A 461373-nucleotide genomic window follows, 5' to 3' on the forward strand; every position below is an offset into this window, starting at 1 on the left:
CAATATACTTTACATAATTTATCTAAAAATTTATTTATCCAGCAATAAAATTAATTTAGTGTTATATATATTGACATTTAATTGATCATCAACTAATCTGAATGTATTGTAATTATTGAAATCCGGCACAATGATGTGCCGAATTCGAGGCAATGACGCCCTTTCCCTGATCACGGGGGAAGGGCGTTTGTCATTTTCTCACATGAAAATGACATGGCGGGAATGGAGGGAATTCATGATGAGAAAGAAACTACTTGTCGTTGGCAATGGGATGGCGGGGATAAGATGTGTAGAGGAAATCCTCAAGCTGGACCCGGAGCTCTTCGATATTACGATATTCGGTGCGGAACCTCGTCCCAACTACAATCGGATCCTGTTATCCAAAGTTCTTCAAGGTGAACATTCTCTTCAGGATATCATTCTGAACGACTGGTCCTGGTATGAGGTGCATGGCATTCGATTGTTGGCGGGGGAGACCGTTCGTCATATCGATATTAAATCCCGCTCTGTTGAGACAGCCTCCGGTATACGGGAAACGTATGATGCTTTAATTCTAGCAACAGGCTCATCCCCCTTCATTCCGCCGATCCCCGGAACGGATAAGGAAGGAGTTATTTCGTTTCGGACCGTGGACGACTGTATGCAAATGGCCGACATGTCCAAGATGTACGCTAAGGCGGCTGTCATTGGCGGAGGATTACTGGGATTGGAGGCTGCCCGCGGGCTTCTCCATCTCGGGATGGAAACCCAAGTGGTTCATAATGCTCCTTACATCATGAACCGACAGCTGGATCGAACGGCTTCGATGATGCTGCAGCGGGAACTTGAAGCTCAGGGGATGCGATTTAACTTATCAAAGGACACCACGCGAATTGTTGGCCGTACCCGGGCTCAAGGCCTTCGGTTTATGGACGGGTCGCGGCTTGATGCGGATGTAGTCGTACTCGCTGTAGGGATCAAGCCTAATGTGGAGCTTGCCCAAAGAAGCGGCCTTCGAACGCAGCGGGCGATTCTGGTGGATGACTTCATGAGAACAAGCGAGCCGAACATTTATGCCGTGGGAGAGTGCGCGGAACACCGGGGCATTAGTTATGGTCTGGTCGCTCCCCTGTATGAGCAGGGGAAGGTGCTTGCCCGTGTCATCTGCGGCCGGGAGGCTGAACCTTATTGCGGGTCGATTCCCTACTCCCAGCTTAAAGTATCGGGCGTGGATGTATTTTCCGCCGGGTTGGTATCAGGAGAAGATGCTGAAACGGCTATTCAGCATTACGATGCCGTATGCGGCACATATAAAAAAGTGACCATGCGCAAAGGCAGGGTTACGGGTGCTATTCTGTTCGGAAATACGAATGAGGGGTCCTCGCTGCTGGCATTGGTGCAGCAGGGTGCGGCTGTGTCGGAGCTTATACCTTCTGAAAGCAGAGCCGCCAGCACAGCCGAATCTGCTGCGGAGGCGCTGCCTGACGATGAAACGGTGTGTGCTTGCAATGGTGTCAGCAAAGCGGCGATCATGCGGGCTATTACCGAACATCATCTGGAAAGCTCGGATGAAGTGAAGGCGTTTACCAGGGCATCCGGTTCCTGCGGTGGCTGCCGGCCTATGGTGGATGCCCTTGTCAAATATACGCGAAGCGGCAAAAAGAAAGAGGGCACACATACGGCAGTCAGAACGCAAGTTGAGGTTCCTGTATGTGAATGCACGGTGCTTGGTCAATCTTCACTGAAGCAAGCGGTTGTTCATGCCGTGGATCAAGGCTGTTATTCCATTTCGGAATTCATGTTACATCAGGGCTGGAAGAAGCGGGACGGATGTGAGGTGTGCCGTCCAGCCTTAAGCTTTTATTTTGAAATGGAAATGACGGGTGTAGTTAACGATGATGAACGGGCGCTGGCAATTAAAGCCCTTGACGATGTTTCTTTTGGGGGCTCAGGTTCTTATCAAGGGGTCAGGGTATGGGTTGGAGACACAGAAGGCTCTAACCCGGAGGCGGCAGGCATTCTTCGAATCGGAGAATGGCTTCGCAGTGCCTGGCGAGAAGTGTCTCTGCCTTCCCCGGTTCGTGCAGGAGTGTCTGATGGCACGGCATCGTCCGTCAGCATCCTGGTCCAGGGGATCGGAATCTCTGCTTCCCCCGCGGGCTGGGAGGTTTATCTCGGCGGACATGCGGAGCATCCTGTCCGTGAAGGGCAGCTGATCGGTGTTGCGGAACGCGAGGACGATGTCGTTCAGCTCGTAGCTGCTTGTTTGCAGTGGTACCGTCAGAACAGCATGTATGAGGAACCGCTGTGGAGGTGGGTGGAACGTACAGGCGTGACGGCGATCCGGGAGAATGTTCTTGACGATGATCTGCGAAGAGAACTTGCAGAGAAGCTGTCTCGCCATGTATGGGAGGCCCAAGTCGGTTAAAACAGGTGAATAATAGGAAGAGGTGGTCTGGATATGCTTCAATCGGATCGTACTGAAGCAACTGCTGAAGCGACAAGAACTGCTCCCGTAATCGAGACGCAATGTCCTTTCTGCAGTGTACAGTGCAAGATGACGGTTACCGAAGGTGAGAACGGCATTCCGGGTCAGCGCCGGGCTGAATATAAGGTGGAAGGAGTTCCGAACGCCGCTTCGGAGGGCAGGGTATGCGTCAAAGGCATGCATGCGCATCAGCATGCAGTCCAATCGCAGCGCCTGACGCATCCATTAATCCGTTCAAAAGGTGAGCTCGTTCCATGTTCATGGGATGAAGCCTTTGCCGTGGCCAGTCAACATATGCAGGGGATATTAGAGCAGTATGGACCTGATGCCAATGCCGTATACGGCGGTGGATCGCTGACCAATGAAACGGCATATTTGCTCGGGAAATTTGCCAGGGTGGCGCTGGGTACCCGCCATATCGATTATAACGGCCGCTTCTGTATGTCTGCCGCAGCCTCTGCCGGGAGCAAAACCTTCGGGATCGACCGGGGGTTGACGTTCCGATTGGCTGATATTCCTAAGGCCCGCTGCATCGTGCTGGCCGGCACCAACATAGCGGAATGCCAGCCTACGCTGCTGCCTTACTTCAACCAGGCTAAGGAGAATGGGGCGAGGATCATTGTCATCGATCCGCGGAAAACAGCCACCGCCACAATGGCCGATATGCATTTGCCGATCAGACCGGGAACGGATACCGTACTGGCGGATGCGATGCTTAAGATCATTATGGATGAAGGGCTCATCGATGAGACCTTCATTCAAGCAAGAACGAACGGTTACGATGAGCTTAGAGTTTATTTGAACAGCTTCGATCTCTCGGAGGCTGCAGGTATATGCGGATTGGAGCCGGGGCATATCCGGGAGGCGGCTTTAGCTTATGGTGAGTCGGATACAGGCATGGTGCTGACTGCGCGAGGGGTGGAGCAGCAGACGGATGGCCATCTGGCGGTTCGTCATTTTCTGAACCTGGTCTTGGCTACGGGGAAAATCGGGAGAGAAGGCTGCGGATACGGAGCCATCACCGGTCAGGGGAATGGACAAGGGGGAAGAGAGCATGGACAGAAGGCCGATCAGCTGCCGGGTTACAGGTCGATCGAGAATGAAAAGGATCGGGCTTATATTGCCTCCGTGTGGGGTGTGGATCCTTCAAGCCTGCCCGGGAAAGGCGTCTCGGCCTATGAGATGATGGAGCTGATTCATCAGGGAGTAATTAAATCGCTCTTTGTAATGGGCTCCAATCCTATCGTGTCGAATCCGAATGCCGGGCTTGTGGAGGAAGGCTTGAAGAAGCTTGATTTTCTAATAGTTGCCGACATGTTTATGTCCGAAACGGCTCATTTAGCTGATCTCGTTCTGCCGGTCACCTCCTACATGGAGAATGAAGGAACACTGACGAATCTGGAGGGACGGGTTCTTCTGCGAGAGGCAGGGCGCAAGGCGCCTGGTGAGGCGCGTCATGACTGGATGATTCTGTGCTCCATGGCAGACATGCTGGGGAAGGGGCATTATTTTCACTTTAACGAGCCTGAGGAGATCTTCAATGAACTGCGGCTTGCGAGCAAGGGTGGAATTGCGGACTACTACGGTATTACCTATGACCGATTGCGCCAGGAGAAGGGCGTATATTGGCCGTGCCCCTCACCAGAAGAGGCAGGGGTTGGTCTCCTGTTCCAACAATCGTTCGCCCATCCGGACGGGAAGGCCGTGTTCTCTGTAACGGAAGGGGATCCATGGAAAGGGGTATCTGAGACATATCCGCTCATTCTGACCAATGGTCGTGTTCTGTCCCACTATCTGACCGGCGTGCAGACCAGGAGGAGTCCTTCTTTGCTTGCACGCGAGCTGGAAAATTTCGTGGAGATCCATCCGATTACCGCTCAGCGTCACCGAATTCAGGACGGTGAGTGGGTAGAAATTCAGTCGGAGCATGGATGTTTTACCGTTCGAAGCAGAATCAAAGACCATATCCGAGAAGACACCTTGTTCGTCCCCATGCATTGGGGCGGCGTGCAGAATGTCAATTACGCGACCCGGCCGGAACTCGATCCGTTCTGTAAAATGCCCGGGTTCAAGACATCCGCTGTCCGGATAAGGCCTTTGAGGCAGGAGTAATGTCGAACTCTTAAGCTAACTCTTCATTGACAGGATGAATATGGAAATTTATAATAATAACAATTTTAATGATAAGGTAAACACGATAACTGGGAGTAGTAGGAGACGATCATGGTTCAGAGAGCTGCAGCGATGGTGAAATGCAGTCCATGAAAAATCCGAAGCTCGCCCATGAGTGGTGGGACAGAAAGCGAAGTATGTTCCGACGGTTGGCCTCCGTGATCTGGCCGTAAAAGCGGATCCGATGCATACCGGATCAAGTAGAGTGGTACCGCGAGGGCTTTAAGCCTGTCGTCTCTTCATGGAGATGGCAGGCTTTTTATATTTTATCGAAGGGAAGGGCTTTGTTATGGTTAACCCGTTTGAACAAGAGAGAGACTGTTTTATCTGTCGAAAGCATCGAGGAGAGATCGAAATTTCCGGTGGAGCGATTTATGAGGATGAGCTGCTCTACGTAGGCCATATTTCATCGGATTCTGGAGAGGCGTATCTCGGATATTTAATCGTGGATTTGAAGCGTCATGTACCCGGTTTGGCAGAGCTGCAAGACGATGAGTCGGCTGCCGTTGGACGGATGCTTACGCGGGTGAGCCGAGCATTAAAAGCCTGTGTAGGCGCAGAACATATTTACTCATTTGTATTAGGGGACCATGTTCCGCACCTGCATATTCATCTGATCCCCCGTTATCCGAATACGCCTTCGTCCTTCTGGGGATTCAAAATTAGCGGATGGCCTGATGCCCCTCGTGGTGATGCATCTCAGATCGAAGAGGTGTGTTCACGAATCAGGAAGTTTATGAGGGGAGATGAAGCTGCTGATAAAGCCCCGTAGATTCATGTGGTGGAAGCTCTAATATATACCTGGATTATGGGGAAGCGAAGCCATCCGAACTCCAGGCTCACTTTACTTAGCCCGCGAAGCAGTAAAAGCCGGAATCCTCAGCGATGGGAGGGAACGATTCGTACACGGAGCGTTTCTTCACAGAAAAAAGAGGGCATCCCGCCAGATCCTAAGATCTTTTGGGACGCTCTCTTCTTTTGACCTAAACAAGCTGATCTTGGAGGGCTTTCGCCCACTGCTCATGAAGCTTTTCTTCGGAAAGCTGGAAAATGTCATGATAACCATCCGGATTGCGGATGAGTTGATTTAATGGACCTAACCCATATTTTTTAATGATGAACTCAACGATCAGATAGGAGAACTGAAATCCTGTTTTGCCAAAATCCCAGGAAACATCATTGAGATCCTCGAAACTTGGAATTGCCCGATTGCTGATGGCTTCCGAAGTGGTGCTTCGAATGAAATCTTCGGACATTTGCTGCGCTTCGTACCCGCCGATGCCCTGACGGATCCATTTGGGGGCGAGGGGGTTGATGTCGCTGATCAACCACATGGTATACAAGTGCAGGGTGGACCGGAGGATCGATTGATACGTATGCTCGGGCCCCGGGTTTAAGGGTGAGACGATTTTTAACGTGTTGTTATCGAACGTGCCCATGAACCAATCCGGTGCATCCGATTCTCCAACGGCTTGATGGAATGTTGGCAGATCGGGATAGATTTCTATTACGATTTTACATGAAGGCTGATGATTATATTTCGCTGCAATCTGTTCAACATTGTTCTTAAGTTCTTCAAACAGGTCCTGATGCACTTTGCTCTGACGATGACTAACTTCACTTTTGCTTTCAAAGGATATCAAATCCAGAATTGACATAATCGTGATGTCACCCCATTCTTTTAATTCTTTCTTTAGCTTCTCCAAGGACCGGTACAATCGATTTTTCACCGCACTCTCGCGCATGCCCACGATCCTGGATATTTCCGACAGCGTACAATCCACGAAAAATCGCAAGGATATAATCTGTTGATCAAGCTCGTTCAGCTGCTTGAGTGCCGCGCTAATATCGATTCGAATATCAACATATCTGGCAAAATCAAGGGAGATGGACTGTGATTCATAACTTGTAAAGTCATAAGGCATCTCATGTTTACGTGATATACTTCGATATTCATTTTTAACCGTGTTCTGGGCGATCTTGAAGATCCAGGTGAACAGACTGGAATTCCCGTTAAACTTATCGAGGTTCTCCATTGCCCTTAAGAACACTTGTTGTGTTAAGTCATCTGCAGCCATCGGATTCACTTTCAGTGCGAGATAATGGCGAATCCTCAGGCGGTATTCATCATACACCTCTTCAAATGCACGATGGGTTCCCTGGTTATCCGGATAAACAGGGAGATTGTCATGAGCTCTTGACATGAATAAGAACCTCCTCTTGACCTTACAGTTTATTAGACACCGGAGGGATGTAAAAAGCCACATTCGACGGAAATAATTTCTCCTCATTTTTCATATGCTGACTGGGCCGGAAATCTAGGTTATTGACGCATTTATATCAATCATCCTATAAAGGCACAAGAATGAAAGACGGCTCTGCATATGATGTCTACATGATGAATAGGGAAGCGAGGTGATCCTAATATGTCTTCAAAACGCGTAAGGAAATCCAGAACCGCTTCAAAATCGAGACCTCCGCAGCATTGGGTAGGTCAACCGGTCGTGGTTGTTCTGAAGGACGGCAGCTACTATATCGGAGAACTGAATCAGATTCAAGGCCGGGAAGTAACGCTATCCGGACTTCGTGCTAACCAAAAAATGCCGGCTTCGATTGCTCGGAGCGGGGATAAAGCGCAGATTTCCGGATTTTTAAGCGATTTGTTTGGAGGTCCTCCAAGCACTCCGGCAGCCGAAGGGGCTGAGGAAGGAGAGGGAGTTGCGGCTGTAGGCGGTTTGGGCTTTTTGGGACAAATCGTGCCACACATTAAACTGGGCATGAATGTGATAAAAACCATTATGCCATTGATGGGAATGTTAAAAATATAACGTTGCTGCAACGTCTGGCAAATCACGAAACGAAGAAAAAGAAGCTTGAAGGCTTTTCAAGCTTCTTTTTTTATATGAGATATGCTTCCGCCATAACGATCGAACCATTACATGGCGATGGCACGCTGAATAATCGATTTGGCTTCCAGTGCAATGGCTTCATCTTTATCGTCGATGGCCTGCATGAATATTAACATGGGGATATATACGGCGATCATCCGTGCCAGAATCTTAGTTTCGTCGTCCACTTCGCCATAGATGTCATAGAAATCCTCCCTGGAGGCCGGTGGCAGGAAGCTGTAAACGATACTCAGGTCACAGGCTGGATGGCCGATGTTGACGTCACCCCAATCAATAATGCCCGAAAGCTTGCCGGCATCGTCGACCAACATGTTTTTAAAATGGAGATCGCCGTGGATAAGAACGTGTCGATGCCTGGCCCGTTCTAACTGGATGCCCCGCAAATAGTCAGCGATTTCGTTCAACTCCGCTTGCGTAATATAGAGGGTAAGACTGGAGAGGAGATTCAGCATTTTCTCTTTGCGGCCGGCGATATCGGTCAGATTACGCTGGTCAGACAATACTCCCGCCTGCTGCGCTAACTCCACGGGAAAAGCATGGAGATTCTTCAGAAAGTGGGCGAGCGTTGACGCCGAAAGCATCCGCATTTCATCTGAAATTCCAATCGGAAATTTTCCTGGAAGATAGGTATACCCCAGAAAAGGTGCAGGAAAGTCTTCGCTTTCTTTTCCGAAGAAAAGGGGTTTCGCATAAGGTACGGTTATGTAGTGTTCAAGCTTGGGCAGGATTTTTGCTTCGGTATTAAGTAAAGATATGGCAATACCTCTTCGAGGAAAGCGAAATACATACGCATCGCCAACGCGATAAACGGTGTTGTCCCATCCGTTTCCAATTTCCTGGATCGGGAGAGCGGACAACTGGGGAAATTGACGGGTAAGCAGTAGACGCACTAACGACTCGGTTACTTCCCATTCGGCATCCCATAGATTTCGTCCCATGGTGACCTTCACCTCCATAATGAATTTCTCGTAAGATGTATCGGATGTTATCAAGTCTAACGGAAGCGCTCCGTACAGGCAATCGAAGAGATAACTATAGTTGAAAATGACCAGCGAAAGTGTGTATCTGAATCATAGTGATTCCTTTCACAATAACAATATTGTATAGTAGAAGAGAGATAAAAGTCACTTGAGGACATCTATAAGACAATAATTCGACGAAATGAAGGGATTAGAGTGCCATATTTACGCTTTAAAGGATTTACCGAAGTTTTTCTTGAAGAAATCACACCACAGGTCGTTGCCGAATTCGCGGGGATTGTTCAAATACCGCAGGAAATTGTGAAGATCGAACTGCTTCCTTATCAGATCATAACCAATACGCCGTTATCCGTGGAAATCCTCATGTTCCAGAGATCTCAGGAGATTCATGATGCTGTTGCAGCCCGCATTCACGACATCTTGTCGGAACACGGGTACCGGAACGTACATATTTTCTTCGTGATTCTTCAGCGGAGTCTTTATTATAAAGAAGGCAGGCCGTTAGAATAAAATAAGACATTGCAGGCGAGACAGGGATGCAGGAGATGCATCCTTGTTTTTTTATATGAGGTAAAACAGGCTCAATGTTTCTTAGCTGATATGAGCATCTTGTCATGAATGATGGACTTTATAACTTATCTGCACGATCGTTATGATAAAGTGAGAGAGTACCAAGATTTATAAGAAGGTTGATAGGAGGACCCATGGATCAATTACAAGGCATATTGAAGAAATATTACGGATTGGATCATACCGTCGTTGTACCACAGAAGGGTGGTTGGGCAGCGCTCGCTTATAAAGTGCAGATGGATGGACAGGCCTATTTCCTGAAGGTTTATGAGAAGAGCCGGGCTTCCACGCCCAAATGGACTGCGCTGATTGATGATTACGTGCCTGTACTGTTGTGGCTTGAGGAGCATAGTCGTTTAAAGGGGAAGATTCCTGTTCCGATTCTCACACAAGACGGCTGCTATCAATGCGAGGATGACGAAGGAATTTATCTGTTGTATGAATATATCGTCGGGGATACAATCGCCGACACCAAGCTGACGAAGGATCAAGTGAGACAATTGGCAGAGATGATTGGAGAGCTCCATCGCTACGGTGAGGATTTTCCGCTGGTGACAGGTGCCATGACGGAAAACTACACGGTGCCGTTTCTTGATCAGCTAAGGAGCACGCTGGACGGGGAGTTGCCGTATGACCTCGGGAAAGTGCTGCTTCATCATATCGATAGCTTGAAGAAATTAATGCTTAAAGTTGAAGAGCTGTCCGAAGCGCTGAAGAATCGTGATCTGCGAATGGCGTTATGCCATACCGACGTACATGGATGGAATCTGATGTTTACGGGGCAGCACCTGAAACTGATTGATTGGGAGGGACTGAAGTTGGCACCGGTCGAAGCCGATATGATGTCGTTTGTGGATGAGCCCTATTTTTCAGAATTCATGAGAATTTATGCGAATACACACAGTCAGTATGAGGTGAACATCGAGGCGCTGACATTTTATCAAGGGAGACGCAAGCTGGAGGATGTCTGGGAATTCATGGAGCAGCTCCTCTACGATACTCAGGCGGACGGGGATCGAAAAGTGACCCTCAACCATTTGAAAAAAGAGCTGGAAGGGATTACGCCGTAAGTTCAAAGCCTGGGTCTCAACATGTAAAAAAGCCAACCAGTAGAGTTCCGGACATCTACCAGGAGGCTTTTCCTTGCTTGTTTATCCCAATGTTTCACATCACGTATTTTGCTAGTAACCAACAGAGCAGGGCCATAAACCAGGAGACAAAACCGAAAATCATCACGATTTTGTTCTCGCTCCAGCCGTACTTGAGACTGAAGTGGAAATGGATCGGTGCCATTCGGAACAGACGCAGCTTGGTGCGTTTGTAGTACCAAACCTGCAGTATGACTGAGAGCTGCTCGGCCAAATAGATGATGAACAGCAGCGGAATCAGAATTTCGACCTTCTCGATCACCGCTAAGAATGATAGGGAGCCACCAATGGCGAGAGATCCCGTATCGCCCATGAAAGCCCGGGCTGGATGAATATTGTAGAGCAGCAAGCCGAGCAGGCAACCGACCATGACTAGTGAGAACATTTGCACTTCCGGTTTGTCGGAGATTAAAAAGAAGAAAAAATAAGTAGGTATAGCTACATTGATTAACAGTCCGTCCAATCCGTCGGTAAAGTTAATGGCATTCGCCGAGCCCACAATGAACAGCAGCATGATGATGACGTACACGCTAACCGGCAAATGGAGCTGGAACCCGTTGAAGAGTCGGATATCACTTGTTAGTGAAAAGGAATGGAACAGTACATACAGCAACGCGCCGGTAAACAGGAACTGAAATACAAGCTTCATGCGACCGGAGATTCCGGACGGGTCCTGCCACGCAGCTTTTTTGAAGTCATCCATAAACCCGATCGAGCTGAACAAGAGGAAGGTCGAGCATAAAAAAACGGTTAGCGGCGTAGGTTGAAATTGCAGTGAAATGGCAACGCCAATCAGCAATATAAGACCTGCCATTAACGGCGTCCCGCGTTTGGCCTGATGATCGGGAGGCAGCTCGGTCCGTATCGGCTGCGTAAGCTTTAACGTGCGCAATCCCCAGATAAGCAGCGGCGTGAACAGTGTCACCAGCAAGAAGGATAGTCCGGATACACCCAGAATTCCATTCATCTCATACACATCTCTTTCTATCGATTTCGTGTTAGTACATTGTATTTCGATGAAATGGACAAATATTCCTTCTGATATGAAGTTAACAAAAAGAGTAATCCTTTTCTTGACTACTATGCCCTACTCTTTCTTCATGTTCTAGAATTGATAGGGTCCGTTAATGGATAAACGTAATGCCATAGCCGTCATTTCCTGTGGAGTGTAAGGATAGCCTTTTAACATCCACCACAAGATGGTCTCGTGAAACGCACCCGTCATAAAGTTGATCACCACTTCCGACGGAACGCTGATCTCGGCGCCTGTCTCGATGGCAGCTTCAAGCCCGACCTTTACAAAATGGTAGAGCGTGGCTTTGAAATAACGCGTAAATGGCGTGTCCGGATGGATTAAGATGAAAGCTTCGTAAAACTGCCGATTCTCCAGCACATGGTTGAATAACGCGACCATATTGGAGGGCAGCTCATCATAATCAACTTCTTGAAGGGATATTTTTTTCTCGATCACAATGCGGCGTTCCAAATCTTCCATCTTCTCCTTGGACATGACCTCCATTAACTCGGCTACACTGCTAAAATGCTTGTAAAAGGTAGGCCGTGTCACTTGTGCCTCGGCACATAGATCCGTAATGGAGATGGGATCGATTCGGGAAGCCATCATGTGAAGGAGAGCGGTTTTAATTTTTTGCAGGGTTCTGATTTCTCTCGGATCTAACTCCGGTTTCATGACGATAGCTCCACTCCTTCGCAGTTCCACAATATGTATCTCTCTATTATACAAAACAACTTATGTACTGAATCCGGGCAGTAGCTGCAACTGTTGTTGCTGGATTCATAACGATTTAATTAACCTTATTTTTCAGTCTTTTGAGTAGTTTACGGCTCAGCCGGTACATTGACCCTGTATAAATTGAAGTAGTGCATACTCCACTATACAGCCTGTTTACATAACGCTGCCACAAGTCTAATAGTTTGCTTTCTTGGGACATTAGTCACCGATATTATATTTAATTCCACGAGTATTTACATCCAAGTATAATCTAAGAATCGCCACCAAACTCAGATGGTTATATATCTTAAGAGTCAAATGTTCCAGCTTATTGGATAGAAGTAAGGCGCGTTGACGGTACTGGTGCATTCGTAGCAAAAGATAATGTGAGTTACTCGAAGAGGCGTGAAACATCAAGACCGATTCGCTACGCTACTCGTCATCATGTTACACGCGAAGTGCAGTACGAAGATTTCGCTTGCACTACATTTTCGTGCTTGAAGTAAGGTGAGAAATGAAGTAGCCATGGCTGCCTTGATTATGGTTTAATCTATTTAATGGCTATAAGAATTTTAAACCCTAAGCGCAATATTACTGAATTGAATGCGGCTAGATTATAAAGGGTGATGGATAGCACCGAAAGTATCGGGAGCTTACAACGTCGATTGCGGCGATTGTGAGCTCTTTTTGCTTTCCAATAATTAGGTTGCTGCTATAATGAGAGGGTGGGAACGACGTGGGTATATGGGTGTCTCGAAATGATGAAGGTTCCTTATATGTTCGTTTTAAGTATGATGAACAAATGGTGATGAAGATTCGAGAAATTTCAGGAAGGAAATGGGTCCGTGATAAAAAGGTCTGGATGATTCCATTTACGCCCGAATCCATTCAACAGTTGTATAGACTTTTTGAAGGAACAGAGATTCATGTTGATAGCATGTTGATGAAAGAGTGCAGCTTGTTCAACAATGAAGTTCACATACAGGATCACATTCCAATCTATTCATGGAATGAGTCGATAAAAAGGTCTTTCGTTCATGCACTGCAGCTTCGAGGTTATAGTAAAAAAACGATAAAAGCTTATTGTAGTCAAGTCCATCGATTTCATGCTTTTGTACAGCAGCAAAATAATGGGATTGGTCACGAGAAAGCGATTCAGAGTTATTCCTTACACTTACTTCATAGGAAATGTTCCCATTCCTATGTTAATCAAACGCAAGCGCGATCAAATTCTATGCTCAAAAAGTATTATTGCTTGAGGAAACAGGCTCTTATGTTCGCCCCAAGAAAGAAAAAAAGTTGCCGAATGTGTTATCGATGAACGAAGTGATGTTGATCTTAAAAGCACTCCAAAATTTGAAACATCGTGCGATCCTATACCTTACCTATTCTTCAGGATTACGGGTAGGGGAAGTGGTCCGGTTGAAAACCCAAGACATTGATATCGAGCGAAAAACACTTCGAGTTTATCAAGGCAAAGGTCGAATGGATCGTCTTACGCTATTATCCGATACAGCTATGGATATGGTTCAACCGTATTTACAACGAGAAAAGCCTGAGAAGTGGATGTTCCCAGGTCAACACCCAGAGCGCCATATTACTGAGCGAACGGTTTAAAAAGTATTCGAACAAACGTGCTGCTTCTGGAATCCAGAAAAAGGTTAGTATTCACACTTTGCGCCATTCATTCGCTACACATCTATTGGAAGGTGGAATAGACATTCGCTTCATTCAAGAGTTGCTCGGTCATCAAAGTGTACGCACCACCGAAAGGTATACACATGTGAGTGTGAAGGACATAAGAAGGATTAAAAGTCCGTTAGATCAATTGGAAGAGGAGTCGCAAACATGGTTGTTAATGGAGTGTTCACGAAGTTCGTGAACACCTCAAGAGATGATGTTTTTGAGAAGTTCGTGAAAAAAACGTTATCAGAAATTCTTGTAACACTGTGAAAGATAAAAAATTAACATCTTTTACATGGATAAGTTAAAAGCTATATGTTTTAATATCCATGAATATAGTTTTTTTTAAAACTTTTTAAGCTTATACAATTATGGCTTCATCGATACTCAATGTGGGTTAATTATATAGCGATTTTATATAGAGAGGCGGGCATGATAAGCTGGTTAGCATAGCGATGTCATTACGCTTCGCGCCTTTCGCGAGTACTCATGCCTGTAGAGGCTCCATGTCAAATCGCTCTATTAGCTTAGTAAATGTACCTTTTACCATGTGATATAGCGAAGAGCCCATTTATGTTTGTAAGTGAGGCTCTTATTAAAGTTAACATTACTTTTCTAGCGGGTTATGCGATCTATGAAGCTTAATATACATATTTGGTATAGGGGGATGCAACTTGATGAAAGAAGGAAAAGTTATTTCATTTATTAACATGAAGGGTGGAGTGGGTAAAACCACCTTATGTATTGGTACAGGTGAGTATCTTGCAAATTTTCTTAATAGAAAAGTGCTGATGATTGATGTTGATCCACAATTTAATGCTACTCAATCTTTAATGGGGGCTTATGATAGAGTAGATGAGTATTTAGATACATTCCTGAAGAAGAATATGACAATAAGGAAACTATTCGAAAATACAACAAGTGTTTATGAACCAAATGAATATGCCAAAGCTGAGGATGTTATTGTTAAACTAGATGATAATCTGGATATAATTTGCGGTAATATTAATTTGATATTTGATGATAACTCGAAAGACAATTCACGAACTAAAAGAATTAGAAAATTTATAAGAGATAATAAGTTAAAAGAAGTCTATGATTTTATTTTAATTGATTGTCCACCAACTATTTCATTTTATACTGATGCGTCATTGATGGCATCAGACTATTATATAGTCCCAAATAGAATTGATAGGTACTCTTCCTTGGGTATTACTTCGCTACAATCTGTTATAAGTAGATTGGTCGATGAAGAGGAGTTGTCTATACAGTTACTAGGGATTGTATATACAATGGTAGAAGATAATATGACCCAAAAGACTAGGGAACTTAAAGAAAGTTTTGAATGCGAAGAATCTGTTAAGGATTTATACATATTTGAATCGAAAACTTCGTTTGTTCGAGATTTAATGGTTGGCTATAATGAGAATATATCCTCAAGTTATCAGAAATCTAAAAGAGATATTGAACAGGTATGTTTAGAGCTGATTGAAAGGGTTGAGGTGGAAAGTAATGAATAATACTAGTAATGAAGTTTTCAAAAGGATGAATAATAATCGCTTTAAATCTAATGTTGATACGAGTGAACTAATTGGACTTAATAGTCTGTTGATCTATTCAAAAGATATTTTCAGTAAGAATGAAGAAGTAGATAAATATATAAAAAAGGTGTTTGATATTAATTTTCTACCATACGTAGTTCGTTCTAGAACATTAATTTTTGCTCGAATATCTAAAGAAATCTTTCATTATGATGAAGAACAGAAGAGTTCTATTATGGAAAATATGATTGAATATTTTCAAGAAGATTTGTCTACTAATATAAGTGATGGAAATGGAAATACAAGGAGAAATAATGCAAATGAGAACATGAAGAAGTGGATGAGAGGATTAAATAATCAAAATGAATAGAAATATACTTGAATACGATCCTTTAGGAACAAAAGATTCAATAAGGGATTTTATGGAGATGTATGATGTCGACATCTCAACTTTGGCGAGAAATAAATTAATTTGTGTAGTGAAAAAAATGATCTTTATCAAGCTATTTGTAGATAATCATAGTCGTATTCATTACCCAAAAAGCATGATATATGATATGTTAAGTGCTTTGAATTCTTTAAAAGAGCATAAAGAAAGATACTATCATTTTAATATTAGATCATTTATCGAGAATGTTTTAAGGACCATTTTACTACTAGATGACTCTGATAAAACAGGTGTAAATGAACTTTTTAAACAGTCAAGGTCAACTTGTTCTGAATCAGATGAAGAAATAGAAATAATTAATTTACTAGAGAGCAAATATACAATCAGTAATAATTATGTACATAGTAATATAATGGCCGATATGAAAATTCATCAGTTCTACAAATGTATAGAGGAAGAAGTAATAGAATCAGGAAAAATTGAAGGTCATCTAGAACAGATGTGTGTTTTACTTACTAGAGTTTGTGAAATGATAATTAGAAGGTTTTCTAATGAAGTAGAACATGTCTTTTTTAGAAAAAAAGCGACATTATCTTTTTTATTAAATGAGCAACTTTCTAGTCTACAAGCTGATGTACAAGTACAATTAAGCTCTTAGTTTTTATTAATGTCAGAAGTATAATTCAATTTAGAGGCTGTGTAATCACAGTCTCTTTTTTAGAATAATTTAATTTATGTAGGGGCTGCGTAGTCAAGAACTTCTGATAACAATGTATCTACGCTGCGGGCCGTTCGGCCCTTGGTTCACAAGAAGAGGAAAGCATAGAAGCGGATTCAGCTCACAACCCTGCGAGGCTAAGTCCGTCGGACCCGGCGCATTCGCGCCTTAAGCCTCTCGGATTCGTAGATACAAAAACGTTATCTGTAATATCCTAAATACGAAGGTAGGAGATATAGAATGGATAAAAACGCTCAACTAAGAGATGTGAAGCAGAAAGTAGATAAAGCGATTACAAAACTTTTTGAACGTGATCTATATTTATTAATTAATGATTTAAATGAAAGAACAATCGCTCATAAATATGCTACATATCTTCAAGAACAATTCAGTGAATATGATGTTGATTGTGAATATAACAAAAACGCTGATGAAGAGAAAAAGAAGAAGATGATTTACATCGTAGAAAAAGAGTATTGGAAAATCAAAAGACTTAAAAGAACATTCTCTGCCGACATTATCCAAGACAATATAGAGTATATGGCACTATCAATTTTCCCAGATATTATAGTTCATAAAAGAGGAGAAAATTTAAGAAATCATTTGATTGTAGAAATAAAGAAATCGACAAATAACAATCTTCAAGAAAAAAATTTTGACCTGACAAAACTTAATTGTTATACGGATAAATCAAGGCATAATAGGCTTGCATATGAATTCGGAGTATTTATTGAATTTGAAACAGGAGTTCAAGATCCAGCAAAGCCTAAAACAACTTGGTTTTGAAGCCTATGAGTGATTATTCTAAGAAGCGGCTACAACAGATAACATAATATTCACGCTGCGGACATACGTCCTTGGTCCGGCATTCGCCGGACACCCAGCATATGCTGGGTCGTGAATACAGAAACGTTATGTGAAATACCTGAGAAAGGAAATAACTATGGAATACCCGAGTAATATTTTACTATTCATTTTTTTATTTGTATTACTCTCAGGCATTATACTAGCTGTCATGCTTAGGAAGAAGAAGAGTATAGTAGTTGGAATAATAGTAATAACTATGCTTATCTGCATTCCGATTATTTTTGTCATATCTAATTTACATGAGGATAATTTAAAGAAGGAAATACACAAAATAATTGAATCTCGCGGCGGTCATGTATTAACTATAGAAAAATTAAAAGAACAGGACTTTACAACACCATTTAACTATGAAGTTAGCAATCACAACATTTTATTTAAGATAACATATACTAAAGACAGTAATGAGCATGTGGCATGGTACAGAGCTGTTAAGACAATTAATAATATTCATGATCAAACCCCTGGCAGATATAATGATGGTTATGGAGAAAAATGGATTTTTGAATGAGAATTCATGAAGTCATGTACTTCACATAACATTGCATTTACGCTGCGGGGATTACGCCCCTTGGTTGTCAGATGAATAATCATGGAAGTAGCTCAGACAACACACGATCCAGCCTAAGATAAGAGCTATCTAAGGCTGGGCCGCGTCGTGAATGCAAAGAACGTTATGTGAAATCAGCCTAAATACACAGAGGAGAATGTGAATGATAATTCGTGAAGCTGAAACAAATGACGCCGAAGCTATTGAACGACTATATAAAGAGTTGCTTCCAAACAGCCCAAAAATAAAAGTGTTGGAAGATAGAATAGAAGAAATTAAACAAAATCCTAATAGTTTCTTGTTCATTTGTGAAGTAGACCAAGAGATCGTTGCAACTGCACATCTGCATCTATGTTTAGATGCATTGATAGAGTCACAACCTTTTGGGGTTGTAGAACGTGTAATTGTATCTGGAAACAGACAAGGTCAAGGTTATGGATCGCTCATTATGAAACATATTGAAGATCTGTGTATTTCAAGGGATTGTGTTAAGGTCTTTTTAACCAGCGGAGCTTCGAGGAAGCAAGCACACGAGTTCTATACAAAGTTAGGTTATGACGGTGATTCGAGTAAAGCCTTTAAGAAGTACTTATAATTTTTGAAAGTTTTTCGAAGATGAGGCAGACATCACATAACACTATATTCCCGCAGCGGGGCGTTCGCCCCTTGGTCCGCCAAGAGCGAAGGGATTTCACTGCGGAGCGAATTCAGAGGTACAGGGAAGCGTTGGCGGACAACCCTGCGAACCTAACCGCGCCGCGGCCGGCCCTTCGGGCCTTAAGGTTCTCGGGTTCGGGAATACATAAACGTTATATGAAATTAATGCAAATTCAATAGAAAGAGGTTGTGAAATGATTTGTCCAAATTGCAATACTGGTATTAAGATTGATCGAAAGAACTATAGCACATTCATTAATGATCAAGATGAGAATGGCAAGGAAAGATTTGGTTACCAAGTCTCGGGGGATTTTTGCCCTGAGTGTAATGAAATAATACTTTTCTTAACAAAAGGAAAATTCAAATATTATGAAGATGATTTTACGGCTGGGGATTGGTTTCTAAACAGGACCATTGAAGATAAAGTAATATATCCAAATAAAATAATTACTCGAAGCGTACCTAGTGAGATACCAGAGAACTATAAAATTGATTTTGTTCAAGCATGGCAAATACTGAATATAAGCCCTAAGGCTAGTGCAGCATTAAGTAGAAGAATTCTTCAGCAAATTCTCTCAGAAGAATTTGATATAAATAAATATAATTTAGTTCAACAGATTGAAGAATTTATTAATTTACCTGGTGTTCCTTCATATCTTTCTAATTCTATTGATGCAATCAGAAACATAGGGAATTTTGCAGCGCATCCCTTAAAGAGTACCAGTTCGGGAGATGTAGTTGACGTTGAAGTTGGCGAAGCCGAGTGGACTATAGAAGTGATAGAAGCATTATTTGATTTTACATTTGTACAACCTAAGAGACTTCAAGAGAGAAGAGAACAATTAAACAAAAAGCTAGTAGAGCTTGGTAAACCAGAAATGAAATAATTAGCAAGTGATTCACGGAAGGCATTATCATCATATAACATTATATTCACGCTGCGGATCGGCTTGCGCCGATCCTTGGTCCGCTAGAGGCTATTGGCAGGGAAGCTAGTTCAAGCGGACACATCGATCTCCCTAAGATAAGAGCTATCTAAGGGAGATCGATGTCGTGAATACGGAAACGTTATGTGCAATTGCCTAGAGATTTTCAGATTATAATCATTAAAGAAAAATGGAGTTGTATACATGGACGTAATTCATTTCACTATAGAATATTCCGAAGAGCAAGATGCTCAAATCTTAGGTATTTATATAAACGGCGAGAATCTGAACGAATTAATGAGAAGATATGAAATCCAGTTTGAACCTTCAATTGCTGGGGGATATGAGGGTTTGAATATAGCATATTTAAAAGACATTGAAGAAAACTTAATGAAAATGATATTTACAATTACGATGGGAAAACGCTAGTGTTGGGATGTAACTGTTGCGAGCCGGGATGTTGGCCTTTGATAGTGAGAATAACTGAAGAAGATGAAGTTATTATCTGGAGTGAATTTGAACAACCGTTCAGGGGTGAGGAATCAGATGGGGGTTATTGGGATTATACTAACCTCAAATCATTAGAATTCAATAAAAAGTTGTATGAAGAACAATTAAAGGCCATTTGTAAGAAACTCAGAGAAGTCGGCAACAGCACATAACATAATATTCACGCTGCGGGCATACGCCCTTGGTCCGGCAGTCGCCGGACACACGACATACGTCGGGTCGTGAATACAGGAACGTTATGTGAAATCAGCCTAAATACAGAGGAGAATGTGAATGATAATTCGTGAAGCTGAAACAAATGACACCGAAGCTATTGAACGACTATATAAAGAGCTGCTTCCAAACAACACAAAAATAAAAGTGTTGGAAGATAGAATAGAAGAAATTAAACAAAATCCTAATAGTTTCTTGTTCATTTGCGAAGTAGACCAAGAGATCGTTGCAACTGCACATCTGCATCTATGTTTAGATGCGTTGATAGAGTCACAACCTTTTGGGGTTGTAGAACGTGTAATTGTATCTGGAAACAGACAAGGTCAAGGTTATGGATCGCTCATTATGAAGCATATTGAAGATCTGTGTATTTCAAGGGATTGTGTTAAGGTCTTTTTAACCAGCGGAGCTTCGAGGAAGCAAGCACACGAGTTCTATACAAAGTTAGGTTATGACGGTGATTCGAGTAAAGCCTTTAAGAAGTACTTATAAGTTTTGAAAGTTTTTCGAAGATGAGGCAGACATCACATAACACCATATTCCCGCAGTGGGGTGTTCGCCCCTTGGTCCGCCAAGAGCGAAAGGATTTCACTACGGAGCGAATTCAGAGGTACAGGGAAGCGTTGTCAGACAACCCTGCGAACCTAACCGCGCGGCGGCCGGCCCTTTGGGCCTTAAGGTTCTCGGGTTCGGGAATACATAAACGTTAGATGAAATTCCTGCAAAATGAAATTAAAATTCAATATTAAACATATGTGGAGTGAAACATATGATCAAACCATACACAAAAGCCATTATTATAGAACCTTATTATGAATGCCCAATCTGGATTGAAAACGATGTAACACGTAAGGAATACACTATATTAGATGCTGAAAGTAAGGAAGAGGATGTTGTTTTATTTTTAATCCTTTTATTCGGATATAACCATATTAATGTAAAACAATCCCTAGAAGAATCATTCAATGAACTATTTAATGAAGAACGAGTAGCACTCTCAGGAGGTATTGGTTTTTTTGAAGATAACAAATTGATACTACCTAGTTGTTGTTGTGGTTTAGAAGACTGGAGCGAGGTTTCTAATTCTGTAAAGAGTAGAACTAGTCCTTGGTTGGGACACGATCCAAATCCAGGAATGATATATGATGAAAACCATGTTAAGGTATGGTCGGATGACCCTGACAGGTCAACTGAAACGCAAGAAACCTTATACTTTATAGAATATGAATATGAGGAATTGTTGAGAAGCCTAGACAAGACGAAAGAAGAATTGACTAGTTTTATTAGAGAACCATTGTTTAGATGGATTAATAGGAAAAGCGTAGAAACTGCTAATCAAATGATAATTAAAATGGAAGAATGGTTTTTTAAAGAATATTAATGTGAATTCAATGATGGCTGATCAGCTAACACCATATCTACGCTGCGTCGCTGACGCTCCTTGGTCTGCCCGAGGTTTTTCGAAGAAGTTGAATCAGGCAGACAACCCTGCACTGCCTAACCGCGTCGCGGCCGGTCGCTGTCGCTCCCTTAAGGCAGTGATGGTTCGTAGATACAAGAACGTTATAGGAAATCAGCACAAAACATATTTGTGGGGGATTAACAAGTGAAGATACTTAATCAAGTTCAAGAAGATGAAGTAATTGCAGAATTCTTACTTGCAGAGATTAATTCAGATAGATTTAAGGAAGGAATATTAAATGCTCTTAGAGATCATGATTTAAATTTACTTATTAAACCCAATTTGAATGATCAAACCGAGAACAAAATTAGACGAGATATTCTGGGTCAGACAAGAGGGTACGGTCGCAATACGGATTTGTTTGAATAATTCTAAAACTAAAAGGTGATTGATTTGAGCGAAGATGAAATAACACTACAAGAAAAACTCCAATTGTTTCATTTAGTTTTTTCAGAAGAGTTTGATTCAATTTTCTCAGCTGATATTATATGCTGTGAAAATTGTGTAAACGAATTTATAAAGTATTGGCCGGGTGTCTATATTAACGATATTGATTTTCAAAGATATTCAGTACGAATTTCATCATTATATTCAATGATGCGATTTTCTGATTTAATATCTGAGGAAGAATTCAACAAATTTTCTTCTGAGTTGGTCTGTCCTCGGTGTAACCATGAATTAAATGGATTTATTTATCCCTACAATATGCCATTTGATGTTCCACATGGATTTGAGCAACTCATAGAGGAAATTGCAAAAATAGCTTATGAGACACCTTTTTTACTTTTATCACATGTTTTTGCACTTGAGGTATATCAAGAGATATCTAAAATATCTCTAATAACTGAACCAAAATTTTCTTCTGATACAGTCTATAGAGCGCGGATAATCAATGATGAAACTGTTTATACAGCTATGGACTTTCTGGCTCCTCCTAAAGAGAAAGTTGGTGAGGGAAGATATAACCATGCTGGAAAACAAGTATTATACCTTTCCGAGGAACCAGAAACATGCTTTCATGAACTACGATCACCAAAAAAGGGTGTAATGATTGCAAAGATCAAAATAAAAGAACCCATCAAAATTTTGGACTTAACAATGCAATCTATTGAGTCAAACATAATTAACTTAATAAGATGGTCATCATTAATGAGTTCCCCTAGTGAAGGCGAAGGATGGCATAAACCTCATTATGTATTTACGAGATTTGTTGCTGATTGTGCTAAAGCAACTGGATTTCATGCCATTAGATATCCGAGTGTGCGCTTTGAAGAAGGTATGAACCTTGCAATAATTAATTACGAAGAGTATATAAGAAATATCGAAGTTGATGAAATATTTATATTCAATGAAAGTAACACTAAAAGTGAAGTGCTAATACAAAAATTAAGGGAGACTCTTAATTCAGCAAATTCACAGTAGAGAATTACTCCGCATAACAATGCATTCCTGCAGCGTCGCTAAGGCTCCTTGGTCGCCAAGAGGAACATCTGAGAAGTGGACTCAGGCGACACATTCAACCGGCTAAGTCTGACGACCCGTTCCATATGGTCACTTAAGCCGCTTGAACGTCAGGAATGCGGAAACGTTATGCGAAACCAGTGCGAGAAAGGAACAACAGAATGCTTACTTTAAGACTTACTAAAGACCTATTGAAAGACATGAAAACAACCCCAGTTGAAGACATCAATGTAGCTCCGTTTTTAAGTTGGCATGTAAATATATATATCTTGAACAAACGAAAACACATTGTCTTTGTGAACGATCTAGCTAGATTAGCTATTATAATTGATGGAATAAGAACAGGGCAATTAGAGCGATTGAAAGATAAATTCATGTTAACTTTTCGGGAATACTTACTCCGAGAGGGAGTTAACGATACATTGATCAATAGATATTTAGAGTATTGCACAGAAGTAGTTATTTCGAAGACAAACAACAGAAGTGTCCTAGGAACAATGAAAGAAGTTACATGGTTTACTGAGGATGACTTTTGCGATAATTTTGAACGCTTGAAATGGCTGAATAGAATGATACATAAACCAATAGATTACATGGAACCGATCAATTACTTTAAAGAATCCTTATGGGATCATAAGAACTACAACGTAGTTTGAAGATTATTCAGGGTGGTATTGGAATCGCATAACAACGTATTCACGCATCAGGCCATTCGGCCCTTGGTCCGCCCGAGGGATATCAGAGAAGATAACTCAGACGGACAACCCTGCGAACCTAACCGCGCTGCGGCCGCCCCGTTGGGGCTTAAGGTTCTCGGGCTCGTGAATACGAGAGACGTTATAAGAAATCCCCGCAAACCATACAAAAACTCAATATCTGAAGGGAGAAAGAAAAATTAAAAAATATCTTTTAATTCATTTAATTCTTCTCTTTCTAGTTGGATGTAGTGAAGAAGTAGTCAAAACAGAAAATAAGGAAAATGGAGAAACAATTGATTCTGAACAATTGGTTGAAGTAAGCAAAACAATTGAATTCATTAATGAAGATCATGATATTCATATTACTGGAAAATTATCTGAACATGGTGATAAGATTTCAGATTTCATTATTAGGAATAATGAGGGTGAAGTCGGACCCTTTCGATGGAATCAAAGTTCTTTGAGAGATCCAATAATTTACTATGAGGATATTAATCAAGATAATCAAAATGAGATTGTCTTTATCAACATTTTTGATCATGGAACTGGAATTATTCTTTCGGAAGCGCATGTAATAGCAATCAATTCGACCGAAGTCATCGTTGAACCTATACAAGAAATCATCAAAGAGAACATAAGATTTTCAGGAAAACAAGTATATCTAGAGGATAGATTGATTTATGAAACATCAAAGTATGGTGACTTAAAGGCATATTATGACGACTGGATAAATTATAAGGTGGTCAATGGGAAATTAATTGGCGGCTTGAGAATTGGAGATGGAAGAACAGAACAGTATGCTGGTTATTTAGAGGTAGAGTATGCTTTTTATGAAGGGAAATATGTTGTAAAAGAAATTAGACATATTGAAGACGACGAGATGCAAACTGAAGGATTACCTTTGCCATTGACTATACGAAAAAACTATTGAGTAACGCTTCGAAAGCGGGGACATCTTATAACACAATATTCACGCATCGGGCATTCGCCCTCGGTCCGGCACGAAATTAGAAGTGGAATCAGAGAGGCATTTCAGTAGCAGAGAAGCGGATTCAGCCGGACACACGCGCACCACCTAACCGCATTGACGCCGTCCCTTACGGGACTTAAGGTGGTGGGGCGTCGTGAACACAATAACGTTAGACGAAATTCCTGAAGAGCTGATGCAATATATTTAAATAAAATTAAATGCTACTCATTCATACGCTTTGAAGGAGTCATTTATCAAATACAGAATTTGAAAATGAAGAATCGAATCATTAAGCTCTGACAGACGGATAGTAGAAAGAAACTAAAGGAGAATGAAAATGAGAAAAGTAGTTGTATCTGAGTTTGTCTCGCTGGATGGCGTCATGGATAATCCGCAGTGGACGATCCAATTTCGTAGTGAGGAAACAAAGCAATTCAAGTTCAATGAACTGAAAGCAAGCGACGCTCTTCTGCTTGGACGTGAAACATATGTTGAATTTGCAGCGGCTTGGCCTAATATGATTGAGCAAGAAGGGGAATATGGCCGGATGATGAACGGTTACCCCAAGCACGTGATTTCAACAACCCTGGAAAAAGTGGAATGGAACAATTCATCGCTGATCAAGGGCAATATCACGGAGGAAATATCCAAGCTGAAGCAGCAGCCTGGTAAGGATATCTTGGTATTTGGCAGTTGTGCGCTCGTTCAAACACTGATCAAGTTTGACCTCATCGACGAATATCGGCTCATGGTTTTCCCAGTTGTGCTTGGAAACGGAAAGCGTCTCTTTGGAGAAGGGATCGATCATAAAGTGTTGAAACTGGCGGAAACAAAGACATTCGGTTCAGGCGTAGTTGTTCTGACTTATCTTCCGGATAGATAAGATTGATCAGGAAATCAACTACGAGGTTGCGGGAAAACTGTCTTTCGGCAACATTATGTGGTGCTGACGGTCTGAAGATTAATTCCAGTTACTTACTTGAACTGTATAGATATTCATATAAATAGGCGTCAGGGAAGTTCGCCTGATGGTCCTTTTGAGTTGGAGGATATCCGAAATATTGTATTGTCATTCAAGAAGTCAGGTGCTTCGTCTAACATCATATTAACGCTTCGGGCCATATGGCCCTCGGTCCGGCAGGAGTTAGAAGTGGATTCGGGGAAGCATTTTCAGTAGCGGGGAAGAAGATTCAGCCGGACACATCCGCACCGACTAACCGCATCGCGACCGGCTCCTGACGGAGCCTTAAGTCGGTGGGACGTCGTGAATACAGGAACGTTAGCCGAAAGAAGTTCTTAGTTTAGGAGGAGTCTATATGATATTAGAAAAAGTTATAAATAGAATTGTAATACAAAGTGAATATAAGGATTTTGTTGATAAGTATATAGATAATATACTTACCGAATTTAAAGGTAAGATTCATAGCATTTATATGTGTGGCTCGATTCCAAAAGGAACTGCTAAACCTTTTAAGTCAGATGCAGACTTTACTATTGTATGTGTAAATCCCAAAGATATTGATTACGAAAGATTATCAATTATTAAAGACAGGCTTTTGGAAGAGTATCCAGTAGTAACTAAGATTGATACGATAATTTGCTCGATTGACGATGTATTAAGTAAACCGAATGAGTGGGGTTTTTGGGTTAAGATAATTTGTGTTTGTATATATGGTCATGACGTTGGTGAAAAAGTACCACCGATAATTATTTCTCCAGAGTTCATTTTAGACTTAAATACAGAGACCAAGGAGGAAGTAGATCGTATACATAGTTTACTTACTAATGCTAGTGATAACACAATGAAAACTAGATATATTAAAGGTTACTCTAAGAGATTAATTCGTGCATTATACTCTTTGGTTTTAGAAGATACAGGCGTATGGCAAGATGACATTATTAAGATGAAGAATGCCATATTAAACTATTGTGAGATTGACTCCGCTTTAGTTGATTATCTGTATGCTTGTTACTTGGATAGTAATGTACTTGTTGAAGAGTTTCTGGGAATTGCAGATGAAGTATATAGCTATTTTGAGAACGCCTTAAATGCAATAGCTGCTTCTAGAACTTCCTTCGACTAACATCATATTGACGCTCCGGGTCACTCTGAGAAGCGAGTGACCACATCCAGCCCCCTAAGCCCGCCGGGACGTCACTGCATTAGGTGTTCGGCAAGCCTCACAACTATAAGCATCGACTCTAAGGGGCCAGGACGTCGTCAATACAAAACGTTATATGAAAGATTGGCAAATAAATAATCAAATCAAAGAAAGACGGTAATTCTATGGCATTCTGCATAGAATTCAAATTACTTAAAATGAATGATACAAAAGCAATATATGTATATGGGGATTGTTCGGAAAATTTTGAGGGGATATTTGAACTAGATTTAGAAAAATTAATATCTGGCGAGATTCCAGGTGATACAAACATGAGCCAAGTAGTGAAAGTAATTAAACCATGCCTAAGTGATGGAGATTATCAGCATAAAGCAAACAGGGCATTTAGTAAGATCTACAAACACTATAAAGAGACAAGAACTTATTTATTAGATGGTGGCTATTATTCGTAGATTAAACCGACTAACAAAACGTATAAAAACATTAATTGTTGAAGTAAATCAAGAAGGCCGATCAATCATATAACAATGTGTTCACGCATCGGCAGACGAGCTGCCTCGGTCCCGGATGATAAGTCGGAGAAGTCGTTACCGGGAGACATCTGCACCGACTAACCGCATCGCGGCCGCTCCCGATGATCGCTTAAGTCGGTGGGGCGTAGTGAATACAGGAACGTTATGCGTCATTACCGGTAAATATTAGAGATAATATTTAAGGAGATAATTTATGAAAGGTAAGATACTCTTATTATTTTTTATTACGATAGTGTTTTCATCTTGTCAAAATATTAGTCAATTGACTACCTTGAACAGCGAAACTAAATCAATAATGAATTCTGAACTGCCTCTTGATGTAGTAAGTACAGGTAATGGAACAGAACCGAAAGAAATAACTGAAGGTCGATCAGATTCTTCTAACAATGAAGTGTTATCCATGAGCATTGGGAACTATGATTTGACTGAAGAATTTTATGATGAAATGCTTCGAAATCCTATAGATCATGATTATGAAGTGGAATTTAATGAATTTCAAAATTCCAAAGAGTTTTCATCATTTGGATGGGGGGCGTTGGAAAGCAAATATACAGAGATTTGGGATAAAGAGTTGAACCAAATATATAAAAAGCTTCTTTCGAAGTTGGATAGAGAACCAAGAGAAGCACTAATTGAATCGCAGAAAGAATGGTTACAGTATCACTTAAGGGAAACAAAATTTGTAGAGAAGACATTTATTAATAATGGTTACCTTGGATCACAAGGATCGGTAAGCCTAGCCACGGTTATAATGGAGAGAATAAGGGAAAGAACAATGCAATTATTTGAATATCGATATTTGCTAGATGGTGAAGTTGAGTTTTTATACCAAAGCAAATTAGAGTTGGAATCTTGATCAAAGGCATTCAGGTGATGCTTCGAAGACAGTAGCGGCGCAATAACAATGTATTCAAGGTGCGGGGCTACCACCCCTTGGTTGTCAGATGTATAATCATGGAAGAACACTCAGACAACAAACGACCCAGCCTAAGATAAGAGCTATCTAAGGCTGGGTCGTTTCGTGAATACAAGAACGTTATATGCAATGGCTGGAAACCCGAATTAAAGGAGAAATCAAATGACATTTGATAAATTTATTAATGATTATTTTCCTAATCTGATTGTGAGACCGCCGCTACTTTATAATTGGAATACTGGTATTCGATTTGAACTCGGTGATCCACATTTATATGATCTGGATGTAAGTCATTACATGGAACAGGTCTATAGTAGAACAACAGAATTATTTAGAGCACTGTTCATGAAAGATGATGATATTTTTATTGTTACCAATGCCATTTTCGCTTATAGATATAAATATCAGGTTAAGAAGTTGAAACTTTATAGTAGATACATTAGAAACAAACAGGTATTAAAGAATTTAAAACTGACTATAATTCCTGATATTTATGCTGAAGATGATGAAGAGCCTAACGAAGAAAATAATACGTACCGATATATTATAAATTGTAAAGTAAGCGATGTAGACAACTTAAGTTTACTCAAAGCTATCTGCAATCAAGATGTAGGAATAAAACCTTCAATACATCATGATGTTTTTTTCATCAATATTAACAAAGGTTTGATTTTTCATATTTATGATGATCGTGGATGTGATGTGATTTCAAGCTCAATTTTACAGTTAAAGGATATATACATTAAGTTCAATGAATGGATCTTAGACTATGATAGAGAAGAAATAAAGAAGATATTTGAAGGAAAACACTAGAAGCCAGCCACAGCATATAACAGAATGTTCACGCTTCGGGCCGTTCGGCCCTCGGTTCGGCAGAAGTTAGATGTGATTCGAAGAGGTATTTCAGTAACGGGGAAGCATACTCAACCGGACACTTCCGCACCGACTAAGCGCATCGCGCCCGCCCTTGTGGCTTAAGGTGGTGGGACGTCGTGAATACAACAACGTTATCTGAAAGGACAGCCAATGGTTATAAATCCATATTTAGAATCGAAAAACCAAACTCATAATAAGAACGCTTGTACGCAGATGTAAATAAAGGTAAAATATAACTACAATTGAATCTTGGGCGGTCATGGTTTCCCTTCGAAAGGAGGTGAAGCCATGAAAGTGAAAGATACACTAACGATATGTTCCTATTTGGATCATTCATTCTTGCACTTTTAACTTACATTAATAATAATAACAAGAGAAAGTAAAAACCCACCCTAAGGTTGACCGCCGAAGGTGGGTTTCCGATCGTAAATGACTAAGAAGGGATTACCCATCCAAGCCAATTGTATGGACCAAGTGTTAACGCACTTGGTCTTTATTAAATATATAATACCATACTTGAAAAGAATCAAAGAACTAATTGAGTTAGAAAACATTGTTGAAGAGGCATATAGACTGATATTGAAAGTTATTCGAAGATGGCATCCCCATCACATAATATCGTCTCTACGCTCCGGGCCGTTCGGCCCTTGGTTCGCGAGAAGTGGTAGGCAGAGAAGCTGAATCAGTTCACAACCCTGCGAGGCTAAGTCCGTTGGACCCGGCGCGGCGCGCCTTAAGCCTCTTGGATTCGTAGATACACAAGCGTCATAAGAAATCAGCGCAAATACAAAAAAATTAAAATCGAAAGGAGATGAGGTTATTGCTTTATATATTTAGTGGACTGCCGGGTAGCGGTAAGACCACATTATCATCAGCTTTAGCACGAGAAATAAGTGCTACGTATCTTCGGGTCGATGTCGTGGAGCAGGCTATGCGGGATTCGGGAAAGAGAATCGAAGGACCTGAGGGCTACATTGTGTGTTATGCAATTGCATCGCAGAATCTCCAATTGGGCCTAGACGTGATTGCAGACACAGTTAACCCCATTCAGATTACGCGCCATGCTTGGCGCAACGTGGCGGATTCTCTTGGAACTCCTTATGTGGAAATAGAAGTGATTTGCTCTGACGATAATGAACATAGGCATCGAATTGAAACCCGTGCAGCCGATATTCCAGGCTTTGTTCTTCCGACATGGGAGCAGGTCAGAAATCGAGAGTATGATGTTTGGGACCAAGATCGCATAGTCATAGATACAGCCCATCAAACTGTGGAAGAAAGCTTAAATACATTATTTAAACAATTAGAAGATAGAGTGAAATCTTGAAAAAATTAAATGAAATATTGTTGGCATCTCAAAGAAGGCAAGTACATCTTATATTATTATATTCACGCGGCGGGCCGGCTGACGCCGTCCCTGGGTCCGCCCGAAGCATTTCGAGGAAGTGGATCAGACTGGACACCCCGAAAACCCATTCTTTAATGAAATAATCTTGAAGATAATCAGGTGAGAAATTTGTACACGAGGAGAAAAAACTATGGAAAATAATAAATTACTAAGAATGGACAATATCGGCATCGTTGTAGAATCCCTTGATGACGCAATTTCTTTCTTCGAGGAGATTGGCTTGAACCTCGAAGGGCGAACCACTGTCGAAGGTGAATGGGCTGGTCGCGTAACCGGACTAGGTTCTCAGTGTGTAGAGATTGCTATGATGGTAACCCCGGATGGCCACAGCCGACTTGAACTTTCGCGATTTCTCACTCCACCTACGATATCAGATCACCGGACGGCTCCTGTAAACTCCCTTGGTTATCTACGCGTCATGTTCACAGTTCAAAACATTGACGAGATGGTATCCAGACTTACTAAGCATGGTGCTCAGCTCGTTGGCGAAGTGGTTCAGTACGAAGATTCGTATCGGCTCTGCTACATTCGTGGAACCGAAGGACTTCTAATCGGTTTGGCGGAACAACTCGGTAACAAATAAGCAGCTGCAAATGACGTTTCATAATTATAAAAGCCTTTACTGAAATATACATGGCTGGAGTATAAATTGAAACAGATAAGCAGTGTGAAAGTAACTCGAAGAAGCCAATTACGTCATATAATACCCGATTCACGCTGCGAGGCTGTCGCCCCTTGGTCCTCCCGAGGGTTTTCGAAGAAGTGAATCAGGCGGACAACCCTGCACTGTCTAACGGGTTCGCGGCCGTTCCCTTCGGTCACTTAAGGCAGTGAGGGGGCGTAAATGCAAGAACGTTATATGAAAGGAATGCATATTTGGAGGTGTCACCTTGAAGCAATATCCTTTTGATTGCATTACTCAACTAGTATTTGTAAAAGAAGAAGAGCTTTTACCGGCAGATGTCATCCTTGTTCCCGGAGGAAGTCATACAAAGCCGATGAAGATTGCATGTGATTTATATAAATCTGGATTAGCACCATATATACTTCCATCCGGTGGTCATAATCCTAAGTTAGCAATCACTGAATGGGAATTTCAAAGAGACATTGGTTTGTCACTTGGAATTCCTAAAGAGGCAATTCTTAAAGAGGATCAAGCTAAGAACACATTCGATAATGCAAGAAACTCATGGCAAGTCTTAAAAGAACATAACATTAGTGTCACTCGAGCTATTATAGTTTGTAAATCATTTTTCTCAAGACGTGCATTAATGACTTATCAAACAGTATTCTCGTCAGATATCGTTTTCCAAGTAAAGCAAGATGATTTTAGAATAAGCAAGAATAACTGGTTTTTAAATGACCAAGGTATCAAGTATGTATTAACAGAAGCTGAGAAAATTACTAAATACTTTGGTCATCACATACCAAACTGGGTAAAGAAATTGTCTTAAACTCGAAGAAGGCATTCCCATCATAAAAGACTCATTCAAGCTGGGTGCCAGAAAGCTGCCCCATGGCGCCGAGAGGCATTTCGAGGAAGTGGAACCAGGCGACAACCTGCACCGACTAAGCGCATCGCGGCCGCTCCCGTTGGTCTCTTAAGTCGGTTGGACGTCGTGAATACTGAAAAGTTATCGGAAATTTCCCATGAAAGAGGTTTTTAGTTCGTGGAAACAAGAGTAGAAAAATATAAAAAAAGAAAAAAAGAATTGCAAAAGCAAATTTTAGGTATACCTAGAATGCTATTTTTCCTGATTATCAGCCTTTTTGCATATATGATTTCAATCTTATTATGGGCAAAGTCACTTAGTGGAACTGTTTATTACGATTTGCTGGATACTATTATTACAATAAATTTAATGGCTGTTGGTTTATTTATGGGTCTTTGTTATATGAATTTAAAGTTTTTTATTGTCTTAGTGAAGTCATTATTAAAGATAATGTTTACGGTTTGGATTGTAATAATTGTTCAATTTTCTTCAATGGAACAGCTCGAACAGAATGTCTGGATCATTCTTTCAGCATTCTTTTTTGTATACTTAGAGGTTCTAATAGATATTAATGATTGTTTATTTCAGGTGAAGGATGATTTTAAAGTGCCGAAGTTTAAATTTTTAACATCTACCTTTTTAAAAGATAATTCTATATCAATATCAATTTTGTTTCTAAGTATTATTAATGGAGTTTTGTCTTTCTTTATTATAGATGTATTAGATACGATAAAGGCATTTTAGGGTGCTTCGAGGAAGCGGGAAACTCCCGATAACATTATATCCACGCTTCGGAGCCTGACGGCTCCTCGATCCGCCCGAAGGGGATTGGAAAGGAAGTGGATTCAGGCGGACACATCCGCACCGACTAACCGCATCGCATCCGAACCAGGCGGGTCCTTAAGTCGGTGGGACGTCGGTAATACAGTAACGTTATATGAATTTACCGTAAATCTAATAAACAACTAAAGGAATAAACCAAAAAAAGGGTGTAGTTTATAGTGATTTATCCGAATATTGAAACCGAAAGACTGTTCATGAGAGAACTAAATTTAGATGATGTTGAAGCAGTTTATAAACATTTTTCATTTCCAGAAGTAACAAGATTTATGGACATTGAGGTATGTAAAGATTTGCGAGAGGCAGAGGAGATTATTGCTTTCCATATACACGATTCAGGCTGTAGATATGGGTTATTTAATAAAGAGAATAATGAACGTATCGGGACATGCGGTTTTCATTGCTAGTCAACAGAGAATCAAGAAACGAAAGCTGGAATAATCAAAGCCCACTCAAAGAAAAATCCCACTGGTTAAGTGGGAAGGTAAATCAGAAGTAAGTATAACCGAAATCATGGCTTTCAGTTATCGTTTTGTTTTGTTTTATCGTTACTTCTTTAAGTTTATACTTCTGCAATTTCAGATGGTTCTCAAGGATTTCCATGGTTTCATGATCAAATATCTTACTAAATTGAGCATAATCATAACTATCGACTGTCATGTCGCTATTTGTGTTGTTGGAATAAATATATAAAAAATATTTACCAGCTGGTACATCGTCGATATTATAGTAACCATTGCCATCCACAACTGCTGTATGAATATTGTTGTTGTCTTCTTCAGTTTGTTTGTTGGTTAATGCAAAAAAAGGACTCTTTATTTTGTTGTTTGTGGTTGTTGGGATAAGCGCCACTTTAGCACCGATATCCGGTTTTGTTCCAATGTACTGATTGTACTGCCAGGTGATTGAGCCCTTGATGTTACCAGTTTCCGTTGGAGAGTAGTTACCGAAACTAAAAATTTTATCTTCTTTGGACACTTTGAATTCCTTACCAGTTATTGCCGTGAAGAATTGCGTGGATACCATAGTCTTACCTTTACTTGAGAAAGCAGGGTAAGTAGTTTGTTTTTTCTTTCCATTTAGGGTGTATGTCTTATCATTCAATTTGAATTTAATAGTATTTTCATTTTTCTTAACCGTATAATTCTTTGCTTTTGCATCATATGAGTATGTAATTCCAGATGACTCTGCAAGAGCTTTGATATCTAAATAATTTACTTTGTTTTTTTCTATTACTTCTGCATTAACAAGTATTCCATCTAAAAATACTTGAAACTTAGATGCTGCATGTCCAGTTGCAGGGAAGACCAAGCAAAGCAATAATACGAAACTTAAAAAATGATACAACTTCTTCTTCATGTTTATAAACCCCCGTAGGTTAAATTTGACAATTACAATAGTAACATATTCACCCGACTGAGTATATAGTCTTATATGGCTTGACGTGTTGAGTAGGTATAATTGCACATATCGAATAATAGGGAATTAACTGATGGCTATTTTTTATACTGCAGATACATACTTCTGTCATAAAAATGTTTAGTTATTTGAGTTGAGGGCTATGACTCCAGATAACACTGTATCTACGCTGCGGTCTTTGCCCTTGGTTCTCAATATGTAGTGAGCATAGGAGAAGACTCAGCGAACAACCCTGCGAGGCTAAGTCCGTCGGACCCGGCGCTTTCGCCTTAAGCCTCTCGGGTTCGTAGATACAAAAACGTTAAGCGAAAATCAACGAAAGTTGTATTAAGAATCATATTGACGCTTATTTCAATCAGTAGGGTAAGCCTTCTTGATGTTGGTTCTGTTCAGAAGATAGTCCGTACTGGTTTGATGGAAATCGGCAAGTTTAATTAGTATTGCTGTAGGGATGTCAACTTCACCGCGTTCATAATTGCTGTAGATACGTTGACAACAGTTTAGATAAGCAGCAATTTGTGACTGCGTCAAGTCTTTATCTTCGCGTAGGCTTCGGATTCTTTGGTACATGCCTAACACCTCCATAACCAAGATAATCTAGCGAGTTATTCGCTAAAATATTCTGTGATTAACTTATTGGAGGGAGAGGTAGGGAATGAACAGTATATTGGAGCAATTATATTTTGGAGAAATTAAACCTGAAGAAATGATTGTGCCAAAGAATCTTGAGTACAGATCTATAAATAACGAAATTTCCAACTCGAAGAATCACCTTAAGATGAAGCTATCACAAAATGATATGGAACTTCTTGAAAAAACATTTGATTTACTTAACAGATCTGTCTCAATATATTCAACAGAGGTTTTCATCTATGGTTTTAAAATGGGTGCTCAAATGATTACTGAAGTGTTTGCTAATAGAGAATTGTCTAATTGATATTTATAAACATTTAAAGTTTGTATGAAGGGTATTTTTTAGTTCAAGGATATAGTTGTTCAAAGAGGTCGTTGATTTCAGTTAACAATCCATTCACGCTGCGGCACGCCCTTTGGTTGTCAGATGTATAATCAATCATGGAAGAAGCTCAGCAACACTCGACCCGGCCTAAGATAAGTGCTATCTAAGGCTGGGTCATTTCGTGAATACAGGAACGTTATAAGAAATCCTTAACAGGAGATGAATATGGGTACGAGTCGAATGGGACTCAGCATCTTAGTGGACCCGACCGAGTATGCAAAAAATTTCATAGTTGGCAAAGGAACTTACTTGGTTGCTTATCATAACCAGGGTTATACTAACATTAATGAAACCTATCTTAGGCTGCTTCGTTATGCGAGCATCATAGCTTGGTTTTAACAGGCTATTTCTACGAGGATCTACTACTGGATGAATGATCTATTGTAGATGTAGACTGCGTGCAGATTGAAGACTAAGAGCAGCTTGAATCGAACAAAAAAGTGGTGGTTGAATTGGGGTAACCGTTAAAGATTTACTGCAGCTGCCTTCATTTCGAGGAGCTCAGGTGGTCACTGGAACAAGCAGGCTTCATCAGACCGTTTCCTCTTTATCTGTGTTAGAGGTGGCGGATGTCAATTTCTTCTCGCAAATTATTCAAACCGTTCAAGAAGAGTGGTATGCCGAAGAGCTGGTCATTAGCTCTTTTTATTCCATTAAGGACAGCGTGGAGCAGCAATGCAAAACGGTGCAATATTTGCATGACCTTGGAGAAGTGGGATTGATTTTGTACTATGTTGGCATTGTCATGCCAGATATAGCCGATGAAGTGCTCGAGCTGGCCGAATCTCTGAATTTTATTATCATTTGCATGCCGAGAAACGATTACTCTCTTAGGTATAATGAAGTCATTTATGAAGTCATGGAGGCAATCGTAAGCAATCAGAATGTGAATGAGCATTTCGTGAATGAATCACTGGAAAAGGTCTCGCTGCTGCCGGAACATTTGCGGAGCGTGGAAATTACCCTTAAACTGCTGTCGGACCGGATGAAAGCGAACATCGTTCTGACAAACAGCAACCTGGATATCATCAATCGTGTCATGTGGCCGCGTAATTCATCACTCGATGTTGCGAGTCTAATCCGGTCCATGGCGCCTTCCATTTTGAACGGTAGAGTGGGAGAAGGAGAAGAGCTGGATTCGTCCTGCTTTGTTGAATACAAACGTGTTCACCAAAAAAACGGGGAGGTCCTCTACCTGTTTCTCATTAAAGAGAATACGAAGCTGCCTCCGAAGACGATGGATCAAATCAGCGAGGTGGTGCAGGTGGCCATCAATTTGTGGGGAGACAAGCATAACGAGGTCAGCGAATACGCTTTGGTTAAAGCCATCGTCAATGATGAAAGCGAAAAAATGCGCAGATTGGCCAGTTTGCTCTATATTGACGTTTCCGCCATCCAAATGATGTGGCTCGTTTACATTCGGGATTTGTCGGAGGAAAGAAGGATAAGGGAAGACTTAAAAGCGCATCTCTCGCAATATTATAAAACCGCGGTCATTCAAACGATCGATCACTGCGTTGTCGTGTTGCTAGGGAATTGTTCATATAAATACAATGAGTTTGAAATCGCAGCGGAATATATCGAAACCACGAGTCACACCGCCGAAATATCAAGCATCGTTTATTCTCCAAGGATGCGGAACACACAGGACGTACGCCGAATGTACCAACTCGTCAACGGTGTCTCTAAAGAGGTTCACCGCATCTATCATAACCGCAAACTATTTACCGCGGCTGAAGTCCGTTCCATGAAACGAGCTATAGATCTCAGTAAACAAGGGGAAGAGATCACGGAAGAATGCTTGTCCGTCATCGAGCCGATTATGGACGACCCTGACGCATTGAAAACCCTGATGACTTTTCTTCTGGATGCGAAGGGGGATATGGATGACTGCAGCAAGCTGTTGTTCGTCCACAAAAATACGGTGAAATATCGCATTAAAAAAATTTGTGAGCTCATAGGATATGATGTGACCATAAACTCGGAATCGTACGATGTTTATACCGCCTGCATGGTCTACCGTCTCATCCATAATTAAAAAGTTCCGATGTTTTGTCCAATCAGACAAAAACATCGGATTTTTTTTTGTTTTCTGAAAAAGACGCTGACCACCTTCATCTTTTACAATAAGGAAAAAGTATTCGAATAATCAGCATCCCGAGTTTGTCGGTAGGGAATGTGCTTATTGCAGGCATGGGACTATCGAAGGCATTGCTTGTTACGTTAGCAGGTTGCTCCATGAGGGTGCTGCTCATGATTTTCCAGGGGTAATTAAAGCACGGAATAAGGAAGGACGACGGTGTGTGATCCTTGTTCCCAAGCTTGCCACAGGTACCGAATCAGCCGTTGATCGGGATTGTCATTTCTTTTGTCGTATATTATGCGGGCTATCGTTTATCGGCTCAGAAGACCGTTATATTGGAGGAATCATGAATGAGATATTTAGATAAAGCAGCTGTTGAAAACATCGCCGTCGGCGCAGCATTTCTAGGAACCGGCGGAGGGGGAGATCCTTACATCGGGAAATTGATGGCTCTCTCGGCCATTGAGAAGTTTGGACCTGTAAAACTATGCTCAGTCGATGAGATTCAGGATGAGGACTTTTTCATTCCGGCCGCGATGATGGGGGCGCCTTCCGTATTAGTGGAGAAATTCCCTAAAGGGGACGAGTTTGTTAAGGTTTTTCAAAAATTAGCGAATTACTTGGGAAAAGAACAAATCGCCGGCACGTTTCCGATGGAAGCGGGAGGAGTCAATTCCATGATTCCCATCGTCGTTGCGGCGCAGCTGGGATTGCCTCTGATCGACTGTGACGGTATGGGGAGGGCGTTCCCGGAGCTTCAAATGGTGACGTTTAACCTGGACGGCATTCCGGCGACACCGATGGCGATTTCGGATGAAAAAGGGAACATCGGCATCTTTGAAACCATTGATAATACATGGACGGAACGGCTCGCCAGAGCGGCCACGGTTGAAATGGGAGCCAGTGCTTTAGTAAGCCTGTACCCGGCAACGGGTGCTCAAATGAAGCAAAGCGGCGTTCATCATATTGTGACTCTCTCCGAACAGATTGGAGAAATCATTACATCGAAGAATCGGGACGCGGGCGATAAGCTTCAAGAACTGCTGAAGCTGGTGTCCGGCTATGAGCTTTTCCAAGGTAAAATCGTGGATGTCATCCGGGAAACCAAGGGAGGATTTAACCTTGGTCGAATGCATCTCGAAGGAATCGAGGCGTTTAAAGGCGGAGAGATGAAGGTTCATTTTCAAAATGAAAACCTGATTGCTGTAAAGAACGGTCAAGTGGTAGCGATGACCCCCGATTTGATCTGTCTGGTTGATTACGAAACCTTGTCGCCTGTAACCACGGAGAGCCTGAAATACGGTAAACGCGTACGTGTTATTGGACTGCCCGCTCATGAAAAGTGGAGAACGGAAAAGGGAATCCAGACGGCAGGACCAAGATGCTTCGGATATGATTACGATTATGTTCCTATTGAGGAAATGGTGAAAAAGGCGGTGGCTCAGAATGTATAGAATCGGGATCGATGTAGGCGGCACCAACACAGACGCCATCATTTTGGATGAGCATTATCATCTGATTCATGCGGTGAAAACACCAACAACTATAGATATTAAAACGGGTATTGAAACCTCGCTCCGGAATTTGCTGCAGGAATCGAATATGGATAAAACCCAAATCACGCATGCCATGTTAGGTACAACCCAGTGCACGAATGCCATTGTTGAGCGCAAAAAGCTGGCCCAAGTCGGCGTCATTCGTCTGGGTTACCCGGCAACGGCTTCCGTTGCTCCCTACACGTCCTGGCCTGAGGATATGGTTCAGAAACTGTCGGGTAAATATGCTCTCGTTCATGGCGGTTATGAATATGACGGCCAAGTGCTTGGAGAAGTCGACGAAGCTGAAATTAGAGCTCTTTTAGAGGAATGGGGGAGCAGTGTCGAGTCCATCGCCGTCATTGGTGTGTTTTCATCCATTAAAAATGATCAGGAGCTTCAGGTTCGCGATCTCATCCATCAAGTATATGGACCGGGATTCCCTGTTTCCTGTTCTTCCCTGATCGGTTCGGTCGGTTTAATAGAAAGGGAAAATGCGACCATACTCAATGCAGCATTGTGCAAGGTTATTGAAACGACAACCCAAGGATTTGTGCAGGCGTTAAAAAATGAAGGCATCACAGACGCAGCGGTGTTTTTATGCCAGAATGACGGTACCTTAATGTCGATTGATTACGCCAAACAATTTCCGATCCTGACCATTGCATGCGGGCCAACGAACAGCATACGCGGCGCCTCTTATTTGGCGAAGATCAAAGATACGATGGTTCTCGACGTGGGAGGGACGACATCGGACATCGGGGTTTTGCAGGACGGGTTCCCAAGAGAATCCTCGGTTGCGGTCGAGGTTGGCGATATCCGCACGAATTTCCGCATGCCGGATATTATCTCCGTTGGGCTGGGCGGCGGAAGCATCGTGCGCTCGGAGAACGGCAAAATTACGGTTGGCCCTGACAGCGTAGGATACAAGATTGGACAGGAAGCGCTGGTCTTTGGCGGGCATACGCTGACTACAACAGACATTGCCGTTCGGCTGGGACTCGCGGATGTCGGGGATAAGAGCTTGGTAGCGCATCTGGATGAAGACTTCGCTAAAAAGGTGCAAGCTGAAATTGGAACCATCCTTGAGCAGGCCATTGATAAAATGAAGACATCGTCGGGAGACGTTGAGCTTGTTTTGGTAGGCGGCGGCAGTGTCGTTATACCGGACACGATTCGCGGGGTATCCCATATGATTAAGCCTGAGAACGGGGGCGTAGCCAACGCCATTGGTGCGTGTATTGCTCAAATCAGTGGACAATATGAACAAATTTATATTTATTCTACAGAGCCCCGTGAGGATTCATTAAGAGATGCGCAAGAAAAAGCCGTGAAGCAGGCGGTGCTGGCTGGCGCTGATCCGACTACGGTGGAACTCGTGGGAGTGGAAGAAACCCCGCTGGCTTATCATCCGGGAAATGCGACGAGACTGAGAGTGAAAGTCGTAGGAAACATGAAGTAGAAGAGAGGCTTCACATGAGTTTATAGACTTGTGTGAGGCTCTTTTTTGTTATCGGTGAGGTGCAGTGTGATGCATGGAAAAGAGATTTCACTCATTCTATATGAACGCTAATTTCGGGGAAGTAGAATCTGCCGGACGAATCCGACCGTGTCGGACGCCATGAATATAAGAACGTTAAAGGATTTATGATAAAAGCTTCAATTGAAGAATAAATCAATCCTAGAACATATAGCGGAGCAATAAGTAAAATGAATAAAGTGAAAGGTCCGGCCAACAGGAATGTGGCCGGACCTTTTTCATTGCTTATAACACTTGGTAATGTTGGAGGCTTAACTCGGTTCAATATGAACATGTACGTCATAAACGCCGTGTGTTTCTTTTAGTTCATGCTCCACCTGGTCAGAAATATCATGGGCGACCCGGATATCCAGATTCGACCTGACCAGGATGACGATGTCGACAACCGTGTTGCTGCCATAATTCCTTGCCCGGATGTCTTTGACTCCCTTAACGCCAACCACTTGTTTTACGGTTTCTTTATAGTCTTTGACAATGTTCTCATCGAAGCCATCGGTTAAATGATGAGAGGCATCCCGGAATATATCCCAAGCGGTTTTACATATCAGGAAGCCTACCAATACGGCGGTAAGCGGATCGAGCCATGGCAGATGAAATTGGGCGCCGATGATACCGACGACCGTACCGATGCTGACCCAGGCATCCGACAGGTTGTCCTTGGCAGCCGCCATAACGGCCTGACTGTTTACTTTGGCGGCTAGGCGCTTATTGTAGCGGTAGACCAAGTACATCACAATGGCGCAGCCCATGCCGGTCCATGCGGATATAAGATCAGGCGATGCATGGTTTCCTTCAAACATGGAAGTTACGGCCCCGAACAGGACCTGGATCCCGACGGCCATCATGATGAAGGAAGCAATCAAGGAGGATACCGTTTCCGCTTTCCAGTGACCGTATGGATGATCCCGGTCCGCAGGTTTTTGCGATAATCGCAGTCCGATCAATACAGCAATGGACGCCACGATGTCTGTGGCATTATTTAATCCGTCCGCCAGCAGGGCCTCGGAGTTGGCAGTGTAACCTATCCATAATTTGATTGCAGATAGACAGATATAAGCAATGATACTGATGATCGCACCTTTTTCACCCAATTTTAAATCCTGATAACGTTGTTGTTCCAAATCTAGCCGACTCCTTCCCGCACGCCCCCAAAAATAGTACCTGACTATATTACCAAGCAGAGCAGGGGTGGGTCTAGAGCAACGTTTTTTCCTATCACTTAATAAGTGACAAGGGGCAAAAAGAGTTGCACCAGACTAAGAAAGATAGAGTGAGGCTAGGATGTTGGCACAACAAAATAGCGGGCGAGATCCTCTCTCGACACCGCTATCAATCTTTACATCCTATGCGGGTGGTCCGCCTACGCGAAATACGCTGAATTATATACCAACATTCAATCGCCGCATTTCCACCTGGATTCTTACATAATCTTGTTCAAGTAAAGCATATATTCACCGCGGTTCAGCGGGTTGACTTGTCGCCGTTTATTCACAGGGAAAGGGGCCTGCGCCTTCACGTAGCCTCCTGGTTTAACGGAGAGCATGCCCTCACCGCTTGTCAGAGAATGGACTTCGGCTTTCAGCAAGTCGGTTGTCCGCACGGGGATGGTACCATGCACGTGTACAGCATTATTGTGGAATGTTGGTTCCTGATAGGTCCCTTCCAGTGCCGCCAACTTGGATAACACTTTGCTTAAACTGGTTTCCGGCAGAATGAATTGGATCACGTTCATGGGCTCATATACTTCCGTTCCGGCTTCGTTGAGCGCAGACATGAGGACGAGCGGAGTCAGGCTGCGAAAATCCTTTGCCGTCGAAACCGGACTTGCGTAACCGGTATGCGTCAACGTGACAATCATATCGGTCACGGACCATCCATACAGCCCCTCCTGCAGCACCTCGAACACCGTGTCTTTAATTGCTTTTTGAAAGGATAGGGGGAGGGAGCCCAGCTCCACTTCCAGGCGGTACTGAAGTCCGGTTCCTGACTCGCCGGGTTCGACCCGTATGCCCACCGTTGCATAAAAAGGACACTCGCCCATATATTCAACAGCCTCTCCGGTCGCAACAGGCTTCTCGATACAAATGACCCGCGGAGCTGAAAATACAGCTTCGATGCCGTATTGCTGCTGGATCGTTTCCAGCAGAATTTCTTGCTGGACTTTGCCGAATACGTGGATGATATGTTCCTTGGTTATCGAATCCTGGATATATTGCAGGAACGGATCCTCTTCGGTGAGATCGCTTAGGGCAGTATGAAGTTGATGCTCATACTCTGGATCCTTGGCCGAGACTTGGACTTGAATCGGCGGTTTCTGAAAGTGGACCCTCTTCATCCTGTCGGAAACAGTGCCGATAACGTCGCCCACCTTGAGTTCATCGGTCATGAGAATCGCAATGTCTCCGGCATCGATCTGATTCACCGACATGGATTTGCCATGGTGCAGAGCATGTAGGTGTTTTACCTTGAACATGGTGGTGTTGCCGTTCTGCGTTATCACCGGAATCTCGTCTCGTGCTTGAATACTACCGGCGAACAGCCGGAGGTATACGTTCCGTTCCCCATTCAGAAGTTTGATTACTTTGAACACTAGGCCGGATAACGCTTCATGCTGAAGCACCGAGGCGTCATTAACGGGGAAAAACTCACCGAGCGTTTGGCGCAGCGGCTCGATGCCGATCCCTTTGGCTGCCGATCCTGCAAATAGGGGGTACACTTTACCTTGCTGGGTTTGCCTGCGTAATGCCTCCTGCAGCCGCTCGCGAGTGATGGGAATATCTTGGGCATAGTCGTTCAGCAGATCGTCATTGGCCAATGCCAAAATTTCGATCCAGCCGACGCTATGGGGATCGGCCACGTCCACCCGAACGGCTGCGCTGCCTTCATGAGTTACAGAGCTCATCTCGCAAATATGTTCATCCAGCAGATGCCGTATCATGGTATAGACATTCTGGTAATTCGCGCCCATTCGATCGATTTTGTTCATGAATAGAAGGGTGGGAATCCCTTGTTCTTTCAGTGTTTGCATGAGCACCCGTGTCTGGGCCTGGACGCCCTCAACCGCGGAAATCACCAGAATGACGCCATCCAGCACACTTAGTGAATGCTCGACTTCCGAGATGAAATCGGCATGTCCCGGCGTATCGATCAGATTGATTTTTAGATCCCCCAACATGAAGGATACCGCAGCGGATTTGATCGTGATGCCTCGTCTGCGTTCAATGTCCAGCGAATCCGTGATGGTATTGCCTTGGTCAACGGAGCCCGCTTGATCAATAATGCCGGACCTGAACAGGATTTGCTCCGTTAGTGTGGTTTTACCGGCATCAACATGGGCCAAAACTCCAATATTCAATATTTTCTTCATATATCATAACCCTCATTCGTTTCATGGTTAGTTGTCCTTTCCGTTGGATGTTATCGTTCAATTGCCGCATCAATATCGCCTCCATAATAATAAAGTTACTTCTAGTTTATCCATTGAGAGATATTCGGAATATGTAAACAATGCTTATAACCATTCATTATCTTGCTCTGTATCCGGCAGCGTGCAGCGTCTTATTTGAGTTTACATATTTAATACCGTGAAAAATGGTCGGCATTGGATTAGGATAAAGGCATACACCCTATATGAAGGAGTCTTGCATTTGATAACACTTCATGCCATAGATAAAGACAATTGGGAGGATTGCATCCGTCTTAAACCCACACCTGAACAGGAGAAGTGGATTGCCCCTAATCTATATTCAATAGCGGAAGCTCAATTCATGGAGGGCTTCGAAACGCGTGCGATCTACCATGATGAAGAGATGATTGGATTTGTAATGTATGGTCTGCACCCGCACGATGATAACTACTGGATATACCGGTTTATGATCGACGGTAAGTTTCAGGGACTGCATTATGCCAAACCCGCGATTCGTTTGGTTCTCGAGGAGATTCGGAGCTCGCCGGATACGACGGATGATGTTATGCTATGTTACAAACCCGAGAATGAGCGTGCGGAAAGACTCTATTCCCAAATCGGATTTAAAGAAGCCGGGATTGCCCCTTGGGGAGACGTAATGGCTAAATATAGTTTTATTGAATAGAGAAAAGTCGTGCGTTCAACCATTTCTATGGCAGAACGCACGGCTTTTTTGCTTTATGGGTGCACGATGAATTGAACCTCCTCTAACAATTCAATTACTTCACCGTTTGGGCTGTACACGAGTGCATTTTTCACCAGAAGCGGAGGTTCGCCCAGTAGGAGGGTGCTCGGTTCCTCACAAGGCGTTGCTCCGTATTCAAGTGATGTTGGTGTAAAGGAGAATATGCTATTATACCTAAATAGCAAAGTAACTCGGATTGGATGTCCTTAAATTATAAGGTGACAAGGAGTAACATCGGTTGAAAAGCTTGCTGACTTTCAGGATTCGATTGCAGGCATGGGTCCGTCAAAATCATGAATCAGCCTGAAGAACCTGCTGGAGAACAGAGTGGTATTATGACTAGGGTAGGAGGGGACTACGATTCGAATATTAGCAATTAGCGACATTCATGGCTGCTACGATGAATTCAACCAGTTATTGTCTGACGTGCAGTACAATCCCGCTAAGGACCAGCTGATCTTGCTTGGGGATTATGTGGATCGCGGATTAAGAAGCAGGGAAGTCATTGAGCAAGTGATGGAATTGCGGAATGCAGGGGCTGTCACTCTTCGGGGAAATCATGATCAGATGATGCTGGATGCCATTATGCTTGATACGGATGAAGTGAACTCACGCTGGATTCGCAATGGAGCTCGACATACGATAGAAAGCTACTGCGGCGCCGATTTTTTTGAGGGTAAAATGGATCGTGCCAGATATAACGAAGGTAAAGCCTATATTAAAAACCAGTTTGGGCACCATCTATCCTTTCTCGATACGCTGGCCCTCTATTATGAAACAGACACCCATATATTCGTGCATGCAGGGATCAATCCGGGTGTGGATGACTGGAAGCTGCAGCCTCATCATGATTTCATCTGGATTCGTGATCCATTCTTCAATTATCCGACGGGCCTTATCCAAACGGTGGTGTTCGGTCATACGCCGGCCATGAACTTGCATGATTCGGAGGGGATCTGGTTTTGTGACGAAGGGGACAAAATCGGTATCGATGGAGCGTGCGTGTACGGTAAACAGCTTAACTGCTTGGAAATCACGGAAGAGCAGGAATACCGAACGCATTCTGTTCGCTTCATTCGCAATGATGTGAACGTAGAGGAAGAGAAATGAAATGAACGAATATCTACATGACTTTCGATAGGAGGATCTGTTCATGTTAGTTATGAATGAAAAGATAAAAGCACGCGAAGTAGAACTGACCGGCCTAAACGGCGAAGATCTGGGAGTCGTCTCGAGGGATGAGGCGCTTGCGCTGGCGAAAAGTCACAAAGCCGATTTGGTGTGTACCTCGTTATTCAGCAGTCCCCCGCCATGCAAGCTCGTAAGCCGGGGTCAGGCGAAGCAGGAGGCCGTAAAAGAGAAGAAGGGCCAATCAGCTACATCCGGTCCGATGAAAGTAAAGGAATTCCGTTTGTCCGTACATATTGAAGAGCATGATTATGACACCAAGCTGTCGCAAATGCATAAGCTGCTGGCAGCGGGCAAAGCTGTCCAGCCCGTTATTCGTATTCAAGGCAAGGAGGGCGAAGCCGCCCGCAAGCTGCTTGAGCGACTCGTTCAAGATTTGGCTGAGGCAGGCAAAAAGGAGACGGGCATCCAGGTCAGCGGCAAGCAGGCTACGGTGAAGCTGCTGCCGAACTAAGCTGACGGAACGCATGTTCAGGCGTTTCATTTTAGCAAAGTGCCATGGTTTACTTTTTTATATTTAGATGATACTATGGATCAAATTGTAAACGCCATGAAGAGAAGAGTAGATGAACAGGAATCCCCACAGAGAGCTCCGGTAAGCTGAAAAGGAGTTGGAAGCCATTCATTGAACCAAGCCTCTGAGCGGCGCATCGGAACTTATGGATAAGAGATGGTGCGACAGGAGCTCCTGTTACAGAGCTAGGGTATAAGCGATCGCGTGATGGCCGTACCTGATAAGGCGGGTATCGTGAGATATCGGCGAATAGGGGTGGCACCGCGAAACCAATCTCGTCCCCAAGACTTATGTCTTGGAGGCGGGATTTTTTTGTTTTTTACGGAGTTACGGCTGAAAAAACTACGTAAGGAGGAGTTAGGTATGAGCGACGATAAAAACAGGGGAGAAGAAACGGTGGATTTTTTGACCAGGATGGTTAAGGAGGATGTAGAGAACAACGTGTACCACAGGCCGGTGGCTACTCGGTTCCCACCGGAACCGAACGGTTATCTGCATATCGGCAGCGCCTATGCAATTTACATCAATCATTCCATTGCCAGCCGGTTTAACGGGACATTCAACCTTCGGTTCGACGATACGAATCCGTTGAAGGAAGATGTCAAATACGTGCATGCGATTCAGGAGGATATCGAGTGGCTTGGACTTAAGCCGAACGTTTATTTCGGGTCGGATTATGCGAATCAAATCGCTGAAGCCGCCAAGAAACTCATAGCCAAAGGAAAGGCTTACGTCTGTGATCTCACGCCTGAACAAATGACGGAATACCGGGGGACGCTGACTGAGGCCGGCATGAACAGCCCGTTTCGGGAGCGCAGCATCGAGGAGAATTTGGCGTTATTTGAGCAAATGATCGCAGGGGCATTCCAAACGTCGGAAAAAGTACTTCGAGCCAAAATCGATATGTCTTCCCCCAACATGAACCTGAGAGATCCCGTTCTGTATCGTATCCTTCATGCGAAGCATTACCGTACGGGAACAACGTGGTGTATATATCCGATGTACGATTTCGCCCATCCGATCCAAGACTGGATTGAAGGAATTACCCATTCGCTGTGCTCAGCCGAATTTAAAGATCATCGACCGTTATACGAGTGGGTGCTTACGGAGCTGGAAGTGACGGAGCCTCCCAAGCAGCGGGAATTCGGAAGGTTGAATATCTCGGGATACGTAACGAGCAAGCGATACCTGAGGGAACTGGTGGAGGGGGGCTTTGTCGACGGATGGGATGACCCCAGACTGCCAACGTTGAAAGGATTACGGCGGCGAGGCGTGACTCCTGAGGGCATCCGACGTTTCCTGGGAGAACTCGGGGCGTCTCGCGGCAACAGCTTGGTGGACTCGGGCATGCTCGACCATTATATCCGTCAAGACTTGAAGGAACGGTGTTTTAATGCGATGGCCGTCATGAAGCCGCTGAAGGTGATTATCACGAATCTTTCAGAAGATTGCACCGAGATGCTTGCTATACCGAATCATGAAAGTGATGAAACGTTGGGTGAGCGGGAGGTTCCTTTTTCACGAGAGCTGTACATCGAACGAGCGGACTTTATGGAGGAGCCGGTTCCCGGATTTCATCGGTTATCCCCTGGCAAGGAAGTGCGCCTGAAAGGAGCCTACTTCATCAAATGCGAACATGTCGTGAAAGATCCAGCAACGGGAGACATCATGGAGATTCACTGCACGTATGATCCATTAACGAAGAGCGGAAGCGGATTTCATGAGCGGAAGGTGAAAGCAACGCTGCATTGGGTATCCGCGAAGCACGGGATCCCGGCGGAGCTTCACTTGTATGAAAAATTGCTGAAGGAATCAGCCGAGTTATCAGAATCGAATAACGTTTGGGAGGATCTGATGAACCCCGATTCATTGATTCGAATCGAAAACGCCATATTGGAGCCTTCTATGCTGAAAGCGACGATGAACCGAACATACCAATTCATCAGACACGGCTATTTCTGCGTGGATTCCAAATATACGACCGAAGACAAGCTGGTGTTCAACCGTATCGTTCCTTTGAAGGATTCATGGAAGAAGCGCGCTTAAAGTCGTTTGGCCAACACTAAAAATCCGACAGCCAGTCAGCTGCCGGATTTTTAGTGTTTATAGTAAATCATCATCTGTTCTTTCCTAATATATTGAGCGTTAACGCGTCCAATGTCCCGGTCGAGATAAGGAGGGGGGCAGCTTGGTGCTGGCGTCTCCTTTCGCTGCGTTAACCTGGAATTGCGTAAGGAAGAGGCTGGTTGCTAGATTGGCCCCCCTAAGGTCTGCGTCCCTGAAATCGGCACCGATCAGATCGGCAGCCCGCAGATCGGCTCCTCTGAGGTCCGCGGCAATGAGATAAGCTCCTCTCAGATTGGCATATCTCAGGTCTGCTCCTTTAAGCTTAGCTCCCATCAAGTCAGCACCGCGGCCTCCGATCTTTTGACGCACAGGTGGCCCTTTATGCTTCTTTCGCGCATCCTCCCGCATAAGCTCACTGGTTCGAAGAAGCAGCTGATTCACTTCTGCCCGATGGGCTGCCACATCCAGCCGTAACAGGGATTCGGGAGGAAGCTGAGTCAACCGGAGCGTCTCTTTTAGCGATAAACTCAGATCGGGTTGAATGTCTTGAGCCGGTTGCAAAGCCAGGGCTTCGTTCAGATACCATAACAGCTCGTGAAGCTGCCGCATGATCGGGAATACGTCAAACATTTCTTTTGCGGTCTCAGGAGCCTGCCGCCAGTCGCGACCGTTATACGTGACCTGTGAAACCACTTGGCCTGCTCCGAAGCAGTCGTATACGGTGCAGCCTCTCATACCTCGCTGCCTCAAGCTGCTGTGCACGCCGCAGCGGAAGTCGGATTGCAGATGGTGACAAGGGGTTCCGCCGTCTTTGTCCATGGCAAAATCCGTGGAGGCGGCGAAGGGTAAAGCGACGCAGCATAATCCAAAGCAGCGTTCGCAATCCGCTTGTAATTGTAATCCGCCCTGTTCATTGGGGACTTGTTCTTGTTTGTCTAGCATAACGTTAGAGGAGCTCCTTCCAAATCCGTGTTACGTCAATGAGTGACATCTAGTTCTATTTTAAAACAAAATGTTCTTAGAGTCATAGATGCAATCTTGGTTTAAACTGTTTTATACCTCGGGAATGGGTTAAAATCAGAAACCCCAGATGCTGTAATGCACCATCCGCATATTACCTAACGATTTTTTCTCGTTTCACCGAAGGGTATTATTCCATCACGGATCATCAGCCCTCCACGCTAACCGCATGTTACTGGTTCGGCTGCAAGCGGCATGGGCATCCTGAATATGTATAAGTCACGTCATCGTGATAATCCCTTAAGCTGCCAAGGAAATTCCGGCAGCTTTTTGTATGTCACCTGCCAAGCCGACCGATAGTATATAATGAAATTCGTGTCTGGGACATCGTTTTATTTGGAATTTACGTCATTTCAGGACATATGTCCTTTCCTGAGTTTAGGGTATTCACTTTTAATAGTATACAGACCTATAGAAGAAGGAGTATGTATCGTGAGAGGAATCTTATTTGCATTCATTGGCGGTGCCTGCATTACGCTGCAAGGGGTGGCCAATGCCCGAATTAGTCAGGATATGGGCACCTGGCAAGCTGCCGCGGTTACGCAGTTGACCGGATTTATTATGGCTTTCATTATTCTGCTGTTCGTTCGCAACGGAAGCAGACAAGGATTTGGACAAGTGAAGCCGCTCTATCTAATCGGAGGAGCCTTGGGGGCACCCATTATATTCAGCGAGGTGACAGCGATTCAGAACATCGGTGTTACATTAACGATATCCGCGTTATTGATCGCCCAGTTATTCTTAACGTTCCTGATCGACAGCAACGGATGGTTTGGCGTGGTGAAAAAGAGAATGAGCTTGCCGCAATTCATCGGGATCGGAATGATGATCGCCGGTGTCGTGATTATCAAATTGTGATATGGAAAATTCGGTTCATTAGATAGAGTGTTCGGGGAAAGGAGTGAGGGACGTGAAGGAAATTCATAATGCGGAGCTCATGCAGCATTTGTTGCTGAGCAATCAGATCGAGTCCGTATTTCACGATGATTTAATGCCTTATCTGGTGTTATATCACTTCGATCAGGGCGACATCGTCTGCACGCAAGGCGAGCCGGCCGAGATGCTGTATATCCTGGTTCAAGGGAAGATTAAAATCTTCACGACCTCAGCGGAAGGCAAAGCGCTTGTTCTATCTTTCAAAACACCGCTAGAGGTGATCGGAGATATTGAATACATTCAAGGCAATCCGTTGATTAATACGGTACAGGCCGTATCATCGGTCTATATGATCGGCGTGCATTATCGCTGGCTTCGCAAATACGGACAAGAGCATCCGCCGCTGCTTCAATTTTTGCTGCGGATCATTACCCGGAAATTTTATATTAAATCCAATTTTTTGAGTTTTAATTTGCTGCATCCGGTGGAGGTACGACTGGCTAGCTATTTATTGTCTGTTTCGGAGGAGGAGTCGGATACGTTGGCTACCCATAACCCGGCCGCGTTCAACCTGACCGATATCGCGAATCTGCTTGGAACCAGCTATCGGCATTTAAACCGGGTGATCCTGAAATTCAGTCAGGAAGGGCTGATCGAGCGTCATAAGGGGTACATTCTGATCAAAGACCGGGATGCGTTAACGCGTGTAGCGGGGGGCAATATTTACGAAGAATAACACACAGTGATGATGAATCATGAAGTAAGGAGATGGAACATGTTAGCAGGATTGGTATTGGCCCTCATCGCGGGTTCATTGGTTAGTTTGCAGAACATTTTCAATAATAGAGTGAATGAGAAGACAGGCTCCTGGTCTACAACGACGTTGGTGTTAGGCATGGGCTTCGTGGCTTCGTTCGGCATGAGTCTTGCTGTAGAAGGCAAAGGAACGTTCGCGTTTCAAAACATGGAGCCATGGTACTGGATTAGCGGGTTGATTGGGGTCGGCGTGGTGATTTGCCTGGTGCATGCGACAAGGCTGCTGGGTGCCACGTTCGCCATTTCAATTGTCATGACCTCGCAGCTCGGTTTCGCGCTGTTGTGGGACTCCTTGGGATGGTTAGGGTTAGAGAAGGTTCCGTTTACCATGAATCAGCTGATCGGTGTTCTTGTGATTGTCGGGGGGATAATCGTATTTAAATTAGGCGGGAAACGGGAACAACAAGAAACGGCTTAGCATGAAGTTTACATGATAAGGGGAGGAATCCATATGATAACGGAGATTGACAAAGTCGCCTGGATCCACATTGGGGATGGACGCATATTGGGCGCTCGTTCCAAAGGGAAGGATACTTACTACCTGCCGGGAGGAAAACGGGAACCGGGAGAATCCGATATCGATACACTGGTGCGGGAAATTAAGGAGGAGCTGTCCGTTCGTATCAAACCGGAGACCGCGGCGAATGCAGGCAGCTTCCGCGCGGGCGCTCACGGAAAATCGGAGGGCGTTCGAGTAACGATGTCCTGTTACACGGCGGAGTATGAAGGAGAGCTAAGTCCGGCTTCGGAAATCGAAGAATTGGCTTGGCTAACGTATAAGGATCGGGAGCGGGTCTCTGAGGTTTGCCAGATGATCTTCGATCATTTGCATGAATTGAAGAAACTGGCTGATTAAGCCCCATTGAGAAAAGCATCCTGCATCCAGGCTGCCAACCTGATGAGCGTATTCTATATCCAAACCGGTCCAACGGAAGGATACATCAACAGATCCATGCACCGAAAAAAGACGCTCCCGCGGGAGCGTCTTTCCTATATGGAACAAATGTTCGTTTTGTGGGTCATCTAAATTGAAATGGACAGTATTCGGCTTTCATATTATTAGTATAGCTCAGCGCTCATTATAAGTCTATATTTTGCCAGGGAAATGTTTTATAGTTTGTAATACCCGGCCGGGAAACGTGTTATATCGTAAGCTTATTAACTTGTGCTGTTCGGATGGAGAGAGGGAGTTTTGTGCAAATACGATTATGGGATAACAATTTAAAGGTTCGATTATTGGGTGAAGCGCTGTTTAATATGCTGTTTTGGATGTACTTTCCCTTCTTAACGGTTTATTTCGGAGCGGCTTTAGGCAATCATATCGCGGGAATCCTCATGACGGTTCCTCCGATATTCAGCATCATCGGCAGCCTGCTCGGCGGTGCTTTAGCCGATCGGCTAGGACGTCGCCCTGTCATGCTGCTTGGCGCCTCGCTGCAGACGGTCATGTTTGCGCTGTTCGCGCTGTCGCCCTCGCACTGGATCGATTATGCCGCTTTTATCGGCATCGGATTCGGGGGAGCCATCTATAGACCCGCCAGCTCCGCGATGGTCGCCGATTTGGTTCCTGTTCAAGAACGACGGCAGGTATTTGCAACGTTCACGACAGCGAACAACTTGGGGGCCGTGCTTGGTCCGGCTCTTGGAGCCATTTTCTTTTTTCAGTATCGGCAAGAGCTCCTGTGGTCTTGTTCCTTCGTATTGCTGATCTATTTCATCGCGATTTACTTCATCGTTCATGAAACCCTGCCAGCGCCTCCGAAAAGCGTAGAGCCGACGGGTACGGGTTCGATTCTTCAGGTATTCAAGGAACAGTGGAAGGGATATGGCATCATTTTTCGGGATAAAGTGTTTCTGGTGTACATACTGGCAGGGATATTTGCCCTTGTAACCATCATGCAGCTGGACCTGTATTTGGCGGTATATGTCATCGATTATGTGCCCTCCCAGACGCTGTTCTCCTGGAACGGCCATTCGGTAATGTTATCGAGCACGGAGATTTTAGGGTGGGTGCTGGGCCTTAACGGGCTCCTGTTCGTTCTATTTATTCTTCCGGTAACCAAGTGGTTTCGGAACTGGAAGGAGCGTGACGTATTCGTACTGTCTTCCTTGTTATCCGGAGTAGGTACTTTTGCACTCGGGCTGAACACGAACATCTGGTTTTTGTTCTTCGTAACCATTATCTTCACTTTCGGAGAAATGGTTCGTTCACCGGTGACGCAAAGTTTTATCAGCCGTTATGCACCTGAGCATGCAAGAGGGCAGTATATGGGAGCTGACAGCTTGCAGTATACGATCGGAAGATTGTTGGCTCCGGTGACGGTATTTCTGTCTGCTTGGCTGCCGCCAATGGGGATATTCAGCATTATCTTGATATCGGCATTAATCAGCGTGGTATTGTATATCCTGCTATTTCGAATATATGTAGAAGAAAAAGGCGCTGCATAACAGGTCTATGATATGAGAGTAGAAAATGAGAGTTGGCCCGGTTGGAAAACAGCCGCAGGCTTGCTCTCTTTTTTGAATGAGATACTGAACGAGCCAAAAGCCTTCAAAGGAATAAATTTGGAATTCATATTTACAAACCGATGGTCGGTATATATAATGAGGTTACGAAATTCGGAAGGTTGGTGAGGTTGATGATTCCCTTTGTTGCCATGTTGGTTTCGCTGCTTTTGTTTCGGACGCTGGGTTTCGCAGGCTGGGAGTATGTAAATGATTGGGTCATTTCGCTCAGGTTGGCGGTTGCGGTCCTATTTCTGGTAACAGCTTCTGCCCACTGGGGAAAACGAAGACCCGATCTGATCGCCATGATCCCGCCGGGAATACCGAAAGCTGCGCTTATGGTTACCATCACCGGGGTGCTGGAGATTGCAGGCGCGATTCTCATCGTTATTCCGGCTACCACAGCTTTGGCATCTGCAGGTCTGGCCCTGATGCTGGCAGGCATGTTTCCTGCCAATGTATACGCAGCGAATCACCACTTGTCACTCGGCGGCAAGCCGGTCACTCCAATCGGACCGAGAACGATGCTGCAAATCGTGTTTCTGGCAGCGGTTCTCATGGCGGGATGGCTTCCACCACAGGGGTAATCCATGATCATCAGGGAGGAGTTATGAGATGAAGCAGGAAGAAAGGCGAGAGCATACCAAGCGAATACTGCTTGAAGCCACGGAAGAATTGATAAGGGAGCAAGGCTGCAGCCAAACCACCCTTAATGACATTATGAAACGTTCCGGCTTGTCCAAAGGGGCCATATTTCATTATGTTTCAAGCAAGGATGAGCTGTTTGTGCACGTATTACGAGCGAAACTTGCCGAGCAGAACGAGCAGTTCATGAGCGAAGTGAATAAGCAGGGGGACATCAAGCAGTTTGACGGACCGATGAATACCATTACCAACAGCATGTCGAGACTGGAAAGTCGTGACGATGTCAGCAACCTGATCTTAATGTACCTTATTGGCAAAAGCGATCAGCCCGAGATCGCCGATATTGTGGCTGGCTTCTATAGGGAAGCGACTGCAACTTCGAAGAAATGGATTGTTACAGGCCAGGAAGCAGGGGTCATACCGGAATCCATCGATGCGGAACGGACGGCTGAGCTGTTTGAGCTGTTATCGTTCGGACTACGGATGCGGGGGCTTATCGGCGTAGATAGTCATGTATTCAGCACGAAGGATTATGCGGATTTCATCATCGACATTCTCCGGCCCAATCACCAAGAAGAGGGGAAGGATGGCTTATGACGTTATGGTTATTTCTGCACATCGCCGGATGTGTGTTATTCCTCGGCAATATCATTACGGCGGCTTTCTGGAAAGTAAGAGCTGATCTGAAAGGGGATCCGGCAGAAATCCATAACACGGTTAAGAATGTCATGTTAGCCGATATGGTATTTACCCTGCCAGGTTTGCTGCTGATCATCATTTCAGGCGTTGTGATGGCTGTTCAAGCCGGATATGGTATGGGCGGAATGAGCTGGCTGGTGGCTTCCTTGATTCTGTTTGGCATTACGGGGATCCTGTGGGCTGGTTTTTTGATTCCGCTGCAAAAAGGGATGATTCGGCATAGTAAACAATCCATAACGGATGGGGTCATTTCAGTCAATTATAAAAGAGCATCGGTATATTGGGCGGTAGGCGGGACGATAGCCACACTGCTGCCGGTCGTTATATTGTATTTCATGGTCAGCAAGCCATTTTGAAGCGAAGAGAACGATCTGATTGCCTAAGGTGATCAGGTCGTTTTTTGGATTTGCCTGTCAACCGACAATGGAAACTTAGGGCGTCAGAAGTGCTTCCCCTCAACGCCTTCAGGTGCATATTTGACCATCGTCTGCATACGATTAGGCGAGAAAGCTCTGAACAAGGGAGGATGTCCAAATGTCTGTTAACGACCAGCAGCTGGCACAAATAGCTATGGCCTATCTGCCACAAGGTGCTGAACTTGTACGAATCGATACGCCTATCGAACATCCCGCAGTTATCGCAGCCGACGTCACGGGAGATCACATACCAGAGATAGCCGGTGTGTCCCGATTGGATCATGAGCTTTATTTATTTGTGCTGCTTTACCGCAATGGCGGATATGAGGTCGTTGCCAACGTCTTGGGACTGGGATATGGGGTTACTTCATTGACGGCGGCTCCTGTGTTGAACCCAGGTATGAATCAATTAATCGTAGGTTGGCAGCTCGGTTCCATCTGGTCAAAATTGTCGATATACGCCTGGACGCCAGAGGGCCTTCAAGATATCGCACCTGCTGATATATATTACAGTTATATCGATATTGTGGATATGCCGGGTGCTTCAGGCCCGGATGGCCAGGCTGAAATCGCGCTTTGGATTCACGATACAGGCGAGGCTTATCGAGTCGAGGTCGTTAGATGGAGCCAGGGGGCGTTAGTGACTGCACCGGATGTGTACCCCTATTATTTCCCTGTTGTTGTAAGGTACTACGAGAGACTGACGCAAGAACATCCGGATTATTCTTATTATTGGTATTACCTCGCGGATGCACAATATCGGGCCGGGATGCCGGAGGCGGCTCTTGTGTCGGTCCGCAAAGCACTCACGTTTGCAGAACCCTACCCGGCGCGTGAAACGCTGCTTGAACTTGAGAGGCGGATCAAGGAGATGCTGGCAAGCAGAGGGCAGCCACAGCAGCTTGTCGGGATATTTCCGGCATCTGTGAAGACAACCGACGGAACGAAGTGGGGATACATGGATCGTAGTGGACATATGGTTATTCAACCTAAGTATGATGATGCGCAGGATTTTCAGGACAATGGTCTCGCGATTGTAGGCGTAAACGGTAAGTATGGTCTCATCGACAGGTCTGACCGTTTCGTAGTACAGCCTATATATCAGTCCATCAGCCCGTTCTCGGAGCGTCGAGCGACCGTGATCGATGATCAAGGGTTTAAGATGATCAACGAACAAGGGGAAGTGCTGACACGACGAGGATATCCGTATATGTCAGAGCTTAAAGAAGGAAGGGCGGTTTACTATGTAACCGATAATGGCAGTGGAGATGGCGCAAACAGCCGCTACGGATACCTCGACTCCGCGGGCCAAGAGGTGATCCCGGCGCAATATGAGGAAGAGAATGATTTTGTCGATGGCAAAGCTGTTGTGAAAATAAAAGACCATCATTACGCGCTCATTGATCTCCATGGCCGCCGATTGGCTAACTATCCGTTCGCCTATGTCGGACCGCCAGGCGATGGCTTGCTTGCCTTTCAGAAGGATAGCACTGGCAAACACGGCTATATCAACGAGCAGGGGAACATAGTCATTCCGCCGACATATACTTCGGCATTTCCTTTTCATCATGGCAGAGCCATCGTCAACACGGCTGAAGATTACAAGTCGAAGTATGGCGTCATTAATAAGCAGGGCGAATGGGTAATCCAGCCGGAATATAATGATATTCGGGATTTGAATGAAGACCGGTTTGCGCTTGGACGTGCGATGGATCCTGCGCAGCCGTATATTGGCTCGATATACGCCATTGCAGATAGGGATGGGAAGAAGCTATCTGATTTTGTATATAAGGAAGTTTCTGAATACAGGCACGGATTGGCCTCGGTTTATGATGCGAAGCAGACGTATTTTATTGATCGAACCGGCAGACCGGCGCCAAGGTATCCCCGAGTGAACGGCAGCGGTTCGCTTACGCTGGAAGCAGGCGGATTGATTAAAGCCCTGGTCGATCAGCGGTTGTCTTACCTGAACCGGTCGGGCCAGGTCATATGGGAGCAGAATACAGTGATTCCGCTGCAACAACCATATAAGGTAATGGAAGAAAAGTATAAACCCAATCCGGATTACTTGGTCTATTATCCACAGATCGAAGGAATGAGGGATCAAGCAGCTCAGCAAACGCTGAATACGAAGCTTAAGGAAATGTCACAGGTGAAATTCATTCCTGAGAATCAACAGCTTGATTATTCTTATTCAGGCGATTTTGACGTCATTTTCTATAAGCAGAACCTGCTCGAACTGGAGTTGAACGGTTATCAATATCCCTTCGGTGCCGCGCATGGCATGCCAACCAGAGTATATGCCATTATCAATCTGGAGAACGGCAGGATGTATGAATTGAAGGACTTGTTTAAGCCGGGCAGCGCTTATGTGAAGGAGCTCAGCCGGATCGTTGGCAAGCAGATACAAGAGGATCCTCAGTATTCGTATGTATTTCCGGACAGTTATACGGGTATCGCTGCCGATCAGACCTTCTATGTGACTGAGAACGCGCTTCATTTGGTGTTTGCACCCTATGAGATCGCCCCTTACGCAGCGGGTTTTCCGACGTTCACGATTCCTTTTGCTCAGATCAAGGACATGATCAATACCGAGGGTGAGTTCTGGAATGCGTTTCATGCCTAACCTTTCATCTTCTAGAATTAAAGCCGTGCCGAATCTTTCCATATGACCGAACAAGGTTTAGAATAGATGAAAACTCCCCTTACTTATGTTCATGATCATAGCGTAGAAAGGACTTTCATTTGTGGTAACATTTTTTCTTCTTATTATTTATTTGGCCTTTATTAGTTTAGGGCTTCCGGATTCCTTGCTCGGAGTCGCCTGGCCGGCCATGCAGCCGGATATCGGTGCTGCTTTCGAATCCGCAGGGTTGCTATCCATGGTCGTAACCGGAGGCACGATTGTGTCCAGCTTATTTAGTGGGAGCGTGATCGAACGCTTCGGGACGGGTATCGTTACGCTTGTCAGCTGTTTGTTAACGGCGAGTGCGCTGCTCGGTTTTTCGTATGCGCCATCGCTGTTCTGGCTCATTCTACTGGCGATTCCGCTTGGTTTAGGTGCAGGGGCGGTCGATACAGGGTTGAACCATTATGTGGCAAACCACTATAAGGCCCACCATATGAGCTGGCTGCACTGCTTCTGGGGTGTAGGCGCAACGTTAGGGCCGATTATCATGTCCTATTCCATAGGAACTAACGATGCATGGAGGGACGGATATTATACCGTATCGATGCTGCAGTTCGCTCTGGTCTTCATCCTGCTGCTCACGCTCCCACTCTGGAGGATCGTGGCGGGCAAGCATCAGCAGCCTCAAGGCAATCTTGAAGCCCAAACGGGAAATGAATCAACGGATAGCAATGAAGCCATGGTCCGGAAGCAAGGAAAGCCGCTTCAAATCAGAGGAGTAAAGATAACCCTGTTGGCGTTTTTGTTCTATTGCGGAGTGGAAGCGACCGTCGGTTTATGGGGAGCGAGCTTTCTCGTAGGAACCCGAAATCTGCCTCCGGAAACAGCAGCAGTATGGGTATCCTTGTATTATGGAGGTATTACGCTCGGGCGATTCATTACCGGGTTCGTAACGCTGAGGTTTAACAATCGGACGCTCATCCGTGCAGGGCAAGTGACGGCCATTGCCGGTTCTATCCTGTTATTGCTGCCGCTGCATCCCTATCTTTCTCTCATCGGACTCATTGTCATCGGACTTGGGCTTGCCCCCATTTTTCCTTGTTTGCTGCATGAAACGCCGGCCCGCTTCGGCAAAGCCCAATCGTCCAGAATCATGGGCTATCAGATGGCTGTTGCCTATACCGGCACCACGATATTGCCCCCACTGTTTGGTATCGTTGCGGCCCATGTATCGATAGGTTTGTTTCCCGTCGTCATTTTGTTGTTTGCGCTGATCATGCTGCTGAGCTCTGAGAAGGTGAACCGAATCCTTTATCAAAGCAGGAAGAGCCAGGTTTGATTAGAACCGGGCTCTTCTTTTGTAAAAAAACGTTTCCAAAAGAGATATTGAAACGTTTCCAATTTGGTGTTATGATGATTTCCATAAAAGAGAGAATAAGTGGGGGGTTAGATGTCTAGTATTAAAGATGTTGCCAATTTAGCTGGCGTAGCTGTGGGAACTGTGTCCCGCGTTATTAACAATTCGGGCGCCGTTAAACCCGCAACTCGCAGAAAAGTCGAGCAGGCCATACAAGAGTTGAATTATATTCCTAATGAAATTGCCCGAAATTTTAAAATGCGGAAGTCCAAGATGGTAGCCTTGCTGCTGCCGAGTATCTGGCATCCCTTTTTCTCCGAACTCGCTTATTATATTGAAGATGAGTTGGATCGGGAAGGTTTTAAGCTCATGCTTTGCAATAGCGGCGGCAAACCAGAAAAGGAATTGTATTACCTTGATATGCTTCGGCAAAACAAAGTGGCAGGTATTGTCGGCATTACTTACAACGATATCGAAAATGACGTGAGTAATGACATCCCGATTGTCAGTATCGACAGGCACTTCAACAAGAAAATTACATGCGTTACTTCGGATAATTATGAAGGAGGGCGTCTGGCATTAAGGGAGCTTGTCAAGGCGGGTGCCCGTAAACCGGCTTTTATGGGAAGCGTCACTTCCGTTTTCAGTGAAACTATGAACCGGAGAGAAGGTTTTATTCATGAAGCCAACGCCATGGGAGTCGACTATATTATTTACGAAAAGTCAGACCCGGTTGTAGACGATGATGCCTTTTATAACGAGTTTTTTAATGAGTATCGGGACGTGGACGGTATTTTTGCCATTACGGATATGTTTGCTGCCAAGTATATCGAAAGAGCAGGTAGGCTGGGCATTCGCGTTCCGGAGGATGTAAAGGTTATCGGGTATGACGGGATTCAGGATCATCCGTATTTCCATCCAATATTGTCAACGATCAGACAACCTGTTGAGGAGATGGCTCGTACAACGATACAACTTCTCTTCAAAAAGATTGATGGCGTAACATTGGACCGGGAAGTTTATCGTCTTCCGATCATGTTCAGGCAAGGTGAAACGACTTGATTGTTCAAGAGAATTAAAAGCTGTACCCTTTAATTTAGTATTGGAAAAACATCAACTGCCACGGCTGTTTTACAGGTGGATTAACCGGGTGGCGTTTTTCTCATGCAAAATTGGAAACGTTTCAATTAAATTGGAAACGTTTCAATAACATATAATCATTTTACGAAGAAGGGGAGTATGACGGTGATTTCACGAGATTCCGGGGGACAACAACCCCTCATCAGAGAAAATCGTAAAACTTGGAGTCGAGTCAAACGCAACTATGAGCTGTATCTGTTCCTGCTGCCAATTATTCTGGTTTATCTCCTGTTCAAGTACTATCCGATGTACGGAGTACAAATTGCATTTAAGGATTTTTCACCGAGCCAGGGTATTTGGGGCAGCGAATGGGTGGGTTTCCAGCATTTTATTGATTTTTTTAATTCTTATAACTTCTGGACGATCATGAAAAATACGCTAACCCTCAGTTTTCTATCGCTTGTGTTTAGATTCCCGGCTCCGATTATTATCGCGATCATGCTGAATCAGATGCTGGGTAAGCGATACAAGAAATTTATCCAGACCGTCATTTATGCACCGCACTTTATTTCTACCGTTGTGCTCGTCGGTATGCTCCATGTTTTTTTATCGCCAAACAGCGGACTCGTGAACCTCATCATTACCTGGTTCGGTGGTGAACCCATTCTATTTATGGCTGACGAAGGATGGTTCCGTCCATTGTACATTTTGTCAGGCATATGGCAAGAGACCGGTTTTGCCACGATTATATACCTGGCTGCGCTCGCCGGGGTCAATCCCGAACTGCATGAAGCCGCGATTATGGATGGGGCAAGTAAATGGAAGCGTGTATGGTACGTAGACATTCCGTCCATCTTGCCAACCATTGTCATTCTGTTAATTCTCGCACTGGGGAATGTCATGAGCATCGGTTTCGAGAAAGCATTTCTTATGCAAAGCGATCTGAACTATGCGACTTCGAATATTATTCCGACTTATGTATACGAATTGGGGATTCAGAAGGCGCAGTACAGCTTTTCCACGGCCGTAGGGCTGTTTAACTCCGTCATCAATATCATCCTGATTGTCATGGTCAACCGGATCGCCAAAAAATTAACGGAAACCAGTCTTTGGTAGGGGGGATTCACTTTGAACCAATTATTGAAGAGAAAAAGCAGAGGAGACGTTTGGTTCGACGCCATCAACTATTTCTTCTTGACCGTAGTGATGCTGATCGTATTATTTCCGCTGTATTTTGTGCTGATTGCTTCATTCAGTGATCCCAATCTAATCTATTCGGGGGAAGTATGGTTATTTCCGAAGGGCTTCACGCTCGATGGCTATGAACGAATATTCAACGATTCCTCCATTTGGATCGGGTATGCCAACTCCCTGTTGTATGCGGGTATCGGAACTTTGATCGGAGTAGCGGTTACCGTATTTGCTGCTTATCCGTTAGCCCGTAAGGATCTGGTTGGAAGACCTGTTATCATGTGGTTTTTATTGATCACCATGTTTTTTAGCGGCGGGTTGATCCCTACGTATTTGTTAATCAAGGATCTTCACATGCTGAACACGCTCTGGGCGCTTGTGATCCCAGGTGCCGGCGGCATCATGAATGTCATTATCGTAAGGACCTTCTTCCAGTCATCCATTCCGGATGAAATGTGGGAAGCTGCTTCGATCGACGGTTGTTCCAACACCCGATTTTTCTGGAGCATTGTATTGCCTTTATCCAAGTCCATAATAGCCGTCATGGTGCTGTATCATGTCGTCGGTTTCTGGAACGGTTTCTTTGACGCTTTGATCTATTTGAATGACGAAAGTAAATATCCGTTGCAGCTCGTGCTGCGCAACATTCTCGTCCAGAATCAGGTGAACTCCGGCATGATGGTGGATGTGGAGTCTTACGCCGCGAAGATGCGGGTTACGGAGTTGATCAAATACGGTGTCATCATTGTCTCCAGCCTGCCGCTGCTGATTTTGTATCCTTTCCTTCAAAAGTACTTTGTCAAAGGCGTCATGATCGGCTCGATTAAGGGATGATGTTGTAAAGGTGCTTGAAAGGGGGGATGTGCAGCAGCATTGATAGATCTGCATCCAGACCAATCCTGATGAAGAACTAAGAGCGTTATCTAGCTTGTGCAATGATCTAAAGGGAGGTTATGTACAATGAAATCTGTATTCAAAAGAGCAGGAATTCTTATGCTGGCCGGAGCGTTTGTGCTGAGTGGATGTTCAGGGGGCAGCAAAGACCAGTCAGAAAATCCCGATCAGGCTGCGAATTTCAACAAAACGGGTCTTCCGATTGTGAATGAACCGGTATCGTTAAAGATGGTATCCCCGAAAGCCGCATTGGCACCGGAGTACTCGCAGATGGAAATTTTCAAGCGATTGGAAGCGGAAACGAACGTCAAGATCGAGTGGGAGAACATTCCGGACACCGACTTTGCAGAGAAGAAGAATTTGCTGCTGGCCAGCGGCAACTTGCCGGATGCTTTTTACGGGGCTGGATTCTCCGATTATGAGCTCGTTAATTACGGTGAAGACGGAACCCTCATTCCGTTGGAGGAGTTAATCGATCAATATGCGCCTAATCTGAAAGCGCTTTTGGAACGCAGGCCTGACATCAAATCATCGATTACGGCACCGGACGGGCATATTTACGGCCTGCCTTCGTGGGAAGAGAACAACCTTGGAACAAACCCTTTCTTTCACGTTATCAATAAAAAGTGGCTCGACAACCTGGGGCTGAAAATGCCGCAGACACTGGATGAATATACGGAAGCACTAGTTGCCTTTAAAACGCAGGATCCAAACGGCAACGGCAAGGCCGACGAAATTCCGTTGAGCTTTATGCACATGCAGTGGTGTATGGATATTGCTGGCATATTCGGAGCTTTCGGACTTCCGGATAATATGGAACATCGAATCGTGCGCGACGGAAAAGTGATCTTTACCGCTACGCAGCCTGAATACAAGGAAGCGTTGAAATATTTCCATGAAAAATGGTATAAGCAGGGCTTGATTGATCCTGAATCTTTCACCCAGGATGCTGCTCAGTATCTGGCTAAAGGGAAAACAACAGTCGAAACGCTCGGCTCATATATCTGGTGGGAAGTCGATGAGGTGGTCGGACCGGAGCGAAGTGAGGATTATGCTTTGCTGTCTCCGCTCAAAGGACCGAACGGGGATCAATTGATCGGTCGCGGCAACGGTGGTGGTCCAGGACGCGGCGCTTTCGTGATTACAAAAGAGAACAAGAATCCGGAAATTACGATGCGTTGGGTCGATCAGCAGTATGAACCATACATGGCTGCTCAAATCCACTGGGGGCCGCTGGATATCGTTTACGAGAAGGACGAGAATGGGAAATTGGTGAACCTGCCGCTTCCTGAGGGTACTTCAGCAGGCGAATTCCGTCAAAAAGTGGCTCCGGGCGCAGGTGGACCAGGCGTCATTACGATCGAAGACTTGGGAAAAGTAGTTGATCTGGAGCCTAGAGCCCAGCAACGCGTTAAAGACTTGGAGAAATATTACGATCCCTATATGGAAAAGGAAAACTATCCGAGTATCTTCTTTGAGCCGGAAGAACTGGACAAAATCAATAGAATTGAGCCCGAATTGATTAAGTATGTTAATACCCAACGAGGAAAATTCATTGTTGATGGCGGTGTGGATGAACAGTGGGACAGCTATGTGAAGACGCTGGAGAAAATGGGTTTGAACGAGTTGATGGAAATCTATCAAAATGGGCTGGATCGTTATAGTGCAAATCTAAATAGATAAATAATCAAACGACAGGTGGGGAGAAACTGTGCTTGATGTAATAGCCATTGGGGAACTATTGATAGACTTTACTCCGGCAGGGCGTTCGGCAGGTGGAAACGAACGCGAACAGTTTGAATGCAACCCCGGAGGGGCTCCGGCTAACGTAGCAGCTGCGCTCTCCCGTTTAGGAGTTAAAGCTGCATTAATTAGCAAGGTTGGTAAGGATCATTTCGGTTCGTTGCTGCATAGCACGTTGATTAGCTGCGGGGTGGACGTGAGCGCGATTTCATTTACGGATGAAGCCCAAACAACGCTGGCATTTGTCCATTTGGATGACAGCGGAAACCGATCCTTCAGCTTCTACCGCCAGCCGGGGGCGGATACCTTGTTGCGCTCAGAAGATGTCCCGCTCGACAAGATTGGGAACTGCCAAGTACTGCACTTTGGTTCATTGTCAATGACCCATGAGCCGGCACGTACGGCAACAAGAGCGGCAGTCGTCAAGGCTCAGCAGGTCGGGGGGCTAATTTCTTTCGATCCCAACATCCGGCTTGCATTATGGGAGAGCAAGGAGGTAGCGAAACAGAATATCCTTTGGGGGATAAAGCATGCAGATATCTTGAAGATATCTGAAGAAGAGCTTTGCTTTATTACTGGTATAACCGATGTCGAGAAAGGCTCGCTCATGTTACAGCAACAATTCGGCATCGCCTTCATTGTCGTTACGTTAGCTGAACAAGGCTGTTACTACCGATTGGCTGCTCATGGAGGTTATGTCCCGGGTTTCCAAGTGAAGGCCATCGATACGACCGGAGCCGGCGACGCTTTTCTAGGCTGCTTATTATATCAAATCCTGGAACGGAGAATTTCGCCAAATCAATTAGAAAAACAGCAAATCATCAGCATGCTGACTTTTGCCAATGCTGGCGGTGCATTAGTGACAACACGGAAAGGGGCTCTTCAGTCAATGCCAACAACAGAAGAAATTCATAAGCTGCTCGAGACAAATACACGGAACGAGGATAAGTACAAACCGGGGTTTCATTTTTCGCCTCCGTCGCATTGGATGAATGACCCGAACGGTTTAGTTTATTACGAAGGCGAATATCACCTGTTTTATCAGTATCATCCCTATAGCAACAAGTGGGGGCCGATGCACTGGGGACATGCGGTAAGCCCGGATTTAATCCATTGGGAGCACCGGCCGATCGCCTTGTTCCCGGATGAGCATGGAGCCATTTTCTCCGGGTGCTGCGTGGTGGACTGGAATAACAGCAGCGGACTGTTCGAAGGTTCGCATGGTCTGGTTGCGATCTTCACCCATGCGGACATCTGCCCGAAGACAGGGCAACCTCGCCAGCGGCAAAGCTTGGCTTACAGCCGCGATAAAGGGCGAACCTGGCACAAATACGAGGGGAACCCGGTTCTCGCCGAGGAGGATCTGGTCGACTTCCGGGATCCGAAAGTGTTCTGGCATCCGCAAAGCGAGCGGTGGGTGATGGTGCTTGTGGCGGGAGATCATGCCCGTTTTTATGGATCGAAAGACTTAATTGAATGGACGCTGACCGGCGAATTCGGTAAAGGAGAGGGATCGCATGACGGCGTGTGGGAATGCCCGGATCTCTTTGCATTGCCGGTGGGTGACAGCGGTCGCTCCAAATGGGTGCTGATCATCAGCATTGGAGATAACCCGTCCGCTCCGGAAGGATCACGCACGCAATATTTTATCGGAGAGTTTGACGGAAACACATTCATCAACGACAATTCGGCTGATCATATCATGTGGCTTGACTATGGTCGGGATAACTATGCGGGCGTGACCTGGTCGGACATGCCTGAGCAAGACGGTCGCCGCGTAATCATCGGATGGATGAGCAACTGGAAATATGCCAACGAGACGCCAACCGGAGCCTGGAGAGGCGCAATGACGTTGCCTCGGGTCTTGTCGTTGACGAGCCGCGACGAGGGTGTGGTGCTGACGCAAATGCCGGTGCGGGAAGTCGAGCAACTGCGTAAGGCTATGGTGAGCCGGGAGAACGTCACGGTGATGGCGGAAACGCCGTTTACGCTGGAGACGAGCGGCGATCTCCTGGAAATTGAAGCGGACATCGATCTCCGGTCCGGGAACGAAGTTCAGATCCGGTTGAAATCCTCCGGAGAGAGCGAAACGAGGATCGGTTACGATGCGGAGCGCGAGTGGCTATTCATGGACCGCTCGAACTCGGGTTTGACCGATTTCCATTCCTCGTTCGCTTGCGAGCTTGGGGCCAGATTGGCACCGATCAATGGAAAAATTAAGCTTCAGATCTGGCTGGATCGCAATGCGGTTGAGATCTATGCGAATGAAGGGCTCGTTGTGCTGACAGATCAGATTTTCCCCGAGGCTCCGATCGAGCGGTTGGAGGTTAGCGCAAATTCGGGGCAGGTTGTATTGAACTCATTCCATATTCATGCGCTTAAGTCCGTTCCTTTTCCTATAGGTGCCGATGAAGTGCCTTCAAGGGGGAATGACGCGTGAGCCAATGTACCGACAATCGGGGGCTAATGATGTATTGGGCTTTCGACGAAGGAGGGGGGGACAGCGCTCTGGAGAGCCTGTCCCAATCCCGGGATAATATTCAATATGTATTGAAGCAAGCGGAGTTTGCCGAACCGCGCGATCCGCAATGGAGACAGGGCGTAATGGGCAGCGGGCTCCTGTTCGACGGTTACTCGACTTATGTTGCCCATTCGTTAAAGGAGGACCATTCCGACGGGGAGCCGGCATATCTTTCAGCGCTCAGCATTGGCGTATGGGTTGCGCCCCGTTCATATGAATGGGGGGAAGGAGGGAAGCTCGCCGCAATCGTAAACCGCTACAACAGGGAGAGCAAGCAAGGATATCTGCTTGGCATGTTCCGTCACGGCTCCTGGTCCTTTCAACTTGGGCTCGAAAGCGGCGAATGGAAAGAGCTTTGGTCCCCTGACGGCTATGAATTGCCCAAAAATGAATGGTCTTACATAAGTGCGGTGTTCGATGGGAATCAGGGCGAGATGAAGCTTTATTTAAACGGCAACGAAATCGCTTCGGCTTCCTTGCCGCAAGGCTCCCGTCTGGTCGAGGCGTCGGGCACGGAGCTGCTCATCGGCAAAAACAATCATAGCAGCCGGTTGGCGCGAGCCTTCAGCCTGCATATGTTCAGCGGAATGATCGATGAGCTTAAGATCCATCATCGAGCCCTAAGCGCGGAAGAGGTAGCCGCCGCTTATCGGGAAGTGTTGGATTCAACCCACGGAGGCGTCCATCCGTCCTTAGAATACGATGAGATCAAGCTGGACCGAACGCCGTTGCTATCGGACCGACACCGGCCGCAATACCATGTCAGCCCGCCGGCCCATTGGATGAACGAACCACATGCGCCCATCTATTTTGAGGGGAAATATCATTTGTTCTATCAGCATAACCCGCTGGGCCCTTTCTTTCATCATATCCACTGGGGACATTGGGTCAGCGAAGATCTGGTGCATTGGCGCGACCTTCCCGTAGCGCTTGCGCCGGAGAAGGATGGACTTGCGCCGGACGGAATCTGGTCGGGCAGTGCGACTTATGATGCGGACGGCCTGCCGGTCTTGTTCTTTACGGCGGGAAATGACAGCGCTTCGCCGAATCAGAGTGTGGCGCTTGCCCGCGGTACTTATACTCAAGACGGAGACTCGGATCTGGTTCATTGGGTGAAGCATCCGGAGCCTTTAATTGTGCAGAAGAAGGGCATGGGCGCCTTCGGCGATTTCCGGGATCCCTTTGTTTGGAAGGACGATGACGGCTGGTATGCCCTGGTCGGATCGGGAATCGAAGGCGGCGGGGCTGCCCTGGCGTTTGCCTCACAGGATATGCTGAATTGGACGTACAAAGGTCCCTTTTATCAAGCGGATCTTCAGAAGTTTCCTTATCTTGGCCCGATCTGGGAGCTTCCCGTCTTTCTTCCTCTTGGTGCCGACAAGCAAGGGGTGGACAAACATCTTCTGCTGGTCAGCCCGGTGGGAAAGGGGGCGGATGTGGAGGTGTTCTATTGGATCGGGCAGCTCGACAAGGAAAATCTGACTTTCCTTCCCGATCAGGATGAGCCGCAATTGATCGACGTCGGCGATTTCCACTTTACCGGACCGAGCGGAATGGCGGATCCGAAAACCGGCAGAAACATTATCTTTACGATCGCCCAAGGCGACCGGACGCCCGAGCTGGAATATCAATCGGGTTGGGCCCATAACGGCGGCTTGCCGCTCAGCGTATATTTGCGGGAGGACGGACGGCTGGGAATCGAGCCGATTCAGGAATTGCAATCGCTGCGCGGGGAGAAGCGGCTGTCGCTTCGGGACAAGCCGCTCGCTGAGGCGAATGTGCGGCTCCGGGAGATTCAAGGCGACATGCTCGAGATTCAATTGGAAATCGAGCCGGACAGCGCCCGGCAATTTGGAATCAAGCTCCGGCGCACCCAGGACGGAGAAGAAGAAACGTTGCTGTATTACGATGCGAAGCAATCGCTGTTCCTGGTCGACCGGACGAAAACGACGCTGCATCTCGGGGAAAGATGCGTAGGGATCCAGGGCGGCAAGCTGGAGCTGGCGGGCGAAAATTTGAAGCTTCATCTTTATCTGGACCGTTCCATGGTCGAAGCTTATGCCAACGGTCTGAAAAGCCTGACGACCCGGGTATACCCCAGCCGCAAGGATGCTTTGGGGCTGGAGATTTGGGGAGACGGCGGCCTGACTGTAACGTCGCTGGAAGTATGGGATATGAAGCCGATCTGGCAAGAAGGGAGCGCCTGACATGAATTCAACAGAACCACAATCTTATTCCTATCAAGACCTCGTGAAGCGATTATATGATCTCGAAGCGCTGGCGATGCCACCGCAGGCTGGCGAGAAATCGGGGTGTTTCTCAAGCTTTGACCGAAGCTCTGTCTATAATGCCGAGACAGGTCTGTACGAGAACTGGGGAGCTAATGATGACGGGGGAGGTTACCTTCGTAAAGAAGAAGACAGCATTGTCGCCATGGAACTTGACGGACCCGGGGTGATCTGGAGAGTTTGGTCGGCGCTTCCCGAGGAGGGGCATATTCGGATTTTTGTGGATCATGCCGACACCCCCGTGATCGATCAGCCTTTCCGGGATTATTTTGAAAAATTTAATCAAGAAGGGCCGCCGGCCAATTTTCCGAATCTGTCGCCTACGTTATCCCGCGGCAGAAACTGCTTTATACCGATCCCTTTTCAAAAACATTGCAAGGTGCTGCTTGATAAAGGCTGGGGGGCTTACTACCACATCACGTACACCGTCTTTCCTGCCGGGGTCAGGCTGCCTTCCTTTGACGGCAGCTTCAACAAGGAGTCTGCCATTGCGCTGGCCGAAGCAGACCGGGTTTTACAGCAAAGGGGAGCCCGTTCCTTTATGAAAGAGGAGGGACTAACCGACGAAACCGTTACGGTAACCGTACCGGCAGGCGGTAAAGCGGTGCTTTTTGATAAACAAGAGGCCGGTGCGATCTCCATGATCCGGATCAGAACGGATCTTGGACGAAAGAGCGAGGAACAACAGCGGATGTTGGCCAGACAATTAACCTTATCGATGAAATGGGACAATGAGACAACGCCTTCGGTATGGGCCCCATTGGGCGATTTTTTTGGCAGCGCACCGGGGATCAAGCCGTACCGTTCTCTGCCCCTGGGGATGAATGAGCATGAAATGTACAGTTACTGGTACATGCCGTTCTCAGAGGGCGCGAGGATTGAAATTGAAAATGAGGGACGGGAAGCATGCGAGCTTCAGGCGGATATCCGGTATTCACCGCTGCCTAAGTCTCATGCAGAAAACCTTCTGCGTTTTCATGCCAAATGGCACCGGGATCAACATCTGGATCTGGATGCGGAGCGCTTCAAGGAAGAAGGAGATCGCTGGCCGGATTGGCCTCTGCTGCTGACGAAAGGCCGGGGAAGATTTTGCGGCGTTCATCTGCATGTGTACAATACCTGGGAGACACCGAATGAGGAATCCGAAACCTGGTGGTACGGGCTTTGGGATCGAAAAACAATCGACTGGTGGTGGGGAGAAGGAGACGAGAAGTTTTTCGTGGATGGCGAAACCTTTCCATCGACGTTTGGAACGGGCAGCGAGGATTATATTGGCTATGCCTGGGCGGCTGAGCCGCCTTTTCCGATGTTTGACAGTGCCTTCGCCAGCCAGCCGTTCATAGAGCTGGATGCGAACGGACATACCTCAGTCAACCGCTTTCATATTTGCGACAATATTCCCTTCATGAACTCCTTCGAGGGATTTATTGAGAAATATAAGGGGGATCAGTGGGGCCTAAAGAATCGATGTTTGTATGCCGCCACCGTTTACTGGTACCAGGAGCAGGGCACAAGTGATGCGTACATGCCGGTTTCCTTGGATGAACGATTAAGCCACTTAAACCATCAGGAGGGATGAAGATGAAGGAATTTTTCTATCGACCGGAGAATGCCTGGGTAGGGGACGTTATTCCCTATTATGAAGATGGGGAGTTTAAGTTGTTCTATCTGCACGGCTGGCGGGAAAATTACCGGGAGGGCCTAGATCACGGCTGGTATCTTGTAGGAACGAAGGATTTCGTGAATTATCGTGAAGAAGGGGCCTGCAAGATCGAAGGCGGCACCGGTCACATTCTGAAAGTAGACGGCATCTATCATATGTTCTATTGCATATTTCCACCGGGCAAGCAGCTGGTCTGTCATGCGATCAGCAGAGACTTGAAGACCTGGGAGCCCATTCCCGAGGATACCTTTGCAGCTGACGACCGCATCTATGAGCTTTCCGATTGGCGCGATCCCTTCGTGTTCTGGAATGAAGAGGAAGGCCAATATTGGATGCTGCTTTCGGCGATGGCGAAAGGGCCGACCAATCGGAAAGGGTGCACCGCGCTGCTGTCATCCAAGGATCTGAAAGCCTGGGAGTACCGCGAACCCCTGTACGCGCCAAATCTGCACGTGGGGGCTCACGAATGCCCCGATTTGTTCCGGATCGGGGATTGGTGGTATTTGATCTACTCCTCTTATACGGGAAGATTTGCAACATTTTACCGAATGAGCCGTAGCCTGAATGGCCCTTGGATTACCCCGATGGAGGATACTTTTGACGGGAGGGCCTTCTATGCGGCCAAATCCGTGGCTGACGGACAGAAACGCTACCTGTTTGGTTGGAATCCGACAAAAAACGACGATTTATTCGGGTGGAATCCACCGAAGTCCCATGGCAAGGATTACGACACTTGGGATTGGGGTGGGAATCTGATCGTGCATGAGATCGTTCAGCGTCCGGATGGCACCCTCGGCGTCAAAGTGCCGGATACGGTTGATACTGCATTTAATGAACCGATGCCCGTGCGTTTTAATCGTGTTGAGGGAGCTTGGCTCGCTGCGGATCGCAATCTCTCCTGCGAGTCCCCGTACGGCTTTGCCGGATGCACTACTCGGGAGGAATTGCCTAATCAATGCAAGATTTCCGTCAGTGTCTCATTCACCGGGCAAACGCAAGGTGTAGGGGTGATGCTGCGCACGGAAGATAAGTTGGATGAAGCCTATTACGTTACCCTGGAACCGCAGCGGGATCGCCTTACTTTCCGAGGGGCGATTATGCAGTCGGAAGAAGGGGGAAAAACATTCCCTTATGAGGTAGAACTAGAACGTCCGATTGAACTTATTCCCGACCGTCCTTACGAAATCAAAATCTTGGTGGACGGATCAATTTGCGAAATTTACGTGGATGAGAACATAGCGATGAGTGCCAGAATGTACGATATCCCTCGGGGCAAGCTTGGCTTGTTTGTCAGTCAGGGCAGTGCTCAATTCAACGATGTTAAAATCGAGACCAGAGGATAATATAGAAAAAGTCGAGCAGGTGACCTCATCGTTCCCTGCTCGACTTTTTGAATTAAATTGTCGGATTGCATTCCTAGAAAACAACTAGCTGGTTCGCCGGACCATCAATTCCGTAGGGAACACTTCTTCGACAGGTTCGATGCGCTGACCGTCAGACTCGATCGATTTGATCATCAGTTTGGCAGTGGCTTCGGCCAATTTGTTGATAGGATGCCGTATAGTCGATAAGCCTAGCAGTTCGGAGACGGTTGGCATGTCGTCGACGCCTAATAAGGCGAGCTTATCTGGAATGGAAATGTTCAAATCGTTGCATGCCCTTAAGGCCCCGATGGCGGATATGTCATTCAAGCAAAACAACGCTTGAGGCAGCTGGTTGTTTTGGGCCAGGTTCACTACAGTATCGTATCCGAATGTTTCCGTCATATCTCCTGTGATAACCGTCGTTAGTTTGCCGTTCTGCTGCAAAGCCTCGCTGGCTCCGTTCAGCCGATCATCGAATCCGGGAACGTGACCGTGCGGATAAGTCAATATGACCAAATTTTGATAGCCGCGGGATAATAAGTGATTCACACCGGTCTGACCGCTTAGATAGTCGTCGACGCGTAGCATGTGAGCACCGTAAGATAAATTGTGGCGTCCTATTGTAATAACCGGTACGTTAAGGTTCATTAACCTAGGCATAAATTTTTCCGTATCCATGGTCGCTTTGACGATAATTCCATCGACCATTTGGATATTCATGAAGATTTCTTCAAAGTCCAGCAAGATAATCTTATATCCCAATGCTTTTAATTGTTGTTTGATGACTTGTGCAAAATGCAGGAAGTATAAGTCTTCAAAATAACCGTCGTCCGTACTGTCTGATAAAACGAGTCCAATTGTGTGCATTCTGCCCGTGATGAGACTTTTGGCAACAGGGTTCACTTGGTAACCTAGCTTGGTTATCGAAAGATTGATTTTTTCTTTTGTCTCCGAGCCCATTTTCTGAAAATTTCCGTTCAGGAAATGGGAAACCGTTGCGGGAGAAACTCCTGCATCTTTTGCGACTTGAACTAAAGTAACCCTTTTGTTAGCCATTTCTATACCTCTACTTATATTATTGCGAATTTATCGTCGGTTAGCGCGGACGTCTTTCTAGAACACCTGGTAGTGCAGGAAACGTTTGATGCGGTTCGGTTTGATACCAATAGCAAACGGAACTCACGTCGTCACTTCTTTCAAATAAGGCCTTTCCGTCATGTCCGATCTGTTGGACAGTGACACGTAAATCCTCTTCAAACAAAATGGGGTCAAGAAAATGCCAACGATAGAAGCCGCGCATCGGGCAAGCAGCTCCATCGTATACATGGGATCTAGTATTGTCCGTTACCTGGAAGTGCGGGAAACCCATAAAGGGAGTGGAGTAGGTTTGTTCATGCACCGGGTTACCGTTATCGTATTTCACGAAACCCCATGCACCACCAAAGTAATCCTCCGCACCAGTCCCGCAGATGGTAGGCCATTGTTGGTCGCCGTCGAGATAAAATTTCACTTCCCCTTCACCATACCAGTAACGCGATAAGGAAGTCCAGGCCATGTAGGTGCCGATATACTTTCCTCTTCCTTTAATTCCATCAATAATTGTATAATCCTGCCCGAGCTGGGTTGGATTTTCTCTCCGGAATTGGGCATGGAAATATTCCGTATCCTCAGGAAGTTCGTCGACAAGCATATAATCAAACTGGTAGAAAAACGCCTCAATCTCTTGGGGATGTTCATTCGTTATAGTTACTCTGGCGGCTTTTTTGAAAGGCATCGCAAAGTAACTGTTCATGCCACCAACCGGATTCACGACAATCGGCAAAGAATTGACGATAGCTCTGGCGCCGAAGCCGTTGCAAAAGAAATCGCCCAGCGGGACTTCCACAGAGGGGCTTTCTTCATTATCCCAATACATCCGCAATACCAAGTCACGCAATACAAACCAACCAGTCTCGGTTTGGTCCGTCACGGTCATCCAGATGTGCTGAATGATACCAGTGCCTTCGATGTCGACGAGTGTGGCGGTTTCGCCTTGGGCTAACGAGATAAAAGCGTTGCCTTTTCGAGCAACCCCAAGCGGGCCGGCTGCTTTTCCTCCTTCACCTTTTAAGCCATGCGGATTTTCCGCTGTAATTGCTCTGCTTTTTCCTTTCATTCTACCAAAAAGTTGATTCATCGATTGCATGGTTTATCTCTCCTTATCCTTTATCCTTTAACCGCACCGTCGGAAACGCCAGCCATCACGTATTTATTCAATAACAAGTAGGTGACGATGATCGGGATGATACTGATGCAGATGGCCGCAAACGTCTGTCCCCAATCCGTTGCTCCGAATGCACCGATGAACTCTTGAAGACCGACGGCAATGGTTTTATATTGTTTGTCGTTCGTAAACGTGTTTGAAAATATGAAATCGTTCCAAATGAAAATGAAATTGATGGAAGCGACCGTGATTGTAGTGTTGATGGTCAGTGGAGATATGACTTTATAGAAGACCTGATAAATGTTACATCCATCGATGACGGCAGCTTCAATCAATTCATTGGGGACATATCGGTAAAAGCTGGTGAAAATCAAAATCGATAGAGGCAAGGCAAATCCGACTTGGGGAAGGATCAGTGCCAGATATGAGTTCAGCAGCCCAGATTCTTTGTACATAATAAAAAGCGGGATTAGGGTAACTTGAATCGGAATCATAATTCCGATCGTAAAGAAGAGCAGCAGCTTTGAATTCAGCCTTGACTGCATTTTGACGAGAGCAAAGCCAGCAGTAGCACTTAAGAAGACGATGAGCAGCAGGCAACTGAACGTAACGATGGCCGTGTTTTTGATATAGAGCAGCAGGCTGCTATCTCGGAATACAGTGGCATAGTTGTCGAATGACCATAATGTCGGAAACGAAAACGGTTTTGTCGTTAATTCGATGCTCGATTTGAAGCTGGACAACATCAGCCAGACAACCGGGTAGATTTGGACGACTAGGATTGCGATAACGATAAAGTACAATAGGAAGGATAAAGCTTTTTTTCTGGATAGCATGTTATGCTTCTCCTTTCCTGGAATTGAATATAGCTCGAATAATGAGTACAGCCAGTAGACTTTCGATGACGATAAATACGGCGATCGCACTTCCGTAGCCATATTGAATACTAGTGAACGCTTTTTTGTACATATAAGTCGTAACCAACTCAGTTGTTGAACCTTGTACGCCAATGATATAAGGGATATCGAAACCTCTTAGCGCCCCGGTGGTGCACATGATGAGGGCCAAACTGAGCACGTGCTTGATACTCGGTAATTTAATATGACGGATCAACTGCCATCCGTTTACGCCGTCGATTTTTGCGGCTTCCTCTACTTCTTTAGGGATCGCGATCAGGGCCGCGTAGAAAATGACCATGTACATCCCGGTAAAACGCCATCCTTCGGGAATGGAGACTGCGATCAATGCGGTGTGCGGATCCGATAACCACGCGCTTTGCAAATGTCCTAATCCGATCCATTCTAGAAACATGTTGAGTAGGCCTAGTGGCTGTAGTGAATAAAAGTTACGAAACATCTGAGCGATGGCAACCGTGACCACAACTGCCGGCAAGTAATACAAAGTTCTAAATAGGCTGGCTCCTTTTTTGACGTACGAGAGTAATAGGGCAAAAAACAGCCCGATAAATACCTGCATGAGTACGACGATCACAACATACACCAAGTTATTTTTAACGGCATTCCAGAAATAGGGATCTTGGAACATTTTAATATAGTTGCCTAATCCGATATAACTCGCGTCCTTGATTCCGTTCCAATCCTGAAAACCATAATTCAGTGATTGAATGATCGGAACAAATACAGTTACTAAATAAAACAGCAAAGCAGGCGTGATGAAAATTAGCCATGCCTTCTTGTCCTTGAGCACATTCATGTGAATCTCCCCATTTGTTTTTATTGAGAGGTATCCACCCGAGACAATATTGGCCCGGGTGGATGACAGTATGTTTCGAGCAACGATTAGTTGCTAGCGTTTTGGGCAATGGCGTCGTCAATCTGTTTGGCAAAGTCTTCCGGCGAAATTGTCCCCATTGCCAGCTTGATGATCAAATCACTCATGACAGAGTTGGTATCGGCATCCAACAAGGTATCCCATGGTTTGGCGAACTCTGAACCGTAATTATCCATATCCTTTTTGATTCGTAGGAATAGTTCGGAGTACTTGGACTCATCTTCAATCGTGAATTTAAGCGGAGACATCTGCTGCTTGGCTACGTAGACATCGCTATAGTTGTTTAAGACGTAACTAAGGAAGTCCTTGGTTGTTTCGTCGAAATTGTTGGTCGTGGCGGCGAGTCCGATCCCGCTGTTTCCGAAAAATTCGTTATTCAGTGTTTTGGCATTGTTGATGGTCGGTAGATAGAAATAATCCACTTGGCCCTTGAGTTGCTCCGGTAAATTTTCGTCTACGAAGGCTGGTATTTCCCAAGTACCCATACGATACATGGCGGCTTCGCCGTTAAGGAACATATTCTTGGCTGTCGTATAATCTGTCGAGGCGAATCCTTTCTGGAAGTATTGCCCGATATCGGATACGAAATTCGCGGTTTGCATGCCGACGTCGTCGGCCATTTTGGCTCTACCTTGACTCAGATTTCGTGCAAATTCATTTCCTGTGGTACGGAAAGGGATCATAGCTGCGTAACGCAGTACAGGCCAGACGTCAACACCATCTACCGCAATCGGAGTAATGCCCTTGTCCTTCAGCGCCTTGCTGATGGTAAGCATGTCATCGATCGTTTTCGGAACCGTTAGATTATTTTCCTCAAATATTTTCTTGTTGTACCAAGTCATTTCCAGATGGTACTCCAAAGGGAGAAGGTACAGGCTACCATCGGGCAGCTCCTGGTATTTCAGTGCTGGTTCGTAGAACTGATCATACAAACCTTGCTCTTCCAGGAATTGCTTCATGTCAACGAGCATTCCGGCATCCGCCAGTTCCTGGGCGTACGGATCGGCGTCCGTATCGATAAAATCAGGAAGTTCTCCAGAAGCAACTAGCGTTCTTAATTTGGTTAGGTAGGAAGGTCTGTCAGCGGTCACTTGTATATCCAGTTTGAATTCGGGATGATCCTCCGAATAGCGATCCGCCAGTTCTCGAACCGTTTGTATGATTGCTCCGTTTTCCGGGCGGGCCGTTAACCATGTAATCGTTTTATCCCCGTTAGTTCCAGCACTATTGTTTTCCGAGCCGCCGCAACCTGCGAGAGCGGTTGCAACTAATGAAAAGATTGCGATAAGCGAGAGAACCGTTGTTATTTTTCTCTTTTTTGTCGTCATGTGAATACCCCTTCATTTTTTATTTTTTCAATTAAAGTCTCTTTTAAGGAAACTTTAATTGAATGAAACAGGTTAACGCAGTGATGCTGTCTTGAGCTTGACCTTACTAACTTTAACGGAGCCCTCGTTAGCAAAAAAACCGAGGTGGCCAGTTTTGAAGTTATAGACACGCGTGGTCATCGCGATCTTGTCGTTTACATACAGACATAAGATATCATCTTCCAAAATCACTTTTACCGTGATCATGTTCTGTTCAGAGAAAGAGAACGGTCTTTCCAGCTCGATCATCTGAGGTTTGTCACCAGCGATTTGCCATTGAAAGAATCCGGGTTCGGTTCTTGGCCACATGTCAAAAGCGATACGGTTGTGAAATGGATCGAATTTAATGAAATAACCCTTATCAAGATCTTTGTCGGTTCGCAGCGCAATTCCGAAGTCTTTTATGTCTTTCCAGTCGGTAAACGCTGCTTCGACTAGAACCTGGGAAGGCACTTCATTAAATACACGGTAAGCCAATCCATCGGGAGACTCCAGTTCGAATCCGCTTTCATCGTTGTGTCGGCAATTTTTCTCTGATTCTGGAATGACGTCTGCTTCCGTATTAAAATGCTTATAAACCGATTGAGGCATCCGAACAAGCAGATCGCCGTCATTATTTTGATAAATCTCATGCACAACAAGTGTTCCAGCCCATTCCCAATCCCCAAAATCACTTGCTCCCTGCTTGGAAGGAACCCATCCGAAAGCATATCTTTGCTGGCCATCCGTGGCCGTCTTCGCGGCGTAAAAGCCTCTGCCGTCAAAGGTGTCAATAATCGGTGAAGAGTATACGCCCTCGATAGTTTTGCTTTTTTTGTAATGTGTCACAAACTTTTCGCTAAACGTCGAGTAGACCAAGTAGTGCCAGTCTCCCATTTTGAAATAATCCGGGCATTCCATGGTGATGTATTTGTCCGGACTGTAAAATGGCTCCCGATAACGCCAGTTTTCAAGATCATCGGATGTAAGAAGGGCTACGCAGCCGCCTCTTCTTTCAGAGGAATTCATTTGTCTTGAGGTGACGAGCATCCAGTACTCTTGCCGTTCTTCGTTGAAAAACACAAACGGATCACGCCAATCGAATGGCTCATAGATGATTCCATCGCCATAAAGCTTGAAATCTTCATCTTTCGTCCAATGGATTCCATCGGTACCGGTAGCCTTCAATACGACTTGTAAAGGCTTTCCATCAACGCAAAATTCAGGGTTGGGATTATGACCGGTGTAGAAAAGATGATAGTTACCGTTTCGATCCTTGATCACTGAACCGGTATATGCGTTACGATCCGGCTCGGTTTCGCTACCGTTTGGCAAAGATACGCCATGATCTTCAAAATCCAAGCCGTTCTTGGTGGTGATCAGATTCCAGCTCGTATGATTCCCGTAATCTCCACCAACTCGTTGATCATGGAGATAGTAGAGCTTGTACTCTCCATTGTCATAGAATGGGATCACGTCGCCGACCCATCCGTCTTGCGGTTTGTAAAATACTTTTTTCATTTTGTCATCTCCATCTAGTAAAACGTTTTACAAACATATATTAACACGGATTTTATTGTTGTCAACGTTTACAAAACCTTTGTTTAATTATGATCATATAAAAATATTACCAATTATTAAAAATGGAATAGTAAAACGTTTGCCAAAGTTGTAGAATGATATTCGATAACATTTACAATTCAGGAGGAACAAACATGAGGGTTGGTGCGATTGAAGCAGGAGGCACAAAATTCATATGCGGGATTGGCAATGAGAAAGGTGAAGTTCTGGACCGGATCAGTTTTCCAACGGATTTACCCGAACCGACACTTGAGCAGGCTGTGGCTTACTTTAGAGACAAAGACATTGAGGCAATTGGAGTCGGCTCCTTCGGACCGCTTGATCTGGATCGTTCCAGCGTCACATATGGGCAAGTTACCACGACGCCCAAGCCGGGATGGACGGGGTTTGACTTCGTAGGGTATTTGAAACAAAATTTCCCTGTTCCGATCGGTTTCGATACCGACGTGAATGCTGCGGTGTTCGGTGAGGTAAAGTGGGGAGCTGCCAATGGATTGGATAGCTGTGTTTACTATACGATTGGGACAGGTGTTGGTGTAGGTGTTTACGCGGAAGGCAATCTGGTTCATGGTCTGGTCCATCCAGAAGGTGGACATGTATTGACCCGGCGGCATCCGAAGGACGATTTTAAAGGGACGTGTCCATTTCATGGCGACTGCCTGGAGGGCATGTCCAGCGGACCGGCGATCGAAAAACGCTGGGGAGTGAAAGGAAACGAATTGCCAGACGATCATGAAGCATGGGATATGGAAGCTTACTATCTGGCGCAGGCCCTTTCGGGGGTGATTGTGCTGTTATCGCCGAAAAAAGTGATTCTTGGCGGTGGGGTTATGCATCAGAAGCAGTTGTTCCCGCTGATCCGCAAGCAAGTCCTACAGAACTTGAACGGATACGTTGCATCCCCGGCGATTCTTGATGATATGGACAATTATATTGTACCACCGGGTCTTGGCGACAACGCCGGATTGTCCGGCGCGCTGGCGCTGGGAATCGAGGCTGCCAGCTTGGCGATATGAGTTCAAGGCATGGCAGGGTCCATGGAAGGGGAGGAAAATGATGTTCAATGTGCTTGTAGCTGATGACGAGCCGCGGCATCGCCGCGGCATTGCCGACATGATCAAGACGCTTCGGCCGGACTACCGTATCTTTATGGCCAAGGATGGGGAGGAGGCCTTGCGCATCGCTCTGGATAACCGGATTGATATGATATTTACGGATATTCGCATGCCTAATATGGACGGTCTGACGATGATCGAGCATTTAAAAACAAGAAGCGAGTCAATGAAAATTGTCATTTTGAGCGTGTACGGACATTTCGACTATGCCAGACAAGCCCTTAAGCTCGGCGCGTTCGATTACCTGCTCAAACCGCTGGAGCTCAAAGATATGGCGGAAATGCTGGACAAGCTGGACGCCGCCATCGAGCAAGAGAGGATGCTTCTTCAGGATAGAGTGAGCCTGAAGGAGCAGCTGAGCTCGGTCATCCCCGTCTACGAACAGCATCTGCTAAGCCGCTGGTTGTGGTCGATGGCGAATGAAGACGAGCTGCTGGAAATTGAACGATTGGTCCCGCAGGGACAAGTTGGATTTGTATGGATCTCCAGGTTTTCCAAATCCGAGGTCGAACAGATGTATTTTTCCGAGGAGTTCGCCGAAGTCAAAACCAGCTTCAAAAGCTGGATGCACCAGGTCACCGAGCCGATCGGCCCGACCATTTCATTTTACTTGGAAGGGGACGAGCATATGCTCGTTTCCGTTATCACTCCCATCCATTCCTTAGAATGGCTGATGAAAAAGGAAATTGAACGGTTAACTCAATTTATCGAGCAGCTTCGGATGGAATTCGGGCTTACCATATCCATTGGTGTAGGGGAAGGGGTTAACGATCTGCAACGCGAAGCTCCCCGTTCCTTCAAGCAAGCTTTGAATGCGCTGGACTTTACGTTTTATTGCGGGAACGGGAAACTTGTCGTTAGAAGTGAAATCGCTTACAATCCGCTGAAAACCTTTTTGCCTTGGGGGCCGGACGATTTCGGCATCGCGGCCGCGGTGGCGGGCGGGGATCGGGGCAAGGCGCTGGAGGCGTTGGAATTGTTGGTGGGCCGCCTTTTGGAAGGCGGCTATCCTTCTCCGGCCCAGTTCAAGCGCAGCATGTTGTATGTGCTGGTCAACCTGGTTAAGGCAAATGAAGCGTCATTGCGGAGGGAGGAAGCGGGCAATATCGTTTCCGAGATGGAATTTCGGATTCCGGCTTGTTCCACGCTGGATGAACTCCAGTCGAAAGCGGCCGATTATATGGACCGGATCATCGACGGGATCGAGAACCGGAAAAACCATAAAAACGAGCGGATTATCGAGCTGTGCCGGACTTATCTGGCGGAACATTACATGGAGGATCTCTCGCTCGAAACGGTAGCGCGGCGGTTCTTTTTCAGTCCGGCCTATTTCAGCAGTCTCTTTAAATCGCACACGTCCATGACGTTTACCGAGTATTTGCTTCAGATCAGAATGGACAAAGCCAAGGAAATGCTGAAGGACGGGACCCGGAAAATTTCGGAGATCGCCCTCAGCGTGGGCTTCAAGGATGCAGGATACTTTACCCGGATCTTCAAGCGTGAAACCGGCTTATCACCGGAGGAATTCCGCAAGAAAGACCTGCTATAGGTGACGCCATGAGACTTAAAAACAAACTGATTGTATCCTACATCGTGCTGATCACGCTGCCCCTCGCCACGTTGGGAACTGGATCCTATTATGCAAGCAAAAATATGATGCTCAAGCTTGCTCGGGATAACGTGACGGAAATCGTGCAAAAAAACAACCAGATCATCGACGAACGGCTGAAAATCATCGAGGACGACAGTCTTTCCCTGATGGTGGAATGCGAATTGTTTCAAATTTTCAACCGCCCCGCCCCGGTCGAAAGTGAACTGCTAGCGACAAATAAACGGGTTACGGAAATTTTGAGCCGCTATTTTTCGCAATCCAGGGATCTGTATTCGATAGAGCTTGTGACCCGGCCTTTTGTTTACGGCAGCAAGGCGCGAAATACGTATCCGCCCGATCATTTTTACGATTCCGAGTTGTACAGGCGGGCGGCCGAGCAAAAAGGGAGGATCGACTGGGTGCCGACCTACGAATACAGTCGAATGCACCAATTGCCGGATCTGGCCGGCGCCGACATCGAATACCGCTATTTATTTTCCGCCGTCCGGCAGATGAATCCATCCTGCGTTCGTAATGATGCGATCGTGCGGGCCGGGGAAGGGACGGAGAAGCCGATTCTCGTGATGAATTTTCGGGACGATGTCTATGCCGACATTTTCAGGGACAGCGTTCCGATCGAAGGCGCGGTATTTGTGGTGGCCAGCGACGACGGCACGATCATTTCTCATACGAAAACGGAACTCGTCGGACGCAAGCTGTCCATTCCCTGGCTGGCCGACCTGCAAAGCCGCGGCGCCGGGGCTTCCTACGTTACGGTGGACGGAAAACGTATGATCGCCTGTTACGCGGTATCCGGGATCACGGGATGGACCTCAGCCGTGCTGATTCCACCCAGTGCGCTAACGAAGGACATTGGACAAACGATCACCTTTTTCATTATAACGCTGGGCGCATCGCTGCTGCTGTTATCGCTGTTGTTTGCCTATTTGATTTCCATGCGGATTTCCTCGCCGTTAAGCAAGCTGCTGCTTGCGATCAAACGGGTAGGGGGCGGCGACTTCAACGCCAAAATCAAGGTGGAAGGGAAAGACGAGCTGGGGCATGTGTTGATGAAGTTCAACAGCATGAACGAGAAAGTGAAGCAGCTGATCGAAGAAAATTATGTAGTCAAGCTAAGGGAGCGCGAAACGGAAATCATGGTGCTTAACATTCAACTTAACCCCCATTTTCTGTACAATACGCTGAATATTATCAACTGGACGGTCATTTACGGGGAGAAGGAACAGGTCAGCAAAATGCTGGTCAGTTTGTCGCGCATGCTGCATTACACAACGGACAACCGCAAGGATTCGATGCCGCTTTCTGCGGACATCGGCTGGCTGAGGGATTATATCGTCATCATGTCCAACCGTTACGAATACCGTTTCCGGGTTGACTTCGACATCGAGCCGGAACTGATGGAAGCCAGCGTACCGAAGCTGTTCCTGCAACCACTGGTGGAAAATGCGATCATTCACGGATTCGGAGATATGGAGAGCGGCGGACTGATTACGATCTACGGGCGTCGGCAGGAGGAAGATATCGAGTTCTACGTGGAGGACAACGGCCGCGGGATCACGCCGGAGCGCCTCGAGGAGGTGCTGGCTGAAAACTCCTCCAACATCGGGATCAGAAACGTCGATAAGCGGGTCAAGCTGCTTTACGGCAGCCGTTACGGCATCAGCATCGAATCCGTTCCGGATCTGGGGACGCGGGTAAAGCTGGTTATCCCGTACCGAAATCCTTAAAGAGGATGCTTAAAAAGTCGTCTTCCCATGACGAAGTAGTTTCAGGGAGCGGAATCGACGTCGAATCTTGAATTCAGCCGGGCCTTCCGGTGCTCACGTACCCAATACGTACGCTGCGCTCCTCAGTCCCTAGCTTCATCCAACCTTCTCGGTCCTGGAAACCCGACTTTTTGAACTTGCACTTAAAGAAAACGGATTGATCGAAAAATCGTACAGGAAACGAAAAAACGTCCTATAGGCTTCCGGGAGCGGCGATTCTACAATAAATACAAGCGACTGCAGCGCTTACATTTCTAGGCGGGGGGATCAGCATATGAGAGCACAATCCGGCAAATTAAAAGCGATGTTTATTTTCCTAACGATCATGGCGCTATTTGTAACCGCTTGCGGAACGGGGGGCGCAGGCTCGCAAACGAACGCGGGCCAAAATGGAGGAGATAACGCCGGGACGAACGGCGAAGAAAAAGTAACGCTAAAATTCACGTTCTGGGGCAGCCCGGAGGAAAAGAAAGCGGTCGAATCTGCCATCAAAGCCTTCGAGCAGAAAAATCCGAACATCACCATCAACCCGGTACACATTCCGGGCACGGATTTTCTGCAGAAGCTGAATGCCATGATCGCCGGCAACGAAGCGCCGGACATCAGCTATTCGGCCGCCTGGAAATTGAAAATGGGCGAGGAAGGGCTGATCCACAACTTCTTCGATTTAATGAAAGATGATCCGAGCATCAAGAAAGAGGATTACCTGGAGTATGCCTGGTGGAACTGGGACAAGGATAAAAGCGCGGGTCCGTATCAGGCCTCCGTTGTCCCATCCCTGATGTACAACGCGGATATGTTCAAGGAAGCGGGAGTGGAACTTCCGCCAACCAAAGCGGAAGAAGCGTGGACGTGGGATGAGTTTGTGGACGCTGCCAAGAAGCTGACGCTAGACCGGAATGGGAAGCATCCGGACGATCCAGGCTTCGATCCGAAGAACATCAAGCAATACGGCGTTAAACTGAGCCTCGGTTGGTCGTCTTATATGCCGATGGTTCTCTCAAACGGTGGGGATTATCTGACGGCGGACGGCAAGGAATTCGGGCTGTCCAAACCGGAAGCGACCGAAGCTCTGCAAAGAATAGCCGATTTGATTAACGTGCACCACGTCTCGCCATCACCGGTCCAGGCCAGCAGCATTCCCGCTCCGGCGACCGCGCTGCAGTCCAAAAAAGTGGCGATGATCATCGACGGCAGCTGGAACCACCTTGATTTGAGCAAAACCAACATGGACTGGGGCGTTGGCGTACTTCCGGTCATCAAGGACTACAAAACGTTTTTCCTCGGCGGTTCCCTGATCATTTTCAAAAGCTCGCAGCACCCGAAGGAAGCGTGGGAGTTCTCCAAATTCCTCACCGATCCTCAGAACGTGCTCGATTTGCACCAAGGTTTATGGATGCCGCAGCTCAATAAATGGTACGAGGATCCGGAATTGATCAACAAGTGGGCTAATGAGGAGCTCCCCGGAAGACCGGCCGGCTTCCAGGATGCCGTGATGCGCTCCACCTATGAACATGCGGAGCCGTCGCCGGAAAACAACGTCAAAAACTTCGTCGAAATCGACGCTGCGGTAGCCGCGGCTTTGGATCAGGTGTGGCTCGGCGAGAAAACGGCGGAAGCAGCCATGAAAGAAGTGGAAACCAAAGTGAAGCCGCTGGTACAGGGCACCTATTTGAAATAACGAGCGTATGTCCGGAGGCGGTGCCGCGTCCCCATGAAGCGGCGCCGTCCCTCGGCAGCGTTTCGATGGAGGGGGACTTGCTTATGGAAGCCATCTCTTCCCATACCGGGAACCGTATGCGAAAGAAACGCCGCACACAAAGAGAGCTTTACGGTTGGTTGTTTGCTCTGCCGGCAATTTTGGGCTTGCTGATCTTCACGCTCGGCCCGATGATGTACAGCCTGTACATGAGTTTTACCGACTATACCGGATCGAATTCACCGACCTTTACGGGTCTCGACAATTATAGACGATTGTTCAGCGGCGAGGACCAATATTTTTACAAGTCGCTGGCCGTTACTTTCTATTTCGTGATCCTTAGTGTGCCAACCGGCATCGTTTATTCCTTCCTGCTGGCGATTCTCTTGAATCAGAATGTGAAAGGGAAGTCACTCTTCCGCACCATCTTCTATCTGCCGTCGATCGTACCGATCATCGCGATCTCGTTTATTTGGCTGTGGCTGCTCAATCCCGATCTCGGTCTTGCCAACGAGCTGCTTCGCTCCCTGGGCCTTCCGGGAAGCCAATGGATTTTCGGTGAGAAATCGGTCGTTCCTTCTCTGGCTTTAATGAATCTGTGGACGACGGGCGGAACGATGATTATTTTTCTGGCGGGTCTGCAGGATATTCCCCGGTCGCTGTACGAAGCGATTGAGATGGACGGCGGATCAAGGCTCGCGAAACTGCGGCATATTACGATTCCGATGATGACGCCGACAATCTTCTTCAACCTGATCATGGGCATCATCAACGGCTTTCAGGTGTTCTCGCAAGCTTATGTTATGACGAATGGCGGACCCAATAACGCCAGCTTATTTTACGTGTTTTATTTGTACCGGGAAGCCTTCCAGTTTTCGCGGATGGGGAGCGCCAGCGCGATTGCCTGGGTGCTGTTCCTGATCATTATGGTGTTGACGTACGTCGTGTTCAGGACATCGAATAAATGGGTTTATTATGAGGGGGATGGTGCGCGATGAGAGCCAAGGCTTGGTTTGAAAAAGGCCTGATCTACCTGGTGCTTGCGGCCGGGGGGATTTTTAGCCTGCTGCCGCTGGTGTGGCTTGTCCGCAGTTCGCTGATGAATATGGGGCAAATTTTCGAGCTGCCGCCGGTGTGGATTCCTAACCCCGTTCAATTTTCCAATTATAGTGAGGCGCTGACCATCCTGCCTTTTGGCCGGTATTTCGTGAACACTGCGATCATCGTTGTCTTTTCGGTGCTGGGCGTCATCGTAACCAGCTCGATCAGCGCCTACAGCTTCGCGCGGATGAACTGGAGAGGCAGGAATCTGGTGTTCAGCCTTCTTCTGTCTAGTATGATGCTGCCGTACGCGGTGACCCTGATCCCGACGTTTATCGGCTGGAGCAAAGTGGGGTTAACCAATTCCTTCATCCCGCTGATCGCGCCGGCCTGGTTTGGGGGAGGCGCGTTCAACATCTTCCTGCTGCGCCAGTTTTATCTCAGCATCCCCCGGGATCTGGATGAGGCGGCTTACGTGGACGGCGCCGGCCATTGGCGGATCTTCCGGTCGATCATCCTGCCGCTGACCAAACCCGCGCTGATCGTTGTCGGTTTGTTTTCCTTTTTGGCCGCGTGGAACGATTTTCTCGGACCGCTCGTTTATTTGAACGACGAAACCAAATATACGCTGGCCCTTGGTTTGCAGCAGTTCAAAGGCATGTATTCGGCCGAATGGCATTTGATGATGGCGGCGGCCACCGTGGTCCTGCTTCCGGCCATTATCGTATTTTTTATCGGACAGCGTTATTTTATCGAAGGCATTACGTTAACAGGGATTAAGGCTTGATTTGGAATTCGAGGGAGGAGCAGAGTTAGCATGGACCAGTTATATTTGCGTAAGGAAGGAACGTCCCGGCGGCAATCGAGCTGGGATACGACTGGAGGCAATCGGGATTTCATTGCGATTGGAGCCGGGCAAACGGCGGCGATTGCGGAAATCGCCGGCTCGGGCGTGATCCAGCATATCTGGATGACCATCGCGGCCAGTAACAAATACGCGTTCCGCAAAGTGTTGATCCGCATGTTTTGGGATGACGAACGGGAACCCAGCGTGGACTCACCGGTCGGCGACTTTTTCGGCGTCGGGCATGGCGTGGCCAGCCACTATGTCTCCATGCCGCTCAACATGATTACGACCCAGGGCGTGATCGATGACAAGGCCGCCATGAACTGTTTTTTCGAAATGCCGTTCCGCCAAGGGGCCCGGATCGAAATCGTCAATGAATGCGAAGACGAAATCGTGTTGTACTATTATGTGGATTATGTGGAAAAAGCGGTGCCGGACGACAGCTTCTACTTCCACGCCTCATGGCGCAGGGAGAATCCGACGAAGGGGTTGGTGGACCTGTCCGCGCTGAAAGCGGAACATGATCAGCAGGATAAGGCGAATTATTCCGACCAGAAAGTATATGAGCTGAAAAATCTGACCGGCGACGACAATTACGTGCTGCTCGATGCGGTGGGCGAAGGCCATTATGTGGGCTGCAACTTAAGCATCGACCACCTGAATCCGATGCCGGGTTTCAGTTGGCCGGGGGAGGGGGACGACATGTTCTTCATCGACGGCGAAACATGGCCGCCCCGGCTGCACGGGACGGGGACGGAGGATTATTTCTGCGCAGCCTGGGGGTATCCAGCGGGGAAATATGATGCGCCCTACCACGGCTTGTCGCTGTACGCCCCGATCCGGGAAAACGGCGATGCCTGGAAAGAGAGCAATACCATCTCGTTCAATGATTATTCCGGGAAAATGACGCAATACCGCTTTCATATCGTCGACCCCATCATTTTCCGCAACTCGCTGCGCTTCAGCATTGAGCACGGGCACGGAAACGCCCAATCGAACGACTATTCGTCGGTCGCCTACTGGTATCAGCGCGAGCCGCACAAGGCTTTTCCGCAGATGCTGCCCGTCTCGTTGCGCTTGCCGATTCCGGAGAAGGTAAGTGCACGGATGTTCTACCGGACGTTCTAGTATAGATTTTTGCTCCTCCGTTCCGATTGTTTTCGCTAGGTTCCCAGATTGAGACGAAATTTCTGCGCTTGCTCCGCCAATGAGTGAAGCGTTGCAGGATTACGGCGTCAATACGGAGGGACTTCGGTTCTCCAAGGAGGTTCATACCACGCTCGCGTTTGTCCACCTGGCCGGGAACGGGGAGCGCTCCTTCAGCTTCTGCCGCAATCCCGGGTGTTTCATTTCGGTTCGCTATCCATGACGGCGGAACCGGCGAAAACCACCACGCTCAAAGCCTTGAAGCACGCCAAAAGCAACGGGTTGCTGATCACGTTCGATCCCAATCTCCGGGAATCGTTGTGGAATTCGCTGGCGGACGCCAAGGAGGCGATCAACGAGGGGCTGGCTTATGCGGATATTCTGAAGGTATCCCGGGAGGAGCTGGTGTTTCTGACCGGCAAGGAAGACCCTGGCGAAGGCACCCTGCAACTGATTCGGGCGTTCGATATTCCCTTGATCTTCGTGACGCTGGGGGAACGGGGATGTTTTACCGCTACATGCATGCGGTTGGCACGGTGCCAGCCTACTCGGTTCACATGGTCGATTCGACTGGAGCGGGCGATGCCTTTTTCGGCGCGGCAATCGGCAAAATCCTGGAAATCCCCGGCGGCTTTAAAGGGATGACCGTTGACGACGTCGCCGAATGCGCCCGGTTCGCCAACGCGGCAGGCGCGCTGGCCGCGACCCAAAAAGGAGGAATCCCTGCATTGCCGGATAGAGCCAGGATCGAACGCTTTTTTCGGGAATTAAAGTAATGGAATGCCTTGAGCAGAGCCTCTGCCATTCACTCTTAGCTCATATGAAGAAAAGCTCTTGCCTCTCCTATTAGGAGATCAAGAGCCTTTTCTGTTTCTGTCATATGAAATGTCGGGGACTTCATTTCATTAACGTCTATCCTTTTCCGACTCCTGTAATGGTATATTTTGATAAGGTAACGGGATACTAAGTGTAACTTGAAAAAGACAACTTTTTCATACCCTTACACCATGAAGGAAGTGGAATAGAGGTGTTGTTTCGCAGAAAGTTCAAGTCCAGAAAAAACAACAACAAAGCGTCCAAAACGCATAAAGCACAACAGACGGATGCACAGGACCCACAACCGCTTCACCCTGACTTGAACCAAAACCTGGACGTGCTGCAATTGCTGTATAAAGACTGCTCTGATGTGGTTTTTCGCTCTTTTTCAATTGCTGGTCATATACAGGCCCAATTAATTTACATAAAAGGTCTATCCAATGTTGAAGAGATGGATAGCCACGTGTTAACACCGCTTATGAAAAAAGCGGAACGGAAATCGGTTCATCCACAAACGTTGATTGAGCAGAGGCTGTCCGTGGCGGAGGTTACAAAGATTGCGACTTTTAATGCCTGTATCGAACAGTTATCGGTCGGGAATCCAATTTTGTTATTGGAGGGTCATGGGCAGGGGTTTGCCCTGGGATTGGCTAAATGGGAGAAGCGATCCATCGAAGAGCCTACAGGTGAACTGGTTGTCAGAGGGCCGCGTGAAGGGTTTACGGAAGCCATGGAGGTCAATACCTCTATGCTGCGAAGAAAGATTAGAAGCCCTCAATTAAAGATGAAATCGTTGAAATTGGGCCGTTACACGCAAACCGCGATTACCCTCGCTTATATTGAAGATCTGTCCGATGGAACGTTGGTTGAAGAAGTGACTAACCGCCTTAAACGAATAGATGTCGACGGGATTCTGGAATCCGGTTATATTGAAGAACTGATTCAAGACTACTCTTACTCCCCTTTTCCGGAAGTGCTTATTACGGAACGGCCTGATACGGCGGTTTCCAGTCTGCTTGAGGGACGAGTGGTTATCCTTGTAGATGGTACGCCTTTTGTGTTGGTTGCTCCGACAACTTTCTTTTCTTTGTTTCAATCGGCAGAGGATTATTACCATCATTTTATGATAGCTACGGCAACCCGTTGGCTGCGCTATCTATTTCTTTTTATTTCTCTTTTGTTCCCGTCGCTATATGTTGCCATTATTACATACCATCAAGAGATGGTGCCTACGACATTGCTGCTTACGATGGTTGATTCCCGAGAAGTCGTTCCTTTCCCGGCGCTGGTGGAGGCTCTGCTTATGGAGATCACGTTTGAAGGGTTGCGGGAAGCAGGACTTAGACTTCCAAAACAGGTAGGGGCTGCCGTTAGCATTGTGGGGGCATTGGTGATCGGCCAAGCAGCTGTGGACGCCGGTTTAGTATCAGATCATATGGTTATGGTCGTTGCGATTACCGGTATCGCTTCCTTCACCATTCCGCGTTACAATCTTGCAATCCCTATCAGGCTGCTGCGTTTTCCGGTCATGCTGCTGGCTGGGACGTTTGGGCTTGTAGGGATCGTGACAGGTATCCTGGCCATCATGACACATCTGAGCATGCTGCGTTCCTTCGGCGTTCCTTATCTTTCTCCGGCCGCTCCCATGAAAGGAAGGGATATGAAAGATGCGCTCATGCGCGCCCCTTTATGGAAATTAAATACGCGTCCCCATCTTACAGGGGAATATAATAAATATCGGCAAAGTTCTAATCAGAAACCGACTTCCGATCGGGGAGGCGATGGAGAGCAAGGGTGAGGTGAGTTCGATGATGGAAAAGGGAAAAATATCTGCCTTGCAAATGGGAATATTGATGTACCACGCTATTTTGGCAACGGGAATTCTTTTTATTCCGGCTTCCGTCTTTGAAGCGGCTAAGCAGGATTTATGGATCTCGCCGATTTTGGCTTCCCCGCTGGGGGTTTTAAGTATATATATCGCATACAGGTTGAACAAGCTTTATCCGGAAGCGACCATTATGCAATACAGCGAACATATTCTTGGAACCTTTCTCGGCAAAGTACTGGGGCTGGTTCTGCTAATATTGCTGGTGACTTCGTTAAGTGTGATGTTCTGGCAGTACGGAGAATTCGTGGTTAGTGAATTTCTGCCGCATACCCCGAAAGTGGTCATCATCGGCATGATGCTACTGTTATGCGCATTTGCATTACATGGGGGACTTGAAGTGATTAGCAGGCTTTCCGGAATGGTTTTTCCGGTTTTTTTCTTTCTTTTTCTAGTGATTATTATTCTGTTGCTGCCGGATGTCGATATGAAGCGGATGCTCCCCGTGATGGAAAATGGATGGATGCCCGCATTAAAGGGGTCATGGGTGTTATACACATGGTTCGCCCAATTCGGCATCGTTTATTTTTTTCTCCCCTTCCTAACCGATCGTCAAAAAGGGATGAAATTTGGGATGCTCTCCGTATTCGTTGTTACGCTAACGCTGGTGGTGACCAATCTGATCGTGATTTGGGTTTTCGGGGATGTGACAGCGAATTTTAATGCTCCACTCATGAGCGCTTCCAGGTATATTAGCATTGCTGAATTTTTGTCTCATCTCGAATCACTCGTTATGGCGCTTTGGATTGCGGGAACCTTCATCAAGCTCTGTGCTTTTTATTATATCGTGGTACTGGGAACTGCCCAGTGGCTTAACCTTTCCAGCTATCGATTGCTTATATTGCCAATGGGGTTTTTGGTTGGGGTATTTGCCATGCAGGCATTTCTTAATTCAGCGGAGGCGGCGGAGCATTTTGAAGTCGTCTCACGCGGGGTGATGGATACTTTAGTATATGGGGTAGCGATTCCCGTATTTCTTTTGTGTGCAGCATACATACGTACTACGTTTTTCAAGCGTAAAGGAGCGTCAAAGAAATGAGACGGGTCATCACCCTTTGTTTCGTTTGTGTAATTTTGTTGCTGCTTACGGGCTGTTGGGATCGACGGGAAACCAATGATCTTGCGATTGTTACCGGAGTGGCTCTGGATAAAACGGAAGAGGGAAATATCGAAATCACCGTTGAAGTACATTCCCCTGGCGGCAATAAAAGCGGCGGACAGGACGGGAGTCAGGGAGGAGGCAGCAGCACCATTCTTCGGACGGGATCAGGTGTATCGATACCTGATGCGATCGAGGATCTTGATGAGAAGATGTCCCGTGAAATTCTTTGGAGCCATGCGGAGGCGATCGTGATCAGCAAGGCGTTTGCCGAGACAGGAATTGTTAGCGAATTGGATTTCTTTGTCCGCCATCCTGAGCCGCGCTTGAGAAGCTATGTGTTCATTAGTAAAGGAAGTGCCAAAGATATCGTTGCTTTAAGCCCTCCGTTGGAAAGAAGCTCATCTGAGGCACTGATCAAACTGGCTGAATCCGACGTGCTAATGAGAGCGACACTGTTAGACTTAATGGAGATGTTAAAGGGTGAATCCGGGGATGCCATTCTTCCTATGATTGATATCTTGCCTCCGGAAGAAGGGCAGTCACCGAGGGAAACGATCGCGTATATCAATCGTTCCGCTATTTTAAGACAAGGGAAAATGATCGGATCCATCGATGACAAGCTGACCAGAGGAGTAATGTGGTATAGAAATCAGATTAAAGAGACGATTGTCACAGTGAAGCCTGAGGGAGCAGATGGGTATGTATCGATGAATTTAATCAAGGGAAACGCCGATTTAATTCCGGAAATCGACGGACAACAATTAACAATGACAATAAGGATCGAGACCGTAGACGATATCATTCAGAATCAAACGGACTTGGACCTAAAGGAAGTGGAAAGCATTAGAAAGCTGGAAGATGCATTGGCTCAAAAGATTGAAGGGCGTCTATCGGCCACGCTTGAAATCGTGCAAAAAGAGATGAAAGCGGACGTGATCGGTTTTGCAGATGAATTCAGGCGCAAATACCCGGACGAGTGGCGGGAGCTAAAAGGTGAATGGGATGATAGATATCCTACAGTTGATGTGATTTTTGATATTACGGCACATGTTTTAAGAACAGGAAAAGGCGGGACGTCTTGAGCCTTCTCAAGCAAAGAGGTGAAAGCATGAAAGTGGTTTATATCGTCGGTATAACAGTCCTCGTCCTGTTGATGCTCTTCTATCAATTGCCGAGAATAAAATCAGCAGAGAGGAAAGAAAAAGCCGCCTTTGCAACCCTGACGGGCATGGGGTGGGTGATCGCATCCATGTACATTATTTTCCCGACAATGACCTCTCCGGCCAAAATCATTGATTTTCTATTGGTTCAGTTAAGAAATATCATTATGAGTCCTTTTTAGTCAAGGATGACCTGACTTTCTCTCGACAAGTGAAGAAAGTCTTTTTTTTTTAACAAAATAAATAAATGTTTGATTGTTTAATTCGGATCATTTGAATAACAAGTGGATGGAGCCGATTCATGTTGTGAACAAAGCATTTAAGGCGGTTGACCGAGATCGTGGCCGTACAATCGTTGGACGAGAGAATTATATCATGGCTCAACTGCCTCGTTTTCTTCCTCGGAGCATGGATGCCGGTATAACGGTTCCCATGCCTTTCTGATTAAGGAGGGCGAATTCTCTGCTGCTTGGATGGATGACAGTCCCCGCTCATGCAAGCTCCCCTCTTTTCACAATTGAAGGCGAGGACGCTCAGCTCACTTCCGATCTCCTAGTAGTGACCGAAATTTACGGACAACCCAAGCCCGGCTTCTCCGGGAGCGGGTTTGTCTGGATGCAGCACCAAGAAATCTGCCATGATTCTATCTAACGCATTCGTAGTTGATGAATAAATCAAAGGTTTTACAAAGTTTTAATCCTCCCTTTACCATGCATGGATTGAATGACTGGGGGCAAGCCCGTATCCTTTTATACGTACATTTATATGTTATAAGGGAGGGAATAGAAAATTGAATAGAAGGATTGTGCTGACAAGCCGTGTACTTGCCCTCATCATGCTGCTGACCTCACTGTTGTCGACAGGGTACAGCCCGATGTCGATCACGGGCGTTTCGGCAGCGGATTCGAACGTGTTTGCCGGTGCTGGGGTGAAGGCAACGGCGAACGGATACATATCAGAGGCATTTGCTCCGTCCAAAGTTATTGACGGCAGCAAGGATAGCGGGAAATGGAGTTATGCGGGGGACTCCAACTTGCCCGAAACAGACAGCCCGTATTGGATAAAAGTTGATGTAGGCGCCGAAGCTCTCGTGCGCCAATTTGTGCTGTCTCACGCAGGAGCGGCAGGTGAGCCGGCAAGCTACAATACCCGGGATTATACGATCGAGATCAGTAACGATGATATAAACTGGACGCCTGTCGTCACGGTCACCGGCAACACATATGACCAAACTACACATTCCTTAGACATACCGGTGGAGGCTAGATATTTTAAATTGAACATCACACATCCAGGCGAACCGAATGCTGTAACTGGTTCATACACGGCCAATATTTACGAGTTTCAAGCCATAGGTTCGCCGGCTGGCGCCGCTATCACGCCTTCCGGAATCCGTATCGATAAGCCGGAGCTGGAATTGACGGAAGGGGAGACGGAAAAGCTTTCTGCCACGGTTTCACCGGAAGGGCAAGGCATACCACCAGCCCTGATCTGGACATCCGATGATCCGGGCGTCGCTTCCGTCAGCCCAGACGGGGTCGTTACGGGCCTGCACGAAGGAACGGTAGAAATTAGGGTGGCAACGGTGGATGGGGCGCATCAGGACTCCGCCACCGTAACGGTTAGGGCAGCTGGCGCGGCGTCCATTGCTTCTTCATTGAATTTCATCGCGAAGGATAGCGAATGGATTTATCTCGATAACGGCTCGAATCAGGGTACAGCCTGGAGAGAGCCAAATTTCGATGACAGCGGCTGGAAGAAAGCGGCGGCTCCGCTCGGATATGCATCAAGCGGCAAAGGACAGGACCTGAATACGCGCATCGAGTACGGTCCCGATGCAGGCAACAAGTATCTGACAACGTATTTCCGCCATGAGTTCCAGGTGACTAGCGCTGCCGACATCAAACAACTGGAAGCGTCACTGATTCGCGATGACGGGGCAGTCATCTACCTGAACGGACAGGAAGTGTACCGCACGAATATGCCGTCCGGGGCAATTACGTACACAACTACGGCATCCAGTGCCGTTGGAGACGAACGCGATGAGAATGCTTTCGAAATCGATCCGGCTTTGCTCGTGGACGGCAAGAACGTGATTGCGGCCGAAGTGCACCAGGACCGCGGAGCCAGCTCCGACCTTTTCTTTTCTTTGGAGCTGAAGGGCTCGGATACGCTGCCTCCGGTTATCGGCAAAAATCAGGGGCTGCTTGGAGAGTATTACACAGGCAGAAGCAATTTTGAATTTGGCGATTATAAAGGAACGGTTATCGACTCTCGGATTGAATTTGCGAACCTGGATCCGGTGCTGAAATCGCTGACCGGCCAGTCGGATAAAGCCAATGTCCGCTGGACCGGTCAGATCATGCCGCCTCAAACGGATGATTACACCTTTCACATGATCGGCGACAACGGCTTCCGGCTGTGGATCGATGATCAACTGATCGTCGATCATTGGGTGAATGATTGGGATAAGGAACAGACCAGCAATCCAGTTACACTGCAAGGAGGCGTGAAATATAGCTTCAAAGTGGAGTACTTCGAAGATTTTGGCGGCTCCAATCTGTATCTGCGCTGGTCTACACCGTCGCTGGCCAAAGAGATCGTTCCCGACCATGTCTTTTATTTGCCGGAGGACTATAACGGTCCCGCCCGGGCGACGGTTACGGCCGATGGCCTGAATGTTTCGCTTGACATGCTGTCGGAGTTGGACTCGCTGCCAGGTACGTTAAAGGATCACCTTGCGGTGACGGCCGACGGTCAGGCGTTTTCCATATTGGAAGTGAAGCAAGGCAGCGATCCGTCCGGTATATCACTGAAGGTCGCGGAACCGATAACGCCGGTTCAAACCGTGAACGTGACGTATGATGGGCAAGCCGGCCTGCAATTGATCGACGGCACGAATGTGAACAGCTTTGCTATTCATGCGGATAATCGGTCGGAAGTCGTTGATTATGCGCCATTTGATATTGCCATGTCTCTTCATGGTGATGCGGGAACCAGACGCAGTTTCGCCTGGTACACCCAGTACCCGAATCCCGATTCGGCACCGGCGGGCATCTTGAACAGCGAAGTTCAGATCGTGCCGGCTGGACAAGCATTTGATTCACCAGCGATGAAGTCCTTTCGCGGAACGAGCGAGGTGATCCATGTCCGCATTACCCGCTCCACAAGCGGTACGTATCTGTCGCATAAGGTGCTCGCCGAAGGCCTTGAACCGGGAGTAACGTACCAATACCGGGTTGGCAGCGGCGGATATTGGAGCAATACTGGACAAATCACGACCAAGGCCAAAGACGAGAAGGAGTTCTCGTTCCTGTACATGACCGATTCTCAGGGCGGCAACACCGAGGATTACAAAACATGGGCGGGTGCGCTCCGCTCAGGCCTTCAGCAATTTCCGAATTCGAAATTCTTGGTCATGCCCGGCGATATGGTGGACGTCGGCGATCTCGAGGAGCAGTGGCACGATTATTTCACACAGCCTCAGGATCTCCTGATGAATCTGCCGCTCATGGCGACCATCGGGAACCATGAAGGACCTAACCATAACAATTTTTATTATCATTTCAACATGCCGGACGAATCGTTTACCGATTCCAAACCGAAGGGGGCGGTTTATTCGTTCGATTACGGACCGGTGCATTTCATGGTATTGAACACCGGCGATATTCCGTGGGACAGCGCTCAACATGAATCCTTCGAGAAACAGATCGAATGGCTGAGAAAAGAAGTCGCCGAGACCGACAAGAAATGGAAGGTTGTGGCCTTCCATAAGGCGATTTACTCGGTTGGCGGCCATGCGGTCGACCGCGATATTTTAGAGCTGAGAGAAAAACTGTATCCGATCATAGATGAGCTGGGGATTGATCTCGTTCTTCAAGGCCACGATCACACTTTCATGAGATCCTATCAAATGTATAATGACAAGCCGGTCCAGAACGTGGTTACGGACGCAAGCGGCAGCGTCATCGATCCGGACGGGACGCTCTATCTGATCAATAACGCGGCGGGGCGCAAATATTACGGCGTCAGAGACGATGTGGACAAATATTACGCAGCCAAGTACAGCCAGCCTTACAAGCCGGTGTACACAGGGATTCAGGTAACGGAGACTTCCTTGACGATGCAGTCTTTTATTGCAGGCGACTCGACGCCGATGGACACGTACACCATTGTAAGAAATGACGCACGACCGGAAGCCGTGGAAGGGTTGTCCGCAGGCAAATCGGGAGACGGAAAAACGGTGCTCTCCTGGAGCTCGCCGAAAGTTACGGACACGGAAGATGCCGTCCGGGGCTATAGAATTTATGAGGTGAACGGGAAGCTTGGTCCAAACTGGAGCGCCTACGTTCCGGCTGATGGAGACAAAACGAGTTATCAGTACTTGGTAGAAGGCACCGACCCGAACCAGACCTATGCATTCGCCGTTAAAGCGGTTGATAAGCGGGACAATTCGCCAGCCGCGACGGTCACCACCTCGGGCAACAAGCCGGCTGCACCTACGGCCCCGGTTGTGGACGACGGTCGTAATACGTTCGGTTGGACGAATGTGCCGGGATATGGGCAGCCTTCCGATTACGAGTTCAGCACCGACGGCGGAGCAACCTGGAAACCCGTAACCGCGAATCCGCACCCGGTCGGGGATAGCCAATATCCTGCCGGAACGGTTATGGTGCGCGTGAAGGCGGATGAAGCCGGCGGAAGACCAGCCGGTATGCATCTGGCATCCGATAAGCCGTTTACGGAGAACAGCGTCCATGATACGTACCAGTTATCCGGTCAGCTTACAAGAGAAGGCCAGCTCAAGGTAGATGTCGTCGTGGAACAGACGGCAGAATACAGCGGCGATGCTTATGTTGTGTTTGAGCTCATGGACGGCAACAAACCACTCTTGATCAACGCCATCCCGATTCAACGGGATCGGCTTGAGATCTCGCAATACTTTAACGTGAGCGGGGATCAATACAGCGTCAAAGTATTCGTATTCGATGAATTTAACAGCGATCCTGAGGTGCCGGTCCGTTTGGCGAAACCGGTCGAGCTTCGATGACGGACAGAAAGAGAGGATTGACGATGTTGAAAAAAAACGTGGCACTTATGCTGATATTGCTGTTCATACTCTCGCCGGCTTCGGTGTTCGCGGCGGAGGACTTCTCGCTGTCGCTGAGCGCATCGGAAGTGAAGCGGGGCGACGAAATCACGATCTCCGGCACCGTTCCGGTTGAGGCTGGGGATGTGGTGGTCAAGATGGTAACGCCTCGCCAAACGGTGCTGTATATCGATGTTATCGCAGCAGCGGCCGGCCGTTACTCAACGACGGTAGGAATTCCGGCCGATGAAGACCTGGCGCCTTCCGGCGTCTATACGGTCACGGCAGGCACCGGCTCCTCCACGGATTCAAGGACGTTTAGAATTGCCGGAGCACCTGTAAATCCGCCGGGAGGCGGCGATGGCGGCGATGGTGGCGGGAATCCCGGTGGGGGTAGTCCGGGCTCCGGCGGCTCGAGCGGCGGTGGAGGCAGCGTAACGCCTCCGCCGAGCTCGTCCGGCGGCATTCCAGCAGGTGCCGGCTCCGCAGCGGGCTCGATCATCCATCCGGAGCTAACCTCGGACGGGCGGTATATCGTCGGCGAAGACACGATGGCAGAGGCTGTTAACCAGGCCAAGGAATCGGTGACGATTGAATTGCCCGCGTCCGCAGGCGAATCCGGCTCCGCCCTGGAATTGGCGGCAGGATCGATACATGCTCTCGTGAAGCGGAATTTGGATCTGATCGTCACGTCAGGAAACCGGACGGTTCGGCTCCCTGCAGGCTCCATCGCTGTGCCGAATGACAAGTCAGCCCTGATCCGCATAGTGCTCAAGGCAGCTTATACGGAGGAAGCGCGGGCCCTGATTCAGCGGTCCTTATCATCCAAAACAGACTATTCCGCTACCGATGTCGTTCTCTCCGTGGTCATCCAGATCGTCTCGGGGAACAACGTGACGGAAGTCCATAATCTGACCAAACCGGCTGTGGTTAGCTTTAAATTGACGGAGGCACAGGAGAAACAAATCTCTTTCGATCTTGCCGGCGTGTATTACGTTGACGGCAGCGGTATTGAACATGTGCCTGGGACGCTAAAGAACGGTACCTTCACATTTATGGCGGATCATTTTTCCTACTATGCCGTTTTGGAATATAACAAAAGCTTTATCGATATGGCTGGGCATTGGGCCGAAGACGCCGTGAAAGCTCTTGCGGCCAAGGGCTTGGTTACCGGTGTAGATGAACGACGTTATGAACCGAACCGCGGCATCACCCGTGCGGAATTCGTAACCCTGATCATGAGATCGATTCAACATGAAGGGAACAATTCAGCGGTAAACGGAGCGAATCCGTTCAAGGATGTACCAACCGGTCGCTATTACACGGAGTTTGTGACAAAGGCTGCAGCGCTTGGCATTGTGTCGGGATATGAAGGGGCGTTCAGACCAAACGACCCGATTACACGGGAAGAGGCGGTGGTCGCCCTTATCCGTGCGGCGGCATATCTCAACCTGGAGGAAACCACTCAGGGCGAGTCGGCCTTTGCCGACGCAGAGTCGATTTCCACATGGGCCATGGCGGCTGTGCATGAAGCCTGGACGCTCGGCTTGATTCAAGGGGACGGCATGAGCTTCAACCCGAAACGTTCGGTAACGCGGGCCGAAGTGGCCGTGATGATTCATCGGTTGATCGCAGATCGGTCTTGATAAGTTGAAAGCGAGGGGAACCAAGCATAATGGGAAAAAAGATCATTTCAATGTTCATGACAGTACTGCTGCTGTACGGTTTCATGGAGCCTGCGTTATCCGCAGGCTTCGCATGGGCAGCTTCCTCATCCACGGCGGTTGCGGGCGCAGAGACAAGGAACGTGGCACTGGGAGCCCAGGTGACCGCATCCGGACAGTGCAACAGCAATGAAGGTCCCGGATTTGCCGTTGACGGCAAAACGGACACCAAATGGTGCGACAATACCAACGCCAAAATCAAATGGCTTAAGCTTGATTTGGGCAAGGAATATACCATTAACCAATGGGTGGTTCAAAATGCCGCCATTCACGAAAAAAGCAACGCTCCGTTCTGGAACACCAGGGATTTCCGACTGCAAAAAAGCGATAACGGAACGAGCTGGAAGGATGTCGATGTTGTCAAAAACAACGCGCAAACGATTGTGGACCGGTATCTATCCGAGCCCGTAACGGCCCGCTACTTCAGATTTTACGTAAGCCAGGGGGCATACGACAGCAACACGGTCCGTCTGTATGAGCTTGAACTGCATGGCGTGGATGCCGGTCAAACCCCGGCTTACCCGCCAGTGAGTTTGGCTCCCGTCGATTACGTAGATCCGTTTATCAACACGCTGGGGGACAACGGACAGACGAACCCGGGGCCGACAACGCCTTTCGGATTGGTGTCCCTGGGCCCGGACAGCGATGGCGGGGCTTTCAGCGGTTACCACTACGAGGACAAGCATTTGAAAGGATTCTCGCATCTGCGGTTCAGCGGCGTTGGCTGCAGCGGCGGGGGCGGGAACATTCTGATGATGCCGCAGACCAGTGCTTTTACCAAAAACAGCGGCGAGTACAAGCAAAAATATGACAAAAGCAGCGAGCAGGCATCCCCCGGCTATTATGCCGTGAACCTGGATTCCGGAGTCGGCGTGGAGCTATCCGCTTCGGACAATGTCGGCTTTCATCGGTACACGTTTCCGGATGCGGCTGGAACGGGCTCGGTGCTGGTGGATCTCTCCAACGCTTATGCAGGCATGGTGAATGCCAATCTAAAAGTAGAGAACAACCGTGAAATATCAGGCATGGTTCAGTCGAAGAACGTATGCGGCCATGGCTATTACACGATGTATTTCTCCATCACGTTTGATCATGATTTTGACTCTTACACTTCCTGGCAGGGCGATTCTGTGGGTACCGAGGCTGTACGCACGGGTGCCAACAGCGGAGTATGGGTCAATTTCAATACGGCTGCAAACAAAGTGGTCCAAGCCAAGGTCGGACTTTCTCCTGTGAGTATCGAACAAGCGAAATACGAGCGCGAGCATGATATCGCGGATTGGGATTTTGATGCGCAGCATGCCAAAGTGCGAAACCTTTGGAGCGAGCTGCTGGGCAAAATTGAAATTACCGACGGCGATGAGCGGAACAAGCGAATCTTTTACACGCAAATGTACCATATGTTCCTCCACCCGAATAAGGTAAGCAGCTCCTCGGGCACTTTCAAGGCGGGCAGAGACGAGAACTCGATCCGTCAAACTGCCGAGCTTGGCGATGATTTCGAGTATTACAACGGCTGGACCACATGGGATGATTTTCGAAAGTACGCGCTCTTCTCTGTGCTGGAGCCGCAAACCTATAACAACATGGTCAAATCTCTCGTTGATCTGTACGAAACCAGAGGCGCCTATACGCAGTGGGGAGAAGGCTACTGGCCGAGCCCTACCGTAAGAAACGAATTCAACGGTGCCGTCATTCTGGATGCTTATGCGAAGGGATTCAGAGACTTTGACGCCTACGCCGCTCTTCAGGGCATGGCGGTGGATGCGGACAACTTCTCTGTGAACGACGGCGAAATTTCCGGCAAGTTAGAGAAAGCCAGAAGCGGGTACTTCCCGATGAAGCTGGCCGAGATGCTCGGAGACCGCGACACTTACGATAAATATAAGCAAGTCGCGTTGTCCTACAAGGAGCTGTGGAATCCGGACCAGGTCGACGAAAATGGAGACAAATACGGCTTCTTCACTCCAAATGGTACGAGCGTCAGCAAAGTGGATATCACCACTGTGAACAAGTATGCTTATCAAGGCAATCTGTGGACTTACCGCTGGTCGGCTTCCCAGGATATAAAAGGGCTGGCTGAATTGATGGGCGGCAAAAGAGAAATGGCGAAGCAGCTTCAAGATTTCTTTAAAAGAAACGAATACGTGGCGATTAATGAACCCGATTTGGAAGCCCCGTACCTGTTTAATTACCTGGGCATGCCTTATTTGACCCAATATTATGCCAGACAGTACACAACGGAAGCGGTGACCCAGCGGTATCACAACCACGGTCTGTATGCATACCCGATCAAATCCCGGGTTTACCGGGACGATCCCGAAGGCTATCTTCCCTCCATGGATGATGATGCCGGCGGGATGTCCTCCTGGTTCGTATACAGCGCGATGGGCCTCTTCCCTGGCAATCCGGGCGACGCTAATTTCCTGATCGGATCGCCGATCTTCTCGGAGCTGAAGCTGCATCTGGACGGAGGCAAGACGTTTACGATCAAGGCAAACGGCGTTTCAAGCCAAAATCGTTTCATTCAATCGGCGGCGCTGAACGGACAAACCTTCGATCAAGCCTGGATCAGCTATGAGGATATAATGAAAGGCGGCGTGCTGGCATTTGATATGGGATCGGAGCCGAATACGGAGTGGGGTGCATCCCCGGAGGCGGCACCGCCGACGCACGATTACGGTACGGAGGTGGATAACAGCCTGTCGCGTAAGCAGCTAATTGCCGAGGAAGAGGAATGGAAGTATTTCGACCAGGGACTTTACGCGGGCGATGACTGGACCGGTGTAGCATATGATGATGGTGCTTGGAGCTCAGGACAGGCGCCGCTTGGCTACGACAATACGGATTATGCCAAAACAGTGGTTAGATACGGCCCGGATGCCAACCGTAAATACACCACAACATACTTCCGCAAAACGTTTGAGATGACGGATGTGAACGATATTCTGGAGCTTGAAGGCAGCCTGATCTGCGATGACGGAGCCGTCGTGTATTTGAACGGACACGAAATCATCCGGACCAACATGCCGCAGGGACCGGTATCCTATGACACATTCGCCAATGCGACTGTGAACAATGAACGCGACCCTAATGTCTATCGGATCGATCCGTCATATCTTGTTAAAGGCACAAACGTGCTGGCCGCCGAGGTCCATCAGGTGAATGCCACCAGCTCAGACCTCGCCTTCGAATTCAGTCTGAATGCGGTGAAGCGTTTGGAGAAGCCTGCTGCACCGACCGAACCGGTTGTGGACGACAAGGCGAATACCTTTGGCTGGACCTATGTGCCGGGATTTGAGAAAGCGACGGATTATCAATATAGCACCGATGGAGGCAAAAGCTGGAGATCCGTGACGGCGAACCCTCAGACCGTTGGGCCGGTTGCGTACGATGCGGGTCAAGTACAGGTCCGGGTAAAGGCGGATGAAAGCCTGGGCCTGGCCGCCGGGTATGCGCTGTTATCGGATCAAGTGTATACGTCGGACATCCAGTGGGATGTATTCGATCTGGACGCCGAGGTGAAGCGAACCGGCAACATGCGGGTCGAAGTGGCCGGAACATTAAAAGGAGACTATGTCGATTCGGCCCTTGCCGTCATTCAATTGATGGACGGCAGCGGCCAGCCGGTGGTTTCAAGCGGCATCCCGGTCGACACGGGAGACTTTAACATTTCCCAAACGTTTAACGTGAACGCTAGCAAGTTTCAGGTGAACATCTACTTGGTGGATGCCTATGACGGCAATATTTATAATTCGCTGTGGCTGGCGGAACCGATTGTATCGCAGCCTGAACCGGTTCCCGATCCGGAGCCTGAACAGCCCGAAGAGCCTGGAACGAAGCCTGATCCGCTACCGATCCCAGATCCGGAGACGGTGCTGCCGGATGATCCGGTGGAGCCGGAACCGCCTGTCGGCGACACCAGAACGATCCAGTTCGAGGACCGAAGCAGCTGGTCTTCGGCGGTCAATACGTTCAACGGCAATCCGCTCAAAACCGAAACCGGCAATGCCGGGACGGTGGTTGCCAATACATTTGACGGGGCATGGCTGTCGTTTGACGATATCGATTTCGGGGCGGAGGGAGGCAACCTTATTTCCGTGGAATACACGGCGCCTTCCAACAGAGCACCGGCTGACGCTGTGCTTGAATTCCGGCTCGGAGGCGTAGATGGCAAGCTTGTCGGAACGGCGGCCCTCAAGCAGACCGGCAGCGGATGGACCAATTACAAAACGGCGGATGCGCTCCTGAACCAGACGCTGACGGGCAAGCAGAACTTGTATATTGTAATGAAAGGCAGCACCACAGGCTCGCTGCCTTATATCGGAAATTTCGACTCGTTCACTTGGGGCTACCATAAGCTCCGCAGCGACTATGCCAAACTCGAGCTTGAAACCTATGATGAGTGGTCCTCCGACGTTAACCCGTCTAACCGTGGTCCGCTGAAGACGGAATCGGGAAAAAGCGGGTTGCAGGTTGCCAATACGTTTGACGGGGCATGGCTGGCTTACAAAGGAATGGACTTTGGCAGCGCGGGCGTGAATCAGCTGTCCATTGAGTATTCCAGCAACAGCACGAACTGTGCCCCGGAATCCGCTGTAGAGGTTCGGCTAGGCGGAGTGGACGGCATCTTGATCGGAACGATACCGGTGCCTCCAACGGCAAGCGGGTGGGGAACATACAAAACCGCCACCGGGCAACTGACCGAGGCGCTCAGCGGCGTTCATGATGTGTATTTTGTGTTGACCGGATCAACCAACTCCACCTATAAATATATCGGAAACTTTGACCGGGCAGAATTTACCCGGCAATAAAAAGCAAAAGCGTCCCACAAGTCTTTTATTTAAGGCTTGTGGACGCTTTTTTTCTCCTGTTCCAGTCACTACCGTTACTTACACTGAACGTCGAAGTGAGCATGTAAAAATGATATGGAGAACTTTAGCATAATGCTTAACGACTAACAACTAAAAATAAAAGTACCTTCCTTCATTGGATCAGCTTATGTATTATAGGCTCAACATGTTTGCTGGTAGTCAGGCGGGGCGCACTGATCACCAAGAGAGCTACAGTCGCCGCGGCGGCGACCTCCTGTTTGACCCGATCAACAACAATCTGCTCAACATGACCAACCAAAATGGCTACAGCTTAATGAGCACATGCACCTATGAGTATAAACGTATGAACTTTTACCCCGCCACCTGATGGATGCTGGCAAGCAGTAGATGTCTTTATTGGTGGGATCTTGATTAAATGCTGCGCAATGCTAATCCTTCTATTATTTAAGGGTTCGATCGTGTCACCGCTGGTTGGCATTGACGAATCCACAGCTGTGCCGATGGGAGCCATTTTGTTTGCTACGTCCGTGCTGGGTGCGGCATCGTTTTTCAAACTGACGAAACCACAGGGGAGAGCAGTGGAAAGCTGATATGGTGATTGGGGAGAGGGCGAAAGTCCTTCTCTTTTTTGGACGTGCATGCGTAAGGAATATGCAAAATATCCCTCGAATGACATGTCCACTTTAGTGACAAAATGTACTAAGGTGGTGAATGCGAAATGCGGATAAACAGGATGTTCATCGTAATGCTGTCCCTTGTGCTGATCACGGTAACGGGATGCCAGCATCAAAAACCTGCCGAACAGGATTTGCTGCGGGTTAAATCCGAACAAGGGAACACTCATAAGAAAGTCATATTTCTGATGGTCGACTCATTAATGGCACAGGCGATCGATAAGGGCATATCTCAAAAACAGCTGCCCACCTTTCAATATTTGATTGAACATGGACAATATTATAAGGATCTGGTCAGCTCTTTTCCTACGATGTCCGTCACGATTGACAGCACGATGTTGACGGGAAAATATCCGAATGGCCATAGCGTACCGGGGCTCCTATGGTATTCATCCGACGATAAAAAGATGATCAACTACGGAACAGGACCGATGGAAATCCTCAGGCAAGGCATCAATCCGGTCCTGACCGATGCTTTAATCCATTTGAACGGAAAACATCTAAATCCGAATTCACGTACAATCCACGAAGAATTAGCCCGGTTCGGCTTGAAATCAGGATCGATTAACGGCCTGATTTATCGTGGAACGACCGAGCATACGCTGACGATCCCGGATTGGATTCAAGGTCCGACTTCCCTGCAGAAAAAAATAAAAGTCAAAGGCCCGGATTTTTTAACCTTGGGAGCCTTGTCGAACCCCCTAGAAGGTAAAGAGAATCTGCCTGATGATCTCAACGATCGGATGGGGCTGAACAATAAGTATGCAATCGAAGCCGTTAGCTATCTGATTCAAGCCAACAAGCTTCCGGATTTTTTGTATGTTTATTTGCCGGACCTGGACCAGAAGCTTCATAAAAAAGGTCCGTCAGAGCTCGAAGGCGTCAAAAAGGTGGATCAGCAGCTCCAATCCTTATTAAATGCCTTCGGATCCCCGGAAAAAGCGTTTAACGAAGCGATTTTCGTCATCGCTGGGGACAGCGGAATGACACAGCTTCTTCCGGCGGAACAACGTTCGGAGATTGATATGCCCGCTATGCTGAAAGGCATCTCCGTTCTAAAGCCGGGCGAAGAGGTGAAAGCGGAGACCGAGGTCGCCCTCGCAGTCAATGAAACGATGGCTTATGTATATAATTTCAAATCGAGTCGTTCTTTGAGAAGCTTAGCGGATATCCTAAGCAAGGACGACCGCATCGATTTTGTTGCTTGGAAAGAAAATGAATGGATTCATGCCATTCAGGGATCCACTTCGAAAGAACTCCGATATAAGGCGAAAGGTAACCTGGTCGATCGCTATAAACAGACATGGACCGTGAAGCAGGATGCCGAGGTGCTGGACCTTAAATTGAATGCCGATGATCGGACCTTGGATTACGGGCAGTATCCCGATGTGCTGGAGAGGCTGTCCGGGGCGCTGAACTCTCATAAAGGTGAATTTTTGGTCGTGACGGCTAAACCGGGATACGAATTGGCGGACCGCAGTTCACCAACGCATGAGGGGGGCGGGGGCCATGGCTCGATCCGACGTATGGAGTCGCTTGTCCCACTGATCATTGTTGGAACCAACGAAAAGCCGGCGAATTTACGAATGGTTGATCTAAAAGCATATCTACTTGATTTGTTGACGAATCACGTTCAGAAGACTAAATAATTTGCAAGGGCTATACAGTCATGTTTTATGACGATGCCATTGTTGTGAAATTTGCAAGATAGTAGGCACTCTTTTTCGATTTCATGGAAAAGGGTGCCTTTTTCGTAGCGATTTATTTGACGATTGACGTTATAATATGATGTAACTCTAGCCACAGTACTTCAAGTTATACAAGATCATCAGCCTCATACGAATCTTAATAAGGAGCTGGACAAACATGACAACCAACCCAATCATTCATTCCGTTATTTTTTCACTTAAACATGAGAAAGGATCGGCGGAGGAGCATCGTTTTTTGGAGGATGGGCGATCTGCCCTCAGTACGATTCCAACGGTTCAAGCGTTTAAGGTATTTAAACAAATCAGTCCTAAAAATACATATGATTTCGGCTTCTCGATGGTATTTGATAACGAAGCCGATTATGAAGCCTATAATGTGCATCCGCAGCATGTTGATTTCGTCGAGAACCGCTGGAAGAAGGAAGTGGAACAGTTTTTGGAGATCGATTACAGCGAAGTGTAGAAGATGAATACGCGGTAACGGAGGGCGAACACATTGAATCAAGCAGGGGAAGATAAAGAGTTGCAGGTAACGCCGCGGCAGGCATTAGGACGGTTGAAGCCTTACACGGCAGGAAAGCCCATCTGGGAAGTACAGCAGGAATACGGCTTGGATCGCGTCATCAAATTGGCTTCCAATGAAAATTCACTCGGTCCTTCGCCCAAAGCATTGCAAGCCATTCAGGAGCGGTTGTCTGATCTGCACCGTTATCCCGACGAACGCTCTTCGGGTCTCGCGCAAGCGCTTGGCGAGCACTTGGGATTGGCGGCGAATCAATTCATTGTGACAAACGGCGGCGATGAACTGATCATGCTGATTTCTAGGGCATACCTTGAGCCTGGCGACGAGATCGTGGTTCCTGATCCGACATTCAGCGAATATGAGTTTGGTGCTTTTCTTATGTCCAGTACGGTCATTAGGGTACCGCTGCGCAAACAATTTGCCTTCTCTGCGGAAGATATACTGTCCGTGATTACGGAACGAACCAAAATCGTGTATCTGTGTACACCCAATAATCCAACAGGCACCTATATTCCCGAACTTGAAATGAAAAAGCTTCTGGACCGTCTTCCTACTCGCGTACTGGTTGTGATCGATACGGCATATCGCCATTACGCGACCGCGCCTGATTACTCGGACGGGATCGATTTCATCAAGATGGGATATCCGGTCATCACCCTGAATACCTTCTCCAAAATCTACGGTCTTGCGGGTATTCGCGTCGGCTACGGAGCAGCTTCAGCAGGCATTATCCGCACATTGCTTCAGGTTAAAGAGCCGTTTAATGTCAATGCGTTGGCACAAGCAGCGGCATCGGCGGCACTTGGGGATGAGGAACACGTCCAGGCATCATGCCGGATGAATGAACAAGGCAGACAGCAAATCTATGAGGGACTGAGTCGGTTATCGATTCCTTACGACGAGAGCATGAGCAATTTCATTCTGGCAGAGCTTGGAGAACATGCGGATACCCTGTACCATAAGCTGCTGGAGCGGGGGATTATCGTCCGATACGCCAAAGGTTGGGGACTGCCTGGGCATATCCGGATTTCGGTAGGAACGGCGGAAGAAAATCAAGAGCTGCTGGATGCTTTGGGCGAAGTCTTAATGCATACAACGTAACCCATGGTAAGTATGAAGCGTTACAGGGGATGCTGGTCATCCGGCAAAAAAGCCAGCAGCAAGAGCAGGTATGCGAAATATCAAAAGGACCGCAGGTGCGGTCCTTTTTTTGATGGATTGTTATGTGGTCCAATCCGTATCCTGGACTTACAAATCTTTAAGATTACCTCGATTCTCAATGACGGTCGTTACTCGCAGCTTGAAATCCAGATTAGGGTAGTAAGTCGTTCTCCAATCCCGCAGCTGTTCTCGGGTCAGATGATTTCTGAAAAATTGGCCCAAAGCCAAGATATCCGCTTGTTCATTTTGCGTCTCTTGAAACATCTGATTCAGCCGGAGGGTGAGCAGTTCTTCCAGCTTCTCGGTGATCTGCCCTTCCGTCGGATGCCCCCTAGAGTCCAGGATGGTAACCTTCAGTCTAAGATGGCTTCGAAGATAAGGTTTGCCATCCTGCATCCAGCTGTGATGGGTAAGCCTGTTGCTTATGATTTGTACGGTGGCGCTTTCCATGACCTCTACTTTGCCGAACGCGCTTTTTCCATAAAAGGCATTAGCCACAAGCGTTTCATCGGGGCCGATTCGGCCCGTCATCCTGCCATTCTTGATGATGGCCGAACCCATGCATTCGATGCTTGTGGATTTTCCTGAACGTATAATGGGGACGATGACATCATGCGTATAGGAATGAATGCTGCGAAACATTTGCCATACCCTCGTATCCGCTAATTGAGGGTTCCAGCCGGCGTTTTTTTCGAAAAAGTCATAAACGATATTACCGCTGTGTTTGGATTTCGCTGCCATATCCGAAAAGAATTGATCCAGCCCTTGATCGCTGATAGCAAAAAGCGTTTTGGAGGAGATATCTCTGGAACGATTGAATGCGGAAATGATGTCTTCCATGCCGTTTCGGGCAAATTTTTTATCCACGATGACGATTTTCAAATGCAGTAGATCCACTTGAGTCTCCATGTTCATGCTTATATGATCGATGATTTCATTGATGGTATCGCCCGTATCCGAAACGATATTTACGGTGCTTGTATCATTCGTTGCCGGGATATCCAAAAACACCTTGTATTGATTCTCCTCGGTTAACGAAATGCCCATGATCACCGGAAGCGAGCGATGATTAATGTCTTTGATATCCCAGCAGCCGGTAAGCAAGGGAACCAGGGCGGCCAGCATGAGAAAGCACTTCAAGGCATGGCGGATGATGACCGGGTTGTCCATTTTATGTTACCTCCGTTGCACGGTTTGCTTTATGCTTGTGCCGCCATCCGATGATAAACGTGATCAGCGGAAGCACCAGGAAAATATACAGTCGCAGAGGAATAATCCACACTTGCAGCTTCTTAAGGAAATCCCAGTTGGGGATGGCGATGGATATGGCAAACAAACCGGCGGTCAGAGCAATCAGTAGATAGATATTGGGAATCATTGGGGCAGCCCGTTTGGTAAGCGTAACGAGAACCCATAATGTCACTCCCAAGTACAGCAGCGCAAACGCCATCAGGCTCAATAAGAAAAAAATCGTGACCCGATCGAACAACAGCCAAGTGATATTCACGGTGTCTATGGTCATCAGCATGGGAAATTGATATAACTCGGCGGTCGCTTGCCCAAAGGTCAGAAGCGGCAAATATACCGATAACAAGAACATGGGAAGCAGCAGAAGACAGCCCAGCATCATTTTCTTGATGCTAATATGTATGGATGGCGGTAACAGTCCCAGGAAAAAGAAGCCGCCAGCATAGACGAATAAACTGACTAGAAAATCGGGTTTCGCAAGAAATTGGAACGATTGTTCAGGGTCTATGATCGGCATCAAATAATACCAATCCACGTTTTGAAAGCTAAAGCAGAGAACAAAAATGATGGGGAATGTGAACAGAATGACCAGCAGGATGCTGGTTCGGGCCATGCTGGCCATGCCTTGCCAAGCCATGAGAAAAGCAATAGCAATCAATAACAACTGGATCGCCCACAGCGGCGTGGTTGATAAAAAGACCAGGTTCAACATCTCGGAATAGGCCCTAAGCGTTATGATAATAGCGATACCAAAGTAAAAGAAGGCAGGAAGCAAAAAGATCCACGCGAGATATTTACCGGCGCTCCGGAACACATCCACGATATTCACTACATTCCGCTGGGCGGCCCATTGCAGGCCTTTAATGTACATGAAGAGGGCGACTGCATGCAGCGCATAGCTTATGGTGATTCCGATCCAGTGCCCCATTTTCATGCCTGAAAACAAATCGGAGGGATAGAGAAAAAAGATAAGCCCCATATGACAAACCACGTACAGGATGGTTGCATGATAACCACTTTTATCCATTTCGCTCATCCTTCTGATTTAATGTAGGTAATGATAAGTAAGGAATCCCCATACTTTTCTGATGGCCCATATAGGCGCAGACGACGACGATTCCAGCAAGCAGCCCTAGCATGCCATAGATGGCGGATAAAATGATCAGCAGATATTTGAACACGCGAACAGATACAGAGTTCTGAAATCCCACTACCGTGGAAGAAGCAATGGTTGTACCCGCCAGCACGATAATCAGTAGGTTGCTGACCAGTTTGGCGGATACGGCAGCTTGGCCCAGTATAATACCGCCCACCATCGTAATGGTGGGTCCCACGCTTTTCGGAAGACGGACACTCGCTTCCAAGATGAGCTCCAGAACGATGAGGAGCAGCAGCGTCTCGACAAAGGCGGGATAAGGGACGTCCTGCCGGCTGTTCGCAATCGATAAGGCCAGCTGAAGCCTCAGAATTTCAGGATTGACGGACACCAAGGCCACATAAAGCCCGGGAATAATGGTCGCGATCAAGACGCCGACAACTCTCAGGAGTCGGATCAGATACATGAACGGGAGAGGATAATTATGATCGTCCTTCATGCAGAACATATCCATGACAAGGCTGGGTAAAATAATTGCGAACGGATAACGGTCCAGCATGAACACAACCTTGCCTTGCTGAAGGGAGTGAGCCGCATTTTGCGGCAATTCCGTCATGGTGAAGTTGGTTACGAGCGACCACGTGTTTACGCCCAGCATGTTCTCGAGATGCTGAATATGGTGAACTTCCTGATCCAGACCCGCCTTGATTTTCGCTTGAATGGATTGCAGTAACCGGGGGTCGATTCGGTCTTCCTGATAGATTAACAATAAGGATTTGGGATGACTCTTCCCGACGGTGTAAGTTTCGACTTGCAAGGAGGATCCGGTGCAATGTTTTCGAAGAATGCCGATGTTCGTATTGATATCTTCCAGAAAAGCGCTGCTTGAGCCGTATAACGTATTTTCCGTTTCTGGCGATGAGACAGAGCGGGTGACACTTTTCGATATCGGAAGGACGGCGCTGCAAGTTCCCGACAAGGGTTCCAGGACGATCAGGTTGCCCTTCATGATGTCAGGAATAACCGCTTCCAGTTTGGGTTCGACAAGTTCGCCTAGATTTTTAAGAAGTGAAGCGGGCGACAGGGAATTTTCAATCATATTTGAGGTTTGGATTTGCAGTGAAGCGATACTCTGGGGAAGATCAACTAAAGAATCTAAACCGATCACTTGAACTTGATACTGAAGCAATTGAATTTCAACATTGAAAAAATCAGCATTCGCTTTGAAATGCTCAGCCAGGCTTTCTTTGAGATCCATAACTTCACTCCCCCGACACATATATTAGATATCCTTTCCATCGCAGCCTTTGATTTATGCATAAAATCAGAATTGATGTCACACTTGGACCGCCTTGTTTGTCTACATTATGAAATAGTCGAAAAAGGAGAGATATAAGATGGAGAACATACTCATTATCAACGCACATCCGAGGGTGGAGTCAGCGACTTCGGTCAGCTTGCGGGTGCTTCAGCATTTTTTGGAGGCGTACACGAAATGCAACCCGGCAGGTGCTATAGAACAAATCGATTTATACCGTGATTCTATACCTGCCATAGACCATATGGTTTTAGAGCTTTGGAACAAACAGGGTAGAGGGGAGCCGCTTAACGAAGAGGAGCAGCAGATATCGGACCGCATGTCCGCCATTCTGCAGCAATTTAAGGCGGCACGGAAGTATGTCATCGTATTGCCGATGCACAATTTCAACGTTCCGTCCAAGCTTAAAGATTATATCGATAATATCCTCATTGCGCGTGAGACATTCCGATATACGAAGAACGGCTCGGAAGGTTTGCTAACCGATGGCCGCAGTCTGCTGGTCATTCAGGCAAGTGACGCCATTTACACAAATCATGACTGGTACGCCGAGGTGGAGTACTCGCATAAATACCTTAAGTCCATGTTTAACTTTATGGGAGTAATGGATTATCAGATCATTCGGGCACAGGGAAATGCGATTCTGGATCGGAACCAAGTTCTGGAACAGGCCTTTCTGGAAGCCGAAGAAGCTGCGAAACGGCTGGCGAGCACGGAGGCTGCGATAAAGATTAAATAGGAATGCGATGTATGGAGTACGGTGACGAAGCATAAAAAAGGCTGCCTGATGGCAGCCTTCACTGTTTGGATGGAAGCATAAAGAAATCTTGAAGATGTTATAAGCAGCCTTGATCCTTCAAATAAGCATGCAGCAGGGATATTCCGTCGCGGATTTCGCCTGCCTCCAGGTGACCGTAGCCGAACAATAACTTGTTTGCATGGATCCCTTTTTGAATACCATGATAGTCCAGTGGCGTGATGCGTATCCCATCCTGCCGGGTCCTCTGCCTGAAAGCCTCGTCAAAGATCGCCCCGGGAAATTCTACAGCCAGATGCAGACCGGCTGCATCGCCCCAGGAACGCCATGTATCTCCGAAAAACTCATGTAGCGAAGATAACAGGACCTGCCTCCGTTCGCCGTAGATCTTTCGCATTTTCCCGATATGCCTGTCAAATTTCCGGGTGCGCAAAAACTCGGCTAAGGCAGCTTGCTCAAAAGGAGGATTCTGCACATCCGTATGGGTACGCAAATGCCCCCAGCGCTGTTGAAGCTTACGGGGCACAATCGCATACCCGATCCGAAGCGCCGGGAACAGAACTTTGCTGAACGTGCCGACATAAATGACCCTATCGGGATCCATGGCATATAAAGGTGCGACCGAATCTCCGCTATATCGGAACTCGCTGTCATAATCGTCCTCGATGATATAGCTGCCGTTTTTTCTGGCGTAGCGGATGAGCGCAGCACGCCGATCCGCCGGCAGAATGCCTCCAAGCGGAAATTGGTGAGAGGGTGTAACATAAACGGGACATCCAAACTTGTCGGTCAAGTGATCGGTCTGAATCCCGTGTTCATCTACGGGAACATGATGGATTCGATATCCTTTGTTGATGAACGTCTGCAGCATCTCGATGTTGCAGGGATCTTCAAACCAAATTTCCTGATTTTCCTGAAAGAGTAAGTCGGCAAGGATATTCAGCGCATGTGTTGCACCTGCCGTTATGAATATATCCTGGCTGCATACCGTAAGGCCTTTGCAACGATAAAGCCACAATGAGATTTCTTCTCGAAGTGCAGGCAACCCCTGAGGACCCGTATAACCTAGCAGAGCAGAGCTCATGTCGCCAAGGGTTTTCATTGAAATCTGCTGCCATGCGTACCGTGGAAATAGCCGGAGTTCAGGCTGTCCCGTGCGGAAATCTGCTGCGAAATCAGGAGGAGCTTCTTTCCGCGGCGGCGGTTCAAGGTTAGCCAGGATATCCAGTGCAATGCCTTTAGCGACCCGTGTAGGTGCCCCTTGTCGGCTTATAACGTAGCCTTCGACGCTCAACATGTCAAACGCTTCATTGACCGTATTACGAGATACCATGAGTTCTCTCGCCAACTGACGGGATGAGGGCAGGCCTTCTCCTGGCTGCAGGATTCCTTGAACAATCCTCTCCCTTATGGCTGTATAAATTTGTCGTTTAAGCGATACTTCGCTGCTACGGTGCAGTCTTATTCCCAACATGAGAGCATCCTCCAACTGGTCTGCATAAATTTGCGCTTAACTGGATCTGTAACCATACCAGTATTTTCCCTATGATTGTAGCATAGATTCAGTCGCTGTCGATCTGTAATAACTGGGGGATGTGATTTTTTTGGAACGATGGAAAGGGATGCTTTATTTATGCGGGGCTTTCACGCTTGCAGGGACTTCTGTCATCACGGCGTGGTTTTTGAACGGGAAATTAGGGACATTTACGATAACAGCCGCCAGCTTGGTATTGGCTCTGCTATGTCTGCTTCCTCTATGTAGGAAGGAGCTGGTGAGGACGGTTCGACAGTTAACATTCCGAGACTGGGGGGGTCTATTCTTTCAGGCGTTACTCGGGATGTTTCTGTTTCGGATGCTGCTGCTGCAAGGACTTCTTCATACCAGCACGGCAGAAGCAGGAATTCTAACAGGCGCTACACCCGCCTTTACCGTCATGCTGGCATTTGGGCTCCTGAGAGAATCGGTGAACGGCAATAAGCTGGTAGGCATTGTTACCACGGTGGTAGGCATTATGATCATACAAGGGGTACTCACGCCGGGCCATGCATTCGAGGCACAACATCTGTACGGTAACCTGCTTGTGCTCTGCGCTGCATGGAGTGAATCCGGCTTTAATCTGCTTTCCCGCATCGGTTCGATGCAGCGAACGGCTTCACCAAACAAAGCCATTCATCCTATGGTCCAGACGACGCTGGTCTCGGTGATCGCCTTGTTGCTATGCTTGATCCCCGCATGGTTCGAGGATCCGGTGGCTTCACTGGCAGCAATAGGATTGCAGGAATGGCTTGCGCTGGTTTGGTATGGACCGATCGTGACGGCCGTGGCCTTCATGCTGTGGTATGCCGGCATCAAGCGCTGCCATGTATCAACAGCTGCTGCTTTTTCCGGCATGATGCCTTTCACGGCTTTGTTGTTATCGGTCATCGTATTAAAAGAATCCGTAGGATGGGAGCAATGGTGCGGCGGCATCTTGGTCATCCTAGGCATGTTCCTCATTGGTAGGCAACAGGTTGCAATCAACCCGTTGCCCCAACAACTCCCGTCGGAACCTGGAATCATCGGCGGGGTCAGGGAATGAGTTAAAAACAAAAAAAGAAGCAGCATCCAAGGACAGATAGAAAAGGAAAAGCTTGAAAGGATAAAATGGGGTTATAAATTATACAAGCAGATGTTGTTACACCAATAATAGGAGTGATCAGGATGGAGAAGTTACTGGTTAAGCTTTTGCTCCATGGCGCCATGATTACGGCCATCATTGTCGGGCTTTCGAATGCCACGTTTGCATCAGCTGTGATTGCTGCACTGGGGATAGGCGTTGCTTCTTATCTGGAATCTTTGAATATTTCTTCCACATTTGGCTCCTTCGAGATCATCAGCCTGTTAAGAAGCAGCAGGCTTAGCGAGTAGAAGCTCAATGTGCGAATACATGATTAAATCAAAAAAAACACTCTGAGCCACATCAGATCAGAGTGTTTTTTTTGATTGATTACACTATACTCATTCAGGTCTCTTGAGTTGAAGCGGCGGCGGAATGAGCCAGCCTTTTTCCTTATTCATCTGAAGGATACGCACACCCAGCGCCGTCTTGGTGAGATGATATTTAGCGAATAACGCGCCGATATCTTCCCGGATGGATTGTCCCATGGTTTGACTGCATGATACCAATCCGAGTGATGTATCAGCTGCGATTTTGGCTGCTATTTCCGGATCCGTGAATCTTGCGCCAGCCGGAATATCCTCGAGTTTAACCGGGGGTCTTTCGGGAAGTCCCGGTGCAGGGGCGATTCCGTTGTCGGTAAGCAATTCATCACATTCTTTAATCTCAAGCTTGGATTGATCCAGCAGATCATTCAGAATTTTTTTGAGATCTTTATCGCCTGCATGATTCAAATAAGCCTCGTAGCAGGATACCATACCTTTTGCCAACATGGATGCTGACCATACGCTAAATATTTCCCCATAATGCATGGGCTCATTTTTAGGATTACCGCTTAAAATTCCCAATCTTATTCGCTCCTTTAAGATTTATTCAAACAGAGTCATTATGTGCAAGAGATAGTTGTTTAATTCTTTCGAAATAAGCAGAATAGGCACCTAGCAAATTTCCAAGAAATTATTGTGACGGATGCAGTGCATGGAAAATGGGATGTAAACGCAAACTGGATTCGTGACTATATTGAGGAAGCGGGAGGATATTACATGTATTTTTATAAAGAGGATCTGATCAATCTGATCGTTCCGGATCAACCTGATCCAGCAGCTGCAAAGGTGCTGCAGGAAACGTTAGGCGGCCGATTCGGCGAAATGCGGACGATGATGCAATTCTTCTTCCAGAGCAACAATTTCCGTGGGAATGCCATTCCATATCGCGACCTGATCCGTGGCGTTTTCTTGGAAGAGATAAGCCATGTCGAGTTGGTTCAACATACAATCAATCAGCTGCTTACCGGCGCTGGCGCTGAAGGCGCCGGTAATTCCGGTATGGACGAGGCCCCGCTCGATGAAGCGATCAAGCTTGCGAATCCGCATCACTTTATCATGGGAGCCCAAAGTTCTTTACCTGTTGATGCGGCAGGAAACCCATGGCAGGGAAATTACGTCTATGATCACGGTAATTTGGTTAGTAACTTGCTCGATAACGTTGTTCTGGAATCAACGGGAGTACTTCAAAAAACGCGAATCTATGAGATGAGCACAAACAAAACGTTCCGTGAGACGTTGGCTTTCCTGATTGTGCGGGATAATGCGCATCAAAATGCGTTTGCCAAAGCACTGGAGACGCTAGGCGTTGAATGGGGTAAAATATTCCCTGTTCCGAATTACGACATCCATAAATATCCGGAATGCCAAAAATACGTAGATATGGGCTTCCATAACGCACAGTTCAACTTCAGGCTGGATGATACGCGAATCGGCGAGATTTTTAGCGGTCAAACACCAAGCAGAAATGGTGGGGAGCTGCAAGTGGTTCAACCTCCGGAAGGGTTTCCGTTACCTGTAATGCCTGAGCTGGCGAACGAGCACGCACCTGGGTTATATGATTTAAATCATTAATTCATATCCGTTCCGATATGCAGGTTATTGAACAAAAAGAGGCAGTCATCGGGCTGCTTCTTTTTGTTATTCATTTGTTTTTCAGTTGAATTTAGAGATAAGTGTAGTTATCATAGTACACAATCCAAAAGATCGGGATGTCTTTTCATATGATAATAGAGTGACAAGGACGGGGGAGGATGGCTTATGAAGAAAGTGCTTTTACTGTTGGCGGATGGATTTGAAGCTGTGGAGGCGAGTGTGTTTACCGATGTTCTGGGTTGGAACAAGCTGGAGGGGGATGGGACAACCCAGGTTGTGTCCGCGGGACTGCATGACCGGTTGAAGTGCACGTGGAACTTTACCGTTATTCCTGAGATCACGCTGGACTCGGTTAATGTGGACGATTATGATGCGCTGGCGATTCCCGGCGGGTTCGAGGAAGCTGGCTTTTATAACGATGCATACGACTCCAGGTTCTCCAAGATCATTCAGGAGTTTCATGCGCAGGGCAAATGGATTGCTACGATTTGCGTTGCAGCCCTTACGCTTGGCAAAGCCGGCGTGCTGGAGGGACGAAAAGCCACGACTTATGATCACCCAACCAGCATCAGAAAATCACAGCTGCGAGAATTCGGTGCCCATGTCATGGAACAACAGATCGTTGTTGATGGGAATCTGATCACTTCATGTAACCCGGCAACGGCTTTTGATGTGGCTTTCACTTTGCTGGAAAAGCTGACATCTTTGGAAAATACCCTGCATGTGAAAGAGCTTATGGGATTTACAAGCAAATCATGATTGAAGACTAATTGATTTTAAGCAGTAAGCCTGTCTTAAAGAAGACAGAGCTTATTGCTTTTTTTTTGTAATTACAACGTACCGCGGTTTATATAAAAAATAATTATAATCATACAGCCTATATGTAAGAGTTTGTCGAGGATGATACCCTTGAGTGCAAGGAGGGATTGGGGTTGCGTTTATTTCCTGTCACTTACTCGCTTTTGTCTAAACAAGCGGTAGGGTTACATATTCAACACAATTATGAGATCGGTTCCGTTGTAAAAATTCAGTATTTTTTGCGGGGCATGAACGATACGTACGAAGTAGAAACGGATGTTGATAAGTATATCTTCCGTATCTACAGGGCTGATCGAAGAAGCGGGTCTGACATCGAGTTTGAATTGGAGTTGCTCCGGTTTCTCAGTGCGAAGGGGATCATCGTTTCAGAGCCGATTCCGGGAAAAGACGGAGCATACCTTAGAGGGTTTAACGTTATGGAGGGAATTCGATACGGGGTCCTATTTCAATATGCGGAAGGGCACGAGAGACCGATTCACGCCGCAGTCGACAGTTACCGATTCGGTGAATCCATCGGCCACATGCATAAGGCGATGGATCATTTTGAAAGTCGTCATACAAGGGAGCAGCTGGATATGGAGTTTCTAATAGATAAGCCTTTATCCATTATCAGACCCTATATGGAGCATCGGTTGGCGGATTATAACTACCTAAGTGAAATGGCAAAGGAACTAAAGAAACGAACCTCGGAACTCAAGGTTCGTGGTTTAGATTGGGGCGTGTGCCACGGAGATTTGCATGGCAATACGAATGCTGCATTTACAGAGGACGGAAAGCTGACCCATTATGATTTTGATTTTTGCGGTTACGGCTGGAGAGCTTACGATGTTGCGGAGTTTAGGCTTGCCAGAGAAATACACAGCGGACATGACCCGGAGGAAGTGGAAAGATTATGGGACGCCTTTCTGAGAGGGTATTGTAGTGTCAGATCTTTCAGCGAAAATGATCTTGCTGCGGTCCCAGTTTTTGTTGCCATTCGGCAGCTATGGCTCTTAGGTCTATGTTTTCAAGATTCGGAGTTTGTGGGGATTGCCGACTTCAATGAAGGTTTTATAGATAGCAAAATGCAGGATTTCAAGAGATTGGATTATGTCTAGGACGGAGGAAAACATATGAAAGTTACCGTGGAGTTAAGCGATACTTCCACCAAATTTATCATTAATAATATATATCCGCTGTATCTGCATGATTTATCAGGGATATGGGGATGGAAGCCGAATCGATATGGCGTCTATGAGGATGATGACACAAAAACCTTGAATGACCAGATCCAAGTTTTTGATATATGGTGGGAGAAGCCCTCGATTTTGTTTCCTTACCTGATTCGGGTGGATGGCATCCCGGCAGGATTTGCTCTGGTAGCAACCCCGCCGTACACTTTTGGCAGTGAATTTTACATGAATGAGTTTTTTGTTATGAAACCCTTCCGAGGCAAACATGTTGCGGAGAATGCTGCATCACAAGTGTTCAACAAGCATGCCGGCAGCTGGGAAGTCCAGACGAATGCCACGGATCGCAATAAGCGGGTGCAAGCATTCTGGAGAAAGACGATGAACAACTATGTTTCGGACTCACGCGTGCAGGAATTTGTTGCTGCGAGGGACGACAGTGAGAAGTTGATCTTTCAGTTTGAATCATCGCGGGCATAGATGATGGCCCTGGTCCCCGATTCTATTGATCGAGAACCTGGGTTTTACCATGGGAATGATGTGTAAGCTGCTTGGATGATAGACTCCATCTTAATGTGATCATCCTTTACGGTGCGCTTGGATTAAAGTATTCTGACCAGCAGCCAGGAGCCATGTGTCTTGGTTCTTGACCATCACATAGATGGCCAGACTTCCTTGTCCGTCTTCGATGAGTTCCCCCTTCGATGTAGCCGGATACTGACGTATATGCGCGATGGCCACATCCTGGCGCAAGAATACAAGTTTCTCAATGAAATACTTTGCGTATGCATGAAGAAGCGGCCCCTTTAAAACAACTTGATGTGCGTTATTTATTTGCTCCCAGCCTGAGAGCATCTCCCCTATGACATTGACCCAAGTGGAGTCTTGACTAAAGTGACGATCCAAGGCATCGGCATCATGTTTATTAAATGCAGCTTCCATTTCGGCAATCGTTTGTCTAATGATGCGACCTTCCTGCTCCTCTAGTCCCTTGTGAATTTCATGTATGTTGGACATTGCATATAACCTCCTGTTATTTGTACTGCATTATGGGCCGAGACCTCTTCATCCTATCCATTGATATCTGTAATTTCATTTTAGATGGTAAGAAATATAATTAAAAATATATTTTATGGCAGGAGTATATGCCCTCAGGTATATAAGCGAGACGTGGGATAATCAAGACGTTCGAAGATCTCGTTACTGATAAAAGAAAAGATCGACATTACAACAAAACAATTCATACTTAAGGTATGGGTTGTTTTTTTATTTTTAATATAGAGTCCCTTTATTGGAAGAAGAGGTGTTATACATACGTAAATAAGATTTACGCGGAGGTGCGTCTTCGAATTGGATTCGATAGAGGAGTGCGTGAGGCGCGTTAAGGCCGGTGAGGTGGATGGTTTCGAGCCTATCGTCGAAACGTACAAAAAACAAATCTACATATATTGCTGCCGGATGCTCGGCTGCAAGCAGGACGCGCAGGATGCCGTCCAGGATGTCTTCATTAAAGCATTCACCAAGCTTCATACCTATGAAGCGAAGGTTTCGTTCTCATCATGGTTATACAAGATTGCCTATCATCATTGTCTTAATTTGCTTCGCAAGCGACAAGTTCGCATGCGAGTGAGCCGACTCATTCGATCGACAGGGCATGCTGATAGCGTGGAACAGTCGCTGGAGCGCCGGTGGTTCAGCGAACCACTGGAATATGCCATGACGAAGCTCTCGGTGGAGGAGCGGAATCTGCTCGTGCTGCGGGTGTTCGAAGATAAACCGTTCACGGAGATCGCACAGATTCTGGATAAGAATCTTAGTGCAGTGAAGAAAAAGTATGCTCGGATGAAACAGAAAGTCATCAAGCTGATCCAGGAGAAGGAGGGGACGGGGTTATGCGAGATTCGGGACAGCCGGAGCAAGATCGAATTCTGAGAAGCATGGAATTGCACTCCGTGGAAGAAGAGTTGGATGTGACCCCCGCCATCATGCAAAAGGTGCGTCAAATTCACCGGATGAAACACGGGAGAAATGACGGCAATCGTAAGAAAACCTTGATTATTGCGATGCTTACTGCGATTCTAATTCTTTCGTCAATTAGCGTTTATGCAAACCAATACTTGATTCAGATCAAGAACAAGGAAGGCGAAGTCATTCTGTCTACCATGAAGCCATGGAAATATTCCGAATCGGAATATAACGCTAAACGGAGAAAAGAGACGGAAGAAGAGCTGAGCAAGAGGTTAAAGCCGGGTGAACAGGCGGTATATTATATCAAGGACCAGCATCTAACTTCATCCACTAAAAAATATCCACTGAACTATTTTTATATGGCGACAAAGCATCCGAATTATCAAGAACTCGCAAAAGAAATCGAAGAGAAGAGTGCGCCCTTACTTCGAGAACCTGATTATGTTCCCGAAGGGTATCGATTTGATTTTGGAAGGATTCAAATTAGAAATGAACCTGTATGGGGAACACCGGAGTATGAAAGTCTTCTGAATGAACTCAAAGAGCAGGCTGGAAAGTCGGATGAAGAACAGGGACTGTTCTACAAGATTGTTCCTTGGTTCGAGATTGCTTCTACGGGAATGGAATATCGTAAAGGCGAAAATCGGATCACGATTCTGGCTTTTGCCCGAAAGAAAGGCTCAAAAGCTGGGGTGCTCACAAACGAAGCCGTAAAACTGACGGTGAACGGGAAAGAAATGATACTGTCCGCCAATTCGACTACTGAAACTCGCAGCTTGACTTGGCTTAGCGACAGTGAAGAGATTCTGTATGTGATTACAGATGATCCAAAGGATCCACTGTCCAAGGATGAGTTTGCGAAGATTGCAGCCGGTCTTATATCGGAATAAACGGTTTCCCTTCATTTTTTACAAAATGTCCCTTTTGTTGTCGGTAAGGTGTTATATGTGATGTATTTATAAATTAACTTAAAAGGCCTTACCGCCGAAAGGAGTACGAATTTTACCATGATGAAAAACAAGATGAAGGTCGCTTTATTTCTCGCAGCAACGATGATGGTCGGATCCGCGAATGTTTACGCAGCAAGCAATGCAAGCACGTCTGTTCCACAGGCGAAGGTAGCGGTTTCTACTGCCAAACCGGAGAAGACATCCGTTTCGTTTGATGATCGTATCAAGGAGTTAAGTAACAAACTTAAAGCAGGGCAGATGGTTGCGTATTATGTTGCGGACCAGGAATATAACCGGCTAGATGAAATTTACTTTACGTCCATGGGTTTTGTTAATACCAAGTATGCGGACTATGTGGCGAAGGCGAAGGCATTGAACGCTCCAACGCTAACCAAACCTTCTGACTTGCCGAAGAGTTATTCATTCCAGAACGCGATTATATACTTAAAGAGTCCTGAAAGAACGTCGAGCCTATACGAGAAGCTGGACAAGGAATTGAGAGCGAAGGCCGCAAGCGGGGAGAAGTTCGTGTACTCCGACATCATGAAGTCGAATGAAGCATCCGCAGCCATCCTGAATTTTGATAAGGGAAAAGTAAAGCTTCAGGTCGTTGCGAGTTATATTGTACCTGAACAGCCAATGGGCGGAACGCCAGTGCCGCAGAAGAAACCGAACGAGAAAAAGGAAACCATCGTCATTAACGGAGTGGAATGCATCTACACAACCGACTCCAAGGGAAGGGATCACCTGGATTGGGTGGATGAAGAGCAGCAGATTCGGTACAGCATTTGGGCGGAGAGCGCCAAATCGGATGTGCTGAACTATGCCAAGAAAATGATTGCGAAATAAGGCTTCTTCTTAAAAGATCCAGATTCATGTTGACCCAATTCCTGTCTGTTTTTATTTTTTCCTCAAGAGTCTACGCTCTTTGATATTACGAGCATAGGATGTTGTGTTCGGAAAAGTAAAGGAGGTTGGAACAATGGGTGAAGTTGCTGGATACGGTGGCGGAGGATATGGATCCGTTGGAGCAGTACTGGTTCTCTTTATTCTCTTGGTCATCATCGTTTCTGCGTTCGGATTTGGATTTGGAGTTTAATAGGTAATGTAAAAGAAACCCGCACCGCTTGCCCGGTGCGGGTTTCTTCTGTTCAATGCGAAACATGTCTGACGATGGGTGAAGTCCAACCGTCATTCGGGATGGGTTCTAACAGCAAGGACAGCCACTTGTCATATAACTCCCACGGTTTACCCGAGTCCAGCAGAGCCTTGCAAGTATAGATCCCTTCCTCGACGGAGCTGACCTTATCCGCCAACTGTAAGCGAACGGCTCCATTTAGCAGAACCTGGTAGATAAAAGCGATGTCCCCCGTACCCTGCAGAACCTGCTCGGTAACGTCAGCTTGTTCGGAGGGGGTCCAGCTTATGTCTGGAACAGGCGTATCGAGTCCGTACGCTTCCGGGTCGATGATCTGGAGGCTGGCTTCACCCTTCTCAACTCGGTAAGTCCGCGTGGGCCGGTGAATGAATAGTTCATCCGAGCCTTCACTGCCTTGAATGATGATCGCTTTCCGATAACCGAGTTTCATGATCAGTCGGCTTAAACGGTCAAAGACCGTATTATGGTATACACCGAAGGTTAAGAAAGGGGAATGAGAGTAATCCACAAACTTTTCGGCCGTATTAAGCACGGTCCGCATACCCAGCTCCTCCCGGATCGGGCGAAGATTCTTAAGCGGGGGGCACCACTCTTCAGCATGTACATATAATACGCCCGATTGCTGGGCAGCGCGGACGCATGATGCTTTTGCCAGTAACGGTCCGATTATCCCCTTGGCCGCAAGTATATCCGACAATGTGATCCCCCACTTCGGGGGCAGTGATGCGGTCCCATGCAGAGTGACAGGCAGATCGGCGGCTGCCAGCACAAACGAGGTGGCTAACGTAGAGAAAAAGGAGGACTTTCTGCCATCATAAGGTCCTGCGCAATCTATACCCTCATGTACAAATGAACGGTCTGCATATTCACGGCCGACCTTCACGAATGCCTCCAATTCTTCCACGCTTTCCATTTTGATGCGTTCCGCAATGAAAAAGGCACCGATCTGTGCAGGGGTTGCCTGCAATCCGAGAATCGATTCTGCAGCCTGCAGCGCTTCCTCGTAAGTCAGGTCCCGTGCACCCCGTTTGCCGCGGCCGACTTCTTTTAATAAGTGGATCATGATTTTTTTGCACCTCCTGAGCCGGTCTCCTGAAGCAATTGATACAACTTGACGATCGAGGTTGCGACATCCACCATTCTTTTTCTTTCATTCATCGCCTGTTTGCGCAGGACATCGTATGCTTCGGATTCCGAAATATTTTTCATCTTGCACAGAATGCCTTTGGCCATATCAATCCATTTTCGCTCTTCAATGCGGGCAAGAAGCTGCGTTCTTTCATTATGCCACTGCTCTCGTTCGTAAAAATGCTTGGAACTAAAATGCAGTGTCCAATGCAGCTCATGCTCCTTCATGGTGGGGAATAAAAGTCCATCAATTATAACATCATCTTCACATGCTTCGAGAGATTGCGAAGCGGCATGATCGCTGCACCACCACAGAACGGGAACGCGCTTTTGTTGTTCGAGCGTGCGGGACCACGATTTAATTGCGGCAACCGGGAGGTGGAGAACCGTTCCGTCTGCTTCCATGATGCCGGCCAGCGCTTGCTTCTCACTGCGGGCTAGGTGGACCTTGTAGCCGTATGAACGAAGGATAAACTCCGGAAGAAGCGCCCTGGCATCTGTGTCGCTTCGCTCTGAAGCAGGGACCGGATGGTGGATAACCAGCAATGAACGCATGGATTGACGCTCCTTTCATAAATGATATCCTCTCAGGGTTAAGCAGTTAGCACAAAGCAGTTATTATGTTAAATTATATAACATATATCACAGGGTGATGTCGATATTTAATTAAAATTCTCTGTTTCATGTCAAATATGTTGACAGACAGATCGGATGTGGTGTATATTTCCCTCAAGAAACTTTATATCTCCCGGATACAACGGTGTATCCCATTAGCGGCAAAGAAGCCTGCTTTCGTTCCCGGTAAGAGTGTGCCTACTCTACTGGAGCGAATGCAGGCTATTTTGGTTTTTAAGGCTTTTGATGAATGAACAAGTATATTCTAAGGTGTTAGACGGAGGGGAGCGCAAACCATGACAAAAAAGAAATTAGTAATGATCGGGAATGGTATGGCAGGGGTACGGGCAATCGAGCATTTGATCAAGCTTGCGCCGGATGCTTATGAGATTACGATATTCGGATCGGAGCCTCATCCGAACTACAACCGGATTATGCTGTCATCTGTCCTCGCAGGAGGCACCGATATGAAGGAAATCATCATTAATGATTGGGATTGGTATAAGGAGAATCGGATCCAGTTATATGCGGGTCATACGGTGACACGGATCGACACCCAGAATCGTCAAGTCTTTTCCGATCAAGGAGCTGCTGCTGACTATGATGTATTGATTATAGCCACCGGTTCCAATCCATTTATGCTGCCTTTGCCTGGTGCCGACAAGGAAGGCGTTATCGCATTCCGGGATATCAAGGATTGTGAAACGATGGTGAAGACATCGAAGCAATACAAGAAAGCGGTGGTTATCGGCGGGGGTCTGCTGGGTCTGGAGGCTGCTAGAGGGCTTCTGCATTTGGGCATGGATGTATCCGTGGTTCACCTTAACCCCTATCTGATGGAACGACAATTGGACGAAACGGCGGCCAGAATGCTGCAGCGTGAACTTGAAACCCAAGGAATGAAATTTCTGCTGAATAAAAATTCGGAGTCCATCTCAGGGCGGAAGCGGGTGAAGGCACTCCAATTTACGGATGGGAGCCGTGTCGAGACCGATCTGATCGTGATGGCCGTCGGAATCAAGCCGAACGTTTCCTTGGCACAATCCTCCGGGATTGAAGTCAAGCGCGGAATCGTTGTTAACGACTATATGGAGACGAATATTCCCGGCATCTATGCGGTGGGTGAATGCGCAGAGCATCGCGGAATCGCTTATGGTCTTGTGGCACCGCTATACGAACAGGGGGCTGTGCTAGCCAAGCATCTGGCGGGTGTGGAGACGAGCGGGTACGCCGGATCCGTAACGTCAACGAAATTAAAGGTATCCGGCGTGGATGTGTTCTCTGCAGGTCATTTTGCTGAACCGGAAGGAACAAGATCGATGCGATATCAAGATGAAGTTGAAGGAGTATACAAAAAAATCGTGATTCGCGAAGACCGGCTCATCGGAGCCGTTATGTTCGGAGATACAGGGGATGGACCCAAGCTGTTCTCGCTGATGAAAAGCGGCGAATCCATCAAGGGCCGAGAGAAGGAGCTTCTGTTAGGCTTCACGGGTCATGCCGGTACCGTATCGACGGAACAGCGGCTGGCTCAGCTGGCGGATGATGAGATCATTTGCGGCTGTAACGGCGTATCGAAGGAAGCGATAAAAGATGCCATTCTTACGAAAAATTGCAACACCGTGGCTTCCGTTAAAGCTTGTACAAAAGCATCGGGATCCTGCGGCGGCTGCAAACCGCTCGTTGAGGGACTGGTTCAGTTATACGCCGGAGATGCAGCAGGGGAGCCCGTGAAAGAAGGGATATGCGGGTGTACATCGCTAGGACGGGATGAAATTATTAGCGAGATAACCCGTCTTGGACTTGGAACCGTCAAAGAAGTGATGAATGTGCTGGGATGGGACAATCCAGAGGGATGTTCCAAATGCCGGCCATCCTTGAACTACTATCTGGGGATGCTGTTTCCGGAATCCTACGTGGATGAGAAGGAATCCCGCTTCACGAATGAGCGGTACCATGCCAACATTCAGAAGGATGGCACCTATTCCGTTGTTCCCAGAATATATGGCGGGGTAACGTCACCTTCGGAGTTAAAGAAAATCGCAGAGATTGCGGAAAAATTCGATGTCCCGATGGTCAAGATTACAGGCGGACAACGGATCGACTTGCTTGGCGTTAAGAAGGAGGATCTGCCGAAGATGTGGGAGGAGCTGGATATGCCTTCCGGTTATGCTTACGGTAAAGCCCTCCGTACCGTTAAAACTTGCGTGGGGTCCACGTTTTGCCGATTCGGCACCCAGGATTCCATTGGCATGGGTGTTCGCTTGGAGAAAGAGTTTGAGCGGCTGAGCACACCGGCCAAAGTAAAACTCGCGGTTTCCGGATGTCCCCGCAACTGCGCAGAAGCGACCATCAAGGATTTTGGAGTCGTAGCGATTGATGGCGGATGGGAACTGCACGTCGGCGGCAATGGAGGCGTTCATGTTCGGGCAACAGAGTTATTATGCATCGTGAAGACGGAAGATGAGGTGCTCGAATGGGCCGGGGCATTTATCCAATACTATCGGGAAAACGCGCAGTGGAATGAGCGGACATCGGTTTGGATCGAACGAGTAGGCTTGGACCATGTGAAAAAAGCATTAGAGAAGAAGGAGGACCGCGTCGCGCTCTTCTCGAGAATAAAGCTGGCTTTAAGCAAGCAGAAGGATCCGTGGAAGGAAATTACGTCGGACAGCGGGCTTCGTAAAAACTTCGTGCCTTTGCCTGATGCTGAACCTGTGACGAAATAGGGGGAATCCAAAAATGACGAAACTTCATGTAGGATACGTGAACGAAATTGATCATAAGGGCTCAAGGACCATTGAGATCGACGGAACGGAAATCGCGCTGTTTCGTTTATCGGATGGGGATATACTGGCCGTGGAGAACAAGTGCCCGCATAAAGGAGGCAAGCTTTCGGAGGGAATGGTGTGCGGGAAGCAGGTGCACTGTCCTCTGCATGATTGGAAGATCGACCTATGCAGCGGGCAGGTTCAAGAGCCGGATACGGGCAACGTAAACACCTATCAGGTTGAAGTTGATCCGGTAAGCGGCGCGATATACCTTCAGGATCGTACGGCTTAAACGCGAAAGATGGATTCCATAAGAGGGGGTGCACGATATGGATTATGTGAAACCGAATCAGGTCATGTATGACATGATCGAGGCCGGAGCCGCGAAAGCTCGGCTGAAGACTTCGCAAATGCTCACCCGCGGCATGCTGTCAGGCGCCATCCTGGCGTGCGCCACCACGCTAGCTTTTACGGCTTCGAACCAAACGAATATCCCGATGGTGGGCGCAGTCCTGTTTCCGGTTGGCTTTGTGATGATTGTCCTGCTGGGCCTAGAGTTGGTAACTGGAAGCTTTGCGCTCTTGCCATTAGCCGTCCTGCAAAAGAAAGCTTCAAGTGCCTCCATGCTTGCGAATTATGGATGGGTTATTCTCGGACATCTGATAGGCTGTCTGATTTATGGGGGGCTCTATGCGCTTACCGCGACCAAGATGGGGACGGATATGAGCCATCCGCTTATTCAGATGATTGTCGACACGAGCGAGACAAAGACACTCGGCTATAAGGCGCTGGGCGTGAGCGGCATGCTGCTGGTAGTGATCAAGGCTATGCTCTGCAACTGGATGGTGGCGTTAGGCGTTGTCATGGCGTTTACATCAAGCTCAACGATAGGAAAAATCGCTGCGATGTGGCTGCCCATCCTGATCTTTTTCGGTCAAGGATTCGAGCATGCGGTTGTAAATATGTTTGTGATACCGGCGGGCATGATGCTCGGGGCGGATGTCAGTGTGGCCGATTGGTGGCTCTGGAACCAAATCCCCGTACTAATAGGTAATTTTATTGGCGGAGCGGTATTTACCGGGGCGATGTTGCACTTATCCCAATTCGGATTCGGAAAGCGCAGCGAGGTTAATCCGGTTGCGAAGGCCCATCATGGACTCAGGGTTATGGAGGCGACGGCAGTTCCGGTCGATAAAAGACGATGAGGCCGGGCATGGTGTATATTGTTGGCGCAGGTCCGGGAGATCCGGAGCTGATTACGCTGAAAGCCCTTCGGCGTATTCAGGAAGCGGACGTCATTATGTACGATCGACTGGTGAACGATGAGCTGTTGAGTTACGCAAAAAAGGATGCTTTGCTCGTATTCTGCGGTAAGGCACCCGGCAGCCATTCCCTTCCGCAGGAGAAAATTAACGAGAACATGGTGACTTATGCCCTTGCCGGTCATGATGTCGTAAGACTCAAGGGAGGTGATCCGCTGATCTTCGGACGAGGTGGCGAAGAGGCGTGCGAATTGGCTGCGCGAGGCATTCCCTTCGAGATCGTGCCCGGCGTTACCTCGGCATTGGGAGCAGCCTCCTCCACAGGGATACCTCTGACCCACCGTGGAGCCAGCACTTCGGTAGCTTTTGTCAGCGGAACGAGCTGCCATGGAAACGAGCGAAGCGTGAGGTGGGACTTGCTGGCTCACAGTGTGGATACACTTGTGGTGTACATGGGCGTCAGCAGAATGGACGACATCTGCAAGGAGATGCTCGCTCATGGCAAGCCGTCGTCAACTCCCGTTGCTATCGTTGAACAGGGGACAAGGGCAGAGGAGCGAACCATAACGGGAACGCTCGGAACCATCCACAAGATTGCCCATCTTATGAACGTGAAGAATCCGGCGCTTCTGATCATCGGCGAAGTTGTACGAGTGAGGGATCAGCTCCTGAAACTGGCTGCGGAGGCGGAGGAACGGACAGGATAAAGCTTATGCAGGCGTGAGGACGATCGCATGACGAAGCATGAACATCGTTTAATCCATTGGAACGAAACGCAGATACGCTAACCATAAAGTGAACCCTTATCCATTTGGGGTTCACTTTTTTTGGTGTTAAACAAGTTTGTGGCACAGGGAAGGCATACACTATATGAATACGACATGAGGTTCTGCGATTCCGATTCGCAGCAAGAGGGAAACGCTTCCAATTCGGAGAATATCATGTTTAAACAACCAGACGTGCTATTGCCAGAGTGTTGCAGGTCCTGCTTGTTTATATCCGATAAACGGGGGTGCACGTATGAAATATGACGTAATCGTGGTGGGAGCGGGGTTATCCGGTCTTGTGGCAACCGCGGAGATAGCCGAGGCCGGCAAGCGGGTGCTGCTGCTTGATCAGGAACCGGAAAGCTCGCTGGGCGGGCAGGCATGGTGGTCTTTTGGCGGGTTATTCCTTGTTGATTCGCCGGAACAGCGAAGACTGGGCATCAAGGATTCCCGTGAACTGGCGTGGCAGGACTGGCTGGGAGCCGCTGGTTTCGATCGGGAGGATGACGAGGATCGATGGGGGCGGAAATGGGCAGAGGCCTATGTTGATTTTGCGGCCGGCGAGAAACGGGCATGGCTGCATTCTTTAGGGGTCCGATTCTTTCCCGTTGTAGGCTGGGCCGAACGTGGCGGGTATCTCGCGGAGGGGCATGGCAATTCCGTGCCGCGCTTTCATATTGTGTGGGGAACAGGTCCTGGAGTCGTGCAACCATTCGAGTCCAGGGTCAGAGACGCCATACGCTCAGGAATGGTTGATTATCGCCCCCGTCACCAAGTGGATGGACTTATCACGCAGGAGGGTGCCGTTACAGGCGTAAGAGGCTCAGTCCTTGCTCCGAGTTCGGCTTATCGCGGCGAAGCAAGCACGCGGGAGGTGGTCGGCGACTATGAGTTTTTTGCAGAGACCGTCGTTGTCTCCAGCGGAGGAATCGGTGCCAACCATGAGCTGATCCGGCAGCATTGGCCATCTCGGCTCGGTCATCCTCCGCAAACGATGCTCTCTGGCGTTCCCGAGCATGTGGATGGACGGATGCTCGGAATAACGGAGAAAGCAGGTGGGCGGGTCGTCAATAGAGACCGGATGTGGCACTATACCGAAGGGATTAAGAATTGGAGCCCGGTCTGGTCAAAGCACGGAATCCGGATACTGCCGGGCCCTTCTTCTGTTTGGCTTGATGCCAAAGGGCAAAGGCTCTCTGCCCCGAATTTCCCGGGCTTCGATACGCTGGGAACCCTGAAAGCCATTCAGGATACCGGCTTTGATTATTCCTGGTTCATTCTCACCAGAAAAGTGATAGAGAAGGAATTCGCCTTGTCCGGATCAGAGCAAAACCCGGATTTGACCGGAAAGAGCATCCGCAAGGTGTTAGGCAGAGTAGGTTCAGGTATCCCGGGGCCGGTGCAGGCATTCCTGGATCATGGAGAGGACTTTGTTGTTGCCGATTCACTGCCCGAGCTAGTGGATGGCATGAATAAAATGACAGGCAGCGATCTGATCAAGCAGGTGGACATGGAGCGTCAGCTGGCTGCGAGAGACCGCGAGATGGACCATGCATTTACCAAGGATCTGCAGATTACGGCGCTTCGAGGTGCAAGGAATTACATCGGCGATCGTCTGGTACGCGTAGCCAAGCCGCATAAATTTCTGGATCCGGCCCATGGCCCTTTGATCGCGGTACGCTTACATATTCTTAGCAGGAAAACGTTGGGCGGGCTGCAGACGGATCTATCTGGCCGGGTACTGAATGCAAACGGCGAGCCGGTTCCCGGACTCTACGCGGTTGGAGAAGTTGCGGGATTCGGAGGGGGAGGCGTTCATGGATACCGTGCATTGGAGGGAACGTTTCTGGGAGGCTGTCTGTTCACAGGGAGACAGGCGGGCCGGAGCATTGCGAGGCTCTGATGATAGGGCATTCATGTTTCGGCTAACGCACGGCAGATTTAATTTAGCGGGCAATTCCTATCTTGCCAAGTGAAATGAAAATTTCTTCTTATCGTAAGATCGTTTATGGTATTCTGTTTGGTAGCACATGAAAGGAGAATGTCCATGTCCCATGATCAGGATATTGCTGAAACCAAGACAAAACGGCTATCCCATATTCAATCTTACATAGATTCGCCAGATTTGCAGAACAAGCTGTATAAAAAGACCCTTATCGTTGTGATCCTCTCGCAAATATTCGGTGGGGCTGGCTTGGCTGCTGGATTGACGGTCGGTGCGCTTCTGGCACAGGATATGCTCAAGACCGACAGCTATGCAGGAATCCCTGTTGCCCTAATCACGGTCGGTTCCGCTCTGGGTGCCTGGTATATTGGCCGGCTTACCCAGCAATATGGTAGAGGGCCGGGTTTGGCTGCCGGATTCCTGGCGGGTGGGATTGCCGCGATCGGAGTCATATTGGCTGCTGTTTATCAAAATATCTATCTGCTGTTCGCTTCGTTGTTAATATACGGTGCAGGTACCGCAACGAATATGCAAGCTCGTTATGCAGGCACGGATTTGGCTAAACCTTCACAGCGGGCGGGAGCGGTCAGCATGGCGATGGTTTCCACCACCTTTGGTGCCGTTGCGGGTCCGAATCTGGTGGGGGTTATGGGGAACGTTGCGGAATCCTTCGGGATTCCTGGATTGGCGGGACCGTTTATTCTGGCAGCCGTGGCTTTTATTCTGGCAGGCCTGATCCTGCTAGTATTCCTGCGCCCGGACCCCTATGCGATTGCCCAAGCGATTGAGGAAGCTAAAATTAAAATTTCCGGTGATTCTTCGGCCGGAACGGTAAACGGATCAGAACGAAACAAACGGGGAATCTTGGTTGGAGCCTGCGTGATGATATTGACTCAGGTGGTCATGGTCTCCATCATGACCATGACGCCCGTCCATATGAAACATCACGGCCACGACCTGAGTGCGGTCGGTTTGGTGATAGGCATTCATATCGGAGCGATGTACCTGCCTTCGTTAATCACAGGTTTCCTCGTGGACAAAATTGGCCGCATCAGCATGTCAATCGCTTCCGGAGCCGTGCTTCTGAGCTCCGGGATTCTAGCCGCTTTGGCTCCGGCCGAATCCATGGCGCTGATCATAACGGCGCTGGCTTTGCTGGGGCTGGGTTGGAACCTTGGCTTCATCAGCGGAACGGCGCTCATCATAGATGCTACCCATCCTTCCGCCCGCGCCAGAACACAGGGAACGGTGGATGTCTTGATTGCTTTAGCGGGAGCATCGGGCGGCGCTTTATCCGGTATGGTCGTTGCCCATACCAGTTACGGTACACTCTCGATTGCGGGAGGTTTGCTGTCGCTGGTGATGATACCTGTTTGTCTAAGCTCGGTGAACAAGCGCAAACCTTCGACATCCTCAAACAGCGCGGCATTATAATGAAACAGCCTCCTATCGTAGTCGATAGGAGGCTGTGTTGTAACGGGCCTTAAGGCAGGATGTTGCCTGCCGCACGGTAAATCGCATACCATTCTTCGCGGGTGAGCGTTACATCGCCGGCTTTAATGCAGTCTTGCAAACGACTGATGTTCATCGTCCCAATGATCGGCTGCATATGTGCAGGGTGACGAAGAAGCCATGCGATGGCAATTGTGGTATTCGTTACGTTGTATTTTTCCGCAATTTCATCGATCTTCTGATTAAGCTCAGGGAACTTGTCGCTTCCAAGGAATACGCCTTCAAAGAACCCGTATTGGAAAGGAGACCAAGGCTGAATCGTAATGTCGTGAAGTCGGCAGAAATCCAGCACGCTGCCATCACGGTTAACTGCGGCGTCATTCTCCATGTTGACGTTGATCCCGCTCTGTATCATGGTGGTGTTCGTGATGCTTAGCTGCAGCTGGTTGGCTACGAGCGGCTGCTTCACTGCTTTTTTCAGAAGCTGGATTTGCATCGGATTCTGGTTGGATACGCCGAAATGACGCACTTTACCGGAGCTTTCGAGTTTATCGAATGCTTCAGCCACCTCTTCAGGCTCAACTAACGCATCCGGACGGTGAAGAAGGAGTACATCGAGATACTCGGTTTTGAGTCTTTTCAGGATGCCATCGACGGAATTCAAGATATGCTCTTTGGAGAAATCGAACATGCCCTGACGAATCCCGCATTTCGATTGCAGAATGATCTTCTCGCGGACTTCTGCATTCATATGTATCGCATCTGCAAAAATTTCCTCGCAAGCTCCGCCGCCGTATATGTCGGCATGGTCGAAGAAGTTAGCGCCTTCCTCCAGTGCGGATGACACGAAACGCTCGGCTTCCGCTTTTTCCAGCGAATTTATACGCATGCAACCAACGGCTACAACAGGTACTTCCAGTGAACTGCTTCCAAGCTTCATCGTTTTCATGATTACGGTCCTCCCGTTCAAAATAGGTTGATTGTGCTGTCAGTCTCTAGTTTATTGTGACATGCAGGGGGCAAGGTGTACAAGCTTAAATTTGACAAGAGAGTTCGTTTGAAATAAAATGACTCATGAGTCATAAATGACTGAAAGGTCAATTTCAATGAGAAGTGGGGTGATGTGTTGAGTAAACGCGAACAGAAATTTGAGGCGAGGCAAGAGCTAATCCTTCAAACAGCTGAGCGGCTAATTACGGACAACGGTTATCATGCCATAAAAATGAGTGACATCGCAGATGCGTTAGAGATAGCAAAAGGTACATTGTATCTGCATTATAAATCCAAAGAGGAGCTTGTATTTGAGCTCATTAAACCTAAAATAATGGAATTCCGGCAGATCGTGGAATCGACGGTTAGCGAGGATTTCCATCCGGTTCAACAGGTGGAACGGATCATAGACGAAGCTTTATCCAGCTCGTTTTTTACCTTCGTGCTGACGAGTTTTCCGGATATGGGTGCCATCTTCGCGGATGCAAAGGCTAAAGAGCTCCAGAGCGTTCAGGATGAAGTGATCGACTGTTTGGAGCGAATCATTGAGCGAGGGAAGAAGGAGCGGGTATTCACCGAAGATTTGCCGACGCATTTCTCCGCCTTGCAGCTTATGCAATTACTGGATCCTCTTGTGTACTCCATCCTAGTTAGGGAAGATAGCATGTCACATGCAGATTTTGTGAAGTATACTACGCTTCATTATTTGAACGGCATCCGAGCATAAGGAGTGATATTGGAATGGAATGTAATTCGGCACACCATCAGACGTTGATGACGATTGAAACGGCGGAACAATGGGTGGATCGATCCAACCATAAAGATCTGGAAGGACTGCTTGGCTTAACCGCACCCCAAATTGAGATTGCAGGTCCACGAGGCGCCGGGTTCATGAATAATGCGGACTTGGAGGAGTGGCTGGAACGAGCGAATCTGCAGCTGGCTACGCTAAATCGTTACGCCAAGGATGAATGGATCGTACTGGAGCAGCATGGGACTTGGCTTGATGAGGATGGCCGTATCAAGGGGGAAGCGATCGTATTTACGGTATTGTGCGTTAAAGACCGCAAGGTGCATTCCCTGGCTCGCTATGATGGGAAAGAACAAGCGTTTCAAGCCAGCGGATTGAGCGATGAGGATAAGGTCGGTTAAACCATAACCATTAACGCCTTAAGGAAAAAAGTCAGCGGTAGTTGGAATGCTTAAGTTTGCACCCCTGATGTCACCCCTGACTACCGCTTCATATCCTAGTAGTTTTTATTACAACGCTTTGACTTTCCGAATAACGATTCGACTGTGGGGAAGAGACGGCATATCGTGAAAGCTGAAGCTTACGTCCTGTACAGGCACTTCATAACTCATCTTGTTCGCCAGAAAGTCCAGACTCTCCTTCATGATCTCAAGCGTAATCCACTCCCCGGCACAGCGATGTCCCGTATGATGATCTCCGCCTCCTTGAGGGATGAAGTTAAAGGGGCTCCCGTTCCAATCATCGAAACGATCCGGCTTGAACAGCTCCGGCTGATCCCACAGACCGGGATGATGATTCGTTCCGTATAAGTCAAGGATTGTGAGCACGCCTTTATCAAATGCATATCCCTTCCAGGTAAAATCCTTCCTTGCGCGCGCAGGCGCAAAGGGGAAGAATGGGTAGAACCGCCGCACTTCCTGAACAAAATTCTTGAGCTGCTTCTCGTCGGACGTCATCAATTGTTCACGCTCTTCGGGCTGCTGAATGACAGCTAGAGCAGTAAAGCACACGTATATGGCAACCGCTACGATAGGGCGGAGAATGTTAATGATTTCTACCGCTGCGGTTTCCTTATCCAGAAGCTCGCCCCTAAGATCGCGGTGCCAGGACATCGTATGCAGGGTACTGCCTTGCTTCGGGTCTATTGTTCCACTGCGCACGTCAACTACGAGCTCTTGTATCCATTTTTCCGCTTTGGCACGGGCATTTCTTCCTTTCCTATGCTTGATTCCAAAAGCGGCTGTTGCTTCGATCATAGCAGCTAGCCAGCTCGTTTTCTCTTTCACTTCAGCTTCAGGAAGCGGCACAGCCGCCCACTCACAGGCCACCCGGCATAACATTTCTTGAGCTTCCTCATACATCTCGACCTTATCCTCGGATTCCCATCGACTTACAGCCAGTTCCCAATGTTTACGCGTAATTTCTCTCATGCTGCGAAGAGCTTCCTTGGACATCAAGGACATGAACATCGTTTTGCGATGATGATGCTCTTCGTCATCCAGCGTCTGTACACCGTCTTCACCGAACAGGGTTTTCAGCACGCGTTTCGGCGCTGCACCGCTTCGAACAAACTTCTCCTGGTCATAAAAAAGCCTGGCCGCTTCTTCTCCGCGCATGCAGATCGCTCGCTCCCCCAATAGACGCGTCTCGAATAGATCAGATTGAAAGCCGATGGTTCTGTTTACCCGTTCTCATCCGATTTGAACAAACCAAGCTTTTACTCCCATGTCTAAAGACTAGCCCATCTCGAGTTGAAATATTGGGTCTATCCTTTGCAGGATTCTCAGGCTAGCGCGAGAATTCAATTAGATGTACATAACGAAAAATGAAGCAGGAGGGTGAGGATCGTGACAGCAGAAGTAACCAAAGTATATAAAGAACATATCCCGTCAACACGCTTGATCGGCAAACGGTATTCCGATGAGCACCGGAATGCGGCAGGAAGCTTCGCGGACCGATGGGATGAATGGTCCGCCAATGGCTGGTTCGAAGAGATCGGGAAGCTTGGCGCACTGCCTGAATCTGAGGGTTCTTCATACGGAATCATGCGAATGAGCGGAAATCAGTTTGAATATTGGATCGGGATGCTGTTCCCGGAGCACACGGAAGCTCCGGACGGATATGATTATGCGGATCTGGCGGAAGGCGATGTGGGGATCTGTTGGTTATACGGTAATAGGGATAACGGTGAGCTCTTCGGTATGGAACCCCATAACGCATGTATGGCTAAAATCGCCGAACAAGGCTGGATCCTGGACGAGAACCCGTGGTTCTTCGAACGCTATCACCATATCCGTTTCATGACGCCGGACGAACAGGGGAATGTCATATTGGACTACGGTGTTTATGTGAAATGAGACAAACCATTCGCTTTGTATGAATGAGAGCCACTTGATGGAGTGGCTCTTATCTATTCTTCTGATTCAGTTATGTAAACTACACGCCAGAACCTGATCGCCAGAATTTGTATGTTTCGATGCTTGTTGGCCATTTGTTGGTAAGGCGAGAGGGCGATTGGTACAGGTAATAACGGATACGCCTTGCGGTTTGTTAAATTTTTCATAATAGGAGGGCATCAAGATGAAAGAGGGATGGGAACGCTCAGTTCCCCCGATGCAACTAGACATCACACAAATTCAAGATATGATGGCACCCGTATTCCCCGGTAAAAAAGTAGCAGCCGCTGAACGGATCGGTACCGGACTTAGCAATACCAACTACAAAATTCGTCTGGAAGACAGTGCAGAGCCTTACGTGCTGCGCTTATTCAGGAAAGGTCGTGAGATTGCCGACAAAGAACTGGCTATCATTCGAAAGGTACGCCAAACCGTTCCTGTTGCTGATTATCTCTATGCCGATATGACCTGCAGCGAATTCGATAAACCATGGGCGGTAATGGAGTGGAAGGAAGGCGTTCTTCTTCGTGATGTGATGCAGGGCGGAAGCGAGCAGGATCTCATCGCCGCCGCAGCCTCCGCCGGACGCATTCTCGCCAACATACACAAGCACACATTTACGGAGTCCGGTTTCATCAATGGGGACATGAAAGTCCAGGATCCGATGAGGATGGACGGGGAACGGTTTCTCGTATTTATGGAACAAAGCCTCTTTCAGGATCCATGCGGCCAATGGCTCGGGGAAGAGTTGGCTCAATCGGTATGGTCCTTCAGCCGAACGTATAGTCATTTATTGTCGGAGATTGAAGATACACCCGTTCTTGTTCATTCGGACTATAACGGCTTAAATATATTGATGCGGAATGGTGCTGCAGGATGTGAGGTTTCGGCAGTGCTTGATTGGGAGGAGGCTTTTTCATGGAACCGATACGTAGATATTGCCAATATGCTTCGATACGAACGCAATGGATCTGTATTTGAAACGAACTTTATTCGTGCATATCGTGAGGAAGGAGTGGTTCTGCATGATCACTGGAAAATCCTATCCAAGCTTGAGGATCTGGTTGCCTTGTGCGATATGTTAACCCATTCCAGCTTGGCCACGCCCAATCGAATGCATGATCTACAGCGTTTGATTGCGGAAACCGTTCAGGTTACGACGAATGGCTGAGGTTTTATTCGCTTCTTAAATCGTAATAAAGAAATTGAATTGCATTATAGATTTCGTTTGTCTATAATGGATGTCATAAGTCTATAATGATATTTGTCCATGGCAATCTTCCTTGGGCGCGGAGAAAGAAACAAGAAGTCTTGTCTTCTTGCGTTCTTATTATGGACATTAAAGATCCAGAAAGGTGTTGGTATAAATGAGTGAACAAATGCATGATGTCCTTATTATTGGCGGGGGGCCGGCAGGCTTGAATGCTGCATTGGTATTGGGGAGAGCGAGGAAACATGTGGTGCTGATTGATGAAGGGAAGCCGCGAAATAGGGTTACCCGCGAGTCCCATGGTTTTCTTACCCGAGACGGTGTCAGCCCATCGGAATTTCGCAGGATCGCAAGGGAACAGATTAGCGTTTATCCCTCTGTAAGTTTTGTAGAGGATACTGCCGCTTCGGTTACAGGTGTTGATGGTGATTTTCAAATTACAACAAGGCAAGGGACGGTATACCGCAGTAAAAAGCTCCTCTTTGCCGTCGGGAAGAAAGATAGCCCCTTGGATATTAACGGATTGGCAGACGTATATGGAAAAAGCGCCTTCGTCTGTCCCTATTGCGATGGATGGGAACTGCGGGATCAGCCGCTTGTCGTGATTGCCAAGGGTGCGGGTGCAGCGCACCTTGCCAAAGTCATTGCAGGTTGGAGTGATCATTATACAATCTGTACCCATGGACCGGATGAACTGACGGATGAACAACGACAAGAAATGGAGGAGCATAACATCCCCGTATTCAGCTCCCCGATTCATCGCATTGAGTCGAACGAAGGGATGGTACGGCAAGTCGTGCTGGACGATGGAAACGTTATTCCATGCACGGGCATCTTTTTCGCGCCGAAGCTGGTCTCCGGCTCTGAATTGCCGGCCGCGATCGGCTGTCAAATCAATGAAGCCGGAAGCGTGGTCATTGATGCCTTCGGCAAAACGAGCGTGCCAGGCGTCTACAGCGCCGGTGATGCAGCCACCGAAATGTATCAAGTCATAGCCGCCGCTTCGATGGGAGCTATGGCTGCAGTAGCCATCAATGGTGAGCTGCTTAACGAACGCTGGAATCGTTAAAACATGAATATGCGAAAGGCAGGCTTGGTTAGAATCCATGTCTGCCTTTTTTATACCCTTAGGGGATTTTTTGATTATAAATGATTCTTACACTCCGGGGTGGTACCGTTTTTGGGTATGATGGAGTCATCAAGTAAAAGGAAGGGTGTTGGGAATGAGAAAAACAATCGAGTACATCATGAATCAAGTTTGGAGGGATATGAGCATTTAACCCTCCGACATTATGGAGGAGATATATTTGAATTCTCGAACCAAGAAATTTTTGTCCTATTATAAACCGTATCTGGGGTTGTTAGTTGCAGACTTGGCATGCGCTTTTGTTGTTTCGGCAATTACACTGATGCTTCCGCTGTGTATAAGGTATATCACCATTAACGTGTTGGAAGGGAATTCCCCGAATCCGCTGAACCAAATCTATGCGGTGGGTGCGATCATGCTGGCCATGGTCCTCATTCATACTTTCTGCGATATGTTCATCTCCTATAAAGGACATATGATGGGGGCTTATATGGAGAGTGACATGAGACGGGAGCTGTTTGACCATTTTCAGAAGCTGTCTTTTGGTTTCTACGATGAGAACAAAACAGGACAGCTCATGACCCGCACAACTAATGACATTCTATCGCTAACCGAATTGTATCACCATGGGCCCGAAGATATCGTCATTTCCGTTCTGAAGTTCCTGGGTGCATTCATCATCTTAATGTATATTGACGTGAAGCTTACCTTGATCGTATTTCTCTTTCTGCCGGTCATGGCTGTGTTTGCTTTTTATTTTAATAAGAAGATGAATGTGGCGCTGCGGGTTAGCAAGGATCGGATCGGGGATATCAACGCCCAGGTGGAGGATTCTCTATCGGGTATCCGCGTGGTGAAGTCGTTTACGAATGAACATGTGGAGAGGAAAAAGTTCGCCTATGCTAACGGGCGGTTCGTGGACAGCAGAAGGGAAGGGTATAAGAGTGAAACCTACTTTCACGAAGGGTTGGTCGGGTTTACCCAACTTATTACGATAGCGGTCATTGTGTTTGGCGGAGCCGCAATCGTGGATGCCTCGCTGGAACTGGCGGATTTGCTGACCTTTTTCTTGTGCATCGGCATCCTGATCGAACCGATCCAGAGACTGGTTAATTTCGCCAGGCTGTATCAGGAGGGCATTACGGGGTTCGACCGTTTCATGGAGATTCTGGAGGTAGAGCCGGATATCGAGGATTCCGTTGATGCTGCGGCCATCACGCAGGTTCAGGGGAATATTACATTTCAGAACGTCAGCTTTCGATACAAAGATAACTATGGCTATGTGCTAAAACAGGTATCGCTGGACATTAAGCCCGGAGAGTATGTGGCATTGGTAGGTCCCTCCGGCGTTGGCAAGACGACATTGTGTTCGTTGATTCCGCGTTTTTATGAAGTAAGTGAAGGATGCATTATGCTGGATGGACGCGATATCCGGGATATCACGCAGCACTCGTTAAGGAGACATATCGGGATTGTTCAGCAGGATGTATATTTGTTTGCGGGAACCGTCTTTGATAACATCCGGTATGGCAATATGGAGGCCGGCGAGGAGGAAATCATTGAAGCGGCAAAAAGAGCGAATGCCCATGATTTCATCATGGCACTGCCGGACGGTTATGATACGGATATCGGGCAGCGCGGCGTCAAGCTGTCCGGAGGACAGAAGCAGCGGCTCAGCATTGCACGCGTGTTCCTGAAGAATCCGCCGATTCTTATTTTTGATGAAGCGACCAGTTCCCTGGATAATGAAAGCGAGCGAGCCGTCCAGGAGTCGCTGGAACGGTTGAGCAATAATCGCACAACGCTTGTCATCGCTCATCGCCTGACAACGGTACGGAATGCGCAGCGAATCGTCGTGTTATCCGAGGACGGAATTGAGGAACAGGGCACGCATGATGAATTAATTGCCCGTCAAGGCGCTTATGCGAATTTATATAATATGCAATTAACCATATAAGCAGGAAGAAAGGCGATTTGTGAACGGTTTATGCACCGTCAGCAAATCGCCTTTGTCTGTAGTTGGATCAATCTATAGATTGCGTTGTTGCGTTGTCCTGTTCCAATCCGAAACCGAATTTATCCTTGAAGCGTTTTCCCAGGCTGTTGGTCTTCCACTTCCTTGATTGCATTGTCCTCGTCTTGCACTTTCTCCTTCGATGAACTAAACCATCCGATAACGGCAATCAGCACAAGAACAATATAGAAGGATGCCTTCCAGATCGAGCTTTCCGGGAAGTGATGGTCGATAAGGGCCACATCCGGATGCGCAAGGGTGATGACTGCAAGTTTGACCCCAACCCAACCGACAATGAGGAATGCCGCCACCTCAAGTCCGGGGCGCTGTTGCAGCAGCTTCACGAAGTAGGATGCCGCAAAACGCATGATGATCAGACCAATGAATCCTCCCAGGAAGATGACGATGAACTGACCTCCGTCCAGGCCGCCGATGTTCGCCAGACCGCTTGGCGGCAGTGCCACAGCCAGTGCTACGGCTGCAAGTATCGAGTCTACAGCAAACGCGATGTCTGCAACTTCCACTTTGAAGACGGTCATCCAGAAGCCGGATTGCTTCTTAGGTTTGTCCGGTAGCGGCTTGGCGTCTTCCGTTGGTTTCTTGCCTTTGATAAAGTGTTTCAATGTGTGATTGATCGAAATGTAGAGAAGATAGAGTGCGCCAATAGCTTGCACCTGCCATACGTCCACCAGGAACGAGATTAAGAACAGCGATCCGATGCGGAAGACAAACGCTCCGAGCAACCCGTAAAACAAAGCCTTTTTACGCTGAGTCTCAGGTAAATGCTTTACCATAATGGCAAGGACCAGCGCATTATCTGCTGCGAGCAACCCCTCCAGTGCGATGAGCACCAACAGCACCCACCCATACTCCAATAAAAGCTCCATACCAATTCCTCCTAGTTGTATAATTGAAGGCGCAAAAAGGACCTCCACCGGCAGGTGAAGGCCCTCCATAATCAAAAAGAGACCTTCACCACAGAGTGTGGTAAAGGTCTCGCAAACAACGTATCGTTGCCAACAAAGCCGGGGAATTTTCCCGGAATGACGACTTTGTTGTGTCAGCTACTCCCCTTTAATCACGTTCCTGCATAACTGATATCGTCATCAGTTAAGCCGTGATATAAAGATATAAATTTTTGAGGAATAAGTCAAGCTTTTTTACTTGAATTCAGCAGAATATGTCTCCATTGGAACGGGTCTATTCTTGATGGTAGAGCGTTGTCTCACTTTTACATTAACGCTCGATAATACAACACTAAGGAACACAAGGGCAGCACCCACATATTGATTGGAATTCATGATCTCGTGAGCAAACCAGAACCCGACCAATGCCGCGAATACAGGCTCCAGGGAGAATACAAGTCCCGTCCGGGTAGCGGTTGTATATTTTTGGGCGATCGTTTGGAAGATGAACCCGATTGCGGTGCATACCACGCTAAGAACAAGGACAGCAATCCACGAGTTGGTCGTGCTTGGCCATACTGGAGTTTCAAAGAGCAGAGATGAGATGAACGCATACAATCCCGTGAACCCTAGCTGTAGGATGCCAAGGCTTAGCGTATCAACCTTCTGCGCGGCAGTGCTTACCATATTGATATGGAGCGCATAACATAATGCCGCCGCTATGCAGAACAGATCACCAATCTTCAATGTGAAAGGAAGCTGGATGGTTAACAGCGCGATGCCGATTAAGGCTAGCAAAATACTGACAACCACTTTGTTCTCTATTTTTTTCTTAAATAGAAACGTATGTAATAAGGGGACAAACACCACCGTTAGACTGACCAGAAACCCGGCATTGGATGTGGTCGTGGTCCTCAGACCGAAGGTAAGCGCCGTGAACATAATAAATAATATAAAGCCCAGGAGCATGGCATACCGAATCGTTTGTACGTTAACCTGGCGCAAGCGGGGGAGAAAAATCACTCCTGCAAGTAGAAAGGCCAATCCAAAGCGTAGGGCTATCAAATTAAACTCTCCTAGCGAATCCAGTCCCATTTTCATAAAAAGATAGGACGAGCCCCAACAAATGGTGATGAACAAAATCATAAGATCGGCCTTCAGCGGTTTCAAGTTCTTTTTCCTCCTTCAAGTGATTGAACAGAATCAGTATACTCACGTACAATAGACAAGTAAAACGAATGTTTTTCATAATATATATGAGAAAAATTCATGCATTAGCGATCAGGAGGAATTCCCGTGAGTATCAATAAATTTAAAGTTCTACTAAAGGTCGTCGAGCTCGGAAGCTTGACCAAAGCTGCCGAAGTGATGGGATTTACGCAGTCCGGTGTCAGCCATATGATCAACAGCCTGGAAGATGAATTCGGCTTCTCGTTGCTGGTCCGGAACCGGTCGGGCGCCAAGTTGACAACCAATGGCGAGGAGATTCTGAAGACGATACGGGAAATATTGAAATGGAACGAACATTTGGAGCAGCAGGTGGCTTCCATTCATGGAATCGAGCTGGGAACCATACACATCGGGACCTTCACCAGCGTTGGCGTTCACTGGCTGCCGGGCATTATTCAGGATTTCCAGCGGGATTATCCCCATATCGAGATTCGTTTGGTTGAAGGAGACTATCGGGAAATTGAGGATTGGATCGCGGAAGGCAAGATTGATTGCGGGTTCCTGTCACTTCCAACGTCGGATATATTCGATGTGATACCCCTGCACCAAGACCCGATGCTTGTATTGCTGCCGATGGAACATCCGCTCCGTTCGGAGGATTCGATTACCTTGTCCCAGATTGAGAATGAACCGTTTATTATGCCCAGCCAAGGTTCCGATTATGATGTGAACCGAATGCTGGAGAAGGCCCGGATCAAGCCGGATATCAAATATACGCTTGGTGACGATTATGCCATTATGGCCATGGTCGAAAAGGGCCTTGGCATCAGTATTCTTCCAGAACTGGTGCTGCGAGGGCAGCAACGGAATATACGGTTGATCGAATTGAAGGAGAAGAGCTTCAGATCGCTCGGCATTGCCGTAAACTCCATGCGGGAGATATCTCCAGCTACGAAGCGATTCTTGAATTATGTTAAGAGTTATCCCAAGCTGTAGCTGCGATAGCGACGCTATCAACACGAGCCGGTTGTGTACGAGGGAGAGGCCCGCATATGCTGCGGGCCTCTCTTTCATCATCATCATCACGATGGTTATATTTCGGCCCGGAATGTTTTGCCTAACGGGTTGCCGAGGCCATAATAATGCCGGAAATTATATATAAGCGGACTCCATTTGCCGGGATCAATGTGATGATCATTCAAGATGATGTTGCTATGGGCGTGAACATGGATCGCCTGTGTTTCGACAATGGCAAACATGGAAGAATAGTCAGGAACCCGAATGTTTTTCACTGTCGCCTCGATTTGAATAGGACACTCCATGATGCGAGTAGGCTTTACGGTGACGGAATCGGCAGGAGTTAATCCACTTGTCGCATACTTATCTTTTTCATAAGTAAATCCGTTCTTTGCCTTATAATCAGGAACCGGATATTTTCCTGTATGAGGGGCTAATTGCTCAACATTCTCCCATAAGGAAGGGTCGGGAATGTTGATGACGCATTCAGGATGCCTTTCCAAGTTCTCTATCGCTTTACCCCCGAGTCCGATTCCTAAAATAATGTATTCCCCGAGCGCCCATGAAGAGGATATGGGACTAATATTGACGGTTTCATCTTCATTTAGCGTATTGAGTAAAATAACCGGGGTTCCATAGTAAAGAATTGTCGGTTTAATGATGTCCGTGTTAATCATGCCAGTAAGTTCCTTCATAAAATGTCCTCCTAAGTAGCTGTTCTATCTCAAATCATTGTAAAATAGAAAAGATTCGATGCACATCGAAATATGGATTACATCAGGAGGAATGAAGATGAATGCGAATCCAAACGTAGCACAAGTAGCTTCACTCGTAAGCGATGCATCGAGAGCGGCTATATTAACCGTCTTATTGGATGGGCGATATCATCCGGCAAGCGAGCTGGCGTACATGGCAAAAATCAAACCGCAAACGGCAAGCTTCCATTTATCGAAAATGGTAGCGGCGAATCTGGTCACCGTCGAAGAACAGGGAAGGCATCGTTATTACGGAATACGAAACCAGGAGGTTGCGCAAATCCTGGAAACCCTTCTGTCGATTACGCCTCCTGTCGAAATAAGGTCATTAAACCAAGCTACGGAGCATGAAGCCATACGTCAGGCAAGAACTTGTTACGATCATCTTGCAGGGAGCTTGGGAATCCAATTGACGAATTCGCTGCTTAACGCAGGAGTCATATCCGATACGGAAAATCAATTTACGGTTACAGAAAAAGGGGAAGTATTCTTTAAGGCATTTCAGATTGATCTGGAACAAGTCAAGCGAAAACGCCGCTCCTTCACGCATCGATGCTTGGATTGGAGTGAAAGACGTCATCACCTTGCCGGCGCATTAGGCCATGCCTTGCTTGAAAGGTTATTGGAGTTAAATTGGATACAACGCCTGCCAAGAACAAGGGCCATAACCATCACGCCTGAAGGCAAGAAGGGATTGAAAGAAACATTCCAGATTGATATGGAGTAGGAACGGGGAACGGGCTGCGGTATAGACTTATGGTCGCTGAAAGACCTATGGTACCCGAAAAATAAAAAGGACTGCCCTCGCCTCATCGGAAGATGAAGGGGACAGTCCTTGGATCAGAGATTAACGGAGTGTTTTCAATGCTCCGCTCCATGCAAGCACTTGGTCAAGCATACCATTCAGGTTGACGAGATGCAGATCAGCTGGTTTGAACACAGAACCGTTCTCAAAATCCGTGAATAACGAGAGCGCCGGGTGTACACGAACATCCGCTACGGACAATTCGCCCAGAATTCCACGCAGATGTTCGGCAGCACGAGCGCCGCCAACAGAACCGTAGCTCACGATACCTGCAGCTTTGTTGTTCCATGGCTCTCGAGCAAAATCGAGTGCATTTTTCAAAGAGCCAGAAATACTGTGGTTGTATTCTTGTACGATGAAGACAAAGCCATCAAGACTGTTCAGCTTATTGTTCCAAGCGGTAGCTTGCTCTGTAGCATCAGCTTCGCCCAAAAGCGGGAGCTTGTAATCAGCGATATCTACGATTTCGTAATTTGCATCTCCGCGTTCATCAGCGATACGTTTAACCCATTCACCTACTTGTGGACTTAAACGGCCTTGACGCGTACTGCCTAAAATGATACCGATATTCAATTTGGACACTGTTCTTACCTCCCGATCATTCTGAATATATTTTTATCGTGATGTGTTTGTTATTTTGCATGAGCTAATCATAATCTTAGGGGGTTAACTTTGTCAAGTAGCTTACAAAAAGTTTGTGTAAAATATTCCGATTTTTTTGTGCTTCCAAGTACGGTTGGATATGTGCCTGATTCGGACGTGTTTTGTACCGTATAGGCAGCAGCAATGTTATACTGATCATGTGCCCTGGAATAAAATTCCCGTGCAGAGAAAACACGCGTAATTCAGCACTTATAGTACATATAAAGATTGGAGAGGTGAAGCAAGTATGGAACTGAGACAATTAAGGTCCGACGAGTTTGAGATCAGCACAAAATTATCCGAATATGCCTTTCAATATACACTGACACCAGAGCAGCGAGAGTCCAATCAAAAGCATTTTAAACCTGAACGCTTCTGGGGGATTTTTGACGGAGAAGAGCTGCAAGCGAAACTGACCATCATCCCGCTGCAAGTTTATTTGCATGGAAACCTTTTCGAGATGGGCGGTATTGCCGGTGTGGCAACCTGGCCCGAGAACCGCAGACAGGGGCATGTATCCACCTTGCTCAAGCATGCATTGCAGGAGATGAAGGGCAAAGGCCAGACCCTTTCCTTCCTGCATCCGTTTTCGATCCCGTTCTATCGTAAATTTGGCTGGGAACTTTACGCGGAATATAAAAAGTACATCATTCCGGTCCCTAAATTCCCACGTAAGGTGGAAGTGCCTGGCCGCATTGTAAGAGGCGTAACCGATATTCCAACACTGGACGGCATGTATCAAGCCTATGCCAGCCGCTATAACGGCACGCTTGTGCGGGATGACACTTGGTGGACAAGATTCGTGCTGCAGGGGGACAGTCACAGCGTTGTTTATTATTCAGCTGAGGGCAAGCCGACGGGCTACGCGTTATATGAGCTCAAAGACAAAGATCTCGTGTGCGACGAATTTGTATACCTGAATGAAGAAGCCCGAAGCGCAATCTGGACCTTTTTTGGAAGCCATGATTCCAGGATTGAGCAGGTTACGATGACAATGGTGCCTGGGGATGATCAGCTGCCGTTCATGCTGCCGGATCCACGCGTTACCCAGGAAATCGTCCCATACTTCATGGCCCGTATCGTAGATTTGAAATCCTTTGTGGAGCAGTACACTTTTGAAGCGCATCAGGAAGCCGTAATGACCATAGAGGTGGAAGATTCCGTTGCGCCTTGGAATGCGGGCAGATGGAGGTTGTCCGTTAATCAAGAGGGGAAAGCGGAGTTGTCGGAGCTTCCGTCTGATCATGGGGAGCAGCCTGACCTGTCCACCGATATTCAGACGTTATCGGCGCTGTTTACGGGATACAAAAGGCCGCAGGCGCTGCATGCCATTCATCGGCTATCAGGAAATCCAAAGGCCATAACACAATTGGAGACGATGATTCCTGCGGGTCAAGCCTACCTCATGGATTTCTTTTGAGAAAGGGAGAAGACTTGGTGATTCGCAGACTGTTGCCTGAAGAACTGGGGGGTCTCTTAGAAACGATAAACCGAGAGCAGCATTTCTTATATTATTCCTACCTGGCGTTCCGGAAGAAACATACCGTTCACTATGGGCAGTTCTCAGAATGTGGAGAGCTTTCTACGCCTTCTCGGAGCGATGATTATGTGGAGCTTGGCAATATCGGCACGGATGCGGCGTGGAGAAGACAAGGGTACGGCAAGAAAGTGTGCGCGGAATTGACCCGTAAGGGGCGTGCAATCACTCCCGATGTGTATCTGAATGTGCTGGAAGAGAATCTAAGCGCGGTACGTTTATATCAGTCCCTGGGATATGTTACGGTGTGCAAACAATATATCGTTGAATTCGCACTGTAGTTAGTAGAGACGAAACAAAAAAAGCCTGACAACTCAGGCTTTTTTGTTTTTTAGCGGAGGGTACAGGTTCAATCCTGAACCTCCCGCTTGGAATAAACATAAAGCTTCCCGTCATCTCCATATTCCGCATAAGCGATATCTTCCAGGGAGTCAAAACCTTGTTCCCGCGCTTTCGATTGGATCACGCTCTGTTCAATGTGCTTGCCGAGCATCGATTCCTCGAGCAGCTTTCCCTTGTCGATGACCGTTACCGTAAAGGTGTCCGGCTTGGCTTCCATGCCCATATCCTGGGCTGTCGGCGGCTCGTACTCGGGTTTGCGCATGACAGACAGCGATCCGTCCGTTTCCAGAATGGCGTATTTAACTTCAGTTAACGAGAAAATGCTTTGCCGTCTCAGCATGGATAACAGCTGTTTATATTCCATATCGTATTTATTTAGCAATTTTTGGTTGAGTTTACCGTTATCGATCAGAAGCACCGCCCGGCCTTCCGTTAAATATCCGAACTTAACAAAGTGGGTGGTTGCCTTCTCGAAGAGGTAAGACATCGTCGTCCAAAGTGCAAGCGCGAATAACAAATGATATAGGTTTACCTTATCATCATAGAGGCTTGCCCCGACGATTTCACTCAGAATTAAGGAAGACAAGAAGTCAAGCGGTGTAAGCTGGCTGATGGTTTTTCTCCCCGTAACAAACGTGATGATCCATAACCCGAAAAAGCTGATGATCAGTTTGACTCCTAAATCGATAACCATATCCATGGACAACCCTCCTTCATCGTTAATGTCATATGGTAAGATATTAAACGCTTTGGCTTCAGGCAGAAACAAGGGAGATTTAACCGGATAGGGAAACCTTTCCTGTTGATAAGGAATATCCGCTTGTGATACGATGACTCGCACTGTCTCTCTGGTATATTCAGCTGGTCGGAGCACCGGGAAACGGGAGTTTTTAATGGACTGGGATGGGAATCGTGAAGAATCGCTTTTTGAGAACGGTATTGATTATATCAGCTATGATTAATATTCTAGGAGTCTTGGTTTTCGGTAACCATTACATAACGGATCATAACAAACATGCTGTGGGAGATAATAGTTCATACAGAACGTTTATTCACGGACTAAAGTTTTATAGTCAATTTCTTAGTCAATTGGATGACGATCAGGTGAAGGAGAAAAATATGAATCTATTGATTAATGCAGATGAGAGATTACATCTGGCAAGCAGATCATTGATAGAATTCAAATATTCGATGTCTACTACGAATTTGAATATGAATGGTGTTGAAATCATACTTTCTTCAATTGAAGAATCGATGTTCAACGAAATGTCCGTGTACTTGTTAGAAGACAGTGGGATAGGCCGGTTCATCGCGCTGCAAAGCAGCGTCGATCAGTTGTTGGAGAAACTACCCCAGCATTATAACTCCCAGAGTCAAGAACAATTTATCGGTGTAATAAACAACATCCCGTGATCATCTGTAATGAACGAAAGCCGCTGTTAGCAGCGGCTTTTTTTGATCTGTTCAGCAATGGATTCATTCATGAACCTAAATTTTTTATGCTAACCCCTTGAAAGCGACGCGACGTCATCTTGTAAGATGTATTTGTCATAGAAAATTACGGTCTACGTCATAAATACATACAGAGGGAGATGGTCGGAATGAACAAGGGAGATGTCATTATTTACGCTTGCGTCATCATTGGAGCGGGGATCGGTTTAGCGCTGGGCAGTGCATTTCCAGGAGTTCTGGTCGGTTTAGGTGTTGGGTATTTGCTTAAAATATCTTTGAACAATGAAGAAAAGTAACCATGATAGAGATGTTGACATACGTTGTATTAGAGGAGACATTAAGTTATGTATGTTAACATGGATATAGCAGTCAGATTATTGTTTGACAATTAGAAAAAACTGACTTATAGTACTTTACTATCAGCAACGATCAAAGACATGATTCTTGGAACAACCTGCCCAGAGAGGGAAGCGATTGGTGAAAGCTTCCTCCGTGCTTGCTTCTTGAATTACCCCTTTGTAGCTGTGTTTTTGAACCCTGATCGGTCGTTTGACTATCGAGATATGGAACTAGAAAACACCGAGTCATCCCCGTTATCGGATGTCTGAATGAGGATCGAAAAGAGCACGCTGGCCGTATGAGCGAATGCAACTTTCGATCAAATTAGGGTGGAACCACGAGCTGAACGCACTCGTCCCTTAGGGATCGAGTGCTTTTTTGCGTTCAATCAAAATTTGATGGAGGGATAACAATGTCAATTATAGTAACGCTGCCGGACGGAAGTAAAAGGGAGTATCCCGCACAAACGACGATGAGCCAGATCGCGGAATCCATTCATTCAGGTCTGAGGAAACAGGCTGTTGCAGCCAAAGTGAATGGGAAACTCGTGGATTTGAATCATGAGCTGCGTCAGGATTCGGAAGTAAGCATCATCACGCTGGATTCAGAGGATGGGTTGTACGTGTATCGGCACAGCGCGGCTCATCTGATGGCCCAGGCCGTTAAACGGATGTATGGCAACCAATCCGTCCATTTTGGGGTAGGACCTGTCATTGAGGATGGTTTTTATTACGATATGGATCTGGGGCATTCGATTACAACCGATGACTTGATTGCCATTGAGCGAGAAATGCAGAAGATCGTTCAGGAAGACCTGCCGATTATTCGCAGGGAGGTTGGTCGTCAGGAGGCCGAACGTATTTTTAAAGATGACCCATACAAGATGGAGCTGATCCGTGAATTGCCGGAGGACGAGGTCATTTCGGTGTATGAGCAGGGGGAATTCGTTGATTTGTGCAGGGGGCCGCATCTTCCATCAACGGGTAGAATCAAGGCATTCAAATTAATGAGTGTGGCGGGAGCTTATTGGCGGGGGAACTCGGAAAATAAAATGCTGCAACGGATATACGGAACGGCGTTTCCCAAGAAGTCGCAGCTCGAGGAACATCTGTTGCTGCTTGAAGAGGCCAAGAAACGGGATCATCGGAAGCTCGGAAAAGAGCTGGGGCTCTTTATGTTCTCGGAGGAAGCACCGGGCATGCCTTTCTTTTTGCCGAACGGGATGATGATCCGCAATGAGCTGGAGCAATTCGCAAGAGGACTTCAATTCCATCGCGATTATGATGAGGTGCGCACTCCGCTGATGATGAACAAGCGGCTCTGGGAAATGTCCGGTCATTGGGATCATTACAAAGACAATATGTATTTCACACAAGTAGATGAGACGGAGTACGCGCTGAAGCCGATGAACTGTCCAGGGCATATGTTAGTCTACAAAAATTCGCTGCATTCCTACAGAGAGCTGCCTATTCGTATATCCGAATTTGGTCAGGTGCACCGACATGAATTCTCAGGCGCTCTTAACGGCATGATGCGGGTGCGTACGTTTTGTCAGGATGATGCACATATTTTTGTAAGACCCGATCAGATCCAGGAAGAAATTAAGCTGGTTATCGATTTTATCAGCCAGGTTTATCAAGTCTTTGGCTTTGAATATACAATCGAGTTATCGACAAGGCCGGAAGATTCCATGGGGTCTGAACAATTGTGGGAGCAGGCGGAGTCCTCTCTGCAGCAGGTGCTGGATCAACTAGGGCTGCCGTACCGGATTAATGAAGGGGATGGGGCGTTTTACGGACCGAAAATCGATTTTCATATCCTTGATTCCCTAAAGCGAAGCTGGCAATGCGGCACCATCCAACTGGATTTCCAATTCCCTGAAAAATTCGATCTTTCGTATATCGGAGAAGATAACCAGAAGCATCGGCCGGTGGTTATTCACCGGGCGGTATTTGGATCCATCGAGCGATTTATCGGGATTCTTACAGAGCATTACGGCGGGGCTTTCCCGATGTGGCTGGCTCCCGTACAGGTTATGATTATACCGGTATCGGACCATTATATCGATTACTCGTTGAAGGTGAAGAAGCGTCTGGAGAATGCCGGCATCCGGGTGAACGTCGATGTAAGAAATGAAAAGCTGGGTTATAAAATCCGTGAAGCGGGTCTGCTGAAAACGCCATACACGCTGGTCCTTGGGGAGAAGGAAATGAACTCCGATCACGTATCGGTCCGTAAACGGGGCGAGGGCGAACTTGGTGAAAGCTCCATAGATCAAGTAATTGAAAGGCTTCGGAACGAGATAAAGTCTAGGAAATAAGAAGAGGTCTGTCAGCTGTTTGAATGAAGCTATTGTTTGAGCGGTGAAATCTTTTGTAAGTGGAATAGAAGATTGTCAAAGATCCTTCTCAATCTCTGCTGGAGTTTGATGATGTCCTGGAGGATAAAAAGAATCGTCGCATTGGCGAAGTCGATAGAACGCCGCAAGAGATGATCGCCTATCAGCTTGGATGGCTAACGCTGGTGATGAGCTGGGAGAAGGATGAATTAGCGGGCAAAGAAGTCACGACGCCAACCCCTGACTATAAATGGAACCAATTGGGAGCGTTGTATCAGCAATTCTACCTTGCCTATGACGCCTATTCTTTGGAAGAATTGCGTTTCATGCTGAAGCAGAGGACGGATGAATGGTGCGAATGGATCAACCGGTTGACCGAGGAAGAGTTGTATCGCCCGGGCGTTCGAAAATGGACGGCAACCAGTGCCAACTGGCCGATGTGGAAATGGCTGCATATCAATTCAGTCGCCCCTTTCAAAAGCTTCAGAACCCAAATCAGAAAGTGGAAAAAGTACGACGGCTAGACCATATCGCTTGGCAGAACGGACGATCCGAGGTTATCTCGGATCGTTTTTTGGGTTGGATTAGGGCAGAAAGGGACAGATCTGATTCTTTTTTACCGCCAAGGGATACAAAAGTCAAAATATTGCACATCAAGGCAAAAATCGGCTCTACTAGAACCGGGTCACTCTCCTTATCATGAATCGTAATCAGAATCGATTTGAAGGGAGTAAGAGGTTATGTGGAGCAGTGCGATTCAAGATGCCGTAGAGAAAATCCGAAAAAACATGGATACCTTCGGGACCAGATTTCCCCACGTCAGCAGGGATGGATCTTATTTGCTGAATGACAATGACGACTGGACGAACGGCTTCTGGAGCGGCCTTCTCTGGCTATGTTATGAATACACAGGTGACGAGGCTTTCAGACTGGGGGCAGTGCGAACGGTGGAAGATTTCCGCCAACGCTTTGCGGATAAGAAGGTGCTTGATCATCACGATATCGGATTCCTGTATTCCTTGTCTTCCAAAGCGGAGTGGATCGTTGAGAAGAACGAGAGTGCCCGCCAGTTGACGCTTCAGGCTGCGGACTTGCTGCTGAAACGCTGGCGTCCGGGCGGAGGTTATATTCAGGCCTGGGGTCCTGAAGGAGATGAACAGGAGGGTGGCCGGATCATCATCGATTGTTTGATGAATCTGCCGCTGCTGTTCTGGGCGGAACAGCAAACCGGCAATCCCGTATATCGGGAGGTTGCAATTATGCAGGCGGAGAAGACAAGACGTTATCTGGTGCGGGGAGATGACAGTTCATACCACACCTTTTTCTTTGATCCGCGTACCGGGGAGCCGATCGGAGGAGCCACGCATCAGGGCTATACGAATGGTTCGACTTGGACGCGGGGGCAAGCCTGGGGGGTGTACGGCTTCGCGCTGGCTTACCAATATACAGGAGATCCTGTATACCTCGATACATCTAAAAGAATGGCGAGGTATTTCTTGAAGCACTTACCGGAGGATCATGTCGCCCTTTGGGACTTTAATGCTCCCGTAACCGCCGAGACCTATCGCGACAGCTCGGCCTCCGCCATTGTGGCAGCAGGCTTGCTGGAACTGATTGGACACCTGGAAGAGGAGGATCCCGAAAGAGAGGGCTTCGAACAAGGACTGAAGGATTCCATGACCTCGCTGGTACGAGATTATTCCACGATCGGCAAAGAAGCGGAGGGCCTGCTGCAGCATGGTTCTTACCATGTGCGCGGCGGATTGTCCCCGGATGATTTCATGATCTGGGGGGATTATTTTTACCTGGAAGCTTTGATTCGGATGGAGACCGGGCGCAAGGGGTACTGGTATGAACGTTGATACCACGGAAGCTTCGGTGGATGAAGTTTTGGCGATTTTGAATCTGGAGGATCCCGCTATGGGTCCGATGCAAGTTGGAGACGATCAAGGTCATCGGTACGATATCCTGTGTAAGCTGCATCAACACTTCTCTTGCCGGAGGACACCCGGATGGTGGATGAGCAGTGAGGATAAGCAGAAAATCACGGATTATGTGAAGCAATACTGTGGAGATGAGCTGGAAACCGTGATGAAGACGGCGGATGAGGTGGTGCGGCAGACGTTCCTGTTCCGCTTTCCATGGGATATGGAACGGAGCGTGATTCCGGTTACATTTGACGGTGATATAGACTGGTGCCATATTCCCGATCAAGACGTGGAGTGGGCTTACATGCTGAATCGCCACCGCTATTGGGTGGCGCTGGGACAAGCGTATGCGATGACAGGCGATGAGGAGTATGCGGCGGCATTTTGCCGCCAGCTTGAAGATTGGATCAATCGGAATCCTGTTCCTGGAGAACCTACGACGGATACGTTGACATGGCGCCCGATCGAAGCGGGTCTGCGCAGCGTGAACTGGATCAAGGCACTTCGATACATGATCGGCAGTCCATCCCTGACTCCGTCGCTGCTCGGTAAAGCGCTGGTTTCGCTTCACGAGCATGGGGAGTATCTGGCTGCTTCCTTCACCAGCTGGAAGCATATCAGCAACTGGGGTGTTCTGGAAACTTGCGGTTTATACCATATTGCACTGTTCTTCCCCGAGTTCGGCAAGTCGGCAAGGTGGCGGGAAATGGGGGAAGAGAGACTGAAGGAAACGGCACGGCTCCAGATCATGGCGGATGGCATTCACTGGGAGCAATCGCCAACGTACCATCATGAGGTGCTGGCTTGTTATCTTGACTGCGTTCACCTCGCCAATCTCAACGGGTTGGAGCTTGATGGTCCATTTCGGCGTACGGTCCGCGAGATGGCTGGAGCCTCCTTGTACTGGGCGAAGCCGAATCACAGGCAGCCGATGCTGGGAGACAGCGACGACAGCGATATCCGTTCCATTCTGACCTATGCTGCGTGGTTATTTGGGGATTCCGTTCTGCGCTTTGGCGGCAATGCCCGGCCGGATTATGATAATGCCTGGCTGTTCGGCATAGAGGGAATCCAGGATTACCAAGCGATGGCTCCCGCGGAGCCGCCATACCTGAGCCGAGCTTTTACCCATTCCGGTCATTATACGATGCGAACGGGCTGGGACGAAGAAGCACTGTACCTTTATTTTCACTGCGGTCCGCTCGGGGGAGGCCACGGGCATGCCGATATGCTGCATATGGATATCCATGCCTACGGCCGTGATCTGCTCACCGATGTTGGAAGATACAATTATAGCGATCATACACCGCTGAGAAAAGCATTAAAGGAGAGCGCAGCCCATAACACAACGGTTGTCGACGGAATCGGATTTACCGGGGTCAAGGACACCTGGTCCTTCGACCGGATTGCCGGGCCGCTAGGCTGCAAATGGATCAGCAGACCGGAGTTTGACTATGTCGAGGGGGCGCATGACGGCTATCTCTATGGGAATGAACCGTTGTATCCGCGCCGAAGGATCATCTTTATCAAGCCGTATTATTGGCTGCTGATCGACAGCTTGGTGTGCCTTGAGCAGCATACCTTTACTCAGCATTTTCATTTTCCGCACCCGCCCGGAGAAGTCGGAGTGGAAGCGGAGTCATTGATATGCCGTACAAACACCCTCGGGGAGGCGAATCTATCCATTATCCCGGTAACCACAGACGGCCTGAATGCGGAAGTGGGCGAGGGCGTGATATCCCGCGAATATAACCTGCTGGAACCAAATTCGAATGTCTCATACTCCCGGACAGGGGAAGGACTCATCAGCATCATGCAGGTGCTGTATCCACATCGTCCAGGCGAAACGATCCTACCTCGAGTCCGTAAAGTGTCCGTATATCGTCATACGGGCGAGCGGGTTCATGACGGGCAAGCAGAGGCATGCGGGGTGCAGCTCCCGGGTATGGAAGAGGAGTTTATTCTCGTTGTTAGTCACCGTGCGCCGTCCGGCCATTATGATTCTTACGTAGTGGAGGGCATGCAGATCTTCGGAGAGGTTGTGCTGATAACCCTTCAAGACAGAAAAAAGCAAGCAACCGTGATCATTTAATGAATGCTTCCGGCACAGAGGACTGATAGAATAAAGAGGACAAGAGCATAAGAGAGGCGCAGAGAAAAATGTTTAAATTTACCTACTACAAACGCATCCAGCTGTCGTTTCTTTTGCTGATCTTTATTCCGCTGATTGCGGTTTCTATCATTTCGTTTGTTCTGATCCGGGATACGATGGTAGAGAAGCTGCAGCTCAGCAACGAGAATGTCCTGAACGTCATGACGGATGAGCTGAGCAAGACCATTGACGATGTCACGTTTGCTTCCCATTTTATCGTGAACGATACGAATGTTCGCAATATCTTGAAGTCATTTGCAGACACAACACGGCTGGCTACTTATCAGGATTATGTGCATTTTAGACAAATTCAGGACGTATTTTCCCTGATTAACTCCAAGCCGCTGAACAATAACGTCCGCATGTACTTGGTCAACCGTCAGCATTTCGTCATCTCTTCCGGCACGGAGGATTTGACCGCCATTAACGGAAGTGTCGACAAGCTGATGGAGCGCGTCGATCTCAATAAACCGGAAAGCCTGCAATGGCTTGGGATGGCGGGCGGCGACTCGGCAGGAAAGGGGAAAAGTTACTATATCGCCAGGGTCATCTATGACAGCCACGAGAAGAGGCAAGTGTCCGTTCTGCTCAGCGCCATTTCCGATTCGTACTTCAACAGGCTGCTCGGTACGGTCGACTTTGGCAAGGTGGCGCTCTTTGATACAACCGGGGAATTCATCGCAGGCGATTCGGGGCTGATCCCGCATCATACGGAGACTAAGGGCAGTGTCCGAACGGACAGGACCATTTTGAAATCGCACTGGAAGCTGTCCTATGAGGCTTCGGAGAAAGAGTGGTCGGGGCAGATATCCCGGACTTTTTATACCGGTCTTGCCGGGGTTCTTCTGCTGTTTCTCGTTTTCTCCGGGATGTCCATCCTGATCGCCAAAAGGCTGCATAGTCCGATTCTCAAGCTGCAGCGGGTTGTTCGCCAGTTCGGAATGGGAAACCTGGATGTCAGACTGGAGGTCAAGGGCAAGGATGATATCGCCGAATTGGGGCAGACGCTGAATACGATGCTCGATCAATTACAGCGGCTGATTCACGATATCGAACAGGAGCAGGAACAGAAGCGGGTGATGGAGCTCGAAGCCTTGTTTATGCAAATTCGTCCTCATTTTTTGATTAACACACTGAATTCGATCAAATGCAGCCTGATCTTGACGAAGGATACGCTTCACAGCGGAATTATAGATTCACTGATGAGTTTGCTCCGAGCCTATCTCAAGGTCAATGAGCCTGCCACTTTACGCGAGGAATGCAAGCTGCTCGGCCATTATGTCGACATTATGAAAATCCGCAATGAAATCCCGCTTCATTTAGAGGTTGATCTGGATCCGGAAACCGAGGGGCTCATTTTGCCGAAACTTATTTTGCAGCCTGTCGTTGAGAATGCCATCGTCCACGGGCTTGTCGATCATCAGACTCCACGCATCGAGATCCGTTCCCGAAGCCACCCGGACGGAATCATAATTGAGATTGCAAACAACGGCTCCGGGGCCGAAGAAGAAATGCTCCAATGTCTGAACCGTAGGCTGGGAACAGCAAGCGGCGAGCAGGATGGGGCTTATGAGCGAGTAGGTCTTATGAATGTGGTCCAAAGACTCCGATTGACCTTTGGACAGGAAGCAAGTTTGACACTCGCCAACCTTCCGCAGGGAGGGATGTCAGTTTCACTGTACTTGCCCCTAAGTCATCATCATGTTTTTTTACCGGAGGGAGAGGAAGAATGATGTATAGAGTAATGCTCATTGACGATGATGTTCCTATGCTCAAGGTACTGCAACAGATGATTGACTGGGAGGCAAACAATCTGCAGATTGCCGGCAGTACGTATTCCAGCGCGAAAGCGCTGCATATGTTTGAGGAAGTCCGGCCGGACATTGTCATTACGGATATCGGACTGCCGCAGAAAAACGGCATGGAGCTGGCGGACCATTTTATTCGCATGAAGCCGGAGGTTCGGATTATCTTCCTGACCTGTCATGAGGATTTTCATTATGCCCAGCAAGCCGTAAAACTGCAAGCGGATGATTATTTGATCAAAGATCAGCTTACAGCTGAGCAGCTGGAACAGAGCCTTGGCAAATCCATGAACTTGTTAAAGACGCGGGCCGGTCTGATTCATCGCGAGGCGGCGAGTTACAACAGCCAGCTCTTTCGGCAGGATTTATTGCAAAGGGTGATCAAGGGCTCGCCGTCCGAGGCCACGTTGGCTTACGCTTCGCAGATCGGCATCTCATGGACTTATCCGTGGTTTATGCTGGGGCTGGTCAGCATTCAGCTTTCCAGCTTTGACAAGCGTTTCAGGCAAACGGAATTTCCGCTGATTTTATACGCTGTCTACAATATCGCGATGGAATTGTCCGAATCGTATGAAGGAATTACGCCGTTCATGGAGCAGGGGAACATTGTGATTCTGCATAACTTTAGGGTGAATCTCGCACAGAATGCCAGCTTGCATCTGCATAATTATTTGCAGCGGCTGCGTTATCAGTGCGTCCACTTTCTTAAAATTCAACCGAGCGTTACCACGGTAACGGACAAAATGGAATTAAGCTCGATTGGCTCCATCTATCAGGAAATCCTTCATGGCAAGTGCGAGTTCTACGAAAATACCGACTATACGATATCCGAAGTTTCGCAAATAAGGGCGCGGTGGTTTCAAGCCGCACCTCAGGGGTTTCTTGACGGTTATGTTCCAGAGCTGGAACGGATGCTCATCAAGCAGGATCTAGATGGTATACGCGCCACGCTGCAGAAGATCGCCGGGACCGCAAAAGAGCTATCGATTGATCCGGGCGACTTTACCAGGGATCTATCCTCCATGCTTCGCGGTATCGAGTTGATGTTTTCCAGTCTGAAATTCGATGAGGATCTGTTCGCCTATCTTGCTCTGGCTCGCACCCTGGAGGATATGATGGAATTGGTGGAGAGAAAGCTGACCCAGATGATCGGCACCCGGCATACGGGAATGGGAAGCTCTCCGAATGAGCCGAAGCTGCAGGTGATCCAGCAATATATCGATCAGCATCTTGACGATAACATCACGTCGATCGACATGGCACGCTATTTGTTTCTGAATCCGAGCTATTTTTCGCGATATTTCAAACGGATGACGGGGTTGACCTTCACGGATTACGTGCATCAATACAAAATGAAGATGGCCACCAAGATGCTCAGAATGTCCGGACAAAATCTGGAGTCACTGGCCATGGGATTAGGTTATTCGGATCGGACGTATTTTTCAAAGGTGTTTAAAAAATACGTGGGGACCACGCCCAGCGAATATAAAGCGAAGTACACCACGCGAAAATAAGAGGACCGATACAGCCCAATTAACATATACGGCAGTAAGCCGCCCGACAAGGGCGGTTTTTTTAAGTTTTTAGAATCAGCATCGAAGCATGGGCTCCACTTTGTGGGGCATTTTTTAGGTCAAAATCTTGCACAGGGCTGGTCATAATCCCTCCTTCTTGCCGATGGCGGATGTATTACTATAATGACAACTTACAAATTGTTGAGGTGATGCTACATGGAGGCTGTACAACAACCAGTGCCCAAGAGCCGGCGGAAGTTTTGGACTCCCAAACGGAAAGAGGCTTTGATCGGGTGGCTGTTTCTGGCCCCGGAGATTGTCGGGATGCTGCTATTAAACGTATTCGCCCTTGGATTTTCTTTGTATTTGAGTTTATCCGATTGGGATATGCTGTCGGGCGTCAAGGGGATTGAGTTTACCGGACTGGATAATTACATCAAGATGTTCCATGATCCGACCATTATTCAAGCGATAAAGAACAATTTGATTTATATGGTTCTTACAGTGCCGATCCCGATTGCGATCGCTCTGGTGCTTTCGGTATTGATTCACAACAGCGTGTTCTTCAAGAGTTATTTTAAAGTTGCATTCTTTATTCCTTATATCTCATCGATCATTGCAGTTGCTGCGGTGTGGAGCGCATTATTCCACCCATCGCTGGGGCCGATCAACCAGTTTCTGATGGAACTCGGGATCAGCAGTCCGCCGAAATGGCTGGTCGATCCGAAAACGTCGCTCTTGGCGATTTCGATTATCAGTTCCTGGGCGGGCCTGGGTTACACGATCATTATCTATATGGCCGGGCTCACGAACATTTCGAATGAAATTTACGAAGCGGCGGATATTGACGGTGCCAGTGCAATTAAAAAGTTTTTTGCGATCACGGTTCCGATGCTCCGTCCGACGACCTTCTTCCTGTTGATTACGATGCTGATTGGCTCGTTTAAAGTGTTTGACATCATTGCCTTTTTAACGGAAGGCGGCCCGAACAATTCTTCTACCGTGCTGGTATTCCGCATCTATGAGGAAGGCTTTAAATACTACAATATGGGATACGCTTCGGCCATTTCCTGGCTGCTGTTCGCGATAATCGGTCTGATTACCGCGCTGACCTGGAAAATGAGAAATGAAGAATAAGGAGGGAGAGGAATGTACATGCAGCTGCTTCGAAAAAACATGTCCAAAGTGGTAATCACCCTTTTCATGGGGGCATTGTCCATCGTGTTTCTCGTTCCGCTCATCTGGATGATTTCCGCGGCTTTTAAATATGAGAAGGATGTTATGAGATTCCCGATTCAATGGATACCGGAAAAGGTGAATCTGGCCTACAATTTCAAGATGGTCTGGATGGGAAGAGTTCCCTTCTATGATTTCTATTTTAACTCTTTTAAAATAGCGATTATTACGACCTTAATCACGCTGATTATCTCATCCATGGCAGCTTATGCGCTGACGAAGATTCGATTCAAAGGACGGAATCTGGTCTTTATGGCCTTGCTCTCGTTCATGATCATTCCGGATCAGGCGACGCTGATTCCGCGATTTCTGCTGATTCGCTGGTTTGGTCTCTACAATACGCATGCGGCCATCATTTTCATGAGTATGTTCTCGATCTATTTCACGTTCCTGCTGCGACAATTTATGATCGGGATCAGCGATGAATATTTGGAAGCGGCCAGAATTGACGGAGCGGGTCATCTCCGGACATTTGCTTCCATTATGGTTCCGCTGTGCAAGCCTGTGCTGGCTACGGTAGCGATTATTAAATTCATTTGGACCTGGAACGATTACCAGAATCCGCTGATCTTCCTGCTGGACAAGGACTTATACACGATTCCGCTGGGTATGACGCTGTTCCGTGATGACTACACCAACAACTATGCCATTATGATGATGGCGGCGGTATCGGCGATCATTCCGCTGGTCATTGTGTTCATCGCTTTGCAAAAGCAGGTCATAAACGGCATTGCTTTAGGCGGGGTAAAAGGTTGATACTATGTCTAAAGTCAAAAATCAGAAGTTTGCGGAAAGTCAAAAATGTAATCCTAGAACCTCAAAATTTTGCACTTGATCGGCCTTGCTGGTGCCTATAATGAACATGAAAACAGCACGACAACTAATTTATCTGTGCAGGGGGAAGTAAGATGAAGAAAAAAAGCAAACACAGATTATCCGTCATTCTTAGCACGATCCTGGCGAGCACCCTGGTATTAAGCGGCTGCGGGAAGTCCGGATCAGAAACCGGTGACAGCAAAAACGCCGGAAACGGTCAGACGGACAAGCAGGTTACCGTCAAGTATTACAACTGGGATAACGAAGCCCAACAGGCGGGTACGGACGCCATGCTCCAGGAATTTATGGACCAGAATCCGAATATCAAGGTCGAACACGTGGTTCTGGTTCCCGGCGATTCCGTGGAAATGTTGAAAAAGCTTGATTTCCTGATTTCTTCCGGTGAAGCGATCGACGTTATTCAATTCCCAAGCTTGGGCGGAGTTCTCGAACGGGCTACACGCGGAGCTCTTGCTCCCCTGAACGAGTTCTATGAGCAAGAAAGTCTGGTTCCGGAAGACGAGTACTTCGTAAATGCCAAGGTAGATGACAAGTATTATGGCATGCAGTACACCAAGAGCATGAACTATGTGATGCTCAACAAGGATGCTCTGGATGAAGCGGGACTTGAAGTTCCAAAATTCGGCTGGACGTGGGATGATTACCGCGAATACTCCAAAAAGCTGACCAAGGGCGAAGGCGTTGACAAGCGTTATGGGTCTTACTTCCACACGTGGGAGCTTTATATGAATGCTCCGGCGCAAACCATGATGAAAGATCCGTTCGTATACGAGGACGGAACGACCATTCTCTCCGATCCGACTTACAAGTATTTCTTCCAGCTCCGCAAAGATATGGAGGAGACGGACAAGTCGGCCAAACCTTACAGTGACGTGCTTGCCGCGAAGCTGAACTACCGTACTGAATTTTTCAATGAAGAAGCCGCTATGATTCTTACAGGCAACTTTACGATAGCGGATCCAGGCAACACAGAGCAATATCCACATGATTTCAAAACAGCCTTTGCTCCTGTACCTGTGCCTCCTGCTGGCTGGGAACCTAAAGAGTATGAAGGCAAATACTTCACGAGCGGCAGCATGCTGGCGATGGGCGCCAATTCCGCCAACAAGGAAGCTTCTTTCAAGCTTATGAGATTCATGACAACAGCCGATTCAGACAACAGACTTGAGTTCTCTGGCTACAAGAAGGCGAATAACGAAGAATTACTGACGAAGCTGGTTGCCGGTAAAGAGGATAAGTACGACATGGATTCCTTGAAATATACGCTGTTCAGCGATGATATCCAGTATCTGGATGCAGCCAAAGTCATGATGACGGCTACCTCGGAATTGACCAAGATCATTGATGACGGCTTTGCGAAATTCATGCTCAGTAATGAGCCGATTGATGAAGTGCAGAAATGGATGGTTGACGAAGCAACGAAGATCATCAACGAAAAAGGCTTAGTTAAATAATCGGGCCTTGACAAAAACCGCAAGGTTGGTGCTTAGCTATGGATTGGAAGGGCTGTCTTCAGTGATCATACATCTGAGGCAGCCCTTATTCTATTGTGATATTCAAAAATAGGAGCAAAGCGATGATCAACGATAATAGAAAGCTTGTAGAACGACGGCCTGCACAGCTCTGGACGGAGGCTTTTCCCATCGGTAACGGGAGACTCGGAGCGATGGTATTTGGTGGTGTCTCCACGGAGCGGATCGGTTTGAATGAAGACTCCGTCTGGTATGGCGGACCGAAACAGCATGACAATCCAGAGGCGTTAGAAAAGCTGGATGATATCAGATCTCTTCTTCGCTGTGGGGAGCTGCAAGAGGGGGAGCAGCTGGCGCTTACACATTTTACGAATGCTCCGCAATACTTTGGACCTTACCAACCGTTGGGGGAGCTGCTGCTTCAGTTCAAATCCGGCACGTCAGAAGTTAATCATTACAGGCGGGAGCTGAATCTGAGGACGGGCGTTGCTTCCGTAAGCTGGGAAGACAACGGCATTCTCTATGATCGAGAAGTCTTTGCTAGCGCTGTTCATCAAGTGCTGGTCGTTCGTATTTCCGCATCGGAACCTGCAGCTATTCATGTATCAGCCCGGTTAAGCAGGCGACCCTTCGATGGAAACATAAAGCGAGAAAATGAGCGTACATTGGCGATGGAGGGCATATGTGGGCCGGATGGTGTTAATTACGCGGCAGTACTTCATGCTTATACGATTGGCGGCAAATGTCAAACGGTTGGCAATTACCTCAATATCCAGTCTGCGGATGTCGTTACTTTGCTGCTCGCCGCTCAAACATCGTTCCGCTGTGATGAGCCTTACCGGGAAGCGCTGCGACAAGTGGAATCCGCTATATTGCTGCCATATGGCTCATTGCTGGAAGCGCATATTGCTGATCATTGCGCTTTATTTGAGCGAGTAAGTCTGGAAATCGAAGCGGCTGATACATGGATAACTCCGGTAACGGAAGAGAGCGCTTCAGAGGCAGAAGATGCACTTGTTGATAAACCTACTTCGGAGAGACTACAGCTTTATCGGCAAGGGGTTAATGATCCTGGGCTTGAGGCGTTGTTCTACCAATATGGCCGGTATTTACTGATGGCAAGCTCGAGACCGGGGAGTTTACCTGCCAATTTGCAGGGAATCTGGAATGAAAGTTTCACGCCACCCTGGGAGAGTGATTATCATCTGAACATTAATTTGCAGATGAACTATTGGATTGCCGAGACAGGTAATTTGCCAGAATGTCACGAGCCTTTGTTCGATTTTATCGATCGTTTGGTCATCAACGGGCGGAAGACCGCGAAATCTCTGTATGGGGCGAGAGGTTTTACGGCGCACACTTCTTCAAATCTGTGGGCAGAGAGCGGCTTGTTTGGAGCATGGACACCCGCTATTTTCTGGCCGATGGGCGGGGCATGGCTGGCACTTCATTTATGGGAGCATTACCGCTATAGCCTGTCAGAGTCATTCCTGCGTGAACGGGCTTATCCAGTTCTGAAGGAGGCTTCCTTGTTCTTTCTTGATTTTCTTGTTTTTGATGAGAACGGCTATATGGTTACTTCGCCTTCGCTCTCACCGGAGAACAGCTATATTAACGAGAAAGGACAGATCGGTTCCTTATGCTCTGGTCCTTCGATGGATTCACAAATTTTATATGCGTTATTTACCGCCTGTATTGAAGCAGCGGAGATTCTGGAGCTGGATGAGGAGTGGAGTAGACAATGGAGTGGTACGCGTGCGAAACTTCCTCAGCCTCAAATCGGCCGATACGGACAGGTCATGGAATGGGCTGTTGATTATGAAGAGTTTGAGCCGGGTCATCGCCATATCTCACATTTATTCGCTCTGCACCCGGGAGAACAGATTATCCCTCATCAAATGCCCGAGTTAGGAGAGGCTGCCAAGGTAACGCTGGAACGGCGCTTGAAGAATGGCGGAGGACATACCGGTTGGAGTCAAGCGTGGATCACGAATTTCTGGTCCAGACTTGGCGAGGGAGAGAAAGCACATGACAGTCTTCGCGAGCTGCTGGTCAAGGCCGTACATCCGAATTTGTTCGGTGACCATCCCCCTTTTCAAATTGATGCCAATTTCGGCGGAGCGGCCGCGATCCAGGAGATGTTGCTGCAATCCCATGGCGGCGAAGTTCGTTTGCTTCCTGCTCTGCCGTCCTCATGGGCAAGTGGTTCGGTGAAGGGACTGCGTGCTAGGGGCGGTTATACCGTAAATATTAGCTGGAAAGAAAGCAAGCTTGAAGCGGCTGAGATTTATTCGGAGAATTTCCGGGATTGTGTTTTATTTAGCGGGCAGCAGCTTGTAATACTTGATTCCACGCATGTTCCTGTACCTGTAACATGCCTAAGCTCAGGCTTGGGTTATCAATATACGTTTGCGGCTGAGGGGGGAGAGACCTATCAGATTGTTTTAAAAAGATAATGAACCATGTCATTTAATCTATTGGATCTAAGTTTCATACTGAAGCAAAACTCATGTGAGGGAGTGAATACAGATGAATGATGATTTGAAGCAGCATACGGATGATCTTGCGGCTTTGCCGACCCCAGAGCAGCTAGTCTGGCAGGACATGGAGCTCGGGATGTTCTGCCATTTTGGAATCAATACGTTCTGTGACCAGGAATGGGGGGAAGGGAGGGATGCTCCGGCTTTGTTTAATCCAGACCGCCTGGATGCCAAACAGTGGGTCCGATCCGCGAAGGAAGCGGGATTCCGTTATTTCATATTGACGGCCAAGCACCATGACGGCTTTTGCCTGTGGCCGACGGTGACAACGGATTACTCCGTAGCCTCGAGCCCGTGGAAGGATGGGCTGGGCGATGTGGTAAAAGAATGCGCAGATGCTTGCCGGGAAGAGGGGATCGGATTCGGTATTTATGTATCCCCTTGGGACAGGCATGAGCCATGTTATGCCGACCCGCAGAAATATGATGACTTTTACTGCAAACAATTGGAGGAGCTCTTAACCGGCTATGGTCCGCTGGTGGAAATATGGTTTGACGGTGCGGGGTCGGAAGGCCGCGAATATGACTGGCCCCGAATCATGGATCTCGTTAAAAGGTATCAGCCCAGCGCCATGGTGTTTAATATGGGCGCGCCGACGATCCGTTGGGTCGGCAATGAGGATGGTGTAGCTCCGTATCCTTGCTGGAACACGGCCGATTCTTCGCGGGGCAGCATGTTCAGCGAAGAATCGCTGAAGTGGCTGCCGGAGACGCCCGGCTGGGTACCTGCGGAATGTGATGTTCCCATTCGCAAAGACCGCTGGTTCTGGCATCCAGACGAAGAACACTTGTTGTTGTCCGTTGATCAGTTAATGGAAATCTATTATCGATCGGTCGGACATGGGGCGACCTTGCTGCTCAATGTCGCTCCAGACCATCGAGGGCTGCTCCCGGAAGCCGATGTAAAGCGGCTTCTGGCATTTGGCAGAGAGATCGAGCGTCGGTTTGGACATGCCCTGGCTGAAAGCTCGGGATCGGGTGAGGTCGTTGAGTTCCCCCTTCCTGGAGCATGCGTGATCGATCATGTTGTTGTCATGGAGGACATTGCTTACGGAGAACGGGTAAGTCAATATGTGCTGGAAGCCCTCATCGATGGAGAGTGGCTTGAGCTTACACGCGGCAGCGCGATCGGTCACAAAAAAATCGATGCGTTCTCTCCAGTATCTGCCGACAAGGTGCGTTTACGGGTACTGCAATATGCAGCAAGTCCGAAAATCAAAAATATAGCGGTTTATCGCTGCGGGCAATAAATTTGGGGTTTTAAACATGAGGTGGAGGGGATCTGTAATGGGAATGCTCACTTGGGAGAACGGACAATACTTGTTGAACCGGCAGCCGTACCGGATTATATCGGGAGCGATTCACTATTTCCGTGTCGTTCCTGAATATTGGGAGGACAGGCTATTAAAATTAAAGGCCTGCGGCTTTAATACCGTTGAAACATATATCGCCTGGAATGTGCACGAACCCAAAGAAGGGAAATTTAACTTTAGCGGTATGGCCGACGTCGTATCGTTTATCGAATTAGCCGGGAAATTAGACCTGCACGTTATTGTCAGACCAAGCCCGTTTATCTGTGCGGAGTGGGAATTTGGAGGTTTGCCGGGTTGGCTGCTAGGTTATGGAGAAGTCCAGCTTCGTTGCAGTGACCCGCTCTATTTGAGCAAGGTGGATCATTATTACGATGAGCTGATCCCGAGACTGGTTCCTCTGCTGTCCACAAACGGCGGGCCGATTCTGGCCGTGCAGGTCGAAAATGAATACGGTAGTTATGGCAACGATCACGCCTATCTGGAGTATTTGCGCGCAGGGCTGGTCCGGCGGGTCGTTGATGTGCTTCTCTTTACCTCCGACGGGCCAACCGACGAAATGCTGCTAGGCGGGTCACTTGACGATGTGCATGCGACTGTGAATTTCGGTTCCAGGGTAGAAGAATCCTTCCGCAAATACCGGGAATATCGAACGGAAGAGCCGCTGATGGTCATGGAATTCTGGAACGGCTGGTTTGATCACTGGATGGAGGACCATCATGTGCGGGATGCGGCGGATGTCGCCGGCGTACTGGATGAAATGCTCCAGAAGGGCTCCTCGATCAATATGTATATGTTCCATGGTGGAACCAACTTCGGCTTTTACAGTGGAGCGAATCACATCCAGGCATATGAGCCAACAACGACAAGTTATGATTATGATGCCCCTTTGACGGAATGGGGGGATAAGACAGAGAAATATGAGGCGGTACGGTCGGTCCTCAGCAAGCATGGTTTTGCGCCAGGTGGTGTCTTCCCGGAGACCGTTCCTAAGGCAGCCTACGGAAAGGTTGCTTTGTCTGAAATGGCCGGTCTATTTACGGAAGCCAATCTACAGCATCTCTCAGAACCGATAAAAAGCGTATGCATCCAGCCGATGGAAAAATTCGGACAGTCCTATGGCTTTATATTGTACAGCACCTTTCTTCAGGGACCGCGTCAAGGACAGCAGCTGCATATCCAGGAGGTCCGAGATCGTGCCCAGGTATTTCTGGACGGTCGGCCGCTCGGCGTGATTGAACGTTGGAATTCAGAGCCGCTCGATATTACCGTTCCCGCAAACGGAGCAAGGCTGGATATTCTCGTCGAAAACATGGGCCGGATCAATTATGGGCCGCTTATCCGTGATCCCAAGGGAATCACGGAAGGTGTGAGAATCGATAACCAGTTCCTGTATGATTGGACGATCCGGACCCTGCCGCTGGAGCCAGAAATGCTGGCTTCACTCTCTTTTAAACCGGTTATGGATGAAGGGCGGGCGGAGCAAGAAGAGCTGTCCATGCCGGAGTCAGTAAACGCGGGCCTGCCAGGATTTTACCGCGGCTGCTTTGAGGTGGAGGACATCGGCGATACGTTTCTTCGCTTTGATGGCTGGACTAAGGGGGTTGCCTGGATCAATGGCTTCAATCTCGGCCGGTACTGGAAGGCGGGGCCGCAAAAGGCATTGTATATTCCCGGCCCTTTATTGCGTAAAGGGAACAACGAACTGGTTCTTTTCGAACTGCATGGCCGTCCCGAATCTTGCGAAGTAGAACTGTCGGATCAACCGGACCTTGGACAGACCGCGGCGGTGGACGAAGCTGTGCTCAATTTCGTACAGGACGGAGAAGACAAATAGTCCATAAAGACACCGATATCGTACGGTTCACCAAGTTCAACGAGCCCGGCCAGAGAAGCTCTCTGGTTGGGTTTTTGCTGCAAATAAGATAAATGATGGCATGGGTTCTGAAATATAGCTTCCTTTTTTGTTCATTTAGGTATTTAATGTTTATATAGGTTCAAATGATGTTTCTTTATGTTCGTTTTAATTTTACATTATGTTGGGACGCAGCTTTACCTATCGGATTGGGAAAGGAGAACACATGAACGATTATAAAGATAGAATGAACCGGATTGTCCAGAACGTTGCGGAACAAGCATGGAGACAGCCTTTGCAATCCAGCGGGCTGTGGTTTCATAGGGATGTGCGCGATAACTTCTATTATGCCTCCTATCTGTTTGCTGCTTCGGTAGACTTTGAGAATGATCCGCGGTTCAACCGGCAGGAAGGCAAGGGGATGGCAGAGGAGGTTCTGGGTCGTGTGCTTCGGCTGCAGAACAGGGACGCGAAGAGTCCAATGTACGGACACTGGCCGCTGAACCTTGGGCCGAAGCCGGAAGAGGCGAGTCCGCATGCGCTGCCGGTAGAATTGATGGGGAGCTTGATGGTTTTGTTCCATCGTAAGTTTGAAAGTGAGATGAGCGAGAGCTTGGCGGCGGAGTTTGAGGCTGCGCTGGAACACATCTACCACGGAGGTTTTTTTCGCAAGCCGCTCACCGTATGCAATCATCATGAGGCTAAATATACAGCGGCCAAGTTAATATTCGGCCAGCTCTTTCGCGATACGGAACTTCTGGAAGACGGAAAACAAAGTCTTCGGGATACTCTGAGTCTGCTCCGCCGGGAAGGTATGGCTGAGTATGGGTGCCTGCCGTGGTTCTGGCATTGGACACAGGCGTTCACCTGTGCGCTGGAATTAGCGGATGAGCCGGAATTGAAGCGGGAGCTTAATGAACTGTTGGATGAGCTGTGGAGCCTGCGCACGGCCTATTATTTGAAAGGGGCTTGGGTAGGAGCCCGCTCCAGGGAATGGCCGCATGATGCGCCGAGGGATGCCAATGTGCTTCACGACTATGTGCAGTTCGGTGATTTCAGCCTCCCGGAGGAGATGCCGCGCACGGAGTATGCCGGTTTTCTGTTCCACGAAGCGCCGGAAGCTAAACGGCGCCTAGCCCTCAATCGAGGCGAACCGACGGAAGTGCGCAAGGCTATGATGAAATCGGTTGACGGCGAGATGAGGCAGCTGCACTCTTATGCTTATGTGACGGCATATTTTGCGGCGGGCGGATTGTGGGAGCGGGTTCGTGAGTTCGACAACGAGCAGCTGCGCTGGATGTTCAGCCTCCCTGTCCGCACCGGCGGCAAGGCCAATCAGCTGTATTTTTTTCACCCGGGAGAGGGATATGATCCTTCTGGAAGCGATCCCCGTCACCAAAGCGAGTGGATGGAGGTGCTGTACCACAAAAATGTGGTGCTTGCGGTTTATCCGCTGCCGGAATCAGCTGATGATGGGGGCGGAGAAGTTGTTGGCGTTCTACCGGAAGGGGAATGGTTGTATGAGGCAGAAGCTTTGTACGGCAAAGTAGATGATGTTTATTTTGCCGTTCATTTGAGTGACGGGACTATTTATGATATTAGGGAACAGTCCGGCTATCATTTGGTTGTTTGTCAGGGAGCAGGAATCGGTCTTACCGTAGAGGCGGTGTCCGTTCAAGAAGCGGAGCACAGGGGCATCGGACAGCTAGCGGCGTTTGCGCGGCGGATGTCCGAACACAGACCGGAATTCAAAACAGACGGCGGGCATGAGGTTGTGTATACAGGATGGATGACCGAGGATCGGCTACATCTGAAGGTTATGGCTTCAGGCAGCTCAGCGAGAACGATAAATGGAGCGGAGTGTACGTTTGAATTGTATTCTGTGTAGTTATCGAATAGAAAAGAGGAGTTAAGATGAAGAAACTGCAGCTGATTCAAAAAATTGCGGAAGAAGGCGTGGTCGCCGTCCTGCGCGGCGATACGCCGGAGCAGGTTGTGGAGATGGCCGAGCAGGCGATTGCCGGCGGCATCAAAGTGATTGAGGTGACGATGACCGTACCGTTTGCGCTCCGGGCTATTGAAACGCTATCGCGTAAATATTCATGGAACGCCCAAGACCCTTCCTCCTACGCCATCATTGGGGTAGGTACAGTGCTTGATCCGGAAACAGCACGTGCTGCGATATTGAGCGGTGCCCAGTTTGTTGTTGGGCCGTGCCTGAGCAGGGATACCGTGATGTTGTGCAACCGCTATCGGATTCCGGTCATGCCGGGGGTAATGACAATCAAGGAAATCCAGGAAGCACTGGAACTGGGGGCGGACATTGTCAAGCTGTTCCCTGGCAACCTGTATGATCCATCCATGATCAAGGCGATCAAGGGTCCGCTGCCGCAGGCGAATATCATGCCGACCGGTGGTGTCTCACTCGACAACCTTGGCGAATGGGTCAAGGCCGGGGCGATAGCCGTCGGAATTGGCTCCGATCTGACAAGCGAAGCTTTGAAGCGGCAGGACTACGGCTTGATTGCCCAAAAAGCGGCCGAATACAAGCGAGCGTATCTGCAGGCAAAAGGGCAGACGCATTAACAATTAACAATACTTTAAAGTGGTAGAAAATTTCGATCAGATAACGCCTGCTGCGGACTCCCCGAGTCTTCGGTAGGCGTTATTTGTTATTTAAAAGTTCATTCTGAATATCGAATGAAAATCAGTAGTCCGTATAAAAAGTATATAATATCCAGCTGCGGGAACAGTAGAGGAAAAGATAAATGAAGGTCATTGAATTCCTTGTAAGGCAAAGCTGGCCATGAGGGAAAAACGAGGAGTCGTTTACATGACGAATAAAACCACGCGCAATCATGTTTCACAAGAAAAATTGCCGGTTTCCATAGCGGAATTTATCGAAAATATGAAGAATCGATTCGGGCAGAGCGGAGATATCATCTACCGGGAGTTGACCTTGGGCGCTATCCCTACTGTGATGGTCTATATTGAAGGGATGGGAGATCCCCGCTTGCTAATCGAAGCGATTCATGCAGATTTACCTCTATTTATTGAATTTCCAAACCAGTCACCGGAAGTACGCATGAACATGCTCAAAGAACTCACGATCACAATGGGGAAAGTGGGAGAAGCCAACACCTTTCAAGAAGTGGAAGGGAAATTGTTGTCCGGGAATACAATCATTTTCATGGATGGAACATCAACCTCACTGTACGTTGGTACTGAAGCGCTGAAGCAGCGCGGAGTTGAGGAAGCCAGCTCACAATCCGTAGTAAGAGGGCCGAGGGAAGGTTTTACCGAATCACTCCGCGAGAATACGGCTCTAGTCCGGCGAAGAATTCAAAGCCCTAAGCTTCGTATTGAAGAAAGAACGGTAGGCGAGCACACCAATACGCTAGTGGCGGTGATGTACGTGGATGGATTATATGATATCGATGTCCTTGATGAGCTGCGCAGAAGATTGGATGGAATCAAGCTGGACAGCGTCCTTGAGAGCAATTATATCGAGGAGATGATTCAGGATCATCGGTACAGCCCTTTTCCGACGGTATATAATTCAGAGCGGCCTGACGTCATTGCATCCGCTTTGCTGGAAGGACGAATTGCGATTTTTGTGGAAGGAACGCCATTTGTGCTGGTGGTTCCGGCGCTGTTCGTTCAACTGTTTCAATCGAGTGAGGACTATTACCAGCGATGGGATTTCGCCAGCCTTGTTCGACTTCTTCGATACTTTTGCTTCGGAATAGCGCTTCTTACACCCTCATTATATATTGCGATTACCACGTTTCATCAGGAAATGCTGCCGACCAACTTGCTGACCAGCTTAATCGGCCAGCGGGAAGGGGTGCCCTTTCCCGCATTTATCGAAGCGCTGATCATGGAGATCACGTTCGAGATTCTGCGTGAGGCCGGCATTCGCTTGCCTAAATCGATTGGCCAATCCGTTTCCATCGTTGGCACTTTGGTTATTGGGCAGGCCGCTGTCGAAGCGGGTCTCGTATCGGCTGCGATGGTTATCGTTGTGTCCATGACAGCGATTGCCAATTTTGCGCTGCCATCCTTCAATATTGGAATCTCGGTGCGGATATTGCGATTTGGACTAATGGGAATAGCAGCGTCGTTTGGATTGTACGGGATGATTATCGGCATGATTATGATTGGCCTTCATCTATGCAGCCTGCAGTCCATGGGGGTTCCTTATATGTCTACTTTTGCGCCTTTACATTGGCGAAGTCAAAAGGATGCTTTGCTGCGAATGTCGCGTCATAGCATGAAGAAATATTTAACCAAATCCAAGACATGAGCCGTCAATTAGCTATGACTTGAGTTCTCTATTTCATATAGATGGGACTGGTTATGTATGTTGGAAAGAAAAATACTTTCAGTCCTGCTCATATTAAGCCTGGCCGTAACACCTGGATGCTGGAGCAGAAAAGAATTGAATGAGCTTGCCGTCGTCATGGCACTTGGAATTGATACGCATGAGAATGGGTATGCCATTTCTGCTCAAGTGCTCAATTCCGCAGAGGCGGGCTCCAAAAAAGGCGGATCGATGGGGAGTCTTCCGGTCGTCACCTATAAGTCAGTCGGCAAAACCATCCCCGACGCCCTTCAGCGCATGTTAAGCATGGCACCTCGGAGACTGTATCTGTCCCACGTTCGCGTGTTGGTATTTGGCGAAGAGATGGCCCGGACAGGGGTCAGCGATGTCCTCGATTATATCTCCCGAAATCATGAGCTTCGAACGGATTTCTTCATGCTCGTTGCGAAGAACGGAAAGGCCGCGGAGATCCTGGAGGTCGTTACGCCATTTGAGTATGTTCCGGCGAACTCGCTCTATTCCTCCATTCTGATATCGGAAAAAAAATGGGCAGCGACGGGGAAAGTCACCTTGCAGCAGTTTGTGACGGAGTTAAAACGCAGCGGCTCAGATCCTGTATTATCCGGTGTCCAATTAAACGGCAGTTTAGCCGAAGGACAGTCTATGGAGAATGTGAAGGAAATCAATCCCTCAACGCTTCTTCAACATACGGGCCTCGGCGTGTTTAAAGGGGACCGGCTTGTAGGATGGCTGGGGGAACCGCCCAGCAAGGCCGTCAATTATGTCCTCAATAAAGTCGACAATACAGCGGGATATATTTCGTGTCCGGATGGCGGCATTGTCGGGTTCGCGGTGAACCGGGCAGACACAACGCTTGATGTTACGCTCAATGTGGAGGGGATTCCCGAATTTTCAGCCGAACTGGAGGTCGAGGCCGACGTGAATGCCGTTCAATGTCCGATTGATATCAGTCAACCAGCTGTCATAGACGAATTAGAGAAGGATATCGAGGATAAATACAGCACCAACATTCGGAAGCACATCGGGCTGGTGCAGCAGCGTTATGGATCCGATGTTTTTGGATTCGGCGAGGTCCTGCACCGAAAATATCCGGACATTTGGAAAAAATACCGGAATCATTGGGGAGAAACCTTTAAAACGATGAGGATCCGCGTGGATACCGATGTAGCGATCCGCCGGATCGGATCCATCATACAACCCTTAAACCAAAAGGTGGATGAGCCGTGAATTGGCATTGGTTATTCATATTGTTCCTATCCATCGTATTCATTACGGAAACCCGGCATCTTATGAAGCTGCGCTCCCTTAGGGACACGATCGTGTTCTATGCGGTATGGGGAGTAACCTTGCTGGCCTTGTTCGGGGATATGATGGAGGTCCCTTATTTAAGGCCGCTGGACTGGATCCGCGCCTTGATGCAGCCGCTGAACAGGTTAATCTCATAATGAAGAAGGGTATGGTAACACGTGATCAAATACAAGGATATCGCCGCACGACAATTTTTTATACTGACTTTCGGCTTGACCATCGGAACCTCGATCCTGGTTACCCCCTCCGGGTTAGCACATACCGCACGGGAAGATGCGTGGATGGCCTCCCTCTTCAGTATCTTCATCAATCTCCTTATGGTTGGGCTGTACATTGCCATCGCGCGTGTCTATCCAGGCCAAACGATCTTCGAGATCCATGAGAAGGTGCTCGGGAAGCTGCTGGGAAAGATCCTCTCGCTGATTTATCTATTTTACTTTTTAATTCTTACGGGCACATTGCTCGGTAACTTGGGGTTTTTTCTGAGCAGCGAAATGATGCCGGAGACGCCGATCGAAGCCATTCAAATCTTGTTTTTGATAGCGGCCGTCATGTGTGCAAGGATGGGCATCATTCTTTTGGCCCGTGTCGGTGAATTAATGTTTCCGTGGATTGTATTTCTGTTTATGGTTCTTGTCCTCTCGCTCACTCCCCAGATCGGTTGGAACCATATCAAACCTATGCTTGAGGAAGGCTGGATGCCTGTTGCCAAGGCCGGATATCATGCCTCCATGTTTCAGGAACTGATTGTGCTGATGGTGTTCCTGCCTCTGGTCAAGGGGGAGAAAAAAGGGGAGAGGGCATGGATGGGGGGAGCTGCTGCAGGCGGATTCGTGCTGAGCATCATCGTCCTGCTCAGTGTGCTGATTCTGGGAATTGAACAGACGGAGAATAGCACGTTTCCGGCATTTGCACTCGCGAAGACGATTAACCTAGGAAACTTCTTTCAACGTGTTGAAGGCATATTGATTACGCTTTGGATCCTGACTTTTTTTATCAAGATCTCTCTATTGTATCTTTCCATTCTTCAAGGAATGAAGACCGTGTTCCGACTGAAGGAACAAAATCCGCTGATCTATCCGTTGTCCGTGCTGTTTATCATCGTGGCCTGGAATACATACATCAACACCGTTTATGTTGCTGATATCATTCAGAATGTGTGGTCGAGTTACGCCCTTCTCCACTTGTTGGTGATTCCCATGGGTCTTTATCTGATCGGGTTAACCAGAACGAAAATTCTCAAATCGAAGTGAATTTCAGATTGTATTAGAACCATGCCCGATACCTCGGGCTTTTTTTTGTGCCGGCTGCATCGAATCCCACAAATGCACTATTTTTTTGTTAAAAAGCTTGAAAGTGACGTAACGTCATCTTATATACTGAAAGTATCAAAGACGATTAAGAAAGCAGGTGATGAAGTCGATTCCCATTCAAGAATTATCCAAACAGACGGGGATTACGGTAAGAACGCTGCGCTATTATGACCAGATAGGCTTGCTGATTCCTGCCGCCAAAACACCGGGCAAACATCGTATATACAGTGATGATGAATTAAAGAAGCTGCAGCAAATACAGTTTCTAAAAAAGCTGGGCTTCAGTTTGCAAGAAATATCGGATATGATTTCAAATCCGGAATGGAACTGGTCCACCAGTTTGATGAATCAGTTGGACTTCGTGTTGAACGAACAAAAAAAGCTGAACCAGATGGAATCGGCGCTGCGGGCTGTGCTTCATAGCATCGCGGTGGAAGGTGAGACAAGCTGGGATGTTATTCAGAAATTAATACACCTCTCCGGAAGAGACCCCTCGTTAAAGCATTCATTAAGGCAACAAATGTTTGAGAAGCGCGAAGTAGAGTTGTTTAGTCTGCTTCCCAATATGAACAGCACCGATCCCGACTCTCTCGAGTGGATTGCGCTGTTGGGGCAGCTCAAACGGCGGATGCAGGACGGACCCGACTCACCGGATGTACAACGAATTGTACGTCGGATGGATGAGAAACGACTGGAGGTATTTGAAGATGAAGATCCCTTCGTAGATAAGCTGTGGGAAATCCGTAAATCCCGGGCACAGTCGGAGCAGATGGGGTTATATCCCATCGAGGATGAACTTCTTCAATTCATGGAACAGGCTTTTGAAATTTATGTATTGCGAAAGGATAAAAAACAAGTTGAAGAGGGGGAGACTACTTGACGCTGGAACTTCTGCTCTCCTTTGGAGCCTTATCACTCTTGGACATGCTGAGTCCAGCCACGCTTGGCGTAACGGTGTATTTGCTCTTGACCGAACGGGACCGGTTAATCCCGCGTTTATTCATTTATTTATTCACAGTAGCGGGTTTCTACTTCCTTGTTGGAGCAGCGCTTATGCTGGGCTTGGATGCTGTTCTGCAATCCGTAACCGGCATCTTTCAGAATCGAACGGTCAGCTGGGTCATGGCCGTGATCGGCGGAGTCCTGTTTGTTGCCAGCTTCTTTATCCCAACAAAAAAATCGTCCGAGCCGCGCCGTCCAAGATCCAACAGCTTCGGGGCCATGATCGGGCTTGGTTTCACGACCTCCCTGCTGGAGGTAGCAACAGCCCTTCCGTATTTTGCGGCCATCGGACTCATGACTAAGGCGCAGTTAACTACAGTTCAATGGATGCCCATCCTGGCAGCATACAATATCGTGATGGTGCTGCCTCCATTCATTTTGCTCGGTTTACACCTCGTATTAGGCCGCATGATGCAGCGTCCGCTGGAGAAGCTGCGCCTGAGAATCGCCAAGAGCTCCGGATCGATTCTGTCATGGGTGCTGTGCATCGCCGGGCTGATCTTGTTGCTGAACAGCATGGATAACTTGTAAAGAAATCCGATTTTGAATGAAGAACTCGCTGGATGAGAGAGGGCCGAGAAGCATCGGCGCCCTCCCTCGAAATCGGGAAGGTCAGCCCATGAAGAGTCAGCCTTCCAACGATGTACGAACAGCTTCAATGGCATGTATGAAGGTTGTATCAAACAGAGGAACTTTGGAATCCTCGGGTTTAATTAATAATCCGATCTCCGTACAGCCTAGAATAATTCCTTCGGCTCCATCTTGAATCAGCCGTTCAATAACCTCTTTATAGTAAGCTTTTGAATCCGATTGGATGTTACCGAGACATAACTCCTCATATATCACTTTATTTACGATCTCTCGATCTTGTTCATTGGGAATAAGCACTTTGATATGAGTAGATTCTAATCTGTGCTTGTAAAAATTCTGCTCCATCGTATATTTGGTTCCAAGCAAGCCTACTGTGCGAATTCCCTGTTCACGGATTTGATTTGCCGTGGCATCGGCAATGTGCAGCACAGGGATATTTATTTTTTCTTCGATATCCTCTAGTACCATGTGCATCGTATTCGAACATATCACAACAAAATCGGCGCCGCCCTTTTCTAAAGAAAGCGCAACTTCGCCCAATGTTTCACCGGCTTTTTTCCAGTTCCCCTCAGATTGATAGCGTTCAATCTCTTCGAAATTCACGCTGTACATAAGGCATTTGGCCGAGTGGAAGCCGCCCAAGCGGCATCTCACCTGCTCATTTATGATTCTGTAGTATTCAATGGAGGATTCCCAGCTCATTCCCCCGATAAGTCCAATCGTCTTCATAGATAAGCTCCTTTGCGATCCTAAGTAAACCCATTATAGGGTGTTTCAACATGCATAACAAATGCTATCTCCGTATCCGATCCATGGTGTTCGCATCCGAGAGACTGCAAGGTAGAGTTTGAGTTTCTGGTCTAGAAAGGATCACCAGGCTACCGTTAAGCCTGCTAAGTATTCATATTATTCTCGTTATGATATATTAATCGCAGGGTTCATCGACGGACCGACACCTAAAACTCGCGGTTTGCAACAGATGTGCTTGTCCTGGCATTACAGCTCGAAACATTGAGGGGGTTATCCATGAGCACACGGATTTTAGAACGGTTACGAGAAGAGACGGCAGCGCAGCATGAACGAATCGAACAGAATCCATACGCCAAAGCTGCATTCGATCAGACCCTGACCATTGATCAATATCGGTCTTATTTAGCAAAGTTTTACGGATTCATTAAACCAGTCGAAGAGCAGCTTATGGAAGATGAAGCCCTGAACCATATGGGATTGGATATGGGGATTCGGATGAAGTCGAAGCTATTGGAAGATGATCTTATCCATCTGGGAATGACTCCTGATGAGATTACACATTTGCCGCCGTGCAGCCGATTGCCCGAGCTGAGAACCCGTGCGCAAATATTGGGGTATTTGTACGTTTTGGAGGGATCTACACTTGGTGGCCAAGTTATTACGAAACAGCTGATGAAGTTCTTGCCACTGGGCCCCGAGTCGGGCAGCCGTTATTTTTATGCATATGGTCAAGAGACCAAGTTAAGATGGACCGAATTCCGGGAAGTACTGCTTTCCAATGCCACGGAGGATTCGGACGTGGTTATTAACTCGGCTATAGAAACTTTCCGTTTATTGGATGCTTGGATCAGAGAATAGGACTAATTTTTGCGAACGGACTCCATCATTCGTGATTTAATCGCATGTGATTGACTTAAATCGCCTTTAATAGCCATAGAAACACTTTTATGAAAAAAAACGTGTCCATATCACGTTTTTTTTATTGGCGTGAAACAAGCTTACATATACTCCTGTCTAGCTATAGCCGTAGGCTATAACTAGATATAGCTTATATGAGTTACACTATACCGATCAATACGTGATATCTTTCTTGTAACAATTTGTATAGGAGTGTTACATAGATGGCAAAGAGCAGTGTACTGGGATATCCGCGTATTGGCGCTGATCGGGAATGGAAAAAAGCCCTGGAAGCATTCTGGGCGGGCAAGCTCGAAGAATCGGAGTTTCACAAGCAGCTGCAGGAGATTCGGTTGAATCATTTACGCAAGCAGCAGGAGAGCGGAATTGATTTGATCGCCGTCAATGATTTTAGTTATTACGATCATGTTCTGGACACCGCGACGATGTTCGGTATCGTACCGAAGCGCTTCGCTTACGAGGGCGGTGTTGTGCCATTGTCAGTATATTATGGTATAGCTCGCGGAACGAAGGACGCTACAGCAAGTGAAATGACCAAGTGGTTTAACACCAATTACCACTATATCGTACCAGAATTGGATGGGGCGGCTCCAGTTTTGACGGAGAACAGACCGCTGGCAGCTTATCGAGAGGCCAAGGAGAAACTCGGGATAGAAGGCAAGCCGGTTATTGTCGGTCCGCTCACTTTCCTGAAGTTGTCCAAAGGCTACCAAGCCTCGGAAACGGATGCCTGGCTTGATAAATTACTGCCGCTGTACGTTCAGATCCTTCAGGAGCTCACTCAAGAAGGCGTTCAATGGGTACAGATCGACGAGCCGATCCTGGTAACGAAATTAAGCGAAGCCGATCTGAAGCGCTTAACAACCATCTATGAAACGTTTGCGACTTCGGCGCCTGGCCTAAACATCATGCTGCAAACCTATTTTGAATCCGTAGAAAACTATCAGGATATCATTCAGCTTCCGGTTAGCGGCATCGGACTTGACCTGGTGCATGGTTACCAGGGCAATGTGCAAGCCATTAAACAGTCAGGGTTTCCTCCGAATAAAGTGTTGGGCGCCGGTATGATCGACGGACGGGGCATCTGGAAGGCGTCGCTTCGCGAGAAGCTGTCGCAATTGGAAGAGCTGACGACATACGTAGCCGCTGAACGGTTGATCGTTCAATCCTCGTGCAGCTTGCTGCATGTTCCAGTGACGGTGAACAATGAAACGAAACTGCAGCCTGAACTAAAAGGGGCGCTCGCCTTTGCCGACGAGAAGCTGAATGAACTGGTACTTTTGACAAAAGCAATCTCTACAGGCACAGCCCGAATCTCCAAGGAACTGGAGGAATGCGAGGCTGCGCTTCAGGCACTTAAACAATCCGAAGAGCGCAATCGACATGACATTCAGCAGACAGTTGCCGAGATTAGTGCTCAGAATCCGGCTCGCAGTCTGCCGTTCGCAGAGCGTCATGTCGCTCAACAGAATAAGTGGAAGCTGCCTATTCTTCCGACCACGACGATCGGCAGCTTCCCTCAGTCAGCCGAGGTGCGCAAGGCACGCCAGGCGTGGCGTAAGGGAGAATGGAATCATGAGCAGTATGAGCGATTCATTCAGGAGCAAATCGATGTTTGGATCAAGCTGCAGGAAGAGATCGGCCTGGATGTGCTTGTGCACGGCGAGTTCGAGAGAACGGACATGGTTGAATTTTTCGGAGAGAAGCTTCGGGGCTTTGCCTTCACTCAGTTTGGATGGGTTCAGTCTTACGGCTCACGCTGCGTGAAACCGCCCGTGATCTTCGGGGATGTGGCATTCGAGAAACCGATGACGGTGAAGGAAACGAAATATGCACAATCGAAGACTAACCGGCCCGTGAAAGGGATGCTTACCGGCCCGATTACGATCATGAACTGGTCGTTCGTCCGCGAAGACATCTCGCGGGAACAGATTGCTTATCAACTGGCCTATGCCTTAAGACAGGAAGTAGAGGCGCTGGAGCAGGCGGGCATCGGAATGATTCAGGTGGATGAGCCTGCGGTCCGCGAAGGGCTGCCGCTGAAGGAGGAAGACCAAGCGGAGTATCTTGCATGGGCTGTTAAAGCCTTCCGTATGACTACATGCACGGTTCAGCCGACCACGCAAATTCATACGCATATGTGTTATTGCGAGTTCCATGACATGATCGATTCGATTGAGGCGATGGATGCCGATGTCATCTCGATTGAAACTTCGCGCAGTCATGGCGAACTGATCCATAGCTTCGAAGTCAATACCTACAGATTAGGAATTGGACTTGGCGTGTATGATATCCATAGTCCACGGGTACCTCGTGTGGAAGAGATGACAAGTATGATCGAGCGTGCACTGCGGGTCCTGGATCCGAAGCTGTTCTGGATCAACCCGGACTGCGGTCTCAAAACACGCGGTAAGGAAGAAACGGTCGCATCTCTCCGTAACATGGTCCAAGCCACGGAGATCGCTCGGTCGTCCTATTCGCTGAACGTGTAACGTTGACACAAGCCTTCTGCCTGTACGATTGACGTCGATCTGTCATTGGAGAATCAGGGAGGAGACACGTCGCAACGGGTTTATAAATTTAAAAGTGTATGATTTCGAGAAAGCCGCACACGTGCGGCTTTTTTTCTGCGCGGTAGTTTTGCCTCGTCATGAATCTATGAAAATACTCTTGTTTGTATCTATAGTACAGTATCGGACACAAGTTGTTGACAACTTGGTAAAATCGTTGTCACATCCGGCGATTATATTCTTCTTATGGAATCGTATCTAGCACGATCACCCAGAAGGAGGAGCCATGAAATATTACAAGAAACGCAAAAAATTTGTCATCCTATTCTATATTCTACTGATTGCCATCATGTCTATTGTCGGCTTCAAAATGGTAGTAAACACAGGTGCATCTACTATGGAGCTGGTACCGGCATCATCGGCCAAACTTGCGGATTCCTTTAAGACGCTTCCTACCGTGCCCCATCATCAAGAGATATTTCGGATCGTCATCGATCCAGGCCACGGGGGAAAGGATCCTGGAGCTACAGGAGTCAGCGGCGCATATGAGAAGGCGTTCAACCTGTCCCTCGCCGGACGGGTTGCTGCCCTCCTTGAGGAGGATCCTATGTTTGAGCCTCTATTGACACGAACGGATGACCGTTTCATTGAATTGGATGAACGGGCAGCGATCGCGAATGATTGGAATGCGGATGCCATGGTGTCCATTCATGGCAACACTTATACCGATCCTATGACATCGGGTACTGAAACCCTATACCGGCACGCGGATAGCATTCCTTTGGCCGAAACCCTGCAGAAGCATTTGGTGAGGGCGATCGACCTTCGTGATCGCGGTATAAAGGAAGAGCAATTAAAAGTGCTTTCAACGCCGATAATGCCGGCAGTGCTTATCGAAGTCGGGTATCTTACCAATGGTGAGGATGAGCGATTCCTGTTAAGTAATGAAGGACAAGAGCTGGCGGCTGAAGCCATTGTTGAAGGGCTCAAGGACTATTTTGCGGGAGCGCAGGAACTTTCCCTTGAGCAGCAAGCGAAGGATGGTTCAGATGAAGAAAAATCATTGGGCACTTCTCAAAGCGGGGAGAAAAAGGTGTATTTTAATGGATCAGCACAGGACGGTAAACAGGTCGCACTTACATTCGATGATGGACCGGATGCCATGGTTACGCCTAAAATTCTTGATATCCTGAAAGAAAACGATATTAAAGCTACCTTTTTTATTCTGGGAAACCGGGCTGAGGCCCATCCTGAGACTGTGCGTCGGATTGCAGAGGAGGGGCACGCGATAGGAAATCATTCCTGGTCACATCCAAACTTTACCGAAATATCGATGGAGGAAGCGCTAAATCAGGTGAAGAATACGCAGGATGAACTGAACGACATTATCGGCTATCGTCCATCCTTGTTTAGGCCGCCTTATGGCGCTTTGGATGAGGACAAAGTGGAAGCTATACAAAATATGGATTTAGCGATCGTGAATTGGTCCGTGGATACGATGGATTGGTCGGGGGCGCCCGCGCAGGAGATCATCAGGACCATTGACGAGCAGTTGAAGCCAGGAGGCATCATTCTTCAGCATACCGCAAATGGTAAGAACCATCTTGCCAACACGCTGGAGGCACTCCAACTGTTCATACCGGATCTGAAAGATCAAGGCTACTCGTTCGTCACGGTCCCGGATCTGCTGCATTTGCCCGAATCGCAGTCTTAATAAGCCTGTAACGGATTAGACTTATCATTTGCAAACCGTATATGCTAAAATCGATTCATCAAATAGGCGTTATGGAAAAAGAATGGAGACTTCATGAAAAAAACTAAAATTCTCATTATCGAAGATGAGGGACCGATTGCCGATTTGCTTGCCTATGGTCTCCATATGGAGGGTTTCGAAACCCGTATTGCGGCCAGCGGAGCTGCGGGCTTAAGGGAGCTTGAGTCATTTCATCCCGATCTGCTCCTGCTGGATTGGATGCTGCCCGATCAGAGCGGACTCGATATATGCAAAAGAGTAACAACGGACTATAACATCCCCATATTCATGATCACGGCAAAGTCCGACATTACAGATAAAGTCCTCGGGCTTGAATTTGGTGCCGATGACTATATTACGAAGCCCTTCGATCTACGGGAGGTTGTCGCCCGAATTCGCACGATCCTCCGACGACTGGATCAGGCGAACCAAGGGGATAGGGAAGGAACGCCGGAAGCCGTGATCCGCTTTAGGGGCATCGAAATTGTAATGGAAGAGCGGCTGGTCAAGAAAGACGGAAGACCGGTTGACCTTACGCCGAAGGAATTCGACCTGCTCATGACCATGTACGGCCATCGGGGGAAGATCTATACCCGCTCGGAACTGCTGGATTTAGTCTGGGGTTATGACTTCATGGGGGATACCCGGACCGTGGATACGCATATTCAAAGGCTCCGCAAAAAACTGGATGCCGGCGATTTGATCACAACCGTATTCGGCATCGGCTATAAATTCGAGAAACAGGCGGAATAAGAGATGATCCGGACCATCAGAGCCAAGTTTATTGTTGGTTTTTTTGTGATCTTCAGTCTGTCGTTCCTCGTACTCAATCAAACTGTCAAGGAGATCATTCGGACAAGCAATCAGAAAATCGTGACTTCCGATCTGGTCGGGCTCAAAAACAACAGCAACGTATATGTAAGGCAAGCATTTCTTATCAACCACTTCACGAACAATAAGCTTTATTTCGGACAGATGGCCGAAGAGATGGTGAATGATTTGAAGCATGCTACGTCAAGCGATGTTAGTGCGTACACCGTAGACGGCAAGTTATTATTCTCATCGGATGAGCAAGAGTTCTCCGGGTCATCCGACGAGGATCTGCGGCAAGCCATCGAGGGTAAAACAGCTTATACCATCACTTATGGCCGGAACAGCGGGACCGTTCTATACTCATACCCGGTTATCATCGATGGTGTCAAGGTCGGCATCTTAAGATTTACCAAAGACTTTACCCTGCTCTATGATCAAAGCGGGCGCATCATGGACATTATTTTCTACATCGCGCTTGCCATATTCGGGGCAGCGTTCCTGTTCTCGTATATGCTATCCAGGCATATCACCGTTCCATTAGTAAAGCTCACCCGTGCATCCACGGAAGTGAAGAACGGGAATCTCGATGTTCGAATCCCGTTCCGGCGCAGAGATGAGATTGGCGAACTGGCCCTGAACTTCAATGACATGATTGACCGGATCGGAAGCCAGATTTCCATGATCGAGCGTGATCGGGATCGTCTGAAGGCCCTTAACGAGCAGGAGAAGCGTTTTTTTGACAATGTGACTCATGAACTTAAAACACCGCTGACGTCCATACTTGGTTATGCCGAAATCATTCGGGAAAAAGGGGATAACGATCGGGAGTTCTTCGATAAAGGTATGAATCACATCGTTGAAGAGAGCCGACGGCTGCATAGCATGGTGCTGAAACTGCTGGAGGTGTCGCAGCATAACGCTGGCGATAAGGATATGGAGCTTGTAGATTCAGGGGCTATTCTGCGCGATGTATGCGACTCGATGTCATTTCGGGCCAAGCGGTATAAAAAGAGCATCGTTTGCGAGGCGGAAGAGGGAGCCTTCGTGCTTGGCCAGCCTAACCGGCTGCGCCAGCTCTTTATCAATCTTCTGGATAATGCCATCAAATATAGTGCCGCCCAATCGGAAATTACCGTCAAGGCTGAGCGTGCAGACGGAAGCGTCCGTTATACCTTCGATAATCCCGGAGAACCCATACCGGCGGACCAGCTTGCAAACGTCTTTCAGCCATTCTACTCGGTGAGCCTGAAGCAGAAGGAAGAGGGCAGCGTCGGTTTGGGACTCAGTATCGTTAAGTCCATCGTCGATGATCACGACGGAACCATCCGTATCGTCAGCGAGAAGTTTCATACTGTCGTCTATGTGGAGATTCCTTATGTAAAGGCGGGGGCTGTCCAATGAGATATCGATATAAACGGTTTAATTTATGCTATGCTCTTGCCTTGATTTTACTGACCGGCTGTGCAAGCGGACTGCAATCAGAGACCGTCATCATCCCCGGCACGGAAACGGATCAAGCCGTGGTTGAGGGAAGCCGGCCATTCCAAGTGAAGACGATTTATCGAATGCCAGAATCCAGGGGTGAAGGTGTATTGCTCGGCTGGTCATCATCGGAGTCGGTGATCGGTCTTTTATATGAAACCGGGGCAGCAGACGAGGCGAAATTGATCTTGGAGCGTTTTTCACCCCCATACGATCGCGCTGACCATTTGTTTGAGGTACAAATGAATAAGCTTTCCTATCAAATGTCGCCCAATGGAAAATTTGTTTCGGGAATTGCCAAAACGGATGAGGGCGTTGTACTGCAATTGATTGCGTACCCGAGTGGGGAGGAGGAAAGCCTTGTGGCGACGACAGATGCCAATCAGCAGCTAGGGTTTGAGGAACCGGCTTGGTCCGACAACAGCCGATTCGTAAGTTATATTGTCATGGAATCAGACACCAGGCAGTCGAGCATCGGGATTTATGACACGGAAACGGAAGCGGCACGAGTTTATAGGCTAAAAGGTCTTGAAACGGAAAGTCTCCCCATGAAGGTAATGGTCTCCGATGACGGGAAGATGGCGCTAATCATTCTGGATGAATACGGTCACCGTCGTCGAATAGCTTTGGGAGCCGTCAACGGAAACGGGATTGATGTTCAGTATGAGCATGAAATCGGCACAGACCAGGCCGCATGGTTAAACAATGACCAATTTGTATTCTTAGGAACGGAGGGAACCCTCTATGTGTATGACCGCAGAAATCACGAGCTGTCCATTCTGTTGGAGAAGGTGGATAGCTTCGAGTTCTCGCTGGATCGCAAGTATGTCGCCTATTCCCAGAACGGGGAAGATACCATTTATGCAGGTAAGCTTCAAGGAAAAAATATACTGAGCGCAGAACCCATCTATCATGGGGTTATCCCTTCTAAGATGTATTGGAGTCCGGACCATCGCCGGCTGCTCGTGAATGGCCGCAAAAATTATTCCAAACAGCAGGGGCCTGTTGCGATCGAACCCTCGGATCAACAGCCATTTATAATCGAACTCAAGTAAAAGGGCTGAGGTATCTTCCACCACCCATAGCGATTCTCCGCGATGCGGCAGATTGAACGATAGGCGTTCGGTCTGCCGCTTTTTCATGGATTCCAGAGGACAATCATGTCAAGTTAGAGATTCGGTATTCTTTCAAAGAGAGGATTGACAGATCAAACCAATAGATGTTAAATTATCCCGCAACCAAACCTTGGCTGATGGGGTTTATATGATGAGAGTGCCGTGCCATTAACATGCATAAGTGGAGGGGGATATGAAAAAAGTGAATGAGATAACCCGTAACCTAAAGGGTTTCAAGGCGGTATCACGATGAGTGACAGGTCATGGCGAATTTTTTTTACAATCGTGGCGTTGATCATATTGTCGGGATTGGTCTTTTCATTGGTTCAATCCAGAACGACCTACAAGGAGTTGATGGGCGATCAGATCCATGACATACAGAAGATAGATCATATAACCATTGAGAAGAGGGGCAGTTCGTACGATGAGGAGCGACTAAAAATTACCGATCCGGCAACCATCGAGCGCATCATGAATAGCTTCTCCGACGCGAAGTTATGGAGGACGGACAATTACCCAAGGGGGACGGAGTACTGGATCTGGATTAATGTTGAATACAAGCCCTTTCAAATACATTATACGGAACCGGATATCATCCGAATCTCTCCGAATAGAGGCATACATAACAAATATACTTGGAGTTACAGGATCACCAATGGCTATGACAAGTCGATCATTGAAGATCTCTTTGAGGAAGAATAACAGGGGACTTCAGACTAGGGCAATTTCGCAATCATGGCAGAATAAAATTCATGAAAAGATGAGGAACCGGACGATGAAGCTAACCGAACAAAATTTGAGCAAAATGCAGAATATCATCAAGGAGCATCAATTCGAACATGCCGCAGACTATTTAATCGAGCATACGCGGCAAGGCGTACGATTATCCAAAAAGAAGCTGGAGGACTATGCCGAGTCAAACAACTCTCGGTTTGGCGGTGACCCGGATCTTCCCCAAGAGGTGGAGTGGCCGCTCAATTCGGAGGGAACACCAATGACGTTTCTGGCACAGCTGCAGTTGAAGGATGTAGCAGCTCAGGACGCCACTAGCTCGCTCCCGACAAGCGGAATGCTGTATTTCTTCGTTGGCGTGGATGAACCCGCCTATAACCTTGAGCACCGTGTGCTCTATCTTCCCGAGGGTCAGAGTTCGGCAGCGGTCCGCCGCCGCGCGCCCGAGGAAACCGCGTTAGATGAGGTGTTTACCGGCTACCGTATGGAAGCCAGAGCCACGCTTGAGCCTCCTAATTATGCTTATGTGGATGATGAGGTTATCGAGGATGAGGAGCACGATTTTGAATCATACGAGGACCTGTGCTTTCAATTGACGGGTCTAAATTCCGGCGACCTCGGGACCATCTTTGGCTATCCTTCGACCCAGCACGGCGATTGTGAGTTTGAGGCTGCATTAATGCTCTTAACCGGTTCGGAGTACAATTACTCTATGGATGCAGCCATGCAGCAGATTACCAAGCATTGCGGCGGCAGCGCGGAACGCGCGCAGCAGGAAATTCAGGATACGGTGCTTCTGCTGGCTGTCGATTCGGACGACGATGTCGGTTTTTGCTGGTGGGATGCGGGAGAACTGCAATTTTTCATTCGAAAAGAAGATCTGCTGGCCAAGAATTTCGAGCGCACGTATTGTTCCCTGTACTCAAGCTGATCGTAATCAAACGAGTTAGTGCGATTATAAGGCGCAGCAATGGGTAGGAATTCAGCAGGTACATATGGAGGTTATGAAGCCATGAAGGAGAAGGTTTTGAAGGCATACGACAAGCTGGCTGGAGACTACGAACGGCATGTGGATTCGCAGAGCGGGCACAATGCCTTTTACGAGAGGCCGGCCATGCTCCGGATGCTGCCACAAGAGATGGAGCAGATGTCCGTGCTTGACGCCGGATGCGCCGCTGGGTGGTACACAGAGCAATTAATTAAACGCGGGGCTCGGGTGACGGCGATCGATCTGAGTCCGTCGATGATTGAAGCCTGCAAAAGGCGAGTGGGCAGTGAAGCGACCATCGTTGAATGCGATCTGACCGAGGCCCTGCCATTTGCAGATGAAGCTTTTGATTACATCGTAAGTTCATTGACGCTTCATTATATTGAGGAGTGGATGCCAACCTTTCGCGAATTCCAGCGGGTGCTGAAACCCGGAGGCAGCTTGATCTTCTCCGTTCATCATCCCTTTATGGATTATAAACTGGTTGAACGGCAGGACTACTTCGCCCGAGCGCTATTGAGGGAAGTTTGGAACAAACCGGAATCCGGGCCCGTCGAGGTTGTTTTTTATAGAAGGCCGATGCAAGAAATCATCAACGTGACTTCCTCCTGTTTCAGCATAGAAGAGATTGTTGAGCCGCAGCCTAGCTTAGAGCATAAGGACAAGCCAGAGGCGGGGGCCTGGATGGCAAAATGGTATGAGCGATTAATGACAAATCCTCATTTCTTGATCGTGAAGGCACGGAAATCAAAATAATATAATGGATTCCATCAACAAATGGCGTTGTAAAACGTTATGCATAAGGAGACATGGAAGAATAGTACGGGATTGAACCAACTCCAACCAAACCAACTAACATCCGCAAAAAGGGGAACTGCGAACATCGCGGTTCTTTTTGCTTTCATTTCGGCATTAAATGCTCGGAAGAGCAGGGGATAACAAACCTGCCGGTCCAGGCTAAGACATGATATTCACGCATGACTGCAATCGAGGCATGGTACTGATACGGGAACGAACCGTTTTCCTATTGGGAGGATGAAGCTTCCAACAGATGGAACATTGTTCCGATAGGGGCACTGTGGTAACATCGGTTTAAAGATTCGATCGGTTGAGATGACCGGTTAACCACATGCAGACTTGGAGCCTACAACATGGGAACACCTTACTCCGCTATGATTACGCTAATTGTCACGGCAGGCGTATTGAACATCATCATGGGTCTTTACGCGCTGTCGGGGCGTTCGAAACTTGCTATGGTCAAACCCTTCTTCGTCTTCAGTATGCTGGCATCGATCTATACTTTCGGCGCTGCACTGGAATTGTCCAGCAATTCGCTTCATGAGATTCAATTTTGGATCAAGTTTGAATATTTGGGCATGCCATTTCTGCCCCCCCTTAATCTGCTGATCATTCTGTCCTATCTTGGTATGGAACGATATCTGAGACGTCCTCTGCTGATTGGGATGTTTGCTATTCCAGTCGTAACCATGCTGCTCGTCATGACAAACGAAATGCATCATTTATACTATCGCGACATCGGACTCCACTCAGGCATTTCCAGTCTGAAAGTAGACGTGGTTGCCGGCCCATGGTACATCATTCAGGGCGCCTATACCTTCGCTTGCATGATCGGAGGCGTTATTCTACTGCTGCGGAGCTGGCATAAGATGCCGTCCTACCGGTTTCAACTGAATACGATGCTGATCGGTCTTGTTCTGCCCCTTATAGGCGATTTTCTTTATCTTGGCGGACTTACGCCAGATGGGATGGATCCGATTCCCGTCATCATGACGTTGACCTCGGCCCTTTATCTCTGGGCACTGACATCCAAGGGTTTGTTTCATGTGGCGCCGATTGCGAGGGATAATCTCTTTTCGAGCATGCGGGAAGGCGTCCTCGTATTGGATCTGGACAACCGTTTGGTTGACTTTAATCCGGCTGCGGCAGTTATGATGCCGGAACTGAGCCCTTCCGCCATTGGAGGGCCGCTGCTTGAATTGTGGCATCTTCATACGACCGAGCCCATCTTCGGGATGGAGCAACGGGAAGGATGGGATGCTGGAGAGTCGGACATCCAGGAAATGCGGTGGCAATTAGGGGACCAATCGTTCAACTATCAGATCAGGTCTTCCGTTGTGCGCAATCAGGGAGGACGGGAGGTTGGAAGATTGATTGTCCTCATTGACGTAACCGAAAGGACACGTCTTCAGGAGGAATTGCGGCAGGGAGCCTACTATGATGGCTTGACACGCATCTATAACCGTGCGCACTTCATGAAGCTCAGTTGCACACTTTTAAGCCAGGCTGTTCGCTCTCGTGAACCTATGGCCATCCTGCTGTTCGATATCGATCACTTTAAACGAATTAATGACGTCTACGGCCACGATATGGGCGATCAGGCTTTACTGCACATTGTCGAGTTATCGCGACAGTCTCTGCGGTCAGAGGATCTGTTCGCGCGTTATGGCGGCGAAGAGTTCGTCATTGCCATGCCGGGTCGGACGACGACAGAAGCTGAAGCCGCGGCACAGCGTATTCGTGCAGAATTAAGAACACAACCGATGGCTACGCCGCAAGGACCCCTGTTCATTACAGCCAGCTTTGGCATCGCATCGATAGGGGCAAGCTTCTATAACAGCACGATTGAAGTGGATGCAGAAGAAGTAAAGTGGGATGCAGAGCTTAAGAGATTATTGAAACTTGCGGATCGTGCATTATACGAAGCTAAACACTCCGGGCGTAATACAATTCGAGTGTCGGATGAAGAGTGTTAATCTATAAATATGAAATAGCGGAATCTATGTGTATAATAGCTATTGGTTGTATAATGAATGCAATGCGATAAATCACATCTAAGGGGAGAAAATCATATGCAATGGAATGAAATCACAACACTAGAAGAATGGGATCATATTCTGAAAAAATCTTCCGAACGCGGTCAAGTCATTCTGAAGCATAGCACGACATGCCCGGTTAGCTCCAATGCTTTGGCAGAGTATGAATCTTATTTGAAAAAGGCGCCAAACGGCAATGTGGATTATACATTGGTAAAAGTCATCGAATCCCGTCCGATTTCCAATAAAATCGCCGAGGATTTGAACGTAAAGCATGAATCGCCGCAAATTATTTATGTGAAGGACCAAGCGAAGTACTGGACGGCTTCACATTGGGCGGTTACGTCTGCGCACATCACAGCGGTTCTGGACTGAACAATTAACCTGCATGTCTCCTGAAAGCAAGGTGATCATTATGAAAGAACTGGAACAACTGACATCGATCGAGGCGATCGAACGATTTATTCAAGATCACACCTTCAGTTTTTTATATGTATCCAGGGCAGATTGCAGTGTATGCCACGCGATATTACCGAAACTTCGAGAACGGTTAACGCGGTTCCCGAGTATCTCACTGGGACATATTCAGGCCGAAGCGGTAGGGGAGATCGCCTCAAGATATTTGATATTCACCGCCCCCTCGCTTCTCCTATTCGTTGAGGGCAAAGAGTATCTGAGGGAAGATCGATTTGTACAGTTCGGGGAGTTAGAGCGGAAATTAAACAATATAATGAATTTCTTTAACTAGGCTTCCTCTTCATGTAATGAAGCCATAAGGCGATATTCCAAAGTCATCTGACTAATCGGAATGTCGCCTTTTTTTGCGTTTCCGGTGATGTGGATCCAGCGATCCCAGTTGATGAAATTTCAATGAAAATTCAAATAATTGTCGAAAGCCAGGATTATTTTGCATTCAAATATTACTAAAGTATTAAAAATATAAGGGAGAATGCCGATTTATTAATAGTACAAAAGATGCAAGGTTTATGGAATCATAACGTGAATATGGATCTATTGAACTGAAATTTCACATAACAAGAACATTATGTGGAATGAACCTATGTCAGAAGAATGATGGAGGGGGAAGGCGGTTCATTCAAGACGAACATTTTTGAAAAATGTAATGTATTCATGAGAAATTCCGGAAATATTCAATGTTTCCAGGAAAGTAGGTGATGCGACAGGTTCGCTAAAGAAATCCCTATTTTAAATGGAAGATACATAAGAGATATCAAAGGAGAGACACCAAGTGAGTGAGCGAAAAACGTTATCAAGAGGAACGCGTTTTAAAAATCTGAGCATTGTTACAAAAAACATGTTATGGACGAGCCTGTATATCATTATTACGGGTGCCATTGTGATTGGTTCAAGCTATTATATCCAGGACAGCGTACTGACGAAGCAGCTGCAATCCGATTCGGGGAAAATTATGGATACCTTGGTTAAGTCCGTATCGCTGGAAGATGCTCAAGCGGTGAAAGGCGAGACTGACCGCAATGCGGATATCCAAAAGAAACTAACCAAAACGTTTGATGACCTATCCCTAAGTCATCCCAATATTGCACAAGGCTATATTTTTGGACCGGAGCTCGAGGGTGGCAACAAGACCTCGATTATTGCCATGCCAACGGCAGTGCTCGATATGTTTGCTGAAGAAGACTTGAATCTCGGGGACTTATACGAACAACCGAAGATCCATGCCGATGCCGTGAGAGAAATGCTAAAAACGAAAAAAACCGTCTACACCAAAGGTTATACAGACAATTATGGTACCTGGATCACCGTGCTGCATCCTTTCCAGGATGCCAGCGGCGAAGTTTTTGCTTACATGGGGATCGACGTGGATGCAAGCTTAATCGCTTCCGGGAAACAGGAATTGATCACCAATACGGTTTTTGCGCTGCTGATTACTTTGCTGATTGTATTAGCACTGCAATACTTCACGATTAGACGGACATTCGCACCCATTCAAGCATTAATGGGGGCGCTTGACAAGCTGAGCAAAGGTGACTTCACCGTCCAATTAAAAACCGGCGAAGATGAGCTGGGGCAGGTTAATGCCAAGTTCAATGCAACCGTCAATCATATTAATGAACTAGTTACAACGATCAAAACGGTATCGGAGCAGTCCGCAGAGCAGTCTAAATTCCTCTTCTCGGCAGTGGAAGTCAATAACAATAACTCTTCTGCTATTACTAAAAACATGGAGGAAATGTCGGAACGAGTTGCTTTACAGAGCACGTCCATTACCGAAAGCGTGGTTTCGCTTGAGGAAATCTCATCCGGCGTATCCACGATTGCCGGCAATACATCGGATCTTTCCGAGATATCCATTCAGATGAAGGAGCAGTCGGAACGTGGTAATCACAATGTGGAGCAGGTTATCGAGCAGATGAATTCGATCGATCATTCGGTTAAAAACTCGGTGAATATCATCGAGAAGCTGCAGAATCGCTCACATGAGATCGGTCAAATCGTGCAGGTTATTACCGAAATTTCCTCTCAGACGAATCTGTTGTCACTCAATGCCGGTATCGAGGCGGCAAGAGCGGGCGAAGAGGGCCGTGGTTTTGCTGTCGTCGCCAGCGAAGTGAAGAAACTTTCAGAGGAATCAAGAAAATCGGCGGACCAAATTATTGAGTTGGTTCGATACATTCAGGATGAAACGGCATCTGCGGTAGAAGCGATCAGCGAAGGAGAATACAATGTCGCCAAGGGGATTGAGGTTGTCAAAGAAACCGGTGAGCTGTTTAAAGGCATGCTGGTGGCAACCGATACGGTGACCAGTCAAATTCAAGAGGTGTCTGCGGCTACACAGCAAATGGTTGCCGAAACCGAACAGATTACCGCTGCTATTAAACAACTGGCAGAGCTTGCGGAGAGAAACTCGTCCGTGTCGGGTGAGATCCGGATCAGTGCCCAGGAACAGCAGGCTTCCTTCGCCAAAATCTTCGAGTCTGCAGAACAGATCAACCAGGTTTCCGCTGAGTTGGAGGCCCTTGTTAACAAATTGCAAGTGTAGTGTGTAATGCTTTCGAGAACAGAAACAGTAGAGAAAAAAGATGGAGCTGAAACCTTTGAATACAACATTGATGATCGAACAAGGCAAAGAATATTGGTTGAATGAACTGCAGCTACCTTTACCGGGATTCTATCTGTACACCGATGGTCCAGCGCATCTTCAGCAGCAAGAGCTTGATCGCATGGCGATTAACCTTCGTATCGAAACCGGTAAGATCAAGCGGTTCCGCGATTCATATGACTTGAAGGCGTGGATGCTCACAAGCTATGTGGTATTTCTGTACCGAATGACACACGATACCGATTTGCTGATCGGCGTAAACAATGAGAAGGGCAATCTCCTTCCGCTTAGAGTTAACTTAAGCGGTGACGATTCATTCGCACAGATTTATGAGCAGGTTTCCGTCAAAATGGAGCAGATTGAAGGAAGCAGCTTTTCGCTTGAGGATATAGAAGGATTCACTGGTCAACCGCTCACTCTCCAAACGGTCTATGGCAATAATGGGAATGGTTATGCCTATAGTTCCAGCTCGCTGAACTGGATGGTTCAGGAGGAAAGAAAGGACGAGTGGACACTCTACGTATCCTATGCACAGCCTTTATATAAAGAAGAAACGATCGAAAAATTCAGCAGGCATTTTGAGCAGCTAGCATGCGCGGCTCTTGAGCATGGAGACATGCCGGTTAGCCGTTTGCCTATGCTGACAGAAGAGGACCGGAACGCGTACACGATTCTCAATGACACAAAGAAGGAGCTCCCGGAGGATCCTACCATTGTGTCGATGCTTGCTTCCATTGTGGAGACATTTCCGAAACGAATTGCACTATCGTCGGGTAATGAGCAAGTAACGTACGAACAGCTTGACCGGTTGTCAAACCAAATTGCACATATGCTTATAGACAAGGGGCTGCGTAAAGGCCAATTCGTCTCGATATTTATGAAGAGGGGCCTGGATACAATTATCAGTATGCTCGGTGTGCTTAAGGCCGGCGGAGCCTATATCCCGCTGGATCCATCACATCCAGATGAACGAAATGCCTATATTATCGAGGATACCGAGTCAGCGATTATTCTTACGCATCAGGATTTCACGGCAAAGCTGGATGGACTCCTGGCTGGTTTTCAACCGAAGCCAGCGTACTTCTGTCTTGATGAACAATTCCTTTCATACTCGGCCGAAGCCTGTGGCGTCTGCGTTGAAGGCGATGATTTGGCATACATTATCTATACCTCCGGTTCTACGGGCAAACCGAAAGGTGCCTTAATCGCCCATCAAGGCGTCGTGAATTTGGCACTGGCCAATCAAGAGAAATTACAGATGAGTGAACAGGATATCATTCTTCAATATTCCACATTCAGCTTTGATGCTTCCGTTTACGATATATTCGGATCGCTGGCTTGCGGTTCGCAGCTGCATCTTCTCTCCGATGAGCAGCGTTTCTCCATAGACGCCTTTACGGAGGCCGTGGTAGAAACCAATGCAACGCGTGTCGCGATTTTGCCTACGGTGTTTTTTAATCAATTGGCAGCCTATTTACCTATGGAAGATACTTACAAATACCGCAATATCAAAACGATCGTGGTCGGTGGGGAAGCACTGGCTGGAGAAACCGTTCGTATGTTCCAGAAGAAGCTGCAGATTCCAATCGTGAATCTATACGGACCAACGGAAACGACGGTTGTAGCAACAGGGCATGTCGTCGATTATCCGGTTCCGGACGATCTGGCCACCGTGTATATCGGGACGCCTTTTGCCAACTATGAATTGTATATTGTGAATGAACATAATGAGTTATGTCCAACTTGCGTAACCGGAGAGCTGCTAATCTGCTCGGTTGGCGTAGCCAAAGGGTATCTGAATCAGCCTGAGAAAACCAAAGAAGCCTTCATACTGGATCCGATAACACCGGAATCCGGAAAACAATACTACCGTTCCGGAGACTTGGTTCGCCTGCTGCCGAACGGACAAGTGGAATACCGGGGACGTAAAGATTCACAGGTGAAGATTAGAGGCTTTCGGATCGAGATTGGGGAGATCGAAGATAATCTGGCGAAGCATGAACGCGTAAAGGACATCGCGGTCATTCCGAGAATGGACGAGGACGGAACCAAAATGTTAGCGGCATTCTATACAACCCATGATGGACAGGCGGCTTCCGCTAAGGATTTGGTGCAATTTTTAAGTCAGAAGGTGCCTAGTTACATGGTTCCTAAATACATGTGTTTCGTCGAAGAAATGCCGCTATCCCCGACCGGCAAGATTGATCGTAAGAAGCTGGCATTATACGAGTTGTCGATGGAGATGGAAGAGGATGACTCCCACTATGAGGCATCGGTTAACGATATTCAGCGGGATATTGCTGCAGCCTGGGAAAAAGCACTCGGCCAAACCAAAATCGGCATCCATGACGATTTCTTCGATATTGGCGGTTATTCACTGAAAATTCTGGAGATTCTGGTGCTCCTTAAGCCGCTTTATCCACAGTTGAAGATCAATGATTTCTTTGTGTATCCGACGATTGCAAAATTAGCGGAGCGAGTAGAGGAATTGGGGCAGCAAACGAAACCATCCGATCAAACAGAGGATAGGGATCTTCCGATTCAGGATTTGGCTGAGTATCCGATCTCTTTCCCTATCCATCATGGTTCGGCACAACCCACCTATACCCAGCAGCATATTTTGCTGACAGGTGCCACAGGATATCTGGGATCACATCTGTTGTATGAACTACTGAAACAATCGACTGCTACCGTGTACTGCCTGGTTCGACCATCGAAGCTGATGGAGCCTTATGCTCGCCTTGAGCAGATCATGACTGGATACTTTGGCGAAGATGTCAAGTCTCGAATGGATAAAAGGGTGATTGCGATACAGGGTGACTTGGAGCAGGAGTTCCTCGGGCTCGGAGACCAAGACCGTGCAATGATTGAAGCGCGCATCGATTCCATCATTCATTGCGGAGCTGAAGTGAAGCATTTTGGCGATTCCGACTATTTTGCGAGAGTCAATGTCGAGAGTACGGACCGCCTGTTAGCATTGGCTCAGAGAAGACCGCATATCCGCTTCCACTTTATATCTACGCTAGGGATCCCTGAAGATTTGGCACTGGGCGGTCAATGGGATGCCATCGTTGCCGGAACGGGATATGAAGAGTCGTCCATCGAGAATGTCTACACGAACAGCAAACTGGAGGCAGAGAAGCTGGTCATTAAAGCCGGTGCTGATAGAGGCATCCCGGCAGCGGTTTATCGCGTGGGGAATTTGTCCTGTAACTCGGAGAATGGGATTTTCCAGAAAAACATCGACAACAACGCTTTTTACCGCATGCTAAAAGCGATGCTGCTGTTGAAGAAAGCACCTGGCGTGAGATGGGAAGTGGATATTACGCCGATTAACTATGCCGGGGAAGCCATTACCGCTCTTCTGCTTCAGCAAGAAACGGTCGGGCGAGTGTTCCATATCTGTAACCCGGTTGCCATTCCTTATGAGGACATGGTGGGGCATTTTAAAGCCCATGGATATGACATTTCGGTGATGGACTGGAAGGAATACGAGGCATGGTTATTGGACCCGCAGCAGCCGAAGGATAAGGAAGGCCTTGAGCTGGCGATGGCACAGTTCGAAGGCGACGGTGCGAAGAATTCCATCTACCGGTATACTTGTCCGCAAACATCGGAATTCCTTAAGCACACGGGAGTAAAATGTGCTGTACCGGACAAGCTGTTATTTGAAAAAATGATTGAGTATGCCGCTGGTATCGGATATTTCGTGAAACCGGAATAACGATCAGGCAGCAAGCATGAAAACCGCGAGAAGCTTTCGCGGTTTTTTTGTGTTTAGGATCAGCCACAACATGCACATATTTTTTTTAAGAGATAAGAAAGTATAAACATCCGAGGCTTATCATCCATATCTCACAAGAAAAACTTCATCTAATTGCGGTCTGTCATCTGTGAAAGTTTGTCGATAGACGTTTTTCTTATGGCGTGAGTGTGGTAATATCATACTGATTTAAGTCCAGTAACACCAAATGAGGTGGCCCATGAATCACAAACATTGGAAGCAGGCAGAAACCGCACTGGCTTGCATGGAAGTTATCAAGAACGGTGAAAACGACCCTGTAACGATTGAAGGCGAATCGGATGACCTGCGCTGCATCGGAATCGGTACGGATGCTGCGGTATTCGTATACGAACCATTGCCTGCCTATGCGTTTAAACTGTATGCTGCGGAGGCGCTGCCTAAGAAGGAAGCGGAGATTAAGGTCTATCAAGAATTGGTGGGAAGCCCCTATTTTCCTGCATTTTTTGGAGCAGGTGAGCGTTATGTGGCGATCAGCCATGAATCCGGATTAACGTTGTACGATTGTTTGCTCTATGGTGTATCCGTTCCAAGGCAGGTCATCGATGATGTCGAGGCTGCACGCTCCTTTGTGCGGAGCAAGGGCTTAAACCCGCGGGATATTCATTTGAAGAATGTACTGCTGCAGGAAGGCCGAGGCAAGGTACTCGATGTATCAGAGTATATTCAGGATGGAAACGACAAGCGATGGGAGCATCTCGTGTGGGCATACGACAACGTATATCCGCTGCTTGAGGGCAAGAAGTTACCGCTCTGGGTATTGGAGGCCGTGAAGAACGGATATTACCGTCTTGACCCATCCAGTGTGAATATGCAGGAATTTGCGGACCGGATTGGGCGACTGTTCTTCAGAAAATAGGATAACCGCCCCCATTCAAAACGGTTAGGAGCATTCCCTTCTTACCCTCTTATCAAACAAAGCGCTATATTCAGAACATATACGGCGGATTCAATCCCCCTGAGGCTGTAACTGCTCCAGGGGGATTATTGTAATTAGAAGATACTCCAGTCCATTTCCCGGGATATGGTTTGCAGCAAATGTACGCCGGCATAGCTGTTGCCCTTGTCATTCAGTGCTGGGCCTAACACACCGATTCCATAATGTCCCGGCACAAACGTTAAAATGCCCCCTGAAACGCCGCTCTTGGCGGGTAATCCTACATAAATGGCGAATTCTCCTGATGCGTTGTACATGCCGCATGTCGTCATGAATGTCTTGGCGATTTGAACATATCTTCGAGGTATGAGCGCTTTGCCGGTTAGCGGATCCGAACCGTTGCAGGCTAGCACCAAGGCCATTCTGGCTAGATCGGCGCAATCCACATGGATGGAGCAGTGTCGAAAATATACTTCTAACACCTCTTCAACATCGCCGCTTAGAACCCCGTTTTCCTTCAAAAAGAAGGATATGGAACGATTCAGATTCCCGGTTTCCGATTCTGAGCGGTAAACCCCCAAGTCATACTCCAAACCAGCGTTGCCTGAGAGCTCTTTAAGGAACTGAAGAATCCGGTCGGATTTCTCGTTCGGGCTGCCTCCGCGAATTAAGGAAGAAACGGTAATCGCGCCTGCGTTAATCATCGGATTGAAGGGAATGCCGGGCCTTACTAACTCCAGCTTCAGCATGGAATTAAAGTTGTCTCCGGTCGGCTCCATGCCAACCTTACTGAAGACGGCATCCTCTCCATTATCCATCAGCGCCAATATTAGCGTAAACACTTTGGAGATGCTCTGCATCGTAAAGCGCAGCCCGCAGTCCCCGGCGGTAGCGGATTCGCCCTGGGTGTTCAAAAGGGTGATGCCCAAAGCAGCATGGGGAGCTTTGGATAGCTCGGGGATGTAGGAGGCGACTTTGCCTCTGCCGACACATGGCAAGCTGGCTTCCAGCCAGCCGGGGAGCTGCTGCCTAATGGTTTCGATTTCGGGTGACATCATTTTTTAAGCCCCTTCCAGCATTCAGAATCTCGAACAAGGATTATGAAGACTTTTATAATAGGACGCTTTAGCCCGCCATGGCCATGTCCATGCTGCGGGTTTTTGTTTTGTTCTGGGCAAGCAGGTTCGTGTAAGTGTTCTCCACTAGTTTGTTAAGCTTTATGTAAGGTTCGTATAAAAATCGTGTAAGGTTCGCCTTCTATAATTACATCTGTGCTCAACTAACGACGACTTGAAGGAGAACGCAATATGACAACTATATTACAAGCAAAACATGTAGAAAAAACATTCGGTATTCAAGGGAATCAATATACGGCATTGCAAGATATCAATCTTGAAATTCAGGAAGGCGAATTTGTTGGCATTATGGGACCTTCCGGGGCAGGCAAATCCACGCTGCTGAATATTTTCTCGACGATCGATACACCATCGGCAGGCGATATTACGATTGCCGGACAACATATCGTGTCGATGGACGAGGAGCAGCTGTCCGATTTTCGCCGGAACCAGCTCGGATTTATATTTCAGGACTACAACCTGCTGGACACGCTCACTGTCAAAGAAAATATTTTGCTTCCCCTGGCGTTGTCCAGGGTGCCTGCGGCCGAAATCGAGAAACGGGTTAACGAGATCGCCGATACGTTCGGCATTCGCGATATCTTGGATAAATATCCTTATCACATCTCAGGTGGTCAGAAGCAGCGTACCGCAGCCTCACGCGCTATCGTTGCCAATCCAAGCCTCATATTGGCGGATGAACCGACGGGGGCTCTGGATTCCAAGTCGGCAACAAGCTTGCTGCAAAGCTTAAAGAAACTGAATGAGTTCCATCGCTCCACGATCATGATGGTCACTCACGATGCTTATGCCGCAAGCTACTGCAAACGCGTCATTTTTATAAAAGACGGACAGCTCTACCAGGAGCTTCATAGAGAAGACCAACTGCGCAAGGTGTTTTTTGATCAGATCCTGGAGGTACTGGCTGCACTTGGGGGTGAGCATGATGACACTGTTTAGCATTGCCAGAAAAAACATCCGCAAAAATTTCACGAATTACTTTTTGTACTTTGCTTCGATGATCTTTAGTATCGTCATTTATTTCACTTTTGTTTCACTAAAATATGATACTGCGATCCAGTCCGCAACGGAAGGGTCGACAAAAATCAGTTCGGCCTTTAGCGCTGCGGCCGTCGTGCTGATCATATTCGTGGCTATATTCATTTGGTACTCCAATTCCTTCTTTACCCGCAAGCGCAAGAAAGAAGTCGGATTATATTCGCTGCTCGGTGTTCGGAAGAAACAAATCGGCCGGATGTTATTTTATGAAAATTTTCTGATGGGTGTGCTAGCTCTACTGGCAGGGATTGCTCTCGGCTCGGTGCTGACGCGTTTCTTTGTATCCCTATTAATGAAGGTCATGGGTTATGACGCAGTGTCGAATTTTTCGATATCGCCTGCGGCCATCATCAACACCACCATCGTGTTCATGATCATTACGCTTATTACGTCACTGCAGGGTTACCGATTGATCTACCGTTTCAAATTGATTGAGTTGTTTCATGCGGATCAGGAGGGAGAAAGGGAACCGAAGGCTTCATGGATCACCGCCTTATTGTCTCTGGCATTCATAGGCACCGGATACTGGCTTGCTCTGCAGAACCTGTTGCAATCCAAGGCCTGGGCGGCGATGGGATTCATGCTAACGCCACTCGTTATCCTGATGACGGTGATGATTGGAACGTATCTGCTGTTCAGTACCCTGACCGTTACGTTGTTGAAATTATCCAGAAATAACAAGAACCGATTCTGGAACGGGATGAACATGATCGGCGTCTCCCAGCTTCTATATCGCATCAAAGGAAACGCGCGGACGCTGACGATCATTGCGGTGCTTAGCGCCACAACACTGACTGCTGTTGGGACGGCGTACAGCTTCTATTACAGCAATGCAAGCAGCGCACAGCAAGCGAATCCGAACAGCATGATGTGGATCTCCCGCGATAGTGATAGCAGCATGACGAAGCGAGTCGACGAGTTGATAGACTCTACTCCGCATCACGAGCTGTTATATCATGTGTCCGTCCCTGTCTTGGAAGTGGATGCTGATGTTAGAGGTCTTAGCGAGGCATTCTCGCATGACATTCAAACATTCAGCATTATATCCCAGCATGATTTCAACGAGCTGGCGAAGGCGCAGGGCCGTAAAGACACCATTACTTTAAGGAGAGAAGAGGCAGTTGCCATGGACCCGGCCTATTTCGAAGGAATATCACCGGCGTATGTGGGTTCTACAGTCACTCTCAAACAAAACAAGCAGGAGCAGCAAATTACCTTTAAGGAATTGAAGAAATACAGCGTGCTGAATATGGGAACGGTCTATTCTACTATGGTGGTAAGCGATGAGCTGTTTACGCAATTGGAGAAGCAGACAAACACCGTCATGCTGGAGGCATATGGTCTATCGAATCAAGACAAAGCGAAGCAGCTTACGGAGGATATTGAAGGCGTCTTGCCGGAAGGCGCGGCATTCGCCAGCTATTATCAGGATTATGCAAGAGGAATGGAATCGTCAGGCCTGTTGATTTTTATGGGAGGATTCCTGGGGCTTGTGTTTCTCACGGCGGCCGGCAGCAGCATCTATTTCAAGCAATTAACCGAAGCCAATTCGGACAAGGCAAGATATCAGATTTTAAACAAAATCGGCGTAAATCGGCGTGAGGTTAAAAAGAGCATAGCCCAGCAAGTCCTGTTCATCTTTGCTTTGCCGCTCGTTGCCGGCATTGCCCACTGCGCTGTCGCGCTTTCAGCTTTGTCCAAACTTCTGCATATGAATCTTGTGATTCCAGTTGTGATCTGTATGGGCGTCTATACCTGTGTTTATTTGATCTATTACGTCGTGACCGTTAGGTCCTACTATAAAATTGTAACCAAAACAAATTAACCTATCATAAAGGAGTAGAGTCATGAAAAAAACGATGATCTTCGGCGGCATTCTTGTCGCCATCCTCATTGGTTTTGTTGTATTTATTCAAAATGTGAACATTAACCGCTTCGGGACCGATTCATATTATGTGCAAATTCAAGATGGAACCAAAGTGGAAGACAAAGCAGATAACGGGGAGAAGTACATCTACTATGAGTACACCTTGGAGGGATTCAACAAAGAAGGGAAAGCGAAGACGTTGACCTTTACGGCGAACAAAGAACTGCGCAAGGAAGCGTACCTGCGTTTATACGTCAAAGAAAAGGGTGTCAGCTCCTATCAAGAGGTACAGGCAGACAAGCTTCCGGAACAAGCCAAAGTAAAGCTCGAAACGTTAGGAAAATAAGGACGATATCAGAGGGAGAGATTAACGTGACTCATGTAAAAGAAAGAACAACGATTCTATCGAAAAAGGTTATCATCGGCTCACTTGCATTGACATTGACTGCATGCCCGCTCATTAGCGCGGGTAGTGCAGCGGCAAAAGCTATTTCCCCTACTGCAATTTCACGAATTTCAGAGAGCGACGAAGCGCATGCACCGATTCAATATCACATTCAGGCGAGACTGAACGATAAGGACATGACCATACAGGGAAGCAGCATGGTTACCTATCGAAACACCAGTCAGGATACGTTGAATCAGCTGGTATTCCACACCTATGCGGATGCGAACCGTTCAAAATCAACACAGACGTCCATGTTTAAACGATCAAACGATGAAATCAGCAAGAACCATCCGGATAAGAAGCCGGACGATTTTCTTGGAGGTATTGATATTCAGGGAGTGAACGCAAACGGCCAATCACTTGATTTCCATAATGAAGATCAGGCTTTGACGATTCAATTGAAGAAGCCCATACAACCGGGCGCAGCGATAACGGTACATATGGACTTCTCTCTGAATATTCCGTATGGTTCGCAGCGGTTGTCGTATTATCAAGATATAATAAATGGCGCTCACTGGTTTCCGGTCATGTCGGTCTATGATGAAGAGAAGCATCAATGGAATACGACCCCTTACAGTCCATCCTTCGAAACGGATTATTACACTTCCGCAGATTATGAAGTAGAGTTCAATGTTCCCGACGCTTATCAGGTGGCGATGCCAGGCATGATAACGACACGGAATGACGTGGAATCCGGACGCAAGGTCGTTTCAGCTGTTGCCAACAATACAAGGGAATTCGTATTCTTTGCCAGTCCCAATTTCAAAGTAAACAGCGTTACCCGCGACGGCTTGACGATCGAATATTTTTATTTTGATAACGAACCCGGAAAGAAACAGGTCATGGATCGGTATATCGATCAGGCATTTAAAGCGATCGAATTTTTTGGTGATAAATACGGCGCTTATCCTTATCCGGAATTCCGAATCGTCGAGTCTTACGTGGAAGGCGTGGCTATCGAATATTCGCGGGTCATCCAGATGGGACAGGTTCACAGCAAAGCCGATCCCGCGCAGGACACGGTATTCATTCATGAAATCGCGCATCAGTGGTTCCACGCTCTGATCGGGAACGATTCGGAGAAGGAATCGTTCCTAGACGAAGGTTTTGCCGATTTTTCCAAGGTGTATTTTGCCGAGAAATTGGGGGATAAGCTGAATGGTTTTAAATCCATTCAATTTGACGATTCCAAGGTGGAACTTGCTATTGCATCGACCAATGACGAGGTGGGGGACTTGGCTAGTCCGGTTTATTACGAAAAAGGTCGCCAAGCGATATACCAATTGTACCGGTCCGTTGGCGAGGAGAAGTTTGACCACTTTATGAGGGAATATTTCAAACGCTATGTATATAAAAATGCCACAATTGAGGGACTTCTCCAAACGATTGAAGACGAGCTCGGAAAAGAGGCGCGAAACGAAATGGCCACGGCTCTATATCAACCGGGTTTTGTTCTTAAGCCTGAATACCAACTGTCGGACGAAGAAAAAACCGCATATTTGCATGATCAGTTTCAATTGCTGTATCAATCAGCCTTAACCCAAATTCCAGGCTTGCCCTACGAAACGATGAGCCGCATCATGGAGAAGGCCCTTCAAGGAGAGCCGTTATCGATCGTTCTGAGCGATCAAGTAAGCACTCAAACACGCAAGCAGCAAGAAGCCATGGTGAACCAGCTCACGATGCTTCTGGATATCAGCGGAGTGAAATATGATGTTATTCGGGATCGCCAGGTATTAAAAAAGAAATTGAAGAAGGAACTGGGGACAAGCAATCTGATCGTGATCGGCAACGGTAAATCAAACGGGGTGGTGCAGGCGCTGAAATCCGGTATTATCGAGCGGGCGAACAAAATGGGCTTTGCCTGGAAGGATACCATGAATCAACCGAGTGCTTCCGGGGCATATGCGATCAAGCATCCATTCAATCAAAATCGCTTAATGCTTCACTATTTTTGGAATGGTGATCATGTAACAGACGAGGTCTTGGAGACCTACATGGCGAACATGCAGGAATCCATCGGATTCACGAGCGCTTATTATCAGTATTATGTGTTGGACAAGAAGGGCAAGGTGGTGTTAGATAAAAAAGTGGAGAATCCGCTGTCGAAGTTTTTTGCGGAGGAGTAAGCTTGAAGTTCCCTTCTCGACTCTCCAAACGCTGTTGAATAGCAGCTTGGCAGGTGGGAAAAATGTTGGTTATAGCAGGGGGTGAACGAATTTGGCGTTTGATCAAAAGGTACTTGTCGTTGATGATGAGGCGGATATTGTCAGGCTTCTTCAAACCGTGCTGATCAAGGAAGGCATCGACCAGGTGTATACTGCGGGAACAGCGGAAGCAGCATGGGGTGAATTTCAGAAATGGCAGCCTGATCTTGTTATTCTGGATATCATGCTCCCGGACGGAGAAGGATACGAAGTGTGCAAGAAAATTCGCAGCGTCTCGAATGTTCCGATATTCTTCTTATCCGCGAAGACAGAAGAAATTGATAAAATCCTGGGCTTCGCCGGCGGCGATGACTACATTACCAAGCCATTTAGTCCGAAGGAAGTGGCTTACCGGATCAAAGCCCGGTTTCGGAGACCGGATATTACGGAGCTTGCGGACAAACCGAATCGCGTGATGAAGAAAGGCCCCTTTGAATTAGATGAAGAGAAGGTAGAGCTGAAGAAGAACGGCAAAGTCATTCCACTAAAACCGAAAGAGCTGGGGCTGCTTACGCTGCTGCTTAAACATCCGGGCCAGATCATTAGCAAGGAAAGTTTATATGATCAGGTATGGGGTGAGGAATTCTTCGGTTTTGATAATACCGTGATGGTTCACATCCGGAGGCTGCGGGAGAAAATAGAAGAGGACCCTTCCAATCCCCGCTATCTGCTCACGGTAAAAGGCCTTGGGTATAAGCTTGTTGTAGAGGATGAATAGGGGATGAAGTGGAAGCTGACCGGCAGGTATCTGGTCTCCGTGGTTCTTATCGTCGTCATCGTTATTATTATGAACATCGTGGTGATTATCGGCTTATTCATTCTACAAGCGGTAAATGAGGATCTCCCACTCCTAAATAGGCAAACCTCAGCAGAGTCGATATCCCGATCCTTTCAGGAATATATCGTAATATCGGAAACGGGAGCTACCATAAGCGAGAAGGGCAAGGAGATTCTGGAGAAAAATCAGGCGTGGGTTCAAATTCTGGATGAGGATGGTGAGGAAATCTACCGTTATCTTGCTCCGGAAGAGGCCAAAACCAAGTACGCCCCCATCGATATTGTACAGATATATAAGTATGTCGAGAAGGAAGTCCTTTCCACCGTCTTTATTGGCGAAAAGACAGGTTTCGAACATCGTTACAGTTACTTGGTTGGATTTACGACCCCATACCTGGAGCGGCAAGTGTTCACCATCGATTCACGGAACTTCGCGCAGACGTTTAAGGTTTTTAGTGTGTCCATTATCATTGTTGACGGATTCATCGCCTTATGTATCGCTTATATCTTCAGCAAGCGGCTGACCAAACCCATGTTTATCTTAATCGACAGCATTAAGCGTTTGGCTGGGCGTGATTATACCGTCTATCATCAGCCTAAGGGGATATATAAGGACGTGTTCGCCAATATCAATCTTTTGTCCCAAGAGCTGAAATCAAGCGAGATGGAAAGAAAGAAATTGGATGCGATGAAGGAAGAGTGGATTGGCAATATCTCGCATGATATCAAAACGCCTCTAGCTTCGATTCAAGGATATGCGGAGATGATAAAGGACACGGAATATCAGTTCTCCATGGACGAAATACGGGATTACGCCGGGATCATCGAAGGAAAGTCTAAATATTTGAGTGACGTGATCGAAGACTTGAATCTGTCCACCCGCTTGAGGAATAAAGAGCTGACGTTGAATATGAAAAATGTAAACATCGTAAGCCTGGTACGCAATGTCGTGATCGATACCCTCAATGACCCCAGGTACGCCAACCGGGATATTGATTTTAAGAGCAGTCATGAGGTCATTAAAATCGAGGTTGACGATATTCTGATACGCAGAGCAATAAGCAATCTGATCTATAATGCGATTGTTCATAACCGCGAGGATATTTCAATCAAGGTCGAGGTCGAGAAGAAGGAAGAGCAGATCGGGATTCGTGTGCAAGACGATGGAAAAGGCATTAAGCAGGAGGAGCTCGGAAGGATCTTCGATCGCTATTACCGTGGGACCCATACGGGGGAACTCCATAAAGGGTCGGGTCTTGGCATGGCCATTACGCATGACATAGTTATCGCGCATGGAGGACATATTCAGGTTCATAGCAAAGTTGACCAAGGCACGGTTATGGAAATCAAACTGGGGCGTACTTAGAGCGTCTGATATCCATGATGGTTTTCCGACGGTTAGAGATCTTGGTCAAGAGTAATAATGATGCAAGCAGGTTACACTACCGTTAAAAGGAGTGTATAGTTTATGAAACTGCTTGTTAAGTTATTGGTGCATGGAGTTTTGGTTACGGCACTGCTTGTTGGGCTTACCGATGCTTCGTTCACAGGGGCTATATTGACGGCATTAGGAATTGGTATCGTTGCTTATTTGGTGGGGGATTTATATATTCTGCCCCGCACCAGCAATGTGATGGCTACGATCGCGGATGTCGGCTTAGTATTTGTTATGCTGTGGATCATTGGCGGCGTTGCGAATTGGAACCTTAATTTCTCGGAGGTCCTGTTAATCGCGGTACTTGCAGGAAGCTTTGAGTATTTATATCATATGTGGCTTCGGGGCGAGAATCTGTTTAAAAAAAGACAGCGGGCCTCGTAAAACCAGAATGGAATCTATGAAACAAACACATAACGCGCGATCCGAAAAGAAGCCTGAAATCAGGCTTCTTTATTTTTATATATCGAAAAGAAGGTTTTGCTGAAAGGGCAAGGCTATAATTCTTGATTTTTGAGCAATTGAGAAGAAATTTTTAGCTGCTATTAGAGATAAACTTAAGAAAATACATGAAGGGAGAATTTCATTATGAAAAATGGAGAAAATCATTTGCAGCTTCCAAAAGTCCTATCCCCGGATGCGTGGCTATTCGATCGTAAGGAACTGATGGCCAAAGAAACTGGAGAGGAATCTCCCAAAATCGTGTCACGGGACGAGTGGCTCGTGGCTCGTAAGGCATTGTTAGCGAAAGAGAACGAAGTTACCCATGAACCGGATGCGATGCTGGTTGAACGAAGAAACCTGCCCATGGTCGAGATGGACAAGGATTACGTCTTCGAAGGTCCGGACGGCAAGGCAAGATTGCTGGACTTATTTGACGGTCGAAGTCAACTCATCGTCGGGCACTTCATGTTTGACCCGGACTGGGAACAGGGCTGCCCAGGCTGCTCAGCCGGTGCTGCCGAGATTTCGGATGACCACCTGAAGTTGATGCATGACCGTGACACCTCTTTTGTATACATCTCCCGTGCACCACTGGCAAAGATCGAGGCATACAAAGACCGCAAGGGCTGGAGCTTCCCTTGGTACTCTTCGTATGGCAGTGATTTCAACTACGATTTCCACGTTACGCTGGATGAGGCCGTGACTCCTGTAGAATATAATTACCGCACCAAAGCGGAGTATGAGCAGGAAGGTAATCCACTAGACTTTGAAGGCAAGCAGTCGATTGAGCTGCCAGGAAGAAGCTGGTTTCTTCGGGTCGGCGATCGCGTGTTTCACATCTATTCTGCATACCACGGATAGTGGCCTAAAATCATGAAAGGAGCAGGATCCTGAACGATAAGACCACTGCAAGGCCGCCGAAAAATGATATTAACCCTTTAGTAGGCAGTGCGAAGAATGCGCACAATCGTTTACTTGGAGGGGATAATATCATCATGAAGGCAGCCTTGTTCTTTTGACGTTTAATCCAAACTGCCCAATTGATTCATGATGTCCTGTCTTCGCTGATCAATATATTTACGTATCGTATCCGGTTCGGAGTCAAACACCTTGTCGCTCCACTTATGATTAGGGTCCTTATAGATATGGTCCGCAATCGCATTGTGCATTTTGTATACGATCGGCAGTTGGCGCCTCACGGTGAATACCGACTCAAGAAACCCTGACAGGAGAGCTTTATACCTCTGCCTGTGCGGACGGAAGGATAATATTTTCTCGGTCAGCTTATTATAACCTTGAATTTTCACTAGATCGGAATCTACTAATTTTCCATAGCAATTCCTTCCCCAGGTTCCCTCGTAGTCCCACGGGATCATGCGGTAAGTTCGAGTTTTTCCATGCTCAAACAAGGTGTAATTCTGATTAAAGCCATCATAATTCCCGGTTAATACCGCGCCGCATAACCACCGCAAATAATTTTCGATGTCCAGGTGCTTACGGAGATACTGCTGCAAATCGGCACCTACTTTTAGATGAATCTGCTGTACGAAGTTGGATAGCTTCACACGATCGCGTTCGGAACCTTTGATCAGGTTATAACCCGAGAAGGAGGATTTACCGGATGAACGCTTATCCGTAAAATCGGCATTGTCGTTAACGGCATAAATAATGCTGCGCACGGGAATTCCCCGCTTACGAAAAAAGGGAGTCTTGACTGCCTCAATATTAAGGTATACCCCCAGATTCTCATGATTCAGATGCAGCACGCAGTGGCGGGTCGACGGGCTTGGCACATGGATGGAATTGAAAAATTGAAAGGAGAGGGCGTTTCGAATCATGGAAGGGTCATCATATTCGGCATTGAAGTGGTAGGTATATTTTGAGGTTTTAATTTCATAGGATTTTTTCGGGTATTCACGTGTATGCCCTCCGCGATAGCGAATACGTATGGGTATTCTTTTTCCACCGCTAACCAGCTGTGCAGGCACAAAATGATTTGACCAAATATTGCTTTTTAACTGTTCATAATCCTTGTCTTTGATAGTTACGCGATACACAGGCAAGGGCATGAAGCTACCTCCTTCAAACTGGTAGACTATCGTTGATTTTATATGATTCGATTATATTAAACCAGTTCCTTTCTATTACGGGAAACATATGAATATATTACCGATAGACCTGATGGACAATTGAGGGGTATCCAATGCGGTCAAGATGACACCTGAAATATACCATTCATGATCTGTCGAAATATGAATCCTCGAAAGGAGCATGAACATGGCTTATAACAGGTTTGGTTTCGGGAATTTGGTAGGAAGAAACGTGAAGATCAACCGCGGCGGACCGGATTCAATCGAAGGTCTTCTGCTCGATGCTCAGTCAGACTACCTGGTTGCAGTTGCTGATGGCGGTTTCGTTTATGTTAAAGACGATCATGTCAAGAGCATTACGGATACAGGTAAATCCGGTGGAGCGAGAGAAAGCATCGTAAATCCGATCACGGCATACAACTTCGTAGGAGTCATGCAGGCCCTTCGGTATCGCCTTGTTAAAATTAATCGCGGCGGACCAGAAAAACTGGAGGGTATCATCGTTGACGTGAACCAGAACTATCTGATCTTAACCGTAAAAGGTCAAGAGGTCGTTCACATCCCTGTTAGCCATATTAAATCGATCACGGTTGTTCGTGGCGGAGGGAATAACCAATCCGGCGGCAATCAAAATCAAAATCAGAATCAAAATAGCAACTCTCAAGGCAACCAATCCAACCAATCTCAATCGCAAGGCAACCGCTCAGGCAGTAACCAATCGGGAGGCAACCAAGGAGGAAACCGTACGGGGGGCAACCAATCAGGAGGAAACCGTACAGGCGGTAACCAAACAAGAGGTAACCAAACAAGAGGTAACCAAACGAGAGGTAACCAAACGAGAGGCAACCAGACTGGCGGAGACTGGATGAACTGGACAGGCGGCAACCAATCCAGGAACCGTTCCGGCAAGCGCAATCGCAGCGGCAACCGTTCCAATAACCGCTCCGGCAACCGGAATCGCAGCGGAAAACGGAGAAATGGCGGCGAGTAACTTATCGTTCCATTACAAACGGTGTAATAACATCCAATTCCAGCCATCTTCTGCTCACTCATTTTATATAGGAAGCAATAGGAATTTAAACGTAACCAATGTTAGTCCTCCGCAGCGAAACACCTCACATGAATCATTGCGTTCTCCTCTTTTATAAGGTGAGTTGCATGAATATTCCCCCGATTCAGCCCCTTACCGATATCATTGTGCGTGCATTATTCATGTCTTGCCTCTGAATGAGCATTGGCTGCCGAAGGCATCCAATGCTTCCTTCAGGGGAATGTTTATCCAGTTCGACTATTGCAGTTATAAGCATGCACGTTGTCGTTCGATATCAACAATATATGCAGGCGCAGGCGTTAGGTGATGGTGATTCGTGATGCTTAAGATCTAGTTATATGATGTCGAAGCCATCCGTTACGCAGCGAAGTTTTTTTGTAAGGAGGGAAGAGATGGAACCATTACGTTCAATGATAGGCAAACGTGTTGAGTTGGAGCTTTCGGGCTGCAAGACGCTGCTTCATGGAGAATTCATTGATATGGGAAGCGACGTTCTGGTGTTATATTCCAATTCAAAATATATATATACTCCAATCCATCATTTACAGCATTTACGTTTATATGAAGAATGGGAAAACCCTGCAATGGATAGCGGTCCTGATTCTAAGATTGATCTCACCAATATTTCATATCGCAAAATGTTGATGAATTCCAGGGGCGTTTTTACGGAAATATACTTGGGAGGCTCACATTCATTGCATGGTTATGTGACGGGCATAATGAACGATTTCTTTGTGTATCACTCACCGATGCATCAGGCGGTTTATATTCCGGTTAACCACGTCAAATATCTGATACCGTATCCGCCCAACATGACCCCTTACAGTCTCAGCCAAGAACATTTTCCAGTACAGCCTTCCGGTGTTGCACTGTCCCGCACCTTGGACCAGCAATTAAAAAAGCTTGAGGGGCAGCTCGTCATATTCGATCTCGGCGAACATCCCCACAAAAAAGGATTGCTGAAATCCGTCAATGATAAAATCATTCAATTGGTTCTCGCCGGCGGAGACGACATTTACCTGCATATGGATCACATTAAATCGATCCATCTGCCCTAAAGCTGATACGCTAAATTTTTAGAAAGTTTCAGACTTCCCACTGACAGTTCATCTGGCGGTGGGGTTGCTATTTAACAAGCTCTGAGAAATGCCATATGAGTCGGTACTCATATTAATGAAGTCATTATTTAATCAATGAAGCTCTCCTTAAGAGGGAGGAGGGTATCTTTTCATGCGATCGAGCAGTTGTCCATCCGTGCTCGGATTCTCGCCGCTCACAAAATCTTTCATATAATAGGACAGATAGTCACCGTATCGACTTTCGGTCTGAAGGAGTAATTCATCCACGAAATAAACCCCATTTGCAATTTCATCTTTGAGGAGCGTGCATAATGCGCCATATAGGCCGCAGGCGACCTGAAAATAGGTGGCGTTGATATGATATTGAGGGAAAATGTCATCGCTGCTCAGAACATTATACATATACCGCTCTTTGTCTGGATAAACAAGCAGAACCCCCACTAAATCTTCTCCTCCGACTTCACCATTCACCGGATCAAGCACCTGCTGATCCCATTCCCATATTTCGTCAATATCTTCAAGCTGGGAACGGATTAAATGAATGGTATGGTCGCTTACGCGGTAGATAAAACCAGTCTCCATATCGAAGAGTTTGCCGAGGGTCAATACTTCCTCATGAGGCATTAATGATCCATAGAATTGTTTCTTTCCCAACGTGACCTTGAATTCAAGCTCGTATACCGGAAGATGCATGGTGAACGGAAACCGATGCTTCATGAACATTGGATAGTTGAGAATGGCTTCATCGAGAAAACATTCTGGCGACCAAGTGGAGTAAATCGTGCGCTCTTTAACAAGAGAAGGGTCTTTGTATAGTGAAGTGTCATGTTCAACGATATAACAGGCCAGCGGTTTCTCGCCAGGTGTTTCGTTCATTAACTTGATGGCCATCCACTGGACGACACCCGGATTCATACCGGTGCCGATGATGGCGGCAGATCGTGAGGGTTGATTTCGGCCTTCCTGGAAAATTCGGTACCTTTCCAAGAGCGTATATCCTGCAAGACTCTCATTCTCATCCACTTTCGGATTTTCAAGCGCGGTATTCATATAGTGTACGCCGGTTTCTTGGCAGCATGTAAGCATATCGACCGTATCCGCCCATGATACATCGATGACATGCGTGGTGCCGGTCGAGCGCAAATGCTGGCGAAACTGTTCCAAATGGTTCAAATCGAATTGGTGCAGTGTCGCATGCTTGAGCAAATTCGGCATGAATGTTCGATAATGTGCCGCTTCTTCCTGCTTCAGGTCGATCAGATGAATCTTGCTGTGCTTCATAAAGATATGAATGGGGTCATGGATATCGCCAAGGCTTTTCTCTAAAAGCGAGAGGATTGCTTTAGCCACTCCGCCGGAACTCCCAAGTATGCTGATAACGATGGGAGGCTGCTTCATATTCTACCAACTCCTTTCTAGTAACACATTATTCATAGAGTGGTGGAAAGGTCTGTACGAACACACACGGAATGCTGATATTCGTTCGAAATCATGATATGTACATAGTCAGCGGAACGAATTGGACGTAAAAGAGAGAGCAATGAATGATGTGCGTATTCTTCATCGTTCTTAAAGAACGATGAACGGCGCGCCACATCATTTTCAATGCTCTCCTCGAGTTGCCGCATCAGCATCAGTATAGCCATTGAACCCAAAAGGCCAGAATCACCAGCGTAAATATAAGGGTAGGAGGGATGGTCAATATCGTGACCTTGATATAATCCTTCCATTTGATTTTGACATGGTGCTGTTTCAGAATATGAATCCATATAAGGGAAGCGAGAGTACCCATCGGGAGAAGCAGCGCTCCAATATCACTGCCGATTACACTTGCGAGGTAAGCAATCTTGAGAGTTAGCGGATCAAGGTTCATATTGGTTAGCGTGATGGTGCCTACCATCAGGGCAGGGTGATTGTTAAAGAGGATCGATAATAAAGAGAGAAGGCCACCCATTAACAAGCTGGCGTTTAGTAGATCTGTTGCAACGATAGGTTCGAAGAATTGGATCAAAAGCTGCGTTAAACCGATGTTATGAAGTCCATAGATGAGCACATACATCGCGAAGGCAAAGACAAGAATATGCCAGGGTGTTTTTTTCAATAAATCGTTTGGGGGGATTTTCAGAACGGCCCATCTCCAGGACAATAGAATGGTTGAGCCTAGGATGGCAACAATTTCGATAGGTATTCCTAGATAGGAAGCAACGAATAAAGCAATTCGAACAGTAAAAACAAACAGGAGAACATTACGCATAATCAAATTGCGTTTGTGAACATCTGCTGGAGATTTCAGGGAACTGCTTAGCGGATGTTTACCTTCGCCCAAATGTTTCTTCACATGAAGCCTACGCGGCAGCTGATGTTTAAAGCAGAGGAATAACAGAAATACGAGCAGCAAAAGCCCGAGGGTCGCCGGAACGAACATCATCATGGTGTGCATGTAAAGATCCATGTCCACAATTTCTAAAGCGATTAAATTTACGATATTGCTGACGCCTATAGGTGCACTTGATGCAGTGGCTATGAGTGCGCCTGAGAGTAGATAAGGGATTTTTTCATGGTTTTTGAGTCCGAGTCGCTTGAGCAGAATAAGGAGGATCGGCGTTGTAATGAGTATGCTTCCATCATTGTTAAAGAATAGCGTCATTAGAAAACATAATAAATTGACATACCAGAACAGCCGAATTCCCGACCCTCTAGCTCTGGCCGCCAAGCCCTCGGCAGCCCAATTGAAAAACCCGAAACTCTCGAGTATGATGGCCATGACAATGGTGGCTATAATCGTAATGGCAGCGCTGCTTAAGGTTGACCCGATCGTTAGGAGGTCCGGCAACGATACGCTCCCACTTAATACAACGATTGCAGCACCAACGGAAGCCGGTATGGCTTCATTTAATCCATTCGGACGCCATATGATTAGAACCATGGCGATTATAAAGGCTGCAATGGTTAGTGTGATCACTGCTGGACTGAGCATGGAGTGTCTCACTCCCTTCTATCATTGATCGTTTGCAATGGTTACGTATCCTTATTGTCGGGGATCACGACACTAATAAAAGCAACTTGCTCTCTTGCAGCCTCATCCTTAATAGATTCAATTGGAATCTGTTTAGGAGGCGTTAGTAGAGAGTAAAGTCCCCAGCCTGCCAACAAAATAACAATGAGCACGATCACGAATATCACTCCTCGCCGTCACTTATTCATTTTTTGTAAAGATACCTACCATTCATAATTAGTAGATAGATATACTCTATTTATATGTATCGAGGACTGGCATTGCTCTAATGGATTTGCCTTGATCGCGCGATATTCCGCGATTGTAGGGTCGTGCATGCGATAGGTAGTCTTTTAAACATGAAGGGGATGAAGGTAGGATTCTGGAAATGGACAAAAGGGGACGAGTCTGCGGGAACATATAGAATAACCCCGCTGCTCAAATAGAGCAGCGGGGCTATTTTCACCTCAACTTACGGTATTCACGGTTTAGCATTCTTCCAATAAGCATAAGCATGCACCACGCTACCGGTAAAGGAAGGTGAATCCTTCAATAAATCAGGCAGCTTGGCAAGCTCTTCCTCCATGTAACCTGCTCCTTCTTCATAGAAGGAAATATGATCGCCTTCATGGCTGGCTTTGATCTCTACAGAAATCTTGATCGGCTTGCCCAGCTCATCGGCAAATGCAATCTCTTCCTTAGCGACCCCGACAATCCCGTTCGATCCTTCCGCTGTATCCCGGAAGGCCATGAGAGAAACATGGTCCATACGGTTGATCATCCACTTGCTGAGCGACATATCTTGGCCGGTAACTTTATATTTGTCCAGCCATACGGCCATATCCATGCTTGCTTCCAGGTTGGAATCTTTTTTCAATTCCGTAACAAAGACATCCAGATTCGCGGTCCATTCGGAAATAACCTGCTGCGAATTTTCCCTCCATGCAGGCAGCACATAAGGTTCAATGTCCAGATGAATGCCATGAAAACGCTCATTGCCTTCCACTGCGCGGTTGTAGTTCTTCACGTAATTGACCAATCGCAGCATTCTGGGCCGGTTCTCCTCAAGTGCCCATATCGGATGGCCACCCATGGCATGAACCTCAATTCCGGCTGCAGCCGCTTGTTTAACAAACGATGAGTACGAACTGTAAGGCTGCTCCAGGTCCAGCCTTACATACAGCCAGTTCAAGTTTTTCGCTTTCGCAAAATCAAGTATTTCCTGACTGTTTTGAATCACCTCATGGGCTTCCCATATATAGGTGCCTCTTACGATAGGGTCCCGTGTAACCGGATCCGCATCGGGCACGCGACCGCCTTCTCCCGGTTCAGGATCCGGATCGGGGGCCGGCGATGGAGAAGTTGGTTCCTTATCGTCTGGCGGTACGCTCTCATCATCAGACATGTTTTGCCAGTTGCGAATATCGTGGATAGCGATTCCGGCAAAGGATGCATATGAACTGAGCGCACTGGACAGATGCTCCAATTTCTCGTTCATTCTTTCCTTACCATGTCCATAAAAGCTGGTGTGAGACTCACCCGGCATTTCCTTCGTATTAACCCCAATAAGAATCTGCTTACCAAGCCTGTTGGCAAGCTCAAGCTCATCTCGCGTCAGGTCCAGAATCCCATGCTCGGATTCTACCTCGTTCCGGTAGGCCATCACGGTAACATGATCAAATGTACCGATCAGCCATTCATTCAGACTGGTTCCACTACCCAAGGTGTATGGATCAAACCAGAAGGGGATGTCGATTCCGAGCTCCAGGTCGTTCCTGGATACTTGATTCAGGAATACCTTAAGATTTTGTTCCCAGGTGCTGATGATCTTGTCCTTCTCATCCTCCCAGTGGGGAAGCACGTACGGCTCTATATCAAGATGGATTCCGTCAAATCTGGCACCAGCCGAAACCTTGCCGTTATAGTTGATCACCCAATCAGCGAGTCCGAGCATATCCTCCCGATGTTCGGTGAGGGCCCATCTTGGATCTCCTCCTAAAGCATGCACCGCGATTTGATTCTCATGCGCACGCTGTATAAATGCCTCGTAAATCTCGGACGGCAGTTGACGATCAATCTGTAAGTAGATTAGATTAATTCCCTCTTCTCTGGAAAAACGAAGCACTTCTTCGCCGCCATCCTGAATCAGATTCGTCTGCCAGATCCAAGTTGCTTTTTTTGTAGCATTTTCTCCATAAGCCGGGGTATGAAGCCCCACCAGAAGCATGACAGCCAAGAGGCCGGCAAGCATCGGGTAACTTTTTACTTTCATGTTTTTCCTCCGTTTCTCTGCGAGAACTCCACATATTCTCTATTTAGTAAACGGGGTTATTATAGCATTGATACCTCAAAAAAAGATGAGCCCTTGTTCTCACGGGACAGGGAGCAAGGATTACATCGAACGAATGATCGGTTTAAAAGGAACTACTCTATATTTGGAAATGTTTAACTAAATGAACTAAATTATATGAATTTGAACAAGATTAAGGCTAACTGCTTAGGAAAAAAGTTGTGTTTTTGACTTCGATATGGCCTAGTGTCACTATTTTAATAAAAAACTTCATTAAATTTATGGGTTATGGAGGAGATTTGAAAGCTTACATCATAGCGACTAGTAATTTAAGGGAGAGGAGCGGCTCGTCAGATTTGGACCGCGAGACTCCGCATATATGGAAACGATTTGTCATGTTGAAATCTTAAAATGAGATCCGTATATTGCTTGGAATTCAAGCCCATGCTAGGACTAAAAAGATAAGGCGGGCGCACATGATTAATTTGGAATCGAGATTGGAGAATATTGAAGACCGTTTTGTGAATATTGATACCTATCTATGTAAACATGATTTTACGTTAGCCGGCAATTGGGATTACAAGCATGGCTATCTGGACCGGCGGTTGGACCAGGAGCGGATGGTGTGGCTTCGGATCCCTTTTCTGGTCACCAAAGGCAGCTTGGACGGCGAATGCGGCGGTTGTCATGCTACGATAAAGCTTGGCCGTCCATTCGTGTTCAGACATATATACAATACGGGAACCGACAAGCATGCGGTACCTCGTTTAATGGGAGCTCTCTTTGATCAATTCCAGGCTCCGATCGACCCTGACGCATCGGTGGATGATATGTGGATTGAACAAGCAAGAAAAGTCTTGGACGAAGTGGAGACAGGGTACTTGCACTAACACTCGGCGCTATTCGAGGAGATCAAGTTTTCTTGATCTCTTTTTCATATATCCATCATAACAAGTAAAGGAGCTCTGAGGCATGCTGCCGCCAAAGGGCTCCTTTTTTGTATGGGCAGAAAAGAAATATGGCAATTAAAGAATATCCTTTGAAAACTTTAGTACTTTTGTAAAAGCGGGATCAAATGATCAAGCATCCTGATATAGTAGGATAGACAGGCTTCAATATGCTGCCAACATGGAATGATTAAATAAATGAAGAAGGTGATACCACCCATGAACAAAAAAACATTATTTAATGATGGATGGACATTTGCAAAAAGCAGTCTTGACCTTACGGATTCGGCGAATCTCAAATTCAAACCCGTGGATATTCCCCATGATTGGCTTATTTATAATACGGAGAATTTATATGAAAACAGCATAGGCTGGTATCGGAAGCTATGGTCGTGGAATAACGAAGGCGGTCAGGTTCTGCTGTGTTTTGACGGCGTGTATATGGATTCTTCGGTCTATGTCAATGGTCATTACGTGGGTGAATGGAAGTATGGCTATTCCTCCTTTGAACACGAAATAACGGATGTCCTGGTAGAAGGGGAGAATGTCATCGTTGTGAAGGTGGTGCATCAAAGTCCGAACAGCCGTTGGTATTCGGGTGCGGGCATCTATCGTAATGTGTGGTTAAAGACAAGGGAAGCGAACCATATCGCAACGGACGGTATTTACATATCGACAAAATATCAGGAAAACGGATGGTTGGTCGAAGTCGACACGGAAGTGAACATCGTAAATGATGTGCTTATCAGCCACGTGATCATGAAGGATGGTCAGAGGATCGCAGAGGTGTCAGATCGCGTCAACGCAATCCGCACTGGCAGCATAACGAATACGCAAACTTTAGCCGTAGAGCGTCCATTGCTCTGGAGCCCGGATGAGCCTCATTTGTATCAGTTGGTTACCGAAATGAAGGTGACTGGAACAGATCGACCGGCAGACTCGCACGATGAAATGGTAGAATCGGTATCGCACAACGTGGGATTCCGCCACATTCAGCTTGATCCCAATCAGGGCTTCCTCTTGAACGGCAGTAAACTGAAATTGAACGGCGTTTGCGAGCATCATGATCTCGGAGCCTTGGGAGCAGCCTTCAACAAAACCGCCCTAGCCAGAAGATTGGCCATTTTGAAAGACATGGGAGCTAACGCGATCCGCACCGCTCACAATATGCCTGCAAAGGAATTGATGGATCTTGCGGATGAGATGGGACTGCTGATCGTATCGGAAGCCTTTGATATGTGGGAACGACCGAAAACCTCTTATGATTATGCAAGGTTCTTCCCGGATTGGGTTCGGCGCGATGTGAAGAGCTGGGTCAAGCGGGACCGGAACCATCCGTCCCTCATGATGTGGAGTATCGGTAATGAAATATATGATACCCATGCGGATGAGAGGGGGCAGGATATAACAAGAATGCTGATGGCAGAGGTCCGACGATACGATCCCAAGCAAAATGCAAGCGTTACCATCGGGTCCAATTATATGCCTTGGGAGAACGCTCAACAATGTGCCGACATCGTAAAGGTGGCAGGTTATAACTATGCCGAGAAATATTACGAGAAGCATCACCGGGAACATCCGGATTGGATCATCTATGGCAGCGAGACCGCGTCGGTTGTACAAAGCAGAGGCATTTATCATTTTCCGTTTGAAAAATCCATTCTGGCCGATGATGACGAGCAGTGTTCCTCCCTTGGAAACAGCTCGACAAGTTGGGGGGCCAAATCGGCGGAGGCCTGCATACTGGCTGAGCGGGATATGCCTTTCTCGCTGGGACAGTTTATATGGACCGGATTCGATTATATTGGAGAGCCTACGCCGTATCATACCAAAAACTCTTATTTCGGACAGGTGGATACGGCCACCTTTAAGAAGGATTCTTATTATATCTATCAAGCGGCCTGGACGGATTACCAAGTGAAACCTATGGTGCATCTGCTGCCATATTGGGATTTCAACGATGGTCAATGGATCGATGTTCGCATTTGTTCCAATGCGCCCAGCGTCGAACTGCAGCTTAATGGGGAAACCATGGGTAAGCATGATATTGACCATGCACACGGAAGAGAACTGGTGGGTTGGTGGAAGATTCCTTACGTGAAAGGCAAATTGAAAGCGATCGCTTATGACGAAGCAGGCCGTATCGTGGCTACGGATATACGATCCTCATTTGGTGATGCCAAGCGAATTGTTTTGCGCCCGGATAAAGAAGAATTAACTGCCGACGGAACAGACCTTATCTTTGTTGAAATCGCGATGGAAGATAAGGACGGCCATGCCGTCGAGAACGCGAATAACCGGGTGGAGGTCCATGTCACGGGTGCCGGGCGATTGCTTGGACTCGATAATGGGGACAGCACGGATTATGATCCGTACAAAGGCCGGAGCAGAAGGTTGTTCAGCGGTAAACTGATGGCGATCATCGGAGCAACATTGGAGCCAGGCCAAATCCGAATCGAAGTGTCTTCGATTGGTATGGAGAGCCGAGTTCTACATTTGACATCCGTTCCTGCACGGGATGAAGTGAGGAAGGGCATATCGGCAAGCATGAATAACGAAGAGGGGCCGTGCCTGACGGGGAGTATGCTGGAGCTTCCGCTTCGCAAGATGGAACTGATCAGCGAAGGAGGTCAAACCTTTCATCCGTCCAATCGGCAAATGGTGGTGCATGCCATTTTACATCCGCCAAAAACCTCATATCAAGAGGTCGAATGGGCTGTCGTGAATGATGCCGGCATCGAATCCAACATCGCCAGTGTGGAAGCCGATGGGCATAAAGCCATCGTGACTGCTCTTGGCGACGGTGAGTTTCGTTTGAGGTGTACGAGTCGGAACGGGACGGATAAAACCAAGCTTATTTCTCAGCTTGAATTTCAAGTCGACGGTTTGGGTGCAGCGTACAAAGACCCATACTCCTTCATTTCTGCAGGACTGTATGACTACAGTCAAGGTGAGGTTGGAAACGGGAACGAAAGAGGCGTAGCTACGAGCAGAGACGGCGAGACGCAAGTCGGGTTTCGGGACATCGATTTTGGTCCCCATGGTTCCGATACGATAACCATTCCGATATTTGCACTATCAAGCGAAGCGTACTCGCTGCAAATCTGGGAAGGCATGCCCGGTGAGGAGGGCAGCTCTTTGCTGGCCGATTGTATGTATCAGAAAGAGTCCAAGTGGAACGTGTATCAGGAAGAAACCTACCGGTTGTCCAAGAAGCTGCGCGGCATCACGTCAATATGCTTTGTCCTTCGTCAGAAGGTGCATATCAAAGGGTTTTATTTTCAAGCGGGGAATCGAGCGTTCGAGCAGAATTTTGCCGCAGATAGCGATCGGATCTATGGAGATACTTTTCAGATTATGGATGACAAGGTTGTTGAAGGTATAGGAAATAATGTTTCCCTTGAGTTTGACTCTATGGATTTTTCAGAAGCAGGTACATCGAGACTGGCGGTATACGGCCGTTCAGCCATAGATAAGAATACGATTCATATCCGGTTTGCCCATTCGGAAGGGGAAAGCAATCAGCTTGTTGAATTTACGCAGTCTGATGGATACGAAGAGCGAATATTCGATCTGGAGCATGTGACCGGCAAACAGAAGGTGACGTTCATCTTCCTGCCGGGAAGCCAGTTTGATTTTGGCTGGTTCCGGTTTGTACGATCAGGTTCATAATACACGGGTTATCGAGGCTGCTGATCCAATCGGCAGTCTTCTTTTGTTTTAATGAAGATAAGAATATCTCTGAACGGATTCATAGGCATTTAATTAACCCTGCGGTATAATTAAATGGTTGACATACCTAGATGGAAGGGAACGTGATGGAAATGAGGCCAAACCATAGACCGAAGAGCAAGAGGTGGCGCAGGTTCTGCATATGGACCCTATGCATTTTAGTCATGGTGATTATAGCGGCTGGGGTCCTGCTGGACTCCCTCGCCTATGAACCGCTGGAAGAAGCGCAAGCGGTGTTTCAACATGATACCAAAATAACCATCGAACAACTTAAAGACGGTTATCGTTTCGAGCCAGCGGGCAGGGAGGTTATCCAGCCTGACATTATATTTTATCCGGGTGGTTTGGTGGAGCCCGAAAGTTATGCGCCTTTTGCCAAGAGAATGGCTGAGAAGGGGCACCGTGTGTATATTGCATCCATGCCTTTGAATCTCGCCGTGTTCGGACAGAATAAGGCGGATGCGTTTATATCGGAGCATCCCGGCAACCGTTATGTCATTGGTGGGCATTCCTTAGGCGGGGTTTTTGCTGCCAGATATGCATCTGAACATGCGGATGTTATTGACGGTGTATATTTTATGGCCTCATATGCGGATGATGGAGGCAAGCTAAACGGATTGAAAATGTCCGCGCTCCAGATGACCGGAACGCAGGATGGTGTTCTTGATCGAACAAAATGGGAAGCTGCAAGAGAGAATCTGCCGGACGATACGACATACGTGGATATTGCGGGCGGCAATCACGGACAATTCGGTTCTTACGGTTTCCAGAAGGGAGACAATGAAGCTTCCTTAACCCCAGAAGAGCAGTTGATCGAAGTGACGGAGGCTATGGACATCTGGATACAAGCTATCGATTCGTTTCAACGCTGAAACTGAAATGTAACCCGATTGAAACTTCTACGTATATAGGTTATAAACATGGGTACATGTTAAACACTTAAAGAAGTTGAGGGATTCCATCATATGAATGTGGCGTATACAGATTATGCCGATACGGGATATCGGCGGGCTGAGCAGAAGGCAGCTCAGTATTTTGCATCACTTTATGTACAGGTCAAGGAAAAGAGTTATGTGCCGATCCTGACAGAAGACATTCTAATGTGGAAAAGGAAGCATATTCATCGTCCTTCATGGCTGTCTTTTTTATCGCCGAGTAAAAAGAAACCGGATACCCGGGATTATCATAGATATATCGGATGGCTCCATTATACCGGTGGATTGGAAGATTACTTGGATCGAAGCATTTCCTATATTTATATGAGAGATCTGGGTATGGCTTTGGACTCGTCTGACACGAAGGCCAGAATTCGGCGCGTTGTTGCCGATACCAAAAAACTTCTCCTTCGCTCCACCAGTGCGAACGGAGGGGACACGCCGGATTATATGAGTTTGGCCGGGCTGTACCGCTGGGCCCAGAAGGAAGGCATAGAAAATGCCGTGATTTGGGTCATTAACAAACTGAAGCATGTGGCGACCCATATTCCGGAGGAGATGGATGCGGAGCAAGCCCAGCGCAAATTGATCAAAATTATTGTTGGCGTTGTCCTGCATGTCATTGAAGATATGGGGGCTGAGACTCCGCCAGCAGAGCGTTCGGCTCGCCTTGATGATGCCATCCGATTGGGTTATTCTTACGGGTTGACCTATCCTTTTATAGACGATCTGCTCGATTCAGGCGTCTTGAACGCTCAAGAGAAGGAACAGTACTCCCAGATGATACGTCAGGCGCTACTCACTGGAACGGTACCAGAGCTTGGTCAGTGGAGCGGTAAGAACATGGATCTCGTTCATTTCGTTCATACGGAGCTTCGGGAGGCATTTGAGTATATTCAGGGGCACCAACGCCCGGAAACGCAGCATGCTTTTTTCGAGCAGTCTAATGTGTTTTTTCAATCTCAGCATATTGACCGCATTAAGGATCTCGCAAATCCCAATTACAGCAACGAGGAATTATATTTGCCGATCATCCTGAAATCATCGTCCTCCCGATTGATCGTCCGCTCCGTCATCAGCGCATCGGCCGACGAAGGCTTTGAGGACCGGACGTTCTTCTACGGTATCTACAACCAGCTGGCCGATGATTTTGCCGATATGTTTCAGGATATGGAGGACGGGGCGGTAACACCGTACACGTACTATTTAAAATATCGCGGTCAGCGTACGGATCTTATCAATCCGTTTGAACTGTACTGGGCGGTCATCTCTCATCTGATTCATGACGTGTATCATTCGGACGCCAAGACGCGAGAGGTGATGCTGGACCGGGCCATTAATGGCCTGAAGCGCTGCAAAGCACGTGTCGGGGCAGAAAAATATAATGAAATCATGGGTGTTTTTGCATCCGGAATCCCGGAGTTTAATCGGCTTATCCAGCAAATGGTTCGCAAAGCCGATCAGGTGGATTTCTTCGATAAATTGCTGCGGGACCAGATGATTTCGGTGCTCCGAAACGAGCGGAAGGAAAGGGATTTTTTTGTCGATACCTTCAAAACCGTTCGGAATGAGATCAACAACGGCTTGCAAATCGCGAAGTCCCCTGGCATTCCACCAATGAAAGAGTCGCTCATTGACGCCGCCAATTATACGCTCGAAGGGGATGGCAAGCGTCTAAGACCCATCTTGACTTGGGTCATGGGCGTGAACGAATACGGACTGCAAGCTTCCGCCATCGTACCGCTGCTGAGATCGCTTGAATACATGCACACCGCTTCCTTGATTTTCGATGATTTGCCGTCCCAGGATAACGCCTCTACGCGTAGAGGACGACCGACGTTGCATCGGGTTCATGATAGCGCGACGGCGGAAATCACCGGCCTGTTCCTGATTCAGAAGGCCATCGAGGAACAATCGTCCCTAGAAGGGTTTGATCCGAAAACAGTACTGAACCTGATTCAATATTCGTCCCAGCGAGCGGGTGACATGTGTGCGGGCCAGGCGATGGATTTGAATTCAAAAGGAAAGGCATTGTCCTTGGAGGAGTTGAATACGGTCTGTTATTACAAGACGGGCATTGCGTTCGAGGCATCTCTCGTTATGCCAGCCATCCTTGCCCAGGTGAAGGAGACCGAAATTGCGACACTGAAGAAATTCGCTTACCATGCGGGCATTGCCTTTCAGATTCAGGATGATTTGCTTGATGTGCAGGGGGATTTGGAGCAGCTCGGGAAACCCGGCGGGCAGGATGCGGAGAACAACACATCGACCTTTGTGAGCATTTTGGGTCAGGAAGGCGCCAGTCGGGAAATGTGGGAGCATTATTGCCTCGCCATGGAGGCGCTCCAGGAGGTGCCGCGCAATACGGCGTTTCTCAAGCATTTATTAAATTACATGGTAAATCGAGAACGTTAAATTGCTATAACTAAATTGTTGAATGTAGAGAAAATATCCCGGGTGGAAGTGTTGGCGTGAATGCCAGCACTTTTTTTGGTTCCGGCATTCGTTAAGGCCATACGTGTTACAAGGATGGTTTGTGAAAGCAGCAATCCAGAAGAAATACCGCGTATTCCCAAAAGATATAGGGTCAAGACCATATGCCGAATCCGGAATTGTTGCTGCCATTACTCACAAGCTTTCTTCACAAGTAGTTTGAATGGAGGAGCAAAAAGGCATCCCACCCGGAATGTCTTTTTGCTATGGAATCAACGAACTGGGAAGCAACCCATTAAGGATCATTCGACAAATGAACTGTAATCGAAGTAAAGAAGGGTTAGCAGGCCGGATTGGCGACTTATTCCTAAAATGACGCATTCCCGTCGGTTCGCCTCGATTCTACTGGGCCGTTAAAATCAGCGGTCCGTCCGCCGTGATGGCGATCGTATGCTCATATTGCGCCGACAGCTTGCCGTCGGCCGTTCTCGCCGTCCACTGATCGTCGTCAATCGTGATACGGAACGTACCTTCGTTAATCATCGGTTCAATCGTAAACACCATGCCTTCCTTTAACCGAATGCCTTTGCCGGCTACGCCGACATGCTCGTAGTTCGGCTCCTCGTGCAGGCTCCGCCCGATCCCGTGCGCCAGCAGATCGCGTACGACCGAGAACCCGTTCGCTTCCGCATGCTGTTGAATCGCCGACGTTATGTCGCCGAGCCGGCCTCCGGGGATTGCCCGGGCGATCCCCAGATCCAAGCATTCCTTTGCCACCTTCATGATTTTCTGCGCCTCCGGCCGGATATTGCCCACCGCATAGCACCAGCACGAATCGCCGAACCATCCGCCGTATTCCACGACGATGTCGAGCTTCAACAAGTCGCCATGCATCAGCGCCCGGTTCGAAGGAATGCCGTGGGCCACCACATCGTTGACCGAAGTGCAGGTTTCGGCGGGGAAACCGTTGTACCCTTTCGTAAACTGCTTGCCGCCCAGCTTGGTGATGTGTCTGGCTACAAAGTCATTGATTTCCCGGGTGGTGATCCCAGGCTCGATCAGTTTGGTCACCTCGCGGTAGCAGTCCGCAACAATTTGGCTCGCCGGCTTCATCTCTTCGATTTCTCTAGGTGATTTTAAAATGATCATCTTTGTATATTCGCTCCATTCTATAATTTTAAAAACCGGGCGATATCCCTGGCCTCCTCGTGCAGCTTTCCGCGGCGGAGCGAAAGCGAGGCGCAGCCGACCAAGGCGGCCAGCAGCATTTCCGCTCGCAGTAGCAGCGGCGGCTCCGCCGCGTTTCCGCCGGAAGCGGCAGCCCCGTCCGCCGCACGGCCGGTTTCCAGCAGCGCGGCAAGCGGCGCGAGCACCTCCCGGCGAAAGGCGGCCGAGAGCGGGACCGAGCGCGCTTCAGGCAGCGAGGCAAAGCCCTCACCGGCCAGCTTAAACAGCAGGTACAGGGCGTGGTCCTCCGCCCAAAGCTGCAGCAGCCGGAAGCCGGCGGCGGCGACGGGGGCAAGCTCTGCGGCAGCGGCCGTTTCACGGCTTCCGCCTCGGGAATCCGCGGCAGCCGAGTTCCCGGTGTCTGCCGCAGCCGCCAAGCCGAAATGCCCGCCCGCCGGCGCCTCCCCCGAAGCCGAAGCGCGCGGGACCTCCAGCCATTCCCCGGCCCGATCCAACGCGTCCCATAGCAGATCGTGGAGCAAATCGCCCTTATTGCTGTAATAATGGTATACCGTGCCATAGCCGAGTCCCGCCTGCACGGCCACATCGCGGATTTCCAGTAAAGGCCCTTTATTCAAAAACACATCGGCAGCGGCTTTCCGGATTTGCACCAGACGCCGCAGCCGGATTTCTTCGTTTTGTTCCTTCGTGCGTGGAGTCACCTCGTCCGTTCACCTCTTTTATTTTTGACCTACTCTTATGTCAATATAAAACATCGGCTTGTGAATAACAAGAGATTAGCTGAAGGATTTCCGGCTCAACCTAGAAATCGGTGCTTAACTAACGGGTTAGCCTCGAACGGGCGACCGGTTTGGAAACTCGCTACGCTAACGGTTGTCATAGCAACGCTTCTCATTTTTTGATAAAAAAGTACAGTTCTTCCGGCTTGGAATTTGATATGATGACCTCATGACCAATCCACATAGATAGGGGGCAAAAGTATTTGAAATGCAGAGCAGTGAAATCGTTCAACGCGCCATTGATTACATCGAACATCGTCTTACCGAATCGCTGACACTCGAGGAAATTGCCGGCGTGGCTGCCATGTCACTGCCCAATTTATACCGATTGTTTCATAGCCTGACGGGACACCCCATTAAGGAGTACATACGTAAACGCAGAATCAACGAAGCCGCCATCTGCTTGCGGGATACCGATTTGCCAACAATCGATATCGGATACCGCTGCGGATTTGAGTCCTACCCGACATTCATTAAAACCTTCAAGAGGCTCACGGGACTGACTCCAGGACAATACCGGAGATCTCAGCTGGTTTATAGTTTCGAACGGATGAATCTGAATGAACATGTATGCTATCTGGAAGAGCGGCAGTTATCTGAACGATTTCCTGAAGTAAGGGTTATCCGTCTGAATCCTCAGCAAGGGATCGGCCATCTGTTTGTTTCCGAATTTGAGAATGGCATAGAAACTGCTGCGATCGATCATTTTCGCGAACGATTGACTTCACACCGCGTCGACCTCAATGGGCTGAGGCTCTTCGGTTGGAACGTGGACATGGAAGATGAAACCAAGCCATTCGGTTATCAGCTGCTCGCTGTTGACCTGATGAACCAGGCCGAGAATTTAAAGCATCGCGAACTATATTCCATGACTCTTAACGGCGGTCTGTATGCGGTGGCTCGAACGCCATCGGTGGCGGAAGACAGTATTCAAAACACCTGGAACCGTTTGTTCTCCGAATGGCTGCCCCGCAGCGTGTTTGAGCAAGGAAAGCATGAATTCATTGAAGAATATGTTCTGAACCAGGATCAAATCGTTCGCATGAAGCTTTATCTTCCGGTGGAACGAAGCAAGCTGGTGAAGCGTATCGAAATCGTGGAGCTGTCTTCGCTGAAGGTGATGCGTTTTCGAAGGACGGGTGTAGACTGCGTGAAACAAGCGGATGAAGATTCCATTTCCTGGTTATGCCGAAATGGATTGATTGATGATTCGCGAATTCGCGTGTTCATGCACTGTGACGGTGGACTGCTGGACGAAAACTCTACCTACGAGGTTTATATCGCTCCTCCTAAGGAGTTCCTTCCTTCCCGTGAAGAAGTAGATCTACAAGTTGAGCTGGAAGGCGGACGGTATGCCTGTCTGGAGTCAGGTGCTTATGGCACAATGACGGGTGTACTTGAAAGAGTGGATCGGTGGCTCGATATGTCAACCGAGTATAGGCCAGATCCAGCGCGTTCTTGGTACGCGAGTTACTTACCTAAGGAAGAGGCGGATGACGGGATCATCAACGTGAAGTGTTATGTTCCTGTTCAAATCATGTCATAGTCATAAGAATGGAGGGAGTTCATGAGCCGATTGCCTATCGAAAGAGTGCAGCCGGAAGGGTATCGACCGTTTATGACACCCCGCGTGTTAAAACTGATACATGGAGGCAAAACAATGAACGAACAAATGCAGGATCGTCACAACCATGCTCTGGCTAGCCCGATTAAGAACAAAGTGGGCAGCATATTCATTCCGGTTCGGGATATCGAAAGATCGCGCAGCTGGTACTGCCGTGTACTCGGAATAGCGGAAGATGATTGCCAGGTTATGAATGGTCATCTATGCCCTTTACCGATGGAAGGAACGGGAGTGATCCTCGATACCATGCCGAAGTGGGGAGGAGATCAGCCGGGGGGAGCACCCTCTATCGATACTCCTGCGTTCATGCTGCTGACAGAGGACCTGGAAGGATCTTTAGCATACATGCAGAAGCTCGGAGTGGAACTCGTGACGGAGATTGAACATAATCATTGGTTCGTCGTGAAGGATCCCGATGGAAACCAACTCATGATATGTCGTGAATAAGTCTGGATGAAATCATATGGCCCAAATAACCTGAATCTCCCTGCGAGAGTTCAGGTTATTGTTGTTCCGTCAGATGGAACTTTGATGTCCAATCGTCGGACCTGTCAATTGAATGGATCTACGATTTTGGCAATGCTTGCAGCCGGCTTTTTTTGATAGGATAGGGATGCATAAATTACAGATTTTAAATGTAAAAAAATATAAATTTAGGTTGATCGTGGTATATAATGGTTTTATAATGGAAATGTAAGCGCATTATTTCATATGTTATATTCTTGAACAACAAGTGAATCTACCATCATAGATTGGTTGTACGGCAAACAATAGAGAACAGAAAGAGGGGTGATTCGAAGTTTCAGTAGACGGTTCGCGCAATGAACAGCTATGCAAATACACAAAGTGTCCATGAAGCCTAAATCCGATGAAAATTAGGAGGGAACATGATGCTAAGAAAAGGAATATGTGTAGTTCTACTGTTCAGTCTTCTGGTCGTTCTATTGCCTGTCAACAAAAGCAATGCCGCACCGAACTGGAATTTGGTATGGAGTGACGAGTTCAATGGAACCTCGCTCAACAGAGCCAATTGGACTCCAGAGATCGGTACCGGCAGCGGTGGATGGGGAAACAATGAGCTGCAATATTATACCGACCGGGCACAGAATGTGCAGGTTACTGGCGGAAATCTTGTCATCACGGCACAGAAGGAATCCTATGGCGGCATGAATTACACTTCTGCCCGGATCAAAACCCAAGACTTGAAGAGCTTTACTTACGGGAAAGTGGAGGCTCGGATCAAGCTGCCATCGGGTCAGGGCCTCTGGCCGGCGTTTTGGATGCTCGGAAGCAACATCAGCTCGGTTGGCTGGCCGAAAAGCGGAGAAATTGACATTATGGAACGGGTAAACCATAACCCTTACGTGAATGGTACCGTGCACTGGGATGCAGGAGGGCATGCCGAATTTGGACGAGTTTCCGGCAATTTGGATTTCTCCCAGTTCCATGTCTATAGCATCGAGTGGGACTCCAAATATATCCGTTGGTTCGTGGACGGTCAGCAGTTCAATGAATTCTATATTGAGAACGGAACCGGCAATACCGAGGAATTCCAGCGCCCGTTCTTTTTATTACTGAATCTGGCAGTAGGCGGAAATTGGCCGGGAAGTCCGAACAATTCCACGCCGTTCCCATCGCAGATGCTGGTGGATTATGTACGTGTGTATCAGGACACGGGTGCATCGAACGTTATTAGTGATGGGATTTACACGATTGCTTCCAAGGCGAGCGGGAAAGTGATGGATGTTGTGGATGTCTCCACGGCAAGCGGAGCCAAGATACAGCAGTGGACCAACTACGTCGCCAATAATCAAAGGTTCAGAGTAGAAAGCACCGGAGACGGATACTACAAGCTCACAGCCGTGCATAGCGGAAAAGTCCTCGATGTACCGAATTCGTCCACTTCCACTGGCGTTCAGCTGCAGCAATGGGACGATAATGGATCGAATGCGCAGCGTTGGAGGATCGTTGAGGTTGGCGGAGGGTATTACAAACTTGTGTCAAAAGTAAGCGGACTGGCAGTCGATGTAGCCAGTGCTTCCACAGCAGATGGGGCTGCTGTCCAGCAGTGGACGGACAATGGTACGGATGCGCAGAAGTGGTTGTTCACCAAAATTAACTAAACTTGTACAAGCAGCTCCGTGAGGGGCTGCTTGTTTGGTTTGGGTGAAGGTTGACTTAGGGCTGCTCCGGCTGACGAGCTGCATGTCTGTCTGGTATAATAATGGGAAAAATTCGGAGGAAATAAAAACGTGCAACCTATCCTTTTTACGAACGGTAATCTTTTTTCACCACATGCTGCTTCATTGGCGGATTCTATATATGTGGAAGACGGAATCATTCGTGCTATTGGAAGCTCAGCCGAGCTGCGCCTTCAGCTGGCGGATCGGCATTATCGAACGGTGGATTGGGATGGCGCCTGTGTATTACCTGGCCTGGTCGATGCGCATATGCATCTCGGTATGCATGGACTGAAGCTTGACATGCTTGACTTCACCGAGGCGACCTCGAAGGAAGAGATGCTGGCTATGCTGCGGGCGAGGGTCGCGGTTACGCAGCCTGGCGAGTGGATCATGGGGTTGAACTGGAATGAACATAACTTTCCAGACCAGCGGATTCCGAACATGCAGGAACTCGACGACATGACAACGGAACATCCGGTCTATCTAACAAGGACCTGTTTCCATGCTTTCCTCGGTAATTCGGAAGCATTCCGAAGAGCGGGTATTACAGCGGATACGCCAGACCCGGATTCCGGCGCTTTCGGCCGGGATGCCGATGGGCGTTTAAACGGCTGCATCTACGAGAATGCATCGATACCTTTTGCCAGGGTTCAGCCGGAGCCTGAACCCTTCAGGCTGAAATTAGCGATGCTTGAGGCATGCCGTGATGCGCTTCGTTTAGGTCTTACGGCAGCTCATACGGAGGATCTCCGTCTACTGGGAAGTGCTGAAGCCATGTTGCGGATTCATAGAGAGCTGAGGGAGGAGGGACTGTACTTCCGTACCCATCAGCTGATGTTTCATGATTATCTTGATGAAATGAAGGAGCTTGGCCTCCAGGCAGGCAGCGGCAACGAATGGGACCGTATCGGAGCCGTTAAATTATTCGCGGACGGGGCCGTTGGCGGAAGAACGGCACTGCTGAAGGAACCCTACCATGATGCGCCTCATACCCGGGGGCTGGCTATGCATACTCCAGAGGAGTTAAGGGAGATTGTTGGCAGCGCGCGCAAAATGGGCTTTCCCGTTGCTTTTCATGCGATTGGGGACGGCGCGGCAGAGATGATGACGGATGTGCTTGAATTTTTACCATTAAGCAAGGCAGCGAAACTTCCGGACCGCTTTATCCATGCCCAAATTGTACACCCGGATACGGTTAAGAGAATGAGTAAGCTGAATTTGGCCGTTGACCTGCAGCCCCGATTTGTAGCCAGCGATTTCCCATGGGTGCTGGAGCGTGTAGGTCCTGATCGGACAAGCTATTTGTATGCATGGAAAAAGTGGCTGCGCTCCGGGCTGCCTTGTTCCGGCGGCAGCGATGCTCCTATCGAGCCGCTGAATCCACTGCTCGGGATTCATGCTGCAATCACGAGACGGAAGCCGGAAGAGACTCACGATGGATTTATGCCAGAGGAGAAGCTGAGCTTAACCGAAGCGATCGAATTGTTTACGCTTGGCGGCGCCAAGGCGGCGGGAGAAGCAGGGCAGCGGGGAACGATTGAATTAGGGAAATATGCTGATTTTACCGTTGTGGATCGTTGCTTGGAGGATGATATGGATCCGGATGAACTGCTGAAGGCAAAGATCAGAATGACGATTGTCAATGGGGAAATCGGTTACACGCAGTAAATGATCCAATCGAGCAGTCCAGTAATGGACTTGCTCGATTTGTTTTTATGGTTGATTTTTAACGGACGTTCAGTCAGCTTATTTCGGATATGAAGGATAGGATGCCGCTGGATTTACATCAGGGTGAGATGTTAGAGGCAGAGTCGTTGATCGTTCACAGGCTGCAGGTGCTGCATGATTTGCTGGATGTGAAGCTGAGTGCTGATCTTCACCCCCTCCGTTTTGCTGCGAGGAATGATGAACTGTTCTCCGATCTCTACGCGCAATTGTTCCCATGGAGCAACGAGTATGAAGATGATTCCGTGACTGGCCGGATCCAACATGTTTTGGCATACGATCACCCGTTGTTGAATCCATACATATGACTAAGAACGAGAATGGAAATGGCGATACATCGGGAGATGGAACTCGAGGCACGGCGACTTCAGCCATAAAATGGTTCCGTAAGGCGTTGATAGGATAACAGCTCATGAAATCAGCCGAGTTTTCCGAAAATTTTATAAATAAGGTTTACCACCGAAATGGTTTTATATATAATAATCATAACAAATGCGATGAAGAGACGAGTAAATAAACGAATTCTTGTACAGAGAGCTCCGGCAGCTGAAAAGGGGCAAAGCGTTCTTTATTGAAAAAAGACTCAGAGCAGCACATGGAACCCTCATTGTGAGGAGGATGGTGTGCCAGGAGCTCCTGTTACAGAGCTAGAGTATCTGCATTACCGTGTAATGCCGTACTCGATGAGGCGAATATGGTGACATATTGGCAAATTTGGGGTGGTACCGCGAGTATAACAATCTCGTCCCTAAGACTTATGGTCTTGGGGGTGGGATTTTTTTGTTAAGAGATAAGAGTGTATAAACTTCAGAGGCTTGCCGTCCTTATGCCGCTAGAAAAATTTCAGCTGTATGCGGTCTGTCTTCTGAGAAAGTAAGTCGATAGCGTGATTCTTAAATCAAAAGAAATACGAAGCTTCTGGGTAGGAATCCTACACGGATCGCGCCGGATTGAATAGTTATCTAGAAGAAGCATATTTACTGCATGCTATTGTCCGTACGGTAGATCAGAGTCGATGTATGGGGAACATGACGCCACTATTGAAAGGATATGAGTAACGAATGTCAGAAAAGCTTAAAGTCGGTATTGTCGGTGGAACGGGTATGGTCGGTCAACGTTTTATGCAATTGCTGGATGGTCATCCATGGTTCGAAGTCACTTCCATTTCAGCCAGCAGAAATTCAGCCGGCAAAACGTATGAAGAATCCGTTCAGGGCCGTTGGAAACTTGCGACGCCAATTCCCGAGCAGGTGAAGGGCATTGTTGTGCAGGATGCTTCGCAAGTGGAACAAGTAGCAGCAGAGGTTGATTTTGTATTTTGCGCGGTGGATATGAAAAAGAATGAGATTCAGGCATTGGAAGAAGCCTACGCCAAAACGGGCACGCCCGTCATTTCCAATAACTCCGCTCATCGCTGGACGCCTGACGTTCCGATGGTCATTCCGGAAATTAATCCGGGGCATATTGACGTGATTGCCGCACAGCGCAAACGTCTGGGAACGACAACCGGATTCATTGCGGTGAAGCCGAATTGCTCCATTCAGAGTTATGTACCGGCGCTTCACGCCTTGCTTGATTACAAACCTACCCATGTCGTTGCCTCCACCTATCAGGCGATTTCCGGTGCCGGTAAGAACTTCACCGATTGGCCGGATATGCTGGACAATGTCATCCCGTATATCGGCGGGGAGGAAGAGAAGAGCGAGCAGGAGCCGCTGCGCATCTGGGGCAGCGTTGTGAACGGTGAGATCGTGAAAGCCCAATCGCCATTGATTACGACGCAATGCATTCGCGTTCCCGTAACCGATGGCCACTTAGCCACCGTATTTGCATCGTTCGAGAACAAGCCTTCGAAGGATGAAATCCTGGACCGCTGGCAGCAGTTTAAAGGTAGACCGCAAGAACTGAATCTACCGAGTGCGCCTAAACAGTTCATAACGTATTTCGAAGAAGAGAATCGGCCGCAGACGAAGCTGGACCGTGACATCGAGCGCGGCATGGGCGTATCGGTGGGCAGATTGCGCGAGGATTCCCTCTACGATTACAAGTTCGTAGGACTCTCGCATAATACGCTGCGTGGCGCGGCAGGCGGAGCTGTTCTAATCGCCGAATTACTGAAAGCTGAAGGTTACATTCAAGCGAAATAATAAATATCCTTGTTAAGAAAAAGGCGACTGCTCGGGTGCAGTCGCCTTTTTGTGGTCTTGTTCATGGTTCGTACATTGACGAAGTTTGTACTTATCGTTTATAGTGTTACTTTGTGCTTCAATGCACAGAAGCAAAGAAGCCGAAAAGCATAAAAGCGAAAAAGTAAATCATTCATAATCAAACGGACGGGAAGGATCTCCCGCCACGACCATGTATAAGGAGTCTTAGCACCATGGAACGACATCTCAGTTTCTCAAAAAGCATCATTCTTATCGCGTTTATACTGGCTGTACTGTTTGTCTCCATCTTTCTTTTTAAGGCAGAGCCGCATATTCCGCTCCTGGCAACGACCGTGGGCATCGCCACCTTGCTGCGGTTGTTCGGATTTTCCTGGAAGCAGCTCGAATCCGCGATCATTCAAGGCATCCAAACGGCGATTATGCCAATTCTCATCCTTTCACTCATCGGTATTCTGATTGCGGTATGGATGATGAGCGGTACCGTCCCGACCATTTTATACTATGGAATGGATTATATTGAACCTCATTATTTTGCCGTGAGTGCGTTGTATGTGACCATCGTGGTTTCGATGTTTACCGGAAGCTCCTTCACGACTGTCAGTACGGTTGGCGTTGCCTTCATGGGAATCGCCGTAACGACAGGGATTTCTCCGACACTGGCAGCAGGAGCGGTAATCTGCGGCGCTTGTTTCGGTGATAAAATGTCGCCGCTATCCGACACAACGAATTTTGCTCCTGCGGTCGCTGGCATATCCTTATTCACCCATATAGGCAACATGATCTACACCACGGTGCCGGCCCTGATCGTGACAACGCTCTTTTTCCTGCTTGCACCAACCACGAATACCCTTGATTTATCATCGATAAATCAAATCAAAGCTGCTCTGAATGGCGGATTTCAAATTCATTGGCTAACGTTGATATCTCCGCTTGCGGTTATTGCCTGTTCCATCAAACGGATTCCAATTCTCCCAACGCTTATTGTCGGCATTGTTACCGGACTCATCGTAACGGCCTTCGTTCAGCAGCAGACGGCGATCGATGTCTGGTTCAGCGTCATGCAGAGCGGCTACAAGAGCACAATCGCCAACGAAACCGTTGCTTCCATCGTCAACCGCGGCGGATTACAATCGATGATGGGGTCCGTATCGCTGATCTTGATTGCTTTAGCCTTAGGAGGGCTGCTTCAGCACTGCGGCGTCATTGAAGCCTTCTTCCGCAAAGTCATGCAACCGCTGAAGCGGAAGAGCAGCATTGTCCTGATGACGGGGGCATCCTCGATTGCGGTCAACGGCATGACGGGCGAGCAATATTTATCGATCCTTTTGCCTGGTCAGATGTTCAAGGAAGAATACACCCGCAGAGATATTCCGGCGAAGACGTTGTCCCGTACATTGGAGGATTGCGGTACGCTTGTTAACCCATTGATTCCTTGGGGGGTTAGCGGTGCCTTCTTCGCAGCTACGCTTGGCGTACCGGTCATTGAGTATGCACCGTATGCAGCTTTCTTATGGTTAAGCCCGCTCTTCACGTTTGCCTATGCGTTGATCCCGCGATTGCAGCGGAATTCGCTGGGAAGGAAGATATAACGGTTACCCATTAAACCTAATCTCAATGTTGACCTTGCCTCCCGGATAGGGGGAGACAGGGTCTTTTTTATTAAAGCGATTCATACCCAGCCTATTCTTGGATTTATCTGTTACGATGGAAAGTGATATGCAGCCAACTTCGTGGATTCAATTCTAAGGGAGGGGATATAAGCATGAACCATTGGATAGATAAAGAGCCAACGGCTGCGGCGCTGATGGAAATGCATGTCCGGGCAATGTTTACGCATGACCGCGATATGCGAATTCGCACCATCAACGAGCCTTGGCCGGGAGAGGAGCTTGCCCCCAGATTTTTCCTGGGTCGCACGATAGACGGTTCCGCGATCTGCCGGTTTCGTCATGATGTTCCCGAAAGAATTGCCGCCCAATTGAAGGCGCTGGTTGAAGATGAGCCGATCGTAAACGATGAGGTTCCGACGAAGCCTAAACATGTTGCCGCTTATATGAATCTCCTTCGTACTGAGCACTATACGAGCGGACCCTGTTACCGGATACCTGACAAAACAACACCGGCCAAACAGACGGTATGGATCACTCGAGAAAATATGAACGACTATTCGCTCACCGGTTTTGAATGGCTGATCCCGGAAATCGATTACGGCCAGCCTTGCGTTGCGCTCATTCATGAAAACAGGGTGGTGTCGGTTTGCCGGAGCGTTCGGATTACGGAAGGAGCACACGAAGCCGGGCTTGAGACGTTAGAGGAATTTCGCGGAAGAGGTTATGCGGCTGCCGTTGTTGCCGGATGGGCAATAGAGGTGCGTAAGAGAGGCGCGCTGCCGTTGTACAGCACTTCATGGGAGAATTACTCTTCCCGGAGAGTCGCAAGTAAATTAATATTATCCTATTACGGGGTTAACTTCACGATCAGATGAGATGCCCGACAGCGTAGACTCCTTACTGTATGAAGCCATAAAGAAATCCCTCAAAAAAGTTGAGGGATGAAGTGAAGTACTCCATGATGATGTTTTATGATTAGCTCGAGCTGCCTCTTCTGTTCTTATAATAGCCATGGCCTTGGTTGCCATGCCTGTGCTTGTAATCAGACGAGGAACCTTTACGACGCGAATAGCCATGACTGCTGCTGTATTTTCTTCCATAATTCTTTGCGGAGCTGCTGTAACGCTTACGGCCATGACTATGGGAAGTAGAGTGGAGAAGCTTGTTCATGATTTTTCTTAACATGTGAAAACATCCTCCTTTCTTGTTCGTAATCATTCCATATAATTTAATCGGATCGTAACATAAATGAAACCCCATAATCAAATTAAAGGCTGCCCTTCTTATCCGAGGGGTGGCTTCTTGTTTCAGCGAGCGACTGCAGCTCGTGCATGAACTCCAAAGAGCTTGAGTAAGGTTCACTCAATTGCAGCAAGCGTTTGATCATATGCTGCAGTCCCGTCGAGAGATGCAATTCTTCCTGCCAGCTTCGCTCCACGGCTGCGACCCGATTGTGATCCGGTTCGTAGGTGGAGTAGAGCATGAACAACATAAAGTGACCAATGTCCCGAAGATCCTCGCTTTCCTTCGAATCCTTAAATTGAACAGAGGACGCCGAGCTGCCTCGCTTGAACTTTTTCCGTACAGGTACTTGAAGCGGAGGGGGTTCACCGATCCTTCTCGCCAGGCCAAAATCAATAAGGTTGATCCTGTCATCCTTAAACAGTACGTTAGGAATCCGCAGATCAAGATGAACATAGCCTTGCTCGTGTAGGTATCGGACCAGCTTCAGAAGCTGCTGTGTGATCTCAATGCATTCGTCTTCTTCGTATTTCATGTTTTGTTCAAATATCAAATCTTCAAGCGTATCACCGTTCATATAAGACATGACCAGATAACGATCGCGGTTGTTCGTGAAAAAATCCCGATATGCCGGAATTTGCGGATGCTGAAGGGATCTTAATACCGCTGCCTCCCGATCCAGCAATTGTCTGGCATAATCGCCTTTGCTGGGTCGTGACTGTTTGACCGCCACCACATCGCCGCTCTGTTGATCCATGCATTTATACAGGATGCCGTAACTGCCTTCCCCAATCCTCTGTTGAACGGTGTAACGATTCCCCAGTATCGTATTTTCTTCAGCCGGGTAATCCCGCCAATTGTTTATAAAGGAGCTTAGGTATGAAAAAAAACGCATATCGATTCCAAATCTCTCCTTTTGGTCCCTCTAGTATGTTTAGAGCAAGTGCGATCCCTTGTTATCGTACATTATATGCTTTTTGAATGGATTAGACGAATAGAGGGAATATCCTGCCGGATTAGGGTGAACCTCTGCTGGTCAATCGATATCCTCTCGATCTTTCCTATAATCTAGCGGAGATAAGCCGTTAAGTTGCCGGAACAGCTTCGAAAAATAATGGATAGAAGAGAAGCCGTGCTTCTCGGCGATCTCCGTGATGCTGAGGTCCATATTGCGCAGATCCTCCTTGGCCCGATTGATGCGGAACTGGTTAATGTATTGGGTTGGCGGCAAGCCTGTCGATCTTCTGAACAATTCGAAAAAATAACCTCTGCTGATCCGAAGTTCCTCGTAATACGACTCCAATGGACGCAGCTTGCCGTGCAGGATATCCTGATCCAGTCGCTCCAGTAGTTTGTTCATTCTATGATCGGGAATGGCTTCATCCTGCAATGCGAATGCAAGAAAATACTCGATGAATTGCAGGAACCGGCTTTGTGTCCTTACGCTGCGCATGTAGGTATGCTCATTCTCGAATTGGTTCCCGGTGTAGAATTTTTCAAAGAGGTCGCTCCATACGTTGATCTTCTCAACCCTCATGAGCTCGGGTATGGCATAGGGAAAAGAAGGGCCTACATAGGAAGGAATCAGCTGGGCAATGTCATAACAGATCACGCTGGGATGATCCGCCATAGCCCGGCGGTCCACATAGGACCAGTCGAAATAACAGCAGACATGTACCATGGGATCCTGGCTGTCCGCTATCCAATCATGCGGCTGTCCTGCCGGTATATAGACTAGGGAACCCGGGTCGGTATGGTATGTGCGGCCTCTGGTGCGAAGAATGCCCTTACCCTCGGTAATTAGATAAAGCGATGACGAATAGCAGTGCCGGTTGTTATTGCTTTGACCTTTGGAAAAGGGATACCGTGTCGCATAAAACACATAGGGATGGAAGACGGCAAAATCCACGTATTTATTTCCACATCCTTATAAGATAAGATTCTATAAATATTCGCATGACGATTGTACAAAAGCCTGACGTTTATGTAAATACAGCGATCGTCACCATTGCTATACTAACACTGAATTCATTTCATGCATGAGGAGGGAATTAAGATGTTGAATTGTGAATGCCTGTTGACGGATGAACAAATCATTCAATTTATTACGAAGGGGTATGTGGTGCTTCACAACGAATTGCCGGATCAGCTTTATGCTGCCGTCAGGGATAAAATAAATGTTGTATTGCACGAGGAAGGAAATCCCGGCAATAACATCCTGCCCCGTGTGCCCGAGATTCAGCAGTTCTTCGAAACGCCGGTCGTTAAAGGGGCTTTGACGAGTGTACTCGGACCGGATTACTATATGCATCCGCATCGGCATTGCCATTACAATCAGCCGGGCGATCCGCTGCCGGGAGGCGGGCAGTGGCACAAAGACGGTTACTGGTCCAGCATGCGCAGCCACCGGCCTTGGTGGGCGATGATTTTTTATTACATGCAGGATATCACTGAGGAAATGGGACCGACCGCCATCATGCCCGGTACCGCATATTACGAAAAGTTTGTAGGCGATCAAGGCAAGACGCTGCTGCCGACCGGCAAAGCCGGAACGATGGTTCTGGTTCATTTTGATTTATGGCATAAAGCTTCGCTTAATGTCTCCGACATGGATCGTTACATGTTAAAGTTTCAATTCGTTCGATTGCATGCGCCGGAATCGCCGAGCTGGAATCATCAAGAGAAGGAGATGAGCCTTACGGGCGGAACACCTTACGTGCATTTGAATCTATGGAGAGATGTATGGAATTGGATGCGCGGCGAACCGGGTCAGGGGATTCCCACTGCAACGGGAGGCAAAGCTCAAATAGAGCAATTGGCAGAAGATCTAAAGTCTGAGGACGAGACCGTTCGCGCAAGGGCCGCGGATCAAGCTGGATTGCTAGGAGAAAAGGCCGCTTCGTTGGCTCCTGAACTGGCCAGAATGTTGAATGATAGGGAGCCGGTAGCTTTGAATGCCGGTTATGCGCTTGGCCAACTGGGCTCCGCCGGCATCGATGAATTGATACGCCTCATTTCCGAAGGAGCAACGCAAATCGCAGAGAGAGCGGCTTACGGACTGCAAGGTGCCGGCGCTGGTGCCGTTCCAGGACTGCTTGCACTGCTGAAACACGCAAACGAGAAGCGCAGGGCGCTTGCTGCTTTCGCGTTGGGAGCGATGGTACCTTCGACGCATGAGGTTTCATCGGCATTGATCGCGTGTTTGCAGGACCCGAGCGATTGGGTTCGTCGAAATGCAGTCGAAGCGCTGGGCATGATGGGGAGCGAGGCAGGCGATGTGTGTCAGGCCTTGGCAAACGTATTGGAACAGTCGCTTCTGCAAGAGGGAAGTGGAACCGTGGAAACCGATGACACGGACTTCAGCCAGCAGAGCTATATCCTAAATAAAATGGGATACACTGCGGCCTTGTCGTTGCTTCGTACCGCCAAGGCTCCTGATGTTCCCCTTATTATCCATTCGCTTGAGCAAGCGCTTCACAGCAAGGATCGTTATGTAAGGGCATATGCCTTCGAAACGCTTACCCATCTGCGGACACCCGAAGCGATAGATGTCCTGATTCGATATTATCGACCGGCCAGATGGTGTCCGGACACAACGAAGGCGAGCACTTTCTGATATCCGAATTTGCCTTCCGAAGCCCTTCCCATTCCCAGCCGAAATGAGAGGGGCTTTTTGGAATGCCTAAAGCTCCGGCGCGATTCATGGCAGGTGTCCTTTTTTTGCAAAAGCATGACCCTTTCATGCAAAGACTTGTGCGATCTGCTCTAGTAAAATGGGGCTCAAAGTTCGGCGTTAGCCGTTTATTGTTGAAAGGGGAAGTCATGGATGGCAGCATCAATCAAAAGAGTTCATGTCGTATTCAAGACCCATCTGGACATCGGGTTTACCGATTTGGGAAAGAACGTAATCGAGCGTTATATGGAGCATTTCATACCCCAGGCTCTGGAACTGTCCGAACAGCTGGCAAATGAAGAGGGGAACGTAAAATTCGTATGGACGACCGGCTCATGGTTAATCGATGAATTTCTGCGAACGGCTTCTCCTGACATGCGAGCGCGTATGGAACATGCCATTGGGGAGGGACGCATCGTTTGGCATGGGCTGCCGTTTACGACGCATACGGAGATCATGGATGCCCGGCTATTCGAATTTGGAATCTCCATTTCGGGCGGCTTGGACCAAAAGTATGGAAAAACCACGGTTGCCGCTAAAATGACGGACGTTCCGGGCCATACCCTTGCCATGGTACCTTTGCTGGTTAAACACGGCATACAATATTTGCATTTGGGCGTTAACATGGTGTCCAAAAATCCCAAGGTGCCGGAGATGTTTGTATGGCGGGCTTCCGACGGCTCGGAGATCATCGTTCATTATGCGGATAGTTACGGCAAGCCGTTTCACATGGAAGGGCTGGAAGATGCCTTGTATTTTGCCCATACTCATGATAATCATGGTCCATCTTCTATGGAGGAGATCCGTGTTTTATTTGAACAGTTGGAGCGGGATTATCCAGGGGCGGAAATCATGGCCTCGACACTGGATGCATTTGCCCGGCGGCTTCAAATCGTGAAGGGCCGATTGCCTGTCGTGAGCGAAGAAATCGGGGATTCGTGGATACACGGCATTGCCTCGGATCCTTGGAAAATTTCCCGCTACCGAGAATTGCTTCGCCTCCGGGATCGCTGGATCGAATCCGGTCAATTGGACAAGAACAGTGATGCGTACGATCGATTTTGCAACCGTCTGATGCTGATTCCCGAGCATACCTGGGGGCTGAACAATTCCGTCTATCTCGCCGATTTTGTTCATTATTCCGCCACGGATTTAGCCGCTGCAAGAGCACGGGATATCGTTGAAGACAATACATTGAGAAAATATGACTACCTATGCCAGCAGGCGATTGATACCAGGTCGTACAGCCATTACGAGAGCTCTTGGCAGGAGCAGCGGGATTATCTTGAGGAGGCCGTTCAATCGCTGCCGAAGTCGTTGGCAGCTGAAGCGAGAAGGGAGCTGGATCGGATGAGCCAGCATCATCCCCTTCCGGGATCGGAGCCGATGGAGTACAAACAACCGATCGAAACAAACGAGCTGTACGAATTAGGTCAGTTTCAGGTGAGTTTCGCCGCCGACGGCTCGATAAACCGATTAATGGATCGATCCGGGAAGGCGTGGGCGGATGACCATCAGAGACTGGGCACTTATAGGTATGAAACCTTCAGCAAAGAAAACTACGACCGTTTCTTCAAAGAATACATGACCAATCTGGATATCCATCATGGCTGGGCAGACAACGATTTCGGCAAGCCGGGAATCGAGTATGTCAAGCCGCGGCCGGAGCATCGGCGATATACCGCGTCCTTGCGGACGTTGCACCTGGAGAGGAACGCCGATTATGATATCGTAACGGCGGAAATGAAGCTGCCGGAGATTCTCAGCAATCACTATGGGGCTCCCCGCCGATTGAACGTAATCTATACGTTCCTTGCGAATGAGCCCGTCATAGAGGTAAGTCTGAGCTGGAAGGGCAAACCAGCCTGCCGTCTTCCGGAAGCAAGCTGGTTCTCGTTTGCCCCCCTTGTGGATAATCCCAACGCATGGATGATGGATAAGCTGGGCCAGCGTATATCTCCGTTATTCGTCGTGAAGGACGGTAACCGGAACATGCATGGTGTCAATTCCGGCCTCTATTATGAGGGGGCAGACGGAACGGTGGTTATTGAAACCTTGGACGCGCCGCTTGTGTGCCCGGGGGAACCGCGTTTGCTGCAATTCGACAACTCCTATGCTTCATTGACCGGTGGATTCCATTTCAATCTGCACAATAACATTTGGGGTACAAACTTTATGATGTGGTTCGAAGACGATATGAAGTATCGGTTCAGATTGAGACTACATTCTCATTCGTGAGTTATATGTGCCCATCATGAAAAACAACACGGAAAGATGTGAGTTTATAACTCGCATCTTTTTTATATATGCACGATCATCCGTCGATCAAGTTATGATGAAGGATGGTTCTTGGTAATAAAATCGTCAATCCTGCCTCGTAGCTGCTCATGCTGTGCAAAATGGTTATACATGCGATAGGCTGCCGTCTGCGCATTTCCGAAGAAAAATCGTTCAAACTGGGTTTGCCGACCACCGAACGAGCTCGCACCAAGCTCCCAAGCAAGCCTGAACAATGCGATTCGATCCCAAGCCTCCGTAGTGGATCCTTTTAAATATTGGTTAAGGTAAGGTCCGGAATCCGATTGAAAATCCAATTCGGAAGGGATCATAATCAGGCCGCTGGAGCCTAGCAGCTGAATCATCTCTACCATCTCGGGATAGAATTTGGGGAAGAGGATGCTGGATGCGAGAAGAGGACCGGCGGCAGGAACAAAATATCCGAATGGATCCTGGCTGGCCCCCTGCTCGGACGCCAATCTTAATGCTTTGAAGGTCTCCAGAAATGTAATCATTTTCGCAACATTCGAGACCATATGGGGCTCGAGCCCTACGTTCTGTTCATCTGCCAAGGATTCCAGCAAACCGAGCATGAATTCGGTTTTAACGATATATCGGATGGCCATTTGGTGGGCGATATGCGTATGAAAGTGACTCTCGCCGAATAAACGCCCAGCGTAAGTCTCGTCCCCATAGTAAAATATTCGATCATGAGGGACCAGCACGCGGTCGAAGATGACAAGCGTGTCCATCTCTTCGTATCTGGCGCTGAGAGGATAATCATAGGAAGAAGTGGCACCGTAGCTTTCGCGGCATATAAAAGTCATCCCCGGTAAATCGTTGGGAACCGCGAATGCAAATGCAGAAGGATTCACATCCTGGGACAACGTTGTGGACGGTGTCGGGAATACCAGCATTTCTTCGCATGTTGCGCCTTGTGTTGCCATCATGAAGGCCCCGCTTATGATCATTCCTTCATCGTTAATCTCTATGACTTTAGCCGCGATAGAGTCTTCAGCAGCATCTTGCTGACCGGACATCTTACAAGCATAGGGCTGGATGAAGGCGTGAGATAATGTAATGTCATGATCACGACAGTACTTATAATAGTTCCTGAGATTTTCCGCATATTTCGGGTGATGTTCCTCCAGAATATCGGCAGCGGTATATAAGGACATGATCGCGGTGTTCATATAATCGGGAGAGCGCCCTAGAAATCCGTGATGCCTGTTCGCCCATAACTCCATCATCAGTCTGCGTTTCTGCAAATCCTCAGCGTTCTTTGGCGGGAGAAAAGACAAGCCTACGCGTTCGCCCGTATCGGGTGAGGGGTACGTCATCTGTTCGATATAACTTGCTTCACATTGCATATCGTATAGATCAGCCTGGGTTTGTATAAGACCTTGGAATGCAGGATGATCGGATAAAGGTCCCTGGATAGGCTCTCCTTTATACCAAATGTTGATATTCTGTCGGTCAATCCTTTCGATATACTGCTTTCCCGATTTAATAGGCACGTTGTTCACCCCATTTGCGAAAATCATAGCTAACGAACCTGTCTACTGCTGTTAATGTACGTGCTTAGTCTATATGGAGTACGTTGTCCGCCGGATACGAAGTAAAATATGCGAATGTACCTTAGAAGCATAAGCCAAGAAATGCAGGCAAAAAAAACGGACCCATTATGGTCCGTTTCTTGATTGTGCGATTATTGGGATTGGCCCAGATACTGCTCAAGCGTCAGGTTTTGTCTCGTGATTTCTCCCGCTATATAGACGCCAACGTAACGAACATGCCAAGGCTCATAAGAATAGCCGGTTAATTTCTCCTTGCCTTTTCCGTAACGAATGATAAATCCGTATTTCGGTGCATTGGCTTTCAGCCATTTGCCTTCCTTGGTATTTCCGAAGCTTTGCTCCAAAGCATACCCTACGGAAGCACTGGATATATCCATGCTGAGCCCGGTCTGATGCTCGCTTTGTCCCGGACGCGCACTTGTTTTGTTAGCGACAGCCTCGCCCTTATTACGGGCGTTGCGTTCGAATATGGCTTTTTGGGTGGCATAGGACCGGTAGCCCGACACGGCTTTGAGGTCAATCCCGTCTTTCTTGGCTGCCGCAAACAATTTTTCCAGCGCAGATGCCGCTACCTTTTTCATCTGTTTTTTAGGACTGGGTCCCGAGAAGCTGAACGGAATATGGGGTACAACCAAGTCTTGCGGAACATAACTCGATGGTAGATTTCTTTGCTTGTTGACGAGTACAACGGTACTAGATAGATTGGTGACCGTATTTATACCATGAACGGTCTTTAAAGTCCGGTGAGGTGCGTTGTTTTCCAAAAACTTAGTAAATGATAAGCTGGAAGAAGATGCAGCGGCAGCTTCCACCTTGCCAATACCTGTGCTGCTGAAAACACTAGATAAGGCTAGGCTTGTGACAACGGAACCTATGATGACCGTGGGTATGATGGATTTGACGATTTTTTTGTGCATTTGAAGTCCCTCCTCGTTAGCTATCTCTGAGTATATAAGAGAGTTATATCGATAGAATCTCTGACTTGTTTCTAAATTGTAAACAAAATAGAATAGATCGAATCTAATAATAACCCAAAAATAGATGATAGTGATATGAAATAGAGACCAATTTCTACATAAGGAGACATTTTAGATGGAAATACGCAATTATATCAAACAAGGGTTTGAGACCTATTACGCCAAATACAGTCAAGTTACGGAGGAGGGATTCTGCAGGTGGATGCGCCCGGACGTTCCCGCAGAGATGAAGGCCGTCGATACGGGTGAGGAGTGGTCCATATGGAAGTTGGTGCCTTCCACTATAAGCGAAGTTCATATTGGGGCGATGGAACAAGAGTATGGATTGACTTTTCCCGAGTGGTATAAAGCATTCATCTCCACGTACCATCATTACTTTGACATCATACCAGAACAAGCTGTGGACGAGCCGCTGGATAACGTCAGGGACATGTACAATCCCTTGTTATGCCGGCTGGGATATCTTCCTTTCACATGGGATTCCGAATACGGAAAAATATGGTGTATCGATGTAAACGAAGACGCGGGCGATGGCTTCGGGGCTATCTATGAGATCGAACATGAAATATGTTTTGATCTGGATGAAGAACAAACGGATCGGGCTGAGCTTCAAAAGTCACTGGTATTTCTATATCCTGATTTCAAGGCGTATTTTGACCATACGTTCCTTGAAGGATGATGCGGTCCATTTTATACATAGAAGGAGAAGTTTCACATGCAAAATGAACAGCTGCAAGAAATATTGAACGAATACGGCATCCGGGAACCCGAGATTACGTTTATTCGGCATAATGAAAATCGAACCTATAAGGTGGAAGACCATGACGGAAGTACATATCTGCTGCGCATTCATCAACCGGTAAAAGACGGCATGGCAGGTCAGCAGCATACCTATGACGGTTTGCTGGGTGAACTCCAAATGCTGGAGCACTTGTCAGGCCGGGATCAACTGCTTGTCCAAAGGCCGCTGCGTAATCGGGAAGGCAAACTGATTACGATCATCGAACACGAAGGGAAGCGTTGGAACAGCTCCATGCTTACCTGGCTGGAAGGAAGAGACCTGCAGAAGGATGACCTAAGCGATCCGGTCATGGTCGAGAAGCTGGGAGCCAGTATTTCAGAGCTGCACCAATTCTATGGTCAGTACGTGCAGGAGGGCTTGGATAAGCGTCCGAGTCAGGGGATTGCTTACAATCAATACATGATCGGGGTTATCAAGCAAGGGTTAACAAAAGAATTGTTTACTTTCTCCGATGTTTCCGTCATTGAAGAAACGATATCGTTAGTTAACGCGCGGCTTAAGGACAGGCGAAACGAAGAAGCCTGGGGGCTCATCCATGGTGATTTAAGCTTGGGGAATATCATCAGGACCCGGGATGGAGAGCTGAGCTTTATCGATTTTGGTTTTTTCGGACCCGGGTATTATTACACGGATGTTGCTATGGGTGTGATGATGGTTCCTTCGGAGCTTCGGGATTTATTCCTGAAAGGGTATTATGGGAATGATCATGCGGGACAAGATGAGCTTGTTCTGTTAGAAGGCTTCATGCTGCTGGCCATTATCGGATACTACGTCTTTCAGATGGAGAATGAATCCGTGCATGCATGGATGCGTGAACGGATGCCGAAGCTGTGCGCCGATTACTGTAAGCCTTATTTGTCGGGTGAACGCATATTTTATTCTGTATAGTTCGATGACGGATCTAACAGTATCCGTGAAAGTTCATTTATGCATTCAATCCCTTGGTATGGACGCTGATCGGGTGATACCATATGAGGTATACGACTTTATGATTAGAGGTGAACACCAAATGGCGGAAAGCAAGCTTCTGCTGCAACAAAAAGCTCTCCAGGACGAGGCTTCTGAGGTGGCAGAGGAACTTCGACTTTACGAGTTATTAAGTCAAGCAGGCGAACCGGTGCGTGTCGGCAGTTCAGCCCTCGGGTTGATGGTATGGAGAGACCTGGACATGACGGTAATATGCTCTCGGCTGAATCAGCAATTAATTGCACAGATCGCAATGGAGCTCATGCTGCAAGCTGGTGTACGGGAGCTGAAGTTCATCAACGATACCGGCGATTATAATACGGATCCCGCTTATCCGGATGGCTTGTACATTGGCCTAAAGTATAAGTCTCAGCAGGGGAAGGAGTGGAAAATGGACATTTGGTTCGTGGATGAACCGGAAAGACAGCCCGACTTGAAACATATCATAACGATGCCTGAACGGCTGACCGAGGAACGCCGGGAAGCTATTTTGAGAATCAAACATAGTTGGGCAAGCCGTGATGAATATGGCAAGAGGGTGCGAAGTTTCGATATTTATACAGCGGTTCTGGAAGAAAACGTAAGGACGCTGGAACAGTTTCAGGTATGGCTGGACCAAAGGTCCATGAATTAAGAATAAATCCCATGATTCAATAATAGGAGATTTACATATGGAGATTATCAAGCATAACCAGAAGAGTCATCCTAGCGGGTGGCTTTTCTTTTTTATGTATATGTAAAACATAAGTGAATCCTATTTTTTTAATATTATCCATATCATTTTTCCTGTGATAGCATAATCGTATGTCTGGCAAGGGGAGAGAGGAATGATGGATATGAGTTCAGCATTTTGGTTAACAAATGCCCGATTAGAGAGTGGTTATGAAGTACAAGAGGGCGTTATTACGGGAACAAAAACGGAGATTCGCCATATATTCATAGAAGATGGGAAAATCGCGAAAATCGTAGCTTCGGACACAACTATAACAGACGAGTTGCCGCAACACGACGTGAAGGGTTTATTGCTTCTGCCATCCTTTATCGAAAAGCACTGCCATTTGGATAAAACGCTGCTCGGTGACAGGTGGCGTTCCGTTACGCCGGTTTCCAGCATTTTCGAGCGTTTGGCTATCGAGAAAGCGACGCTTCCTTCGCTGGATACCTTGACGCAAGACCGTGCAGAAAGGCTGCTTGATATTTATCTGGAATCCGGCGTTACGCATGTGCGTACGCATGTGGATATCTATCCGGAAGTGGGATTAGACCATTTAGAAGCGGTTCAACAGGCATTACGCACATTTGAAGGTAAGTTATCCTATGAGATCGTTGCTTTTCCTCAGCATGGTTTGCTGCGCTCGAAGTCAAGGGAATGGGTAAGACAAGCACTTCGCAGCGGAGCAAGCTTGGTTGGCGGGGTTGACCCGGCGACGGTGGATGGCGATATCGAGGCATCCTTGCAGGAAATGGTGGAGCTCGCAGTTGAAGCCCATGCGGGCATTGACCTGCATCTGCACGATGCCGATCATCTAGGGATCTTCACGATGAAGCGATTAGCTCAGCTAACCATTGATGCAGGTCTGCAAGGCAAGGTGGCGATAAGCCATGCCTTCGGACTGGGTGATATTCCACCATTCCAAGCACAAGAGATGGGGGACTTGCTCGCTGATGCGGGGGTCGCCATTATTACGAGTGTGCCGATTGGCCGCAAGTTTCCGCCGGTTGGCTTACTGCACGAGCGCGGTGTAGAAGTAGCCGTCGGATGCGACAACATCTTTGATGTATGGTCGCCATTCGGAAATGGGGATGTGCTGGAGCGAGCTGGTCGACTGGCCGAAATATCCAGATGGGTGGATGAACGCGCTTTAGCGCAAACGCTCCAATATATTACCGGTGGCATTACACCGCTTAATCATGAAGGGGAACAGGTATGGCCGCAGGTCGGAGACGTTGCCAGCATCGTATTTCTAGAAGCTTCTTGTTCGGCTGAAGCCGTTGCGAGAAGATCCAAACGCGTGGCGACGATGTTTCAGGGAAACATCGTTTCCGGTTCTTTTTAGGCGAATTTCATGTCCATCCGGATTAAGTTGCTGCTGTCCTATACCGGTATGCTGGTCATCAGCTTGCTGGTCTTTGTCTTGACTGCCAGTTTGTTTACCGTTGCGGCTACCGGCGATATTCACGGTATTCGGGATTTTTATAAAGTGCACTACCAGATTAACCCGCTCACGGAACAAGAGGAGTCTATTTTCCTCGAATTAAAATATCTTGCCAAGAACGAGCCGGATGAGCTGCAGAACAAAGAGCTGCTGACGGAATACGATTTTAAGCTGAGAACCGTACGAGCGGGCCTGTATGTCCGCAGAGAAAACGACCAGATCTTTGAGTCCCATACGATGAACCAGCCTGAACTGGAAGCGAATCTGCCATCATATGACCTGAACAACAATCAGATTCGCAATACCCTCAACATCGGTGAGCGGTTTTATGCTTATGCCAAATATGATTTCCGGTATTCGGATGGTGCCAGAGGGAGTGTGTTTGTTATTCGAGAGCGAAGTCCTTTCGGCGAAGTCACGCGCAAGCTGCTGCCTATTCTTGTCTTGAGTCTCGTTGGCATCGTTGTCGTTGCAAATGTATTGTTATATCGCTGGATCACGCGGAGCGTAGTCAAACCGCTTGATTTGCTCCGCCATTCGGCGGAACACATCAAGGAGGGAAATCTCCAGTTTTCTCTGGATTTGCATTCCAAGGACGAAATCGGCCAGTTAAACGAGACGTTTGAGAATATGAGGAAACGCCTGCTTGAATCGATTCAGCTCCGGCTCCAGGATGAAGAGAACCGGAAAGAGCTGATCTCCAATATCTCTCATGATCTGCGAACACCCATAACAAATATTAAAGGGTATATCGAAGGCATACGCGACGGCGTTGCGGATACACCGGAGAAGATGGATAAATATGTGAACATCATTTACACCAAAACCATCGATCTGGATAAACTGGTGGATGAGCTGTTTCTTTATTCCAAGCTAGATTTAAAGCAGGTTCCGTTCATGTTTGAGCATGTCGATATCATCGGTTTTATAGACGATTGCATCGATGAGCAGCGCTATGTTTTGGAGGAAAAGGGAATACGGCTGGCGTGGAAGGAACGCACCGGTCAGCCTGTCGAGGTCATTGCCGATCTGGAAAAATTAAAACGAACGGTGCTCAACATTATCGGGAATGCTCAAAATTTTATGGACAAGTTGCACAAAACCATCTACGTTTCCACTCAGCTTTCTCCGGAATGGGTAACGGTTGAAATACGGGATAATGGCATGGGCATCGACCCGGAAGCGATTCCTCATATATTCGAAAGATTTTATCGTGCGGAGCCATCCCGCAATTCTGCAACGGGCGGCAGCGGCCTGGGGCTTGCCATTGCCAGCCAGATCATCGAGGGGCACGGGGGTGCCATCTGGGCGGAGAGCGAGCTGGGCGTCGGCACCAGCCTGTACTTTACCCTCAAACGAGCGATTACAAAGGAGGTGCTGTAATAACCCATGACAACACGCATTCTCATCATTGAAGACGAGACAACGATCGCTCAATTGGAGCGGGATTATTTTGAACTGAACGGTTTTCTCGTAGATCTATGCCATACAGGCAATGAGGGATTGAAGCTTGCCCTTAACGAGGACTACAGCCTTATTATTGTCGACCTCCAGCTGCCCGGTATGAATGGCTTTGAACTATGCAGTCATATCCGAAAGAACAAGGAGGTTCCCATTCTGATCGTATCCGCCAAGAATGAGGAGATCGATAAAATCCGTGCCTTTAATCTCGGTGCCGACGATTACATTACCAAGCCATTCAGCCCGAGCGAATTAGTTGCAAGAGCCAAGGCCCATCTGATGAGATATGTAAGGCTTATGGGCAAACAAAGCCAAAGTCCAAGTTCAGAAATTCATATTCGCGGCTTGGTCATCGATAAATCGGCGCGAAGAGTGTTCATCCGAAATGAGGAAGTCACGTTTACGACCCGGGAGTTTAATTTGCTTGAATTTCTGGCAAGCCATCCGAACCGGGTGTTTAACAAGACGGAACTGTTTGAACGGATTTGGGGCATGGATTCCAGCGGGGATATCGCAACCGTAACCGTCCATGTCCGTAAGCTGCGCGAAAAGATGGAGGTGGATCCATCCAATCCGCAGTATATTGAAACCGTATGGGGGGCTGGCTACCGCTTTTCGGTCTAAACAATTTAGAATTTGTTAATAAAAGTTTTCGAAACGCTTAATCCCTGCTTTCTTGGGAGTTTAGGACTCTCTTCTATCATGGAGATATGACGATCCACGTTCATACTCATCGAAATAGGGAGGGTTTACAAATGAAAACATATTCTAATAAACTGGCGGCCATGATGGTGGCGGCTGCCCTGGGAACGACCGCTTCGCTTCCGTTTCATGTTCTGCAGGCTGAGGCTGCGGAGGTCCCACTGGCTGCACAAGATATAGAGCAAGCCACTCAAGAGCTGTCCCAGCTTCGCGTGATGCAGGGATACCAGGATGGCACGATGGGGATAACCAGTCCTATCACGCGGGCAGAGCTGGCGAAAATGCTTGTTCTTGCATTTGGACTTGAAGGCAAAGGGGATGCAAAGACAAGCTTTACGGATGTGAATCCAAACGCGTGGTATGAACGGTACGCGGCTGAGCTGGTAGCGCAGGATATCATGCAGGCACCGGAAGGACGTTTTGATCCACGGGGAATGGTTACCCACGCTGAGCTTGTACAAATGGTGTCCAAGGCTCTGAAACGAGACGCGAAGTCCGTGGATGATTGGGCGAAACGTTTTTACTCCGAGGAAGGCCATACGACTCGCGGTCAAGCGGCCTACTTGATAAGCGTTGCCCATGAGGCAATTCCGTCGGAAAAAGCTAAAATCACGAGTATTCGTGCATTGAATGCCATAACCCTGATCGTCACCTTCGATGCTCCCTTGACGGCAGAGAATGAGGCGTTTGCCAAAGCCAAAGAAGATTTTAAATTTAACGACGGGCTGGAACTCACCAACATGCCGCGCTTGAAGACAGGCTCGATTTCCACTTACATCGTCCCAACCTCAGTTCAAAAACCAGGTACATCGTATACGCTTACCTATAAAGGGAAAACAGCAGGCACATTTGCAGGCAATAGCGCGAAGTTGGACATGACAGAGGCTAGACAAGTCGCTCAGGATACGTTTGAGTTGGAGGCACTTAAAGAGAATGGCGTCGTTGACTACGGCTACGTTATTTCCGCCTATAGCGGAGGTCGCGGAGCCAATGCATTCGTGCTGGATGAGAACAACAGCGCCGATGGAATAGTCTATCAGATCATATCCTCTGGCCAAGCCAGGGAAGTCACGATTACGCCTGCAGGCGGACAACCTATCGTGGCCAAATACGTACCTTTTACCCAGTCCACGGATGGCAAACAAGAACCGAAATTCCGTTTGCCGGAAGGCCAGACGCTGACGCCGGGTGTTACTTATACCGTTACCTCGGATTGGGCACAGATGGCCAACCCGACATTCGTAGCAGGAGCGTTTGCTCCGCTGGAAATCATCGGAGCCGAGGCAATCAGCGACAGCTCCATTGCCATTACCCTGTCCGAGGATCCTGGGGACGAGCTCTTCTCCGGCCGGAGCGTTGAATTGACTGGAGCAGACGGCAACAAGCACATAGCAACCTACAAATATTCAAGCCGCAAGGGAGCCGTAGGCGTGTTTGATCTGACACAGGAGAGTAAACTGAAGTCGGGAACGACGTATACCATCAAACCGGTAGGCGAGTGGGCAGGAGAAACCGATGCGGCCCTGACTTTAAATTAATATTTTACAGCATGGACATGGCTGTACATGATCGAGAGGACGAGCGTAAAGCTTGTCCTCTTTGTATTTTTTTTTGCGGACTATGATCAAAATATTCAAAAGCATGGTTATTTTCCGTTATTGTCATAAAGCATCATGATCCTTAACAATCGGATATTTACCAAGCTCACCGATTACCCTAATATGGAGTTACTTTCTGTCATTTAGCTGCATGCACGTATCGAGGCGGAAAAATGTACCTTTCTATACGCAGAAGTACCTACCCATGCGCCGCCAACATCCATTATGATCAGATTTATTAGCTGGCGGGAGAATTTGAGTCGATGTTTTTTGAAAACGCTATCACACAAGGGGGGATATTTATTCTTAAGCATTCGAAGGTATTTCGCAGCTTTCTCATCTCCTATATTGCCATTCTGCTCATTCCCACTATCGGAGGATACATATCCTACTTAACCTCCATCTCCGTAACGCAATCCGTTTCGATTGAGAATAGCATGATTCAGCTCGAGAAAAGCCAGGAGCTGCTGGAACACCGGATGGCGGAAGTGGAAGGGATGACGCGGCAGCTGGCGATCAATCCAGACCTTAACGTGCTGCTCAACGATCATCTTGCCCAAAGGGATGTTTACGGCATATGGAGAACGATGCGCAATGTGCTGACCTTCGGTCAAACCAACGATTTTCTTCAGCATTACTACATCTATTTGGCGAATTACGACTTGATTATAACGTCGGGCTCCTCTTATCGGCCGGAGCATTATTACGAGTTTTTTCATTATGACGGTCTCACGTTTGAGGAATGGAAACAACAGATTCTGGAGAAAGCCCATCGCAGTGAAATCAAACCGCTTTCTTCTTTCTCGGATAGGAACAACGAAACTTCGGTCATCACGTACATGCAGTCGCTCCCGTTGGACAGCTTCAACGATTCGTCCCCGGCCAATGTCGTGGTCGTGATTGATGAACAGACGATTGCCGGGTTGTTCTCGGGGTTAACCGACAATTACGGCGGCTGGGTCCATATCCACGACGGGAAAGGGAATACGCTTGCCCTTCAAGGAAACATGGAATCCGATGTGAGCCAAATCATAAACGATCCGGCATTCGATCAGAGCAAAGCCAGCCAGTTCTACAAGAATGACCTTGTGATCACCACACGCTCGGATAAGAGCGGCTGGGTCTATCAGGCCGGCATCCCCCGCAGCGCCTTAATGGAGAATGCCGATCAAATTAAACAAGCGTCCTGGTTCATTACCGGGGGCGCCATGATCGTGGGGCTGCTGTTCGGGTTGTATTGGGCTCATCGGAACAGCGTGCCGATCCATCGCATGATTAGCATCATGAAAGAGCAGTTCGGCAGGGATGAGCTGACGGAGCGGAATGAATTCGACTTTTTGAGCGGGAATATTGCCAATATGATCAGCAAAAACAAACAACTGGAAAACGAGCTGACGCGTCAGCTTCCGTTTGTCCGGGATGCTTTCCTGAGACGGCTGACTGCCGGCGAGTTTCAATCGAGGGACGAAATTGCTTCCGCTGCCCAGCAGGCTGATATTGCCTTGCATAACGGAAAAGGCTATGTCGGCATCCTGCAGATCAAAGGATATGCCGGCATGGATAGCGTGGAGATCCTTAATGAGCTTAACGCCGCCCGGCTTCTCATGAAGCAGGCCTTTTCCGAAATCGCCGGGTCGCTGCCCATGACGGATCTGGGCTCGGACAAAATGGTGGTTTTGTTCTTTACCGACGAAGAAAGAGAGCCTGGGCCGGATGAAGAGCTTCGAATTACGAGGTTGATCGAAACGCTGACGAATCAGGTTCTGCATGAATATAAAATGTTCCTCCAAGCCGGTTTTGGCGATCCGTTCGACTCGGTCTCAGAGGCGGGGCAGTCCTTTGACCAGGCCAAGCAAGCCCTAGAATATGCCGTCTACTTGAATCAAAAAGAGACGATGTGGTACCGCGAAGCCAGAATCGTCAACACAACATATTACTACCCACTGGACACCGAGCAGCGCTTGATCAGCACGGTACGGGCAGGAGAGCTGGAAGAAGCCGAGAAGATCGTCAATCTGATCATGGATCATAATCTCCAACAGCGCGAGTTATCGGTCGAGATGAAGCATCAGCTGGTAGGTGAAATCAAAGGAACGTTCCTTAAATTAATGGATCAGAAAATTTTTGCGGAGTCGGAATGGTTTGAAAGCATAAAAAAGCGCATCATCGATATCGGGTTAACCGGGCCGCTGGAATCCATTCATAACGAAATCCATGCGATCATGGGAGAGCTGTGCAGATATATTGCCAATAAAAAGAAGGACTCCCATGCCAAACTGATCAAGCAGATTTATGAATATACGGAAGCGACGTACGCACATCCGGATCTCACCTTATACCGCGTGGCCGAGCACGTGGAACGGCCGGAGAAATACATCTCCCAATTGTTTAAGGAAGTAACCGGGGTCAATTATTCCGATCATCTGATCAAGGTGCGGATGGATCGGGCGGCCATACTGCTTGCGGAGACCAACCTCACGGTCGATGAAATAGCGGCTCAGGTGGGCTACAACAGCTCCCATTCGTTTCGCAGGGCATTCAAGCGTCTCATCGGCATATCACCGAGCGCTTACCGTCAGTCTCACGAGGTCGTGTAGTATAGGTTGATCCTGACAAGCCGCATTGTCACTTAGGACGATGCGGCTGTTTGGGCTAAAGAAACGCGAATACGCGGGATTTGGCCCCTGACGAGACAGGATGCCCTGCGGAAAAGCGGTTATTTGTACGCCAAACAACCGAAGTGTACCTGTTCAAGGACCGGAATTCTCCCCTATGATCGACACATAAAGAAAACGCTGTCATTTCAATGCCGACACATCCGTTGTCATTACATTAGGGGGGATTATTCTGGAGAAGCCATTGGTAATCGAGCCGGAGCCTGTTATCCATACCGGCACCAGCACAGGCTATTGGCATGTTGCACGAAAGAGTTTGAGGAAGCATTGGCAGATGTACCTGCTCGTGATTCCGCCGCTGCTGTTTTTCCTGATCTTTAAGTACTATCCGATGCTGAATGCCGTTCTTGCCTTCAAGGACTACAACGTCATCAAGGGAATATGGGGCAGTCCCTGGGTAGGCTTCAAGCACTTCGAACTGTTCTTCGAGAATCCGTTATTCTGGACGCTCGTCAAAAACACGATTATTCTCAGCGGTTATCTCATCTTAGCCGGATTTCCGATTCCGATCGTGCTGGCGTTAATGATCAACGAGATCCGGGGCGGTCGATTCAAAAAGTTCGTCCAGCTGGTGTCCTTTGCGCCGTATTTTATTTCCACGGTGGTCATGGTGTCGATCATCATGCTGTTTCTGTCTCCGCGGTTGGGCTTTGCCAACGTGGCTTTGAATTTTTTCGGACTGGAGTCCGTGAACTTTCTCGGCGATCCGGGGATGTTTCGTTCCATCTACGTATGGTCCGATATTTGGCAGACGGCAGGTTATAGCGCGGTGATCTATTTGGCGGCATTGGCCGGCATTGACCCGACCCTGTATGAAGCGGCAAAGGTGGACGGCGCCTCGCGCTTCCAAAAGATTCGCCATGTGGATCTGCCGGGCATTGTGCCGACCATCGTCATCATTTTGATTCTGAATGTCGGCAACGTGATGGCACTCGGATTCGAGAAGGTCTATCTGCTGCAAAATCCGCTGAATCAGGTGAACTCGGAGATCATTGCAACCTATGTCTATCGGATCGGACTACTGAATGCGAACTACAGCTTTGCAACCGCGGTCGGCCTGTTCAATTCCGTGATCAACCTTATTCTGCTGCTGACCGTGAACGGATTGGCTAAACGAATAACTAATAACAGCATTTGGTAAGGAAGGAGCTAGGGCATGGCAGTTCAACAAACAGGTACGAGAAAAATCAAGGAGTCCGCTGGCGACCGCATCTTCCTGACAACGGTATACATCGTTCTCTTTCTGGTCGTTATTGCGGTTTTGTATCCGCTGATTTACATCATCAGCAGCTCCATCAGCAGCCCGGCGGCCGTTACTTCGGGCAGGGTATGGTTGTGGCCGGTCGATATTTCGTTCGAAGGCTTTCGGGTCCTCTTTAAAACGCCCGAGATTATGACCGGATACGCCAATTCCATTTTCTACACGACGGCCGGCACGATCATCAGTGTCTTGTTGACCATTATGATTGCTTACCCGCTGTCTCGCAGGTCATTTTTCGGACGTAACGCGTTGATGATGATCATTACATTTACGATGATATTCAGCGGAGGACTGATTCCAACCTACATGGTCGTGCGGGAGCTTCATCTGATCGATACCCGCTGGGCGCTGCTCATTCCCAATGCCATTTGGGTGTGGCAGGTGATTATCGCCCGATCTTTTTTTCAGTCTTCCATTCCGGACGAATTGCAGGAGGCCAGCGAGATGGACGGCTGCAGCGATATACGTTTTATCTGGAGCATCGTCCTGCCGCTGTCGAAGCCGATTATGGCCGTGCTTGTGCTCATGTATGCGGTTGGCCAGTGGAATGCGTACTTCGATGCGTTGATCTACTTGAAAAGCGCTGACCTGTTCCCGCTTCAGTTGATTCTTCGAAGCATCATCATCCAGAATAACAGTTCGGGAACGATGGATGCTTTAGCCATGGTCGAGAGGCAGCAGCTGGCCGAGCTTCTGAAATATGCGCTGATCGTGGTTGCCACCCTGCCTGTGCTGGTCATATATCCGTTTGTTCAGCGCTATTTTGTGCAGGGGATGCTCGTGGGTTCTGTGAAGGGCTGATCGCTTTCGAGGGGACGGCTGAATTCCGCAAAGCGATTTGATCTTATGATGGAAGGGAGGTGATGCTCTCATTACGTGCGAAGCTAGACGTTTACGTGTTCACTTTAATGAAAAAGGGAGCGATCCAATTTGAAAAGAGGCCTACTAAGTTTGTTTATGCTGCTATTGGCGAGCAGCATCGTGATGTCAGGCTGCTCGGGCAAAAATACAGAAAGCCCGAGCAGCCCGCAGGGCGGAAGCTCATCCGGCAGCACGGACAGCTCGAAACCCGTGGAAATCAGCGTTTTTGCCGTACAGGAATCAGGCATCGATATTCCGGCCAACAAATTCACCAAGCATATGGAGGAACAGTTCAACATCAAATTCAAATGGCAGATCAATCCCTCCGACGGCGCCAAGGAGAAACGTCAGATCTCTCTGGCCAGCGGCGATTATCCGGATGCTTACCTGTTGACGCATTATATCGATGAATTCTCCCAAGCCGATGTGCTCAAATACGGACAACAGGGAGTGCTCATTCCCCTGAACGATCTAATTGAACAGCATGGACCGAACATTAAAGCGGCCATGGAAGCTACGCCGGAAATGAAGGCGCTTGTTACGGCCCCGGATGGGAATATCTATGGGCTAGGCGCATACACGGAATGTTTTCACTGCTCCTATCCCAACAAAATGTGGATCAATACCGAATGGCTGAAGAAGCTGAATCTCGAGGAACCGACAACGACGGAGGAATTCAGAAGCATGCTGCAGGCATTCAAAACGCAGGACCCGAACGGCAACGGGAAAGCGGATGAGGTGCCCCTCAGCGGTTCAACGGAGGATTTCGGCGTACGGATCATCCCTTATTTGATGAACAGCTTCGTTTACGACGATGACCGGAACTACTTGACGATGAATGGCGGCAAGGTCGAGTCCGCGGCGATCACGCCGGAATGGAAGGAAGGGCTCGCCTATATCAAATCGTTGTATGACGAGGGATTGATCGATCCGGGCGCATTCACCCAAAATGCGGAGGCGTTCAAGAAAATCGGCGAGAACGCGGATGCGGAAATTCTCGGCGCCGGTGCCGGCATGCATCCGGCCATCTTCGTAAACATCGATCCGGGCAACACCCGCTCGGCGCATTACAATCCGCTTCCGCCGTTAAGCGGGCCGAACGGAATTTCATACGCAACCCATGATGCGGGGGGCGTATCACCAGGCGCAAAATTCGTGATCACGAACAAAGCCAGTGAAGAAGCCCGCATTGCATTGATCAAGATGGTGGACTACATGTTTACGCCGGAAGGCCAAACCAATGCCGCAACCGGCATGAAAGGGATCGATTGGACGGATCCCGAGCCCGGCGATCAAGCGCTCGGCGAGGGCGTGACCCCGATGGTCAAGACCATTCCGATGAAGGAAGGCGAAGCACCGCACAATGCGGGTTGGAGCGGAATGGGCCATTTCTATATGCCGAAGGAGTACCGCGATACTTGGGTGCAGGGAACCGACATTTATGCATCCGATGGCTATGAGCGCAGATTGTACAATGCATCGCTGCTGTATCAAGGACATGAGCCGAAGGAAATCTTTCCGATCTGGTCGATCTGGATCGATCCGAGCGTCATCGACGAAGCCAGCATGCTTCAAACGAACCTTAAGAACTATATTGAGCAGAACCAGCTGCAATTTATTACCGGCAATAAGGATCTGAACAAGGATTGGGACGCTTACGTCAAGGGATTGCAGGATCTGAAACTGGATCGTTATCTTGAAATTCTGCAGACGGCTTACGATCAATCCGCCAAATAATAGAAGGGCAACTCGCAGCTGCGGCTGACTATGGAGCCATACGAATATCCATATGCGGGTGCCGGTCTAAAGAGATCGGCCACTCCGCATTTTCTCTGTTTTACGGGTGACTAGTGAAAAGAAATAGGCATTATACGAGGGGAGGTTATCATATGTCCCATTATAACAAAGGTACGGATCGTGCCGCGTTCATCGTTCATCGCCGAGGGCTGCCTAATGTGAAGGCCAAGCTTGCAGGGGAAGCCCCGGTTACGGTTGCCTTTTTGGGCGGATCCATTACGGAGGGAGCCGGTGCCTCAGCGGCGGATAAGATCAGCTGGCGCGCCTTAACGGCTCATTATTTAAGAGACCGCTTCGGAAAATCGCGGATTCGCTCCATTAACGCAGGGGTCGGGGGGACGGATTCGACGCTCGGAGCTCACCGCCTTCGCGAGCATGTGCTGCGCGTTGAGAACATTGATTTGCTATTCGTGGAATTCAGCGTAAATGACGGCAGCAATCGGGAGGAATCCATCAGAGGGATGGAGGGAATTGTCCGCCAATGCCGGCGTCTGTCCCCCCGCACCGATATATGCTTTATTTATACCGGGGCGGATCGAAATCTGACCTGTATCCGGCCGTATCCCATTGCCGTTCACGAAGAAGTGGCCGAGTATTACGGCATCCCTTCTGTCGATTTTGCTGCCGGGATCTATCGCATGCTGCAGAATGGTGAGGCCGTGTGGGCATCGCTTGCACCTGATGGGTATCATCCGAATGATGACGGGCATGAGATCTACGCCGGTTTTTTGCGAAGAGGTTTGAATGAGCTGCTGTCGACCGAGGTTGATTCTTTGATGCTCGATCACTGCGAATCTTTGCCCGAAGAACCGCTGATGACGGGGAATTACGAATATGCCGACATGCTCTCCTATGAGCTTGCCGATTATACCGGGGATTATCATATCGGGAAGCTGCCGCAAGGTTCAAAGCTCATGAATTGGCGTTATGCGACAGAGCATAGGTACTCTGATCATCCAAACGCTTCGTTTACGTTTACTGTGGAAGGACAAAGCGGCGGACTGCTGCTGCTATGCGGACCCGACACCGGAATCTTTGAGTACTCGATCAACGGACAGTCCTTCGTACGGGTCAATCCCTTCGACGAGTGGTGCTTGAACGCCTATCGGCCAGTCAGCGTACACTTTCCGAGACATCATCTGCGCGGGCCGATCTCGATCATGGTTCGAAACACTGGACTCAAGGATAAGCGAAGCCAGGGTACGGGCATGCGCGTGCTGAAGCTGCTTGCGAATTAGGCGGACTCCTGCGATTGTTATACCAAGCTTGAAAAGAGCTGCTATTCGTGATGGAGGTGTTGTTATTGCATTTTCCTGGTAATCAAGATAAAACAACTCCGATCGTCCTTTCGTTACGGGATTACGAGGACCCCAATAACCCGGATGTGCAATCTGCGATGAAATGCGCGATTGAAGCCGTCAGAGCAATGGAGGGCGCGGTCATTCTGGACGTACCGCCGGGGTGCTATCATTTTTATCCTCAATCCGCCGTTCGGGAAGCGTACCATATATCGAATACCACCAGCGAGGAAGAGAATCCGGATGTGACCAAAACGATCGGGATATGGCTTAAGGATCTTCACCATATGACACTCGAAGGGAACGGCGCCTTGTTTATTTTTCACGGGAAGCAGACGATGCTTGTGCTTGATGGCTGTACGGATATTGAAATCCGCAATCTGCACTGGGATTACGCCGCGCCGACCGTGACCGAAATGACGGTGGATAGATGCGGTGATGCTTACCTTGAGACGACCGTTCACCCGGATTCTTGCTATGATTGCGTAGACGGTAAATTCGAATGGGTTGGGGAAGGCTGGCGTTTTCGTGAAGGGCCGATGCAGTTATGCAGTGCAGATTTGAGTGCTACCTGGCGCGTGGATAATTGGCTGGAACGGGTGTTACATACAGAGGAGATATCTCCTCGTCGGCTTCGGTTTCATTTTGGAAACCATGCTTCCCCGCATCTGGCTCCCGGTACGATCGTGCAAATGCGCGACGGCATTCGGGACCAGGTTGGCATGTTGATCACCGGAAGCTCCCGGGTGACGCTAAGCAACGTGGGCATACATTTCATGCATGGATTGGGCGTAGTTGGACAGTTCAGCGAAAATCTGATCTTTGAACGTTTGGATCTGACGCCGCGTCCGGAGACCGGCCGCACGGTGGCGGGGTTTGCCGATTTCATCCATCTGTCGGGCTGCAGGGGGAAGGTCTCGATCCGGAATAGCCGGTTTGCAGGGGCGCATGATGATGCAATCAATGTTCACGGCACCTACCTTCGGATCGTTGATCGACCGGCCACCAATCAATTGCTTGTAAGGTTTATGCATCCGCAGACCTACGGATTTTTGGCCTTTCTGCCAGGTGATGAGGTCGCATTCGTGGATGCGGATACGCTGAACACCTACGCTTTCGGACGTGTGGCTGCTGTCGGTATGAAGTCGCCACGCGAAATGCTGCTTACGTTGGAGAAGGCGGTTCCTGCGGTCGTCGGAGTGCGGGACGTGCTTGAAAATGTGACTTGGACGCCGGAGGTCGATATTGTCGGCAATGCGTTCGTCCGAATTCCCACGCGGGGCATTCTAACCACGACACCGCGGCGGATCATGATCCGGGATAATACCTTTATGAATATGCAGATGAGCGCGATCCTGGTCGCAGCGGACGCCTCATCCTGGTACGAATCCGGCGCTGTAACGGATATGAACATTTTGGATAACCGGTTTGTGAATTGCGGCGGCCCCGGGCATTCCGTGATTCGGATTGCGCCTGAGAATAAACATCACCATGCATCGGTTCATCGCAATGTCCGGATTACAGGCAACCGCTTTGAAACGACCGGAGAAGATTGGTTAATGGCAAGAAGCACGGAGGGACTGATATTTAAAAATAACGTGATTCGGATGCAGGAGAAATACGACCGTGAAGGGAATGTCCCTTTGGAAGAACGCGTCAAGCTGGAAGCCTGCATTGGAGCGGATATTTTGTGTAACGACTTGGAGTATGACGATTTGAATTAAAGGAGGGATAGCGAGTGGGAGAAAATATGAAATTGCAGTATGTTAAGCCGGCGTCAGTCTGGACCGAAGCGCTGCCGATCGGCAACGGACGTCTTGGAGCTATGATTTACGGCTGCGTGGAACGTGAAACGATTAGCTTGAACGAGGATACGCTTTGGTCCGGTTATCCCAGGGATTGGAACAACCCGTCAGCCGGGGATGCGCTGCCGGCGATCCGGGAGCTGATACGCCAGGGGCGTTATTCGGAGGCTGACCAGCTAGGGCGCAAGATGATGGGGCCCTATACGGAATCTTACCTCCCGTTTGGAGACCTATGCCTCAGGTTTGATCATGGAGGCGTGTTTCATTCTTACCGAAGAACGCTGGATATCGCTAAAGCCGTTCAACGAACGGAATACCTTATCGGAGAGGTGTCCTACACGAGAGAATGCTTCGCATCCAGCCCGGATCAGATGATTGCATTGCGGTTAACCTCAAGCACCCCTGGCGCGCTGAACTTCCATGCACATCTGGAAAGTCCGCTGCGCTATACCGTAAAGACCGAAGAAAATATGTACTCCATGTCGGGATTTGCACCGGAACGCGTCGAGCCCAGCTACGTGTCGTCTGATCGTCCTATACGTTACGGCGATCCTGAACATACCGCCGCCATGGCTTTCGAAGGTCGGCTGGCAGTGGCTGAAACCGATGGCCGCGTTACAGTGGACGCCGCTGGCATCCATGTACTGGATGCCAGCGAAGCCGTCATCTACTTTACTGCGGCAACCAGCTTCAACGGATTCGATCAAATTCCCGGTCACCGCGATGGCGGAGACCATCCGTCGGCTGCAGCCGCTGCTAAAGCTGCGGCTTGTATGGTAGGTGTAAGAAGCCACACTTGGACAGAGCTGCGCGAGCGGCACATCAACGATTATCGCAGCCTATATGATCGCGTAAGCCTCCGATTAGGCGAGTCACTAGCTTCCGGTGATATGGACACGGAGAGGAGAATCGAGCAATTCGGTGCCCGGGATCCAGGCCTGGTCGAGCTGTTGTTCCACTATGGCCGCTATCTCCTGATCTCAAGCTCCAGACCCGGAACGCAAGCCGCCAATCTCCAGGGAATATGGAATGCATCAACCCGGCCGCCGTGGAGCAGCAATTGGACCTTGAACATCAATGCGGAAATGAACTATTGGCCCGCGGAGATATGCAATTTGGCAGAATGCCATCAACCTCTGCTGGAGCTCATCAGAAGTTTGTCGGTGAACGGATCGGACACCGCCGCCGTTCATTACGGTACTCGAGGCTGGACCGTTCATCACAATACGGATATTTGGGCCCATACCGCTCCGGTCGGCAATTACGGGGACGGGGATCCTTCATGGGCGCTTTGGCCGATGGGGGGAATCTGGCTGACGCAACACTTATGGGAGCATTACGCATTTAGTGGTGATGAAGCCTATTTGCGCGCAGTTGCTTATCCTATCATGAAGGAAGCTTCCTTATTTGCTTTGGACTGGCTTATAGAAAATAACGAAGGTCATCTCGTGACATCTCCGTCGACCTCACCGGAGCATAAATTCCGCACGTCGGATGGGACAGCTGCGATCAGCGAAGGGGCGACCATGGATATTTCCCTCATTTGGGAGCTGTTCACCAATTGCATCGAGGCGGCCAACATTCTCGGCGCGGATGAGGATTTCCGAGAGGAATTGATTAACAAACGAGAACGATTGCTGCCACTGCAGGTCGGTCGATACGGTCAGCTGCAGGAATGGTCCCATGACTTCGAGGATGAGGACGTATTTCATCGGCATACGTCCCACCTGGTCGGGGTTTATCCTGGACGACAGCTATCTGCGGAAGAAAGCCCTGATCTGTTTGCAGCAGCCCGAACTTCCTTGGAGCGTCGCGGGGATGAAAGCACGGGTTGGAGCCTGGGCTGGCGAGTTGCGCTATGGAGCCGATTCGGGGACGGCAACCGAGCGCTGCAACTGTTAAATCATATGCTGAGATTAGTGAAGGACGGCGAATCGGAGCGTTATGAGCACGGAGGCGTATATGCAAGTTTATTAGGAGCGCATCCACCTTTTCAGATCGACGGCAATTTCGCGGCTACAGCGGGAATTGCGGAAATGCTGCTGCAGTCGCATCGCTCCGAACTCATGCTGCTGCCGGCACTGCCGGATGCATGGCCGGAAGGCGAGGTACGTGGACTGCGGGCAAGAGGTGGCTATGAAGTCAACATTCGCTGGAAGGATGGAAAACTGACGGAGGCAGAGATCATGTCCCGGTGTGGCAATATGTGCAGCGTAGACGCAGGTCATGGAGATTTGATTGCGGTTTACCAAGGCGAAGCCCGGGTTCCCGTACAGCTCTCCGGTAAAGATGTGCATTCATTTGCAGCAGAACAGGGGATAACCTATAGGCTGGTGAGGGAATCGGCTGGGGAATCTAAGACTTGATCGGCATAATGCATACCTTTTCGATTGTGTCCGTACAATTCGAAGTTGAAAAAAAGACTCCTTCAAGGAGTCTTTTTTACGTGGAATCAGAAGAAAATTCCAATTAATTTGTTAGTTTTGTAGTCGAAACGTCTAAGAAGTGGGTATTAATTGTTAAACGGTTGACAACCTGTATATACATGTATATGATTTTCCTATGTGCAACCTGTATATACAAGATGACGAGGAGGACCCAGTCACATGCAAAACTCAGGAATCCAGTCTCCCGATTGGTGGAGAACATCGACGGTTTATCAAGTATATCCGAAGAGCTTCAACGACACGACCGGCCAAGGCACCGGCGATATACGCGGGCTCATGGAGAAGCTTGATTATATAAAAGGACTTGGCATCGACATTGTGTGGCTCCAGCCGGTGTATGTTTCTCCGCAAAATGATAACGGTTACGACGTTGCGGATTATTGCAGCATAGATCCTGTATATGGGACGATGGACGATTTCGACGAGCTTGTTGCCGAGTTGAAAAAAAGAGGCATGCATCTGATGATCGACATGGTCGTGAATCATTCTTCGACCGAGCATCGGTGGTTTAAGGATGCAATTTCTTCTCGCAACAGCCCATATCGAGACTATTACATCTGGCGGGATCCCGCAGAAGACGGCGGCCCGCCGAATAATTGGCAATCCAAGTTTGGAGGACCGGCTTGGCAGTATGATGAGGGGACAGGGCAATATTACCTGACATTGTTTGACAAAACGCAGGCAGACCTCAATTGGGAGAACGAGAAGGTCCGTGCGGAGGTTGTGGATATCCTCACCTTTTGGGCGGACAAGGGCGTAAGCGGATTCCGGATGGATGTCATCAATCTAATATCGAAAGATCCCGCTTATCCCAATGATGACGGTTCCGTAGCGCCCGGTGACGGACGCAGGTTTTATACGGACGGCCCCCGAGTGCACGAATACATCAAGGAATTGAACAAAAAAGTGTTCAAGCCTTACAATCTTGTCACGGTGGGCGAGATGTCCTCCACAACCTTGGAGCATTGCGTTCGTTACTCGAACCCAAAGGAGAATGAATTCTCCATGACGTTCAACTTCCACCACTTGAAGGTAGACTATCCCAACGGGCAAAAATGGGAGCTTAAGCCGTATGATTTCGAGGAGTTGAAAAGCGTGCTCTCCGATTGGCAAATCGGCATGCAGAAGGGGGGCGGCTGGAATGCCCTGTTCTGGAACAACCATGATCAGCCACGCGCACTGACCCGGTTCACCAATGATGGTGAATACCGTACGGAAAGTGCAAAGATGCTGGCCACGACACTTCACGGGTTACAAGGCACGCCATATGTGTATCAAGGCGAAGAGATCGGCATGCCTGATCCGAAATGGAATGATATATCCGAGTTTCGGGATGTTGAATCCTTAAACATGTACACCATTCTCCAGGAGCAGGGTAAAACGCCGGAGGAGGCTGCCCACATCGTCAAGGTACGCTCACGTGATAATTCCAGATTGCCTATGCCGTGGAATGACGGCGATCAAGCCGGCTTTACAACGGGGACGCCTTGGATCAAGATCGATGAGCGGTATCCGATCATCAATGCGCAATCCGAGGTGGAAAATCCGCAATCAATATATCATCATTACCGGAAGCTGATAGAAATGCGAAAGAACATTCCGGTGATTACGGACGGTGAATATGTTCGTCTGGATGAAGGCCATCCCGAAATTTATGCCTATGCCAGAACAAACAAGGAGCAGACGCTTGTTGTCATTTCCAATTTCAGCGACCGAGATGTATCGTTCGAGCTGCCCGAGAAGATGAAAGACAATCTGACCGAAAGCCGATCGGTTCAACTGGTAATTGGCAACACAACGGAAGAACCCAAGCTCATGCCAACAGTTGCACTTCGACCGTATGCTTCCTATATGTGGCTTATTCACAATAACTAAATTCATAAATGTCAGGAGCGTAGAGCTATGGCCATTGATCGTAAAAACGTGGAGCGCATTGTCGAGGCAGTCGGCGGAAAAGACAATATCGAAGCCGCTACGCATTGCGTAACCCGATTAAGATTTGCCTTGGTGGACGACAGCAAGGTGGATTCCCGGGCACTTGATGAGAACGACCTGGTGAAAGGGCAGTTCTCTTCTCAGGGTCAGTTCCAGGTCGTGATCGGACCCGGACTTGTAGACCAGGTATACAATGAAATGATGGAGATTACCGGCGGTGCCAGAGTATCGAAGGACGAAGTGAAGAACATTGCAAGCAAGAAGCAAAATCCGCTGCAGCGAGCAATCAAAACGCTTGCGGATATTTTCATACCGATTCTGCCGGCAATCGTCATGGCAGGTTTATTGTTAGGGATTAACAATCTGCTTACGGGACCGGGCATATTCTATGAAGGACAATCGTTAATTCAGGTCCATCCCGAGTGGGCGGACGTAGCCTCGATCATCAATCTGATTGCCAGCACCGCCTTTACTTTTCTACCTGTCCTGATCGGCTGGTCGGCGGTACGCCAGTTCGGAGGCAGTCCGCTGCTTGGAATCGTGCTGGGCTTGATCCTGGTAAATCCGGATCTGCTCAGCGCTTATCAATATGCCGATGCCAAGCTGGAGGGCACGGTTCCGATCTGGAACCTGTTCGGCTTTGAAGTGGAGAAAATCGGTTATCAAGGCCAGGTGCTGCCTGTGCTCGTCTCCGCTTATATTTTGGCCAAAATCGAGAAGCTCCTGAACAAACGCGTCCATGACTCCATTAAGCTGCTTGTCGTGGCGCCCGTTGCCCTGTTGGTGACCGGATTCCTTGCGTTCGTTCTGGTGGGGCCGATCACGTTTGCCATCGGCAACGTCCTCACTTCAGGTCTTGTCAGCATATTTGATTCCTTTGCCGCTCTCGGCGGACTGATCTACGGCGGACTGTATGCACTCCTTGTTATTACGGGGATGCATCATACCTTCCTTGCGGTGGACATTCAGCTCATCGGCAGTGAAGGCGGAACGTTCTTGTGGCCGATGCTGGCATTGTCTAATATTGCTCAAGGCGCCGCAGCGCTGGCCATGATGTTCATTATGAAGGAACAGAAGGCCAAAGGGCTTGCCGTTACATCTTCCATCTCCGCCTTCTTGGGGGTAACGGAGCCTGCCATCTTCGGGGTCAATGTTCGTCATAAATATCCGTTTATCTTCGGTATGATCGGATCCGGGATTGCCGGGGTGCTGCTGGCCATGAACAACGTTCTGGCTTCGTCGATCGGCGTGGGCGGAATCCCGGGATTCCTGTCGATCTTCCCTAACCAGTGGGGCGTCTTCTTCATTGGCATGGCGATTGTACTGGTCATTCCGTTCACAGGCACATTGTTGTTCGGGCGTTACCAGTTGTCCAAGCAGCTTCGACGTCCTGTGAAAGAGAATGCGGCCGACACCGTCACTAGAGATCAAGCGGTAATGGCTGAAACGAACGACAACCGTCAATCAGCGTCATCGTTAACGGAGCATAACCCAACGACGGAAGCTCCCCAAAAGGCTGCAGTCGATATCATGGCGCCAATTAAAGGGACTGTGGTTTCTTTGTCTGAGGTACCGGATCCTGCCTTTGCGGACAAACAGATGGGCCAGGGCATCGCCATCATCCCGTCCGAAGGGAAAGTGTATGCTCCGTTTGACGGACAAGTCGCGCATCTGATCAAGAAAAGTAAACATGCGATTATTTTAACCGATACAAACGGAGTACAGGTTCTCATTCATGTGGGTATTAACACCGTCTCTTTAAAAGGTGAGGGATTTACCGCGCATGTGGAAACTGGGGCCGAAGTAACCCAAGGACAGCTTCTGCTTGAATTTGATATCGAACGTATTGAACAAGCCGGATTGCCCGTCATTACGCCGATTATTATACCAGATGGACAAGACATTCAAGAGGTTCACGAGTTTGAAGGTGAAGCGATCCCGGGGGAAACCCGAGTACTGCAAGTGTCTCTTGGTAATGGAATCTGACGCTTCCTCTGTTACATGTAATCGTCGCTGGAACATGGTACAATAGCTGATGGTGATAATGGGATGACAAACAACATTTATTGGACGCTATACAAAGATTATGCCGATCAGATTGAAACCGGCGCTCTCCAACCCGGGAGCAAGCTTCCTTCGGAAAACGAGCTTGCGGCAACCTATCAAATTACAAGGGAAACGGTGCGCAAGGGACTTAATCTGCTGGCTCAAAATGGTTACATCCATAAAGTAAAAGGTAAAGGTTCCTTTGTGCTGGATACAGGAAGAATGAACTTCCCGGTAACGGGGCTCGTCAGTTATAAAGAGCTTGCCAAACGGTTAGGAAGAAAGAGCCGAACGCTTGTTTACGCAACAGAACGCGTCCCTGCAGGGGAGAGCATTGCGAAGGAGCTGCATACCCGTCCGGACCAGCTCGTATGGAAGGTGATCCGTGCCAGGGAAATCGAAGGGGAGCGTATCATTCTCGATATCGATTACTTGCTTGCCGACATCGTTTCTGGGTTAACGAAGGAAATTACCGGCGATTCCATTTATGAATACCTGGAGCATACACTCCATCTAAAAATCAGCTACTCGAAAAAAATAATTTCTGTTGAGCGTGCCACGGCCATGGACCAAGCCTATATGGATATCGGAAATGATACGCATGTTGTCGTCGTCCGGGGATACGTACATTTGGAAGACACCACGCTTTTTCAATATACGGAATCGAGACATCGATTGGATAAGTTTCAATTCGTTGATTTTGCAAGAAGAGAATCCAATCATGAGCTTGGAGATCAATAGAAGCAATTATTTAGCCGCGATTTCATCGCGGCTTTTTTGCTGTCTTTACAGGCTGCCGTGGATGAGGCTAACAGGGGAATAGAGCTGGAGAATCCAAGGAATGAAAGAGGAAAACTCCTCCTCGATGTTGAAGCTATCTAGGAGTAATTGTCCGATAAATCAAGGTAAAGGAGCCGATAGAACATGGACTTGGGACTGACAGGAAAGGTTGTGTTAATCACCGGAGGAAGCAGAGGCATAGGCCTTGAAGCCGCGGTGACGTTTGCGCTCGAAGGTGCCAAGGTTGCTATTTGTGCACGAGACGAGGAGCAGTTAGCCACTGCGGCAGACCATATCCGGCAAGCAGCGGATATCGAAACTCTAACCATAACAGCGGATGTGACGAAACCGGAGGACTGCATGAAAGCGGTAACCGATACCGTGCAGCATTATGGACAGCTCGATATTCTCGTGAACAATGCCGGAACCGCTGCTGCGAAGCCATTTGAGCTGATCGATGACGAACAATGGGCATCCGATCTGGATCTCAAGCTATTTGGTGCGATTCGGTTTGCACGTGCAGCCGTCCCTCCTATGCGGGAGACCGGCGGAGGTGTGATTATTAATGTTACCACATCCTGGGCCAAGACGCCGCCTGCTGCGTCCATGCCCAGCAGCGTCAGCCGAGCGGCGGGGCAGGCCATGACCAAGGCCATGAGTCGCGATCTGGCACCTGACCATATCAGAGTAAACACCGTGTGTATCGGAATGATCCGCAGCGCACAGCTTGAAGAGCGATGGAAACGGGAAGAACCCGAACTGACATGGGAACAGTACGCAAGGGACAAGCGGCACAATATTCCGCTAGGACGTATTGGAAACACGGAAGAAGCGGCAAAAGTCATCGTTTTTTTGGCATCTGATGCAGCCTCCTATGTTACTGGAACTTCCATTAATATTGACGGGGGTTCAGCGCCGGCTTTGTAAGTAGACATGGTAGAATTCAATTTTCCATAAATTATATTATGTAAACTACTTAGAATGAGTGGCAAGAGACCATTTGCCGGTGACGTTATCATCATGATGATGTCGTAATTTTATATATGATTTGTCGCATAGTTGGACTAAAAAAATGAGTGAGATGTGATACCTTATATGTGGATGTCATGGCCGCTAAGTTCTTATCCGGAGACCGAAGAGACGTTGTGGCAGAATTACATACATAAAAGCCCGCCTGCTCTTTAAGACGTCATGGATAGGCAGGACTTTATAATTGATGTTATTAAAAAATAATGAAAAGTGATGGTGATGATTCATGTCAAAAGTTTATCGTATTGGAATTATCGGCTGCGGCGGTATCGCAAACGGGAAGCACCTGCCGAGCTTAAGCAGATTAAACAACGTGGAACTCGTGGCATTCTGTGATATCGTCCTTGACCGGGCGGAAGCGGCTGCTAGCAAGTACGGTATCGAGGAAGCAAAAGTGTACGGCGACTATAAAGAGTTGCTGCAGGATCAAAGCATCGATATCATTCATGTTCTGACGCCTAATGATTCGCATGCCGAGATTTCCATTGCTTCGCTTGAAGCAGGTAAACATGTCATGTGCGAGAAACCGATGGCCAAAACGGCTGCGGATGCCAAGCGGATGATGGAAACCGCGAAGCGCACAGGCAAGAAATTGACGATTGGATACAATAACCGATTCCGTGAAGATAGTCTTTATCTGAAACAAGTATGTGAAGCTGGTGAACTCGGAAATATTTATTTTGCCAAAGCTCATGCTGTAAGAAGAAGAGCTGTTCCGACTTGGGGCGTATTTTTGGATGAGGAAAAACAAGGCGGCGGGCCGCTTATCGATATCGGTACGCATGCTCTCGATTTGACCCTCTGGATGATGGATAATTACAAACCGAAGATTGTTCTCGGTACCACATACCATGAATTGTCCCGCAAGGAGAACGCGGCAAACGCTTGGGGACCATGGGATCCTGAAAAATTCACCGTAGAGGATTCCGCGTTCGGCATGATTGTCATGGAGAATGGCGCGACCATTATGCTGGAATCCAGCTGGGCGCTGAATACGCTGGATATCGATGAAGCCAAATGTACGCTGAGCGGTTCGGAAGGCGGAGCCGACATGAAGAACGGTCTTCGCATCAATGGCGAGAAATTCAGTCGTCTGTACACAAACGAAATCGAATTAAATTCCGGCGGAGTGGCGTTCTATGACGGTAAGAAGGAGCAGGCTCCGGATGTTGAGATGAGAAGATGGATCGAGGCGATCGATCAGGATAAAGATCCTGTCGTTACCCCGGAACAGGCATATGTTGTATCTCGAATTTTGGAAGCTCTATACGAATCCGCAAAACTCGGCAAAGCCATTTACCTGGACTAAGTTTTATATTCATAGGATGATTTAATTATGCAAAAGCCCTGAGAATCAGGGCTTTTTTTATTCGAAACATGCTGAATCTAGCAAACGAGTTATGTATTTCGGTGGAATGAGATATAGATTTACGGGAATAATAAGCTCATGACATAGCGAAGGCAGGGTATATGAAATGATATTTATTTATAATGATTACGGTGGAACGCACACAACCTCACTGGCAGCAGCGTATCATCTAAATAAATTACCCACGAATCGGCAGCTTACAACAGAAGAGATTCTGGCGGTGGACTACTTCAATAAACTCAATACTTCCGACATGGGCAAACTTGTTTTTCACGGGCTGGATGAGAACGGAAATCCGGTGTACACACTTGGACGGGGCTCATCCAAGGTTGTCATTCCAGCTTTAAAAAACCTGAGTCTGATCCTTCAAGACAAATATCAGAACACGGAGCCCATCGTGTATTCCAACACTTCACCTACCGTTCCATTGGTCATGACGATCGGGGGATTTTTGACCAAAAGATTGAAATTGAGTTTTGTCGGCGATCCTTTATTGGTCGCAGGCGCGAAGCAATGCTGCAGCAGCATCCGTGAACTGGTTCTACATACCAAACAAGCCGCAGCCGCGAGGTCCGGAACGGAGTCCGTAATCGTTATGGAGAACAACAATTTCTCTTCTTCTTAGCCATACGAATCGCTTCATTCATAGGAGAAGGTAAGCCGGGATTCCACAGGGTTGCCTTCTTTTTCGTTGCCAGAAAACATATGATCTCAAATTATCTGGTATAATTTAGGAATGAATCGATTGGTTGTTGAACCAATCGCAATGTTTGTGCCGATTCATTCAGGCTGAGTTCTGCGCATGAAGCCCAAATACGTATTTCATATTCATGGTGATCACATTCTTCAGAGGAACGTTATCCCTTCGCGGAAGTGTGCTAGCGGCCATTTTCACCGCCTTGATTGTCATTATTATTTATGGGCTGACCCAACTGATCCAATATATAAATCACAAGTTGTATAAGGAACTGAAACGCATGGTGAAATAGGGCGCTTAGGCCTTTAAGAACAAGCGTACGCGTATACTAGAGCGTCGTGGGGGCCGCAGTACCCTGCATCTAAGTTTGATGACGAATAAAAGAATGATGTCCGGGTCAACCGACTTTCTGGATGTCGTTTTTTTCGTTTGTCCGCGAAACAATTTAACGAAAAATCAATCGATTTTCAGGTGAGCCGCGTCTTACTTTATGAGTAGACGATATGGCGGCTAATTTCCCATTACCCAAAGACATAAGAAAGGGGGACGGTGGGGTGGAGAATACGATGAAGGAAGTCAAGGTCTCGGATTCGAAGGAGATGGAAGAAGAAACTTTTTTCAACCATTTGTCAAGCGAACAACGGAAATTATACTCCATAGCATTCAGTTATATGAGAAACGAGGCCGATGCGCTGGAAATCGTGCAGGAAGCGTCCTGCAAAGCTTGGATGAAGCGCAAAAAGCTGAAGGATGAGCAGGCGTTTTCCCCTTGGCTGATCCGGATCACGATCAACTGCTGCATGGACGAGCTCCGGCGTAAAAAACGCGTATTTCCGGTCGAGGCATTGAGGGAAGAGGCTGCGCAGGAAATGCAAAGCAATGATCGGATCGATCTTGAGCAGGCACTGGATCGGATGAAGACAAAATATCGACACGTCGTGATGCTGAAGTATTACCAGGATATGACAACGGCAGAAATTGCAAAAGTGCTCAAAAAACCGGAAGGCACGATTAAAACCTGGCTGCGTGAAGGGCTGAAGCAGCTTCGGAACTACGTGTAAGGATAGGGAGGCGATAATACCATGCTGGACAAAGAACAGCGCGTACTTATGAAAGATTCAACCAAATTGAATGAGAAAGCCAATTCCCTCCCGGAGTCTAAGCTTTCTACTGCTGTGCGGGGGGGAATGGAACGGGGGAGGAAACGCGAAATGCGGCGCATGTATTCTTACGGATTGGGAGCCATGGCAGCAATGACTGCCGCAGCTCTCCTCATGCTCACGGTGAACGGATCTCCATTTACGGGGAAGCAGGACCGTCTTGTCCTGACGTCCAGTATCGGCAGCGTTCATAATCTGGAATCGTTCCCGGCTGAACGGATTAAGGATGCCTCGCTGAGGAGCGCGCTTGAACGAGGTCTCATACAACCAATTAACCAGGCCATGGAGGAAAAAGGATATCGCGTCGAGATTCTGGGAGCTGTATCCGACGGCCGGAAGTCCTTTGTTCTCTTTAATGTGCTTAATCATAGTGACAAAGAGATCATCGTACGGGATTTCACGCTTGATTATGGAGGTTACGAAACCCCGTCAGTTGGAGCCATGATAGCCAATATGAGCGGGAGCGGACAGATTCCCCCAGGGCAGAACTCCTATTATGCTTATTCCACGAATCTTTTGCCAACGGATCCTTACACGAATAAGGCAAGCATTCATATTACCTTATCCGATACATCGGATCGAGCCTTGAACTCTAGCAGTAAGAAGTACTTAACCAGCATGGATTTCTCTCTGGAACTCGAACCCAATATGTTTGAAGACAATGAACGAGCTTATTACCCGGATCGTACATTGAAGGTAGACGGACAGCGGATTAACGTTCGCCAGTTGCTGTTTACGCCTCTGAACACCTATGTGGATTTGGAATATGACCAAGCCAATGAGAAACAGATTTTTAAATTGCTTAATCCGGTTCTAATCGGAAAAAGCGGGGAGCATACCGAGAAGTTATATTATCCTCAATCGATCTCAAAGGATGACACCAAAGTTACGCTGGTTTACAAGAACAGCCAGCTGGATCAATTGGATACGACCTCATTCAAGACGTTTGGCATCGCGGCCGTGAAAAAGGACGAGATGAACATCGTCGTTGATCTGAAGAAGAAACAAATCATCGATGCACCGGACGAGCGTCTGCGAATGCTCCCGTCCGATCAGGAAGCTGGCGCAGGAGAAGTATATTTTCAGCGCATTCTCGAAGAAGCTCAAGCAGCAGAAAGCTTCGGGATGTGGCTGGAGGACAGCTTCACCGATGCCTCGGGGGAGAAACATAACAGGTTATCGCCAGAAAGCAGCAGTCACAGCGGACTCCTGACGTCGGTTAAAAACGATACCATAGAAGACAATACGACCTATAATTTTGGGGAGGACGCGCTTGAGTACCCGCAACCGCTTACGATAGGGGTCAAACAATACTGGATTCCGATTAAGGATCGTCAGGCTATAGAGCTGCTAAAGAAATGAAATAGTTAAATTTTATAGATATACGATTGTCCCCTCATGGCAGAAAGAGATCATGATCCCAGTGAACTCTACATTGTGACTATGGGGGATATTTGTATTTGTTATGAAAGCGATCCAATGTAAGTTTACAGCTTGTTTTCTTCGGTAATAATGTGGGAATAGCATCTGTGAGAGAAAGGATGTTCCTATGCGGTATCGAAGAAGAACCGGCCATTCCATCAAAAACAACGCTAAAGATACCTCACCGGCTAATACATCGCCATCAGATCCCGATGCTTTAAGCCCGGACATAAAAAGCAATCTAAAGCATATCAGAGCAGCCCTCGGTAACAGTACCGATATCGTGATCAGGGAAATTCCGCTGGATGAAGAGGAGATACACTATATCGCTATCCTCTATACGGACGGCTTGGCTGATCAAAAGATCATTTCGGAATCCATCATGATGGTCGTAGCTGATACTGCTAAATCCCTGGTGAGGGAAGATACGGAACATCCGAAGCCTTTCGATGGGCAGAAGATATTAGAAAACATTTCATTTATCAATCATGAGATTCACTCCATTTATGATTATAAAAAGTTGTTCCATTCCTTATTGTCGGGAGACACCATTTTTCTGGTAGATGGATTGGATCGAGGCATCGCGGCAGGTACACGGGGATGGAAGGACCGCGGGGTCATGGAAACGTCGGCGGAAAATGTCGTCCGCGGTCCGCGCGAATCCTTTACGGAGTCGCTGCGAACGAATACGGCCTTGATTCGTCGAAAGATCAAGGATCCCCATCTGTGGATGGAAACAAAGCAAATCGGTCGAGTTACGCAAACGGATGTCGCCATGATGTACATCGATGGCATTGCAAACGAAAAAATCGTAGAGGAAGTCCGAACCCGGCTTGGACGAATCGATGTAGACAGCATTTTGGAGAGCGGATATATCGAGGAACTGGTCCAGGATAAGACCCTGACTCCATTTCCCACAGTGTACAATACCGAACGTCCCGATGTGGTTGCTGCCGAGCTGCTGGAAGGCAAGATTGCAATCATCGTGGATGGCACCCCATTTGTTCTGATCGTTCCGGCCCTATTTGTTTCTTTCTTGCATGCTGCGGAAGATTACTATCAGCGCGCGGATATCAGTTCATTCCTGCGGATGCTGCGCTACCTGAGCATATTCGTTTCGTTGCTTGGACCTTCCCTCTATATCGCCATAACCACCTTTCATCACGAAATGCTACCGACCCGGCTCCTGTTCGGGCTGGCTGGACAACGTGAGCAAATCCCGTTTCCCGCTTTTGTCGAGGCCGTCCTCATGGAGGTTACCTTCGAGATTCTGCGGGAAGCAGGCGTGCGGCTTCCCAAAAATATCGGATACGCTATTTCCATCGTAGGAACATTGGTCATTGGGCAAGCCGCCGTCGAAGCGGGGATCATTTCTCCCGCCATGGTCATCGTGGTTGCCATAACGGCCATTTCCAGCTTTGTCGTTCCATCGTTTAATATGTCCATTGCTTTTCGGATGCTCCGGTTTCCGTTAATGGCGCTTGCCGGATCCTTTGGCCTGTTCGGCATCCTTGTCGGGATCATCGCTCTTATTCTGCATTTGTGCAGTCTCCGCTCGTTCGGAATCCCGTATATGTCGCCTTTCGCACCGTTAATTCCGGATGGGCAAAAAGATACGATATTGCGGCTGCCCCATTGGATGCTGATGAACCGTCCCCGACTGATCAATCAGAACAACGAAAAGCGCAGAACAAGCACACCTCCCCAAAAATCGCGGGAGTAAATGCAGACCAGCGGGAAAGCGAGTGAAATGGATGAAACGGATAGTGGCGTTGATTCTTCTACATATCGTCATCACTCTTCTTTTAAGCGGTTGCTGGAACCGGAGAGAATTGAACGAACTGGCCATAGCGGTAGCCGCAGGGGTTGATTGGGTGGACGGCCGCTACCGTTTATCGGTCCAAGTCGCCATTCCCGGGCAGCTTACCGCCAAACGAAGCGGAAGTCCCCAAGCGCCGGCTACACTGTTTACGGCTGAAGGAGATACCATATTTGAAGCGGCGCGTAGGATCACCCAGATCAGCCCGCGAAAAATTTATTTTTCCCATTTACGGATGTTTCTGATGGATGAGGCAATGGGAAGGGAAGGGATAGGCAAAGTTCTTGACCTATTGTCTAGGGATCACGAATTCAGACCCGATTTCTACCTGGTCATTACCAAAGGGGCAACGGCGGAGGAAACCTTGAAAATCATGACGTCTATGGAAACGGTCCCTGCAAATAAACTCTACGATTCCTTGCAAATCTCAGAAAAAGTATGGTCGCCCAGCATGGCCGTAACGCTGGATCAAATAATAAACGACATCACCAGCAGCGGAATACACCCCGTGCTCACAGGACTCGTGATCACAGGGAATCGGGATCTCGGAAAAACGAAGAAAAACGTAGAAAATATTGAAACACCAAGCCAATTGAAATATTCGGGGCTTGCCGTTTTCAAATTTGACAAACTGATTGGCTGGTTAAACGAGAAGGACAGCAGAGGTTATCGACTCATAAGGGGGCACGTGAAAAGCTCTGTAGCTTTTGTTCCCTGCCGGAATGACGGGAAGGTTATCTTGGAGACGCTAAGGACCGATGCCAAGTTGAAGGGAAGAATCGTTCAAGCCCGACCCGAAATGGATATCAAGATTCGTATGGAGGGAAACATTGGCTCTGTGGAGTGCAGCGGCTTGGATCTGTCGCAACCTGCGACCGTGAGGGATCTCGAAGCCGACATGGAAGAAAAAATAACCCAAAGCTTGGAGTCTGTTATCAACAAAGTGCAAACGGAGTATAAAGTTGACATATTCGGCTTCGGTGAGGCACTTCGGCGTTCGCATCCGAAGGCATGGAAAGAAATGAAGGACGAGTGGAACGACCGATATTTTCCGAACCTCGAGACCCATATTCAAGTGGATTACAAAATCCGGCGAACTGGGACAACCAATGATTCTTTTCTAAATGATCTAAAGGAATGAGGAGAATTGATGTTGAATATCGCGATTATTGCCGTTTCAGCCACCATCCTAACCTGGCTGGAGCTGCCGAGGATGCTCCGGGAAAAAGAATACAGGGAAATCTGGGGGTTTACTGTATTCATGATCATGGGCATTGGAATTAGCGTGGCCCAAACCATCATGAACGATATTCCAACCCCTCTGGTTTTGTTAACGATCGTATTCAAGCCGCTCAGTGATTGGCTCTCGGCCATCGGTTTGATCCAATAAGAAAAGGAGCGGACAAGATGCCCGTAGTCAAAATTTCATTGCGCCAGGTCAGCATTTTAACCGCCATGTATACGATCGGAAGCGCTATCCTTATCGTTCCTTCGGGTACGGCTAACATTGCTAAGCAAGATGCATGGATTGCCGCTTTGGTCGGGATCGGTCTCGGATTCATTATCTTGGCGCTGCAGCTGCAATTGTCCAAAAAGTATCCGGAAACGAATTTGATGCAATTGTCCGAGAAGCTTTTAGGGAAATGGATCGGCAAAACGGTAAACTTTCTGTTATTAACTACATTACTCCTAAGTGGTCCCGCTTGGGTGTTACACGAAATTAGCGACTTCATGACCATCCAAATGCTGCCCGAAACCCCGATTCAGGCGATCATTTTCCTCTACGGGGCCCTTGTTGTCCTGGGGGTGCGTTTGGGGCTCGAAGTGCTGGCCAGATCTGCGGAGATACTGTTTCCATGGTTCCTTCTTCTGTTTCTGTCCATGAGCATTTTATTATTGTCAGAGATTAAATGGGAGAATGCACTTCCCATTTTCGAATCGGGTGCCAAGCCTATCTTTCCTGCCGCAATCTCTTTCGTTAGTACGGCGTTTTTGCCGCACATCGTGTTGATGATCATCTACCCGGGGGCCGTTAACCGCCCGGCGGAGGCATACAAAGCCGTATATATCGGAAGCCTAATCGGAGCGGGGGTGCTTTTTACGATTATTGGTTTAGCGATTTTGGTCTTGGGTCCGGACATGACTGCACGAAATATGTACCCAAGTTATATGCTGGCCAAAAAAATCAATATCGGTAATTTTCTTCAGCGTATTGAAGCAGTCATGGCGGTGATGTGGTTTATCACTTTATTTTTCCGAATCTCTTTGTACTTTTACGCCATTGCGATCGGCGTTAGCCAGATATTTAATATCAAAAATTATCAGCCGCTGGTCGTGCCGTTAGGCTGGATTTTGGCTGCGGTTTCCGTCTTCATATATCCGAATGTTCCATTCAAGGTAGAATGGGATACAAAGACTTGGATACCCTATACAATTACGATCGGATTTATATTCCCGCTACTGTTGTTCTGCATGCATGGGTTGCAGAAAATCCGGTCCAAAAAAACCAAAAAGCACTCGGATTCCGTCTGAAACTATTTTAGGGATAGGTGCAGGATAACGAACCCGTTGAATGGCAGCCGTCTAGTTATAGACGGTTTTTTATATTGCAATCAATTCGGGGAAAAAGGACGGTGACCCGGGAAAAGGTACCTTCCATGTGGAGGAAATCGGGATGGTATTTCTTGAAGTGCACCTATCTGGAAGTCCATCGATCTTCTATGATCAAATAGGAAAGCGCTAACAAACATCAGCGGCAATGATGAAAGGAGGAGGCGATTACTTAAGTAATAACTAATCAGCTTTAGTCCGAATGAATGGTGAATGCTGCTAATGAATTCGGTAAGCAAGGCCTATAATACGCGAAAAGGAGAAGATGTGATGAAGAAAAAGAAAAGCGTGCTCTTGATGCTGCTGGCTGTCCTGCTAGTGGCAGCTCAGACTCATTTTGTTCCACTCCAAACGTCCCTCGTACATGCGGCGGGTAACGACCTTGCAAGCAAGCCTTATATGGGGTGGAGCAGTTACAGCCTGCAAGTGTACCATACCGGCAGTTGGATCACGGCCGATCATATTAAAGCGCAGTCGGATGCGATGCATGAGAAGCTGCAGCCGTATGGATACAATTACATTAATGTTGACGCGGGATGGAACGGCAGCATGGATGAGTACGGCAGACCCGTTCCGAGTACGACGCTATATCCGGACGGACTTCAGGACGTGATCGATTATGTCCATGCCAACGGCCAGAAGTTTGGACTGTATCTTATTCCGGGACTATCCCCGCAAGCGTATGAGGATAATCTTCAGATTTACGGCACGACCTGCCGAATGCAGGAGATTGCGGCTCAACCACTGCAAAAGTCGGATTATTGGGGGCTCGGATACAAGATCGATTTCTCGAATCCCTGCGCGCAAAAATATATCGACTCCATAGCGGATCAACTCGGCGAATGGGGAGTCAATTTTATTAAGTTTGACAGTGTAACGCCGGGCTCCGGTATATCCGACTTGTCGATGGATGCCCGCGACGATGTAAAAGCTTGGTCGCAAGCACTCAAACGCCACAATATTTGGCTCGAATTATCTTGGGCATTGGATATCAATTACGTAGACTATTGGAAAGAGTATGCCGACGGCTGGCGCGTGGATTGGGATATCGAATGCTATTGCGGATCGGAAGCGCTTACGACCTGGCCCAGCATAGCCCGTCTGTTTCCGAAAGCGGAGCAGTGGTGGCGGCATGCCGGACCCGAAGGCTGGAACGATTTCGATTCCTTGAATGTGGGCAATGGCGAAATGGATGGGTTGACAAAGGATGAACGCCAATCGGCAATGACCTTTTGGGCGATATCCTCCGCACCGCTCTACATTGGAGATGATATGACGAAGCTGGACGATTATGGCATTGAGCTGTTAACCAACGAAGAAGTGATAGCTGTCAATCAGGCTGGCCGTCCGGCGCATCCCATATCCACGGAATCCGACCAGCAGGTATGGTACGCCAACAACGGCGACGGCAGTTATACCGTTGGACTGTTCAACCTTGGAGACAAGAGCGCTGAGATTGCCGTTGACTGGAAGGCCATTGGTTTAGAAGGCGCTGCATCCGTACGCGACCTGTGGAGCCACACCGAGCTCGGCATTTTTCAGGATGGATATCGTGTCGAATTGCCTTCGCATGGCTCCCGCTTGTTCCGCGTTTCGGCGCAAGATGGCTGGGTTGCTGTGAATGATGATGATACCGGCATGAGATACAGCGGGAATTGGTCACGTAACCGCGGTTTGGAATTGGCGGCGGATATGCAAAATCTCGTGATTGACGTGGTTGACGCCAAAGTGAATGGAAGTACAATCTATCCGTCAATGGCAAGCTTCGATAAGATGGCATCTGAACAAAAGGATGTAGAAGTAACCGTTGATTGGAACGACAACCATGAGATTAGTCGATTATCCAACGGCGGCCATGATCTGGTGCCTCTTACAGACTATACTGTGAACGGTAACAGCGTCAGCATCCATAAAGCATATTTAGCGAAGCTTCCGGTAGGTACAACTAATCTGACATTCACGTTCCCCGCTGGCGCAGCGCAGCAGCTCGTACTTACGATCCAGGATACGACTGTACAGGATAGCAGGGTATATCCACCTGTTATCAGCTTCGACCGAAATGAACGGTTAGCTTCGGATCGGACCGATTCCCATCTGGCCATTGCGTGGAACGGGAATTCGCTGAGTGCCGTCACGAACGGCAACACAACGCTCGAGTCTGGTACGGACTATACGGTTTCAGGCAATCAAATGCTGCTGAAGAAGGAGTATTTGGCTTCTCTGGCTGTGGGAATGTCCGAACTCGGTTTCACGTTTACGAACGGTAAGGCACAACGTATAACCATAGCGGTAAGAGATACTTCGTCAGGCGGCGTTATTTCGCTCAACGATGACGATCCCAACATTAAGTATACGGGAGCCTGGAACCGCAGCTATAATCGGGGGCTAGGGGATTACCGCGACGACGTTCATTTTGCCGAGAAGGATGGAGAACAGTTCGAATATACGTTCCAGGGCACGGGCGTTGAGCTTGTAACGGAACTGGATCCTTCACAAGGCGAAATGGATATCTACGTAGACGAAACTTTTGTTCAAACGGTGGATACTTCGAATGCCGGTCGGTTAGCCCAGCAAACGGTTTACCATCTGTCCGGCCTGGAGAACGGGACGCACACGGTTAAAGCGGTAAAAAAATCCGGCACGTTCATGCTGCTGGACCAAATCCGTATTCTGGTGCCCGATCTGATTACGCCGTCTGCCGTTCGTTACGATAAGGCGGGTTCAGCTCAGGGTGACATATCCGTCACGGCTGACACATACGGACATACGTTGAGTAGGATCACGAATGGTCAAATAGAGCTTGTAAAAGACAAGGAATATACGGTATCCGATCAACAGGTGCTTTTGAAAAAGTCTTATTTGGAAGCACAACCGATCGGCATGTCCGAGCTTCTGTTCTCATTCAGCGGAGAAGCTTCGCAAACACTTGCATTGACTGTGGAGGATAGCGCGGCCCAAAACAGTCTGCTGGACATGATGGAAGTGTCGTTCGATAAAAATGAGGCAACCCAGCAGGATATCGCGGTCGAAGTGGTTTGGAACGGAAACACGCTTACCGGTGTATCCCAGCGAGGCAACGATCTGGACTCAGGCACGGACTATTCGGTAAAAGACAATCAAATCGTGTTGAGCAAAACCTATCTTGCAGCACAGCCGGTTGGTCAATCCTATCTGAAGTTCTCCTTCAGTGGGGGTGCACCGCAAACCTTGGTTATTGAAATACGGGATACAACGCCGCCGAACAGCACCATAATGCCTAACCTGGGCAGCTTCGATAAGAATGCTGATGCACAGAATGTCGTTACAACCACGATGGAACTTAACGGCAATCAATTGGCTAGTATCATTAATGAATCTTCGGAACTGGAGGCGGGTACAGATTATATAGTCTCCGGTAATGAGGTTACCATCCTGACGCCGTTTCTTGAACAACTGCCGCTGGGGACAGCGAAGCTTGAACTTGGATTTAGCTCGGGCAAACCACAGGAGCTTGCCGTGGTTGTCATCGATACTTCCAGAGGACGCTATGCGACCGTTAACGATGACGATCCTGCTGTGAAGTATGTGGGCGCATGGCAGCACAATAGAAACCGGGGGTTGGGCGATTACAAGGACGACGTGCATTTTACCGAGAAGAACGGCGATTATTATGAATTCAAGTTTAAGGGAACCGGCATCGAGATTATCACTGAGAAAGATAACGCTCAAGGCGACATGGATATCTATGTTGACGGTGAATTCCAACAGACGATAAGCACATATGCTGCAGAGAAGAGGGTCCAGCAGAGCGTTTATCATATTGCAGGCCTGCCGGACGGAGAGCATACGGTGAAAGTGGTTAAAAAATCCGGCTACTACATGCTGCTCGACCGTTTAAAATATCGGGTTGCCGATTTGATCGGGCCGGATTCGGCCGTCTATAACAAGAGTGGCGGCAAACAGAAGGATATCGAGATCAGCCTTCACATTGACGACACCAATCTGCTTGCGATCCGTCACGGCTCCACTGTGTTGAAGGAAGGCAAAGATTATAGCGTATCAGGAGATAAAGTAAGGATTAAGAAATCTTACCTGGCGAAAGCGCCAACCGGAACGAATGTGTTTGAGTTCCAATTCCGTGGCGACTACCTGAATGACGTGCATGCTTCTGGGGAAAATGGCGATTATTTTGAGTATACGTTCCAAGGCACGGGAGTGGAGCTGCTGACACCTAAAGGACCGGATCAAGGAAAGATTGACCTGTACGTGGACGACAAATTCATGAAGACGATAAATGCTCACCATGACAGCCGCCAGACAATCCAAAGTATCTATCTTCTGAACGGGCTTAAGGAAGGCACACATACGATTAAAGGCATCAAACGCTCCGGGACTTGGATGATTGTGGATCAGTTAAATTTCAAGGTATTGTGAGATGGATGGAGATGAATTTGTGGAGATCTTAAGACGTATGGAGTAAGCTGTAAGAGGAGAAAAGCCAGCCTTTCTAGGCTGGCTTTTCATGATGCGCCGTCATGTTATGAAATCGCTCAGGCTGCATTACAGGAAGACTATTGTCCTCTATGCCAAATCCTTAGGTTTATCGCCGATCAATCCCAACAAAAACATTTGAGAATAAGCGTAACCTTTATAGGTCTTGGATAAACAAGAAGGAATTGTTAGATTCAGATCCATATAGGTAGTCAAGATTAATTGTGTGAACTCCTTCTGGTTCGTCAAGGAATGCTCCTGCAATTGTTTCGCGAATTCCTTGCTGACATGTTCTCTTCCTCCAAGTGCTTGCTGTAATTGGTAACCAGCCAAGTATAACTCAGCAGCTGTATCTTCATCTGTTCCTCGATGCTCAGCTACATAATTGCCGATCCAATCACGAACAAGAGAAGAAGGGTCTGTGTTATTGTCCTTTGCAATCTCTTGAAAGCTCTCCTTGAGGTCTTTGGATAGACGGATGTGCAGATTGGTATCCATTGGCGTAAAGCCTCCTTAACGTAATACATCTATTGTATTCAATTTGTATACACGATGTCAACACAATATATGCACAACACAAACAAGGTAGCCGAGTGGATATCTCACAACCTAGATCTGATGCCGACTGAAACCCCACGCACCTTGCAATCGTATATGATACATTGCCACCTCTGACATCGTTAACAGGGAGAGGAGATGAACCCGTGGCCAAGCAACGTAAAAATAAACCCAGTCGTACAGGTATGCATACATATAAGCAGAATGCGAGAAAACACCGCAAACGATCCGAAGACACCTGCTTCGATCGGTTCTGGTTTCGGATTGTGGAAGCGATCGGATGGATCATCCTGCTCGGATCATTTCTAATGTATTGGGATTCCGCCAGGCTCACGGCCATTATATTCAAAGCTCAGCCGGTCCATCAATTGACATCCGAATCGACTGGCTATGTACGGCTCGAAGGTCAGGCAGGAGGAGAAGCGGTATACACGGATGAAGGCAAGCTTCAGGATCGTTACGCTCTGCTCCAGAAAGAGCCGTTCCGCTGGGAATGCGGCAAGGGTGGTTGCGAATACAAGCTGGATGATAACGGAAGCCACCGATTATGGGGAAGTTCAGAGTTAAACGGAGTAACGGTTCAGGCCGAACGGTTCAGGTTCTACACGGACTGGCTTCCGCTGAATTTTGCGACGGTTGAACCAAAACAATTATCCCTGATTTACCAAGGAAATTCATCGCGTCCGCTGTTGATGGAAAGTCCCAAAGGCACGGCTTACGGTTATTATGCTGTCTCCCCTGGAGATTGGGTGACGGTAATTGGCCGGGCTAACAAAGGCCATCTGGAAGCCTTCAACTTACCGGGGGACGATACGAAGCAGTCTGTCCTGCTGATCGGTACGAGTGTTGAGCAGATGCTGTCGGAAGAGAGGGGAGTCCAGACCGTGTATTTGATCATTTCTTGTATCGTCGCATTGATGCTGCTCCCTAAAATGATCGGAAGAACCAGGCGAATCACTCTATGGATAAAGGCTAGAAGAACGAGATAGTATGAGCTGCATACGGATTTGGCATGTAAAAAACAAGGAGTACAATGAATTTGCAGCTGCTTGAACAATTGTTCAAAACGAACGTTCAAAATTTAGGATTATTATCGGATAATTGGAATAGCAAATACATGTAGGGTTTGAAGGCACCATCGTCAGGCAAATTTGTGACGAAGCAGGTGTCGCATTAGCGCTTGTATTCTACCATTTCGGAGGAAAGGACAAGCTGCTCTATGTTTTGTTCGAACCGCTTAATGATCATTTTGCGGATCTGTCCTTTAACTTGGAAGAACCGGTCGAGGCGCTTGAAACGTTTATCCGTGGTTTTGTTGCATACCGTTACGATAACGATGAGCTGATTCATATCCTGCAACAGGAAATGATGATGCAAAGTCCCCGGCTCAAGATGCTTTCGAATGCCTATTATCCTTCTTGGGTACATCTAAGAGCCATTACACATTTTCATAAACCAATTCGGTTAATAAAATCAGAGTGAGGTGAGCGTGATGGAGAATGCCATCACCATTGTAGAGTATGATCAAAGTTGGCCTGAGGCTTTTCAAGCCGAAAAAGAAGCGCTGTTATCGAGCCTTGGTACCGAAGCGGCAGCAATTGAGCATGTAGGGAGTACCGCGATTCCCGGGCAGGCATCCAAGCCGGTGATCGATATCTTTGTCGGCGTAACGCAGCTGCAGCCGATCGCCTATTACGAATCACGGTTCGATCCCGTAAGCTATTCGCATATTCAAACCGGAATGCAAGGAAGATATTTATTCGCCAAGCATACGGAAGGAAGGTGGACACACAATGTCCACCTTATGAAGCATGACGAATTATTCCATACGAGAAATGAAATTTTATTGCGAGATTATTTGCGCAGCCATCCGGAGCTTGTCGAGCAGTATGGTGAAATAAAAAGGAAGGCTGCCCGGAACGCAAACTCCATGGAAGCATACACAAGGGAGAAAACCGCTTTTATTCAGATGGTTGTGGATGCGGCCAGAACGGAGCTCGGTCTTCCGCTGCAAAATGTGTGGGAAGACTAGGATTATAAACGCGCGACCAGCGCCATCATGATGTGCGCTGGTCAATGAAATCAATGGGGATAAGGCGTTTCAAATTCGACGCCGCACGGACCTCCATTCGGATTGATGTCCAGATTGATCTCCGTCCCGTCTTCCCGGAACAGCGGCCGATAGAATGCACCGATCTTGGTAGCCGAAGCGTTGGCGTAGTGGCAGATGAAGGCGCGGCGGAACCGATTGGATTTGTTGCGGTAGGAGCCGTGGATCAGGTTGCCGTTAAAGAACAGCACATCGCCTTTGTCCATGATCGCGGGGAGGACCTGTCTATCCTTGGGCGGCTTCACGAAATGAGTAGTAAACGACTCGTTTGAATCAGCTTCTTCCGGGCACACCAGGGCATAATCACTTGTTTTTGGAACGACCAGTAAACCGCCGTTCTGTTCATCAGCCGCATCGATTGCAGCCCATGCCGCGATACAGTTGCCAGGCTCGACCTGCAGGTAGAAGTTGTCCTGGTGCAGTGCTTGACCGCGGGAACCCGGAGGTTTGTAATAGAACATGCTCTGAGCCGCAAGCGCCGGTTCGCCATATAAATCGGCCAGCACCTCCATGACAGGCTTGTGCAGCATGTATTTCTTCGCGGTTGCATTAAAGCGGTGCGGATGCATCACACGGGGATAACGCTTCAGCGGTTCGGCAGTTTCATCATCCAACACCGGTTCAAAGTGGCCGGGAACGGTCGTTTGGCTGATCTCCTCAAACGTCGCTTCGATTTCCGACAGCTCTTCTTGGCGGAAGAGCCCTTTTACAATTAAATACCCCTCTGTTTCGAACTTCTGCAGCTGCTCTTCCGTCAATACCTTTAACTTCTCTCGCATACGAATTCCTCCCGTAAGATTATTGTTTTTTCCTGTTGACAATAGAATAAGGTCTGCTTAACTTGAGAGGAAGTATGATATCTGCTTATAATTACCGGGATTCTGCTATTCGAGGTACAGAGGAGGAGAGGTTTGTGCGAACGCCTGACGGACGGGAAGGCATATCCTTAGAAAGTACCGGCACCATATTCGGCGACCATTTCGATCAAGACGATGCTTATCGGCTGCGTCGTCCTCACGGGATGCAGGATTGGCTGCTTGTCTACACGCTGCATGGAGAGGGCTATTTCCGGACGCCTGCCGGGGAGAAACGCTGTGGGCCCGGGGAGCTCGGCCTGCTGCAAGCCAACATCGCTCACGAATACGGGACTGTGCAGGGGAAACGCTGGAACTTCCTGTGGATCCATTATCCCGGGCTTCCGGAAAACAGGCTGCTCCGAAACGAGGAGTTCCTGGTTGAAGCCCTGCCCGATGAACATGTCCGAAGACGTGTCGAGCTAGCATTTCGGAATGTGCTGCAAGATTCGCTGGACCGGTTAGAGCTGTGGGAGGCACTGTGTCAGAACGCCCTGCGTGAGATTTTGCTTCTGCTTGCACAGCGCACGCACAAAAGACTCGATCCCAGAGTCGAGCAGACCCTCGGTCTGTTGTCCCGTTCGTTAAAAGAAGATATTCGAATTGACGCCATATCGCGAGAGATCGGAATATCGGGGTCCAGGCTGGCCCATTTGTTCAAGCAAGAAACGGGGTACACCATCTTGGAGCATCTGAATCAAATGAGGGTTCGCCATGCCGCCTTACTGATGACCCATTCCGGCCGTACGGCGAACGAAGCCGCGCAGGATGTCGGGTTTAACAGTTACAATCATTTTGCCGATCAGTTTCGCAAACAGTACGGGGTTTCACCAAGGCAGTACCGCCAGGCGTGCAAGCCTACATGAATGCTTGGCTTAAGTACTATGAATGAATCATTCCAAGAGAAGCTGCATGCAAGAGCTCCGTTTAGAATCGCTTTGTACAACTTCCCTGATGAGATGTTAACTTGTAAGTATGCCCCTAATATAGAAAGAAGGTATTAAGAAAGGGAGCCCCGAGTTCGCCACATCCGTCACCTATCTTGTTCCTGCAACGGCGATGATCTGGGGATATACACTGCTGGATGAACCGATTGGATGGAGCCTGATTATCTGCTTGATTCTCATTTTATCCGGTGTATTTATCACAAATCGTGGCGGACGAACAAGGAAAGAAAGAGTTGCTGCCGTACCTAAGTAATCTTCAAAAGTACCAAGTCGGACTGCTGAGAGGCAGTCTTTTATTTTTTTATCCCCTCGCAGTATTTTATATGAAGCAACCAAGTTATTCAGGAAATTCATTATGCACGCAAATTGAGGAAATTCATAAAGAGCTCCCTAAAGTGGGAATGATGCCGCGAGTGATACCAATCTTTACTTTACGCCGGGCCGCTTAAATTGCGGCTTTCTTTGTCGTTAACCCGCTGCGTTTTGATATTTTCCTATTTGGTTTAAAGCTTGAAAATGCGATGAAGACTTTGCGATTATTCTACTTCTTTTGCAAAATCCACATGGACCCCTAACAGGACAAATGTAATGAAGCATGATAAATATCGATTGACACCATCTTGGTATTTGCCTAATATACGGGCCAGATGGCCCCCGTCCATGTTCTATTTTCTACTTACAAGGGGCTTATCAATCCATCAAAAAAGGAGGCTCCGTATATAAAAACAGAGACTGAACGCCCGTTCGATATCCGTCTGCATGTGGAGCGATCTTTCGGGAAGACAACGATTGAATCTAAGGAGGTTATTTATGAGAATTAGAAAGGGTGGCAAGTACCAAGTCTTGATGTTTGCAATTTGTTTTATATTGGCATGCTCGGGAGGCGGTGGTGTCGCAGCTGCTTCCGGGGAGAGCAGGCTGGCTCAAAAAACGTATGGGACACCGGAAGAAATTCTGGTCCCTAACAACTATACGGTGGCCGTGTTCAACGGTACCACCGGCAAGGAAGAGGGCCGCAACGTGCTTTACGCGACCAGTAAAGGGAAGCCGGGTCATCTTAACGTCATTGATCTGGAGGATTATAAACTGCTGCGGAGCATTCCGATCGGACCTTCTGAAAGCTCCTGGGCACATACCACGGCACCGGACGGAACATTGTTCCTTGCGGCTGACGGCGGCGGAGCAAGGCTGTGGAGTTACTCTCCGGTTACTCATGTCCCTGTGCAGGTGGCGCAGTTTGACGGACAGTCGGTCCCGAACAGCATCACTACGGATGAACAGGGCCGTGTGTATGTCGGAACCTATCCCGGCGGCAAAGTGTACCAGTACGACCCGGCTACAAAGCAGACAAAAGATTATGGCCGCGTCATCGGATTGCTTGATCAGGAATATGTGCGCTCCATTGCTTACCAGGGCGGCAATATCTATGCCGGTACCGCACATAAGCAGATCGTACGCGTGAATTTAACGACAGGTGAGAAAACGAATATCGCTGCTTCCTTGCCGGTTAAGGAAGACACCGTATATGACTTGAGCACGATTGATAACCGTTATTTGTTTGCCAGATATACGGACGGAAGCGGCATTCCTGGAGAGGCGTTTATCTACGATACGCAGACGGAAAGCTGGCTGGATGTTGTGCTGGAGAACGTAACGGGACTGCACGCAACGGACTCGCTTGACGGAAAACTGTATTATATGTCCGACAAGAAGCTGAAAACGTTTGATCTTGCCACGCATGAGGTCGAGTTGACCGGAATGGAGTACAACAGCGGATTTCGGGGAGTAGATTGGGTGGAATTTCCGAACAATCCGGAATACCCGGGCAAAAATCTGGTTACCGTCCGATATGACGGCGGTGTTACGATCATGAACATCGACACCAAACAGGTACATCTGATGCCGCCGGTCATTCCGGGTCTGCCCGGCGTTGTAAACCGATTGAAAAGCGTATCCGATACACAGTTGATCACCACCGGCTCGCAGGCGCGTTCTTCGCTCGTAGATCTGACGGATAAAACAGCGACGCCGTTCAGCATCGGTCAAGCCGATAGCGTTCATGCCGTGGGCAATAAGGTGTATATGGGCGTGTATCCGGAGGGCGGACTGTACGAGTTCGATTTATCGACGGAGCCTGGAATGAACAATCCGAAGAGATTGGCCGTCCTGGGCAATGATCAGGAGAGGCTGGTGGATATCTCCAGTTCAAAAGGCAAATTGTACATTTCAACGATTTCCGGTTACGGAACCTTGGGCGGCTCCCTGACCGTATATGACACCGCTACCGGTGAAATAAACGTTCACCGCAATGTCGTCCAGAATCAGAGCGTGCTCAGCACCACGGTTCATGATGGCAAGGTGTTCGGCTCCACGACGATTCGGGGCGGACTCGGGTCCGAGCCGACCGAGGCGGAAGCGAAAATCTTTGTATGGGATGAGGAGAAGCAGCAAAAAATCACCGAATTCCCGCTCAGGGTTCCCGGATTGGATAAACCGATATTCATCGGCGATCTTTCCGCCGGTCCGGACGGTTTGATCTGGGGGGCATCCTATGAATACATTTTTGCAATTGATCCCGATACCTATGAATTAGTAAAAAGCAAAAAGGTGTATCCAAGCTTAAACTTCAGCCAATGGGCGCATCACCCGCTGCGTTGGTCGGAGGATGGGTTGCTCTATGTGCTGTTTAACAACAAACTGACGGTCATAGACCCTGAAACGCTGGAACATCGCACATTGGCCGACACCTCCAGATTCGATTTGCATGCTGACGGGAACCTGTATTTCACAGATATGCAAACCAACACGATTCTGAATCGGATGGAAGTTGACGGAGAAGTCGTGGAAGAACCGCCGCATACGGCTGTTCCTGTTACTAATCCGGGCTTCGAAGAGGCATTAAAGGGATGGAGCCCGCTATTCGCTCCCGGTAACGGTTACCGCTATGATCTCAGTACAGAACGCAGTTTCACAGGAACGAACAGCCTGAAGATTACGGACACTCTGAGAACGGCATCCGTTGCCGTTCAGAGTGATCCGATTCCCGTTATCCCGGGAGAGGAATATACGGCGGGCATGAATCTTTATATTGAATCCGGCCAGCCGGGCTTTATGTTCCGATTCTTTGATAGCAATAACGGGACCATCTCCACCTTGGAAACCCATTTGGATGAATCGCGATTGGCCCAGTGGCAGAAAGTGACGCTTAGAGGCAAGGCGCCGGCCAATGCAGCCTACGCTAAACTGATCGCGGTAACCTCCAGATACAATGTGGCAGCCGCATATTATGACGATTTCTTTGTAACGGTAAAAGACAGTGTGCCGCCAGTCTCAACGGTAAACCCATCGCCATCTCCCAACGAGAACGGCTGGGTGAATTCCGATGTGTCGTTGTCCATCTCTGCCGACCGTGCCTATTCGATCGAATATTACGCGGAAGGGGCACAACCGATCGAGAAAACCACAGTAAAAGGGAGTACGGCTCAGCTTGAAATCACGAAGGAAGGCGTTACGACGGTCACCTATTCCGCCACCAACTTCTCAGGCGTGCCTGAGGTTCCGGGGACGATGAAGGTGCAGATTGACAAGACGGCTCCGGTAGTAGAATTCACGGGGGAACGACAGTACACGGTTACCGATTCCGTATACGTCTCATGCAGCGCCGACGATAGCTTGTCCGGGTTAGCTGAGAATCCATGTCTTCGTCCACTGATTGAACGCCCTGCCTATTCCTTCGAGCCGGGATCCCATGATATGTCCGTAACGGCAATCGATCTGGCGGGAAATCAAACGGAAGCGGTCTTTAGTTTCGAGGTGTCCGTGACTTATGATAGCTTGTCCGCGCTTGCAGAGCATTTTGCCGCGAGTCACCCGGGACTCGCACAATCTTTGTCAACGAAACTCCTCCATGCCAAAGAGGCCGAGAATAGAGGAGACTCCTCTGCCAAGGAAGGCATGCTGAACGCCTTTTCCCATGAAGTCAGCGCACAATCAGGCAAAGTATTGACGGGTGAACAAGCAGAAGTGCTTGCCAAACTGGCAGGTCACCTGTAAGCGGGCGAAAGCTCTAGTCCTTCGTAAACACGATACTTTGCTTCTATATCTTCGTCCATATTTTAGAAACAGCCGCGTGAAATCGCGCGGCTGTTTTTTGTATTCCATAAAGACAAGTTTCTTCATCTAACAAGCATGAAACGATGTTTTTTCTTCCGTTATGATATGGAATGGGGTACCGTCGAAATTTGTCATAACAAATGTGCGGTTTATACATCTAAAGTAGCAATTTTTCGATGTCATATTGACTGGAAAATAAAACCTAACTAGAATGTGTTATAACAAATAATCAGGTGTATAAAAAATGTTAATACAAGTTGTCGGGAAGGAGGTGGTGCATTACCAAGCAAGCCGATATTAGTGCCCAACATGGCTAATATTGCTGACGCAATTTGATCGAGAAAAAGGAGGTCATGACAAAGCATGGACACCCGATTAAACTCGGCTTCCCCACAGCCCGCTCCAAAGTCCAACACATGGACGCATGTAAAAAGGCAGCTTAAGCGAAATATCGGGTTGTACATCATTATCTCGCCGGCGGTGCTATATTTTTTGATCTGGCATTATTGGCCGATGTACGGCGTCCAGATCGCGTTCAAGGATTTTATGCCCGGGCTTGGCATTTGGAACAGTCCATGGGTCGGGTTCGAGCACTTCGAGCGGCTTTTTGACGCTTATTATTTTTGGACGATTCTGAAGAATACCATCGGGATCAGTTTATACGGACTGCTGGTTGGCATTCCCGCTCCAATCTTGCTTGCGCTTTTGTTCAACGAGATTCGAAATCGTAAATTCCGCTCATTCGCCCAAAGCATCTCCTACGCCCCACACTTCATTTCGGTTGTGGTCGCGGTCGGTATTCTGTTCTTCTTCATCTCACCGACGAATGGCGTCTTCAACTCCATCCTTGTTTCCTTGGGGAGGGAACCGGTCGATTATCTGGCAGAGCCATCGAAATTCTGGCATCTGTACGTCTGGTCGGGTGTATGGCAAGGAGTTGGCTGGTCTTCGCTCATCTACAGCGCTGCCATATCGGGCATCTCGCCTGACCTGTACGAGGCGGCTTATATGGACGGGGCCAGCAAATTTCGGCGAATATGGCATATTACGATTCCCGGTATCGTTCCGACCATCGTAATCCTGTCCATTCTGAGCGCCGGCGGCATCATGAGTGTCGGCTTCGAGAAAATCCTGTTGATGCAAAACCCGATGAACCTGGAAACCTCCGAGGTGATCTCCACTTACATGTACAAGAGCGGGCTGCTTAACACCCAGTACAGCTTTTCCGCGGCCGTGGGCCTGTTCAACAATGTGATCAATTTTATTATCCTGATCATCGTCAATGCGGTTGCACGCAAGGCGGGGGAGACCAGCCTATGGTAAAGACTCGACCGTGCAGGATTAAGGAGGGAATGTAAGCCGTGCTGCTGAACGTCAAACGAACGCCTGGAGAAAAGCTGGCCGATATCATCATTTTAGTGCTGTCCGTCCTCGTGATCATCATTATTTTGTACCCGCTTCTCTTTGTCTTGTTTGCTTCATTTTCCGATCCGCGCCAAATATGGGACAAGCCGCTGCTGCTGTTCCCGGCAGGTTTCAACCTGGACAGCTATGCCAAGGTGTTCGAGAACAGCGAGATCTGGAGAGGGTATGCCAATACACTCCTCTACGCATTCATAGGGACTGCGATCAATATTATGATGACGGTATTTGGCGCTTATCCGCTGTCCAGAAAGCGCTTTTACGGCAAGGGACTGTTTACGCTTCTGTTTGCTTTTACCATGTTTTTCGGCGGTGGGTTGATCCCTCTTTATTTGGTAAACAAGGAGCTTGGTTTGCTGAATACGATGTGGGCCTTGGTACTCCCTGGTGCGATCAGCGCCTACAACATGATTATCATGCGAACCTACTTCCAGACCCGGATTCCGGTGGAACTTGAAGAGAGCGCCTATGTCGATGGCTGCAACGATTTTCATATGCTGTACCGAATCGTCCTGCCTTTGTCTATGCCGATCATTGCTGTCATGATCCTGTTCTACGGGGTCGGCCACTGGAACTCTTATTTTGACGCCATGATTTATTTGACGGATCGAAATAAATTTCCGCTGCAGCTGATTTTAAGAGAAATACTGGTTCAGAACGACTTCAAGGAAATGGCCGGAATATCGGTCGGTGCCGAATATGCGGATCAGATGATGGTCAAGGAAGGCCTGAAATATGCGATCGTCGTATTATCCGCGCTGCCGCTGCTCCTGCTGTATCCGCTGCTGTCGCGTTTCTTTGAGAAAGGCATCATGGTGGGAGCTATCAAAGGGTAAAACCGATAAAGGGAGCGGTCATTACCGCTTGGAACTCATAACTCATGGAAAGAGGGGATACGGAAATGAGAAAAGGAATGAAGCTTCTGCTTGCCTTAACGATGACGTTCTCGCTTACGCTTTCCGCCTGCAGCGGTTCGGGAGGGAAGGCAGAGCCGGAATCAGCCGGATCGGACGGAGATCCAGGCAGCATCAAGTTAAGGATCGTTAAGCGCGGATATACCGATGTGCATCCTCCGGTCGATCAATTATGGATGTGGCAAAAATACGAAGAAATGTCCGGTATTGAAGTCGAATTTGAGGAGCTGGCGGGCTCCGCCGTGACCGAAAGGAAAAATGTCATGCTCGGCTCCAACGACCTGCCGGATGCATTCTATCGCATTGCCTTTGGCACCGACGAGCTGATGAAATACGGCAAACAGGGTTTGTTTGTTCCGCTTGAAGACCTGATTGAGCAGCATGCGCCGAATTTGAACAAGCTGCTGAAGGACAATCCGGACATCAGGGGAGCCATCACGATGTCGGACGGACATATTTATGCCCTGCCTTACGTTGATTTCTCGAAAGCGTTTAATTCCGTTCGTTTGTATATCCACAAGGGTTGGCTCGATGAAGCGGGCCTTGAGGTTCCGAAGACGACCGAGGAGTTTCGCCAGGCGCTGAAAAAGGTGCGGGAGAAGGACAGCTCGCGTCTGGGCTGGGTGCTCGAGTCTTCCTATTGGACTTTCCTGGAGAGCTTCCTGGCCGGCAGCTTTGGTATGGGAGAAGGCGGTGCCAAGGCATTCGGCCAATATCTATACAAGGATGCGGACGGACAGGTCAAGACGACGTTTAATGATCCAAAGTACAGAGAGCTGCTCCGCTACATGAGCGATCTGTATAAGGACGGGTCGCTGGCCCAGCAGAATTTCACGACGGGCTACGATTATGCGAAGTGGTCTACGGACGGTTCCAACAATCTGGTCGGTTCGTTTGTTTGGGAAGGGCCGGGATATATCGGTAAGGATGCGGCGGAGAACTATGTGGGCATTCATGCCCTCGAGGGGCCTAATGGGGATAAAGTCGCAGGGGTGCTGGGACCGCCGGCGAAAGGAATCTTTGGATTCGTCATCACGAACAAAAACAAATATCCGGTTGAAACCATCAAGTGGATTGATTATTTCTATGGGGAGGAAGGGATTAACTTCGCCACCTTTGGACTTGAGGGCGAAACCTACGATTTGGTTGACGGCAAACCGAAATACAAGGACGAGATTTTAAACTACAAGGGTGGCGTGCAGTTGGGTGCTTTCCAATATGTCGATAATGTGTATGGTGCTTATTATCCGTATGTTGAGCCTGACGACGATTTGCGGATGGCGGCGCGCGGGACGACGGTAGCCGACGAGATTAAGGCAGATCCGGCTGAACTGGATCAGCTGGCGCCTAAAGAGCTTTGGCCGGATTTCGTTCCCACGGATGACGAAGCCAATCAAACGAGCGCGATCCTGACCGACATTAATAAATACATTGAGGAGATGCGGGTGAAGTTTGTGACGGGGAAAGCCAGCTTGGACACGGACTGGGATAACTACGTCAAGACCCTGGATAAAATGGGAGCCCAGAGATACCTGGATATCAAACGGGCGCAGTATGAACGTTATTCCAATGTAAAGTAACCGAAATGGCGCAAAGAACGAAGGATAGGAGCAGTTTACATGCCAATGATGCAAACGCTATAATTTTAGTACGACAAGATGAACACTGGAAAATAGATAAAGATGGGATGAGAACCAAGTTGACCAAAGACAATAAACCACCGCTGTACCGCGTGATTATGGACGAGCTGAAATCGCAAATTTCATCAGGCCACTATCCTCCTGAAGCCCAGCTTCCAACGGAGGCCGAGCTGAGCTCCGCCTTTGGCGTGAGCCGTATTACAACAAGAAGAGCGCTCGAGGAACTGGAGCGGGACGGGTTTATCTATCGCATCAAGGGAAGCGGCAGCTTTGTCAAACCCCGGCAACGTGGACAGGAGCAGCGGTCGGTTGGAACGGAAAAAATGATATCGCTTATCCTGCCTTCCGAAGACGACCGCGGTACGATGGGATATATTCGCGGAGCTTCGGATTGGCTCAACGCGAACGGCTACTATTTGAGCATTCACCAAAGCGATTATGATTCCCAGAAAGAACGCGATCTGCTGGAAATGCTGACCCGAAAGGGCATTGCGGCCATCATATTGTATCCGCGGAACGATCAGACGAACTATGACATTTTGCATCGACTTTGCCTTGAAGATTATCCAATCGTGACCATCGATAAATATTTTGACAGCCTGCCGTTAGGGGCGGTGGTTTCCGACAATTTGGGCGGTTCCTATCAAGCCGTATCCAGGCTGATTGAGCTCGGTCATCGAAAGATTGCGTTTCTGACAGCGGTCAGCATTGAATCAACCTCTTCGGTGCGCAACCGCTATTTCGGATACTGCCAAGCGCTGAAGGACCACGGGCTTCCCGTCGATAGCCGTTATATCAGGCTGAATATGAAGGATTATCGGGAGAAGGTTGGCTTTGAGCAATTTTATAATGAGCTGCTGGACTCTTATCAGGCGGAAGGGGTAACGGCTGTTCAGACGGAGAATGATCTGATCGCCGCCAACTTGCTGAACCGCTGTTTGGAACGAGGGATCCGCATTCCGGAGGATATATCGATCATAGGCTTTGATAATAACCCTGTCACAGAACATGTCATGATCCCGCTGACTACCGTTGAGCAGAATTTTTACGAGATTGGACGCCAAGCGGCCGAACATGTAGTAAACTGGCTGGAGAGAGGGAAACAGACACCGGACCGGACATTGATCCCCGTCAAGCTGGTGGAGCGTGATACAACCGCTCCTCCTCCAAAAGGGAAAGTCACGGAGTAGATTGATATGAAGGCTGATTGCCGGGTAGACTCTTTACCTGCGCGCAATCAGCCTTTTTATAGGCATGTAAAAGTTGAGTATAAAAATTTTCTACTTACTCAAACACGCTGCAAGGATGGTACATTATTTAGAGGTAAGGAGTCCGATAAGCGAAACATGACACCAAGCGAACCAAGACATGAAAGGAGGTGAACAACATGTGTACGATTCATATGCTGGTGGGGATACCCGGCAGCGGAAAAAGCTATCATGCCAAACAACTATGCAAAAGCGAGCGTGCCGTCATCGTTGCGACGGACTCGATCCGTGAAAGATTGTTCGGCAGCGAATCCAAACAGAAAAACACGTATCTGGTATTTGACGAAGCGTTCGCCGCGATCGAACAGGCGCTTGCGTCAAGGCGAAATGTCGTATTTGATGCCACCAATGTCAGTCGGGAGCGGAGACAGAAGTTCCTGAAGCGATTTGGCGATAGATCGGTGGAATGCCATATTTGCACAGCCCCTTATGAAGTGGCTCTGGAAAGAGTTAAACGACGAAAACGCCGGCTCGATGAGAAGATCATGACGAAGTATGCCAAGAATCTTGAATTTACTGTCATCGGAGAAGGATTCAGTGATTTGCATCTTGTTCACGAGCAGGGCGAAACTCAGCTTACAAGAGAAGAACTGGAAGTGCTGCTAACAAGCAAACCGGGTCATGATGAGTTATTCGGCTACTTGTCCCAATCTCCTTATTTCAACATGATGCTGGGATATGATCAGGAGAATCCGCATCATTCCAAGACGTTGTCGGAGCACACGTTTGCCGTGCTGGAATATATAAATGCTTTCTATGAAGGCGAGCATCTGCTGGCTATGCAATTAGCTGCGCTGTTCCATGACGCGGGTAAGCCGTTCTGCAAAGTATGGAAGCAGGCAAAAGGGTACTATTCCTATTATGGTCACGAGCATGTATCGGCAAGCATAACCTGCCATACATTGAAGGATCTCGGTTATGAACATGCATTTATTCAGCACGTCGTTCAACTAGTGAACTTTCATATGGAAATTTTGCATGGAGGGGATGCCGGGGCATCCAAAATCTATCATTTGTTAGGCGAAGATATGCTGGCTGAGCTGTATTTCTTCGCGGAAGCCGATACCTACGGCAAATAAGGAGGTGAACAACGATGAAAATGAAGTATCCCAAAACGATGCATTTGCCATGGTCCAGAGGTTATACGGATGACGATAAGATTTTACGGAATACCGACCATTTTACGGGGCGGGAAGTTGTCATTACCGAGAAAATGGACGGGGAGAACACCACGATGTACCCCGATTTCATCCATGCCAGGTCCCTGGACAGCAAGGATCATCCTTCCCGTCATTATGTGAAGACACTGCATGGTGGCATCAAGTATTTAATTCCGGAAGGTTATCGACTCTGCGGGGAAAACGTATATGCCAAGCATTCGCTCTCGTATGGGGCGCTGCCTGACTATTACATGCTGTTTTCGGTGTGGAATAAGGATAATGTATGCTTGTCGTGGGATGAGACGGAGGCTTGGGCGGAGCGTCTGGGGCTAGTAACAGTTCCTGTCTTGTACCGGGGAGTTTGGGACGAGGCAGCCGCCAAGGCATGTTATACGAAGCAGTCAAACTGCGGAGGGGAACAGGAAGGTTATGTGGTTCGGCGGGCTTCCTCATTCGCTTATGACGATTTTAAACGCAGCGTTGCCAAGTTCGTGCGCAAGAATCACGTACAAACCGATGAGCATTGGCTAAGCAAACCGATCGAACCGAATCGTTTGGCTGTCGGGGAATACAACAGTAAGATTGAATAATTATCGATAATTTATAGAGAATGAGGTGTTGATCATGTAATTCCTGATTGCTTTTTATATGAGACGAAGTGAATACATAGACATGAGCTGCCGCTTATATCGGGGCTTTTTTTATTGTTTTTTTGGTTACCACATTTTGTTAGTTCAAGTATAATGAACCTATACATAAGGATGAACAACAGAACCATCATGATTTCAGGATAGGAGATAAGATGAATAAGAAGAGGATGTTTCGAGTTTCTGCTCCGTCAGGGGTCAGACTGATGATTTCGATGTTGATTTTGATCGCTATTCTTCTTGGAAATATCATGAGACACCACGGGGAAAAGGATGTCTTTTATTATTTCAGTATCATATGGTCAGTTTTTTGTTCGGCCGTTTTCATCATCTCCGTATATCGAACCTATCTAATGAAACCAGGCGTGATGGAAATGGCTCAAGAAGGAATCGTCATAAACGGTACAGTTATTAACGCTGAAGCTGTGAAATGTTTACTGATCAATCATGACAGGAAACCGGTGATCGGGATCAAGCCGAAAGGGCGTGCAATAGTTCCCTTGAAGTTTTGTTTTCAGTTAGCGGAGGACCAGGCGGAGGGAATTAGGCAGCTGGAGACCTGGGCACAAGAAAGACAGGTGAAGGTTTCAAAAGGATTTTTTATGAGATGGTTGTAGGGAACTAGTATCCCACTTTGTTCATGTATTGGCTGCAGTTCACTTTGCTTCACAGGTTTAATGCTATTAATTCTTTTATTAAAAATTAAAATCAAGAAAGCAATCAAGAAGAAATGTCACGAAGATGGGTCAGCTATAATGTAATCAGGTGTTTAGCCATGAACTTCATTATGGGGAGAGAAATCATGAATAATATGTACAATCATTTGGATATGACCCGAATATTAAACCGAATCGACACATTAAGCTCTCAAGCACAGCCGTTATGGGGAAAAATGGATGTTGCCCAAATGCTGTCTCACTGCTCCGCGTTCCAAGACATAGCCATGGGCATCACGAATCCTCCAAGAGGTTGGTTAGGTATATTGGTAGGAAAATTCGCGAAGCCCATGTTTTATAACGAAAAGTCGTTACCCCGCAATATGTCTACCATTCCGGACATTTTGATTGCGGATCCAAGAGAATTTGAAACGGAAAAAGAACAATTGAAAGAAAAAATTATAGCGTTCCAAAACAACGGACCCAAGAAATGTACCACACATCCCCATCCATTCTTCGGTAAAATGACCCCGGAGCAATGGGGGGTAGGATTATACAAGCATCTGGACCATCATTTAAAACAGTTCGGCGTATAAGGCTCAAGAACCTATGTAGTCATGATGCAGATATAACCTCGCAGAGCCAGCACACCATGAATGTTGGCTCTACGAGGTCGGAGGTTCTACTGCAGCTTATGTATGTATCTCTTTATATCCAATCCTCGTATTTCTCCATCGTAAACTCGCCTTCCAGCTCGAGCCGGGTATCCGGCTTACTGCCGTCATAATAGTTGCCATCCATCGTTGATCCAATCCAATATACGTAAAATACGCCATTCCCTCTATACTCGATACGTCCCTGGTTATCATTCACCTCCTGGTTTTCAAAATAATACAGCCTTGCATCCAGGCTTCTGGAGTTCTCGTTATAACCCTGGGTAATCGTAAATTCCAGCGGTGCAAACTCATCTAATTTTAACGTATCCAGATAAATCGTAAGCTCCGCGTCCGGATTGTTCAGCAATGCATCCGAATCTGGTAAACACTGGAGCGGCTCGGGTTCTTGAATCCTTACTTTTTTCTAAATGGTAGCATAAACCCATCACGGCACCAATAAGAAAGCTTACTATCGCTACCTTCCATATCATGAAATGGATCGATCTGCGAAATTAACAGGGAGAGGGAATAAATATGCTATTGCTAATTTGATATTTTATTGTAAAATGATCCGCAATAGATTCGTTTAATCATGGCAAGTCTTCATGTTATTACAGGAGAGGTTGATCGAGCATTGATGAGACGACGGAGGTTAGAACGTGTAACGGGAAAGTTCAGCCGATGGATTTACGGCATTTCGTTTAAACAAAGAGTTCGCTTGTCCTTCGCTATTATGATAACGCTTGCAATCGGAGCGGTAGGAATGACAACCTATTGGATCGCTTCCAAGGAGCTTCAGAAGAACGCATTTGAATCCAGACAAGAGACCGTGAACAAAACGACTCAGATTCTGGACGATAAGCTGGCCGGCATCTCCAATTCGGTTCGTTCCCTGATGTTCAGTTACGCCTTCAAGGAAATGATGCTGGATGTGCAGAGCAACGACATCTCAAATTATTACGTGCATTTGTCCGAGCTTCAGTATGTGTTTTCGCAAGTTTCCTTTAACGAACCTCTAATCGAAAGCATTCTCATTGCCACACCTATCGGAGATTTCTATCCGGTATCGCAGCGCCGTTCCCAGACGCAGTCCTTTTATGAATCCGGCATGTATTACGATGTGAAAGAGAGCTATGGGGGGATTTGGGTTAAGGGGCACACCGACAAGTTTTTTACCGGGGACAGCCGCACGCTTTCCTTTGTTACCAAGGGAACGCAGGAGAACGTTTCGAATACCAACGTATTCATCGTGGTGAACGTGAACGAAAGCGGATTGATCGGCACGGTCAACCAGCATTCATCGAACGATGACAGCGACTATTTTGTCATCGATTCGAAAGGCCAGGAAGTGATTCGGACGGCATGGTCGTCCAACCACAATCTTATGAAAGATAAACCGTTCTTGTACAATGTTTCAGAAGGTAACCAAGGTTCATTCTTTCATCATTTTGACGAAACCGATTACCTGGTGAATTACACCCGATCCGCCGTGGTCAAGGACTGGAGCCTGTTCGGCATTCAGCAGAAGGATAAATTGCTCGAACAAATGAACGGCGTCAAGCGAACCACCTTTTATATCATGCTGTTCTTTCTGCTTCTAACCTGGCTTCTATCTACCAACTTGACGGGAATCCTGCTAAATCCGTTATATAAACTGCAACGACTCATGCGGGAGGTCGAGGACAACCGCCTGAATGTCCGCTTTGCCAGCAGGTCTACCGACGAAGTTGCGCAGGTGGGTTATCAATTCAACCGAATGCTGGATGAAATCAACCGCCTCATCGATGATGTACGGCTGAGCGAATCCGGGAAACGCAAGGCGGAGATGCGGGCTTTGACCGCGCAGATGGAGCCGCACTTTTTATACAACACCCTCAATACGATATACTGCAAATCGGTTTTAGGCGAGAACGATGAGGTCAATGAGATGATTCTGTCCTTGTCCCAGATGTTCCAGTTAGGGCTGAGCGGAGGCAAGGATTGGAACACGTTGGAGGATGAGCTGCTGCATGTGGAACAGTATTGTCTCCTGCAGCAAAAATGTTATGAAGGTCTGTTTGAGTTTGAAGTTACCGTGACCGACGACTCGTTATTAAATAGCCTTTTGCCCAAAATTCTATTGCAGCCAATCGTGGAAAACAGCATTCAACACGGTTTTAAGGATATAAGCGCTGGAGGTTGTATCCTTGTGCGGGTTTACAGGCAAGACGAACGGCTGCACCTGATTATAGAGGATAACGGGATCGGCATGGATGCGGCTAAGGTAAGGAAGGGGATGCTGCAGCCGCCGGTCTCCAAGAAGGGTTATGCCTTGAATAATATCGTGAACCGGCTCAGTCTCTTCTATGGCGATGAAGCCGGAATTGAACTGACCAGCCTTCCTGGCAAAGGATCAAGAACGGAAATATGGATGCCGATTAGAGAAGGAGACAGTGAATCATGATGAATGAATCACCCGTGATTAAGTTATGCATCATCGATGATATTCGCAGCGTGGTCGACATGATCGCCCGAAAGCCGCCATGGAAGGAACATCATATTGAGGTCGTTGGTACGGCGCTGGATGGCGAGGAAGGGATTCGCCTGGTTAAGGAGATGAAACCTGACATTGTCCTTACGGACATCCGGATGCCCAAAAAGGATGGCTTGGCCATGACGCAAGAAATTCTCGAAAGTTCTCCTTCCACGAAGATTGTCATTCTCAGCGCATACACCGATTTTTCGTTTACGAGGCAAGCCATTCGCCTAGGCGCATTTGATTTTGTCAAGAAACCGTTCTCCATGGATGAAATCGTACAGGTGGTGTTAAAGGCAAAGGCAGCTTACGAAGAAGAACGGCAGGAACAGAGCAAGCTCATGGAATTGAAGCAGAATATGATAACAAGCTTGCCGGTCTTGCAGCAAGAATATTTATCTTTGTTGATCCATCACCGTACGAATGCTGCAGCGGCTTATCAGAAATGGCAAACACTCGGTATTAAGCTTGAGCCGCAGTATTTCAATCTCTTCATCGTGGAACTGGACCGTTTCATGGACAAATATAAAGAGCAGCCTGCGCGCGAAGTGGAGCTGATCCGGTTCAGTCTCCGAAATATTCTGGAAGAAACGATAGGGACTTTTACTCGTGGCGTCGTCTTTAGCGAGGCCTTGAACCGTTTTGTCTGCCTGATCAATTGCGAGGATATGGGGAGGGCGGAGCAAATATCGGAAGCGTGCCGGCTGAACATTTACCAATTTACGCATTCAACCATCTCCATCGGGATTGGCATGTGCGTCACTTCGATTGATGAGTTACCCGATTCGTACCAGCAGGCCCTGAATGCAATGGAATATCATTTCTATACGGACGGCAATGGCGTAAACAGATATATCGGTTCCTCGGTTGAGGAGAAAACCCTGCTGAATTATACGGCTTCAACCGAACAAGAATTTCTGTTTGCTTTACGCTCCGGGCATCGGGAAAAATGTCGGCTGATTCTGGAGCAAATTTTTAATGATATATTGCAGCGTGACCCGCTGCCAAAGCCGCAGCAAGTCGAAAATTTATGTTATGAGCTGTCATCCAAGATATGCAGGGTCATGTCGGAGTTATTCCCTCACGAACGAGTAAAGAGGCTTGAGGAACAATGGAACGCGGTAAAGAGTTCCACCCTTGTTTCGTTCCAGATCATGCGGGATACGGTAAAAGGGATATGCCTTGAAGCTTGTTCTTGGGTCGAGCAGGAGCGCTCGGACGAATCAACGAAATTGATCTATCAGGCGAAGGATTATATATGTGCGCATCTACATACAAACTTAACGCTGGATGTTTGCGCGAAGCAGTTTAATATCAGTCCAGGGTATTTCTCGAATCTGTTCAAAAAAGTGCTGAATATCTCCTTTCAACAATTCGTGATTCATCAGCGAATGGAAAAAGCCAAAGAAATGCTGATCGATGATTATCAGGTACAGGAGATCGCTCAGGAGCTTGGGTATGAGCATCGGCGCTATTTTAGCGAAATCTTCAAGAAACATACCAATATGACCCCATCCGAGTTCAAGCTGTATAGTACGGGGAAGGTCAGCACACCGATGGACCTGGACTAACTGCGAGTCAATCATCATATTTCGATAAAGCCTTGTTTCCGTGTTTATTGGATGCAGGGCTTGTTTTGTGAAGGGACGGATTCATGGGGAAACCTGCCCTCGATGTGTGGTTACCCGCATTATGCGAGTGAGAGGCGGCCCTTATAATGAGAGAGAAAGAACGAGATTCCGTAGATAAAAAAAGGGAGGTAACATGGATGAAATTAAGCAAGAAATTCCTTATATCCGCGATGTGTTTGGTGCTTTCGGGAAGTCTCGCAGCTTGCGGTAGCCCGAAATCCACGGATCAAGGAGCGGATTCCAAAACCGATGCCAAGACAAAGATCACTTATTGGACCGGAGATCGCCATGATTCTGAATTTGTCAAAGAGACCATCGCGACATTCAACGAAACGAACCAGGACAATATCGAGGTGGAGCTGGTCATCAAGGGTGATGATTTCGATCAAGCGCTCGACATGTCCTTTCAGACTTCAGAGCCGCCGGATGTTATCCGCGTGAAAGAAAACACCATACAGACGTTCTATAAAAAAGGATTTCTGGCACCGATCGACGAGTTCCTGACGGACGAAATGAAAGAAAAGTTTCCGGTGATGGAGGATCTGAACCGTTTTGAGGGAAAACGCTACAGCCTGCCAAACTACGGCACAACGATGCGATTGATCTATAATAAAGAGCTCTTTGCCAAAGCGGGTATTGAGCAGCCGCCAACCACCTTGGATGAGCTGGTCGAGACAGCCAAGAAAATAACCGAAGTAGGGAAGGCAAGCGGAGCCTATGGATTCGCCCAGAATTTCAAAAATCCTTCCAGTGCATTGGGGCGTTCCGCGCGAGTAATCGCAGAGGTGAGCGGTTACGGCGGGTTTGGATATGATTTTAAGACGGCCCGTTACGATTTCAGCGGCTTTAAGCCGATCATGGAAGCCTTCAAGCAAATCAAGGACGACGGAAGCATGCTGCCGGGTGTCGAATCGCTTGATATCGATCCATTGCGTGCTCAATTCGCCGAAGGGAAAATCGGCATGTACTTATCCTTTTCCGCTGAGGCTGGGGTCTACCAATCGCAATTCCCGGCAAAAATCGACTGGGCAGCGGCACCCGTTCCTTCCATAGACGGTCAATTCAATGGCGCTTCCGGCTTCCTTGGCGGGCAGTGGTTGGCCATTAGCTCGGAGTCGGAACACAAGGAAGCGGCATGGAAATTCCTAACGTATATGTACGATGAGTCGATCCTACAACAGTACCAAGAGAAGGGATTCGGCATATCGATGGTACCTTCGGTCAGCGCGGTTGCGGTGAAGCCCGAAGTGAAAGGGATCGACGGATTCCTGCCCAACAAGTACGACGGTGTCTGGCCGGTCTATCCGACCGTGCCGGTACAAGGCATGAAATCGGATGACGCCTTCTTCAAATACATCCTAAGCGGAGGCGATCTGGATTCCATCATCAACGACTTGAATACCCGCTATAATGCCGCGTTGGACGCTGCCATTGCGAGCGGGGAAGTGAAGGCGGAGCCGATGGCAGATTTTAATCCGTTGGATCTTGCCGGACAATACGCTAAATAGATAGATTCATGGGGGATGGGGCATGCTCCATCCTTTCTTACATTCTAAAGAGACCGCAAGGAGTTGAGAGGATATGAATAAAGCGAAGAGTGTTGCTTTTTCATACAGCTTTCTGTTGCCGAGCTTTATTCTGACCATGGTTCTTGGCATTTACCCGATCATGTGGGCCATGAGGTATATGTTTTACGATTATAAAGGATATGGCGCCGAACGATTCGTAGGATTGGCCAATTTCGAACGCGTCATGAGGGATCATCAATTCTGGGAATCCGTAGCCAACACGTTCATCTATGCCGGAGGCAAACTCCTGCTGTCGATACCGCTCGCCCTGATCTTGGCCGTTATTCTGAATTGGAGGATCAAAGGCAGAAATTTGCTGAGAGCGATATTCTTTATGCCGACAATCATAAGCACCGCTGTGATGGCGGTCGTGTTTTTTACGATCTTTAATTCTTATAATGGCATTCTCAATCAGTTCCTGCTGAAATATCAAATCATCGGGAATGCCATCGATTGGCTGGGCGTGGATTATGCCATGCTGACCGTTATTCTTGTAGCCGTGTGGGGAGCAATTGGCAATTACATGCTTTTGTTTCTGGCGGGGCTGCAAAACATCCCCGAAGATGTCTACGAAAGCTCGGCGCTGGATGGGGCAAACAAATTTCAGCAATTTCGGTACATTACCGTTCCGATGCTGGGGCCCGTGATGCAAATGATCATCATGTTGGCCATCATCAATGCGCTAAAAGGCTATGAGAGCATCATGGTGATGACCGATGGCGGTCCGATCGGAAAAACCAATGTCATGTTCCTATACGTATATAAGTTGTTCTTCCCGCCGGCTGGCTCCACGGCATCCACGCAAATCCAGGAGTTCGGCTATGGCAGTGCGGTAGCATTTGTTACGGCCGTGATCGTCGGCGTCATTACGATACTTTACTTCTATGGCTCGAAACGCATGAGTCATAACGAATAAGGGGGAAACGTTCATGAGAATCGCATGGAATACTATACTGTGGGCGTTTCTGTTCGTCGTCGCATGTTTAACGCTGTTTCCCGTGGTGATCACTTTGCTGGGCTCCTTCAAAACTAATGCCGAGCTTACGGCGGGAGCCACATTTCTGCCGGCTGAATGGCAGTTCTCCAACTATATCGAAGCCTGGGAACAAGCGAATTTCTCAACCTACACGCTGAACAGCCTGTTCGTTGCCGGGGCCGCGACCATCGGAACGTTATTGGTGGCTTCCATGGCGGCGTACGTCGTGAACCGAATGGACTTTATCGGTAAAAAGCTATACGTCGGCCTGCAGGCATTTACGATGTTTGTCGCCATCGGCGCTGTGGTGCTGCGCCCTCAATTCGACCTCATGGTTCAGCTTCATCTGCATAACTCGCTGTGGGGCGTAATCCTAATTTTAATCAGTGCTCATGCTTCAGCATTCTTCATCCTGCTCAGCTTTATGAGCGGGATCCCCAAGGAGTTGGACGAAGCCGCGCGTATCGACGGGTGCTCGCCGGGCAGAACGTTCTGGAGAATCATCATTCCCTTGCTTACGCCCGGGCTTGGCGTGTGTGCACTGTTTGCTTTCCGCGGTGCTTGGAACGAGTATCTGCTCCCGTTTGTGTTTACGCTCAGCAAACCGGAGCTGCAGACGTTGACCGTCGGCCTTGCCAATCTGAAGTACGGTGTCGCAGCCGCTTCACAGACCCACTTCATGATGGCCGGGGCGTGCCTGTCCATTCTCCCGATCCTTATCGCTTATATATTTGCCAACAAATCCTTTATGCAAATGACCGCCGGCTCTTTAAAGGGCTAGCGGCATCCTATCCACAACCAGGAGGCTCATGCTATGAATTCAGTTCATATTGGAAATCTCATCTCTAGTTCCGTGATTCGGCGTCATCCGGGTAACCCGATTCTGGATGCGGCCCGCGTTCCATACCCGACTGCGCTTGTATTCAATGCAGGCGTGACTAAATTCAACGGAAAATACGTGATGGTGTTTCGTAACGACTACGGCAGTGCAGAACGCCAGACGCTCGATCCCCATCATACCACCGACCTTGGCGTCGCCTTCAGCGATGACGGGGTTCATTGGGAGGTGCAGCCAAAGCCGTGCTTCAAGCTGCATGACCAAGAGATCATTCGGGCGTATGACCCTCGGCTCACCGTTATCGACGGTCGCTGTTACATGTGTTTTGCCGTGGACACGCAGCATGGCATTCGCGGAGGCGTCGCGGTTACGGACGATTTTGAGAATTTTGAAATATTGAGTTTGTCGACGCCGGATCTGCGCAACATGGTGCTGTTTCCCGAGAAGATTGGCGGCAACTATGTGCGGCTGGAGCGGCCCTTCACGGTGTACAGCCGAGGAGGAGTCGATCGGTTTGATATGTGGATATCGGAATCGCCGGACTTGAAGTATTGGGGAAATTCCAATTTACTTCTAGCGGTCGAGGACGTCACATTTGCCAATGACAAGATTGGCCCAGCAGCTCCTCCGATCAAGACAAAGCATGGTTGGCTTACAACATTTCATGCGGTGGATCTTGATCCCGAAAGGGGCAAGAACGGGTGGGAATCTTCCTGGAAAAAACGCTATACCGCCGGCTTGATGATGCTGGATCTGGATAATCCAAAAAAAATCATCGGTTTGTATAAGGAGCCCTTACTGGCACCTGAGGTTCGTTACGAGACCGAAGGGGGCTTCCGGAACAACGTGATCTTTCCTGGCGGCATGATACTTGAAGATGATGGCGAGGTTAAAATTTATTACGGTTCAGCGGATGCGGTGGAATGTTTGGCCACGGCACATATCGATGATTTGATTACATTATGTCTGAATGACTAGTGCGAGGTGAGGATAAGAAAATGACGATTTGGAATCTTCTGCAGCATCCTCCTGCTCGTTATCGAACGGTGCCATTTTGGTCCTGGAATGACGATCTGAATAAGGATGAACTCTTACGGCAGATCGAAGAGATGCACAAGGCCGGTATCGGCGGTTTTTTCATACATGCCAGGGGAGGACTTACCGTACCTTATATGGGTGAGGAGTGGATGGAGGCCATACAGGTCTGCATCGAGAAAAGTCAGGAGCTCGGGCTGGAGGCATGGCTGTACGACGAAAACGGCTGGCCCAGCGGTTTCGGTGACGGAAAGGTGCCCGCACTTGGCCCTGCTTATCAGCAGAAGCGGCTGGCTTATGAATGGGCTCCGTTTAAGGACGGAAATGAAGTGACGATAGCCTATTACGTTCTGAGCGGTGAAGAGCTGCGGTTACTCACTCCGGATGATCCTCGCAGTCCTGACTTTCGTGTATATTACGAGATCAATCCTTACTATATCGACACGCTAAGCAAACAGGCTGTAAAGGCGTTCATTACAACCATCTACGAAGCTTACTGGACGAAGTTCGGCAATAAATACGGTTCGGTTCTAAAGGGGATATTCACGGATGAACCGCAATTTGGACGGGGCGATCTTCCGTGGTCGCTGGAGCTGGAAGAAGCTTTTGAAACCCATTATGGATATTCCCTGATTGAAGCACTACCTGGACTCTTCTTGGAAACGAATGACTGTCGCAAGATAAGGTATGATTATTGGTCTTGCGTTACCGCATTATTCACTGAAGCCTACGCCAAGCAGATCGGAGTTTGGTGCGGGGAGAGGGGATGGTCTTCCGCCGGACATGTCGTGGACGAGCAAACGCTAATGAGCCAAGCGACTTCGGTAGGCGATCCGCTGCTCTTCTATGAGTATCTGCAAATCCCCGGCTGCGACTGGCTCGGCCGTTCGGTCAGCGAAGAGCCGCTTGTTCCCAAGCAAGTCAGCTCCGTTGTGCGTCAGCTCGGCAAAAAACAAGCCATCACCGAGAGTTATGGCTGCACCGGCTGGAATATCAGCTTTCAGGATTTAAAGCGGATCGGGGAATGGCAATTCGTTCACGGGATGAATCTCATGTGTCAGCATTTGCAGGCCTATTCGCTTAGAGGGCTGCGGAAACGGGATTATCCACCATCGTTGTTCTATCAACAGCCTTGGTGGGAGCACTATCACCACTTTAACGATTACTTTGCCCGTTTGTCCATGCTGCTTGTGGAGGGCACACGGCAGGCCGATGTACTGCTGCTGCATCCCATCCGGACCGCTTGGGTGGAGCAAGCGGGCTCAGACTCCAGCCGGATTGAACCTTATCATCAATCGTTTGCCCAGTTGTCCCGCTGGCTGTGCCAATCGTTTATCGAGCATGATTACGGCAGCGAGGGAATCATGGAACGTCATGGTAAGGTAGCGGATGGACGATTCATTGTAGGAGAGGCCGACTATCGGATTGTTGTCATACCTCCTTGTGTTACCTTAAATAAAGTAACCGTGAATCTGCTCCATCAGTTTATTCTTCAGGGAGGAACGTTGATCGCTTTCGAGCCTTATCCGTACCTGATCAATGGAGAACAGAGCAAAGATATTATTAATTTAATAGGAGCTGCATTGAAACCCGCCTGGAACCGGTTATCTTTGGCGAAAATGATGTCCGGCATCGTTTCCCCTTCGATCTCTGTAAATGACGGGCAGTGGAATCCCATTGCATCGGATATGCTTAACATTCAGACCCTTAAGCTGGACGACTCTTATCTCTATTATCTGGTGAATTCGGGAGAAGAGCTATATCCGGATACGGAGGTAACTATTTATCGAAAGGGTAGGCCCTTTCTTATTCATTTGGAGAGCGGCGGGCTCGAACCGTTGAACCATAAAGTAATGGCGGACGGCATTCGGCTGAACTTGACGCTGCACCCAGCGCAATCCTATGTGATCCGAGTTGTGCCGGATGATGAGGCCCTGAACGATTCCGATTCCAATACGGTAACGGAACTCGATTGCGGAAATGCCGAAACTCATATTCAACTCTTGGATGAGCAGTGGAGTATCGATTATATCGATGATAACAGCTTAACGCTGGATACGTGCAGGTATCGGGTGGAGAATGGCGAGTGGTCTGAACCTCTGCCCCTTATTTTTATTCAGGACGTTCTGCTCAAGATCGGAGCGCCCGTGCATATCGAATTGGAATTCGAGGTTGCCGTAACTTTCGATCCAGTCATTGAACGGGAATTGTATCTTGTCATGGAGAATCCGGAGAAAACGAATATCCGGGTGAACGGAAACGAAGTAGCATCTCATAGCTGTGGCTGGTGGAGAGACGTTGCTTTCAAGAAGATCGATATTAGAGGCTGCCTTCAGCGCGGTCGTAATACCATCAGGCTTGCCCTGGATTTTTGGAACGCGCCCGAAACGTATGCGGCAATGGAGCGTGCCGATCAATTTGAAGCTGAAGCGAATAAGCTTACGTTTGATACGGAGCTCGAGAGCGTTTATATCATCGGGGATTTTGCGGTAACATCAGAATCTGCGTTCGTTGATGGGGGAGCTGGCATCCTCTATACGGATGGTCCGTTCAAGCTATCCGAACCTCAGCAAGAATGCTCGCTGGCGGATGATCTGGTCCGTCAGGGCTTGCCGTTCTTTGCAGGAAGCATTCGGCTTGTGCAGACGATTTCGATTCGACCGGATAATCGAGCGACCTGGTTATGGCAGTTTGGCTCTAGGCCGAATGCAATTGTTACGCGACTAAGCATCAATGGGAAAGAAATTCGCTCCTTCTTATGGGAGCCGTATGAGGCGGATATTTCAGGATATCTCCAAACCGGAGAGAACCTGATTGAGCTTGAGTTGATTGGGAGCTGCAGAAACTTGCTCGGTCCGCACCACCATGTGAAAGGGGAGCCGCTTAAGGTAGGCCCCGACAGCTTTAAGGATAAACCCGGTTGGACGGATAAGGATCTCGATCCAGACACCCCGATCTATCAAAACCGATATGCTTTCGTTCGGTTCGGATTGTCACATGTTCCAAGATTGGTTTCCGGGATATGAATCTGAAGAGGAAACACCCTGGAACAAATTCGTATATAGAATCTGCCCTTTTTGTGGAATTACCCTCATTATTTTCCCTTTGCATGCAGTCTATAATGAAGTGGCGGAATGCTGATTCAGACAATATTGAAACGGCTTTCAAATAATCGAACGAAAAGGAGGAAACATGTGATGACATTCGTAAGCAAATGGTTTCGTGCCGCACTTGGATTTACGCTTGCTGCTGCCTTGCTGTCACCATCTGCGAATCTTCAAGTGGAAGCATCAGAGGGAGGGGATGCATTTACTCCAATGGCACGAGCCTCAATCGTAACCTACGAGCCTTCGGAACGATATGCAAGCTCCGTGAATTACACGCTTAAAGCGAACGGAGTACCCGTCCCGGTGGTGAAGGGATTCAGCGATTATGACTATGCGCATTTTTCCATGTCCGACGGTCCTGTCACTTATGAATTAACCATTCTCAACACAGATAAAGTGCATGAGTATTCGATAAGTCCGAAGAAACTCGGCATTCAAGCAGACAAGATTGAGGGAAGAACCATTACCTTCACGACCCGTTCGGACGAATACTTAATCGTCATGATGAATAACCGCAAGACGCGTATGGTCATCGCTGCGGATCCGCTTGAATCAGACGCACCTGCCTCAACCGGTGAGGGAATCTTCAATGTAATATCCGCTCCGTATGATGTTGTGTCCTCGGGTTCTTCAACAACCGAAGTTTCCACAAGAACGCGGGCCATCCAGCAGGCCATTGACGATGCCAGTCAGTACGGCACCACGCAAGGAGACGGTGCGCAGGGCATTGTTTACATACCGGCGGGAACCTATGAAATCGGCAATTTGGTATTAAAAAGCAATACGGCGGTCTACATGGAACCGGGAGCCACCTTGGTCGGCACGGGAAGAACAGACGATTACACGGAGCATTGGTTCAAGGATTCGATGGGACGACCGGCTACATGGTGGATCTCAACTGCATTTCAATCCGAGAATATCCGGATATATGGTCGGGGCACAATCGATGGCAATGGGCAGGCCCTGCACGACGACAAAGGAACCAACGGCAAGGGAATGATCAATAATCTGGTCGTTCCGATTGATACGTCCCATTTTGTGATGGATGGCATTGTCATTCGAGAATCATCGGGCTGGGCGGTTGTCGCGGTCCGCTCGAATGATCTGGCCTTCAGAAATCTGAAGCTGTTCAACAGTTTGGGGATGGGAGAGAATGACGGGATCGATATTTGCGAATCCCAAGACGTTGTCGTACAACATGCGATCGGTATTTCGCTGGATGATCCGTTCTCCACGAAAGCTTGGAAAGAGGATACCGATATCGCTTCGGGTAAAGTGCCTTGGCCGGGTAATCCGGAACCCGTTCGCAATGTGTTATTCGAGGATACGATCGCGTGGACGTTATGCTACGGTTATAAGATCGGCCAAGGCATCATGCAGGATCAATCCAATATCGTGTTCAGAAACGGAGTCGTATACAAAGCCGCAGTGGGGTTTGCCATTCATCATAAATACGGCACCGGCACGGTGAGTGACGTAAGATTCGAATCGATGGACATTGAAGATATCAGCGGCAAGAACGAAGACAATAGCGCCTGGATGACCCTATTCACAGTGAATGGAAGCAATAACGGCGTGGGACCCGTCAGAGACGTTAAAGTGAAGGATATTACAGTACGCGACGCGGGTGAAAGTTTTGCGAAGATCAAGGGTGTGGAAGGTGCCGAGATTACGGATCTGATGTTTGAGAATGTCTATATGCCTGGAGCAAGCGTACCGGCGACTACGCTTCACGAGATGAACTTCCTGAGCAAAGAACATTACGGCGATGTCACGATCAGGCCCGTTCAGAACGAGGAACCTCCACCAAGAACCAATTTGGCGCTGCACCGTCCAGCTGTGGCTTCATCCAATGACGGACTGGAAGACACCGCGCCGTACGTGAACGACGGAAGTTTAACAACTCGCTTCGGTTCGAAGCGGGGAGTGGATCCCGGTTGGATCTATGTCGATCTCGGAGAAACCAAAACGATAGACGAAGTCAGGCTCTTTTGGGAGGCTGCTTACGGGAAGAGCTACCGAATACAGATAGCCGACGATCCGAGCGATGAGGCTAATTGGAGAGATGTATACAGCACCACGACAGGCAAGGGTGGTCTTGAGACGATTACTTTTGACGAAGTGGAAGCACGGTATGTTCGGATGTACGGCACGATTCGGGCCACGATATACGGATATTCGATTTGGGAATTTGAGGTGTATGGTCCTGAACGGTAAGGATCAGATATCCAGATTCCCAGTTGATCAATGGGTAAAGGACACATTCTCTTAGAGGTGTGTCCTTTGTTTAAGTTATCCGCAGCCCTTTCATTTATTGAAGCGATAAATATTCCAGAAGCGCCTCCATTTGCTCGCTTCCCAAAAGATCAGTCAGTGTTGGCATCACATGGGAGATATATTCCGGTTTCGTTTCAAAGGTTTCTTCGTCGCTGATTTCCCCTTGGAAAAGCCGAGCTCCTTCGATGAGAATGGACAGCGCGTCAAAGCAATCCGCAAGCGAAGTCGCAATCAGCTTCGGCTCGCCGCCTTCGAATGCGGCATATACGGGTGAACCACTCGCTTGGACGTCAACGATCAGCGGATCATCGTTTACATTGGCAATGACGACGTGATGAGCCGGCCAAAGGCTCGATTCTGCCGTTTCACCGCCGACGTAAATCCAGCGATAGCCCATTTGCTGCCGGACCAGATGCTCAGGAGACACAAAGTAGATGACAGCCGATTCACCGATCTCAACCGCCGCGTTCTTCATTTTGTGGGTTCCTTCGGCCATAGCGTCAATCATCTCATAATGGCTATATAGATAAGTCAGTTCAGGAGACAGCGTGATACGGTCATCCACGGGCGGCAGCTGGACCTCGGACCGCTGCCGTAATTCATGATCGGTGAAGAGCCCGAAATCCCGATTATATAAGTCTTGTTGTTCTATGAATCTAGTTAAAGCTGCTTCCAGTTCCAGCATTAATTTCATTCCCTCCAGCATATTAAACAAATTATAACACGCCAAGTTACCGTGGGTAAGCGTCTGAAATTCAAACTCAGGAATGATATATGGTAGAATATCCCGTATGTTGAGCATCTATATAAACGACAGAAGATGTTATAACGAATGCTAAAAGGATGATTTGAACCTGCAGTAAGCAAGGGGGCGGCAAGAGATGAAATATGAATTCAATATGACGGCGTCGATTTCCGAGCTCGTATGGTATCCGGATGAACGGTCTGCTCGTCATTCATGCTGGAAGAGGGCGAATCACTGGAAGATTGGCTCAGGTTTGAACAGACCAATCTGCTGCACGTGCCCCGTACACCGGAGGGAGAGACTCTTACATATATAGGTCGGTTAACGGGATATTACTTTCAGGCTTACGGGGCTGATGCGTTGTATCTTTTTACTCAAGGGAGCTGCTCAAGGCAGTCATATACTTGAGAAATCAGCAGGATCTATATACTAACATCTATAAACTACACATGGTTGGGCTGTTTCGTTGCCGATTTGCGCTTATCTCTCGGAGAGATCATTCCTGGCGATCCGCCTCTAAGGCCCATCTCGCTCGATAAGCGGCGGGGGGAATACCTTTGAACTTCGTGAACAGCCTCGTGAAGTAATGAACGGATGAGAACCCGGTTCGCTCTGCGATCACCTTGATGGGATCACGGGTGTGCTGGAGCATTAGCTCGGCTGCCCGGATTCGTTCGGTGCGAACCATGGAGGAAAAGGATTCATGAATGCTCTCCGCAAACAATCGGGATAATTGCCGCTCGGACACATTCAGGTAAGCCGCCACTTCGGGTAGTGACACAGGCCCGCCGAGGTTGTCTCTTATGTACAACTTTGCCTTTTGAACGAGTTGTAACGCGGAGGATAAGAGTGGAGCGCTTTCGAAACTGCCGGAAGCCCCGAACAGGCCAGGAAAGGATTGCAGGAGTACATGTGCTAGCTTCGGCAAAAGCGATGCAGGCAGCGATGTGTCGGATTCCGAGCGCAGCAGCATGGATTTCCATATTTGAATGGCAGGCGAATCGCTGGCGTGCTCGGTCCAAACGGCACATCGCTGAAGAGCCTCGCTGTATTTCACCGTTACTTCTTGGGCAGACGGTCTCTCCATTGGTTCAAACGCGACGAATAACAGATTCAGACCGTCTACGTCTTTGATCTGATGCAACCGGCCTGGGATTGTACAGAAAGCTACCCCTTCATATAAGGGATACATCTGATCACCGTCCGTATATATGCCTTTTCCGCCGTCCACATAACAAATCTCATAGAATGAATGCCGATGTATGGAATTGGCCGTCAAATGCTGGACGGTCCCCCAATAATGGACAAGGAACGAGAGGCTTTCGCCTTCAAGCCGTCCAGCATAACGATTAAGGCGTTCCTCGCTTTTGCTCCAATGGTACAAGTCATTTGCAGCTCCTTTGGCGTAATTTTGCAAAACGTCGTCATTCCCGTGCAAATACGATTTCGCTCGCCCTTACTATAATGAACTTAGATAAACCATAACATATTGAGAGGGTGCATGGTGATGATGGACGAAAAGGATGTGCAATTTTACAAAGACAATGGGTACCTGCTGGTCCGAGGCGTTTATAATCAACAGGAAGTAGAGGATATGAGAGCGGCAGTTGAAGGGATTATCCAGAGGGCGGCACGCGCTAAATCGGATCAAAACCATGCATGGCAAGGCGACTTCCTGCCGCCTGAGCAGCTTAAGAAGCTGGTTCTGAAAGGCTTTCACGACGTGCACTACCATGATGCCGCTTTCATGCGAGCCGCGATCCATCCTCGAATGACAGAAGCGTTGAACGGAATCATCGGACCCAACGTGCAGCTGCATCACTCGAAAATGCTGGTGAAGCCTCCTGCTAACGGGGCCGCTTTTCCCATGCATCAAGATTATCCGTATTTCCCGCATCGCGATCATACCATGTTAGCCGCCAGCGTTCATCTCGATGATGCCGATATGGAGAACGGCTGCCTATGTGTTGTGCCGGGATCCCATAAACAAGGCGTTTTGCCGCATATCGGCGCTTACTATTTGAACCACAAGGAGTATCCATTATCTTCGGGAACCCCGTGTCCAGCCAAGGCGGGCGATGTACTCTTCTTTAATTACCTGACCATTCATGGCTCGGACGTGAACCGGAGCGATCGTACGCGAAGAAACATCCTGTTCCAATATCGTGACGCTGCGGACGTGCCTACGGCGGATGTTCACTTCGATTGGGGAATGGGCCTAATGGTAAGCGGAACCAATCCGGATTTCAACAACGTGAAGCCAAAATATGAAATCATCGGTTCGAAATGACCACATCATAGTACCGATGCCTATACTGAATTCTAAAATAGCTTAAAAGCCCCTTGCGGGGCTTTTTTTCTATGCCTGGAACCCATGCCTGTCATGGTTCACAACGAATATGTAAAAATAATTCGTTGTAATGTCAGCCGGCCCCCCTATACTAGATGATAATAGATCGGTTGATACCAAATGGGGGGAAAGCATGAAACTTCAAGCTCCGGGCAAAGCATCGAAATGGTTTGTGTATCAGAAAATCGTCATCGTTTTTATTCTATTATTACTTCCTCTCATCTCTATGAATATTTGGTTGAATTATAAGGGGATGTCCGTGACGAAGGAGTCTCTCTTGAACTCCGCGACAGCAGGCGCGTCTTTCTATTCCAAGCAGCTGGATAAAGAGATGTATTTTATCCGGAATTTACAGCTGCAGCTGTTAAATGACAAGGATCTGCAGAAGCTGAGCTTTCGAGGCAGCATGCTTGAGAATTATGAAGAGGTGGAGCTTATCGATCAGGTCAGGGATCGGCTTGCCACCCTTATGGTCTCCAGCGAGTACATCGTTAGCGCCGGCGTTTACGTGAAGGATATCGGGAAAACGATCTCGACCACAACGGGCGTGACCAATACGCCCAATAAGGAAATGGACCGGATATCTTCCATGATGGCGGTGATGCCCAAGCCTTCTTTTTATCGAAGCGGTGAGCGGATTTTCCTGATTGAAACCGAAAACAACGGCGGTATCTGGTCCTATATCGAAATTTCACGAACTAAGCTGCTGGGGGCTTTAAGCGAAATCGCCAAGCTGTATCCGGAATCCGAAGTATTACTCGGGAGTAAAGAAGGGGGGACCATATTAACGACGGCTTCGCGGGCCGATGAGTCATCCGAGATTTTGAGCCATATCTTGGACAATCCCAGCCCGGAGCAAAGTGTGCCGGCGACGGGGAAACTGGATGGCGTAGACTATTTCATTATCCAGAATGAAGTTAGCGCGCTGCATCTGTCCCTGGTTATGTATGTGAACCAAAATGAAATTACGCGGCCTTTAAGCCAATTCATTACATGGTTTTATACGTTGTTTATTCTGGCGGTAACCGTCATGGTGCTCTATTCGTTCTCGGTCAATCTGATGATCCACCGGCCTCTGTCCAAGCTTGTCAAAGCCTTTCATATGATCGAAACCGATAATTTGAACATCATGATCGAGTCCAGAAGCAAAGACGAGTTTCATTACGTATTTAACGGGTTCAACAGGATGGCGTTTAAGCTCAAACATTCGATTGAGGAAAACTATGAGCAAAAAATAGCACTGCAGCACTCGCAGCTGAAGCAGCTGCAGTCCCAGATCAATCCACATTTTCTATATAACAGCTTTTTCAATATTTATATGATGTGTAAGGTTGGAGACTCGGACAGTGCGGCGGAGCTCTCTCAAAAGCTCGGAAGCTACTATCAATACATCACGAGAAGCGGCTCCGACGAGGTTCCTTTCTATACGGAATATAAGCATGCGCTGGATTACTGCGACATTCAAGGCATCCGCTTCTCGAACCGGATCACATACGAGCATAAGGAAATTTCGGACATCCCGCCGTTCATAACCGTTCCGAGACTCATCATACAGCCTATCGTAGAGAATGCGTTTGAACACGCGTTCGAAGACGGCATGGAGGAGGGGGAAGTGTACATCAGCAGCGATTACCGGGATGGCCAATTGCGTGTCACGGTAGAGGATAACGGGAAGCTGTTAACGAATGAGATGCTGCAGTGTTTGCGGGACAAGCTTGCCATGGATTCAAAGCATATTGAAAAAACAGGTTTGATCAACGTGAACAACCGGCTCCAGCTTAAATATGGACCCGGAAGCGGATTGTTCATCTCGCGCAGCGACTATGGCGGCTTAAAGGTGGACCTGATCATTATCATCGATGGGATAGAGGAGGCATCATCATGTACAGACTGTTGATCGTGGACGACGAGCCTGTCATCGTTAACGGCTTGGTTCAGCTTTTTCAGGAGCATGCACAATTGGAACTGGATGTATGCAAAGCTTATTCCGCCAAGGAAGCGCTGGAAATTGCCATGAGAGTGAAGCTGGACATCCTGGTCAGCGATATACGAATGCCCCATAAGAACGGGCTTCAATTGATTGATGAAATTACATACTATTGGCCGCATTGCCGAATTATTTTCCTGACCGGTTACAGTGAATTTGATTATGTGCATGAAGCACTGCGCAAAAACGTGGATAACTACATCCTGAAAACCGAAGGAATCGATCCGATTTTTCAAGCTGTCCAAGAGGCTTCATCTAAGCTTGATGAGGAAAACCGTCGCAGAATTCAGGCAGAAAAGGCAAAGGTGCATTTTCAAATCGCCGAGCCTTTGCTGAAACGGGAGCTGATACGACAGGTATTGAAAGGAGAAGTCGTCCATTCCCTGCTGTCCGAGCCCCGCTATGAAGAGGTGGAGTTCCGCATTGATGTAGATCAGCCGGCATTTTTTATCATCGGAAGGATCAATGGAGCGGCGGAGTCAAAAACCAAGGATGTGGCGCAAGCTGTTCAGATGACGTTTATTAACGATTTGCCTGCCTCATTTGCATGTGAGCATGCTGTTCTGGACGATGACTTACAGGTATGGCTGCTGCAGCCGGATGCGGAGCTTCGGAACCGTTTTCGCGGTGATGAGCCGGAGAGTGAGCTTCATTGGCACGGGGTTATGTCCTATATGAGAGGCATCCTGGAGCTGGTCCAAAATGAATGCGAAGAACTGCTCGGTGTTCATGTTTCTTTCGGAATTTCAGGCAATCTGCTTCATAAGTGGGGTACCTCGGGACAGCAGCTTGATGTTTTACGATCCATGCTGCAGAGCAGGGCTGCGCTTGGTCAAAATATGGTCATTGTGGACATTGAAAAGGCTAAAGAGCTTGAGGATCCGAACCAAGATTATGACCGGTTCAAGCAGGATGATATGAAATTCGACGTGATCGACCGGATCCATAAATATATCTTGGAGCATTTATCCGGGGATGTTTCCTTGACCGCCATCGCGGAGGAAGTCCATTTTAACCCATCTTATCTTTCGCGCTACTACAAGCAGCTGACAGGGCACAACCTGCTGGAGTATATCCAGGCGAAGAAGCTGGAGGGGGCGCTTCACCTGATGCAGCATACGAATATGAAGTTGCAGGAGATTGCCACGCGGCTCGGATTCGAATCTCCTTCCTATTTCACGACATTTTTTAAGAAAAAGATGGGTGTTTCCCCACAGGAATACCGAAATTCCCAATAAGTAAAAAAAGTGAAAGAGAAGTAAAAATCTTAAAATTGATAGCGCTTTCCAATAAAAACTATAATGATACCTAAGCAACACAGATATCCAGATTACGTCAGATAAAGGGGGAAAGCAATCATGAGATGGATCAAGCTAGCGAAAATGATGTTGATTAGCACGATGACGCTTTCGGTAATGGCTGCATGTTCGAATCAGGTAAAAGAATCTGAGGGGACGCCGGCCAAAACCTCTACCGAGGATGCAAAAACCAATACTGCACCTCCCGAACCTCTCGGCAAATATCCTGAACCGGTAACGGTCACACAAGTGCTCGGCTACAATCCGCCGGAAGACCCGCGGACGCCTCAAGGGATTACACCTGAACAGAATGCTTATTTCAAAGATCTCAAAGACATGCTGAACATTGAGGTTCAGTACAAATGGACGGTGCCTTCCAGCCAGTTCGAACAGAAGTTTTCGTTAGCCATGGCTTCGGCGGACCTGCCGGATATTATGGAACTGGACCAGAAGAACTTCGAGAAGCTGAAGAAGCAGGGTATGCTTGCCGATCTAACCCAAGCTTACAACGACTACGCTTCGCCGGCACTGAAAAAATACATGGAGTCTGACGGCGGCTTTGCGATGAAGACGTTTACGTCGGAAGGAAAGCTGCTTGCGATTCCCGGATTTGAGGATCCGTTCCTGTCCACTCAGCTGCTCTGGATCCGCAAGGACTGGCTCGACAACCTGAATTTGCAGCCGCCGCAAACCATGGATGAGCTGGAACAGGTTGCAAAGGCCTTTGTGCAGCAGGATCCGGACCAAAACGGTAAAAGTGACACATACGGTATCGCGATGCAGAAGAATCTGTTCTTCTGGGGCTTTGACCTGAGGGGCTTCTTCAATGGGTTTGGTGCTTACCCGTCCATCGGGGACAACCAGTCGGCCTGGATCAAGGACGACAGCGGCAAGCTTATACCTGGTCTCATTCAACCGGAAGTAAAGACCGCGCTGGGCAAGCTGCAGTCCTGGTACAAGGAGGGGATTCTGGATAAAGAATTTGCCTTGAAGGATGAGAACAAGTCTGTTGAAGATATTACCGCAGGCAAGGTTGGTATTTCCTACGGCGAATGGTGGTATCCGAACTGGCCATTGAATCTCAATGTCGATAAAGATCCTAAGGCAGAATGGATTGCCCTTCAGATTCCTGGACTGGATGGACCCGGGAAGTCGATGGTACCCAAGATTCGCAGCAATAAGCTCGTGGTCGTGAACAAAAAAATGAAGAATCCGGAAGCCGCCATTAAGATGATCAACTTCTACATCGAGATGGGCAACAAGAAGTACATGGATCAGAATAAAGCGGAAAAAGGATATGTATACAATTGGTTTAACCCACGGATTTATAATCCGGCCCAAATCGATACGATCTATTCGGAGGTTAACAAAGCGCTTGATGCGAACCAATCCGAAATTACGCTGGATGACGAGAACTACAAAAATGTGGCGGACGTCTTCAAAGCAACAAAGGATTACCTTGCAGGAAATACCGCAGATGCCTCGAAAGGCGTGAATTGGGGACAGTATTTCAGTCGGGCGGCGAAAGACGGCGGCTGGGGAATGACGCGGCAAATCAAAGAGAGTCAGGCTTACGTGAACAATGAATTCTACGGCCTTCCTACGGCAACGCAGGTGGAAAAGGGATCCCAGCTCGATAAACTGATGCAGGAAACCTTCACCAAGATTGTCATGGGGGCTTCACTGGATGAATTCGATAAATTCGTTCAGAGCTGGAAGTCGCTTGGCGGCGATCAGATTACGCAAGAGGTCAACGATTGGTACGGCCAGCAGAGTGCCAAATAATCTTTGAATGATAGAACGGGAGGATGAGCCTTGATGAAGTTGGCAAATTCCTCCCGTTTTAAATGGACGGGGAGGTTCATCTGTGAGAACGCTAAAAAAAGAATATCTGCTGCATTTGATGTTGCTGCCTGGAGTTATCGTCACATTGATTTATGCTTATGGACCTATGGCCGGTCTTGTCATGGCTTTTCAACAATTTGAGCCGCTGGCCGGGTTCTTCCACTCGGAATTCGTTGGCTTTGATAATTTTCGCTATGTATTTGAACTGCCCGATTTCAAGCAGGTATTGTGGAACACCATTGTCATTTCCGTATTTAAAATGATTTTGTTTTTACTGGTGCCTCTAATCCTGGCACTGCTTCTCAATGAAGTCACCCGAAGATGGTTCTCGCGTTTTATCCAATCCGCCATTTTCCTGCCGTTCTTTCTGTCCTGGACGGTGCTTGGCGGCGTCATCATTGAACTGTTTTCCTTGAATGGTCCGGTGAACGGCTTGGTGGGCGCACTGGATATGGAACCGATCATGTTTATGCTGGATAACCACTGGTTCCGTGGGATCATCATCGGTTCGGACGTATGGAAAGGGATGGGCTATAACATGATTGTTATGCTCGCTGCCATAACAGGAATCCATGCCACGCTGTATGAAGCTGCTGAAGTAGATGGAGCGGGAAGATGGAAGCAGATGATTCATATTACGCTCCCAGGCATGGCACCGATTCTCATCCTGCTGGGTGTATTAAGTCTTGGCGGAATTCTCAACGCCGGTTTCGAACAGATTCTGATCATGTACAACCCGACGGTTTATGAAGGGGCGGATATTATCGATACCTTCGTTTATAGGCTCGGAATGTTCAGTCAGCAATTCGGACCTGCCGCCGCAGTCGGCTTCTTTAAATCGGTCATCTCGCTGGCTCTACTGGCTGTGACGTACTATGCGGCTTATAAATATAACAATTATCGGATCTTTTAGGCTGGAGTGGAGGTAGGAAAATGCACAAACCAACGATCAGCAGAAGGCTGTTTGTAATCGTGAATACGCTGGTTCTAACCGCAATCACCTTGCTCGGTATCATTCCGTTCATTCATTTGCTCTCGATTTCGTTAAGCTCGAATACAGCGGCGATGGCGGGGGAAGTGAGGCTCTGGCCAGTCGGCTTTAACTTGGATGCTTATCGGTACTTGGGTGAGAAGGTCGAGTTTTTTCGATCATTTCGAGTTTCGCTAACGCGGGTCGTGCTCGGGACGGCAGTGAATATGTTTTTGGTATTCATCACCGCGTATCCCTTATCGAAATCCAATCATCAATTTAAGTTTCGAACACCGTACGTGTGGTTTTTTGCCATTACGATGTTTTTCGGCGGGGGCTTGATTCCCACCTACATGATCGTGAAGAATACCGGCTTGATTGACTCCGTTTGGGCTCTGATTCTGCCTGGGGCACTTAATGTATGGAACATGGTCCTGATGCTGAACTTCTTCCGAACGATTCCGAAGGAGCTGGAGGAGGCGGCAACGATTGACGGTGCCGGACACTGGAGAATATTATGGCGTATCTACCTGCCGGTTTCGCTTCCGTCCATAGCGACGATCGGCCTGTTTACCATCGTGGGACACTGGAATGCTTGGTTCGACGGAATTCTATACTTGAATTCACCGGATAAATATCCGCTGCAAACCTATTTGTCCACGCTCATCATGTCGATCAATTCCCAAATGACTTCGATATCGATCGAACAGATCAAAGCAATGGAGAATTTGAGCGAGAAAACGCTCCGGACTGCCCAAATATTCATGGGCGCGCTGCCGATCATGATTGTGTATCCGTTCCTGCAGAAGTATTTTGTCAAAGGGATGACGGTCGGAAGCGTCAAAGAATAAGTGCTTGCATAAAAAGGAGAAGAATCGGATGAATAAGGTTAAGGTTGCCCTCATCGGAGCAGGACTGCGAGGCATCAATTATATGGAATATGCCCTGCTGCATCCCCATGAGCTGGAGGTGGTTGCCGTCGCGGAACCGAATCGGCAGCGGAGGGAACAGTTTCAAGCTAGGCATGGTCTTGAAGACGCGGCGTGCTTCGAGAATTGGGATGATTTCTTTGCAGGGCCCAAACTCGCGGACGCGGTATTGATATGCACCCAGGATAAGCAGCATTTCGAGCCGACAATCCGGGCGCTAGAGTCCGGTTACCATGTGCTGCTGGAGAAGCCGATGTCACCGGATCCCGAAGAGTGCATCCGGATGGGCGAGATGGCTTCGCAGGCCGGCCTGGTGTTTTCCATCTGTCACGTGCTGCGGTATACGCCGTTCTTCACGACTTTAAAGGAACTGCTGGAGCGTGAGACCATTGGCCAATTGATGTCGATCCAGCATAACGAGAACGTGGGCTATTGGCATCAGGCGCACAGTTTTGTGCGGGGAAATTGGCGTCGTAAGGAAGATTCCAGTCCGATGATTCTCGCCAAGTCCTGTCATGATCTCGATATTTTGCTCTGGCTTGCCGATGCCGATTGTCTCCGGGTATCCTCTTTCGGTTCGCTGAGCCATTTTACGGCTGCGCAAGCACCGGAAGGCGCACCCAAACGGTGTTTGGACGGATGCCCGGTCTCGGACCAGTGCCTCTATTATGCGCCTGATCTATATTTGACAGAGGATACGAATTGGCCAACGTCGGCGATCAGCGATGATATGAGTTATGATGCCCGTTACAAGGCGTTGTTGGAGGGACCATATGGCCGCTGCGTATACCATTGCGATAATGACGTGGTGGACCATCAGGTCGTTAATCTGGAATTTGCCAATACCGTGACGGCGGCATTTACGATGAGTGCGTTTACACGAGATGTCAGCCGCACGATCAAGCTGATGGGAACCCGTGGGGAAATCCGCGGAGCCATGGAGAAAAACGAAATAGAGATCATTCATTTCGGCAGCGGCAAGATCGAGCGGATAACATTTGAGGATAGGGGCGGGCATGTCGGCCACGGCGGCGGTGATATGGGTCTGATCAAGGATTTTTTGAGGCTGGTACAGACAGGGGGAAGCGATCAAGGGCTGACTTCGGCAAGTCGTTCCGTTCAAAGTCATCTCATGGCGTTTGCCGCTGAGCAGTCGAGAGTGGATGGGAAGGTCATCTCAATAAAGGAATTTGAGCAGCAGTTCAACACGCAAGTAAGCACGATGTCCGGGAAATAATGTGTAGAACGCAAGCCCGATTGCAGCTGCAATCGGGCTTGTTTTTGTATTTTAACGACAAGGAACAGGCACCGCTCGATGCAAGTCTCTAAGGCACAACGCCAAATGGCTGGGTATGGTAAAATAAACCCAGTGCTTGATAGAGGAACAAATAGATCGGCCGGAATATGACCGGTTTTTTTGAATGCTTGTTTTAACTGATAGGAGTTGACGACTATGAGATATCTAAAAGATATTCAGGAGCCGGGGATGGGAACCTGGTATTTTGAAATAGACAACAACGGCACGGCTTATAGGCAGATCGTTCTTGATGAGGATGGCAGCTGCATTACATCCAACCGGAAGCACGATTCCTATCATTTCATGCTGGCGGAGCACCCTCTTGATCCGGAGGAACCCTATTATACAGAGATCAGTCAAGCGGCATTCGAGGAGCTTTGGATGGAACAGCTGCAAGCAGGCCAGATGGACTGGCATCGGACCCAACGTTTATTTCCAGTCGGCGCTAAAGTGGAAGGCTTCATCGAGGCTTTTTTTCCGCAGGGCACATTGATTAACCTGCTGGAGCCGGGGGCCGTAGGCTTGGCGGACACGTCCAATCTGAAAGCAGGTGCCCCTGCTGAATGGATGTATCCTCGTTATCGGGTCATTGCTGAGGTATCCGGTTACGATGAAGTAAACCAATGGGTGCTTCTTACCGAAACAGAAATTCCGGGAAGTCAGTTTGACGAAGCTGAACTTGGCAATAAAGAAGGAGTATAGGTGATCGAAAGGAGTATGTTATTACTCTGCCGTTCCATGGGAAAAGGCTATAAGTGGTTGTACTTTAACAACGTTCCGTTGATGGATGAATCGGTCACATCCTTAATAATGAGCTCACGAAACCACGGGAATCGTGGTTTTTTTTGCGATGGCGGACATGCGTATGAAGCGTTTGGTTTGAATTGGATATAATTTGCTATGCTCGGGATATCCTAATTGCAAGAAGTATATCTTTGAACGAATTCAAAATGCTCAGGGAAGGGTAATCAAGTATAATTCCAAGACGAAACAGGAGGTTAGCATGAAACATACAAACGGTATGTCCGATGCTGCGATTCTCGGGATGGGTACGGCATTGCCGGCACATTCAGTGGCACAGTCGGATATTGCGGATTTAATTGCCTCTACGCTGCAGGATAAACCCGATTTGGCCCGCTTTGCTCGAAGAGTATTTAGATCCTGCGGTGTCGAAACTCGTTATACTTGCGAATCCAACTACCTTGGTCCATTGGAAGAATGCCGCTATCTGCCTTCCCATGACGAGTCAGATATCCCGACAACCGAGGAACGAATGGATACATACAAGCGGGAGGCCCTTCCGCTTGGCGTAGCAGCAGCCGAGAAGGCGTTGAAAGATGCCGGTATGTCACCGGATCGAATCACGCATCTTATTACGGTCAGCTGCACGGGTCAATACCAGCCGGGTATGGATGTACTGCTGGTCCGTCAGTTGGGGCTTTCTCCCCGGATCAATCGTCTGCCGTTGATATTTCAGGGATGTGCTGCGGGTCTTAAGGCGATTCAAATGGCAAGGGATGTTGTAAGGGGAGCGCCGGCATCGCAAGTTTTAATTGTGTGCGTGGAGCTTTGTACCCTTCATTTTCAGCCGGTCAAGGAGAGGGAAGCGCTGTTTGCAGCCTCGTTTTTCGGGGATGGGGCCTCATCCTGTGTTATCGGTCTTCCGGAAACGAATCATCGGCATTATTTGGAGCTCGGCCCGGGTTATTCGGTCCTGCTCCCGGATTCAACGGAGGATATGACGTGGGAGGTAGGCAATACAGGCTTTGATCTTTTTTTATCGCCGCGTATTCCGAAGCTGCTCGGTATTCACCTGGAGGAAGAACTGCGTATTCTGCTGAAGGACGATAAGCTTCCGGAATTGTGGGCCATCCATCCCGGCGGACGGGGCATCGTGGATTCCGTGCAGGAAGTCATGCGCTTGACCGATGAACAAACCAAATACAGCAGGGACATCTTAAGAACGGCAGGGAATCTCTCCTCCGTGACCATTATGTTTGTGCTGAGTGCGATGCGTAAGGAGATGCAAGAGCTGGACAAAGCTTCCACGGAAGGGGTAGCTATGGCCTTCGGGCCAGGCCTGACAGCGGAGCTCATGCGTTTTACCTACGTAAAGGCTTATGCGTCATCGGTTAAGGAGCAGGACCATGTCCTTCTTTAGAACCTTGTCCATCCGGGCGCAGGAAGATGAGCTGATGGATGACTTCTCCATGGGAGGGGAAGAGTTGATTGAAGCGCTGAAGCACTTAAGGCGGCTGAATCGGATCTTCGCGGCGCCGGGACCTACCCTGAACGGCGTGGAGAAGCTTTGGAAATCGATGGGCAGCCCGAGCACCCTTAGCATCATGGACGTAGGGGCCGGTTCAGGCGATGTAAACCAGAAGCTGCTGCAATGGTCGGATCAAAGGGGCATCAAGCTGAATATTACCTTGGTCGACATGACGGAAGAGGCATGCGATGAGGCTAGACGACTGTTTCAAAACGAACCGAGAGTTCGAGTTCGGCGCGCCGACGTTAAAGATGTCCCCGGTGCATCGGCTGATATCGTGACCGGTTCCCAGTTCATCCATCATTTCCAGGGCGATCAGCTGGTGGAGATGGTGACACATATGCTGCGAGCCTCTATTCACGGGGTCGTAATCAATGATATTCATCGGCATCCGGTACCCTACACGGCTGTCTGGATTACGACGCGCATCATTTCCCGCAATCGCTATATTCGCCATGATGGTCCGTTATCGGTTGCAAAGGGGTTTAAAGGGAGAGATTGGAGAGAGTTGAAAAAACAGCTTAAACTCGACACCATGACCTATGAATGGAAGCCACTATTCCGTTATTCCGTTGTTATCCCGAAACATCGGACACCCTAGTCATCTACTCGTTTCGGAAGCAATGTTCTTCAGGTAAAGCTATAAGGCAGGTGTTCATATATGTCAAAGCAAGCGGATGTCATAATCATCGGAGCGGGAGTAGCCGGCACCAGCTGTGCACTACAGCTTGCAAAGCAAGGGCATCGTACGATATTGCTGGATCGGCAATCATTTCCGCGCCATAAAACCTGTGGTGAATTCATGTCGCCAGAGACCCAAGAGATGCTGGATTATCTAGGCGTCCATCTAATGGGTGAAGAGGTTAAGCCTAGTTCCATGGATCATGCCAAAATCGTGATGTCACACGGCGGTGAGATTAACGCTCCGTTACCGGGACAGGCAACCGGCATCAGCCGCTATGAGCTCGATCGCCTTCTTCATGAGAATGCAGTGAACGCGGGTGCGGAAATTGTCACGGGAACAACCGTGACCGGTATTCAGAAGCTGGGTGATCATCGGTATGAAGTCGATGCGAGGCAAGGGAACGAGCGCGTTCGATATGAGGCAAGGGTCGTCATTGGTGCATATGGTACAAAAAAGCCGCGTACCGTGGCCGCTGCCGAGGAATATCGGGATGACACCGTCTATGTCGGCGTAAAATCGCATTTTAGCGGCATTACGATACCGGCCCGTGTTGAACTGTATTTTTGCGATGGGGGTTATGTCGGGATATCGCCGATTGAAAATGGAACGGTCAATGTGGCCGCGTTGCTGTCCTTGAACTCCGTGCAGGGCAGCGGCAAATCGGTGCCTGACATTCTCCGGGCCGCTTCACGGACGAACAGAAGGTTGGCCGAACGGATGGCTGAAGGAGAGCCTGTATCGGGAACGCAGGTATCCATTGCTCCGCTTCGTTTATCCCATACACCGCATCCATGGTCGGAATATCCTCACATCGGCGATGCGATGCTGATGCTTCCGCCGCTGTGCGGGGACGGGATGTCGGTTGCTCTGCGATCATCATTGCTATGCTCTGGCTGGACAGACAAATATTTAAAGGGAGAAATAAACTTCGTTCAATGGCGAAAAGAATATACACTTGAAGCCAATCGTACGTTTACGGAGCTTCTCAGAAGGGCAAGGAGAATTCAGAACCTCGCTTTCGCCAAAACCAATCGCTTCTATCCAGGCATCGCCAGGATGATTCCAGGATTGGCTTCCTATATCGTAAAAGCTACCCGGTTATCCGAATCGGGCATAGGCACCAGATAATAGCCGCATAATAATTGCGGCTTTTTTGTATTAGTTATTCTACGGATATACGTTGACATTAAACAAACATTATTTTATTATGTTTACAATACAATAGACAAAAACAAACAATGTTTATAAATTTGCGCAGAATGGAGGGGTGGAATGCAAGCTGGACAATTTTCACCTAATCCGACCGGAGTCATTCGAAGTACTCTTGATTTCCAGTTCCAAATCGCTTGGCAGCTGCTCGACTTGCATCTCGCGGGGCTTCAAGACGAGGAGTTTCATTGGCGACCTGCTTCAAAGGGGCTCCACGTTTTCCGTGAATCTGAAATCTGGCTGGCAGAATGGCCGGAATCCGAGGAGTATGAAATGGGCCCGCCGAATATATCATGGCTGACATGGCATATCACATACTGGTGGTCTATGGTGCTGAATCATTCGTTCGGCAGTGGGACATTGGCCCGTGAAGAGATCCATTCTAAGGGTAACATCCAAGAGACCAGGGATAGAATAAATGAATTGAGCAGCGAGTGGAAACGGGAAATGTCGGCTTTGACGGACGAAGCGTTCCTTTCTACGGAACGAACGTTATGGCCTTTCATTGATAAGCCTTTTCATGAATTGGCAGCCTGGCTCAATCTAGAACTGATGAAAAATGCTGCTGAGATCGGTTATTGCCGTTTCCTTTATGCTGTTCACAACAAATAACCCAATGATCCATGGGACAATCCATCGTATAGATGACGATGAAAAAGAAGGGCTGCTAAGTTGCTTTGTGCAACCTGGCAGCCCATATATGTAGATGCATTAAGAATTTGTCACTTCGTTCTCGATGACGATGCGATTTAGCTTCAAATGTACCGGCGCAGCTATCGTGTCGCCCACTGGGCATTTACGCTCCAGGAATTCAACGAACTGCTCAACCTTCTCGGCGGACGAAGGGGTTTTGATGTAGAAGGTGTACCGAATATCGGAGTATCCTGGGCGTACGTCCGAGCGGTTAAAGAATCCATCCAGGTCCAGGTCGCCTTCTACCTCAACTCTGAAATCTTCAAGGATCACATCGAATTTTGGCGCATATACACGGGCTACGATCGATTGGCATGCCCCCAGGGACGCGAGCAGAGCTTCAACGGGGTTCATTCCGGTATCCGTACCTCCAAGGCTTTTCGGCTCATCGATGACTAACTCGAACTGCCTTACATTAGTAACAACCTTGACCCCTTCTTGCAAATGGGCAGTTGCTTTGAACGTTTGAACACTCGGCATATACCACATCTCCCTTTATGGACAGCCCCATACGGTGGGGGTGATCTGTCTCTCAATGAAAATCTATACTATATTACTAGGTTTAGTAAGGATTATAATTCTATTTGGCATGATCTGTCAATCAAACATGAGTGGGAGGATATGGCTGGCGTTTTTATTCCTATGGGAGAGAACTGGAAGAAGGAGAAAAAAAGAGAGCGTGTTCTCCTATCGAAAACACACTCTCCAGATCGAATGCATATTATTTTTCGGAAGCCTTATTTTGTTGTTTCAGCAAATCGCGAATTTCTGTCAACAACAGTTCTTCCTTTGATGGAGCCGGCGGTTCTTCCGCCTTCGTTTCTTCCTTACGTTTAAAGCGGTTCAGTGTACGGATGAACATGAAGATCGAGAAGGAGACAATCAGGAAGTCTACGACCGTTTGAAGAAATACTCCATACGTCAGGGTTGCATCCCCGATTGTCGCCTCTAGTCCTGATAGATCCACCCCGCCAAGAATCAATCCAAACACCGGCATAATGATATCACTCACCAATGAGGATACGATTTTGCCGAAAGCAGCACCAATGATAACCCCAATGGCTAAATCGAGCACGTTCCCCTTAAGCGCAAAGGTCTTAAATTCTTTTAACAAATTCATAATACGTCACCTGCTTTATAATCCAAAATGTAGGGCGGCAATTCATCTACCACTCGAATTATCCTATCAGCTACTAGTTAAATGCGCAAGATCGTTAGGTCGGATCTTTTTTGCCGAGATGATCAGAACCGAGAAGTCCTTATTCTGAATTATGCTTCGATGTAACTCCACACAGGTTGACCAATAGGTAGCATTCATGTTAAGTTTTTTAATATTCACACGATAACGGGATCAGATCAAGGAGGGATAAAGCGATGACTGAATTAGAGGTTGTAGATGTTTATGTGAACCTGTCGATACTGGGAAACATAGACAAGGTTCACACCATAACCAATCAGATACCGGAACTTTATCCTTCTATACTTATATGCAGACAAACTTAGCGATAGCTTGATCTTCGCTTGTTTCTTTATGGTATAGTTGGTTAACGTAGCGAAGAACGCACCGGATTTCTGGTGTTTCTGCGCTTTTTTTCGTTCTGAAATTTTACCGTAGAGGAAAGATGAAAATGTCATTAATCAATGTTTCAAACCTTTCGTTTGCTTATGAGAGCAGTTTTGATCCGATATTCGAACAAGTGAGCTTTCAAATCGATACCGATTGGAAATTAGGATTTACCGGAAGAAACGGCAGGGGGAAAACCACGTTTCTCAATCTGCTGCTAGGCAAGTACGAGTACAGCGGGAATATTTCGGCCTCCGTGAGCTTCGAATATTTCCCTTACCATGTCGAGAACAAGGAATATCTCACTCTGGATATCATCGAGGAGATCTATCCGGAGTATGTACATTGGCAAATCGTGCGCGAGCTTAACTTGTTAAAGGTTTCGGAAGATGTACTATACCGGCCTTTTGCATCATTATCCAGCGGAGAGCAGACCAAAGTTATGCTGGCTGCGTTGTTTATCAAGGAAAACCGCTTCCTCTTGATTGACGAACCGACCAATCACCTGGACATGCATGCGAGAAAATTGGTCAGCGACTATCTCAGCAAGAAAAGCGGATTTATTCTGGTATCTCACGATAGATCATTCTTGGATCACTGTGTAGACCACATCCTGTCCATCAATAAAACCAATATCGAGATCCAAAAAGGCAATTTTTCCGCATGGTGGGAAAATAAACAGCGACAGGATCAATTTGAGCTTGCCAGTGATGAGAAACTCAGGAAAGATATTAAACGTTTAACCGATTCTGCCAGAAGAACGGGGAATTGGTCGCACGAAGTGGAAAAATCCAAAAACGGCACCAGAAATTCAGGCTCCAAAGTAGATAAAGGTTATATCGGCCATAAGGCAGCTAAAATGATGAAACGCTCCAAAAACCTGGAGCAGCGACAGCAGTCCGCCATTGAGGAAAAATCGAAGCTGCTTAAAAATATCGAGAGTTCCGAGAGTCTGCAGATGTTCCAACTCGATTATCATAAAAAACAGCTGGTCGAGCTGGAGCGTGTCTCTCTTTCATATGGCCCTAAGACGGTGTGTGAAAACCTGAGTTTTACGATTGAAAAAGGGGACCGGATTGCCCTTTCGGGTAAAAACGGTTCAGGTAAATCCAGTATCCTTAAGCTGATATGCGGAGAAGAGATGCAATACACGGGTCATTTCAGCAGGGATAGCCAGCTTAAGATATCCTATGTATCTCAGGACACGTCCCACCTTCAAGGCAGTTTGACGGATTATGCCATAAGCAGCGGGATTGATGAAAGCCTGTTTAAATCCATACTGCGAAAGCTCGATTTCTCCAGACTTCAATTTGAAAAGGATATTTCGACTTATAGCGGGGGACAGAAGAAGAAGGTGCTGATCGCTAAAAGCCTTAGTGAGCATGCTCATTTGTACGTTTGGGATGAACCGCTTAATTTTATCGATGTTATCTCTCGTATGCAAATTGAAGAGCTATTGCTCGAGTTTGCACCGACCATTCTGTTCGTGGAGCATGATCGTGCATTTTGCGACAATGTGGCCACAAAGATCGTTGAGCTTGATGGCAATCAAGAAATTTAAGGAACAACAAGACCGTTATCCCGAGAAGGAACGGGAGTATGTATTAGCTAGTCAATGTTCCTTAAGAGGATATTTCAAAAAAAAGCTGTCCGCTGATTAGCGGCAGCTTTTTTACATTTCATTGTCATGTCAACTGGACGTTCTTACAGTATACCTAGACCTTCCAGTAGCCGGTCAAATACAGTTCTTCCATCGCTTGATTCCAAAAGGACTCATCATTTGGACGGTCGATGGGGCCTGGAGGGTGCAAACGCCGTCGATCCCCCAATCCAATTCTTGCAGCTCAATAACCGAGGTAACATCCGAAATCGAGCTCGATATCATCCAATCAAGCGGGAAAGAAAAGCGTCTTCGTTGACGTTGCCGTAAATTGACTGATGGCCCGCACCAGCTGCCCAAGCTAATGATCATATCGTAGGCGCCTTTTACATCCATCAGCTTCACAACGTCACCACTCTCTCATGTACATCTATAATTATCGTATTCAGCCTGTTTTCAAGCCGTATGGACATTCATAAATAGGGAACCGTCTGTTTTGATCAGCGTGTCTTACAACAATGTAAGCTTGTAGAAAGGTTAATCGATAAGAGAATCTTTCATTATGGTTTAGACTGGAGTTAATTGAACATATAAGAAGGGGATGTAGGATGAGGAATGTGATGATGATTTTATTTGCAATTACAAGCATTATGCTTATGGGGACGTGCAGGGAACTGGAGTTAGAACAAGCAGAATGCGGGGAGATACATTGAAATGGGGATCAAGCGAAGGTCGAATACAAGTGACATCATACGCACCTAAAGAAAAGAAGCCGCAAAACATGCAGCTTCTTTTCTTTGAATGATTCGAAGGTACAGATTCAATGTGAATAGACAGACAGGGCTTCCTTGGTTATCCTCTCAATGACTTTCTCGAATCAACTGCTGCAGTTGATTCGTGTAAAAAGCTAGCTCATTCTCCGAATAGAGATCCTTTAGCAGCGCTTGGATCAAAAAGTGTCGGGGACGTTCTGCGGTGAACTCTTCCCGCAGCATCGCCGTTACCTCAGACAAGTCTTTTTTTCTGGAGTTCGTTATGGACATATCCGGGATAATCGACTCGATTGTATCCATCAACGCCGTTCTTCGTATTTCCTGCGTATAGGTAAGTGCTTCTAAATCAATCATCGAATATTCCTTCATAAGTTCGTCGGTGAGTAGGGGACGGGGAGCACGTTGTTCCAATCCCAGCACGAGATCATCCATTCGCTCAGCGATGAAAACAGCCAATTCCTTTTGAATGAGCGGTTTGAATCCAAACAATACATGAAAGGTAAACTCTCGGATCAATCCGTTAAAGACGGCCGTAGCGTCCCATTTCCATTCCGCTATGGAATCCCCGTAATGACGGAGCAAAATATTCTGGTAATAACGAAACATCTTCAATTGGAGCTGATGAATGACGGTGCCGATCTTGTCACTGTTTGCCGGTGGGAGCTCGTTGTGATCACGCGAAATATAATATCCATGCTCGATGAAAAAATCGAATTGGTAAGCGATCTCCTCAATAAATGTTTCCCTGCGGGATAAGCCTTTTTTGCGGATCTTCTCTACGGCATCAATCATATCTTGCTGTCGTTTCTCCAGAATACGGATGTACAGCTCTTCTTTGGAACCATAGTATTTATAGATTGAGCCTTTAGCGATGCTGCAATCATCCGCAATATCTTGAATCGAAGTAGCTTGATATCCTTTTTCGGCAAAGGAACGAATAGCCGATTGCAATATTTTTTCTTTTAACAAGCTCATAGCGTGGCCCCCTTAACGATGTACAAAAAACGGATTCGATCATTATCATATCGTTTTTTGCAGAGCTAATCCACAGGCACAAAAAAGGCACTTATTCTTGAACGAGCATAATATCCGGATATTTCTTCGACAGTTCATCCATGGCGTTATTCCGTATTCCCTTGAGATGCTGGTCAAAGAAAGCAACGCTTACCTCGTTTATGATGCGATGAACCGACCTTGGATCCTCTCCCGGGTTAGGCAGCAGCGGAGAGAATAGATGAAAATCCGTATAACTCATATGGGAAGTATGCGGAATCGTCATCGTGTATCCGCCCCCTTGCAGAGCATTCATGCGACGCCGTACCGTCTCCTTCCAAAATTCCTCGTAATACTCCCGTGTACGGCCGCTTTGCGCCATGGCTTGTTCCAGCGTATTGTCGAATACCGACCGATCGATACTTTTCTCACCATTCATCTGTAAATATGGCTTATTCAGTCCCGTGCCGGGCATCGGTTCTCCATATAAGGTTCCATCCATATTGATCGCAGCCTTGATACGAGAATCCTTCAGCAGCATCTGGGCAGCGGTGGCTCCACCGTAAGAATGCCCGAACATGCCGATTCGCTCCAGATCAAGTCGGCCGGTAAAACGGTCCTGTTCATCCTGTTTATTCATTTGTTTAAGCCGATTCAAAATAAAGGATACATCCTGAGTCCATAGTGTCATGTGCTCATCAAGCGCTGTAAAGCCTGAAAGAGTGTGCTGGTTGATCAAAATCTCCCGGCCGTCCGGGTAAACCGTGGCAGCGGCATCATAGGCATGGTCGATTCCAACCACGATATATCCATGACTGGCCAGCTCTTCGATCTGGAAGGTATTCTGGTTGCGGAAACCCGTCATGCCATGTGAAAAGATCAAGATCGGATATTCCCCCTCAATGGAAGACAGCGGGGTGTTGCTGTAGGCATGGGTCTTCACGAGGCCCAGATGGTTCAATGTCCAAGCAGGAAAAGACAATGCCTGTTCGAGACCTTGCGTAATGGCTGCTACATCACGGATATAGGGTTCGGTTTCTTCACCCGAGTCGGGTTCGGAAGGATACCATATCTGTACCATCAGCTCGCGGTGATCCGTCGGATCGGCAGAGTACTCATCGGGCCGTTCATAGTCAACAAAGTGGTATATCGATGTTCCCACAGAATAGGGCCCTTGAGGTTGATTAAATGTGAATACGGGGAGCAAGAGCGGCAATGCGACCATGACCGATGCGTAAAAGAACAACATCGTGGTCCACAACCAGGCTATCCACCTTCTCTTGTTCTTACTGCGTTGTTGTTTTTCATGTTTTCTAAAAATGATGCAAATCGTCAGGATAACGGAAGCCGCATAACAAGGAATCATTTGCCATCGGCAATCCTCCACGATGATCTGCACAACCGTAACGATATATAGCGCGATTAACGAGTAAATCAGCTGGCTTTTCTTCGAACGGGGTCCCCAAATCGTTGCTATAGCCAGAGCGATAATGAATAGTATGATAACCATTTCTCCGAATCTCAAGTAAGTTCCTCCTATGTATAACGGTTATTGTGGTTGATTCGATATCCGCCTTTTAATCGAACGAAGATTCATCGGTTATTTGTTTTGGTTTTCTAAGAAATAAGCTGAGAACCAGTCCCAAACATGCGATGCAGGCAGCCAGGAAAAAGGTGTCCGCAAAGGAGGCTGCATGGGATTCCAGCGGGTTGGTTCCAACAGGATTACTCGGCAGGTTTGATGTCATCCGGGAAGATAAATATCCAGTGAATCCTGCGACGGCAAAAGAAGCGATCACCTGCTGCGACGCACTTGTAAGTGGAGTAACCCGGCTTACAAGGTGCTTAGGCGTTGCATTTAATACATGCGTATTTAGGGACATCATCGATAACCCCATGCCGGAGCCCATTAGAAACAGCACGATCATGATAAGGAATAAAGGGGTATCGATTCGAACAAAGGACATTGTGAACAATGCAATGCTCATCAGTGTCATTCCGGCCACAAGCGGGGGACGTGCTCCCACTTTATCAAACAGCTTGCCTGCCATAGGCATAAAGATCATGGAACCGACTGCCTGTGGCAGCAGGATTAGCCCGGTCATCAGCGGAGTAAAACCTCTAATCTGCTGCAGCAGCAGCGGGAACAAAAGCACGGAGCCGAACATGGCAGCCTGCATGATCCAGGAGATGATGATACCGCGTGTGAAATCAACCGATTTGAACGCACGCAGTTCAAGCAACGGTTGTTTTTGCCGTAAGCAGGACCAAATGAAGAGAAGCAGCGCGATTCCGCCGATGATGATTCCGGACAACGTTCTGGTGGAAGTCCAGCTTACCCCTCCCTCACTGACCCCATAAGTAATCATGGCAAAAGCCACGGGTCCAAGTATCATGCCAACCATGTCCAGGGACGGAGCCTCCTTTCCTGGAAAGGAAGGCAGATGTTTGATTCCCACGAATAATCCGATCATGCCAATGGGGAGATTGATCAGAAAAATCCATTGCCAGCTGACAAACTCAATCAACCATCCGGATAATACGGGACCGAGCGCTGGGGCAAGCAGTAATGGTATTCCAAACATTCCTATAATAGAACCTCTTTTATCCGGAGGCGCCAAACGGTACACCATGGCCATTCCGATCGGCGATACCATGCCGCCCCCCATTCCCTGAATAACCCGGAAGGCGATGAGCTGCTCGGCTGACTGGGCAAAAGCACATAACACGGATCCTATCGTAAACAATCCGATCGATATGAGAAATACCCGTTTGGGCTGAAATTTATCTGACAGCCAACCCGCGAGAGGGATAACCGCTGACAATGCAAGAGTGTATGCGGCTATCGACCATTGAATGGTATGCAGGGGGCTATCAAAATATTGAACAAGCGTAGGTACAGCGACATTTACGACGGTGCTGTCCAACAGGACCATAAAGGTGCCGATGATGACGGCAAGTAATGGCGCCATAATGTCCTTGATTGTAAAAGCTCTTTCTTCCGGGGTGTTACAAACAATTGCAGATGGATCTGACATGATGGTGAACCTACTTTCTTTGAAAATGTGCAATAATGAACTAATTAGTTTTCTATAAAACCAATAAGTCATTTATAATAGTAACGATGAACGTTTGATGTGTCAAACGGGTACCCATCAAGTTTTTTATCGAAAAAATAACATTTCGATATACTCGTCCATCTAATCTTATAGAGGGCCCTCAAAAGGAGATGAATATCGTGCGAGAATTGGAACATGAAGTCAAGAGAGCACAGCGAGGAGATCGTGAAGCGTTTATCCAGCTCTTCCGGAGGCTGGAACCCGAACTGTACGGCTTGGCGAAGTCCATTCTAAAACGCGATGAAGATTGTGCCGATGCTTTTCAGGAGACAACACTTAAAGCATATAAATCTTTATCAACATTACAAAAACCAAAGTACTTTAAAACCTGGGTGATTCGGATTCTGATCAATGAATGCAATCAACTGCTTCGAAGCAGAGAGCGCACCGTAGTCATGGCTGAAGTGCCTGAGCGAATACGAACATCCAACTATTACGAAGACAGCCACAAGCTGGACCTTCGTGAAGCGGTAGATCGCTTAGATGAATCGCTTCGAATCGTTATACACTTATTCTATTTTCAGGATTTGCCCATTAAGGAAATCGCAAGCGTGCTTGATATCACGGATGGAGCTGTAAGGGCACGTCTCCACAGAGCGAGGGGAATATTGTTTGATCAGGTAAAACAAAATCGGGAGGGGAAGCTGGCCTATGAATCCTTTTGACTTGGATAAAGAACTGCGGGAGATAGGGAAGGCGCATCGGAGCGAGGTTCCGGATATCATTCGCCATCATCAGGACGAGGTTTACGCTTTTCTGTCAGATCTTCCGATGTCAACGAGATCGAATCGGCAACAGCGTTCCCCTAAGGTACGCGGATTGATAGCAGCTGCTGCCGCGGCGGCCATGATTGGCATCATAAGCAGTGCTTATGTATCGCCGGCAATGGCAGAGTCGCTAAGAAAAATTCCGCTGATCAGCAGCATTTTCAGGTTAGCTGATGATCTGGGGCTCCAAACAGCGGGCGAGCGAGGGTTGGTAGCTGAACCCAACGCCAGCGTAACACATGAAGGTGTGACCATTCGAATACCGCAGGTTGTATATGACGGGACTCGTTTGTCCCTGGCCGTGAAGCGGGAGGGTGAAGGATTTGCCGGATCGATATCGGATGTTGAAATTATGCAGGACAACAACGATACAACGTATAGATATCAAAAAGGGGCCATCACCGATGTGGAGATGCTTATAGACGGCACCTCCATCCATGATCCCAGCCTAAGCGATAAAGCGGGTCTGATTGGTAAGCCGACTTCGGATCCCAACGTTGTACTGTACGAACTCATAGGCTTTTCACGTTTAGAACATCAGAATCAATCCTTGCCGGATCAATTCCAGCTAACGGCCAAAATCTCACTTGAAGGAATTGATGCTCCTTATGTCATCCATGTACCAGTTCGGAAAAATACCGATCAAATGATAGTCTCCTCTGGAGAAACTAGAGAATGGAACGGACTTCAAATTACGCTGGAGCAGCTGAAATTCACTCCAATCACAACAGATCTCATCGTGAATCTTGAACGCACGGACAAGTCAGGGAAGCTTGGTGACCCTAATCTGCTGTTCGAGGTTTGGGATGATCGGGGAAGAGAACTCGGCCGTATTTCCGGGAAGGGAGTCTACCGGGATGATCGTCAACAACAACAGAGGCTGGAGTTGATGTTTGACCGGTTTGAAGATGCACCAGAATCCATAACGATTAAACCATTCCTGCCAGTCTTTCAAGATCCCACGGCTAACGGTGGCTTGTATAAAGTTGACAGCAACGGAGAAATGGTCAAGACGTACCTGAAGGAATTGGAGATTACCATTCCCGTGGATCATGTCGGCTTGGATAAACTGTATGATGCTCAATGGTAAAAATACAAAAAAGACATATCAAGGAGATCCTATGAAAAAAATATGTAAAGTCATGTCTACGGCAGCATTTGCTGCCATGCTTGTTGGGGGAACAGCTTTGAGTCATGCTGACGCAGCCGCCTAGAAGACTAGTGCCAGCAGCAATTCTGCGCAGATCATGGCTGCTGCTTCAGCCATATCTGTTACACAATCCGGAATCACTCTTCGGGTTACTAAGGCAGTATACGACGGGAACCATGTCAGCATTACAATCCAACGCAGCGGCAAAGGATATACTGGCGGAATTACGGGAGGGAAACTGGATAGCAAAACCAATGAGTACGTCAGGGAAAAAGGTTCCATTCGTGACATGAGTGTCCTGATCGACGGCAAATCCATCCATGGTTCCGGGAGTCTGTCGCAAAGACCAAGTTTAAGCTGGAAAGCAGGTGCTGATTTGAACACAGCGATCATTACCCTGACGGACGCATCACAGCTTGGAGGAAACATCAAGGCATTTCCCGATAAATTCAAGCTCACTGCCACTGTTAACCTTGAAGGCGTAGGCAAACCCTTTACCTTGGATATTCCGCTACAAAATGGCGCGGGTAAGCCGGTTGTGTTGAAGCCAAATATCACCAAGAAATCGAATGGTCTAAGCATGACATTGAACAAGGCTACTATAACGTCTACTTCGACAAGACTACAACTCATACTAAAAGGTTCTGACAAGAATTCAATTTCCTTTGATGTTGTGGATCATCAAGGTAAACAGCTTAATATGATCAGTGGCAGGGGGACCGACGAGAATAATAAAAAAGGTGATTACTATTATGATATCCTCCTTGATGGGCTGGGCAAAAATGTGAACTCATTCACCATAAAGCCTTTTAAGCCTGAGTTGAAAGATGGTGCCTCCGATCAATACAAGGTGGACAGCAAAGGCAACATCATCAAACAATACATGAAAGATATTGAAATTCGCGTTTTGGTCAAATAGCGAACGAACATATAAAAATAGAAATCGAATGGAGAGAAAAAAACATGAAAACAATGTATAAAGTAATGAGTACTGTGGCGCTGACAGGTATGATTCTGGGAGGAGCAGTATGGGGAACTGCCCAAGCAGCGAGTATATCGGCAACAAAGCCTCAAGCGTCAAAGAGCTTGGATCAAAACAAATCCAAGATAGCTAGCGATACCCAACAAGGGATCACCCTAGGAGCGTCCAACGTATTATACGATGGTAACCATGTTAAAGTTGAACTAAAGCGAAGCGGTAAAGAGCTTGCTGGCAGTTTAACCGGAGGCCAGTGGAATGAGCAGACCGGTGAATATATCCACGATAAAGGTTCTATCCGCCAAATGGACGTCTTTATTGACGGCAAATCCATAAACGAATATGGGGGAGGGGATTTGGCGAAGAGACCAAGCTTAGGCACAACACCGGGTTCCGCTCCGAATCATGCGGTTATGATACTGAGCGATGCGTCTCTGCTTGGAGGCAACCTTGACGCTTTTCCTGACAAGTTCAAGTTAACGGCAAAAATTTATCTGGAAGGTGTTCAGAAACCGTTCACGTTGGAGATTCCGATTCAAAAAGAAGTCAACAAACCGGTTGTTCTTCAGCCTAACCTAACAAAAAAAATGGATAATCTCCACTTGACGCTAAAGCAGGTTCATTCTACCGCTCATTCCACTCGAGTTCAGTTCGTTCTGAAGGGTGGACATGATTCAACAATCCTGTATGATTTCCTTGATGATCAAGGTAATGAACTGGAGCGAATATCGGGAAGAGGCACCGATGAAAACAACAAGAACGGTGATTATTATTACGACTTTATTCTGGAGGCTCCGGATGCGGACGTAAAATCTATTGTCATGAAGCCATTCACTCCTGAATTCAAAGATCCCAATGCAGCATCGGGCGAATTCAAACTGGATAAGAACGGAGAGATCGTCAAAAATTACTTGAAAGATCTTGAGTTGAATCTTCCTATAAAATAATTGACTATACTACCATTTTCGCAGCAAGTGAAGAAGTGTCCGCAAAATATTTTGACGGGCACTTCTTTTTACATTGCGCAACATATGAAATGAAACCAATATTTAATCATAAATCGCAATGAATAAGAAATATAAATGCATCTGGCATGTTATGATCTGAAGAGAAAAGGAATCATAGAAGCAAGCTGGTTATGACATTTATCTTACTTATGCGAGGGAGTGTAACAATCGATGATTAGCAAAATTGGTCAAATTATGGTGTATGTGAATGATCAGGATCAAGCTGTGAAGTTTTGGACTGAAATGGTAGGATTTCAAGTCATAGCTGAAGAGAACAACGGTGAAATGAGATGGATTGAAATCGCTCCTACGAAGGAAGCAGAAACAAGCATCATTCTGCATGATAAGGAACTCGTAGCCAAAATGTCGCCAGGATTGCATTTGGGCACACCTTCTTTAATGTTTTTCACGGAAAATTTCGAGGCGCTGCACAGCCATTTAACCAGCCACAATATCACGGTCGGTGAAGTGGTGACTATGCCTTCCGGCAGAGTTTTCAACTTTGCGGATTATGAAGAAAACTATTTTGCTGTCATGGAAAAATAAGAGTAACCGAGCCATACGATCAACTATAGATGGTATGGATGTAAAGTCGCCTATATGGCGGCTTTTTTGTATAGAAGAAATGTTCCTGCTGACATGCTTTAGCCGCATTTCCAAACCCTTAGATGGTGGACGTTATACTTTTTTCCTGCATTCGCTATAATGGATACAGTGATTTAAGGAAAGGGATGTCATGCAATGAAGAAAGTGATTGTCATTGGATCGGGAATACTAGGGGCATCGACTGCTTATCAGTTGGCAAAAATGGGAGCGGAAGTCCTCATGATAGACCGCAAAGATAAAGGACAGGCTACGGATGCCGCAGCAGGCATTATCTGCCCCTGGCTGTCGCAAAGGCGGAATCAGGCGTGGTACCAACTAGCCAAGGCAGGGGCACGTTTTTACCCTGAGTTAGTGAAAGAACTCATCAGCGAAGGCGAGACAGAAACAGGCTACGCACAAGTCGGCGCTCTTAGCATTCATGACGATTTGGATAAAATCCGCAAGATGGAGGAACGGGCACAAATTAGGAAAACAGATGCTCCGGAAATCGGTGAGATTACCCGGCTGAATGAGGAAGAAACCCATGAACGTTTTCCTTTGCTAGGTGAAGGTTATCATTCCGTTCATATTAGCGGTGCCGCCCGTATTGATGGTCGTGCGCTGCGCGATGCGCTGATCCGGTCCGCACAGAGGAACGGGGCCAAGCTTATAAACGGGGATGCCGCATTGTTATACCAAGAAAATCGTGTAACCGGAGCAGCTGTCGGAGCCAATAGCTTCACGGCTGATGAGGTTATTGTTTGTGCCGGTGCATGGGCTAACCAACTGCTTCAGCCATTAGGCATTCACTTTCAGGTTCGTTTTCAAAAAGCCCAAATCATGCATGTACAGGCGGCTGAGCAAGAAGATACAAGCAGTTGGCCTGTCGTCATGCCGCCTTCGGATCAATATTTGCTCTCTTTTGATAACCAGAAAATTGTGATCGGAGCGACTCACGAAAATGATGTCAAAGGCTACGATACGAGAGTGACAGCCGGCGGCATGCAGGAAATCCTGAATAAAGGATTGGCCTTGGCGCCTGGACTATCTGACAGCACGTTTCAGGAAGCGCGAGTCGGGTTTCGTCCGTTTACACCCGGTTTTCTTCCGGTTATCGGTGATGTCCCTGGCTGGGAAGGCCTTATTACGGCAAACGGGTTGGGTGCGTCCGGACTGACGATGGGTCCATTTATCGGGAGCCAACTTGCAAAGTTGGCGCTTCGAATGCCGCTGGATATCGACATCCGGGATTATGATGTTCGTAAAGCTATGGATGAAGCCCAAGCATGGCCGTCCAGCTGATCGGAACCATGAATCAGTCATAGCAAGTTTCCGTATGTGTGGATCACGTATGGATGTGGACGTAAGTGCAGATGCATACGTGAATATAAATAAGCCGCGATAAGTCGCGGCTTATTTGTTATGGTGAAGCTTCCGTACTCTAAACGGTCGTGAAGGATTCGTTCATGCGGCTTGCTTTCAGCTTGCCAAACAGGAATCGAACGGTCGGGCCTATAATGAGGAGCTGAAGCGGCAAAGCAAACACAAAATTTTTAATGAAAATGGAGAAGTAGCTTCCAAGCAGCGATTCTCCTCCGAGGCCGTTTGCATAGTAGGAGGACGCCAGTCCGTATATGGACATAAAGGTCACCATTCCTATCACCATAAAAAATGCCATCGCCACGATCATGATGATTTTACTGGAATTGTTGCGCGTTAATGAAAACACGATTTTTTTGACGGCGGGTCCGACAACAAACAACTCCAGCATGAAGGCAATCATAAAGCCCAGAACGAATTGCATGAGCAGGGCTACCAGTGATATTCGTCCGATTAATCCGTTAGTAATCAAATTGTAAGTCGTCATCATGATGACCATCCCCACACACATCATCATACCAAAATAAAAATTCTCTTTCTTCGTTGTTGGCAATTTCCTCATCCTTTCTAGTTACCTTTGTCATTATAGAGATGGGGAAAAGCTCCTCGTAAGTGAACATTATGTGAACATTTACTGAAAAAGTTTCTGCTGATAACCGATTCAAAATTGAGTATAATAATCAATTGAATAATACAACTGGCGAGATACCTTGACAGTCATAGTAATGTGATGTACATTTTATTCGTGGAGGTGATCGCCGTGGTAAATAAAATCTCCTCGGACCTACTCAGGGGACATACGGATACGATTATTTTGAAGCTGCTCCAGAGCGGCGATAAGTATGGTTATGAAATATCGAAATTAATACATGCCAATTCCGGAGGCGAGTACGAGCTTAAGGAAGCCACCATGTATTCAAGTTTGAAGCGACTCGAACATGACGGGAATATAACTTCCTACTGGGGGGATGAGACCCAAGGAGGAAGAAGGAAGTATTACAAGGTAACCGCTAGAGGACGGGAAACGTATGAATTAAACAAGGAAAACTGGGAATCAGCTAAACGCATTTTGGATCATTTACTTTAAAAAGAAAGGCGGTTAACATGCCATGCAGGATCAATTAAGAAAGTATTTGGACGGCATCTTTTCGCCGTATGAGGATTTGAACGAAGTCAAGGATTTGAAAGAGGAATTGTTCCTTGATCTGAGCGAGAAATGGGTTGATTTGAAGGCTCAAGGTTATGGGGAAGCGGAAGCATACCGGCTGACGATCAATTCCATCGGAGACGTGTCGGAAATTATCGAGAGCATCACGGTTAAAACCCGGGAACTTCAACGGAAGATAGGGATGGATTTATCGAAAACCAATTTGGTGAATTCCGATTTTCAGCAGGTAACCGTTCATGATGGGAAATTCAATTACAGCAACCTGCGCGGGTCGGACTTTAGCAACGCGGATTTGACCCACAGCTCTTTCAAGTGCAGCGATCTTCGGAACGTCATATTTGATGGTGCAAACCTTTCGCACGCCAAACTCACGATGGCCGACTTGACGAGCGCCAGCTTCAACGGCTGCATTTTCGATCAAACGGATTTCAGCAAATCGGATGTATCCGGCGTGAGTTTTGATAACCAAACCTTTACGGGCACCAATTTTAATTATACAGGCTTGGCGAAGACCTCCTTCCGAAATGCCGTGTTTCACAATGTCTTATTCAAAACCAATGCAAAGAAAGCAATTTTCGACGGTGCGACCATGGATAAACTGACCTATGCCCTGCTGAAAGGCAGCAAGGCCGATTTACGGAATGTAACGGTAGTCTAAACCATTTCGGAGGAGGAAAACGGATATATCATCCGGTTCGTGCACGACTCCATTCAGAATATATATTCAGCCGAAATAGGTCGACCAAGCAGTTTTGGTCGGCCTATTTTTTTACAAAAAAACATTCACTGTTGGCTTGTTGTTACAATCACAATATTTTATAATGAGTAAAAACTCACTCATAAAAAGGAGAAGCAGCTTGCCACGTACAAAGGAACAATACGAAGAAATGCGTAACGCAACCAAACAAAAAATACAATCTGCCGGGATGCGGCTTTTTGTTCAAAAAGGGTTCGGCTCCACGAATGTGCAGGACATAGCAGATGCAGCCGGTATTAGCATTGGGCTTTTATACCGGCATTACAAAACAAAAGAAAGCTTGTTTAATGAACTTGTTGAATTTGCGCTTGACGGCTTGATCCAAATCATCCAAACCTTCGAGAACGCTGATTCACCGAAACAACTCTTGGCGCAGTTCGTTGACGAAATATATCGCGATATGCAAGATGGGGAAGAGCTTGCCAATTTGCTGATACTCATGAATCAGTTGTTTTTCTCCGGTGATGGAACCAATCGGAAACAAGCTGAGGTTTTAGAGGTAAATGGTCGGCTGTTGCGTTCTACCGCCGAACTTATTAAGAAGGGACAGGAGTCAGGCGATTTCCGTTCCGGAGATGCTCATCAAATGGCCGTGTTGTTTTATTCGGCATTGCAGGGCCTGGCTGATATGAAAGTGATTCTGAAAAACAACTTTGTTATGCCATCCCCGCGCGTACTCACATTATTCCTTTTCAAGGAGGAAGATTGACTATGTTTACAGTTAGGAAAGCCGATCAATTAGGAATGGATGCAAGGGTTCAAATGTCCCGTATTTTTGCAGAAGGATTCTCGCAATGGCTTGGATATTTCTCTAAAGATAAGGAGCAAATCGCCAGAGCCTTTGCGCACATGTTTAACCTGGATCAATTTTATGTTGCCGTTGCCGGCGAGAAAGTGGCTGGGATGGCTGCATGTTCTGACGGCACCTCTTTATCCGTGAAACTCAACAAAAAAGAGCTGCGGGAGCATTTGGGATTATATAAGGGCAGCCTTGCGCACATGTTTTTGAAAAAGGAATTTGAAACGCCACTTGCGAATCCGTCTCCGGTAAAGTGTTCGATTGAGTTTGTAGGGACGGCCGCGGAATATCGAGGACAGGGGGTAGGCTCGCTGATCATAGGCCATATACTTGAAGCTTCTCCATACCGTGAGTTTTTAATAGAAGAGGTAGCCGATACGAATATACCAGCGATGAGACTCTACGAAAAGATGGGGTTTGAGGAATACAAACGAACCACGATTCCTCCAAAGAAAGCAGGAAAAATAGGCATTAATCATATCGTATCTCTAAAGCGCGTAAAATGAGGATTACGGCAGGATCCACTCAGCGTAGATCCGTGAATGACAGCTTGCATGTAGGGTTATGGCCATTTCGGTTCAAACAACATTCTTCATTCATAGTCCTAAAGTTTCAATAACGGATCATATCCTGGTTGAAAAGTAATAATCGAATATCAGCGGACCTAATGGATATTACGGACCTCCGGCAGATGTGCGGGATATCCAGATCATGATAGGGTAAAGGCAGGATCAGGCAGCCATTGTAAGTGAAAACGAACGATGCAGCGTCGAATCCTCCTTTTTTATTTTAAAATGACCACATTACGATTTTGGTCATTTAGTTCTGTCGAGATTCATCCCGCCCAGTATAGGGGCGAATACAAAGAGATTAAAGGAATAATGGAGGGAGATAGCATGACACAAACCAAGTTAGTGCCTCAACCTAAAACCTACGGTCCGCTCGGCAATCTGCCGCTGCTGGATTCCACCGCTCCGGTCCAATCCCTTGTGAAGGTGGCCTCGGAGCTCGGACCGATCTTTCAATTTCAATATCCTGGCGGACGCAAGGAGCTGTATGTCTCGGGACATGAATATGTCAAGGACGCTTGTGACGAGAAGCGTTTTGATAAACGAATCTGGGCACCGCTTCAGAATGTTCGTCCGTTTGCGGGGGATGGACTGTTTACGAGCGCAACGCAGGAGCCCAACTGGAAAAAAGCCCACAACATTCTGCTCTCCAGCTTCAGCCAGCGCGCAATGCAAGGCTATCATACAAAAATGGTCGATATTGCCATGCAGCTCATCCAGAAATGGGCTCGGCTCAATCCCGACGAAACCGTGGACGTTCCTGCCGACATGACGCGCCTGACGCTGGATACCATCGGCTTGTGCGGATTTAATTTCCGGTTTAACAGCTTCTACCGCGAAGACAATCATCCATTTATCGACAGCATGGTGCGGGCGCTTGATGAGGGCATGAACCAGCTTCATCGTCTGGGCATCCAAGACATGTTTATGATTAAAAAGAAGCGGCAGTTTCAGGAGGATATTCAGTTCATGTTCTCCCTTGTGGATGAACTCATCCAAGATCGCAAGACGCATGGCGGTGAAGAGGGGGATTTGCTCGCGCATATGCTGGAAGGCGTCGATCCTGATACAGGTGAGCGCCTCGATCATGAGAACATCCGTTACCAGATCATCACGTTTCTTATCGCGGGGCATGAGACGACTAGCGGCTTGCTGTCCTTTGCCATTTATTTTTTGATGAAAAATCCGGATACCTTGTATAAGGCGATAAGCGAAGTGGACCGCGTCCTGAAAGATCCCGTTCCGACCTATAACCAGGTGAGGGAACTGAAATACGTCCGCATGGTACTCAACGAGTCGCTGCGCTTATGGCCAACGGCTCCTGCTTTCTCGTTATATGCGAAGGAAGATACGGCGATCGGCGGAACCTATCCGATCAAGAAGGGGGATAGCGTAACGGTCTTGATCCCAGGACTCCATAGAGACTCGCGTGTGTGGGGAGACGACGTGGAGGCGTTCAGACCCGAACGCTTCGAGGACCCGAGCAAGGTGCCGCATGACGCCTACAAACCGTTTGGTAACGGACAACGGGCTTGCATCGGGCAGCAGTTTGCGCTGCAGGAAGCAACCTTGGTGCTTGGGTTAGTGCTCAAATATTTTGAACTGATCGAGAACCAGCCTTATGAGCTGAAGGTGAAGGAAACACTCACACTGAAGCCGGAAGGGTTCCATATTCAAGTTCGAAGCCGTCAAGACGGGACTGCACTTTTGGTTCCAGGAGGAGGTAAGACGGTGTCACCCGAGTCGGAGAAGCGGGAGTACGTCACGTCCGAAACCTCTGCGGCACATGCCCATCATACACCACTGCTCGCGTTGTACGGTTCCAATCTGGGCACGGCAGAGGGAATTGCCAGAGAGGTGGCGGATGCTGCGAAGCACCAAGGGTTCGACAGCCAGGTCGGCGCACTGGACGACTTTGCCGGAAAGCTTCCGAAGGAAGGGGTCGTAGTTATTGTTTCTGCCTCGTACAACGGGCAACCGCCATCCAATGCCAAAGCTTTTATGGAATGGCTGGAAACGGCGGATGAATCCGAAATCGAAGGCGTCCGTTACGCGGTATTCGGCTGCGGAGATCACAACTGGGCAAGCACGTACCAGCGCATTCCCCGCTTCATCGACGAGCAGCTTGCCGTCAAAGGGGCGCAGCGTTTGCTCCTGCGCGGCGAAAGTGATGCAAGCGGCGATTTTGAGCGGGAAGTCGATGAATGGACGGAGCATTTATGGCCGGATCTGATGCAATCGCTAGGACTACCTCTTATGTCCGTAAATGAGCCGAAACGCAGTGCTTTGTCCGTCCAGTTCGTGCAGGGTGCGGCGGCCGTTCCGCTGGCAGAAACCTACCACGCCGTGACGGGGCGTATCATCCACAGCCGCAATCTACAGCATGACGACAGCGGAAGGATCACGCAGCATATCGAAATCTCGCTGCCTCCGGGAACGGAATACCGGGAAGGAGATCATCTAGGGGTGCTTCCGGTCAATCCGATGTTACTGGTTCAGCGTGTTCTCCGAAGATTCAAACTGGACGCGGGTGCACACCTTATTTTGTCTGCTGAAGGAAGAAGCGGTGCACATTTGCCCACAGGCATTCCTGTCCGCCTGGACGACCTTCTCTCCCGCAGCGTGGAGCTGCAGGATCCGGCTACAAGAGCGCAGATTCGGGAAATGGCCGCTTGTACGGTATGCCCGCCGCATGCCAAGGAGCTTCAGGAACTGCTTGCGGAAGCGAACTATCAGGCCGAAGTGCGGGCCAAACGGATCACCATGCTCGACCTGCTGGAGCGATATGAAGCCTGCGAGCTGCCGTTTGAGCGGTTTCTTGAGCTCCTGCCTCCATTGAAGCCGAGATATTATTCAATATCCAGCTCACCGAAAGCTAGCCGGAATACGGCAAGCATCACGGTCAGTGTCGTGCGGGGTAGTGCTTGGAGCGGCAAGGGAGAATATCGGGGCGTAGCTTCCAACTATTTGGCCCAAATGGAAACAGGCGCGGAGGTCTTGATGTTTATACGCTCTCCTGAGTCGGGCTTTGCGCTGCCGGAGGACCCAGCGACGCCCATGATCATGATCGGACCTGGTACGGGCGTGGCTCCGTTCAGGGGGTTCATCCAGGCAAGACAAGCGCTTCGGGAGGCTGGTCAAGAGCTGGGTGCCGCGCATCTGTATTTCGGCTGCCGGAATCCGGAGCAGGACTATCTTTACCGCGAGGAGTTTGAGCAGGCGGAGCGAGAAGGGCTGGTCACCCTGCATACGGCCTTTTCGAGGATTGACGGTGTAGACAAATGCTATGTCCAGCATTTAATGAAACAAGACGGAGCTTTATTGTTGTCGCTGCTTGAGGGAGGAGCGCAAATGTACATTTGCGGCGACGGCTCCCGGATGGCGCCTGAGGTGGAACAAACGCTGATCCGTTCCTATCGGGACCGACATGGCGTGAATGCGGAAGAGGCTGCTGCCTGGTTATCCGGACTGGAGGCCTCGGGACAATATGTAAAAGACGTCTGGGCCGGATAATCATCATGCCAGCGGAAATCGTACCCTAAGACTACGATCTCCTTGCGATCCCGTGCTGTTTTTATGTTAAGATGATCAGTACATGATAAATGGAACAGATTAGAAGGAGAGTGTGACTTATGCGTGAGACTGAGACCTGTGTACCGACCGGCGTGAAACCCCAAGACACCGGCTTTGGATATACATTGTCCTTAATCGGCGGCAAGTATAAAATGATCATCCTGTACTGGCTGTCGGAAAAAAAGGTCATGCGGCATAATGAGCTGAAGCGAAGCATCGGCTCCATATCCTTTAAAACGCTTAGCATCATGTTAAAGGAGCTGGAGGCGGATGAGCTAATCGTTAGAACGGAATTTCCCCAAGTCCCTCCAAAAGTCGAATACACCTTATCGGAACGCGGACTGTCCCTCATTCCTGTGTTACATATGATGTGCGAGTGGGGAGAGAAGAACAGTTTGCCGGCTCTGGAAGCTGTGCAGCGGGAAGCATGAAGATTGGTTATATCCAAAGAAGTATTTCCTGAACAAGGAAATACTTCTTTTTTTAACGGCTCTATTCCGTTCATTCATCACAGGTTGTCTATGAACTTCAAATAATCTCGTGCACTGATATCCAATGCGTTATCAGGAGGCGATAGGTCCATGTCAGGAGTGTTCCCGCCAGGAGCAGCCTCTTGCCCGTAAAAAGCAAAGAACGAACGATAATCTGCGTCGCAGTAGCGGAAGGTCGTTTCAAAAGGGGTTAGTATCTGTGCAAGCGTGTAGCGATACCTTCCGTCTTCCCGATAATCTTCTTTTTTTATGCCGGCCGATACTGCTAATCCAACTTTGCGTTTCTTTAACTTATCCCCTCCATTTGAACCGTAAGCCCACCCGTAAGCCAAAACCTCGTCAAGCCATGTTTTGAGGAGCGACGGGCAATTAAACCAATAGATTGGAAACTGTAAAATAAGATTGCTATGCGATTCAATGAGCTGCTGTTCTTTTTGTACATCCAAGTTTCCGTCTGGGTAAACCCGATGCAATTCGTGAACCGTATACCGCTCCGGATATTTTTGGAGTTCTTCGACCCAGCGCTTATTTATAACCGAGTTTTCCAGGCTTGGATGTGTAACGATAACAAGAGTTTTCAAAGATTTGTCCTCCTTGAGCATGATTTATTTTCTTGAGTATAAAGGGATCGCAGCCATGATGTAAGTATGCACTTTTAGTACAGGTACTTACCAAAAGGTGAGTGCTGTGGAGGAAAACAGCGTTTATAAATTCCTGAGTTACAGAAAAATAAATAACAACCATGATGGCATATTATGATATATAATAATTTGCACTGACTGTTATTAGAATGAACTCTCGCGGGTACATAAACTTTAGATTACTCTCTAGATAATCGTTACACGTATGTAAGGCCTATAATAGGTGATATTATTTGTATCATATTATTTATAAAAGGAGTCCTTGTTTAATGGTAGATTTTTTTATGAATTTCAATCCCATTATCCAAGCATTACTAGCCACCTTGTTTACTTGGGGAATGACGGCGTTAGGGGCGGCTCTTGTTTTTTTTACAAAAACATTGAACCAGCGCCTGCTGGATAGTATGTTGGGTTTTGCTGGCGGTGTCATGATTGCGGCCAGTTACTGGTCCTTATTGGCTCCAGCCATTGAGATGTCGGAAGGCAATGCGATCGGGAACTGGTTTCCGGCTGCATTCGGATTTTTATTAGGCGGCATCTTTATATGGGGAATCGATAAGGTATTACCCCATCTTCATCCCAATTCTCCGATTGGAGGAGCGGAAGGGTATAATCCAAAAGTCAGAAAACGGAGTACGCTGCTGGTACTCGCAATTACCCTCCACAACATTCCGGAAGGATTAGCGGTCGGGATTGCATTTGGCGCGCTTGCCAACGGAGGGACTGAAGCATCGCTGGTAGGCGCTTTGACGCTGGCTCTGGGCATCGGCATTCAAAACTTCCCGGAGGGCGTTGCGGTTTCCATGCCCCTGCGAGGTGACGGAATGTCTCAAAGAAAAAGCTTTTTCTATGGACAATTCTCGGGTATGGTGGAACCCGTTGCCGCGGTAATCGGCGCGGTAGCTGTCGCCTTTATAGAACCCATGCTGCCTTACGCATTGAGCTTTGCGGCCGGTGCCATGATTTTCGTTGTAGCCGAAGAGGTAATTCCAAGCTCGCAAGAAAAAGGCAACAAGGATTTGGCTTCCATGAGTTTGATGTTCGGTTTTGTATTGATGATGATTCTTGATGTGGCATTGGGATAGGTGTCTTTTTATTGAGGAAAAAGTCGCGATATTTGCGGCTTTTTTTGTTTTCAAGGATAGTCTGCGGTTTATTCCCGATGAGCCGGCTTCCATACGAGGACTTCAGTTCTAACGAATTGGTCGCCAAACGGCTGTGAAGTATCGAGCTTTACTAGACTAAGGTCGGGGTTTCAATCTCATTCGCGGGCCCAATGCTCATTCCTCTAAGGGATGCTATACTGAACAGGACTTAGGAATTGGAAAATAAAGAAAGCTCATAAAGGGACGATGGAAGGAATGAGGAACACGTTATGAAGAAGAGAACGGGATATTTGATCGTGGCAGCCGGCGTTCTGCTGTTGATCTTTACGATGAACCCGAGGAACATTTTTTCGGATGTCCATTTCGGCTTTTCCTTTGACACCAAGAAGATTAACGAAGAGACAACATTGGCCGCTGATGATTTCCAGGATATGATCCTCCAGACTGGAAGCACTGACATTATGGTCACAAAAGGAAATGCAGACGAGATCAAGGTTCGACTGAATGGAAAGGTAAGTTCGAAATATGCGGACCAAGTGAAATTGAAGGTCGAGCCGAACGGCGATTCGCTGGTGCTTGGAGTGGATGAGGATCACGGTATCGATCTGGGCATAAATATTATGGATATCGAATTATCTGTGGAGTTACCGGAAAAGCAATGGGCAGCGGCCAATATTGAAAGTGGAAGCGGCGAAATCGAGATCGGGAGTATACGGGGGGACGAGGTAACGGTCAAGGCAGGCAGCGGCAATGTAACTGTTCAGCATGTAAACGCTGGCGAGCTGACGGTGAAGACCGGCAGCGGCAATATCGAGGCCGAGGAGATTGAAGCCGAATCGGTTTCGTTGGTATCAGGGTCCGGCCAAATTTCAGCAGACCGCTATCATTCCACGCAGCTGGACTTTCAAAACGGCAGCGGCAATGTCGAGCTGAAGGATGGAGAATCGGCTTTACAAGGAAAGACGGGATCCGGCAATATACGCGTGGATATGGAACGATTGATTCATGATGCCGACCTGCGAACCGGCAGCGGCAACGTGAGCATTGATCTGGATGAAGAGCCTACATCGCTGGAAGTCGATTTCCAAGGAAGTTCCGGTGAGGGGAATATTCAGTTGGACGGAATGCGTTATGAGGTTAAGGACGAAGACAGAGGAAGACTGAAGGGAACGCTGGGCAGCGGCGAGTTCCTGCTAAAGGTTCGCACAGGCTCTGGAAACTTCAAGCTGGAATAAATCCTGATACGCAAAAAAGAGACGAGAAGGAGCTGTCCCATAAGTAGGTTTGCCACTTGACGGACGGTTCGTCAGATTAAAAAATGTGTCTAATGTAGAAATGGCGGTGCTCAGGATATTATCCTTGCACCGCCATTTCTTGCTTTTCGGTCCGTTGCCGCTTGCTTGAGCAGATTATGGGCAAGCGAAATCTTTCGTCAGTCCTCGAAGCAGAAATCGCCGGAATCTCCGGTTATTCTTCAACTGCCCAAACGCACTATCCGGTTCGACCATTTGTCACACCGACGTATTCAGCAGTTTTCAGAGAGCGGCGTTGACTTTTTCTAAGTGAGGCTTTAAGCAAAGCGTATCCGTAGGGCGTTGGTAAAGACTGTTACCGACAATAAACTGATTTTCCGTTCCGATCTGCACATTGTAGCATGGCTTCAGTTGACCATTACCATGTGATCTTCTTTCATTCGTCCTCGAAGCGATTAACCGCTTCATGAACGACGCAAACAAAATGATGCGGACGAATATCGTCTCCAAGTGCATTAGAGATGAGGATGGTTCATGGTATATTGAACGTAGAAAGAAACCGTACCTTTCGTAAATGGTGGGTCACACTTCCATTTTACCAAGAAACGGTTTCTTTTCGTATGTCTAACGTATGTTTTCGCACAACGCAGCGGAGAGGACGAAACGATTCCGGACAAGCGAGAGCGGTCGCCTTTGTCCCCGAATTTCTTCCTTGCTTCAAACCATTCCAAGAAATTTGGGGGCAACAGCGATGGGAGGAACGATTCGTACACGGAGCGTCTCCTAACAGGAAAAAGGTGGCATCCCGCCAAATCTAAGATCTTTTGGGACATCCCCCTTCTTAGTTATGTTCGAAGTCAGCAGGGTGCTAAATCTAAGGTTAATTTCTATCGATTGGAAGCGATTCAACGAGTAAGACTGGACTAAATTAAAACCCAAAAGCCTGTTGAATCAGCCTCGCATAGATGGCAGCAGCTTCTTTGCGCAGAAGTTGATCGGCCGGACGGTAGTCCGCGGCGCCGTTTGCGTCTTTTGTCACCTCGGGTCCATGCATACCGGAGCCGACCATGAACTGTACCGCTTCATCTGCCCAGGCAGCCGGTTTTGAGCTGAGTTTAGCCGGAACCGCCTTGGCGCCAAGCGCGTTGTGTGCCACACGCCATATGATAGCAGCAGCCTCTTGGCGCGTGATTGGCTGATCGGGTTCAAAGTTCTGGGTCGGAGTGCCGGTGACGCCCCCCATGTCCGCGACATTCTGCACATAACCAGCGAGTGGGTGCCCTTGCATATCCTTAAATGAACTCGGGCCTTCGCTAGGCTTCATCCCGGCCAGTCGGCTGATCGCACTGACAAACTCTGCCCGCGTGATCGGTTCATTCGGTCGGAAGCTGGATTGCTCATTCTCGTCAAAAGCCTTGAGGGACTGAACAAAGTAGATATCCTTGGCATAAGGACTCCCTTCCGGGACGTCGTTATAAGCAGCAGGCTCATCGAGCTTCTCGGACATGCTGTCTATCGCCGTGTAATACATATATGCCACATTGCCGATATCATCTTCCTTGAAGGCGGCCGGCGTACCGTTCTCATCCACGAATCGCAGCGGACCCACCGGCGTGAGTTTATGCTCGCCCATGGCATCGGTAACCTGCAGCTCGCCTTGGCCCGCTATCACCTGCGTGGCGATAATCGGTGTTCTTAAGCTTCTGAACGTGCCCTCGAATTTCTTGAGCTGCTCCTGATTAAGCGGGAAGTCTTTCTGCTGAACCTGCTTTTTTGGATAAAAATGATCCATGAATGCGGTGAAAAATTCGGTTCGGATCGATGTACTCGTGTCGCTGTTAACAACGATCAGGCCTCCGACATTCTGGTCCGGAAGGAGCCAAAGCCAGGAATGGTAGCCATCCAAATCGCCGCCCTTACCAATCACGGTTTGGCCATTGTGGCTGCTGTGCATAAACGACTCGAAACCGTATGACATCAACGGAATGCCAGCTGCATCATAATGCGTCTGATGCATCAAACGCAGGGTCTCTTCCTTCATGATGCGGGAAGATCCAAATTGGCCATTGTTTAGATGGGCAGTAATGAAATTGGCCATATCGGTACCGCTCGCGAACATGCCGCCTTCCGGTGCGATGGTAGGTATGTTTTGGTATGCCTTAAACGGTTGACGTTCGACATTATAGCCTGTGGCAAGGTTCGCAATGATATCATCATTCATCCGAAATGCAGCGTGCTCCATGTTTAATGGGATGAAAATATTCTTCTTAACATAATCTTCAAACGACTCCCCCGATACCTGCTCGACAATGTAGCCCTGCATGGAGGAGGCAAGATTATCATACCGATAAACCTCTCCAGGCGTGCGAACTACAGCTGGCGCATTATACCGGATAAAGTCAGCGAGCGGCACCTCCCCCTTCTGAACGATATGCGGCGGAACCGAGTAGTTGTCCGTAAAGTCGAAGCCTGTCGTATGAGTCAATAAATGCTCAACGGTGACGGGCGTCCCGGTGTTGTTGGTGATCTTAACATCCGGTATATATTCGGTGATATCTTGCTTCAGGTCGATTTTTCCGTCCTCTACCAGTTGCATGACCGCCGTCGCGGTTATCGATTTGGATATCGAGGCCATGCGGAACAAGGTTCGATCGGGATCAATCTTTTTCTTGGATTCAACGTCGGCATAACCGTAGCCCGTATTCAGCAGCACCTTGTCATCTTTTACGATCACAACAAGCGCACCCGCCAGCATGTCCGAAACATGGGGTTTGGCAAAATAAGCATCGGTGAACGCCTTGACTTCTTTGGAGCTCAGTATCGGTGTTCCCGTAAGCTGTGTTGCGGTTGTACCTGTGGACGGTTTCGCCGTATCGGCAAAGATATCGGCAGGGAAAGCCAGCAGGCTAGCGGACAGCACGGAGGCTGCCAGTACACGAATGGTTCTAGACTTACTTTGTTTATTTAGCTTCATGGGTTCCTCTCCTTGTTCATCGCATTTGATTTCCATTTCATGGTAGACGATGGAGGGAGAAGGAAGAACCGTCCGCAGAATGAGTTTTAACTGGCTTTTCGGCGGGAACCGGGCCTGGACTTTGGTCCAGGGGGGATGAATAAATGTGAAGCCAATCGTCTAATTTTATACTAAAAATTATGATGAAGTACAATAAGGATTTAATATAAACAATAAAATATTGATCTATATACTATATAATTAATAATAGTATAAATTATTCATGAGACTGGGGATGGACATTCTGAATCTATACATCAAGGAGTGCGGAAACAAAGAGGCAGCAAGAATGATCGTTTTTTTGCATGGGGGAGGTGTGAGCGGCTGGATGTGGAACAAGCAGATTGCCTTTTTTGAAGACAACTTCTGCCTGATACCCGACTTGCCTGGACATGGGCGCAGCCCCGGCAGTTCGCCTTTTTCCATAAGCCGCACCGCGGAGCATCTTAACGAGGTCATTTCGACTAAGGCTGACGGACGGGAGGTTGTTGTTTTCGGATTTTCACTAGGGGCGCAAATTCTCGTGGAGATGATAGGTCAACGACCGAGCCTTATTGATTACGCAATCGTAAACAGCGCATTGCTGAGGCCGATGCCGGCAGCGCTTAAACTGATTGAACCTTCGGTTCGAATAAGCTTCCCGTTGACAAAATACAGATGGTTCTCCAGATGGCAGGCAAGCACGCTGTACGTGAACGAGGTTGATTTTGAACAGTATTACGCGGAAACTCTGCATATGAAGCGGGAGATGCTGGTTTCGGTGCTGAAGGAGAATATGTCCTATTCCATTTCTCCAAGGATTCAAGAATCAACAACGAAGCTATTGGTTACGGTTGGGGAGAAGGAGAGAGGCAGTGTCAAGAAATCGGCTGAGGATCTCGTGCAGATGAGCGAAAGCGCTGACGGGATTATCTTTCCCGGAGTTGGGCATGGCATACCGCTTGCCGATCCGGCGCTGTTTAATCGGGTAGTGGACCATTGGCTTAACACCGGTACAATTCCGGAAGGTATTCCTCATATATAGTAGGGGTGGCTGAGTGATTCAAGTCCCCTCCTCATCATTTGCTGTGGACTTTTCCCTTGGGGGAAGGTGTATAGTGATCTTGAACCAAGATCCAAAACCAGAGATGAGGTGAACCTTTGCTGTCGATTGGAGAATTCTCCAAAATATGCGAAGTATCTACAAAGACGCTTCGATATTACGATGAAATCGGATTAATTCATCCGGATCAGATCAATCCGGAAAACGGTTATCGATATTATTCCATCAGTCAATTAAAGAAAATGCTCTATATCAACCGTTTGAAGTCCTATCATTTTTCGTTGGAAGAAATCAAAGAGCTTCTGGACGAGGAAGCGGATCCATCCGAAGAGAAGCTTCGCTTCGCCCTTCAACGCAAACGTCGGGAAATTCAGGAGAAGTTAAACACGTATGAATATACCCTGAAACAAATGAACCAGGATATCTTGAATCTGGAGCAGGGCATACATTTGATGTCTTACCTGGATGATATCGAAGTACAGCTTGTTGAAACGGGGCCTATGAACCTCCTTTATATGCGTCAGATGATGAGCAGTGATGACTATGCTTTAGGGTATGGCAGGTATTACAGCAGATTATACGAAAAGATTGCCAGGGAGAAACTCACCTTGGTTGGAACGCCCATGACGATATATCACAGCCCGGAATTCAATCCCGCAGGCAATGACACAGAGTTTGCCCTCCCGATCAAGGAGGCTGTAAAGGGAACGAGAGATTGGTGTGGGGGCCTTTGTGCGAGGTCTGTATTAAAGGGGGCTTATTCTAATTTAACATCGGTATATGCCAAGCTGAGGGAATGGGTAGAAAATGAAGGATATGCATTGACACAATCACCCTATGAAGTCTATGTAACCGACCCCTATCAAGCCTTGGCTGCCGAGGAAATGGTTACTGAAGTATATTTTCCCGTGACAAAAAAATAAGATGTTTACATATACCATATGGCTTGAATAACAAATTCTGCGAGGTATTTATAATGAAAAGAAGCTGCTGGCCAACAACAGCGTGGCAAACCCTAGCCCCCGCGACCTTGGGAATGGATGCTGACAAGCTTTCAGGGCTGGACTCATGGATCAATACCGAATATCCCAATATTAATGGTATCGTTGTAGTTAGAAACGGAGCCATCGTTTATGAAAAATATGATCATGGATATGGTCCCGAGGATAGGCACCACGTTGCATCGGTTACGAAAAGCATCATATCCGCACTTATAGGCATTGCTATCGATGAAGGCTATATTCAACATGCAGATCAGAGCGTGATGGATTTTTTTCCCGAATATGAACAAGAGGCTGCCGCTCGTCAAAAACGAGACATTACGATACGCCATCTTCTCACGATGACGGCTCCTTATCCATTTGAGGACTGGCACGAACCCCTGGACAAACTGTGCATGCAATCGGATTGGGTACAATATACGCTGGATATGCTGGGCATCGGTGGAAGCCTGGGAGCATTTAAGTATTCCACCGCAGGGGTGCATCTTCTTTCAGCTATCCTAACTCGCAGCACCGGAAAAAGTGCCCGCGCGTTTGCAAACGAACACTTGTTTAAGCCGATCGGCATGAACGAAATTCCGGATTATGACATGAGCTCATTCGGATTTGATGATTTATTCGGGAAAGACGTCAGGGGATGGGTCAAAGACCCGGCCGGCAACTCTACTGGAGGGTGGGGGCTTACGTTAAGTCCTCGAGATATGGCTCGTTTTGGCTTTCTTTATCTGAACCGCGGCATATGGGACAATCAACCGATTATATCGGAGGCATGGGTGGACCAATCAACGGCGATGAATTCCAACCATTATGGATATTTATGGTGGCTGCGCGATGAGGACGGGGTGTCTGCATACTCGGCAGTAGGCGACGGCGGCAATATCATTTGCTGCATTCCGGAAAAAGACTTGGTCGTAGCCATTGCATCGGCCTTTACCGTCAATCCTCGGGATCGATGGACACTGATTAAAGAAAGCATAATCCCGGCGATCCTCGACTAAATATGTACCCGCTATCTTAATCTCTTATCTTGCGCACAACTAATTGATGATGTCAAAAGAACAAGAATATCTGCGCATATGAAGCCGCCAAATTGGCGGCTTTTATCGTTACTGCACACTGTTTCAGGCAAAAATCGCTATCAGTGGCCCTTCTTAACCATTCTGATGTTACATGTGTTTTCATACAATGTATGGACAAGCGAAAACAGAAATATGCAGAGGGTGGGGAGGAACCGTTGTGAAGCTGCATCAAATCCATGTGACGGGCATGACTTGCACGGCTTGTGCAGCCCGGATCGAAAAAGTTCTTCGTAAAGTGGAAGGCATTCAATCTGCCCGTGTCAGTCTTGCCTTGTCTCAAGCCACGATCCAGTATGAACCGACGCAGATTGGATTAGACAAGATCACGGAGAAAATCGAAAAACTTGGCTATGGAGCGACCGACAGGCTGTCGCATCCGCAGGCAGGGATCGAATCGGAGACGGGGGCTTATCGCATCCGGTTCATCATCGCCGCTTGTTTATCCATGCCGCTCATATGGGCAATGTTGGCGCATGTTGCCGATTGGCCTGCACAATGGACGCCGAATTTACTGATGGAACCTGTATTTCAATGGGTGCTCGCTACCTTGCTTCAGTTTGGTGTGGGATATCCTTTCTATTATGGAGCTTACCAGGCTATGATCCATCGTACGGCAAACATGGATACCCTCGTTGCGTTAAGTACCTCGGTGGCTTATTTCTACAGCCACTATGTCATGTTTGAATCCAGGCACAGCCTAACGCATCCCATGCTTTACTTCGATACGATTGCGATGGTGATGACAGCGGTTCTGCTGGGCAAATGGCTTGAGACCATGGCCAAAGGCAGAGCGTTGAAACAACTTAGTGCCTTATATGAGCTTCAGGTTAAACGGGTTCGAGTCATACGCAGTCATGGGGAAGAATGGATTTCTGCGGATCAATTGCAGATCGGGGACCGCATCCGGGTGAACAATGGGGAATGGATCTCCATTGACGGTTTTGTTCAGTCGGGATCGGCGGATGCCGATGAATCTATGCTGACAGGTGAGAGCACAGCGGTGGCCAAGGGCATGAGGGATCGAGTCTACGCCGGAACGCGTTGTCTGGTCGGAAGTTTGGACATCGTGGTTGATAAGCATCATGACGAAACCCGCCTATCTCAAATGATCGGGCTAATCGAATCCGCACAACAGGAGAAACCGGCCATTCAGCGAACCGTTGATCGTATAGCGGCAATTTTTGTTCCCATGATGATCGGTTGTGCTGCGCTTACCTATGCGGGATGGCTCTGGTTTTTCCATGCTCCCGATGCATCCGAAACGGCCATGCGCCATGCGCTGTCTGTTTTACTGATCGCCTGTCCCTGTGCGCTTGGTTTAGCTACGCCGGTATCCATCCTGATCGCAACCGGATCGTCCGCCCAAAGAGGCGTTCTATTCAAAGACGGCCGGTCCCTGGAGAGCTTGCGGCGAACCGATGTTGTATTGCTGGATAAGACAGGCACGTTGACGGAAGGAAGACCTCAGCTCACAGCGATTCACACTGCGGAAGGCAGCAACGGTGCCTACGCGCTATCCATGTCGGCTGCGCTGGCTTCACGGTCCAATCACCCGTTAGCACAAGCCATTGTACGAGCCGCCCAAGACAAACATTCCCCGCTATTGGAAGCACAGAAATTCCAAGAGAAGGTTGGGAAAGGGATGGAAGGCCATGTCAAAGGAGAGCACGTATGCGTGGGGAACCGGAGATGGCTGCTGGAGCAGGGCATACAACTAGGGAGTCCTCCAGATGAACCTGGCTATACCAGACTTTTTGTCGCCGTGAACGGGAAGTGCATCGGATCGCTTGTGTTGATTGACAAGCTAAGAAAAGATGCTAAGAAGACGGTACAGGAGTTAAAGCGCAGAGCCGATGTGTGGATGGTAACCGGTGATGAGGAACAGGCTGCCGTGGCGGTGGCTGCCGCGGCAGGGATCGATCAGATGCGCGCGGGCATGCTTCCTGAAGACAAGCTGGCGTTCATTCGCGAGCTTCAACATCAAGGACGATCCGTTGCCATGATTGGCGATGGCATAAACGATGCGGCTGCGCTAGCCGCGGCAGATGTCGGCATGGCGATGGGCGGTGGAGCGGATGCGGCTAAACAGGCCGGCGACATCGTGCTGATCGGAAACAAACTCTTCAACATTATCGATGCTTATACATGGAGCCGCCAAACGATGCGGAATGTTCATCAGAATTTGCTCTTTGCTCTGCTGTATAACGCCATAACCGTGCCATTGGCCGCATGCGGTTATTTGGACCCGCGCATCGCTTGCATCGGCATGGCCGCAAGCTCCGTGCTTGTTGTTGCTAATGCGCTCAGATTGCAGCTTAAGGTGCAGAGATGGGATAAGAACCGCATAACCGTGAATGGTTGAACGAATAAACCGTGAGGCTATGGTCACGATCACGAGGATGAGGTGTATTATTTCGATACCTCCACCAAGGATGAGCAGGGCGAGTTCCCTGTCATGCTTTATGTCCTCATGAATGATTTGGTCGAGGCGTATGCTCATGCGAACCGAGCTCTAAATGATAAAATATGAAAATGCCGCAGTCCAGGGACTGCGGCGATTTCTATAGGCAGAGTTGTTGCCATCGCTCCGATGTAGCAAGCAGGATATCTACGCCAACTCCAGCACAACCATCTGGTGATTATCCAAATAGGGAACCGTATAGCTGAGTTCGCCTTGGTTACGAATCTGATAGGGAAGATCCTCCATCGAGGGGGCCAGGTAGACCCGCTTGATCGAAGCGGCAGATGGGAGACGCAAGCTGGCGGATATATTCTGCAGCGGAACGATGTCCTCGATGACCTCCACGCGGCCCTTCATTACGGGGGAAGCATACAGGAGATGATGAACATAGCGATTTTCCACAGTCTGATACTGCAGCGTCGCTATGCCCCGTGCAGGCAAATCGCAGTGCAGAGTAGGCTGCGGCAGGAGCCGGTCAATCGCGTGCAATACCATCTCTTTCAGAATGAGATGGCCGTTGTCCGCATAGTCGCCGAACACATTCCAAGCGATGTAGATACCGTTTGTGCTTTCAATCATGCCCGGGCCGTCGTCTTCTCCAGCGCTTGGCGTGTGCTGATGTGAGCAGAACGTGAATACGTCCCGGTTGAAATACGGATTTTCCCGACTGCCAAGCGCTTGGCCGCCATTCAATTCAACCTGCTGTCCCTCGCCGTACATGACAAACGAAGCGGGCAGAAGGGAGCCTGGAGTAAAGTCCGGTCGGAAATACGACGGGTGGTAAGGGCTGGCGCCTTTCCAGTTCAGTCCAAGATCGAGCGCAAACACGTTGCCGGCTGGATCCAAACCCGAGCGGCCCGTGGCCAGAACCTTGCCGCCGCTTGCGGTAAATGCGCGGATGGCTTCTCCCAATGCCGGCCATACTGGCACTTCGTCCGGCAATATCAGCACCTTGTAACGACCGAAATCCGCATCGGCATCCACGATGTCGTACAAGTAATGCCCTTCGGTCAGGATGCGCACCGCTCCGGCATCCGCCAGATTGTTCCGGTCTTCTGATTTCCGCGCTTCCGGACAAGCCTCCCAAGCAGCCTCCAGCGACAAGACGGCAATGTCCGCTACGGACGTCGTTTCGCTGCACCATGGCTCCTTTGCTTCCACCTCCGCGAAGGCGGTGCCGATCAAGGCGTAGGTCGCTTCATCCATCAGACCTGATGGGTGAAGCTGGTCGCCGATCGAGCACTTGGCGCCGTGCGCGAGGCTGAGCGCCGTTTCGAATCGCAGCGCGTTCGGATGCTTATACCCGCCGAATTCACCCCAAGAGGTGTGGAATTTGCCCGTCATGCCGAGAAAATCCATGTCCAGCGTCTGCGCGTAGCGCGCTGAGAGCGGAAAATGATCGTAGCCCCAGCCCCCGGTTGGCAGGGATTCCAGCTCCAAATGGCTGTTGACATGGGCGAGGTCGCGGCGGCCGCGACGTTGATGCCCGCTGTTATGAAAGACCGGCAGACCGGGCTTAATCTCGTCCACCGTTTCCCGTACGCGGCGAGCATAGTTCAGGTAGGTCGCCTCGCCCAAGGCGGCAACGGCCGTTTCATCCCGAGGATCTTGGCCGGCTGATCGCAGCGCTGCCACACAATGCTGGCAATGACATTTTCGGATGCCGACGATATCAAGGAAAATGCCGTCCGCATCATAGCGGGAAACAACCTCGCGGATTTGAGCCAGCAAGAGGTCCAGGTAAGGCGTGTTGAAGCAAAACTCATGGTACCCGGGCGTCATGAAATCTTTGGCCCATCGCGTACGATCTTCCGCATCTCGAATCAGCCATTCGGGATGGCGACGCGCCAGCTTCTCGTCAAGGCCGGCGGACAAGTATACAGGCGTTTTGACGTCGATTTCGTGGGCGGCTGCAATCATTTCGCCTAGCAGATCGAACGAAAGATGCGGGTGCGTTTTGTTGGCTTCGCTCGGGTGGTAAGCCCAGCCGTGATGACATTTGGAGAAAACGGTAATGGAGTCGACATGCCCGGCACGCAGCATGTTCTGAAACTGTTTTTTTGAAAACTGGCTTCCGATGCCCGGAATGGCCTCGGATGTGTGAAAGTCGAGATGAACCTGACGAAATCGCATGTGTGAACAGCCTCCTTTGCCGCCTGATGAGAACGGTTTCTTTTGTTCAATGTACCTCTTTAATAAGCGGGTAACCAGTGATAATATAGACTTTGATTAGCACAAAATGGACTTGCGAAAAGGAGAGAACCGCTGTGCTGTGCTTAGAATTCGCCATTCCGCCGCTGCCGCAATTCGTAACGGCGGGACATGCCGTCTGGAAGCCCGGAGACCGGCATTTCGCCCGCTCCTTCGGCGTCTACGACCTGCTGCTGGTAACTAAGGGAACGCTTTATATGACGGAAGAACAGACCGAATATGAGGTCTGTGCCGGAAAGCTGCTCGTGCTGGAAGCGGGACTGCGGCATTTCGGGCATCGGGCCTGCGTGGAGCATACGGAGATTTATTGGGTGCATTTCATCCATGGACATCCAGCTTCATACATCTCGCAGGAGGATATTCCTTGGTCGGCCCTGCTGTCCAAAGGCACGGTCGAGGATGTCGAACCGTCCACGCAGCAGCGCATGTACATACCGAAGTTCGCCTCCGTCGAGGTGCAGACCGTAGAGCCGATGCTGCGCGGGTTGAATGATATCCACAACCGGCTGAACGGGGAGAATGCGCTCAAGCTCCATTTATTGCTGGCCGAGCTGTTCGCCGCACTGCAGGCCGACTGCGCGCGGATGACCGAACCGGAGCCTTCCATCCGACTGGCACAAGCCGCTGCCGCTTATTTAAACGAACACTGGAGGGAGCCGTTTGAACGGGCCGCATTGGAGGAGAAGCTGCATTTCCAGGCGAGTTATATCGCCAGATGCATGAAGAAGCATATCGGCAAAACGCCGCTTCAATACGTACTTCATCTGCGCTTGGAGGAAGCCAAAAAACTCCTCGGCGGCACGGTGCTTGGCATTTCGGAGATCGCTGAAAGGGTGGGAATCCGCGATTCGAATTACATGACGCGCTTGTTTACCGCCAAGCTTGGCATGACGCCCGGCGCGTATCGGCAGATGCTGCGGCAGATGAAGGAAGAAGCGGGGGAAGGGACGGCTATTTTTTGGAAAATGCCGATTGACAACGAAAAACCCGCAGGATTATAGTAAAGCCACCTAACCTTGCAGGAGAGTGGTCCCATGAAGTTGCTGCAAACCCTCCGCTCTCGCAAATATTTGCAGCGGATTATTCTGAGCTTTATGCTCGTCGTCGCCATGCTCGCCATCGCCTCCCTCTTCCTGAACGCCGCTGCCCGTGATAAAGTCCTGAGCCTCCAACACGAAGCCGATCGCAAGCTGCTCACCCAAATCAACTACAATATCGAGAACATGAACGGGATCGTGAAGGATTTGGCGGTGTCGTTGTACAATGACGAAGAGCTGATCGCGCTGAAGTCCGGGGCGGATTATAAGCAGAGCATTCTGAAAATCGAACGTTTGAACCGGACGGTAGCCGCTTCGCCGTACTTGCACGCCGCCGTTTTTTACAACGGCAAGCAGAACCGTTTTTTCTCGTCGCTGAGCCATGATATGGACACGCGGGCCCTGTACGGCGCGCTTGAAGATTATATGGCTTCCCGAGCCGATCTGCCGAAGCTGCAGCTCATTCCGCTCGATCTCGACGGGGAGAATGAGGGCATCGACGTATTCGCTTTTTTCATTTATGACGGGCCGACCCTCGGTTCCGTTAACCGGAACGCCCTCATTTTGACAGTGAAGCCAGGCTGGATGCTCGACAATGTGAAAGCGCTTAATCGAGTTGCCGAACGGGAAAACGACGTCCTGTTCGTCACCGACGGCGATGGACAGGTGCTTATGGCAGGCGAGCGCAAGCTGCCGCCCGGGCTGGACATCAAGAAGGATTTACTGGGACGAATGGGCTCGACGGACAATGCACCGGACTCTTTCATCCATAAACAAGGAGAGAAGGAATATAAGGTAACCTATTTGAACAAAGGCTTGAACAACTGGCAGATCATCAGCCTGCAGGATTACGATGACGTGCTGGGCAGCGTACGCCAGATGAGATGGACCGAAATGGCCGTGACGCTGTCCGTTGCCCTGCTGGCCTTGCTCTTGTCCGTATTAATCTCGCTGAGGCTGTATAAACCGGTAGGCCGTCTGCTTATGCTGGTTCCCCATGACGGGCGCGGTGATAGCAGGGCAAAAGATGAGTTGTCCCTCATCGCGGAGAATGTGACGGAGATGATAGGCAAACTCAAAGGCCTGGAGCAGGAACGGGCGACGCAATGGAATATCGCCAAGGTTTATCATTTGCGGAGCCTGATCAGCCTCAGCGATAGTATGGACGAAGATGCATTTCTACGGATTAAGGAGCAGTATGCGATTGATATAACGCATCCATCGCCGCTCCGGCTTGCGGTTGTACAGCTTGACGATCTGCAGAGCCTTCTCCTGCAGCCGGATTCCCAGACGGAGGCCCTGTATTACTTTGCTATCGCGAACATCGGCCAAGAGCTGCTGCAACGTGGCGGTTCGTGCGAAGCCGCGGACATGAAGAGCGGCCATCTTGTCTTTATCGCCAGCGGCAATCCCGGTTACCTCGAGATGCTGGATGAACGGTTCCGGGAGCTTCAAGAGACCATACTCCGCTTTTATCGGGTTACGTTCACCGTAACGCTTAGCGATGCATTCGAAGATTACCGCAGGCTAACGAAACATTACAACCTGGCGATGCGTCATTCCAACTATCGCATGATTTTCGGCAAGGGGGCCGTGATCCAGCCTGACATGATCCGCCGTAACGAGGGGAACGAGTCGTTCGCCATTCCGAAAGAGCTGGAGCGCCGGCTGACGGAGGGGTTGAAAAGCGGAGACTCGGAGGAGACAGAGCAAGCGATTCGAAGCTGGAGAGGGCTCCTGGGCGAGTTCAGCTTCGATAACATGTTCTCGGCGCTGCTACATTTGACCATGACACTGAGCCATACGCTGGGCGAGATGAATAACAATAATCTGAATCCGGTATCGGTTAATCTGCAGGCTATCAATCGGCGCATTCTCGAAAAAGAGACGCTGGATGAGATCGAGGGCGTGCTCCTGGACGTCGTGCGCGATGTATTCGAGCAGCGCAGGAGCGGAAGGGAGGACAAAAACCGGCTGCTTGTGGACACGGTCAAAGAAATGATCGAGAAGCATTACGCCGATCCGGACCTGAACGTTCAGAAGATCGCCGAAATGCTGAAGATGAGCGCCGTCTATTTGGGCCAAGTGTTCAAAGCCCAGGAAGGGACAACGGTGGTCGACCAGATCAATGCGACTCGACTTGCCCGAGCCCAGCAGTATCTGGAGCAGCAGCATTTGACCGTGGCCGAAATCATGGAGAAGGTGGGCTTCGGCAATGAAAGCTATTTCTATCGGCTGTTCAAGCGCCGCTACGGAGCGACGCCGAAAGAGTACCGTCTGAAATCAGCCATCGACCGCAGTACCTAAAATGATGTTTCATAAGACCCGCAGATGAAATTTACCGTTTGCGGGTCTTTGGTATGCCGCGGTTATGTAGTGGGTGATTCGGTGGCTTTTTTGAGTTGCGCTGGTTCGATTGATCCAGGTACAGCAATCCTGTTTCTATACAGCCGGCTGTACAGCATTCCGTAATCCTTACAGCCCGCCCGTACAGCAATCCTGAAATTGTACAGTAACGCAGAGCCCCAGGTTTGAGCTATCGTTAATCATGCAAAGCCTGGGATGCAGGCGAGGAGTGCATAAGAAAAGGAAGGGGCTTTCGCTATGTTGAAGAAGGTAACACTATCGGGTTCTATTGATGCAGACCCGGCTAACCGTTCGGGACCCGAATCGGGACCCGAATCGGGACCCGAATCGGGACCGAATCCTGGACCTGCCGGCGCACGCCCAAAAAAATCGGCGCTTCGCAGAGAACTTCGCCATTTCCGCAACAACCGGGAGCTGTTTCTGCTATCGCTGCCCGGGATTCTGTACAAGCTGATTTTTGCCTATATCCCATTAGTAGGATTGATCATTGCCTTCAAGCATTACCGCTACGATCTCGGCATATTCGGCAGCGAATGGGTAGGTCTGGAAAACTTCCGTTACTTGTTCTCGACCGACACGGCTTGGCGGATCACGCGCAATACGGTGCTGTACAATGCTGCTTACATTGTAGTTACCACCGCTGCAGCGCTGCTGCTGGCCATTCTGATGAACGAACTCAGGGCGAAATGGAGCAAATTTTATCAGACCGCGCTGTTCTTGCCCCATTTTTTATCCTGGGTGCTGGTCGGATACGTGGCCTATGCCTTCCTGAACCATTCCGACGGTTTCATTAATCGAACCTTACAGATGTTCGGCATGGAGCCGGTCAGCTGGTACCAGACGGCTGAGACTTGGCCAGCCATCCTCATTCTTGTTCATTTATGGAAGGCGGTCGGATTCAATACACTTATCTATTTCGCTGGCATACTCGGCATTAACAGCGAGTATTACGAGGCAGCGCGGATCGACGGAGCGACGAAATGGCAGATGGCGATGAAAATTACGGTTCCGCTGCTGGCTCCGCTGGTCATTATTTTGCTGATATTGTCCATCGGCAACATGTTCCGCGGCGATTTCGGGCTGCATTATTTCATTCCGAACAACTCCGGCTTCCTGTACGGGTCCACGGATATTATCGACACGTACGTATACCGTGCGCTCCGTGAGATCGGCAACGTCAGCATGTCGGCGGCTACGGGCTTTTATCAGTCGGTTGTCGGCTTCGTACTGGTGCTGGTGGCGAACGGGATCGTTCGCAAAATCAATCCCGAGCATTCCCTGTGGTAAGAAGGAGGACATCCGATGCCTAAGAAGTTCGAACTACCCAAACTGTTGATCCATCTGCTGTTCATCCTGCTCTCGCTGGCGGTTGTCCTGCCATTTCTGCTCGTCGTCGCCGTGTCGTTGACGGATGAAGCGTCGCTAACCGACAACGGGTATCAGTTTCTGCCCGAATCATTCAGTCTGGAGGCGTATCGCTATCTTCTGGATGCACCCGACATTCTGCTGCGGGCTTACGGGGTTACGATTACGGTGACCGCCATCGGAGCGCTGGCAGGCCTGCTGCTCACCGCCATGACCGCGTACGTCATCTCAAGGCCGGATTACCGCTACAACCGGGCAACGACTTTCTACGTATTTTTCACGATGCTGTTTAGCGGAGGGCTCGTTCCTTCCTATATTCTCATCACACAGTACCTGCATTTGAAAGACAGCTTGCTGGCACTGATCTTGCCAGTGCTGCTCTCGCCGTTCAACATTATGGTCATGAAAGGATTCATGTCCAAAATTCCGTTAGAAATCGTGGAATCCGCCAAAATCGACGGGGCGAGGGAGCTGCGGATATTTTTCAGGATCATATTACCGCTGTCAACGCCAGCCTTGGCTACGCTTGGGTTGCTGATCTCGTTCACGTACTGGAACGAATGGTTCAATGCCATGCTGTACATCGACGATCCGAACAAGGTCCCCTTGCAGCTGCTGCTCGTGCGGACCCTTGGCAGCATCGAGTTCATTACTTCCAATTCGGAATTTGCGCAGCAGCTGGGCATCGATTTATCCAGCTTTCCGAACAACTCGGCAAGAATGGCGATCGCGGTGCTGGCTGGTGGACCGATGCTGATCATCTTTCCGTTCTTCCAGCGGTTTTTCGTGAAAGGGCTTACGGTTGGCTCCCTCAAGGGTTAACATACAAAACCAATTAAACACTCAGGAGGTCATGTTATGAAAAAAAGACTGCTAGGGCTCTTGGCGATCATCTTCATCGTGATGTCCGCGCTTGCCGGCTGCGGCGGCAACGGCGCGACGGATAGTGGAACGCCGGACACGCAAGGATCGTCACCGGATACAGGCGGCACGGACGCGCTTGATCCCGTCGAGCTGACTTGGTATTACCCGCTGCTGCAGCTGCAGCTCGACCAGAAGAAGGTCGAAGAGGAAATCAACAAAATCGTGAAAGAGAAGCTGAACGCCACCGTAAAACTGATGCCGGTTGCAATCGGGGATTACGTGCAGAAGATGAATACCGTACTGGCAGCAGGCGAGAAATTCGACATTCTCTGGACCGGTTATATGCTGAAACCGGAAGAGCTGGTACGAAAGGGAGCGATTCAACCGCTGAACGGGCTCTTGGATGAGCACGCGCCTCAGTTGAAGGCGGATGTCCCTCAGGTAATGTGGGACGGTCTCTCGGTGGACGGGGAAATTTACGGCATTCCGAACCAGCAGATCAATGGTTCGAGATACGGCTTCATCGTACAGAAGCGGTTTGCCGACAAATACGGCTTGGATCCTACCACGATCAAAACGATAGCGGATATCGAGCCGTTCCTTGAGCAAATCAAGCAGAACGAGCCTGGGATTATCCCGATCGGACTATTCGGCGGCTCGTTTGTCAATCCGCAGGCGCATGACGATCAATACTGGGTCGTTCCGGGGCTTGACGATCACTTCTACATCAAGACCGATGACCCGTCTTATACGCTTCATCGCTATCCCGAAGAGGAGCTGGACAATTTCAGACTGGCCAGCAAATGGTATAAAGCCGGGTACATTCACAAGGACGCGGCTACGGAAAAAATGACCGACTACCAATCCAAAGGCCAGATCGCGGTCGAGTTCGACGTCACGCTGAAGCCGGGGGTCGAGGCGGAGGTCAAGCCGAAGAACGGCGGCAACGATGTCATCATCATTCCGCTCAGCGATTGGTTCTCCAACGGCTATTCAGCCACAACCAACCAGTCGATCAGCCGAACTTCCCCGAATCCGGAACGGGCCCTGATGCTGCTCAATCTGATCAACACCGACAAGGAGCTCTACAATTTGTTGATCAACGGTTTAGAGGGAGTGCATTACGAGAAACTGAGCGGCGATTATATCAAAGCGATGCCGGATTCCAGGTATCGTCCGAACATGGATTGGGTGTTCGGCAGCGTGTTCAATTCCTACCTGAAGGAAGGGCAACCGGAAAATATCTGGGAGGAAACGAAAAAAATCAATACGAGCTCCGAAATCAATCCGGTCGGCGCATTCAAGTTCAATTCCGAGCCAGTCAGCACGGAAATCGCCAACCTGAACGCCGTATGGGGCGAGTACAAACGGGGACTCGTGACCGGAACGCTTGATTTTGAGGAAACCTGGCCGGTTCTTTACGGCAAGCTGAAGGAGGCGGGCGAAGATAAATACGTCGAGGAGGTGACGCGTCAGTTCGAGCAATTCCTAAAAGAGAAGGGCTTGAAATAATCGGCCCGTAGGCTTGTAGACGGATGGAGACGAAACGGGAGAAACCTGCTGCCTGGGTGTGCTTTGCCGACACTGCGCACGGCGTAGGCAAAGCTGACCGGATTCCACGCTGGAGGAAGGGGAGCGATTTATGAAGAAGCTTGTGCTTGCGGCACTGGCGGCAAGTCTGTTGTTCGCGCTGTATCCATTTCTACCGGCCGCCGAGACGGCGTCGGCTTATGGAAATCCGCACGGGACGGCTTATTACGTGGCAATAGACGGAAATGACTCGAACAAAGGGACGATCAAGAAACCGTTTCGAACGTTGGAAAAAGCGCGTGACGCCATTCGGGCGTTGAAAGCGAAGAAAGGACTGCCTCGCGGCGGCGTCACGGTCTATCTTCGCGAAGGCCGGTATGAGCGGGCAACCAGCTTCGAGCTGGGTTTGCAGGATTCAGGGGAATCGGGTAAGCCGGTCACCTATACGGCCTATCCAGGTGAAACGGTTATTTTGTCGGGTTCTAAGCAGTTGGAGAAATCCGCATTCGTTCCGGTAACCGATTCTGCCGTACTGAACCGTATGATCAGCGAAGAGGCAAGAAACGAAGTGCTGGTCGCCGATCTGGCCGCCCTCGGCATTACCGATTACGGCGAGATGAGCCGGCATGGTTATTATTTGGCCAACGATTTAAGCAAGGTACCGCCGATGGAGTTGTACGTGGGCGGGCAAGGGATGACGCTGGCCCGCTGGCCGAACGAGGGAACCGTACAAATGGACGAAATTCTCGATCCGGGACCAACGCGGAAAGATCCAAACGGGGAGGTTCATACGAGAGGCGGGACCTTTACGTACACGTATGACAGACCGCAATACTGGACGCAGGCGGACGACATCTGGCTGGATGGTATTTTCGGCTACAGCTGGGAATGGTCCTATAACAAGATCGCTTCCATCGACACCCAGGCCAAGAGCATTACGCTCCGGTATGGAGAAATGAGCGGCATTTTCAAGAACTGGTACCCGGATTTCCATTTCGCTCAAAACCTGCTGGAGGAGATCGATATGCCCGGCGAGTATTACATCGACCGCCAGGCCGGAAAGCTCTATTTTCTGCCGAATGCCGAATTCATGACCGCGAATCCATCCATTGAAGTGACGATGCTGAAGACGCCGATGATCAATGCGCTGGACGCATCTTATATCGATTTCTCGGAGCTGATCCTGGAGAACGGGCGCGATTCGGCGGTCGTCTTCATGGGCGGCAGCCATATGCGCGTCCTCCATAGCGAAATACGCAATTTCACCAATAGCGGCGTGCTGGTCAACACTCCGAGCCGGTTCCATTACAACGATTTTACCGGCGTTCCGGGAACGGACCATAAGATCGAGTTTACCCACATCCACCATATCGGGGGAACCGCCGTCACGCTTACCGGAGGCGACAAGACAACACTTTCGCCGGGCAACAACGCGGTGGAGAACTCGCACATTCATGATTTTGCCTATTATCATAAGGCGTACAACCCGGGCGTCCTCCTGTCCGGAGTGGGCAACCGCATGTCGCATAACGAGCTCCACGATGCTCCCCATCCCGGCGTGCTGATATTCGGCAACGATCATCTTGTGGAGTACAACGATATTTACGACGTATGCAAAACCTTCTCGGATCTCGGCGCCATCTACATGAATGCAGGCGAAACGCCCCAGCAGCGGGGCACCGTCATCCGTCGCAATTACTTCCACAACATCGGAGAAAGCAAACCCGGCGTAGAAGGGGTCTATCCTGATAATTTCACGATGGGGCTTCAGATCGATGAGAATATCTTCTATCGTATGGGGAATTCGGCAATCAAAAACAACGGAGGCGCGCATATTTTGTCCCGCAACAATATCTTCGTGGACAGCAAGGTTCCATATGACTACGCGGATTTGTTTCTCGGCGATGAGCCGGACGATCAAGTTCCGCTGAATTACATGCCGAAGTGGGAGGCGCTGTTCGAGGCCAACAACGACTTCGTCGGCACGCCGTACCTGGCCAAATATCCGGAGCTGGCGAACTTTTTCACGGAAAATCGTTATTATCCGGATACGAATACGTTTCACGGCAACGTCGTCTACAATCCGACGGTTCCACGCAGCACGACAACGAACGAGCAGGGGGCGTACGACAAATTCAATCTTGTCCAATACGCCGATAACTGGGTAACCGACGAGGATCCCGGGTTCGTCGATTTGGCAGGAGGCGATCTGTCGCTGCGTCCGGATGCGGAAGTATTTCAGGCCATCCCCGGCTTCCCTGATATCCCATTTCACGAGATTGGCATCAACGGGAAAGCGGGCACGACCAACAGCCCGGACAGCTACCCAGTGCAAAGCGTGGTGGTCTACGACAACGAAATCACGGTGGACCGGTGGAAAACCGTGAAGCTGCGGACGGCGGTTCTCCCGTGGAACGCCGATAACCCGCAGCTGGTCTTCACGTCGGCCGATCCCGGCATCGCCACGGTTGACCTTAACGGCATCGTCACGGGCCAGGCGGTGGGTCAAACGGTCATCACGGTGGCGTCGGCGGAGAATCCGCAGCTCACAGCAATGGTGGGGGTCACGGTCGAAGCCGGAGACGGGATCATGGATTTCACCGATTTCGAGTCAGGTGCTAACGGCTGGCCGCAGGATGCGAACCGCAGCATCGTCAAAGAAGGCAACAACCGCTGGTATAAAATACTGAACGGCGCTACCGCACTCAGCAACAAAACCTTCACCGATTATGAGCTGAGCTTCAAACTGAAGACGCCTGAGTCGATCGGGGAAAACGCAACGCTGTACGTGTTCGATCGACAGGCGGGCAGCGGCTCGACCCGCGTCGGATACAAAACCCGTCCGGACGGCTCCTCCTCCTGGCTGCTATATAACGCAGCCTGGACCGTACTGCATGAAGAGAAACTCCCCGGACACGACCTGCAGCCGAATACGGAATACGAGATCAAGATGCGGGTCAAAGGAGGCGATATCAGCGTGTACGTGGACGGCCAATTCCGCCTGAAGGCCGCCGATCCCGGACATAACGCGGCGGGCAAGGTCGGATTCTACGTCAACAACGTCAGCTACATGCTGTTTGACGACATCCGGTTCAAGGCACTGAGCACGGAACTGGCCGGGATCATTCCGTCGGAGCGCGGAGTGCGGCTTACCGCCGGCGAGCAGCATCAGCTGCAGCTGACGTTCGACCCCGCGGATACCCCGGATACCGGCGTTACTTGGCAATCCGCCGATCCGGCGGTGGCTGAGGTGAGCGATACGGGCGTTGTTAACGCCGTTTATGAAGGCCAGACCGTAATCACAGCCGTGTCCGTGGTCAAGCCGCTCATCAAAGCGGATATCGCCGTGACCGTTTCGAACATCATGCACGAGACCGACTTCGAATCGGGCGGCAACGGTTGGCCGGTAGACCTGAATCGCAGCATCGCGGCCGATCCGGACGGTAATCGCCGCTACAAAATTTTGAACGGGGCAACAGGCCTCCTGGACCGGGTCTTCGAATCGTATGAGCTGGAGTTCACGCTGAAGACCCCGGCCGTCATGCCGGACGACGGCACGATGTACGTCTTTGATCGGCAGGATGCAAGCGGCTCCACCCGGATCGGCTATCGGACCCGCGTGGATGGGACATCCGCCTGGATTCTCTACGACACGGACTGGCAGAAGATCGCCGAGTCCGTCTTGCCGAATCGAGACCTGCAGCCGGAAACGGAATATGCAGTCAAGGTCAGCGTAAAGGACGGGGACGTCTCCATTTATGTGGACGGCGAGCCGAAGCTTGCCGGCACCGATCCGAATCATCGGCCATCCGGCAAAGTTGGCTTCTACGTGAGCGGATTCGACTACATGCTGTTTGACAACATCCGGTTCACGGTGGTGCCTTAAGGTAATGAAGGCGCTTCCTCCCGGTATATGGGGGAGCGCCTTTTACAATCGTCAAATAAAAAGGATACGAATTTTGATCTCCACAGCTTCAAAATTCACGAGGAGGTTCATCATGCAACGATGCCTATATAGGGCAGAGGGAATCGAGGAAGATATCCTTATGCTGTTACGGGGCAAAAGTATTTCACAAGAGGTCCATGCGGCGATGGAACAAAAATGCGTGTCCCGATTAAGCTTGTTTGCAGACGGAAGCCAGTTGTTTCTTTATTATGAATGCCATGGGGAGAAGGTCCTTCCGGAAAGTCTGCTGCCGCAAGCTGAGGCATGGCTGGCCGTTTGGCCAGGAGGGGATCCGGGACGCAGGTGGACGTCGATGGCCGACATTTTCCATTATCAAGCACCCGTTTCCGAGCAGCATTGGGTACGGGGAAATGTTCACAGTGTACCGTATGGAAGGATTGCCCGGCTAAAGCCCGAAGAGGTGTCAAGCTACGTGTACTATCATTACCAGTACCAGGAAGAACGGCCGGGCGACGGAGATAAATTTGGCATCATCGGTTTGCATGAGAATTTGCTCTTTTTTTACTCAGAGCTTCCAGCCACTCTCGAGCCAGCCCCTTATGAAGGAAAGCTGAAAACGACTCTACGGCCGAACGATTGGGCGGCGGTGATGGATCCGCATTTTATGAAGTGGGAGGAAGCTCCCTCCGGTCAGGAGATCTGGCGGGAGTTGGAGCTTGTACTGGATGCACGCTCCTTCTTCGAAAGGAAGGGAGCACACCATGGGTAACCGGTTATGCCTGAACGGGGACTGGGACTTCATGCCGCTCTATGGGCAGCCGCAGTGCCGGCAGCTTCCGGAGGAGATCGTCTACGAGCCGCAGCAAATAAAGGTTCCTTCCAGCTGGAGACGGTCCTATGTGCAGGCGAACGGCAGAACGTTTGGCGAAATTTGCGAGCATGGGTATGCCCCGATGGATCTCTACGGCTACCCGAAAGAATGGGACCGCGCGGAAGCGGGCGTGTTGCATAGAAGTTTTCAAATTCCCGAATCCATGTCCGGGGAGCGGATTGTGCTGCGAATGGACGGCATCATGCAAAAGGCCGTCCTATTTCTCGACGGGGAAGAAGTCGCCGTATGGGAAGACGGCTACCTGCCGCTGCATCTCGATATCACGCCTTGGGTCGAGCGGGGGCGCGAGCATCATCTCGATGTCGTATGCGGCAGCTTCGATAAAGTAACGTTGGCAAACGGCATGGTGAAGGTGACCGGGCTGATGGGCTCCTGGTTCGGCAATGTTGCCCGTGGAATATGGCAGGACGTTTACCTGGAAAGCCATCCGGTCCTGTCTATAGAGGACGTAACCATCCGCACATCCGTTCGGAGAGGGCGGCTTGAACTGGACGTCACCGCTGGGACGGCGGAAATGGGAGAGGAGCACGGTCCCCTTCACGTCAGGTTGAGCGTACGGGAGATTGGCGTGCTAAGGCAAGAGGAAGAAAAGTCAGATACGAGGGAAGTTGCAGACTCGATAAGCAGTAGCAGCAGCCGGTATGCGGCTGATGAGAAGAAGTCATTGCAAAGCAGCAGGCTTGGAGGCGAAACGGAGGGATTTTCTGCACGTGAGGGGGAAGAAGGCGGACTGCGATTCGGAGACGGAGGGCGGGCCGTGCCTGTCCTCCAGGCAGAGAAGACGGCACAGCGCATCGATCCAGCGGCTGCGGTGGAGGTTAGGCTGTGCGAAAACAAACGCGGCGGGGCGGTCTACCGCGCTTCCTTTGATCTGGAGTGGAGCGATGCCATGTTATGGGATCCGGATACGCCGTATTTGTATATGGCTGAGCTTGAACTTGTAGAAGGAGAGAAGGTGCTGGAGCGGCGCGAGGAAATGTTTGGTTTCCGTGAATTTTGGTGCGAAGGTCCGCAATTCATGTTGAATGGCATTCCGATCCGTTTGCGCGGCGATTCGTGGCATTTTCAAGGCGGACTGCAGCAGACCGAAGCGTACATCCGCAACTGGTACCGGATGTGCCGCTCCGTCGGAATCAACAGCATCCGGCTGCATGCTGAGCCTTATCCGGAGGATTATGTGCGAATCGCCAACGAAGAGGGCATGCTGATCATCGACGAAACGGCGATATACGGATCGGGCAAATCCATGCTCGCCGACCATCCCGATTACTTGGACAACTGCCGCTTGCATGTACAGCGGCTCGTGAAGCGAGACAAGAATCATCCTTCCGTCATCATGTGGAGCCTGCAGAACGAAATGCGCTGGGTGGACGGCCGGGACGGCTATAAGCTGCATATTCCAGGCCTCATGGAGGCGATCCGGGAACTGGACGCCACGCGTCCGATCGTCGCCGAAGGCGACAACCGACTGGTGTCCAAAGCCCATACGGAGGTGGAAAGCCGCCATTACAATATTGACGGCACCATCGCGCAATGGGACCGTTCGGTCCCATTGACCTTCGGTGAACACGGTGGCTGGTGGTACATATGCCCGCAAAACGCCAGCATGTATGCGGGGCTGCAGGCATATCGGAGTACGGACGAAAGCACGGCCGGGCTGGCGCAAAAGGAACGCCTATTCGTGGAGTATGCGCGGCGGCAAGGCGTCTCGGGCATAGCTACGTTCAATTTTGCTCATTATTTCATGCGGTCAATGCCGGAGAACGACGTCGCTGTTCCATCGTCCGGACCAGGCTTGCCGGGGGTAAAGCCCAAGGTGATACCGGCCTATTCGCTTACGATCAATAACGGCCTGCTGCCGGAACATCCGACGTACGTGCCTAATCCGGCATTTGCCATCATGGGGGAGGCGTTTAAGCCGGTCACGATGTTTGCAGCCGAATACAACCGCTGTTTCTACGACGACGCAACCATTACACGCAGCTTTGACGTCTTCAACGACACGTTGTCCGCTCAGGATGTTCGGATTGAGTGCGTGATTAGGCAAGGGGAAACGGTCGTTCATGAACGCTGTTTCGCTTTCCGTCAGGAGCCGGCCGAGCAGAAAACCATCGAGATGTCGTGGGCACCGCTCTCCGTTGAGACGGAAGGAACGATAGTATTGACGGCAGAGCTGTTCCACGGCGATCGGCTTATGCATGAGCTGCGGAAGGAATACCGGCTTGTGTCGGGAACCCTGCTTCACGAGCCGGTCGATGTTGATCGCCCGGCGGCTTATTGGGGATCGGATGAAGATTACTTCAAGATTCGAAATCTTGTTCCCGGCTGCAAGCGGGTAGCCCGGGAAGGGCTTGCTCTCTTGTCATGCGATCAGTTGCTGATCATCGGGAGCAAGTTGGAGGACCCGGATGGCGGGTTGGAGGCGCTGCTAAAAGGCTTCGTCGCACGCGGCGGTCGCCTGCTGCTGCTGGAGCAGACAGGATTGTCGCTCGGCGGCCGGCTGAGGCTGTCGCGAAGGCCGTTTCTTCGGGCCCATGCCGGCGATTACCAACATCCGGTGCTGAAGGGTTTAAGCGACCCGGATCTGATGTTCTGGCACGAAAAGCTTCGCGAAGAGGGCCCGCTGCCGATCATTCACGCCGCATTCGAAAAGCCGCTCCAAGGCGATTTCACCCTGCTGCTGGAATGCAGCGCCGGCGACTTCGGCGATGGTGGGGATCTATGGACACCGCTCTTGGAGTACCGAAGCGGAAGCGGCATGTTTGTGGCCAATCAGCTGGAGCTGATGGCTAATCTTCGGTGCGCTCCGCAAGCCTGCCTGCTGCTGCGCAACCTGCTGGCTTACACCGGTCGTACTGAGATAGCTCGCGGTGCGACTGGGCGGCCGGTGGGTGCGCTGGTCCGTCCCGGCGGGGAAGCGGCTGCGTTCCTCGACCGGCTTCGGCTGCGCTGCACGGTGCTGGATGCCGATGCGTTGATCAATAAAGACGCGACTCACGACGAAAATGGATGGGTCGACCTTCCCGTATCGTCCGCGCATTCATTCGGCCTGTTGGTAGCCGAAGCAAGCCTGCTTGCGGCTCCTGGCGCAGCCGAGGCCGTCCGGCGTTATGCCGAAGCCGGCGGGCATGTGCTTGTCCTGCCGGCGGACAGCAGTCAGCAGGACACGCTAGCCCGCTTGTTGGATCGGCCGGTGCGCGCGGAGCCGCACGAGACGTACCATTTAGCGGCGGATTACATCAACGAGGTCGTACGCGGCTTCAGCCCGGTTGACCTGTTCGGCTATGATAAAGTGTTCCTTTCGCCGCGTGATGTCACCAACCGGCCGCTGGCCAGTAACCGGCTTGAGGTGCAGGGCACGGACGCTTTGTGCGTAAGCATCGAGGGAACCGCTTGGAAGGATTATTTTGCGAATGGTTACACATCCGAATACAGCCGTCTCGCACTGGTCGAACTGAACCGCAGGAAAGCCCGTTCCTCCGGAGCGTTTCTGATCCAAGAGAGGACGGGGGCAGGCTCCATCCTGTGCTCCCAGCTTCTGCTAGACCCCACCAATGAAAAAGCACTGAGACTCTATACCCGTTTGCTCGCCAATCAGGGTGCCGTCTTTGATGACGGCTTGCTGGAGAGCGAGAAAGACGACGGGGCGTGGGCCGTGGAAGCGGTTATGGTACTGCCTTGCCCGTCTCATGTCGATTACGAGGCGATGAAGACCTACTATACCGATCCCGAATTTTCGTTGAACAATTTGGGTGAAGGCCTATACGGCTGGATGCAGAAAAAAGAGCGGCAGCCCGAGGATGGAATGATGCGGATTGCCTGCACCGGAGATGAGCCATGGTTTATGAGCTGTTTTGTGCAGGTACCTGGAGGTGCTAAGCCAGTCCGCACGGGACGTTTGCGAGTTCATGCCAATGTGCCGTATGCCATTTACCTGAACGGTGAGCATGTGCGTGAACCGGAGCGCGAGCTTGTCTTGAAGGGCGGACTTAACCGGCTGATCGCGATCGTCTGCGGAACCGGCGGGGATATTGCCTTCGGCATGACCTTTCTGCACGCGGACGGGACGTACATGAAGGATCTGGAATACCGCATGACCCTGGATGAAGTCGAACCGAAATAGTCGAACTATAGACGGTATCGGTATCGGGATGGAGCCAGAACAGATGAAACAAAATGGATATGGGAGGGCATTATGGACTGGAACGCTGTCATCGAACGAACCTTACACACAACCAAAGCGAATATCGCCCGGTTTGAACATCGGTTTCCGCATGTCGGAAACGGGGACGGCAAGTATCAGCTGGTGAATCATACGGATTGGACGGAGGGATTTTGGCCTGGCATTCTGTGGCTAAGTTACGAGTACGGCAAGGATCCCTGCTTTCGTGAGGCAGCTATCCGATCCGTGCGTTCGTTTCAAGAGAGATTAACGCAAAACCAAAAGCTGGAGCATCATGATATCGGCTTTTTGTATTCATTATCCGCTTTGGCGGAATGGTTCGTGGAACGAGACGAGGCTGCCAAGAACACGGCACTGCAAGCCGCAGATGCGCTCATGAGACGATGGAGGCCCTCGCTTCAGCTTATCCAGGCATGGGGTCCTGAACATGATCCTCAAAACGGCGGAAGGATCATCATCGACTGCCTGATGAATCTGCCCTTGTTATGCTGGGCCACCGAACAGACTGGAAATGCTGCATATGCCGATGTCGCACGCATTCACGCTGACAAAAGCTTGAAATTCCTGGTGCGCGGAGACGGCTCTTCCTATCATACTTTTTATTTTGACCCGGAATCAGGCGATTCCGTGCGAGGCGGAACGTTTCAAGGATTTCAGGACGGTTCCACATGGTCTCGGGGTCAGGCCTGGGGAATTTACGGATTTGCATTAGCCTGCCGTTATTTCAAAGATCCGCAATATTTGGACACGGCCATTCGAATGGCGTGTTACTACATCGACCACCTTCCGGATGATCAGGTCGCCTATTGGGATTTCGACGTCCCGGCATCGGCGCTAACGCCGAGGGACAGCTCTGCCTCTGCCATTGCGGCATGCGGGATGCTGGAAATCGCGGATCAGCTCCCAGGCGATGATCCCCGCAGAGAATTTTTCATAAATGCCGTTCGGCGTTCGATGGTCTCGATGGTTAACGGTTATTTTACGGACGGTAATCCGGATGAAGAAGGTTTTTTGCGGCATGGTTCGTATTTTGTCAGGGGAGGGATCGCGCCGGACGATTTTGTTATATGGGGGGATTATTTCTTTCTTGAAGCGCTCATGCGTTTAATCAACGGGCGTCCGGGTTATTGGTATGAACCTAAGAGGAACAAAGTGAAAGAATGAGTGCATAAAAAGTGAGAGACCCTGTGCCTTTAGAAATAGACAGGGTCTCTTGATACCATGAGCCCTTGCTGTGCAGGGCTTTTTTTGATCGTACATCATGAATGGACATAGGTCAGCATTACCGATGAACACGGATTGGAAGCTGCGTCAACATTTGTCCTGCCGCAGACGGACTCAGGTTATCCTCCAGTTTAAAATCGGCAATGGGCTCAATACGCGGGAAGTAATCCATAAATCTGCTTATCGCAATGTTTGCCTCAAGTCGTGCTAGCGGAGCTCCCAGGCAGAAGTGTGCACCGTTACCAAAAGTTAAATGCTTTTTATTATTGGCGCGGTGGATATTCAAGGTGAAGGGATCCTCGAATACCTCTTCATCCATATTGGCAGCGCTCATCCATGCGACGACGACATCGCCCTGCTTTAAATCCACGCCGAGTATATCGTTATCCTGTTTTACGGTCCGGTCCATTTTGGCAATGTTAAACCGATATCGGAGCATTTCCTCTACGGCATTAGGAAGAAGCTCGCGGTCGGCTCGAATTTCTCCATAAATTTGGTTGTTGTCATATAAGAAGGAATAGAACGTGTTGGCAAGCAGATGGGTCGTCGTTTCAATACCCGCACCGAGTATGAACATCGTCGTTCTGACGATCTCGTCATCCGATAATCGATCCCCATCCACCTCGGCTTGAATGAGGTCGGAGATGATATCGTCAGATAGATTTGCTCTTTTTTGGACGATATGAGGGTAGAGATAATTGTAATATTCCTTGGCTGCTTGACGTTTCAGTTCCTGTACATCTTCCGAATGGTTTTTAGGCAAGGGGAGGAATAAATGGTTGACCCATTCCTTAAACAACAAGCGGTCTTCCGAAGGGACGCCGAGCAGATCCGCTATGACGATGGTCGGCAGCGCACTCGCGTAATTTTGAACGATATCAATGACATCGGCGTCTCCCATTTCGTTCAGAAGCTGCTCCGCTATCTCTTGAATGCGCGGCTCCCAGAGTTTTAAACTGCGAGGGGTAAAAGCTGCAGAAATCAATGCTCTGCTTTTTTGGTGCTCCGGCGGATCGGATTGAAGGTTGATTTTACTCATCTTCTGGCCTTCAGCATTGTCGGCGCCGACGCTAATCGTTGTTCGGGTTCTTGCACTAGAGAAATATTCATGGTCCTTTAGAACCCTCTTTACATCATCGTAGCGGAAGACGTTCCATGTATTGGTCGCCTGGTTATAAACGATGGGCTCATGCTGTAATTTGTGCTTGTACCAATCATAAGGATTGAATTCTTCGGTCGGTGAATGGAATTGCGTGATTTCCTCTAAGGAGATGATATCATGATTCATTACATTCCCTCCAATGCTAGTTTAATATAACATATGTTAATTTAACATAACATCGTAAATGGTCATAGTTTCCAATGGCCCATGTCCAAAGTTCCGTTTATATTCTTCCTTGTCGGATTTTAGTAGAACATATACGCTAGAGGTGTGCTGCATTTCAGCAATATTGCCAAATCTGTTGACGAAAGGCCTGAACGATCATGTATCTTGAACTTCTTATTTTGATCCAAATCGAAAAATCCCCGAAACACGGGTATGAAATAAAAAAAGAAATCCAGAAAGATCTCGGTTATTTGATGGACGTCAATCACAACATGTTATACCCAACATTGCGAAAATTTACGGATGAGGGATTTGTTCGGAAACATCGAAATGAGCAGGAAGGCAGACCGAATCAGTATGTTTATGAAATTACAGAAGCAGGGAGGGAAAAAATCGCAAACCTCATTAACGAATTCACCGAAAAAGATGCAAAACATCAAATCGAATTCATGGTAAGAGTGTCCCTGTTCGATCGTATTTCTAAGGAGGACCGGATTCGGATTTTACATAGGAGGAAGAAGGACTTGGTAGAACTGCTGTCAGATATCGAGAGAAGACTGGATGAAGGCGGAGATGCGTTGTTCCGGGACGAGGTTCTGCGGTATTCGATCTCCCAGGTTCAAGGCGAATTGGCGTGGATTGATAGGCTGGTCATCAGCTTAACCTGATGGGTAAGTACGGTTTCGACCAGATCATGGATCAACGTAGCATCAAGCACGAGGATGTTTCAGCGATAGTAAAGAAGCCGAGAAATGGCGGCTTTTGCATCTAATGCAACTACTGGATAATTTCACTCAAGGTGACTCTGCTGAAATCCTCTTGCCCTGCATCTGTCACGCCAAAGGGAGAGGAAGGGAAACTCCGTTCTTTTTTATGCTTATTTTGTTTGACTGTAACGGCAGCCAAAGCCAGATTCACTTCGGCGGTTTGTTCCTTATCCCATCTTTCGATCCATTGTTTTTGCGCTCAATGAACAACCTCCTTATTCCAGAATCGCATGTATGCTCTTAGAAATGATCTTTAATTGAGACGGTTTTATAGTATCATAGATGAAGCAATAGATTCCAAGATTTGTATGGGGTCAAATCCATGAAGGGGCGGCGAATAGAGGTTTAAGTCATGATCATGGAAAGTGTAAGGGTGGATGAGGGACAATACGGAATGATATAAAGGAGTATAGTGGAACATGGATCAGACACTGGATACACTTTTGAACGAAATGAAACAGGAGATCGACAAATGGATGGCCTATATCAGCGATAAAAACGCGGACAAAATCGTGAAGCGTACTCCGCTGCAGATCGGGATTCACGACTATGCGCTGCTTGAATATGACAAGGGCAGGGTGAGCATGACGGATGATGAGCTGGACTTATCGATGCCGGTAGACAAGGGCATGCCTGGTGAGCCGTTGACTGAAGAACATGTGCGAGAGCACATTGTTCCTGAGCTATCCTCTTATATGCAGGATAAATTGGACGAGGTTCCGAGCTCGTTCATCGATTATCAGTTTACGTTTAACGGCAAGTTTCGAGTACGGGAAGGCGACCTGAACCTTTGTATTCTTACATACGTAGATGAGACAAAGAAGAAGCAATTACAGGAACGAATCTCAATCTATATTGCCAATAAGCTAGAAGCGGGAACCTATCCGACGAAACCGTTGGAGACGTTTTTCCTGTCCAGGCACATCCTGGACGAGGGACTGTTTCCTGACGCGGATCCCGCATGGATCATTGCCGTTTTTGAGCGGGTTCAGCAATTGAACAAAGGGAACCAACATCTCGCAGAGCATCGTTCTTATCTAATCACGGCTTTGCGGAATTGGGCTGAGCAGCGTTGGCTTCCGCGTTATTTCGATAATATTGGGACGCAATGGCAGCGGGAATACAAGAAAAAAATCGACATTCATTTGGAAAATACCGAGCAGGGTCCAATCGAACTGCTGATCTATGCCGCCATCCTAATTCTGAAATACGAGCCCTCCTATAGCAGAAGCACAGGATTGGCCATGTTGGATTGTGCCAAGGAACTGGGGAGCGTACGGGCCAAACGATTGGCCAAGGAAGGAAGCGGGACCTTCGTGAAGGAAGACATCTCCTTGCGTGATGAAATGGTGGATTGTACGGCAAACGATGTGTTTGCCGAGGTCTCCATAGCCATTAAACAGGAAACAGGGGAGAGCTACGCTCGCGCGCTCCGGTTTTTGACGCGCCTCTTTAACCTGGGATTCCCGAAAAGCTATCAAATCAAACTGAAATCCTCGGTCAAACAGTGGCTGCCGATCAAAGGATTGGCCAAGTCGGGAACGCATCGGTTCTTCGCCAACGCCGTGGAATACCCGGATTTGTATCCTTACTTGGAGGAGTACGCCAAAGCAGCGATGGAGCCGTTTGAATGGTATGCGGATACGGAAGGGGAAAAAAATTGCATGCCGGGAAGTTACGCTGTCTTTGGCCTCGGATTGAAGGATCAAACGTATTTCCCGTTGGTGGAAGAATACATGGGCAAAGTCGACGACGAACATCAATCCGTTCAAAACCATTTCACGGTATCTTTTATTGAGCGGCATGGTGTTAGCGTTGAAACCATTCCAACCTTGGTAAAGTGCATGCTGCACTGCACCGATTCGATGAAACTGAAGATCCAATCGGACATGGAACACGGTCTAAACGTCAGGCTGCTGCTCGATCAAGTTCGCGACCTCCCGTATTACCGGGTGGAGCATATCGTATATTTGATCTGGGGCGGAACCGACAAGCTGAAGAAGATAGCCGCCAAAGCCGAAGGGGAGAGGGCACAGTGGCTCTCCGAGTTGGCGGAGGCCGCTCGTCGGAAGTAATCGTGTCCACTAGCGTAGCATGCGTTGTAAAAACATAGACATGAGTATGGCTGGCAGCTTAGAGCGGCAAGTCATCCATTTCATTTCAGCCGATTTTTTTAATATCAACAGGCTGCCTACATTAAATAAGTCAAAGATTAGCTGCTGAATGGCAGCTTTTTTTATCTTAATCCTACTGGTCTTGGCAAAAAAGATGGAATCGGTGCCGTTTATATAGTAGCTAAAGAGAGATGCGATGATATAAAATACGGACAAGAAGGCATGGAAGCATAGAGCCATCCGATAAGTTGAAAGCGTTGTCTTTACGAATCTGCGGAACTTATGAATACAGGGGAGGGGAGGGAGCCATTCGGTGAAAGTGCTGATTGCCGACGACGACGTTTACACAAGGGAGGGCCTCGTTGAGGCGATCGAATGGAGGCGGCTGGGCATACAAGAAATTCTTCAGGCAGTCGTTGCGGTCGGCCAAGTTCACCCATCTTGAAGATATTTCGTTGATGATCATGATCGACGAGCAGATCAACGAGGTTTTCTTAAAAGAGCCGAAGCTATGCAGGTGTGGGAACAGCTATCGTCATTTGAGCGGATTACCGATTATACCCGAATATTGCAGACCAATTCCGAGATGAGTGGCATTATTTCCTCATATTGAAAACATGAGGACAGAGGATCCGCTTCATGCTGGAATTTGCCTCATATTGGATCATGAAGGCAGAAGCTCCGCTTCGTGCTTGAATTGCCCCATATTGTAAACATGAGGACAGAGGGTTCGCTATTTCGCCGAAATGAGCTCGTTATGGTGATCTTGCGGACACAGGATCCGTTATTGCACCATAATCGCGAATGATTCCACGCTAAATCCTGCAATAGCGGATCTCTTGTCCGCATATTACTGTGAAATAGGTAAAACAAAGAAATAGCGGAACCAGGGTCCTCTAACATCGGCAAATCCATGGAGTTAAACAAAGCTGGATCGATGGCGGTGGTCTCAATATATCCGGGAGAATGGCAGGCCATCGTCGAGCATTTGCATTCGGAAGGCGCGAAACGGGCCGAAGCGAATGGTGAGAGCCCGCTGGCGGCATTCCGTTTCGATACGGGGGCGATAACGGAGGAGCTTGCAGCCATGGAGGCAGTCAGATCGCATTACATCGTACCGCTGTCCGTCGGCATGTCCGAAGACATCGAAGCGGATTTGGCGCTTGCGAGGCAGCGGATGAACGAAGCTGGATTCCCGAGCTTCATGGAGGAGCTGCAGAATCAGCTGGATGGATTGGCTGGGATGAAATGATAGTGGATCATCATGAAACAATCAAGTGATCCGACAAGGAAGCGAGGAGGTCTCTCAGATGACGAATTCCAATAGTAACCTTAATGCTGAACGCATCGAACGCATCCCTGCAACCCTTACCGATGACGGTGCCTGGTGCTGGTTTGCCGATCCGAGGGCGATGCGATATGTCAATGCCGCGACAGGCAGCGTCAAGACGTATATCGGATATATCGATGTTGCGGGTAACATCCAGGCGGTCCAATATGATCATATAACCCAAGAACGCAAGCAGGTACAGGTGCGAACGGGTTTTCAGCAGGATGACCATAACAATCCAACGTTTTTGGCACTGCCTGACGGCCGGGTGATGATTTTTTATTCCGAGCACTCGACAACCCCGTATTTCTATTATCGCGTAACCACCCGTCCTGACGATCTTGAGACGTTAGGGCCCGAAAAAATCATCGATACCACGGGATATGGGAATACCACCTATCCTTCTCCCTTCGTGATGACGGATCAGCCCGGTTATTTCTATCTGCTGTGGCGGGGCGTGAACTGGCACCCGACCGTCGCCAGGTTCACGCTGCCGGATCCAGATGGCGACGTCTCATGCGACATGGAACCGAAGCAGATCGTGGATTCCAGGAGCCATGAACAAGAAACCGGAAAAAGGCCGTATGCCAAGTACGAAACGAACGGAAAAGACAAAATTATGATGACGTATACCTATACGCATCCGGACAATATGATTCCGAATTCGTTATACTATTCGTATTTGGACGTGAATACCCTGAGGCTGCACGGCGCTGATGGACATCAGCTCGCAGATCTGAACCGTGGGCCTCTAAAGCTGGATAACAAAGAAACGGATCCGGCCCATTTGGTGGATCGCCAGCCGGGCATACGCAACTGGAACTGGGATATTGCCGTGGATAAAGAGGGATACCCGGTGATTTTGTTTGTTAGGATCCATGAGGAGAAGAATCGCCACCACTATTGTTACGCCAAGTGGTCAGGCACCGAGTGGCGAATTACTCCCTTAGCGGATGGCGGACGTTGGTTCCACCAAAATGATCAAAGAGAACATTGCTATTCCGGAGGCATGACATTGGATCATAACGACCCTTCCACCGTGTATATGTCATTCCCTGTACAGGGTAAACACGGTGAGGTCTTCGAAATTCATCATTGCGTCATCGCGGATGACGGGACGATCGCTACAATAAATCAAGTCACCGAAGACTCGAGCCAAAACAACGTTCGACCTTTTGTCGTTCGCAATGCAGCCCTGGGCGAAGCGTATGATTTGATATGGATGCACGGGGATTACTACTATTGGGATCATACGCAAGGGCGATTAGGTTATACGACAGGGCTGCGAACCTTATGTGATATCGTTGTGAGTGAAGACGAAGCGAGGACCGATCCTTCGGCATAAGTATTTGCGGCTATACCGAAGAGCATTTTGGGAGTCGACCGTTTCCCGTTAAGGAGAAACGGTCGATTTTATATTAGAGGTAGGGATTTTTGTTTAAAAGAAGCTGCTTCCCGATGAACGCAGTGCAGATTATGGCTAAATCAGACAAGCGCATAAGGATCGCGACATTGCATGCGATAGGAGGCTTAACGCGAGAAATACCAGATCGGTATGGTCGACACAAGGGAGCGATTGCCGGATACGACGCGAATCGAAGGGTGACAGGCGTTCATTTCCGGAATTTGCGTATCAACGGTGAGCCTATCATGAACGCCGAAGCGGGCCATTTTCAATGCAACGAGTTTCAAAGGAATGTGACGTTTGATTAAACGCAATTTGCATGAATGTTCATGCAAATCGAATAGCGGCATAATCGCACCTTATTAATAGACCGGATCGTTTCCATTCACGGAAATCATTCGGTTTTTTTATGCAAAGACTTGATTTTCAGAAATCAAAGGTATATCATTGACCCATCAAACATTGATGGATCAATGAATTGAAGGAGGTCTCTACCATTTCTACATGTCATACAGAAGACCTGCTGTACTTGCTAATGCATCTGAATAAGCATATTGCGACTCGGTTTGAACGATGTGCTGGAGTTAGTCCTAATCGGCTGGAACTCCTCTGCAAACTAACGGGTGGCGAAATTAGCCAGTCGGATCTGCAGAAGGCAGTGTCTATTGATCCAGCTGCGGTGACCCGTCATGTTCAGCAGTTGGAAGCGGAAGGCATACTTCTGCGCACCAGATGTGAGAATGACAACCGGATAACGTTAGTTCAACTAACCGAAGCGGGCAAAAGTAAGGTAGCAGCGTTTAAGGCGGAGAAAGATCAATTTATGGAGAAGCTGCAGGCAGATCTCACTGAATCCGAACGACTTGTGTTAGTTCAAGCTCTCCAGAAGCTGAACAGCCAGATTCAACAGATGAAAGAACCAGGTAAGACCAATTAACTTATAGAGATTAAAGGAGAGAATATCATGACTGTAACTTCCCTTAACAATAATTATAAAGAAATTATTACATCCCGTCGCTCTGTGCGGGTATACGACCCATCGGTCAAAATCAGCCGTGAGGAAATGACTGAAATTTTGGAAGAAGCGACTTTGGCACCGTCATCCGTTAATCTTCAGCCTTGGAGATTTCTTGTCGTTGATAGCCCAGAAGGAAAAGCAACGCTTGAAGAGCTTGCACCAGGCAACAAAACACAAGTTTCAACTTCTTCCGCAGTCATTGCTGTATTTGGGGATATGAACGCATTCGACAATGCAGATGAAATTATGGGTACTGCTGTGGAACGCGGTTATCTGCCACAAGAGATTAAAGATCAAATGATGGCAAACTATACCGATCTGTTCGGACGTATTCCGGCACAGGCTTTCCGTGAAATGATCCTGATCGATAGCGGCTTGGTTTCCATGCAGCTTATGCTTGCTGCTCGTGCCCGTGGATATGACACCAACCCAATTGGTGGATACGACAAATCCCGAATTGCAGAAGCATTTGGTATGGAGAAAGAACGTTACGTGCCGGTAATGCTCATCTCTGTAGGTAAAGCTGCCAAAGAAGCGCGTTTGACGACTCGCCTTCCTATTGATCGCATTGCAGAGTGGAAGTGAGGTCATAGCGATGATTATTATTCATGCAGAAATGAAAGTAAACAGTGAACTAGAGGCAGAATTTCTGGAATCCGTAACAGAACTTATTGAGGCTTCCCGTGCAGAACAAGGAAACGAATCTTATAAGCTGCTCAAAGATACGGAGCAGGATCATACGTATCTCATGGTTGAACAGTGGACAGACCAGGAAGCTCTGGGGCTCCACAATGCGAGTAGCCATTTTCAGGGGTTTGTAGCCAAAGCTCCAAAATTCCTGACAGCTCCGCTAAATGTGCAAGCATATGCAGGCCAACGGATCAACAAATAATGAACGGACTACAGAGCGTATTAAAAAGCCAACTCATATAGTCATACCCCTGTTAAATAGACCGAACTAAAAAAGACAGCTTTAAGCAGCAACCGTTTCTCGGGATTCCACCGGGGAACGGTTGTTTAATTTTTCTGAATTGGCGATATGAAATGCCTTGAGGATAATATCCGCCATAGGCGGTTTTTTATTGGGTGAGGGAAATTAGAAGTCATATCCAACCGCTTTTTTCACATAAAATGTACAAGCTTTGGATTTGTGGGCGGGAGTGAATGCGATTGAATGTGAATTTATTGATCAGCTACATTATTCTGGGATTAACTTTGGCCGCTCCCATCGGGCCCGTGAACTCGGCCAGGCTTGATAAAGGCATCAAGAACGGCTTTTGGCATGCCTGGGTAGTCGGAGCCGGATCCATGCTGGCAGATGCAGCTTTTATGTTGTTCATTTATTTAGGTCTCGTTCAATTTCTCAATATTCCGATCGTTCAGATCTTTTTGTGGCTCTTTGGCGGATTCGTTCTGATTTACAGCGGGGTTGAAAGCATTATGAAAGTGAATAAATTGAAAATCAGTTCGGCAGCGAGAAAAAAGGATTCGTTGTTCAGCTGTTTTTTGCTCGGATTTTTCATGTCCATTACGAGTCCGTTATCGATTTTGTTTTGGCTGGGGATCTATGGCTCCATCCTGGCGAAGACCGCCTCCACGTTTGGGACGAGCCATTTGCTGTTGTATAGCAGCATGATCTTTTTGGGCTTGACCCTATGGGATCTATGCGTTGCCGGTTTAACGACGGGACTTCGTCGCTTCCTGAATGAGAATATGCTGACTGTCATATCGGTCATATCGGGTATATCACTGATCGGTTTCGGCGTGTACTTTGGTATTCAGGGCATTCTTGCTGTAACAGGATAACCGAGTGGTTATCTGCCCAATTATGTTCAATATACATTGGACAAAGCGACAGTATTGGAAGGTAAACATAAACTGTTCTCAGTCAATTAGGCAGAAGTTTACATTTCAATATGTTGTGAAGGGGAGAAGTCTACTTGCTGAGATCTATCGTGATTCCTGAGCGTTACCAATCCAGGCTAAACAGGTTGGAAACGGCCGTCGCCATACAAAAAACCAAATCGTATTTTAAGACCGGGCTTGAGAAGGCACTCCGCTTAATCGAAGTCTCCTCACCCGTTATGGTAAAGGAAGGCACAGGCATTAACGACAATTTGAACGGTACGGAACGGACCGTATCTTTTGATGTGATGGATATGAAGGAAGGCAGGGTCGAAATTGTGCAATCTCTTGCGAAGTGGAAACGGTCGGCCCTTGCCCAATACGGCTTTAAGAGCGGAGAAGGTTTATACACCGATATGAAAGCGGTCAGACGGGATGAAAACATGGATAATCTGCATTCGATCTACGTCGATCAATGGGATTGGGAAAAAGTGATATGCGACGACATGCGTACCCTCGGCACCTTAGAACACGAAGTTGTAAGGATATATGATGTGATCAGGTCCACGGAAAAGCACCTCTGTGAACTCCATCCCTGCCTGGAGCCGATCCTCCCGGAGCGAATTCTCTTCATTACGACGCAGGAGCTGGAAGATCGTTTTCCTGGTTTAACGCCGCAGGAAAGGGAGAATGAAATTGCCAGGATGCATGGTGCCGTATTTATTATGCAAATTGGCGGAAGGATGAAGTCCGGCCAGGTGCATGACGGCCGCTCGCCGGATTATGATGACTGGACCTTAAACGGCGATATTATTTTGTGGTATCCGGTATTGAATTGCGCGGTGGAAATATCATCCATGGGAATCCGGGTTGATGCTCGATCGCTGTGTCAACAACTCCACGCAAGCAGCAATATGGAACGTTTGCGTCTTGACTTTCACCAAGCCATCGTAAGAGGAGTGCTGCCGCCAACCATCGGGGGAGGTATCGGACAATCGAGGCTGTGCATGTTCCTTCTGAGAAAAGCCCACATCGGCGAAGTGCAGGTTTCCGTATGGAATGAGAAAACACTAAAAGAATGCGAAGAGGGGAACATCCCGCTCCTATAAGTAGCAATAAAGAAAGGGTATTTTCCTAAGAAGATATCCTTTCTTTATTCATTGCTGATGGTGTTGTCTGCATCTTATTCCATATCTTAACCATGATCAGCGTCACGATAGCCACTAGCGCAGCCAAGATTAAACTGACGAAAAAACCGGGCCGAATGCTCTTCTCCATGATGGTTCCGGTTACGGCACCCAGCAGGAGAATGATGCCGATTCCACCCAGAATTATATCCCACATTCTGACTTTTAGAATTTTGTAAGCCGAAATGATAATGAACGACCAATTATACATCTGCAGGATGCCGGCCGCGGTTGTTATATATTCGTATATTTTTCCGGGCAATAGGAGTGCCGTGACGATTGAAGCGGACAGTCCGACCGCAGCAAGCACCAGAGAAGGGAGTGGCAGCTTCCGGAACTTTTCCAGTTTCTTCGTAAAGATAATCGGTGCATCGCCGTCCTTGGCCATCGTCACAAGCAAATTCACCACGGCAAACAAGGAGGCGCTCATCGTCGAGAATCCGGCCATAATGATCGCTCCATTGAATACATGGGGAAAGAAAGTCAGCGGATAGCTGGATAGAGCTGTTACGAATGGGCTTTCTTTCTCGCTCAAGAGTTTGTAGGAAACCATGAAGACAGCAAGCCCGATGGATATCATGTAAATCACGGTCAGTCCAATGAGCATGACTTTTCCCGACTTGGGAGCATCCTTCTTGTTTTTGAGCTGCATGGACATCAAACCGATAGTTTCGACACCCCCATAGGCATAGAAAGCATATAAGAGCGAGGACCAGAATGCGGGAAATCCGCCGGGGAACACTTGTCCAATCGAGTCGGGAAAACCCGGTCTGCCATCGCTCCCCCCGCGAATCCAGCCCATAAGCGCAGCAGTAGAAAGAAGGATGAACATGAGAATCGCCGCGGTTTTGATGACGGCCAATACATTTTCCACCTTATCGAAGCCTTTTGTACCAAGCAGAACGACGGCAATCGATAATACGGCATAGATGGCTGCAAATATCCATAGCGGAATATCAGGGAACCAGAACTTGGTCAGGATGGACAGAGCCGTCAGCTGACTGCCCATGATTAGAATTTTCGTGCTCCAGTAATTCCATGCGCTTCCGAAACGTGCCCACCGCCCAAACGCTTTTCCCGCATAATAACAAAAGGATCCCTCTTGAGGATCCGCCGTCGTCATTTTAGCCAAAAAATGAAAGACGATATAGGTTCCTATGGCAGCGATAAGGAATGATAAAACCATGGAAGGTCCCGTCAGTTTAATACCTATGCCGGAACCTAGGAAATACCCCGTACCAATCGTACAACCGATGCCAAGCAGTGAAAGCTGCCACCACTTTAAGCTGCCTTTATTGCTCTTTTGATCCGACGATGTGGAATCGTTCGGTTCTGCACACCCAGGTGAATCCATAGCACATGCCTCCTCTATGGTTAAAATGTTCATGTGTCGTACGGAGTATGTATCTGGGTGATGCATTGAGCAGATTAACCATTATTGGAATAATTAAATTGTAAGTCCCCATAATAGCTATAGGATCAATGGGGAGTGACTGACATGTTAAGTCGATTACTGATAAAAGCGCTGAAACGAAGCAGCCCAAAGAACAGAACAAAAAAAACGACCGCTTCACCACAACTGATAACCCCGTCTCTTCAAGACAACATGCAAATCATGAGTCAGAGAATGGGGAATAGTTCTGATTTTATGGTCAGAAAGGTACCGGGCCGCGACGGTATACCGGATATTGCGCTGTGTTATATAGAGGGACTCGTTGATCTGGATCAGCTTAACAGCATCATGGATGCATGGTTGACCGCTACAGTGGATGTCACTGAAACCACGGGTATGGATTCGTTACTGAAAAAAGTTTTGCCAGCAGGACAAGTCAGTCAGTTACAAACCGTTAATGCGTTAATTCCTGCCGTGTTAGAAGGTAAAGCCGTTATTTTAATCGATGGTTTGGAAGTTGCTTATTCAGCTTCAATCGCGGGTCTGGAGAAGCGATCGATTGTTGAGCCGAGTTCCCAGACGGTGATCCGAGGTCCTAAGGATGGGTTTACTGAAGATATTTCGACCAATCTATCCCTCATCCGAAGAAGGCTTCGAACGCCGGATTTACGGGTTCAAACCATGGTGATCGGTAAATATACCAATACCAAAGTGATGACAGCTTATATTGATGGTATTGCGGATCCGAATGTGGTATCGGAGATTATGTCACGGCTACATTCCATTGAAACGGACAGCGTTCTGGAAAGCGGATATATCGAAGAATTTATTCAGGACGCTTCAGTGACACCTTTTCCAACGATGATTAACACAGAACGACCTGATGCAGTGGCTGGAAGCTTGCTGGAAGGTCAAGTTGCTATTTTGATTGATGGCTCACCTTTTGTACTTATAGCCCCTGTTACTTTTTTTAAGTTCCTCCATTCCAGTGAAGACTACTATCAACGATATGATTTGAGCACATTTTTGCGGGCCATTCGCTTTGTTTCATTTGTGGTATCCTTGCTGCTTCCCTCCCTGTATATTGCCTTCTCGACGTTTAATCAGGAAATGATTCCGACTCCACTTCTGATTAGTTTGGCAGCACAAAGGGAAGGCACTCCGCTTCCGGCGCTGATTGAAGCCTTCATGATGGAATTAACGTTTGAGATCATTCGCGAAGCGGGGGTTCGGATGCCAAGGGTCATCGGACCGGCCATATCGATTGTGGGGGCGCTCGTATTGGGACAGGCTGCCGTTCAGGCGGGACTTGTGTCCGGTGCGATGGTGATCGTAGTTTCCTTTACAGCTATTGCGAATTTCGCGATCCCAGCCTTTAGCATGGCTGCAGCTATTCGCTTAATTCGTTTTGCCTTGATGCTGCTGGCAGGGACGCTTGGATTGTTCGGTATATTGGCAGGCATCGTGCCTATTTATGTTCATTTGGTGTCCCTGACTTCGTTCGGCGTTCCGTATCTATCGCCTTTTACACCGCTCCGCTTCTCTGAAATGAAGGATCTGATTGTCCGTCTGCCATGGCCATTGCTTAAGACCAGACCTAAGGAGATCAGTCAACGAAACCTTGTTAGACAGAACGAGCAACAACGTTTTAAGGATACAACAGAGGATCAGAGTAAGTGACTTCAAGTAACAAGAGGTGAAATATGCGCACTTTCGCTCATTTAACACTTTTACTGGTCATGACATTTTCAATGACTGGCTGCTGGAATCAAACTGAGTTAAACGAGATCGGTCTCATCTCAGCGATCGGTATAGACCGGTCAGGGGATCAGTGGATCGTTTCTTATCAGTTAATTAACCCGTCTGCGATTTCATCCGGTGCTGGTGGTGCTGGCAAAGCTGGCGGTTCGAACTCTCCGATCCATGTATTTTCCTCAACAGGTCCAACGCTTCGGGAAGCGATTGATGTCAGTTATACGGAATCAGCCAGGCGTCTATATTTTCCGCATACGGATATCCTTGTGCTTGGTCAGCAGACAGCGGAAAGGGGGATCAGCGAAATCATTGATTTCTATTGGAGAAACACCTATATGCGTGAGACGGTCAACGTGCTGGTAACGAATGGGCAGGCTAGCGAGCTGTTAAAGCAACTTGTACCGACAGAACGCTTACCAGGCGCAGCCATCGCCAATATTTTGGAGAAAACGGATGAATTTAACGGGAATTACCCATCCACTAAAATGTATCAGCTAGCTTTTAGTTTGGATTCGGAGTCGCAAGCAGCTGGTGTTCCCCAGATTGAATTAGTGGGTGGGCCGGAGGCTAAAGTGGAGTCCGTTGATCAACTACATAAAACCTCAACCCGCGGGAAGCTCAGAATTACGGGATTATCCGTATTTGAAAAAGACCGGAGGATCGGAACGTTAACACGGAATGAAAGCTTCGGAATATCCTGGTTAACCGATAAAGTGAGCATTAGTACGTTATCCATTCCTTGTCCAGAATCCAATACAGAAAGAGAACAAATATCATTTCAATCGGCGTCTGCAAAAACCAAAGTGACACCTCACAGAACGGCTAACGGTTATCAGATGCGGGTTTCCGTTAAAGTCAAAGGTACAATATCGGAGTCTCATTGTCGCAGCAACTTATCCAGCTTACCTACACTGCATGCGGCACAGAAGGAAATCGAGAAAGTCATCAGGGATTACATGGAACAGGGATGGGAAGCCGCCAAAAGACTTAAAGTCGATTTGCCGCATTTTGCCGACCAGATCCATCGCAGATATCCGAAGGATTGGCAGAAGCTGAAGGACCGTTGGGAAGAAGAGGAGATGCAATCCATCCAACTAGTGCTAGAGGTAGATGCAACGATCAGCCAAACCGGCATGTCACTGTCGTCTTTTCGATAGACGGGAGCTCTTAGTAAGCCTTAGCACTTTTGATGGTAAGGGCACAGAAAGGGACAGCTGCTTATGAAACAGTCCATTCGAGTTACCGAATTAGTGTGTTATCTGGCTCTTTTTGAGGTTGGAAGCACAACCTTGTTTTTCTTGGGAGCTGAAGCCAAGAGGGATGCTTGGTTAGCTATGGCCCTAGCCGCCTGCGTTGGACTGCTCCTGCTCAGTATGTATCTGATGATCCATCGGACAGATCCCGATCTCGATTTGTATGATTTGTGTAAACGATATTTCGGTAAATTCATCGGTTATGTAGCAAGCTTTGCCTTTGCCGCTTATTTTACTTATGAAGCCTCCCGTAATCTAAGGGATTTAGGCGAACTTACGGTGTTGACGTTGTTAAACCGAACGCCGCTTGCATTTATCATGCTGGTCGCCATTATCGTTATAGCAAGTACGGTGATGTATGGTCCGCGTGTTGTCTTTTTGGTCAACGCTGGCCTGCTGCCCATCGTTGTTTTGAGTTATATCATTATATATTCTCTGCTGATTTCGACAGGACTTATTAAAACGGAGATGATGCTGCCGGTTTTAGAGCATGGTTTCAAACCAGTACTCTCTGCGGCCATACCGGAGCTGGTGTCATTTCCGTTCGGACAAACGCTCCTGTTCCTTGTGTTTTTTCCTTTGGTTAAAAAGAAGGGTAAGCTGCGGAAAGGCGTGATGATCACATATATCATTACGGCGATATGTTTAGTGATGATCAATCAAGTCAATATTTTGGTCTTAGGGCCGACACTGGCAGCCAGTAGTACGCTTCCGCTGCTGCAAGTGGTGCAGCTCATCGAAATTGCAGATGTCTTTGAGCGCATCGACGTTTTATTTGTTCTTGTCCTATTTCTAGGGTTGGGTGCGAAAATGACGGCATTTTATATGGGAGCTGTAGTCGGACTCACGAAACTTACGGGAATACCCTATAAGATATGTACCGTTTTATTAGGTGTTTGCTTATATATGCTTTCATTTCTGTCCCCTAATTACCCACATCATTTGTGGCTTGGGATCAAGGTCGTCGTTACTTATGTAACACCCATCTTTCAAGTAGCGCTACCGTTGATGCTGCTCTTTACGATATGGATCCGACAAAAGATGGCAAAACATCATCAATGAAAATACCCTGAATACTTTTGGCTTGTTTAATTAACAATAAACCTGAACTGCAAAAAGAAGCCGTCTGCAGCTACCACCCCGTTAAATCATTACTTGATTGAAATCTAGACAAATCATATTAGGAGGTACGAGAATGCAATTCGAACAACAAAATCACCAAAACATGGAAACCGGTATGATTCCACCGCAATTGAACCATGGCGGCCATGAAATGTTTGATGTCCACGAAGTATTGGCAGGGGCCATCAACACCATGAACACGTATACCATGCTGAGCGGGCATGTACAGGATCCGGAGCTACGGGATATCTTGCAGCGCCAGAAACAATTTATGGCAGATGAATATAACATCACGTTAGAGTGTTTTAAATCCGGACAAGATCCATCAAAGCCTACGCAGAGCTATAAAATGAAGCAGGGTAATGACTTTATTTACGGTATGAAACCAGGCCAACCGAAAAAACCGATGCAATCCACGGCCGAGATCAACGATGAAACGATTGCACTCAGCATGTTAAACGCAGTGAAATCGGGTGCTACGATGAAAACCAATGCTGCCATGGAATCTACGAATCCGGTAGTGCGCCGCGTGCTTGCCGATTCCTTGCCTAACTGCATTGAAATGGCTTATGAGATTTCGCTATATCAAAATAAGCATGGCTACTACCAAGTGCCGCAGCTGCCTCAGCAAGATATGCAGTATATGCAAAATAGTTACGCCACCGCACCGATGCAGTCGCAAATGCCTGGCAAAATGGCCCCTCACTAATAACCAAAGCGCCACGTCCTTAGGGACATGGTGCTTTTTAATTTTTCTCAAAGGTAGAGCCATACATAACCTCGGCGATTGGATTGATATTGAGAATGATTATCATTCTAATTATAATAGGATAAAACAATAGCTACAGTCTGAAGGGGTGGCCGTCAGCATGGAAGAAACACATTATTCGCTGTTGGGAGTACGCTATATGAAGCTTGGTCATACCGAAGAGGCTGCCGGCGGATTCATGAAGACGCATACCATGTTAATGGTAAGTAAAGGTTCCGGTGATTTGTATTTGAATGGCTTGAGGCACCGAGTGAAAGCGAGATCGATCTGTTATTGTCCACCGGGAACGATGGCGGACATTCGCCGGACGCCAATCTCCTCGGTTCCGCTCGAGGTCTATGAATTGCAATACGACGTATGGGAGTTCGAGGAGCGGACAACAAGCCGTATCGTCTACGGCAAGCGAATCTCCGCACTGATGGACGTCGGTAAGCTTCCGGTTGCCGCTACTCTGGAAGCTCTTGCTCTGGTCCAAGAACTATACCAATACAAGCAAGTTCCCGGCGTCAGCGGAAGAGTTGCTGCAAACCTTCGCATAGACGCGATATTCAAACAACTGTTGAGTACGGTACTGCAGTCAACGGAGGATGAGGAGCGGGAAGAGGATTGGCTGGAGCGGATGAGACTTGCGGTGGATTATATGGAGAAGCATTTTGCCGAGTCGATTACGCGTAAGCACATGGCGAAGCGGGTAGGACTCACTCCGGCACATTTCTCCGTATCGTTCAAAAGAGCAACGGGATCTGGTTTTGCTGAGTATCTGACGCGGATCCGCCTTGAGAAAGCCAGAGAGGAATTGCTCAGCGGCGACGATCGCAACCTTGACCGCATCGCGCGGGAAGTCGGTTATCAAGATGGCTTGTATTTAAGCCGGAAGTTCAAGCAGCATTTCGGTCACTCTCCGCGCGATTATATCCAGCGTCCGAAACGCATTGTGGCCCTGCAATACCTGGGCCATTTGCTGGTGCTTGGACTTACGCCCGCGGCAGCTTCGACCAATCTGCTGCGGGCTCGCCCCTATAGCGGAAAACTGGGGAATGTTGCGGATATAGGAGACGCACGGTCGCTCCAGGCGATCTCATCATTGCAACCCGATCTGATCGTCACGTCCGAACCGAACAACGAGCCCTTATCCCAGCTTGCTCCAACCATTTCACTTCCTTGGGGGCGGGAAGACACCTTCGACGAACTGCTTCGATTAGGCAGAGCACTCAATCGCGAACTTGAAGCGAAGAACTGGATTGATGGCTTTCGAGCGAAGGAGGAACAAGCTGCCGTTCAAGTAGCCGAAAGGATCGGTTCACGTGCTACGGCAGCCGTATTCGAGTTTTGGGCTGATCGGCTATGGGCAGTTAATATCTCGTATGGCAGAGGCCTGCGCATTTTATACCAGACGTTCTCGTTTCGGCCACCGGAGCCGCTTGCAGAACACGTGTTAGGTGACGGAATCGGCTTGGAGCTAACGCCGGACATGCTGGCAGCGTATGCCGCAGATTATATGTTCGTAACCATCTGGGAGGCTGGTGGCGGTGCAGCTTATGCAGAACGTGTCATGAACGGCAAAGAATGGAGGAGTCTGCCTGCCGTTCGGAACGGGAACGTGTTTTTTCTCGATCTGGAGTTGTTTAAATATAATGATCCGCTTGCTTTGGAGCAGCAATTGTCCATTCTCACGAAACTTCTAACAAATGTCCATAGAACCGCATACGGAACGCAATAGACGCATTCCATCTTTGTCGGTATGATAATAATGATAATCATTATCAATAAGATGGAGGGTTCAAAGATGTGGTTGCTTAGAGGATTGATGTTGTCTCTGATCGGAAGTATGGTCATTGTGCTGGGAGCCTGCGGAGACACGCAGCAGCAAAGCGAAATTGTCGAAAACAATGGCGCCCCGCAAACAGGGGCAACACGTAAATATGAAACGGTCATGGGGGAGATCGAGATTCCGAAGGATCCGAAGCGCATTGTCGCGACGCAATATCTCGGCCATCTGCTGACCTTGGGAGTTAAACCAATCGGCGCCGGAACGGCCAGCCTGAATCAATATTTTTTGCAAGACCTGACCGGTGGCATCGAGGATATCGGCGACGATCAGGCAGCGCTTGAGAAAATCGTTTCTCTTGACCCGGATCTCATCATTAGACCGTCGGATAAAAACTATGAGCAATTCGCCAAAATCGCTCCTACGATCGTTATTCCCTGGGGAGCAAAGGATCTGTATGCGGAGCTGCGGGATTTCGGAGAATTCCTCGGGAAATCGGAGGAAGCGGAGGAAGCGATTCGTCATTATGAGGAGAAGCTTGCAGAGGCCAAAGCGAAGCTGAACGGAGTCGTGAAGGAAGGAGAAACGGTTGGCGTCTATGAGATTTGGGCGAAAAACTTCTGGGTTGTGGGAGAGAGCTTTGGGCGCGGTACCCGCAACCTCTATTCGGGCCTTGGTTATCAGCCGCCAGAAGCCGTGAAGGAGCAGATCGTAAATGGAGGAGCCGGTCTGGACATTTCCCTGGAATCGCTGCCGGAGATGGCCGCAGATTATATGTTCGTAACGGTCTACGATGCGGACGGAGGCGGGGATCGTGCCCAGGAAATTTTGGGGAGCGCCATCTGGAAGTCACTTCCGGCTTACAAAAACAATCGTATCTACACATTGGATATCAATCAATTTTCGGCAGGCGATCTCATCTCGCTTGAGAAGCAATTGGAGATCCAGACGAATCTGCTCCTGGGCAGCGGGAAGTAGCTAGCTGATAAAGTGTCGGAGGACAAGAACAGCATCAGAAGAAGTCGCGAATCTTGCGGCTTTTTTTGTGATGAAGTGGTTAGCACATGTCTAATCCCGGTGAAGAACAACACGGATAACGGTAAAAATGGACTTCATCCCCCGTATGAAACGAAGTTAATGCTATGTTTATTGGGCGTTTAGGTTTTGTGGAGGATCTTCTCACTTTGTTAACAAGTTTAAATGGTTTATAATGATTAGATAATAGTAGATATTTTAATCTATCAATATTTATAATAGACTATAATATGGTGATAATTGACACAGAAAAGGTGTGTTTTCAGGGGACGCCTTGCTTTTTAATGACAATTTTAGCAGGGACGCCTACCCTTTTTTCAAATATATGGGATAAGGAAGGTTTATAATGAGCAACATGGAGAAAAAAACAGATGTAATCTTAATTGGTGCCGGAGTTATGAGCGCGACATTGGGAGCCCTACTGAAAGAGTTAGTGCCTGAATGGGAGATCAAAGTGTTTGAGAAACTCGCAAGCGCGGGGGAAGAAAGCTCCAACGAATGGAATAATGCGGGGACCGGCCATTCCGCACTGTGCGAGCTTAACTATACATCCGAAAAACCAGACGGATCTATAGACATTAGCAAAGCGATCAATATTAACGAACAGTTTCAGGTTTCAAGACAGTTCTGGTCTTATCTGGTAAGCAGCAATCTGATTCGCAATCCGCAGGACTTTATCATGCCTATTCCTCATATGAGTTTAGTGCAAGGCGAAAAAGACGTGGCTTTTTTGAAAAAACGTTTTGAAGCGCTGTCAAACAATCCGCTCTTTCAAGGGATGGAATATTCCGAGGATCCGGATCAGCTGAAGGAATGGATTCCGCTTATTATGGAAGGGCGTACATCAAATGAGCCGTTAGCGGCAACCAAAATTGACTCCGGGACGGACATTAACTTTGGCGCTTTAACGCGCATGCTGTTTGAGCACTTGAGAAGCAAAGATGTTGAGATCAACTACAGACATAGCGTCAAGGATATTAAACGTACACAAGATGGTTCGTGGAAAGTCAAAGTGCATGATATCGAGCACGGTAAAACCGAATATCATACGGCAAAGTTCATCTTTATCGGCGGCGGGGGCGGAAGTCTGCATTTGTTGCAAAAAACCGGTATACCCGAGTCAAAGCATATTGGAGGATTCCCTGTAAGCGGACTATTCATGGTATGTAAGAACCCGGAAGTAGTAGCGCAGCATCATGCCAAAGTATACGGAAAAGCCAAGGTTGGCGCTCCTCCAATGTCCGTTCCGCACTTGGACACAAGATATATTGACAATCAAAAAGCATTGCTCTTTGGTCCGTTTGCCGGCTTCTCGCCTAAGTTCTTAAAAACGGGGTCGAATTTTGATTTGATAAGCTCCGTCAAACCGAATAATCTTTTCACCATGCTGGCTGCCGGGGTAAAAGAGATGGCATTGACCAGATACTTGATCCAGCAAGTGGTGTTATCGAATGAAAAGCGCATGGAAGAATTACGCGAGTTTATTCCGAACGCCAAAAGCGAGGATTGGGAAATCGTTGTAGCGGGCCAACGCGTACAAGTGATTAAGGATACTCCTAACGGTAAAGGAACGCTTCAATTTGGGACGGAAGTGGTCAGTGCCGCGGACGGATCGGTCGCCGCCTTGCTCGGTGCCTCTCCTGGCGCTTCGACGGCCGTTCACGTTATGCTAGAGGTATTAGAGAAATGTTTCCCGCAACAGATGAAAGAGTGGGAGCCGAAAATAAAAGAAATGATTCCTTCTTACGGCATGTCACTTGCGAAGAATCCGGCTCTTTTTGAAGAAATTCAAGATTCAACTTCGGAAACGTTAGGTTTAAGCTTGAAAACACTGGTTCATAGTTAATCTCTTTTATGATGGAAAACCAACCCGGTATAGCGGTTGGTTTTTTTTCGTTCCGTGGGTTTGCAGTGAATTCAGCGATGCTTCACTTCAAAAAGGATAAAAACTTTGCATTGATAAGTCATACCTTCACCCATAGAATATAATGAGAATGTTTCTCAATAACAAAGGGGGAAGTTGATATGTTCGAGGAGTTAACGGAAATGCATGGTTATCTGTACAAGCTTGTCCATGCACGGTCTCCGGAAGATACGCCCGGTATGAAAGTTGATAACAACAATCACCTTATGCTTCTTGTGTTCTCTGATAAGCAGAAGATAACAATTGAGCGGAAGCCTTATCATGTCGGCCCTCATAAGGTCATCTTGCTGCCGGCAGGTCTTTGGATTGAGGATGAGTCCGAATCGATGGGCAGTTTGGCATTGGAGTTTGTCATGCTGGAAGAAACGCAAGCTAATCATTATGCGCCTGTAAGCTTAAGCCAAGTTATCGAGGTTGAGCTGGGGCCTTTCCCGTCGTTGTACCAATCCGTGCTGGATATCAGAACCAAGTGGAGTGGGGAACGTGTGGATCAGCTGAAGGCCCAGCATATGTTTCTAGAGCTGCTAATAATGATCATGGAGAATGCAGCCGAAAAACCTCATACCGAACATGAACGACTGGTCAAGCAAACCGTTGAATACATTCATCATCACTATCATCGTAATATCAGCCGAGAGCATTTGGCAGAGCGTGCAGGTCTTAGCAGCGATTATTTCACCAGAATCTTCAAGCGGCAGCTTGGAAAATCGCCGATGTCTTACTTATCGGCGGTCAGGCTGAACCACGCAAAGCAAGAGCTATTATTAACGAAGGACTCGTTTCGGACGATCGCCCAGCGCATCGGTTATGCGGACGAATTTTATTTTAGCCGCAAATTCCGAATGATGACGGGCATGTCGCCGTCCATGTATGTGAAGCAAATGAAAAAGGCGGATAAAATCGTATCCCTCCACCACCATCTGACCGGCCATTTGCTTGCGCTTGGAATTGAGCCTTACGCTGCCATCGTCAATTCCTATTATCCGATCGCGTTACATAATACGATTGAAATTGGTCATTTCCGACCTGATCTGGACAAGCTGGCCTCGGTGAACCCCGATGTCATTTTTACATGCGATATCTATGACGAGGAAACCTCTGCCAAGGCAAAAATGTTTGAGCATATCACGCAAACGATAAGCATTCCTTTCTATGACGATTGGCGTACCCAGTTTTGTAAAATAGCCACGGCAACCGGGAAGGACAAGGAGGCGGGGCTATGGCTTGAAAGGTATCAGGCAAAATCCCTGAGTGTTCGCACCAGCATCAAGCCGTATGTCGAAGGAAAAACAGCCCTGATCATCGGTCTCGGCAACGGTATACTCTGTCTGTTCGGTCAGCGCAACGTAGGTGCGGTGGTTTATGACGATTTGGGGCTTAAGCCGCCCTCGGGCTTGGGCTCCATTCCTCTGTACCGCGAGATAGCTTATGAGGATATTTTCGATTACGATCCCGATATCATTTTTTTGACCAGCTTTCGAAATGATGGCTCGCAGCAAACCAAAACGGCCATCCGGCAGACCTTAAATCAATGGTATCGGGACCCGAGATGGAAGTCGAAAAGGGCGGTGCGGAATCAGGAGGTATACTCACTGTTGGAGAGCCAGCATTTATATACAATGTATACTGCCTATTCGCATGATCTGCTGCTGGACCGTCTGCATGACTTGCTTGTGTCGGATTTGTCCAAAGAGTGGACGTAATTACCTATGTTCATGCCCTAGGCTTTTTTTATAATTAATAATGAGAATCAATATCAATGGTATTGACTTATTAATTCATAGAGATGACGGGGGAGAAGAAACAGATGCAAGTTTGGAAAAAACCGTGGCTGTTTGCCATGTTGCTGGTGATTGTACTCGTTATATCGGGGTGTGGACAAAATCAGGGAAGTGTATCGAAGGAACCTGCTTCGCAACAAAGCGGATCGCCAACAATAGGCAGCCAGAGCGAAGCGATAACCCCGGCCAACGAATCGGAAGTGCGTACCATAAAACATGAGATGGGCGAGACCAAAATTCAAGGTAACCCGACTCGCATCATCACCTTATATCAAGGAGCGAACGATGCAGCGGTCGCATATGGGATTAAGCCTGTCGGCATTGTCGAATCCTGGCTACAAAAACCGGTGTATGAATATTTGCGAGATGAGTTAGGCGACGTTCCCCAGCTCGGCACGGAGGTTCAGCCAAATCTTGAAGAAATCTACAAGTTGAAGCCAGACGTTATCTTCGCAACGAAAACGAGACATGAAGGCATCTATGATCAGCTCAGCCAGATTGCACCCACGGTCATGATCGGTGAAGTATACGACTGGAAAGCCTCGGTCAATTTGATGGGTGAGGTTCTGAACCGGGAAGATAAGTCCAAAAAACTTATGGCAGAATGGGACTCCAGAGTTGACGACTTTAAACAGAAAATGGGGGATCGCCTCCCCATCGAAGCGACCATCACTAATTTCAGGGCGGATCATGCGAGAATCTTCTACATGGGTTATGCCGGAGGCATTCTGAAAGAACTCGGATTCGCTCGTCCTGAGGGACACGATGCGGAGGTATGGGGCGTTCAGTTGACTTCCAAGGAGAGCATACCCGATATGAATGCTGACGTTATTTTCAATTTCAACTCGGGTGACGATATGGCAGCGGTAGAGAAGTATTACAAAGATTGGACAAGCCATCCCCTCTGGGCAAACCTGGATGCCGTCAAGAACAACCAAGTCTATATGGTTGATGAAGTCTCCTGGAATATGGCCGGAGGCATTCTGTCGGCGCACCGAATGCTCGATAGTCTGTACGATTTGTTTGAGTTGGACAAATGAACAAGCGCAATGCCCTGTTATTGCTCAGCGCATTCATTCTGATGGCCGGCGCGTTCATTGCGAGCCTGCTGCTGGGGCGGACGAATTATTCTTGGGTTACGCTCGTATCTTCGTTTACCCATTATAATCCGGAACAGGTCGACCATCTCATTATTCGGACTGAGCGTCTGTCCCGGTCAGTCATTGCTTTGTCGGTAGGGGCTGCGGTCTCCTTGGCAGGGGCCATGATGCAGGCATTAACCCGGAATCCGCTTGCCTCCCCGGACGTTTTCGGCATTAACTCAGGCGCGATCCTGCTGGTCGTGCTGGCAACGCTCCTCAATCCAAGCAGCCCGATGCTGCATTTGGCCTTCTACGCGGTAGGAGGTGCGACAGTGTCCGCATTCATCGTGTACGGGCTGGGCTCGTTGGGACGCGACGGGCTCACTCCTATTAAGCTAGTTCTAGCCGGTTCAGCGATAACCGCCTTATTCTCGTCCGGTACGCAGGCTCTTCTTGTCATGAATGAAAACGGGCTGCAGGATGTGTTGTTTTGGCTGGCAGGTTCCGTGAGCGGCCGCTCGATTGATCAGGTCCTGCCACTGTTCCCGTTTATGGCGGCAGCGGGCGTGGCAGCCCTGTTCATGGGCCGGGCGGTCAACCTCCTTACGACCGGGGAGGACGTTGCGAGAGGACTCGGACAAAACACCGTGCAGGTGAAACTGATACTCGGCGTCCTGATCGTCGTTCTTGCCGGCGGTTCGGTAGCCATCGTCGGCGCGGTGGGTTTTATCGGCCTGTTCGTTCCGCATTTGGCCCGCTCTTTGACAGGACGGGATTACCGTTGGGCTTTGCCCTTCTCTGCCGTATTGGGGGGGCTGCTGTTAATCATCGCGGATATAGCGGCACGGCTGTTGATTATGCCTAATGAAATTCCGATCGGCGTAATGACGGCGGCTATCGGAATTCCGTTTTTCATTCATGTCGCTCGTAAGGGAGGGGCGTGGAAGTGAAACGATATACCCATATTCGAAGTCGAACGGGAAGCATGGACCTACAATTCGAGACGATAAGTTTGATCTGGATACTACTGGGTTTATTGGCCTTTGTCATGGCCATTGCCATGGGAACAGGGTGGGGAGATACCTACATATCGCCGAATGCCGTCCTTTCAACCTTATTCGGCACGGGATCGGGAGAGCACGATTTTATCCTGCTAACGCTTCGGCTGCCGCGGGTATTGACCGCATTGTTCGTCGGAGCGGCCCTTGGCGTAGCCGGTGCCATTCTGCAGGGGATTATTCGCAATCCGCTGGCATCGCCGGATATTATAGGCATTACCGGCGGGGCTTCGGTAGCCGCGGTGAGTTTCATTACGTTTGCCGGCGGTGTCGTAAGTATCAAGCTCCTGCCGGTAGCCTCCATTGCGGGAGCGCTTCTGATCTCCTTGCTAGTGTATGGCCTGTCATGGAAAAAGGGAGTTACGCCGATTCGTCTGGTGCTGATCGGAATCGGCTTATCTGCTGCCGCTAAAGCGGCAACGACGCTAATGATTGTCATGAGCCCCGCCATATCGGCCGGCAAAGCTTATCTTTGGCTTACCGGTAGCGTTTATGGGGCTTCCTGGCAAAACGTATATACGATTGTTCCGGTTGTTGTGCTTGGTACTTTGCTTGCCCTGGCATTCAGCCGAAGCCTGAATGCCCAGGAGCTTGGCGATGATATTGCCAGCAGTCTGGGCGTCAAGGTACAGCGGCATCGATTCCTGCTCATCCTCATCAGCGTAGTTCTGGCGGGGACTGCCGTATCCGTCGCGGGCGCGATCGGTTTTATCGGTTTGATCGCGCCGCATATCGCGCGGCGATTGGTTGGCCGATTGTATGGGGGAATGATGCTGGTGTCCGGTCTGATCGGCGGGCTTCTCGTCTTCATGGCCGATCTGATCGCCCGCACTCTGTTCTATCCGCTGGATATTCCGGCAGGTATCTTCACGGCCGGTATAGGAGCTCCGTTCTTCATCTATTTACTGTTCAGGAACCGCAATCAGATATAGCTAAGGAGGGAAGCCGTTTTGACAACGCTGCAAGTAAAAGAGCTGACCGTAGGGTATGGGCCCAAGACGGTTATCAAGGGTATGAACCTGACGATTCCTGAAGGAAAAATAACCGTATTCATTGGTGGAAACGGGTGCGGAAAATCGACTTTACTGCGCACGCTTGCCCGATTGCAGAAGCCTGATACCGGCGCGGTTTTGCTGGATGGCAGGCAAATTGCCCAGATGTCGACCAAAGAGGTGGCCAAGAGCTTGTCCATATTGCCTCAGGGTCCATCGGCGCCGGAAGGCCTTACTGTCCGTCAATTGGTTCGCCAGGGAAGATACCCGCATCAGAGCTGGTTGAAGCAGTGGTCACCGGTTGATGAAGAGATGGTGAACGTTGCATTACAGTCTACCCGCGTGGAAGCTTTTGCCGATCAGACCGTGGACTCCCTCTCCGGTGGCCAGAGGCAGCGGGTATGGATTGCCATGACCCTGGCTCAAGGAACCGGTATGCTGCTGCTCGACGAACCGACGACATATCTGGACCTGTCCCATCAGGTAGAGATATTGGATATGCTGTATGAACTGAATGAGCGGGATCAGCGCACCATCGTCATGGTGCTGCATGACCTGAATTTAGCTTGCCGTTATGCACACTTCATGGTGGCTGTAAGCGAGGGGAATATCTATGCGTTCGGAGCACCTGAGGAAATCGTGACGCCGGAAACTGTTAAAGACGTCTTCCAATTGGATTGCGAGGTCATACCGGATCCCTTGTTCGGCACGCCGCTGTGTATCCCTAGGGGAAAGGGTAGAATTATCGGGCAGTTTTAAGCGTCCCTGTTTGGATCGTTGTTTGTAGGAAGGTCTTTCATACTTGCTGCATCGGTACGGGTATCCGTTGAAGGTTGAATACGAACAGAGTGAGGTGAGGACAAACGATATGGAACCAAAGTGCTTGGACGAGTTACAAAAGAAGTTCGGCATTCGGACGGATGCCGTGACGGGCAGTTATTCAATTGAGCTTCGGTTACTGCTGCAAGACGAGGAAGCGAAACGGTTTCTCGATGAATACAATGTCGTTATTCGTGGGGAGGATCGAGCAGTCGCAGCTGTTTTTTGCGCGGGTTGGCTGAGCAAAATCGCCTTGGCTCTGCAATATGCCATTTCCGTTTGGCAAATCGCACCCGATTTTTCAATACCGTATATGACTCTGCATTGGACGACCAACAACCATAAAACGAGCTATTTCATAGAGATGAGTCATTGGCAGGCTGTATTAGCTCCTGAGAACGAAGTGGATCGACGGGATTGGTTAGAGAGCGTCATGGAGAGATTCTACTTCGCTACAGCAAGACCGCTATTGGAAAGCTTGTCGGCGGCAAGCGGACTCCACACCCAACAGCTCTGGGGGCAATGGCCAACCCGATTCTATCGGGAACATCAGACATGGCTGGAGGAGCAGCACAACAACGAAGCGATAAAGAACCGTCTTCATGAGGATTATCGATTTTTACGTGAAGAGCTGGACCCCGAGGCAGCTTTTGCTCGGAAGAAAAATCCCTTCGCAGTGAAAATTCGTCCGCTTCCGCCGTTGATTGACCCCGACTACCGGCCACCGATGAAAACGGCCTGCTGTCTTTATTACCGCACGGAAGGAAGCGATTACTGTTATACATGCCCGCGTTTGAATGAACAGCAGCGTGAAGTGAAAAGAAAGGAATACATAGCGATGTTACAGGAAAATACGCATTCGTGCTCTTAATGCGAAAAATATGAGTCCAGCGGTTCAATATTGAACCGCTTTTTTATGTTATTTAACAGCCAGGACATCACTGATAACAATAATTCGGATAATATTGAAAGTTTGCAGGATATTATGAAAGGGCCAAGCCTCTTATAATGAAGTGAAGAAATTGATAACACTTACATAACGATCATAGGAGGCTTATCCATGAAAATTACCCGGCATCCGGAAAATCCGATCGTAGTGCCTGGACTCTACGACTGGAGAAAGGTGACGGTATTCAATCCGGCCGTCATTATCGATAACGGAAAATTTTATATGATTGAACGGACGGCGGGATCCCTGACTCCCTGCAAAAACTACTTGGGTCTCCTGGAGAGCACGGACGGCGTGCATTTCACCCATGTGCTGGACGAGCCCGTCGTAACACCGGACCAGCTGGGATTTCCTTACGGCAGCATCCAGGACCCGCGAATCGTCAAAATCGACGATACCTTTTATTTGAACTATGCATTGCGTCCGTGCGCCATGAACTATTACCCGACGGGAGCCGGCATCCCTGAACGCTCGATTCCCGAATATCCGGACGGCTGGGGCGAAGAGGAAGGCCATTGGCTGACGCGCTCCGGGATATTGACCTCCAAGGATCTCATTCACTGGGAATACCTTTGTGATACGACGCCGCTAGATATTAATGATCGCGACAATATTCTGTTCCCGGAGAAAATCAACGGCAAGTATGTGCTGCTTCGCAGACCGGAAGAATATGTAGGGGAGGAGTACGGTACCGAAAAAGCAGCGATGTGGATCAGCTACTCCGATGATTTGGTGCATTGGGATGAGCCCAAGCTGCTGGCAAAAGCCGAAAACAACGACTGGGAGTACAAAAAAATCGGTGGCTCGACGCCTCCGATACGAACGGACAAGGGCTGGCTGGTCCTTTACCACGGCGTAGACCAAGATACGGTGTATCGCGTTGGGGCCTTGCTGCTGGATCTGGAAAATCCGGAAAAAATCATCGCCAGAACCCGCCGGTTCATTATGGAGCCGGAGACGTATTATGAGAAGTTCGGCTATCAGATTCCGAACGTCGTTTTTCCGACAGGCAATGTAGTCAAGGACGGGCTTCTCTATATTTATTATGGTGTGACGGATACGGCGATCGCGCTCGCAACGGTTCCTTTGGATGAGTTGGTAGATTATATTTTGAACGAACCGCAATAACGCAGGGTGAGGGCGTGGCAGAGTTAAAATTGGTTTCTCCGCCACGCTTTCTATAGAACCTAACATGTAAGCGATACCATTAATTTGGAAATTTGTAAAGTTAATGTCATCAATATTGACGTATATCAACAAAATTGTGCATGATATAAATCCTATCTATTCAAAATGACTTAAAAAAATTAGATGAAATCGTTTTTTTAATGGATATTGGGATCTGCAGCCCGATTGTATAATTAATATATCTTATATTGTCAAATATAAGAACATTATATGTAACATATATAGAGAGGGGTATACGAACATGAAAACGTCTAAGAAGCTTAGATCGATGCTGCTCACTGGAACAGCTGCACTGCTGCTCATGTCAACGGTGGCCTGCGGTTCCGGAGAGAAAGATGCTGCCGAACCGGAAAAGGTTACTTTGAACATCATGCATCCATGGACTTCACCGAACGTGGATAACGAGGTGTACAAGGAGCGGATCGCCGAATTTGAAAAACAGCATCCCGACATTATCATCAAGCAGGACGGGGTAGCGGCAACCGAGTATAAAACGAAACTGCGAACGCTGGCTGCCGCCAATAACCTGTCGGATATCAATGTCGTATGGCCCGGTGCCGATCTGGCTCCTCTGGTAGCCGGGGATCTGCTGATGCCGCTGGATGGCCTGATGGACAACTGGAAGGATATTTTGCCGGAGGACGCATTAGCCGGGTTTAACCAGAACAACAGTCAATTTGCCGTGCCAACCAAACAAACCTTCGTAGATATTATTTATTACAACAAAGAGATGTTCGCAAAGGTCGGTTACGACCAATTTCCGGCTACTTACGAAGAGTTCATCGATGCGGTGAAAAAGCTGAAGGAAGCCGGCATTACGCCGATATCCTTGGGCAATAAAGAGAAATGGCCGCTGCAATCGTCCTTCTTATCGATTATCGGGGACCGTTACGTAGGCAGTGATTTCTTGCAGAAAATCCTGAACAAGGAAGCCAAATTTACCGATCCCGAATATGTGAAAGCGATTGCCGTCATTGACGAACTCGCCAAGCTGGAGGCTTTCAATACGGATGCGAACAACATGGATTCCGTGCAGGGTCAGGATTACTTCATTCAAGGCAAAGCAGCGATGCATATCTCTTCTTCTACCGTTGACGGAAGAATCCGCATCAACAACGAGGAAGGGGACAAATTCGGCATTGCGCTCTTCCCGAGCGTCCCTGGCGGATCCGGTGATCCGGTGAAAAGCGCGGGCGTCGTTCAGTACGGGATCTCCATTAAAAAAGGATTGAGCGATGAAAAGAAAGCGGCGGCCGAGGAATTTATCAAGTTTTTTGTTAATGAAGACTTATACAAAGATCTGATCAGTAAAGGCGTTGTCGTACCGGCTAACGTGGAAATCCCTGAAGATGCGAGCCCGTATCTCAAGGAAATGCTGGAGCTGACAAACAAGGGAACGGCGCCGGTGTTCGACAGTGTCATTCCGACGCAAGTTACCGACGTCATGCAGAACGGATTGCAGGCTCTAACCATCGGCAGAGGTACGCCGGAGGAACTCGCCCAAGAGGTGCAGGAAGCTTTCGACAGCATGAAATAAGCGACAAATTTCCCTAGGTCAACATTATGATGGCACAAAGAAAAACCCGGCAGCGGGTTTTTCTTATTAAAGGCAGAATGAAAGGAGTTACGCCAATGCATACGCTTAAGCATACGAAATGGGCTATTTTCTTGGGCTTGGCGCCAGCACTCATTATCTATATATGTATTGCCATATTTCCCATCGGCTTATCGGTTTATTATTCATTAATGAACTGGGACGGAATCACGCCCATGCGTTTTGTCGGACTGGACAATTTCGTAGATATTTTCAAGGACGATATCTTTTGGCTGTCCGTTAAGAACAACGTCATTATCATGTTTACCGGGATAGCGGGTCAGATCCCGCTTGGCCTGCTGCTGGCCCTGCTGCTGAATCGAGGGCTCAAGGGCTCCAGTTTCTTCCGGACTATCGGATTCCTGCCGGTCGTCATTTCATCGGTTATGGTATCCCTGATCTGGGGTATGGTCTACAACACGGAATACGGGATGCTGAACAACCTGCTCGGCGTTTTGGGGCTTGAGAGCTGGCAGCAGAATTGGCTGGGCGATCCGTTCTGGTCCATGATTTCTATCAGCATCGCTTATATATGGCAAAACTGCGGACTGTATATGATTATTCTTTTGGCAGCTTTGCAGAACATCCCCGATGAAGTCAATGAGGCGGCTGCCCTGGATGGGGCGACCGGACTAAGCCGGATCATGCGGATTACCATTCCGATGATCCGGGGAACATTGCTCGTCTCCGTTGTCTACAGCATCAGCAATTCGTTCCGCGTGTTCGATCTGATCCAGATCATGACGGGCGGAGGACCTGCCCATGCGACGGAGGTTATGACCGTCTATATGTATAACAACTCGTTTATGAATATGAGATTCGGCTACGGAAGCGCGGTATCCGTATTGATTCTGCTGTTTAGTCTCATCGTCATCACGATCGTAAATCGATTGGCAAGAGAAAAAGAATAGAAGGGAGAGGGAGGAGATGTACAGACAAACGAAATGGTTCCATTTATCGGCATACACTTTTTTGGGGATATTCGCTATTATTAATATAATCCCTTTCTTTTGGATGATCGTAGATTCGTTCAAAACGGAGCAGGAATATGCGGCGAACCCGTTCTCCATACCGACTGAACTGCAATTCTCCAATTACGCAAAGGCGTGGGAAGTGGCGAATATGGATACCTACTTCCTAAACAGCATTATTGTAACGGTCGTGTCATTGATCGTGACGGTCCTGCTCGGATCGCTTGCGGCGTACTTTTTAGCCCGGTTCAATTTTAAGCTGCGCGGTGCGACTTACGCGATATTTCTGCTGGGCATGGTCGTTCCGATCCATGCGACCTTGATTCCGATCTTCTTGATCATGCGGAATCTGCATTTGCTGGATACCCACTTATCGTTGATTCTACCTTACACGGCCTTCCATTTGTCGTTGACGATCTTTATTCTGGAAGGCTTTATGAGAGGGTTCCCGAAGGATTTGGAAGAGTCGGGCGTCATGGACGGTGCGGGTGTATTCAAGATTTTCTGGTCGATCATTTTGCCGATTACGCGTCCAGCGATTTCAACCGTCGTGATTTTGAACTTTATCTATAATTGGAACGAGTACTTGTTCGCACTCGTCTTGATCAGTTCGTCGTCGCTGAAAACATTGCCGCTGGGGCTCGCCAACTTTGTCGGCATTGAAACGGCCAGCCTGACGCTGCAAATGGCTGCACTGACGATCGCGCTTATACCGATCATTATATTTTACCTGCTCCTGCAAAAACAGCTCGTTAACGGCATGACGGCAGGCGCAGTCAAAGGCTAATCCGGTTACTGTTCAACATCATGAAGACATCGAAAGAGGGAATGGACATGCGTAGCGGCTTTGCCTGGATCGGGAATTATGGTCTGAAACAGAAGGCTCTGGTCATTTTCCTCTTTTTTGTCATTCTGCCTACGCTTGGGGTCGGCGTCCTGGCCCAAGACAAGCTGAACGAAGTGCTGCGCAGCCAATTTATCCAATCAAGCCAGCGCAGCCTGGAGATCGTAACGAACCAGCTGGAAGAGCAAACGACCATGATTGAGGATATTGCCGATTATTTGATCCTCAGCAATGACATGCGCCAATATTTGCGGCTGAACCCACCGCCCGAGAGCGGAAGAGCAGAGCAGTTGAAGCAAAATCTCGAAGGATTTCTGACGTTTCAGTTGATGTCCAAAAACTATATCAAATCGATATCCATCACCGGCTTTAACGGCAATTCCATAGAGATGGGCGAGCCGATTCACGGCAACGAAGAGTCATGGAACCGCCTTGCGGACGAGCATAAAGGCGGGATCGTATGGAGCAACGGCTATCCTTCAACCAGCGGCTGGTATGGAGAAGTAAATCTCGTCTCATTGTTCCGTGTGCTGAATTCCTATGACGAGATCACGCTGCCGCTTGCCCGGCTTGTGATCCGCATGGATGAAGCGAGTATACTTAAACAGCTGCAGCGGGGGTTGACACGGGACGAGGGCATGGTGTTTATTGTAGATTCGGAAGGTCAAATCGTACTCCCCTCCAAAGAATTGCTATCCTTGAATATCGGCGACGGGAAAGCGATTACGGATATCGTAACCGCTGGTACGATGGGCACTTCCACTTACCGCCACGACGGGGAATCGTATTTGACCTTTCATCAACGGATGGAAAACACCGACTGGAATATCGTTTCCATGGTGCCCAAGGCTGCGCTTGATCAGGATATACGCGGCGTAAGAATTCTGATGCAAGTCATTCTTGTCGGCATTCTCCTATTGGGTTTATCGGCCTTGATCGGCTTCCACTATACGATCATCAGGCCGATTCTGCGCTTGAAGATTGAGACCAATCGCGTAAAACTCGGCGATTTCTCCGCGAGGGTACCTATTCGTTCCAAGGACGAGATTTCCGAACTGAATCGCAGGTTTAACGATATGGTATCCACGATTCAGGAACTGATCGAGCATAAATACAAGCTGGAACTGCGGGAGCGCGAATCCGAGCTGCGTTTGCTGCAGGAGCAGATGGACCCGCATTTTCTCTATAATACGCTGGATATGATCCGCTGGACGGCCAGGCTGGAGAAGGCCAGCGAGTCCAGCCAGCTCATCGAAATTTTGTCCCGATTCCTGCGTTCCAGTCTGAACAATGGTCATTACGAGACCAGTCTCGCTAAAGAAATGGAGTTCGTGCGCTCCTACTTGTATTTGCAGCAGAGGCGGCTGGGTCAAAAACTGAAGTACGCGCTGTATATGGAATATGATTTGGCGAATTCGCTTACGTTGAAGGCTACCATTCAGCCTTTGGTTGAGAATTTTCTTAAACATGGCATAGATCGGCGCGAGCCGGCAGCGAGAATATCGGTCATCGCGTATAAGCGGGAGGATGAGATTTGGATCGACGTGCAGGATAACGGCCGCGGAATGGACGATCTTACTTTAGAGGAAGTTCGGGAATCCCTTCGAAACGGGGTTCAAGCCGGTCACAAACGAGGTGCGCTCAGCAACATTCATGAACGTCTATATCTATATTTCGGAGAACGCTACGGACTGGAAGTGCTTGAGGCTTCACCTCAAGGAACCTTGATTCGCCTCAAGCTCCCATATTCTGAAACCTACGGTGGTGAATCGTACGATGCAACACGTGAAGACAGTAAAAATGCTGATCGTTGACGATGAACCCGTGATCTGTCAAGGCCTGCACTATACCATTGACTGGGCGGATTATGGAGTCGAAGTCGTCGCGGAGGCTTATGACGGCCATGAAGCTTTGCAGGTGGTGAAAGAGCACGGGATTGATCTGGTTCTTACGGACATCCGGATGGAGGGAATGGACGGGCTTCAGCTTGCTAAAGAGCTGAAGCGCTGCCACCCTGAGGTTCGGGTCATCATGATCAGCGGTTATGAGGAATTCGAATATGCGCGCCAAGCCATCAAGCTTGATGTAACCGATTACTTGCTGAAGCCCGTCGATATTGACGAATTGGTGGCGGCCGTGACCGGAATCGTGGAAGACATTCGCAGCAAGGATACCCGTGTCAACAGTCCAACGAAGGATGCGGAGCTTTGGCTTTCCGAGATGGCCGCGCATTATGAAACTTCATTAGCCAAGTCGATACCTCCATATCTGTTAAACAGTGCCGAGTATAAACTCATAGCCACGCAGCTGGAGAAGTTCTCGATCCTTGCGGCTTCCCAGACGGAACAGGATTTTACGATGCTGCAGCGTTTGTGGCTCCAGACGGTTCGCGAAAGCCTGGAAAAGAGCGGTATCCGTCAAGTATCCGTGTTTGTGCATAAAAATTTGCTGATGACCCTGCTGATGACGGATCAACCGCGCTCGAAGCGGCAGTGGGATGAAATTCTGCAAACGATGCTGGATGATTGGCCAGAAGAGCATCGCTTGTATGGCGCGGTATCGGATACCTATGTTTCCCTGGACCAAACGGCAGCCATATGTGCGGAGGTGCGCGCGTTACTGCCATATTATGCCTTGGAGAAGCACTCCTTGCTGGATCGCGAATATAAGACTGAGGTGGATAACGGCCGGGCCATGCACGATTTCGACAGTGCCGAGATGGTCTCGAAACTGTCCGTGGCATTATTCAAGCAGGATGCCGATATGCTGGAAGTGCTTATCGACGGCATGTTCCGATTATTCCTGGATCAGCGCTACCTATTGACGGATATGGTCAAAGTGTGTGATGAACTATCCATCATGCTGCGGCAGCGACTTCGTCAAAGCGGCCTGACCCAGCTGGAGCATGGTCTGGAGCGAACGATCGACCTGGAGGTGTTCAATCATCCCGATGCGATCCGGCAGGCGATATCCACGGAAGTGTTTGACCTGCTGCAGTTGATCGACAAGGTTGGCATCGACAGATCGTTCTGGATCATTGAGAAGGCCAAGAAGTATATGGCGGATCATTATCTGAGCGACCTGAAAGCGTCGGAAGTGGCAGCGTATTTGAAAATTACGCCGAGCTACTTCAGCAATATTTTCAAACAAAGCACGGGAAAAAGCTTCAGCGAATACATGAACGAATTGCGCATCAACGAGGCCAGAAAGCTGCTGCTGACGACGCAGGACAAGGTGTTTGAGATTGCGGACCGCGTCGGCTATAAAGAATACAAGTATTTTGTATCCGTCTTCAAACTGTACACGGGCATGACGCCCAAGAAATATCGGGTCTTGAATATCAAAGAATGATCAGAAGTATGACGACCAGGATGGAAGGAGTATGGGAATATGGAGAAATATCGGAATGCTGCGCTACCGGTAGACGAGCGTGTAGAGGATTTGTTATCCAGAATGACGCTGAGGGAGAAGGTCGGGCAGCTGAATCAGCACTTGTACGGCTGGATGGCTTATCGTCGAACCGAAGGAACTGAACCGGAGTTTGTACTGACCGACTTATTCAAGGATCATGTCGAGTGGGGGGCCGGCATGGGGGCGCTGTATGGACTGTTCCGGGCGGATCCCTGGTCCGGCGTGACCTATGAGAACGGGATTCCTACGCAGGACAATGCGAAGGTAGCGAATGCGATCCAGCGCTATGTGATCGAACACAGCCGGCTGGGCATTCCCGTCCTGCTATCGGAGGAATGTCCCCATGGCCATCAAGCGCTTGACGGAACGCTTCTGCCCGTCAATACGGCCATCGGTTCCACCTGGAATCCCGAATTAATTGAACAAGCCTATTCCCAGGTAGCCTCCGAGATCCGCAGCCGAGGCGCGCATTTAGGGTTGGTCTCGGTATTGGACATCCTGCAGGATCCGCGGTGGGGACGCTCCGAGGAGTGTTACGGAGAAGACCCTTACCTGGCTGCACGAATGACGGAAGCGGTTGTGTTTGGCATGCAGGGAAGAAACCCGGAAGAATGGGAAAAACCGGACAGAGCGGCTGCCGTCCTCAAGCATCTCTGCGCTCAGGGAGCGGGGCAGGGCGGTCGCAATGCAGGACCTGTTCCCGTTGGTGAGCGGGAGCTTCGCGAAATTCATTTACCTGCCGCGGAGGCGGGGATCAAGGCAGGAGCGGCTGGTGTCATGGCGGCCTATAATGAGCTCGACGGCATTCCGTGTCATGCCAATGATAAGCTGTTAACCGGCATTCTGAGAGATGAATGGGGATTTGAAGGAATCGTCATGGCGGATGGAACGGCCATCGATCGGTTGGTGTCCATTACGGGAGACTATGAATCCGCGGCGGGTCTAGCCCTGTCATCCGGGGTTGATCTTAGTTTGTGGGACAAGTCCTTCACAACGCTTGAACAAGCGGTGAAACAAGGGAAGGCCGATATGGAGAGCATTGACCGCGCGGTGGCTCGAGTACTTCGGCTTAAATTCCGATTGGGACTGTTCGAGCACCCATACGTTGACGAAGGCTTGGCAGCTACAACCGTCAACAACGCAGCCGCTAAAGACTTGAATGCATCCGTCGCGAGAGAAGCGGTTGTACTGCTTAAGAACGATAAAGACGTACTGCCGCTGAAAGGCGGCAGCATCAAACGACTGGCGGTTATCGGCCCTAACGCGGACAGGCTCTACAACCAGCTTGGAGACTACACCAGCGTTCAGCGAGAGGGCAGCGGAGTCACGGCGCTTCAAGGCATTCGGATGGCTGCCCCCGAAGGTACGGACATCGTTTTCGCTCCCGGATGCAGCGTCCGAGGCATGTCCACGCAGGGCTTGCCAGAAGCGATCGAAGCCGCCCGTTCCGCGGACGCGGTCGTGCTCGTACTCGGAGGCAGCAGCGCCCGTCAATTCGGAGATACGTTTGATAGTAATGGTGCAGCCATCGTAGCTGAAGGAGATCCGACGGAAATGGATTGCGGGGAAGGCGTCGATCTAGCCGATCTCCGATTAGGCGGCATACAAGAGCAATTGGTTCGGGAAATTCACGCGCTCGGAAAACCAGTGATTACAGTACTCATTCAGGGACGTCCGCTGGCTATCGACGAGGTGGCTGAACTCAGCGATGCTTTGCTGTGCGCCTGGTATCCCGGCAGCGAAGGCGGCCGTGCCATCGGAGAAATTCTGTTCGGCCAGGTGAACCCGAGCGGCAAGCTGCCCGTCTCGATCCCGCGCTCCGTAGGTCAATTGCCGGTTTATTATAATCAGAAAAATGCAGGGCGCCCTCGCCCTTATGTCGATATGCCGTCCAAGCCGTTATATCCGTTCGGATTCGGCTTGAGTTACAGCACGTTCGATTACGGTTCTCCGACCATCTCGCAGAGAGAAATGACGCTTGAGGAGCTTCGATCCGGAAGTCGTGTCGAGGTGTGCGTGGAAGTGAAGAACACCGGAAAGATGAAGGGGGACGAAGTGGTACAGCTCTACATACAAGCCGATCAATCCGGGATCACCCGCCGCCTGCGAGAATTGAAGGGATTCAAAAAGGTAGCGCTGGAGCCCGGTGATGTAACCACCGTCACGTTCGAGCTCGGCTTCGAGGAGTTGGCTATTTGGAATCGAAACATGGAATTCGAAGTGGTCCCTTGCAGAGTCAACATCGTTGCGGGAGCTCATTCGGATTGGGAAACCGGCGTTGTTGAATTAAGGTTAAAGTCCTAAAACATAGCTGAAAACAGAAGGATATTCTTATAACATTAGCAAGGAGCATCGATCATTTGGAGGCAGCATTTATGGCTGTCTCTTTTTGTCGTACAATGAGCGCTTTCGTTGACATGAGGAAGGAATTGGGATATGATTTTAGAAATCAAGGAAAATATTATCGTTTTATTATTTTCCGAACAAGGAAGTGTATCTATTGAGAGACCGAATTGTTGATGTGGCAAGCAATGAAATCAGGAGAAGAGGATTACGATTTACGATGGGTGACCTTGCCAAACGGCTGGGTATGAGCACGAAGACGCTGTACGGATACTTCCCTTCGAAGGATGTGCTTATTGCAACGATTCTTCATGATGCCACTGTCGAACTTCAAGAAAAAGAAAAGGAGATCATGGGTAATCCTGACCTGACGACACTCGATAAACTTAAGCAATGCCTCATCCTCATCCCGACTGATTTTCAGTTTATCGGATTGAACCTCATAACCGAGCTCCAGCGTTATTATCCTGATCAATGGAAGACGCTGGATCAATTTCTAAACAAACAATGGGACAGCATCACGGAACTATTTCATGAAGGAATCAATCAAGGATGGTTACGCCCTTTTAATACTAAAATATTTATTGATTTGTATGTAGGAGGTCTTTATCGATTAATTGAGGACTCGTCCGAGAATAAGAGCAGCATTACGCTTCATGAGGGGCTGCGGGATATGGGAGAGATCCTTTTATCCGGTATTATCAAGAAGGAAGGTTGAACAAGAGGAGAGGGTATGGATTGAGTAAAACATTAAAAGGTTTGTTTTTATTTACGGATATCGGATTTATTTTGTATTGGGTCGTCACCGCACTTGCGTTAATTCCCAAGGAATATTTATATCAGGATTATACCAATGAGCTGTTAGTGGTTTGGAATTGGTCGTTCTTCCCGCTGGATATACTCATTTCCATCACCGGAATGTACAGTCTTTACTTACATAAACACATGAATGTAAAGTGGAGAAGTTTTGCCTTAATATCGCTTATCCTGACATTTTGTTCCGGACTGCAGGCGATCGTTTTTTGGATCATGAAGTCCGATTTCGACATCATGTGGTGGGCGCCTAACCTGTACCTCATGTTATATCCTTTGTTCTTCATCCCAAAACTGCTTGAGACCAAGGAGCCGCGTTAATTCGCGGTTTTTTTGTTTTTCGTATGACTGTTTCGGATGAACATTCGATACAAATCTCTTCCGACATATTCTGCGCTCCAACGTAAAAAAAAGGGCTAAAGGACCAGGCGATTCATCTAACTTTAAGTATTTTATACACGGGAAATTCTTGAGGTAAATGATAAACTCAATAGTGGATCCCCCACTTTCTGTAGAGAAGCAGAAACTTGAGTTGAATGAAGCGATGTTTCTGTAACAAGAGAGGAGGAATGTATCCTATAGCCATGACAGTAAAATGCCCGCTTGAACCATGTTTTTAGTACGTTTTCGGCGGCAGTCCAATTTGATTCCTACTATTAATGGAGGTGTATTGATGGTTGACGTTCAAGGGTTGAACCATATGAAAAGGCATTTAAAAATTCTCGCGTCCGCAATACTTGCAGCGCTCGTGTTTTGTTTGTCCGGATTGCCGGCATTCGCGGCAACACCTGAGAAAACGGTGAACGCTTCAGCAACGCTCGCCTACAATCTGAAGGGACTTAATCACAACGTGGCGGTTCAAAAAGCTTACATTGCGGATAAGTATCTGTATGTAACACAGCGCTCTAAGGGAACTTGCTATCTTTCAAGATTGCTCATTAACGGGAAAGACGCTACCTATGTAGATGAAATGACCGTCACGAATACCGGTCACTGCCAAACGCTGGATATGTATACCTACAACGGCGTCAATTACTTTTATTTCAGTTCAAAGGCAGATCCTTCGACGGACTATTACTGGTCGCTGCAGGTAGCAAGACTACAATATTCGGCCGGCAAAACTGTGGATTATACGGATTTGCATCGGTTTACCTATATGAATTACGCCAATAAAACGGGGGCAAGGCTAGGCGAGACCTACCGTGTGGATGGCGGCGGCAACAGTACGCATACGGTGTTCCGCGTACAAACAAAAGAGGGGACGGTAACTTGGTCCATTTATGACACAGTCGCACTCAATAAGCTTCTTGACAGCAATGAACAGGTGCGGATGGACAGCGCAGCAGCGGTGAACGCAGCGGTTGGCAGCTTTACGCAGTCGGGCACTGGGATCGTAAGGCCGAACGGATCCTTCCAGGGGGCCGATATGCTGGGTCAGACGAAAATATATACATCAGGCGGAGCGGAAGGTGACATCCCGCAGATTGCCATGATGACAAACGCAGGGACATTCAAAACCCTCGTGAAAATCACGAATGTGGGAAACCATGAAATCGAGGGAGTGCAGACAAAGAACAGCAACGTTTATTTTACGATTGTGACGGACCCGGTAAACAAAAAAGATACGCAAAAAGTGTATTACGTTCCGGATAGCATATTTAATTAACTTCCACGCGGGTCAGCCTCTGAGAGCTGTAGCAACAGAAAAGTTAGCATCGTTCGGCATTCAACAATGAAAGGGAGAGTCGTCCATGAAAAAAAGCTTGATCTCGTTTATCGCTTGCTTGTTGTTTGTTCCCGTGTTTACAACGGGGGTGATGGCGGCTGGAAAAGGACAAGGCAAAGAAGTAAGCACGACCGTAATGTCTTACAATATCCATCACGGGGTTGGATTGGATGAGCAGCTAAGCCTGCAAAGAATCGCCGATGTCATCCGTGATGCCGGCGCAGAAATTGTCGGCCTTCAAGAAGTGGACCGGTACTACGGGGAGCGAAGCGACTTTCAAGACCAAGCGAAGGAACTGGCGGGTTTGCTCGGATATCACTATGCTTATGGTGCCAATCTTGATTTGGAGCCGGCGGAGGGACAGACGAACAACCGTCAGTACGGAACTGCCATTGTTAGCAAGTACCCGATCCTTCGATCCGAGAATGTTTTGTTAAGCAGCTTCGGGAAGGAGCAGCGCGGTGTACTGCACGCTGTCGTCAATCTGAAGGGGATTCACGTCGATGTGTACAATACGCATCTTGGACTGGATGTCACCAGCAGAACGGCACAGGCGCAGGAAATCATTGACCTGGCGGCTTCTGTCTCTGAGGGACCGGTGCTGCTGATGGGCGATTTTAACGCGGAACCTGACAGTTCAGAGTTTCAGCTGCTGCTCGACAGCGGTTTATTCGTGAACAGCTTTCAGGGAATAGACGATGCCTATACGTTTCCTGTAATTAATCCGTCGGCAACGATCGATTACATTCTGACCTCTCCAACTGTTCAGCATTCGAATCAGCGCGTGATCCATACGGAAGCTTCGGATCATCTGCCCATCGCAGCCGATGTGTCATTCCAGCGTTAGGACCTTGAGGTGGGCTTAAAATTAGGTTCAAGCTAGACGTAAGCATGACATAAGAATCATGAGAAGGCTACCGCCAGGCATTTGCTTGGGGTAGCCTTTTTCGTATGGGAGATGAATCGATATTCTTCCCTTTACAGTTTTTTTACCGTTCTGTCTATATCCACAAAATAGGTTATGCTACGATACAAGCACAAGGAGGGTGTGTGCATGATCACGTGGAGATTACCGCTGGTTGTATTGATGTGCTTGAGCATAACCGTAACAGGGTGCATGCAGGGTGGCAAAGGGCAGGGCTCTGATCGTATATTTTCGTACTCAACGGCATCGGATATGGCTGGTGCCGCAGAAAAGACAAAGCTGAGATTCTGGTCAACGGGGCGTCATGACGCGAACTATATCAAAGAGGTTATTCATCGTTATAACCAAGAGAACGCCGATCATATTGAGGTTGAGATGACGGTAATGGCAGATGATTTTTCCCAATCGCTTGATTTGTCATTTGCCAGTGAGCTATCACCTGATATTTTCACCCCGATCGATCTTGCTGAAATGACCCGAAAAGGCTATGTGGAGCCATTAAACGAATATTTAACGCCCGAGATCAGAAACAGGTTCGGAAAGCAAGCCTTCATCGAAGGATATAACGTGTTTGATCCATTCATATACAGTCTTCCTAACAGCGGATCAACCTTGCGGCTTATTTATAATGTGGATCTGTTTAAGCGGGCCGGCATAACCTCACCTCCGAAATCGCTTGACGAGTTGGTGGAAGCCGCGAGCCGGATCACCGAAATTGGAAAGGCGGATGGCGTCTACGGTTTTGCGCTACCCTATAAGATTCCTGCCAGCGCTCTCGGCCGCTCAGCCGTTCCGATTGCGGAAATAAGCGGAATCAGCGGCGATGGTTATGACTTTTCGACAGGCAACTATGATTTTACAGGCTTTATACCGATTATTAGCGCATTCCGGACCATGATGGAGAACGGCAGTACGCTGCCGGGATCGGAATCCCTGGACATCGATCCGCTACGGGCACAGTTTGCCGACGGGAAGATCGGGATGTATTTGTCTTATTCATCGGAACCCAGCATTTATAAGTTTCAGTTTCCGGCCAAGATCCATTGGGGAGCTGCTCTTCCCCCATCAATTGACGGAACCTATAAAGGAGTGATCAACCAGGGAGTTGGAGCGACGAGGTGGTTATCCATTAGCAGTCAGTCGAAGCACAAGGAAGAAGCTTGGAAGTTTCTCCGTTATATGTACAGCGATGAAGTGCTGATCGGGTATCAGGAGGCCGGACTGGGCATTTTATCGGTGGATGCGATAGCCGCGAAAGCCAGGAAACCCGACATCGAAGGCATCTCCAGCTTTTTCCCAGGTGATTATGACGGGATATGGCCTGCATCGCCTCAAGGATTCAAACCAAAGGGAAGGGAGTGGGAGGACGAATTTGTAAAGTACATCATGATCGGCGGAGATCTGGAGCGATTGGTTGAGGATCTGAACGAGCGTTACAATGCAGCATTAGATCAGGAACGGGCCGCCGGCAGAGTGAATATACAAGCTATTCCGTCATTTGATCCGCTGCATCCTCAGGACGTCTCATGGCAAAGTGATTGATCATTAAAAACGGACAACTGCTGCCACAGCCGAAACTTAGAGACGGAGGATGTTGATCTATGCTCTACCGACTATCGTTCAGACGCCGAATCTGGATCGCGTTTATGCTCATTGTCATTTTTGCGGTTACAACCGCAGGCGCGTTAAGCTACATGATCGCGGAGGAAGTTGTGAAGGACAACGCGTACCAGCTTAGTCAGGAAACGATTCTTAAAACATCGAAGGTGTTGGATGAGAAGCTGAATCATGTCACGCAAGCGGTTTACTCGATGATGGTCAATACGGCTTACCGAAGAGCGTTAGGGATGGACAGCAGCTACTCCGAGGTCGAGAATTACTATACCCATCTGTCCGGACTGCAATCGACTTTTGTGCAGACCAAGCTGTATGAACCCATTATCGATTCCATTCTGATCGCCACGCCTGAGGGTGACTATTATCAAACAAGTCAGCAGCGTAACTTCTCCCATTCGTTTTATGACTCGGAGCTGTATACGCATATCAAAAGCGAGAAGCGCAAATTATGGGTGGCCGGTCATGAGGACCGTTTCTTTTCCAGCAGGGAGAACGTCATTTCCTTTGTGATGGAGGGCATTCCCTCTCATTACATCGAAGATATTTTCGTTGTAGCGAATGTCAAAATCGACTCGATTCGATCATTAATTGCCTCGGAGGATAAAAATCGCAAACAATTCCATCTCCTGGCCTCATCCGATGGAAGCGATGTGTTGTTAAACGATTCCATCATCGCGGATACGCTGAAACTTGAGCCTAAATACAGGGAGGCCTTAACAGCTGAGCAGGGAAGCTTTGAGTATTCGGACCAAGGTTATGAGTACCTGGTTAACTTTACCAAGGTGGGTGGAGTGAAGGAGTGGACGCTGTTCAGCTTTCTGCCCAAATCAGAATTGATGAAGCAGATGGACAGCATTAAGTTAACCATTCTCGGGGTGATCACGGGATGCTTGCTCGTGTCGTTTGCTTTTGCGAATATGTTGACCCGATTGCTCATAAGACCGTTAAGCCACCTGCAATCTCTAATGAAACGGGTGGAGATGAACGATCTTAACGTTCGTTATGAAAGCGAATTCAATGATGAGATTACACAGGTCGGTTATCGCTTTAACCGGATGCTGGAAGAGCTTAATGAAATGTTTGACGTTGTGAAGCAGGCTGAGAAGGATAAACGACAGTCCGAGATGAAAGCCCTGCAAGCTCAAATTGATCCTCATTTTCTATATAACACGCTGAACACGGTTTACTGGAAGTGCCAGTTGAATCAATTGGAGGATGTGCAGGAAATGGTGCTGTCCTTATCACAGCTGTTTCAGCTCGGCCTCAATCGCGGCAATGAGATGACGACGCTTGAACATGAGCTGCTCCACGTAGAGCAGTATTTAAACATTCAGCAGAAATGCTATGAAACGCTGTTTACCTACACCATCGAGGTTGATCCTTTAGTGGATATGCAGCACCCGATCTTAAAAATCATGCTGCAGCCGCTGGTTGAAAATTCAATCCTGCACGGCTTTAACGATCGTAATGAAGGTGGTTTCATTCGAATTCAGGTGAAACAGGATAGCACCTATCTGTATTTCAACGTGGAAGATAACGGTATGGGGCTGAACGAAAAGAATCCAGCCGATCCACTACTTCGACAACCGGCATCCTCGGCTACATCGGGTTATGCGTTAAATAATGTCCGATTGCGATTACAGCTTCAGTATGGAAGCACGGCTGATTTGTACATGGAAAGCGAACCTAATGTATGTACCCGAGTTTCAGTTATCATCCCTCGTTACCCACGACTTGAAGGGAGTTGACCCAAGCAGATGAGCACAATAACGACAACGATTTGCTTTATTGATGACATACAGAGTGTCGTCGATGGCGTATCCAAGCAAATCAACTGGGAACGTCATGGGATAACCGTAAGCGGAACGGCAATCAATGGAGAAGATGGACTCAAGTTGATCACCTCGTGCAGACCGGATATCATCGTGACCGATATTCGAATGCCGAAGCTCGATGGTCTGGAATTGACCCGACGCGTCAAAGAAATGCTGCCCCGCAGCAAAGTCATATTGATGACAGGTTTCAGCGATTTCGAATATGCCAAGCAAGCGGTTCAGCTTGGGGCGTTTAACTTCATAACGAAGCCCTTTTCACTGGCTCATATTGAGGAGATTGTTGTAAAGGCCAAAAAAGAAATTGAAGCGATACGAGACCAAGAGGATCATATCGCTGAATTGGAGCAGCGCGTTCAGGAGAGTATGCCTTTCCTGCGTCAGGAATTGTTCACGTTACTGTTACATCATAAGGTGAACGAACAGGAGGCGGAGCAACGGTGGGACTATGTAAAGCCGGATTTGGAGTCTAGGGACCTGCTCGTCATGATTCTTGAAATCGACGGATTTACTGACAAGCATCGAGAGTCACCGATGAATGAAATAGAGCTCGCCCGGTTTGCATTAAAGAATATTACGGAGGAGACCATCGCTTTGTATACAAAGGGGATGGTATTCCGGGATTCGGCTAACCGCCTAGTAGCGGTGCTGAATACACCGTTATCAGCTTCAGCGGCAGCTATAGCGGAGGCGTGCTGTCAGCATGTCAGATTATATACTTCATTAACGATATCCATAGGAGTTGGCAGACCCGTAACGTATATCCATGAGCTGCACTCATCGTATGATCAAGCTTTGCATGCCCTGTCATACCATTTCTATACCGGAGGCAACGCGGTGATCTCATATGAGGATATAGCAAATACGGAAATCTCCTTGCCGCGAAGCATACGGACCGCAGAGCAGGAAATGGTATATGCCTTGCAATCCGGAAACGTCAACCAAGCCTCACTCACGCTCGATCATATCCTGAATGAGTTTACGGACAGGTCGCCGCTTCCCAAGCCGGAATACTTCATCAGCCTGTACTATGAGCTTGCCTACATAATGCTAAGGGCGATTCAAGATAAGGTACCGATGAATGAACTGTCCGATTTGAACATGATCGTTCGGGAAGGGCGGGTCAGCTCGGAGAGGTCCTTAACCGACATGAAGAAGATTCTGCATAGCATCGTGACGCTGGGCTGCGAACGCATCGAGAATCAGAATCGCTCCGCCGCTGCACAGATCATCCAGGAAGCCATTCATTATGTGAAATCCAATCTGGATCAGGACCTCAGCCTAAGTGTTTGCGCGAAGGTAGTTCACTTGAGCCCAAGTTATTTTGCCGGTTTGTTCAAGAAAGTGACGGGAATGGCATTCAGTCAATTTGTCACTCAAGAACGGATGGAGGTGGCCAAGAAGCTGCTCTTGGAGGATCGGCAAATCCAGGAGATTGCGGAGTCGCTTGGTTATGAGGAACGGCGCTATTTTACCGACGTGTTCAAAAAATATACGCAGATGACACCATCGGAATTCAAGCAGGCGCACATAAGAAACAACATTTCATTGTAATAGGAGGGGTATCGTGACTACCCGCATAGAGAATGCCATCGACTGGCCGATGTTTATGTCCAGACACGATATGTTGTGGACGACGCGTCCGATCAGCTGGGATGAAGGGGCTTTTCTTGGAAACGGCATGCTCGGAGCGATGATCTATAGTGAAGAACATCGGGATAAACGGAACGTGCTGCGCTTTGTGCTTGGACGTTCCGATATCACCGCATCACGTCCGGGTGAACAGGCTTTCCCGGTACGCGTACCGATTGGCGAGCTTGCATTGGAGCTGGAGGGATGGATTTATCAGCCCTACGAAATGCGGTTGGAATTATGGAACGCGGAGCTCCGGGCGATTATACCGACAACGAAGGGAGAAGTCAGAATTCGCGCGTTTGTTCACGCATTAGCTCCCGTACTTGTCTTGGAGCTGGATGCAGATGAAGGCGAACGCGATGCGAAGCTGAAGTGGTACGCCTATTCGGAGGTTGATCCTATTTTGAAGAACGCGGACGGGATCAATCTCAACCAATATATTCCTGAAACCACCGTTCAGCATCTGGAATCCGGTGAGGTATCGATCGGCGTTCAGGAATATGGAAGCGGGGAAGGCTGCACGACGGCCTGGCTAACTCGCCGTCCTGACCAGACGGAACAGGCGTCGGGAAGCTGGCATCGGCAAATCTGTATCTTAACGGTGATGAATGGCATGGACGATACCGTTCGTGATCAGGCGGTGCGGGAGCTTCGGGCAGTGCCGAACTCAGCTTCAGGATGGGAAGCCTGGATACATGCCCATCGCAGGTGGTGGCATCATTACTATCCGGAAAGCTTTATTTCCATACCGGATACGCAGCTGGAAAGCTTTTACTGGATACAGATGTATAAGCTGGCGTCTGCGACCCGGGCGGACTCCTTCCCTATCGATAATCAGGGGCCGTGGCTCACATCTACGCCCTGGCCTGGATTATGGTTCAATATGAACGTTCAGATGAGCTACTCTCCGATCTATACGGCGAATCGCCTCCATCTGGGCATGTCGCTGATTCGTTCCTTGCAGGGGCAGCAGAACCAGTTGATCCGTAATGTTCCCGAAGCTTACCGTGCGGACTCCGCAGGACTCGGTCGAAGCTCAAGCTATGATCTGGACAGTCCGGTCACGGATGAGGTGGGGAATTTAACTTGGGTGATGCATAACTGCTGGCGTCATTACCGTTATGCCATGGATGATCAAATGCTGCGAAGCTTGGTATATCCTCTTCTGCGGCGCAGTATAGCTTTATATTTGCACCTTCTTGAGGAAGGACAGGACGGCCACCTTCATTTACCTCCCACAGTCTCACCGGAATACGGGTCTTTCAAGCAGGTGAAGACAGCTGATTCTCATTATGATTTAGCGCTGCTGCGCTGGGGATGTGAAACCTTAATCCGCATGGCGGATCAGCTTGGTGTTCATGATCCGCTGCACGGTCGCTGGCGTGAAGTCCTAGAGCGATTGGTACCGTTTCCGGTGGATTCATCCGGATATATGATCGGCGAGGGACAGCGTATGGAATTCGGCCACCGCCATTTCAGCCATTTGCTGGCGGCCTTTCCGCTGCATATCGTCGGCGATACCGAAGAGGAGAAGGCGCTGATTCTTCGCTCGCTCCGGCATTGGATCGGCCTTGAAGGAGATTTGCGCGGATTTAGCTTCACCGGAGCCGCGTCCATCGCAGCCAAGTTAGGTTTAGGAGATGAAGCCCTCGCGTATTTGCAAAGTTTAATGCATCTCATAAAGCCCAACACCATGTATAAAGAAGCGGGACCGGTCATCGAAACGCCGCTCGCCGGGGCGGAATCGCTCCATGATATGCTGCTTCAGAGCAGAGGAGAGCGGATATACGTTTTTCCGGCAGTGCCTAAAACGTGGCCGGAGTCGGTATTCCACCAGCTGCGGGCAGAAGGAGGCTTCCTTGTTAGCGCCGTTCGGGAGGAGGGTCGCACGGTTTGGATACATATTTGCAGTCTTGCCGGAGAGCCCTGCCGGATCGTAACGGATATGGTCACATCTCCGGACGACGGCCTGGTTATTGACATCGGGGGAATATCCAAGGAGTGTGTTATCCAGGCAGATGGGGTGATCGATCTAGCTTTGAAGCCTGGTGAGGAAGCCTATATTTACAGGGCCAATTGGAGCGGATCCACCCTATTCCACATCTCGCCTGTTCCTGCTGAGAAGGCCAAATGCAATCTGTTTGGCAGTCGCAAACCGTGGAGATTGTATGGGATTCCGCATTAAACCGTAATCAGTCATACCCCTGCAACCGTATTCGTCTTAAGAGCAGCCTTATCCCTATGAAGGCTGCTCTTGTTATCACAGGAGGCAATAAGGAGGAGGAAAATCACATGTTCAACATCCTTCGTAAATATAACCGCAGCGTCATTGTGGCATGGCTGTTCTCTTATGTCACCGTATTAATGGTGCCGATTCTGATCAGCTTTGTGCTGTATTCATTCTCATACCATCAAGTGAAGAGCGAGACCAATCGGGCAAACGAATTGCTTCTTCAACAGATGGAGATGTCCATCGACAGCAAGCTGAAGAGTTTGGAGCGTTTAAGCCTGGAAATCGCGCTGAACAAGGGAATTTCGGCTTTTTCCAGCGTGGAGTTACCGCTTCGTGATCCTCAGTATTACGATGTGTTCAACATTTCGGAAAGCCTGCGAACCTATAAAAATGCAAACGATTCGATTGAGGATATTTACGTGATGTATTTGAACAGTGATACGGTGATTTCAACGTATGGTCATACAAGCGGCAGGGGGCTCTATCAGAAGCTGAGGCAGAATGACGAAACCTCCTATGAGAAGTGGATGGGATTGTTCGAGCAAAGATATGTAAACGTTTACAAATCTATGGAGTTAAAAGATGGCCTTCAGAGCTTCCCGGGGGTCGTATTTGCTCATTCTCTCGTATTTAATTCACCGGCCCAGCCCCCGGCTGTGGTTCTGTTCTTAATCAAGGATTCGAAACTAATCGAGAGCGTTCCCCGGCAAAAAGATGCCAGCATGTTCATTATAGATGCGGATAGCCGATATATCGCCGCATCACGACAGGATCCGGCCGTACCTGCTCGACTGAGTTATGAGCAGCTTCATGGAGACAGCGGAATGATCTATATGGATTCGGACGCGGGGAAGTTCGCGGTTTCCTATATCACGTCCCAAGTAACCGGATGGAAATATGTATCCGTGCTGCCAGCGGCATTATTCAATGAGAAAATGAAAGATTTACGCCATCTGACATGGATCAGCATCGCCCTGAGCTTGTTTATCGGAGGTATTGTTACGGTATTGTTCTTACGCAGAAACTATATGCCGGTTCAAGTGATGCTGCAAAGTTTATCCAAGCAATTCGGTCTGAGGTTTGACGGAGGAGCCAATGAATATTCGTTCCTGCAGGGGACGATTCAGCAATATTTTCATGAAAAGGAAGATATGCAAACGGCTCTTCACAAACATCGCAACACAATCCGAGCGCATTTATTGCGGCGTCTGTTAAAGGGGTATGCCGATCATGATCAGTCTCTCCATACAACGCTGCCTGCTCACGATATACAGTTACAATCCGACCGATCGGTTGTCCTGCTGATATCGATCGATCATTATGGCAAATTTGAGCAGTTCGGCATTCGCGGACTCCCGGATCAGAAGCAGCAAATGCTTTATTTCATACTAACAAACGTGCTTGAGGATACGGCTGCCGATGAAGCGCTTGTGTTCACGACAGAAATGAACGATGCGCTTGCTTGTGTCGTTAATTTCAAAGCGAGTATGTCAGAGGAGCAGGAGCAAAGCGTATTGAATCGAATACTGGCTCAGGTTCAAGATTTCATGCGAAAGCATATCGAAGCAGAGCTTACGGTGGCTGTCGGCCAGGTTCATTCGAATTTGCACGAGATCGCTCTTTCTTATCAAGAGGCGCAGGCCGCGCTTGAATACCGGATTGTGATGGGGAGCGGACAGTTCATCCCATATACGGACACTCTTATGGACAGGAGCACCCAAACCCGTCAATTTTATTATCCTTTGAGTGTCCAGCAGCAGTTTATTGGCTTGGTGAAGAGCGGGAACTACGACAAAGCGGAAGCCACTTTGGATGAAATATTCCAAGCCAACTTTTCCAAGCAACCGGTTTCGGTTCCACTCGCCAAATGCCTAATGTACAACCTGGCAAGCACGATGCTGAATACGCTTGAGGAAGTGAGAGCGGGCAGCAAGCGAACATATGAAGAAAATTTCATCGATGCGGATCTATTGCTCGAGTGCGATCATGTTCCGGAGATGAAGGAACGGATGAAACAGTTGCTTGCGCAAGTGTGTGAATGGATCCTGGCCGAGAAACGAAATCACCACCGTTATTTAATCGAAGATGTCCGGCAGTATGTCCAAGAGCATCTGTATGACCCGAAATTGAATATTTCAATGATTGGCGACGCGTTTCAAATGACCCCCTCTTACGTATCGAGACTGTACAAGGAATTTACAGGAGAAGCCTTGCTGGATACCATTAACCACCTCCGTCTGTCTAAGGCGAAAGAACTGCTTGTTCTGCAAAAGCTTACCGTCAATGAAATTGCCAGCCGGGTCGGTTATGCGGATGTCAGCACGTTTTTGCGAATCTTTAAAAAATTCGAAGGCGTGACCCCGGGAAAATATCAGAAAGCCGCACTGTAAACCGGATTTTTCATAAAAAACCATCGATTTTTAAGGAATTGCCTGCGATTTTAGATTTTGTCTATGGTAAGGAACACGGGTTTTATTGAACAATGACATCGGATAGGGCAGCATGCAGGCTTTATCCGACACCTAATCTTACAATCGGGGGAATGATGATGGTTCAACGTTTGCTGGTCAAAGACAGCTTGTTGCGAAATGTAAAGTCAGGACTGACCGCCATATTGTTAACAAGTCTGATGCTTGCGGGATGTTCGTCAGGAAGTAAGGATAACACGCCGGACGCTAAGCCGAACGAGGCCGGGAAGGGTACATCTGCTGCAATCGGTTCATCGTATCCGCTAAATACAACCGAATCGATCACGTCATGGGAAATCTTGAACATGAATGCGGTAACCTTCTACTCCAACCTTGCAGATACGCCGTTTGGGAAAGCGCTCGCCGACAAAACAGGTGTTCAGGTGGAGTATATTCATCCGAATGATCAGCAGACGGCTGAACAATTTAATCTGATGATCGCGTCCGATGAGCTTCCGGATGTCATTGAATACGACTGGACCGGACGAAGTGCGGGATCTTATCCGGGCGGACCGGAAAAAGCCATTCAGGACGGCGTCATTCTGGAGCTCAATGACCTGATTGATCAATACGCGCCGAACCTGAAGAAGAAACTCGAAGCGGATCCGACGCTTGACCAAATGGTCAAGACAGACAGCGGCAAATATTATGTATTTCCCATGATTCGCAATCCGTCCGGGCTGGTCTTCCGTGGCCCCATGATCCGTCAGGATTGGTTGGATGAACTTGGTCTCCCAGTTCCAACGACTATAGAGGAGTGGGAGAAGACGTTAATCGCCTTTCGCGACGAGAAGGGTGCCAAAGCACCGCTCAGCGTAACTTACACTGGAGGAAACTTTGAGATCCGCGATGCTTTCATTGGAGCTTACCGCACATCAAACTCCTTCTATGTGGACGATGAAGGAAAGGTGAAGTATGGACCCATAGATCCGCAGTATAAAGATTTTCTGGCCTTATTCCGCAAGTGGTTTGCGGAGGGATTGTTTGACAAGGATTTTGCGCTCACCGATACCAAAGCGTTGGATAACAAGATTCTGACCGGGCAGACGGGAGCAACGGTAAATCTCCTCAGCGGCGGCATGGGAAAATGGATGGATGCCATGAAGGAGCAGGATCCGAAATTCAAGCTCGTGGGTGCTCCATATCCAACGCTCCTTAAAGACGAAGTTCCTTTTATTGGACAACGGGATTTCAAGTACAATCCGGGACCAAGCAAAGCCATCACAACCGCTGCGAAAAATCCGGAACTGATCGTACGCTGGCTTGATTATGCTTACAGCGATGAAGGCGCGATGCTCTTCAACTTCGGCATTGAAGGAGAGAGCTACGTGATGGAGAACGGTGCACCGGTGTATACCGATTTGATTAAAAACAATGAAAAATACAATCTGCAGCAGATGGTATCGCAGTATTCCAAGCCGAATGGTCCCTACGAAGCGGATGAACGTCGGAACTGGAATACGTTCCCTGAACAGGATGAGGCCGTGAAAGTGTGGGCGAAGACGGATGCCGAGAAGCATATACTGCCTGGCTTCCTGACGCCAACCGCTGAAGAAAGCAAGGAGCTTGGCAAAATTCTAACCGAAGTCAGCAACTATAAAGAGGAAATGTTTGTCAAGTTCATTGTCGGCAAGGAGCCGATGGAGAGTTACGACAAGTATGTGGAGCAAATCAAGAAGCTGGGGATCGAGCGCGCGGTTGAAATCTATCAAAGCGCTCTGGATCGATACAACAGCCGATAACGAAATCTTAAGCGAGGGGAATGGAGCGGCTTCATTCCCCCAATAATTTGATACTTCAATAGACAGATACTTCAATAGACAGCACAAGAGGAGTGAGAACGGCATGGCGAAACTTCCGCCTCCGACACGCACGTCAATTCCTTCGAACTCAGCAGGACTGAATCCTCGAAATTGGGGCTTGCTGAAGGACATTAGTAAAAATCGTTTCCTGTACATCATGTTAATTCCGGTACTTCTATACTTCGCGGTATTTCATTATTTCCCTATGTACGGGGCGTCCATCGCCTTTAAGGAGTTCTCACCACGCCTTGGCATCATGGGAAGTCCATGGGCCGGCTGGGAGCACTTCGAATCGTTTTTTAACGGCATTTACTTCTGGCGGGTTGTCAAAAACACGCTGTTAATCAGCTTTTATGAACTGCTCTTTGGCTTCCCTGCGCCCATTATATTGGCACTTCTGCTGAACGAGGTGAGAAAGACAGCATTTAAACGCACGGTTCAAACCATAACGTATATGCCGCATTTTATTTCGCTGGTCGTTGTTTGCGGCATTATTAAGGAATTCACGATGAGTGACGGTTTAATTAACGATATGTTGGCTTTTTTCGGATGGGAACGGGTCTCCCTTCTGCTGGAATCTGAATATTTCCGGACCCTCTTTGTCACCTCCGGAATTTGGCAGAACATCGGTTGGGGGACCATCATCTACCTTGCAGCCCTGGCCGGTATCGACCAGGAACAATACGAGGCCGCGAAGATCGATGGAGCCAATCGGTGGAGGCAGATGTTGAACGTGACTTTGCCTGGGATCATGCCTACGATTATCATCCTGTTCATTCTTGAGATCGGCAGGCTGATGAACGTTGGCAGCGAGAAAATCATCCTGCTCTATAACCCGTCAATCTACGATACCGCTGATGTCATAAGCTCCTATGTGTACCGGGTCGGGCTGCAGGAATTCAATTACAGCTTCAGCTCGGCAGTAGGGCTGTTCAATTCGGCCATCAATTTCACGCTTGTCATCGGCTCAAACTGGCTGAGCCGCAGAATGAACAAAACCAGCTTGTGGTAGGGGGTGAAAGGAATGGAATGGAGAGCTGGGAACAGGTCGGTCGGTGAAAAGCTGTTTGATGTTTTTAATTACGTCTTGTTGACCGTAATTACGTTATGTACGTTATACCCATTGATTTACGTGCTGTTTGCTTCTTTGAGTGATCCTACCCGTTACATGCAGCATTCGGGGATTCTGTGGAAGCCGCTGGATATGACGTTTAATGCTTACCGGCTGGTGTTTGATAATCCGATGATTATTCAAGGCTACCTGAATACGTTCCTTATCGTTTCTGGCGGCTTGGTGCTCAATATCACATTGACGGCGTTCGGGGCGTATGCTCTCTCCCGTAAGGGACTGCGCTACCGAAAGCAGCTGATGCTGTTTATCGTATTCACCATGTTCTTCAGCGGCGGTTTGATTCCGCTATATTTTACAGTGAAAGGTCTGGAGCTCACCAATACGCTGTGGTCCTTAATTATCCCGCAGGCCATATCCGCATTTAATCTGATTATCATGAGAACGGCTTTTGAAGCGGTGCCTGATAGTCTGGAGGAATCGGCCAAGATCGATGGAGCCAATGAATTCGTCATCCTATTCCGGATCATGATGCCGCTGTGCATGCCGGTTATCGCCGTCATGCTGCTGTATTACGGTGTCAGCCACTGGAACTCATGGTTCCAGGCCATGATCTATTTACAGGATCGCTCCCTGTATCCTCTTCAGCTCGTCATGCGAGAGCTGCTACTTCTGAATGATGCAAGCTCCATGGCAAGCGGAGCGAGCGGAGGGGAGGTCGCCATCATCGGCGAAACGCTGAAGCATGCGACCATTATCGTAGCAACGGTGCCGATTCTGCTGGTCTATCCGTTTTTACAGAAGTATTTCGTGAAAGGTGCTCTTATTGGAGCCATTAAAGGATAACGACAGGAGGATATAATGAGTAACTTAAAGATTCAACATGAACTCGACCTGGATATGTGGTGGAACGGTGCGCGGTTGAAGGTGGACCGGATGTTGGCTAGAAAGCCTGAACTTGCTCCGCATGCGGCCAAGGACGGGGAGTACGACGGCCTAACCCTGGACAACTGGATTTCCGGGTTTTGGCCGGGCATGCTGTGGATTTTTTACGATATGACTGGAGAGGCGAAGTACCTGGAAGCGGCTTGGGAGTGGGATATACGGATGGAACGATTGACGCTCGAAGAGAGTCGCTTCCATCATGATGTCGGGTTTCAGTATTTGCCGACAGCCGTATTGAAATACAAGTTAACCGGCGATGAAGACGGCAGAAGGCGAGGGCTTGCGGCGGCTAACTTTCTGGCCGGACGATTTAACTTGGCCGGACAGTACATCAGGGCATGGAACAAGGATCTCCCGGGCTGGGCTATTATCGATTGCCTCATGAACCTGTCCCTCTTGTACTGGGCTGCCGAAGAAGGAGAAGACCCGAGATTCCGCCACGTTGCGAATGCCCATGCGAATATGGCTTTGCAGCATATGATCCGTGCCGATGGATCCACCTGTCATGTTGCTGTGTTTGATCCGGAAAGCGGGGAATTGCTGGAATATAAGGGATGGCAGGGCTATGCCCCGGATTCCTGCTGGTCGAGAGGGAATGCGTGGGCGCTGTACGGGATGGCTAACGCTTACCGTTTCACGATGAATAAGGATTTTTTGTATGCCGCGAAGCGGGTAGCTCATCATTTTATAGCTTCCTTACAGAGTTACGGGGTACCGCCATGGGATTTCCGGGTACCGAATCCCGATACCGAGCCTCGTGACACCTCCGCTGCGGCCATTGCCGCTTCCGGGTTGTTGGAGCTTGCGGCCTTGACAACTCCGGAGGTTGGGGCTGTCTACCGGAAAGCCGCTGAGCGCATCGTCCTGGCTTTGTCGACGGAGTATGCTGCATTCCAGGCTCTTGAGCATGAGGGGATCCTGTTTGGCGGAACCGGCCATAAGCCGGCGGATACCAATATCAATGTGTCGCTTATTTATGGGGATTATTATTACATCGAGGCTCTCGCGAAGCTTCGGGGCTGGACCCATCGCGTATTCTGATTGGTTGTGGGACGTTAATATTCGAGGAGAGGTGAACGGATATGCAAACGTTATTAAACGCATTAAACCAACGGTATCACAGATTGATAAGTATGGGGCTGGCCATGATCCTTTTGATCGGAACTCTGGTGATGTCGCCTTCAGAAGCCCAAGGGGCATCAAGTGATACAGGAGGGAGCAGCATGAACCGAATCGAGAGCACGGTAACGGCAAGCAGCTACCAGCCGGGCACGAATTACGTACCGGAGAATGTATTGGATGGGGTATGGGGTGAGGACGCGGAGAGCCAGCAAAGCCGCTGGTCCGCATCCGGTCAAGGTCAATGGCTGCAGTTTGATCTAGGCACGGAACAAACCGTCACTTATGTGAACATTGCCTTTCTGAATGCTAGAGAGCGTCAGTCCAGCTTTGAGATATTAGCTTCGAATACTGAAGATTTCCAATCCAGCACCGTTGTTTTCGAACGACAGTTCAGCCGGCAGCTGAAACCGGAAGACAGCATCATGCAAACCTATGTATTACAGAGTCCGGCGAAGGCCAGATATTTGCGGTTGATCGGATATGGCAATAACGCCAGCGGAAGCTCAGGAAACTGGAACAGCATCATGGAAGTAGAGCTTTACGCAGGGAAAGTGCCGGGTGAGCCTCCGGAAGAGCCACAACCACCGCTCCCTCCAAACGCTGGCGAAGAGAAGGAGGAAGACGTGAAGCTCCCGGAGATGAAGCGAGTTTCGGTCAGTACGGCGGAACAATTGCAGCAGGCACTGGATCAGGCTGTGGCCGGTACGCTGATTGATCTGAAGGATGGGACCTATGAGCAGAACGGTCCGTTTGTTGTGAAGGATAAACACGGCTCTGCGGTCTATCCGATTCGGATTACCGGGAAGCCCGGCAAGGCAATCATTAGTGGGAATAGTTATATGCACATTGAAAATTCAAGTTATATTGAAGTGAGCGGACTCACGTTCCGGAACGGGATCGGTGATGAGAATGGAAAGCAGACCTTGAATGACCGTGGATTGGCCCATCGGGCGCTTACAGGGGTTCATCCAGGGATTCAGCTGGAAAGCTCCAGCCGAATCTCCATTTTGGGCAACACCTTTGCCTTGGATGAAACAGGTCAGCCCTATCGATTTAAAGCTCAAAACCGATATGTATGGTGCCTGCTCAATGTGGAGAACAGCTGTCGGTACAGTGAAGATCGGTATGACCCGAACGGAGAAATATATGAGGGATTAACGCCATATGAAGATCCGAATCTGATTACGGATAATGGCACGCACAGACATTACATCCGTGTCGAAGGAACGAGCAGCCATAACCGGATCGCTTATAACGATATTGGACCGAAGAAGGGATTTGGCGCAGTCCTGATTTATGATGGGGAAGGGCATAGCGGACAGCATATATCGCAATACGACGTCATCGAGTATAACTATTTTCACGACATTGGTCCCCGGGTAACCAACGGGTTGGAAGCCATCAGGCTCGGGCTTTCCAGTACCTCGCTCTCCTCTGGTTATATTACGGTTCAATACAATTTGTTTGACGGGTTTAACGGTGAAGATGAAGTGATATCGGTGAAGAGCAGTGACAATATCATTCGGTACAACACGATTCGTCATTCATACGGCGGGATTGTGTCACGACATGGAAACCGCAACAGCTTCTACGGCAACCATCTGATTGGCGATGGAGTGACACCGGGGAGCAGCGGGTTCCGGATATATGGCAACGATCACAAAATCTATAACAATTACATGGAAGGTCTTACGGACAAAGTGATTCGTCTTGATGGAGGAACACATGACGGCGGACCGGAAGGCAGTACGAATCCAATCGTTCGTTGGGGTGGAAACCAAGAGCAAACTGCACGGCTTGGCGATCTGCCGGCCGAACAAAGAACGGAACTTTTGCGCGGACATTGGCGGCAGTATAACGTCCAGATATACAATAATACCATCGTGAATGTCGGCAATCAAACGACAACTTTCAATCTGGGCGGCAGAACCTATCAGCCTGTAGGGACTAAGATTTACAACAATCTGATATTTAGCCATGCAGGTACGATGTTTCATGAAACCGATGCGGTGATCCAAGCACCCGATCAGGAACGGGCTGTGTACAAGGGAAATATGCTCTCGGGGAACGCACCGGTTTCTAACAATCCTATTGTGGACAGGGAGATGACCAAACAAGAGCTCCATTTGGTGCGCAGCAGGGACGGTCTCATCCGTTTATCCGTCTATAGCCCAGCCGTGGACGCTGCCCTGACTCCATACGCTGCAGCGGACGACATGGATGGTCAGATCCGCTATATACCTGACGTGGGGGCAGACGAATATGCGCCAGGCAAGCAGCGGTCCAATCCTCCGCTTACCGTCCATGATGTAGGCCCTGAAGCCTGGACGAAGTGAAGGTGAGTCTGCTCGGCGGATGATTACCCACTCCTTAAATTTCGGTATTCTTATGACAAACGGCACCATCATTCTGCCTTCATCCCGATTCTTCGAACTTTGGACGTTACACGGAATTCAAAGGTTACGTTTTTATAGATTTCACTCCATTGTTCCGCGGATTTAACATGGCTATTCCAATAGGATGGTTTTCTGGCACGTACCAATTCGCCGAATCCGAATATATCGGATTCTTTTTTTTGCGTCTTTTGGACTAATCCGATTAATAATTGTTTAACGGAATGCTCGTTCTCGCGTGCAATTTCCTCCAGAATTTTCGAGTGATTGATCGGGATGGTATCCGTGTTTTTTTCTTCGACATTAATCTCCGTAAGCGCCGTGATCGTAAAATGGGGAATACCGTTCTTAATTTCGACCTTGATATCCGACTCCCGGTTCGTAGCATGGATCGTTACTACCTGAGAATCGTCTCCTAAATGAATGATTCCGCGGTATCCTGCGGGACTAATTCCTTTGATGACCAGGTATCCGGCAATTTCAAACGGTTTTGTCACGCCAACCAATTTGGCGCCTTTAAAAAAAGCCATTCCGCTGATTTCCACGTTATCTCCCTTCATAATTTTGATATAAGGCAGAAATCCTTCCTGACCTTTCTTTGAAGAATTGCTCCAGAACGTCCCAATGTAGTTACTCGGAAATTTGCCTTGTTTTACGGCATCGTCCAATGTGGACGCTAGATACAGCGCAGGGACACGCTCCAATTTAGGTGCTGCCTGCATATGATTTTTTGCCTTCCCTTTCGACACCATCAACCAGGCCATACGGCGAACTTCTGCGTTACGGTGAAGATAGTCGTTCAAATTCTGTAATCCTTTTCTGGCAAACTCTTCCGATACGACAATGACGCGCAGATGACCAAAAAACAATTTGCCTGATATTTGCTGCTGTAAATTCATCATGGCGTCGTCGACCGTGTGTCCTACAACATCAAGCACCCACACGGTTTCTTGCTCACTTTGTCCCGAACCGCCGCCTTCACCTGGCCCGAGCGGTATTCTGCCGGGAAGAGCAATTTGCACGGATAGTTGGATTAATTCCTGTTTAGGTGCCGGGTACTTCCCGCGAAGATGAGATATTTCATCCTCGCGTGCCTCAGCATCCTTATCCGCTGTATCGATCGATATCCCCAGAACGACAGCACGCTCTTCAATCTCCATCCGATCCCAGCAGCTTGTTAGGAGTGAGCAGGATAGAAGAAGGACGATCATGAATTTTACGTTTAGGTTAACGCTTATTCTTTTCCTCATTGAAATCCTCCTAAACTTTGTAACATGCTCACTCACACTAGGGCTTTGACAAGTATGACACTTAGAAACAATACCGTTCCGATCACAATATGGATCCAGCCCAGTATGCGAGATACCTGTTTTTCCTTGGCCATGTTCGATTGTTCATACTTATATTTATCGATGAACAGATTGAACATACCGGATAACACCCAGACCAGGATGGCGACATCCAAATAACCGCTGTAAAGATTTCCGATCATTTGGGCGCACCTCTTTTTTTACGCAGCATGGCGATGATAAGCAGCACTCCAGGATATACGATCGTTATCAGCAGCCCGAATTTGGAGATCAAGCCGTTCACTTCGTTCAATTGAATCAAGCTTTGGGGCAGCATGGCCAGAACGAACAGAATGGGGAGGATGAAAAAGGACAGCATCCCATGATCCGCTAATCGGAATAACTTGCTTATCGAGTAAATCGTAAAGTAGTAGCAAGAGAACAAGGATGTAAAGACAGCCGTTACCCAGACGGCTAGAAAGACCGCATCCAAGCGTTCCAGTATATTGGCAGGTAATGAAGTTGCTTTTGCCAGCTCCAGCGTCGGCCACAGCAGCTTCTTTGTCTCTTCTGCTCCAAACACGCTAACCGTTGCCGTGACGATTAATATATACAGCACCCCGGTAATCAGCATCGCCCATATGCTGGACCGCATCGCTCTTTCCGGTTTGCACATGGCAGGGATGACCATCATCATAATAAAGTATCCCTGGAACATGGTGGACAACGTAATAATGCCTGCTGGTATTCCTCGAATTTCATTCCCCAACACAGGCAGAACATTGACGATGTCCGCGTTTTTTAACGACAGGGCGACGATCAACAGAGCAGGAATTAGGATAAAGGGGCTGTAAAATAAGTGAACGTAAGCAAAGGTCATGATATTTCGGCGTGAAGAAAAAGCAGCCAGGAGCAGCATGACCAGTACAGTCACCTCGAGTGGCGTATTTTTCAAAACGGCTGTGACAACAACCTCTCCAAATTCCCTTGCAACAAGAGAGCTTAAGACAGCAAAGAAAGCAATCGATATGAGGCTTCCGATTCTCCCGAGCCATTTGCCAATGATGACCTCGCTATACTCGATGTAAGAGTCATTCGGGAAACGCATGCCAAGCCGGGTCATGAAAAATAGTCCGACAAACGCTAGCAGCATTCCCAAAAAAGTGACTAACGGAGCTCCTGCATCCGCGGCCTTCACCGCAGCCAAGGGAAGTGCAAGAACGCCTACGCCAACGATGGTGCTGATCGTAACGGCAGAAGCCTGCAAGACAGTGATTTGGCGCTGTTCATTCATGGTTAACGCCCTTTCTCGTCGTTAGGATGGACGGGATCCATAATATGGGACGAAGAATGATCCACCTGTTCCTTCATTTGATCACCCAGCCTTGTCCTGCTAATCGGATGAAGGAAGGAAGGCCGGTTCTTCATCTTCCACAACGGCCCACGGGTCAGGAGATCCCGCATGCCTTGAAAGTTGCCAGGCACAAATGGGCTTAAGTACGGGATCCCGAACGATTTAAGTGACAATAAATGATTGGTGATCAAAATGATTCCGACCATGACGCCATATAGACCGAAGATACCGGCTAAAATGATCAGCGGAAACCGAAGCAGGCGAAGAGCCAGAGCCGCATTGTAGGCCGGCGTTGCAAAAGAGCCGATAGTCGTTAAAGCGATAATAACGACGGTGATCGGGCTTGCGAATCCGGCCGCTACAGCGGCTTGCCCGATGACAAGCACGCCGACAATGGATAATGCCCCGCCAACCTGTTGCGGCAAGCGTATGGTTGCTTCCCTTAAAACCTCCATTGAGATTTCAATGACAAGCACTTCGATCACGGCTGGAAAGGGTACGCCCGCACGCCCGCCGGCAACGGCGACCGCAAACTCTGTGGGAATCAGCTCAGGATTAAACGAAATAATCGCCACATACAGCGAGGGAAAAACCAATGAAAACACTAGAGCAACCAGACGGGACATTCGGATCGCACTCATTAGGACGAAGCGTTCGGTATAATCTTCAACGGTCTGATAGAACTGGCTAAACACCGTAGGCGCGATTAAGGCCAGAGGGGAGCCGTCCACTAAAACGGCAACTCTTCCTTCCAGCAGATTCGCCACGACTTTGTCGGGCCGTTCGGTATACTGGATTTGCGGAAACGGAGACCAATGGTTATCTTCGATGAATTGTTCCAAATAACCTGAATCCAGAACGGCGTCGATTTCAATGGCATCCAGCCGCTTTTGAACTTCTTTTATGATTCCGGGATTGGTTATGCCGTCCATGTAACATATGGCAACTTTGGATTTGGTCTTCGTTCCGATCTCCATGGATTTCACTCGAAAATCCGGTGTTTGCAGCCGATAGCGGAGTAGAGAAATATTCGTTCCCAGGGACTCTATAAATCCCTCTCTGGCCCCGCGGATGACCTGCTCCGTCGCCGGCTGCTCAATAGCGCGCTGCGTGATCTGCCGTGTGTCAATGATAATCGCCTCGTCCAGCCCTTCAATGGCTACGACGGTTTGCCCCCTTAGCAGGTTGTCGGTAATAACGGAAATTTTCCTTTCCGAATAACCCTCGCTATGATAAAGCGTATCTTTCATTATGGTTTTCATTAACGCATCATGCGGGAGGTTATGAACATCGATATGGCGCGGCCCATATTTGAGAGGCTTCAATATCGTGTTATTGATAACGGCATGATCCGTCATATCGGAGAAATATAACAATACAGCCGGATGCTGCCCGAACACTTGGAATCCATATACCATAAAATCGTCACTATCACCCAAGACTTGCTTGATTTCGGATATCGTTTCTTCAAGGCTCACCGATATGTCCATATCCTCTGAGTTCTTCCCATTCGGATTGGCAGAAATATGATCGCTATTGTTGGGTTGGTTCGAACCCGCCCATGTGGAAAATGACATTGTACCAACACCTCTCCTGATTCAACGGGGGTCACAGCATTTGGATATTTTGCTTAAGTATTTCCTCTGATTGTTATTTTTATCAATAGAAGCAATCTAAAATGTATTGTATTTAATATAGGAATGCGATATATTGCATATAACAAACATGAATAGTAAGGATGATAAGCGATGCCAGTACCTAAGAATTTTGTCTCTCCCGCACGGATGACCGCAAAGGAAAGAGCATTCTCCCAAATTCAACGGTGGATTATCGATGGCACGTTGCAGCCCGGCGAGAAATTGCTCGATGCTGAATTGGCAGAGTCTCTAGGCGTAAGCCGGACACCGATCCGGGAAGCTTTTCAACTGCTTGAAGTGCAAGGACTCGTGTCCACACACCCTGGGAAAGAAACAAAAGTTACGGCCATTGAGAGGGAAGATATCTTTAAGATGTATTCGACCATGGCTGCTCTTCAAGCATTAGCTGCCGAAGTGTCCGCTACCCTTATTGTTCCGGAGCAGATTCAGCAATTGCGGGCGATGAATGCGGATTTTGAAAATGCCATGAAGAGCGGGCAAGCTTATCAAGCCATGGAGATGGATGAACAGTTTCATAACTTCATCGTGGAGCTCTCAGATAATCCTTATGTCGCTACATATAGTGCTTCTCTACAGATGCATATCCGGCGGTTTAAGTACGTGTTCTTAAAACAGCCGATTGCGGCTGCACAGGCTTCTGTCGATGAGCATGCATCGATTATTAGCGCTTTCGAGCAGAAAGACAGTGATCGGGCACAGGCCATGATGAAACAAAATTTCATGCGTCCGATGCAGGAACTCCATGAGTTACTTTAAATAGAGGGGAGAGGGAAGAATGTCAGACAAAAAAGATTTACGCATTCGCAGTAAGGTAATCAGCGAGGGTGTCAATCGGGTACCGAATAGAGCGATGCTGCGGGCTGTTGGTTTTACGGATGAGGATTTCAAGAAACCGATGATTGGCGTAGCCAGCACTTGGAGCGAGGTGACTCCGTGCAATATGCATATAGACAAGTTAGCCTTAGAGGCCAAGCAAGGGGTCCGCAACCATGGCGGCGCTCCGCTTATTTTCAACACGATCACGGTTTCGGATGGCATTTCAATGGGACATGGCGGCATGCTGTTCTCCCTGCCCAGCCGTGAAGCCATCGCGGATTCGATTGAGATTGTAACGGGGGCCGAACGTTTCGATGGTCTTGTGGCGATCGGCGGTTGCGACAAGAATACGCCCGCCTGCCTGATGGCGATCGGACGGATGAATCTTCCTGCGGTTTACGTTTACGGCGGCACGATACAACCCGGGAAGCTCGAAGGTAAGAACGTGGATATCGTCACGGCTTTCGAAGCGGTCGGGCAATATCATGACGGAAAAATGACGGACGATCAGCTCCATAAGGTGGAATGCAGCGTCTGCCCGGGACCGGGCTCTTGCGGGGGCATGTATACAGCCAATACGATGGCCGCGGCGGCAGAAGCCATGGGGATGAGCCTGCCCGGTTCCTCCTCCACGCCGGCTATTTCACCTGACAAAGCAGCGGAATGCGCTGCGGCTGGAAGGCAGGTCATATCGCTGTTGGAGCAAGAAATCTATCCCAGAGACATTATGACGAAAAAGGCATTTGAGAATGCGATAACGGTCGTCATGGCTTTGGGCGGTTCAACCAACGCGTTCCTGCACTTGCTTGCCATTGCTCATTCGGTAGGCGTTGATTTGACGTTAGACGATTTCGAGCGAATCCGTTTGCGCGTTCCCCACCTTGCAGATCTGAAGCCGAGCGGTCGACATGCCATGCAGGACTTAAACGAAGTCGGCGGCATACCGGGCGTCATGAAATTATTGCTGGCCCAAGGACTTCTGCATGGCGATTGTCTGACGGTCACAGGCAAATCATTGGCAGAGAATCTGGCGGAAGCAGCGCCGTTACAGGGAAGCCAGGAAATCATACGCCCCATCGATAAGCCGCTGAAGCCGAATGGGCCATTGGTTGTATTAAGAGGCAACCTCGCACCTGAAGGTGCGGTTGCCAAAATGTCGGGCATGAAGAAGCTCCGATTTGTCGGACCGGCCAAGGTGTATGACAGCGAGGAAGAGGCAACCGAAGCGATCCTGAGAGATGAAATACGCAAGGGCGACGTGTTAGTCATTCGTTATTGCGGTCCAAAGGGCGGACCGGGGATGCCGGAGATGCTGTCGGTCACGGCCCTCATTGTAGGAAAGGGTCTCGGCGGGGAGGTTGCGCTGATAACGGACGGCAGGTTCTCTGGCGGTTCGCATGGGTTCGTAGTCGGTCACGTATCGCCTGAAGCACAGGTAGGTGGGCCGATCGCACTGTTGAGGAATGGAGACATGATCACCATCGACAGTGAAACGCAAGAAATGACGTTCGACGTATCGGATTCCGAATTGGCTGCAAGGGCACAAGCATGGCACCAGCCTCCCCTCAAAGTATCCACGGGCGTATTATACAAGTATGCAAAATTAGTGTCCTCAGCATCTAGAGGTGCGGTTACTGACTCTGCAGAATAAGGGAATGCACGGCCTGATATATGGCTGTAGCTTAACAAGCTCTTGCGATTTCGCAGGAGCTTGTGTCATTGGGCCCTCCCCGACGATTTCTTATCGGATTCCCGTAGTCCTTCCGATACTATCGTTCACATAGTGTTACATTTCAGTATGACTGCAATCACATATGCGGGGATGGGAGTTTCTTATACTTGAGTTGTAAGAGTGAAAAAGTTCACAAACACGTATTTAGTCTAGGGAGGTTTGAATATGAGTTCATTCACGCTTCAGAGCCAAGTATCCGATATTGTAACATCCATCCCGCAAACCGCGGATTTATTTCGATCCCTCCGCATCGATTTCTGTTGCGGTGGCCAGGTGCCTTTGGAAGAGGCGGCCAAGCAGCGTTCTTTGGATCCAGCCGCCGTTCTGGAGGAAGTTCGGTCCGTGGAGAGCAAGTTTGCCAATTACCAGGAAAGCCGTCCTGCTTCACTGAAGGAATCCGAACTGATTGTTCACATCCAACAAAAACATCATGCCTTCCTGCGTGATGAATTACCGGCGTTAACGCCATATGTCACGAAATTGGCCCGTGTGCATGGAGAGCATCACCCTGAGCTTCTTCGGGTGCAGGAGCTCTTCTCGGAATTGAAAAAGGAGCTGTTGGAGCATACGAAGGACGAGGACGAGCTTGTATTCCCGCTCATTTTGAAGTTTGTAGCAGATCCCAGCCACCAAGCGGCAGCAGAGCTTAAGCCGCATGTATCCGAACTGGAACATGAACATGCTCATGCCGGCAGCTTGCTGCAGGAGCTGAGAGACGTAACATCCGATTTCGAGCTTCCGGCTGATGCCTGTGGTACGTATCGGCTGGTCTTTCAACGGTTAGCCATGCTGGAAAAGGACACCTTCGAGCATATCCATCTGGAAAACAACATATTGTTTGAGCGGTTGCGCCAAGCGGTATAGCTTTGATTAATACCCCTTCTTCACTAGGTGAGGAAGGGGTATTTCATTGCCATGCTCTGAGAGGAAGAAGAGGTCAAAGAAAATTCACTTAACAATTACCTGTATTTAGTCGATAATTATATAGATCAGTTGGAATTATTCGACACAGGAGGGTTCATATGGATTATTCGAAATTAGGAAAGCAATTCATAGGCGGGCAATGGCGAGACGGCAAGAGCGGTAAAACGCTGCCGGACATTAATCCATATAATGATGAGGTCATTACCGCATTTCAAATCGCGAGCGTTACAGACATCGATGATGCATATCAAGCTGCCTATCAAGCTAAGCTGGAATGGGACAAGGTTAATCCTTACCATAAACGCGATATCCTTGAAAATGCTGTTAAATATATTGAATCGCATGAGGAAGAGATTTCGTCCATTATTGTTCAGGAGCTGGGCGGAACGCGTCTGAAGGCGGCATTCGAGATCGGTCTTGTGAAAAATATGATTAAGGAAGCGGCTACGTTCCCCCTTAGAATGGAGGGAAAGATTTTACCTTCCACAGAGGATGGCAAGGAGAACCGCCTGTATCGGATTCCGGCTGGCGTGGTTGGGGTTATCAGTCCGTTTAACTTCCCTTTCTTCTTGTCCATGAAGTCCGTCGCCCCTGCACTGGGTGCCGGCAACGGCGTCGTGCTGAAGCCGCATGAGGATTCGCCGATTACGGGCGGAACCCTGATCGGCAAGATTTTCGAAGAAGCGGGTATACCGAAGGGCCTGTTGAATGTTGTGGTAACAGATATCAAGGAGATTGGCGATGCATTCGTCGAGCATCCGATTCCGAGAATCATTTCGTTCACGGGTTCTACCAAGGTCGGAAGCCATATTGGCCAGCTGGCCGTCAAGCACTTTAAAAAGCCGCTGCTGGAGCTCGGCGGGAACAGCGCGTTCATTATCCTGGAAGATGCTGATATCGATTACGCGGTACAAGCGGCAACGTTCAGCAGATTCACGCATCAAGGCCAGATCTGTATGTCGGCCAATCGGATTCTTGTACAGAAATCGATCTATCAGGAGTTTTTAGATCAATACAAAGCGAAGGTTTCTACCTTGACAACAGGTGATCCGAGCGATCCGCAGACCATTATCGGGCCCGTCATCAACCATCGGCAGGCAGAAACACTGGAGAAGCTGATTGAGAAGGGCATAGAGCAAGGTGCAGTTGCACTGGTGCGAGGTAATATCACCGGCAGAATGGTGGAGCCTACCGTCCTCGTCAATGTGAAACCGGATATGGAGGTAGCACAAGAGGAATTGTTCGGCCCGGTTGTTTGTATCATTCCGTTCGAAACGGAAGAGGAAGGAATCGCAATCGCCAACGACACGCGTTTTGGGCTCAGCGGGGCTATTCACACCTCCAATCTTGAACGTGGGGTTGAAATGGCGAAGAAGGTCCATACAGGCATGATCCATGTAAATGATGTCACGATTAACGACGAGCCGATTGTAGCATTTGGCGGAGAGAAGCAGTCGGGGTTGGGTCGTCTGAATGGGCAATGGAGCCTGGATGAATTTACGACCATGAAATGGATATCGGTTCATTACGGACAAAGGAAATTCCCGTATTAAGGGTTGGGGGAGATAGGCATGAATAATGTGACTGAAGAGCAAACACAGCATGAGCTGATCCGTGCTTTTGTAAAGGTAGCTCCATTGCTGAAAAGTCTAACGAATGATGACATCACGATCGGCATTTATGATACGGAGAAGCTTATCATCAACATTCCGGGAAGAACCTTCTCGCTGAATGTCAAGCCTGGGGACCCGCTAGTGGAGGGGGATATCGTAACCGATGCCATCCGCAATAATAAAGCTTTATCGGCTGTCGTTCCGAAAGAGCTGTTTGGATTTCCGCTAGCTGCACGCGCGATTCCGCTGCATGACGAGCAGGGCAGGGTTATCGGCGGTGTCGGCATGGGGACAAGTCTTGAAAAAGCGAATGTGCTGTTTGAGATGGCCGAGAGTTTTTCCGCAATTGTCGAACAGACCACCGCGTCCATTGAAGACATCAGCCAATCGATTGCTCACCTGACTGAACGTGTAACCGACGTAACGAACCAAATGACGGACGTCAGCTCCAGCGCGCAGCAGATTGGGAAGATCTCCAGCGTTGTTAAGGAGATTTCGGATCAGAGCAGCATGCTAGGTCTGAATGCTTCGATCGAAGCGGCAAGAGCGGGGGAAGTCGGAAGGGGCTTCTCGGTTGTTGCCGATGAGATTCGGAAGTTAGCGACAAGCTCCAAAGAGAACGTGGATCAGATTAATGGCATTACGAAGAACATTCAGGAATTTTTGCAGCGGTTAAATCATGCTTTTTCCGATATCCATACCCTAACCGATACCCAGTCAAGGACGATCCAGGAATTCTCGGCAACGATCCATGAAATTAGTATCAAAGCAGAGGAGCTAGCGCAGGTTGCTGAAGAAAGCCTGTATGCCAAAGAAAACAAGTAATAGAAAATCAGAATCTCCTCTTATACTTTAACTTTATATACAGGCGCCAATAAAGCAGAAAAGCAGAAATACATCGATGATGTATTTCTGCTTTTTGTTAGGTATGCTGTAGCAATACATGTCACAACACGGTTACCCGTATTATACGCGTCATAATCCCTGACCCGCTTTAGTGTGTCCTGAAAATGGGTTGAATGTAACCCAGCTGAATTCCTTTCGAAACGGCTTCCAGCGAGGAGGAGACTTCCAGCTTTTCGAATGTATGCTGCAAATGATTGGAGACCGTACGCTCACTGATATGGAGTATGCCAGCGATGTCCTTGCGTTTATAACCGTCGCATATCAGCTGAAGAATCTGTTTCTCGCTGTCCGTCAGCGTCTCGATATATTCGATGGAAGCGGGGAAATGAAGCAGCCCGTTCTGGATATCCAGCAGGGCATGAACAACCTCATCGGGGTCCATGTGTTTATTCAGAAAACCTTTGGCCCCTATTTTTTGCGCCTCATACCGGTACACCGGCAGATCGTAGCCGGTCAGCATGACGATGTTGGCTTCCGGAACTTCATGCAGAATTTTTTTGGCAAGCAGAATTCCGTCCTCACTGCCAGAGGAGTTTAAATGGATGTCCATTAATATAATGTCCGGCCGCTCCCTCTTGATGACGGGAACCGCTTGGGCAACGTCCGACACGGATTGAAATCGCTCGATTTCGGGAGTGCCTTCTAAAGCGATTTCCAGGCTTTTGGCGAACAGGGCATGATCATCGATCAAAATAATGTGCATAAGATCCTTCTCCTTTCATGGGAAAGCATACCTTAACAGACAGGCCTCCTCCAGGTGCCGATTCCAGGGTGACTGAACCGTCGATCAGAGCGAGCTGTTCCCGAATCGACTGCAGACCTTTCGGCGTTCCCGTCCTGTTAGGATCAGATGGCTTTAAGCCTATGCCGTTATCTTGTACCATTAACTCCACATAGCCCGTATCCAGAGAGAGCCTGATGTCGAGAGCGGTTCCTTTCGAGTGTTTTAAGGCATTGGTGGTAAGCTCTTTAAGCACTCGATACACGATATAGTTGTAAGGCTCAACCAAGAAAAAAGTATCGTCGCAATCAAATGAAATGTTAAATCTTCTCGTTGGATACGTCTGTTGAACCATGCTCAAAAGATTTCTCAGATTTTCCTTAAAAGTCAAAGTATTGAGCAGGGTGGGATGGTATTCCTGCATCTGGTGCCGGATCGACAGGTTCAGACGGTCCAGCGCTTCCATGATCAAGCTGCGGACATCCGGCCGGTCCGATTTGTTCATCATATTCCGAACAGACAGCAAGTCCTGAAGGATGTCGTCATGCAGATAATGCGAAAAATCTCTTTTGATCGATTCCTCCCGCTCGATTTGATGCAGAGACCTTGCATAATAGCTGTCCATACTCCCCAACGAATTTTCCCTGGCCCCGTCTGACCGTTTCTTAGCGTGAAGATACAACAATAGAGCATATACTTGTATGCATACGAGCAGGCCGTGAGCGATGACAAAATATTCGCTTGGCTGAAGCCGCAGCAGCAGGGCAATCGAGCTAAACCAACCCACCGTCCCGAACAAAAGGGCCAGCGCCGTTTTCCCTCGAAACAGCATGACAGGCAGGTCCCCGGCATATGTAAATGCAATTCGGTGGATGCTGAACAAGGGCAGGATAAGAAACGGGTAGACTCCAAGTCCCTCGACATATTCCGGTTGTGTTCCAAAGCACAGCACATAGCCGACAAATATCGCAGCTGCCGCCAAGGCCGAAGCGCCAAACTGCTTCCATTCGCTGCGGAGTACAAACAGGATTCGCTTTCGATGCACATAACACAGGAAGACGCCTGCTCCAAAGCTAAGCAATAGCTGAACCAAAAAAAGTAAATGAAACCATGAATCCTGTACCATGCCTGCCAGCAGCGTTATAACGCATGTCGCTTTTAATAAGAGGTCCGTCTGCTTTTGGTACATGTAAGCCGAATCTTGAAAGAAAAAAGCGAATACAAACCGGTAGGAGACATATAAAAGTACCGAACCCGAGAAAGAGAGCAGTTTGGTTAACTGCTCCTCTCCCGAATCGATGCTCCACAATGTGTACCAGCCCGATAAGATTAACAACCATGTAAACCGGGTCAATACACCGCTATTTTTCAAATTTATGTTGCTGATGTATATGGCGTCCGCGGCGATTAAAGTCATTAGGACCAGCAGGATGACGTCTGCAACGGCGGTAACACTTCGAAGTCCGGACAAATGCCCGTAAGCGAGGTATAAGATAATCAGCAGCTCATTCACGATGAGTATCATTTGTCTGTACAGGTAGCTGTTTTTTATCTGGCTCGCCTCCTTCAACGATAACCTTACAGCGAATTGAATTAACGGGGAAACGCGGCCCGGTAACAAGCTCTCTTGGTAATGAAATAATAAAGGCAGAATATAACTCCGGCAATGGCCAAGGCCATTGCGACCGGTACGATAATTTGATGGCTTTGGCCAAGGACATCGTCGATGAGCAGCGATTTATAGCAGACCAACCCGCAAATGCTATGGACAAAACCGATCCCGAACGGGATGGCATACATGACTTGAATCTGCCTCCGTATCATTTTCTGGATCTTCCTCTTACTGTAACCCATTTTGCTGAGAATTTCATAATCCTTCTGCTCATAAGTAACAGCAGAGATGTTATGAAAATACAGGATGCTGCCAGCCGCAATGAAAAAGAGCACCGTCAGAAAACCGAGCAATAAAAAGGTGGAGCTGTTAGCGTACATGATTTCATAAGTTCGGGCATAGGCGCTGGCGAAATAAGGATTGTCCTTCAATATGGGCTGCAGTGCCTCATAAGCCGTCTTGCTTTGCCTTAAGTCCGGACCATCTATGCTCATGACAGAAGACTCGGGGAGTTTGAGATCTGCTAACCGATGATACAATTCATCGGAGATGACCAGGGTGCCTACGCTGATGTTAAAACCGACCGGGTTGGCCAGCGTTGTGTCCCGGATCGTGACATCAAGCGACTGGTTGTCCGGAAGGGAGAGCCGATAGGTTTGGCCGACATCCTTCTTTTCCGGATCGGAACGATATTTTACCAAAATGCCATTGTTGTTTTCCAGCTGCTTGAGGCCTATTTTCTTGCCTTGCTGAGCCAGCAGGCGGTTATAGTCGGACAAAGCAATCAATTCAAATCCCGGCTCTTTGCCCAGAGCGTATTCGGTGGGCACATTGTCCGATTGGGATCGGACTTTTATAAGAGTTGTTTGAAGGACTTTATACTGTTCGGAGCCTATTGCCTCATGTAATGCTTGAATAGCCTGGTCAGCCTGTTCCGGCTTCTCAACCGGGAATTCTATTGCGGAAGGAATGATTCGGGTTACGGCTGCCACGGGATAATACATGGTCAATGCCGTAGAACCGAATACCCCCAAAGTGCCGGCAATGAGCAAAGAGAGCATTATTAAGGTTTTGGCGTTGGTCCGGATACGGTATATAAATTTGGGTATCGTGACAATAGCAATTTCTTTGTACAGCAGTTTTTTTCGTTGTTCCAGCTTGCGCATGAGATACGGCACAAAAGAGTAAATAAACAATGAAGTTCCAGCAGTAATCAGCATCACCATGAGTAGCCCCATAGGACTCACGCCAATAGATTTCCATAGCGATTCTTTTCCCCGTACCGCATCAATGGCCACCCAATCGCCTGCAATGATGAGCAAGAGACCCAATACGGCTGCCGCAAGACGGATCTTGATCGGTTTTTCAACCGCTTGTTCAAGCCGGACAAGACTCAGCAGCGACGTTTTACGAAGTAGTCTCCAATTCGAAAAGCTGAGCGCGAGGACAACCGCAAAAACAAATACGAGACTGTAAAGCACGGCCTTTCCTTTGAATAACGGAATGATGGCGGAGTTGATCCTCAAATCGAGCAGCATTGAGATGCCGCCTACGATTCCTTTGTGGGCAAAACCACCCAATAGAATACCGATGAGAAGTGCTCCTAGGCTGATAAGGATGTTCTCGAAGGTCAGTAATTTCAGCATTGCGGACTTTCGATATCCCAGCAGTGCATAAATGCCCAGCTCTTTCATTCTGCGTTTCATAAAGAATGTATTGGAATAGGACATATAGAATAATACAAAAGCCATTAAAAAGACGGAGATGGTCCGAGTCATTGTTTCTACGCGGCCGTCTTCCGAAATTTTATCCATCATGATGTCATTCATCGAGAACGACACGAAGGTGAAAAATACCGTCAAAATAAAAGCGACCGAGAACAGGTATAGAGAGTAGAACGACAGATTCTTCCTTACATTTTTAAAAGCTATGGTTGTTAATTTC

At 48.3% G+C, this 461373-nt stretch carries 373 protein-coding genes, 5 pseudogenes and 3 other annotated features (1 of these 381 running past the window's edge); of the genes and pseudogenes, 308 read left to right on the forward strand and 70 right to left on the reverse strand.

Annotated features, from left to right (window positions below):
• The first annotated feature begins 238 nt into the window (after positions 1–238).
• From nirB (PAEVO_RS05255) to PAEVO_RS05265, 3 genes are all read left to right on the forward strand, one after another.
• Positions 239–2407 carry a nitrite reductase large subunit NirB gene (gene nirB / locus PAEVO_RS05255; RefSeq protein WP_100539327.1) on the forward strand — a complete coding sequence of 723 codons (2169 nt, stop codon included), beginning with the start codon at positions 239–241 and terminating at the stop codon, positions 2405–2407.
• Positions 2408–2440: 33 nt separating this feature from the next.
• Positions 2441–4579, forward strand: a complete 2139-nt coding sequence (gene nasC, locus PAEVO_RS05260; RefSeq protein WP_100536590.1) for an assimilatory nitrate reductase catalytic subunit NasC — start codon at positions 2441–2443, stop codon at positions 4577–4579.
• Positions 4580–4655: 76 nt separating this feature from the next.
• Positions 4656–4881, forward strand: a binding site (T-box leader).
• A 47-nt stretch (positions 4882–4928) separates the two neighbouring features.
• Positions 4929–5411: an HIT family protein gene (locus PAEVO_RS05265; protein ID WP_100539328.1), complete on the forward strand. Its 483-nt coding sequence runs from the start codon at positions 4929–4931 to the stop codon at positions 5409–5411.
• Between the two features lie 211 nt (positions 5412–5622).
• Here PAEVO_RS05265 and PAEVO_RS05270 read toward each other — a convergent pair whose 3' ends face one another.
• Complete coding sequence (locus PAEVO_RS05270; RefSeq protein ID WP_100536591.1) at positions 5623–6843, reverse strand: RNA polymerase sigma factor; 1221 nt, start codon at positions 6841–6843, stop codon at positions 5623–5625.
• Positions 6844–7065: 222 nt separating this feature from the next.
• On the opposite strand from PAEVO_RS05270, the gene PAEVO_RS05275 reads away from it, so the two are divergent.
• A complete protein-coding gene (locus PAEVO_RS05275) occupies positions 7066–7467 on the forward strand; it encodes a hypothetical protein (RefSeq protein WP_100536592.1) in 402 nt (133 codons plus the stop codon).
• Between the two features lie 107 nt (positions 7468–7574).
• Here PAEVO_RS05275 and PAEVO_RS05280 read toward each other — a convergent pair whose 3' ends face one another.
• Complete coding sequence (locus PAEVO_RS05280; protein WP_100536593.1) at positions 7575–8486, reverse strand: aminoglycoside phosphotransferase family protein; 912 nt, start codon at positions 8484–8486, stop codon at positions 7575–7577.
• A gap of 237 nt (positions 8487–8723) precedes the next feature.
• Between PAEVO_RS05280 and PAEVO_RS05285 the strand changes: the two genes are divergently transcribed.
• Both PAEVO_RS05285 and PAEVO_RS05290 read left to right on the forward strand, forming a co-directional pair.
• Complete coding sequence (locus PAEVO_RS05285) at positions 8724–9038, forward strand: DUF1904 family protein (RefSeq protein WP_100536594.1); 315 nt, start codon at positions 8724–8726, stop codon at positions 9036–9038.
• A 194-nt stretch (positions 9039–9232) separates the two neighbouring features.
• On the forward strand, positions 9233–10168 hold the full coding sequence (locus PAEVO_RS05290; RefSeq protein ID WP_100536595.1) for a phosphotransferase enzyme family protein: 936 nt from the start codon (positions 9233–9235) through the stop codon (positions 10166–10168).
• Positions 10169–10262: 94 nt separating this feature from the next.
• On the opposite strand, the gene mraY is transcribed toward PAEVO_RS05290, so the two are convergent.
• Complete coding sequence (gene mraY, locus PAEVO_RS05295) at positions 10263–11213, reverse strand: phospho-N-acetylmuramoyl-pentapeptide-transferase (RefSeq protein ID WP_207797448.1); 951 nt, start codon at positions 11211–11213, stop codon at positions 10263–10265.
• 138 nt (positions 11214–11351) lie between these two features.
• Positions 11352–11936, reverse strand: coding sequence for a TetR/AcrR family transcriptional regulator (locus PAEVO_RS05300; protein ID WP_100536597.1), 585 nt, complete (start codon positions 11934–11936; stop codon positions 11352–11354).
• A 985-nt stretch (positions 11937–12921) separates the two neighbouring features.
• On the opposite strand from PAEVO_RS05300, the gene PAEVO_RS34170 reads away from it, so the two are divergent.
• The 29 genes and pseudogenes from PAEVO_RS34170 (at position 12922) to PAEVO_RS05445 (ending at position 33215) form a co-directional block, all read left to right on the forward strand.
• Positions 12922–13299: a phage integrase N-terminal SAM-like domain-containing protein gene (locus PAEVO_RS34170; RefSeq protein WP_243390850.1), complete on the forward strand. Its 378-nt coding sequence runs from the start codon at positions 12922–12924 to the stop codon at positions 13297–13299.
• An 8-nt stretch (positions 13300–13307) separates the two neighbouring features.
• Positions 13308–13860 (forward strand): annotated as a pseudogene (locus PAEVO_RS34090) (tyrosine-type recombinase/integrase).
• 478 nt (positions 13861–14338) lie between these two features.
• Complete coding sequence (locus tag PAEVO_RS05320) at positions 14339–15181, forward strand: ParA family protein (protein WP_100536600.1); 843 nt, start codon at positions 14339–14341, stop codon at positions 15179–15181.
• Between the two features lie 25 nt (positions 15182–15206).
• Entirely contained in the window at positions 15207–15572 is a 366-nt protein-coding gene (locus PAEVO_RS05325; RefSeq protein WP_165789611.1) for a hypothetical protein, read from the forward strand.
• Positions 15565–16248 (forward strand): hypothetical protein, encoded by a 684-nt coding sequence (locus tag PAEVO_RS05330; RefSeq protein WP_100536602.1) that lies wholly within the window; start codon positions 15565–15567, stop codon positions 16246–16248. Before PAEVO_RS05325 ends, PAEVO_RS05330 begins: the two co-directional genes overlap by 8 nt.
• A 300-nt stretch (positions 16249–16548) precedes the next feature.
• Positions 16549–17094 (forward strand): hypothetical protein, encoded by a 546-nt coding sequence (locus PAEVO_RS05335; RefSeq protein WP_100536603.1) that lies wholly within the window; start codon positions 16549–16551, stop codon positions 17092–17094.
• 130 nt (positions 17095–17224) lie between these two features.
• Positions 17225–17683 (forward strand): hypothetical protein, encoded by a 459-nt coding sequence (locus PAEVO_RS05340; protein WP_243390631.1) that lies wholly within the window; start codon positions 17225–17227, stop codon positions 17681–17683.
• Positions 17684–17885: 202 nt separating this feature from the next.
• A complete protein-coding gene (locus PAEVO_RS05345) occupies positions 17886–18317 on the forward strand; it encodes a GNAT family N-acetyltransferase (protein WP_100536605.1) in 432 nt (143 codons plus the stop codon).
• A gap of 256 nt (positions 18318–18573) precedes the next feature.
• Positions 18574–19266 (forward strand): DUF4145 domain-containing protein, encoded by a 693-nt coding sequence (locus PAEVO_RS05350; RefSeq protein ID WP_100536606.1) that lies wholly within the window; start codon positions 18574–18576, stop codon positions 19264–19266.
• 243 nt (positions 19267–19509) lie between these two features.
• Entirely contained in the window at positions 19510–19734 is a 225-nt protein-coding gene (locus PAEVO_RS05355) for a hypothetical protein (protein ID WP_100536607.1), read from the forward strand.
• A 44-nt stretch (positions 19735–19778) separates the two neighbouring features.
• A complete protein-coding gene (locus PAEVO_RS33675; RefSeq protein ID WP_165789612.1) occupies positions 19779–19967 on the forward strand; it encodes a hypothetical protein in 189 nt (62 codons plus the stop codon).
• A gap of 121 nt (positions 19968–20088) precedes the next feature.
• Entirely contained in the window at positions 20089–20520 is a 432-nt protein-coding gene (locus tag PAEVO_RS05365) for a GNAT family N-acetyltransferase (protein WP_100536609.1), read from the forward strand.
• 277 nt (positions 20521–20797) lie between these two features.
• Positions 20798–21409, forward strand: a complete 612-nt coding sequence (locus PAEVO_RS05370) for a hypothetical protein (RefSeq protein WP_100536610.1) — start codon at positions 20798–20800, stop codon at positions 21407–21409.
• Positions 21410–21634: 225 nt separating this feature from the next.
• The gene (locus PAEVO_RS05375; RefSeq protein WP_100536611.1) at positions 21635–21859 is read left to right on the forward strand and encodes a hypothetical protein; all 225 of its coding nucleotides are present in this window, start codon (positions 21635–21637) and stop codon (positions 21857–21859) included.
• A 24-nt stretch (positions 21860–21883) separates the two neighbouring features.
• Positions 21884–22912 (forward strand): RES family NAD+ phosphorylase, encoded by a 1029-nt coding sequence (locus PAEVO_RS05380; protein WP_100536612.1) that lies wholly within the window; start codon positions 21884–21886, stop codon positions 22910–22912.
• Between the two features lie 200 nt (positions 22913–23112).
• Positions 23113–23607 (forward strand): DUF6933 domain-containing protein, encoded by a 495-nt coding sequence (locus tag PAEVO_RS05385; RefSeq protein WP_100536613.1) that lies wholly within the window; start codon positions 23113–23115, stop codon positions 23605–23607.
• 349 nt (positions 23608–23956) lie between these two features.
• Positions 23957–24580 carry a hypothetical protein gene (locus tag PAEVO_RS05390; protein WP_100536614.1) on the forward strand — a complete coding sequence of 208 codons (624 nt, stop codon included), beginning with the start codon at positions 23957–23959 and terminating at the stop codon, positions 24578–24580.
• Positions 24581–24956: 376 nt separating this feature from the next.
• Positions 24957–25502, forward strand: coding sequence for a dihydrofolate reductase family protein (locus PAEVO_RS05395; protein ID WP_100536615.1), 546 nt, complete (start codon positions 24957–24959; stop codon positions 25500–25502).
• 433 nt (positions 25503–25935) lie between these two features.
• Positions 25936–26703 carry a nucleotidyltransferase domain-containing protein gene (locus PAEVO_RS05400; RefSeq protein WP_100536616.1) on the forward strand — a complete coding sequence of 256 codons (768 nt, stop codon included), beginning with the start codon at positions 25936–25938 and terminating at the stop codon, positions 26701–26703.
• Between the two features lie 236 nt (positions 26704–26939).
• Positions 26940–27194: a hypothetical protein gene (locus PAEVO_RS05405; protein WP_243390632.1), complete on the forward strand. Its 255-nt coding sequence runs from the start codon at positions 26940–26942 to the stop codon at positions 27192–27194.
• Between the two features lie 115 nt (positions 27195–27309).
• On the forward strand, positions 27310–27444 hold the full coding sequence (locus PAEVO_RS34595; RefSeq protein ID WP_279300441.1) for a hypothetical protein: 135 nt from the start codon (positions 27310–27312) through the stop codon (positions 27442–27444).
• 24 nt (positions 27445–27468) lie between these two features.
• The gene (locus tag PAEVO_RS05410) at positions 27469–28131 is read left to right on the forward strand and encodes a lysozyme inhibitor LprI family protein (RefSeq protein WP_100536618.1); all 663 of its coding nucleotides are present in this window, start codon (positions 27469–27471) and stop codon (positions 28129–28131) included.
• A gap of 222 nt (positions 28132–28353) precedes the next feature.
• Positions 28354–29004 carry a DUF3885 domain-containing protein gene (locus tag PAEVO_RS05415; RefSeq protein WP_100536619.1) on the forward strand — a complete coding sequence of 217 codons (651 nt, stop codon included), beginning with the start codon at positions 28354–28356 and terminating at the stop codon, positions 29002–29004.
• A gap of 351 nt (positions 29005–29355) precedes the next feature.
• Positions 29356–29450, forward strand: a pseudogene (locus tag PAEVO_RS34175) (putative holin-like toxin).
• 437 nt (positions 29451–29887) lie between these two features.
• Positions 29888–30394: a P-loop nucleotide/nucleoside kinase family protein gene (locus PAEVO_RS05425; protein WP_100536621.1), complete on the forward strand. Its 507-nt coding sequence runs from the start codon at positions 29888–29890 to the stop codon at positions 30392–30394.
• A 211-nt stretch (positions 30395–30605) separates the two neighbouring features.
• Positions 30606–31058: a VOC family protein gene (locus PAEVO_RS05430; RefSeq protein WP_100536622.1), complete on the forward strand. Its 453-nt coding sequence runs from the start codon at positions 30606–30608 to the stop codon at positions 31056–31058.
• A gap of 307 nt (positions 31059–31365) precedes the next feature.
• Positions 31366–31929 (forward strand): YdcF family protein, encoded by a 564-nt coding sequence (locus tag PAEVO_RS05435; RefSeq protein ID WP_100536623.1) that lies wholly within the window; start codon positions 31366–31368, stop codon positions 31927–31929.
• Between the two features lie 216 nt (positions 31930–32145).
• Positions 32146–32712: a hypothetical protein gene (locus PAEVO_RS05440; protein WP_100536624.1), complete on the forward strand. Its 567-nt coding sequence runs from the start codon at positions 32146–32148 to the stop codon at positions 32710–32712.
• Positions 32713–33005: 293 nt separating this feature from the next.
• On the forward strand, positions 33006–33215 hold the full coding sequence (locus PAEVO_RS05445) for a GNAT family N-acetyltransferase (protein WP_243390633.1): 210 nt from the start codon (positions 33006–33008) through the stop codon (positions 33213–33215).
• Positions 33216–33297: 82 nt separating this feature from the next.
• Here PAEVO_RS05445 and PAEVO_RS05450 read toward each other — a convergent pair whose 3' ends face one another.
• Together PAEVO_RS05450 and PAEVO_RS05455 are read right to left on the reverse strand one after the other, a co-directional pair.
• Positions 33298–34167: a copper amine oxidase N-terminal domain-containing protein gene (locus PAEVO_RS05450; RefSeq protein ID WP_100536625.1), complete on the reverse strand. Its 870-nt coding sequence runs from the start codon at positions 34165–34167 to the stop codon at positions 33298–33300.
• Positions 34168–34578: 411 nt separating this feature from the next.
• Entirely contained in the window at positions 34579–34812 is a 234-nt protein-coding gene (locus tag PAEVO_RS05455; RefSeq protein ID WP_481856485.1) for a helix-turn-helix domain-containing protein, read from the reverse strand.
• Positions 34813–34882: 70 nt separating this feature from the next.
• Between PAEVO_RS05455 and PAEVO_RS05460 the strand changes: the two genes are divergently transcribed.
• From PAEVO_RS05460 to PAEVO_RS05480, 4 genes are all read left to right on the forward strand, one after another.
• Complete coding sequence (locus PAEVO_RS05460) at positions 34883–35164, forward strand: DUF6809 family protein (protein ID WP_100536627.1); 282 nt, start codon at positions 34883–34885, stop codon at positions 35162–35164.
• A gap of 586 nt (positions 35165–35750) precedes the next feature.
• Positions 35751–37283 (forward strand): PucR family transcriptional regulator, encoded by a 1533-nt coding sequence (locus PAEVO_RS05465; RefSeq protein WP_243390634.1) that lies wholly within the window; start codon positions 35751–35753, stop codon positions 37281–37283.
• 395 nt (positions 37284–37678) lie between these two features.
• Entirely contained in the window at positions 37679–38782 is a 1104-nt protein-coding gene (locus PAEVO_RS05475) for a DUF917 domain-containing protein (RefSeq protein WP_100536629.1), read from the forward strand.
• Positions 38775–40325 (forward strand): hydantoinase/oxoprolinase family protein, encoded by a 1551-nt coding sequence (locus PAEVO_RS05480; RefSeq protein ID WP_100536630.1) that lies wholly within the window; start codon positions 38775–38777, stop codon positions 40323–40325. The genes PAEVO_RS05475 and PAEVO_RS05480 overlap by 8 nt, the downstream gene beginning before the upstream one ends.
• Before the next feature lie 329 nt (positions 40326–40654).
• On the opposite strand, the gene PAEVO_RS05485 is transcribed toward PAEVO_RS05480, so the two are convergent.
• Positions 40655–41524, reverse strand: a complete 870-nt coding sequence (locus PAEVO_RS05485) for a cation diffusion facilitator family transporter (RefSeq protein WP_100536631.1) — start codon at positions 41522–41524, stop codon at positions 40655–40657.
• Positions 41525–41823: 299 nt separating this feature from the next.
• On the reverse strand, positions 41824–43770 hold the full coding sequence (locus PAEVO_RS05490) for an elongation factor G (protein ID WP_100536632.1): 1947 nt from the start codon (positions 43768–43770) through the stop codon (positions 41824–41826).
• A 280-nt stretch (positions 43771–44050) separates the two neighbouring features.
• Here PAEVO_RS05490 and PAEVO_RS05495 point away from each other — a divergent pair, with 280 nt between their 5' ends.
• From PAEVO_RS05495 to PAEVO_RS05510, 4 genes are all read left to right on the forward strand, one after another.
• Positions 44051–44494, forward strand: a complete 444-nt coding sequence (locus PAEVO_RS05495; protein ID WP_100536633.1) for a GNAT family N-acetyltransferase — start codon at positions 44051–44053, stop codon at positions 44492–44494.
• 426 nt (positions 44495–44920) lie between these two features.
• On the forward strand, positions 44921–45664 hold the full coding sequence (locus tag PAEVO_RS05500; protein ID WP_347708123.1) for a metallophosphoesterase family protein: 744 nt from the start codon (positions 44921–44923) through the stop codon (positions 45662–45664).
• 43 nt (positions 45665–45707) lie between these two features.
• The gene (gene infC, locus PAEVO_RS05505) at positions 45708–46196 is read left to right on the forward strand and encodes a translation initiation factor IF-3 (RefSeq protein WP_100536635.1); all 489 of its coding nucleotides are present in this window, start codon (positions 45708–45710) and stop codon (positions 46194–46196) included.
• Positions 46197–46283: 87 nt separating this feature from the next.
• Positions 46284–46542: a binding site (T-box leader), on the forward strand.
• 77 nt (positions 46543–46619) lie between these two features.
• Positions 46620–48302, forward strand: a complete 1683-nt coding sequence (locus tag PAEVO_RS05510; RefSeq protein ID WP_100536636.1) for a glutamine--tRNA ligase/YqeY domain fusion protein — start codon at positions 46620–46622, stop codon at positions 48300–48302.
• Positions 48303–48401: 99 nt separating this feature from the next.
• Here PAEVO_RS05510 and PAEVO_RS05515 read toward each other — a convergent pair whose 3' ends face one another.
• On the reverse strand, positions 48402–49265 hold the full coding sequence (locus PAEVO_RS05515) for a pentapeptide repeat-containing protein (RefSeq protein ID WP_100536637.1): 864 nt from the start codon (positions 49263–49265) through the stop codon (positions 48402–48404).
• Positions 49266–49775: 510 nt separating this feature from the next.
• Between PAEVO_RS05515 and PAEVO_RS05520 the strand changes: the two genes are divergently transcribed.
• The 18 genes from PAEVO_RS05520 to PAEVO_RS05605 all read left to right on the forward strand — a co-directional run bounded on the left by PAEVO_RS05520 (position 49776) and on the right by PAEVO_RS05605 (position 72009).
• Positions 49776–50201, forward strand: coding sequence for a DMT family transporter (locus PAEVO_RS05520; RefSeq protein WP_100536638.1), 426 nt, complete (start codon positions 49776–49778; stop codon positions 50199–50201).
• A 52-nt stretch (positions 50202–50253) separates the two neighbouring features.
• The gene (locus tag PAEVO_RS05525; protein ID WP_100536639.1) at positions 50254–50955 is read left to right on the forward strand and encodes a Crp/Fnr family transcriptional regulator; all 702 of its coding nucleotides are present in this window, start codon (positions 50254–50256) and stop codon (positions 50953–50955) included.
• Between the two features lie 39 nt (positions 50956–50994).
• Entirely contained in the window at positions 50995–51453 is a 459-nt protein-coding gene (locus tag PAEVO_RS05530; RefSeq protein WP_100536640.1) for a DMT family transporter, read from the forward strand.
• A 33-nt stretch (positions 51454–51486) separates the two neighbouring features.
• Positions 51487–51891 carry an NUDIX hydrolase gene (locus PAEVO_RS05535; RefSeq protein WP_100536641.1) on the forward strand — a complete coding sequence of 135 codons (405 nt, stop codon included), beginning with the start codon at positions 51487–51489 and terminating at the stop codon, positions 51889–51891.
• A gap of 338 nt (positions 51892–52229) precedes the next feature.
• Positions 52230–53483: an MDR family MFS transporter gene (locus PAEVO_RS05540; protein WP_207797449.1), complete on the forward strand. Its 1254-nt coding sequence runs from the start codon at positions 52230–52232 to the stop codon at positions 53481–53483.
• A 191-nt stretch (positions 53484–53674) separates the two neighbouring features.
• Positions 53675–54127 (forward strand): DoxX family protein, encoded by a 453-nt coding sequence (locus PAEVO_RS05545; RefSeq protein WP_100536643.1) that lies wholly within the window; start codon positions 53675–53677, stop codon positions 54125–54127.
• Positions 54128–54155: 28 nt separating this feature from the next.
• Complete coding sequence (locus PAEVO_RS05550) at positions 54156–54782, forward strand: TetR/AcrR family transcriptional regulator (RefSeq protein ID WP_100536644.1); 627 nt, start codon at positions 54156–54158, stop codon at positions 54780–54782.
• A complete protein-coding gene (locus tag PAEVO_RS05555) occupies positions 54779–55240 on the forward strand; it encodes a DUF2269 family protein (RefSeq protein ID WP_100536645.1) in 462 nt (153 codons plus the stop codon). The genes PAEVO_RS05550 and PAEVO_RS05555 overlap by 4 nt, the downstream gene beginning before the upstream one ends.
• Before the next feature lie 178 nt (positions 55241–55418).
• Complete coding sequence (locus PAEVO_RS05560) at positions 55419–57926, forward strand: WG repeat-containing protein (RefSeq protein ID WP_100536646.1); 2508 nt, start codon at positions 55419–55421, stop codon at positions 57924–57926.
• 121 nt (positions 57927–58047) lie between these two features.
• Positions 58048–59268 (forward strand): MFS transporter, encoded by a 1221-nt coding sequence (locus tag PAEVO_RS05565; RefSeq protein ID WP_100536647.1) that lies wholly within the window; start codon positions 58048–58050, stop codon positions 59266–59268.
• A gap of 111 nt (positions 59269–59379) precedes the next feature.
• Positions 59380–60348, forward strand: coding sequence for a LacI family DNA-binding transcriptional regulator (locus PAEVO_RS05570; protein ID WP_100536648.1), 969 nt, complete (start codon positions 59380–59382; stop codon positions 60346–60348).
• 177 nt (positions 60349–60525) lie between these two features.
• Positions 60526–61482: an ABC transporter permease gene (locus PAEVO_RS05575; RefSeq protein WP_100536649.1), complete on the forward strand. Its 957-nt coding sequence runs from the start codon at positions 60526–60528 to the stop codon at positions 61480–61482.
• Between the two features lie 12 nt (positions 61483–61494).
• Positions 61495–62391: a carbohydrate ABC transporter permease gene (locus tag PAEVO_RS05580; protein ID WP_100536650.1), complete on the forward strand. Its 897-nt coding sequence runs from the start codon at positions 61495–61497 to the stop codon at positions 62389–62391.
• A gap of 126 nt (positions 62392–62517) precedes the next feature.
• Positions 62518–64134: an ABC transporter substrate-binding protein gene (locus PAEVO_RS05585; RefSeq protein WP_100536651.1), complete on the forward strand. Its 1617-nt coding sequence runs from the start codon at positions 62518–62520 to the stop codon at positions 64132–64134.
• A 28-nt stretch (positions 64135–64162) separates the two neighbouring features.
• Complete coding sequence (locus PAEVO_RS05590; protein WP_100536652.1) at positions 64163–66634, forward strand: PfkB family carbohydrate kinase; 2472 nt, start codon at positions 64163–64165, stop codon at positions 66632–66634.
• Positions 66631–68922: a GH32 C-terminal domain-containing protein gene (locus tag PAEVO_RS05595; protein WP_100536653.1), complete on the forward strand. Its 2292-nt coding sequence runs from the start codon at positions 66631–66633 to the stop codon at positions 68920–68922. The genes PAEVO_RS05590 and PAEVO_RS05595 overlap by 4 nt, the downstream gene beginning before the upstream one ends.
• Before the next feature lies 1 nt (position 68923).
• Positions 68924–70582 carry a glycoside hydrolase family 172 protein gene (locus PAEVO_RS05600; protein ID WP_100536654.1) on the forward strand — a complete coding sequence of 553 codons (1659 nt, stop codon included), beginning with the start codon at positions 68924–68926 and terminating at the stop codon, positions 70580–70582.
• A gap of 2 nt (positions 70583–70584) precedes the next feature.
• The gene (locus PAEVO_RS05605) at positions 70585–72009 is read left to right on the forward strand and encodes a glycoside hydrolase family 32 protein (RefSeq protein WP_100536655.1); all 1425 of its coding nucleotides are present in this window, start codon (positions 70585–70587) and stop codon (positions 72007–72009) included.
• An 84-nt stretch (positions 72010–72093) separates the two neighbouring features.
• On the opposite strand, the gene PAEVO_RS05610 is transcribed toward PAEVO_RS05605, so the two are convergent.
• The 6 genes from PAEVO_RS05610 to PAEVO_RS05635 all read right to left on the reverse strand — a co-directional run bounded on the left by PAEVO_RS05610 (position 72094) and on the right by PAEVO_RS05635 (position 78891).
• The gene (locus PAEVO_RS05610) at positions 72094–73086 is read right to left on the reverse strand and encodes a LacI family DNA-binding transcriptional regulator (protein WP_100536656.1); all 993 of its coding nucleotides are present in this window, start codon (positions 73084–73086) and stop codon (positions 72094–72096) included.
• 40 nt (positions 73087–73126) lie between these two features.
• Positions 73127–74215 carry a glycoside hydrolase family 172 protein gene (locus PAEVO_RS05615; protein WP_100536657.1) on the reverse strand — a complete coding sequence of 363 codons (1089 nt, stop codon included), beginning with the start codon at positions 74213–74215 and terminating at the stop codon, positions 73127–73129.
• A 20-nt stretch (positions 74216–74235) separates the two neighbouring features.
• The gene (locus PAEVO_RS05620) at positions 74236–75069 is read right to left on the reverse strand and encodes a carbohydrate ABC transporter permease (protein WP_100536658.1); all 834 of its coding nucleotides are present in this window, start codon (positions 75067–75069) and stop codon (positions 74236–74238) included.
• Position 75070: 1 nt separating this feature from the next.
• Entirely contained in the window at positions 75071–75946 is an 876-nt protein-coding gene (locus PAEVO_RS05625) for a carbohydrate ABC transporter permease (protein WP_100536659.1), read from the reverse strand.
• An 86-nt stretch (positions 75947–76032) separates the two neighbouring features.
• Complete coding sequence (locus PAEVO_RS05630) at positions 76033–77352, reverse strand: ABC transporter substrate-binding protein (RefSeq protein WP_100536660.1); 1320 nt, start codon at positions 77350–77352, stop codon at positions 76033–76035.
• A gap of 72 nt (positions 77353–77424) precedes the next feature.
• Entirely contained in the window at positions 77425–78891 is a 1467-nt protein-coding gene (locus PAEVO_RS05635; protein ID WP_100536661.1) for a glycoside hydrolase family 32 protein, read from the reverse strand.
• A 194-nt stretch (positions 78892–79085) separates the two neighbouring features.
• Here PAEVO_RS05635 and PAEVO_RS05640 point away from each other — a divergent pair, with 194 nt between their 5' ends.
• From PAEVO_RS05640 to hisC, 21 genes and pseudogenes are all read left to right on the forward strand, one after another.
• Positions 79086–79967 carry an ROK family protein gene (locus tag PAEVO_RS05640; RefSeq protein WP_100536662.1) on the forward strand — a complete coding sequence of 294 codons (882 nt, stop codon included), beginning with the start codon at positions 79086–79088 and terminating at the stop codon, positions 79965–79967.
• Positions 79867–81615 carry a response regulator transcription factor gene (locus tag PAEVO_RS05645; RefSeq protein WP_243390635.1) on the forward strand — a complete coding sequence of 583 codons (1749 nt, stop codon included), beginning with the start codon at positions 79867–79869 and terminating at the stop codon, positions 81613–81615. The genes PAEVO_RS05640 and PAEVO_RS05645 overlap by 101 nt, the downstream gene beginning before the upstream one ends.
• An 8-nt stretch (positions 81616–81623) precedes the next feature.
• The gene (locus PAEVO_RS05650) at positions 81624–83405 is read left to right on the forward strand and encodes a cache domain-containing sensor histidine kinase (RefSeq protein ID WP_100536664.1); all 1782 of its coding nucleotides are present in this window, start codon (positions 81624–81626) and stop codon (positions 83403–83405) included.
• Between the two features lie 313 nt (positions 83406–83718).
• Positions 83719–85125 carry an ABC transporter substrate-binding protein gene (locus PAEVO_RS05655; RefSeq protein WP_100536665.1) on the forward strand — a complete coding sequence of 469 codons (1407 nt, stop codon included), beginning with the start codon at positions 83719–83721 and terminating at the stop codon, positions 85123–85125.
• A gap of 83 nt (positions 85126–85208) precedes the next feature.
• Positions 85209–86141, forward strand: a complete 933-nt coding sequence (locus PAEVO_RS05660; RefSeq protein ID WP_100536666.1) for a carbohydrate ABC transporter permease — start codon at positions 85209–85211, stop codon at positions 86139–86141.
• A complete protein-coding gene (locus PAEVO_RS05665; protein ID WP_100536667.1) occupies positions 86138–86971 on the forward strand; it encodes a carbohydrate ABC transporter permease in 834 nt (277 codons plus the stop codon). The genes PAEVO_RS05660 and PAEVO_RS05665 overlap by 4 nt, the downstream gene beginning before the upstream one ends.
• 30 nt (positions 86972–87001) lie before the next feature.
• Positions 87002–88159, forward strand: a complete 1158-nt coding sequence (locus PAEVO_RS05670) for a glycoside hydrolase family 172 protein (RefSeq protein ID WP_100536668.1) — start codon at positions 87002–87004, stop codon at positions 88157–88159.
• 79 nt (positions 88160–88238) lie between these two features.
• The gene (locus PAEVO_RS33420) at positions 88239–88400 is read left to right on the forward strand and encodes a hypothetical protein (protein WP_133120300.1); all 162 of its coding nucleotides are present in this window, start codon (positions 88239–88241) and stop codon (positions 88398–88400) included.
• Positions 88397–88953 (forward strand): annotated as a pseudogene (locus PAEVO_RS05675) (PfkB family carbohydrate kinase). The gene PAEVO_RS33420 and the pseudogene PAEVO_RS05675 overlap by 4 nt, the downstream one beginning before the upstream one ends.
• A gap of 251 nt (positions 88954–89204) precedes the next feature.
• The gene (locus PAEVO_RS05680) at positions 89205–90791 is read left to right on the forward strand and encodes a spore germination protein (RefSeq protein WP_394056466.1); all 1587 of its coding nucleotides are present in this window, start codon (positions 89205–89207) and stop codon (positions 90789–90791) included.
• A 13-nt stretch (positions 90792–90804) separates the two neighbouring features.
• Positions 90805–91917, forward strand: coding sequence for a GerAB/ArcD/ProY family transporter (locus PAEVO_RS05685; RefSeq protein WP_165789614.1), 1113 nt, complete (start codon positions 90805–90807; stop codon positions 91915–91917).
• A complete protein-coding gene (locus tag PAEVO_RS05690) occupies positions 91914–93062 on the forward strand; it encodes a Ger(x)C family spore germination protein (protein ID WP_100536671.1) in 1149 nt (382 codons plus the stop codon). The genes PAEVO_RS05685 and PAEVO_RS05690 overlap by 4 nt, the downstream gene beginning before the upstream one ends.
• Before the next feature lie 26 nt (positions 93063–93088).
• On the forward strand, positions 93089–93322 hold the full coding sequence (locus tag PAEVO_RS05695; RefSeq protein ID WP_100536672.1) for a hypothetical protein: 234 nt from the start codon (positions 93089–93091) through the stop codon (positions 93320–93322).
• A 608-nt stretch (positions 93323–93930) separates the two neighbouring features.
• Positions 93931–98190 (forward strand): PA14 domain-containing protein, encoded by a 4260-nt coding sequence (locus PAEVO_RS05705; protein WP_100536674.1) that lies wholly within the window; start codon positions 93931–93933, stop codon positions 98188–98190.
• Between the two features lie 23 nt (positions 98191–98213).
• Entirely contained in the window at positions 98214–99875 is a 1662-nt protein-coding gene (locus PAEVO_RS05715; RefSeq protein WP_207797450.1) for an S-layer homology domain-containing protein, read from the forward strand.
• A gap of 56 nt (positions 99876–99931) precedes the next feature.
• On the forward strand, positions 99932–104767 hold the full coding sequence (locus PAEVO_RS05720) for a GH92 family glycosyl hydrolase (RefSeq protein WP_243390636.1): 4836 nt from the start codon (positions 99932–99934) through the stop codon (positions 104765–104767).
• A gap of 205 nt (positions 104768–104972) precedes the next feature.
• On the forward strand, positions 104973–105155 hold the full coding sequence (locus PAEVO_RS33680; protein ID WP_165789616.1) for a hypothetical protein: 183 nt from the start codon (positions 104973–104975) through the stop codon (positions 105153–105155).
• Positions 105156–105213: 58 nt separating this feature from the next.
• Positions 105214–105378, forward strand: a pseudogene (locus tag PAEVO_RS33685) (hypothetical protein); the annotation flags it as partial.
• A 128-nt stretch (positions 105379–105506) separates the two neighbouring features.
• Positions 105507–107111, forward strand: a complete 1605-nt coding sequence (locus PAEVO_RS05725; RefSeq protein ID WP_100536677.1) for an alkaline phosphatase family protein — start codon at positions 105507–105509, stop codon at positions 107109–107111.
• A gap of 217 nt (positions 107112–107328) precedes the next feature.
• A complete protein-coding gene (locus PAEVO_RS05730; protein WP_100536678.1) occupies positions 107329–107634 on the forward strand; it encodes a Dabb family protein in 306 nt (101 codons plus the stop codon).
• A gap of 33 nt (positions 107635–107667) precedes the next feature.
• Entirely contained in the window at positions 107668–108795 is a 1128-nt protein-coding gene (gene hisC / locus PAEVO_RS05735) for a histidinol-phosphate transaminase (RefSeq protein WP_100536679.1), read from the forward strand.
• A 147-nt stretch (positions 108796–108942) separates the two neighbouring features.
• Here the strand turns inward: hisC and PAEVO_RS05740 are convergent, their stop codons facing one another.
• From PAEVO_RS05740 to PAEVO_RS05750, 3 genes are read right to left on the reverse strand one after another with little or no spacing between them, the layout of a single operon-like run.
• Positions 108943–110025 (reverse strand): Ger(x)C family spore germination protein, encoded by a 1083-nt coding sequence (locus PAEVO_RS05740; protein WP_100536680.1) that lies wholly within the window; start codon positions 110023–110025, stop codon positions 108943–108945.
• 1 nt (position 110026) lies between these two features.
• Positions 110027–111130 (reverse strand): GerAB/ArcD/ProY family transporter, encoded by a 1104-nt coding sequence (locus tag PAEVO_RS05745; protein WP_100536681.1) that lies wholly within the window; start codon positions 111128–111130, stop codon positions 110027–110029.
• Positions 111123–112457, reverse strand: coding sequence for a spore germination protein (locus PAEVO_RS05750; RefSeq protein ID WP_100536682.1), 1335 nt, complete (start codon positions 112455–112457; stop codon positions 111123–111125). The genes PAEVO_RS05745 and PAEVO_RS05750 overlap by 8 nt, the downstream gene beginning before the upstream one ends.
• Before the next feature lie 139 nt (positions 112458–112596).
• Here PAEVO_RS05750 and PAEVO_RS05755 point away from each other — a divergent pair, with 139 nt between their 5' ends.
• Positions 112597–113256, forward strand: coding sequence for an FMN-dependent NADH-azoreductase (locus PAEVO_RS05755; RefSeq protein WP_100536683.1), 660 nt, complete (start codon positions 112597–112599; stop codon positions 113254–113256).
• Positions 113257–113353: 97 nt separating this feature from the next.
• On the opposite strand, the gene pdxR is transcribed toward PAEVO_RS05755, so the two are convergent.
• Entirely contained in the window at positions 113354–114748 is a 1395-nt protein-coding gene (gene pdxR, locus PAEVO_RS05760; RefSeq protein WP_100536684.1) for a MocR-like pyridoxine biosynthesis transcription factor PdxR, read from the reverse strand.
• 121 nt (positions 114749–114869) lie between these two features.
• Between pdxR and PAEVO_RS05765 the strand changes: the two genes are divergently transcribed.
• Together PAEVO_RS05765 and PAEVO_RS05770 are read left to right on the forward strand one after the other, a co-directional pair.
• Positions 114870–115853: a DMT family transporter gene (locus PAEVO_RS05765; protein ID WP_100536685.1), complete on the forward strand. Its 984-nt coding sequence runs from the start codon at positions 114870–114872 to the stop codon at positions 115851–115853.
• Between the two features lie 122 nt (positions 115854–115975).
• The gene (locus PAEVO_RS05770) at positions 115976–116182 is read left to right on the forward strand and encodes a hypothetical protein (RefSeq protein WP_243390637.1); all 207 of its coding nucleotides are present in this window, start codon (positions 115976–115978) and stop codon (positions 116180–116182) included.
• 90 nt (positions 116183–116272) lie between these two features.
• Here PAEVO_RS05770 and PAEVO_RS05775 read toward each other — a convergent pair whose 3' ends face one another.
• Positions 116273–116779, reverse strand: a complete 507-nt coding sequence (locus tag PAEVO_RS05775; protein WP_100536686.1) for a DUF3231 family protein — start codon at positions 116777–116779, stop codon at positions 116273–116275.
• Positions 116780–116974: 195 nt separating this feature from the next.
• Here PAEVO_RS05775 and PAEVO_RS05780 point away from each other — a divergent pair, with 195 nt between their 5' ends.
• The 4 genes from PAEVO_RS05780 (at position 116975) to PAEVO_RS05795 (ending at position 120318) form a co-directional block, all read left to right on the forward strand.
• Positions 116975–117829, forward strand: a complete 855-nt coding sequence (locus tag PAEVO_RS05780) for a manganese catalase family protein (RefSeq protein WP_100536687.1) — start codon at positions 116975–116977, stop codon at positions 117827–117829.
• Positions 117830–118015: 186 nt separating this feature from the next.
• Complete coding sequence (locus PAEVO_RS05785; RefSeq protein ID WP_100536688.1) at positions 118016–118609, forward strand: DJ-1/PfpI family protein; 594 nt, start codon at positions 118016–118018, stop codon at positions 118607–118609.
• 173 nt (positions 118610–118782) lie between these two features.
• The gene (locus tag PAEVO_RS05790) at positions 118783–119766 is read left to right on the forward strand and encodes a phosphotransferase (RefSeq protein WP_100536689.1); all 984 of its coding nucleotides are present in this window, start codon (positions 118783–118785) and stop codon (positions 119764–119766) included.
• 15 nt (positions 119767–119781) lie between these two features.
• Complete coding sequence (locus PAEVO_RS05795; RefSeq protein ID WP_100536690.1) at positions 119782–120318, forward strand: GNAT family N-acetyltransferase; 537 nt, start codon at positions 119782–119784, stop codon at positions 120316–120318.
• 99 nt (positions 120319–120417) lie between these two features.
• Here PAEVO_RS05795 and PAEVO_RS05800 read toward each other — a convergent pair whose 3' ends face one another.
• Positions 120418–120855: an SgcJ/EcaC family oxidoreductase gene (locus tag PAEVO_RS05800; protein WP_100536691.1), complete on the reverse strand. Its 438-nt coding sequence runs from the start codon at positions 120853–120855 to the stop codon at positions 120418–120420.
• Between the two features lie 354 nt (positions 120856–121209).
• Here PAEVO_RS05800 and PAEVO_RS05805 point away from each other — a divergent pair, with 354 nt between their 5' ends.
• The 4 genes from PAEVO_RS05805 (at position 121210) to PAEVO_RS34180 (ending at position 123855) form a co-directional block, all read left to right on the forward strand.
• Entirely contained in the window at positions 121210–121770 is a 561-nt protein-coding gene (locus tag PAEVO_RS05805; protein WP_243390638.1) for an RNA polymerase sigma factor, read from the forward strand.
• Complete coding sequence (locus PAEVO_RS05810) at positions 121731–122696, forward strand: hypothetical protein (protein WP_243390639.1); 966 nt, start codon at positions 121731–121733, stop codon at positions 122694–122696. Before PAEVO_RS05805 ends, PAEVO_RS05810 begins: the two co-directional genes overlap by 40 nt.
• A 117-nt stretch (positions 122697–122813) precedes the next feature.
• Positions 122814–123605, forward strand: a complete 792-nt coding sequence (locus tag PAEVO_RS05815) for a hypothetical protein (protein WP_100536693.1) — start codon at positions 122814–122816, stop codon at positions 123603–123605.
• Positions 123606–123738: 133 nt separating this feature from the next.
• A complete protein-coding gene (locus tag PAEVO_RS34180; RefSeq protein ID WP_218033639.1) occupies positions 123739–123855 on the forward strand; it encodes a YjcZ family sporulation protein in 117 nt (38 codons plus the stop codon).
• A gap of 52 nt (positions 123856–123907) precedes the next feature.
• Here PAEVO_RS34180 and PAEVO_RS05820 read toward each other — a convergent pair whose 3' ends face one another.
• A complete protein-coding gene (locus tag PAEVO_RS05820; RefSeq protein WP_100536694.1) occupies positions 123908–124978 on the reverse strand; it encodes an anthranilate phosphoribosyltransferase in 1071 nt (356 codons plus the stop codon).
• The gene (locus PAEVO_RS05825) at positions 124975–125598 is read right to left on the reverse strand and encodes an ANTAR domain-containing response regulator (protein WP_100536695.1); all 624 of its coding nucleotides are present in this window, start codon (positions 125596–125598) and stop codon (positions 124975–124977) included. The genes PAEVO_RS05820 and PAEVO_RS05825 overlap by 4 nt, the downstream gene beginning before the upstream one ends.
• Before the next feature lie 356 nt (positions 125599–125954).
• Here PAEVO_RS05825 and nirB (PAEVO_RS05830) point away from each other — a divergent pair, with 356 nt between their 5' ends.
• The 6 genes from nirB (PAEVO_RS05830) to PAEVO_RS05855 all read left to right on the forward strand — a co-directional run bounded on the left by nirB (PAEVO_RS05830) (position 125955) and on the right by PAEVO_RS05855 (position 133837).
• Positions 125955–128387 carry a nitrite reductase large subunit NirB gene (nirB, locus tag PAEVO_RS05830; protein WP_100536696.1) on the forward strand — a complete coding sequence of 811 codons (2433 nt, stop codon included), beginning with the start codon at positions 125955–125957 and terminating at the stop codon, positions 128385–128387.
• A gap of 13 nt (positions 128388–128400) precedes the next feature.
• Positions 128401–128721 carry a nitrite reductase small subunit NirD gene (gene nirD / locus PAEVO_RS05835; RefSeq protein ID WP_100536697.1) on the forward strand — a complete coding sequence of 107 codons (321 nt, stop codon included), beginning with the start codon at positions 128401–128403 and terminating at the stop codon, positions 128719–128721.
• Between the two features lie 37 nt (positions 128722–128758).
• On the forward strand, positions 128759–129634 hold the full coding sequence (locus PAEVO_RS05840; protein WP_100536698.1) for a formate/nitrite transporter family protein: 876 nt from the start codon (positions 128759–128761) through the stop codon (positions 129632–129634).
• Between the two features lie 8 nt (positions 129635–129642).
• The gene (gene cobA / locus PAEVO_RS05845) at positions 129643–130398 is read left to right on the forward strand and encodes a uroporphyrinogen-III C-methyltransferase (RefSeq protein ID WP_243390640.1); all 756 of its coding nucleotides are present in this window, start codon (positions 129643–129645) and stop codon (positions 130396–130398) included.
• 313 nt (positions 130399–130711) lie between these two features.
• Positions 130712–132361, forward strand: coding sequence for an FAD-binding dehydrogenase (locus PAEVO_RS05850; protein WP_100536700.1), 1650 nt, complete (start codon positions 130712–130714; stop codon positions 132359–132361).
• 144 nt (positions 132362–132505) lie between these two features.
• Complete coding sequence (locus PAEVO_RS05855; protein WP_100536701.1) at positions 132506–133837, forward strand: MFS transporter; 1332 nt, start codon at positions 132506–132508, stop codon at positions 133835–133837.
• Between the two features lie 49 nt (positions 133838–133886).
• Here PAEVO_RS05855 and PAEVO_RS05860 read toward each other — a convergent pair whose 3' ends face one another.
• A complete protein-coding gene (locus PAEVO_RS05860; protein WP_100536702.1) occupies positions 133887–134804 on the reverse strand; it encodes an aldo/keto reductase in 918 nt (305 codons plus the stop codon).
• Positions 134805–134978: 174 nt separating this feature from the next.
• Between PAEVO_RS05860 and PAEVO_RS05865 the strand changes: the two genes are divergently transcribed.
• The gene (locus PAEVO_RS05865) at positions 134979–135572 is read left to right on the forward strand and encodes a TetR/AcrR family transcriptional regulator (RefSeq protein ID WP_100536703.1); all 594 of its coding nucleotides are present in this window, start codon (positions 134979–134981) and stop codon (positions 135570–135572) included.
• A 14-nt stretch (positions 135573–135586) separates the two neighbouring features.
• Positions 135587–135997, forward strand: a complete 411-nt coding sequence (locus PAEVO_RS05870; protein WP_100536704.1) for a hypothetical protein — start codon at positions 135587–135589, stop codon at positions 135995–135997.
• Between the two features lie 108 nt (positions 135998–136105).
• Here PAEVO_RS05870 and cypC read toward each other — a convergent pair whose 3' ends face one another.
• A complete protein-coding gene (gene cypC / locus PAEVO_RS05875) occupies positions 136106–137269 on the reverse strand; it encodes a CYP152 family fatty-acid peroxygenase CypC (protein WP_481856493.1) in 1164 nt (387 codons plus the stop codon).
• Positions 137270–137443: 174 nt separating this feature from the next.
• Here cypC and PAEVO_RS05880 point away from each other — a divergent pair, with 174 nt between their 5' ends.
• From PAEVO_RS05880 to PAEVO_RS05895, 4 genes are all read left to right on the forward strand, one after another.
• Positions 137444–137953, forward strand: coding sequence for an AraC family transcriptional regulator (locus PAEVO_RS05880; RefSeq protein ID WP_100536706.1), 510 nt, complete (start codon positions 137444–137446; stop codon positions 137951–137953).
• A 223-nt stretch (positions 137954–138176) separates the two neighbouring features.
• Positions 138177–139163: a phosphotransferase family protein gene (locus PAEVO_RS05885; protein WP_100536707.1), complete on the forward strand. Its 987-nt coding sequence runs from the start codon at positions 138177–138179 to the stop codon at positions 139161–139163.
• A 196-nt stretch (positions 139164–139359) separates the two neighbouring features.
• Positions 139360–140271, forward strand: a complete 912-nt coding sequence (locus tag PAEVO_RS05890; RefSeq protein ID WP_100536708.1) for an NAD(P)/FAD-dependent oxidoreductase — start codon at positions 139360–139362, stop codon at positions 140269–140271.
• A gap of 238 nt (positions 140272–140509) precedes the next feature.
• Positions 140510–142246 carry an ABC transporter ATP-binding protein gene (locus PAEVO_RS05895; RefSeq protein WP_100539332.1) on the forward strand — a complete coding sequence of 579 codons (1737 nt, stop codon included), beginning with the start codon at positions 140510–140512 and terminating at the stop codon, positions 142244–142246.
• A 119-nt stretch (positions 142247–142365) separates the two neighbouring features.
• Here PAEVO_RS05895 and PAEVO_RS05900 read toward each other — a convergent pair whose 3' ends face one another.
• Positions 142366–143190 (reverse strand): TerC family protein, encoded by an 825-nt coding sequence (locus PAEVO_RS05900; RefSeq protein WP_100536709.1) that lies wholly within the window; start codon positions 143188–143190, stop codon positions 142366–142368.
• A 273-nt stretch (positions 143191–143463) separates the two neighbouring features.
• Positions 143464–144378: a DMT family transporter gene (locus tag PAEVO_RS05905; protein ID WP_100536710.1), complete on the reverse strand. Its 915-nt coding sequence runs from the start codon at positions 144376–144378 to the stop codon at positions 143464–143466.
• A gap of 126 nt (positions 144379–144504) precedes the next feature.
• Between PAEVO_RS05905 and PAEVO_RS05910 the strand changes: the two genes are divergently transcribed.
• The gene (locus PAEVO_RS05910) at positions 144505–145374 is read left to right on the forward strand and encodes a LysR family transcriptional regulator (RefSeq protein WP_100536711.1); all 870 of its coding nucleotides are present in this window, start codon (positions 144505–144507) and stop codon (positions 145372–145374) included.
• 95 nt (positions 145375–145469) lie between these two features.
• Here PAEVO_RS05910 and PAEVO_RS05915 read toward each other — a convergent pair whose 3' ends face one another.
• On the reverse strand, positions 145470–146090 hold the full coding sequence (locus PAEVO_RS05915; RefSeq protein WP_100536712.1) for a flavin reductase family protein: 621 nt from the start codon (positions 146088–146090) through the stop codon (positions 145470–145472).
• Positions 146091–146187: 97 nt separating this feature from the next.
• Here PAEVO_RS05915 and PAEVO_RS05920 point away from each other — a divergent pair, with 97 nt between their 5' ends.
• On the forward strand, positions 146188–146877 hold the full coding sequence (locus PAEVO_RS05920) for an ArsR/SmtB family transcription factor (protein ID WP_100536713.1): 690 nt from the start codon (positions 146188–146190) through the stop codon (positions 146875–146877).
• Positions 146878–146997: 120 nt separating this feature from the next.
• On the opposite strand, the gene PAEVO_RS05925 is transcribed toward PAEVO_RS05920, so the two are convergent.
• The gene (locus PAEVO_RS05925) at positions 146998–147537 is read right to left on the reverse strand and encodes an NADPH-dependent FMN reductase (RefSeq protein ID WP_090911314.1); all 540 of its coding nucleotides are present in this window, start codon (positions 147535–147537) and stop codon (positions 146998–147000) included.
• A gap of 307 nt (positions 147538–147844) precedes the next feature.
• Here PAEVO_RS05925 and PAEVO_RS05930 point away from each other — a divergent pair, with 307 nt between their 5' ends.
• Together PAEVO_RS05930 and PAEVO_RS05935 are read left to right on the forward strand one after the other, a co-directional pair.
• A complete protein-coding gene (locus tag PAEVO_RS05930) occupies positions 147845–149017 on the forward strand; it encodes a GNAT family N-acetyltransferase (protein ID WP_100536714.1) in 1173 nt (390 codons plus the stop codon).
• Between the two features lie 17 nt (positions 149018–149034).
• Positions 149035–149415 carry a GNAT family N-acetyltransferase gene (locus tag PAEVO_RS05935; RefSeq protein WP_100536715.1) on the forward strand — a complete coding sequence of 127 codons (381 nt, stop codon included), beginning with the start codon at positions 149035–149037 and terminating at the stop codon, positions 149413–149415.
• 68 nt (positions 149416–149483) lie between these two features.
• Here the strand turns inward: PAEVO_RS05935 and PAEVO_RS05940 are convergent, their stop codons facing one another.
• On the reverse strand, positions 149484–150176 hold the full coding sequence (locus PAEVO_RS05940) for a DUF421 domain-containing protein (RefSeq protein ID WP_100536716.1): 693 nt from the start codon (positions 150174–150176) through the stop codon (positions 149484–149486).
• 212 nt (positions 150177–150388) lie between these two features.
• Between PAEVO_RS05940 and PAEVO_RS33690 the strand changes: the two genes are divergently transcribed.
• From PAEVO_RS33690 to PAEVO_RS06045, 22 genes are all read left to right on the forward strand, one after another.
• The gene (locus PAEVO_RS33690; protein WP_165789618.1) at positions 150389–150889 is read left to right on the forward strand and encodes a hypothetical protein; all 501 of its coding nucleotides are present in this window, start codon (positions 150389–150391) and stop codon (positions 150887–150889) included.
• A gap of 188 nt (positions 150890–151077) precedes the next feature.
• The gene (locus PAEVO_RS33695) at positions 151078–151224 is read left to right on the forward strand and encodes a hypothetical protein (protein ID WP_165789619.1); all 147 of its coding nucleotides are present in this window, start codon (positions 151078–151080) and stop codon (positions 151222–151224) included.
• A gap of 455 nt (positions 151225–151679) precedes the next feature.
• Positions 151680–153587 carry a threonine--tRNA ligase gene (gene thrS, locus PAEVO_RS05950; RefSeq protein WP_100536718.1) on the forward strand — a complete coding sequence of 636 codons (1908 nt, stop codon included), beginning with the start codon at positions 151680–151682 and terminating at the stop codon, positions 153585–153587.
• 98 nt (positions 153588–153685) lie between these two features.
• Positions 153686–154129 carry a ClbS/DfsB family four-helix bundle protein gene (locus PAEVO_RS05955; protein ID WP_279300465.1) on the forward strand — a complete coding sequence of 148 codons (444 nt, stop codon included), beginning with the start codon at positions 153686–153688 and terminating at the stop codon, positions 154127–154129.
• A gap of 216 nt (positions 154130–154345) precedes the next feature.
• On the forward strand, positions 154346–155467 hold the full coding sequence (locus PAEVO_RS05960; RefSeq protein WP_100536720.1) for a glycoside hydrolase family 88 protein: 1122 nt from the start codon (positions 154346–154348) through the stop codon (positions 155465–155467).
• On the forward strand, positions 155457–157625 hold the full coding sequence (locus tag PAEVO_RS05965) for an alginate lyase family protein (RefSeq protein WP_100536721.1): 2169 nt from the start codon (positions 155457–155459) through the stop codon (positions 157623–157625). The genes PAEVO_RS05960 and PAEVO_RS05965 overlap by 11 nt, the downstream gene beginning before the upstream one ends.
• Positions 157626–157693: 68 nt before the next feature.
• Positions 157694–159418: a sensor histidine kinase gene (locus PAEVO_RS05970; protein ID WP_100536722.1), complete on the forward strand. Its 1725-nt coding sequence runs from the start codon at positions 157694–157696 to the stop codon at positions 159416–159418.
• Positions 159415–161004 carry a response regulator transcription factor gene (locus PAEVO_RS05975; protein ID WP_100536723.1) on the forward strand — a complete coding sequence of 530 codons (1590 nt, stop codon included), beginning with the start codon at positions 159415–159417 and terminating at the stop codon, positions 161002–161004. The genes PAEVO_RS05970 and PAEVO_RS05975 overlap by 4 nt, the downstream gene beginning before the upstream one ends.
• Before the next feature lie 216 nt (positions 161005–161220).
• Positions 161221–162141, forward strand: a complete 921-nt coding sequence (locus PAEVO_RS05980) for a carbohydrate ABC transporter permease (protein ID WP_100536724.1) — start codon at positions 161221–161223, stop codon at positions 162139–162141.
• A gap of 18 nt (positions 162142–162159) precedes the next feature.
• Positions 162160–162996, forward strand: a complete 837-nt coding sequence (locus tag PAEVO_RS05985) for a carbohydrate ABC transporter permease (protein ID WP_164817335.1) — start codon at positions 162160–162162, stop codon at positions 162994–162996.
• Between the two features lie 152 nt (positions 162997–163148).
• On the forward strand, positions 163149–164531 hold the full coding sequence (locus PAEVO_RS05990) for an ABC transporter substrate-binding protein (protein WP_100536726.1): 1383 nt from the start codon (positions 163149–163151) through the stop codon (positions 164529–164531).
• Positions 164532–164653: 122 nt separating this feature from the next.
• Positions 164654–167005 (forward strand): glycoside hydrolase family 95 protein, encoded by a 2352-nt coding sequence (locus PAEVO_RS05995; RefSeq protein ID WP_100536727.1) that lies wholly within the window; start codon positions 164654–164656, stop codon positions 167003–167005.
• Positions 167006–167078: 73 nt separating this feature from the next.
• The gene (locus PAEVO_RS06000) at positions 167079–168338 is read left to right on the forward strand and encodes an alpha-L-fucosidase (RefSeq protein WP_100536728.1); all 1260 of its coding nucleotides are present in this window, start codon (positions 167079–167081) and stop codon (positions 168336–168338) included.
• Between the two features lie 37 nt (positions 168339–168375).
• Positions 168376–170235 (forward strand): glycoside hydrolase family 35 protein, encoded by a 1860-nt coding sequence (locus PAEVO_RS06005; RefSeq protein ID WP_100536729.1) that lies wholly within the window; start codon positions 168376–168378, stop codon positions 170233–170235.
• Between the two features lie 244 nt (positions 170236–170479).
• The gene (locus tag PAEVO_RS06010) at positions 170480–172141 is read left to right on the forward strand and encodes a hypothetical protein (RefSeq protein ID WP_100536730.1); all 1662 of its coding nucleotides are present in this window, start codon (positions 170480–170482) and stop codon (positions 172139–172141) included.
• Between the two features lie 26 nt (positions 172142–172167).
• Complete coding sequence (locus PAEVO_RS06015; protein WP_100536731.1) at positions 172168–172839, forward strand: bifunctional 2-keto-4-hydroxyglutarate aldolase/2-keto-3-deoxy-6-phosphogluconate aldolase; 672 nt, start codon at positions 172168–172170, stop codon at positions 172837–172839.
• Positions 172840–173086: 247 nt separating this feature from the next.
• Positions 173087–174559: a spore germination protein gene (locus PAEVO_RS06020; RefSeq protein WP_100536732.1), complete on the forward strand. Its 1473-nt coding sequence runs from the start codon at positions 173087–173089 to the stop codon at positions 174557–174559.
• A 57-nt stretch (positions 174560–174616) separates the two neighbouring features.
• Positions 174617–175825, forward strand: a complete 1209-nt coding sequence (locus PAEVO_RS06025) for a Ger(x)C family spore germination protein (RefSeq protein WP_100536733.1) — start codon at positions 174617–174619, stop codon at positions 175823–175825.
• A complete protein-coding gene (locus PAEVO_RS06030) occupies positions 175822–176043 on the forward strand; it encodes a hypothetical protein (RefSeq protein WP_100536734.1) in 222 nt (73 codons plus the stop codon). Before PAEVO_RS06025 ends, PAEVO_RS06030 begins: the two co-directional genes overlap by 4 nt.
• Positions 176044–176064: 21 nt before the next feature.
• On the forward strand, positions 176065–177159 hold the full coding sequence (locus PAEVO_RS06035; RefSeq protein ID WP_100536735.1) for a GerAB/ArcD/ProY family transporter: 1095 nt from the start codon (positions 176065–176067) through the stop codon (positions 177157–177159).
• A 160-nt stretch (positions 177160–177319) separates the two neighbouring features.
• Positions 177320–178099, forward strand: coding sequence for a MerR family transcriptional regulator (locus tag PAEVO_RS06040; RefSeq protein ID WP_100536736.1), 780 nt, complete (start codon positions 177320–177322; stop codon positions 178097–178099).
• A complete protein-coding gene (locus PAEVO_RS06045) occupies positions 178096–178752 on the forward strand; it encodes a GAP family protein (protein ID WP_100536737.1) in 657 nt (218 codons plus the stop codon). The genes PAEVO_RS06040 and PAEVO_RS06045 overlap by 4 nt, the downstream gene beginning before the upstream one ends.
• 96 nt (positions 178753–178848) lie before the next feature.
• On the opposite strand, the gene PAEVO_RS06050 is transcribed toward PAEVO_RS06045, so the two are convergent.
• Positions 178849–179541 carry an aspartate/glutamate racemase family protein gene (locus PAEVO_RS06050; RefSeq protein ID WP_100536738.1) on the reverse strand — a complete coding sequence of 231 codons (693 nt, stop codon included), beginning with the start codon at positions 179539–179541 and terminating at the stop codon, positions 178849–178851.
• A 297-nt stretch (positions 179542–179838) separates the two neighbouring features.
• On the opposite strand from PAEVO_RS06050, the gene PAEVO_RS06055 reads away from it, so the two are divergent.
• The 15 genes from PAEVO_RS06055 to PAEVO_RS06125 all read left to right on the forward strand — a co-directional run bounded on the left by PAEVO_RS06055 (position 179839) and on the right by PAEVO_RS06125 (position 200450).
• Positions 179839–180420 (forward strand): biliverdin-producing heme oxygenase, encoded by a 582-nt coding sequence (locus PAEVO_RS06055; RefSeq protein ID WP_100536739.1) that lies wholly within the window; start codon positions 179839–179841, stop codon positions 180418–180420.
• Positions 180421–180683: 263 nt separating this feature from the next.
• Positions 180684–182972, forward strand: a complete 2289-nt coding sequence (metE, locus tag PAEVO_RS06060; RefSeq protein ID WP_100536740.1) for a 5-methyltetrahydropteroyltriglutamate--homocysteine S-methyltransferase — start codon at positions 180684–180686, stop codon at positions 182970–182972.
• Positions 182973–183276: 304 nt separating this feature from the next.
• Positions 183277–184704, forward strand: coding sequence for an N-acetylmuramoyl-L-alanine amidase (locus PAEVO_RS06065; RefSeq protein ID WP_100536741.1), 1428 nt, complete (start codon positions 183277–183279; stop codon positions 184702–184704).
• 93 nt (positions 184705–184797) lie between these two features.
• The gene (locus tag PAEVO_RS06070) at positions 184798–185496 is read left to right on the forward strand and encodes a response regulator transcription factor (protein ID WP_100536742.1); all 699 of its coding nucleotides are present in this window, start codon (positions 184798–184800) and stop codon (positions 185494–185496) included.
• Between the two features lie 3 nt (positions 185497–185499).
• The gene (locus PAEVO_RS06075; RefSeq protein ID WP_100536743.1) at positions 185500–186957 is read left to right on the forward strand and encodes a sensor histidine kinase; all 1458 of its coding nucleotides are present in this window, start codon (positions 185500–185502) and stop codon (positions 186955–186957) included.
• Positions 186954–188093 (forward strand): hypothetical protein, encoded by a 1140-nt coding sequence (locus PAEVO_RS06080; RefSeq protein ID WP_100536744.1) that lies wholly within the window; start codon positions 186954–186956, stop codon positions 188091–188093. Before PAEVO_RS06075 ends, PAEVO_RS06080 begins: the two co-directional genes overlap by 4 nt.
• Positions 188094–188402: 309 nt before the next feature.
• Positions 188403–188855 (forward strand): hypothetical protein, encoded by a 453-nt coding sequence (locus tag PAEVO_RS06085; protein WP_100536745.1) that lies wholly within the window; start codon positions 188403–188405, stop codon positions 188853–188855.
• A 73-nt stretch (positions 188856–188928) separates the two neighbouring features.
• Entirely contained in the window at positions 188929–189816 is an 888-nt protein-coding gene (locus tag PAEVO_RS06090) for a YwqG family protein (RefSeq protein ID WP_100536746.1), read from the forward strand.
• Between the two features lie 81 nt (positions 189817–189897).
• Positions 189898–190629 carry a class I SAM-dependent methyltransferase gene (locus PAEVO_RS06095; protein ID WP_100536747.1) on the forward strand — a complete coding sequence of 244 codons (732 nt, stop codon included), beginning with the start codon at positions 189898–189900 and terminating at the stop codon, positions 190627–190629.
• Positions 190630–191024: 395 nt separating this feature from the next.
• Entirely contained in the window at positions 191025–192647 is a 1623-nt protein-coding gene (locus PAEVO_RS06100; protein ID WP_100536748.1) for a histidine kinase N-terminal 7TM domain-containing diguanylate cyclase, read from the forward strand.
• 96 nt (positions 192648–192743) lie between these two features.
• Positions 192744–193082, forward strand: coding sequence for a bacillithiol system redox-active protein YtxJ (gene ytxJ, locus PAEVO_RS06105; RefSeq protein WP_100536749.1), 339 nt, complete (start codon positions 192744–192746; stop codon positions 193080–193082).
• 40 nt (positions 193083–193122) lie between these two features.
• On the forward strand, positions 193123–193455 hold the full coding sequence (locus tag PAEVO_RS06110) for a thioredoxin family protein (protein ID WP_100536750.1): 333 nt from the start codon (positions 193123–193125) through the stop codon (positions 193453–193455).
• A 501-nt stretch (positions 193456–193956) separates the two neighbouring features.
• The gene (locus PAEVO_RS06115) at positions 193957–195729 is read left to right on the forward strand and encodes a methyl-accepting chemotaxis protein (protein ID WP_100536751.1); all 1773 of its coding nucleotides are present in this window, start codon (positions 193957–193959) and stop codon (positions 195727–195729) included.
• Positions 195730–195784: 55 nt separating this feature from the next.
• On the forward strand, positions 195785–199513 hold the full coding sequence (locus PAEVO_RS06120) for a non-ribosomal peptide synthetase family protein (RefSeq protein WP_243390642.1): 3729 nt from the start codon (positions 195785–195787) through the stop codon (positions 199511–199513).
• A 259-nt stretch (positions 199514–199772) separates the two neighbouring features.
• On the forward strand, positions 199773–200450 hold the full coding sequence (locus PAEVO_RS06125; protein ID WP_100536753.1) for a protein kinase family protein: 678 nt from the start codon (positions 199773–199775) through the stop codon (positions 200448–200450).
• Positions 200451–200584: 134 nt separating this feature from the next.
• Here the strand turns inward: PAEVO_RS06125 and glsA are convergent, their stop codons facing one another.
• A complete protein-coding gene (gene glsA / locus PAEVO_RS06130) occupies positions 200585–201526 on the reverse strand; it encodes a glutaminase A (protein WP_100536754.1) in 942 nt (313 codons plus the stop codon).
• 249 nt (positions 201527–201775) lie between these two features.
• Here glsA and PAEVO_RS06135 point away from each other — a divergent pair, with 249 nt between their 5' ends.
• The 8 genes from PAEVO_RS06135 to PAEVO_RS06170 all read left to right on the forward strand — a co-directional run bounded on the left by PAEVO_RS06135 (position 201776) and on the right by PAEVO_RS06170 (position 210681).
• Positions 201776–202543, forward strand: coding sequence for an ABC transporter ATP-binding protein (locus PAEVO_RS06135; RefSeq protein WP_100536755.1), 768 nt, complete (start codon positions 201776–201778; stop codon positions 202541–202543).
• Positions 202530–204467, forward strand: a complete 1938-nt coding sequence (locus tag PAEVO_RS06140) for an ABC transporter permease (protein WP_100536756.1) — start codon at positions 202530–202532, stop codon at positions 204465–204467. Before PAEVO_RS06135 ends, PAEVO_RS06140 begins: the two co-directional genes overlap by 14 nt.
• A gap of 22 nt (positions 204468–204489) precedes the next feature.
• Entirely contained in the window at positions 204490–204855 is a 366-nt protein-coding gene (locus PAEVO_RS06145) for a YxeA family protein (RefSeq protein ID WP_100536757.1), read from the forward strand.
• Between the two features lie 26 nt (positions 204856–204881).
• Positions 204882–207086 carry a M1 family metallopeptidase gene (locus tag PAEVO_RS06150; protein WP_100536758.1) on the forward strand — a complete coding sequence of 735 codons (2205 nt, stop codon included), beginning with the start codon at positions 204882–204884 and terminating at the stop codon, positions 207084–207086.
• Positions 207087–207177: 91 nt separating this feature from the next.
• On the forward strand, positions 207178–207882 hold the full coding sequence (locus PAEVO_RS06155) for a response regulator transcription factor (RefSeq protein WP_100536759.1): 705 nt from the start codon (positions 207178–207180) through the stop codon (positions 207880–207882).
• 3 nt (positions 207883–207885) lie between these two features.
• A complete protein-coding gene (locus PAEVO_RS06160; RefSeq protein ID WP_100536760.1) occupies positions 207886–209307 on the forward strand; it encodes a sensor histidine kinase in 1422 nt (473 codons plus the stop codon).
• A gap of 102 nt (positions 209308–209409) precedes the next feature.
• Complete coding sequence (locus PAEVO_RS06165; RefSeq protein WP_100536761.1) at positions 209410–209760, forward strand: DUF2512 family protein; 351 nt, start codon at positions 209410–209412, stop codon at positions 209758–209760.
• A 204-nt stretch (positions 209761–209964) separates the two neighbouring features.
• Entirely contained in the window at positions 209965–210681 is a 717-nt protein-coding gene (locus PAEVO_RS06170; protein WP_243390643.1) for a DUF899 domain-containing protein, read from the forward strand.
• A 161-nt stretch (positions 210682–210842) separates the two neighbouring features.
• Here the strand turns inward: PAEVO_RS06170 and PAEVO_RS06175 are convergent, their stop codons facing one another.
• On the reverse strand, positions 210843–211889 hold the full coding sequence (locus PAEVO_RS06175) for a CotH kinase family protein (RefSeq protein WP_100536762.1): 1047 nt from the start codon (positions 211887–211889) through the stop codon (positions 210843–210845).
• A gap of 208 nt (positions 211890–212097) precedes the next feature.
• Between PAEVO_RS06175 and PAEVO_RS06180 the strand changes: the two genes are divergently transcribed.
• Both PAEVO_RS06180 and PAEVO_RS06185 read left to right on the forward strand, forming a co-directional pair.
• Complete coding sequence (locus tag PAEVO_RS06180) at positions 212098–212901, forward strand: hypothetical protein (RefSeq protein WP_100536763.1); 804 nt, start codon at positions 212098–212100, stop codon at positions 212899–212901.
• Positions 212902–213353: 452 nt separating this feature from the next.
• Complete coding sequence (locus PAEVO_RS06185; RefSeq protein ID WP_100536764.1) at positions 213354–214019, forward strand: DUF2642 domain-containing protein; 666 nt, start codon at positions 213354–213356, stop codon at positions 214017–214019.
• 147 nt (positions 214020–214166) lie between these two features.
• Here PAEVO_RS06185 and PAEVO_RS06190 read toward each other — a convergent pair whose 3' ends face one another.
• The 4 genes from PAEVO_RS06190 to PAEVO_RS06200 form a co-directional block, all read right to left on the reverse strand.
• Positions 214167–215438: a saccharopine dehydrogenase NADP-binding domain-containing protein gene (locus tag PAEVO_RS06190; protein WP_100536765.1), complete on the reverse strand. Its 1272-nt coding sequence runs from the start codon at positions 215436–215438 to the stop codon at positions 214167–214169.
• Between the two features lie 235 nt (positions 215439–215673).
• Positions 215674–217017, reverse strand: a complete 1344-nt coding sequence (locus tag PAEVO_RS06195) for an ArsB/NhaD family transporter (protein ID WP_100536766.1) — start codon at positions 217015–217017, stop codon at positions 215674–215676.
• Positions 217018–217058: 41 nt separating this feature from the next.
• Positions 217059–217214, reverse strand: a complete 156-nt coding sequence (locus PAEVO_RS33700; protein ID WP_165789620.1) for a hypothetical protein — start codon at positions 217212–217214, stop codon at positions 217059–217061.
• A 302-nt stretch (positions 217215–217516) separates the two neighbouring features.
• Entirely contained in the window at positions 217517–219307 is a 1791-nt protein-coding gene (locus tag PAEVO_RS06200; protein WP_100536767.1) for a hypothetical protein, read from the reverse strand.
• Between the two features lie 494 nt (positions 219308–219801).
• Between PAEVO_RS06200 and PAEVO_RS06205 the strand changes: the two genes are divergently transcribed.
• The 4 genes from PAEVO_RS06205 to PAEVO_RS06220 all read left to right on the forward strand — a co-directional run bounded on the left by PAEVO_RS06205 (position 219802) and on the right by PAEVO_RS06220 (position 227354).
• A complete protein-coding gene (locus PAEVO_RS06205) occupies positions 219802–220215 on the forward strand; it encodes a YugN-like family protein (RefSeq protein ID WP_100536768.1) in 414 nt (137 codons plus the stop codon).
• A gap of 276 nt (positions 220216–220491) precedes the next feature.
• Positions 220492–223944: a glycoside hydrolase family 2 TIM barrel-domain containing protein gene (locus tag PAEVO_RS06210; RefSeq protein ID WP_100536769.1), complete on the forward strand. Its 3453-nt coding sequence runs from the start codon at positions 220492–220494 to the stop codon at positions 223942–223944.
• Between the two features lie 224 nt (positions 223945–224168).
• Positions 224169–224876 carry an alpha/beta hydrolase gene (locus PAEVO_RS06215; protein ID WP_243390644.1) on the forward strand — a complete coding sequence of 236 codons (708 nt, stop codon included), beginning with the start codon at positions 224169–224171 and terminating at the stop codon, positions 224874–224876.
• Positions 224877–224969: 93 nt separating this feature from the next.
• The gene (locus PAEVO_RS06220) at positions 224970–227354 is read left to right on the forward strand and encodes a polyprenyl synthetase family protein (RefSeq protein ID WP_100536770.1); all 2385 of its coding nucleotides are present in this window, start codon (positions 224970–224972) and stop codon (positions 227352–227354) included.
• Between the two features lie 420 nt (positions 227355–227774).
• Here the strand turns inward: PAEVO_RS06220 and map are convergent, their stop codons facing one another.
• Positions 227775–228521, reverse strand: a complete 747-nt coding sequence (gene map / locus PAEVO_RS06225) for a type I methionyl aminopeptidase (RefSeq protein ID WP_100536771.1) — start codon at positions 228519–228521, stop codon at positions 227775–227777.
• Between the two features lie 20 nt (positions 228522–228541).
• Positions 228542–229261, reverse strand: coding sequence for a TetR/AcrR family transcriptional regulator (locus PAEVO_RS06230; protein WP_100536772.1), 720 nt, complete (start codon positions 229259–229261; stop codon positions 228542–228544).
• Positions 229262–229547: 286 nt separating this feature from the next.
• Here PAEVO_RS06230 and PAEVO_RS06235 point away from each other — a divergent pair, with 286 nt between their 5' ends.
• The 8 genes from PAEVO_RS06235 to aac(2')-IIb all read left to right on the forward strand — a co-directional run bounded on the left by PAEVO_RS06235 (position 229548) and on the right by aac(2')-IIb (position 239524).
• Complete coding sequence (locus PAEVO_RS06235; protein WP_100536773.1) at positions 229548–230885, forward strand: helix-turn-helix domain-containing protein; 1338 nt, start codon at positions 229548–229550, stop codon at positions 230883–230885.
• Positions 230886–230999: 114 nt separating this feature from the next.
• Entirely contained in the window at positions 231000–231410 is a 411-nt protein-coding gene (locus tag PAEVO_RS06240) for a VOC family protein (protein ID WP_165789621.1), read from the forward strand.
• Positions 231411–231850: 440 nt separating this feature from the next.
• Positions 231851–233086, forward strand: coding sequence for an RICIN domain-containing protein (locus PAEVO_RS06245; RefSeq protein WP_394056363.1), 1236 nt, complete (start codon positions 231851–231853; stop codon positions 233084–233086).
• 129 nt (positions 233087–233215) lie between these two features.
• Positions 233216–234814, forward strand: coding sequence for an amidohydrolase (locus tag PAEVO_RS06250; protein ID WP_100536776.1), 1599 nt, complete (start codon positions 233216–233218; stop codon positions 234812–234814).
• A gap of 89 nt (positions 234815–234903) precedes the next feature.
• A complete protein-coding gene (locus PAEVO_RS06255) occupies positions 234904–235179 on the forward strand; it encodes a hypothetical protein (RefSeq protein WP_133120304.1) in 276 nt (91 codons plus the stop codon).
• Positions 235180–235359: 180 nt separating this feature from the next.
• Positions 235360–235624, forward strand: a binding site (T-box leader).
• Positions 235625–235932: 308 nt separating this feature from the next.
• Entirely contained in the window at positions 235933–237018 is a 1086-nt protein-coding gene (gene asd / locus PAEVO_RS06260; protein ID WP_100536778.1) for an aspartate-semialdehyde dehydrogenase, read from the forward strand.
• 233 nt (positions 237019–237251) lie between these two features.
• Positions 237252–238628 (forward strand): Na+/H+ antiporter NhaC, encoded by a 1377-nt coding sequence (gene nhaC, locus PAEVO_RS06265; protein ID WP_100536779.1) that lies wholly within the window; start codon positions 237252–237254, stop codon positions 238626–238628.
• 173 nt (positions 238629–238801) lie between these two features.
• Complete coding sequence (aac(2')-IIb, locus tag PAEVO_RS06270) at positions 238802–239524, forward strand: kasugamycin N-acetyltransferase AAC(2')-IIb (protein ID WP_100536780.1); 723 nt, start codon at positions 238802–238804, stop codon at positions 239522–239524.
• 100 nt (positions 239525–239624) lie between these two features.
• Here aac(2')-IIb and PAEVO_RS06275 read toward each other — a convergent pair whose 3' ends face one another.
• From PAEVO_RS06275 to PAEVO_RS06285, 3 genes are all read right to left on the reverse strand, one after another.
• Positions 239625–239834 carry a hypothetical protein gene (locus tag PAEVO_RS06275; protein ID WP_100539335.1) on the reverse strand — a complete coding sequence of 70 codons (210 nt, stop codon included), beginning with the start codon at positions 239832–239834 and terminating at the stop codon, positions 239625–239627.
• An 82-nt stretch (positions 239835–239916) separates the two neighbouring features.
• Positions 239917–240786 carry a serine/threonine protein kinase gene (locus PAEVO_RS06280; RefSeq protein WP_100536781.1) on the reverse strand — a complete coding sequence of 290 codons (870 nt, stop codon included), beginning with the start codon at positions 240784–240786 and terminating at the stop codon, positions 239917–239919.
• Between the two features lie 141 nt (positions 240787–240927).
• On the reverse strand, positions 240928–241800 hold the full coding sequence (locus tag PAEVO_RS06285; protein ID WP_100536782.1) for a helix-turn-helix domain-containing protein: 873 nt from the start codon (positions 241798–241800) through the stop codon (positions 240928–240930).
• 147 nt (positions 241801–241947) lie between these two features.
• Between PAEVO_RS06285 and PAEVO_RS06290 the strand changes: the two genes are divergently transcribed.
• Positions 241948–243507, forward strand: coding sequence for a HEAT repeat domain-containing protein (locus tag PAEVO_RS06290; protein WP_100536783.1), 1560 nt, complete (start codon positions 241948–241950; stop codon positions 243505–243507).
• A gap of 210 nt (positions 243508–243717) precedes the next feature.
• Positions 243718–245802 carry a DUF5054 domain-containing protein gene (locus PAEVO_RS06295; RefSeq protein WP_100536784.1) on the forward strand — a complete coding sequence of 695 codons (2085 nt, stop codon included), beginning with the start codon at positions 243718–243720 and terminating at the stop codon, positions 245800–245802.
• A gap of 92 nt (positions 245803–245894) precedes the next feature.
• On the opposite strand, the gene PAEVO_RS06300 is transcribed toward PAEVO_RS06295, so the two are convergent.
• Entirely contained in the window at positions 245895–247358 is a 1464-nt protein-coding gene (locus tag PAEVO_RS06300) for a 4-hydroxyphenylacetate 3-hydroxylase family protein (protein ID WP_100539336.1), read from the reverse strand.
• A 191-nt stretch (positions 247359–247549) separates the two neighbouring features.
• Positions 247550–248335 carry a M15 family metallopeptidase gene (locus PAEVO_RS06305; protein ID WP_100536785.1) on the reverse strand — a complete coding sequence of 262 codons (786 nt, stop codon included), beginning with the start codon at positions 248333–248335 and terminating at the stop codon, positions 247550–247552.
• Positions 248336–248510: 175 nt separating this feature from the next.
• On the opposite strand from PAEVO_RS06305, the gene PAEVO_RS06310 reads away from it, so the two are divergent.
• The 27 genes from PAEVO_RS06310 to PAEVO_RS06440 all read left to right on the forward strand — a co-directional run bounded on the left by PAEVO_RS06310 (position 248511) and on the right by PAEVO_RS06440 (position 287504).
• Positions 248511–249074 (forward strand): SMI1/KNR4 family protein, encoded by a 564-nt coding sequence (locus PAEVO_RS06310; RefSeq protein WP_100536786.1) that lies wholly within the window; start codon positions 248511–248513, stop codon positions 249072–249074.
• Between the two features lie 36 nt (positions 249075–249110).
• Positions 249111–250085: a phosphotransferase enzyme family protein gene (locus tag PAEVO_RS06315; protein WP_100536787.1), complete on the forward strand. Its 975-nt coding sequence runs from the start codon at positions 249111–249113 to the stop codon at positions 250083–250085.
• Positions 250086–250206: 121 nt separating this feature from the next.
• The gene (locus PAEVO_RS06320) at positions 250207–250797 is read left to right on the forward strand and encodes a hypothetical protein (RefSeq protein ID WP_100536788.1); all 591 of its coding nucleotides are present in this window, start codon (positions 250207–250209) and stop codon (positions 250795–250797) included.
• A gap of 202 nt (positions 250798–250999) precedes the next feature.
• Positions 251000–252220 (forward strand): amidohydrolase, encoded by a 1221-nt coding sequence (locus tag PAEVO_RS06325; RefSeq protein WP_100539337.1) that lies wholly within the window; start codon positions 251000–251002, stop codon positions 252218–252220.
• A gap of 9 nt (positions 252221–252229) precedes the next feature.
• The gene (locus PAEVO_RS06330) at positions 252230–253702 is read left to right on the forward strand and encodes a sensor histidine kinase (protein WP_100536789.1); all 1473 of its coding nucleotides are present in this window, start codon (positions 252230–252232) and stop codon (positions 253700–253702) included.
• 6 nt (positions 253703–253708) lie between these two features.
• Entirely contained in the window at positions 253709–254404 is a 696-nt protein-coding gene (locus PAEVO_RS06335) for a response regulator transcription factor (protein WP_100536790.1), read from the forward strand.
• Positions 254405–254535: 131 nt separating this feature from the next.
• On the forward strand, positions 254536–256020 hold the full coding sequence (locus tag PAEVO_RS06340; protein ID WP_100536791.1) for an S-layer homology domain-containing protein: 1485 nt from the start codon (positions 254536–254538) through the stop codon (positions 256018–256020).
• Positions 256021–256343: 323 nt separating this feature from the next.
• On the forward strand, positions 256344–258677 hold the full coding sequence (locus tag PAEVO_RS06345) for a helix-turn-helix domain-containing protein (RefSeq protein WP_243390645.1): 2334 nt from the start codon (positions 256344–256346) through the stop codon (positions 258675–258677).
• Between the two features lie 262 nt (positions 258678–258939).
• Positions 258940–259896 (forward strand): ABC transporter permease, encoded by a 957-nt coding sequence (locus tag PAEVO_RS06350; protein ID WP_243390646.1) that lies wholly within the window; start codon positions 258940–258942, stop codon positions 259894–259896.
• Between the two features lie 15 nt (positions 259897–259911).
• Positions 259912–260817: a carbohydrate ABC transporter permease gene (locus tag PAEVO_RS06355; RefSeq protein ID WP_100536792.1), complete on the forward strand. Its 906-nt coding sequence runs from the start codon at positions 259912–259914 to the stop codon at positions 260815–260817.
• A gap of 129 nt (positions 260818–260946) precedes the next feature.
• Complete coding sequence (locus PAEVO_RS06360; RefSeq protein ID WP_207797451.1) at positions 260947–262614, forward strand: extracellular solute-binding protein; 1668 nt, start codon at positions 260947–260949, stop codon at positions 262612–262614.
• Between the two features lie 152 nt (positions 262615–262766).
• Positions 262767–263912 (forward strand): SGNH/GDSL hydrolase family protein, encoded by a 1146-nt coding sequence (locus tag PAEVO_RS06365; RefSeq protein WP_100536793.1) that lies wholly within the window; start codon positions 262767–262769, stop codon positions 263910–263912.
• Positions 263913–263977: 65 nt separating this feature from the next.
• Positions 263978–265696: a right-handed parallel beta-helix repeat-containing protein gene (locus PAEVO_RS06370; RefSeq protein WP_243390647.1), complete on the forward strand. Its 1719-nt coding sequence runs from the start codon at positions 263978–263980 to the stop codon at positions 265694–265696.
• Positions 265697–265722: 26 nt separating this feature from the next.
• The gene (locus PAEVO_RS06375) at positions 265723–268143 is read left to right on the forward strand and encodes a glycoside hydrolase family 95 protein (RefSeq protein ID WP_100539341.1); all 2421 of its coding nucleotides are present in this window, start codon (positions 265723–265725) and stop codon (positions 268141–268143) included.
• A gap of 240 nt (positions 268144–268383) precedes the next feature.
• Complete coding sequence (gene treC, locus PAEVO_RS06380) at positions 268384–270099, forward strand: alpha,alpha-phosphotrehalase (RefSeq protein WP_100536795.1); 1716 nt, start codon at positions 268384–268386, stop codon at positions 270097–270099.
• A 27-nt stretch (positions 270100–270126) separates the two neighbouring features.
• Positions 270127–272145 (forward strand): PTS system trehalose-specific EIIBC component, encoded by a 2019-nt coding sequence (treP, locus tag PAEVO_RS06385; RefSeq protein WP_100536796.1) that lies wholly within the window; start codon positions 270127–270129, stop codon positions 272143–272145.
• A 63-nt stretch (positions 272146–272208) separates the two neighbouring features.
• Positions 272209–272946 carry a trehalose operon repressor gene (gene treR / locus PAEVO_RS06390; RefSeq protein ID WP_100536797.1) on the forward strand — a complete coding sequence of 246 codons (738 nt, stop codon included), beginning with the start codon at positions 272209–272211 and terminating at the stop codon, positions 272944–272946.
• 183 nt (positions 272947–273129) lie between these two features.
• Positions 273130–273912, forward strand: a complete 783-nt coding sequence (locus tag PAEVO_RS06395) for an SDR family NAD(P)-dependent oxidoreductase (protein ID WP_100536798.1) — start codon at positions 273130–273132, stop codon at positions 273910–273912.
• Positions 273913–274240: 328 nt separating this feature from the next.
• Positions 274241–275323, forward strand: a complete 1083-nt coding sequence (locus tag PAEVO_RS06400; protein ID WP_100536799.1) for a Gfo/Idh/MocA family protein — start codon at positions 274241–274243, stop codon at positions 275321–275323.
• A gap of 166 nt (positions 275324–275489) precedes the next feature.
• Entirely contained in the window at positions 275490–276008 is a 519-nt protein-coding gene (locus tag PAEVO_RS06405; protein WP_100536800.1) for a DUF3189 family protein, read from the forward strand.
• Between the two features lie 638 nt (positions 276009–276646).
• Complete coding sequence (locus PAEVO_RS06410; protein WP_100539342.1) at positions 276647–277141, forward strand: sigma-70 family RNA polymerase sigma factor; 495 nt, start codon at positions 276647–276649, stop codon at positions 277139–277141.
• A gap of 21 nt (positions 277142–277162) precedes the next feature.
• The gene (locus PAEVO_RS06415) at positions 277163–278602 is read left to right on the forward strand and encodes a DUF4179 domain-containing protein (RefSeq protein WP_100536801.1); all 1440 of its coding nucleotides are present in this window, start codon (positions 277163–277165) and stop codon (positions 278600–278602) included.
• 187 nt (positions 278603–278789) lie between these two features.
• Positions 278790–280385 (forward strand): spore germination protein, encoded by a 1596-nt coding sequence (locus PAEVO_RS06420; protein ID WP_100536802.1) that lies wholly within the window; start codon positions 278790–278792, stop codon positions 280383–280385.
• A gap of 31 nt (positions 280386–280416) precedes the next feature.
• Positions 280417–281622, forward strand: a complete 1206-nt coding sequence (locus PAEVO_RS06425; RefSeq protein WP_100539343.1) for a Ger(x)C family spore germination protein — start codon at positions 280417–280419, stop codon at positions 281620–281622.
• 9 nt (positions 281623–281631) lie between these two features.
• A complete protein-coding gene (locus tag PAEVO_RS06430) occupies positions 281632–281871 on the forward strand; it encodes a hypothetical protein (RefSeq protein ID WP_100536803.1) in 240 nt (79 codons plus the stop codon).
• 17 nt (positions 281872–281888) lie between these two features.
• Entirely contained in the window at positions 281889–283013 is a 1125-nt protein-coding gene (locus PAEVO_RS06435; protein WP_100536804.1) for a GerAB/ArcD/ProY family transporter, read from the forward strand.
• 348 nt (positions 283014–283361) lie between these two features.
• Entirely contained in the window at positions 283362–287504 is a 4143-nt protein-coding gene (locus PAEVO_RS06440) for a X2-like carbohydrate binding domain-containing protein (protein WP_100539344.1), read from the forward strand.
• A 147-nt stretch (positions 287505–287651) separates the two neighbouring features.
• Here PAEVO_RS06440 and PAEVO_RS06445 read toward each other — a convergent pair whose 3' ends face one another.
• Positions 287652–288059: a hypothetical protein gene (locus tag PAEVO_RS06445; RefSeq protein WP_100536805.1), complete on the reverse strand. Its 408-nt coding sequence runs from the start codon at positions 288057–288059 to the stop codon at positions 287652–287654.
• Positions 288060–288265: 206 nt separating this feature from the next.
• On the opposite strand from PAEVO_RS06445, the gene PAEVO_RS06450 reads away from it, so the two are divergent.
• Positions 288266–289108 carry a hypothetical protein gene (locus PAEVO_RS06450; RefSeq protein WP_100536806.1) on the forward strand — a complete coding sequence of 281 codons (843 nt, stop codon included), beginning with the start codon at positions 288266–288268 and terminating at the stop codon, positions 289106–289108.
• A gap of 184 nt (positions 289109–289292) precedes the next feature.
• Here the strand turns inward: PAEVO_RS06450 and PAEVO_RS34190 are convergent, their stop codons facing one another.
• Positions 289293–289469 carry a hypothetical protein gene (locus tag PAEVO_RS34190; protein ID WP_243390648.1) on the reverse strand — a complete coding sequence of 59 codons (177 nt, stop codon included), beginning with the start codon at positions 289467–289469 and terminating at the stop codon, positions 289293–289295.
• A gap of 142 nt (positions 289470–289611) precedes the next feature.
• Here PAEVO_RS34190 and PAEVO_RS06460 point away from each other — a divergent pair, with 142 nt between their 5' ends.
• Positions 289612–290151 (forward strand): GrpB family protein, encoded by a 540-nt coding sequence (locus PAEVO_RS06460; RefSeq protein ID WP_100536808.1) that lies wholly within the window; start codon positions 289612–289614, stop codon positions 290149–290151.
• Positions 290152–290201: 50 nt separating this feature from the next.
• Here PAEVO_RS06460 and PAEVO_RS06465 read toward each other — a convergent pair whose 3' ends face one another.
• Positions 290202–291008, reverse strand: a complete 807-nt coding sequence (locus tag PAEVO_RS06465) for a phytanoyl-CoA dioxygenase family protein (RefSeq protein ID WP_100536809.1) — start codon at positions 291006–291008, stop codon at positions 290202–290204.
• A 134-nt stretch (positions 291009–291142) separates the two neighbouring features.
• Between PAEVO_RS06465 and PAEVO_RS06470 the strand changes: the two genes are divergently transcribed.
• The 11 genes from PAEVO_RS06470 (at position 291143) to PAEVO_RS06520 (ending at position 304446) form a co-directional block, all read left to right on the forward strand.
• Complete coding sequence (locus tag PAEVO_RS06470; RefSeq protein ID WP_100536810.1) at positions 291143–291949, forward strand: helix-turn-helix domain-containing protein; 807 nt, start codon at positions 291143–291145, stop codon at positions 291947–291949.
• 133 nt (positions 291950–292082) lie between these two features.
• Complete coding sequence (locus tag PAEVO_RS06475; protein ID WP_243390853.1) at positions 292083–292283, forward strand: DMT family transporter; 201 nt, start codon at positions 292083–292085, stop codon at positions 292281–292283.
• Positions 292284–292840: 557 nt separating this feature from the next.
• Entirely contained in the window at positions 292841–296083 is a 3243-nt protein-coding gene (locus tag PAEVO_RS06480; RefSeq protein ID WP_100536811.1) for a PQQ-binding-like beta-propeller repeat protein, read from the forward strand.
• 423 nt (positions 296084–296506) lie between these two features.
• Complete coding sequence (locus PAEVO_RS06485; RefSeq protein WP_100536812.1) at positions 296507–297466, forward strand: ABC transporter permease; 960 nt, start codon at positions 296507–296509, stop codon at positions 297464–297466.
• A gap of 38 nt (positions 297467–297504) precedes the next feature.
• The gene (locus PAEVO_RS06490) at positions 297505–298401 is read left to right on the forward strand and encodes a carbohydrate ABC transporter permease (protein WP_100536813.1); all 897 of its coding nucleotides are present in this window, start codon (positions 297505–297507) and stop codon (positions 298399–298401) included.
• A gap of 65 nt (positions 298402–298466) precedes the next feature.
• Positions 298467–300059 (forward strand): ABC transporter substrate-binding protein, encoded by a 1593-nt coding sequence (locus tag PAEVO_RS06495; RefSeq protein WP_100536814.1) that lies wholly within the window; start codon positions 298467–298469, stop codon positions 300057–300059.
• 107 nt (positions 300060–300166) lie between these two features.
• The gene (locus tag PAEVO_RS06500; RefSeq protein ID WP_243390649.1) at positions 300167–301309 is read left to right on the forward strand and encodes a GntR family transcriptional regulator; all 1143 of its coding nucleotides are present in this window, start codon (positions 300167–300169) and stop codon (positions 301307–301309) included.
• Positions 301310–301506: 197 nt separating this feature from the next.
• Positions 301507–302466, forward strand: a complete 960-nt coding sequence (locus tag PAEVO_RS06505) for an AAA family ATPase (protein ID WP_100536816.1) — start codon at positions 301507–301509, stop codon at positions 302464–302466.
• Between the two features lie 14 nt (positions 302467–302480).
• Positions 302481–303137, forward strand: a complete 657-nt coding sequence (locus PAEVO_RS06510; RefSeq protein ID WP_100536817.1) for an RNA ligase family protein — start codon at positions 302481–302483, stop codon at positions 303135–303137.
• A 212-nt stretch (positions 303138–303349) separates the two neighbouring features.
• Positions 303350–303811, forward strand: a complete 462-nt coding sequence (locus PAEVO_RS06515) for a hypothetical protein (protein ID WP_100536818.1) — start codon at positions 303350–303352, stop codon at positions 303809–303811.
• A 185-nt stretch (positions 303812–303996) separates the two neighbouring features.
• Positions 303997–304446: a DUF1569 domain-containing protein gene (locus tag PAEVO_RS06520; RefSeq protein WP_100539345.1), complete on the forward strand. Its 450-nt coding sequence runs from the start codon at positions 303997–303999 to the stop codon at positions 304444–304446.
• 112 nt (positions 304447–304558) lie between these two features.
• Here the strand turns inward: PAEVO_RS06520 and PAEVO_RS06525 are convergent, their stop codons facing one another.
• Entirely contained in the window at positions 304559–304873 is a 315-nt protein-coding gene (locus tag PAEVO_RS06525) for a hypothetical protein (protein WP_243390650.1), read from the reverse strand.
• Between the two features lie 270 nt (positions 304874–305143).
• On the opposite strand from PAEVO_RS06525, the gene PAEVO_RS06530 reads away from it, so the two are divergent.
• The 8 genes from PAEVO_RS06530 to PAEVO_RS06565 all read left to right on the forward strand — a co-directional run bounded on the left by PAEVO_RS06530 (position 305144) and on the right by PAEVO_RS06565 (position 318393).
• On the forward strand, positions 305144–306949 hold the full coding sequence (locus PAEVO_RS06530; RefSeq protein WP_243390651.1) for a sensor histidine kinase: 1806 nt from the start codon (positions 305144–305146) through the stop codon (positions 306947–306949).
• The gene (locus PAEVO_RS06535) at positions 306946–308592 is read left to right on the forward strand and encodes a response regulator (protein ID WP_100536820.1); all 1647 of its coding nucleotides are present in this window, start codon (positions 306946–306948) and stop codon (positions 308590–308592) included. The genes PAEVO_RS06530 and PAEVO_RS06535 overlap by 4 nt, the downstream gene beginning before the upstream one ends.
• Positions 308593–308789: 197 nt before the next feature.
• Positions 308790–310160, forward strand: coding sequence for an ABC transporter substrate-binding protein (locus PAEVO_RS06540; RefSeq protein WP_100536821.1), 1371 nt, complete (start codon positions 308790–308792; stop codon positions 310158–310160).
• 73 nt (positions 310161–310233) lie between these two features.
• Entirely contained in the window at positions 310234–311136 is a 903-nt protein-coding gene (locus PAEVO_RS06545; protein WP_100536822.1) for a carbohydrate ABC transporter permease, read from the forward strand.
• Between the two features lie 13 nt (positions 311137–311149).
• Positions 311150–311977 carry a carbohydrate ABC transporter permease gene (locus PAEVO_RS06550; RefSeq protein ID WP_100536823.1) on the forward strand — a complete coding sequence of 276 codons (828 nt, stop codon included), beginning with the start codon at positions 311150–311152 and terminating at the stop codon, positions 311975–311977.
• Between the two features lie 33 nt (positions 311978–312010).
• Complete coding sequence (locus PAEVO_RS06555; RefSeq protein ID WP_100536824.1) at positions 312011–313012, forward strand: glycoside hydrolase family 130 protein; 1002 nt, start codon at positions 312011–312013, stop codon at positions 313010–313012.
• A gap of 20 nt (positions 313013–313032) precedes the next feature.
• Positions 313033–316095, forward strand: a complete 3063-nt coding sequence (locus PAEVO_RS33705) for a glycosyl hydrolase (RefSeq protein ID WP_100536825.1) — start codon at positions 313033–313035, stop codon at positions 316093–316095.
• A gap of 171 nt (positions 316096–316266) precedes the next feature.
• Positions 316267–318393 (forward strand): galactose-binding domain-containing protein, encoded by a 2127-nt coding sequence (locus PAEVO_RS06565; RefSeq protein ID WP_100536826.1) that lies wholly within the window; start codon positions 316267–316269, stop codon positions 318391–318393.
• A 94-nt stretch (positions 318394–318487) separates the two neighbouring features.
• Here PAEVO_RS06565 and PAEVO_RS06570 read toward each other — a convergent pair whose 3' ends face one another.
• On the reverse strand, positions 318488–319147 hold the full coding sequence (locus PAEVO_RS06570) for a hypothetical protein (protein ID WP_243390652.1): 660 nt from the start codon (positions 319145–319147) through the stop codon (positions 318488–318490).
• 261 nt (positions 319148–319408) lie between these two features.
• Between PAEVO_RS06570 and PAEVO_RS34855 the strand changes: the two are divergent.
• Positions 319409–319599, forward strand: a pseudogene (locus tag PAEVO_RS34855) (siderophore biosynthesis protein); the annotation flags it as partial.
• 95 nt (positions 319600–319694) lie between these two features.
• On the opposite strand, the gene PAEVO_RS06580 reads toward PAEVO_RS34855, so the two are convergent.
• On the reverse strand, positions 319695–320582 hold the full coding sequence (locus tag PAEVO_RS06580) for an AraC family transcriptional regulator (protein ID WP_100536828.1): 888 nt from the start codon (positions 320580–320582) through the stop codon (positions 319695–319697).
• A 123-nt stretch (positions 320583–320705) separates the two neighbouring features.
• Here PAEVO_RS06580 and PAEVO_RS06585 point away from each other — a divergent pair, with 123 nt between their 5' ends.
• From PAEVO_RS06585 to PAEVO_RS06640, 12 genes are all read left to right on the forward strand, one after another.
• The gene (locus tag PAEVO_RS06585) at positions 320706–321488 is read left to right on the forward strand and encodes a phytanoyl-CoA dioxygenase family protein (protein WP_100536829.1); all 783 of its coding nucleotides are present in this window, start codon (positions 320706–320708) and stop codon (positions 321486–321488) included.
• Positions 321489–321681: 193 nt separating this feature from the next.
• Positions 321682–323445 (forward strand): histidine kinase, encoded by a 1764-nt coding sequence (locus PAEVO_RS06590; RefSeq protein ID WP_100536830.1) that lies wholly within the window; start codon positions 321682–321684, stop codon positions 323443–323445.
• Positions 323430–324773 carry a response regulator gene (locus tag PAEVO_RS06595; RefSeq protein WP_100536831.1) on the forward strand — a complete coding sequence of 448 codons (1344 nt, stop codon included), beginning with the start codon at positions 323430–323432 and terminating at the stop codon, positions 324771–324773. Before PAEVO_RS06590 ends, PAEVO_RS06595 begins: the two co-directional genes overlap by 16 nt.
• 120 nt (positions 324774–324893) lie before the next feature.
• Positions 324894–326618 (forward strand): extracellular solute-binding protein, encoded by a 1725-nt coding sequence (locus tag PAEVO_RS06600; RefSeq protein ID WP_100536832.1) that lies wholly within the window; start codon positions 324894–324896, stop codon positions 326616–326618.
• 82 nt (positions 326619–326700) lie between these two features.
• Positions 326701–327591 carry an ABC transporter permease gene (locus PAEVO_RS06605; RefSeq protein ID WP_100536833.1) on the forward strand — a complete coding sequence of 297 codons (891 nt, stop codon included), beginning with the start codon at positions 326701–326703 and terminating at the stop codon, positions 327589–327591.
• Between the two features lie 20 nt (positions 327592–327611).
• Entirely contained in the window at positions 327612–328499 is an 888-nt protein-coding gene (locus tag PAEVO_RS06610; protein ID WP_100536834.1) for a carbohydrate ABC transporter permease, read from the forward strand.
• A 28-nt stretch (positions 328500–328527) separates the two neighbouring features.
• The gene (locus PAEVO_RS06615) at positions 328528–329814 is read left to right on the forward strand and encodes a Gfo/Idh/MocA family protein (protein ID WP_100536835.1); all 1287 of its coding nucleotides are present in this window, start codon (positions 328528–328530) and stop codon (positions 329812–329814) included.
• 216 nt (positions 329815–330030) lie between these two features.
• Positions 330031–330576: a hypothetical protein gene (locus PAEVO_RS06620; protein WP_100536836.1), complete on the forward strand. Its 546-nt coding sequence runs from the start codon at positions 330031–330033 to the stop codon at positions 330574–330576.
• A 301-nt stretch (positions 330577–330877) separates the two neighbouring features.
• Positions 330878–332035: a type III polyketide synthase gene (locus PAEVO_RS06625; protein ID WP_100536837.1), complete on the forward strand. Its 1158-nt coding sequence runs from the start codon at positions 330878–330880 to the stop codon at positions 332033–332035.
• A complete protein-coding gene (locus PAEVO_RS06630) occupies positions 332022–332744 on the forward strand; it encodes a methyltransferase domain-containing protein (RefSeq protein ID WP_100536838.1) in 723 nt (240 codons plus the stop codon). Before PAEVO_RS06625 ends, PAEVO_RS06630 begins: the two co-directional genes overlap by 14 nt.
• A gap of 60 nt (positions 332745–332804) precedes the next feature.
• The gene (locus PAEVO_RS06635; RefSeq protein ID WP_100536839.1) at positions 332805–333956 is read left to right on the forward strand and encodes an NAD(P)/FAD-dependent oxidoreductase; all 1152 of its coding nucleotides are present in this window, start codon (positions 332805–332807) and stop codon (positions 333954–333956) included.
• Between the two features lie 144 nt (positions 333957–334100).
• Positions 334101–334649, forward strand: coding sequence for a DinB family protein (locus PAEVO_RS06640; protein WP_100536840.1), 549 nt, complete (start codon positions 334101–334103; stop codon positions 334647–334649).
• Positions 334650–334748: 99 nt separating this feature from the next.
• On the opposite strand, the gene PAEVO_RS06645 is transcribed toward PAEVO_RS06640, so the two are convergent.
• Entirely contained in the window at positions 334749–335210 is a 462-nt protein-coding gene (locus PAEVO_RS06645; protein ID WP_100536841.1) for an OsmC family protein, read from the reverse strand.
• A 241-nt stretch (positions 335211–335451) separates the two neighbouring features.
• A complete protein-coding gene (gene mscL, locus PAEVO_RS06650; protein WP_100536842.1) occupies positions 335452–335850 on the reverse strand; it encodes a large conductance mechanosensitive channel protein MscL in 399 nt (132 codons plus the stop codon).
• 508 nt (positions 335851–336358) lie between these two features.
• Between mscL and PAEVO_RS06655 the strand changes: the two genes are divergently transcribed.
• Positions 336359–337855 carry an Lsa family ABC-F type ribosomal protection protein gene (locus PAEVO_RS06655; protein WP_100536843.1) on the forward strand — a complete coding sequence of 499 codons (1497 nt, stop codon included), beginning with the start codon at positions 336359–336361 and terminating at the stop codon, positions 337853–337855.
• Positions 337856–338029: 174 nt separating this feature from the next.
• On the opposite strand, the gene PAEVO_RS06660 is transcribed toward PAEVO_RS06655, so the two are convergent.
• The 4 genes from PAEVO_RS06660 to PAEVO_RS06675 form a co-directional block, all read right to left on the reverse strand.
• Positions 338030–338266 (reverse strand): DUF1796 family putative cysteine peptidase, encoded by a 237-nt coding sequence (locus PAEVO_RS06660; RefSeq protein ID WP_243390653.1) that lies wholly within the window; start codon positions 338264–338266, stop codon positions 338030–338032.
• 488 nt (positions 338267–338754) lie between these two features.
• On the reverse strand, positions 338755–339642 hold the full coding sequence (locus PAEVO_RS06665) for a TetR/AcrR family transcriptional regulator (protein WP_100536844.1): 888 nt from the start codon (positions 339640–339642) through the stop codon (positions 338755–338757).
• A 91-nt stretch (positions 339643–339733) separates the two neighbouring features.
• Positions 339734–341185, reverse strand: a complete 1452-nt coding sequence (locus PAEVO_RS06670) for an alpha/beta hydrolase family protein (protein ID WP_100536845.1) — start codon at positions 341183–341185, stop codon at positions 339734–339736.
• A 52-nt stretch (positions 341186–341237) separates the two neighbouring features.
• The gene (locus PAEVO_RS06675; protein WP_100536846.1) at positions 341238–342698 is read right to left on the reverse strand and encodes an MDR family MFS transporter; all 1461 of its coding nucleotides are present in this window, start codon (positions 342696–342698) and stop codon (positions 341238–341240) included.
• Between the two features lie 200 nt (positions 342699–342898).
• On the opposite strand from PAEVO_RS06675, the gene PAEVO_RS06680 reads away from it, so the two are divergent.
• From PAEVO_RS06680 to PAEVO_RS06705, 6 genes are all read left to right on the forward strand, one after another.
• Positions 342899–343444, forward strand: a complete 546-nt coding sequence (locus PAEVO_RS06680) for a sigma-70 family RNA polymerase sigma factor (protein WP_481856486.1) — start codon at positions 342899–342901, stop codon at positions 343442–343444.
• A complete protein-coding gene (locus tag PAEVO_RS06685; protein WP_100536848.1) occupies positions 343431–344636 on the forward strand; it encodes a DUF4179 domain-containing protein in 1206 nt (401 codons plus the stop codon). The genes PAEVO_RS06680 and PAEVO_RS06685 overlap by 14 nt, the downstream gene beginning before the upstream one ends.
• Positions 344637–344793: 157 nt before the next feature.
• Positions 344794–345615 (forward strand): DUF5643 domain-containing protein, encoded by an 822-nt coding sequence (locus PAEVO_RS06690; protein WP_100536849.1) that lies wholly within the window; start codon positions 344794–344796, stop codon positions 345613–345615.
• A gap of 44 nt (positions 345616–345659) precedes the next feature.
• Positions 345660–346622 carry a DUF5643 domain-containing protein gene (locus PAEVO_RS06695; protein ID WP_100536850.1) on the forward strand — a complete coding sequence of 321 codons (963 nt, stop codon included), beginning with the start codon at positions 345660–345662 and terminating at the stop codon, positions 346620–346622.
• Positions 346623–346853: 231 nt separating this feature from the next.
• The gene (locus PAEVO_RS06700) at positions 346854–347228 is read left to right on the forward strand and encodes a VOC family protein (protein ID WP_100536851.1); all 375 of its coding nucleotides are present in this window, start codon (positions 346854–346856) and stop codon (positions 347226–347228) included.
• 195 nt (positions 347229–347423) lie between these two features.
• The gene (locus PAEVO_RS06705; RefSeq protein ID WP_100536852.1) at positions 347424–348569 is read left to right on the forward strand and encodes an NAD(P)/FAD-dependent oxidoreductase; all 1146 of its coding nucleotides are present in this window, start codon (positions 347424–347426) and stop codon (positions 348567–348569) included.
• Between the two features lie 139 nt (positions 348570–348708).
• Here the strand turns inward: PAEVO_RS06705 and PAEVO_RS06710 are convergent, their stop codons facing one another.
• Complete coding sequence (locus PAEVO_RS06710) at positions 348709–349200, reverse strand: DUF2798 domain-containing protein (RefSeq protein WP_100536853.1); 492 nt, start codon at positions 349198–349200, stop codon at positions 348709–348711.
• Between the two features lie 177 nt (positions 349201–349377).
• On the opposite strand from PAEVO_RS06710, the gene PAEVO_RS06715 reads away from it, so the two are divergent.
• From PAEVO_RS06715 to PAEVO_RS06740, 6 genes are all read left to right on the forward strand, one after another.
• Entirely contained in the window at positions 349378–349734 is a 357-nt protein-coding gene (locus PAEVO_RS06715; RefSeq protein WP_100536854.1) for a PadR family transcriptional regulator, read from the forward strand.
• A 22-nt stretch (positions 349735–349756) separates the two neighbouring features.
• Positions 349757–350473: a pentapeptide repeat-containing protein gene (locus tag PAEVO_RS06720; protein ID WP_100536855.1), complete on the forward strand. Its 717-nt coding sequence runs from the start codon at positions 349757–349759 to the stop codon at positions 350471–350473.
• A 199-nt stretch (positions 350474–350672) separates the two neighbouring features.
• The gene (locus tag PAEVO_RS06725) at positions 350673–351281 is read left to right on the forward strand and encodes a TetR/AcrR family transcriptional regulator (protein WP_100536856.1); all 609 of its coding nucleotides are present in this window, start codon (positions 350673–350675) and stop codon (positions 351279–351281) included.
• A 2-nt stretch (positions 351282–351283) separates the two neighbouring features.
• Positions 351284–351877, forward strand: a complete 594-nt coding sequence (locus PAEVO_RS06730) for a GNAT family N-acetyltransferase (RefSeq protein WP_100536857.1) — start codon at positions 351284–351286, stop codon at positions 351875–351877.
• Positions 351878–352267: 390 nt separating this feature from the next.
• Positions 352268–355453 carry a bifunctional cytochrome P450/NADPH--P450 reductase gene (locus PAEVO_RS06735; protein ID WP_100536858.1) on the forward strand — a complete coding sequence of 1062 codons (3186 nt, stop codon included), beginning with the start codon at positions 352268–352270 and terminating at the stop codon, positions 355451–355453.
• Between the two features lie 119 nt (positions 355454–355572).
• Positions 355573–355944, forward strand: coding sequence for a winged helix-turn-helix transcriptional regulator (locus PAEVO_RS06740; RefSeq protein ID WP_100536859.1), 372 nt, complete (start codon positions 355573–355575; stop codon positions 355942–355944).
• A gap of 77 nt (positions 355945–356021) precedes the next feature.
• On the opposite strand, the gene PAEVO_RS06745 is transcribed toward PAEVO_RS06740, so the two are convergent.
• On the reverse strand, positions 356022–356585 hold the full coding sequence (locus PAEVO_RS06745; RefSeq protein ID WP_100536860.1) for an NAD(P)H-dependent oxidoreductase: 564 nt from the start codon (positions 356583–356585) through the stop codon (positions 356022–356024).
• A gap of 329 nt (positions 356586–356914) precedes the next feature.
• Here PAEVO_RS06745 and PAEVO_RS06750 point away from each other — a divergent pair, with 329 nt between their 5' ends.
• Positions 356915–357730 (forward strand): ZIP family metal transporter, encoded by an 816-nt coding sequence (locus PAEVO_RS06750; protein WP_100536861.1) that lies wholly within the window; start codon positions 356915–356917, stop codon positions 357728–357730.
• A gap of 290 nt (positions 357731–358020) precedes the next feature.
• Positions 358021–358986, forward strand: a complete 966-nt coding sequence (locus PAEVO_RS06755) for a DUF4097 family beta strand repeat-containing protein (RefSeq protein WP_100536862.1) — start codon at positions 358021–358023, stop codon at positions 358984–358986.
• 946 nt (positions 358987–359932) lie between these two features.
• Here the strand turns inward: PAEVO_RS06755 and PAEVO_RS06765 are convergent.
• The gene (locus PAEVO_RS06765) at positions 359933–361978 is read right to left on the reverse strand and encodes a serine hydrolase domain-containing protein (protein WP_100536863.1); all 2046 of its coding nucleotides are present in this window, start codon (positions 361976–361978) and stop codon (positions 359933–359935) included.
• A gap of 328 nt (positions 361979–362306) precedes the next feature.
• Between PAEVO_RS06765 and PAEVO_RS06770 the strand changes: the two genes are divergently transcribed.
• From PAEVO_RS06770 to PAEVO_RS06785, 4 genes are all read left to right on the forward strand, one after another.
• Positions 362307–363041, forward strand: a complete 735-nt coding sequence (locus PAEVO_RS06770) for an alpha/beta fold hydrolase (protein WP_243390654.1) — start codon at positions 362307–362309, stop codon at positions 363039–363041.
• A gap of 116 nt (positions 363042–363157) precedes the next feature.
• The gene (locus PAEVO_RS06775) at positions 363158–363982 is read left to right on the forward strand and encodes a MerR family transcriptional regulator (RefSeq protein WP_100536864.1); all 825 of its coding nucleotides are present in this window, start codon (positions 363158–363160) and stop codon (positions 363980–363982) included.
• A gap of 53 nt (positions 363983–364035) precedes the next feature.
• Positions 364036–365058, forward strand: a complete 1023-nt coding sequence (locus tag PAEVO_RS06780) for a serine hydrolase domain-containing protein (RefSeq protein ID WP_100536865.1) — start codon at positions 364036–364038, stop codon at positions 365056–365058.
• 238 nt (positions 365059–365296) lie between these two features.
• A complete protein-coding gene (locus PAEVO_RS06785; RefSeq protein ID WP_100536866.1) occupies positions 365297–367501 on the forward strand; it encodes a heavy metal translocating P-type ATPase in 2205 nt (734 codons plus the stop codon).
• Between the two features lie 246 nt (positions 367502–367747).
• Here PAEVO_RS06785 and PAEVO_RS06790 read toward each other — a convergent pair whose 3' ends face one another.
• A complete protein-coding gene (locus tag PAEVO_RS06790) occupies positions 367748–369733 on the reverse strand; it encodes an alpha-amylase family protein (protein ID WP_100536867.1) in 1986 nt (661 codons plus the stop codon).
• Positions 369734–369867: 134 nt separating this feature from the next.
• On the opposite strand from PAEVO_RS06790, the gene PAEVO_RS06795 reads away from it, so the two are divergent.
• From PAEVO_RS06795 to PAEVO_RS06835, 9 genes are all read left to right on the forward strand, one after another.
• A complete protein-coding gene (locus PAEVO_RS06795; RefSeq protein ID WP_100536868.1) occupies positions 369868–370812 on the forward strand; it encodes an AraC family transcriptional regulator in 945 nt (314 codons plus the stop codon).
• A 33-nt stretch (positions 370813–370845) separates the two neighbouring features.
• On the forward strand, positions 370846–373155 hold the full coding sequence (locus tag PAEVO_RS06800; RefSeq protein ID WP_100536869.1) for a helix-turn-helix transcriptional regulator: 2310 nt from the start codon (positions 370846–370848) through the stop codon (positions 373153–373155).
• A gap of 297 nt (positions 373156–373452) precedes the next feature.
• On the forward strand, positions 373453–374502 hold the full coding sequence (locus PAEVO_RS06805) for an ABC transporter permease (protein ID WP_100536870.1): 1050 nt from the start codon (positions 373453–373455) through the stop codon (positions 374500–374502).
• Positions 374503–374517: 15 nt separating this feature from the next.
• Complete coding sequence (locus tag PAEVO_RS06810; RefSeq protein WP_100536871.1) at positions 374518–375402, forward strand: carbohydrate ABC transporter permease; 885 nt, start codon at positions 374518–374520, stop codon at positions 375400–375402.
• Between the two features lie 36 nt (positions 375403–375438).
• Positions 375439–376956 (forward strand): ABC transporter substrate-binding protein, encoded by a 1518-nt coding sequence (locus tag PAEVO_RS06815; protein WP_100536872.1) that lies wholly within the window; start codon positions 375439–375441, stop codon positions 376954–376956.
• A gap of 130 nt (positions 376957–377086) precedes the next feature.
• Positions 377087–380860, forward strand: coding sequence for an Ig-like domain-containing protein (locus PAEVO_RS06820; RefSeq protein ID WP_100536873.1), 3774 nt, complete (start codon positions 377087–377089; stop codon positions 380858–380860).
• 112 nt (positions 380861–380972) lie between these two features.
• Positions 380973–381650, forward strand: coding sequence for a hypothetical protein (locus PAEVO_RS06825; protein WP_100536874.1), 678 nt, complete (start codon positions 380973–380975; stop codon positions 381648–381650).
• Entirely contained in the window at positions 381643–385896 is a 4254-nt protein-coding gene (locus tag PAEVO_RS06830; RefSeq protein ID WP_100536875.1) for a glycoside hydrolase family 2 protein, read from the forward strand. Before PAEVO_RS06825 ends, PAEVO_RS06830 begins: the two co-directional genes overlap by 8 nt.
• A 72-nt stretch (positions 385897–385968) precedes the next feature.
• The gene (locus PAEVO_RS06835; protein ID WP_100536876.1) at positions 385969–387120 is read left to right on the forward strand and encodes a glycoside hydrolase family 88 protein; all 1152 of its coding nucleotides are present in this window, start codon (positions 385969–385971) and stop codon (positions 387118–387120) included.
• Positions 387121–387238: 118 nt separating this feature from the next.
• On the opposite strand, the gene PAEVO_RS06840 is transcribed toward PAEVO_RS06835, so the two are convergent.
• Positions 387239–388468 (reverse strand): cytochrome P450, encoded by a 1230-nt coding sequence (locus tag PAEVO_RS06840; RefSeq protein ID WP_100536877.1) that lies wholly within the window; start codon positions 388466–388468, stop codon positions 387239–387241.
• Between the two features lie 197 nt (positions 388469–388665).
• Here PAEVO_RS06840 and PAEVO_RS06845 point away from each other — a divergent pair, with 197 nt between their 5' ends.
• The 5 genes from PAEVO_RS06845 to PAEVO_RS06870 all read left to right on the forward strand — a co-directional run bounded on the left by PAEVO_RS06845 (position 388666) and on the right by PAEVO_RS06870 (position 394063).
• Complete coding sequence (locus tag PAEVO_RS06845; RefSeq protein ID WP_100536878.1) at positions 388666–389175, forward strand: PadR family transcriptional regulator; 510 nt, start codon at positions 388666–388668, stop codon at positions 389173–389175.
• A 518-nt stretch (positions 389176–389693) separates the two neighbouring features.
• Entirely contained in the window at positions 389694–391349 is a 1656-nt protein-coding gene (locus PAEVO_RS06855; protein WP_100536879.1) for a DUF6138 family protein, read from the forward strand.
• Between the two features lie 401 nt (positions 391350–391750).
• Positions 391751–391978, forward strand: a complete 228-nt coding sequence (locus PAEVO_RS33450) for a hypothetical protein (RefSeq protein WP_133120305.1) — start codon at positions 391751–391753, stop codon at positions 391976–391978.
• Between the two features lie 323 nt (positions 391979–392301).
• A complete protein-coding gene (locus PAEVO_RS06865; protein ID WP_106426993.1) occupies positions 392302–392640 on the forward strand; it encodes a DUF3502 domain-containing protein in 339 nt (112 codons plus the stop codon).
• A gap of 58 nt (positions 392641–392698) precedes the next feature.
• A complete protein-coding gene (locus PAEVO_RS06870) occupies positions 392699–394063 on the forward strand; it encodes a BNR repeat-containing protein (RefSeq protein WP_100536882.1) in 1365 nt (454 codons plus the stop codon).
• Positions 394064–394248: 185 nt separating this feature from the next.
• Here PAEVO_RS06870 and PAEVO_RS33710 read toward each other — a convergent pair whose 3' ends face one another.
• The gene (locus PAEVO_RS33710) at positions 394249–394410 is read right to left on the reverse strand and encodes a hypothetical protein (protein ID WP_165789622.1); all 162 of its coding nucleotides are present in this window, start codon (positions 394408–394410) and stop codon (positions 394249–394251) included.
• 248 nt (positions 394411–394658) lie between these two features.
• Here PAEVO_RS33710 and PAEVO_RS06880 point away from each other — a divergent pair, with 248 nt between their 5' ends.
• The 5 genes from PAEVO_RS06880 (at position 394659) to asnA (ending at position 398095) form a co-directional block, all read left to right on the forward strand.
• Positions 394659–395060: a MarR family winged helix-turn-helix transcriptional regulator gene (locus PAEVO_RS06880; RefSeq protein ID WP_243390655.1), complete on the forward strand. Its 402-nt coding sequence runs from the start codon at positions 394659–394661 to the stop codon at positions 395058–395060.
• 27 nt (positions 395061–395087) lie between these two features.
• Entirely contained in the window at positions 395088–395726 is a 639-nt protein-coding gene (locus PAEVO_RS06885; RefSeq protein WP_100536885.1) for a nitroreductase family protein, read from the forward strand.
• Positions 395727–395736: 10 nt separating this feature from the next.
• Positions 395737–396033 (forward strand): putative quinol monooxygenase, encoded by a 297-nt coding sequence (locus PAEVO_RS06890; RefSeq protein WP_100536886.1) that lies wholly within the window; start codon positions 395737–395739, stop codon positions 396031–396033.
• Between the two features lie 278 nt (positions 396034–396311).
• The gene (locus PAEVO_RS06895; RefSeq protein WP_100536887.1) at positions 396312–396947 is read left to right on the forward strand and encodes a LysE family transporter; all 636 of its coding nucleotides are present in this window, start codon (positions 396312–396314) and stop codon (positions 396945–396947) included.
• 152 nt (positions 396948–397099) lie between these two features.
• The gene (gene asnA, locus PAEVO_RS06900) at positions 397100–398095 is read left to right on the forward strand and encodes an aspartate--ammonia ligase (RefSeq protein ID WP_243390854.1); all 996 of its coding nucleotides are present in this window, start codon (positions 397100–397102) and stop codon (positions 398093–398095) included.
• Positions 398096–398120: 25 nt separating this feature from the next.
• Here the strand turns inward: asnA and PAEVO_RS06905 are convergent, their stop codons facing one another.
• A complete protein-coding gene (locus tag PAEVO_RS06905; protein ID WP_100536889.1) occupies positions 398121–399527 on the reverse strand; it encodes an amino acid permease in 1407 nt (468 codons plus the stop codon).
• A 144-nt stretch (positions 399528–399671) separates the two neighbouring features.
• On the opposite strand from PAEVO_RS06905, the gene PAEVO_RS06910 reads away from it, so the two are divergent.
• The 34 genes from PAEVO_RS06910 to PAEVO_RS07075 all read left to right on the forward strand — a co-directional run bounded on the left by PAEVO_RS06910 (position 399672) and on the right by PAEVO_RS07075 (position 446747).
• A complete protein-coding gene (locus PAEVO_RS06910; protein WP_100536890.1) occupies positions 399672–401246 on the forward strand; it encodes a spore germination protein in 1575 nt (524 codons plus the stop codon).
• Positions 401247–401269: 23 nt separating this feature from the next.
• Positions 401270–402478, forward strand: a complete 1209-nt coding sequence (locus PAEVO_RS06915; protein WP_100536891.1) for a Ger(x)C family spore germination protein — start codon at positions 401270–401272, stop codon at positions 402476–402478.
• A 63-nt stretch (positions 402479–402541) separates the two neighbouring features.
• A complete protein-coding gene (locus PAEVO_RS06920) occupies positions 402542–403636 on the forward strand; it encodes a GerAB/ArcD/ProY family transporter (protein WP_100536892.1) in 1095 nt (364 codons plus the stop codon).
• A 133-nt stretch (positions 403637–403769) separates the two neighbouring features.
• The gene (locus PAEVO_RS06925) at positions 403770–404405 is read left to right on the forward strand and encodes a spore coat protein (protein WP_100536893.1); all 636 of its coding nucleotides are present in this window, start codon (positions 403770–403772) and stop codon (positions 404403–404405) included.
• 160 nt (positions 404406–404565) lie between these two features.
• On the forward strand, positions 404566–406185 hold the full coding sequence (locus tag PAEVO_RS06930) for a helix-turn-helix domain-containing protein (RefSeq protein WP_100536894.1): 1620 nt from the start codon (positions 404566–404568) through the stop codon (positions 406183–406185).
• Positions 406186–406251: 66 nt separating this feature from the next.
• Positions 406252–407211 carry an ABC transporter substrate-binding protein gene (locus PAEVO_RS06935; protein WP_100536895.1) on the forward strand — a complete coding sequence of 320 codons (960 nt, stop codon included), beginning with the start codon at positions 406252–406254 and terminating at the stop codon, positions 407209–407211.
• Positions 407212–407614: 403 nt separating this feature from the next.
• The gene (locus tag PAEVO_RS06940) at positions 407615–409114 is read left to right on the forward strand and encodes a malate:quinone oxidoreductase (protein WP_100536896.1); all 1500 of its coding nucleotides are present in this window, start codon (positions 407615–407617) and stop codon (positions 409112–409114) included.
• A 179-nt stretch (positions 409115–409293) separates the two neighbouring features.
• Positions 409294–410895: a helix-turn-helix domain-containing protein gene (locus PAEVO_RS06945; protein ID WP_100536897.1), complete on the forward strand. Its 1602-nt coding sequence runs from the start codon at positions 409294–409296 to the stop codon at positions 410893–410895.
• Positions 410896–410999: 104 nt separating this feature from the next.
• Positions 411000–412013 carry an ABC transporter substrate-binding protein gene (locus tag PAEVO_RS06950; protein WP_100536898.1) on the forward strand — a complete coding sequence of 338 codons (1014 nt, stop codon included), beginning with the start codon at positions 411000–411002 and terminating at the stop codon, positions 412011–412013.
• The gene (locus PAEVO_RS06955; RefSeq protein ID WP_100536899.1) at positions 412010–413005 is read left to right on the forward strand and encodes a FecCD family ABC transporter permease; all 996 of its coding nucleotides are present in this window, start codon (positions 412010–412012) and stop codon (positions 413003–413005) included. Before PAEVO_RS06950 ends, PAEVO_RS06955 begins: the two co-directional genes overlap by 4 nt.
• Positions 413002–414045, forward strand: a complete 1044-nt coding sequence (locus PAEVO_RS06960; protein ID WP_100536900.1) for a FecCD family ABC transporter permease — start codon at positions 413002–413004, stop codon at positions 414043–414045. Before PAEVO_RS06955 ends, PAEVO_RS06960 begins: the two co-directional genes overlap by 4 nt.
• A gap of 18 nt (positions 414046–414063) precedes the next feature.
• On the forward strand, positions 414064–414864 hold the full coding sequence (locus PAEVO_RS06965; protein ID WP_100536901.1) for an ABC transporter ATP-binding protein: 801 nt from the start codon (positions 414064–414066) through the stop codon (positions 414862–414864).
• 124 nt (positions 414865–414988) lie between these two features.
• Positions 414989–415795 (forward strand): (2Fe-2S)-binding protein, encoded by an 807-nt coding sequence (locus tag PAEVO_RS06970; RefSeq protein WP_165789624.1) that lies wholly within the window; start codon positions 414989–414991, stop codon positions 415793–415795.
• Positions 415796–415984: 189 nt separating this feature from the next.
• Positions 415985–417001 carry a glycoside hydrolase family 130 protein gene (locus tag PAEVO_RS06975; protein WP_100536903.1) on the forward strand — a complete coding sequence of 339 codons (1017 nt, stop codon included), beginning with the start codon at positions 415985–415987 and terminating at the stop codon, positions 416999–417001.
• A 301-nt stretch (positions 417002–417302) separates the two neighbouring features.
• Complete coding sequence (locus PAEVO_RS06980; RefSeq protein ID WP_100536904.1) at positions 417303–418598, forward strand: extracellular solute-binding protein; 1296 nt, start codon at positions 417303–417305, stop codon at positions 418596–418598.
• 95 nt (positions 418599–418693) lie between these two features.
• Positions 418694–419566 carry a carbohydrate ABC transporter permease gene (locus PAEVO_RS06985; RefSeq protein WP_100536905.1) on the forward strand — a complete coding sequence of 291 codons (873 nt, stop codon included), beginning with the start codon at positions 418694–418696 and terminating at the stop codon, positions 419564–419566.
• 16 nt (positions 419567–419582) lie between these two features.
• Entirely contained in the window at positions 419583–420413 is an 831-nt protein-coding gene (locus PAEVO_RS06990) for a carbohydrate ABC transporter permease (RefSeq protein ID WP_100536906.1), read from the forward strand.
• Between the two features lie 20 nt (positions 420414–420433).
• Positions 420434–422284, forward strand: coding sequence for a sensor histidine kinase (locus PAEVO_RS06995; protein WP_243390658.1), 1851 nt, complete (start codon positions 420434–420436; stop codon positions 422282–422284).
• On the forward strand, positions 422247–423821 hold the full coding sequence (locus PAEVO_RS07000; protein WP_100536908.1) for a response regulator: 1575 nt from the start codon (positions 422247–422249) through the stop codon (positions 423819–423821). The genes PAEVO_RS06995 and PAEVO_RS07000 overlap by 38 nt, the downstream gene beginning before the upstream one ends.
• A 39-nt stretch (positions 423822–423860) precedes the next feature.
• Positions 423861–426185 carry a glycoside hydrolase family 3 N-terminal domain-containing protein gene (locus tag PAEVO_RS07005; protein ID WP_100536909.1) on the forward strand — a complete coding sequence of 775 codons (2325 nt, stop codon included), beginning with the start codon at positions 423861–423863 and terminating at the stop codon, positions 426183–426185.
• Positions 426186–426381: 196 nt separating this feature from the next.
• On the forward strand, positions 426382–426942 hold the full coding sequence (locus PAEVO_RS07010; protein WP_100536910.1) for a TetR/AcrR family transcriptional regulator: 561 nt from the start codon (positions 426382–426384) through the stop codon (positions 426940–426942).
• Between the two features lie 20 nt (positions 426943–426962).
• Positions 426963–427358 (forward strand): YvaD family protein, encoded by a 396-nt coding sequence (locus tag PAEVO_RS07015; RefSeq protein ID WP_100536911.1) that lies wholly within the window; start codon positions 426963–426965, stop codon positions 427356–427358.
• Between the two features lie 352 nt (positions 427359–427710).
• Positions 427711–428703: a helveticin J family class III bacteriocin gene (locus tag PAEVO_RS07020; RefSeq protein ID WP_100536912.1), complete on the forward strand. Its 993-nt coding sequence runs from the start codon at positions 427711–427713 to the stop codon at positions 428701–428703.
• An 85-nt stretch (positions 428704–428788) separates the two neighbouring features.
• Positions 428789–429610, forward strand: a complete 822-nt coding sequence (locus tag PAEVO_RS07025) for an endonuclease/exonuclease/phosphatase family protein (protein WP_100536913.1) — start codon at positions 428789–428791, stop codon at positions 429608–429610.
• 207 nt (positions 429611–429817) lie between these two features.
• Complete coding sequence (locus PAEVO_RS07030) at positions 429818–431230, forward strand: ABC transporter substrate-binding protein (protein ID WP_165789625.1); 1413 nt, start codon at positions 429818–429820, stop codon at positions 431228–431230.
• A gap of 59 nt (positions 431231–431289) precedes the next feature.
• Entirely contained in the window at positions 431290–433053 is a 1764-nt protein-coding gene (locus tag PAEVO_RS07035) for a cache domain-containing sensor histidine kinase (RefSeq protein WP_100536915.1), read from the forward strand.
• Positions 433054–433062: 9 nt separating this feature from the next.
• Positions 433063–434691 carry a response regulator gene (locus PAEVO_RS07040; RefSeq protein ID WP_100536916.1) on the forward strand — a complete coding sequence of 543 codons (1629 nt, stop codon included), beginning with the start codon at positions 433063–433065 and terminating at the stop codon, positions 434689–434691.
• 13 nt (positions 434692–434704) lie between these two features.
• Positions 434705–436957 (forward strand): glycosyl hydrolase family 95 catalytic domain-containing protein, encoded by a 2253-nt coding sequence (locus tag PAEVO_RS33715; RefSeq protein WP_100536917.1) that lies wholly within the window; start codon positions 434705–434707, stop codon positions 436955–436957.
• Positions 436958–437064: 107 nt separating this feature from the next.
• Positions 437065–439395 (forward strand): helix-turn-helix domain-containing protein, encoded by a 2331-nt coding sequence (locus PAEVO_RS07050; RefSeq protein ID WP_165789626.1) that lies wholly within the window; start codon positions 437065–437067, stop codon positions 439393–439395.
• Positions 439396–439553: 158 nt separating this feature from the next.
• Positions 439554–441215: an extracellular solute-binding protein gene (locus tag PAEVO_RS07055; protein ID WP_243390659.1), complete on the forward strand. Its 1662-nt coding sequence runs from the start codon at positions 439554–439556 to the stop codon at positions 441213–441215.
• 103 nt (positions 441216–441318) lie between these two features.
• Complete coding sequence (locus tag PAEVO_RS07060) at positions 441319–442287, forward strand: ABC transporter permease (RefSeq protein WP_207797452.1); 969 nt, start codon at positions 441319–441321, stop codon at positions 442285–442287.
• 12 nt (positions 442288–442299) lie between these two features.
• Entirely contained in the window at positions 442300–443190 is an 891-nt protein-coding gene (locus tag PAEVO_RS07065) for a carbohydrate ABC transporter permease (protein WP_100536919.1), read from the forward strand.
• Between the two features lie 15 nt (positions 443191–443205).
• On the forward strand, positions 443206–444330 hold the full coding sequence (locus PAEVO_RS07070; protein WP_243390660.1) for a glycoside hydrolase family 88 protein: 1125 nt from the start codon (positions 443206–443208) through the stop codon (positions 444328–444330).
• 182 nt (positions 444331–444512) lie between these two features.
• Entirely contained in the window at positions 444513–446747 is a 2235-nt protein-coding gene (locus PAEVO_RS07075) for a chondroitinase-B domain-containing protein (RefSeq protein ID WP_165789627.1), read from the forward strand.
• A gap of 68 nt (positions 446748–446815) precedes the next feature.
• On the opposite strand, the gene PAEVO_RS07080 is transcribed toward PAEVO_RS07075, so the two are convergent.
• Genes PAEVO_RS07080 through PAEVO_RS07095 form a run of 4 tightly spaced genes read right to left on the reverse strand, consistent with a single transcriptional unit; the run spans position 446816 to position 451024 of the window.
• Positions 446816–448054 (reverse strand): Ger(x)C family spore germination protein, encoded by a 1239-nt coding sequence (locus tag PAEVO_RS07080; protein ID WP_100536921.1) that lies wholly within the window; start codon positions 448052–448054, stop codon positions 446816–446818.
• Positions 448055–448086: 32 nt separating this feature from the next.
• The gene (locus tag PAEVO_RS07085) at positions 448087–448296 is read right to left on the reverse strand and encodes a CLC_0170 family protein (RefSeq protein WP_100536922.1); all 210 of its coding nucleotides are present in this window, start codon (positions 448294–448296) and stop codon (positions 448087–448089) included.
• Positions 448293–449387 carry a GerAB/ArcD/ProY family transporter gene (locus tag PAEVO_RS07090; RefSeq protein ID WP_100536923.1) on the reverse strand — a complete coding sequence of 365 codons (1095 nt, stop codon included), beginning with the start codon at positions 449385–449387 and terminating at the stop codon, positions 448293–448295. Before PAEVO_RS07090 ends, PAEVO_RS07085 begins: the two co-directional genes overlap by 4 nt.
• A 2-nt stretch (positions 449388–449389) precedes the next feature.
• Positions 449390–451024, reverse strand: coding sequence for a spore germination protein (locus PAEVO_RS07095; RefSeq protein WP_100536924.1), 1635 nt, complete (start codon positions 451022–451024; stop codon positions 449390–449392).
• A gap of 171 nt (positions 451025–451195) precedes the next feature.
• Here PAEVO_RS07095 and PAEVO_RS07100 point away from each other — a divergent pair, with 171 nt between their 5' ends.
• The 5 genes from PAEVO_RS07100 (at position 451196) to PAEVO_RS07120 (ending at position 457015) form a co-directional block, all read left to right on the forward strand.
• Positions 451196–451861 carry a GntR family transcriptional regulator gene (locus PAEVO_RS07100; RefSeq protein WP_100536925.1) on the forward strand — a complete coding sequence of 222 codons (666 nt, stop codon included), beginning with the start codon at positions 451196–451198 and terminating at the stop codon, positions 451859–451861.
• Between the two features lie 19 nt (positions 451862–451880).
• Positions 451881–453572 (forward strand): dihydroxy-acid dehydratase, encoded by a 1692-nt coding sequence (gene ilvD, locus PAEVO_RS07105; protein WP_100536926.1) that lies wholly within the window; start codon positions 451881–451883, stop codon positions 453570–453572.
• Between the two features lie 246 nt (positions 453573–453818).
• On the forward strand, positions 453819–454517 hold the full coding sequence (ric, locus tag PAEVO_RS07110) for an iron-sulfur cluster repair di-iron protein (RefSeq protein WP_100536927.1): 699 nt from the start codon (positions 453819–453821) through the stop codon (positions 454515–454517).
• Positions 454518–454675: 158 nt separating this feature from the next.
• Positions 454676–456130: a benzaldehyde dehydrogenase gene (gene yfmT / locus PAEVO_RS07115; RefSeq protein ID WP_100536928.1), complete on the forward strand. Its 1455-nt coding sequence runs from the start codon at positions 454676–454678 to the stop codon at positions 456128–456130.
• An 18-nt stretch (positions 456131–456148) separates the two neighbouring features.
• Positions 456149–457015 (forward strand): methyl-accepting chemotaxis protein, encoded by an 867-nt coding sequence (locus tag PAEVO_RS07120; protein ID WP_100536929.1) that lies wholly within the window; start codon positions 456149–456151, stop codon positions 457013–457015.
• Between the two features lie 169 nt (positions 457016–457184).
• Here PAEVO_RS07120 and PAEVO_RS07125 read toward each other — a convergent pair whose 3' ends face one another.
• The 3 genes from PAEVO_RS07125 to PAEVO_RS07135 form a co-directional block, all read right to left on the reverse strand.
• On the reverse strand, positions 457185–457799 hold the full coding sequence (locus PAEVO_RS07125; RefSeq protein ID WP_100536930.1) for a response regulator transcription factor: 615 nt from the start codon (positions 457797–457799) through the stop codon (positions 457185–457187).
• Positions 457777–459342, reverse strand: coding sequence for a sensor histidine kinase (locus PAEVO_RS07130; protein ID WP_100536931.1), 1566 nt, complete (start codon positions 459340–459342; stop codon positions 457777–457779). Before PAEVO_RS07130 ends, PAEVO_RS07125 begins: the two co-directional genes overlap by 23 nt.
• Before the next feature lie 68 nt (positions 459343–459410).
• Positions 459411–461373 carry the 3' portion of an FtsX-like permease family protein gene (locus PAEVO_RS07135; protein ID WP_100536932.1) on the reverse strand. The gene runs 2 nt beyond the window's last position, so the window shows 1963 of its 1965 coding nt (coding positions 3–1965); its start codon straddles the right edge of the window (only 1 of its three bases is visible, at position 461373); it ends in the stop codon at positions 459411–459413.

Source organism: Paenibacillus sp. GM2FR (assembly GCF_002803325.1).
In the GTDB taxonomy this organism is placed as follows: Bacteria; Bacillota; Bacilli; order Paenibacillales; family Paenibacillaceae; genus Paenibacillus_AQ; species Paenibacillus_AQ lautus.

Excerpts from the sequence above, each read along its gene's own strand:
- PAEVO_RS05795 (WP_100536690.1), top strand. The coding sequence starts at position 119,782 with ATGAAAGTTACCGTGGAGTTAAGCGATACTTCCACCAAATTTATCATT.
- PAEVO_RS06075 (WP_100536743.1), top strand. The coding sequence starts at position 185,500 with ATGATCCGGACCATCAGAGCCAAGTTTATTGTTGGTTTTTTTGTGATC.
- pdxR (WP_100536684.1), bottom strand. The coding sequence starts at position 114,748 with ATGTTGGGAATAAGACTGCACCGTAGCAGCGAAGTATCGCTTAAACGA.
- PAEVO_RS06320 (WP_100536788.1), top strand. The coding sequence starts at position 250,207 with ATGGCGGAAAGCAAGCTTCTGCTGCAACAAAAAGCTCTCCAGGACGAG.
- PAEVO_RS05355 (WP_100536607.1), top strand. The coding sequence starts at position 19,510 with ATGGACGTAATTCATTTCACTATAGAATATTCCGAAGAGCAAGATGCT.
- PAEVO_RS06125 (WP_100536753.1), top strand. The coding sequence starts at position 199,773 with ATGAATCACAAACATTGGAAGCAGGCAGAAACCGCACTGGCTTGCATG.
- PAEVO_RS06280 (WP_100536781.1), bottom strand. The coding sequence starts at position 240,786 with ATGCGTTTTTTTTCATACCTAAGCTCCTTTATAAACAATTGGCGGGAT.
- PAEVO_RS06700 (WP_100536851.1), top strand. The coding sequence starts at position 346,854 with ATGATTAGCAAAATTGGTCAAATTATGGTGTATGTGAATGATCAGGAT.
- PAEVO_RS06025 (WP_100536733.1), top strand. The coding sequence starts at position 174,617 with ATGTTGGAAAGAAAAATACTTTCAGTCCTGCTCATATTAAGCCTGGCC.
- PAEVO_RS06935 (WP_100536895.1), top strand. The coding sequence starts at position 406,252 with ATGTGGTTGCTTAGAGGATTGATGTTGTCTCTGATCGGAAGTATGGTC.
- PAEVO_RS06755 (WP_100536862.1), top strand. The coding sequence starts at position 358,021 with ATGAAGAAGAGAACGGGATATTTGATCGTGGCAGCCGGCGTTCTGCTG.
- PAEVO_RS06510 (WP_100536817.1), top strand. The coding sequence starts at position 302,481 with ATGAAAATGAAGTATCCCAAAACGATGCATTTGCCATGGTCCAGAGGT.
- PAEVO_RS05550 (WP_100536644.1), top strand. The coding sequence starts at position 54,156 with ATGAAGCAGGAAGAAAGGCGAGAGCATACCAAGCGAATACTGCTTGAA.
- PAEVO_RS06170 (WP_243390643.1), top strand. The coding sequence starts at position 209,965 with ATGAAAAATGGAGAAAATCATTTGCAGCTTCCAAAAGTCCTATCCCCG.
- PAEVO_RS06180 (WP_100536763.1), top strand. The coding sequence starts at position 212,098 with ATGGCTTATAACAGGTTTGGTTTCGGGAATTTGGTAGGAAGAAACGTG.
- PAEVO_RS05615 (WP_100536657.1), bottom strand. The coding sequence starts at position 74,215 with ATGCAATCGATGAATCAACTTTTTGGTAGAATGAAAGGAAAAAGCAGA.
- PAEVO_RS05475 (WP_100536629.1), top strand. The coding sequence starts at position 37,679 with ATGAGATATTTAGATAAAGCAGCTGTTGAAAACATCGCCGTCGGCGCA.
- PAEVO_RS07065 (WP_100536919.1), top strand. The coding sequence starts at position 442,300 with ATGGAATGGAGAGCTGGGAACAGGTCGGTCGGTGAAAAGCTGTTTGAT.
- PAEVO_RS33420 (WP_133120300.1), top strand. The coding sequence starts at position 88,239 with ATGAGTGAAGCGTTGCAGGATTACGGCGTCAATACGGAGGGACTTCGG.
- PAEVO_RS06310 (WP_100536786.1), top strand. The coding sequence starts at position 248,511 with ATGGAAATACGCAATTATATCAAACAAGGGTTTGAGACCTATTACGCC.
- cobA (WP_243390640.1), top strand. The coding sequence starts at position 129,643 with ATGGTGTATATTGTTGGCGCAGGTCCGGGAGATCCGGAGCTGATTACG.
- treR (WP_100536797.1), top strand. The coding sequence starts at position 272,209 with ATGACAAACAACATTTATTGGACGCTATACAAAGATTATGCCGATCAG.
- PAEVO_RS05725 (WP_100536677.1), top strand. The coding sequence starts at position 105,507 with ATGCGGATAAACAGGATGTTCATCGTAATGCTGTCCCTTGTGCTGATC.
- PAEVO_RS05930 (WP_100536714.1), top strand. The coding sequence starts at position 147,845 with ATGGAACTGAGACAATTAAGGTCCGACGAGTTTGAGATCAGCACAAAA.
- PAEVO_RS06950 (WP_100536898.1), top strand. The coding sequence starts at position 411,000 with ATGCAAGTTTGGAAAAAACCGTGGCTGTTTGCCATGTTGCTGGTGATT.
- PAEVO_RS33695 (WP_165789619.1), top strand. The coding sequence starts at position 151,078 with ATGAACAAGGGAGATGTCATTATTTACGCTTGCGTCATCATTGGAGCG.
- PAEVO_RS06790 (WP_100536867.1), bottom strand. The coding sequence starts at position 369,733 with ATGCGATTTCGTCAGGTTCATCTCGACTTTCACACATCCGAGGCCATT.
- PAEVO_RS05820 (WP_100536694.1), bottom strand. The coding sequence starts at position 124,978 with ATGATCCACTTATTAAAAGAAGTCGGCCGCGGCAAACGGGGTGCACGG.
- PAEVO_RS05385 (WP_100536613.1), top strand. The coding sequence starts at position 23,113 with ATGCTTACTTTAAGACTTACTAAAGACCTATTGAAAGACATGAAAACA.
- PAEVO_RS05860 (WP_100536702.1), bottom strand. The coding sequence starts at position 134,804 with ATGAAAACGATGAAGCTTGGAAGCAGTTCACTGGAAGTACCTGTTGTA.
- PAEVO_RS06145 (WP_100536757.1), top strand. The coding sequence starts at position 204,490 with ATGAAAAAAACGATGATCTTCGGCGGCATTCTTGTCGCCATCCTCATT.
- PAEVO_RS06410 (WP_100539342.1), top strand. The coding sequence starts at position 276,647 with ATGAAGGAAGTCAAGGTCTCGGATTCGAAGGAGATGGAAGAAGAAACT.
- PAEVO_RS05720 (WP_243390636.1), top strand. The coding sequence starts at position 99,932 with ATGACAGTACTGCTGCTGTACGGTTTCATGGAGCCTGCGTTATCCGCA.
- PAEVO_RS05350 (WP_100536606.1), top strand. The coding sequence starts at position 18,574 with ATGATTTGTCCAAATTGCAATACTGGTATTAAGATTGATCGAAAGAAC.
- PAEVO_RS06990 (WP_100536906.1), top strand. The coding sequence starts at position 419,583 with ATGTACAGACAAACGAAATGGTTCCATTTATCGGCATACACTTTTTTG.
- PAEVO_RS05975 (WP_100536723.1), top strand. The coding sequence starts at position 159,415 with ATGATGTATAGAGTAATGCTCATTGACGATGATGTTCCTATGCTCAAG.
- PAEVO_RS06975 (WP_100536903.1), top strand. The coding sequence starts at position 415,985 with ATGAAAATTACCCGGCATCCGGAAAATCCGATCGTAGTGCCTGGACTC.
- PAEVO_RS07120 (WP_100536929.1), top strand. The coding sequence starts at position 456,149 with ATGAATAATGTGACTGAAGAGCAAACACAGCATGAGCTGATCCGTGCT.
- PAEVO_RS06420 (WP_100536802.1), top strand. The coding sequence starts at position 278,790 with ATGCGGTATCGAAGAAGAACCGGCCATTCCATCAAAAACAACGCTAAA.
- PAEVO_RS06630 (WP_100536838.1), top strand. The coding sequence starts at position 332,022 with ATGTCCTTCTTTAGAACCTTGTCCATCCGGGCGCAGGAAGATGAGCTG.
- PAEVO_RS05745 (WP_100536681.1), bottom strand. The coding sequence starts at position 111,130 with ATGGATAAAAGTGGTTATCATGCAACCATCCTGTACGTGGTTTGTCAT.
- PAEVO_RS07125 (WP_100536930.1), bottom strand. The coding sequence starts at position 457,799 with ATGCACATTATTTTGATCGATGATCATGCCCTGTTCGCCAAAAGCCTG.
- PAEVO_RS05685 (WP_165789614.1), top strand. The coding sequence starts at position 90,805 with ATGGAAAAGGGAAAAATATCTGCCTTGCAAATGGGAATATTGATGTAC.
- PAEVO_RS06055 (WP_100536739.1), top strand. The coding sequence starts at position 179,839 with ATGAGCACACGGATTTTAGAACGGTTACGAGAAGAGACGGCAGCGCAG.
- infC (WP_100536635.1), top strand. The coding sequence starts at position 45,708 with ATGTTAGTTATGAATGAAAAGATAAAAGCACGCGAAGTAGAACTGACC.
- PAEVO_RS05730 (WP_100536678.1), top strand. The coding sequence starts at position 107,329 with ATGACAACCAACCCAATCATTCATTCCGTTATTTTTTCACTTAAACAT.
- PAEVO_RS06335 (WP_100536790.1), top strand. The coding sequence starts at position 253,709 with ATGACAACACGCATTCTCATCATTGAAGACGAGACAACGATCGCTCAA.
- PAEVO_RS05970 (WP_100536722.1), top strand. The coding sequence starts at position 157,694 with ATGTTTAAATTTACCTACTACAAACGCATCCAGCTGTCGTTTCTTTTG.
- PAEVO_RS05855 (WP_100536701.1), top strand. The coding sequence starts at position 132,506 with ATGTCCCATGATCAGGATATTGCTGAAACCAAGACAAAACGGCTATCC.
- PAEVO_RS06200 (WP_100536767.1), bottom strand. The coding sequence starts at position 219,307 with ATGAAAGTAAAAAGTTACCCGATGCTTGCCGGCCTCTTGGCTGTCATG.
- PAEVO_RS05870 (WP_100536704.1), top strand. The coding sequence starts at position 135,587 with ATGGAATGTAATTCGGCACACCATCAGACGTTGATGACGATTGAAACG.
- thrS (WP_100536718.1), top strand. The coding sequence starts at position 151,680 with ATGTCAATTATAGTAACGCTGCCGGACGGAAGTAAAAGGGAGTATCCC.
- PAEVO_RS06695 (WP_100536850.1), top strand. The coding sequence starts at position 345,660 with ATGAAAACAATGTATAAAGTAATGAGTACTGTGGCGCTGACAGGTATG.
- PAEVO_RS05630 (WP_100536660.1), bottom strand. The coding sequence starts at position 77,352 with ATGACGACAAAAAAGAGAAAAATAACAACGGTTCTCTCGCTTATCGCA.
- PAEVO_RS06215 (WP_243390644.1), top strand. The coding sequence starts at position 224,169 with ATGGTGATTATAGCGGCTGGGGTCCTGCTGGACTCCCTCGCCTATGAA.
- PAEVO_RS05345 (WP_100536605.1), top strand. The coding sequence starts at position 17,886 with ATGATAATTCGTGAAGCTGAAACAAATGACGCCGAAGCTATTGAACGA.
- PAEVO_RS34180 (WP_218033639.1), top strand. The coding sequence starts at position 123,739 with ATGGGTGAAGTTGCTGGATACGGTGGCGGAGGATATGGATCCGTTGGA.
- PAEVO_RS34595 (WP_279300441.1), top strand. The coding sequence starts at position 27,310 with ATGATAAGTCGGAGAAGTCGTTACCGGGAGACATCTGCACCGACTAAC.
- PAEVO_RS05645 (WP_243390635.1), top strand. The coding sequence starts at position 79,867 with ATGATATGGACAATTATATTGTACCACCGGGTCTTGGCGACAACGCCG.
- PAEVO_RS06500 (WP_243390649.1), top strand. The coding sequence starts at position 300,167 with ATGAGAACCAAGTTGACCAAAGACAATAAACCACCGCTGTACCGCGTG.
- PAEVO_RS05620 (WP_100536658.1), bottom strand. The coding sequence starts at position 75,069 with ATGCTATCCAGAAAAAAAGCTTTATCCTTCCTATTGTACTTTATCGTT.
- PAEVO_RS06375 (WP_100539341.1), top strand. The coding sequence starts at position 265,723 with ATGAAATTGCAGTATGTTAAGCCGGCGTCAGTCTGGACCGAAGCGCTG.
- PAEVO_RS06020 (WP_100536732.1), top strand. The coding sequence starts at position 173,087 with ATGACGAATAAAACCACGCGCAATCATGTTTCACAAGAAAAATTGCCG.
- PAEVO_RS06435 (WP_100536804.1), top strand. The coding sequence starts at position 281,889 with ATGCCCGTAGTCAAAATTTCATTGCGCCAGGTCAGCATTTTAACCGCC.
- PAEVO_RS05885 (WP_100536707.1), top strand. The coding sequence starts at position 138,177 with ATGAAAGAGGGATGGGAACGCTCAGTTCCCCCGATGCAACTAGACATC.
- PAEVO_RS07085 (WP_100536922.1), bottom strand. The coding sequence starts at position 448,296 with ATGATCGGAAATCTTTACAGCGGTTATTTGGATGTCGCCATCCTGGTC.
- nirB (WP_100536696.1), top strand. The coding sequence starts at position 125,955 with ATGACAAAAAAGAAATTAGTAATGATCGGGAATGGTATGGCAGGGGTA.
- PAEVO_RS05815 (WP_100536693.1), top strand. The coding sequence starts at position 122,814 with ATGATGAAAAACAAGATGAAGGTCGCTTTATTTCTCGCAGCAACGATG.
- PAEVO_RS06625 (WP_100536837.1), top strand. The coding sequence starts at position 330,878 with ATGAAACATACAAACGGTATGTCCGATGCTGCGATTCTCGGGATGGGT.
- PAEVO_RS07130 (WP_100536931.1), bottom strand. The coding sequence starts at position 459,342 with ATGATACTCATCGTGAATGAGCTGCTGATTATCTTATACCTCGCTTAC.
- PAEVO_RS06090 (WP_100536746.1), top strand. The coding sequence starts at position 188,929 with ATGAAGCTAACCGAACAAAATTTGAGCAAAATGCAGAATATCATCAAG.
- PAEVO_RS34170 (WP_243390850.1), top strand. The coding sequence starts at position 12,922 with ATGAAAGAGTGCAGCTTGTTCAACAATGAAGTTCACATACAGGATCAC.
- PAEVO_RS07025 (WP_100536913.1), top strand. The coding sequence starts at position 428,789 with ATGAAAAAAAGCTTGATCTCGTTTATCGCTTGCTTGTTGTTTGTTCCC.
- PAEVO_RS06065 (WP_100536741.1), top strand. The coding sequence starts at position 183,277 with ATGAAATATTACAAGAAACGCAAAAAATTTGTCATCCTATTCTATATT.
- PAEVO_RS06955 (WP_100536899.1), top strand. The coding sequence starts at position 412,010 with ATGAACAAGCGCAATGCCCTGTTATTGCTCAGCGCATTCATTCTGATG.
- PAEVO_RS05635 (WP_100536661.1), bottom strand. The coding sequence starts at position 78,891 with ATGAAAAAAGTATTTTACAAACCGCAAGACGGATGGGTCGGCGACGTG.
- PAEVO_RS06770 (WP_243390654.1), top strand. The coding sequence starts at position 362,307 with ATGATCGTTTTTTTGCATGGGGGAGGTGTGAGCGGCTGGATGTGGAAC.
- PAEVO_RS05370 (WP_100536610.1), top strand. The coding sequence starts at position 20,798 with ATGATCAAACCATACACAAAAGCCATTATTATAGAACCTTATTATGAA.
- asd (WP_100536778.1), top strand. The coding sequence starts at position 235,933 with ATGTCAGAAAAGCTTAAAGTCGGTATTGTCGGTGGAACGGGTATGGTC.
- PAEVO_RS06085 (WP_100536745.1), top strand. The coding sequence starts at position 188,403 with ATGAGTGACAGGTCATGGCGAATTTTTTTTACAATCGTGGCGTTGATC.
- PAEVO_RS07080 (WP_100536921.1), bottom strand. The coding sequence starts at position 448,054 with ATGAGGAAAAGAATAAGCGTTAACCTAAACGTAAAATTCATGATCGTC.
- PAEVO_RS05980 (WP_100536724.1), top strand. The coding sequence starts at position 161,221 with ATGGAGGCTGTACAACAACCAGTGCCCAAGAGCCGGCGGAAGTTTTGG.
- PAEVO_RS06305 (WP_100536785.1), bottom strand. The coding sequence starts at position 248,335 with ATGCACAAAAAAATCGTCAAATCCATCATACCCACGGTCATCATAGGT.
- PAEVO_RS05655 (WP_100536665.1), top strand. The coding sequence starts at position 83,719 with ATGAGAGCACAATCCGGCAAATTAAAAGCGATGTTTATTTTCCTAACG.
- PAEVO_RS05330 (WP_100536602.1), top strand. The coding sequence starts at position 15,565 with ATGAATAGAAATATACTTGAATACGATCCTTTAGGAACAAAAGATTCA.
- PAEVO_RS06425 (WP_100539343.1), top strand. The coding sequence starts at position 280,417 with ATGAAACGGATAGTGGCGTTGATTCTTCTACATATCGTCATCACTCTT.
- PAEVO_RS06590 (WP_100536830.1), top strand. The coding sequence starts at position 321,682 with ATGAAACTTCAAGCTCCGGGCAAAGCATCGAAATGGTTTGTGTATCAG.
- PAEVO_RS06945 (WP_100536897.1), top strand. The coding sequence starts at position 409,294 with ATGTTCGAGGAGTTAACGGAAATGCATGGTTATCTGTACAAGCTTGTC.
- PAEVO_RS07040 (WP_100536916.1), top strand. The coding sequence starts at position 433,063 with ATGAGCACAATAACGACAACGATTTGCTTTATTGATGACATACAGAGT.
- PAEVO_RS06980 (WP_100536904.1), top strand. The coding sequence starts at position 417,303 with ATGAAAACGTCTAAGAAGCTTAGATCGATGCTGCTCACTGGAACAGCT.
- PAEVO_RS05585 (WP_100536651.1), top strand. The coding sequence starts at position 62,518 with ATGAAATCTGTATTCAAAAGAGCAGGAATTCTTATGCTGGCCGGAGCG.
- PAEVO_RS06685 (WP_100536848.1), top strand. The coding sequence starts at position 343,431 with ATGAATCCTTTTGACTTGGATAAAGAACTGCGGGAGATAGGGAAGGCG.
- PAEVO_RS05960 (WP_100536720.1), top strand. The coding sequence starts at position 154,346 with ATGTGGAGCAGTGCGATTCAAGATGCCGTAGAGAAAATCCGAAAAAAC.
- PAEVO_RS06160 (WP_100536760.1), top strand. The coding sequence starts at position 207,886 with ATGAAGTGGAAGCTGACCGGCAGGTATCTGGTCTCCGTGGTTCTTATC.
- PAEVO_RS06845 (WP_100536878.1), top strand. The coding sequence starts at position 388,666 with ATGTATCTTGAACTTCTTATTTTGATCCAAATCGAAAAATCCCCGAAA.
- PAEVO_RS06535 (WP_100536820.1), top strand. The coding sequence starts at position 306,946 with ATGATGAATGAATCACCCGTGATTAAGTTATGCATCATCGATGATATT.
- treP (WP_100536796.1), top strand. The coding sequence starts at position 270,127 with ATGGCCATTGATCGTAAAAACGTGGAGCGCATTGTCGAGGCAGTCGGC.
- PAEVO_RS05670 (WP_100536668.1), top strand. The coding sequence starts at position 87,002 with ATGGACCAGTTATATTTGCGTAAGGAAGGAACGTCCCGGCGGCAATCG.
- PAEVO_RS06600 (WP_100536832.1), top strand. The coding sequence starts at position 324,894 with ATGAGATGGATCAAGCTAGCGAAAATGATGTTGATTAGCACGATGACG.
- PAEVO_RS06000 (WP_100536728.1), top strand. The coding sequence starts at position 167,079 with ATGAATGATGATTTGAAGCAGCATACGGATGATCTTGCGGCTTTGCCG.
- PAEVO_RS06050 (WP_100536738.1), bottom strand. The coding sequence starts at position 179,541 with ATGAAGACGATTGGACTTATCGGGGGAATGAGCTGGGAATCCTCCATT.
- PAEVO_RS05365 (WP_100536609.1), top strand. The coding sequence starts at position 20,089 with ATGATAATTCGTGAAGCTGAAACAAATGACACCGAAGCTATTGAACGA.
- PAEVO_RS05490 (WP_100536632.1), bottom strand. The coding sequence starts at position 43,770 with ATGAAGAAAATATTGAATATTGGAGTTTTGGCCCATGTTGATGCCGGT.
- PAEVO_RS06275 (WP_100539335.1), bottom strand. The coding sequence starts at position 239,834 with ATGTTAAGAAAAATCATGAACAAGCTTCTCCACTCTACTTCCCATAGT.
- PAEVO_RS06585 (WP_100536829.1), top strand. The coding sequence starts at position 320,706 with ATGATGGACGAAAAGGATGTGCAATTTTACAAAGACAATGGGTACCTG.
- PAEVO_RS06095 (WP_100536747.1), top strand. The coding sequence starts at position 189,898 with ATGAAGGAGAAGGTTTTGAAGGCATACGACAAGCTGGCTGGAGACTAC.
- PAEVO_RS07055 (WP_243390659.1), top strand. The coding sequence starts at position 439,554 with ATGGTTCAACGTTTGCTGGTCAAAGACAGCTTGTTGCGAAATGTAAAG.
- PAEVO_RS05275 (WP_100536592.1), top strand. The coding sequence starts at position 7,066 with ATGTCTTCAAAACGCGTAAGGAAATCCAGAACCGCTTCAAAATCGAGA.
- PAEVO_RS05570 (WP_100536648.1), top strand. The coding sequence starts at position 59,380 with ATGTCTAGTATTAAAGATGTTGCCAATTTAGCTGGCGTAGCTGTGGGA.
- PAEVO_RS06545 (WP_100536822.1), top strand. The coding sequence starts at position 310,234 with ATGAATAAAGCGAAGAGTGTTGCTTTTTCATACAGCTTTCTGTTGCCG.
- PAEVO_RS05575 (WP_100536649.1), top strand. The coding sequence starts at position 60,526 with ATGACGGTGATTTCACGAGATTCCGGGGGACAACAACCCCTCATCAGA.
- PAEVO_RS05625 (WP_100536659.1), bottom strand. The coding sequence starts at position 75,946 with ATGAATGTGCTCAAGGACAAGAAGGCATGGCTAATTTTCATCACGCCT.
- PAEVO_RS05665 (WP_100536667.1), top strand. The coding sequence starts at position 86,138 with ATGAGAGCCAAGGCTTGGTTTGAAAAAGGCCTGATCTACCTGGTGCTT.
- PAEVO_RS05600 (WP_100536654.1), top strand. The coding sequence starts at position 68,924 with ATGAATTCAACAGAACCACAATCTTATTCCTATCAAGACCTCGTGAAG.
- PAEVO_RS05785 (WP_100536688.1), top strand. The coding sequence starts at position 118,016 with ATGAAGAAAGTGCTTTTACTGTTGGCGGATGGATTTGAAGCTGTGGAG.
- nirD (WP_100536697.1), top strand. The coding sequence starts at position 128,401 with ATGACGAAACTTCATGTAGGATACGTGAACGAAATTGATCATAAGGGC.
- PAEVO_RS06235 (WP_100536773.1), top strand. The coding sequence starts at position 229,548 with ATGCAGAGCAGTGAAATCGTTCAACGCGCCATTGATTACATCGAACAT.
- PAEVO_RS05515 (WP_100536637.1), bottom strand. The coding sequence starts at position 49,265 with ATGCTAGACAAACAAGAACAAGTCCCCAATGAACAGGGCGGATTACAA.
- PAEVO_RS06720 (WP_100536855.1), top strand. The coding sequence starts at position 349,757 with ATGCAGGATCAATTAAGAAAGTATTTGGACGGCATCTTTTCGCCGTAT.
- PAEVO_RS33705 (WP_100536825.1), top strand. The coding sequence starts at position 313,033 with ATGACGATTTGGAATCTTCTGCAGCATCCTCCTGCTCGTTATCGAACG.
- PAEVO_RS07020 (WP_100536912.1), top strand. The coding sequence starts at position 427,711 with ATGGTTGACGTTCAAGGGTTGAACCATATGAAAAGGCATTTAAAAATT.
- PAEVO_RS07095 (WP_100536924.1), bottom strand. The coding sequence starts at position 451,024 with ATGTCATTTTCCACATGGGCGGGTTCGAACCAACCCAACAATAGCGAT.
- PAEVO_RS07050 (WP_165789626.1), top strand. The coding sequence starts at position 437,065 with ATGTTCAACATCCTTCGTAAATATAACCGCAGCGTCATTGTGGCATGG.
- PAEVO_RS06660 (WP_243390653.1), bottom strand. The coding sequence starts at position 338,266 with ATGATCATTAGCTTGGGCAGCTGGTGCGGGCCATCAGTCAATTTACGG.
- PAEVO_RS05555 (WP_100536645.1), top strand. The coding sequence starts at position 54,779 with ATGACGTTATGGTTATTTCTGCACATCGCCGGATGTGTGTTATTCCTC.
- PAEVO_RS06735 (WP_100536858.1), top strand. The coding sequence starts at position 352,268 with ATGACACAAACCAAGTTAGTGCCTCAACCTAAAACCTACGGTCCGCTC.
- PAEVO_RS05290 (WP_100536595.1), top strand. The coding sequence starts at position 9,233 with ATGGATCAATTACAAGGCATATTGAAGAAATATTACGGATTGGATCAT.
- PAEVO_RS06555 (WP_100536824.1), top strand. The coding sequence starts at position 312,011 with ATGAATTCAGTTCATATTGGAAATCTCATCTCTAGTTCCGTGATTCGG.
- PAEVO_RS06255 (WP_133120304.1), top strand. The coding sequence starts at position 234,904 with ATGAAGGATAGGATGCCGCTGGATTTACATCAGGGTGAGATGTTAGAG.
- PAEVO_RS05450 (WP_100536625.1), bottom strand. The coding sequence starts at position 34,167 with ATGAAGAAGAAGTTGTATCATTTTTTAAGTTTCGTATTATTGCTTTGC.
- PAEVO_RS06830 (WP_100536875.1), top strand. The coding sequence starts at position 381,643 with ATGGGTAACCGGTTATGCCTGAACGGGGACTGGGACTTCATGCCGCTC.
- PAEVO_RS06905 (WP_100536889.1), bottom strand. The coding sequence starts at position 399,527 with ATGGATTCACCTGGGTGTGCAGAACCGAACGATTCCACATCGTCGGAT.
- PAEVO_RS06355 (WP_100536792.1), top strand. The coding sequence starts at position 259,912 with ATGGCAGTTCAACAAACAGGTACGAGAAAAATCAAGGAGTCCGCTGGC.
- PAEVO_RS05690 (WP_100536671.1), top strand. The coding sequence starts at position 91,914 with ATGAGACGGGTCATCACCCTTTGTTTCGTTTGTGTAATTTTGTTGCTG.
- PAEVO_RS05530 (WP_100536640.1), top strand. The coding sequence starts at position 50,995 with ATGTTAGCAGGATTGGTATTGGCCCTCATCGCGGGTTCATTGGTTAGT.
- PAEVO_RS05430 (WP_100536622.1), top strand. The coding sequence starts at position 30,606 with ATGGAAAATAATAAATTACTAAGAATGGACAATATCGGCATCGTTGTA.
- PAEVO_RS05415 (WP_100536619.1), top strand. The coding sequence starts at position 28,354 with ATGACATTTGATAAATTTATTAATGATTATTTTCCTAATCTGATTGTG.
- PAEVO_RS06640 (WP_100536840.1), top strand. The coding sequence starts at position 334,101 with ATGCAAGCTGGACAATTTTCACCTAATCCGACCGGAGTCATTCGAAGT.
- PAEVO_RS06330 (WP_100536789.1), top strand. The coding sequence starts at position 252,230 with ATGTCCATCCGGATTAAGTTGCTGCTGTCCTATACCGGTATGCTGGTC.
- map (WP_100536771.1), bottom strand. The coding sequence starts at position 228,521 with ATGATCATTTTAAAATCACCTAGAGAAATCGAAGAGATGAAGCCGGCG.
- PAEVO_RS06400 (WP_100536799.1), top strand. The coding sequence starts at position 274,241 with ATGTCAAAAGTTTATCGTATTGGAATTATCGGCTGCGGCGGTATCGCA.
- PAEVO_RS07100 (WP_100536925.1), top strand. The coding sequence starts at position 451,196 with ATGCCAGTACCTAAGAATTTTGTCTCTCCCGCACGGATGACCGCAAAG.
- treC (WP_100536795.1), top strand. The coding sequence starts at position 268,384 with ATGCAAAACTCAGGAATCCAGTCTCCCGATTGGTGGAGAACATCGACG.
- PAEVO_RS06615 (WP_100536835.1), top strand. The coding sequence starts at position 328,528 with ATGAATAAGGTTAAGGTTGCCCTCATCGGAGCAGGACTGCGAGGCATC.
- PAEVO_RS05460 (WP_100536627.1), top strand. The coding sequence starts at position 34,883 with ATGAACAGTATATTGGAGCAATTATATTTTGGAGAAATTAAACCTGAA.
- PAEVO_RS05325 (WP_165789611.1), top strand. The coding sequence starts at position 15,207 with ATGAATAATAATCGCTTTAAATCTAATGTTGATACGAGTGAACTAATT.
- PAEVO_RS05335 (WP_100536603.1), top strand. The coding sequence starts at position 16,549 with ATGGATAAAAACGCTCAACTAAGAGATGTGAAGCAGAAAGTAGATAAA.
- PAEVO_RS07035 (WP_100536915.1), top strand. The coding sequence starts at position 431,290 with ATGCTCTACCGACTATCGTTCAGACGCCGAATCTGGATCGCGTTTATG.
- PAEVO_RS06395 (WP_100536798.1), top strand. The coding sequence starts at position 273,130 with ATGGACTTGGGACTGACAGGAAAGGTTGTGTTAATCACCGGAGGAAGC.
- PAEVO_RS05610 (WP_100536656.1), bottom strand. The coding sequence starts at position 73,086 with ATGGCTAACAAAAGGGTTACTTTAGTTCAAGTCGCAAAAGATGCAGGA.
- PAEVO_RS06550 (WP_100536823.1), top strand. The coding sequence starts at position 311,150 with ATGAGAATCGCATGGAATACTATACTGTGGGCGTTTCTGTTCGTCGTC.
- PAEVO_RS06890 (WP_100536886.1), top strand. The coding sequence starts at position 395,737 with ATGATTATTATTCATGCAGAAATGAAAGTAAACAGTGAACTAGAGGCA.
- PAEVO_RS06810 (WP_100536871.1), top strand. The coding sequence starts at position 374,518 with ATGCCTAAGAAGTTCGAACTACCCAAACTGTTGATCCATCTGCTGTTC.
- PAEVO_RS07070 (WP_243390660.1), top strand. The coding sequence starts at position 443,206 with ATGAGTAACTTAAAGATTCAACATGAACTCGACCTGGATATGTGGTGG.
- PAEVO_RS05300 (WP_100536597.1), bottom strand. The coding sequence starts at position 11,936 with ATGAAACCGGAGTTAGATCCGAGAGAAATCAGAACCCTGCAAAAAATT.
- PAEVO_RS05715 (WP_207797450.1), top strand. The coding sequence starts at position 98,214 with ATGTTGAAAAAAAACGTGGCACTTATGCTGATATTGCTGTTCATACTC.
- PAEVO_RS07075 (WP_165789627.1), top strand. The coding sequence starts at position 444,513 with ATGAACCGAATCGAGAGCACGGTAACGGCAAGCAGCTACCAGCCGGGC.
- PAEVO_RS06825 (WP_100536874.1), top strand. The coding sequence starts at position 380,973 with ATGCAACGATGCCTATATAGGGCAGAGGGAATCGAGGAAGATATCCTT.
- PAEVO_RS05270 (WP_100536591.1), bottom strand. The coding sequence starts at position 6,843 with ATGTCAAGAGCTCATGACAATCTCCCTGTTTATCCGGATAACCAGGGA.
- PAEVO_RS05445 (WP_243390633.1), top strand. The coding sequence starts at position 33,006 with ATGAGAGAACTAAATTTAGATGATGTTGAAGCAGTTTATAAACATTTT.
- PAEVO_RS05545 (WP_100536643.1), top strand. The coding sequence starts at position 53,675 with ATGATTCCCTTTGTTGCCATGTTGGTTTCGCTGCTTTTGTTTCGGACG.
- PAEVO_RS07090 (WP_100536923.1), bottom strand. The coding sequence starts at position 449,387 with ATGAATGAACAGCGCCAAATCACTGTCTTGCAGGCTTCTGCCGTTACG.
- PAEVO_RS06715 (WP_100536854.1), top strand. The coding sequence starts at position 349,378 with ATGTACATTTTATTCGTGGAGGTGATCGCCGTGGTAAATAAAATCTCC.
- PAEVO_RS06005 (WP_100536729.1), top strand. The coding sequence starts at position 168,376 with ATGGGAATGCTCACTTGGGAGAACGGACAATACTTGTTGAACCGGCAG.
- PAEVO_RS06820 (WP_100536873.1), top strand. The coding sequence starts at position 377,087 with ATGAAGAAGCTTGTGCTTGCGGCACTGGCGGCAAGTCTGTTGTTCGCG.
- PAEVO_RS06015 (WP_100536731.1), top strand. The coding sequence starts at position 172,168 with ATGAAGAAACTGCAGCTGATTCAAAAAATTGCGGAAGAAGGCGTGGTC.
- PAEVO_RS06365 (WP_100536793.1), top strand. The coding sequence starts at position 262,767 with ATGTCCCATTATAACAAAGGTACGGATCGTGCCGCGTTCATCGTTCAT.
- PAEVO_RS06995 (WP_243390658.1), top strand. The coding sequence starts at position 420,434 with ATGAAGACATCGAAAGAGGGAATGGACATGCGTAGCGGCTTTGCCTGG.
- PAEVO_RS06540 (WP_100536821.1), top strand. The coding sequence starts at position 308,790 with ATGAAATTAAGCAAGAAATTCCTTATATCCGCGATGTGTTTGGTGCTT.
- PAEVO_RS06570 (WP_243390652.1), bottom strand. The coding sequence starts at position 319,147 with ATGAAATTAATGCTGGAACTGGAAGCAGCTTTAACTAGATTCATAGAA.
- PAEVO_RS06750 (WP_100536861.1), top strand. The coding sequence starts at position 356,915 with ATGGTAGATTTTTTTATGAATTTCAATCCCATTATCCAAGCATTACTA.
- PAEVO_RS06940 (WP_100536896.1), top strand. The coding sequence starts at position 407,615 with ATGAGCAACATGGAGAAAAAAACAGATGTAATCTTAATTGGTGCCGGA.
- PAEVO_RS06430 (WP_100536803.1), top strand. The coding sequence starts at position 281,632 with ATGTTGAATATCGCGATTATTGCCGTTTCAGCCACCATCCTAACCTGG.
- PAEVO_RS06210 (WP_100536769.1), top strand. The coding sequence starts at position 220,492 with ATGAACAAAAAAACATTATTTAATGATGGATGGACATTTGCAAAAAGC.
- PAEVO_RS06530 (WP_243390651.1), top strand. The coding sequence starts at position 305,144 with ATGAGACGACGGAGGTTAGAACGTGTAACGGGAAAGTTCAGCCGATGG.
- nhaC (WP_100536779.1), top strand. The coding sequence starts at position 237,252 with ATGGAACGACATCTCAGTTTCTCAAAAAGCATCATTCTTATCGCGTTT.
- PAEVO_RS06635 (WP_100536839.1), top strand. The coding sequence starts at position 332,805 with ATGTCAAAGCAAGCGGATGTCATAATCATCGGAGCGGGAGTAGCCGGC.
- PAEVO_RS06665 (WP_100536844.1), bottom strand. The coding sequence starts at position 339,642 with ATGAGCTTGTTAAAAGAAAAAATATTGCAATCGGCTATTCGTTCCTTT.
- PAEVO_RS05660 (WP_100536666.1), top strand. The coding sequence starts at position 85,209 with ATGGAAGCCATCTCTTCCCATACCGGGAACCGTATGCGAAAGAAACGC.
- PAEVO_RS06645 (WP_100536841.1), bottom strand. The coding sequence starts at position 335,210 with ATGCCGAGTGTTCAAACGTTCAAAGCAACTGCCCATTTGCAAGAAGGG.
- PAEVO_RS05265 (WP_100539328.1), top strand. The coding sequence starts at position 4,929 with ATGGTTAACCCGTTTGAACAAGAGAGAGACTGTTTTATCTGTCGAAAG.
- PAEVO_RS06345 (WP_243390645.1), top strand. The coding sequence starts at position 256,344 with ATGTTTTTTGAAAACGCTATCACACAAGGGGGGATATTTATTCTTAAG.
- PAEVO_RS07030 (WP_165789625.1), top strand. The coding sequence starts at position 429,818 with ATGATCACGTGGAGATTACCGCTGGTTGTATTGATGTGCTTGAGCATA.
- PAEVO_RS05985 (WP_164817335.1), top strand. The coding sequence starts at position 162,160 with ATGCAGCTGCTTCGAAAAAACATGTCCAAAGTGGTAATCACCCTTTTC.
- ytxJ (WP_100536749.1), top strand. The coding sequence starts at position 192,744 with ATGCAATGGAATGAAATCACAACACTAGAAGAATGGGATCATATTCTG.
- PAEVO_RS06325 (WP_100539337.1), top strand. The coding sequence starts at position 251,000 with ATGAGTTCAGCATTTTGGTTAACAAATGCCCGATTAGAGAGTGGTTAT.
- PAEVO_RS07000 (WP_100536908.1), top strand. The coding sequence starts at position 422,247 with ATGCAACACGTGAAGACAGTAAAAATGCTGATCGTTGACGATGAACCC.
- PAEVO_RS06840 (WP_100536877.1), bottom strand. The coding sequence starts at position 388,468 with ATGAATCATGATATCATCTCCTTAGAGGAAATCACGCAATTCCATTCA.
- PAEVO_RS05605 (WP_100536655.1), top strand. The coding sequence starts at position 70,585 with ATGAAGGAATTTTTCTATCGACCGGAGAATGCCTGGGTAGGGGACGTT.
- PAEVO_RS05740 (WP_100536680.1), bottom strand. The coding sequence starts at position 110,025 with ATGGACAACCCGGTCATCATCCGCCATGCCTTGAAGTGCTTTCTCATG.
- ilvD (WP_100536926.1), top strand. The coding sequence starts at position 451,881 with ATGTCAGACAAAAAAGATTTACGCATTCGCAGTAAGGTAATCAGCGAG.
- PAEVO_RS06415 (WP_100536801.1), top strand. The coding sequence starts at position 277,163 with ATGCTGGACAAAGAACAGCGCGTACTTATGAAAGATTCAACCAAATTG.
- PAEVO_RS05410 (WP_100536618.1), top strand. The coding sequence starts at position 27,469 with ATGAAAGGTAAGATACTCTTATTATTTTTTATTACGATAGTGTTTTCA.
- PAEVO_RS06910 (WP_100536890.1), top strand. The coding sequence starts at position 399,672 with ATGTTAAGTCGATTACTGATAAAAGCGCTGAAACGAAGCAGCCCAAAG.
- PAEVO_RS06195 (WP_100536766.1), bottom strand. The coding sequence starts at position 217,017 with ATGCTCAGTCCAGCAGTGATCACACTAACCATTGCAGCCTTTATAATC.
- PAEVO_RS05395 (WP_100536615.1), top strand. The coding sequence starts at position 24,957 with ATGAGAAAAGTAGTTGTATCTGAGTTTGTCTCGCTGGATGGCGTCATG.
- PAEVO_RS06460 (WP_100536808.1), top strand. The coding sequence starts at position 289,612 with ATGGAGAATGCCATCACCATTGTAGAGTATGATCAAAGTTGGCCTGAG.
- PAEVO_RS06080 (WP_100536744.1), top strand. The coding sequence starts at position 186,954 with ATGAGATATCGATATAAACGGTTTAATTTATGCTATGCTCTTGCCTTG.
- PAEVO_RS05650 (WP_100536664.1), top strand. The coding sequence starts at position 81,624 with ATGAGACTTAAAAACAAACTGATTGTATCCTACATCGTGCTGATCACG.
- yfmT (WP_100536928.1), top strand. The coding sequence starts at position 454,676 with ATGGATTATTCGAAATTAGGAAAGCAATTCATAGGCGGGCAATGGCGA.
- PAEVO_RS06595 (WP_100536831.1), top strand. The coding sequence starts at position 323,430 with ATGTACAGACTGTTGATCGTGGACGACGAGCCTGTCATCGTTAACGGC.
- PAEVO_RS06070 (WP_100536742.1), top strand. The coding sequence starts at position 184,798 with ATGAAAAAAACTAAAATTCTCATTATCGAAGATGAGGGACCGATTGCC.
- PAEVO_RS06655 (WP_100536843.1), top strand. The coding sequence starts at position 336,359 with ATGTCATTAATCAATGTTTCAAACCTTTCGTTTGCTTATGAGAGCAGT.
- PAEVO_RS06220 (WP_100536770.1), top strand. The coding sequence starts at position 224,970 with ATGAATGTGGCGTATACAGATTATGCCGATACGGGATATCGGCGGGCT.
- PAEVO_RS06855 (WP_100536879.1), top strand. The coding sequence starts at position 389,694 with ATGGATCAGACACTGGATACACTTTTGAACGAAATGAAACAGGAGATC.
- PAEVO_RS06880 (WP_243390655.1), top strand. The coding sequence starts at position 394,659 with ATGCATCTGAATAAGCATATTGCGACTCGGTTTGAACGATGTGCTGGA.
- PAEVO_RS06240 (WP_165789621.1), top strand. The coding sequence starts at position 231,000 with ATGAACGAACAAATGCAGGATCGTCACAACCATGCTCTGGCTAGCCCG.
- PAEVO_RS05915 (WP_100536712.1), bottom strand. The coding sequence starts at position 146,090 with ATGAAGGAACTTACTGGCATGATTAACACGGACATCATTAAACCGACA.
- PAEVO_RS06815 (WP_100536872.1), top strand. The coding sequence starts at position 375,439 with ATGAAAAAAAGACTGCTAGGGCTCTTGGCGATCATCTTCATCGTGATG.
- PAEVO_RS06295 (WP_100536784.1), top strand. The coding sequence starts at position 243,718 with ATGGCAGCATCAATCAAAAGAGTTCATGTCGTATTCAAGACCCATCTG.
- PAEVO_RS05780 (WP_100536687.1), top strand. The coding sequence starts at position 116,975 with ATGTATTTTTATAAAGAGGATCTGATCAATCTGATCGTTCCGGATCAA.
- PAEVO_RS06870 (WP_100536882.1), top strand. The coding sequence starts at position 392,699 with ATGACGAATTCCAATAGTAACCTTAATGCTGAACGCATCGAACGCATC.
- PAEVO_RS05640 (WP_100536662.1), top strand. The coding sequence starts at position 79,086 with ATGAGGGTTGGTGCGATTGAAGCAGGAGGCACAAAATTCATATGCGGG.
- PAEVO_RS06480 (WP_100536811.1), top strand. The coding sequence starts at position 292,841 with ATGAGAATTAGAAAGGGTGGCAAGTACCAAGTCTTGATGTTTGCAATT.
- PAEVO_RS05940 (WP_100536716.1), bottom strand. The coding sequence starts at position 150,176 with ATGGATATGGTTATCGATTTAGGAGTCAAACTGATCATCAGCTTTTTC.
- PAEVO_RS06985 (WP_100536905.1), top strand. The coding sequence starts at position 418,694 with ATGCATACGCTTAAGCATACGAAATGGGCTATTTTCTTGGGCTTGGCG.
- glsA (WP_100536754.1), bottom strand. The coding sequence starts at position 201,526 with ATGATGTCACCCGAAATCGAAACCATTAGGCAGCAGCTCCCCGGCTGG.
- PAEVO_RS05755 (WP_100536683.1), top strand. The coding sequence starts at position 112,597 with ATGGAGAACATACTCATTATCAACGCACATCCGAGGGTGGAGTCAGCG.
- PAEVO_RS06100 (WP_100536748.1), top strand. The coding sequence starts at position 191,025 with ATGGGAACACCTTACTCCGCTATGATTACGCTAATTGTCACGGCAGGC.
- PAEVO_RS06010 (WP_100536730.1), top strand. The coding sequence starts at position 170,480 with ATGAACGATTATAAAGATAGAATGAACCGGATTGTCCAGAACGTTGCG.
- PAEVO_RS05535 (WP_100536641.1), top strand. The coding sequence starts at position 51,487 with ATGATAACGGAGATTGACAAAGTCGCCTGGATCCACATTGGGGATGGA.
- PAEVO_RS06520 (WP_100539345.1), top strand. The coding sequence starts at position 303,997 with ATGAATAATATGTACAATCATTTGGATATGACCCGAATATTAAACCGA.
- PAEVO_RS06135 (WP_100536755.1), top strand. The coding sequence starts at position 201,776 with ATGACAACTATATTACAAGCAAAACATGTAGAAAAAACATTCGGTATT.
- PAEVO_RS34190 (WP_243390648.1), bottom strand. The coding sequence starts at position 289,469 with ATGAATCAGCTCATCGTTATCGTAACGGTATGCAACAAAACCACGGAT.
- PAEVO_RS06445 (WP_100536805.1), bottom strand. The coding sequence starts at position 288,059 with ATGGATACCAATCTGCACATCCGTCTATCCAAAGACCTCAAGGAGAGC.
- PAEVO_RS06925 (WP_100536893.1), top strand. The coding sequence starts at position 403,770 with ATGCAATTCGAACAACAAAATCACCAAAACATGGAAACCGGTATGATT.
- metE (WP_100536740.1), top strand. The coding sequence starts at position 180,684 with ATGGCAAAGAGCAGTGTACTGGGATATCCGCGTATTGGCGCTGATCGG.
- PAEVO_RS05455 (WP_481856485.1), bottom strand. The coding sequence starts at position 34,812 with ATGGAGGTGTTAGGCATGTACCAAAGAATCCGAAGCCTACGCGAAGAT.
- PAEVO_RS06565 (WP_100536826.1), top strand. The coding sequence starts at position 316,267 with ATGACATTCGTAAGCAAATGGTTTCGTGCCGCACTTGGATTTACGCTT.
- PAEVO_RS06110 (WP_100536750.1), top strand. The coding sequence starts at position 193,123 with ATGAAAGAACTGGAACAACTGACATCGATCGAGGCGATCGAACGATTT.
- PAEVO_RS06835 (WP_100536876.1), top strand. The coding sequence starts at position 385,969 with ATGGACTGGAACGCTGTCATCGAACGAACCTTACACACAACCAAAGCG.
- PAEVO_RS05800 (WP_100536691.1), bottom strand. The coding sequence starts at position 120,855 with ATGTCCAACATACATGAAATTCACAAGGGACTAGAGGAGCAGGAAGGT.
- PAEVO_RS06690 (WP_100536849.1), top strand. The coding sequence starts at position 344,794 with ATGGCTGCTGCTTCAGCCATATCTGTTACACAATCCGGAATCACTCTT.
- PAEVO_RS06190 (WP_100536765.1), bottom strand. The coding sequence starts at position 215,438 with ATGAAGCAGCCTCCCATCGTTATCAGCATACTTGGGAGTTCCGGCGGA.
- PAEVO_RS33680 (WP_165789616.1), top strand. The coding sequence starts at position 104,973 with ATGTTTGCTGGTAGTCAGGCGGGGCGCACTGATCACCAAGAGAGCTAC.
- PAEVO_RS06245 (WP_394056363.1), top strand. The coding sequence starts at position 231,851 with ATGATGCTAAGAAAAGGAATATGTGTAGTTCTACTGTTCAGTCTTCTG.
- ric (WP_100536927.1), top strand. The coding sequence starts at position 453,819 with ATGAGTTCATTCACGCTTCAGAGCCAAGTATCCGATATTGTAACATCC.
- PAEVO_RS06915 (WP_100536891.1), top strand. The coding sequence starts at position 401,270 with ATGCGCACTTTCGCTCATTTAACACTTTTACTGGTCATGACATTTTCA.
- PAEVO_RS05825 (WP_100536695.1), bottom strand. The coding sequence starts at position 125,598 with ATGCGTTCATTGCTGGTTATCCACCATCCGGTCCCTGCTTCAGAGCGA.
- PAEVO_RS05995 (WP_100536727.1), top strand. The coding sequence starts at position 164,654 with ATGATCAACGATAATAGAAAGCTTGTAGAACGACGGCCTGCACAGCTC.
- PAEVO_RS06515 (WP_100536818.1), top strand. The coding sequence starts at position 303,350 with ATGAATAAGAAGAGGATGTTTCGAGTTTCTGCTCCGTCAGGGGTCAGA.
- mraY (WP_207797448.1), bottom strand. The coding sequence starts at position 11,213 with ATGAATGGAATTCTGGGTGTATCCGGACTATCCTTCTTGCTGGTGACA.
- PAEVO_RS06675 (WP_100536846.1), bottom strand. The coding sequence starts at position 342,698 with ATGTCAGATCCATCTGCAATTGTTTGTAACACCCCGGAAGAAAGAGCT.
- PAEVO_RS06495 (WP_100536814.1), top strand. The coding sequence starts at position 298,467 with ATGAGAAAAGGAATGAAGCTTCTGCTTGCCTTAACGATGACGTTCTCG.
- PAEVO_RS05405 (WP_243390632.1), top strand. The coding sequence starts at position 26,940 with ATGAATGATACAAAAGCAATATATGTATATGGGGATTGTTCGGAAAAT.
- PAEVO_RS06405 (WP_100536800.1), top strand. The coding sequence starts at position 275,490 with ATGATATTTATTTATAATGATTACGGTGGAACGCACACAACCTCACTG.
- PAEVO_RS06315 (WP_100536787.1), top strand. The coding sequence starts at position 249,111 with ATGCAAAATGAACAGCTGCAAGAAATATTGAACGAATACGGCATCCGG.
- PAEVO_RS06765 (WP_100536863.1), bottom strand. The coding sequence starts at position 361,978 with ATGAAGCTAAATAAACAAAGTAAGTCTAGAACCATTCGTGTACTGGCA.
- nirB (WP_100539327.1), top strand. The coding sequence starts at position 239 with ATGAGAAAGAAACTACTTGTCGTTGGCAATGGGATGGCGGGGATAAGA.
- PAEVO_RS05320 (WP_100536600.1), top strand. The coding sequence starts at position 14,339 with ATGAAAGAAGGAAAAGTTATTTCATTTATTAACATGAAGGGTGGAGTG.
- PAEVO_RS06185 (WP_100536764.1), top strand. The coding sequence starts at position 213,354 with ATGGAACCATTACGTTCAATGATAGGCAAACGTGTTGAGTTGGAGCTT.
- PAEVO_RS05810 (WP_243390639.1), top strand. The coding sequence starts at position 121,731 with ATGCGAGATTCGGGACAGCCGGAGCAAGATCGAATTCTGAGAAGCATG.
- PAEVO_RS06805 (WP_100536870.1), top strand. The coding sequence starts at position 373,453 with ATGTTGAAGAAGGTAACACTATCGGGTTCTATTGATGCAGACCCGGCT.
- PAEVO_RS06930 (WP_100536894.1), top strand. The coding sequence starts at position 404,566 with ATGGAAGAAACACATTATTCGCTGTTGGGAGTACGCTATATGAAGCTT.
- PAEVO_RS07005 (WP_100536909.1), top strand. The coding sequence starts at position 423,861 with ATGGAGAAATATCGGAATGCTGCGCTACCGGTAGACGAGCGTGTAGAG.
- PAEVO_RS06780 (WP_100536865.1), top strand. The coding sequence starts at position 364,036 with ATGAAAAGAAGCTGCTGGCCAACAACAGCGTGGCAAACCCTAGCCCCC.
- PAEVO_RS05560 (WP_100536646.1), top strand. The coding sequence starts at position 55,419 with ATGTCTGTTAACGACCAGCAGCTGGCACAAATAGCTATGGCCTATCTG.
- PAEVO_RS05695 (WP_100536672.1), top strand. The coding sequence starts at position 93,089 with ATGAAAGTGGTTTATATCGTCGGTATAACAGTCCTCGTCCTGTTGATG.
- PAEVO_RS06340 (WP_100536791.1), top strand. The coding sequence starts at position 254,536 with ATGAAAACATATTCTAATAAACTGGCGGCCATGATGGTGGCGGCTGCC.
- PAEVO_RS05400 (WP_100536616.1), top strand. The coding sequence starts at position 25,936 with ATGATATTAGAAAAAGTTATAAATAGAATTGTAATACAAAGTGAATAT.
- PAEVO_RS06205 (WP_100536768.1), top strand. The coding sequence starts at position 219,802 with ATGATTAATTTGGAATCGAGATTGGAGAATATTGAAGACCGTTTTGTG.
- PAEVO_RS05890 (WP_100536708.1), top strand. The coding sequence starts at position 139,360 with ATGAGTGAACAAATGCATGATGTCCTTATTATTGGCGGGGGGCCGGCA.
- nasC (WP_100536590.1), top strand. The coding sequence starts at position 2,441 with ATGCTTCAATCGGATCGTACTGAAGCAACTGCTGAAGCGACAAGAACT.
- PAEVO_RS06865 (WP_106426993.1), top strand. The coding sequence starts at position 392,302 with ATGGAGTTAAACAAAGCTGGATCGATGGCGGTGGTCTCAATATATCCG.
- PAEVO_RS06140 (WP_100536756.1), top strand. The coding sequence starts at position 202,530 with ATGACACTGTTTAGCATTGCCAGAAAAAACATCCGCAAAAATTTCACG.
- PAEVO_RS06885 (WP_100536885.1), top strand. The coding sequence starts at position 395,088 with ATGACTGTAACTTCCCTTAACAATAATTATAAAGAAATTATTACATCC.
- PAEVO_RS05770 (WP_243390637.1), top strand. The coding sequence starts at position 115,976 with ATGGAGAAGTTACTGGTTAAGCTTTTGCTCCATGGCGCCATGATTACG.
- PAEVO_RS05900 (WP_100536709.1), bottom strand. The coding sequence starts at position 143,190 with ATGGAGCTTTTATTGGAGTATGGGTGGGTGCTGTTGGTGCTCATCGCA.
- PAEVO_RS06175 (WP_100536762.1), bottom strand. The coding sequence starts at position 211,889 with ATGCCCTTGCCTGTGTATCGCGTAACTATCAAAGACAAGGATTATGAA.
- PAEVO_RS05750 (WP_100536682.1), bottom strand. The coding sequence starts at position 112,457 with ATGGATCTCAAAGAAAGCCTGGCTGAGCATTTCAAAGCGAATGCTGAT.
- PAEVO_RS05840 (WP_100536698.1), top strand. The coding sequence starts at position 128,759 with ATGGATTATGTGAAACCGAATCAGGTCATGTATGACATGATCGAGGCC.
- PAEVO_RS05480 (WP_100536630.1), top strand. The coding sequence starts at position 38,775 with ATGTATAGAATCGGGATCGATGTAGGCGGCACCAACACAGACGCCATC.
- PAEVO_RS06920 (WP_100536892.1), top strand. The coding sequence starts at position 402,542 with ATGAAACAGTCCATTCGAGTTACCGAATTAGTGTGTTATCTGGCTCTT.
- mscL (WP_100536842.1), bottom strand. The coding sequence starts at position 335,850 with ATGAATTTGTTAAAAGAATTTAAGACCTTTGCGCTTAAGGGGAACGTG.
- PAEVO_RS06505 (WP_100536816.1), top strand. The coding sequence starts at position 301,507 with ATGTGTACGATTCATATGCTGGTGGGGATACCCGGCAGCGGAAAAAGC.
- PAEVO_RS06730 (WP_100536857.1), top strand. The coding sequence starts at position 351,284 with ATGTTTACAGTTAGGAAAGCCGATCAATTAGGAATGGATGCAAGGGTT.
- PAEVO_RS06740 (WP_100536859.1), top strand. The coding sequence starts at position 355,573 with ATGCGTGAGACTGAGACCTGTGTACCGACCGGCGTGAAACCCCAAGAC.
- PAEVO_RS06620 (WP_100536836.1), top strand. The coding sequence starts at position 330,031 with ATGAGATATCTAAAAGATATTCAGGAGCCGGGGATGGGAACCTGGTAT.
- PAEVO_RS07060 (WP_207797452.1), top strand. The coding sequence starts at position 441,319 with ATGGCGAAACTTCCGCCTCCGACACGCACGTCAATTCCTTCGAACTCA.
- PAEVO_RS06705 (WP_100536852.1), top strand. The coding sequence starts at position 347,424 with ATGAAGAAAGTGATTGTCATTGGATCGGGAATACTAGGGGCATCGACT.
- PAEVO_RS05920 (WP_100536713.1), top strand. The coding sequence starts at position 146,188 with ATGAATGCGAATCCAAACGTAGCACAAGTAGCTTCACTCGTAAGCGAT.
- PAEVO_RS06610 (WP_100536834.1), top strand. The coding sequence starts at position 327,612 with ATGCACAAACCAACGATCAGCAGAAGGCTGTTTGTAATCGTGAATACG.
- PAEVO_RS06290 (WP_100536783.1), top strand. The coding sequence starts at position 241,948 with ATGTTGAATTGTGAATGCCTGTTGACGGATGAACAAATCATTCAATTT.
- PAEVO_RS05510 (WP_100536636.1), top strand. The coding sequence starts at position 46,620 with ATGAGCGACGATAAAAACAGGGGAGAAGAAACGGTGGATTTTTTGACC.
- PAEVO_RS06165 (WP_100536761.1), top strand. The coding sequence starts at position 209,410 with ATGAAACTGCTTGTTAAGTTATTGGTGCATGGAGTTTTGGTTACGGCA.
- PAEVO_RS05990 (WP_100536726.1), top strand. The coding sequence starts at position 163,149 with ATGAAGAAAAAAAGCAAACACAGATTATCCGTCATTCTTAGCACGATC.
- PAEVO_RS05965 (WP_100536721.1), top strand. The coding sequence starts at position 155,457 with ATGAACGTTGATACCACGGAAGCTTCGGTGGATGAAGTTTTGGCGATT.
- PAEVO_RS06440 (WP_100539344.1), top strand. The coding sequence starts at position 283,362 with ATGAAGAAAAAGAAAAGCGTGCTCTTGATGCTGCTGGCTGTCCTGCTA.
- PAEVO_RS06800 (WP_100536869.1), top strand. The coding sequence starts at position 370,846 with ATGAAGTTGCTGCAAACCCTCCGCTCTCGCAAATATTTGCAGCGGATT.
- PAEVO_RS06485 (WP_100536812.1), top strand. The coding sequence starts at position 296,507 with ATGGACACCCGATTAAACTCGGCTTCCCCACAGCCCGCTCCAAAGTCC.
- PAEVO_RS05280 (WP_100536593.1), bottom strand. The coding sequence starts at position 8,486 with ATGGGACGAAATCTATGGGATGCCGAATGGGAAGTAACCGAGTCGTTA.
- PAEVO_RS05850 (WP_100536700.1), top strand. The coding sequence starts at position 130,712 with ATGAAATATGACGTAATCGTGGTGGGAGCGGGGTTATCCGGTCTTGTG.
- PAEVO_RS06040 (WP_100536736.1), top strand. The coding sequence starts at position 177,320 with ATGAAGTCGATTCCCATTCAAGAATTATCCAAACAGACGGGGATTACG.
- PAEVO_RS06465 (WP_100536809.1), bottom strand. The coding sequence starts at position 291,008 with ATGCGAGAGAAGTTAAAGGTATTGACGGAAGAGCAGCTGCAGAAGTTC.